Source organism: Pseudomonas arsenicoxydans (assembly GCF_900103875.1).
GTDB classification, from domain to species: Bacteria; Pseudomonadota; Gammaproteobacteria; order Pseudomonadales; family Pseudomonadaceae; genus Aquipseudomonas; species Aquipseudomonas arsenicoxydans.
Genome location: NZ_LT629705.1, coordinates 1,973,406 through 2,434,778, shown reverse-complemented (window position 1 = coordinate 2,434,778; position 461,373 = coordinate 1,973,406). Strand labels below are relative to the sequence as shown.

Genomic DNA, 461,373 nt, shown 5'->3' with positions numbered 1-461,373 from the left:
CATTTTGCAAAACGAAGATCAGCGCATCGTCTTCACAATTCCGTACCTGAACCACTTCACCCTGATCGGCACCACCGACCGTGAGTACACCGGCGACCCGGCCAAAGTGGCGATTACAGAAGGCGAAACCGATTACCTGCTCAAAGTGGTCAACGCTCACTTCAAGAAGCAGATCAGCCGCGAGGATATCCTGCACAGCTACTCCGGGGTTCGCCCGCTGTGCAACGACGAATCCGACAACCCGTCGGCCGTCACCCGCGACTACACCCTGGCGCTGTCCGGCACCGGCGAAGAAGCGCCGCTGCTGTCGGTGTTCGGCGGCAAGCTGACCACTTACCGCAAGCTGGCCGAGTCGGCGCTGGCTCAACTCGCTCCGTACTTCAAGCACATCAAGCCAAGCTGGACGGCCACCGCCACCCTGCCGGGCGGTGAAAACATGACCACCCCGCAGGCCTTGTGCGCCTTGATTCGCGACAAGTACGACTGGGTGCCGACCGAGATCGCCCGCCGCTGGGCCACCACCTATGGCAGCCGCACCTGGCGCATGCTCGAAGGCGTGCAGAACCTCAGCGACTTGGGCGAGCACATCGGCGGCGGGCTATACACCCGTGAAGTCGACTACTTGTGCAGCGAAGAATGGGCGACGACCGCGCACGACATCCTATGGCGCCGCAGCAAGCTGGGCCTGTTCACCACCCCGGAAGAACAGCAGAAACTGGCGGATTACTTGAGCAAGGTCGAGCAAAACCGTAGCAAGATCGAAGCGGCCTGATCGGTAGCCCGGTAAAACAAAAGCCCCTGAATCTCACGATTCAGGGGCTTTTTGCATTCCCCCAGGCAAACACACCCTTTGCGGGACAGCGATTGCATTCGGTTTTCCGAACGCGACCTATCGGTCGATTCGGTTAACCGGATTATCTTTCGCAAAAAACCCTGCCATAAATATTTATTCTTCTTATAAATCAATGGTTTGATCTATCTCGCCTGGCCTGGCACGAGTCATGCTCTACACTCTTGGACGAATGCGAGTTGCCCCGCTCTTCACGAGCTGCCAGTCATTCGAAGCACAAAAGGGCCGATGAACTGGCTCCATAAAAAAAACAATGTCGAGGAAAATTTGATGCGCATCGTTCCCCATCTCCTGGGCGCAGCCATTGCTGCCGCTCTGATTAGCACTCCAGTTTTCGCTGCCGAGCTCACCGGCACACTGAAGAAGATCAAAGAGTCCGGCACCATCACCCTCGGGCATCGTGACGCTTCCATTCCGTTTTCCTATATCGCGGATGCCTCCGGCAAGCCGATGGGATACTCCCACGATATCCAGATGAAAATCGTCGAAGCCATCAAGAAAGACCTGGACATGCCCAACCTCCAGGTCAAATACAACCTCGTGACTTCGCAGACCCGTATCCCGCTGGTGCAGAACGGCACCGTGGACGTCGAGTGTGGCTCCACCACCAACAACGTGGAACGTCAGCAACAAGTTGACTTCTCCGTCGGCATCTTCGAAATCGGCACCCGCCTGCTGACCAAGAAAGACTCCGCGTACAAGGACTTCGACGACCTCAAGGGCAAGAACGTCGTGACCACTGCGGGCACCACGTCCGAGCGCATCCTCAAGTCGATGAACGCCGACAAGCAGATGGGCATGAACGTCATCTCCGCCAAAGACCACGGCGAGTCCTTCCAGATGCTGGAATCGGGTCGTGCCGTTGCGTTCATGATGGATGACGCCTTGCTGGCCGGTGAAGCGGCCAAGGCCAAGAAAGCCGATGACTGGGCCGTCACCGGTACACCACAGTCCTACGAAATCTACGGCTGCATGGTCCGCAAGGGCGACGCACCGTTCAAGAAGGCTGTGGATGACGCGATCGTCGCGACCTACAAATCGGGCGAGATCAACAAGATCTACGAAAAATGGTTCATGCAGCCAATTCCACCAAAAGGCCTGAACCTGAACTTCCCGATGAGCAAAGAGCTCAAGGCCCTGATCGCCAACCCGAGCGACAAAGCGGCTGACGACAAGAAGTCCTGATTTCTGACTAACCTTATCTCCTGAAAGGGCCGTTGCCCTTTCGGGAGGTTGTCACTCCCTGCTGGCATTTTTGGAAACACTCGAACCGGTGGCTGTCGAGCCGCTCGTGTGTGCCCGATCTTCACGATCAGGGCGGGAACGGAGCTTCCCCAGGCGGGCACTTGTACATCGATCGATCTGAGGGGAGACCCTAATGAATTACAACTGGGACTGGGGCGTGTTCTTCAAGTCCACCGGCGTGGGCAGCGAGACGTATCTCGACTGGTACATCTCCGGTTTGGGCTGGACCATCGCCATCGCCATCGTGGCCTGGATCATTGCCCTGACACTGGGCTCGGTTCTGGGCGTCATGCGCACCGTGCCGAATCGCATCGTATCGGGCATCGCGACCTGCTACGTCGAACTCTTCCGTAACGTGCCGCTGCTGGTTCAGCTGTTCATCTGGTACTTCCTGGTACCCGATCTGCTGCCGCAAAACCTGCAGGACTGGTACAAACAGGACCTCAACCCGACCACTTCGGCTTTCCTCAGCGTCGTCGTCTGCCTGGGCCTGTTCACCACTGCTCGCGTTTGTGAACAAGTGCGCACCGGTATCCAGGCCCTGCCCAAAGGCCAGGAATCCGCGGCTCGTGCCATGGGTTTCAAGCTGCCGCAGATCTACTGGAACGTGCTGCTGCCCCAGGCCTACCGGATCATCATTCCGCCGCTCACCTCGGAATTCCTCAACGTGTTCAAGAACACGTCCGTGGCCTCGCTGATCGGCCTGATGGAGTTGCTCGCGCAGACCAAACAGACCGCCGAGTTCTCTGCCAACCTGTTCGAGGCGTTCACCCTGGCGACCCTGATCTATTTCACCCTGAACATGAGCCTGATGCTGCTGATGCGTCTGGTCGAGAAGAAAGTCGCCGTACCAGGCCTGATCTCCGTAGGGGGTAAATGATGGAATTCGACTTCTCGGGCATCATCCCGTCCCTGCCGGGTTTATGGAACGGCATGGTCATGACCCTGCAGCTGATGGCCATGGGCGTGATCGGCGGGATCATCCTCGGCACCATCCTGGCGCTGTGCCGTCTGTCCCACAGCAAACTGCTGTCGAACCTTGCCGGCGCCTACGTCAACTACTTCCGTTCGATCCCGCTGCTGCTGGTCATCACCTGGTTCTACCTGGCGGTGCCGTTCGTGCTGCGCTGGATCACCGGCGAAGACACCCCGATCGGCGCGTTCGCGTCTTGCATCGTGGCTTTCATGATGTTCGAAGCGGCGTACTTTTGCGAAATCGTCCGGGCCGGCGTGCAGTCGATTCCCAAGGGTCAGATGGGTGCCGCCCAGGCACTGGGCATGACCTATGGCCAGATGATGCGTTTGATCATCCTGCCGCAAGCGTTCCGCAAGATGACCCCGCTGCTGCTGCAACAGAGCATCATCCTGTTCCAGGACACTTCGCTGGTCTATGCGGTCGGCCTGGTGGACTTCCTCAATGCTTCGCGTGCCAGTGGCGACATCATCGGCCGCTCCAATGAGTTCCTGATTTTCGCCGGTTTCACATACTTCATCATCAGCTTTGCCGCCTCGCAGCTGGTCAAGCGTCTGCAAAAAAGGTTCGCCGTATGATCTCTATCAAGAACGTCAACAAGTGGTATGGGGACTTCCAGGTACTGACTGATTGCAGCACCGAGGTCAAAAAAGGCGAAGTGATTGTGGTGTGCGGGCCGTCCGGCTCCGGTAAATCCACGCTGATCAAGTGCGTCAACGCCCTGGAACCGTTCCAGAAAGGTGACATCGTGGTCGACGGCACCTCCATCGCCGACCCGAAGACCAACCTGCCGAAACTGCGCTCGCGCGTGGGCATGGTGTTCCAGCATTTCGAACTGTTCCCGCACCTGACCATCACCGAAAACCTGACCATCGCGCAGATCAAGGTGTTGGGCCGCAGCAAGGAAGAAGCCACCAAGAAAGGCCTGCAACTGCTTGAGCGCGTCGGGCTGTCTGCCCATGCGCACAAGCATCCGGGCCAGCTTTCCGGTGGTCAGCAGCAGCGCGTGGCAATTGCCCGTGCGCTGGCGATGGACCCGATCGTCATGCTGTTCGACGAACCGACCTCGGCGCTGGACCCGGAAATGGTCAACGAAGTGCTCGACGTGATGGTGCAACTGGCCCACGAAGGCATGACCATGATGTGCGTAACCCACGAAATGGGCTTCGCCCGTAAAGTGGCCGACCGGGTGATCTTCATGGATGCAGGCAAAATCATCGAAGACTGCAAGAAAGAAGAGTTCTTCGGCGATATCACCGCCCGTGCCGAACGTACACAGCATTTCCTCAACAAGATTCTGCAGCACTAAGCACCAGGCTCCAAGTCACACCAATCCCCTGTGGGAGCGAGCCTGCTCGCGATAGCGCACTGACATTCAACAACGATGTTGACTGCAATGGCCTCATCGCGAGCAGGCTCACTCCCACAAGGATCGGCGACGATTCACCAGCAAGTGTTGTGGTTGACCCAAGGCATCTGTGATGAAATGCGACCCCACTCTCTATCGCGCAGCGCCGCCATCACTCGCCGTGAAACCCCGTCTGATTCGCCAGTTGTTCCTGCCGCCGCTGATCATCGCCCTGATGAACGGACTGGGTTACATCGGCTTCTGGGTCAGTGAGCACTACGGGATCCGTAGCCTCAGCGAAAACGGTCAGCGTCAGCTCGAACTGCACGCCCGCGCCGTCGAGAGCGAGATCAGCAAATACACCTACCTGCCCAGCCTGCTGGAACTCGAATCCAGTGTTTCAACGCTGCTGGCCGACCCGACGCCGGAACACCGGCAAACGGTCAATGATTACCTTGAAGGCCTGAACCGGCGCAGCCGCAGTCGGGCCATCTATGTGATGGACACCACCGGCCGCGTGATGGCCACCAGCAACTGGCGCGATGTCGACAGTTACCTGGGTGAAGACCTGTCCTTTCGCGCCTATTTCCAGAACGCCGTGCGCGGTCAGCCGGGACGCTTCTACGGCATCGGCAGCACCAGCGGCGAACCCGGTTACTACCTGGCCCACGGCCTGGAAGAACACGGCAAGATCATCGGCGTCGCGGTGGTCAAAGTCCGCCTCGAAGCCATGGAAGAACGCTGGCAGCGCGCACGCCTGGAAGCCTTCGTCAGTGACGAGAACGGCATCATCATTCTCTCCAGCGATCCGGCCCGGCGTCTCAAGTCAGTTGTCCCGTTGAGCGACGAAACCAAGGAAAAACTCGCCCGCAGCCTTCAGTACTACTGGTTCCCGCTGAACGAACTGCAACCGCTGGCCCGGGAAAAACTGGCCGAAGGCGAGGAAAAACTGACCTTCCCTGCCAATAGCGAAGTGGAATCCGACCAAGAGGACATCAGCTACCTTTCGCAAACCCGCCCCTTGAGCGACACCCCGTGGAATTTCACCCTGCTCACGCCGCTCCAGGATTTGCGCCGCGAAGCGATCAATCAGGGGATTCTGGTGGCGGTCGCGTTTGCCCTCGTGGCCTTCCTGCTGATCGCCTGGAACGAGCGGCGCAAAGTCATCGCCACCCGTCTCGCGGCCCGAGAAGCCTTGCAGGAAGCCAACAATCAACTGGAGCGTCGGATTACCGAACGCACCACCGACCTGCGCGCCAGCAACGAACGGCTCAAGAGCCAGATCCGCGAACGGCGACTGGCCGAAGAGACGCTGCGCCGCGCCCAGGATGAACTGGTTCAGGCAGGAAAACTCGCGGCCATCGGCCAGATGTCGACCAGCATCGCCCACGAATTGAATCAGCCGCTGGCGGCGCTGCGCACGTTGTCCGGCAACACGGTGCGCTTTCTGGAGCGCGGTCAACTGGACGTCGCCAGCACCAACCTCAAGACCATCAACGAATTGATCGACCGCATGGGCCGGATCACCGCCAGCCTGCGTTCCTTTGCCCGCCGTGGCGACGACAAGGGCCAGGCTTGCCTGGGCAAAGCGGTGGACGCGGCGCTGCAACTGCTCGGCGGCCGCATGGAAAGTGCCCCGGTGCAAGTGCATCGCCAATTCGACGATGTGCAGGTGTGCATCGACCAGACTCGCCTGGAGCAGATTCTGGTCAACCTGATCGGCAACGCCCTCGACGCCATGCAGGCCCAACCGCTGCCTGAGTTGTGGCTGGAAGGCGAAGCATTCGATGGTAAATACCGTCTGCGCGTTCGCGACAACGGCCACGGTATCGACGCCGAAGCGCGCAAGCATTTGTTCGAACCGTTCTTTACCACCAAGCCCGGCGAACAGGGCCTGGGCCTCGGCCTGACCCTGTCCGCCAGCCTGGCCGCCGCCACTGGCGGGCACCTGGGTGTCGAACACCCGGCCAGCGGTGGTACCACCTTCGTCCTCAGTTTACCGTTGGTAAGCCCCACTCCCGCCGAGCCAATATGAACAACGACCTTAGTGTGCTGATCGTCGAAGACGACCCCCATGTGCTGCTCGGCTGCCAACAGGCGCTGACCCTGGAAGACATTCCCTGCGTGGGCGTGGGCAGCGCCGAAGAAGCGCTGGAGCGGGTCGGCGATGACTTTGCCGGCATCGTCATCAGCGACATCCGCCTGCCGGGCATCGACGGCCTGGAACTGCTGACCCGGCTCAAGGCCCGTGATCGCAGTCTGCCGGTGGTGCTGATCACCGGCCACGGCGACATCTCGATGGCGGTGGGCGCGATGCAGAAAGGCGCCTATGACTTCATGGAGAAACCCTTCTCCCCGGAACGCTTGGTGGATGTGGCGCGCCGCGCACTGGAGCAACGCAGCCTGGCGCGGGAAGTGACGTCGTTGCGTCGGCAACTGGCGGAGCGCGATTCCCTGGAAGGCCGGATCATCGGCCGTTCGCCCGCCATGCAGAACCTGCGGGAACTGATCGCCAACGTCGCCGATACGTCGGCCAACGTGCTGATCGAGGGCGAGACCGGCACCGGCAAGGAATTGGTTGCGCGTTGCCTGCATGACTTCAGTCGTCGTCACACCAAGCAGTTCGTTGCGCTCAATTGCGGCGGCTTGCCGGAGAACCTGTTCGAAAGCGAAATCTTCGGCCATGAAGCCAACGCCTTCACCGGTGCCGGCAAACGGCGGATCGGCAAGATCGAACACGCCGACGGCGGCACGCTGTTCCTCGACGAAGTGGAAAGCATGCCCCTGCCCTTGCAGATCAAACTGCTGCGGGTGTTGCAGGAACGCACCCTCGAACGCCTCGGTTCGAACCAGAGCGTGGCGGTGGATTGCCGGGTGATTGCGGCGACCAAGTCCGACCTGGACCAATCAAGCAAGGCAGGCGAGTTCCGCAGCGACCTGTATTACCGCCTGAACGTGGTGACCCTCGAACTGCCGCCCTTGCGTGAACGTCGCGAGGACATCCTGCAACTGTTCGAGCACTTCCTGCAGCAGTCGTCCCTGCGCTTCGACCGCGCGGTGCCGGAGCTGGACAACCAGACGCTGTCGAACCTGATGAGCCATGACTGGCCGGGCAACGTGCGGGAATTGCGCAACGTCGCCGAGCGCTTTGCCCTGGGCCTGCCAGCCTTCAAGAAGTCCGGTGCCAGCGGCAGCAATCAGGGCCTGGCCTTCGCTGAAGCGGTGGAAGCGTTTGAACGTAATCTTCTCAGCGATGCATTACAGCGCAGCGGCGGCAACCTGACCCAGGCCAGCCTGGAACTGGGAATGGCCAAGACCACACTGTTCGATAAAGTTAAAAAATACGGGCTGAGTCACTGATGGATTTGATTCTCAAGGCTGCTCTGGGTGCGGGTGTAGTGCTGATCCTCGCCGCCCTGGCCAAGACCAAAAACTATTACATCGCAGGCCTGGTGCCGCTGTTTCCGACCTTTGCATTGATCGCGCATTACATCGTCGGCAAGGGACGTTCGGTCGATGACTTGAAGACCACCATTGTGTTTGGCATGTGGTCGATCATCCCGTACTTCGTCTATTTGGCGACGTTGTACGTGATGGTGGACCGGATGCGGCTGGAGGCTTCGTTGGCGGTAGCGGCCGTAGGCTGGTTGATCGCCGCGACCGTGCTCGTGTCGGTCTGGGTTCGCCTTCACGCCTGACCTCGCTCCCTCAGGGGATCTTCAGTGTTGCCTGAACAGGCCGCTGGCCCGGCCCTTGCATTTACCCCCAAAGCCCTCTCGGCCGGCCTTCATGTGTGATGAACCCGGTGTCTGAGAGCGCCCGCCAAAGGGTGAATCCTGACCGTGACCTTCCTAGATCCCGACCTGACGCTGACCGTCGTGCTGCTGGTCGCCTTTTCCATCGTGCTGGACGTTATCGGCCAGCTCTGCTTCAAGCTCGGCCTGGACCGACTGCCAGAACTGGAAGGCGGTTTCCGGCTGAATGCATTCTGGGGCCAAGTGTTCAACGCTCCGTTGCTGTGGGCCGGTATCGGCGCTTATGCGCTGGAGTTTTTCGTCTGGCTCGAAGCCTTGTCCCGAGCGCCTCTGAGCCTGTTGTTCCCCGCCGGCGCCCTGGCCTATTGCGGCGTGGTGCTGGCGGGCAAAGTGGTGCTCGGTGAAACCGTCAGCCGCCGACGCTGGCTCGCAACCCTGGTGATTACGGTGGGCGTGATGCTCGTGTGTGCCGGCCATGCCTGACGCTCAATTGATCAGCAAAAGGAACCTCTCGATGGATTGGCTGCACGGGCGATTCGGCACTGTTGTGCTTTGGGCGCTGTTGATTCTTCTGGAAAGTGCCGGGCAAATCGCGACGAAGGTGGGCGGTGATCAAATCGGCCAAATGACCTTCACCTTGCAATGGTTGCAGTCGGTCGTGGTCGATCCCGGCGTACTGTTTGCGGTGGGTTGCGGCATCGGCGCGTTCTTTGTGTGGATGCTGATTTTGCGCCGCAGCAGTCTGTCCCTGGCGTTTCCGCTCAGCTCATTGGTGTTTGTCGGGGTGTTGTTGGGTTCGTGGCTGGGGCTTGGCGAACAGATCAGCCTGCTGCACTGGGTGGGCGTGGCGGTGATTATTGGCGGGATTGCGTTGTTGGCCGAGGGCGAAGCCTGAAACAGATTCCTGTAGGAGCTGTCGAGTGAAACGAGGCTGCAATCTTTTGACTTTGCTTCTAAAAAACAAGATCAAAAGATCGCAGCCTCGTTTCACTCGACAGCTCCTACAAGGAGGGCAGTGGGTTAGTTGAATTTGTAGGCCAATGCCGCCTGCACCTCACCCTGATTGGTATCGCCGACCGCTTTGACGATGCTGCTGTCCGCCGCCGAGCCGGTCAGGTGAATCCAACTGGCGCTGGTCACCAGCGACCACTTCGGGGTTAAAGGAAACTCGAAGCTCTGGGTCAGAGCGACATTCTGAAAACCGCCACTGGCGTTGTAACGGGCAATGCCCGAGGCCCGCGACGCGTGGGCGCCGACGCCGTAAAACGCCTGATTCTGCTGGGCATCGGCATAGTGCGCGGTCAGGTTAGTGCTGCCGATCACGCCGCCACCCAGCGGGTAACCAATCTCGCCACCCAAGCGCCCAACCACCCCATCCGGCCCGCCGATGGCTTCGCCCACCGTGGCAAACACCCGCCAGAAATCAGCCGGCGCGTACTGCACGAAACCACCGACGACACCCATGTCCGGCACGTCGTGCAAGCCCTGCAAATCGCCGTTGGCGGTGCGCCCCGGCAGGTAATTCAGAAACGGCCCGGCGCTGAATCCATTGGTCTTCAAGGCACTCCAGGTCAACCCGTCATCAGTGCTGAGGCTGACATCACCCCAATCCAGATCCAGATACGGCACCGGCCGGGTTTCATAGCGGCTGCCGGTCGGGTCGTGAGGCTGATAACTCAGGCCCAAACCCGCTTCACCCTTGATGCCATCGGCCATCACCTGGGCCGACAGGCACGTCAGCGCCGCGAATAGAACAACTGTAATCCTCACCATGAGGCATTCCTTATCTGAACATGCGCGCATCAATCCTCGGTTTGCCCGTTATGCGCAAGCACTCATGTTGTTTGTAGCAAGCTACAAAAATTGTAGCTTGCCTCACCCATCCCCCTGCCAAAACCCCGGTAATACTGGCCCGAACAGGGTTGGCACAGTCCCTGCTCTACCCCTTGGCAAGCGCAAACAGCGCGCCCTGCTCAATAGGTAATGCAGATGAATGATTGGCATATCGTTTGTGATTTTGACGGGACCATCACCCGCACCGACGTGATCGACAGCATCCTCCAGCGTTTCGCCGACCCCAGTTGGGAAGCGATCGAAGATGAGTGGCTGCAAGGTGACATTGGTTCCCGTGAATGCCTTAGCCGCCAGCTCTCGCTGGTCAAGGCCACGCCGACCGAACTGCTCGCCTTCTTCGACACGATAGAAATCGACCCGGACTTCCCTGACTTCGTCGATCACGTGATCGGCCTCGGCGCGTCCCTGGAAGTGGTCAGCGACGGCATCGAACAAGGTATTGCGCGGATCCTCGCGCGCAACTACGTGACCTTGTTGCCGATCCTCGCCAACCGCTTGCGTCAACTCGATCACGATAGCTGGCGCATCGACTTTCCGTACTCCAGCGACGCCTGCCGCGCCGCTTCCGGCAACTGCAAATGCAAGTCCACGCCCAAGACCAAACGCGTGTTGGTGATCGGCGACGGTCAGTCCGACATGTGCGTGGCCTCCTCCGCTGACTTCGTGTTCGCCAAGGATCGCCTGGCCGAACACTGCGAGCGCAACGGCATCGCCTTCGCCCGCTTCGACAGCTTCGCCGAGATTCCGGCCCTGCTGGCCCAACTGCCGGCCGGCCGCGCAGCCAACGCTACCGCTTTCGCGCTTGAAACCTCTTCTGACTACGCATCAAACAATCAGGAACTCTTCAATCATGTCTGATATCCGAATTGCTACTCCCGAAGACCAGGTGCTTCTGGATAAAGAAGCCAAGTACTGCTCCTACGGCGACACCGTTCACTACATCGATCCGCCGCGTATTTTCAGCCGTTGCGAAGGCTCCTACGTCTGGGACACCGAAGACCAGGCGTACCTCGACCTGCAAATGTGGTACTCGGCCGTTAACTTCGGTTACGCCAACCCGCGCCTGAACAATGCGCTGAAACAGCAGATCGATACCCTGCCGCAGATCGCCAGCCAATACCTGCACAAAGGCAAGATCGAGCTGTCGGAAATGATCGCCGTAGACGCCAAGAAAAAATTCGGCCTCGACGGTCGCGTGCACTTCAACGTCGGCGGTTCACAGTCCATCGAAGACTCGCTGAAAGTCGTGCGTAACGCTTCCAACGGCAAAAGCCTGATGTTCGCCTTCGAGGGCGGTTATCACGGCCGGACTCTCGGCGCCTCGTCGATCACCTCCAGCTTCCGCTATCGTCGCCGCTACGGCCACTTCGGTGAGCGCGCCAACTTCATCCCGTTCCCGTACCACTTCCGCGGCCCGAAAGGCATGACCAAGGAAGAATACGGCAGCGAGTGCGTGAAAAATTTCGCGCGCCTGTTCGAGACCGAATACAACGGTGTCTGGGACCCGAAAACCAACCAGTGCGAATACGCAGCCTTCTACGTCGAGCCAATCCAGGGCACCGGCGGCTACGTGATCCCGCCGATGAACTTCTACAGCGAACTCAAGCAAGTGCTGGATCAGCACGGCATCTTGATGGTCGTCGACGAAATCCAGATGGGCTTCTGGCGTACCGGCAAGCTGTGGTCGATCGAACACTTCGACGTCAAACCTGACGTGATCGTCTTCGGTAAAGCGCTGACCAACGGCCTGAACCCACTGGGCGGCATCTGGGCTAAAGAAGAACTGATCAACCCGAAAATCTTCCCGCCAGGTTCGACTCACTCCACCTTCGCGTCCAACCCGTTGGGCACCGCGGTCGGTCTGGAAATGTTCAAAATGACCAGCGAAGTCGATTACGGCGCGATGGTGATGGCCAAGGGCAAATACTTCCTGGAAGGCCTGAAAGACCTGCAAAAACGCTACCCGATCATCGGCGATGTCGACGGCCTGGGCTTGGCGCTGCGCTGCGAAATCTGTGGCCCGGATGGTTTCACTCCGGACAAGGCCACCCTGGACTTCATGGTCGACGAAGGCATGAAGGGCGACATCGAAATCGACGGCAAGCGCCTGGGCCTGATCCTCGACGTAGGCGGTTACTACAAAAACGTGATCACTTTGGCGCCGTCGCTGGAAATCAGCTACCCGGAAATCGACCTCGGCCTGGCCCTGCTCGACCGTCTGCTGCATCGGGCCATGAAGCGATGAATCACGACGAGATCGATCTTGGCGAAGGCAACGCCGGTTTCGTTCTCGGCACAGGGGAGGTCGCGGTGGTGTTGATCCACGGCCTCACCGGCACCCCGACGGAACTCCGTCGGGTGGCCATGGGCCTGGCGAAAGCCGGGCACACGGTCTACGTGCCCACCCTGGCCGGGCACTGCGGTGGCAACGCCGACCTGCAAGCCACTGGCTGGCGCGACTGGTACGAGAGCGCCCGCAACACGTTCGTCGGTGTACGGCGCAAGCACGAGCGGGTATTCGTCGGTGGCTTGTCCATGGGCGCAGTCATGTCGATGTACATGGCCGCCGAGCATCCGGGGCAAATCGAAGGGTTGATGCTGTATTCGACCACCCTGCGCTACGACGGCTGGAGCATCCACAAACTGGCATTCCTCACGCCGTTGCTGATGAGAATACCGTTCGGCGTGAACCTGTGCAGTTTCGAAGAAAAACCCCCTTACGGCATCAAGAACGAACGCCTGCGAGCGATCGTCGAGCGTCAGATGAAAGAAGGCGAAAGCAGCCAGGCGGGTTTGCTGACCATGGAAGGCGTTACTGTGCGCGAATTGCATCGTCTGAACGCCGTCGTGAAAAAACGCATGCCGTCGATCACCACGCCTACGTTGGTGGTGCACTCCATCGAAGACGACATTACCAGTCGCTGGAACGCCGATTACGTCGAACGCAAGCTCGGCGGCCCGGTGGTCAAAGTGTTGCTGGATGACTGCTATCACATGATCACCGTCGACCTGCAATACCGTCGGGTGATCGAACTGAGCGTAGACTTCATCGCACAACGTTTCATGCAACAACGCTGCGCCCCGCCCCCCCTGCAAGAAGGGTATCGGCAGTTAGCCTGACAGCCTGGCGAACCCGGTTGTAGACGGGTCGCCACTGGCGGGGCAATGTCGGCTACTGTATTGACCAAGGCAACACCCAATATCCTGTAGTGAACCTGTTTATCGATTCGAACCGAACCGAACCGAACCGCCATGGCTTTCGACAAGCGAAACCCGATGACCAAACACCGACCTGCCAAAACCCGCCCCTTCGCCCTCTCCGGCTGGAGCCTGCAACGTAAACTGGTCCTGGCCTTCTGGCTGGTCAGCGTGATCCCGACCATGATCGCCGCCGAACTCGCGGCCACTACCCTGTCGCAGATCTTCGACAGCAACGTGCGCATCTGGCTGCAAGAGTCGACCAAGATCGTCGAAGACGAGATCAGCGAAATCCTGCGTGACAACGCCAGGGTTGCGCAGTTGTTTCTGCGTTACACCCACCCACAGGTTGATGGGTTTTCGTCGCGCCACAACCGCATGACCACCGACATCGCAGACTCCATGGGCATCGACGTGGTTGCCCTGGTGCGCAACAGCGACCATGCCGTGATGTTCAGCACCGCCGCCGACGACATCGTCCGGCAAATCAGCACCGCGCCCAAAGCCGTGTTGCAAACCCTGCAAATCGGCGGTGTCGCCACCGGCGCAGTGGTCTCGACCTTCGAGAACGAGCAGGACGGCGTCGCTTACAAACTGGTGATTGCCACCTACCTCGACAACAGCTTCCTGACCAGCGTCTCCGACGTCCACTCGTTGGACTTGCGTCTGTACCTGGCCAAGGGCGACGATTTTTCGGAGATCTTCTCCAGTCAGCGTTTCGAAAATCACCCGGCGGCCGTGCCGGAACAAATCGAGCAGATCCTGCGTACCACCAAGCAGCCGACCGAGCAATTCACCAGCAGTTACAGCGGCATCTATCGGCCGATCTTCAACGAGAATGGCGACCTTCAAGGCGTGATTTTCAGTGGCCTGTTGCGCCACTCCAGCCTGGTCGGGCTGGTGAACCAGAGCAACCTGTTCATCCTCATTTTCCTGCTCAGTTCGGCCGCCTCTCTCTGCGTTGGCTGGCTGGTGTCGCAACGCCTGACCCAACCGTTGCGCGGCTTGTCCAAAGGCGTACAAGCGGTGATTGCCGGGGATTATCGCCAGCGTTTGCCGGTGACCGGCGGCGATGAACTGGCGGAACTGAGCAGCACCTTCAACCACATGAGCGAACGCCTCGGCGAGTTGCAAAACCTCGAATCGCAGCTGCGCCGCCGCGACCGCCTGCACGCCCTGGGCGAAGTTGCCATGGGCCTGGCCCATGAAATCCGTAACCCCTTGGGCATCATCAAAACCGCGACCCAGCTGCTGCACCGCCGCGCCGATTTGCCCGAGACCGATAAGCGTCACCTGGAATACGTGGTCAGCGAAGTCAGCCGGATCAACGACCTGATCACCGATTTCCTCGACTTCGCCAAACCCAGCGCGCCCCTGCGCTCGACCGAACCGGCTCGACTGTTGGTCGATGAACTGGTCGGGTTCTGCGCTCCGGAACTGGCCAGCCATCACATTGACGTGCACATCGACGACCAGGCCCCCGGCGCAACCCTTTACGCCGATGCGCGCCAGCTCAAACAGGCCGGTTTGAACCTGATCGTCAATGCCATCGACGCCATGCCCGACGGCGGACAACTGACCCTGGGCATTCGCCGTGAGGGCGCCTACACCGTGATCAGCGTGGCGGACACCGGCACGGGCATTGAACCGGACATGCTCGAACGGATTTTCACACCGTTCGTCACCACCAAGGCCTCGGGCACCGGGCTGGGCCTGGCGAAGGTATTTTCGATCATGGAAAACCATGACGGGCGCATCGAATGCATCAGTGAAAAGGATGCCGGAACCACCTTCACGCTGTACATTCCGGCCAATGGGAAAGACTTCGACGAGGACAGCGATGACACATAACGTACTGGTGGTCGACGACGAACCCAAGCTCTGCGACCTGCTGGCATCGGCCTTGAGTCAGAACGGCGTTACGGTGTTCACCGCCGGCAATGGCTTGCACGCGCTCAAGGTGCTGGAAGCGGAAAACATCGACCTGGTGATCAGTGACTGGCGCATGCCCGGCATGGACGGTCCGCAATTGCTGGCTGAAATCAAAAGCCGTTTCCCACAGCTGCCGGTGATTGTCATGACGGCCTACAGCACGGTAAAAAACGCCGTGCAGTCGATGCGCAACGGCGCCTTCGACTACATCGCCAAGCCTTTCGACATCGACGAACTGGACATCACCGTCAGCAAAGCCCTGCAATTTCGCGACATCCTCAAAGACAACCAGCGCATGCGCGCCGAACTCGACGAGCATCAGCAGATCGACAGTTTGATCGGTGACAGCCCGACGTTCCGGCGGGTGCTGCACGCCATCGACTCGGTGCGCGACAGCAACGCGACGATACTGCTGACCGGCGAAAGCGGCACCGGCAAGGAAATGGTTGCACGGGCGATCCACAAACACGGCAATCGTGCCGACAAGCCGTTCGTGGCCGTGAACTGCGCGGCCATCCCGGAAGGGTTGCTGGAAAGCGAAATGTTCGGCCACCGCAAAGGCGCCTTTACCGGCGCGGTGGCGGACCGAGTCGGGCGTTTCATGCAGGCTGACGAGGGCACGCTGTTTCTCGATGAGATCGGCGAAATGCCGTTGGCCTTGCAGGCGAAGATCCTCCGCGCGTTGCAGGAACGGGTGATCGAACCGGTGGGCGATACGCGCGAACGCAAGGTGGATGTGCGGGTGATTGCCGCGACCAACAAAAACCTGCTGGACGCGGTGGCCAACAAGGAATTTCGCGAAGACCTCTATTACCGCCTCAATGTGTTCCCGATTCCGCTGCCGGCCCTGCGCGAGCGGGCGGAAGACATCGCGCCGCTGGCCCGGCATTTTGCGCATACCCTGGGCGCCGCGGCGGGCAAGCGGTTTACCGGATTCAGCGCCGAAGCCTTGCAGGCGATGGCCAGTTATTCGTGGCCGGGCAATATTCGTGAACTGCAAAATTGCGTGGAACGGGCAACGATTGTCGCCAGTGGCGCGGTGATTGAAGAGCAAGACCTGCCTGCTTATCTGTTTGCCTCAAACCCCGGCAACAGTGGCGCGCCAATCATTGAAGGCAACGTGCCGGCGGATCTGGACGCGGCGCTGGCCGAGGTCGAGAAAGCCTACATTCTGGCGGCGCTGGCGCAGAGCAATGGCGTGCAGGCCGCAGCGGCTCAGTTGATCGGGATATCCGAACGCAGCTTCTGGTATCGCTTGAAGAAACTCGGCATCCACGTCGACAAAATCGTCCGCTGACCCTTGGCGCTGATCGTTCCCACGTCGAGGCGTCGAACCGTCTGCGTGGGAATGCCTCAAGGGGCGCTCCGCGTCCAGTGACGCGGAGCGTCACGGGCTGCATTCCCACGCAGAGCGTGGGAACGATCTCGTACGGTCAGGTCACCGTGCCGCCTTTGGCTTCGCTCATGATCTGGCGGATCGCCGCGACAAAGGTCTCCACCGGCTGCCCGCCGCTGACCGCGTATTGCCCGTTGAACACCACCGTCGGCACCGAACTCACCCCGCGCGACAACCACAATTGCTCTTCTTCGCGAACCTCTTTGGCGAACTCGTCCGAAGCCAAAATCGCCTCGGCCCGCTGCCGGTCCAGCCCGACGCTTTCAGCAATCCGCGCCAACTGACCATGATCAGAAGGATTGCCGCCATCGGTGAAATACGCCTTGAACAGCGCTTCCTTCAAATTGAACTGCAACCCTTCCAGCCCCGCCCAATGCAGCAGCCGATGGGCATCAAAGGTGTTGTAGATACGGCTATTGCCGTCGGTGCGAAAGGCAAACCCGACCTCGGCGCCACGGGCGCGGATCATCTCGCGGTTTTTCTGCGACTGTTCCGGGGTCGAGCCGTATTTTTCGCTGATGTGTTCGGTGATGTTCTGCCCCTCAGGCCCCATCTTCGGGTTGAGCTCGAACGGCTGGAAATGGATCTCGGCCTGGACCTCATCACGCAGCTCGTCCAGTGCCCGGGTCAGGCCGTAGAGGCCGACGACACACCACGGGCAGGACACGTCGCTGACGAAATCGATTTTCAGGGGGGTACTCATCATTCACCTCGCAGGCTTGGATCGCGCCGGAAAGTTCGAACGATACACCTGACAGGGCCGAGGTGGCAGCCGTTCCACTAATCCCTGTGGAACAGAGGTAGCAGCCATTCCACTATCCCTGTGGGAGCGGGCTTGCCCGCGATGGCGGTGTATCAGAAAAGTAGATAGCGACTGACACGCCGCCATCGCGGGCAAGCCCGCTCCCACAGGGTTTTGGGGTGTTTTGGGGAGCGTGTTTAGTTCCGTTTAAGGTTACTTCCTGAAAGCTACAGCGCCTTGCGCCGTCGCCTACAACCACGTCAGAATCCGCCGGCTTGTGCGCCTGGGGGGCCGTCGGTAACTTGGTTCGTGTCACTGATTCCCAGTGATCGGGTTTAGTAGCCCGGATTAACCCTCAAGACGGTTGCATAAGCGTCATTCAGACAGGTTTTCACCTGTACTTGATGGTGGCTGTGTGCATGGCACCCTCGGGTGCGCCGGGTTTGAGGGAATCACCGGTCTACTAACTTGCGCACAGCTGCCACCCCTTCCGTTTAGTAGCGAGAGAGGTTGTAGCTCTACTAAAGGTATATCCCTCAATGTTCAAAATTACTCCAAATCCCCCGGAAACCGACGACGTTTCCCCCTACGAATCCACCGATCCCAAAAAGCTCAACGAAGCCGCCGACCGCGCCCTCGATTTCTACCTCAAACCGGTCATCCCCCAAACCACTCCACGCAAACCCAGCACCATTTTCCTGATCGCCCCCGACATCGATAACGAAACCCTGCTGGCCAACGCCTGCGAGTCGCTGGCCTCGGCGAGCGTGATGCTGAGTGATTTTGCGGGGTTGGTCGAAGGCACGCACCGCAACACCCTGCTCGGCATTCAGCAATCGGTCATGCTGGGTGAACTGGCGGTGAACCGCTTGCTGGACAACCTCGATCCACCGGGTTGCACCGTCTAACTGGCGAGTGAGATTTCACTGACAGCAAAATCCAACTGTGGGAGCAGGCTTGCTCCCACAGTTTTGGTTTGCGGGTTACAGGAGATTGGGGCTCGGCACCGGATCGATCTGCGCCCAATGCGATCTGTCTTCACGGTGCGCCTGCAAATACGGCAACACCGCCGCCAGCAATGGCGCCTTGAACGCTTCCTGGAAGCGATGCGCCAACCCCGGAATCAGCTTCAACTGACTGCCACGGATATGCGCCGCCAGGTGCACGCCATGCATCACCGGCAACAACGGATCGGCCGTGCCGTGAACCACCAGTGTCGGCACCCGCAGTTGGTTGAGCAGCGCCACGCGACTGCGCTCGGCGAGGATTGCCATGATCTGGCGCTTCACGCCTTCGGGGTTGAACGCCCGGTCATAAGACAGCGCCGCCTGATGCAGCAGCACCTGACGATCATCACTCACTGACGGACTGCCCAGCGCTGCCAGCAAATCGGCCTGCTGTTCCAGCGCCACTTCACGACTTGGCGCGCTACGACGGGCGAGCAACTGCAACAGCGCCGCACTCGGCGCCGGCAAGCCTTCGGCCCCGGAACTGGTCATGATCAGGGTCAGGCTCTCGACCCGTTGCGGCGCCATTGCGGCCATGTGCTGGGCAATCATCCCGCCCATGCTCGCGCCCAACACGTGGAACTGCTCGACGTGCAACGCGTCCATCAGGCCAAAGGCATCGTCTGCCATGTCGGTCAGGGTGTACGGCGCCGACACCGGCAGCCCGAGTTTGTAGCGCAGCACTTCGAAGGTCAGGTTGGCATCGGCAGGCGTTTGCCGCCACGTGGAGAGGCCGACATCGCGATTGTCATAACGAATCACCCGAAAACCCTGCTCACACAACGCGACCACCACCTCGTCCGGCCAGTGAATCAACTGCCCGCCCAGGCCCATCACCAGCAACAACGCAGGGTCGGAAGCACGGCCGATGCTCTGGTACGCCAAGCTCACCTGCGCCAGATCGGCATGTTCGGTTGGAACATTGACGTCGCAACGAGACGCCGCCAAAGACGGCAGGCCAAACAACAGAGCGGCCAGAAAAATGAATACACGCATGAAAAAACACCGAAACGCAGAACCCCAGTAGAGCGCGAGTCTGATGAAGTTTGTTCAAGCGCGCTGCCACAGTTACGTGACAGTTTGATGAAGATTGCCGAGTGGTCGCCCCTGCGCCTTTACCGTTCCTGTCGGGAGAAACACGAACCACTCATCGGAAGTCTCCCCTTACCTGTTAGTTCTGACAGTTGGCAGTCACCCGTGCTGAGTATTCAATCAACCCGGAGCAAACAAGCCAGTATCGCCACCCGCCGGAGACTTCCATGAGCATTGCTAATCGGTACGAAACTTCTCAAGCTCCGGCGGTCGGAGGCCTTATTTGCCCAGCACTTGAAATTCCCGGCGCGATTTCGCCGGTCGACGGTGCGGATGTTGGTGTCAATCGAGCCTTGATCGGAGCGCAAGGTCTAAGGATTGTCATCCCGTCCTCCGCCATCCACCCCGGCGACAAGGTATTGGTGTACATCGATAACCAACTGGTTTTGGTGTGGCCGGTCGAGAACGATTACAGCGGCCAGCCCATCAGCAAATACATCCCGGCAAAGTTAATACCGGAAGGATTTATCACCCTGACTTACAGGGTAAACGTTGAAATGTCAGGCCCCTTGAAAGTACTGGTCAAAACCCTGTTGCCCGGTGGCATCGATCCGCAACCGGACGCTGCGGGACACTACCTGTTGCCCCCGCCGCAGCTCACCTCGACCACCCTGAACGGCCAACAGGATGAAACAGTTTATGTCGCGCCCTATGACGGCATGCGACAAAACGATGTAGTCACGCTGATCGTCGGCAACTGGGCCTTGCCCCACACCGTAACAGCCACCGAGGTCGGGCAGCCTCTGACGTTTACCCTGTCAACGGAGCTGGTGACCAGCAATGGCGATGGCGGGGGCGTGCTGTACTACACGCTCTGCGATGAAGTCGACAATCACGCCACCGATCATTCACTGGGTGTTTCGGTGATGATCCAGACCGGCACCGCTGCGCCGATACCGCCGACGGTGACAGGCATCGATGAACAGAACACCCTCCACTTGAGTCAGTTGGGGAGCCAACCGGTCAATGTCAGCCTCGACACCCAGGCCTTTAGCCCCGGCGACGTGCTGACAATGTCCTTGAAGGTTCTGGACTGCACGGGTATGCCCAAGTCGCTCACCCAGAAGCAAACCCTGAAATCCGAAACGACGCTGGATTTCATCATTACCAACGCCGTCATCCAGCAACTCGCCGGGGGCAGCGCCCGACTGTTTTTCACCCGCACCTACGCCCAGGGCGGTAAGCAGCAATTACCGTCCAAAGAATTTCTCATTGTCGGCAACACGCGCAGGATCAGCGCCTCGAACGAGGCGCAGAATCAGGAAGCGGTTGGCGGTATCCTTGCGGCCCCTGAAAACAGTGTCCTGCAGATTTTCCCGCCCCTCATCCCCGGCTGGACCCGTGCGGTGGTGGGAGGCGATTTCGGGGTACCACTACGGATTTACGACGACAACGCCCCCAACGGGGCCAATGTCGTTATCGATCCCATCATTGGCGCGGAAGAGTTCGATGTCATCGACCTGCTGCTCAACGGAAACATCGTCGACACGGAGTTTGTTCAACCCGGGACAGAGAATGACCGGCACTTGATGACAATCCCCAATGGGCTACTCAACCCGAACGCTGTGAACACACTGGAGACCACGGTCACCCGGGTCGGTGGCAATACCCAAAGGTCCACCCCGTTGCTGGCAATTCTGTACAACGCCATCCGCCCCGGGAGCAGGGACATCAATTCCATCCCGGGGCACTCGGAGCTGCAACTGAAGTTGCCGCAGGACGTCATCGACAATGGCTTGGACGCCGCTCGCGCAGCACTGGGTGTCGAGGTGAGTTTCTGCTACCCCTATTGCCGCGCGTACGACGTCATCGAGTTGCGCATGGGCACCCTGACCGCTCGTTTCACGGTGCTATCGACCGAGGCACCGCTGTTCGGAGGTATTGCGCCAATCTGCATCGTGCGCACGTTGACAGCGCAGCAGTTTCAACAGGCTGGCGACAATCCGCAGTTCACTTTGACCTACACCGTTCATGACCAGATCACCAACGGTGCAGACCCCTCCGACCCGTTTTCGGTGCCCGTGGTGATTGATGTCGATCTCGCCGGGGTGCGTCGTCCTGCTCCGATCTTCTTCGATAACCCGACCGATGATGACCCGGCCATCATTGATCTGGAGCGGTTGGGCAGTAACAACCTGACCATGCTAGTCAGAACCTTTGTCCCGCAATTTGCCATCGGCGACACCATCAGGGCCAGGTACAGCAGCCCACCCAGTCCTGATTTCTTTGTCGACGGGACGATTACCGGACAGTTCGGTCAACCCAGCCCGCTTGCGCTGGAGGTACGCAACAACCTGGTGATCTCCGGGCGCGTGGTGACCGGCAGTTATGTGCAATCCAGAAACGGGGTAGTGATTGCCAACTCGAGAATCGCCACGGCCCGCGTCATCGGCCAAGGTATGCCGGATTGCCCTCCCCCTCTTGTGCTGATCGCACCCAAGGGTGTACTGAATCCGAGGGACAACCCAGAAGGGGCCACGGGTCGGGTGATCGTGCCAGGGTTTACCCCGGGCGATCGTGTGCAATTGCTGGTGCGCGGTAGCGCCGGTGACGGCTCTCCCACCTTCAGCCCCCTGCCCTTGAGCGCTACCGGTCAAGCGGATTTCCCGCTGAGCCTGGCCTTTATCAATGCCAATCTGGGGCAGAAAGTCAACATCACTTACCTGTTAATCCACGGCGACGCCCAAGCAACATCGCGCCCTCTTGATCTCAGTGTGCTGCGGCGGGCCCAGGCGCCGATCATCACCTCCATCGTGGCGGGCGAAGTCTCTCTCCAGCCCGGTGGCAGCACCTATTACCGCACCGGGTTTGCCATCAGCGGGAGCGCCGAACCCAATCAGTCGGTGGAAGTCATGGACGGCATCAGTTCTTTGGGGCGTTACACAAGCAATGGCGACGGTATATGGACGATGCCCGCTGGCAGGTTTAGCCCCACCGGTCATTCCATCACTGCCAGGACTGTCGATGGCAGCAATTTGACCTCGCCGCCTTTCAGCTTTTTGGTGCAGGAGGGTCTCCAGTACCATATCGCGTCTTTCCAGTATCGGGACGCCGGGGGTTGGGTATGGGGAGGGGCCGGAGGGCCAAACGATCTGGCGTGGGTCATTCACCCGGCCCAAAATTACTGGGCCCTTCATAATCAGACGTATACCGACCGATCCAACGGCAATGTGCTGGTAAGGACTTTCACCGATCTGACACCCGGGGCGACCTATCTGCTGACATCCAACATGTTCCGTTCAAATACACCGTTCGCTCACCCGCAACTTCAGCTGGGGACCAGCAGTGGCGTATTTTCCGGTATTTACACGCTTTCGATCGTTCATCAAATAGTGCCCCTACGACTCCAGTTTGTGGCAACGACGCCCACCATGCAGTTGATGCTAATCAACCACCAGGCCTCAGGCGTTGGTAATGATTGGCACATGGAATACATCGATCTTAATAGACTGGCATTGCCATAGACCGTGATGGGCTAAGTGACATTGACTCCCGGGACTGCGCGATGGCGCCAGTGCAAGCGCGGCAGAGCGTCAGGCCAACTGACTCCGCAACCGCCGCGCAGCCGCCACCATGTTCACCAACGCCGCTTCAGTCTCCGGCCACGCCCGGGTCTTCAACCCGCAATCCGGATTCACCCACAACCGCTCAGCCGGAATCCGCTTCACCGCTTTGCTCATCAACTTGACCATCTCGGCGGTGTCCGGCACCCGTGGCGAGTGAATGTCATAAACCCCTGGCCCGATGTCATTCGGGTAGTCGAAGGCTTCGAAGGCTTCCAGCAATTCCATGTCCGAGCGCGAGGTTTCGATGGTGATCACGTCGGCGTCCATCGCCGCGATGGACTCGATCACGTCGTTGAACTCGCTGTAGCACATGTGCGTGTGGATCTGGGTTTCATCGCGCACACCGGAGGCGCTCAGGCGGAATGCTTCCACGGCCCAATCGAGGTATTCCTGCCATTGCGCCCTGCGCAGCGGCAAGCCTTCGCGGAATGCGGCTTCGTCGATCTGCACGATCTTGATGCCGGCGGCTTCCAGGTCGACCACTTCGTCACGCAGGGCCAACGCCAGCTGCTGCGCCTGGATTTTGCGCGAGACGTCTTCGCGCGGGAACGACCACATCAGCATGGTCACAGGACCGGTGAGCATGCCTTTCATGACCTTGTCGGTGAGGCTTTGCGCGTAGGTGATCCAGTCGACGGTCATGGCGTTCGGGCGGCTCAAGTCGCCGTAGATGATCGCCGGTTTGACGCAGCGCGAACCGTAGCTCTGGACCCAGCCGAAACGGGTGAACAGGTAGCCGTCCAGTTGCTCGGCGAAGTATTCGACCATGTCATTGCGTTCGGCTTCACCGTGCACCAGCACGTCCAGGCCCAGGCGTTCCTGGATTTGCACGGCGTGGCGGATTTCGCTGTGCATGGCGTCGGTGTAATCGTTGGCCGACAGCTTGCCTTGCTTGAAAGCCTGACGCGCCAGGCGAATCGAACCGGTTTGCGGGAACGAGCCGATGGTGGTGGTCGGAAATGCCGGCAGTTGCAAGCGCGCCTGTTGCTGCGCGATGCGTTTGGCAAACGGCGACTGGCGCTGGCTGTCCGCTGCGCCAATGGCCTTGATGCGCGCCTGGACTTCGGCTTTGTGGATGCGCGGCGACTCGGCGCGGCTGGTCGCAATGGCACGGCTTTGCGCGAGTTCGGCTTGCACCTTGGGCGATTGCGGGTCGTTGAGGGCATCGCGCAGCACGGCAATTTCTCCGCACTTTTGCACGGCGAAGGCCAGCCAGGATTTCAGTTCAGGGTCGAGCTTGTCTTCGCGCTCCAGATCAACCGGGCTGTGCAGCAGCGAGCAGGAACTGCTGACCCACAGGTTCTCGCCAAAACGTTCCTGGGCCGGCGCCAATTGTGCGAGGGCTTGCTCCAGCTCGCAGCGCCAGACGTTGCGGCCGTTGACCAGCCCGACCGAAAGAATCTTGTAGGTCGGCAGGCGATCCAGCACTTGGCCGAGTTGATCCGGCGCACGTACGGCGTCGATGTGCAGGCCTTGCACCGGCAGGCCCACGGCCAGGCCGAGGTTGTCTTCCAGACCACTGAAGTAGGTCGCCACGAGTTTCTTCAGCGGCGAGTACTGGAGGATGTGATAGGCGCGTTCGAAGGCGTTTTTCCAGGCTTGCGGCAGGTCGAGGGTCAGGATCGGTTCGTCGATCTGCACCCATTCCACGCCTTGCGCGGCGAGGCGACCGAGGATTTCGTTGTAGACCGGCAGCAGGCGTTCGAGCAATTCGAGCTTGTCGAAGTCGTTGCCTTTGGCTTTGCCCAGCCACAGGTAGGTCAGCGGGCCGATGATGACCGGTTTGACCTCATGGCCCAGCGCCTTGGCTTCGTCGACTTCGTCGAACAGCTGTTCCCAGCTCAGCTTGAATTGTTGGTCAGCGCTGAATTCCGGGACCAGGTAGTGGTAGTTGGTGTCGAACCACTTGGTCAGCTCCTGGGCGTATTGCGCTGTGCCGTGTTCGCCGCCGCAGCAGGTCGCCGTGGCGCCACGGGCCATGGCGAATAGAGTGTCGAGGGTCGGCAGGCCTTGGGCATCCTTGGCGCTGTCGAAGCGCTCGGGAATCACACCGAAGGTCAGGGAATGGGTCAGGACCTGGTCGTACCAGGCGAAGTCGCCAACGGGCAGCAGGTCGATGCCGGCGTCTTTCTGCAATTGCCAGTGCCTGGCGCGCAATTGGCGGCCAACGTTGTTCAGCGCGTCCAGATCCAGATCGCCCTTCCAGTAGGATTCGAGGGCTTTTTTCAATTCGCGGTCCGCGCCGATGCGGGGGAAACCAAGTGTGTGCGCCAGAGCCATGATGAGTGTCTTCCAATAAAGAGGCTGTAAAACATGGCGCTATTGTCGACAGTCAACCCAACATGAGACAAACTCAACCTTTTCGTGTTGATCACAAGTTTTCCTCATGGAGCCATCCGGTGCTTGAAATCCGTCACCTGAAGACCCTGCACGCCTTGCGCGAAGCCGACAGCCTGGTCGACGCCGCCGACCGGCTGCACCTGACGCAGTCAGCCCTGTCCCACCAGTTCAAGGAACTGGAAGAGCGCATGGGCATGCCGTTGTTCGTGCGCAAGACCAAACCGGTGCGTTTCACCAGTGCCGGTTTGCGCCTGCTGCAATTGGCTGACGCGACCTTGCCGCTGCTGCGTGGCGCCGAACGTGATATCGCACGCCTGGCGGGCGGTACGGCGGGCCGCTTGCACATGGCAATCGAGTGCCACAGTTGTTTCCAATGGCTGATGCCAACCATCGACCAGTTCCGCGATGCCTGGCCGGAAGTCGAGCTGGACCTGGCCTCGGGCTTCTCCTTCGCCCCGCTGCCGGCCCTGGCCCGGGGCGATCTGGACCTGGTGGTGACCTCCGATCCGCTGGAACTGGCCGGGATCACCTATGTGCCGTTGTTCACTTATGAAGCGATGCTCGCGGTGGCCAACCAGCACCGTTTGGCGAGCAAGGCCTACATCGTTCCGGAAGACTTGCTCACGGAAACGCTGATCACCTACCCGGTGGAACGTGATCGGCTGGACATCTTCACCCGCTTCCTGGAACCCGCCGACATCGAACCGGCGCAGGTCCGCACCTCGGAACTGACGGTAATGATGATGCAATTGGTGGCCAGCGGGCGCGGCGTGTGCGGGATGCCGCATTGGGCGCTGCATGAATACAGCTCACGCGGCTATGTGAAGGCCAAGCGGCTGGGCGAGAAGGGATTGTTTGCGACGCTGTATGCGGCGATTCGCGCGGACATGCTGGATGCGCCGTACATGCGCGATTTCTTGCTGACGGCCAAGGACACATCGTTCTCGACCCTGGACGGGGTCAGCGCCGTTCGCTAGCAACACCTATCGAACTTGATCCGCGGTCAGTCGTGTTCATTAAAAGATCGCAGCCTCGTTTCACTCGACAGCTCCTACAGGTTTACGCCAAACCCTGTAGGAGCTGTCGAGTGAAACGAGGCTGCGATCTTTAAAGCTCACGCCACATGTGGATTTTGTCGAAGTAGTCTTCGCCGACGCGCACCGCCATCGGTTCGAGGCCGAACTGGATGAAGCCGCAGCGCTGGTACAGGTTGAACGCCGCCTCGTTGCCGGCGGTGACGGTCAGCTGGATCAGCCTCAGGCGTTCATGGTTCTGCGCCTCGGCCAGTGCCGCCTGCACCAGGCGATAACCCAACCCGCGTTGCCGGGCCTTGCCGGACACGTACATGCCAAACAGCGTTGCCTTGTGCCAGGCCTTTTGCCGAGGTTCGAAGGCGAGACCGACGATGCCCACCAGCGCGCCCTCTTCGAACGCGCCGAACACCACCTCCAGCTTGCTGGTCAGGCGCGACTCCCACCAACTCAGCGGCATCGTGGCGCGCTCGCGCACGCTTGAGGTAAACGCCTGCGGGTGCAGGTCGTAGGCTTCCAGCATCAGTGCGCGATAGTCCAGGGCATGGCTGGCATCCAGGCGCTCAATCCACATTGAGCGCCATCCGCCGCTGTTCAAGCATCAATCGCACCGCCAGCGCTGACAGGACAAAACCCATGAAATAGCGCTGCACCGCCAGCCAGGACGGGTTGTTGACGAACCAGGAGGCGATGCCCGCTGCGAAGATCGCGATCAGCAGATTGACGCTGAAACTGACGCTGATCTGGGTCAGGCCCAGCACGATGCTCTGGGTGAACACCGAACCGTGTTCAGGGGTGATGAATTGCGGAAACACCGACAGGTAAAACACTGCGATCTTCGGGTTCAGGGCACTGGTGAGAAAGCCCATGGTGATCAGTTTGCGCGACGAGTCCGGCGGTAATTGCTGCGCTTCGAACGGCGAACGTGCGCCGGGTTTGATGGCCTGCCAGGCCAGCCACAGCAGGTAAAGCGCGCCTGCCCACTTCAACACTTCATAGGCCATCGGCACCGCCAGAAACACTGCGGTCAAGCCGGCAGCGGCGGCGAACAAATGCACGAAAAAGCCCGCGACCACGCCAAGCAACGAGGTCACGCCGGCCTTGCGCCCCTGACAGATCGAACGGGAAATCAGGTAGATCATGTTCGGCCCCGGCGTCAGTACCATCAACAGCGCGGCGGCAGCGAAAATCAGCAAGTCTTGTAGCGGGATCATGGGGGCAATCCTAGTCCGTAAATGATCAGGTGGTCGCGGTCAGCGAAGCTCGATAAAACGGCAGGATCAGGTCTCGTGTCAATGGCGCCAGCGTGAGATCGCCGTCGGTGTCCGGGTCAATCCAGCGCACCTCTTCGATCTCCGCGGCAGGGGACACGTCTGCGTCGATGGTCAGCTGAAAGAGTTCCGCCTGGACGACATAGCCCGGCTCGTTGGCGGCCGGTGCCGAAAAGGGTCCCAGATACTGCGCGCAGGCGGGGTCGATCAGCAGGCCCAGCTCTTCTTCCAGTTCACGGGCCAGGGCCTGGACCGGTTGCTCATGGGGCTCGATCTTGCCGCCGGGTTGCATGAACGCTGCGGTGCCGCGCTTGCGCACCAGTAAAGTACGACCGTCAGGACCGATCAACAGGGCGGCGGCAATGCGGATGATGCGGGGGGAAACGGCGGATGAAAGGGTCATGGATTTGAAATGGTTTTGAGTGAAGGGCGCAAAGGATCACATGGGTGCGGGTCAAGATCAAAAGATCGCAGCCTCGTTGCACTCGACAGTTCCTACAGGGTCCGGCGTACATCTGTAGGAGCTGTCGAGTGCAACGAGGCTGCGATCTTCAATCATGAAGCCCTAATTCGCTAACAGCTCCAGGCCCTCAACTTCCTCCGGCACTTTCACGAAAATGCTGTATTTCGCCCCTTCCATCGCCTCGAACGCGATCAGCTTCTCTATCAGAGGCCCACTCAGCACCTTGCCCGCGTTGAGCAGCAACATGCCGTTATCGGCATTGAGGTTGCGTGCCAGCAGCATGCCGGCGGCCAGGTCCCGGGTGGTCAGCACTTTGACCGTCGGATCGGCCAGCGAGACATCGCTCAGGTACGCGGCGCAGACCTGAATGAAATCCTCGACCAGATCAGGGTCATACAGTCGCCCGGCGTACTGGCGGATATAGACCAGTGCTTCATCGCTGTTCATCTGGCGCTCAAGGATCAGCCCGCGCTGCAACTCGATGAAATCCACCGCCAGTTTCAGCCAGCGCGATCCAAGCGGAATCGCCTCGCCCTTGAGCCGGTCGGGGAACCCGCTGCCATCCCAGCGCTCCTGATGGTGAAGGATCAGGCGCGCGGCGTCCTTCATCGGATCGAGGGTCATCAGCAACGATTCGCTTTGCTTCGGATAACCGCGATAGCGCTCGCGATCGGTGTGGTGCAGCAGGTCCGAAGGCGTATTCATCATGCCATCGGTCCAACTCAGCTTGCCGATGTTGTAGAGCGCTGCGGCCATGGCCAGGTCGCGGGTGCTGGCCTCGTCCACGCCATGGAGTTTGCAGTAAACCCGCACCAGCTCAATGATCTGCCGGTTCGTCTGCTTGGCAGGCGGCAAGCGCAGGTTGGCCAGCAACGAGAACACCTCGGTGCCGGTGACATAGCTGTGTTTGAGCTCTTCGTACGCCAGGTCGAGCATGTCGGCGGTCTGTTGCAGTTCAGAAGTGCGGGCCGCGACGTGTTTTTCCAGGGTCGCGTTCAGGACCTTCAATTCTTCGTTGCGATGCCACGTCTCGCGCTCCAGACGCAGCCGTTCGCGCTCGGAGCGCTGGTAGGCGAGCGACTGTCGCAACGTCAGCAGCAATTCCTCATCGTGCCAGGGTTTGCTGATGTAACGGTCAATCTGCCCCTCGTTGATCGCTTTCACGATCGTTGTCAGGTCGACGTACCCGGTCAGCAAAATGCGCAGCGTATCGGGATAGTGCTGGTGAATGTGCGCCAGCAGCGTCGCGCCGTCCATGTTGGGCATGCGCGCATCGCTCATTACCAGGTCGACGGGCTCACGCGCCATGATTTCCAGCGCCTGGGCACCGCTGGTGGCCAATAACACCTCGTAGGGCTGGCCGCGTAATAGCCGACGCAAACTGTTGAGGATCGATTCCTCATCATCAACCAGTAACACCCTGGGTCTATCGGTGATCGTGGGGGGGAGTTGCTCTTCCATGGCATAACCTCAAGCGAAACGGGTAGATCGTGCGTCAGGTCGCAGCCAAACAATCCCCTTTGGCCAAGCCTGAGCTACAGGCTAGATGATTTTGCACACTTCTTCTGGAAATGATTCGTTTGAGTCGGGTAGGCGAAGTGCTGCACAGGGGACTATGCTGCAATCACTCGGATCCATTATCTGCAACGCATGGCCACGTGATCAGGGAAAGGATGCCCCTATGAGCACATTACACCGCATTGCATCCGTTCCGGCCGTACGCTTATGAGTACGTTGCTGGCACGAACCAATCGTCGGATTCTCATCGTCGACGACACCGCTTCGATCCATGCGGACTTCATCAAGATCCTCAGTCCGCCATCGATCGATGACGAAGACCTGACCAACGCCGAAAAAGCCCTGTTCGGAACGCAAGCGACGGCCGTTCTGCAAAGCTTCGTGCTCGATTCGGCGTTTCAGGGCCTTGAAGCCCTGAGCAAGGTCGAACAAGCACTGGCCAACGACCTGCCCTACGCGCTGGCGTTCATCGACATGCGCATGCCGCCGGGCTGGGACGGTCTGCAAACCATCGAACGGCTGTGGCAGGTTGATCCCAAGCTGCAAGTGGCGCTGTGCACCGCCTATTCCGACTATTCCTGGGAAGACATCGATGAACGCCTGGAGCTGGGCGATCGGTTGCTGATTCTGAAAAAACCCTTCGATGCCATTGAAATCCGACAGATAGCCAGTGCCATGACCGCCAAATGGCAGATGACCGAAGATGCGGCGCTGAAGATGTCGCTGCTTGAGCAGGCGGTCGAGGAACGCACCCGGGAGCTGTCCGATGCCAACATCATCGTGCAGAACAGCCCGACCATTTTGTATCGCCTGCGCGGCGAACCCTCGTTTCCGCTGATGTACATCTCCCACAACATCACCAAGTACGGTCACGTCGCGGCGAACCTGGTCGCCTCGGCCAACTGGGCCCGGGAGCTGATTCATCCCGACGATCAACCGAAAGTCGACACGGCGATGGCCCGGGTGCTGGACCGGCACGCGGCGGGAGCCTCCATCGAGTTCCGCATGCGCACCAGCGACGGCGCCTGGCGCTGGGTGGAGAACCGCTATATCCCGGTGCGCGACGATGAAGGACGCTTGCTGGAAGTCGAAGGCATCATCATCGACGTTACCGAGCGCAAAGTCGCCGAAGAGAAAATCGCCCTGCTGGCCCGCACCGACGGACTCACCGGACTGGCCAATCGGGCCACCCTGATCGAGCGCCTGCACCAGGCGTTCGCCGCCGCCCGCCGGGGGGCCACACCGTTCGCGATGTTCTACCTGGACCTGGATCACTTCAAACGGATCAACGATACCCTCGGTCATCCGGTGGGCGACCTGTTGCTGCAAGAGGTGTCCCGGCGCATCAAGGCCTGCGTGCGGGAAAACGATGTGGTCGCGCGCCTCGGCGGCGACGAGTTCGCCATCCTGCAACTTGACGTCAGCGACCCGACCCATTCCGCCGCGCTGGCCGCCAAGGTCCGCGATGCCCTGGTGTTGCCTTACTCCCTCGCCAGCAATGACGTGCGCGTTTCAGTGAGCATCGGCATCAGCAGCTACTCGCCGCTCATCACCAGTGCCGACGGTCTGCTAGGCCAGGCTGACATGGCGCTCTATCGCTCCAAGGAAAAGGGCCGCAACCAGTACCACTTCTATTCCGAGGAGATCAATCAGGAGGTGGTCGAGCGCATGGCCATCGCCAGTGACTTGAAAGACGCCATCAAGCATGAAGAGCTCGAGCTCAATTACTGGCCCGAGGTGGAACTGAGCAGCGGCAAGATCCTCGGCATGGAAGCCCAGGTCATCTGGAATCACCCCGAACGGGGCTTGCTGGAGGGACCGACGTTCTTGCCGGCGGCGGAAAAAACCGGTGCCATTATCGCCCTCGGTCACTGGGTACTGGATCGCGCCTGCCAACAAATGCGCCAGTGGCGCGATGAAGGCATGGCGCCGCCGGTCATTGCCATCAAGCTGTCACTGGCCCAGCTCAAGAGTGGTCCCGAACTGATCTATGACGTGCTGCGCACCACCGCGCGCTATGAACTGTGCCCCTGGGACCTGCGTTTCGATGTCACCGAAGCGACCCTGGCCCAGACCAAGTGGACCCACAACGATGTGCTGCCGCGCCTGCGCGAGTTGGGGGTGAAGATCGCCATCGATGACTTCGGCACCGAATATTCCTCCTTCGATTACCTCAAGACTTACCAGGTCAATCACCTGAAACTCGCCCAGGCGTTCATCGATACCGCGGCCCGGGACCCGGCTTGCGCCAACACATTGCGTGCCATCATCAATTTCGCACGTGAGGTAGGGATCGGAATCATCGCCGAAGGTGTCGAAACCCAGGAACAGCGTAGTTCGCTGATGGCCACAGGCTCGCCAATGAACGCACAGGGTTACTTCTTCAGCAAAGCGGTCAGCAGCCAGCAGGCCGCTCACTTGCTCAAAGCCGGCAGTATCATGCCCGCCAGCTTTCAAACCGGACCGATCCGGGACAACCCGCACTCTACGGAGGACAAGGGATGAAGACGTCCTCCGTGCAGACCAACCGGCGCATCCTGATCATTGATGACACGCCCTCGATCCATCAGGACTTTCGCAAGATCCTCGGCCCTGACACCAAAGACGAACTGTCCCTGGCCGGCACTGAAGAAACGCTGTTTGGCACGCCCAAGCCTGACCGGCTGACGTTCCAGCTCGACTCGGCCTACCAGGGCCAGGAAGCGCTCGAACTGGTCAAGCGCGCCCAGGCCGAAGGTCGCCCCTACGCGATGGCCTTCACCGACATGCGCATGCCGCCGGGTTGGGACGGCCTGGAAACCGTCGAAAAACTCTGGAAGGTCGACCCGCATCTGCAAATCGCCCTGTGCACGGCTTTTTCGGATTACAGCTGGGAAGAAATGGCCGAGCGGCTCGAGTACGGCGACCAATTGCTGGTGTTGAAAAAGCCCTTCGACAGTGTGGAAATCCGCCAGATGGCCAGCGCCCTGACCTGGAAATGGCAGATGACCCAGGACGCCGAGACGAAAGTGCAAAGCCTGGAGCAAACCATCGAGGCACGCGTCCACGAACTGCTCAAGGTGTCTCACCTGCTGCAATATGACGTATTGACCGAGCTGCCCAACAGCACGCTGCTCGGTGATCGGCTGAACCAGTCCCTGGCATTGTCCCGCCGCCATGACAAGCAACTGGCGGTGATGTTTCTGGGCCTTGACCGATTCAAGCGCATCAACAATGCACTGGGGCACCCAGCTGGAGACGAGATGCTCAAACGGGTCGGGCAAAACCTGGTGTCCACGGTGCGCGAATCCGATTCGGTGTTTCGCTACGGCTCTGATGAGTTCGTGGTGATCCTGGCCGATATCCGCCACCCGCAACAAACCAAAGGCATCGCCGAAAAAATCCTGAGCGCCATTCGCGCACCCCAGCACATCGCCGGCCATGACCTGAGCGTGACCGCCAGCCTGGGCATCAGCATTTATCCCGATGACGGCTTCGATGCCATCGCGCTGATCAAGAAAGCCGAAACCGCGATGCGCAACGTCAAGGAAATCGGCCCGAACGACTTCAGCTTCTTCCTCGACGAAATGAACCAGCGTGCCCGGGATCAGCAAAGTATCGAAACAGGGATTCGCCTGGCACTGGAGCGCGACGAATTTGTCCTGCATTACCAGCCCAAGCTCGACCTGGGCACGGGTCAGGTGGTGGGTGCGGAGGCCTTGATCCGCTGGCTCAAACCCGGGCATGGCCTGGTTTATCCGTCCGACTTCATTGGTGTCGCCGAAGACAGCGGCCTGATCGTGCCGTTGAGCAAATGGGTACTGGCCCAGGCCTGTCGGCAAGCCTGCGCCTGGCAGGCCGCGGGACTGCCCAAGCTGTGCATGTCGGTGAACGTATCGGCCATCGATTTTCGCCAGCGCGGTTTCGTCGAAGGCATTGAACAGGTCCTTGAGCAAACCGGCCTGGACCCATCATTGCTGGAACTGGAAATCACCGAAGGGGTGTTGATGCAGAACGTCGACGCCACCGTCTCCGCTCTGAATCGCCTAAAAGCGTTGGGTGTGCGGCTGGCCATCGACGACTTCGGCACCGGTTATTCCAGCCTTAGTTACCTGCGACGGTTCCCCATCAACGTGCTGAAAATCGACCAGTCGTTCATTCGCGGCCTGACCCGCGACAGCAGCGATGCGGCATTGGTCAGCGCCATCATCAGCCTGGGCAAGAGCCTCAAGCTGACCGTCATCGCCGAAGGAGTGGAAACCCTCGAACAACTGGATTTTCTAAAGGCCCATCAGTGCGAGGAAGGCCAGGGTTATTACTTCAGCAAAGCCGTCGAACCAGAGGCCTTTGTGCAGTACATGACATCGGTGAAGTCTCTCCCGTTCGCAACCACCTGACCGATATGAAGCGACGCTTCGGCCATCCGCCAAGGAATCATAAGATGTCGCCATTCTTCTACTGCCTGTTGCTTGTTCCTTTGCTCGGGCTCAGTGCGGGCGCGGTCGGCGAGCCGCTGAATGAACCGCTCAAACCGCTGCCGGCCGCTCCGGAACAAAACCCGCAGCGTGTCGAACTGGGTCGCCAGTTGTTCAACGAATCCCGATTGTCGGTCAACAACAGCCTGTCCTGCGCCAGCTGTCATCACCTGGAAAACGGTGGCGCCGATGACAAGGCATTTTCCATTGGCTTCAACGGCCAGCCAGTGACAATCAACACCCCCAGCGTATTCAACGCCAGCCTGAACTTCCGACAGTTCTGGAACGGACGCGCCGACACCCTGGAAACCCAGGTCCACACCGTGGTGCAAAGCCCTGGTGAAATGGGGAGCAACTGGGAACACGTGGTGCAGACCTTGTCGGCCGATCCGGCGTATCACCGCGCATTCGTCAACGCCTACCCGGACGGCGTAACCCAGCTCAATGTGCAAAATGCCCTGGCCACCTACGAGCGCACACTGCTCAGCGCCAATTCGCGTTTCGACCAGTACCTGAAAGGCAATACCGACATTCTCACCACCGAAGAAAAATACGGCTACCAACGCTTCAAGGATTACGGCTGCATAACCTGCCATCAAGGCGTCAACATCGGCGGCAACATGTTCCAGAAATTCGGCGTGATGGGCGATTACTTCAAGGCGCGCGGCAACCCGACCGAAACCGACCTGGGGCGCTATCTGGTGACCAAGGACGAAGAGGACCGCAACGTGTTCAAGGTCCCGAGCCTGCGTAACGTCGCCGTGACCGCGCCGTACTTTCACGACGGCTCGGCCAAAACCCTCGAGGACGCCGTGGACGTGATGTTCACCTTTCAGCTGGGACGCATCCCCTCCGCAGACGACAAGGGCCTGATCATCCAGTTTCTCAAGACCTTGACCGGTGAATGGGAAGGCAAACCCTTATGAAAATGTCCCATCGCAGCAGCCTGGCACTCCTCGGCATCGTGGCGCTGTTACTGGCCTCGACGCTGTTGTTTCTGTACCTCAAGTCCAGCTCGAACCAGACGTCGACCTACACCGAATCCCGATATCTGATTTCCCGGATCAAACAGCTGAACGCACAATGGGAAACGGAAATCCTCAAGGCGCGGATAGACACCAACCACAACTACGATCCGCTGGTCACGCCGCTGACCGAGATGACTCGGTTGTGGGAACGGTTCGACACGATGGAGTCCAGTCACGGCCGTAACGAATCGCCCGTCTGGCGCGCCAGTCATGATGCCTACCTGAGCGCTTTCGAGGAAAAATCCCGGCTGGTGGAACAGTTCAAATCGCACAATGCCGTCTTGCGTAACTCCCTGGCGTTTCTGCCGACCGCCGAAGATGACATTCAGCAACCCCTTGCCCGGTTGCTGGACAGCGACAAACTGCAGCTGCAAAACATTGCTACCGACACCTATGACCTGCTGCTCAGCGGCCTGGAATTTGCCCAGGTCACCTCCGATGACAAAGCCGCCGATATCCTGGTGGGCCTGAACAAACTGAGCGTGAACAAGTTGCGCCTGCCGGAGCAGTTCCACCGTCCGATCGATATCCTGAGCAATCACATCGCGTTGATCCTGCGTGAACAGCCAGTGGTCAACCGCTTGCTGGAAAACATCGAAGCCATTCCCGTGGCCGAACGGCTGGACGATATCACCGACCTGCTGAACAAGGATCAGCAGCAGGCCGATGCGATCGATCAGCGCTACCACTTCTACATGCTGGTGTTTTCCGTGCTGCTGGTGTTGTTGCTGGTGTACCTGGCGATTCACTTGATGCGCAGTTTCACGGTGATCAACCGCGTCAACAAAGCCCTGAAAACTGCCAATGACGACCTCGAACAACGGGTCGAAGAACGCACCCGCGAGCTCAAGGATACCCAGAGCGAACTGCTCGATACCGCACGCCTGGCCGGCATGGCCGAGATCGCCACCAATGTGTTGCACAACGTCGGCAATGTGCTCAACAGCGTGAACATTTCCGCCGACCTGGTCTCGCGCAAACTGCGCAGCAGCAAGGCTCAAGGGCTGGGCAAGGCCATGCAACTGATCAACGCGCGCTCTGGCGACCTTGGCACTTTCCTGACCCAGGACGAGAAAGGCAAGTTACTGCCCGGCTACCTGAACCAACTGGTCGATGCCATTGCACTCGAACAACACAGCATGACCGACGAACTCGCCCAACTGACCAAGAGCGTCGATCACATCAAGGACATTGTCGCCACCCAGCAGTCCTACGCCGGAGCCAACAATCTGACGGAACCGCTGCACATCAGCGAGTTGCTCGAAGATGCCCTGCGCATGAATTCCGGCGCCCTGACCCGGCACCACGTGACGGTGATCAAGGAGTACAACGATGTGCCGCAGGTCATGGGAGACAAGCACCGCTTGCTGCTGATCCTGATCAACCTGATCAGCAATGCAAAATACGCCATGTCCGACCTCAGCAATCGCCCGCGAAAAATGACGCTGGGGGTGAAAATCATTGAAGACACCACCCTGCAAATCAGCGTCAAAGATGATGGCGAAGGCATCGCGCCCGAAAACATGACCCGAATCTTTGCCCACGGTTTTACCACCCGCAAGGAAGGTCACGGCTTCGGCCTGCACAGTTGCGCCCTGGCGGCTATCGAGATGAACGGCCACCTCAGCGCGCACAGCGACGGGCCTGGCAAAGGGGCGCAGTTCACGCTGCAGATCCCGCTGAAAACCGTTACGGAGAAGGCATGAACGGATCTTCGAACCGACGCATTCTTCTGATCGACGACACGCCGTCCATTCATGAGGACTTTCGCAAGATCCTCACGCCGGTGGAGGTGCAGCAAGTCGAACTGGACGAAATGGAAGCCGCGCTGTTTGGCAGCGAAGTCAAAGCCGCGGGGGCCCTGTTCGAACTGGACTCGGCTTACGGCGGCCAGGAAGGCCTGGAACAGCTTAATCAGGCATTGCAGCAAAACCGCCCGTACGCCCTCGCCTTCGTCGACATGCGCATGCCTGAGGGCTGGGACGGCGCGCAGACCATCGAACATTTGTGGCAGCAAGACCCGCGCCTGCAAGTGGTGGTGTGTACTGCGTATTCCGACTATTCCTGGGATGAACTGCTGGACCGTCTACACGCGCATGACCGCTTGCTGATTCTGAAAAAACCGTTCGACAACATCGAAGTCCAGCAGATGGCCAGCACTCTGCTGACCAAGTGGGAAATGACCGAACGGGCCTTTGTGCAGATGAGCCACCTGGAGCACCTGGTTAACCTGCGCACGGCCGAATTCAAACAGGCCAGCGTGGCGTTGCAGCGAGAAATCGACGAGCGCAAACAGCTTGAATCGCAATTGGTGCAATCGGAAAAACTCGCCTCCCTGGGCCAGTTGGCAGCCGGCGTCGCCCATGAAATCAACAACCCCATCGGCTTTATTTCCTCCAACCTCGGCAGCCTCGAAGGTTACTTCACGCAACTGCAGTCCATGCTCGATGCCTATCGCGATGCCGAAGAGGCGATTGCCTCAAACGAGGTGCTCGAACGGCTTGGACAGTTACGCGAACGGGTCGAGCTGGAGTTTCTGCGCGAGGACATTCCGTTACTGATCAAGGAATCCAAGGACGGCATCAACCGCGTCGGGCAGATCGTCAAGGACCTGAAGGACTTCTCCCGCGTGGACTCGAACCAGGAATGGCAGTGGGCCAATCTGCAACAGGGCATCGAATCGACCCTGAACATCGTCGCCAATGAACTCAAGTACAAGGCCGACGTGCTGAAGGAATATCAGGTGTTGCCCGAGATCGAGTGCCTGCCATCACAAATCAATCAGGTCATCATGAACCTGATCGTCAACGCGTCTCAGGCAGTGGGACCGCAACGGGGCACCATTACGTTGCGCACCGGGGTTGAGGGGCAAAAGGTCTGGATCGAGGTGGCAGACACCGGCTCGGGTATCGCACCGGAGACCCTGCAAAAAATATTCGACCCCTTCTTCACCACCAAACCGGTGGGCCAGGGGACAGGGCTGGGTTTGTCCCTGTCCTATGGCATCGTCAAAAAACACCGAGGGGAGATCACGGTGCGTAGCGAGGTGGGCGCAGGGAGCACATTCCGCGTCGAGTTACCCGTGCACCAGACAAAACCCGCCGCCTGAATACTCACCTGTAGGAGCTGTCGAGTGAAACGAGGCTGCGATCTTTTGACTTTGGTTTTTTTACAAACAAGATCAAAAGATCGCAGCCTCGTTTCACTCGACAGCTCCTACAGGGGTCAGCAGGGTTACGTGGCTTCCTGGAAATCCATCTCCGGTGGCTGGCGGCGGAAACCACCGGTCAATACGGCCAGGTACACCACGCCAATCGCCAGCCAGCTCAAGCCCAGGTAAATCGCCAGGTGATCGAGGCTGACCATCAGCCACAAATCGGCGGCCAGGCCAATGAACGGGAACAACAGGAACAGTACGAACTCTCGCAGGCCCTTCTTTTCACCGCCGATCCAGTAATGAAAGATCACCGACAGGTTCACCAGGCTGAACGCCAGGAACGCGCCGAAGTTGATGAACGAGGTCGAGGTGGTGACGTCGAGTTTCAATGCCAGCAACGCCACCACGGCGCACAACAGGATGCTGTTGACCGGGGTGCCAAAGCGTTCGTGCAACGTGCCGAAGAACGACTTGGGCAGCACACCGTCGCGGCCCATGGCGAACAACAGACGCGAACCACTGGCCTGAGCCGACAGGCCCGACGCGAACTGGCCGACGATCAGACCGATCAGGAAGATCGTCACGAACAGGTCACCACCGATGTTGCGGGCGATTTCATAGGCCGCCGAGTCGACGCTGTCGAACTGGAACGAGGGATGCGCGATCTGCACGAAGTACGAGACGCTGACGAAGATCAGCCCGCCGATCAGGGTAATCAGCATGATCGCCCGCGGAATGGTGCGGCGCGGATCGCGGGTCTCTTCGGTCAGGGTGCTGACCGCATCAAATCCAAGGAACGAGTAACAGGCGATGGCCGCACCGCTCATGATCAGCGGCATCTGCATGTCGCCGTTGAAGAACGGCTTGATCGACCACAACGGCGTGCTCGCATCGCCACCGACGTAGTGGATGCACAGCGCGACGAAGGCGATCAGCACCAGGAACTGCACCAGCATCAGCAAGGCGTTGATGCCGTTGGCCAGTTTCAGGCCGACGATATTGATCGCACTGGTGATGCCGATGAATGCCAGCACCCAGATCCACTGCGGCACGGCCGGGAACGCGGAGTTGAGGTAGGCCGCACCGATCAGCCAGATCGCCATCGGCAGGAACAGGTAATCGAGCAGCACCGCCCACCCGGCGATAAAACCGAGTTTGGGGCTGATCGCCTTGCGCACATAACTGTAGGCGGAACCGGCGACGGGGAACGCCGACGCCATTCGGCCATAGCTCATGGCCGTGAAAAACATCGCCACCAGCGCCGCCAGGTACGCGGCTGGCACCATGCCGGCGGTGGATTGAGCGAGGATGCCAAAGGTGCCGAGCACAATGATCGGCGTCATGTAGGCAATGCCGAACAGCACCACCGAACCCAATGACAGGGTGCGTTGCAAACGAGCCATGAGCGACTACTCCGAATTTATTAGATTTATGGCAGAGCCGAGTTCGGCGCTAAATTTCGGGTGTTTCGTTGTTGTAATTGGGTGCAAGGTCAAACAGGTGTCTTGTTTGGGCTGGCCTCTTCGCGGGCAAGCCCGCTCCCACATTTGATTGCTGTCGTTCACTCATCCTGTGTCCGCCGAAGATCCCCTGTGGGAGCGGGCTTGCCCGCGAAGGCGTCAGCCCTGACGACACTGAATCCGGATCAGCGCAAAGGAATCAGCAACTCCCGAACGCCAGAAGCCTGCTCGACGATTTCCCCCGGCAACTTCAGCCGTTGATCATCCAGGTACCGATAGTCCTTGCGTGCCGCTTCCAACTGGCTGAAATCCAGTTCAACCGCAAACTGCCCCTCCTCCCGTCCGGCTTCGAACAGCAACGTGCCCAGCGGATCCACCAGCGCACTGCCACCGGCAAATACCAGCCCGTCATCGCTGTCTTTCACGCGGTTGACCATCAACGCAAATGCCTGGTTTTCCTGGGCGCGGGCCATGATCGCGGTGCGGTGAGTCGGGCCGTAAGGGTCCATGTTGCCGTTGGTGACGATCAGCAGTTCGGCGCCCAGCTGCGCCAGGGCTCGGGCGGTTTCCGGGAATTCAATGTCGTAGCAAATCAGCAAGCCGACCCGCACGCCGTTCCACTGGCAGGTGGCGTAACGGTCACCGGCCTCGAACACGCCGCGATCCGAAGCCCACAGGTGCGTCTTGCGGTATTTCAGCGCGATGCCTTCGGGAGTAATCAGCAGCGTGGTGTTGTAGAAGCGGCCGTTGTCGTTCTCGGCCATGCCGATCACCACTGCGATGTTGCGCTCGCGGGCAGCCGCAACGATGGCGCTGACGGTCGGCCCGTTGAGCGGTTCGGCGGTCTGGGCCACGGTTGCGGCGGTAGGAAAGCCCATCAGGTGGGTTTCCGGGAAGACGATCAGTTGTGTGTCGGCGGCGCAGGCTGCAATCGCTGCCAAGGCGCGTTCGAGGTTGTACGCAGTGCCGTTGTCACGGCCCGCCAACTGGGCGAGTTCGACTTTCATTGGGAATCCTTGTTATGGACCGGGCGGCAGAAAGATTGCCCGGTCTGTGTCTGTGCGCCAGTATGCGCAGCAAGCAGCGGGCCGGGGAATCACGCCGCTGGGGTAACCCGATAGGGGTAGAGGCATGACACTTTCGTTAGACGACATCGCTTGGCACCGCTCGGTCGGACAACTGATCGATGCGCTGGACAAGCCCAATTTCTGGACGCAACTGGTGCGCCTGCTGGATCAGTACGTGACCTTCGACAGCTGGGTGGCCCTGCTTTTCAGCGCCGACCAGCACCCGCAAGTGTTCGCCGAATGCCCCGGTCTGGACGGCAGCCCGGATCAGCTCTTCCAGGATTACCTGCGCGGCCTGTACTTGCTGGACCCGTTCTACATCGCCTGCCGCGAGCAATCGCGCACCGGCCTCTATCGTCTGTCGGAAGTGGCGCCGGAGCACTTCGAGCTGACCGAGTATTACCAGCGCTACTTTCGTCTGAATGTGGTGGCCGATGAAATCCAGTTCAATTGCCAGCTCGAAGGCGACCGCACGCTGTGCCTGTCATTGGGCAGCCGACAGCGTTTCAGTGGCCAGCAGATTGCCTTGCTGTCGCTGATCCAGCCTTGGGTGCTGGGCCTGTTGCGCCAACGCCTGCCCTACGAAATCAACGAAGTCGTGGCCCTTGCGCCAGCGCCGACCCAAGGTGACTGGCGGGTGCAGCTGGAAGCTTCGGTGCAGCAACTCAAAGGTGCGCAATTGACTGCGCGGGAGCTGGACGTCGGGCGCTTGATGCTCAGCGGTTGCTCCAGTAAAGAAATCGCCCGTAAGCTGGAAATCTCTGTAGAAACCGTGAAAGTCCATAAAAAACACATGTACAGCAAGCTGGGGATCAAATCCCAGTCCGAGCTGTTTTCGATTTTTCTCCAGGCGCAGAATGCCTGACACCGTGCCCCGAGCGCTCCCACAGGGATCCTGTGTGAAGCTGCCAACCGAGTCCGAACCCAGGGAAACCGTATGAGCCTGTCACTCCTGAGCCGCTACGCCTTCTTTGCCGCTTGCGTGATCTTCACCCTCGCCAGCCTGCCTTTTCTGCAACACGACTGGCTCTGGCCGATCACCGCTGTCACCGGAGTGCTCAGCCTGATCGGCATTTTCGACCTGCTGCAAAGCCCCCACGCGGTGCGCCGCAACTACCCGATCCTGGGCAACATTCGCTACCTGGTGGAAGGCATTCGCCCGGAAATCCGCCAGTACCTGCTCGAATCCGACAGCGACGCCCTGCCCTTCTCCCGGTCCCAGCGTTCGCTGGTCTATTCGCGAGCCAAAAATGAAACCGCCGACAAACCGTTCGGCACGCTGATTGATGTCTATCAATCGGGTTTTGAGTTCATCGGCCACTCCATGCGCCCGGCACCGTTGAGCGACCCGAGCAGCTTCCGGGTCATCGTCGGCGGACCGCAGTGCACCCAGCCGTACTCGGCGTCGGTGTTCAACATCTCGGCGATGAGCTTCGGCTCGCTCAGCGCCAACGCCATTCGCGCGTTGAACCAGGGCGCCAAACTCGGCAATTTCGCCCACGACACGGGTGAAGGCAGCATCAGCGCTTATCACCGGGAAAACGGCGGCGACCTGACCTGGGAACTGGGCAGCGGCTATTTCGGCTGTCGCACCGCAGACGGACGCTTCGACCCGGAACGCTTCGCCGCCCAGGCGCAGACGCCGCAAGTGCGGATGATCGAAATCAAGATGTCGCAAGGGGCCAAACCCGGTCACGGCGGCATCCTGCCCAAGCACAAGGTCACCAAGGAAATCGCCGAAACCCGCGGCATCATGATGGGCGAAGACTGCATCTCACCTTCGCGCCACAGCGCGTTTTCCACGCCGATCGAACTGATGCACTTCATCCAGCAATTGCGTGAACTGTCCGGCGGTAAACCGGTGGGCTTCAAGTTCTGCCTCGGTCACCCATGGGAATTCATGGGCATCGCCAAGGCCATGCTGGAAACCGGCATCCTCCCGGACTTCATCGTGGTCGACGGCAAGGAAGGCGGCACCGGCGCCGCCCCGGTGGAATTCACCGACCACATCGGCGTACCGATGCGCGAAGGCTTGTTGTTCGTGCACAACACCCTGGTCGGCCTGAACCTGCGGGACAAAATCAAACTCGGCGCCAGCGGCAAGATCGTCAGCGCCTTCGACATCGCCAGCGTACTGGCCATCGGCGCCGACTGGGCCAACTCGGCACGCGGCTTCATGTTCGCCATCGGCTGCATCCAGTCGCAAAGCTGCCATACCAACAAATGCCCGACCGGTGTCGCCACCCAGGACACCCTGCGTCAACGCGCTTTGGTAGTTCCGGACAAGGCTCAGCGGGTGTTCAACTTCCACCGCAACACGCTCAAGGCCTTGGCGGAAATGCTCGCGGCGGCCGGGCTCGATCACCCGTCGCAGTTGTCGGCCAAGCATCTGGTGCGACGCATGTCGGCGACCGAGATCAAATTGTTTTCGCAGTTGCATGTGTTCTTGAAGCCGGGGGAATTGCTCACCGGGGAAGTGAACGGCGAGTTCTACTCGCGGATGTGGCAGATGGCGCGGGCGGATAGTTTTGAGCCGAATGAGGTGGTTGCTGCATAAAGTTTGTTCTGCATGCCAGCCTTATGGGGAGGCTGGCATCAGCGATACCTTCATCCTTCCCGCTCCTTGAACATGATCAACCTGGAAAAGAACATTCCGCAGATCAGGCTCAACAGCGAGAACGATGCGACGGTCACCAGCCCGTGTATTTTCCAGACATCAGCGTAATGTCCGACCACGAAACTCATTACCCCCATAAAGAACACGTACACCAGATAACGAAGTGCAGACGCGCCTGCCTCAAAGGTGTAAAGCGCATGCACATAGAACGAGAATGTCGCGGCGACACAAAATGCCGAAAAATTACTGACGGCTTGACTGAGTCGGGCCGCGGTGACGAGCACGTAAAAAAGCTGCCAATGAATCAGCGAACTGGCGACGCCAACTACCGCAAAAGTGGAAAACTCTTTCCATAAAGCTTTCATGTCCGTTCCTTGACCAGTCCTGTTTCCGGGGTGTTGCAAACCTAAAGTCAGGGGCCGGTATGCGTCTACTGTCAGAAATAACAGGTAGCGCACTCTCCCAGACCAACGGTCATGCATTCACCACAGCAGCGCTTTAACCGGAACCGGTTCTTTCATGACGATGAAGCCGTAATCCCCCAGCAGATAAATGCGATAGAACAGGCTGTCCACCAGCGGTGGATAACCCAGGTAGCCCACCCGCGTGGCATTGCGCCGTTCGTTTTCCCGGACCACGTTTGTGATGCCGGTTTTCGGCAGGTTTTCGGCGAGCATGTAAAAGTCGTTGTTCAACAAATAGTGCAACACCGGCATCTGCTTGAACGCCCCGGCGGCTGACACTAGCCAGTGGTCGGAGTACGTCACCGATAGGTAGATTCGCTTGGCTTGGCGCAATGCCGGGCGGGAGGCGATGTCCGCACTCAGGGCAAACAGCGCCTGAGTCGCGAAGGTTTTTTGCTGCGTCAGTACCCGTCCGTAAGCGAAGGACAGCGACAGAATTGCCAGCAAGGGAACCAGCAACAACAGCGGCAGTTTTCCGTGTGCCGGCGCAAGCGCCAGATGGCTGAGGTAAAACAGCAGCACCAGCACGACCGCAAAGCCCATCAACGTTCGGGCGCCTTCGTTGAAATCGCGGAAGAACAAGGTTGCGCCCGGCACCAGCAACATCAGCACGGGCAGCAGCAAAAGACACAGCAGGCCGATCACGGTTTTCTTCAGGCCAGTCTCGGGTCGTTCCATCACGTGCTGCCCCACACGCACGGCACCCGCAATGGCGCACAACAACAATCCGGCGAACACCCAGGCCAACCCGCCATGAAACAGCAGCACGATTTTTTCCAGCACCCGCCCCGCATTGGCTTCAATTTGCAGCAGCGGTGCCGCCGCCCCGTTCAAAAAGTCGGTTCGGTCCTGAGTCATGTAGGAATAGGCCGTGGCGTAGTAGATCAACCAGGCCAGCGCCGTCTGCGCCACTTTCCAGCCGATCATTGCGCACCACGCGGGCCACGGTAATTTGTCGTTGGCACCGCGCAGCAACTCCAGACAACAGAGCCCGAGAAACACATTGATACTGACCTGATACAAGCCGGCGGCCAACGCGATCAGCACAGCCGGCACGACCCATCGCCGGACGGGTGAAGGGCTTCGATAAATGATCGCGTAAATCACCGCGACAATGCTCAGCGCCATGGTCGGCCCGTCGTATTGATACGACAGGTTCTGCAGAAAAAACGGGTTGTACCAGAGTGGCAACACCACCAGGCAATGGGCAAACGTCGGTTCGGGGAAGTAGTGGAACGTCAGGCGGGTCAGCGCCACGCTCATGGCCAGCGTGGTGATCAACAGGGGCAGCGGGAAGATATTGGGCGCAGCACTGCTGAACGTCAGGAAGTTGTAGAACCATTGCGCGAACAGACGCCCCTCGCCCGCCCAGCCTGTGCCCGCCGCCAGGGCGCGCCAGTTGTCATCGATGTAGGGGAAGTCCGCGAGGATCAACGGGAGGATGTAAATCAGCGTCGCAAAAACAAACAACAGCCAGACCTGACGGCCGGTGAGCTCTTTGTCGAGCCATTCGCTGATCTTCATGCCGGCGCCTCTGGGGGAATTCCGCCTTCAATCGATAAAGCTTTGAACCCCGACGTTAGTCAGAGATAGCAGGTGTGTACGGCTTTTAGACAAGCGGTCATCGCATGACGACGCTCAGAGACATTCCGTAATATCCACGTTTTGCAATTGCCGGCGAATCCCTGCACCCTGCGCGCCGCCAATGTGCGGCGCCCCCCCTTTTTCAGCGCCGAGCGTTTCTACTTCAAACCCGTTCAAGAGCCCGCCACCATGACGACTGAACGCGATCACCGAATCGACTTTTTCCGGGGCCTGGCGCTGATCTTCATTTTCTGGGATCACGTGCCCCACAACCCGCTGGGTCAAATCACCCTGCGCAATTTCGGCTTCAGCGATGCCGCGGAAATCTTCGTGTTTCTCGCCGGTTATGCGGCCGTCCTGGCCTACGGCAAGATCCTGGCGCGTGACGGTTTTCTGATCGCCTGCGTGAAAATCCTGCGCCGCGCCTGGGTGTTGTATGTGGTGCATATTTTCCTGCTGGCGATGCTGATGGGCATCGTGTTCTTCGCCAACAGCCATGTGGAAACCCGCGACCTGGTCGAGGAAATGGGCCTGCATCACTTCATCACTAACCCGCAGCAAGCGTTGACGGATGAGTTGTTGCTGCGCTTCAAACCCAACCTGATGGACCCGCTGCCGTTGTACATCGTGCTGCTGGCCGGGCTGCCGCTGGTGCTGCCTATGCTGGTGCGCAAGGCCTGGGCGGTGGTCGCGGTGTCGTTGACGGTGTATCTGCTGGCGCCGTCGTTTGGCTGGAACCTGGCGGCGATCAAGGACGGTGTTTGGTACTTCAACCCGGTCACTTGGCAATTGCTGTTTGTGCTCGGCGGTGCCGCGGCGATTCATGGGCAGCGGCCACGGCAGGTCGACACTCGTCCGTTGCTGCGCCGGCCGTTGTTTGTCAGCGCGGCGGTGTATGTGGTGGTCACTGGTGTGATTACTGTCTTGTGGCGTTGGCCGCACATTCACGATGCGCTGATGCCGGCCAGTCTGAGTAATTTGCTGTACCCGATCAGCAAGACGGATCTGTCGCCCGTGCGGCTTTTGCACTTTCTGGCGTTGGCGTATGTGGCGGCGAAGCTGTTGCCGGACAGGGGTTGGACGCGCAACTGGCTGGCGCAGCAATGCTGTCGGATGGGGCGTTATTCGCTGGAAGTGTTTTGCCTCGGGGTGTTGCTGGCGCCATTGGCGGATATGGTCAATGCCATGGCTGATGATGCCTTTGTCATGCAGATTTTCACTGCGTTGGTGGGCGCTGGGTTGATGGGGTTGTTGGGGGTTTGGCTGGAGTTCAATAAGCGGTTGAATCGGGTTCCGTATGTTGCGGCGGTCTGAAGCCGAAAGGCTTTGGGGGTTGGGATTGGGATTGGGGGCATATCCGTTTTTGCGGTAACGGCGGCTATTGGTTCCGCCCTGACGGCGGGTCACTTTCGAAAAGCGCCAAAGTAACCAAAGGGCTCTTGCCCCTGACGTTCGGTGCCTCGCCTAGGCTCGGCATGCCCTCGCTCCGGTCCTGCTCCGTGGGCCCGCCGCCATCGGCCATCCATGGCCGGGGGCGGCTACCGCGGCATCCTTGCCGCGGTGCCCACTGCGCAGAACCTCCACTCGGCCTCTCGAGGCGGCGTGCACTGCAAAAGCAAAGCGAGGCGGCCTACGGGCCGACCTGTTTGCTCAACGCTTTCGCGTCCTGATCGTTCCCATGCTCCGCGTGGGAATGCATCCCGTGACGCTCCGCGTCACCCTTGCGCAAGACTCAAGCCGGTGTCGACAGCGGAACGCAGAGCGTCCCCGGCGGCATTCCCACGCGGAGCGTGGGAACGATCAACAGCGACAGCAAACAGCATCGCGAGCAGGCTCACTCCCACAAAAAGCAGACCGGCGCACCGCAGTTGCTCCTCACCACTCTTCAGGTCGAGCGTTAGCTCGCCTTCCGCTTTTGATTTTGATCTTGATCTGCCCCGTCGGGAGGCCGAACGCAGGTTCTGCGCAGTGGGCAACCCGGCATGGATGCCGGGTTAGCCGCCCCCGGCCATGGATGGCCGATGGCGGCGGGCCCACGGAGCAGGACCGGAGTGAGGGAATGCCGAGCCACAGCGAGGCACCGTACGTCAGGGGCGCAAGCGCTTGGTTACTTGGCGCTTTTCCAAGTGACCCGCCGTAAAGGCGGAACCAATACAAGCCATCACCGCAGAAACGGATATGCCCCCGCCCTACCAGCAAACAGCCCAAACGCCACAGCTTAAGAAGCCGAACGCACCACCCCCTGAGACACATCGGTCGGCTGCAACTTGAACACATAGAACAACACCGTCAGCAGCACCAGAAACGCCGGCCCGACATACAACGCCACACGGGTATCCGGAAAGTACGCCATCAACCCCACCACAAACACCAAAAATGCCAGCGCCAGATACGAACTGACCGGGTACAACCACATACGGTATTTCAAACCGGCACGTTCACTCGCACTCAGGCCTTTGCGGAACTTGAGCTGGGCCAGCAAAATCATCACCCAGGTCCAGATCGCACCGAAGGTGGCAATCGCAGTCACCCAGACAAACACCTTCTCAGGCACCAAATAGTTGAGCAGTACACCCAACAACAAAGCCCCCATCGACAACAGCAATGCACGACGCGGCACGCCGTTGCTTGAGGTCTTGGCGAAACCGGCCGGGGCCTGGCCGTTCTGCGCCAGACTGTAAAGCATGCGCCCGGTACTGAAGATGCCACCGTTGCAGGACGACAGCGCCGCAGTGATCACCACGAAGTTGATAATACCGGCGGCCGTCTTGATGCCCAGACGCTCGAAGGTCATCACGAACGGGCTGCCCTGAGTGCCGATCTCGTTCCACGGGTAGATCGACAGAATCACGAACAACGCGCCGACGTAGAACAACAGAATCCGCCAGAACACCGAGCCGATCGCATTGGGAATAGTCTTCTGCGGGTTCTTCGCTTCACCGGCGGTCAGGCCGATCATCTCGACGCCGAGGTAGGCGAACATCACCATTTGCAAGGACATCAATACACCTTGCACGCCGTTAGGCATGAAGCCGCCATGGGCCCAAAGATTGGAAATCCCCAAGGCCACGCCATCGTTACCGAAGCCGAAAGCAATCACGCCGATGCCACCGATCACCATCGCGATGATGGTGACGATCTTGATCAAGGCGAACCAGAACTCGAACTCACCGAAGGCCTTGACCGCGATCAGGTTGATGGTGCCCATGCTGACCAACGCCGACAGTGCCCAGATCCAGCGCGGCACATCGGGGAACCAGACGCCCATGTACACCGCCACCGCGGTGATTTCCGCGACGCAGGTCACCAGCCACAGGAACCAATAATTCCAACCCGTCAGAAAGCCGGCCAACGGCCCGAGGTAGTCTTGAGCGTAACGGCTGAAAGAGCCCGCCACCGGATTGTGCACAGCCATTTCACCGAGGGCGCGCATGATCACCAGGATCGCCAGACCGCCGATGATATAAGACAGCATGATGGCCGGGCCGGCCATTTCGATGGCCTTGGCCGAACCGAGGAACAGGCCGACGCCGATACAGGCGCCCAGCGCCATCAAGCGAATATGCCGTTCACCGAGTTCGCGTTTAAGCGGGCCGCCCTGAGCGGTCTCGCCGTGGGGCAGATGATTGCCGACTGGCATAGGGGGACATCCTCGTCTTGTTATTGGATATGACCACCGAGTGTCGAAGCACTGACCGGTAAGCCAGTGCTTGTGAAAAACCGGTCTGCTTCGTGGGCAGAACCGTCCTGTAGGACAAAACCTCCAGGATCAGCGGGGCGTGCAGTATAAAAAGCTTAAGGCAGGAGTTTTCACTCTATAAACCGCAACATTCAGCCATAACTCTCGGGAAAAGCGCGGTTTACGGAGGGGCATTACCTGGCTTTTGCCGTGTTTACTCGCGGCTGAAACGGCGGCGAGTATTGCACAGCATTGGTGCATCGTCATGCCCACGCCCAAGCAATTCTCACTAGCGGATGGCTCTACCTCAAGCCTTTCGAGCAAGAACACCCATGCAGGAGCCACGTAGGAGCTGTCGAGTAAAACGAGGCTGCGATCTTTTGATCTTGTTTTTAAAAAATCAAAGTCAAAAGATCGCAGCCTCGTTTCACTCGACAGCGCCTACCGGGAAGGCATGCTGGATCCAGAAAAATTCACGCCTTCCTCGTCCACAATTTTTTCACCATCGCCAACCACCGTCTAAGCTTCAGACAAGTCCGATCAATCTGCGTGAATGGATCAATCGACTATGGGCGCTTTGTGGCAAACCGATACGAGTAAAACTGTGGTCCCGACTGAGCGTGTGGATGAAGCGCCTATACCCGAAAAACCGCCTCGCAGTCGCATCAAACACGGCTGGGGTGCGTTCTGGTTGCTGCTGTTGATTATCCTGTTGGTGCTGGGCCTCGCCGCCGCCAAGGAAATGCGCACGTCCAGTTTTCAATCCCGGGAAGTCAGCAAGTTTGCCGCGTCCCTGAGCTACGACTTGCAACCCGGTCCCAGCAATGCCATTCACTATCCCGGCGCGGGTCCTTTCGACCTGCGTCTGGGCTACAGCTCTTTGGGTGAGTTCCTGCCACGCTTGATCAAACGCAACTACGTCGTGGCGTCACAGACCCGCTTTTCACAGAAACTGATGGACTACACCGACAGAGGTTTCTTCGTACCCTACGCGGAGAAAATACAGGCAGGCCTGTCGATTACCGACTGCCGTGCGGAACCGCTCTACCAGTACAAATACCCACAACAGCTGTATTCAAGCTTTGAGGCCATCCCGCCCGTGGTGGTCAGCAGTCTGTTGTTTATTGAAAACCGCTTTTTGCTCGACCCTCGTCAGCCAATGGCCAACCCGGCGGTGGACTGGCCGCGATTCGGCATGGCGATCTGGTCGCAGGTAGCCAAGCTGATCCACCTGCCGGGGCAGTCGGCGGGCGGCAGTACGCTGGCGACGCAGCTTGAGAAATACCGGCACTCGCCCGATGGGCTGACGGTATCGGGCGCGGAAAAGATCCGGCAGATGATTTCCGCCACCGTGCGGGCTTATCAATCCGGCCCCGAAACCCTGCAAGTCCGGCAAAATGTGGTTCGCGACTACCTCAACAGCGTGCCGCTGTCGGCAGTACCGGGCCACGGTGAAGTGCATGGCATGGCCGAAGGCTTGCGCGTTTGGTACGGCGCCGATTTCAACGCGGCCAACGAACGGCTGAACAGCAACGCCACCGATCCCAAGACCATGGCCGAAAAAGGCCTGGCACTGCGCGAGATGCTGTCGTTGATGATTGCCCAGCGCCGCCCTTCCCATTACCTGACCAAGGGTCGTGATGAACTGGCTGACCTCACTGACAGCCATATTCGTCTGCTGGCACAGAACGGCGTGATCGATGCGCAGTTCGCCGCCGCAGCCCTGGCCAGTAAAGTGACGTATCGCGACTGGCAAACCCAGCCCACCATCCAGCCCATCGAAACCAACAAAGGCATCAGTGTGGCGCGCAGCCGTCTGGGCGGGTTGCTCAATCGTCCGTTGTACGACCTCGACCGCCTCGACTTGTCCGCCACCAGCACCCTGCAGGGCGACCTGCAATCGAAGGCCACCGAATACCTCAAGCACCTGGCGGATCCGGCGTTTGCAACGCAGATCGGCTTGATGGGTGAACGCTTGCTCACCCCCACCAGCACCACCCAGGTGCGCTACAGTTTCACGCTGTTCGAACTGACACCGGACGGCGCCCGGGTGCGGGTGCAGACCGACAGTACCGATCAGCCGTTCGATATCAACGAAGGCAGCAAGCTGGAGCTGGGCTCCACCGCGAAAATGCGTGTGCTCACCACCTACCTGCAAATCATGGCCGAGCTGCACGACAAATACGCCGGCATGACGGTTCCGGAATTGAAGAAAGTCAACGTCCCGGAACAGGATCGCCTGAGCCGCTGGGCCGTCGATTACCTGATCCAGAACAAGGATCGCAACCTGCCGGCCATGCTCGGCGCCGCACTGGATCGCAAATACTCGGCCAGCCCCGGCGAAGCGTTTTTCACCGGTGGCGGGCTGCACGTGTTCCATAACTTCCGCAAGGAAGACAACGGCCGCATGCCGACTCTGCGCGATGCCCTGCGCGAATCGATCAACCTGCCGTTCATTCGGTTGATGCGTGACCTGGTGCGCTACGCCACCTACTCGGGGCCCAACAACAGCGCTGAATTGCTCGGGGACGACCGCGACCCTCGGCGTCAGGAGTACCTGGCCGATTTCGCCGACCGCGAGGGCACATCGTTCCTGCTGAAGTTCTGGAAGAAGTACAAGAACAAGGACACCCAGGCACGACTCGACACCTTCCTCGACAGCATTCACCCGACCCCGATTCGCATGGCGGCGGTGCACCGTTATCTGCTGCCTCAGGCCAGTCAGGAAAGCTTCAACACCTTCGTGCGCTCGCACCTCAAAGGCGCCAAGCTCACTGAAAAACTCACCGACGAGCGCCTGCAACGCCTCTACGAAAATTACAGCCCCGGCGCCTATGACCTGCCGGATCAGGGCTTTATCGCCAAGGTTCACCCACTGGACCTGTGGCTGATGGGTTATCTGTTGAACAACCCGGATGCCAAGTGGAGCCAGATCGTCAAAGCCAGCCAGTTCGAACGCCAGGAAGTGTATAGCTGGCTGTTCAAGAGCCGTCACAAAGGCGCCCGCGACAGCCGCATTCGCACCATGCTGGAGATCGAGGCGTTTCTCGACATTCATCAACGCTGGCAGAAAGTCGGCTATCCGTTCGATCACCTGGTGCCATCGCTGGCCACCGCCATCGGCAGCTCCGGCGACCGCCCCGCTGCGCTGGGGGAGCTGATCGGCACCATCCTCAACGATGGCGTGCGCATGCCGACGCTGCGTATCGACACCTTGCACTTCGCCGCCAACACACCGTATGAAACCAAGTTGATCAACGACCCGGATGTCGGCAAACGGGTGATGCCTTCCGAAGTGGCGGCGGCGATGCGTGAAGCCTTGTCGCAAGTGGTGGACGCCGGTACAGCCAAACGTGTTTCCGGCAGTTTCGTGAGCCCCGATGGCAAACCACTGGCCATGGGCGGCAAGACCGGGACCGGCGACAACCGCATTGAAGCCATTGGTTCGGGCGGACGGATTCTCAGTTCGAAGTCGATTAACCGCACGGCGACCTTCGTGTTCTACATCGGCGACAACCATTTCGGCACCCTGACAGCCTTTGTTCCCGGGCGTACTGCCGAAGCTTTTAAATTCACCTCGGCGTTGCCGGTGCAAGTGCTCAAGGGCATGGCGCCGATCCTGACGCCGTATCTGCAGCCAGGGAGCAACACAGGATGCCTGCCTGTTGAAGTTGCCCGACGTTAATACGGGCGGTAATTAATTATTTTCAACATTGATAATCTCAATGCGTCGACACGTATTCAGCTGTATTCAACAGCAGGAATTCAAACTTTTACTTTGAGCCTTGGGCGTTAGGCTGATGCCTCTCTTCAACGCTCAAGGTTTAAAAAGATGCCTGAAATACAAGGAAGTATATTCAACGGCCCCTTGCAGGGAGCCGACGATACCAAAGGCCGCCATTACCCCTTCATAAAAAACCGGATCCACCCCACCTTCACCAGCGCTTCATTGCAAAGGGCCAGGGAGCTGAGCCTCACTCATAACGCAACCGGGCAATGGATAAAGAGCGCCAGCGACTTTGATCATGACCGGTTACAAGAAGCCAATCTCAAACTTTGGTCCACTCAAAACAGGGTGGATGGTTTTATTGATAAGTTACAAAACATCTATAAGTTCGCCGAACCGTTACTCTCCGACGCATTAAGTAAACAGTACGGCGTCCATGTGGACGTCAAGACGACGTATCTACACCTTTACTTGCCCAAAGAGCGCCCGTGGTATGTGGTTGACCTCTCCGGCGGTGCGGTAACCCGCACGGTCTCCCTGCTGGATGCGGCGCTGCACAACTTCGCGTTGAGCGAAACCTGCGAAGCCGATTCGGACTTCATCAGTCAGCCAGATGCACGCGGGCACTTCGACATTCAGCCGATCAAACAGAAAATGTCCATCGCACAGTTCCAGGCGTTATGTCGCGAACTGGACATCGGCGCGCGCTACTCCCGCTACCTCAACGAACAGCTGCTACCCAGCGACGGTCTGGCCCGGATTTTTTTGAAACGTAACGTCGTCGAACACGAGAGAGCCGCGTTCAAGGCGGCTGCGCAACAGGCCGTGATGACCCATGACATCGACGCCGACGCTTGCGACCTGATCCTGAAAATGCTCGAGGGTCAGCGCAACCTCACCCGTAAGGGCCGGGTAATGCAATTCACTCAATTGTTCATGCAGGACAGCTTGCTGACCGGGATCGTGTTGATCACCCCGGACCTGGAACGAACCCGCGACGTCGTGCCGATTTTTGCCTACGTCCCGCAAGACCCCGAACACCCCCTCAAAGAATATCCGTCAACCGTCGTGTTCATGAATGAGCTGACTCGCCAGCTGCGTGACAACAAGGTCGTCTCGTCGACCGCTCTGACTTATCGCCAATACTTCAGCCGGTTCGTCGACCAATCCGCGCGCGGGCATTTTTTCGGCGGTTTGCAGCAACGTCTGTTCGAGGTCAAATGGCATCCCAAAGAGCCGCTGGACTCACGCCCGAGCTGGCGGGAAGAGCCGGTCAGCAGTCCCAATCTGCAGTTCAGCGCCGAACCGATCAGCGGTGACGTGTGGGAGCACCTCTATCAGCAGAAGCTGAACAAGATCCTCAATGATGCGCGGCATATCGCCGTATCCACCGCCGATACCGATCGCAATGCCCGATGGGCCTGGTGGGAAAACTTCAAGAAAGTCGTCTCGGACATCTTCAATGTCGCGTTGCTGGTCCTCACGCCATTCGTTCCGGGGCTGGGTGAATTGATGATGGCGTACACCGCTTATCAGATGGCCAGCGATGTCATCGAAGGCATCGTCGACTTGACGCTAGGCCTGTGGATTGAGGCCACCGAACATATTGTCGGGGTTGTGACGGATGTCATTCAGTTGGCCGCCTTCGCCGCCGGAGCGCAGATCGGTCAGATCGCCCGCCTCAAACTCTCACCGCTGATCGAAGGCATGAAACCGGTGGAACTGCCCAGCGGCCAGCAACGCCTGTGGCATCCCGACCTCAAGCCCTACGAGCTGCCGAACGTCGAGTTGCCAGCCGACTCCGTACCTGACGCATTGGGTCTGCATACCCACGCAAGTCAGAAAATTCTGCCGCTGGACAACAAACATTACGCCGTGCAAAAGGACCCGAAAACGGGCACCTACCGTGTCAGACATCCCCATCGCGGCGAGGCCTATTTACCCGAGCTGAAACACAACGGTTTCGGTGCCTGGACACATGAAGCGGAAAACCCGCGAGACTGGGATCACCCGACACTGATGCGACGTCTTGGTTACCGCGTCGACGCTTTCAACGATGCGCAGCTGGAGCAGATTCGAATTGCCAGCGGCACCGAGGCGGCGGCATTACGCCAAATGTACGTCGAAAACAGCGCACCGCCGCCGTTGCTCACCGATGGTCTTGATCGCGCAGAAATCCAGCAGCAAACCGATCAGGCTATTGATGACATTCGCTACGGACGGCCAATAGATCCCGCTTCTTACTGGTTCGAACCGCTGGCGACGTACCTTGAAGACTGGCCCTCGGACAAGGCCCTGAGGGTCTACGAAAACGCCGAACTGAGGGGCCGCTTTCGCACCTACGGTAATGCCCTGGCGAGCGACGAACAGACGCTCACGACAAGCCTGTCGCGCCTCATGCAGGGTGACCTGCCACAGCAGCTCGTCGAGTTCCTGAGCGAAGCAGAACTTCAAGCGCTGCTCGGCCCGGGTGTCGCCAGGGAAGAACAGCTCCAGGCGCTGCGCAATCAACTGGCTGACGAGGCAGAACGCCTGCGACCCGACATCTTCAATCAGCGCTATCAGGCCGCACAAGCAAGCGCCAACTCGCAGGTCCAACGGCTGCGCGAGGTGGCTCCAGAACTACCGACCCGAGCGGCAACGATACTGCTCAACAATGCCAGCGGCGCCGAGCTCAAACGCATGACACAGGACAAACGCCTGCCACTGAACTTGAAAAACCAAGCGCGTGAAGCGGCCTTCGAAACCCGGGCCAACCACGCCTATGAAGGTTTCACCGATGAGGCGCGCTGGGTGCCTGAGACCGAGCGACTGGTGCTCAACGCGCTCAGGATTCACACCGACGCATTCGGCGATTTGCGTATCGACGTTCGCCAGGGCTCCGACATCGGGCCGCTACGATGCAGCGTGGGAGCAGAAGACGCGTCGGTCGTCCGGGTATTGATCAAGGACGCCGGGGCACGGTACGAAGTGTGGGACGCCGACAACCACAAATTGCACGAAGCCGACGACTTTTACGAATCGGTACTCAATGCCCTGCCAACCGGCAAACGTCGGCAACTGGGGTATCGACCCGGCCAGGGAGCCTTGTTCAGACAATGGGTGCTGGTCAAAACCGAAGCCCCTGCCGAGCGCCGGGTCGCGCTGGCTGAGCCGCCGATTCGCCCGGTCGGCGACCCGGACACCTTGCTGTTGTTGCGTGGCCCGGGCTTTTCCATACAAAGGGCCACCCTGGCGGAACGGGTGCAGGGTATTTACCCGCACTTGAACGAGCGCGAGGTCAGCACCTTTGTCCGCTCGCTGGGCGAAGAACCTCAGGCGCGCCAGACCCTCGATCGACTAGACCGCGAACTGTACGATCTTCAAGTCACACTCAACAAATGGCGGCGTCGCCAACCTGAAACCTCGGGCCCGGATCGTAACGGGTTCGTGAATGGTGGCGGACGGCACATTTGCGAGCGGCTCATCGCCTGTTTTCAAAGAAAATCGAGGGCTTTTGGCGAGCGCAGCTCCACACTCGAAGGCGGGTATGTGCTGGACCTTTCAACGGAGTTCAACACGCTCGATCTGGAGCGGTGGTGGAGTGAGCTGCCTGATCTCAAGTACTACCTCGACCAGGTCAGTACGCTGAATCTGGACCGCACCGACTTTTCCGGCAGCGCCACGGGACTGTTGAAGGATTTCCCTAATCTTCGGCAACTGAGTGCTCGAGGCTGCGGTTTGGAAAAGCTGCCGGTAACGATTGGCAAAATGCATTTCCTTCGTACGCTGCGCTTGATAAACAACCGGATCCGGCTGACCCGTTCGACCGTTGAGCAATTGCGGCATTTGACGCACATGGAGACGCTCAGGCTCGATGACAACCCACAGCTCGGTCTGCTGCCGAACGTCGAACGCATGCCGAAACTGAAGATTCTGAGTTTGAGCAACACCGGCGCAACTGCTTGGCCCGAGGGCCTGTTCGCGAGGCGTCGCCCGCGAGGGTTCTATCTGGACTTGATGCAAAACCCGCTACGCGACATCCCCATGGTCGTTCCCGGTTCGGAGGCCGCGCGCCTCGTAGGACGCACGCGACTGTTTCCGACAGACCTTTCGGACGCCAATCTGACTGTTTACAAAAACTACCGAAGGTCAGTGGGCATCAGCCCTGATCACCCTTATTCGGCCATTGCCAAGCATGCGATCGATCAGTGGCCCATGTCCGACGACTCCCGATGGTGGAGCGACAAGGCCGCAGGCGTGGGCATCTTCAGGGTAGAAGCCTGGCACGACCTGATGACCGAGCCACATTCGCGAGGGTTCTTCAGCTTGATCCAGAAGCAGACCGAATCTGCCGACTACCGCGCCGGTGGCGAGCGCCGCAAACAACTGAGTGATCGCGTATGGCGAATGATCGAGGCCATCGACCTGGACACGACATTGCGCAAAGAGTTGTTCGAGATGGCGACCGCACCGACCACCTGCGCTGACGCGGGTGCCCAGGTATTCAACAACATGGGCATCAAAGTCCTGGCCAGCGAGGCCTATGCCCAGTCGACATCGGCGGCGATTCTGGAAAGCAAGCTGGTGGCCCTGGCCAAAGGCGCTGCACGTCTCGAACGGGTGGATGACATCGCCCGGGCGGATTTCGCCAGCCGACAAGGTAACCCCGATGAAGTCGAAGTGTTCCTCGCTTACGAGACGGGCCTTGCCCAGCGTCTCGGCTTACCCTGGCAATCGGAGACCATGCTTTATCGACCCGTGGCCGGCGTGAGTGCCAAAACGCTCGATACGGCCTTCGATACCGTGATGTCGATGGAAGACGGTGACGGTTTGATCAATCACATGATCGAGCAGTCGTTCTGGGAAAAATACCTGCATGACACCTATCCCACGGAGTTCAGGGGCAATGCCCGGACGTATGAAATCAGAACCGATCAATTGGATGAATTGCGCGAGGCCCAGGGTTCCTGGGCGAATTCCAAAGGGCGGGTGATTGCGCAAAGACAGGCACTCAAGAAGCGACTGCTGGAGCTTGCCAATCAACTTAACGTCCAGGAAGACCGTGTGCTCACCGATGAAGAAATGACCGACGAGGTCTACGGCGCATTGCTGAATGACATCGGCTACGAGGAGAAACAGCTGAGCAGGCGGTTGACCCGACAGGCGCTGCTCAACGCCGGGTAGCAGCGCTTGCCCTGGAGGCAGCACGCCTCCAGGGCAGGCTTTGATTACCCGACGTCGGAGTCCCAGATCACGGTGATATTTCCAGAGTAGCGAGAGGCCTCGCCGGGTTTGATCATGTAGTTCACGTAATAAGGTGCAATCTCGAAATGCAGGGTGCCCGGCGCGCGCTCCACGTAAAACCCCGGGTTGAATGTTTGCGCGTTCACTTGCCCGACATGCAACGGACGACGATTGACCGGTTGCCCGTTGGTATCCGTCAAACCGGGCGGCAAACTGACGCTGAGTTGCACCACCGCCGCGCGTTGCGAAACGGGGTCGCGAATCATGCAGTCGAACAACCCGGTAATTTCACACTGCAGCTGCATCTTGAAACGGCTCGACGAAGAGATATTGAACGTCTGATCACGAAACAGTCGCGTCGGTTTACGCCCTTGGGTCAGCCAGGCTTGCCAGCCGCCCTGCGGGACCAGTTCCACACGATCACCGCCAGGAGGTATATCCACTTTCAAGGTGTGTTCGACCGTCAGGGTGAAGTTGAGGTTGATCAAATCGTCATCGGGCAACATGACATCACCCATATCAAAATCCTGCTGCGGCCCTACGGTGTAGTTCGTGGCGCCCCGGTAAGTGCCTGTCGACATCTTCAGCGGATCAGGTGTGACCAGTTCATATGAAAAACCGACATCCTGATAGGCAAATCCAAGCGTCTCGGGAATCGGTTGGTAAGCCCGTTTCGCACAGCTCCCCGCATTAGCCGGCACTCGCCAGAAAAACGCGTAGTAATAGGTGGTCCCGTAACCCACGCCGCCATAATTGCACGGTGCAGGCGCATTGACCCAAGAGGCGTCCCAAACACCTACAGGAAGCGCTTCCTTGATTGTGTAAGCCGCCCCTATGCCGTTGACGCGCATTTTTAACGTCTCGGCTTTTCCGGTGTCGTCATGGATGACCGTGACTTCCTTCCAGTAGGACGGTGTCCGGAACATCGCGCCTTGACGTTCGGCATGCCCAGGCAAGATAGGCGCGATGGATCTGAATCGAATCGGTAGAGCGATGCTGAAGATGCCATCGGCGCAATAAGCCGGATGATCCTTGCAATACCCCCCTTGTGGGGTCGTGTTCTTGAATTCGTTGTGCATGGGCTTTGCCGGGTCCGGCCGAAACACTGCCGTTAGATCTACAGTTGCCGCGCCCGCCGATACAGTAAATCCCCCCGTCAATAACAGCGCACTCAACTGGCTCGTTATTCTGATTTTGTCCATGATTCATACAGTCCTTTTGGGTGTTTCCATGCATAGCCGGTGGGTGCGCATCACGCCCCCGGCAACACCGCATTGAAAATCAGATTGACGCTTCCAAAGTAATTTCCAGGCTTGTAAACGCCGTCGACCGGTGGAAATGGCAAGACCTCCAGCAGGACCCGTTTACCCAACGCCGCTTCGCTCATCGGCAACACTTCGCGGTTATCCAGTTCACTCAACAGAACGCCGTTGAATAGCACTCGCAAGCCAATGTCATGGGCATCGGTGCCGTTCGAAAGATAAGGCCGGCCCTCAAGCCTTGCTTCAATCGAGCCGGCCTCGTTTTTCACATCGAAGTACTTGCGCAGACTGCCCAGTGTCGACGCCGTGAGGTTCCACGGCAGGCGTTGTTCAAGATGAATCCACCCAGGGTCAGAGGGGATCACGTAGAACGCCAGGGTCGGAATCGTCACGAACACGTCGAACGTGCGCACTTCTCTGGCCGCATAGGCCCACGAGCTTGCCAACAGGGCGGCAGCCAACACGGGCGTGACAGTCAGTTTCTTGAACATGGTCACCACCCGGGGTCAGCCCTTCACGTCGATGTTTTTGCTGCTCTCACCTTCGACCAAGGTGAAGCGGTATTCGCGACCGGCCTGCTTCTCGAACTGAAACGTGCGACCGGCCAGAATGTGATGCTTGGTCGTCGGCTGGCAGTCCTGCTCGTTCTTGATCGAGCAATCCTTGAACTCGTCGATCACCACCACCGTGTTGCCGTTGTTGCGGATGCGATATTTGCCCGCGTCGTTCTCGATCGCGCTGTCGAAACGCATGTCCTTGGGCCGCACGAAAAACACCGCACCGTAACCTGCCAGCACGGTGACCCCGGCGGACAAGGACTTTTTGTAGTCTTCGCGGTCTTCGCTGGAGACGGCGAATTCGTCTTCCTTCTCCGGTACGACCGGCACGAAACGTACCCGGAAGTAGCGCTCTCGGTCGCGTTCCCCCATGTACAGCAACCGTGTGCCCTGCATGCCGTTGGCCGGCACGATCAGCCGCGCCGGACTGGCCATCAAGCCATCCCGGGCATTGCCGTCGGCCTGGGTCTTGAGCGGCACTTCGCGCGAGGTGCCGTCAGCCTCATAAAGGATTTCAAGGATGTTGACCTTGACGAAGGCCGTGCTGTCGCCGCCATTGAACACGCGTTTCAAGTAGGTACTTTTGTCGCCGTCCAGATAGTCGTAAACGGTCCCGATATTGATGCTCGGTGCCGCGTGAGCCAGTTGCGCGAAAAGATAAAAACCAAACAGTGCCAACAGGTGTTTCATCGTACTGAACCTCATTGAATTGAATGCTGCAAAGTGCGGCCCGCTAGATGTCTGAATCCCAGATCACCGTCACATTCCCGGAGTACTGCCGTTGTCGCCCGGGCCGTATCATTTCCGCGACTTCGTCGGGAGGAATCTCGAAGTGCAGCGTTCCCGGTTTTCGATCCACATAGAAAGCCGGTTGAAATAATCCGGTGCCGCTGCCGTCACGCAGCAGGGGGCGCCGTTCGACGGCGAGGCCATTGGCATCACTCAATCCGCGAGGCAGACTGACGCTGACGTTCAAGGGCACGATGTGGCCGGACACCGGCTCGCGTAACGAGCAGGTCTTGCCGTCCTGGGTGTATTCACACTCCAGATTCATCTTGAAGCGCGAACTGGCCGAGATATTGAAGCTCTGGTCGCGGAACAGGCGCGTGGGTCTGCGCCCCTGCTGCAACCAGGCTTGCCAGCCACCTTGTGGCAACAGCTCGACCCGATTGCCGCCGGGAGGAATCTCGACTTTGAGGGTGTGTTCGACTGTCAGGGTGAAGTCGAGCTGAATGATGTTGTCCGAGGGCGCGACGACATCGCCCAGATCGAAGTCGCCGCCAGGGCCGATGGTGTAGACATGCGTGCCCTGATAGACGCCCGAGGACATCTTCAGTGGGTCCGGCGTGCGCAGCTCGTAGGTAAAATCCAGAGCGCCGTAACCGAACCCGGGAATGAGGAATTTGGCCTGCTTGCCACACACCGCTTCTTCAGGGGTCAGCCAGAAAAATTGGAAACCGGTGTGACCGTAATAGGTTGTGGTGCCAATGGCCACGCATGGCCCCGGCGCTGTTCGCCAGTCGCTTCCCCACAATGCCGTATGCGCCCTGACATACTCCGTTTCCCCTGTCAGCTCCATCACAGAATCGCTGAGCGTGTAAACACCGCCCATCCCGGCAATACGCACCTCGACCGTGGCGGGTTCACCGGTCTCGCGGTTCAACACCGTCAACGCTCGCCAGGCGGCGGGCGTCTTGATCATCGCGCCTTTTCGTACATCCTCGTGGTTAGGCTGGATCGCGCCTTGGACTCCAACATTCACGTGAGAGCGCAAACTGAATATGCCGTAACTTTTGCAGATCGCCGGGTAGGACCAACAGAACCCAGCATTGGGCGTGGTGTTCTTGAACTCGTTTTTCTGCGGATTGCTCGGATCAGGGTTGAAAGTGGCGGTGATCTGCTTAACCACCGCTCCCGCCTGCGACGGCGTGACAACCAGGCAGGCCGCGATGAAAAACGTTCTTGCCGTGCGCCATGGCACAGTGAATAAACTCATCATTTTGCGAACTCCAGAAAATCAGCGGCCTTCATCAACCGGCGCTCTGCACGGCATCACCAACGTCTGCCAACGTGTCTGGAGTGCAGCGCAAATCCCCGATCATCAACACATTGTTTTCAGTACGCCCACGGCTTGGGTCCAGCCGGAACTGACACAGCAACTGATTGCCGTGGCGCACTTCCAGGGTCGGTGAGCCGGCGTTCATTTCCATGGAGAAGAACCCGTCCACCTCACTCACCCCGCGACTCGCGTGGTTGATGATGTGATGGCCCTTGAGCGGATTGCCCTGAGGGTCGATCAGGCGACCGAGTACGGTGAGGGTTTGCATCACGCGAATCTGCCGATAGCCCACGCCGCCCTTGTTCAGGTGATAGCTGGAACGGGCCGGTTGAATGGTCGCGGCGGGGACGTGGGTGCCCTCGAAATCGAAACTGACCGAGCTGCTTTTGTAAGCCGTGATCGGCACAAAATTGCGCCCGGGTTTGAGCACCGCACTGCCACCGCTCAAATCGTCGGCGCGCAAGGCGATACCGTCGATGTCCGATTCGACATCGATGATCATGCCGGCACCACTGCGGTGGTATTGGCTGGTCACGACCATTTTTTGACCGCCGACGGCCACGGTGCTGTCCAGGTTCAAACCGCCGGTGAGGTCGTTGTTGAACGACGAGCGCTGAATAAAACCGTCAGCGTTGGCCAGGTCCGATTGCATCGACCCCATCGCGTTCAAACCGATGCCGTAGGTGTCGCTGATGACCGTGGCCGAGACGTTTTGCAGCAGATGATCCTGCAAGTCTTTGCGGTAGGTGAGCGAGGCATTGTTATCACGGCCACCTTCACGGGCTGTGCGCGTGCCGATGCTGCCGGAGATCTGCTCACCGGGGCCGCCCAACGCAATGTTCACACTCAAGTCGATGCCCCGATTACGGTCGTCTCCCGAGCTCACGCTGCCCGGACGATCAAACAGCGACAGGCGCCAATTGGCATCACTGCCGAACAGCCGAGTGCGTTGAGTCCATCCCAGATCCACGCCCGTCCCATTGGTGTTGCCTTCGCTGTGGGACACCCGGACATTAGCCGAACTTTTGCTGGTAAGCCGGTGGTTTACCGATAACGACGAGTTACTGGTTTGCCCAATGAATACGTTGCGCTGCTGCACCCGCGTGCCGTCGGGCAAGGTGTCGTACAGCCGAGTGGTGTCGAGCCAGCTGCGGTTATGGCTGGCGACGAGGCTGCCACTGCCATAGGAATACAGTCCCTGCACATCGAGACCGGTGCCGTAGTCTTCGGTCTTGTAGACGTTGGCGAAAAGGCTGGCGTTGTTGACGATTGCCCAGTCAATCGAGGTGCCGTATTGCAGAGCGTCGCGCACCTGCCGCCCTGTCAGGCCGAGGATCACACGCGGGTGCCACAGGAAGTTGAAGGCGGCACCGGCGGTCATGTCGCCGTCGGCCTGCTCTTCCCAGTTGCTGAGCAATTTGGATTCGCGACCGGCGAACAGGTTGTAGCGCCAGCGCTCGTCATGATTGCGCCAATTGTTCGGTTTGTAGACCAGCTCCAGGGTGCTGGAGGTGATCTGGCTGTCTTCGATCAGGCGCACTTCCACTTCATAAATACCGCCGGGCAGCGGACGCGTATCGAGGGTCTGCAACCCTGCCGGGACTGCCTGAGTGTTGATCAGCAAACCGTCGCGGTATATCTCCACAGAACCCTGTCGATTGGCTGTGACGTAGATTGGATAAACCGCCGGTTTCGGATTGTTGATGGCCAGGCTGTCGGAGCTGCCATACATGACGCCCAACGCGGTATCGGGGCTCGCCCCAAACGAACGCGGCTGACGGGTCAGGCCTTCGGAGTTGGGCGTGAAGTAGCCCAGACGCACAAAGTTGCCCTGCAATTCACGCTGGGTAAACAGCTCATGCACGGCGTGATAGGTCTGGTTGTCGACACCACCCAGGCGCGATAGCTGCATATTGACCGCTTGGGTCCAGTTGCCCAGGCTGCTGCTGGCTTCCAGACCGTAACGACCACCGAGGTCCTGGTTCTGGCCGCCATTGAGGTTCAATTGGTTGCGCACGATCAAGCCAGTGCTGCCACCTTCGGGCAGGTTGTAATACTGCTGCGCCTGATCGTCCCGTTCCGCGTTCTCCGTGAGAATCGACACCAGCGAGTTTTCGAGGCTGTAGTGCACGGCCAACAGTTGTTCGGGGCAGTTGGCTTGGCAGGCGCCCAGCGCCACGCCTTGTTTCAGATGGTTGGCCCAGATCTCGCGTTCGCTGGGCTTGATTGTGCTGTCGCTGACATCATTGAAGTCAACTAAGGTGATTCGATCGTCGCGGGTCAACACGACCATCGCTTCACCGAGAAACTGTTGATCAAGTTCCACGCGCACCGCCAGCGGCACATCAAAGAAGTGCTCTTCGAACTCGCTCGGTAACCCCTTGGCTTGCGCAAGCAAACTTCGAGGTGTGTGGCCGTTGTCCGCTGGCGCGGCCAGGGCGGTTGCACAAAAACATAGGGCAAGCGCCGTCGCGATGGGAGTCATCGGGAACATGAACGGGATACTCTGAAGATAAGTGCGTTGAAACCCGATCGACAGGCAGTGATTACCCATCGACCGGTGAGTGTTAACGAATAAGGCCGAGCCTTAAGTCATGGCTGACTTAGATGCGCGGAACGGCATCGAAGATCACGACTGGATTGGCCGTGTAGAGACCTGTCTGTCTGGTCCCGGGCAGGGCGGCGCTAATCACCAGATCAGCTCGCATGCCCACGTTTGATTCGGTATCGCCGACCACTTCTTGAGAAGCACCGGTCAAGGTTACGCCGTTGAAGACGTAGGTCAGCGGGATGAAGTTGGCGCCGTTTTGCAGGTGTTGCGGACCACCTTACATAAGCATTGACCGAACCGAGAGAGTGGCGAATATCGTAAGTCGCACGCAGCGGGGCCAAGCTCTCGGTTATCACGTTCCAGGCCATTTTTTCATCTTTACCGAAGTCAGGATTCACCGGTTGGGCGTGGAATTCCCAGGTGGGGATATTAGCGCTGATGTTGATGGACGAGCGTATTTCGTCCGCAGCGAACGCCACCGAGGAACTCAGGGCCAAGAGGGTCATCGGAACGGTGATTGCAAGCTTCTTGAACATTGTTAAGTACCTGTCTATTCAAAGGATTGGGCCGAAAAAAGTCTTGAAACGCGAATACCACTCAACACGAAGATGGCGATTTCGCTTAACTTTCGACGCCAGAGAATGATCGTCAAATCCCTCGAGAAAGTAAGTACGTAACTTCCTAAGAACATGTAGTAACAACGACTTTCGAGCCGCAGGAAAAAAGTTGAAAAAACATTAAAAGAACTTCTTTACCCTCAGAGAAATACTACACACAGCTCTAACTAAAAAAGCACACAGATAATAACTAACCCAGCCTCCGTCAGACCGGTACTACTTAACTACCGGCACTCGTTTAATAATCAGCAGATTAACTTTACAATTAGTTCAATTACTCTAAAAAAGCAATCAACCCCTCATTCATTGCGCGTGGTCTTCAAGCGCCGTTCAAGGCGGACAGGAGGGCGACCGTTGGTCAAGAACGCTTGCCTAAGCCATAAGATATATCTTAAGTTGTATCTAAACACGACGAGAGAAGACGCAAAAATGAGAGACCATCATTCCCATCGAGACCACGGCGACGGCCGTGACGGCTTCGAAAAACGTCCTGGCCCCGGCCGCGAACGCGGCGGTCGTGGCCCGCGCGTATTTGCCCCTGGCGACCTGAAACTGCTGCTGCTGGCGTTGATCGCCGAGCAGCCTTGCCACGGCTATGACCTGATCCGCCAGATCGAAAGCATGTTCGACGGCGCCTACAGCCCCAGCCCCGGCGTGATCTACCCGACCCTGACCTTCCTTGAAGAAAGCGAAATGATCCTGGGCGATGCCGAGGGCGGCAAAAAACGCTACAGCATCACCGACGCCGGGCGTCTGTCGTTGACCGACCAGGCCATTGCGCTGGACGGCGTGCGGATGCGCATCGAGGTCAGCAAGCGCTCATTGCGCGGCCATGATCGTCCCGCCGAGATCCACGAGGCTGTGCATAACTTGCGTCACGCCTTGCAGATGCACCACGGCCGCTGGAGCCCGGAAGAAATCCTGCGGGTGCGCGACCTGCTCAACAACACCGCCAAAGCCATCGTCGACGGCCCTGCCGTTCAGGAGAAAGCTGAATGACTGAAGTGATCGTGCAATCCATTCACCGTGTCATGCATGAAATCAAACGCCGTCGCCTGCAAGTGTTGCGGGTGGTTGACCTGACGCCGCGGATGCGCCGGATTACGTTGGGCGGGCCGGAGCTGGCCGGCTTCGTCAGCCTCGGCACGGACGACCACGTCAAACTGCTGTTCCCGCAAAACGCGGCGGAACAAGCGGCGCTGGAAACTCTGGTGCTCGGTGCTGGCAAAGACAACGGCCCCCTGCCGGCAATGCGCGATTACACGCCACGTCGTTACGACCTCGACACGCTGGAACTGGACATCGACTTTGTGTTGCACGGTGACGGCCCTGCCTCGACCTGGGCCGAGCAGGCCCAACCTGGCCAGTTCCTGCACATCGGCGGGCCACGCGGCTCGATGATCGTGCCGGACATGTTTGACAGCTACTTGTTGATCGGCGATGAAACCGCCCTGCCCGCTATCGCCCGGCGTCTCGAAGGCCTGGCGGCCAATCGGCGTGCGTTGGTGGTCATCGAAGTGGAAAACGGCGCCGAACAGCAAAAACTCGAAAGCCCGGCTCAGGTCAACGTGATCTGGGTCCTGCGCGAGGGCGGCCGGAACAACCTGCTGAGCACCGTCAAGCAACTGCAAATTCCCGGCGGCAGCCTGTACGCCTGGGTGGCCACCGAGACCAAAGTATCGCGGCAGATCCGTCGGGTGCTGCTCGATGAGCACGGCCTGAACGAGCAATTCGTCAAAGCGGTCGGCTACTGGCGCGCGGATGACAGCGACGAGGAGTGATCGACTCCAGGGCGCCATCGCGAGCCTGCTCGCGATGGCGATGGATCAACCACTAACCTTTGCACGACGCCCAAGCCACCGATCCAACCCGATCACCAGCAATGAGATCAGCACAAACCCCGCCAGCAATCCTGCGGCATTCACAAACACCTGTGGATAACCCAGCTTGTCCACATCAATGAATGGATAGGGATAGACCGCCAACTCATGCCCACGCAGCAGTGAATAGGCGAAATACACCAGCGGGTAAATCACCCACCGGCCGATATGCCCTACCCGCAACGTGCCCTTGGGCACACAGCACCACCAATACGCCAGAAACAGCAGCGGCATGACGTCATGCATCAACTCATCGGCCAGAAACTGCCAGCCTTCGGGGTGCCACAGATGGCGCAGCAAAAGGCTGTACGCCAAGCCGACCACGGCAATGCTGACGGCAATCCCACTGCTCACCCATGGCTGCAAAAACCAGCGGCGCGCCGCCGATTCGCGGGACGTCCATTCGCAGGTCAGGACGGTCGCCACCAGCGTATTGGTCAGCACCGTGAAGTAACTGAAAAAACTCAACAGCCCGCCCAGCAAACTGGCTTCCAGACTCCAGCGTGAGTAGAGAATCAGGTAGAGCTGGATGCTCAAACCTGCCCACCCGAGCACCGCCGCCACCGCCACGACACGGCGCCTCGCGACAGCACCAGGCGCCAACAGCTTGAGCATGTTCAGACCGGACGCTTGGTGCGCATCAACTTCACGTACAAGCGCTCGACCTTCTCCCGCGCCCACGGGGTTTTACGCAGGAACGTCAGGCTCGACTTGATGCTCGGGTCGCTCTTGAAGCAGCGGATATCGATGCGCTCGGCCAGCCCCGACCATTCGTAATGTTCAACCAGGACGTTGAGGATTTGCTCCAGCGTCACGCCGTGCAGCGGGTTGTTGTTCTGTTCGGTCATGCCGGGCCTTCGAGCGATGTCAGGTTGGGAAGCCGCGCACCTTAGCCGAGGGCTTCGTTCGGGGGAAGCGATCTGTGCGTGGTCAGTTAAATGTAGGTGAAACGGAAAAGATCGCAGCCTCGTTTCACTCGACAGCTCCTACAGGTGAACGCATTCCAATGTAGGAGCTGTCGAGTAAAACGAGGCTGCGATCTTTCCATGGACTGTTACCAAATACGAAATAATTCATGTCACTAAAAGCGCTTTCTCTATTTGTAACGGGACATTATCCTTGCGCCCGTCCAGCTGAAACGCTTCCGCTGTCCCCGTTTACTCCTGCCGCGTTCAGTTCACTCCCTTAGAAAAAGACCCAGAACTTCTCCTTTATGCCTGATTTTCAAACTTCGCGAGACAGCGCTGTCCGCATCGCTGTTGCCAGCCGAAAAGCACTGAACCTGATGGGCGGTTTCACCGCGCTGGGCCTCGCCACCTGCTCCCAGGCCGCGCCAGCCTTTGATAGCCAATCACCCTGGATGCTCGGCGACTGGAATGGCACGCGCAGCGAACTTTCGGAAAAAGGCTACGACTTCAAAGTCGATTACACCGGCGAAATGGGCAGCAATCTGCACGGTGGTTACGACCATGACCGCACGGCGCGCTACAGCGATCAGTTCGGCCTCGGCACCCACCTGGACTTGCAGAAGATTCTGGGCTGGGATGCGGCTGAATTTCAGCTGACCGTCACCGAGCGCAACGGCAACAACATCAGCAATGACCGCATCAACGATCCGCGCGTCGGTGGTTTCACCTCGGCCCAGGAAGTCTGGGGCCGTGGGCAAACCTGGCGCCTGACGCAGATGTGGTATCAGCAGAAATTCTTCGATCAGAAGCTCGATATCAAGGTCGGCCGCTTTGGCGAAGGCGAGGACTTCAACAGCTTCCCTTGCGACTTCCAGAACCTGGCGTTCTGCGGCTCCCAGGTCGGCAACTGGGTCGGTGGCATCTGGTACAACTGGCCAGTCAGCCAGTGGGCGATGCGCGTCAAATATCACCTGACGCCAGAGCTGTATGCGCAAATCGGCGCGTATGAGCAGAACCCGTCGAACCTCGATCGCGGCAACGGCTTCAAACTCAGCGGCAGCGGCACCCAGGGCGCGATCCTGCCGGTGGAACTGGTGTGGTCGCCCAAGCTCAATGGTCTGCCGGGTGAATACCGCGCCGGTTATTACTACAGCAGCGCCAACGCCACCGATGTCTACAAGGACAGCAACGGCCAGCCTGCCGCGCTCAGTGGCGAGGCTTACCGCAGCGCGTCGAGCAAACACGGCGTGTGGCTCGGTGTGCAGCAGCAGATCACCAGCCGTGCCAGCGACAACTCGCGCGGCTTGAGCGTGTTCGCCAACGGCACGATGCACGACAAGAAGACCAACGCCATCGACAACTATGTCCAGGCCGGCGTCGTCTACAAAGGCTTGTTCGATGCACGCGCCAAAGACGACATCGGCTTCGCTCTGGCGCGGGTTCACGTCAACCCGGCCTATCGCAAGAACGCCGAGGCAACCAATCAGGCCCACGCAGTCTTCGACTACGACGACCCGTCGTTCCTGCCGCCGCAGGACACCGAATACAGCGCCGAACTCTATTACGGCGTGCACGTCACGAATTGGCTGACCGTGCGCCCCAATCTGCAATACATCCGCCACCCCGGTGGCGTGGACAAGGTCGATGACGCGTTGATTGGCGGGATAAAAATCCAGTCATCGTTCTAACCCACACCACAAGCATCAAGTTTCACTTTTATAACTGAACCATGCCCACGCCAGATCGTCATCTACAGTGAACTTGCGCGGGACTACTTAAAACGTCACGGAGAACCACACTATGAGCACTGATGGTGCTTTGAGTCGAAGCCGTCTGCTGCCGAGCCTGCTCGGCATCCTGCTTCTGCTAATGGGCCTGGCCATGCTGGCAGGCGGGATCAAGCTGAGCATGCTCGGCGGCTCGCTGTATTACTTGCTGGCCGGTATCGGCCTGACGCTGACCGGCGTGCTGCTGATCATGGCCCGCCGCGCTGCGCTGGGCCTCTACGCACTGGTGCTGTTCGCCAGTACGGTATGGGCCTTGTGGGAAGTCGGCCTCGACTGGTGGCAACTGGTGCCACGTCTGGCGATGTTGTTTGCGCTGGGCATCGTCATGTTGCTGCCGTGGTTCCGCCGTCCGCTGTTGATCACCGGCCCTGCGCCGATGGGCACTGGCGCGCTGAGCGTCGCCGTGGTGCTGGCAGGCGTTGCCGCACTGGCCAGCCAGTTCACCAACCCTGGTGAAATCAAAGGCCAACTGGACCGCGACAGCGTGCCGGGCATGACCAACACCGCCCCGGCCATGCCCGACGGTGACTGGAACTCCTACGGCCGCAGCGCCCATGGCGATCGTTACTCGCCACTGGCGCAGATCACTCCGCAAAACGTGAACAAACTGGTCCCGGCCTGGACCTTTCGCACTGGCGATCTGCCAGGGCCGAACGACCCGGGCGAAACCACTGCCGAAAACACCCCACTGAAAGTCAACGGCATGCTGTATGTCTGCACGCCGCACAGCAAGGTGATCGCGCTGGACCCGGACACCGGCAAAGAAATCTGGCGTTTCGATCCGAAGCTCTCCACGCAGAACGCGGCGAACTTCAAGGGTTGGGCGCACATGACCTGCCGTGGCGTGTCGTATCACGATGACGCCGCTTACGCCTCCGAGCAGAGCCCGACCGGCAGCGCCAGCGCTCCAGTCACCAGCGCCTGCCCACGCCGGATCTTCCTGCCGACTGCCGACACCCGTCTGATCGCCCTGAACGCCGACACCGGCAAGATGTGCGAAGACTTCGGCAACAACGGCCAGGTCGACCTGAGCGCCAACATCGGCGGCTTCAACGCCGGCGGCTACTACTCGACTTCGCCTCCAGCAGTCACCAAAGACCTGGTAGTGATTGGCGGCCACGTCACCGATAACGTCTCCACCGACGAGCCAAGCGGCGTGATCCGCGCGTTCGACGTGCACACCGGCAAACTGGTGTGGAACTGGGACAGCGGCAACCCGGACGACACCACGCCGATTGCCGAAGGCAAAACCTACACCCGTAACTCGCCGAACATGTGGTCCATGTTCGCCGTCGACGAAAAACTCGGCATGCTCTACCTGCCGATGGGCAACCAGACCCCCGACCAGTTCGGTGGCGCTCGCACTCCGGAATCGGAACTGCACGCTGCCGGCCTGACCGCCCTCGACATTGGCACCGGCAAAGTGCGCTGGCACTTCCAGTTCACGCACCACGACCTGTGGGACATGGACGTCGGTGGCCAGCCAACCCTGATGGACCTGAAAACCGCGGACGGTGTAAAACCGGCCGTGCTCGCGTCCACCAAGCAAGGCAGCATCTACGTGCTGGACCGCAGCACCGGTAAAGCGATCGTGCCGATCAACGAAGTGCCTGTTCCACAGGGCGCTGTCGAAGGTGACCACACCTCGCCGACCCAACCGAAATCCGACCTCAACCTGATGCCGCCGCCCCTCAAAGAGCGCGACATGTGGGGCGTGACGCCATTCGACCAACTGATCTGCCGGATCGACTTCAAATCCATGCGCTACGACGGCCCGTTCACGCCGCCATCGCTGCAAGGTTCGATCGTTTATCCAGGCAACTTCGGCGTGTTCGACTGGGGCGGCATCTCGGTTGATCCAGTGCGTCAGATCGCTTTCATGAACCCGGACTACATGGCGTTCAAATCGAAACTGATCCCGGCCGCCGAAATCGCAGCCCAAGGCCCGCGTAAAAGCGAAACCCAAGGCGTGCAGCCGAACAAAGGCGCGCCATACGGCGTCATCCTCGAACCCCTGCTCTCGCCTCTGGGCCTGCCATGCCAGGCACCGGCCTGGGGTTACGTGACAGCGGTCGACCTGACCACCACCAAAATCATCTGGAAACACAAAAACGGCACCGTGCGCGACAGCTCACCGGTCCCAATCCCGCTGAGCATGGGCGTACCTAGCCTGGGCGGCACCTTCACCACCGCCGGTGGCGTAGGCTTCCTGAGCGGCACCCTCGACCAGTACCTGCGCGCCTACGACATGAAAAACGGCAAGCAACTGTGGGAAGGCCGCCTGCCGGCTGGCGCGCAAACCACGCCAATGACCTACACCGGCAAAGACGGCAAGCAATACGTGCTCGTCGTGGCCGGCGGCCATGGTTCGCTGGGCACCAAGCAAGGTGACTACGTGATGGCGTACAAACTGTCCGAGTAAGTATTAGCGGCGGTTAAAGCGAAGGCGACTCCTGTGAGGGGGTCGCCTTTTTTTGTGGCCGCTGGATGCGCCAGCCATACGACTTCGATGTTGAATGTTAAACAGCCTTCGCGAGCAAGCCTGCTCTCACATTTGCTCGAGGTTGGCCTGAAAAAATCTGCGAACGTCCTACAGAAATGAATATTTCAGAGGACGATTCCGACATGTTCTGGCGGTTGTTGTGTCGGAAGCCGGAGGGATAGGCTTTGGGTGTCGCTGCAAAATCAGCGGCCGGGCGTCGCAGTCCGTTCAGTTCATTTGGTGCATAATCGCCGGCCCCAAACCACAGCGCTTCGGTGTTAGTCGGTTGCTTTATGGTGGCTGTGCGCGGGATACCTTCGGGTATGCCGGGTTTCCAAATGGCTCGGTCTGCGACCCCGCGTACAGCTGCCTCCTTCACATCGCGTCGCAGCGATAAGTGGCAGCCGAACCTTCATTTGGAGCTTCACCATGATCAAAGAAACACCCAATCCCCCGAAAGCCGACGACGTTTCCCCCTACGAATCCGCCGATTCCAAAAAATTCAACGACGCCGCCGAACGCGCGCTGGACCACTACCTCAACCCCGCCGCCCTCAAATCACCGGCTAACCGCAAACCAAGCACCCTGTTCCTGGTTGCGCCGGACATCAAAGACGAAGACCTGCTGGCCCACACCTGCGAGTCGTTGGCCCAGGCCAGTGTCATGGCAAGTGACTTCGCCGGCTATCTGGAAGGCCCGCACCGACACACGGCGATGGCGATTCAGCAGATAGTGATGCTGGCCGAGCTGGCGGTGAACCGAATGCTGGATAACGTTGAATTGCCAAAACCCGCAACACACCGCTAATCCCCCTGTGGGAGTCGGGCTTGCCCGCGATGGCGGCGTGTCAGTCGATATTAATGTGAATGACACACCGCCATCGTCGGAACGCCGCCCGGAGCAGGCTCGCTTCCACAATTAAGTTTTGTACATCTGCAACAGATTGGCCGGCTGGCAGGCCGCCTTCGCTGGCAAGCCAGCTCCCACAGGGTTCGGTGCATACCTGCATGAGATTGGTCGGCTGGCGGGGTGCCATCGCTGGCAGGCCAGCTCCCACAGTGGACCGGGTACACCTGAAAGAGACTGGTCGGCTGTCAGGCCGCCATCGCTGGCAGGCCAGCTCCCACAGTGGACCGGGTACACCAGAAAGAGACTGGTCGGCTGCCAGGGTGCCATCGCTGGCAGGCCAGCTCCCACAGTGGACCGGGTACACCAGAAAGAGACTGGTCGGCTGTCTGGGTGCCATCGCTGGCAGGCCAGCTCCCACAGTGGACCGGGTACACCTGAAAGAGACTGGTCGGCTGCCAGGCCGCCATCGCCGGCAGGCCAGCTCCCACAGTGGACCGGGTACACCTGCAAGAGACTGGTCGGCTGTCAGGCAGCCATCGCTGGCAGGCCAGCTCCCACAGTGGACCGGGTACACCTGAAAGAGACTGGTCGGCTGGCGGGGTGCCATCGCCGGCAGGCCAGCTCCCACAGTGGACCGGGTACACCTGAAAGAGACTGGTCGGCTGTCAGGCCGCCTTCGCTGGCAAGCCAGCTCCCACAATAGATCGGCGTACACGCTTCGCTCCTCACCACTCAATAGGCCGAGCGGTAGCTCGCCTGCAGCTTTTGATCTTGATCCACCCGCCCCTTCGGCAGGCTGAGTGGAGGCGTTCATCTGGGGGGCAGGCGCGTAGCGCCGTTCGACGAAGTCGAACACATCGAGAGGAGGTCGTCGCGAAGCAGACCGGAGGCGATGCCCCCAGATGAATGCCGGAACGAAGGAACACCGAGCCCCAGCGAGGGGCCGGACGCCGGGGCAAGACCTTTTGGTTCCTTTTGGGGCGTTTGCCAAAAGGGACTCGCCGTAAGGGCGAAACCGCCAGCCGCCATCACCGCAGCAACGGATATGCACCAGGCCAACAAGAACCTGATCGGCTACCAGGCCGTCAAGGCCAAGATCAAGGCCAAGATCAAAAGATCAAAAGATCAAAAGATCGCAGCCTCGTTGCACTCGACAGCTCCTACGGGGGAATCGGGTACATCCGGGAAAGCCAGGTCACACCAGCACCTGTCCAAACCCTGAACACACCCAGAAATATCCCCTGCCATTGAAACCACAGCCAACCCGCCCCATCTAAGACCCATACCCCATTGCGCAGGTGCCCCATGAGCGACCAGCAAGAATTCCCCGAAGACCCGAGCGAATACGCCGACCCAGAAAACGCCGAACACCCCGCCACCAGCAAAGGCCTAGCCCTGCCCGGCCAAAACCTGCCGGACAAGGTCTACATCATCCCGATCCACAACCGCCCATTCTTCCCGGCCCAAGTCCTGCCAGTCATCGTCAACGAAGAACCCTGGGCCGAAACCCTCGACCTCGTCAGCAAATCCGACCACCACTCCCTGGCCCTGTTCTACATGGACACCCCCCAGGAAGACCCACGCCATTTCGACACCTCGGCCCTGCCGCTCTACGGCACCCTGGTCAAGGTCCACCACGCCAGCCGCGAAAACGGCAAACTGCAATTCGTCGCCCAAGGCCTGACCCGCGTACGCATCCGCACCTGGCTCAAACACCATCGCCCGCCGTACCTAGTCGAAGTCGAATACCCGCACCAGCCCACCGAGCCGACCGACGAGGTCAAGGCCTACGGCATGGCGCTGATCAATGCGATCAAGGAACTGCTGCCGCTCAACCCGCTGTACAGCGAAGAACTGAAAAACTACCTCAACCGCTTCAGCCCCAACGATCCCTCGCCGCTGACCGACTTCGCCGCAGCACTGACCTCGGCCACCGGCAGCGAACTGCAAGAAGTGCTCGACTGCGTGCCAATGCTCAAGCGCATGGAAAAAGTCCTGCCGATGCTGCGCAAGGAAGTCGAAGTCGCACGCCTGCAGAAAGAGATCTCAGCCGAAGTTAACCGCAAGATCGGCGAACATCAGCGCGAATTCTTCCTCAAGGAACAACTCAAGGTCATCCAGCAAGAGCTGGGCCTGACCAAGGACGACCGCAGCGCCGACATCGAACAGTTCGAGCAACGCCTGGAAGGCAAAGTATTGCCAAACCAGGCGCAAAAACGCATCGAAGAGGAAATGAACAAACTGTCGATCCTCGAGACCGGCTCCCCGGAATACGCGGTCACCCGCAACTACCTCGACTGGGCGACCTCGGTGCCGTGGGGCGTGTACGGCGAGGACAAACTCGACCTCAAGCACGCGCGCAAAGTGCTGGATAAACACCACGCCGGCCTCGACGACATCAAGGACCGCATCCTCGAATTCCTCGCGGTCGGCGCCTACAAGGGCGAGATCAGCGGTTCCATCGTGCTGCTGGTCGGCCCGCCGGGCGTGGGTAAAACCAGCGTCGGCAAATCCATCGCCGAATCCCTCGGCCGACCGTTCTATCGCTTCAGCCTCGGCGGTATGCGTGACGAAGCCGAGATCAAGGGCCACCGCCGCACCTACATCGGCGCGCAGCCGGGCAAACTCGTCCACGCGTTGAAAGACGTCGAAGTGATGAACCCGGTGATCATGCTCGACGAAATCGACAAGATGGGCCAAAGCTACCAAGGCGACCCAGCCTCGGCGTTGCTGGAAACCCTCGACCCGGAACAGAACGTCGAATTCCTCGACCACTACCTGGACTTGCGTCTGGACCTGTCGAAAGTGCTGTTCATCTGCACGGCCAACACCCTGGACTCGATTCCCGGCCCGTTGCTCGACCGGATGGAAGTGATTCGCCTATCGGGTTACATCACCGAAGAAAAAATCGCCATCGCCAAGCGCCACTTGTGGCCCAAGCAGCTGGAAAAGGCCGGCGTGTCCAAAGGCAGCCTGAGCATCAGCGACAGCGCGTTGAAAGCCTTGATCGACGGCTACGCCCGTGAAGCCGGGGTGCGTCAGTTGGAAAAACAACTGGGCAAACTGGTGCGCAAGGCCGTGGTCAAACTGATCGATGAACCGAACGCGGTGATCAAACTTGGGCCGAAAGACCTCGAAGCCTCACTGGGCCATCCAGTGTTCCGCAACGAGCAAGTGTTGTCCGGCATCGGTGTCATCACCGGCCTGGCCTGGACCAGCATGGGCGGCGCGACCCTGCCGATTGAAGCCACGCGAATCCACACCTTGAACCGAGGCTTCAAACTCACCGGGCAACTGGGCGATGTGATGAAAGAGTCGGCAGAAATCGCCTACAGCTACGTCAGCTCGAACCTGAAGTCATTTGGCGGCGATCCGAAGTTCTTCGACGAAGCCTTCGTCCACCTGCACGTTCCGGAAGGTGCCACCCCGAAAGACGGCCCAAGCGCCGGCGTGACCATGGCCAGCGCCCTGCTCTCACTCGCTCGCAACCAGCCGCCGAAAAAAGGCGTGGCCATGACCGGTGAACTGACGCTGACCGGGCATGTACTGCCGATTGGCGGGGTGCGTGAGAAGGTCATTGCGGCGCGCCGGCAGAAGATTTTTGAGCTGATCCTGCCGGAGCCGAACCGTGGCAGCTTTGAAGAATTGCCGGACTATCTGAAGGAAGGGATCACCGTGCACTTCGCCAAACGCTTTGCCGATGTGGCGAAGATTTTGTTCTGACAGAAATGTAGCGACTGTACCGACGCTATCGCGGGCAAGTCCGCTCCCACAGGTTCATCACTATCCCTGTGGGAGCGGGCTTGCCCGCGATGACGTCGGCACTGACAACACAAATCCCCCAGCCAGCCCTACGGTATGGCTGTCACACTTTGCCTCATCTTCAGTTATGCTCGCCGTTCGTCGTGAACGCCGGAGCCGCTGCCCCCATGTCCCCTACTCGCCTGTTCGTCCCCCTCGCCCTTTCTCTGTTGGCGGCTTGCGCCACGCAACCGAAACAGAACGTGACCGTGGAAAAACAAAGCGAATGCCCCGTGCAACTGCGCAACGGGCAAAACCTGATCGTGACCCTGCCCAGCAACCCGACCACCGGTTATCGCTGGGCGATTCAAGACTCGGCCGGCGGCGTGCTGCATGCACTCAGCCCCGAGGTTTACAGCAATCCCGAAGACGCCGGGATTGTCGGCAGTGCCGGCATTTCGACCTGGCGCTTTCAGGCGTTCGCCGCCGGCAACGGTCGTCTGCGCCTGACCTCCCAACAGCCTTGGGCACCAGAAGTGCTGCCGGTGGAAACCTTCGACTGCGCGATCTCGGTTAACTGATCATGGGTTGGCTGATCCTCGCGCTGATGGGTGCGGTGACGTTCCTCTATGGGCTGAGCGTACACGCCACGTTGTTATGCCTGCTGGTCAAGCCGCTGCCGGTGCTGGCCCTGCTCGGCTGGCTGCACGATGCACCGCCCAGCGACTATCGGCGCTGGATCAGCCTTGGACTGATTTTCTCCTTACTCGGTGATGTGTTGCTGGCGTGGCCGGGGGATTTGTTTGTGTTTGGCCTCGGTGCGTTTTTGGTCGCGCATCTGGCGTATCTGAAAGCTTATTTGAGCGATTGCCGGCGGTTGGCGTTGTTGCCATTGGTGATGGCTTTGGCAGTTGGCGCGGTGCTGCTGGGGATCCTGATTTCCCACGGGCTGGGCCCGTTGCTGATTCCGGTGATCGTTTACGGTTTGGCCATCAGCGCGATGCTCTGGCGCGCGCTGGCTCGCTTGGGCAGCGATGTGCCTCAACGCTCGGCCCTGCTGGCGGCGGCCGGTGCGGTGGCGTTTGTGTTCTCCGACAGCGTCATTGGTATTAGCCGATTTGTCGTGCCGTTCGAGGCGGCGCCCTACGTGATTATCCTCAGTTACTGGGTGGGGCAATGGGGTATTACGGCGTCGGCGTTCGGCCTGAAACCTCGCTGAGTTCATCGCGGGCAAGCCCGCTCCCACAAGTACAGCGCAATCCTGTGGGAGCGGGCTTGCCCGCGATAACGGTCTCCCTGAAAACATAGAGTCCGGATCTGCCCGGCGCTTTATCAGACAACCCGCGCATCCCCTCGTCAATTTGGCTAAAATGCCGGCCTTTTCAACCGAAGCTGCTGGAACCGCCGTGAGCAAAGAACCCGATCGCCTTTTCGCCCAGCCTCTGGCCCAGGTGCCCGACTTCGCCTTTAACGAGGACGTGGTGCGGGTGTTCCCGGACATGATCAAGCGCTCGGTGCCGGGTTATCCGACCATCGTTGAAAACCTCGGCGTGCTCGCTGCGCAATTTGCCCAACCCAACAGCGTGCTCTACGACCTCGGCTCGTCATTGGGGGCCGTGACTCAAGCATTGCGTCGCCACGTGCGCACCGATGGTTGCCGAGTTATTGCTGTGGATAACTCCGCAGCGATGGTCGAGCGTTGCCGCGAATACCTCAACGGTCAGGACTCGATGTTCCAGGAGTTGCTGCCGGTGGAAGTGATCGAAGGCGACATCCTCGCCCTTGAGTTCCAGCCCGCTTCGGTGGTGGCGCTGAATTTCACCCTGCAATTCATCGCCCCGGACCAGCGCACCGCCCTGCTCTCGCGCATCCGCCAATCGCTGCTGCCCGGCGGCGCGCTGATTCTGTCGGAGAAACTGCGCTTCAACGATCCTGAAGAACATGCGCTGCTCACCGATCTGCACGTCGCGTTCAAGCGCGCCAACGGCTACAGCGAACTGGAAATCGCCCAGAAACGCAGCGCCATCGAAAACGTCATGAAGCCCGACAGTCTCGAAGAACACCGCGAACGCCTGATGGCGGCCGGGTTCTCGAAAGTCGTGCCGTGGTTCCAGTGTCTTAACTTTGCCTCGTTGATTGCCTTGCCATGATTGATCTGTCCCCTCTCGCCCGCCGTCTGTCTGGCACCCCGCTGGCCGAATGGGCCAACACCCTGCAAGCGCAACTCGACAAGAAAATGGAGAAGGGTCACGGCGACCTGGAACGTTGGCAAAGTGCGCTGGACGCCTTGCCAAAGATCCAGCCGAGTGAAGTCGACCTGCTCAATGGCCTGACGCTGGACACCGATTGCGATGACGAAACCCGTGCGCAAATGCGCACGGCGCTGATGGGGCTGTCGCCGTGGCGCAAAGGGCCGTTCGACCTGTTTGGCGTGCACGTCGACACCGAATGGCGCTCGGACTGGAAGTGGTCGCGGGTCGCGCCGCATCTGGACCTCAAGGGCAAACGCATCCTCGATGTCGGCTGCGGCAATGGCTACTACATGTGGCGCATGCTCGGCGCCGGGGCCGACAGCGTGATTGGTGTCGATCCGAACTGGCTGTTCTTCTGCCAGTTCCAGGCCGTGCAACGTTATCTGTCCGAGCCCAACGCCTGGCACCTGCCATTCCCGTTCGAAGACCTGCCGCCGAACATGGAAGGCTTCGACACCGTGTTTTCCATGGGCGTGTTCTATCACCGTCGCTCGCCGATCGAGCACTTGCTGGCGCTGAAAGATTGCCTGGTCAAGGGCGGTGAGCTGGTCCTGGAAACGCTGGTGATCGAAGGTGATCAGCAACAGGTGTTGGTGCCGGAAGACCGTTATGCGCAGATGCGTAATGTGTGGTTCCTGCCGTCGGTGCCAGCGCTGGAGTTATGGTTGCGCCGTGCCGGGTTTACCGATGTTCGCTGTGTCGACGTGAGCGTGACCACGGTCGAGGAGCAACGCGGGACGGAGTGGATGAAGTATCAGTCGTTGAGTGACTTCCTTGATCCCGAGGATCACAGCAAGACCATTGAAGGACTGCCGGCGCCGATGCGTGCCGTCATCGTCGCCCGCAAATAGAACCTCAATCTCCAACCCAATGGAGATCCCCTGTGGGAGCGAGCCTGCTCGCGATAGCAGTGTGCCAGTCACTAGTTATGTCGACTGACACACCGCTATCGCGAGCAGGCTCGCCCCACATTGGTTTTGGGGTTCAGTCTGCTGGTTTCGCGCGCCGAGCCTTGAAGAACTCGCTCAACACCGCCCCACACTCCTCAGCCAACACCCCGCCTTCATAGAGCACTCGGTGATTCAAAAATCCCTGGGTAAAAAACTGCCCCTGACTCTGCACAATCCCGGCTTTCGGTTCCAGGGCGCCATACACCACCCGCGCAATCCGTGAATGCACGATCAGCCCGGCGCACATGCTGCACGGCTCAAGCGTTACATAGAGCGTGCTGCCCGGCAGGCGATAGTTGCTGGCCGCCAACGCCGCAGCACGGATCGCGACCATCTCGGCATGGGCACTCGGGTCGTGGCGGCTGATCGGACAATTGAAGCCGCGTCCGATGATTTCACCGTCCTGCACCAGCACCGCGCCGACCGGTACTTCGCCAAGGGTTGCACCCTGAGCCGCGAGGGACAGGGCTTCGCGCATGAAGTCACGGTCGCGACTGCGGTCAATGATTGCGGCGGGACGAATCTGACGCATCAGGCCACCTCGATCGCGGCCATCAGGCCGGTTTCCATGTGGTCGATCACATGGCAATGGAACATCCACACCCCCGGGTTATCCGCCACCAAGGCCACTTGCGCACGCTCGTTCTTGCCCAGCAAGTAAGTGTCGGTGAAATACGGAATGACCTTGTGCCTATTCGAGGCGATGACTTTGAAGCTCATGCCATGCAGGTGAATCGGGTGCTGATATTGAGTCATGTTCTTCAATTCGAAAATGTAGCTCTTGCCCTTCTCGAGCTTGGCAATCGGGCGGTCGGCGCAGGTCTTGTCGGTGATGTCCCAGGCCTTGCCGTTAATCTGCCACAAGCTGGGTGGCTTGCCGTTGTCGACGTTCACCGAGACCGAGCCCACCCATTCGAAATTGAAGTTGAGTTTCTCGGCATTGGCCAGGTCCGGCTCGGCCACCGGGTTGGCGGGCAGCGCGGGCGGCCACACGGTGGGAGCATCGGTGTTCGCCACCGAACGAAACGTGCCCAGGCGAACCGGGCCGTTGCGCAGGGACAACTCCTCACCGGCCGGCGGCGCCTTGATCGCCAGACAAATCCGCATGCCCGGGCCCAGCCAGTATTCCTTGCCCAACGGGCGCGGTTCGATCGGGTTGCCGTCCAGCGCGTAGATCTGCGCTTCGACGCCGGGAATGTTGAGGCGATACGTCAGCGTGTTATCGAGGTTGAGCAAACGCACGCGGGTGATTTGCCCGGCGGGCAACTCGATCACCGCTTGCGACTCACCGTTGATGGTCGACAGGCGCCCGGCGGTGCCACCACGGGCGGCTTCGCGAGGAACGCTGAAGGCCACGAAAGCGCCCTCTTCATCGACGTGCCAGCTCTTGAGACTCAGGGTTTTCTCGTACTTGAAACCGGTGGGCTCGCGCTCTTCGATGATCAGCGGGCCGACCAGGCCGCGGCCAAGCTCTTCGCTGCTGTTCACGTGCGGGTGATACCAGTAGCTGCCAGCGTCGGGCACGCGGAATTTGTAGTCGAAGTATTCGCCCGGGAGCACCGGCAATTGCGAAACGTACGGCACGCCGTCCATTTCCAGCGGCAGGCGGATGCCATGCCAGTGGATGGTGGTCGCCACCGGCAGGTGGTTGATGAACCGCACCCGCAGCCATTCGCCCTGACGCACGCGCAACTCGGTGCCAGGCGCCGACGGACCGAACGCCCAGGCTTGAGTCTTGTGCCCGGCGACCAACTCGACGTCCAGCGGCGCGGCGATCAGCTCATAGTCATGGCCGGCGTCAGCGTCGGCCATCTTGCCCAACCAGTAGCGCGACGCGCCACCGGCTCCCACGCCAACCACCACAAGACCGGCCAGACCACCGAGTATTTGTCGACGGGTAAAGGACATGAACTCAACTACCTCACGTATCAGCGACAGGCCCGAGGGCCTGCAAAAGGCGAATACGATACACCTGCGGATGAGAAACAGTAAGGGCTGCGCGACGATGACCGCACTGCGTCGCTGACCCTACACGGTCGCGCATCGCGTTTGGGCATATCTATGTAGTGCACTCCTCCTGAGCAAATGGGCGATCCTCACCGCCCCATTTTCTCAAGGAGCGAGAAATGAACTTACCTGAATCAGTTGCGCCATCCCTTTTGCCGAATCCCACGGACGAGCAATCCCTGAAAGCACTGGTGCTGCCTTTTACCGAGGCCTGCCCCGACATGCATGCGATGGCCTATGAAGTCGCAAAGGGCATACTCGACAAACACGGAATCAAAGGCATCGACCCGGACAAGGTCTGGTGGCACCGCTTCGATAACGTATCGGTCAGCAGCCCCAAGGCTTTTCTCGGCTGGGAACGTTATCCGAAGCCTTGCGAGTCGCTGACCTTGCCGCAACTGGTGGTCCAGCGATTCCGCCTCAGCGATCAGGAAGACCCTGGCATGCCGGATGGCGACGGCGGCTTCTACAACGAAGGTCCTCACGCCTCCATTTTCAACGAAACCAACGAAATCAGGATGTACCCAAGGGATGTTCTGAAGGACTTCTGGGCCCTCAATTTCGCTCAATCCTACCGAGAAAAAATGGAGCGCTTCTGGCCACTCCATTCGGACGATTTTCGGACCCTGGCCAAACTCAACTTCCTGGTGCGGGCACTGGACGAACACGACGGCGCCCGACTGAACAATGAAAACCTCAAGACCGTGATCAAAGCCGTGGCCGGCAATGTGAGCTGGCCGGTCAGCCTCGACATGCTGCGAGCGCAGGCACCGACCGTGGACGGATTACGCGTGTGTGCACTGGATATCGGCGGTTATCAGGCGACCGATATCCTGTGCATCACCGATCGCAACGGCGTGAACATCCTTTACACACCGGGTGAAACCCAGACGTTCCACATCTTTACCACCCTGCTCGACTTCCATTGGTGGCTGTTGCTGCAAAACAACTATGCAGAGAATCGGGCGCGATTCATGAGCCATTTCCCGTTGTCCGCCCAACTGCAGGACGACGGCAAAATCGGCTTGAACGCTACGATCGATCTGCTCTATACAACGTGGGGCGCCTACGACCATCACCTGATCAATCAAAACGCCGAGCCGATCACCGGCGATGTTTTCAGCTGGTTGCGCGACTCGGTGAAGGCGCGCATGTACAGCGATGCGGACCTGTCCCTGCACTCCAACGGACAACTGCGAAAAAAAATGTGGATCGGCTATTTGAACGCGTTCGTCCACCTCTTCAGTTCGATGGCGGGACTTGGATGGCCCGTGGCGCTGGCCGCCGTTGGCGCCGGCATTGCCGATATGGGTTTGAACATTGACCAGGCAATCAATGGCAGTACCAAGGCCGAGCGCAAGGCGGGGGTCGTGGGCGCCATCTCCAGCGGTATCGAAACCCTGTTCAACCTGCCTTTTTTGCGCGGGGCAACGGAGCTCGCCGAAGTCAGTGAAGCCAGCGAAACCTTCAGTCCACAAGACCCCGTCACTGAACCTGTCAATGAACGACCCACCAGCCCTTCAGGCCTCCCACCCATCGCCCGATTCGCCCCCGGTCCAGCGTACGCCGAACAAGGAGCGGAGCTGCTGTCATCCTTTGAAACCAATGAAGTGCTGGATGGCTTGTCGCCCGTCAGCGACGAAGGAAAATTCGCCGGCATTTATCAGCCAGCAAACGGCGGCAGCTATGTGCTGATCAACGACAGCTACTACCTTGTACGCTACGCAGAGGCACTGAAAACCTGGGTCATCATCGACCCGGCCAACCCCTATTCGTTTTATCGCAGCCTGCCGGTTCGACTGGATTCGGCGGGAGAATGGCAGCCCATCAACCGTCCGGGTCTGTTCGGTGGCGGCAAGTTCGACGGATTATGGCCGTGGGGCCGTGACAGCACCTCACTGCCTGACATCGACAGCCCGCCCAGCGCATACGATATACCGCAGGCCTCGCGCGAACAGCTCAAAAACCTTGCCCAAGGGGGAGGAAACAAATACGACCTCAAAGACTACACCGCCAGCCTGCCCAAACCTGACGGCAGCAATCCCGTTGCCGACTTCAAGGCCATGCGTCAAACCCTGTACCGCGACGCCACAGCATTCTTCGAATCAAACACCCTTCCGGCCAGGCCCGAAATCCCTACTCTGCCAGCGCGTCTGCCCTACAAAGACATCATCAAGAAGCTGTTTCGCCTGGTATCAGGGCTGGTGGTCGGTGAGAACCATTCAAGTGTCGCCAGCAAACAGTTCCTGATCGAAAACATGGAGGTGATGAGCAAGCAAAAGATCAAGACGCTCTACATGGAGCACTTGCTGACCGACTTTCATCAGGCTGATCTGGATGTGTTCAATCGAACGGGAACGATGTCCGAAAATCTCGAGAACTACCTGAAAATTCTGGATCAAGGGCACGGCACCGACCCCAGCGGTCAGTTCACCTTTATGGAAGTGGTCAAGGCGGCCCGCCGAAACCATATCCGGGTACAGGCCATAGATTGCATGGCCAGCTACCGGAGCACGGGAATGAACGGTGTCGAAGACGATTTCCGGCAAAGGATGATGAATTTCTTTGCCCACCAGGTCATCAGCGCCGACCAGGCTGCCCGAGGTGCTCATCGCTGGGTCGCGCTAATGGGCGACAGTCACGCCAGCACATGGGGCGGCGTGCCCGGTGTCAGCGAACTGGAGGGCGGCATCAGTTTGCGCATAGAAAGCACCGACGCCGGTACGGCACGAGGCATCGAAGTGGACCCGGGACGCATTCCTACCGATAACTTCGGCCGGCCGCTGGCCAGCGTCAAAGGCGATCTGCGTCTGCAACTGGATACACCGCCCAGTGTTGTGCTGGCTGAAACACTGGAAAAAGGTCTGCGCAATACAGGAGATTGTGTGGTGATGAACATCGATAACACGGCCACGCTCATTCACCGCAGCAGCGACGGCACCATCGTTCGCACAGTGATCCAGCGCGACTCCGGTTCGTTCTACATTGAGCGGCCAAGCTGGCCGTCCCTGAGCGGCCGACGTTTCCCCAGCATCACGGACCTTTCGACAGCGTTAAGGCTCATTGGCCTGAGACCGGTCAGACTGGCCGGCTCCTGATACGCAAAAAGCCCCGTGAACTCGCGTTCACGGGGCTTTTCTGGTGTTACGGACGATCCGTCAGGGCGGGATTATTCCCACTCAATCGTCGCTGGCGGCTTGCTCGACACGTCGTAAGTGACGCGGGAGATGCCTTCGATTTCGTTGATGATCCGGCCGCTGACGGTTTCCAGCAGTTCGTAAGGCAGGTGTGCCCAACGCGCGGTCATGAAGTCGATGGTTTCAACGGCACGCAGGGCAACTACCCAGGCGTAACGACGGCCATCGCCAACCACGCCAACCGATTTGACCGGCTGGAACACCACGAATGCCTGGCTGACCTTGTGGTACCAGTCGGCCTTGCGCAGTTCTTCGATGAAGATGTGGTCGGCACGACGCAGCAGGTCGGCGTATTCCTTCTTCACTTCACCAAGGATCCGCACGCCCAGGCCCGGGCCCGGGAACGGGTGACGGTAGACCATGTCGTACGGCAGGCCGAGTTCCAGGCCCAGACGACGGACTTCGTCCTTGAACAGCTCGCGCAGGGGTTCAACCAGCTTGAGGTTCATTTCTTCCGGCAGGCCGCCCACGTTGTGGTGCGACTTGATCACATGAGCCTTGCCGCTTTTGGCGCCAGCCGACTCGATCACGTCCGGGTAGATAGTGCCTTGGGCGAGGTACTTGATGTTGTCCAGTTTGTTGGACTGGGCATCGAACACGTCGATGAAGGTACGACCGATGATCTTGCGTTTTTTCTCTGGGTCGGACTCGCCGGCCAGGTTGTTCAGGAACTGCTCTTCGGCGTTGGCGCGGATCACTTTGACGCCCATGTTCTCGGCGAACATGGCCATCACTTGCTCGCCTTCGTGCAGACGCAGCAGGCCGTTGTCGACGAAGACGCAGGTCAGTTGGTCGCCGATGGCTTTGTGCAGCAGCGCGGCAACTACCGAGGAGTCAACGCCGCCGGACAAGCCGAGCAGTACGTTGTCGGTGCCGACCTGGGCGCGAATGTTGGCAATGGCGTCTTCAGCAATCTTCGACGGCGTCCACAGGGCTTCACAGCCGCAGATGTCGAGGATGAAGCGCGACAGGATGCGACCGCCCTGCTTGGTGTGGGTCACTTCCGGGTGGAACTGCACGCCGTAGTAGCCGCGAGCATCGTCGAACATGCCGGCAATCGGGCAGCTCGGGGTGCTGGCCAGGATGTGGAATTCCTGCGGCATCTTGGTGACTTTGTCACCGTGGCTCATCCATACGTCGAGGCCGAACAGGCCGTCGGCGTCGATATGGTCTTCGATGCCGTCGAGCAGGCGGCTCTTGCCGACCACGTCGACACGGGCGTAACCGAACTCACGCAGATCGGAGCCTTCAACCTTGCCGCCCAGTTGTTCGGCCATGGTTTGCATGCCGTAGCAGATACCGAAGACCGGCACGCCCAGGTCAAACACCGCTTGCGGGCAACGAGGGCTGTTGGCTTCGTGCACGGACTCGGGGCCGCCGGCGAGAATGACGCCTTTTGGAGCGAATTCGCGAATCGCTTCTTCATCCATGTCGAACGGATGCAGTTCGCAGTACACACCGATTTCACGCACGCGGCGGGCAATCAGCTGGGTGTACTGGGAACCGAAGTCGAGGATCAGGATGCGGTGAGCGTGAATGTCGAGGGCCATGGGAGAGCTCTGAAAAGCAGTTGCAAGCTTCAAGCTGCAAGCTGCAAGTTATCGGAAGCTGCGCGGTAGATGCATGAATGCAGTACCGCTTGCAGCTTATAGCTTGTGGCTTTTAGCTGTCGGCATCAGCCGACTCGGTAGTTTGGCGCTTCTTTGGTGATCTGCACGTCGTGAACGTGGGACTCGGCCATGCCAGCGCCGGTGATCCGCACGAACTCAGGCTTGGTGCGCATTTCTTCGATGTCGGCACTGCCGGTGTAACCCATCGAGGAACGCAGGCCACCCATCAGTTGATGAATGATGGCGCTCAGGCTGCCTTTGTATGGCACACGGCCTTCGATGCCTTCCGGTACGAGCTTCTCGGCTCCTGCCGAGGAGTCCTGGAAGTAACGATCGGAAGAACCTTGAGCCTGGGACATGGCGCCCAGCGAACCCATGCCGCGATAAGCCTTGTACGAACGGCCCTGGAACAGTTCGATCTCGCCCGGCGCTTCTTCAGTACCGGCGAACATCGAGCCCATCATCACGCAGGAAGCACCGGCTACGATGGCCTTGGACAGGTCACCGGAGAAACGGATGCCGCCGTCGGCGATCAACGGCACGCCTGTGCCTTCAAGGGCAGCGGCGACGTTGGCGATGGCACTGATTTGCGGGACGCCGACACCGGCGACGATCCGGGTGGTGCAGATCGAGCCAGGGCCGATACCGACCTTGACTGCATCGGCGCCAGCTTCGGCCAAAGCCTTGGCGGCAGCGCCGGTAGCGATGTTGCCACCGATGACCTGCACTTCAGGGAAATTCTGTTTGACCCAGCGAACGCGGTCGATCACGCCTTTGGAGTGACCGTGTGCGGTGTCGACCACCACCACGTCAACGCCGGCATTGACCAGGGCCGCGACGCGGTCACCGGTGTCTTTACCGGTGCCGACCGCAGCACCTACGCGCAGACGACCTTGATCATCCTTGCTGGCCAGCGGGTAAGCCTTGGCTTTTTCGATGTCGTTGACGGTCATCATGCCTTTGAGGGCGAATTTGTCGTCGACGATCAGGACGCGTTCAATGCGGTGCTTGTGCAACAGCTCGCGGACGTCGTTCTTGTCGGCGCCTTCCTTGACCGTGACCAGACGCTCTTTAGGCGTCATCACTTCACGGACGGTGGCGTCCAGACGGTTTTCGAAGCGCACGTCACGGGAAGTGACGATGCCGACCAGGTCGCCATCGTGCAATACCGGTACACCGGAGATGTTGTGCATGCGGGTCAGTTCGAACAGTTCACGAACCGTGGCGTCGGCCTCGATAGTGATCGGGTCCTTGACCACGCCTGCTTCGTAACGCTTGACCTTGCGCACTTCGGCAGCTTGCTGCTCGATGGTCATGTTCTTGTGGATGATACCGATGCCACCTTCCTGAGCCATGGCGATTGCCAGACGGGCTTCAGTAACGGTGTCCATGGCGGCAGAAACCAGAGGAATATTCAGCTCGATGCCACGGGTTAGGCGGGTTTTGAGACTGACTTCGTTAGGAAGCACCTCGGAATAACCAGGCACTAGGAGAATGTCGTCGAATGTCAGAGCTTCTTGGCTGATACGCAGCATCGCGGGGGCTCCCGAGCGGGAAAATGGAAGCGCGCCATTATAGTCAGACACCCCCTCGGGTTCAATGTAAAACTCTGTCTATTATTAGCATTACTGATATACGGGGATTGTCACTTCCTACAACTCGACTTTCACCCAACTCACGGGCTGATCAAGCCAGTCGGCAAACTCGTCGATAAAACTCTGTTTGAACCCGGCCTCGGCCCAGTTGTTAAAGATGAACCCCAGGTTGGAAAAGCCGCATTCCTGCAGGAAAAGAAACCCGTTGATGTCATCTTCATGCCCGCACTCGGGGCAGGTGAAATTATCCGTGCGTCCTGGCATCCAGTCTTCCAGGCTTTCGAACAACGCCTCACCGATTTCCTTGCGGCACTCGGCGCAGCCAGCCTCGCTGAGGAACCCCTTGGCGGGTGTATAGATGCAGCGTTTGGTGATGATCTCCAGGCCATTGATCGGCTCGCCGAACGGCAGCGCCTCCGGGTGCAACACCACGGCGCGGGCCCCCTCGGCAATGGCGTGGGCCATGCGGTTACCGGTACGACCGCACGTGGTCAGCTCTTCCTTGACGATGTTCTTGCGCACCAGCCACCGCACGACGGCCCGGGCCCGGGGTTCGTGAACCGGCAGCGTGGAGATTTTCGGGACGATGATGCTTTGCGAATTCATGGTGCAAGCCTACTGCGTCAAAATGGATGTTCCTGCTGCGCGCCAATTGGCGCCTTCGCGGGCAAGCCCGCTCCCACATTTTATCTTTGGCGGCCACAAATGATGTGATCCCAGAAGATCCAATGTGGGAGCGGGCTTGCCCGCGAAGGCGTCAGGACGGCCGGCAGCTTAATCCCTGACGAAATCCGGTCAAGTACTCAAGTAACGTCCGATCAAGGCAATCCCGCTGGCCAATACCAACCAGGTCACCAGCCGCACGAAGGCCTCCCGTGACAATCTCATGGTCAACTGCCGGCCGATCCACAGCCCCACCGCCATCGCTGGCAACAAACACAACGCCAATACCAACAAGGGTAGCTCGGCATACACCCCGGCGACGGCAAACAGGCTCAAACGCACCACCGTGCTGCAACTGATCAGTGCACTTTGGGTAGCCCGGGCCGAATCCTTGGGCAGTCGACTGTTCAGATAGATCGCATATAAAAAGCCGCCACTGCCAAACAACGCCCCGAACATCCCGCCCACGGTGCCCATCGGCAGCGCCCAAGCAGCAGACAATTGCGTCGGCCGGGTTTTGACCCACAGGCTGTAAATCGCATAGGCACTGATAAACAGCCCCATCAACAGCAGCAACAAATCGGATTTGAGATTCAGCAGAAAAATCACGCCCAACGTGCACCCCACCGCCATGCACGGCAGCAGTCGCAGCAACTCGGGTTTCGCCACGTCCCGTCGCGATGGCAACAGGTTGCCGAAGGCTGCGATGAAATCCAGCAGCACCAGCAGCGGCACGATTTTCGACAAGGGCATGAACAGAATCAGAATCGGCCCAGCCACCAGCGCGGTGCCAAAGCCGGCGATGCCGAACACGATGTAGGCCAGGGCGATGCCCAGCCCAATCACCAACCAATCCACCATGCCGAATGGCCATTGGTGCAACAACTCAAGCACGTTCATCTGCAAGTCTTCCTTGAATACCGGTGATCACTGTAGGAGCTGTCGAGTGAAACGAGGCTGCGATCTTTTGATTTTGATCTAAAAAAATAAAAAGATCGCAGCCTCGTTTCACTCGACAGCTCCTACACAGCTCAGTGATCGTGCATTCGGCCAGAGATTGCCTTTAAACTGCGCCCCATGATTAAAGATCCCTTTGCAAGACTCGGCCTGGACCGTGAAGTCCTGACTGTCAGCCAGCTCAACGGCCGCGCGCGGGTGTTGCTCGAAGACGTGTTCAGCAATATCTGGGTCGAAGGCGAGATCTCCAACCTCGCCCGCCCGGCGTCTGGCCACGTGTACTTCACCCTCAAGGACAGCGGCGCCCAGGTGCGTTGCGCATTGTTTCGGCAGAACGCGGCGCGGGTTCGCCAGGCGCTGAAGGACGGCCTGGCGGTGAAGGTGCGCGGCAAGGTTTCGCTGTTCGAAGGTCGCGGCGATTATCAACTGATCCTCGACACGGTGGAGCCCGCAGGTGACGGCGCCCTGCGCCTGGCCTTCGATGCCTTGAAGGAAAAGCTCAGTGCCGAAGGCCTGTTCAGCGCCGAACGAAAAGTGCCGCTGCCGGCGCATCCGCAGCGCATCGGCATCATCAGTTCGCCGACGGGTGCGGTGATTCGCGACATCATCAGCGTCTTCCGCCGTCGCGCGCCGCAGGTTCAACTGACGTTGATCCCCACCGCCGTGCAAGGCCGCGAAGCCACCGCGCAGATTGTCCGCGCGCTGAAACTGGCGGACGCCCGTGGTTTCGATGCGTTGATCCTGGCCCGGGGCGGCGGTTCGCTGGAAGACCTCTGGTGTTTCAACGAAGAAGCCGTGGCCCGCGCCGTGGATGCCTGCGTGACGCCGATTGTCAGCGCCGTCGGCCATGAAACCGACGTGTCGATCAGTGACTTCGTCGCCGACGTTCGCGCTCCCACGCCATCGGCCGCCGCCGAACTGCTCGCCCCGGACTCCAGCGACCTGGTGCGTCGGGTCGAAAGCCTGCATCGTCGCCTGGTGATGCGCATCCGTGACCGCCTGATGCGTGATCGGCTGCGCCTGGAAGGCCTCTCCCGCCGCCTGCGTCATCCTGGCGAACGCCTGCGCCAGCAAGCGCAACGTCTGGATGATCTGGACATGCGCCTGCGCCGCGCTTTCGAACGCAGCCTCAACACCCGCCGGGAAAAACTGATTCGCCTGGAAACCCGCCTCGCCGGGCAACATCCGGGGCGGCAATTGGCGCTGCTGCGTCAGCGCCTCGACAACTTTGCCGAACGCCTACCCCGAGCCATGCGAGAAGGGCTCAAGTCCCGTCGCCTGCAACTGCAAAGCCAGGTGCAGACGCTGCAAGTGGTCAGCCCGCTGGCGACCCTCGCCCGTGGCTACAGCATTTTGCTGGATGAGCGCGGCAATGCGATCCGCAGCGCCGGGCAAACCCACACCGGTCAACGCTTGAAAGCCAAACTCGGTGACGGCGAGTTGCAAGTGCGGGTCGAAGACAACCACCTGACGCCTGTCACCCTTTCTTTACTGGATTAATCGATGCCGCGTTTTTTCGCTTCACTGCTGTTGCTGTGCCTGACCTTCAACGCTCACGCCGACAGCTACATCACCCGCCTGTTGAACAAGCCGGTGCCGGGCGGCGTGGCCGTGGTGGATCTGGGCGCTGCTGCGCAGGCACCGAAAGCCAGTTATCAAGGCAAACCGGTGCTGGTGGTCAAGGAAAAGAATAATTGGCTGGCGATTGTCGGCGTGCCGTTGACGGTAAAACCGGGCACGCAGCAGGTCAGCAGTGGCGGGCGTAATCTGAGCTTCACGGTCGGCAACAAGAAATACCCGGAACAGCACATCACCCTGAAAAACACGCAGCAGGTCAATCCGAACCCGGAGAATCTCAAGCGCATCGAGGGCGAACTGGCCGAACAGATCCAGGCCTACCGCAGCTTCAGCCCCAATACCCCAAGTAACCTGTTGCTGGACAAACCGGTCAATGGGCCGCTGTCGAGCAAGTTCGGGGTGCGCCGGTTCTTTAACGGTGAGGAGCGCAATCCGCATGCGGGCCTGGACTTCGCGGTGCCCGCGGGCACACCGATCAAGACTCCGGCGGCGGGCAAGGTGATTCTGATCGGCAATTATTTCTTCAATGGCAACACGGTGTTTGTCGACCACGGGCAGGGCTTTATCAGCATGTTTTGCCACATGTCGAAGATTGATGTGAAGGTCGGCCAGTCACTGGCACGTGGCGATGTGGTTGGCAAAGTCGGCTCTACCGGGCGTGCAACCGGGCCGCACATGCACTGGAACGTCAGCCTGAATGATGCGCGGGTGGATCCGGCGATTTTTATCGGGGCGTTTCAACCATAAACAATCGTTGAGGCTGATGGCCTTATCGCGGGCAAGCCCGCTCCCACATTTTATCTTTGGTGGCCACAAATAATGTGGTCGCTGAAGATCTAATGTGGGAGCGGGCTTGCCCGCGATAGGGCCATTACAGACGCCGCTATTCCGCCTCCAGATCCTCAATCCCATGGACTTCCCAGTGCGCCAGGCTCTTTTTGATCCCGTCCTGGGTTTCCTGCGAGAAGCCCGCCAGCTCTTCGGACGTGATCAACTCACGCGCGCACAGTCCCAGCAAGTGACCGGGCGCCTCATTGCGTGAATGCCTGAAAACGTCAAACGCCCAATACAGCTCCTTCTGACCGGCTTTGAGCCTTTCTTCACTGGCTTCAATCCGCTCATAAGGCGCCAGGCTTTTATCCAGCACCGTGCGCTCGACCTCATCCATGATCCGGATACACATCCGTTCATGGGCCAGTGGACGCAACGCGCTATATAGCTTCCAATCCGACTCGTTCATGGCTGACTCCTACGTACAAGTCGTCCTGTTGAGGCTCTAAGAATAGCTGCACTGACACGCTCCATCCGCTGAAGTCTGCGATTGCGCATCGCTCAAACCTCGCGCAACCATCCAGACGATCATCGTCATTTCGAACAATAAAATCGCGACAAATCCGCTTTTTCGGGTATTCCTCTCAATTTTTTTCGACTGCTTGCCATCCTCCACAACGGCGGTTAGGGTTGAAGACATGAAAACCTCTCACACCCTCATTCAGCTTCGCCAGCACCGCAGCCTGTGCCTTGTCAGTGCACGACTGCCGGGCTGAATTTGCGGTGCCTCGCCCTACGCTTTTCCCCAAGAACATTTGATCTACCGGCAGGCCGCCTTTTTTCGGCCCACACAATAAGGATTTCCCGATGAGCATGCTCAAAGACCCGTCTTCGAAATACCGCGCGTTCCCGACCATCGACATCCCGGACCGTACCTGGCCATCGAAGACCATCACCGCCGCGCCGATCTGGTGCAGTTCCGACCTTCGTGACGGCAACCAGTCATTGATCGAACCCATGGACGCGGTCAAGAAGCTGCGTTTCTGGAAAACCCTGGTGCAGGTCGGCGTGAAAGAAATCGAAGCCTCCTTCCCGGCCGCTTCGCAAACCGACTTCGACTTCGTACGTACCCTGATCGAAGGCAACCACATCCCGGACGACACCACCATCCAGGTGCTGACCCAGGGCCGTGAAGACTTGATCGAGCGCACCTTCGAATCCCTGCGCGGGGCGAAGAAAGCCATCGTTCACCTGTACAACGCGACCTCCCCTTCCTTCCGCCGCATTGTCTTCAACCAGGACAAGGACGGGATCAAGGCCATCGCCGTGAACGCCGCCAAGCTGTTCGTCAAATACGCTGCCCAGCAGCCGGACACCCAGTGGACCTTCGAGTACTCGCCGGAAACCTTCAGCGCGACCGAGCTCGAGTTCGCCAAGGAAGTCTGTGACGCCGTGATCGAAGTCTGGAACCCGACGCCTGAGCACAAGGTGATTCTCAACCTGCCAGCCACCGTGGAATGCGCGACCCCGAACATCTATGCCGACCAGATCGAATGGTTCGGCCGTCACATCAACCGTCGTGACAGCGTGATCATCAGCCTGCACACCCACAACGACCGTGGTACTGGCGTTGCCGCCACCGAGCTGGGCCTGATGGCCGGCGCCGACCGCGTTGAAGGCTGCCTGTTCGGTAACGGCGAGCGTACCGGTAACGTCGACCTCGTGACCGTGGCGTTGAACCTCTACACCCAGGGCATTCACCCTGAGCTGGACTTCTCCGACATCGACGGCGTGCGCAAAGTCGTCGAAGAATGCAACCAGATCCAGGTGCATCCACGTCACCCTTACGTTGGCGACCTGGTTCACACCGCGTTCTCCGGCTCCCACCAGGATGCCATCCGCAAGGGCTTCGCCCAGCAGAAACCGGACGCGTTGTGGGAAGTGCCGTACTTGCCGATCGACCCGGCCGACATCGGCCGCAGCTACGAGGCGGTGATCCGCGTCAACAGCCAGTCGGGCAAAGGCGGGATCGCTTACCTGCTGGAACAGGAATACGGCATCAGCTTGCCGCGCCGCATGCAGATTGAGTTCAGCCAGGTTGTACAGCGTGAAACCGATCGCCTCGGCCTGGAAATGACCGCCCAGCAGATCCACGCCTTGCTGCACAGCGAATACTTGCAGGCCAACACCCCGTACGCGCTGGTCAGCCATCGCCTGCAGGAAGAAAACGGTCACAGCGCCGTCGAAGTGGAAGTCTCGGGCAAAGGCCAGGGCGAAACCAACCTGCACTGGCGCGGCAAGGGCAACGGCGCCCTGGAAGCGCTGGTCGCCGGTCTGCCGATTCCGGTTGAGATCATGGACTACAACGAACACGCGATCGGCGCGGGCACCAATGCCAAGGCCGCGGCCTACATTGAACTGCGCGTAAACGGTGAACGTGCGGTGCACGGCGTCGGTATCGACGAAAACATCACCACCGCCAGCTTCAAGGCCCTGTTCAGCGCGCTGAACCGTTCCCTGAGCCAGCCGGAAGCGAAAGCGGCGTAAGCCCTCGCTGCAAAGCAAAAGGCCCCGAGGTGCGAACCTCGGGGCCTTTTTGTTTGCCTGCGTATTTTTGTGCTGTCTGTCCGGCCCCCTTCGCGGGCAAGCCCGCTCCCACAATTTACTTTGGCGTGCACAAAAGCTGTGCTCACAGCGGTCAACTGTGGGAGCGGGCTTGCCCGCGAAGAGGCCGGGTCAGGCAGTGAAAATCTCAGGTGAATTCGAAGGTATCGGCATCCAGGTTCGCTGGAAAACGCGTGCGATAAGCCTGAAGATCCGCAGCATTCAACACCACCTGAAACACCCCATCCGCCTCGCCCGCACTGAGCAATGTCTCGCCCTGGAAATCCAGTACCTGACTGTCGCCGGTGTAGGCAAACCCTTTACCGTCAGTCCCGATGCGATTCACCGCTGCCACATAGCAAAGGTTTTCAATTGCCCGCGCCGGCAGCAAACGGTTCCAGTGCTGGCGCCGGGCACCCGGCCAGTTGGCGGTGTACAACAACAGGTCGGTGTCTTGTGCATCGCGGCTCCAGACCGGGAAGCGCAGGTCGTAGCAAATCAGCGGCCGCACACGCCAGCCCTTGAGCTCGAACTGCACCTGACGCTCACCAGGCGTGTAGTGGTTATGCTCGCCGGCCATGCGGAACAGGTGGCGCTTGTCGTAATGCCACACTTCCCCGTCCGGCCGCGCCCAGAGCAGACGATTGCGATGGCTGCCGTCAGCGGCCTGGACGATGATGCTGCCGGTAATCACGGCATCGAGCTTGGCAGCCTGAACCCGCAGCCATTTACTGGTGGGGCCGTTTTCCGGTTCGCAGAGGGTTTGCGACTCCATGGAAAAACCGGTGGTGAACATCTCCGGCAGGATAATCAGGTCAGCGCCGCGAGCCTGTTCAAGCAACTGCTCGAAATGCTCCAGATTGGCCTGGCGGTCATGCCAGGCCAGGGTGGTCTGGATCAGCGCGATATTCAGATTGGGCAGAGCACTCAAATCACGCATAGTTTTGCCGCTGCTTCACGCAGGGTCTCCTCGCGTTTGGCGAAGCACAGTCGCACCAGGCGCTGGCCTTCGGGCGGGGTCTGGTAGAACACCGAAATCGGAATGCTTGCCACACCATGTTCGCGGGTCATCCACAACGCCATTTCGACGTCATTGAGGTCCGGGCGGATCTGCGAGTAATCAACCAGCTGGAAATAGGTGCCAGTCACCCGTTTGAAGCTGAATCGGGACGGCGTCAGTAGATCGCAGAACAAATCACGCTTGGCCTGGTAGAAACCAGGCAGCTCCTCGACGTGTTCCGGATGCTCGGCCATGAAGTCGGCCAAGGCATATTGCAACGGTGTCACGCCGCAGAAACTGACGTACTGGTGCACTTTGCGCAGCTCCGCCGTCAGTGCCGGCGGTGCAACCACGTAGCCGGTTTTCCAGCCAGTGACGTGATAGGTCTTGCCAAAGGAACTGACCACGAATGCTCGTTGATACAGCTCTTCGTGATTCAGCACGCTGACGTGAGGCACGCCGTCGAAGACCAGGTGTTCGTAGACTTCGTCGCTGACGATGTAGATGTCGCGGTCTCGAATCAAGGCCGCCAGCTGATCCAGTTCCGCACGGCTGATCAGTGCGCCACTTGGGTTATGCGGAGCGTTGAGAACGATCATCTTCGTGCGTGGCGTAATCGCCGCCGCGAGCTTTTCAAAGTCGATGGCAAAATCGTTGAGGCCCAGTTGCACATGCACGCAACGGCCACCGGCCAGCTCCACCGACGGTTCATAGCTGTCGTAGCACGGATCAAACACGATCACTTCGTCGCCGCTGTGGATAACCGCCTGTATGGCACAGAAGATCGCCTGGGTGGCGCCGGGCGTGACCGTCACTTCATCGTCGGCATCCACGTTGACGCCGTAGCTGCGAGCGATCTTGGCCGAGATTTGCTGGCGCAACGCCGGCAGGCCGGTCATCGGCGAATACTGGTTGTGGCCATTGGCGACATGCCGACCGACCGCATCGCACAGGGCCTGCGGCGCATCGAAATCGGGGAAACCCTGGGACAGGTTGATCGCCCCGGTTTGCGCCGCGAGCTGAGACATCTGAGTGAAGATAGTGATGCCGACATTCGGCAGCTTACTGGTGATCATCGGTAGCCCCTTGCAGGTGAGCTCCAAGTTTCAAGCGACAAGCTGCAAGCGGTCAAGCCTCAAACCATCATGCACAAAAAAGGGCCCTGCACAGGACCCTTTTTGCTTTGACTTGAAGCTTGCAGCTTGGAACTTAAAGCTGCTTTTACTTCTTATCGCGGCGCTTTTTGTCGGCTTTCTTGTGGTGCGACATCATGCGACGCTTCTTGTTGACCTGGCGGTCGGTCAGCGTGGTCTTTTTGCCTTCGAACGGGTTCTCGCCGCCCTTGAACTCGATGCGGATCGGCGTACCGACCAGCTTCAACACACGACGGTAGGTGTTTTCCAGGTAACGGACGTACGACTTCGGCACCTTCTCGATCTGGTTACCGTGAATCACGATGATCGGCGGGTTCGCACCACCCAAGTGGGCATAACGCAGCTTGATCCGACGGTTGTTGACCATCGGTGGCGCGTGCTCACCAACCGCATCTTCCAGAATCTGGGTCAGGCGGTTGGTCGGCCAGCGGGTGACCGCGGACTTGAACGAGTTCTGTACGGACGCGTAGAGGTTGCCCACGCCAGTGCCGTGCAGCGCCGAGATGAAGTGGATGTCGGCGTAGTCAACGAAGAACAGTCGACGTTGCAGCTCGACCTTCACGAAGTCGCGCTCGCTTGGCGTCATGCCGTCCCACTTGTTGATCGCGATGACCAGCGCACGACCCGACTCAATGGCAAAGCCCAGCAGGTTGAGGTCGTGGTCCACCACGCCTTCGCGGGCGTCCATCACAAAGATCACCACGTTGGCGTCTTTGATCGCTTGCAGGGTTTTGACCACGGAGAATTTTTCGACTTCTTCGTGGATCTTGCCGCGCTTGCGCACACCGGCGGTGTCGATCAGCGTGTACTTCTCGTCGTTACGCTCGAACGGGATGTAGATACTGTCGCGGGTGGTGCCGGGCTGGTCATAGACGATTACCCGGTCTTCACCAAGCATGCGGTTGACCAGGGTCGACTTGCCGACGTTCGGGCGGCCGATGATTGCAATCTTGATCCCGTCTTTTTCGCTAGGGCCAGGAATGCGCTTGGCTTCCTCGCCTTCGGCAACGATCTCTTCTTCGCCTTCTTCCTGCTCATCTTCGTCTTTCGGGAAGTCGCTGAGCGCGATTTCCAGCATCTGGGTGATGCCACGACCATGAGCACCGGCGATTGGAATCGCGTGGCCCATGCCCAACGGGGCGAATTCAGCGCGGGCCATTTCAGGGTCGATGTTGTCGACCTTGTTAGCCACTACGTAAGAACGCTTGTTACGTTTGCGCAAATGCTCGGCGATCATCTGGTCGGCGGCGGTGAAACCGGCCTTGGCATCTACCAGGAACAGAACGACATCCGCTTCTTCAATGGCCAGCAGCGACTGCTCGGCCATTTTTTCGTCCATACCGTGCTCGTCACCGGAGATACCGCCGGTGTCGACCAGAATGTAGGAACGCCCTTGCCACTTGGCCTCACCGTATTGGCGATCACGGGTCAGACCGGACAAGTCGCCGACGATGGCGTCACGAGTCCTGGTCAGGCGGTTGAACAAGGTGGACTTGCCGACGTTCGGTCGGCCCACCAGGGCGATTACGGGAACCATGCGGCTCTCCACTTCGTTATTTCAGAAAATACAAAAGCCGCTGCGAGGCAGCGGCTGGTGCTCGGGGCAGCGCTTGAGGGCGCTGCGAACCCCGTGGTTACGGGGCTGCCTGGGGATCAACCCCAAGCATAGTCAAACCTTTACTTAATGGTCAGGGCTTCCAGCTTGCCACTGTTGCCATAAACATAAATCGTGTCACCCACCACCAGCGGACGGGCACGCAGGCCGTCGCTGTCGATGCGTTCGCGGCCGACAAAACGACCGTCCACCTGGCTCAGCAGGTGCAGGTAGCCTTCCATGTCGCCGACTGCAACGTAGCTGGAGAACACTTCCGGAGCCGACAGTTGACGGCGGGCCAGCGAATCGTTGCTCCACAAGGCTGTGGTGGAACGTTCGTCGACGCCTTCAACGGTGCCCGAAGACAGGCTCACGTAGACGTTGCCAAAACCCTGGGCGACACCGGCATAACTGGAAGCATCACGCTGCCAGAGCTGACGACCGCTTTCCAGGTCCAGTGCCGCAACGCGACCCTGGTAGCTGGCAACGTACAGGGTACCGCCGGACAACAGCAGACCGCCGTCGATATCGACAACGCGCTCCAGTTCCGAACGACCCTGTGGAATCGCAACCCGTTGTTCCCATACCGGCACGCCGTTGGAAATATCGAGAGCGACCACTTTACCGGTCGACAGGCCAGCCACCGCGAGGCGGTTGGTCACGATCGGCGCACTGGTGCCGCGCAGGGTCAGGACCGCAGGCGTGCTGTCATACAACCAGCGCTGGTTGCCAGTGGCGGCATCCAGACCGATCAGACGGTCATCCTGAGTCTGGACCACAACCACGTCACCGTTGTTGGCCGGCGGTGCGAGTACTTCGCTGGACACGCGAGCGCGCCATTTCTCTTCACCGTTGATTGCGTCCAGGGCAACGATTTCGCCCTTGAGGGTACCGAACGTGACCAGACCGTAACCCACACCAACGGCGCCGGAAACAGGCAGATCAAGATCCTTCTTCCATTTGACGTCGCCGTTGCTGCGATCCATCGCCATCACCACACCAGTGACGTCCGCGGCATAAATGGTATCGCCGTCGATCGCCGGAACCAGCATGTTGTAGGTTTCGCCCTGACCGTTACCGATCGAACGACTCCACTGCTTGTGCAGAACCACTTCTTCCTTGAAGTCGGTCAACTCGGCCGGAGGCAATTCTTTTTTGCCGTTGCTGCTGCAACCCGTGGCCAAAATGGCCAGAGCCAGCAATGCTGCATGTTTCCAACGAATCACGTCACGCATCCCCTTTGGCCAGGTCGTCCAGCTTGATTTGTAGGCCACCGACTGCCGCTTCATCCGACAGTGCTGCCTTGGCTTTTTGATACGCCGTATTTGCTTCGTCGGTACGACCCAACTGCACCAGCAGGTCACCCTTGAGTTCTTCGCGAGTGGCCAAGAACGCCTTGTCGGTGTCGCCTTCGAGCAGCTTCAAGGCTTCATCGGCCTTGTTCTGCGCGGACAGTACCTGCGCCAGACGCTGACGGGCGATTTCGCCCAGCGCCGGGTTTGCCGGTTTGTCGACGATGGCTTTCAGTTCGGTGCCAGCATCGTCCAGCTTGCCGCTGTCGACCGCGACTTTCGCCACGAACAGGCTGCCGTACTGCGCATAAGCGGTGCCGCCGAACTCGCTTTTAAGCTTGCCGGCCAGATCCGAAACACGGGCAGCGTCAGGCTTGCCGTCAGGCGTCAGCGTGGTTTCCAGCAGTTGCTGATAGAGAATCGAGGCGCTTTGCGACTGATTGCTCTGATACTTGTGAAAGGCCTGCCAGCCGAACACGATGACCAGCGCCAACAGGCCGCCAGTGACCAGGGGCTTGCCGTTGCGTGTCCACCAGTCCTTCAAATCCGCCAGCTGTTCGTCTTCGGTACTCGACACCCCAATACTCCTTAATCGCTAATTCGGCTGTTTGACAGCTTCAACCCTGCACGACGCAGGTGGCCAGGTGTGCAGCAAGCGCATCCCAGGCAATGCTTTGTTGTTCGCCCTGGCCACGCAGGGGTTTGAAACCTACCACTTGCTGGGCCATTTCATCGTCGCCGAGGATCAGCGCGTACAGCGCACCGCTCTTGTCGGCCTTCTTGAACTGGCTTTTGAAGCTGCCGGCACCGGCATTGATCTGCAGGCGCAGGTTTGGCAACTGATCACGCACCTTCTCGCTCAACGTCAGGGCAGCCAGTTCGGCGGCCTCACCGAAGGCGCACAGGTAGACATCGACCTGACGGGAGATTTCTTGCGGGATCTGCTCCAGGGTTTCAAGCAGCAGCACCAGGCGTTCGATACCCATGGCGAAACCTACGCCCGGGGTCGGCTTGCCGCCCATCTGCTCCACCAGACCGTCGTAACGTCCACCGGCACATACGGTGCCCTGGGCGCCCAACTTGTCGGTGACCCATTCGAAAACGGTCTTGCTGTAGTAATCCAGCCCGCGAACCAGCTTCGGGTTGATCACATAAGGAATACCGGCGGCGTCCAGGCGAGCCTTCAGGCCCTCGAAGTGCACGCGGGATTCTTCGTCCAGGTAGTCGGCCATTTTCGGCGCGTCGACCAGGACTGCTTGAGTGTCGGCGTTCTTGGTGTCCAGAACCCGCAGCGGGTTGGTCTTCAGACGGCGTTGGCTGTCTTCGTCCAATTGGTCCAGGCGAGCCGAAAGGTATTCGACCAGCGCTTCGCGATAACGACCGCGAGACTCGCTGGTGCCCAGGCTGTTGAGTTCAAGCTTGACCGCATCACGGATGCCCAGCTCGCCCCACAGGCGCCAGGTCAGCACGATCAGCTCGGCATCGATGTCCGGACCGTCGAGGTTGAACACCTCGACACCGATCTGGTGGAACTGACGATAACGGCCTTTCTGAGGACGTTCGTGGCGGAACATCGGGCCGATGTACCAGAGTTTCTGCACCTGGCCGCCGCCGGTGATGCCGTGCTCGAGCACCGCACGTACGCAGGCAGCCGTGCCTTCCGGACGCAGTGTCAGGGAGTCGCCGTTGCGGTCGTCGAAGGTGTACATCTCTTTTTCGACGATGTCGGTCACTTCACCGATGGAACGCTTGAACAGCTCGGTGAATTCCACGATCGGCATGCGGATCTGCTTGTAACCGTAGTTATCCAGCAGACGCGAGACGGTGCCCTCGAAATGACGCCACAGGGGTGTCTGATCGGGCAGGATGTCGTTCATGCCACGTATGGCTTGCAGAGACTTGCTCACTATAAATCCTTAAATTCGTTCAGCGCTTTAGTCGGGCTCAGCCACGCGCGATAACAGCAGCGTCGGCTTCGACCTTTTCGGCCGCTTTCTGGCGGATCAAGCGTTCGAGCTCATCCACCAGATTGTCATTCGTCAGTTTCTGCGACGGTTTGCCGTCGATGTAAATCAGGTTTGGCGTGCCGCCGGTCAAGCCGATATGGGCTTCCTTGGCTTCACCCGGCCCGTTGACCACGCAACCGATGACCGCGACATCCAGCGGCACCAGCAGATCTTCGAGGCGCCCTTCCAGCTCGTTCATGGTCTTGACCACATCGAAGTTCTGCCGCGAGCAGCTCGGGCAGGCGATGAAGTTGATGCCACGGGAACGCAGGTGCAGGGATTTGAGAATGTCGTAGCCGACTTTCACTTCCTCGACCGGGTCGGCCGCCAACGAGATGCGGATGGTATCGCCAATACCTTCGGCGAGCAGCATACCGAGGCCTACGGCGGATTTCACCGTGCCTGAACGCAAACCACCGGCTTCGGTGATACCCAAGTGCAACGGCTGGACGATTTCCTTGGCCAGCAAGCGGTACGCAGCGACGGCCATGAACACGTCGGAGGCTTTCACGCTGACCTTGAAGTCCTGGAAGTTCAGGCGTTCGAGGTGCTCGACGTGACGCAAGGCAGACTCGACCAGTGCAGCCGGCGTTGGCTCGCCGTATTTCTTTTGCAGGTCTTTTTCAAGGGAGCCGGCGTTGACGCCGATGCGGATCGGAATCCCGCGATCGCGAGCGGCATCGACCACGGCGCGCACACGGTCTTCACGACCGATGTTGCCCGGGTTGATCCGCAGGCAGTCAACGCCCAGTTCGGCTACGCGCAATGCGATCTTGTAGTCGAAGTGAATGTCCGCCACCAACGGCACCTTGACCAGTTTCTTGATCTTGCCGAAGGCTTCAGCGGCATCCATATCCGGCACCGAGATGCGCACGATATCGACGCCAGCTGCTTCCAGGCGATTGATCTGGGCCACGGTGGCGGCCACGTCATTGGTGTCGCTGTTGGTCATGCTCTGCACAGCGATAGGTGCATCGCCGCCCACAGGCACGTTACCGACCCAGATCTTGCGGGATTCGCGACGTTTGATTGGAGATTCGCCGTGCATGACTTATTGACCCAACTTCAGGCGAGCAGTCTCGCCACTGGTGAACGGAGCGACATCAACCACCTGACCGTTGTAGCTGACTTGAGCGCCACGGGCGAAGCCCAGACGCACTGAAAACGGTGGTTTGCCGCTGACAGAAACATTTTCGCCTTTACGCTTGAGGCCGCTCAACAACACCTTGCCGGTGCCGTCGGTCACTTGCGTCCAGCAATCAGCCGTGAATTGCAGCTGAACCTGGCCTTGGCCGGCCACCGGAGCAGCTGCTGCAGGTGGAGGAATGGTCGGCGTCACCGATGCGCTTGCCGGCGGGGTCGACACAACAGGAGCAGTCGGCGCAGGCGAGAGCTGTGTCGTGACAGCTGGCGCGGCGCTATGAGCCGGGGCCGCAGGCGTTGGTGCAGGTGCTGGCGGCACGGCGGCTTCAGCGGCTGCAGGTGCTTCGGCGGATGTCTCGGCCTGTGGCAATGCAAGCGCGGTTGCGCCTTCAGCCTGACCTTCCGCGACGGCCTGGTCTTCTGGCTCGTCCAGCGGATGGATCTGGGTGGTGCCGTCGGCGCCTTCGACTTCAACGTGTTCCGGAGCGAGGCTGGTCAGGTCCTTGGTACGCGATGAGGTTTGATCCTGCCACCAGACAAAACCACCGCCAATCACCGCGATCAGCAACAGCAGGCTGACGATGCGCAAAATAGTGTGGGAAACCCGAACCGGCTCTTCGATGCGACCCAGGCTATGGACATTGCTGCCCTGGGAGTCGGTACCGGTGGATTGGTCGAACTGCTGGACCAGAACGGTCTGGTCCATGCCGAGCAGCTTGGCGTACGCGCGAATATAACCGCGAGCAAAGGTGTGCCCAGGCAGCTTGTCGAAAGCGCCGGCTTCCAGATTGCTCAAGGAATTGACGGTGAGGTTGAGCTTGAGGGCCACTTCGGCCAGCGACCAGCCATTGCTTTCGCGGGCCTGGCGCAAAGTCTCACCGGGGTTAACGCGATTCGCTGCTACAACTTCGGGATGCGCCGCTTTCATCATTGCTCCGACAGGTATTGCTGATATTCCGGCGTACCGGGATAGAGTCGTTTTAATTGCAGGCCTGCACTTGCGGCCTTGTCGCGATCTTCAAACACTTTTGCCAGCCGAACGCCGAGCAATAGACTACGTGCATTTTGCTCGGTGAGCAGGCTAAAACGATCGTAGTAGTCACGCGCGGGCACATAATGCCTGTCTTCGAAGGACAACTCAGCCATTTCCAGCAATGCACGTGGTTGTTGGCGGTTCAAACGCAGGGCTTTTTCCAGCTGCTGCTTGGCCAGATCACGCTGCCCCAGCTTCGAAGCCGTCATGCCGAGGTTCTCGAATACCCGCGAACGCTCAGGATACAGGGTATCGGCGGCGGCCTGTTCAAAGCGCTCGTAAGCTTCCTTGTAACGTTTTTCTTCGAAAAGAAAGCTGCCGTAGTTGTTCAGTATTCGTGCATCGCCGGGACGCGAAGACAGTGCCTTGCGAAAATGCTCGTCAGCCAGTTCCGGCTCCATCTCAGCTTGGAACACCAGCCCCAGAGCCGCATTGGCGTCAGGGTCAGAGCTATCCAGGTCCAGCGCCTTCTTCAACGGCACCTTGGCGCGCTCGGTCATGCCCTGCTGCAAGTAGCCCAAGCCCAGTTGCACGTAGGCGGTGCGCGCTTCATCGCGGCCCTTGCTGGTCTTCATCGGGTTGAAATCGCCCGACAGGACGCAACCAGCACACAGGCTGGCCAACAGCAACAGCAGCGCAAAGCGCAGGGACATAGAGATCCTCTCTTAATTATTGTTCGCAGCGTTCTGTGCGATATCGTTTTCGGCGCTCAGCTCGCGCACGGCGATATAACGTTCGCTGCGACGGGTGCGATCCAGCACCTGCCCTACCAATTGGCCACACGCGGCATCGATGTCTTCACCGCGAGTGGTGCGTACGGTGACATTGAAACCGGCATGGTGAAGCTGATCCTGGAAACGGCGAATCGCGTTGTTGCTCGGGCGTTCGTAACCGGAATGCGGGAACGGGTTGAACGGAATCAGGTTGATCTTGCACGGGATGTTCTTGAGCAACTCGATCATCTCAACGGCATGCTCGACCTTGTCGTTGATGTCCTTGAGCAAGGTGTACTCGATGGTCAGCACGCGTTTTTCGCCCAGGGACGACATGTAGCGCTGACACGACTCGAGCAGCATCTTAAGCGGATATTTCTTGTTGATCGGCACCAATTGGTTACGCAATGCGTCGTTTGGTGCGTGCAGCGACAACGCCAGGGAGACGTCGATGTGCTTGGACAGCTCATCGATCATCGGCACCACGCCCGAAGTGGACAGGGTTACGCGGCGCTTGGAGATCCCGTAGCCCAGGTCATCCATCATCAGATGCATGGCGGCCACGACGTTGTCGAAATTCAGCAGCGGCTCGCCCATGCCCATCATCACCACGTTGGTGATGGCACGGTCGGCGGTCGCCGGGATGCTGCCGAACGATTTATTGGCAATCCACACCTGACCGATGACTTCGGCGGCGGTGAGGTTGCTGTTGAAACCTTGCTTGCCAGTGGAGCAGAAACTGCAATCCAGGGCACAGCCTGCCTGGGACGAAACGCACAACGTGCCGCGTTTGCCCTGGGGAATGTAGACGGTCTCGACGCAGCTGCCGGACGCCACGCGCACCACCCACTTACGGGTGCCGTCGGTGGAGATGTCCTCGCTGACCACTTCGGGACCACGAACTTCGGCAATAACCTTGAGCTTGTCGCGCAAGGCCTTGCTGACGTTCGTCATGGCGTCGAAATCATCGACGCCAAGGTGGTGAATCCATTTCATTACCTGACCGGCACGGAAACGCTTCTCCCCGATTGAGTCGAAGAATTTTTCCATTTCCTGTTGAGTCAGACCCAGCAGGTTGGTTTTTACAGTCGATGTAGTCATGGATTCACCTTCACTCAGTAGCCTTAAGCCTGAGCGACTGCCTCTACAGCAGGGAAAAAGAAAGCGATTTCGCGTGCAGCAGCTGCTTCCGAGTCGGAACCGTGAACAGCGTTGGCGTCGATGGAATCAGCGAAGTCAGCACGGATGGTGCCAGGAGCAGCATCTTTAGGGTTGGTAGCGCCCATCAGCTCACGGTTCAGAGCGATAGCGTTTTCGCCTTCCAGAACCTGAACGACAACCGGGCCGGAGATCATGAAAGCAACCAGGTCACCGAAGAAACCACGAGCGCTGTGCTCAGCGTAGAAGCCTTCGGCTTCTGCTTTGGTCAGTTGCTTCTTCTCGGAAGCAACAACTTTCAGGCCTGCTTTTTCAAAACGGGCGACGATCTGGTCAGCAACGCCTTTAGCAACGGCGTCAGGCTTGATGATGGAGAAAGTACGTTGAACAGCCATGGTGTAACTCCAGAAACGGTAATTTGTGAAAAATTAAACCCGCGAATTATACGCGGGTTCTTGGGTATTGCCTAACTGCGTACGGTGCAGACTCAGTCTGCTTCTTCGATCCAGGCGGCCTGAATGGCTTCAAGCACCTTCTCGCCACCGCGGGTCGGATCATCGCTGAACTCCGGCAATGCCAGCACCCATTTGTGCAGATCGACGAAGTTCACGTAACGCGGGTCCACTTCCGGCTTGGATTCAGCCAGCTGGATCGCGATTTCCAGCACATCAACCCATTTCAGACTCATGTCACTTCCTTGAATCAGTGCGGCGCTTCGGCCGCATGGTTGAGCGAATATTTCGGAATTTCGATGGTCAGGTCTTCATTCCCGACTTTTGCCTGACAGGCCAGACGCGACTGTGCCTCCAGCCCCCAAGCCTTATCAAGATAGTCTTCTTCCAGCTCGTCGGCTTCTTCCAGCGAGTCAAAGCCTTCACGGACCAGGCAGTGACAAGTCGTGCAAGCACAGACGCCGCCGCAAGCGCTTTCCATCTCGATATGGTGTTCGTGTGCCAGTTCGAGAATGGAAATGCCGGGCTCAGCTTCCACAACCAAGCCATCCGGACAAAACTTCTCGTGTGGCAGAAAAATGACCTGCGGCATCGTTATTCCTCAATCTCATTCAGGTTGCGCCCCGCCAGCGCGGCTTTCACCGTCGAGTCCAGGCGGCGGGCAGCAAAGGCGTCGGTCACTTGCGACAGACGCTTGGTCTGCTGCTCGATGGCGTAACCATCGGTACCTTTCATCAATTCGGTCAGTTCCTGCATCTGCAACTCGATGACCATGCGTTCTTCGGCGTCGAGCAGACGGTCGCCGTCGGCATCGAGGGCACCCTGCACGGCTTCGATCAGACGCTGGGCATCGACCTGATGCTCACGCAGCACGCGGGCGACTTTATCGTCGTTGGCATGCTGGAACGAATCCTTGAGCATCTTGGCGATTTCGCCGTCGGTCAGGCCATAGGACGGCTTGACCTGGATGCTGGCTTCAACGCCCGAACCCAGTTCGCGGGCCGAAACACTGAGCAGACCATCGGCATCGACCTGGAAGGTCACGCGAATTTTCGCCGCACCAGCCACCATCGCCGGAATGCCGCGCAATTCGAAACGTGCCAGGGAGCGGCAGTCGCTGATCAGTTCGCGCTCGCCCTGCAGGACGTGAATCGCCATGGCCGATTGGCCATCTTTGTACGTGGTGAAGTCCTGGGCGCGGGCGACGGGGATGGTGGTGTTGCGTGGAATCACCTTCTCCATCAGGCCGCCCATGGTTTCCAGCCCCAGGGACAACGGAATGACGTCGAGCAGCAGCAGTTCGCCGCCGTCGCGCTTGTTGCCCGCCAATGTATCGGCCTGGATCGCAGCACCAATGGCCACCACTTGATCCGGATCGATTTCGGTCAAAGGCTGACGACCAAAGGCTTCGGCAACTGCTTCGCGAACACGCGGCACGCGGGTCGAACCGCCGACCATGACCACCGCATGCACTTCTTCCAGCTCGACGCCGGAATCACGCACAGCACGACGGCAGGCCTTGAGGCTGCGAGCAACCATCGGCTCGATCAGTGCATTGAAGGCTTCGCGGGTCAGTTCGGCTTTCCAGTCGCCATAAGCGACTTCAACGGACGCGGCGTTGGTCAGTGCTTCCTTGGCCGCACAAGCAGCTTGCAACAGATGACGCTGCGCGCCCGGATCGAGGTCGGCGGACAAACCGGCGCTCTCGATGATCCAGCCAGCGATCGCGTGATCGAAATCGTCGCCGCCCAGGGCACTGTCGCCACCGGTGGCCAGCACTTCAAACACACCGCCAGTCAGGCGCAGAATCGAAATATCGAACGTACCGCCGCCCAGGTCATAAATGGCGACCAGGCCTTCGGCGTGTTGATCCAGACCGTAAGCCACGGCGGCAGCAGTCGGCTCATTGAGCAAGCGCAGCACGTTCAGACCGGCCAGTTTGGCCGCGTCCTTGGTGGCTTGACGCTGAGAGTCGTCGAAATAGGCCGGAACGGTGATTACCGCGCCCACCAACTCGCCACCCAACGTCGCTTCGGCGCGCTGACGCAGCACTCTAAGGATATCGGCGGAGACTTCGACCGGGCTTTTCGGCCCCTGAATCGTGTCGATGAACGGCATGTGCGATTCGCCGCCGACAAAGCGGTACGGCAGTTGATCGCCCAATTGCTTGACGTCGGACAGACCACGACCCATCAAGCGCTTGACCGACAGCACGGTGTTCAAGGGATCGGTAGCGGCAGCCAGCTTGGCCGACTCGCCCACTTCGACGTGGTCGGCGTGGTAGCGCACGGCGGACGGCAGGATGACCTGCCCGTCAGCGTCGGCCAGGGGCTCGGAAAGACCACTGCGCAACGCAGCGACCAGCGAATTGGTAGTGCCCAAGTCGATCCCCACAGCCAGACGACGCTGGTGCGGTTGAGGACTTTGGCCGGGTTCGGCGATCTGCAGTAGGGCCATCGTGATCAGGACTTATCTGTATATCAGGCGTGCGACCGGAGCGGCACTGGGTTAATCGTCGAGGCGCTCTTCTAACTGGCGCACTTCGTAGGTGAGCTTGTCGAGGAACTGCATGCGCCGCATCAGGCGTTCGGCCTGCTCACGTTGCGCTGCATCATTCCAACAGGCTGCGAAGCTTTGGTTCAGTTCATCCTGCGCCGTTTTCAGGCGACGCTTGAACGCTGCAATACCGGCCATGTCGGCGCTGTCTTGCAGGTCTTCGAGCTCTTCACGCAACTCCATCTGCTGCAGAAGAAACTCCGGATCATGCACCGTGACCTCCAGCGGCAGCTCGCGACCGCCCATGGCGAGCAAGTAACGCGCGCGCTTGGGGGGACTTTTGAGCGTCTGGTAGGCCTCGTTGAGGCTCGCGGATTGCTCTAGCGCCAGCCGCTGCTCGCGCTCGGAAGCATCTGCAAAACGGTCCGGATGAACGCTGCGCGCCAACTCACGGTAGCGCGTAGCCAGCTGGTCGAGATCCAGATTGAAGCTCGGTTGCAGCTCAAATAAAGCGAAATGACAAAGAGTACCCACGAGCAGCCTCAGATGTTGAAGCTTTCGCCGCAGCCACATTCACCGCGCACGTTGGGGTTGTTGAACTTGAAGCCTTCGTTCAACCCTTCCTTGACGAAATCGAGCTCGGTGCCGTCCAGGTACGCCAGGCTTTTAGGATCGATGATCACTTTCTCGCCGTGACTTTCGAACACCTGATCCTCTGCAACCACCTCGTCGACAAACTCCAGCACGTAGGCAAGGCCGGAACAGCCTGTGGTACGAACACCCAGACGAATCCCCTCACCTTTGCCGCGCCCGTTGAGGGAGCGTCGCACGTGTTGAGCAGCCGCTTCTGTCATGCTGATAGCCATCGGTGACTCCTTACTCGTCGCCAAATCTTGAAAGTCAGATCAAGCCTTTCTTCTGCTTGTAATCGCGAACGGCCGCTTTGATAGCGTCTTCTGCGAGTACGGAGCAGTGAATTTTTACCGGCGGCAGTGCCAGTTCTTCGGCCAGCTGAGTGTTCTTGATGGTCTCTGCTTCATCCAGAGTCTTGCCTTTCATCCACTCGGTCGCCAGGGAGCTGGAAGCGATAGCCGAACCGCAACCGTAGGTCTTGAACTTGGCGTCTTCGATGATGCCTTGTTCGTTGACCTTGATTTGCAGACGCATTACGTCGCCGCAAGCTGGCGCGCCGACCATGCCGGTGCCGACATCCGGGTCTTCCGCGTCCATCTTGCCGACGTTACGCGGGTTTTCGTAGTGGTCGATGACCTTTTCGCTGTAAGCCATGATTCTTAATCCTCACTCATCAGAGAGTCGCTCTTGAGCCCTGCACCCGAAGGTTCACAGGGCCGGTTGGCGGCGACTTGAAATCAGTGTGCCGCCCACTCGATTTTCGAGATGTCGACACCGTCTTTGTACATGTCCCACAGCGGCGACAAGGTGCGCAGCTTGGTAACGGCCTCGCAGACTTTCTTCGCGGCGTAGTCGATTTCTTCTTCGGTGGTGAAACGGCCGAAGGTGAAGCGGATCGAGCTGTGTGCCAGTTCGTCGTTGCGGCCCAGGGCGCGCAGTACGTACGAAGGCTCCAACGATGCCGAGGTGCAAGCCGAACCGGACGAAACCGCCAGATCCTTGAGCGCCATGATCAGCGACTCGCCTTCAACGTAGTTGAAGCTCAGGTTCAGGTTGTGCGGTACGCGAGCAGTCATGCTGCCGTTGACGTACAGCTCTTCCAGGCCTTCGACCTGCTTGAAGAAACGGTCGCTCAGCGCCTTGATGCGCACGTTCTCGGCAGCCATGTCTTCCTTGGCTACGCGGAAAGCTTCACCCATGCCGACGATCTGGTGGGTCGCCAGGGTGCCGGAACGCATGCCACGTTCGTGACCGCCGCCGTGCATGGTCGCTTCGATGCGAACACGCGGCTTGCGGCTGACGTACAGCGCGCCGATGCCTTTAGGGCCGTAGGTTTTGTGAGCCGAGAACGACATCAGGTCAACTTTCAGCTTCGACAGGTCGATTTCGACCTTGCCGGTGGACTGAGCAGCGTCGACGTGGAACAGGATGCCCTTGGAACGGGTCAGTTCGCCGATGGCTTCGATGTCGTTGATGGTGCCGATTTCGTTGTTCACGTGCATGACGGAGACCAGGATGGTGTCGTCGCGCAGCGCGGCTTCAATCATTTCAGGGGTGACCAGACCATCGGTGCGAGGCTCGATGTAGGTCACTTCGAAGCCTTCACGCTCCAGTTGGCGCATGGTGTCGAGGACAGCCTTGTGCTCAATCTTGGTGGTGATCAGGTGCTTGCCCTTGGTGGCATAGAAATGCGCCGCACCCTTGATAGCCAGGTTGTCGGACTCGGTGGCACCGGAGGTCCAGACGATTTCACGCGGATCGGCGTTGACCAGGTCAGCGACCTGACGACGAGCGTTTTCGACGGACTCTTCAGCTTTCCAGCCGAACACGTGGGAACGGGACGCCGGGTTACCGAAGTTTCCGTCGACCAGCAGGCATTCACTCATCTTTTGCGCGACACGCGGATCAACCGGGGTGGTCGCAGAGTAATCAAGGTAAATCGGCAATTTCATGGACTATCTCCTAAATCAGGCTGGCTGGCGTGCCGCTTAGCTCTTTGGCTGTCATTCGACGGCGGACGCTTCAATCTTGTCCAGGCGTGGCGCCTTGCTGTTGCAACGGCGCTGGTCCTGACGCTGGGCTACTTCTTGTACATCACGGCGAGTGACAAGGTCAGCCAAGCTGATACCGCTCAGAAATTCGTGAATCTGCAGGCTCAGATCACACCACAAGTGGTGAGTCAGACAGGTGTCGCCTTGATGGCAATCACCCTGGCCCTGGCATTTGGTCGCATCGACCGATTCGTTTACCGCATCGATCACCTGGGCGACCTGGATGCCCTGCATGTCGCGGGACAATTGGTAGCCGCCGCCCGGGCCACGAACGCTGGAAACCAGATTGCTGCGGCGCAATTTGGCGAAAAGCTGTTCGAGGTAGGACAGGGAGATGCCTTGGCGCTCGGAGATATCGGCCAGGGACACCGGCCCGTGCTGCGCGTGCAACGCCAGGTCAAGCATGGCGGTCACGGCGTATCGGCCTTTTGTAGTCAGTCGCATGGACAATTACCACGGAGTTCGGAATGGGGCGAGTATGCAATTCCCGAGTATTTAAGTCAACTATAAGACCTAGTACTTTAGTCAGGATTACCCGCAAAAGAGCGGCGGCATCATATCAGGGTCTGCAACCTAATGGCACACCGCCGAGCGCTGCGCCATTGCCTGAATGCGACCTACATTGGTCTTAACCGGCCTTTGTTTCGTCTTTGCCTTTTACGCAGGCAAAGTCTTCTTCGCGCAGCTCAGGCAGATCCTTGGCACAGTAATTACTGCCCAGATCCTTCAACGCGCCGCACATGCCTTCCAGGCGACCATCGACCGCCTGCAAGTGATCCAGCAACTGGCCAATCGCACGCGCCACCGGATCCGGCATGTCTTCGCCAACACCATAGGCATCGAAGCCGATCTTCTCGGCCATGGCCTTGCGCTTGGCGTCCTGCTCGTCATCGGACTTGACGATGATCCGCCCCGGAATCCCAACGACCGTTGCACCCGGCGGAACCGCCTTGGTCACCACCGCGTTGGAACCGACCTTGGCACCGGCGCCGACCGTGAACGGACCGAGCACCTTGGCACCCGCCCCCACCACAACACCATCTTCGAGGGTCGGGTGACGCTTGCCCTTGTTCCAGCTGGTGCCGCCCAGAGTCACGCCCTGGTAGAGGGTGACGTCGTTGCCGATCTCGGCGGTTTCACCAATGACGATGCCCATGCCATGGTCAATAAAGAAGCGACGGCCGACCTTGGCGCCCGGATGGATCTCGATCCCGGTCAACCAGCGACCGAAGTTCGACACCAGTCGCGCCAGCCATTTCCAGCCCATGCCCCACAGGGCCGACGACAGACGATGGATCCAGATGGCGTGCATGCCGGGGTAGCAGGTCAGGACTTCAAAGGCGTTGCGCGCTGCCGGGTCACGATGGAACACACTCTGGATATCTTCACGCAAACGCTCGAACATTTTTAATCCTTCCGCTTTAGAAGCTCGCCACGGGCCGCTTTCTGGGTTTCCGTGAGGATGCCACGCAATATATTCATTTCCGCCCGGCTGACCGAGCTACGTCCGTACAACCGGCGCAGGCGCGCCATCAAGTGCCGAGGTTTTTCCGGGTCAAGGAATTCGATGGCCACCAGGGTTTGCTCCAGGTGTTCATAGAATCGCTCCAGCTCATCCATGGTCGCCAGCTCAGCGCTTTTGACGGATGCCACTTCTTCCTTCTCGACCTTGCTCGGCTGCCCTTGGGCTGCGAGCCAGGACATGCGCACTTCATAACTCAACACCTGCACCGCTGCCCCAAGGTTCAGCGAACTGAACTCAGGGTCTGATGGGATGTGCACGTGATAATGACATCGCTGCAGCTCTTCATTGGTCAGGCCGGAATCTTCACGACCAAAGACCAACGCGATCTCGGCGCCCTGCCCGGCTTCTTCAACCACTTTCACACCGCATTCGCGGGGATCGAGCAGCGGCCATGGAATGCGACGATCACGGGCGCTGGTGCCGAGCACCAGGTTGCAGCCGACCAAGGCATCTTCCAAGGTGGCGACGACTTGCGCGTTTTCAAGGATGTCCCCGGCGCCGGATGCACGCGCATCGGCTTCGTGGTGCGGGAACAACCGTGGCTCGACCAGCACCAGCCGCGACAGGCCCATGTTCTTCATGGCACGCGCAGCCCCGCCGATATTGCCGGGGTGGCTGGTATTGACCAGGACGACACGAATGTTTTGCAGCAAGGGAGGCGCTCTCGAACACAATAATCGGGAGCAGAATCTTACAGCTCAACCTACCGTTAAGCTATGAAAGCGAACACCAACCTTCACCTGTAGAAAAGTTCTGATAGAATGCCCGGCTTTCTTTAACAACCTTAGGTGACACATCCATGCAGCCCATGCTGAATATCGCGCTGCGCGCCGCCCGCAGCGCCAGTGAATTGATCTTCCGCTCCATCGAGCGCCTGGATACCATCAAGGTCGACGAAAAAGACGCCAAGGATTACGTATCCGAGGTGGATCGCGCCGCTGAACAGAAAATCATCGACGCGCTGCGCAAGGCTTACCCGAACCACTCGATCATGGGTGAAGAAACCGGCATGCACGCTGGCACCGGGATCGAAGGCGAAGAATACCTGTGGATCATCGATCCACTGGACGGCACCACCAACTTCCTGCGCGGCATTCCTCACTTCGCTGTCAGCATCGCCTGCAAATACCGCGGTCGCCTGGAACACGCTGTTGTTCTGGACCCGGTTCGCCAGGAAGAATTCACCGCCAGCCGTGGTCGCGGCGCTCAACTGAACGGTCGTCGCCTGCGCGTTAGCGGTCGTACCAGCCTTGACGGCGCCCTGCTGGGTACCGGCTTCCCGTTCCGTGATGACCAAATGGACAACCTCGACAACTACCTGGGCATGTTCCGCGCCCTGGTTGGCCAGACTGCCGGCATCCGCCGCGCCGGTTCGGCGAGCCTGGACTTGGCCTATGTCGCTGCCGGTCGTTTCGATGCGTTCTGGGAGTCGGGTCTGTCCGAGTGGGACATGGCTGCAGGCGCCCTGCTGATCCAGGAAGCCGGCGGCTTGGTGAGCGACTTCACCGGCGGCCACGATTTCCTTGAAAAAGGCCACATCGTTGCCGGCAACACCAAGTGCTTCAAAGCAGTACTGACAGCCATCCAACCGCACCTCCCGGCCTCGCTGAAACGCTAAGCGACCGCGCACAAAAAAGCACCCTTCGGGGTGCTTTTTTTATGCCTGCAATTTCACCCCAGGCACACCACAGAACCCTGTGGGAGCGGGCTTGCCCGCGATGGCGTCATCACCGGATTAATGTCGACTGACACCTCGCTATCGCGGGCAAGCCCGCTCCCACACCGGATCGGTGGCGATGCATAAATGGCGGGCACAAAAAAAGCACCCCGCAGGGTGCTTCTTTTTGACGCTTAAACCTGAATATTTAGCGATTCTGTTCGTTGTTCTGCGACAGGACCAGCTTGCCTTCCTTGTCGACCGGAATCTGGTTGCCCGGATCACGATCCATCCGCACTTTGCCTTCCTTGCCATCGAGCGAGTAACGAACGTCGTATCCGACGACCTTGTCACTGATGTCATTCACGGTGTTACAGCGAGTTTGGGTCGTGGTGTAGGTGTCGCGATTCTGCATACCTTCCTGCACCTTGTTGCCCGCGTAACCACCGCCGACCGCGCCGGCAACCGTGGCAATTTTCTTGCCCGTACCGCCGCCAATCTGGTTACCCAACAAACCACCTGCCACCGCACCAATGGCGGTACCCAGGATCTGGTGTTGGTCTTTCACCGGCGCTTGCCGGGTTACTGCTACATCCTTGCACACTTCACGTGGCGTTTTGATCTGTGTCTTGACCGGTTCAACGGCTAGAACTTGCGCATACTCAGGGCCGCTTTTAACCAGGCTGTAGGTGGCAACAGCACCCCCGGCAGTCACACCGACAGCACCCAATACCGCACCAACCAGCAACGACTTGTTCACATGAACCTCCTGACCATCACCCGCGGAACATGTCCGCGCTTCTCCCAGCCTTGGAGCACAAAAAAAGGCGCGAGTTCAACTCGCGCCTTTTTGGGCTGACAACCGGAAGATCGATGGCCGTTATGGACGGTCGTCGACTTCCTTCTCGGTTGCCGCAGGAGGAATCAGATCCTCGCTGTTCAGGTTCAGCCAGATCAGCACCACGTTCGCGATGTAGATCGACGAGTAAGTACCCGCCAGTACGCCGATGAACAGCGCAATGGAGAAGCCGAACAGGTTGTCGCCACCGAAGAACAACAGCGCTGCAATCGCCAGCAAGGTGGAGATCGACGTCGCCATGGTCCGCAGCAGGGTTTGCGTGGTCGAGATGTTGATGTTCTCGATCAGGTTGGCCTTGCGCAAAACACGGAAGTTCTCACGAACCCGGTCGAATACCACGATGGTGTCGTTGAGCGAGTAACCGATGATCGCCAGTACCGCCGCCAGCACCGTCAGGTCGAAGGTGATCTGGAAGAACGACAGGATACCGATAGTCACGATCACGTCGTGGATCAGGGAAACGATGGCACCGATCGCGAACTTCCACTGAAAGCGGAAAGCCAGGTAGATCAGGATACCGCCCAGCGCCATCAGCATGCCGAGGCCGCCCTGGTCGCGAAGCTCTTCACCCACCTGAGGACCGACGAACTCAACGCGCTTGACCGTCGCCGGGTTATCGCCACCGACCTTCAGCAGCGCTTCGGCTACCTGGTGACCCAGTTGCGGATCTTCACCCGGCATGCGCACCAGCAAATCGGTAGTTGCACCGAAGCTCTGCACGATTGCCTCGTGATAACCCGCCGTAACCAGCTGCTCACGCACCTTGGTGACATCGGCCGGACGCTCGTAGGTCAGCTCAATGAGCGTACCACCGGTGAAGTCCAGGCCCCAGTTCATGCCCTTATGAAAGACGCTGAAAATGGCCAGCGCAGTAAGGAACAATGTGACGCCGAACGCAAAGTTGCGAACGCCCATGAAGTTGATTGTACGTAACATGGCAGCCCCTTAAATCCACAACTTCTTGAAGTCACGACCGCCGAAGATCAGGTTGACCATCGCGCGGGTCACCATGATGGCCGTGAACATCGAGGTAAAGATCCCGAGGGACATGGTCACTGCGAAGCCTTTGACGGGACCGGTGCCCATCGCAAAGAGAATCCCGCCGACCAACAGTGTTGTCAGGTTGGCGTCGAGAATCGCGGTGAATGCCCGGCCGAAGCCTTCGTTGATTGCCCGTTGTACCGTCATGCCTGCCGCGATCTCTTCACGAATCCGCGAGAAGATCAGTACGTTGGCGTCGACCGCCATACCCATCGTCAACACGATACCGGCGATACCTGGCAGGGTCAGCGTTGCACCCAGCAGCGACATCAACGCCAGCAGCAGCACCATGTTCACCGCCAGAGCGACGGTGGCGATGATGCCGAAGAAGCGGTAGATGGCGATGATGAACAGCGAGACAAACAGCATGCCCCACAACGATGCATCGATACCTTTGGTGATGTTGTCAGCACCCAGGCTCGGGCCAATAGTGCGCTCTTCAGCGAAGTACATCGGTGCAGCCAGACCACCGGCACGCAACAGCAGCGCCAGTTCGGACGACTCACCCTGGCCGTTCAGGCCAGTGATGCGGAATTGAGCACCGAGCGGCGACTGGATGGTCGCCAGGCTGATGATCTTCTTCTCTTCTTTAAACGTTTGTACCGGTACGTCTTTCTCGACGCCGTTGACCATTTGCTTGACGTAAGTGGTCACCGGGCGCTGCTCGATGAAGATCACCGCCATGCTGCGACCCACGTTGCTGCGAGTCGCACGACTCATCAGCTCGCCACCGTGGCCATCCAGACGGATGTTCACTTCTGGCGTGCCGTGCTCGCCGAAGCCAGCCTTGGCGTCAGTGACCTGGTCACCGGTGATGATCAGGCCACGCTCGATCTGTGCAGGCGGACGCTTGCCTTCACGGAACTCGAAGGTCTCGGAAGTGGCTTTCGATGCACCCGGCTCAGCAGCCAGACGGAACTCGAGGTTGGCCGTCTTGCCGAGGATACGCTTGGCTTCTGCGGTGTCCTGCACGCCTGGCAGCTCAACCACGATGCGGTTGGCGCCCTGACGCTGGACGATCGGTTCGGCAACACCCAGCTCGTTGACGCGGTTACGTACCGTGGTCAAGTTCTGCTTGATGGAGTATTCACGGATTTCCGCCAGCTTGGCCGGGGTCATCGCCAGACGCAGCACCGGTTGGCCATTGAGGTCGGCCGGAACAATGTCGAAATCGTTGAAGTTCTTGCGGACCAGCGCACGGGCCTGTTCGCGGGAAGCTTCATCACTGAAACCCAGCTGAATGGCACCGTTGAGTTGCGGCAGGCTGCGATAACGCAGTTTCTCTTTACGCAACAGGCTCTTGACGTCGCCTTCGTAGACTTTCAGGCGTGCGTCGAGGGCTTTGTCCATGTCCACTTCGAGCAGGAAGTGCACACCACCGGACAAGTCCAGACCCAGCTTCATCGGGTGCGCGCCCAGGCTGCGCAGCCATTGCGGGGTGGTTTGCGCCAGGTTCAGTGCGACGACGTAGTCATCACCCAAAGCCTTGCGCACGACGTCTTTGGCCGGCAGCTGATCTTCAGCCTTGGTCAGACGGATCAGGCCGCCCTTGCCGTTTGCCGCCAGAGTGGCCGCCTTGACGCTGATCCCGGATTCCTTGAGCGCAGTGCTCACACGGTCCAGATCAGCCTGATTGACCAACAGCGCAGTACTTGCACCGCTGACCTGAATGGCTGGGTCATCAGGATATAGATTGGGAGCGGAATAAATCAGACCGACCGCCAGCACCGCCAGGATCAGAATGTATTTCCACAGAGGGTATTTGTTCAGCATCACGCCGCCCGTTATGACGCGGGGCGCCTTGCGCGCCCCGTCGATTGAATATGAAGTTGAAACTTAGATCGCTTTCAGCGTGCCTTTTGGCAGCGTCGCGGCAATAGCGCCCTTCTGGAACTTCATTTCGACAGTGTCGGAAACTTCCAGAACAACGAAATCGTCGGCTACTTTAGTGATCTTGCCGGCGATACCACCGGTGGTCACAACTTCGTCGCCTTTCTGCAGGCTGCTCAGCAGGTTCTTCTGCTCTTTGGCGCGCTTGGCCTGTGGACGCCAGATCATCAGATAGAAGATGACCAGGAAACCGACTAGGAAAATCCACTCAAAACCGCCACCCATTGGGCCGGCAGCTGCCGGTGCAGCAGCGTCAGCCATGGCATTAGAGATAAAAAAGCTCATTTAGCACTCCAGTTGCAAATGTTGAATCTTGGGGTCAGAAAACTCAGTCCAAAGGCGGAACAGGTAACCCGCGTTTGGCGTAGAAGGCATCGACAAAGGCGGCCAATGTACCCTGTTGAATAGCCTCGCGCAAACCAGCCATAAGCACTTGATAATGACGCAAGTTATGGATGGTATTGAGCATGCTTCCCAGCATTTCGCCGCACTTGTCCAGGTGATGCAGATAAGCACGGGAGAAGTTCTGGCAGGTATAGCAATCGCAGGTCGGATCGAGCGGCGAATCATCATGGCGATGGAACGCGTTACGGATCTTCAGCACGCCGGTATCAATGAAAAGATGCCCATTGCGGGCATTACGGGTTGGCATCACGCAATCGAACATGTCCACACCGCGGCGCACACCCTCAACCAGATCTTCCGGTTTGCCAACGCCCATAAGGTAACGAGGTTTGTCAGCCGGCATCTGACCCGGCAGGTAATCCAGCACCTTGATCATTTCGTGCTTGGGCTCGCCCACCGACAGACCGCCAATGGCCAGGCCATCAAAGCCGATGTTGTCGAGGCCTTCCAGGGAGCGCATGCGCAGATCCTGGTGCATGCCGCCCTGAACGATGCCGAACAGTGCCGCCGTGTTGTCGCCATGGGCTTCCTTGGAACGCTTGGCCCAGCGCAACGACAGCTCCATCGACACCCGCGCGACGTCTTCGTCGGCTGGGTACGGCGTGCATTCGTCGAAGATCATCACGATGTCCGAGCCCAGGTCACGCTGGACCTGCATCGACTCTTCCGGCCCCATGAACACTTTGGCGCCGTCCACAGGAGAGGCGAAGGTCACGCCCTCCTCCTTGATCTTGCGCATGGCGCCCAGGCTGAACACCTGGAAACCGCCGGAGTCGGTCAGAATCGGGCCTTTCCACTGCATGAAATCGTGCAGGTCGCCGTGCTTCTTGATCACTTCGGTGCCAGGACGCAGCCACAAGTGGAAGGTGTTGCCCAGAATGATTTCTGCGCCAGTGGCGACGATATCCCGCGGCAGCATGCCCTTGACCGTGCCGTACGTGCCCACCGGCATGAAAGCCGGGGTCTCGACGGTACCGCGAGGGAAGGTCAAACGACCGCGACGAGCCTTGCCGTCTGTGGCAAGCAACTCAAACGACATACGACTTTGGCGACTCATTCTTTGTCCTCAGGGCCACGTGGTGCGGGATTACGGGTGATAAACATCGCATCACCGTAGCTGAAAAAGCGGTATTCGTTGTCGACGGCGGCTTTATAGGCGGCCATGGTCTCGGGATAACCGGCGAACGCCGAAACCAGCATCAACAGCGTGGATTCGGGCAAATGGAAGTTGGTGACCAAGGCGTCGACCACATGAAACGGCCGGCCCGGGTAGATAAAGATGTCCGTGTCGCCACTGAACGGCTTGAGCACGCCATCGCGCGCGGCGCTTTCCAGGGAACGCACGCTGGTGGTCCCCACCGCCACCACACGACCACCGCGAGCGCGGCAAGCCGCCACGGCATCGACCACGTCCTGACCGACTTCCAGCCATTCAGTGTGCATGTGGTGATCTTCGATCTTCTCGACGCGCACCGGCTGGAACGTGCCCGCACCAACGTGCAAGGTCACAAACGCCGTCTCGACGCCCTTGGCGGCAATCGCCTCCATCAGCGGCTGATCGAAATGCAGCCCCGCCGTCGGCGCCGCCACCGCGCCCAGGCGCTCGGCGTACACCGTCTGATAACGCTCGCGGTCCGAGCCTTCATCCGGGCGGTCTATATAAGGTGGCAGCGGCATGTGCCCGACACGGTCGAGCAGCGGCAACACCTCTTCGGCGAACCCCAGCTCGAACAACGCATCGTGACGCGCCAGCATCTCGGCCTCGCCACCGCCATCGATCAGGATCTTCGAACCGGGCTTAGGCGACTTGCTGGAGCGCACATGGGCCAGCACGCGATGACTGTCGAGCACCCGCTCCACCAGAATTTCCAGCTTGCCGCCGGAAGCCTTCTGGCCAAACAGCCGCGCCGGAATCACCCGGGTATTGTTGAACACCATCAAATCGCCCGGGCGCAAATGCTCGAGCAAATCAGTGAATTGACGGTGTGCCAGGGCGCCGCTGACCCCATCAAGGGTCAACAGGCGACTGTTGCGACGCTCGGCCAAAGGGTGGCGAGCAATCAGCGAATCAGGGAGTTCGAAAGTAAAGTCAGCAACGCGCATGATGGGGTTCGTCTAGCAGGGGCCGGAAGTCTAGCCGAAATAGTGAAAATTCTCTATGTACCTGATTGACCGACGGTAATCTCATCTCTATACTTCGCCGCCATTGAGCCCTGATGGCGGAATTGGTAGACGCGGCGGATTCAAAATCCGTTTTCGAAAGGAGTGGGAGTTCGAGTCTCCCTCGGGGCACCATTTGCAGTACATAGACGACTACCAGCGTCTACTCAACACCCTAGAGCCCGCTAACTGCGGGCTTTTTGGTCTCTGGGGTTCCATCCCCGCCTCTTGCAAGCCAGCCTCTTTTTGGTACATTTTCTGTACAGATTCCAGTTCGAGAACCGGAGGTGTACAGCCATGCTCCTCACTGCCTTGCAAATCAAAGCCTCCAAGCCCGCCGACAAGCAATACACGTTGGGTGATAGTTCGGGTCTTGCCCTTCTGGTTCAGCCGAATGGGTGCAAGTACTGGCATTTCCGCTATACGTATCGTGGTCGACCTGCGCGGATGTCGCTTGGCGTCTATCCAACCATCTCCTTGCAGGAAGCTCGTGAACGGGCTGCCGAATGCCGCAAGCTGCTCAAGGACGATATCAATCCTGGAGCCAAGCGACGGGATGACAAGCAGCAGCAACGGGATGCTGGGCTTAACACCTTCCGGCGGGCTACGGAGTACTGGTATCAGTTCAAGGCTGACTCTGGTCGCAGCCCTGCGACGCTGAAAAAGATTCGCGACTACCTCGACAAGGATCTGCTGCCGGCGCTTGGTGAGAAGCAGTTGGAGGACATCACTCGGGCCGACTGCGCGAAGCTGCAGGCCAGCATCGAAAAACGTGGCGCGTTCAACGTGGCAGACAAGGCCCGGACCTGGCTCAAGCAGATTTTCAGTCAAGCGATTGCACGCGGCCTGTGCGAGCACAATCCGGCTTCCGAACTTCACGCTATCGCGTTGCCCCTTCCTCCCCCTCAACACTACCCGCATCTGCATGAAAGCGAACTACCCGAATTTCTCCAAGCGCTGAGCAAGACCACCAGCCGACTGCCATCGAGAATCGCTGCATGGATGTCGATACTCACTGCGAGCCGACCCGGCATGGTTCGCTATGCGACGTGGGATGAAATCGATTTTGAAGAAGGCATGTGGACCATTCCTGCGGAGCGCATGAAGATGCGCAGGGATTACGTTAGTCCCCTTCCCCATCAATTGGTCGCGATGCTGATCAAGTTGCATCAATGCACTGGCCGCAGCCGGTATCTGTTTCCGGGCAGTGGCGAGAAGCGGCCCGTCATCAGCGAGAACACAATCAATCTGGTGTTTGCCAAAATTGGCTACAAAGGGCGGATGGTCAGCCATGGCGTTCGCCACACCGCGAGCACGCTGCTACGGGAACATGGGTGGTTGAAGGACCACGTTGAAAGTCAGCTGGCGCACGTCGAGGGCGGCATCGCCGGTGAGTACAACCAAGCGCTGTATTTGACGCAACGGCGGATCATGATGCAGTGGTATGCCGATTACCTCAGTGCGCTGAAGGATGGAATTACCGCGTGCCTGCGGGATCAGTTTGATACGCGGGTTAATCAGTTTCTGTCGCAGAAGGCGTCGGTACTTCTTGGAGCCAACTCCGTCGGTCGCGACCTCACTGCCTTCGAAGATGAGCGTGGCGCATTCCAGCGATAACAGGTCAATGAAATCTCCGCGGTTTTGCTTTCCTCGCGGGTCCATCCAAACAGGGCTGCAAAGCCGCCATGTTTGGATGGACCTCACTTAAAAAATCTAAAAGCCCACACAATCGTCTTCTGGAAACCACGGTTTTCCTTAGAGGGCTGATGTCATTCGCAGCCGCAGAACTCTCGAAAAAACGAGCCTTGACCCCGTGTATCCACGAGCGTAGAAAAGTTCGTGCAAACGCTGTCGTTGACAGCAACCCAGGTAGCCAGAACCTTCAAGGCTACGCCACACCGTGGTGGTTCACCCAAAGTGCGATTAGCGTCCGGCGGCTCGCACAGTCACAGCGATGTGATGGATGCCTACTTCTTAGCTTTGTCTATTGCGGCAAAAACCACCCTCCCGTAGCTGCCCTGCAGCAACTTATCCGCTTGGCCATTTCCATGCGCCAACTTGCGTCCGTCTCTTTCTCCCGGAAAGAGACGGACGTTCCTCACGCTGCTGCAGCCCAACTCGTACAAGGCTTTGCGGCATTTCCCCTCGTGACAATCGGCGTGACAAACACCGAAAAGTCACCAGCAACAGCGATGCAGATGATGGTGCCGCAGCCCACGGAATGGACTGCACCTGAATGACAGTCAGGCGCGCCCCAGTCATCGCATAGCTGCCTTCACTCGACTCAGTATCTCGCGGCGTTGGTCTCGTCAGCTAGCGCAGCCTCCACCCGCCCACTTCCTCAGAAGTGCTCAGGAGGCCAGATCATGAGATGCCCACGCTCCCGGTCGTAAAGAGCCGCCAGTCCCGCGTTAGTGGACAACCCTCACAGGTCGCAGGGGCCTTGATCCCTGATAACACTCAACATTCGTGGCGGGATGACGTGGGGAAGGTTTCAAAAGTGTTGGCTTCGAGAGGAGTTCGATCATGGCACTGGTAGGTAAACGGGATGGGCGCAATTTTGGCTATGGACGGCAACTGAGTTACGCCGGGCCGAAGGCACTACGTGATCTGTTTGGCGGCGGGCACTACGGGACGGTCAAGGCGCACAGTGATCGGTGGCAGGCGTTTGTGCGGTGGTGTCGGTCGGAGGATGGGCCTGGGCTTAACGATTCGCAGCAGATTGATCGGGAGACCTTGTTGGACTACGCCGGACATCTGCGTCAGCAAGTTGAACAAGGGGCTATCCGCATCGCCACCGCGCAAAACCGGTTGTCCAGCGTGAACCGGACCATGGCGGCGCTTCGCGGTGATCAGTATGTGAAAGTGCCGAGTCCGAGCAAGGCGCTAGGGATGCGGCGCACCTGTGTTCGTCGCTCGGTGCCGCAAGGCCAGGACCGCGAACACGTGAAGCGGATCGTAGAGGTGCTTTGCGAATACCAGCAGCAGCGCCCCGCGGCCATCGCTCAGTTAGCGCGAGCCACCGGCATGCGCTTGCGCGAGGCCATTTTGGCCGGCCTTCCGCGCCTAAAACGTGAAGCCGAAAAATTCGGCAAGATCAACATCCAGGATGGCACCAAAGGTGGCCGCTCAGGTGCGTCGGCACCTCGTTGGATCATGATGAACGATCACATCCGCGATGCCCTGGCATTCGCCCATCAGGTCTCGCCCGACGGTAGCCGCAACCTGCTTGCACCGGATGAAAGCTACCTAGATTCCCAACAGGGGATCGTCCGCCTCGCACGGGACATCCTCCATAAGCACAACCTCAAAGGCTTCCACGAATTGCGAGCAGCCTATGCGTGCGAACGCTATGAGCAAATCACCCATCATCCCGCATCCATCAACCGTGCCCATTGCTATCAACTCGACCGACGCCTAGATCAGAATGCCCGACTGCAAAATCAGCTATGAACTGGGACACGGTCGAGTCGACGTGGTATCGGCTTACATCGGCGGTCGGGTATGAGTAAACCATTCGATATGGGGTGTGGACGCTGATCTGGAATTGACCCATCTGGTGAAATTTCACTAACCCTGGGTTTTGCTCCGGTAACTAATACTTATATTGGCTTTTGCGTCACCTAGCATGGGGCACCGATGCGCCGGCATGTGGGTCGATTACGCATCAGCGCCAACACATCTGGTGCGCGCCCATCGAGACACCGGTTCGCGGGAACCGCATTTTTCTGTAAGCGGCGATGGGGGATTTGACTCGCATCCAGTCATCAGCACGAGTGTCATCAGACCTATGTAACGTTTCATAACAGCTTCATTGCTATTTCTGCGCTATGACTCACTGGAGTCGGGCGATTGATAACGAAAAAAGGCGCTCCGTAGAGCGCCTTTTTCTCTTTGCTGGTTACTACAAGCTGACCGACCGCAGACCAGATCTACCTTCACCATCAATCTCAATACGTTTTAGCTTTGCTTCCTCACTGATCACCCGGAGCAGATTATGCTCAACAACCCATTAGTGAGAGAAGCACCCTGTCCCTGGATGTGGTCGGTCAGTTGGAACGACAAACGGAACGTAAGCTGTGCGATACCTCAATATGGATAGGTCACCTCCTTTACGTTCTCAGGTTTCCGCATAAGCGGCCAGTAAGCGATTCTCGACCTGTATATCCAGATCATCCTAAGCCAACCAACATGCCGATATTACAATGCGGCACTGCTCATTCACCGTGTCTCCACCTAGTAAGGCAGATACGTGTTCGGTGTTTAACCGGGAAGCGACGATTCAAACAGCTCGTTGAAGCGTTCAAAGCCTACAGATTTACGGAAGAGTGTATCCAGAGAGTCCTCTAAGTGATCTTAACCGCGATCCTTCTCGGCATCGCGTGGTTGAAAAATAATTTCCCACGGCGGTATTTTCAAGATGGCAGACCCTTGTTCCGACGAACGGTTGTTCAGCAGAGGTTTGTCATCCGCCGCAACGCCCTCGCGGATAACCTGAGCACAAAGAAGTGGACGCGTTTCCTAGCAAGGAAACTGGCTTTCAATAGATTGGGGCTGTAGTGCAACGGCCACGGCTTACGCAGGTCGTCTTGGCCCATTTCTGCCAGTGTCGAAGGTCGACCGTGGGTCGGGTCGCCTGTCTCGACACGCCGGTCCACCCAACGCAGCCTGCGTACGGTCATTCGGCGCTCATTCAGAAGGTGCCGTCACAAAATTTGCGTCAGGGGATGTGGCTAATAGGATGAGGCGGGCTTGAGTCGTTGATGAAAGTGTTCCAGGCGGTGTAAGCGACGCGATGCCTCAACGTCGCCTGCATCCATCGCTCTCCAGTCGTCTCATGAGATGACACCAACATCATCATGTCTGTTGTCGCTCCATCAAGCTCAAGGAGAAGTTGATTAGATTTGAATCGAAAGTCGTCAGTGCTCAGCATTTTGTACCGCCAAGACAGGTCTGATCCGAAATTACGAATCTTTATACCCATCTCAAGCATGGACACTCGTCACTCAAGTTCGATCCGTCACAGCGACGGTCGGTGATGATAAAATTTTACTCTTTGTCCATTAACTGAAAAATCGCCGACAACTCGGTCATCGCAATGGGCATACCCGTCTCACGTCAGACTTGGGGGTAGGACGCAACTTGGCTCACAGGGCGGAACTGGCGTTACGCCATTAATGTCACATCGAGATCATCTGGAGATCTCGATGAATCCACCTCGACACTTTGAAATCAGATACCGCTTCAACAACACTCAGCATGTTTTCGTTCAGCCCGACTCGCATATGACCGATGCCGATGCGTGGTATTACGCCTGCCTGCACGCCGGAGTGGGCCTTCTGTACGAAATGGACTGTGATCAACATAACCACGAAACCCTCCGCGAGCACGCGCAAGGCGCCGGCTTGACGCAAGTCAGGTGGAAGGGACTGCAATAGCTTTAAAGTCCAATCGACGTTTTGTTCGGATCACCCAGCCTACTCATCAGTTCTTAAGGTGACGTTGGCTACCTCCATGTACCGCACGCTATGGCTCTATTTGGAACCTCTGCACCTTGGTCACGGTCATGTAGTTCACGAGACATTGATGCCTTAACTGCCGATGAGGTTCAGAAGGTAAGTGTGTGGAGCTGACCATGAACGAAGTCATCAATGATTTGCCCGAAGCCATCCGCCAGCAGGCTCAGAAAGCTCTTGCTGAAATAGAAAGCGCTGGATCAATGATTTTGGCCATCAAGAGCGGCGCGCAGGCTTACGGGTTTGTGCAGGGATTGGTCTGTGCAGGCGGAGTCACGTCCGAGCAGGGAGATATGATTGCCGAGCTTTTTGACAAAACGACCGAAAACAGATTAAAAATTTTGACCCTCGGCTTGCCCTGAGGGGTAAAGATGGAAATAAGTAAGGGGATAAGATGGAAAAAATCATTTTCCTTATGGTGCTTGCCTCACTCACCGCGTGCACCTCAATGTCGAGATCGGCCGAAGACGCCAATCCAGTTCCGACTTCTCGCCTGTACGGCTACTCAAAAAAATCTGATGCTCAACTGGTCGTCATACTCGACTCAGGGCTGGATGGAGGCTGCATGATGCGTCTGTCGATTGATGGAAAGCTTGCGGCCGACTTTTTCAACGGTGAGATTGCCTACTTCGGCCTCACCATGGGAACACATAAAATCGTGGCTCAACCGCTCAAAAAATGCGCGAAATCTGAGCGGAGCGAAGAGGCGATCAATGTGAAAGCAGGTGATGCTTTGCTTCGACGTATCGCCGGAACAGGCATTGAGTCAAACCCCCTCCCATCCCGGTGATGGCTACTGACAGCATGTGTTATCCGATGGCTATAAAGCCCAAGGCCACAAGGGTAATAAACATCTTTTTTGCAACAGGTCGCGTTGAGTTGATCGCCGACAGCAAGGTTGGCGCCGGCCCCGAAAATGTCGATATCAACGAGAGATGCTCGCGCGTAGTGTGGTTTCGCCGGTGGGTATAGAAACAATTCCAGCCGCTGAAAATCAGCTCGCAATAAACTGTACAAAAATCTAAAATCGTACAAGTCTTGTCGAGTTTGTGATCACCATGACTCCTTCAGAACGACTCATCGCTTGGCACCATAACTGGAGTCTTTCACAGAACGTCGTCACTTGCCGATCATGCAGCGCCACGCAGTCTGAGCTAGAGAGGGGAAGCGATTTCCCTCACACCCCCAAGTGTCCGAGAGCACTTGTTCAGTTACGTCCGTGGGATGAGCTTGATACAATCCAACCTGCCAAGCCTCCTCCCCTGGGCTGATACGCCTTTCCAACATTCGACAAATAATTACCGGCTGCGGAGACGTTGTTCAACGCTGCAAAATCCCCTGAGTGGGCTTGCGCTCTTGCAAAGGGGTTGTAACTTACGTTGAGCGTGAACAGGCCTCGATGTAGGCCATGCATGCCAAGTGACTTAATCGGTGCTCTAATTCAACTCAAGTTGTTACGCTCCCGTTTTCGAGCTCGATTACGCCTCCCTACCAGGAACACCGGCATGCGCCTGTCTGACTTCATCATCAAAAACCTCGAACCGATTCTGCAAGCATGGGAAGACTTCGCAAGAACCATTGAGGTCCCCGGCGAAGCATTGGACTCCAAGGCTTTGCGCGATCACGCCGATCAGATGCTGCGTGCAATTGCGATAGACATGTGCACATACCAGTCTGCGCAGGAGCAAATCGCCAAAGCCCAGGGTAATGCGCCTATGGAGGAGTTGGAAACCGCTGCCGAAACCCATGCGGTCACGCGTTTAATGGCGGGTTTCACGCTGGATCAAATGGTCTCTGAGTATCGTGCGTTGAGGACAAGCGTCCTCAGTCAATGGCTGGGTCAGATGAAAGCAGGAACCGTTCTAGAAGTGGACGATATGATTCGCTTCAACGAAGCCATTGATCAGGCACTCGCCGAATCGATTGCCAGCTACTCACGCGCGGTTGAGGCATCACGCAACGTTTTTTTAGGGATCCTTGGCCATGATTTGCGCACGCCACTAGGGGCTATTTTGCTGGGTGCCGATGTGCTGCGGCGCTCGGTTGATCTCGGGGCACGTAAGACTAAAATTGCATTGGGGATTTATACCAGCGTCAGACGAGCCAGCCAGATCGTCGGCGACTTGCTGGATCTAACCCGCTGCCAAATGGGCCCTGGGATTCCCGTCAAAAAGGAAGATATCGACCTAACGCCACGATGCGCACGCATAGTTGAAGAGATCCGCACCTTTCATCCAAGCGCGGATATCACCTTTAAGGTGGGTGCATCGGCTCGCGGTGAATTCGATGGCGCTCGCATGGAGCAAGTATTTTCCAATCTGCTCAGCAATGCTGTGCAGCATGGGGATTTGCAGTTCCCCATTAAGGTTTCGCTGGAGGTAAAAAACGGCAGCGTCGTTTTCGTCGTCCATAACTTTGGGGAGCCGATACCGGAGGACATTCTGCCTTTCATCTTCAACCCCATGGGGCGGTTCTCTCAGCATGCTTCTCTTGACCTGGGCCCTAGTACTGGGCTGGGCTTGGGCCTTTATATTGCCTCCGAGATCGTGGCCGCTCACTTAGGGACTATCGACGTAGTCTCTGACAGAGCGCGCGGGACCACATTCCTCGTAAAAGTGCCGATAGAAAAATAGTAAAGTCAGCCGTCGGCAATCTTTCGCCGGACAGGGATGGGGTAGATCGATTGCTCTTCCGTGGGGGTTAACGGTGCGGGAGAGAAAGCATCGGTGCAAGTGCTCAAGCAATTATCCCTTAAGCGTTACGCGGACAAGGTCAAAAGCGGCGCGATTATCCGGACGGTGGAGTAGATGGCTGATCTAATAAAAGGATTCGACGGACCAAGAACCGCCCAGCAGGAGCTGTTTTATGACCTTGAGGACTCTGCCGCAATCATCGGTTGGTCGGCGATTGAGCTGACAGATATGGCTAGTAAGTCCAATGAAGGCCAATCTGCCTTGCTTATGAAAATTTGCAAGATGTTAAAAGCCGAGCAGGACAAGCTCCGCAGCTATGCGGCAGAAGTGAAGACTGGAACGATTGTGCGCGCCAAACCCGAATAAGTGGCGCGGTAGGAATTTTTACGAGGTAGTCATGGGGCCAAAAAAGCCTGCGGTGGGACTGAAGCGTGACCTTAAGGACATAGCTGACAATTTGGAACTTGTCTCTGGTGAACTGAGTAAGCTGGCTGAGCGCATTGACGGAGTGGATATCACCGCCGTCCTCAATCTGATGTCGATGCTGTACAACGACGCAGATAAGCTCAGGGCTTATGCGGCAGAAGTGAAGGAGGGGAGGATTGTGCGGGCCAGGACGGAGTTAAAATCCATACGCTGAGCCCTGACCAGCGTCTTTTTTCTAACGCCCTAGCAAGATGCAGTGATGGTATAAACTTTGACTTGATCCTCATGACTCTTTACAGCCCGTCCCCCCTTGACGGGCTTTTTTTATGTCTACCGTTACGTACTTTCCTCATCATCAGGCCCACCTCCGTAGTGAGGACTTCTTGTTTCCGACCCGATTGCACGACACAGACCATCTCTCCACCAGGCAATACGCTCGAATAGTCAAAACGTGGGTGACGGCCATTGGTTGACCCAACCATCTACGGTACCCACAGACTACGGAGAACCAAGGCGTCGCTGATCTATCGCAAGACAAAGAATCTGAGAGCTATCCAACTCTGCTTGGTCATAGGAAGCTTGAAAGCACCGTCAGATACCTGGGAATTGAGGTCGAAGACGCACTGGAAATGGCGGAGCAGACCGATGTCTGACCACCCACTGCGACGGTCGATGCTAGACCGTCGCTGTCCGCCTAACACTCGCCTTTCAGGCCAGCGAAAGATAAATGGCGGCTGCCACGTGCTTCGGACATCCGCCGCGCTAGGCGCGACTCGAAGTCCATCGTTGATCGAGTACAGCCAACGCGCGCGACGTCTGCGATAATGACGACCACAGCGGCGCGATGACATATCGAGTGCTCGTGCCAGCATCCGGCATTCGGGTTTGGAGGATATCCCATGCGTGACATTATTGACGGCTTTCTGCGCTTTCAGCGCGAGGTTTATCCGCAACGCGTCGAGCTTTTCAGGCAGCTCGCGACGACACAGAATCCGAAGGCGTTGTTCGTCACCTGCTCGGACAGTCGTGTCGTGCCCGAGCTCCTAACACAGCGCGAGCCGGGCGAACTGTTCGTGATTCGCAACGCCGGCAATATTGTACCGTCGTATGGTCCCGAACCGGGCGGCGTCTCGGCCACCGTCGAATATGCGGTCGCAGTGCTCGGCGTACGGGACATCGTGATCTGCGGCCACTCGGACTGCGGAGCAATGGGCGCGATTTCACGCTGCACGTGTCTGGATCATCTTCCTGCGGTCGCTAATTGGCTACGTCACTCGGACGCCGCGAAAGCTATTAACGCGGCGCATGAGTTCGACACCCCTCGCGAGAAGCTCGACGGCCTCGTGCGCGAAAACGTGATCGCGCAACTGGCTAATCTGCGTACGCATCCATCGGTGGCACTCGCGCTCGAGCAGGGGCGCATGAACCTGCACGGCTGGGTCTACGACATCGAGGCGGGGTGCATCGATGCGCTTGATGGCGCGACACGACAGTTCGTTCCACTTGCTGATTCGCCGACTGACCACCGTTGCTATCGCTGCGCGTAACGGCAGACAGATGTAATGGCGACAGACAAGTAAGGGTGGCCGCATCACTTCCGGAATACTTTCGCCCTAGCTAAGGCCAGCGGAGAGTCGCCCTTTGAGACTGACAGCATTCTACTCGGCGTCCTTCCGACCATACGCAACTCCCTGCCTAGCTCGGCAATCCCCCTGCTACGCTGAAAATCTCACGGAGGATTGCACAATGCCAAACTCAGACTTACTCCCTTCCCTGCTATTTAAGATCAACGAAAACCAGCTCGCCCTGGAGGCCGCCATCATGGAACTTTCGAACTGGGTAGAGATGCGCGGATCGGCGGACGTCGCCGACAATGTTCGAGGCGCCCTGGACACGATCGATCGAAACGAGGAGTTCATCAAGATAACGCTTGCTATGCTCATGACGCCCGACTAATCGCGAAAGTTCGCCATGTATCGATTTAGCATTTTCTCGCAGAACAGGGCGTCTATCCGCAACCAGCTTCTTGGAGATTCACAGCTCGTCGGAAATCGAATGGAGAAATCCGATCAAGCTTCCATCCGCACAAGCCCTTATTAGAGGTAGGTGGGGTGTATACTTCACGGTACAGCGTGGAAGTGTACACATGCAAAAAACTATGTTAATTATGCAGTTATGCTATTGTTCGAGTCTCCCTCGGGCACCAAAATTAAGAAAGGTCTTGCTTAGCAAGGCCTTTTTTTTCGCCTACAGAAAAGTGACTGTCACCCCACCGACCTGTAGGAGCTGCCGAAGGCTGCGATCTTTTGATCTTGCTTTCAAGGCGCCACAACCCAAACCCGCCCAGCCACCGAATCAAGGATTCACACAATGGAATTGCCACTGGAAACCGTTGCCCTATTCGCTCTCAAGCTGGCTTATGAGCGGGAGGGGGAAAGTCCGATTCTGCGCGATGATCCGATCATGAGTGATTATGAGCGGGAGGTGTTTGGATTGCTGGTGCGGCGGGGGGATGTTGAGGGGATTCAGTGTCGAGTGGCGCACTGTGTCGGTTTGGCGCTGGAGGCTATCGGAGGTGTTGATACGCCGCTTGGGCGTGAGCTGCATCGGTTGTCTGCTGATTTTGGCAATGCGCGAACGATAGAGCAGCTTGAAGCGCCGGCCATTGCGCTTAAGGATTACTTGAAAGATATTCAGTGAATGATCGGGTGAGGCAAAGTTTAGTAACCCTTTACACCGACTAGTGCTGGCCAGGGTCTTGGCTGATATGGAAATCTATCTGCCCACTTTTCAATTGCGTCAGCAGACAGCAACGAAAGACCTTTTCGGCATCACAAGGACGTTTCAATGAGGCAAATCGCCCTCAACAACAAACCACTCAGAGGCATTCCCCGCCGCCTTCGCGCTCTGGAACGCTGGGCCTCCAGTTTTCGCGACGAGTTTTACCCGCGATCCGCGCACATGGAGCGCTACACACATTGGAAGATCCCTGTGCACGAGGCCTTGATTCAAGGCCCGCGAGCGAGGATCGAAGTTCAGGCCTTCTGCATTCAGCAACTGCTCGAAGCCGCTAGCCACCTTTCCAACGCCGCTGACCACTCACAGGGCTACTACCGCGTCGCTTGCCTGCTGGTGTGGCCGTGGGTTCATCAGAGCGAGGTCACCATCTTCTATGACCGAGATTATTATCTGGGTTTTCTCGGTGAAACTAACGCTCTCATGCCGAAGCGGATCAGTCATGCTCTTGCGTTGCACACACCCGCAAATTTCATCGAGCACGGGCATGACGTAACTCAACCTGACGATGAAGCCGCAGTACAGTGGTGGTGCATCGGGGAACCGGCCTGAAGGCGTTGTCGCGCAAGCTCGCTCCCACAGGGATTGTGGTGAGCTGACCGGCATCGCTTGACCCGGGTGTGTGAATAATAGATTTGCCCCCTTTTCCTTCTAAATCAATTGTCGACAGTCCCGCTCAGTATATGGTTGCGGCAACAACTCCATACCAAGCTGATGTCAACTTAAACAGGCAACACAAACCTGGCTTCAAGCCTATGCAACAACTCAAACGTATTCAAAAAAGGAACATCAAGTTTCTGACAAATATTGGGAATAATGAATTTTCGCGTAGCGTGGAGGTTCAGCACTTCATGGGTAACGACTGTAGCCCCTGACGTCATGGCTTTCGCAATTAACCAAGGGTCAGCACCCGCCAAAAACTCTTCCATAGCGCCTACTTTCATCTTAGGCGATTGATCAGCCACGAGCCCCGCGACCTGCGCGAATGCCAGTTGCGTATCCTGATCGGTGGTGACGTGAAAGAAGTCAGAGTTTCCCTTCGCCCAACCGGCCAGATCATCATGCCCTTTAGTTAGCTCGTCCATTACCGGTGCGATGCTGGCTAAAGCTAAAGTTTTATTTTTAAGCAATAACCACTGCCAAAATCCAGGACAGATAGCCATCCCGTAGTAACGGTTCTTCGCTTCGATCAGTGTGTTTGCGTCGAGTAAATAATTCATTCCGTGATCTTGCTGGCGAGAGTCCTTAATTTAGCAGGTTGCACACCGAGCAAATTTCCCGCCTCGCGTAGCAGCATCCGGCCACTTATTGCTTCAGTCAGCACCGCTTTACTTAGGCGAGGGCTGTTTTTCGCATTGGCGTTACGGTAATAGTCACCCGCGCCACCTTTTTCATCCTGGAAAATCTTGAGGATCATTCGATAGTAATCGCTGTAATGCCCTTGGCTTATATAACCAAGATCCAATGCACGGCGACCGATAGCTAATTTGCTGATGTGAAACCGAGTGGCTAGTGGAGCTAAATTGTCTTCCCAGTTAACATCAGCGTTCCACAAGGCACGGAATTGGGCTTCGGGAGCCAGAAACTCACCTGCAACTGCATTGCAGAATCGTTCCTCGTCTCGACCATTGGCGGTGTTTCCGTCAGACACTCCACTACTAGCAATCCAGATATGAGCTAGTTCGTGAAGCAAGGTGAACAGCCGGGCGGTGGGAGCATCGGAACTGTTGATGAATACAACGGGGGCGTAGGTATTGCTAATGGCAAAACCACGGAACTCACTAACTTCAAGTTTGCGATGAGTATTTCCTAGAGCAATGCCACTGCGCATAACCAAAATACCAGCTGCCTCCGCTGCCTCGATCAAGGCACGGCTGTATTTGTCGTAATCCAATCGAGCAGCGTCAGGGTTCACGCCAAGCGTCCGGCGGATATCGTCCACCACCTCTACGACTCGAGATCGGCTGTTGAAGCGACCGACAAATGCCAGCGGTTGATGCTCTTGGTGTTGCAGATACTCCAGGTACCAATCCTGCTTACGTATGGCATCCCTGACTGTGTCCAACAGTTCCAGACTTGGACGTTGAGGCGAAAGCCCACCGACGGTCCGCAGATCAGGTAAAGGCAGTTGTTCGACCGGCGGCTGCTGAAGAAACAGGAAGCCAAAAGGGATGTGAGCGAGACTCGCCCACTTTTGAGCCTGAAGGAATGTGGGCTTGGTCTCGCCAGCCTCCCATTCCTCTACCCGATCAGGTTTCACCGGCAGCTTTTTAGCAACCTGCTCAGTGGAGAGGCCCGCACGCTCACGAGACCATATGAGCAGGCTTGGATTGACTAAAGCGGCTTGGCTCATAGGGACGTAAGCGATTCAGATGGGGCCGGCAAAAGTTCGAGAGCATCCTTGGCAGATGCATCTGATTGATGCTGGTTCCTGCTATCTGGCATCGCCTTTCTCCTTGGCTATTAATGGTCTGGTGACTGCGTCTAGATTAGTCGAGAAGCAGAGCTACCGACGGAAGAAGCACGCGAGTATGAGGTAAATACGCAACGACCCGAAGCGCAAAAATGTAACCCGCAGACGGAAGGCGGCACTTCGTTTCAACGCGTTTCAAGAATGTCACCCCATTCACGTGGAAGCGCATATGGCAGCTCCATATATCAAGGAGTCTGATAATGCGTAGCATCAATCCGAGTTGAACGAAGATGCCTCCTATGCCACAGACACCGACCGCCACTCTTGGGCTGCGCATTATTTGACGGCGATGAGTAAGGCGGTGGTGGATGATGCGGTGAAGGTGCTGACTCGAGATCGGGCTTCTGCATCGACATCTAAGCAGCAGACGTCGGAGAAGTCTGAAGCGTAGCGGTTAAACGATGGCGGGATGGTTTTGATGCCTGTCGTTGTATGGTATGACGCTTGGGGGAGTGAGCTGCTTGGGAGGGTCGCCGGGCATTGGCATTGATGCTGGTCTGGCGCTTTCGCGGGCAAGCCCGCTCCCACAGGAATTGCGGCTGACTTTAGTGTGTTGTTGGCCCCGAGTTTTTCGGGGCTTTTTCGTGTTTAGGTCAGAGCAAGTGCTGGGATATCAGCTTTGAGATTTCCACCATCGACGTCCTGCCGGTGAATTCGAATTTCACTTTTCCCAGCGACGAGAAATAAATCTCCAGTTCGGAGTCCAGGTCGAACGTGCCAGAGGTTTCCACCGAGTACGCCACGATGTTTTTGTAGGGCAATGAGGTGAAGTCTTTTTTGCTGCCGGTGATGCCTTGGACGTTGACCGCGATGATGCGTTTGTTGGTAAACACCACGCCGTCGCGCATGGATTTATAGGAGTCGATGACGTGTTCGCCGTCGATCAAAAGGTCGGAAACGCGTTCGGCGTATTCGTCGTTTTGCTTGAGTTTGAAGAATCCTTTGTTGTTGAAATCAATCATCAGTCTTTCCCTGTTTTTCAAATGAACATCGTAAGCATGACGTCATAGCGCATTTCCCTCTACGCCGCCTCCCCTACTCCAAGTGTTCTGTCGCCCGCACCGCATTCTCAATCGCCCGAATGCTGATACCCGCAAATATTGCCGTCATCAGCACCCCGTTGAACCCCAGCAAAATCGCCAGCACCCGCGAGACGGCCAGTTTCGGGACGAAGTCTCCATAACCGATGGTCAGGCCGGTCACGAACGCGAAGTAGATACCGTCAAAAGGATCCCAGCCTTCCAGATAGCTGATGATCAGACCGAACAGCACAATCAAGAACAGCAGGACGGAAAAAATCGGCCAGACCACGTGAAAGTAGAACCTGACGGCTTTGTAGAACTCTCGACGCACGTGTGCTGCATGAATGATGTTCATGTCATAGGCCCTTTGGGGTTTAGCCTGACCGGCAATTGAATGCTCGGCGTTTAAACACCCTTTCAGCTTGGCACAAGCGAGGTCGATGGGCCGCTCATCGTCTCTGAATGATATTCGCTGAGCAAACGCTACGCTTTGCGCTCTTCTAGACTTATTGGAGAGTCGTAGGCAGAACTGAACACGTCGCTTTGGTGCAGATGAATCAAAAGCGGCGTGGCAAGCTGCCTTAATGCCCTTTATGAGGTGCGGCGAAGACCGTGCCGGGCACAACAAGATGCCCGCTCAGGGTGCCCTGGCCAACGGCCTGAAAATGCCACGAATCCGTGACGTGGTGTGAATGCCGCAGCCGACACTTTCGGACGACCGACAACCGCCTGGTTTGTCCGTGACCGTGAGGAATGCTGTATGCCTGATGAGATGTTGCAATTGCCGATGGTCAACAGCGTGCTGGAGCGTCATAAACGCTCCCCGGGCGCACTGTTGCCCATTCTCCATGAGATTCAGGAGGGCATCGGTTACATCCCTGATGCCGCCATCCCCGAGATTGCCCACGCCCTGAACCAGAGTCAGGCGGAGATTCGTGGGGTGATCAGCTTTTACCATGACTTCCGCACCGCGCCGCCGGCTCGCCATATATTGCGTCTGTGCCGCGCCGAGTCATGCAAGAGCCGTGGTGCCGAGCAGCTTGCCGCGCAATTGCGCGAACGCCTGCAACTGGACGATCACGGCAGCAGCGCCGACGGCACTATCAGCCTGCGTCCGGTGTATTGCCTCGGCGCGTGTGCCTGTTCGCCGGCCCTGGAGCTGGATGGTCAGGTGCATGCGCGGCTGAATCCCGAGCGTCTCGATGCCTTGCTCGACGCTTGCCAGGAGGACGCATGATGCCGTCTCTCTATTTAACGTGTGATTCGCTGGCCCGTGCGGTCGGCGCTGATGACGTGGCCTTGGCCCTTTCGAATCAGACTAATGTGGACCTGCAACGCACCAGTTCTCGCGGCTTGTATTGGCTGGAACCGCTGCTGGAAGTGGACACCCCGCAAGGCCGTATCGGCTTTGGTCCGCTGACTGCTGCCGATGTGCCGTCCGTGCTCGATGCGCTGCAAGGTGAGCCGTCTGCGCATCCGCTGGCCTTGGGTCTTGTGGAAGAGTTGCCTTATCTCAAGTCTCAGCAACGCCTGTTGTTCGCCCGCGCCGGCATTACCCAACCGCTGTCGCTGGACGATTACCGAACCCACGGCGGTTTCGAGGGTTTGAAAAGAGCCGTCACCATTGGCGGCGAGCAGGCCGCGACGGAAGTGTTCGATTCAGGCCTGCGTGGCCGTGGCGGCGCGGCGTTCCCGGCCGGGATCAAATGGCGCACGGTGCGCGCGACGCAAGCGGCGCAGAAATACATCGTGTGCAACGCTGACGAAGGCGACTCCGGCACTTTTGCCGACCGTATGTTGATGGAAGGCGACCCCTTCCTGCTGATCGAAGGCATGGCCATTGCCGGCATCACCGTCGGTGCCACCTATGGCTACATCTATGTGCGCTCGGAATATCCACAGGCTGTGGCCACCCTGCGTGCGGCGTTGGAGATTGCCCGGTCCAACGGTTACCTCGGCGCCAATGTCGGCGGCAGCGGCCTGGCTTTCGATATGGAAGTGCGGGTCGGTGCCGGCGCTTACATCTGCGGTGAGGAAACCGCGCTGCTCGACTCGCTCGAAGGCAAGCGCGGGATCGTTCGCGCCAAGCCGCCGATCCCTGCGTTGCAAGGGTTGTTCGGCCTGCCGACTCTGGTGCACAACGTGCTGACGCTGGCCTCGGTTCCGCTGATTCTGGCCAAGGGTGCGCAGTTCTATCGCGATTTCGGCATGGGCCGCTCGCTGGGCACCATGCCCTTCCAGTTGGCGGGCAATATTCGTCACGGCGGCCTGGTGGAACGGGCGTTTGGCCTGACCTTGCGCGAACTGGTGGAAGAATACGGCGGTGGCACCGCCAGTGGCCGTCCTCTGAAAGCCGCGCAGGTCGGTGGCCCGCTCGGCACGTGGGTGCCGCCGTCGCAATTCGACACGCCGCTGGATTACGAAGCGTTCGCCGCCATCGGCGCGATGCTCGGTCACGGTGGTGTGGTAGTGGCGGATGACACGGTGGACATGGCCCAAATGGCACGTTTCGCCATGCAGTTTTGTGCCGAGGAATCCTGCGGCAAATGCACGCCGTGCCGCATTGGCTCGACTCGGGGCGTGGAGGTGATCGACCGCCTGCTCGCTGCGCCTGACCAGAGCGGTCGCGAAGAGCAGGTGATCATCCTCAAGGACCTGTGCGACACGATGCAATACGGTTCGCTGTGTGCGCTGGGCGGCATGGCCCCATTTCCGGTGGCCAGCGCCCTCAAGTACTTCCCCGCCGACTTCGGTCTGCAATCTTCGGAGGCCGACCAATGATTACTCTCTTCGACCCGAAAACCGATATCGACCTGGGCACTCCTGCCCGGGACAGCGACGTGCAAGTCACCCTGAACATCGACGGTCGCAGCATCAGCGTGCCTGAAGGCACTTCGGTGATGCGCGCCGCCGCGTTGCTGGGCACCACGATTCCGAAACTGTGTGCCACCGACAGCCTTGAAGCCTTCGGCTCCTGCCGCATGTGCCTGGTGGAGATCGACGGCATGCGCGGTTATCCCGCGTCCTGCACCACGCCGGTGACTGAAGGCATGACCGTGCACACCCAGACGCCAAAGCTTGCGACCCTGCGCCGCAACGTCATGGAGTTGTACATTTCCGATCACCCGCTGGATTGCCTGACCTGCTCGGCCAACGGCAACTGCGAGCTGCAAACCGTGGCCGGTCAGGTGGGCCTGCGGGAAGTGCGTTACGGCTATGAAGGCGACAACCATCTGGCCGACGTGAAGGACACCTCCAACCCTTACTTCGACTACGACCCGAGCAAGTGCATCGTCTGCAACCGCTGCGTGCGCGCCTGCGAAGAAACCCAGGGCACCTTTGCCCTGACGATTACCGGGCGCGGTTTTGAATCCCGGGTAGCCGCTGCTGGCGGTGATAATTTCCTCGAGTCGGAATGCGTGTCCTGCGGCGCCTGTGTGCAAGCCTGCCCGACCGCGACCTTGATGGAAAAAAGCGTGGTCGAACTGGGCCAGCCCGAGCGCAGCGTAATCACCACGTGTGCCTATTGCGGCGTGGGTTGCTCGTTCCGCGCCGAGATGAAAGGCGATCAACTGGTGCGCATGGTTCCGGACAAGAACGGCCAGGCCAACCACGGCCACTCTTGCGTCAAGGGGCGCTTTGCCTGGGGCTACGCCACTCACCCGGATCGCATCACCAAGCCGATGATCCGCAAAAACATCAATGACCCATGGCAGGAAGTCAGCTGGGATGAAGCGGTGACCTACGCCGCCAGCGAATTCCGCCGGTTGCAGCAAAAATACGGTCGCGATTCCATCGGTGGCATCACCTCCAGCCGCTGCACCAACGAAGAAACCTATCTGGTGCAAAAACTGGTGCGCGCCGCGTTCGGCAACAACAACGTCGACACCTGTGCGCGGGTTTGCCACTCGCCGACCGGCTATGGGTTGAAGCAAACCCTGGGCGAGTCCGCCGGCACCCAGAGTTTCGACTCGGTGATGCAGGCTGACGTGATCCTGGTGATGGGCGCCAACCCAAGCGATGCGCACCCGGTGTTCGCCTCGCAGCTCAAGCGCCGCCTGCGTGAAGGTGCGCGGCTGATCGTCATCGACCCTCGTCGCATTGATCTGGTGGACTCGGTACATGCCCGCGCCGAGCTGCACCTGGCCCTGCGTCCGGGCACTAACGTTGCCATGCTCAACGCACTGGCCCACGTCATCGTCACCGAAGGCTTGCTCAACCAGGCCTTCATTGACGCTCGTTGCGAGGACATTGATTTCGACCACTGGCGCGAATTCGTCAGCCGCGCGGAGAATTCCCCGGAAGCCCTGGGTCCTGTCTGCGGCGTAGAGCCTGCCGACATCCGCGCCGCTGCGCGTCTGTACGCAACCGGCGGCAACGCGGCGATCTATTACGGCTTGGGCGTCACCGAACACAGCCAGGGCAGCACCGCCGTCATGGGCATTGCCAACCTGGCCATGGCCACGGGCAATATCGGCCGCGAAGGCGTGGGCGTGAACCCGCTGCGTGGGCAGAACAACGTTCAGGGTTCCTGCGACATGGGCTCGTTCCCGCACGAGTTGCCTGGTTACCGGCACATCTCCAACGAGGTGGTTCGGGCGCAGTTCGAACAGGCGTGGAACGTCACCTTGCAACCGGACCCGGGCCTGCGCATTCCCAATATGTTCGAAGCAGCCTTGGGCGGCAGCTTCAAGGGCCTGTATTGCCAAGGCGAAGACATCGCCCAGAGCGATCCGAATACCCAGCACGTCACCGCAGCCCTGTCGGCCATGGAATGCATCGTGGTGCAGGACATTTTCCTCAACGAAACCGCCAAGTTCGCCCACGTGTTCTTACCGGGCAGCTCGTTCCTGGAAAAAGACGGCACCTTCACCAACGCCGAGCGACGCATCTCGCGGGTACGCAAGGTCATGGAACCGCTGGGCGGCAAGGCCGACTGGGAAGGCACGGTGGCCCTGGCCAACGCCTTGGGCTATCCAATGAACTACCAACATCCGTCAGAAATCATGGATGAAATCGCCAGCCTGACGCCGACCTTCACCAACGTCAGCTATGCCGAACTGGACCGCCACGGCAGCCTGCAATGGCCGTGCAACGCCGCGGCACCGGACGGCACGCCGACCATGCACATCGAAGAGTTCGTGCGCGGCAAAGGGCGTTTCATGTTGACCGGCTACGTGCCCACCGAGGAGAAGGTCAACAATCGCTATCCGCTACTGCTGACCACTGGGCGCATCCTCAGCCAGTACAACGTTGGCGCGCAGACACGGCGTACTGAAAACGTCGCCTGGCACGACGAAGATCGCCTTGAAATCCATCCAACCGACGCCGAGAGCCGTGGCATCAACGAAGGTGACTGGGTCGGCATCGGCAGTCGCGCCGGCCAGACCGTACTGCGTGCGCGGGTCACCGAACGGGTCGCACCGGGCGTGGTGTACACCACGTTCCACTTCCCGGAATCGGGGGCCAACGTTATCACCACCGACAACTCCGACTGGGCGACCAACTGTCCGGAGTACAAGGTCACCGCCGTGGAAGTCAGCCGTGTCTATCACCCTTCCGAGTGGCAAAAACGCTACCAGGCTTTCAGTGATGAACAGGACCGTTTGCTCAAGGAACGCCGGCATAACCGTGGCGCTAAAGCGGAGGTTCGCCGATGAGCACTGAGAACCTGATCAAGATGGTCAACCAGATTGCCCAGTACTTCGCCATCGAACCGGACCATCAAAAAGCCGTGCTCGGTGTGCGTAATCATCTGCAGATGTACTGGACGCCGGGCATGCGCAAGGAATTGCTGGCCTGGCAGACCGAGCATCATGGGGCTGATTTGCTACCGCTGGCGCAAGAGGCGGTCAGCGGGGCGGGCTGGGAGGCTTAGGTTCACGCGATCCTGAGACTGGCTAAAAAACTGTGGGAGCGAGCCTGCTCGCGATAGCGTCAGTTCAGTCAGCAATCATGCTGAATGTTTTGACGCCATCGCGAGCAAGCTCGCTCCCACATGGGTTGTGTTTAGTGCCTGGGGTTTGTGATGTCCCCCAAGCAATCATCTTGGGCCTTTCGTTGCCCTGTTGAATCGCCCTCTCACTTCAACACCCTGCCACTGATTTGCTATCGTGCATGCCTTCGCCTCACCTCATCAAAGGCCAACGACGTTGGTTAACAGGGAAGATTGAATGCAGTTAATCAGTATTTTGCTGTTCTTCGTCGCATCAGCAGGGATGTGGATTTGGATCGTGAAGAGCCGTGGCCCGTTGAATATCTGGCTGGCGAACCTCGGTGGTGCCGTGGCGAGTTTTATCGTCGGGACGGCGGTGCTGATTCTTTGCTCGAGATGGCTAACCCCGGACACTCACGCCTCACAACCCACGGCAGCATTCGCGCTTTACACGTTGATGGCCTTTTTGGGCGCCCTCAGCGGGACATGGCTCTTGGTGATCACCCGATTCAACAAGGAACAATCTCCTGCCTATCGTCATGCGGCTGCGGTGGCCTGCAGTCTGGTGACCGCACTGATTGCGCTGGTGGTGTCGGTCACGATCTTTCCCCTCAAATGACCCCCTCAGGCAATTGATGAAGTCCAGCCAGAGCTCTGCGCTATCATCGCCGACTTGTGCGCCAAGAGCCTTGAACCCGGATGTCTGCATCTCTTCCATTGCCTGATGACAGCAACTCACTGCCGCCGGTGCTGGTCGGCCCGCTGTTGCGGCGGCTGGAACCTGCGCGGCTGCTCATGTGGCTCGTGGGTTCCCGGGCGCTGTCGCTGACGTTGCGCCTGCAAAACTACAGCGACATCCGCCTGGATGCCGGACAGTGCACCGTCATCCCGATCGGCACTCACGCGTTTATCCACTTGATCGATGTGCCGCTGGCGACCGCCCTGCCCTGCGACACCGTGATCGAATATGACCTGCTGATTGATGGCGCCGACGAAAGCATCGCCCATTGGGCGCCTCATCTGCTGTACGGCGAAGCCCGCTGTCCGAACTTTGTTTTGCGCTCGCGGATCGATCAATTGCTGCATGGCTCTTGCCGCAAACCTCACCACCCGGCGGCAGATGGTTTGCTTTGCGTTGATCAGCTGTTGGCGACCGAACATGACGCAACTGAACGCCCGGCGCTGTTGATGATGAGCGGCGATCAGGTGTACGCGGATGATGTCGCCGGCCCGATGTTGCGGGCGATTCATGCCTTGATCGAGCGACTGGGATTGTTCGAAGAACACCTCGAAGGTGCCGTCGTCAGCGACAGCGCCAGGCTCTACGAGCACCCCGCCAGTTATTACCATCGCGCGGATTTGTTACCGGCGCTGGAGAGCAACGAAACCCTGCGCGAGCGATTTTTCGGTGGCGCGCGCAAACCGATTTTCACCAGCAGCAGCGCCGACAACCATCTGGTGACGTTCGCCGAAGTCATGGCCATGTACTTGCTGGTCTGGTCGCCGACACCCTGGACACTGATCGCTCCACAACCACCGGCGCTGACGCCCAAAAGACGCGAGCGTTATGCCCTCGAGCAAACGCGCATTGATCACTTCAAGGCTGGCCTGGGCGGGGTCGCGCGAGCGATGGCGCACCTGCCGTGCCTGATGATTTTCGACGACCATGACATCACCGACGACTGGAATCTTTCCGCGCAATGGGAGGAAACGGCCTACGGTCATCCGTTCTCCAAACGCATCATCGGCAACGCGTTGATCGCCTACATGCTGTGCCAGGGCTGGGGGAATAACCCGGATGCGTTCGGCGGTGTCCTGGAAAAAACTCGTTTGTTGAGCACCACCGGGGATGACCGTTATCTCGACAGTCCGGCGCAGGATGCTTTGATCGATGAGTTGCTGAGCTTTCAGCACTGGCATTACGTGCTGCCCACCACCCCGGCGCTGGTGGTTATCGACACTCGCACCCGACGCTGGCGCAGCGAGATGAACCTCAAGCAACCCTCAGGCCTGCTGGACTGGGAAGCGCTCAGCGAACTGCAACAGGAACTGCTCGATCACCAATCGGCGATCATCGTTTCGCCGGCACCGATCTTCGGCGTCAAGCTGATCGAAACCGTACAGAAAGTGTTCAGTTGGTGCGGTTATCCACTGCTGGTGGACGCCGAAAACTGGATGGCCCATCGCGGCGCGGCCCAGGTGATCCTGAATATTTTCCGCCACTCGCGTACACCGGGTAACTACGTGGTGCTGTCGGGTGATGTGCATTATTCCTTCGTCTACGAAGTGCTGATCCGACACCGCAAGGCCGGCCCACACATCTGGCAGATCACCAGCAGCGGCATCAAGAATGAATTCCCACCCGCCCTGCTCGAATGGTTCGACCGCCTCAATCGCTGGCTCTACTCGCCGCGCTCGCCGCTGAACTGGTTCACCAAACGCCGACGCATGCGCATCATCCCGCACGTCCCCGAGCATGCCAAAGCGGGCGAACGGCTATGGAATTCGGCAGGGATCGGCCAAGTGTTCTTCAATGAGAAGGGACAGCCGCAGGCTATTTATCAGCACAACTCAAACGGTGCGCCAAAGACGCGGATGGTTGCCCCCGACAACGACGACTAAGCGTGTGAGCCGCCATGAACCTCACCCGAACCCTGATCATCGGCAATTCTGGCTCAGGCAAAAGTTGGCTGGCTAAACGACTGGCCGAACAACTTCATGCGCCGTGGATCGATCTTGATCAGATCCACTGGGTATCAGACGAATACAGCATCGCCCGCCCCCGCGCCGAAGCACTCGCCATGGCGCGGGTCGCGGCGGATGAACCACGCTGGGTGATCGAAGGTGTGTATGGCTGGATCGTCAGCGAACTTATCCACCGTGCAACAGCGCTTGTCTGGCTGTGCGTGGATGACGACACCTGCGTCGCCAACATCCGCCAGCGGGAAAACCGGCAGGACAATGATGCGTTGCTGATGGCGCTACTGGAGGGGGCTGCCAGTTATCGGTTGCGCGAGGACTCCTGCGGATTTAACGCGCACCGGCAATTGTTTGAAGGGTTCAGTGGTTCGAAAATCAAGCTTGTGGATTGGGCTGATGTGAGCGCATTTGCGAACAGCCTGTTGCAGCCCGAGTGATTTCACATCGAATAACAGGTGTGGTGCGGGTGGATGGCAGGTAAGTAGGAATTGGATTACGTAGGTCTCGGAAACGTCTTGATGAAGCTTCAGCGATACTCGATGCAAGCGTAGATAAACCGTCTGCGCATTGACCACTCATAGGTATCGCCTTGTCATTCTGTACTCATTTCTGTACGTTCCAAGCATCGAGCGAGGACTACAACATGCAAACTATCAACTACACCACAGCACGGGCACATCTGGCCGAAACCATGGATCGGGTCAATGAAGACCGCGCCCCGTTGCTGGTAACTCGCCAAAAAGGCGAACCCGTGGTGATGATGTCTCTTGCGGAGTACAACGCGCTCGAAGAGACCGCCTATCTGCTGCGCTCCCCTGCCAATGCTGAGCGCCTGATCAAATCAATCAGCAATCTGCGCGCAGGAAAGACCAAAGCCAGGCAGCTCATCGAAGAATGAATATCGAGTTCACTCCTGACGGTTGGGACGACTATTTATGGTTCCAGCAAAATGACAAGGCCGGACTCAAACGCATCAATCTGCTCATTAAATCCATCCAGCGTGAACCATTCGAGGGGCTCGGCAAGCCTGAGCCGCTCAAACACAATTTGAGCGGCTTTTGGTCACGCCGGATTACAGTTGAGCATCGTTTGGTCTACGCGGTTGAAGAAGGTGAGATTCGCGTTGTGATGTGCAGATATCACTACTGAACATAATCTCACGCCATTCGAACCGCCCGACAAACCCCTCTGACAATCATCTCCACCTCCCGCTCATCAATCGTCAACGGTGGCAGCAGACGTATCGTCTTGCCCCGTGTCACATTGATCAGCAGGCCGTGGTCCCGTGCGGCGATCAGGGTCAGGTCGCGGATCGGCTGTTTCAGTTCGATGCCGATCATCAAGCCCTGGCCACGAATCGCCAGGACGTTGGGGTCATCTGACAGTTCGGCACGCAGTCTGGCCAGCAGGCGCTCACCCTGGAGCCTGGCGTTTTCCAGCAGCTTTTGTTCTTCGATGATTTCCAGCACGGTGCAGCCGACCCGGCACGCCAGCGGATTGCCGCCGAAGGTGCTGCCGTGGCTGCCGGGAGTGAACAACTCGGCGGCTTTGCCCCGGGCCAGGCAGGCGCCGATGGGGATGCCGTTGCCGAGGCCTTTGGCCAGGGTCATGACGTCCGGGACGATGCCTTCGTGCTGGAACGCGAACCACTGGCCGGTACGACCGATGCCGGTCTGGATTTCGTCGAGCATCATCAGCCACGCACGCCGGTTACACAGTTCGCGCACGGCTTTGAGGTAACCGGGAGGCGCCATCTGCACGCCGCTTTCACCCTGAATCGGCTCCATCAGGATCGCCACGATGCGGTGGCCATGGGCTTGCTGCACTTTTTCCAGCGCCTGCAGATCGCCAAACGGCACTTTGACGAAGTCGCCCGGCAACTCATTGAAGCCCAGGCGCACGGCCGGGCCATCGCTGGCGGACAAGGTGCCCAGGGTGCGGCCATGAAAAGCGTTTTCCATGACCACCACCAGCGGTTGCTCGATGCCTTTGTGCCAGCCGTAAAGCCGCGCGAGTTTCAGCGCGGTTTCATTGGCTTCGGCACCAGAATTATTGAAGAACGCCCGCTCCATGCCCGCCAACGTCGTCAATGTCTGCGCCAGCCGCTGTTGCCATTTGATGCTGTAGAGATTGGAAGTGTGCAACAGCAGCCCGGCTTGCTCGCTGATTGCCGAGACGATTTTGGGATGAGAGTGGCCGACATTGGTCACCGCCACACCGGCCACCGCATCCAGATACTCACGACCGTCCTGATCCCAAAGTCGGGTGCCCAGGCCTTTGTTGAAACTCAGGGCCAGAGGTTGGTAAGTGGTCATCAGGCAAGCGGCGGTCATGACATCAAGCTCCATCAATTGTCGGTGTTTTTGCAGTATGGTTAGCCACCTGAGCTGGATAAACGCTGCAACACTTCAATCATCTTAAAGCTGGGCTTGATAATGGATCTGTTCCAGGCAATGACGGTTTACGTAAGAGTGGTGGAAACCGGCAGCATGACGGCGGCTGCTCAGCAGGGCGATATGTCCACGACCATGGTCGGCAATCACCTTCGAGCCCTTGAGCAACGCCTTGGCGTGCGCTTGCTCCACCGGACAACACGGCGCCAGCGCTTAACCGAATTCGGCACCGCGTACTACCAGCGTTGCCTGGAGGTGCTGGGATTGGTGGCAGATTCCGAGCGACTGGCGGAACAGAGCCAGGACACACCGACCGACACCTTGCGCATCACGGCTCCCCTGACCTTCGGTACAGAAAGACTCGCGCCCGCGCTCAGCGAATTCACCCTGCAGTACCCGCAAGTCAAACTGGATGTGGTGCTCACCAACGGACGCCCTGATCTACTCGAAAACGGTCTCGACGTGGCGTTTCGCCTGGGGGCTCTCGAACCCACCAACCTGATCGCCCGCCCACTCATCGACTACACCCTGACCATGTGCGCCTCGAAGGACTATCTGGCACGTCGCGGCACACCGACAAAACCCGAAGATCTGCAACATCACGACTGCCTGTCCTTTGCGTATCCGGTCGGTGACGACTGGCATTCCGTGGGTAAACAATGGCGTATGAGCGGGCCTGAAGGCGAAGTCATGGTGACGGTCAGCGGGCCGATGGTGATCAACAGTTCGGCGGGCCTGCATCAGGCCGCCCGCACGGGCATGGGTGTCGTGATGTTGCCTGATGCGCTGGTCGAGCAGGATTTGCGCGACGGCAAACTGGTGGCCTTGATGCCGGATTTCCAGCTGAGTCGGCCAATGAGCCTGTTGTATGCCCAGGATCGCTACCGGTTGCCGAAACTACGTCGCTTCGTCGACTTTGCCATGCAGATGTGGGGCAAACACTAGCCGGGCAATACACCATGCACTAATCTCCGCGACTGACGGGTCACTTTGATATCAGTGCGACAGGGAGAGCGGTGATGGGTGAGGCATCAAGTATCGAGCCGTTGAAATTCAATGTGTCGGATATGAACGAAGACATGTTGCACACCATTCTGGAACTGGTCAGTGACGGCATTTGGGACTGGAACGCCAACACCGGTTTCGTCTACCGCAACCCTGCGTGGTACGAGATGCTTGGCTACGCCGCGCACTCCCTGGAGAACACCGTCCTTACCTGGGAGAACGTGATCCACCCCGACGATTATCCGCGGGTGATGGCCGTGTTCGATGATTACTTGAGTCAACGGGCTCCGGGTTATCAAGCCGAGTATCGCTGTCGCAGACAGGACGGCAGTTACATCTGGATCGAAGATCGCGGCTACATACTGGCCCGCAATGTCGACGGATCGGTTGCGCGAATGGTCGGTGCTCATCGCAGCATCGATGACAAGAAACGCCTCTTCGAAGAAATGGAACGACGCAATCAATCCCTTGAAGCCATCGTCGAAGAGCGCACTCGGGAGTTGTCCCGGGTCAATCAGCAGTTACAGATTCAACTGGAAAAAAACCGCAAACTGGCGGAAACCGATGCACTGACATCGGTCGCCAATCGCTATCTTCTGGAAAAGTCCCTGCCCCAGGAATGCGAACGAGCCCAACGTTTTCGGCAGCCGCTATCGCTGATCGCCATGGACATCGATGACTTCAAGAACATCAACGATTACTACGGCCATGCGCTGGGAGACGCAGCGTTGGTGCAGGTCGTCGACAGCGTGAAGCGCTACGTGCGCGAGGGCGATCTATTGGCGCGCTGGGGCGGCGACGAGTTCATCATGATCTTGCCCAACACTGGGCTGGCCGAGGCCCGATCCTTGGCCGAGACCATCCGCCATGGGCTGTCGAGCCTGCCGTCAGTGGGCGAGTTTCAAGTGACCATGAGTTTTGGCGTGGTCCAGCGCTTCGAGGAAGAGCAACAGACCGGGCTGCTGGCCAGGGCCGATCAGGCGCTGTATCGCTCGAAAGTCGCTGGCAAGAATGTGATCTCGGGCTAACTGCTGCTCCCCGCCTTCACCAGTACCGGTTTCTCCTGATACCGCTCTGGATACAGCTGTTTCAACTGCGCCACTTTCGGCAGATCGTTAATCACGATGTACGGATACGTTGGGTGTTCGGTCAGAAAGTCCTGATGTTCATCCTCGGCCGGGTAGAAACCGTTGTAGGTTTCCAGCGTGGTCACAATAGGCTTATTGAATAAATGCGCGGTGTTGAGCTGAGCGATGTAGGCCTTGGCCACGCGCTGCTGTTCGGTGTTCTCGGGGAAGATCGCCGACCGATACTGGGTGCCGCTGTCGGGCCCCTGACGGTTCAGTTCAGTCGGGTTGTGCGCCACCGAAAAATAGATCTGCAGCAAGGTGCCGTAACTGACCTGCGCAGGATCAAACGTGACCTCGACCGACTCCGCATGACCGGTATCGCCATCACTGACGCGTTCATAGCGGGCGGTGTTCGCTGCACCGCCGGCATAACCTGACACGGCTTTCTTTACACCTTTGACGTGCTGGAACACACCTTGTACGCCCCAGAAGCAGCCGCCAGCGAAGACCGCCTTTTCGCTGTGGGCCTGGGTGGTTTCGTCGAGGGCCGGCGGCGGAATAACGACCGCCTCTTCGCCACCGAAAGAGAACGCCGCGCAATGGCCGATGACACCCGCAGCAGCCAGACCCAACAAGGTGCGGCGCCAGGTAAACGGGGTTTTCATGAGTCTGACTCCTGAGTAAATGAAAAGGCTATCAACCGAACGTAAACGCATACGCCGACACACCCGGATCGAGAAACTCGATGCTGAAGGTGTGGTCGGTCACACCGCTGCTCTGGCGCACCAATTGATACAAACGCTGTTCGGTAACGAGACCGCGACCATCGGGTGCCACGTCAGTGCCGTGGGCATCGCCGGGCGCTTTTCCGTCAATCAGCACTTTGAAGCGCACCGGCTTACCGTCCGCATCGGGGCCCAAGACCAGATGCAGATCCCGTGCGTGAAAGCGGTAGACGATTCGGCTGGCCGGCGCGCTTGACGTGGCGCGTTCCGAGCCGACTTTCCATTGACCGCCAAGGCTCCAGTCGTTGAGGGCCAATTGGGACGGCGGGCTGTACGTCGCGACTGTGTCCGGCGCCAGACTGGCCTCAGGCACGAAATGCTCCGCGCGCTGATAGCCGACATAGGTTTCCGGTGATTGCACTTCGTTCATGTCCGGCGCGAGTTGAACACCCGTGGCGTCTGCATTGATCAACCCGCTGTCGACCTTTGCGGCTCCCGCTTCACGCAGCAACTGCTGGATAACCCGTTCCGATTCGGCGTACTCACCTTCACCGAAGTGGTGATAGCGAATGCGCCCTTGAGCGTCGGCAAAATAATGGGCCGGCCAGTACTCGTTATTGAAAGCACGCCAGATCCGATAGTCGTTATCGACTGCCACCGGATAGTTGATCCCCAGGTCCTTCATGGCTTTGGTGACATTGCCCACATCACGCTCGAACGCGAATTCGGGGGCATGAACACCGATGACCACCAGCCCCTGATCGCGGTATTTTTCGGCCCAGGCTTTCACATACGGCAAGGTGCGCAGGCAGTTGATGCAGGAGTAAGTCCAGAAATCCACCAACACGACTTTGCCCTTCAACGCCTGTGCGGTCAGAGGCGGTGAATTGAGCCATTGGACAGCACCGTCAAGCGGTGGGAGGTTGCCTTCGACTGGCAATGCATCCGGCGCTTTCGCCGACACTTTCATCGCCCCACCAGCGGCCATCATTGCCCCGCCGTTGCTCGGTGGCTGGCCGGCCAACCGGCCGACCAGCGCTTGCTCGATACCGCCTGTGGAAGCGGTCGAAACCCGCGCCAGGAGTCCGGTATCCAGCCCCAGGGCTATCGCCGCCACACCGGCCAGCATTGCCGCGCCCAATCCTCGACGCAGCCACTCGCCAGCACCAATCGAACGTTTCATCGCCGCGAAAACTTTACCGCCCAGCAACAGCGCCACGGCGAGGGAGGTAGCGGCACCCGCGGCGTAGGCCAGCAACAACAAGGTGGTTGCGATGCTTGCCCCTTGCAGCGCGGCCCCGGTCAGCAGCAGGCCCAGAATCGGACCGGCGCAGGGTGCCCAGAGCAGGCCCGTGGCGACGCCGATCAGGAACGAAGCGCCGGGGCGCGGCCGGGGATCGGCGCCCGCCGCTTCCGACAGGCGACTGCCGGCGGCCACCAGTGGCCGGGTCAGACGCTCGGCCAGCCGAGGCAGCAACAGTGTCAGACCGAACAGTGCCACGAACAGCAACGCGAGCCAGCGACCGTACTGATTGACTTGCACCACCCAGCCGCCGCCCACCGCCGCCAACGAGGCGACGAGCGCGAAGGTCAGCGCCATGCCCGCCAGCAACGGCAAACCACTTTTCATAAATGGCTGCCCGGTGCGCGCGAAGACAAAGGGCAGTACCGGCAGGATGCACGGACTGACGATCGTCAGCACACCACCGAGATAAGCGAGAACCAGAAGCCACATAGCATCGACCTGCATGAAGTGAGTGGAAGGACGAGCCCACGGATCAAACCGCCTGGGGCACGAAGGTCAGCGCCAGCCCGTTCATGCAGTAGCGCAGGCCGGTGGGTTTTGGCCCATCGTCGAAGACATGGCCCAAGTGACCACCGCACCGTCGGCAATGCACTTCTTCACGCACGACGCCGAGGGAGCGGTCCTGACGGGTGGCCACCGCGTTGTCCAGCGGCGTCCAGAAACTCGGCCAACCGGTGCCGCTGTCGAATTTGGTTTTGGAGGAAAACAGCGGCAGATTACAACCGGCACAAACGAACAGCCCCTCGCGGTGCTCATTGTTCAGCGGGCTGCTGTAGGCCCGCTCCGTGCCCTCTTTTCGCAGGATTTCGTATTGCTCGGGGCTGAGCATGGCGCGCCATTCGCTGTCGCTGTGAGCCACCTCGAAAACCTCCTCCGCACTGGCATCACTGACCAGCGCCGTACTGGCGGCAAATTTTGGCAATACACCGACCACCAACGCTGCAGCCCCCAGCCCGCCGCCCGCTACAAGAAACTGTCGCCGTGAAAACATGGCCTTCTCCAAAATTCCAGGTGCCTGACATGGAACACAGCCTAGGCTTGGGTTGATCGCCAAATCCTCACGGGGAGTTAAACAATTCGTGATAACTCGACCCGAGGAAAACCCGCACAATGTGCCCATTGCGCTACAAAGGATTGAGCTTTATGGAACAGACCAAACGTGTCCTGGTGGTCGAAGACGACCTGCACATCGCCGACCTTATCTGCCTGCATCTACGCGATGAGCAGTTCGAGGTGGTGCACTGCGCCGACGGTAATGAGGGCATGCAACTGCTGCAGCAAGGAAGCTGGGACGCCCTGATCCTCGACCTGATGTTGCCCGGCGTCGACGGCCTGGAAATCTGCCGGCGAGCGCGGGCAATGGCTCGCTACACACCGATCATCATCACCAGCGCACGCTCCAGCGAAGTGCACCGCATTTTGGGGTTGGAGCTCGGTGCCGACGATTACCTGGCCAAGCCTTTTTCCATGCTTGAACTGGTCGCCCGGGTCAAAGCCCTGCTGCGACGCGTCGACGCGATGGCGCGCAACCTGAAAATGGATGCCGGCAGCCTGATCGCCGACGGTCTTTCCATCGACCCGATCACCCGCGACGTCACACTCGACGGACGGCGCCTGGACCTCACGCCACGGGAATTCGACCTGCTGTATTTCTTCGTCCGCCAGCCGGGCAAGGTGTTCTCGCGCATGGACCTGCTCAACGCGGTCTGGGGCTACAGCCATGAAGGCTACGAGCACACGGTCAACACGCACATCAACCGCCTGCGGGCCAAGATCGAGGCCGATCCGGCACAACCCGCACGCATCCTCACGGTGTGGGGTCGCGGTTATAAATTCGCGGCCAGGGAGGAGCAGCCATGAGGCTGACCCTGACACAACGCCTGTCCCTGGTGTTCGCCGTTCTGTTGCTGGTGTGCTGTGGCACATCGGCCTGGATGCAAGTGCGCTCCAACCAGATGCATGAACTGGAAGTGGTGCAAGGGTTGTCCCGGGACCTGGCGCAGCACATTGCCCGCGACACGGTGCTGATGGACACCAACGGCCTGATGCCCGATGCCGTGCGTGAATTGTTCAGCAAGCTCATGCTGGTCAACCCCAGTGTCGAGGTGTACCTGCTGGACACCGAAGGCCGCATTGTCGGCAGTGCCGCGCCAGAGGGCCGGATACATCGCGAACGCATCGATCTGACGCCGATCCAGCGTTTGCTCAAGGGCGACGCGCTACCGATTCTCGGTGACGACCCGCGCAGCACCGAGGGGCGCAAGGTGTTCAGCGCCGCGCCGTTGCAGGTCAACGGTAAACCGGCGGGTTATCTCTATGTGGTGTTGCTCAGCGAAGAACACGACCGCTTTGCAGAACGCGGTGCCACTAGTGCTGCGCTCAATACCGCCCTGTTGTCCATAGGTCTGGTGGCGTTGTTGTGCCTGATCGCCGGTCTCACGGCCTTTGCCCTGATCACCCGGCCACTGCGACGCTTGACCGAAAGAGTCAGCCAGTTCGACATCGACGCCGTTCCCACGACACCGCCCGCCCCGGAACCGGTTGAAAAGGCAGCCAGTCACGATGAAATCGCCGTGCTCGACGCCGCCTTCCGCCAGATGCAAACCCGCCTCAGCGAACAATGGCGTTCGCTGACCCGCCAGGATCAGGAGCGCCGCGAACTGGTGGCCAACATCTCCCACGACTTGCGCACACCGCTGGCTTCGCTGCATGGTTATTTGGAAACGCTGTCGCTCAAGGACACCACGCTGTCCCCTGCTGACCGCCGGCGCTACCTGGGCATCGCGCTGGATCAAAGCCGCAAGGTCGGCGGCCTGGCGCAATCACTGCTGGAACTGGTGCGCCTGGAGCACGGCTTCGTACAACCCGTGCTCGAACGTTTCTCCCTGACCGATCTGGTGCAGGACATCTTCCAGAAATTCGAACTCACTGCCGAGGCACGCCAGATCGAACTCAAGGCGAGCTTCGCACCGAACGTTTCGACGGCTTGCGCCGATCTGGGGCTGATCGAGCGGGTGCTGACCAATCTGTTCGACAATGCCCTGCGCGATACACCACAAGGCGGCGAAATCGAGTTGAGCCTGCGTCCTCACGGGTCATTTATCGAAGTCACCGTCAGCGACACCGGCCCGGGCATCGCCCCGCAATTGCGCGAAGGCTTGTTCCTGCGTCCATTCAACATTGGCGGTGCCCGACGCGATGGCGGATTGGGACTGCGCATCGTGCATCGGATCCTGCAGCTACACGGTATCGAGATCCAGTTGATCGATGTACCAGGGCGCGGCGCGACTTTCCGGTTCTCCTTGCCGGTGGATGAGCAAACCGCTGAACAATGGGCCGTTCGCTCGATGAACCTGAACTCGATGGGGAAATAGCCTGGTTTCAGCGGTCACAGCTTTGAACCCGACCCGACGCTGAGGCGAGAAGCTCTTGATGACTGCCATGACGACCTTGTACATCGGTTGCGCCGGCTGGAGCCTGCCCCGTGATCATTGGGAGGCATTTCCCGCTGAAGGCACTCACTTGCAGCGGTATGCCGCACGGATGACGTGCGCGGAAATCAACAGCTCGTTCTATCGACCCCACCGCCCGGCAACCTATGCCCGGTGGGCCGAGAGCGTGCCGGAGGGCTTTCGGTTCTCGGTCAAAGTCCCCAAGCAGATTACCCACGAAGCGTGTTTGCTGGACTGTGAAAAGTTGATCGAGGAGTTCATCGGGCAATGTTCCCATTTGGGCCAGAAGCTTGGGTGTCTGCTCATCCAGCTTCCACCTTCCCTGGCCTTTGAAGGCAAGACGGCTCAACGCTTCTTCAGTGCGTTTCGTTCACGCTACGACGGGTTTGCGGTGTTGGAACCCAGGCATGTCAGCTGGCAATCACCGCAGGCGCAGGCATTGTTGATTGAACATCGAATCGGGCAAGTGGCGGCCGATCCTTCGCCGATCCCCGAGGGTGACGTGCCTGGCGCGTGGCCGGGCATCCGCTATTTCCGGTTGCACGGCTCACCGAGAATCTACTACTCAAGCTACGAGTCGCCATGGCTGGAAGAACTGGCTATAACGCTGCAACTCCAAGCCCAAGACAGGCCTACCTGGTGCATTTTCGACAACACCGCCAGTGGCGCGGCGACCGCAAATGCGCTGGAGCTTCAACGAATGGTGGCCGCAGGCTAAAGCCTCCACGGCAAAAATGATGACCAGCGGCCTGTTCATCCGTGACAACTCAGGCTGGGTCCAATAGATTAGGCGGCCTGAAAAGGCCCAGTGCTTTCTCGCCTAAACCCAAGTTAAAAGAAGTAGTGAAATTTCAATGTCCGATTCCAATACCGCTGAATCCGTAGTCACCTTGTCGTCCAAAGCGGAATACGAAAACTCCATCAATCTTTCACAGCACGTTCCACAAGCCAAGACCATCAGCGAGATGGTCCTGGACGCGTTTCAATCCACGCGGGAAAGCGACCAGATCCGCGAGCTGCGCGCCGCGATCCGCCACGCCCACGACAGCTTCGACGACGATAAAGCCTACGAATTGATGGGCGAGCTCAAGCAACTCAAAGATGCCGAAGCCGCTGACATTGCCGCGCTGGAAGACTTGAGCAGCAAATTCCCGATCAGCCGCATTCTCTCCAGTTTCAAGGACGATCCGGCCTTTCAGGAAATCGTCTATGGCCTGGCCTTGAAGGTGCTGAACCAGACGCATCAGGCCATCAGCAACCCGAGCAGTGGCAAGAGCAAAGCAGCTCGCGCCAAGAAAGATCTTGAAGTGTTCACCATCAGCAAGGACGGCGTGAGCGTCACGCTGCCGCTACGCACTCCCCGTTCGAGCCTGAACGTTGATCGCAAAGCGCTGGAATTCCTCGGCTTCACTTTCGTCGGCGAAGGCGATGACGCAGAGATCGAGAGCGAGACGTTCCTGGACAACACCGGGGCCGAACAAGCGGTCAACCGCAAGAACATCATCACCGCCCTTCAGCAACAAACCGCGTTCGACGGCTACAGCATCGCCGCGCAGTAACACGCCACACCTCAAAGCCCCGCCCTCGCAAGCGGGGCTTTTTATTGCCCGCTGGATTGATTACACCGACGGATGCAGCGCCGCGATCATGTCGATTTCGATGGGGGCGTTTTTCGGCAACTGGTAAACACCGACAGTCGTTCGCGTATGTCGACCGGCATCGCCCAATACATGCGTGAGCACGTCCGATGCACCGTTGGCCACTTCGCTCAGGTCCACAAAATCGAATGTGGACTTCACATACACCGTGATGCGAAGGAGCGCCTTGACGTTATCCAGTGAACCAACGGCTTCGCGGATCAGCGCCAGCCCGCGTATCGCACTGATGCTGGCGGCTTCTTGGGCATCTGCCATGTTGAGTTCCAGCCCGACGCGACCGGGGTACTGGATTTTGCCGTTCATGCGCGGCACCAGGCCACTGACGTACACCTCATCACCGTGCCGAAGCAGCGGCGCGTAGTGCCCGCCGGCTGCGTTCTCGTCGTAGATGTCAAAGCCGTGTTCTTTGGCCATCGCGAGGAAACGTTCATCGCGGGTTATCTGCTGAATCATCTACTGGACCCCCTTGGTCAAACATGCGAACCGCGCAGATGATGGTAAAGACAGTCGTTTGCGTTGATCAGGGCAAGTTCGTATAGAATCCAGCGAACTTTACTGCCAGGGAGACCAGTAAAATGCAGGCGCAGCGCGCAGTGATCGCCGCCATCGAATTCCAGCCAGGAGTTCCGCTGGTGCAGCAGATTGTCGATCAGTTGTCTGTGGCAATCAGCCAGGGAGGCTTGCCTCACGGGGCCAAGTTGCCACCGATTCGCGAATTGTCCGAGTTGATGAATGTCGGCAAATCCACGGTGGTCGACGCCCTGGACCGATTGCGCGCCAAGGGGCTGGTGGTTTCACGCCAGGGCTCGGGGCACTACGTCCAACGGCCTATCAACCAGCCACCGGCTGCGCCAGGCCCGGACATGCAACCCCAGGACATACTCAGTCGGGTCCGCCGCGCAATCCTGTTGAACAATGGCGCGTTGCGCCCCGGTTGCGGATTCTTGCCGGGTTCGTGGCTGCCCGCCGAAGAGCTGCTCAAAGCCGTGCGCGGCACCCTTCGTGCGACCGCGCTGCGCATGGGCGAATACGGTGAGGTAGGCGGTTACCTGCCGCTGCGCGAGGCGTTGCGGGTAAAGTTGTCGACCGTCGGCATCGACGTGCCGGTGGAGCAGATCATCACCACCGCCAACACCGTGCAAGCCATCGACCAGCTAATGCGCCTGTTGATAAAACCCGGCGATACGGTGCTGCTGGACGATCCGTGCTACTTCAACATGCACGCCAACCTGGCGTTGCACGGTGCCAAGGTCATCACCATTGCCCGCGATTGCGAGGGCCTGGATCTGGAGGCGTTCGAGCAATTGCTGATTGCCCATCGCCCCGTGCTGTACATGACCAACAGCACGCTGCACAACCCGACCGGGCACTCGTTCTCCGCCGCCCAGGTTTACCGTTTGCTGGAGCTGAGTCACCGTTACGGTTTCCACATCGTGGAAGACGACCTTTATGGCGATCTCCAGCAAAAACACACCCCGCGACTGGCTGCCAGTGGCCTGGACAACGTCAGCTACGTCTCCGGTTTTTCCAAGACTCTGACCGCCAACAGCCGGGTCAGCTACGCGGTGCTCTCGCCGCAACTGGCCGCACGGTTGATCCGTTTGAAGATGAGTTGCGGCGGCGTGACTTCAGAGTTGGCGGAACAAATTATCTGCACGATGCTCACCAACGGCACCTACGCCAAACACACCCGCCGCACCGTCGATCGCCTCTACGAATCGAGCAGCCGCGTGGCACGCTGGCTGGTGGAGGCCGGATGCTCGGTGTCTTCGCTGCCGGGCGAAGGCCTGTTCATCTGGACCCGTTTACCCGAAGGATTGCACGCCGAGACGCTGGCCAATAAAGGCCTTGAAAACGACCTCGTCCTGGCACCCGGCACCTTGTTGAGCAAAGCGGCTGATGCCAGCAGCTTCCTGCGCTTCAACGTCGCACACAGCGATAGCCCGCAGGTGCGTGAGCGGTTTTTCCGGCTGCTCGGTAGCTGAGGTTTATGTTCAGGAAAACGTGGTGCGTTGCTCTGCTGCGTAATGTCGAGTCTGAAAAGGCATAAGGGTTTGAGCCTTCAAGCCAAGGCCTTCACTCAATCCCCACGAGGCAGCAAGTTCATCACGGCGACGGCGAAGCGGCGCGGCTGTTTGTGGCTTCACGTCTTGCTTGAAAGTCGAGTATGCAAAAAGCTCAAGGACATTGAAGGTTTCCAGCACGCGGCTATCAGACACGCATGCAAAACGAGTGAAGCGTTCGAGCAAGTAGCCTGCACGGCGGATCTCGATCTCATCAGAATGCCGACTCAGAAATGCCGAGACTTCACTTTCAAGGTTTAAGTCCGAGTACCAAACAGCTTCGGCCGCGCTTACGAGCGCAGCGTCATTTGCTTGATTCAATGGGCTTTTGACCAGCGTGTCCAAAGCGGAAGAGAGGACGTGGCCGTTAAGGGGCTTCGTCATCTGTAATCTCCAGATAATTTTGCAAAATATTGTCGAGAACGGACGTTGGTGGCTCTTTGTTGCCAACATATACATCAATTGCCTGCAACGCCAATCGACGGAGTTCGGTGGTGATTATGAAGCCGCTCCTGAGAAGCGCCATGATATCGCCAATGTCTTGATCCGTTGCTCTGCCCAATTTAGATATGGCAATGTCGATGGGCGATGCAATGTGAACATGTAGAGGGGACTCGGTCGGAAACTCGGCAAGTGGCAGGCTCCGCTCCCAATAGTCCTCGTGAATTGGGCCAAAGCTTGTGTTGTATTGAAGGTCATAGTTCAGCTCCATCAACCTCCCCGACCGTTCATCGATAAATTGTTCGGGAACCTCCGCGAGCATGGTTTGGAGGTGAAGACTTTTGGGGACATTCGCTTCGTAAACTTCGGCATCGACATCTGTTGAAACACGGTGACTCGTATAGAGGTGAACTGCGCACCCACCGAAAACGATAATTTTTACCGCGCCTGTCTCTGCGTACTCAAGTACCAGCTCCGCTTCGACGGATTTGAACATCGAAATCAAAGCCTGCCCCAACGCCGTGCTCGTATTGACGCGGGGGGTAATTACGTCCGACAACTCCATGTTCGAACCTCAAACTGATGTGGGATAGCGATGCCGGTGATAGCGCGCGGGTACACGCCTGGCAGCTATTTGCGACTGAATTAGCCACACCCCCGAGGTTAGAAAGACGACTTCCGAGCGACAACCTGAAAACCTTGTAGGAGGGTTCTGCTGCATGAGTAGGCATGGAGTTCAACTGCCCTGCGTAGGCGTTTCAATAGCAGCCTTGCTATCAGCCGACACCCAACCGACTGAATCGCCCCCAACAAAAAGCCCCGCTCTTCTCTCGAAGGCGGGGCTTTTCTTTACAGCGTCCGACGCTTAAGGCGCGTACGTCAGCAACAGCTCGCTCGGCACTTTGAAGTCCAGGGACATCATCACGCTCAACGCGGTAATGGTGAAGATCGAGAACACGAACAGCTTGCGTGCCCAGACCGTGTCATCCACTGCCTTGTAGCCGGTCCAGGCCATGTACAACCAGTACATGCCCATGGCCGCGGCGACGGCGAGGTAGCTCATGCCGGCGTAGCCGCTGAAGGTCAGCATCAAGGTCGCCACGAGGAACGCCAGGATGTAGAGCAGGATGTGCTTCTTGGCCACTTCGATCCCGCGCTTAACGGGCAACACCGGTATCGATGCAGCCAGGTAATCGTTGAAGCGGAAAATCGCGATGGCGTAAGAGTGCGGCATCTGCCACAGGCTGAACATCACCAGCAACGTCAGTGCGGCCATGTCGAAGCTGTTGGTCACAGCGACGTAACCGATCACCGGCGGCATGGCGCCCGACAGACTGCCCACCAGCGTGCCGTGAACCGACTTGCGCTTGAGGTACAGGCTGTAGAAGCCGACGTAAATGACGAAACCGATCACTGCGAACAGCGCGGCCAACGGATTGGCCACCTTGTACAACAAGGCAACGCCGGCAACACCGAGGACGGTCGCGTAGATCAGTGCCAGTTTCAGGGAGATCAAGCCCTGGACCAGCACACGATTCTTGGTGCGTTCCATCTTCAGGTCGATGTCGCGGTCGATGCAGTTGTTGAACACGCAACCGGAAGCCACCACCAGGGACGTGCCGATCATGGCGGCCAGGAAAATGGCCAGATCGACATGCCCTTTCGAGGCCAGGAAAAATCCGCCCGCCACAGAAAGCACGTTACCGAAAATGATCCCCGGTTTGGTGATTTGGATAAAGTGCTTAAAGGACATCCGGACTTTCCTCAGTGCGCCATCATGACGGTGTGGATGCTGAACATGATCCACAGCGACAGGCCTACCAACAAGACGATTACCAGTGCGGCGAAAACAAACGCGATCACGTTGTTACGCTGGGCAGCCGAACGGTCCAGGTGGAGGAAGTACACCAGGTGCACGAGCACCTGGATCACTGCGAACGCCAGTACGATCCACAGGGTCATGGCTTTCGGCAGCGACGGGTACATCACCAGGCCGAAAGGAATGATCGTCAGGATCACCGACAGGATGAAGCCGATGGCGTACGACTTGACGCTGCCGTGGCTATCGTCGTGGCCGTGGCCATCGTGGGAGTGTGCATTAGCCATTACAGGGTCCCCATCAGGTAAACAACGGTGAATACGCAGATCCACACCACGTCCAGGAAGTGCCAGAACAGGCTCAGGCAGCTCAGACGGGTCTTGTTGGTCGCCGTCAGGCCGTTTTTCTGGACCTGATACATCATGATCGCCATCCAGATCAGACCGCTGGTCACGTGCAGACCGTGGGTGCCGACCAGGGTGAAGAACCCGGACAGGAAGCCAGACCGGTTAGGACCGTAGCCTTCGGAGATCAGCATGTGGAACTCGTTGATCTCCATGCCGATGAAGCCCAGGCCGAACAGGAAGGTGATGGCCAACCAGCCCAGTACCGCCTTCTTGTTGCCCTTGAACAACGCCAGCATGGCGAAGCCGTAGGTGATCGAACTGAACAACAGGCAGGCGGTTTCGCCCAGCACGTATGGCAGTTCGAAGATGTCGTGGCCCGACGGGCCACCCGCTACGTTGTTAACCAGTACCGCGTACACCGCGAAGATCGACGCAAACAAAATGCAGTCGGTCATCAGGTAGAGCCAGAAACCGAATACGGTCATCTCGCCCGAGTCGTGGTGATGGTCATCGTGCCCATGTCCATCGACATGGGTGTGTCCAGCATTGGTCACTAAGTTCGACATGGTTTAAGCCTGTTCCAACGAGGTTTCAACACGGGTGGCAGAGGCCGGGAGTTTCCCTGCGGCTACCAGACGTTTGCGCTGCTCGGCTTCGGTGCGCTCGATCACGTCGACCGGCACCATGTAGCCCTGGTCATCACGGGCAGCGTGGATCACGAAGTAGATCACGGCACCGGCGAGGCCGAAGATGGCCATCCACCAGATGTGCCAGATCATCGCGAAACCGAACACGGTCAACAGAGCACCCATGACCAGGCCGGTCGCGGTGTTGTTTGGCATGTGGATCGGCTCGTACTTGACCGGAGTCTGGTACGCAGTACCGTCTTCCTTGGCTTCAGTGAACGGGTCGATGCAGTCGGCTTTCGGCAGTACGGCAAAGTTATAGAACGGTGGTGGCGACGAGGTCGACCATTCCAGCGTGTGGGCATTCCACGGGTCGCCGTGCTCGCACATGTTTTCCGGCTTCTTACGGTCACGGACACTGACGTAGAGCTGGATCAACTGGCAGGCGATACCGCAGGCGATCATTACCGCACCGAACATGGCAACGTACAGGTACGGCACCCACTCAGGGTTGGTGGTGGCGTTCAGACGACGGGTCATGCCCATGAAGCCCAGTGCATAGAGCGGCATGAACGCGACGAAGAAGCCCGAGATCCAGAACCAGAACGCAGCCTTGCCCCAACCTTCGTGCAGCTTGAAGCCGAACGCTTTAGGGAAGTAGAAGCCGAAGCCTGCGATGTAACCGAACACGGCGCCGCCGATGATCACGTTGTGGAAGTGAGCGATCACGAACAGGCTGTTGTGCAGGACGAAGTCCGCACCCGGAATGGCCAGCAGTACGCCGGTCATGCCGCCGATGGCGAAGGTCACCATGAAGCCCAGGGTCCACAGAACCTGGCTGGTGAAACGCAGACGCCCTTGGTAAATGGTGAACAGCCAGTTGAATAGCTTCACCCCCGTCGGGATCGAAATCAGCATCGTCGCCAGGCCGAAGAAGGCGTTGACGTTGGCACCCGAACCCATGGTGAAGAAGTGGTGCAGCCAAACCATGAAGCCCAGGATCGAGATCGCGCCCGAGGCGTAGATCATCGAGTGGTGGCCGAACAGTTTCTTGCCGGTGAAGGCCGAGATGACTTCAGAGAAGATCCCGAACGCCGGCAGAATCAGGATGTAAACCTCGGGGTGACCCCAGGCCCAGAACAGGTTGACGTACATCATTGGATTGCCACCAAGTTCATTGGTGAAAATGTGGAAATCCATGTAACGGTCAAGCGTCAGCAAAGCCAGGGTAGCGGTCAGGATCGGGAAGGAAGCGACGATCAATACGTTGGCCCAGGTGCAGGTCCAGGTGAAGATCGGCATGTCCATCAGTTTCATGCCCGGGGTACGCATTTTCAGCACGGTGGCCAGGAAGTTGACCCCCGTCAGTGTCGTCCCGAGTCCCGATAGCTGCAGGGCCCAGATGTAGTAGTCGACACCCACGCCAGGGCTGTAGCCCAGTTCCGACAGCGGTGGATATGCAACCCAACCGGTACGGGCGAATTCGCCGACACCCAGGGACACGTTAACCAGCACCACGCCAGACATCAGCAGCCAGAAGCTCAGGGAGTTCAGGAACGGATAGGCAACGTCACGCGCGCCGATCTGCAGCGGCACTGCAAGGTTCATCAGGCCGGTGAAGAATGGCATCGCCATGAAGATGATCATGATCACACCGTGAGCGGTGAAGATCTGGTCATAGTGTTCAGGCGGCAGGTAGCCAGGCGAACCTTCGGTGGACATGGCCAACTGGGTACGCATCATGATGGCGTCGGCAAAACCGCGCAGCAGCATGACCATGGCCACGATGATGTACATCACGCCGATTTTCTTGTGGTCGACCGACGTCAGCCACTCGGTCCACAGGTAGGTCCACTTCTTGAAGTAGGTGATTGCAGCGAACACGCCCAGACCGCCGAGCGCGATCATGGCAATGGTCACCATTACGATCGGTTCGTGGAACGGGACCGCTTCCCAACTTAATTTACCAAACATCGTTTACTCCTCTGCCCCGGCAGCTGAATGCGAACTCATGTCCATCCCTTCCATCTGGGCCACTTCTTTCTCTTTCTTCTCGTGGTCGACTTTCGGACCTGCTTTCATGCCTTCGTACTTGTCGACGATGGTCTGGAACAGGTTCGGCGTGAACGAGGAGTAGAGCTCTACTGGATTGTTCTGGCTTGGTTTGGAAAGGGCTTCGTATTCAGCTTTTTCAAGCTGTTTAGGTGCCTTCTTGACATCACTGACCCAGGCATCGAAATCCGCCTGAGAGGTGGCGATTGCTTTGAACTTCATGCCGGTGAAACCCGCGCCGCTGTAGTTGGCGGAGATACCGTCGAATTCAGCGTTCTGGTTGGCAATCAGGTGCAGCTTGGTCTGCATGCCCGCCATCGCGTAGATCTGGCCACCCAGGCCCGGGATGAAGAACGAGTTCATCACGGTGTCGGAGGTGATCTGGAAGTTAATTGGCGTGTTGGCCGGGAAGACGATCTTGTTGACCGTGGCGATCCCTTGCTCGGGATAGATGAACAGCCACTTCCAGTCCATGGACACCACTTGAATGGTGATCGGCTTGACGTCGGACTCAATCGGACGATACGGGTCCAGGGCGTGGGTCGACTTGTAGGTGACATAACCCAGGGCAATGATGATCAGCACCGGAATCGCCCATACGGCGACTTCGATCTTGGTGGAGTGCGACCATTTTGGCGTGTACACGGCGTCCTGGTTAGAGGCGCGGTATTTCCACGCAAACAGGAAGGTCATGACGATGACCGGTACCACGACCAGAAGCATCAGCAGCGTTGCGGTGATGATCAGGTTTCGCTCGTCCAGGCCGACCTGACCCTTGGGATCGAGCAAGGTCATGTTGCAGCCTGACAGCAGCAACGTGCCGAGCAGCGGCAATAAGCCTAGTAGTCTGGGGTACCTGTTTTTACTCATCTCACGACCTCTAAAGCAGCTTGCGCAATGCAGTTGGGTTTTGATCGCCAACACTTCACCCTGCCAAGGGTTGGCATTTTTCTTGGATTGAATAAGTGGCTGCCCGTCGCGCGTCAGACGCTGTTCGACAAATCCTGGGCTAGCGTTAAGTTCTTATTCGAATTCGTGGTCAAAGGCCTTGTTACAGACCAATTCCATTTGGTGCGGATAGTTGGAAGGCTCCGACACCTGGGGGTCGCATGGAGCGTTCAAGCTCCTCGACGCCCTACTTCATGCTCAAGGTGAGCAGTGCCGGGAATTCAGTGCGGGCGATTGTAGATATGTAACGATTCATAAACCATGTCTCATCCCGAAATAATTTTTATCCATTCCAGCAACAATCATTAACGGTTTTCGCAAAAGTGCGGCATCTTATCGAAATTAATTCTCAACAAAAACACCAAAATTAGTAGGTCTACCTAACGCAGTTCAGACAGCTTCGAGGCCATCGCCGTCGCCCCCGACCCTGCCCAAGCCCCTACGTGACAAGGGCTCTGGCAATTCGCCAGACCCTGTTAAAACTGCCTGCTTCACCGTTTTCGGCGGGTGACGTCCAATCGCCGAAAGAGACCAATGTTGTTGCGCGGCCATGCACCAATTCACGGCGTTGAAACGCCTTGCGACACTCGCGCTGTGACAACATGTCGCACATGTGTCGCACCCTTCCCTGTCACACATCACGGTCTTTTTACTTGAGCCCTGAAATGCAAAACGCCCCGACCCTCTCAACGAGGGCCGGGGCGTTTTCGGGTTGACTCAACGGTGCGGCGACAGCCTCAGCGCAGTGCTTTGCGGTTACGCACAGTGAGCAGCGGAACCAGCACCACGATCAGCACGAACGCCACCAGCGCCCATTGCGCCAGCGACAGACCGAGGATCGGCGGGTACGGCGTGGAGCAGAAGCCATCGACCTGGAAGCCCAGCGGGAAAATCTTCGCCAGCGGCAGGCCATCGACAATCGGCTGCAGCACATCAACGCCGCAACTGACCGCCGGATAGAACTGGGTAAAGACGTGATGCCCAGCCACCGCGACGCCGGCCAATGCGCAGATCACCACCAGGGTTTCAAACACCGTGATGCTGCGACGGGTGCGCATGGCCGCGCCGATGAAGGCAAACAGCGCGACCAGCAACAACGCATAGCGTTGCAGGATGCACAGCGGGCATGGCGCCTCGCCCAGCACAACCTGCATGTACAGCGCGCCGCCGATCAGTGCCAGGCAGATGATGCCCAGCAACACCAGATAACGCCGCTCACGTCCCAACCGTATTGTTTCCTCGCTCATCGCGTTTCCCTTTTGTGCTCGTGGATCAGCTCGCCGGCGGCTGCGCTTGCAGCTGCTGCATCAGGCTGATGTTGTCTTCGATATGCCAATTGGCCGCGATGCGACCGTTATTGATCTGATAGATATCGGTTGCCCGGAAGTCTACACGCTGGCCCTGCCCTTTGAGAGCCTTGAAGGGACCTGTGAAGTGACCGCGAAAGTGCAAATGCACCACCACCCGGTCGCCGGCAATGATCATTTGCTCGATCTCGCAGCTCAGGTCCGGCACTGCCGTGCGAAAGAACTTCGACGCCAGCAATGGCCCGGTCGGCCCCTGGACCCGGCCTTCGGGCGGTGTCTTGTCGACGAACTGCTCCGACAAGGCCGCCTTGGCCAACGCCTCCTCCCCCGTATTCCAGAAACTGCCATAACGCCGGGCGGCCAATTCCATGGCATCGCGCTGCACCTTGGGCAAGCTCTGATCGACGATCAGCGTCTGCGGCTGGAGCAAGGCGGATTCGGCAAACGCGGACGGGCTGGCCAATACAGCAGCCGTCAGCAGGAGGCGGGAGAAGGTGATGTGAGTCATGGGGCGATCCTGATTGTGTAAACGAACGAGCGCCTATCATCAGCATCGGGGAATAAACGATAAACCGGTTAAGAACGGATTAACTTTTAAAGGATTTTTACGAATCAAGACCGAGGGGCGGCCAATCGCGAGCAGGCTCGCGATGAAGGCGACTCGGCCTCCCGAGTCGCCGCAGAGGTTTATTCCAGCGCCGAAGCCGGTCCAAAGAACTCGTAACGGCTTTGCTTCTCCGGTACACCCAAGGCCTTGAGGTGGCGCTTGATGGCCGACATGAAACCTTTAGGCCCCAGGAAGTAAGCATCCAGATCGCGCTGCTCCGGCAGCCACTCGCCCAGTTGCTCACGGCTCAGCAGCCCGACCTTGTCCGCCGCCGGACTCACGCCGTCATCTTCGGCGTAGCAATAGAAGCGCTTGAGCTGCGGGTGACGCTCGGCCAGACCATCGATCCAGTCGCGGAAGGCGTGAACGCTGCCGTTACGCGCGCAGTGGATAAAGTGCACCGGACGCTCGGTCGCCAGCGCCGCTTCAAGCATTGCCAGGGTCGGGGTGATCCCGACGCCGCCGCTGATCAGCACCAGCGGTTTGTCGCTGGCGGTCAGGGTGAACTCGCCCGATGGCGGAAACAGCTGAATGCTCGCGCCGACATGCAACTGATCGTGCAAGTGATTGGAGGCGCGGCCACCGGACTCACGCTTGACGCTGATGCGGTACTGGCCTTTGTTGGCCAGTGCCGACAACGAATAGTTTCGACGGATCTCCTCGCCATCGAGGATCAGCTTCATGCCGATGTATTGGCCTGGTTCAGCGGCCAGAATCGCGCCTTTGTCTGCAGGTTCGAAGTAGAACGAGGTGATTTCCGCGCTTTCCTCGACCTTGGCCACGACGATGAACTCACGCGCCCCACGCCAGCCGCCCGGCGCCTGTTCTTTTTGGTCGTAGATGCTGGTTTCGGCACCGATCAGGATCTCGGCCAATTGACCATACGCCGCGCCCCAGGCGCTCATCACTTCAGGCGTGGCGATTTCGTCGCCCAGCACTTCGCTGATGGCCCGCAGCAGGCAGGTGCCGACGATCGGGTAATGTTCAGGCAGGATTTGCAGGGCCACGTGCTTGTTGATGATCTTGGCCACCAGATCGCCCAATTGATCGAGCTGATCGATGTGCCGCGCGTACATCAACACGCCGTTGGCCAGTGCGCGGGGCTGATCACCGCTGGCCTGGTGGGCCTGGTTGAACAGCGGGCGGACTTCCGGGTATTCGGAGAGCATCATGCGGTAGAAGTGCGTGATCAACGCTTCACCACCGCTTTCGAGCAGCGGCACGGTGGATTTGACGATGGCACGGTCTTGAACGCTAAGCATAAGGTCGACTCCAGCTTTATGTGAATTACCCTAGGCTTATCAGTTTCCATGCCAAGATTTAAAACCTTATAAATCAATAGCTTGAAAACATCGTAGTCATATCGACACTTCCTGATTTATAGTCATGTCGACTACATGGAGTCACTATGACTGCAAAATCACTGCTCACCGCCCTGCTGCCCCTGGTCTCCGACCTGTCCCGCGAATTGCCCGAAGGCGAGCGCTATCGGCGCTTGCTCGAAGCCATGCGCGCCCTGCTCCCCTGCGATGCCGCCGCCCTGCTGCGCCTTGATGGCGAATGGCTGGTGCCGCTGGCCGTGGACGGGTTGAGCACCGACACCCTCGGCCGACGCTTCAAAGTCAGCGAACACCCGCGCTTCGAAGCACTGCTCAGCAGTCACGGCCCGACGCGGTTCGCCGCCGACAGTGACTTGCCCGATCCTTACGACGGCCTGGTCGATGGCCTCGACGAGCATCTGGAAGTTCACGATTGCATGGGCTGCCCGCTGTTTATCGACGAGCGCCCGTGGGGCTTGCTGACCCTCGACGCCCTCGACCCGGAACGATTTGAACCGATTGAACTGGACGCCCTGCAAGCCTTCGCCAGCCTCGCCGCCGCCACCGTCAACGCCGCCGAGCGCATAGAACGCCTGGCCAATCGTGTCGAAGACGAACATCAGCGCGCCGAGGTTTATCGTCAGGCCAGCGGCCAGCAGAACCGCGAGATGATCGGCCAGAGCAAGGCGCATAAGCGCCTTGTGGAAGAAATCAACCTGGTGGGCGGCAGCGACCTGACCGTGCTGATAACTGGCGAAACCGGCGTCGGCAAAGAGCTGGTGGCACAGGCGATTCACGCAGCCTCCCCTCGCGCGGATAAACCGATCATCAGCCTCAACTGCGCCGCCCTCCCGGACACGCTGGTCGAAAGCGAACTGTTCGGCCATGTCCGCGGCGCCTTTACGGGTGCAACGAATGATCGTCGCGGCAAGTTCGAACTGGCAAATGGCGGCACGCTGTTTCTCGATGAAGTCGGCGAACTGTCGCTGACCGTGCAGGCCAAATTGTTGCGGGTCCTGCAAAGCGGTCAGTTGCAGCGCTTGGGGTCGGATAAAGAACATCAGGTGGACGTGCGACTGATCGCGGCGACCAACCGTGACCTGGCCGAAGAAGTGCGCAGCGGCCGCTACCGGGCCGACTTCTATCATCGCCTCAGTGTTTACCCGCTGCAGGTGCCGGCGCTGCGGGATCGTGGACGGGACGTGCTGTTGCTCAGCGGCTACTTCCTGGAACAGAACCGCTCGCGCATGGGCCTCAATAGCCTGCGGCTGACCAGCGACGCGCAGGCTGCTTTGCTGGCTTACGACTGGCCAGGGAATGTGCGGGAGCTGGAGCACTTGATCGGTCGCAGCGCGTTAAAAGCGCTGGGCAATTGCAAGGAACGGCCGAAGATTCTCAGTTTGAGTGCGGCGGATCTGGACTTGCCCAATGGCAGTGTCGAACTCCCCGCCGAACAACCCGCTGCAGTGCCTGTCGCGTTGGTCGCCGGAGATCTGCGTGAAGCCACCGAGCATTATCAACGCCAATTGATCAGTGCCTGCCTGGAACGGCATCATCACAATTGGGCGAGTGCGGCGCGTGAGCTCGGGCTGGATCGGGCGAATCTGGGGCGGATGGCCAAGCGATTGGGGATGAAATGACGATCCGACGACGGGGCCCTACCATTCAACCGAAATACTAAAGCCTGCCCTTAACAAGTCGATAACCCGGCATCAATAGATTTTGGCGATTCTTTACTCGCCCATCACCTTTTTCCACAGAAGGTTTTTATGTCCACCACCAAAGCCCGCGCAGACTCACTTTCGCTTCTGCTGTTTACCTTGCGCAGCGGCAAGCTGATGGCAATCAACCTGCTGAAAGTCAGCGAAATCATCCCCTGCCCGCCGTTGACCAAGCTGCCGGAGTCGCATCCCCACGTCAAAGGCATCGCCACGTTGCGCGGCGCCTCGTTATCGGTGATTGACCTCAGCCGCGCTATCGGCGAGCGACCGCTGGAAGACCCGAACGGTGGCTGCCTGATCGTCACCGACGTCAGCCGCTCCAAACAGGGCCTGCATGTTCAGGCCGTGAGCAAGATCGTGCATTGCCTGACCACCGACATCCGCCCGCCGCCCTTTGGTTCCGGCGGTGTGCGCTCGTACATCACCGGTGTGACTTCGGTCGACGGCACGCTGGTGCAAGTGCTGGACATCGAAAAAGTCATCCACGGCATCGCCCCGGCGCAGATCGAAATGGCCCCGACCGAGCTGAGCATGGAAGACGCTGAAGTGCTGGGCAACGCACGGATTCTGGTGGTCGACGACAGCCAGGTCGCCCTGCAGCAATCGGTGCACACCCTGCGCAACCTCGGCCTGCAATGCCACACCGCCCGCAGCGCCAAGGAGGCCATCGACTGCCTGCTGGACCTGCAAGGCACGGCGCAGCAGATCAACCTGATCGTCTCGGACATCGAAATGTCGGAGATGGACGGCTATGCCTTCACCCGCACCCTGCGCGAAACCCCGGACTTCTCGCACCTTTATGTATTGCTGCACACGTCTCTGGACAGTGCGATGAACAGCGAAAAAGCGCGCCTGGCCGGGGCCAACGCGGTGCTGACCAAGTTCTCGTCGCCAGAACTGACCAAGTGCCTGATCGCGGCGGCCAAGGCTGTCGCCGAACAAGGTCACTGAGTCTTGGCCGAGCAATTCTGCTTTTTGATGCGGCGCAACCTGGCGCAGGGTGTGTCCGACATCACGTGGCCCAAGGGAATCGACCTCGTTCAATACCGCCCCGAATTGGCCGAAGCCGTTCACCGCTTGATGGAAACGGGTTACCAGGAAGGTGGCGGTCGCGTACCTGCCCTGGACGTTTGGCAACAGCGGTTTGAGACCGATCCCGAATACGATCCATCCCTGTGTTTCATTGCGCTCGATGGCGAGCGCATCGTCGGCGTATGCCAGTGCTGGACCAGCGCCTACATCAAAAACCTGGTGGTGCATCCTCAGGCCCAAGGCCTCGGGCTTGGCCGTGCGTTGCTGCTGCATGCGTTCAAAGTGTTTCAGGATCGCCGGGAAGGCTTTGTGGATCTGAAGGTCCTGGAAGACAACCTTCGGGCGCAGCGCTTGTATGAAAGTGCCGGGATGTATGTGGTCCGCCGGGAATTGGTTCCGGTCTGAACCACCGCATTCGCGGGCAAGCCCGCTCCCACAGTTGATCGCGTAAATCCTGTGGGAGCGAGCCTGCTCGCGATGGGGCCGACACATTCACCACTAAACCATCAGGCATACTCCGACCCTCGGCCAACTCAATGCCCAAGGATGTCTGCCCCCATGAAAGCCACCACCCTGACCTTCCTCTGCCTCACCGCCCTCGCCACCCACGCCCACGCCTCCAGCCCGGACGCTTGGGCCGCCTACGACAAAGCCGTCCTCGCCAGTTGCACCAAGGCCAGCGGCCTGAAAGACGCCAAACCCGTCGGCACCGCCGCCCAGTTTGACGACCGCGTCGGCTACACCGCATTACTGCTGCAAGGCCAATACCCGCAAAAACACATGAAAGGCCAGCAAGGCACCGAACTCTGCCTCTACAACAAGAAAACCAAAACCGCCTACGTGACCGAATGGGACGCCATCCGCCCCGCAACCAAAGCCCAGTGACTGGCGCATAACTTGCTTCGACGCAGGTCTATGCGGTGAGATTCTGACGCCGCTTCCTGACTTTTACCTGCGACCTGAAGCCTGATGAATACGACGTTTTCCTGCGTAGGCTGCGGCAAATGCTGCACCGACCACCACGTGCCCCTGACCCTGGCCGAAGCCCGCATGTGGGCAGCCGACGGCGGTCAAGTGATCGTGCTGGTGGAAGGTTTCCTAGGCAACGGCCTGGGCCTGCCGGCGCAACAACGCGAACACGCCGAACGCCGCTCAGCGCGGGTTCGAAGTGGCGCGTCTGACGCCTACGTCGCGATTACCTTTGCCGCCTACAACGTCGGTCGCTGCCGGAATCTTGACGAAGACAACCTCTGCCGCATCTATGAACGTCGGCCGCTGGTCTGCCGCATCTACCCGATGGAAATCAACCCGCACATCGCGCTGAACACCGCCGTTAAAGAATGCCCGCCGGAGTCCTGGGAACAAGGCCCTGACTTGATCATTGGCGGCGAGCTGGTGGATCAGGAACTGGCGGCACTGATCCAGCGCTCACGTCAGGCGGATCGAGACGACATTCAGACCAAGGATGCAATTTGCGGATTGCTGGGGATTCGGACTACAGCGCTGAAGGGAGATGGGTTTACCGCTTATCTGCCGGACATGAGCGCGTTTGCTGCGGTCATTGATCAGGCTTCAGCGCAACCGCTGGAGACGTCTGGCAGTGACTGGTTGTTTCATGTGTCGGGGGAGGATATCGCCGGGCAAGTGCAGGCAGCCGGGGCGCAAGTGGCGATGGATGCGCCAGTGAACTATGCGTTTATTTCGTTGCGGGCGGCTTGATCCAGAGGATATGTCGTCTGGCATGGCCTCATCGCGGGCAAGCCCGCTCCCACAGGTGATCTACATAAGACACAGGTTTTGTGTACGACGAAAATCCACTGTGGGAGCGGGCTTGCCCGCGATGAGGCCACAACAGGCACCGCAGAAGCTAAAACTCAGCGCTTACCCATCGAACGACGCGTCCCCGGAGGCGCAGCCCCCGGCGTCTTGGTATGGCCATTCTTCGCGCCATTCTTGTACCAAGGCTGGCTCGCGTTCTTCGCAGCAGCCAACTCACCCGGTTTGAACGGGAACTTGAACGCCGGAATCGCGGCTTTGGTTTCGCTGTCTGCGCTGGAGTCGACGCTGTCTGGCAGGTCTGCCTGGTCGTCGCTCAAAGCGTCGGCAACCGGCGGTTGTGTCGGGGAAGTCATGAAAGCTCCGGGTGATGCAAAAGAGTCGGGCCCGGTCAGCGAGCCGCGAAAGCCGGCAGTATACCCGTGTCGAGCGCCGCAAGCTTCACGCCGCAAGCGAGTCCGTCGGGTTTTGTTCGCGAGCAACCCCAGCACCTGTGGGAGCGGGCTTGCCCGCGAAGAACGATAACGCGGTCAACCTGACCGAACGCTATTTACGCCGGAACCTCAACCCTATCCAACACCCGATTCACCGCCAACTCCGCCAGCATGACCACCTGCTGAATCGCCAACACCGTATGCCGCTGCGGCCCCACCAGACTCGTCGCAAAATCACCGGCCATCACACTCGCCGACGCCAAAGACTCACAGGCATGAGCCAACAGACTTTCAGAATCAACTTCGGGGACAACCATGAACATCGTGCTTGGACGACGGGGTTTTACGCTGTATTGCCCGGGTGGATCGAGGTAGTAATCGAGCGCGCGCTTTATCGCTTCATGGTCTTTGATGAGCGCTTCGGCCTGGGCGGTCTCGGCGTTTTGGGTTGTGGTGTTGAGGGGTGGGTCGGGGATTAACTTATCCATGCAAATTTCCTTTTGATGTTGGAGCCATCAATTTCCGATCTCACTCGGAACAGAGGTGGCAGCTATGTGCGGTGTGAGATTACCGGCAAAAGGAACCCGGCCAGACCGAAGTCCGCCCGCACACAGCCGCCATAAAAAACTTGCAGGCAGCGGATAAGCTGGCGGCAATTATGGGGGGCCTTGCGCTGGTTTCCAATTGTTCAGCCGGAATCTCACTCCCGGTCGCTGAGTTTTCAGCGACAGCCAGAGGTTAGAGAACACGCTTCCTACCCGGCAACCTGAAAAATGCGTGGGAAAGTGCTGTGTTTCTTACACATCGTTAAACACAAAAATGGAACGCGGAGCGTCCCGGGCGGCATTCCCACGCGGAGCGTAGGGAACGATCACGGGGCAGCAGGGAGAGACTGGTCGGCTGGCATGCCGCCATCGCCGACAGGCCAGCCCCCACAGCAAATCGAGGCGTACCGCCCGCTTCTCACCACTCAACAGGCCGAGCGGTAGCTCGCCTGCAGCTTTTGATCTTGATCCACCCGCCCCTTCGGCAGGCTGAGTGGAGGCGTTCATCTGGGGGGAGGCGCGTAGCGCCGTTCGACGAAGTCGAACACATCGAGAGGAGGTCGTCGCGAAGCAGACCGGAGGCGATGCCCCCAGATGAATGCCGGAACGAAGGAACACCGAGCCCCAGCGAGGGGCCGGACGCCGGGGCGAGACCTTTTGGTTCCTTTTGGGGCGTTTGCCAAAAGGGACTCGCCGTAAGGGCGAAACCGCCAGCCGCCATCACCGCAGCAACGGATATGCGCCCAGTCACCCCAAAGCATGGTCGGCCCAAAGGCCGCCAAGACCAAAAGAACGCCCCAAACTGACAGCGCCGTCAGTTACCAGTCACCTTCCCGACCACCAAACAGGTTTATAAAGGAAAATACAAACCCGACCAAAACCCCAAGCCCCGGCGCCCCACACGCATGCGAATTCAGAAAAAACCCGCCCTGCTCGCAACCCTTCTGATCGTCATGGCAGCGCTGGGCGTGTGGTACGCCACCAAACCCGCCACAACCAAACTCACCGCGCCCACAGCAATCCCCGTTCGCGTCGTCAGCGTCACCGCAAAAGACGTCCCCCGCTACGTCAGCGGCATCGGCTCAGTCCTATCACTGCACAGCGTCGTCGTCCGCCCGCAAATCGACGGCATCCTCACCAAAATCATGGTCAAAGAAGGCCAACTGGTGAACAAAGGCGACCTGCTCGCGACCATCGACGACCGTTCGATCCGCGCCAGCCTCGACCAGGCCCGCGCGCAACTCGGCGAAAGCCAGGCACAACTGCAAGTCGCACAAGTCAACCTCAAGCGCTACAAACTGCTCAGCGTCGACGACGGCATATCCAAGCAGACCTACGACCAGCAACAAGCCCTGGTCAACCAACTCAAAGCCACCGCCCAAGGCAACCAAGCCTCGATCGACGCCGCGCAAGTACAGCTTTCCTACACACAGATTCGCTCCCCGGTCACCGGCCGAGTCGGTATTCGCACAGTGGATGAAGGCAACTTCCTGCGCATGACCGACGCCCAAGGCCTGTTCACCGTGACCCAGATCGACCCGATTGCCGTGGAATTCTCCCTGCCACAGCAAATGCTGCCCACCCTGCAAGGCCTGATCAACGACCCGGAGCACGCGCAGGTGAAAGCCTACATCGGTGCCGACACCGACGGCGAAACCGGCAACCTGCTGGGCGAAGGCCACCTGACCCTGATCGACAACCAGATCAGCGCCAACACCGGGACCATCCGCGCCAAGGCTGAATTCAACAACCCCGCGCAGAAACTCTGGCCGGGCCTGCTGGTGACGGTAAAAATTCAGACAGCGCTGGATAAAGATGCGCTGGTGGTGCCGCCCACCGTCGTACAACGCGGCCTCGATCAACATTACGTGTACCGGGTCAACGGCGACAAAGTCGAAACCGTCACCGTGCAGATGGTTGCTCAAGGCAGCGGCCAGGACATCATCAAAGGCGTTAAACCCGGCGACATATTGGTCAGTGACGGCCAATCGCGGCTCAAGCCCGGTTCCACCGTTCAGGTGCTGACCGACCCGCCGCAAGTGGTTCAGTCGGAGTCCAAGCCATGAAAGGCCACGGCTCGATCTCGGCCTGGTGCATCGATCACCCGGTCGCCACCATTCTGCTGACGTTTGCCTTGGTGCTGCTCGGCGTCATCGCCTTTCCGCGCCTGCCCATCGCGCCGCTGCCAGAGGCGGAATTCCCGACCATACAGGTCGCCGCGCAACTCCCCGGCGCCAGCCCGGAAACCATGGCGTCGTCGGTGGCCACGCCGCTTGAAGTGCAATTCAGCGCCATCCCCGGCGTGACCCAGATGACGTCGAGCAGCGCCCTGGGCTCGACCAACCTGACCCTGCAATTCACCCTCGACAAAAGCATCGACACCGCCGCCCAGGAAGTACAGGCCGCGATCAACACCGCCGCTGGCAAACTGCCGAAAGACATGCCGACCCTGCCGACGTGGCGCAAGGTCAACCCGGCTGACAGCCCGGTGCTGATTCTCAGCGTCAACTCGACACAAATGCCCGGCACTGAACTCAGCGACCTGGTGGAAACCCTGCTCTCGCGTCAGATCAGTCAGATCAACGGCGTAGGCCAAATCAACATCACCGGTCAGCAACGTCCGGCGATTCGCGTTCAAGCCTCGGCGGACAAACTCGCCGCTATCGGCCTGACGCTGGCGGACATTCGCCAGGCAATCCAGAACACCAGCCTCAACCTGGCCAAAGGTGCGTTGTATGGCGAGTCGAGCATCTCGACGCTGTCGACCAACGACCAGCTCTTCCAACCCGAGGAATACAGTCAGCTCATCGTTTCCTACAAGGACGGTGCACCGGTTCACCTCAAGGACGTCGCCAAAGTCGTCAACGGTTCGGAAGATGCCTACGTGCAAGCCTGGGCCGGTGACAAGCCTGGGGTGAACCTGGTGATTTCCCGGCAACCGGGGGCCAACATCGTCGAAACAGTGGATCGCATTCAGGCCGCCCTGCCGGGCCTCGAAGCCATGCTGCCGGCGTCGGTGCAGGTCAAGGTGCTGGTCGACCGGACCCAGACCATCCGTGCCTCGCTGCATGAAGTGGAAGTCACCCTGCTGATCGCGATCCTGCTGGTGGTGGCGGTGATGGCGCTGTTCCTGCGCCAGTGGTCGGCAACCATGATTGTGTCCGCCGTGCTGGGTGTTTCGCTGACCGCCAGTTTCGCCCTCATGTACATCATGGGTTTCAGCCTCAACAACCTGACGCTGGTAGCGATCGTGGTGGCCGTGGGGTTTGTGGTCGACGATGCGATTGTGGTTGTGGAGAACATTCACCGTCACCTTGAGGCTGGCGACGGCATGCGCGAGGCGGCGATCAAGGGCGCCGGCGAGATTGGTTTTACCGTGGTGTCCATCAGCTTCTCGCTGGTGGCGGCGTTCATTCCGCTGCTGTTCATGGGCGGCGTGGTCGGGCGGCTGTTCAAGGAGTTCGCCCTGACCGCCACCTCGACCATTATGATTTCGGTGGTGGTATCCCTGACATTGGCGCCCACGCTCGCCGCGCTGTTCATGCGTGCGCCGGTGCATCACGCCCACAGCAAACCGACGTTTGGCGAACGCTTGCTGGCGGGCTACGAAAAACTCCTGCGCCGCGCCCTCGCCCACCAGAAATTGATGATCGGGGTGTTCTGCCTGTCACTGGGCCTGGCGATTGCCGGTTACATCTTTATCCCCAAGGGCTTTTTCCCGGTGCAGGACACCGGTTTTGTCCTCGGGACCACCGAAGCCGCCGCCGATATTTCCTACGGCGACATGGTGAAAAAACACTTGGCGATGGCCGAAATCGTCGCCGCAGACCCCGCCGTCGCGGCGTTTTCCCACTCGGTCGGCGTCTCGGGCAGTAACCAGACCATCGCCAACGGCCGCTTCTGGATCTCCCTGAAAAAACGCGGAGACCGTGACGTTTCGGCCAGTCAGTTCATTGACCGGATTCGCCCGAAACTGATGAAAGTCCCGGGCATCGTGCTGTACCTGCGTGCCGGCCAGGACATCAACCTCAGCTCCGGGCCGAGTCGCGCCCAGTACCAATACGTGCTCAAGAGCAACGACGGCGCGACCCTCAGCTCCTGGACCCAGCGCCTGACGGAAAAGCTGCGCGCCAACCCGGCGTTCCGCGACATTTCCAACGACCTGCAACTGGGCGGCAGCATCACCCACATCAGCATCGACCGCAGCGCCGCCGCGCGTTTCGGCCTGACCGCCAGTGATGTCGATGAGGCGCTGTACGATGCGTTCGGTCAGCGGCAGATCAACGAGTTCCAGACCCAGATCAACCAATACAACGTGATTCTGGAACTGGATACCAAACAACGCGGCAAAGCCGAAAGCCTCAACTACTTCTACCTGCGCTCACCCCTGAGCGGGGAAATGGTGCCGCTGTCGGCACTGGCGAAATTCGATGCGCCCACCGTCGGCCCGCTGTCCATTGCCCATGACGGTATGTTCCCGGCCGCCAACCTGTCGTTCAACCTGGCGCCCGGCGTGGCGTTGGGCGATGCCGTGATCATGCTCAACCAGGCCAAGGCCGAGATCGGCATGCCGGCGGCCATGAGCGGTAACTTCCAGGGTGCGGCGCAGGCATTCCAGAGTTCGCTGGCCAGCCAGCCGTGGCTGATTCTGGCGGCGCTGGTGGCGGTATACATCATTCTCGGCGTGCTTTACGAGAGCTTCGTGCACCCGCTGACCATCATCTCGACACTGCCATCGGCGGGGCTCGGCGCGGTGATCATGCTGTGGATCTGCGGCCAGGACTTTTCGATCATGGCGCTGATCGGGCTGGTGTTGCTGATCGGGATCGTGAAGAAAAACGGCATCCTGATGATCGACTTCGCACTCGATGCCCAACGCAACGGCGGCTTGGCGCCGGAAGAGGCGATTTTCAAGGCCTGTATCACGCGGTTCCGGCCGATCATCATGACCACCCTCGCCGCCCTGTTGGGTGCATTGCCACTGATGCTCGGCTACGGCACCGGCGCCGAACTGCGCCAGCCATTGGGGATCGCGGTCGTCGGCGGCTTGCTGGTAAGTCAGGCGCTGACGTTGTTCACCACTCCGGTCATATACTTGTGGCTCGAGCGGCTATTCCATAAGCCCAAACCTGCACCGATGCCGGCGCTGGCAACCACAGACTGAGGCGGGGTCATGCGCGTTCTGATTATCGAAGACGAAGAAAAAACCGCGGACTATTTGCACCGCGGCCTGACGGAACAGGGTTACACCGTGGACCTGGCGCGCGACGGCATCGAAGGCCTGCACCTGGCGCTGGAAAGCGACTACGCGGTGATCGTCCTCGACGTCATGCTGCCGGGCCTCGACGGCTTCGGCGTACTGCGTGCCTTGCGTGCACGCAAGCAAACTCCGGTGATCATGCTCACCGCCCGCGAGCGTGTCGAAGACCGCATCAAAGGCCTGCGCGATGGCGCAGACGATTATCTTGGCAAGCCGTTTTCCTTCCTGGAACTGGTGGCACGCCTGCAAGCGCTGACCCGACGCAGCGGCGGCCACGAACCGGTGCAAGTGAGCATCGCCGACCTGTGGATAGATTTGATCAGCCGCAAGGCGACCCGCGCCGGTACGCGTCTGGACCTGACTGCCAAGGAGTTCTCGCTGCTGAGCGTGCTGGCCCGTCGGCAGGGTGAAATCCTCTCGAAAACGGCGATTGCCGAAATGGTCTGGGACATCAATTTCGACAGCGACGCCAACGTCGTCGAAGTCGCGATCAAGCGCCTGCGGGCCAAGCTCGACGGGCCGTTCGACGAAAAACTGCTGCACACGATCCGTGGCATGGGTTATGTGCTGGAGAGCCGCGGTGTCCAGTAACTCGATTGCGCTGCGCCTCAGTGGGATGTTTACGCTGGTGGCGCTGCTGGTGTTCCTGCTGATCGGCTGGGCGCTGTATCAACAGGTCGATAAAGGCCTGGGCCTGTTGCCCGAAGCCGAGCTGGACGCGCGCTACAGCGTGCTCGAATCCACGGTCGGGCGTTATGGCACGCCGGAGCATTGGGTGAAGATCAACAACAAGCTCAATCTGCTCGGCGAAGAAGACAAGCGCATCAGTTTCTGGATCATCAGCGGCGATCCGAACTACGAATACGGCAACCTGACGCCGCAGATCCGCGCCTTTGCCGAAGGCCCGCTGGGGATGCGCGACATGACCCTGCCGGACCAGCCGTATCCGCTGAAAGTGTTGGTCAGCCAGTTCCCGGCCAAGGATCAACGCCCGCCGCTGCGCTTCATGATCGGCATCGACACCGAGACGTTTTTCCAGACTCAGCATCACCTGCTGATCGCCCTGATCAGCCTCGCGATCATCGGCGTGTTGCTGGCTTCGGCACTGGGGTATTGGGTAGCGCGCATTGGTCTGAAACCGTTGATCAAGTTGTCTCAGGAAGCCCAGCGACTGGCGCCGCCATTGCGTTCCGGGCGCTTGCGCATGTCGTCATTGCCGCCGGAACTCAATCAGTTCGTCCATTCGTTCAACTCGACACTGGAGCGGGTTGAACAGGCCTATTCGCGGCTGGAGTCGTTCAACGCCGACGTTGCCCATGAACTGCGTTCGCCCTTGACCAACCTGATCGGCCAGACCCAGGTGGCGCTCACTCGCGGGCGTTCTGCCGAACACTATTTCGAAGTGCTGCAATCGAACCTTGAAGAGCTGGAGCGGCTGCGTTCGATCATCAATGACATGCTGTTTCTTGCCAGCGCGGATCAGGGCAGCAAGGCCACCAAACTGACGTCCACCTCGCTGGCCAATGAAGTGGCGACGACCCTGGAATATCTGGATTTCATTCTTGAGGATGCGCAGGTTCAGGTACGCGTCAGTGGTGATGCGCAAGTGCGGATCGAGATCGCGCATTTGCGCCGGGCGCTGATTAATTTGTTGAGTAACGCGGTGCAGCACACCGAGCCCGGACAAATGATCGAGGTGAATATCGAGGTTGAGGCGCATCAGGTGAGCATCGGTGTGGCCAACCCTGGCTCACCGATTGCCAGCGAGCATTTGCCTCGATTGTTCGAGCGTTTTTACCGGGTGGATGCGTCACGCAGCAATAGCGGCAACAACCACGGGTTGGGGCTGGCGATCGTCAAGGCGATTGCACTGATGCACGGCGGGGATGTGTTTGTGCGCAGTGATCACGGGATGAATACCTTCGGCATCCACCTTCCGGTCTGACGATCAACTGTTGCTTTATCAGCAATAGTCCTTTCATGAATCCGCTCTTTTTCCCCTCTCCATTCCCCCTTATCTTTGCCGCACCAAACAGCACTTGCCAAGCAAGAAGGTTTTAAAGATGTCCAACACTATGGGTATTGCCAGCGCTTTCGTTTTGTCCTCATTGTTCCTGTCACCGTTCGCCATGGCTGAAGAGTCGCAGACCTTCGTCGCACAACAGCAGGCGCGTGCCGCCGACTACGAACAGTATCAGAGTGAAATGACGGCCAAAGCCCAGGAAGCTGCGCAAACCCCTCAAACGTCCACGTCTGCCACCCAGCCACGGGTTGAGAAAGACAGCTGACCCACCCTGTTCGCACCTTTTCCCTCGACACTTTTCATCGGCTCTTCCCTTTGAAAAGTTGTCTTCAAAGCCGCTGCTATCAGCGGCTTTTTTTCGTTGTGGTTTAACACCGGCTTCGTTCGTCTCCCCTTACAAGAAACATCCTGTACTTCAACTAATGAAGTGCTTGATCGACCCCAAGGAGCTTTACCGCAAGTGCGTTTTCCCCTCAGTTTCAGCCCGTTGTTCATTGCAGTTGCTGCAACGATGACCACCACCGCCCACGCCGCCGACGACACCCACCCCGAAGGGTTTGTGCAAGGTTCTAGCCTTAACCTCAACGCTCGCAACTACTACATGAACCGCAACCGCCTGCAGCAGACGGACGACAACATCGAATGGGGCCAGGGCTTTCTTGGCATTTTCAATTCGGGCTACACCCAGGGCACCGTGGGTTTCGGTATCGATGTCAACGCCATGCTCGGGCTCAAGCTCGACGGCGGTGGCGGCACGGATAACTCAAGCATCCTGCCGGTCAGCGATGGCAACGGCAAAGCGCCGGGATCGTTCTCGACGGCGGGCGCCACGCTGAAAATGCGTGCTTTCGATACCGAGTTGAAGGCCGGCGACCTGTTCCTCAACAACCCGGTAATTGCCGGCGGCGAGACCCGCATGCTGCCGCAAACCTTTCGCGGCGTCAGCCTGACCAACCACAGTTTCGACGGTTTCCTCATCGAAGGCGGCCAGGCGAGCTTCACCAAGCCTTACAATCAGAGCGGCCATACCCGAATCAGCACCTCGTACGGCAGCCTGGCAGAGGGTGACGAAAGTCAGCACCTGAATTGGGCCGGCGTGGCCTGGAGCGGCCTACCGGGGTTGACCAGTAGCCTTTATGCGTCCGAGCTCAAGGACATCTGGAACCAGTACTACTACGACCTGGATTACACCTACGCGCTGAATGATCTGGTCAGCCTCAACCCGGGCCTGCACTTCTATCACACGCAAGACACCGGCGACGCGCTGCTGGGCAACATCGACAACAACACCTACAGCCTGCATTTCACTGTCGGCGTGGGCAATCACAGCGTTACCGCGGCGTATCAGCGGGTCAACGGCAACACGCCGTTCGACTACATCAGCCAGGGCGATAGCATTTTCCTCGACAATTCCCAGCAGTATTCGGACTTCAATGGCCCGAACGAACGCTCGTGGAAACTCAAGTACGCCTACGACTTTGCTAGCCTCGGCTTGCCCGGCCTGACCTCGGCGCTTTCGTACTCACGGGGCAAACTGGACCTGACCAAGGTTGACCCGGACAGCCGCGGATATGCCTCGTGGTACAGCGCCGACGGCAAAAATGCCAAGCACTGGGAACGCGACATTGATCTCAAATACGTGGTCCAGGATGGCAACGCCAAGGACCTGGCCGTGCATCTGCAATGGGCGACGAACAGGGGCGGCAACGGCTACGGCGCTCTGGACCAGGACACAGACGAATACAGGGTGATCGTCGACTACCCGCTGAATGTCTTCTAAACTGCAACGAACAAAAGGCCAGCACGTTTTGCTGGCTTTTTTTTATCCGGGATTTTTACCGCGCACTGAACGCCAACAGCCAATCGTTCAAGACGCCTCGTCAACAGAAGCCAGAACCATGAGCGTGAGCAGTGCACAACCTCAAGATCCGGTCCGTTCGCCCCGGTCGGAGCGGCTTCTGGTTCTCGGCAGTTTGCTGCTGGTAGTCGCCATACTGAGTATCGTGGCATTCCTGCTGGTCCGTGAGCGCGCGAACGCAGAACTGTCTGCCACACGCGCCGCGTCCAACATCGTGCAATTGATCGACGCCGATGTGCTGCGCAATGTCGAGCTCTACGACCTGTCCCTGCTCGGTCTGATAGCGGCCTCGCAACGAGAAGACCTTAAGAACGTTTCCCCCGCCATCCGCCATCTGGCCTTGTTTGATCGTGCCACGGCCGCGCCGTACAAGGGCGATATTCTGTTGCTGGACAACAAGGGCGACGTCATCGCCGACTCGGCCTCGGTTGAGCCCAGAAATGGCAATTATGCCGACCGCGAATACTTTCAGTCGCACCTGAGCAATCGCGATCCGGGCATGTTCATCAGCCGTCCCTTTCGCTCCAGAAAGCCTGAACATGAGTGGCGAATCAGCTTCAGTCGCCGGCTCAGCGGCGCGCAGGGCGAATTTCTCGGTGTCGCCGAAGCTGCCATGCGCCTGAGTTACTTCGATCAATTGTTCAACAGCTTGAACATCGGTCGTGACAGCTCGGTCAACCTGATCAGCTCGGACGGCATCCTGCTGGCCCAGGAACCGCGCCCGGCCGAAGAGTTGGTCGGCAAGGATTTCAGCAACCGCCCCAATTTCCAGCGCATCGTCAAAGAAGGCAATGGCAGCTTCACCAGCGTTTCAAGCCAATACCAGGACAAACGCCTGTACACGTTCTCCAAGGTGGGCAACCTGCCACTGATCGTCGTCGTTGCACTCTCAAGCGATGAAGTGTTTGCCTCCTGGAAGCGCACGACGGTGGTGGTCAGCGTGGCGACCCTGGCGTTGTGCATCAGCCTGCTCTGGTTGACCTGGTTGTTCTGTCGGGAACTGCGCCTGCGCCACAACGCCGAGCGGGAGCTGGCGCAACTGGCTGCTACCGATGCCTTGACCGGGCTGGCCAACCGCCGGACGCTGGACCAGGCCCTGCGTCATGAATGGTTTCGGGCGCAACGATCGGGTCAGCCACTGTCAGTGCTGATGATTGATGCCGACCACTTCAAGGATTTCAACGATCGGTATGGCCATCAGGCCGGCGACCAAGCGTTGCGCACGTTGGCCAGTGTCATCAGCGCCCATGTGCGACGACCGGCGGATCTGGCGGCCCGTTACGGTGGAGAAGAGTTTTCGGTGATCCTGGCGGAAACCGACAGCGCTGGAGCGCGGCAGATTGCCGAATACATCCGCAAAGCTGTAGAGCAGTTACCGTTCATTGAGGGCGCCGATTCGCCCATCACTGTCAGTATTGGTATCAGCACTTGGACGACAGCGACTGATATCAGCCTGGAAAGTGTGCTGTTCGCGGCGGACAAGGCGCTGTATCAGGCCAAGGAAAATGGGCGTAATCGGGTAGTTTCTTCTGCCTGAGGCGGATCGTTCCCACTTTGTGCGGGGACAATTATGCAGGCATAAAAAAAGGCCACCCGAAGGCAGCCTTTAAAAACTAGAGAGGTTTTTACTTACACGGCCGCAACGGGACGCATGTAAGAGATCGGTGCAGTGCTGGCGTCTTCGAAAGTCACGACTTCCCAAGCATCTGTCTGCTCAATCAACTTGCGCAGCAGCTGGTTGTTCAATGCATGTCCGGACTTGAAGCCCTTGAACTCACCAATCAGGCTATTGCCCAGCAGGTAGAGGTCACCAATTGCATCGAGGATCTTGTGCTTCACGAATTCGTCTTCATAGCGAAGGCCGTCTTCGTTCAGTACACCATCCGCGTCGACCACAATAGCGTTTTCAACGCTGCCGCCGAGTGCGAGGTTGTGCTTGCGCAGGTACTCGATGTCACTCATGAAACCAAAGGTACGGGCGCGGCTGACTTCTTTTACGAACGAAGTGCTGGAAAAATCCACGCTTGCACTTTGTGTGCGGTCACGGAAAACCGGGTGATCGAAATCGATCTCGAAGCTCACTTTGAAACCTTCGAAAGGGACGAAAGTGGCGCGCTTGTCGCCGTCTTCCACTGTCACTTCCCGCAGGATCCGGATGAACTTCTTGGCGGCGTCCTGTTCTTCCAGGCCGGCCGACTGAATCAGAAATACGAAGGGTCCAGCGCTACCATCCATGATTGGGACTTCAGACGCGGAGAGCTCGACGTAGGCGTTATCGATGCCCAGGCCAGCCATGGCCGAGAGCAAGTGCTCCACCGTATCTACTTTGGTGTCACCACTGACCAATGTGGTCGACATCGTGGTTTCACCAACGTTTTCCGCGCGGGCAGGAATCTGCACGACCGGATCGAGATCGGCACGACAAAACACAATGCCGGTGTCGATAGGTGCTGGCTTGAGGGTCAGGTATACCTTCTCCCCGGAGTGCAGGCCTACACCTGTGGCACGGATAATATTTTTCAGTGTGCGTTGTTTAATCATGGCTTGGGCCGCTTCAGCGCAAATTGCGAACTGGTATCAACAAAGGCTGGCGATAATAGCAGACCAGACCTTTGCTGAACACCAATCACCTTCATAGCCCTGATACATTCCATCAATCAGCCTGACGACGCAGGAATGCCGGGATGTCCAGGTAGTCCAGGTCATCTTGCGGATTCATCTTCGCGGCAGTCGCAGCACCGGCCTGAGCCTGGTTGCGCATGACGGTCGGACGGTCCAGGTCACGGTAGTTTACCGCTGGTTGTTCCTGACGAGCGGGTGCCGATTGTTGCGGCTGGGAAGCCATCGAGGTGTGAACGGTATTGTCGATGACCTTCACAGGCTTCTCGATTTTAGCGCCCAGACCGGTAGCAACCACGGTCACGTGCAGTTCGTCGCGCATGTCCGGATCGATAACGGTACCGACCTTGACCATTGCGTGCTCGGAAGCGAAGGCTTCGATGATGCTACCCACGTCGGAGTACTCACCCAGGGACAGGTCAGGACCGGCGGTGATGTTCACCAGAATGCCGCGTGCACCTTGCAGGTTCACGTCTTCGAGCAACGGGTTGCGAATGGCCGCTTCGGTGGCCTCGCGTGCACGGTTCGGACCGCTGGCGCAGCCAGTGCCCATCATCGCCATGCCCATTTCGCTCATCACGGTGCGTACGTCGGCAAAGTCGACGTTGATCATGCCCGGACGCTTGATGATGTCGGAGATACCGCGAACGGCACCGGCCAGTACATCGTCAGCCTTGGCGAAAGCCGACAAGAGACTTGCGTCCTTACCGAGGATGGTCAGCAGTTTCTCGTTGGGAATGGTGATCAACGAGTCAACGCTTTCAGACAGCAGACGGATACCTTCGTCGGCGATCTGCATGCGCTTGCGGCCTTCGAACGGGAACGGACGAGTCACCACCGCAACGGTGAGAATCCCCATTTCCTTGGCCACTTCAGCAATGATCGGCGCAGCACCGGTACCGGTACCACCGCCCATGCCGGTGGTGATGAACACCATGTTGGTGCCCTGCAGGACTTCGGCAATGCGCTCACGGTCTTCGAGAGCGGCCTGACGACCTACTTCAGGGTTGGCGCCAGCGCCCAGACCTTTGGTCACGCCGGTACCCAGTTGCAGAATGGTCCGCGCGCCGATGGATTTCAGCGCCTGGGCATCAGTGTTGGCGCAGATGAATTCAACGCCTTCAATGTTGCTCTTGACCATGTGGTTGACAGCGTTGCCGCCGCCTCCGCCAACACCGATAACTTTAATAACCGGGCTTGCGGGGATGTTGTCTACGAGTTCGAACATTTTCCCTCTCCTTTACGTTCTCTAGTTTTTTCGCCTACTGCTTTTGCTGCTTTTACTGCTTTTACTGCTTGTCGCTTGAAACTTGCCGCTTGAAACTGCTTCGTTAGAAGTTGCCCTGTACCCAGCTCTTGATGCGATCGAGCAAGGCGGCTTTCGGTTCTTCATTGCTGTAGCTGTCGCGGCTGCTGATGCCCGAGAACGAAATCCCGTCGGACTGCTTTTGCAGGCCATACATCAAGAGGCCAACGCCAGTGGAATAAATCGGGTTGCGGACCACATCGTCCAGGCCCTTGACGCCGTGAGGCACGCCCAGGCGGACCGGCATGTGGAAGATCTCTTCGGCCAGTTCGACCGCGCCTTCCATTTTCGAAGTACCGCCGGTCAGCACGATGCCGGCCGGGATCAGGTCTTCGTAGCCGCTGCGGCGCAGTTCGGCCTGGATCAGCGTGAACAGTTCGTCGTAACGCGGCTCGACCACTTCGGCCAGGGCCTGACGGGACAGCTCGCGCGGTGGACGGTCGCCGACGCTTGGGACCTTGATGGTTTCACCGGCACCGGCCAGCTTGGCCAGGGCGCAGGCGTAGCGAATCTTGATTTCTTCGGCGTACTGGGTCGGGGTGCGCAACGCCATCGCGATGTCGTTGGTCACCTGATCGCCCGCAATCGGGATCACTGCGGTGTGACGGATCGCGCCTTCGGTGAAGATCGCGATGTCAGTGGTGCCGCCACCGATGTCCACCAGGCAAACGCCCAGCTCTTTCTCGTCGTCGGTCAGTACCGAATACGCGGACGCCAGTTGCTCGAGAATGATGTCGTCGATTTCCAGGCCACAGCGACGCACGCATTTTTCAATGTTCTGTGCGGCGTTGACGGCGCAGGTCACCACGTGAACCTTGGCTTCCAGACGTACGCCCGACATGCCCAGCGGCTCACGAACGCCTTCCTGGTTATCGATCACGTAATCCTGCGGCAGGGTGTGCAATACGCGCTGGTCAGCCGGGATCGCCACGGCCTGGGCGGCGTCGAGGACGCGCTCAAGGTCGGCGGAGCTGACTTCGCGATCACGAATCGCCACGATCCCGTGGGAGTTCAGGCTGCGGATGTGATTGCCGGCCACGCCGACGAACGCCGAGTGGATCCGGCAACCGGCCATCAACTGCGCTTCTTCGATCGCGCGCTGAATCGATTGCACGGTGGACTCGATGTTCACCACCACGCCTTTCTTCAGGCCACGGGACGGATGAGTGCCGATCCCGACGATTTCCAGCGTGCCGTCGTCCGAGACCTCGCCGACCAGCGCCACCACCTTGGAGGTGCCGATATCGAGACCGACGATCATTTTGCCGCTTTGCACGTTTGCCATGGGTCCTGCCTCTTCTTAATTCTTCGCGACAGCGGGTTGGGCTGTCGTGGGCGCTACAGGTTCCCGCCAGCCAACAGCGAGGCCGTTGGCGTAGCGCAGATCGATGCGCGCAATGTTCGTAATCTGTTCTTTAAGCGTCTTGTCGTAGATGGCAATGAAGCGGCGCATCTTTTCCACCAGGTTGCCGCGTCCCAGCAGCAGTTCGATCCCCGGGCCAGCGCTGCCGGCGCCGGTGGTCAGGAACCAGCTGCCTCGTTCACGCAATTCCAGGCGTGCAATCGAGAAGCCCAATGGCCTGAGCATCTGGCTCAGCACCTGGTATTGCTGCATCACTTGCTGTTGTGCCCGTTGAGGACCGAACAGTTGTGGCAAGTGTTCATAGTTCGCCAGTTCACGCGGGGTGAAGGCCTGCCCCTGGTTGTTCAACAGCGACTCATCACCCCAACGGGCCACGGGCAGTTGCTCTTCCAGGCGGATCACCACTTGATCCGGCCACACCCGGCGCACTTCGGCGTGGGCAATCCATGGCATGGTTTCAAGCTCGGTGCGCATGCTCTCCAGGTCGATGGTGAAGAAGCTCGACGCCACGTACGGGGCGATCCGCTGCTGCACCGCTTGCTGGCTGATGTAACTCAAATCGCCCTGTACGTTGATCTTGGTGATCGGCCGGTCGGCGTACGGCAGCAAACGCTGTGCGCCTTCGTAAGTGCCGAACCCCAGTGCAACCAACAGCACCGGCCAGAACAAGGCTTTGAGAAAGCCGAAATTGGCTTTCGGCAGGCGCGCGGACATCGGCTCTTTCGCCACCATTCGGCTGGCACCCCGCGGCACCGGCTTGCGGCCAGGTACTGGAGGGGGCTGATGTCTCAGCTGTGCGCCTTGCATGGTCTTAACCTCGAGGCTCGTTATTGCCGGCAATGCTGGCGGCCAGAATCGCCAGAACCAATTGCTGGAAATCCAGACCGGCAGCACGGGCCGCCATCGGCACCAGACTGTGATCGGTCATGCCCGGTGCGGTGTTGACTTCCAGGAACCAGAACTGCCCGTCGGCGTCCTGCATCACGTCCGCCCTGCCCCAACCGGCGATACCCAGCGCCTCACAGGCTTTCGCCGTGAGGTCCATCAGTTCTTTTTCCTTGTTGCTGTCCAGGCCACACGGGATCCGGTACTGGGTATCGGAGGCCACGTACTTGGCGTCGTAGTCGTAGAAACTGTGCGTCGTGCCCAGGGCAATCGGTGGCAACACCTGGTCACGCAGGGTGGCGATGGTGAACTCCGGACCTTGAATCCATTGCTCGACCAACACTTGCGAATCGTAGGTACTGGCCGCTTTCCAGGCGTCGATCAACTCGGACGCGGAGGTCACTTTGGCCATACCGATACTTGAACCTTCATGGGCCGGTTTGACGATCAAAGGGAAGCCCAGTTCCGTCGCTGCCGAAATACAATCGGCCTCGCAGCTCAGTACGGCGTGGCGTGGCGTCGGAATACCGAGGCTGTGCCAGACCTGTTTGGTGCGCAGCTTGTCCATCGCCAGTGCCGAGGCAAGAATGCCGCTGCCGGTGTACGGAATGCCCAGGCATTCGAGCAAGCCCTGCATGCTGCCGTCTTCACCGCCACGACCGTGGAGGATGATGAAGGCGCGGTCGATTTTTTCGTTCAGCAAACGCTGCAACAGGTCATCGCCCACATCGAGGCCGAACGCGTCCACACCGGCGCTCAGCAGCGCGTCGAGGACAGCGTTGCCCGACTTGAGGGAAACCTCACGCTCGGCGCTCTTGCCGCCGAACAGAACGGCGACGCGGCCGAAGTCTTTCGGCGCGATCGTGGAGACGAGGTTGGCGTAGGCAGCAGTCATTTCAATTTCCCCGGAGTCGGTGCGGCAACAGCACCCGCGAATAGCGGACTGGCCAACAGTTTCGGGGCAAGACCACCGATATCACCGGCGCCCTGGCACAGCAGGATATCGCCGGCACGCAGCAGCGGCTTGACCAGCGGCGCAAGGTCGACACCGCGCTCGATGTAGATCGGATCGAGCTGGCCGCGTTGACGAATGCTGTTGCACAGTTTGCGGCTGTCAGCGCCCGGGATCGGTTCTTCACCGGCCGGATAGACTTCCATCAACAGCAACACGTTGGCGTCGGCCAATACATTGACGAAATCGTCGTACAGGTCGCGGGTGCGGCTGTAACGGTGCGGCTGGTAGACCATCACCAGACGGCGCTCAGGCCAGCCGCCGCGTACGGCCTTGATCACGGCAGCGACTTCGGTCGGGTGGTGACCGTAGTCGTCGACCAGCATTACGTGGCCGCCCTCGACCGGCAGTTCGCCGTAGACCTGGAAGCGCCGACCGACACCCTGGAACCCGGACAGGCCCTGGACGATGGCTTCATCGCTGACACCCTCGTCAGAGGCGATGCAGATGGTCGCCAGCGCGTTCAATACGTTGTGGTTGCCCGGCATGTTTACCGAGACATCCAGCGGTTCGCGATCAGGGCGCAGCACGGTGAAGAAGGTCTGCATGCCCTGCTGGCGCACATTGATGGCGCGCACGTCGCAGTCATCGCCGAAGCCGTAGGTGACCGTAGGACGTTTCACCAGAGGCAGGATTTCACGTACCACCGGGTCGTCCAGGCACACCACCGCCAAACCGTAGAACGGCAGGTTGTGCAGGAACTCGACGAAGGTTTTCTTCAGTTTGTTGAAGTCACCGTCGTAGGTTGCCATGTGGTCGGCGTCGATGTTGGTGACCACGGCCACCAGGGGCTGCAAGTGCAGGAAGCTCGCATCGCTTTCGTCTGCTTCGGCGATCAGGTAGCGGCTGGTGCCGAGCTGGGCATTGGTGCCCGCGGCATTGAGACGGCCACCGATGACGAACGTCGGGTCCAGGCCACCGGCCGCGAACACCGAAGCGATCAGGCTGGTGGTGGTGGTTTTGCCGTGGGTCCCGGCGACGGCGATGCCGTGGCGGTAGCGCATCAGCTCGGCCAGCATCTCGGCGCGTGGCACCACGGGAATGCGGCGTTCCAGTGCGGTGGCGACTTCCGGGTTGGAGGTGTTCACGGCGCTCGACACCACCAGCACGTCGGCGGCAGCGGCGTTCTCGGCACGGTGGCCGATGAAAATGTGCGCACCGAACGATTCAAGACGCTCGGTCACCGGCGACGCTTTCAGGTCGGAACCGGACACTTGGTAGCCCAGGTTCAACAACACTTCAGCGATGCCGCACATGCCCACGCCGCCGATGCCGACGAAATGGATTTTACGGATGCGGCGCATTTCCGGTTGCGGCATGGCTTTCTGATTCTCAACCATGGGCCACCTCCAGACAGGTATCGACCACGTTACGGGTTGCATCGGGTTTGGCGAGGCGGCGCGCCGCGCTGGCCATGTCGTTGAGTCGTTGTGGTTGCATCAGGACCTCTGTCAGGCGTGCGGCAAGATCCGCTGCGCCAGTCGTTCTTTGCGGCATCAGGAAGGCAGCGCCTTCACGGGCCAAATAATCGGCGTTGCGGGTCTGGTGATCGTCGATCGCGTGGGGCAAAGGCACCAGCAACGAGGGCAGACCGGCGGCAGCCAGTTCACTGATGGTCAATGCGCCTGCGCGGCACACCACCAGGTCGGCCCAGCCATAGGCTTGAGCCATGTCTTTGATGAAGGGCTGCACTTGCGCCTCGACGCCAGCCGCGCGATAGCGCTCTGCAGTCACTTCATCGTGGTTTTTGCCGGCCTGATGAAACACTTCCGGGCGCAGGTCGGGGGCGACTAGCGACAGGGCTTCAGGCAGCAACTTGTTCAACGGTTCTGCGCCCAGGCTTCCACCCAGGATCAGCAAACGCGCCTTGCGACCGGCCAGGGCCTGTCGCGGTGTTTCGAGGAACAGCTCGGTGCGCACCGGGTTGCCGGTGGTCCGACGGCTGTCCGACAGGGTAAAGGTGTCGGGGAACGCTTCACAGACTCGGGCGGCCAACGGCACCAGCAACCGATTGGCGGTACCGGCCACCGCGTTCTGCTCATGAACGATCACCGGCACACCGGCCAGTTTGGCTGCGACACCACCAGGACCGGTCACAAAACCACCGAAGCCAACGACGCACACCGGCCGCAGCTGACGAATGATCGCCCGCGCCTGCCAGACGGATTTGATCACCATGAATGGGGCCTTGAGCAGGGACAATTTGCCCTTGCCGCGCACGCCGCTGGCGTTGATCCGATGCAGCTCGATACCGGCCATCGGCACCAGGTCGTTCTCGATGCCACGGGGTGTTCCAAGCCAGTGCACGGTGTAGCCGCGGGCCTGAAACTCGCGAGCGCAAGCCAGCGCCGGAAACACGTGGCCGCCGGTGCCGCCCGCCATGATCAATACGTTAGCGCCCATGGGTCGACTCCTCGGCGAAGTCGCTCTCATGGAATTCCATCTCTTCGCTGCCCAGATGGGTTCGACTCTCCCACTCGATGCGCAATAACAACCCAAGGCAGGCACCGCAGATCACCAACGAACTGCCGCCATAACTGAGGAACGGCAAGGTCAGGCCTTTGGTCGGCAGCAGACCGACGTTCACACCGATGTTGATCAGGAACTGGCCGATCCACAGGAACGACAAGCCGTACGCAATGTAGGCGGCGAAAAACTGCTTGGCCTTCTCAGCCCAATAACCGATGTACATGCCGCGAATACACACGAAGACGAACAGCGCGACCGTGCACAAGGAACCCACGGCCCCCAGCTCTTCAGCCAGGACCGAGAACACGAAGTCGGTGTGGGCTTCTGGCAGGTAGAACTGTTTCTGCACGCTGTTGCCCAGGCCAACACCCAGCCATTCGCCGCGACCAAACGCGATCAAGGCTTGCGACAATTGATACCCGGCGCCGAACTGGTCGGCCCATGGATCGGCAAAGTTGGTAAGACGCGCCATTCGATAGGGTTGCACTTGAATCAGCAACACCACCGCCGCAACCGCCAGGACCACCATCAGGGAAAACCGGAACAGCCCGACCCCACCAAGGAACAGCATCGCCGCGGCGGCACCCATCATTACGACGGTGGCACCGAAGTCCGGCTCCATCAGCAGCAGGCCAGCCATTGGCAGCAGAACGATGAACGGCTTGAAGAAGCCCATCCAGCTTTCGCGCACTTCTTTCTGGCGACGCACCAGGTAACCGGCGAGGTAGATCACCACGAACACCTTGGCGATCTCGGAAGGCTGAACGTTGAAGAAACTGAAGCCGATCCAGCGCATCGAACCGTTCACTTCACGGCCGATCCCCGGAACGATCACCATCACCAGCAGACCGAACGCACCCAGCAGCATCAGCCAGCCCAGGCGTTGCCAGGTGGCGATCGGAATCATCATGGTGATGACGCAGGCGCCCAGGCCCAGCACGATATAGATAAGGTGGCGAATCATGTAATACAGGGCGCTGCCCGATTGCGCCGCCGCCACTTCGGTCGAAGCCGAGGCGATCATGACCAGCCCGAGGCCGATCAAGGCCAGGCAGCCGGCGAGCATCGGGAAGTCGAGATCGATACCGCGCCCGGTGATGATCGGCGACGGGTATGGCTTGATGATGTTTCGCAGGCTCATGCCAGATCCTCCACAGCGCGGACGAACTGGTGACCACGGTCTTCATAATTCTTGAACATGTCGAAACTGGCGCAGGCTGGCGACAGCAGCACCACATCGCCAGGTTGTGCAGCGGCGCGGCATTGCTCCACCGCTTCGACCAGCGAACCGACCCGGATCAACGGCACCGCATCGCCGATGGCCTCACCGATCTTGTCGGAGTCGCGGCCCATCAAAATGACGGCGCGGCAGTTGGCGGCCACGGGATCACGCAAATCCTTGAAGTCAGCGCCTTTGCCGTCGCCCCCGGCAATCAACACCACCTTGCCGTCGATGTCCGCGCCCAAGCCTTCGATGGCTGCCAGTGCGGCGCCGACGTTGGTGGCTTTGGAATCGTTGTAGTAGCTCACGCCATCCAGGTCACGGACCCACTGGCAGCGATGCTCAAGCCCGGCGAACGTGCGCAGGCTCGACAGCATGGCGTCGAATGGCAAGCCGACGGCATGCCCCAGCGCCAACGCCGCCAGGGCATTGGACTGGTTATGGGCGCCACGGACTTTCAACTCGCGCACCGGCATCAGGTTCTGGAATTCGAAAGCCAGGTACTTCTCGCCGTCTTCTTCGCGAATGCCGAAGGCCTTGAAATCAGGTTTGCTCAAGCCGAACGTCCAGCACGGCTGACCTTCGCCAATCAACGGACGGCTCAGGGCGTCCTGACGGTTGACCACAAACTGCTTCGCCCCACGGAAAATCCGGTGCTTGGCCAGGTGATAGGCCGGCAGGCCGCTGTAGCGGTCCATGTGGTCTTCACTGACGTTGAGCACGGTGGCCACTTCAGCGTTGAGTTGGTCGGTGGTTTCGAGCTGGAAGCTCGACAATTCCATCACGTACAGCTCGACGTCATCGCTGAGCAAATCCAGCGCCGGCGTGCCGAGGTTGCCGCCCACGGCGACGCGCTTGCCCGCCGCTGCCGCCATCTCGCCGACCAGGGTGGTCACGGTGCTTTTCGCGTTGGAACCGCTGATGGCCACAATCGGCGCCTTCGCATTTCGCGCGAACAGCTCGATGTCGCCGGACAATTTCACGCCACGGGCGGCGGCAGCCTGCAGGGCCGGGGTCGCCAGCGCCAGGCCGGGGCTCACGTAGAGCTCATCGGCGCGGCACAGGAATTCGACGTCCAGCTCGCCACAACGCACTTCCACGTGCGGATAGTCACGCTTGAGCGTGGCCAGTTCCGGTGGATTTTCCCGCGTATCGGCCACAGCAAACGACGTGCCCCGGTTCGCCAGGAAGCGAACCAGGGACATGCCGCTCTTGCCGAGGCCGACAACGATGCGGAAGTGGTCAGAAGCGATCAGAGACACGAGTTTCTACCTCAGCTTCAGGGTGGCAAGGCCGACCAGTACGAGAATCACGGTAATGATCCAGAAACGGACGATCACGCGCGGCTCGGGCCAGCCCTTGAGTTCAAAGTGGTGGTGAATCGGTGCCATGCGGAACACACGGCGACCGGTCATCTTGAAAGAAGCAACCTGGATAACCACCGACAGGGTTTCCATCACGAACACACCGCCCATGATGAACAGGACGATTTCCTGACGGACGATCACCGCGATGGTGCCCAGGGCAGCGCCCAGCGCCAGTGCGCCGACGTCACCCATGAATACTTGTGCCGGATAGGTGTTGAACCAGAGAAAGCCCAAGCCCGCACCGATCAATGCACCGCAGAACACGATCAACTCACCTGCGCCCGGGACGTAGGGAATCAGCAGGTATTCGGCGAATTTCACGTTACCCGACAGGTAGCAGAAAATGCCCAGGCCGCCACCGACCATCACGGTCGGCATGATCGCCAGGCCGTCGAGGCCGTCGGTCAGGTTGACGGCGTTGCTCGAGCCGACGATCACGAAGTAAGTCAGGACAACGAAACCTATGCCCAACGGAATGCTGTAGTCCTTGAGCATTGGCAGGATCAGCGTGGTTTCCACCGGCGAAGTCGCGGTCATATAAAGGAAGATCGCTGCACCGAGGCCAAACACCGACTGCCAGAAGTATTTCCAGCGGCTTGGCAAACCTTTGGAGTTTTTCTCGATCACCTTGCGGTAGTCGTCGACCCAGCCGATAGCGCCGAACAGCAACGTCACCAGCAAAACGGTCCAGACATAACGATTGCTCAGGTCAGCCCAGAGCAAAGTGCTGACGCCGATGGACGACAGAATCAGCGCGCCGCCCATGGTCGGGGTGCCGGATTTGGACAGGTGCGATTGCGGACCGTCGTTACGAACGGATTGACCGATCTGACGGTTCTGCAACGTGCGGATCATCCACGGGCCATAACACAGCGACAAAACCAGCGCGGTCAGCACACCGAGGATCCCGCGCAGGGTCAGGTACTGAAAGACCGCGAAGCCTTTGTAGAACTGTTGCAGATACTCCGCTAGCAGCAGCAGCATTAATGTTTCTCCAGACTGGACCCGCACAAAGCGGCGACGATGTTTTCCATCGCTGCGCTGCGCGAGCCCTTGATCAAAATAGTGGTGTTTGTATCCTGCTCGGCGCCGAGTGCCTTGATCAGCTCAGCCTGAGTGCTGAAGTGAAAAGCTTGCGGGCCGAAAGCGTTTACGGCGTGAGCCATCAATGGCCCGACAGCGTAAAGCGCGGAAACCTTGCCGCGGGCGTACTCGCCCACATCGCGATGCCCCTGCTCCGCCCAGTCGCCCAACTCGCCGATATCCCCGAGCACCAGAACGGTGCGGCCGGAAAAGCCGGCGAGTATATCAACGGCCGCGCACATGGAGGTGGGGTTCGCGTTGTACGTGTCATCGATTACGCGTATGCCATTGCTGGCCAGTTGCGCGACGGTGCGCCCCTTGACCGGTTGCACTGCGCCGAGACCGGTGGCGATGCCCAACAGCGACACGCCCAAGGCGTGTGCGGCAGCAGCGGCAGCCAACGCGTTGGCGACGTTATGGGTGCCGAGCAGATTCAGTTGAACGCGCTCCACACCATCGGGGCTGTGCAGATTGAACGACGGGCAACCGCGTGCATCGCGGTCCAGATCACTGGCGTAGAAGTCGGCGCTGACATTGCTCAAGGCAAACGTCAGGACTTTGCGGCCGGCAGCACGGGTCTTCCAGATGCCGAACGCCTTGTCGTCCAGATTCAGAACGGCGACGCCATCAGCGTCCAGCCCTTCAATAATCTCGCCTTTGGCTTCAACGATTTTTTCCGGCCCGCCGAACTCGCCAACGTGGGCAGTCCCGGCGTTGTTCAGCACGGCCACATGCGGTTTGGTCATGCCGACGGTGTAGGCAATTTCACCCAGACGCGACGCGCCAAGCTCGATCACGGCAGCGGTGTGCTCCGGTGCGAGTTCGAGCAAGGTCAATGGCACGCCGAGGTCGTTGTTCAGGTTGCCACGGGTCGCCAGCACCGGACCGCGCGTGCGCAGGATGCTCGCGAGCATTTCCTTGACGGTGGTCTTGCCGCTGGAACCGGTGATCGCCGCCACAGGGCGGGTAAACGCAGCACGGTTCAGAGCGCCCAACTGGCCAAGGGCCTGGCGGGTGTCTTTGACAACCAATTGCGGTAGCGCACTGTCAGCGACTTCACGCTCGACCAGCGCCGCGACGGCGCCTTTGTTTGCTACGTCATTCAAATAGTCGTGACCGTCGAAGCGCGGACCGGTCAGGGCAATAAAGAGCTGGCCGGGCTTGATCGCGCGACTGTCGATGCTGACGCCATTGAACGTGGCATCGGCCACGATCATCCGGCCGTTCAGTGCGCCGGTCAGTTCGCTCAATTTCCAGGGCTTAAGCATGAGCCACCTCCCATGCGGTCAAGGCGTGATCAGCCTCGACCAGGTCGGAGAAATCGTGACGCTCGCCGTTGATTTCCTGATAGTCCTCGTGACCTTTGCCAGCCAGGACAATCACGTCATCCACCGAAGCGCTGGCGATCAATTGCGCAATCGCCTGGCCACGGCCCGCGACGAAAGTGACTTTATCCACGTTGGTGAAACCGGCACGGATGTCGTCGAAAATCACGGCAGGATCTTCGGTGCGCGGGTTGTCATCGGTCACCAGGACGCCATCGGCCAGACGCTCGACCACTTCGGCCATCAGCGGACGCTTGCCGCGATCGCGATCACCGCCGCAACCGAACAGGCACAGCAAACGACCTTTGGCGTGGGGACGCAGGGCCATCAAAACTTTTTCCAGCGCATCGGGGGTGTGGGCGTAATCGACCACGACCAAAGGCTGGTTGCCGCCGCCAAGACGCTGCATGCGTCCCGCCGGGCCTTCGAGTTTCGGCAGGACCTTGAGGATTTCGTCCAGCGCGTAATCCAGGCCGAGCAAGGCGCCGACCGCGGCCAGCACATTGCTCAGGTTGAAACGACCGAGCAGCGTGCTGCGCAAATGATGCTCGCCCTGCGGCGTCACCAGTGTGGCGCGTACGCCTTCGTCGTCGAACTGTGCTTCACGGCAATAAAGGTAGGCGCTGGTGTTTTCCAGGCTGTAGGTAATCAGGCGCGACTCGCCTTTGTCGGCGGCCAGTTGGCGGCCGAACTCGTCGTCGAGGTTAACCACCCGGCACTTCAAATCGTTCCAGGCAAACAGCTTGGCCTTGGCTTCGCCATAGGCTTGCATGGTGCCGTGGTAATCCAGGTGATCGCGGGACAGGTTGGTCATCACCGCCACGTCAAACGCCAGCGCAGTCACGCGACCTTGATCCAGGCCGTGGGAAGACACTTCCATGGCCACAGCTTTGGCGCCGGCCTTTTTCAGGTCAGCCAACATCGCTTGCACGGCGATCGGGTTCGGCGTGGTGTGCAGCCCGCTTTCCAGCGCGCCGTAGAAACCGGTGCCCAGGGTGCCGACAATGCCGCAGTGCTGACCGAGCAAGTCCAAGGCCTGCGCAACCAATTGCGTGACGCTGGTTTTGCCGTTGGTGCCGGTCACGCCGATCAGATTCAGGTGACGGCTCGGGTCACCATAAAAACGCCCGGCAATGTCCGACAGCTGCGCCGCCAGGCCTTTGACCGGAATCAATGGCACGTCGGTGATCGGCAGCACGGTGGCGCCTTCGACTTCATAGGCCACGGCGGCCGCACCGCGCTGCAATGCATCGGCGATGTGCGCACGACCGTCGAACTTGCCGCCAGGAACAGCGAGAAACAGGTCGCCAGCGCGCACGTTGCGGCTGTCCAGGGTCAGTTCGCGAATCAACAGATCGCGACCGGCGTGGGCGAAAATCTTGTTCAGGCTCAGAGACATCAGCCGCGCCCTCCATTGGCTTTCAGTGGAACGACCGGTGCTGCATTGGCGGTTTGAGTCGGCGGCAGGTTGTCCGGCGTGATGTTCATCAGGCGCAGGGTGCCGGACATCACTTTGCTGAATACCGGCGCCGAAACCAGACCACCGAAGTAACCGGCCTTGGTCGGTTCATCGATCACCACCACGATGGCGTAACGCGGATCGCTCATCGGGCCGAAGCCTGCGAACAGCGAGCGGTAGGAGTTTTCGGCATAGCCTTTGGTGCCGACCGAAGTCTTGCGCGCGGTACCCGACTTGCCTGCCACGTGGTATGCCGGCACTTGCGCACGGAACACGCCGCGCGGGGCCTCGATCACCTGGGTCAGCATGCCTTGCATGGTTTTCGCGACGGCTTCGGGCAACACTTGCGTGGTTTGCGGCGCCTTATCGGTTTTGATCAGGGTCAGCGGTGCGATGCGACCGTTGTTGGCCAGTGCCGAGAAGGCATGGACCAGTTGGATCGCGGTCACGGAAATACCGTAGCCATAGGACAGCGTGGCGGTTTCAGCCTTGCGCCATTCGCGGTAGTTCGGCAGGTTGCCGACACGCTCGCCCGGGAAGCCGAGGCCGGTGTCCTGGCCCAGGCCGACTTTCTGTGCGAGACGGAAAATGGTTTCGCCGCCGATGTCGAACGCGACCTTACTCATGCCGACGTTACTGGAGTTGATCAGAATGCCGGTCAGGTCGAGCACCGGACCTTCGGTCTTGGATACGTCCTTGATGGTGTATTTACCAATCTGCAGGCTGCCCGGGTACACCTCGACGGTATCGCTCGGTTTCCAGCGACCGGTTTCGATCGCGGCGCTCATGGAGATCGCTTTCATGGTCGAACCCGGCTCGAACACGTCGATCATGGCGCGGTTGCGCATCATCGCCGGTTGCAGGTTGCGACGGTTGTTCGGGTTGTAGGTCGGTTGGTTGACCATGGCGAGGATCTCGCCGGTCTTCACGTCCATGATCACCAGGCTGCCGGCCTTGGCGCCGTTCTCGATGATCGCGTTACGCAGTTCACGGTTGGCCAGGTATTGCAGACGCAAGTCAATGGACAACGCCAAGGGCTTGCCGGCCTTGGCGTTTTTGGTGACCTGGACATCCTTGATAAGTCGGCCGCGCCGATCCTTGATGACCTGTCGCTTGCCGGCGACACCGGCGAGCCATTCGTCATAGGCCAGCTCGACGCCTTCACGCCCGTGGTCATCAATGTCGGTAAAGCCGACCATATGTGCGGTGACTTCACCGGCCGGGTAGAAGCGCCGGAACTCTTCGATGCCGTAGACGCCCGGCACTTTCAGATCGAGCACAGACTGGCCCTGCTCGGGGGTCAACCCGCGCACCAGGTAAATGAATTCTTTGTTGGCCTGTGCCTCGAGACGCTCGGCCAGGGCTTTGGGGTCTTGCCCCAGCGCCGCAGCCAGTGCCGGCCATTTCTCTTTGGCCAGCTGCATTTCCTTGGCGTTGGCCCACAGGGTGGTGACCGGCGTACTCACGGCCAATGGCTCGCCGTTACGGTCGGTGATCAGACCACGGTGAGCCGGAATCGGGATGTGTCGAACGCTGCGTGCGTCGCCCTGACCTTTGAGGAAGGCACGGTCGACCACTTGCAGATCGATGATACGCCAGCAAATCGCCACGACCATGATGCCGAGCAAACCCAGGACCACGCGGAATCGCCATGGGAACAGTGCGCCTTCGAGCTTCATCATGGCGTCACCATCTTCACTTCAGCTGCGCCAGGAATGCGCATCTTCAGTTGCTCGGTGGCCAGGACTTCGATACGGCTATGGGCGGTCCAGGTGCTTTGCTCAAGAATCAACCGGCCCCACTCCGCTTGCGCCTTGTCGCGCACGCTCAACTCGTTGTAGAGCGAGTTCAGCAGCTGACGGTTCCAGTGGGCGCTATAGGACACGCCGATGGCCGATACGAGCACGGCCAGAAACAGCAGCAGCATGAAAAAGCTTCCGCCTGGAAGTGGCTTGGCGAAAAGCTTGCTCACCGCAGCTTCTCCGCGACGCGCATGACGGCGCTACGGGAACGTGGGTTGGCTTTGAGTTCGGCGTCGGAGGCCGTCTGCGCTTTGCCATGGACTTTGATTTTCGGTTCGAAGGCTACGTGGCGAACCGGCAGGTTGCGCGGCAGGTTGTCGGCTTCGCCTTTTACCAGCTTGCGCATGAACAGTTTGACGATGCGGTCTTCCAGCGAGTGGAAACTGATGACGACCAGACGGCCACCGATTTCCAGGCAGTCCATTGCGGCTTCAAGGCCGGCTTCCAGATCGCCCAACTCGTTGTTGACGTGAATACGCAGGCCCTGGAATGCACGGGTTGCCGGGTTTTTGCCCTTTTCCCATGCCGGGTTGGCGACTTTCAGGACTTCAGCCAGATCGGCTGTGCGTTCGAACGGCTTGATGTCGCGACGTTCGGCGACGGCACGGGCCATGCGACCGGAGAAACGTTCTTCGCCGTATTCCTTGAATACCCGGGCGATTTCTTCCACTGGCGCGGTGTTCACGAACTCGGCAGCGCTGATCCCGCGAGACGGGTCCATGCGCATGTCCAGCGGGCCGTCATTGAGGAAACTGAAGCCGCGCTCGGGGTCGTCAAGTTGTGGCGAAGACACGCCGAGGTCGAGCAGAACACCACTGACCTTTCCGTGCAGACCCCGTTCGGCCACTTCCGAACCGAGCTCGGCAAAGCTGCGCTGCACAACGACAAAGCGGCCGTCTTCGGCCGCCAGCGTCTGCCCAGTGGCAATCGCTTGAGGATCTTTGTCGAATCCGAGGACCCGACCATCGGGACCCAGTTGGCTGAGGATCAACCGACTGTGTCCGCCGCGACCGAACGTACCGTCCAGATAGCAGCCATCAGGACGTACGGCGAGAGCCTCCACGGCTTCGTCAAGCAGTACGGTGATGTGGTTAAAGCCGCTATCAATAGTCACAGGATCAAATCACGCAGTTCATCAGGCATGGCGCCCGGTTGTTGAATAGCAGCCAGGTCAGCGGCAGAAACCGCATCCCAGGCATCCTCGTCCCACAATTGGAACTTGTTCAGTTGGCCAACCAACATCGCGCGTTTATCCAACTTGGCATACTCACGAAGACGCGGAGGAACCAGAAAACGACCACTGCCATCGAGCTCGAGGTCGACGGCATTACCAATCAGTAAACGTTGCAGGCGGCGGTTCTCTTCGCGAAGCGAAGGCAGTGCGCGCAGTTTGGTTTCAATAATTTCCCACTCATCGAGGGGGTAAACACACAAACACGGATCAACGGCATCAATGGTCACGATCAACTGACCGGAACTACGCGAAACGAGCTCGTCACGGTACCGGCTCGGCATGGCGAGACGGCCCTTTGCGTCGAGACTGATAGCGTTAGCTCCGCGAAACACGTCAGCGTTTCTCCAAATATTAGCGTTTTACGTTCAAAAAACCCACTTCATGCCACTTTCCGCCACTTGCGCACACTATAGGAATGCGGCCACCGCACCGTCAAGGCGCGCTTTAAAGGAAAAGCCTTACAGAACTGAGATTTAGGAAGCTAAAGAGGGGGTAAACGACTATCCGACAGGTGAATTTGCCCGATAACTTGAATGCGCACAGAAGGCTGCGTTCGAAAGTTAAAGTAGTTTGTTAAGAGTAAGATTTTTTTGGTATTACGAAAGTGCTTCTGCTGATGATTCTGGAAGGAGGGAAATTGCTATCACCGGCACCCTGCTCACTGATTTAAGCAGAGGGGAGAAAAAAGGTGGAGAGTCGATCTGTAAGCCGGGTTCTGTCTTGAACAGTCATTCGTCTACGATGGCCATCACTGGACATCTTTAGCAACCTACCCGGTCCCAGCGCGGGCCACGCCTTGGGACCCTATTTGGTCTTGCTCCAAGTGGGGTTTACCTAGCCACGAACTGTTGCCAGACGTGCGGTGCGCTCTTACCGCACCTTTTCACCCTTACCGGCGCCGAAGCGCTTAGGCGGTTATTTTCTGTGGCACTTTCCGTAGGCTCACGCCTCCCAGGCATTACCTGGCACTTCGCCCTATGGAGCCCGGACTTTCCTCCCCCCCCTAATTTTCATAGAGGGCAGCGACTGTCCAATCGACTCTCCGCCGCGAAGGTTAACGGCACAGCGACCGAAGAACAAGCGCTAAACGCCTTCGGCCGCGCCGTTACGTCGGGTTTCACTCACCTTTTTGTCTATCGAGTGCGACCTGATAGAGCACATTCTTGCGCTCGCCGGTAATTTGCGCCGCCAACGCCGCCGCACGCTTGAGCGGCATCTCTTCGAGCAACAGGTCGAGGATGCGCATGGCTTCACTGCTGACCGCATCTTCAGTCTCTGGCGTCGCCCAGCCCGCGACCAACACCACGCACTCACCGCGCTGCTGATTGCTGTCCGACTCGACGAACTGGCGCAACTCGGCCAGCGGCAAACCTTTAAGGGTTTCGAACGTTTTGGTCAGCTCCCGCGCCAGCAACGCCGGACGCTCAGGGCCGAATACCAGCTCCATGTCCTGCAGGCATTCCAGGATACGGTGTGGTGCTTCATAAAAAATCAGCGTGCGCGGCTCTTCCTTGACCTGCTCAAGACGAGCACGACGACCGACCGTCTTCGCTGGCAGGAAGCCCTCGAAGATAAAGCGGTCCGACGGCAGTCCCGCCGCCGACAACGCCGCGATCAATGCACAGGCACCCGGCACCGGCACAACATTGATTCCAGCAGCACGCGCCTGGCGCACCAGGTGATAACCGGGATCGGAAATCAGCGGTGTGCCGGCATCGGAGATCAGCGCAACATCATCGCCCGCCAGCAAACGGGTGATAAAACGGCTACCTTCATCCCGTTCGTTGTGTTCATGGCAGGCCGCCAGCGGCGTGGGGATGCCAAAATGCTGCATCAAACGCTGAGAGTGACGGGTGTCCTCAGCCGCGATCAATGCGACGTCACGCAGGATCTTCAGCGCACGCGCGCTGATGTCGTCCAGGTTGCCGATGGGCGTCGCCACCACATAAAGCGAGCCAGCAGCGGAATTCAAAGCACCTGGAGCAGTCAAAGCGCACACCTCATGATCGGTAAAAGGCGACATTGTAGCGCGTAGCGGCGCTTGCGATACGCCCCGCCCTCCCCGGGTTTTCCAGTCATTTGTGCACCACTGCAACATTTGCACGAGCTAAATTGATCGATTCACGCCAGTAACATCGCGCCCCGGCCAGTGCTTGGGTACAATTCCACGCTAATTTGATCGAGTATCAGGAACACTACATGATCGCTTGCCTGCGGCTGTTCACTGCCCTCTGCCTCGCTGCCTTGCTGGCGGCTTGCGCCAGCTCGCCCTCTTCCAGCCTTGGCGAACTTCCACGGACCCCGGACGCCAGTATCGAGCAACTGCTCGAACAGGCCGGTCAAAGCAAGGACCCGGAGAAAGCCTCGCTGCTGCGCCTGAGTGCGGCAGACCTGGCCTATCATCAGGGTAACGCCGGCCAGTCCGCGCAAATCCTGCAACTGGTTCCGCTGGAGCAACTCAAGCCAGCGCCACAAGTCTTCGCCAGCACCCTGGCGGCAGAACTGGCCATGACGCGCAATCAGCCCAAGGCTGCATTGACGGCCTTGAGCCATCCAAGCCTGCAACATCTTGGCGAGTTGCCGGTCGAGCAACAGGTGCGCACAGGCACTGTCCACGCTCGCGCCCTTGAGGCCGATGGCCAGACACTGGCCGCCGCACGGGAGCGCATTTTTATCGCGCCAATGCTCAGCGGTGAAGCTGCCAGCAAAAACCACGAAGCGATCTGGATCCTGATTGCCTCTTTGCCGACCGATCAACTGCAACCGACCACCTCCGATGACCTCGGCGGCTGGATGGGCCTGGCGCTGGCGGTGAAAACCGCCGGCACGCTGGAACAGCAGCAAGCCGCAATCGACAACTGGCGCGCCCAGAACCCCAAGCACCCGGCAGCCATCCAGTTGCCATTGCCGCTGACCAAACTCAAGGAACTGGCCAGCCAGTCCCTGAGCAAAATCGCCCTGCTGCTGCCGCAAGACGGCCCGCTGGCATCGGTCGGCAAAGCACTGCGCGAAGGTTTCATGGCCGCTCACTACCAGGCGCAACAAGCCGGGCAGAAGCCGCCAGCCATCGAGTTCTATGACAGCTCGAAACTGACCTCGATGGACGAGTTCTATCGCAAGGCCCAGGCCGACGGCGTGCAACTGGTGGTCGGTCCGCTGGAAAAACCGCTGGTCAAACAGCTCAGCGCTCGCCCACAACTGCCGATCACCACCCTGGCCCTGAACTACAGCGAAGGCGAACAAGGTCCGCCCCAGTTGTTCCAGTTCGGTCTTGCGGCCGAGGATGAAGCCCGCGAAGTGTCCCGTCGTGCACGCGCCGATGGCCTGCATCGCGCCGCCATCATGGTGCCGAAAGGCGAATGGGGCGATCGCGTACTGAGAGCCTTCAGCCAGGATTGGCAAGCCAACGGCGGCACCATCATTGCCACCGAGCGCGTCGACCAGCCGGTCCAGTTGGCCCAGCAGATTGCCGACATGTTCCAGCTGCGCCAGAGCGAAGGTCGCGCCAAGAGCCTGCAAAGCACCGTCGGTTCGCAGGTCGCGGCCCAGCCTTCGCGCCGTCAGGACATCGAGTTCATCTTCCTGGCTGCCACACCGCAACAAGCCCAGCAGATCAAACCGACCCTGAACTTCCAATACGCGGGTGACGTGCCGGTGTACGCCACTTCCCACGTATTCAGTGCCAGCGGCGACGTGAATCAGTACAACGACATGAACGGCATTCGCTTCTGCGAAACCCCATGGTTGCTGGACGCTAACGATCCCCTGCGCAAACAGGTCACCGCGCAATGGCCACAAGCCGCCGGCAGCCTGGGTCGCCTGTATGCAATGGGCGTCGACGCCTATCGCCTGGCACCGCGCCTTGGGCAACTCAAGGCACTGCCGGACAGCCGCATCGAAGGTCAGTCGGGCAGCCTGGGCATGACCCAGAATCAACGGGTCGTTCGCCAGTTGCCATGGGCTCAGTTCGTCAACGGCCAGGTTCAACGCCTGCCGGACACTGCGCGCTAATGCCCGACAGGTCACGCCAGCAAAGCGGTAAGGATGCCGAGCGCCATGCGCTCGAGCATCTTCAACAACAAGGTCTGCGCCTGCTGGCGCAGAACTGGTTGTGTAAACGTGGCGAGCTTGATCTGGTCATGCTTGATGGCGATACAGTAGTATTCGTTGAAGTCCGCTACAGAAAAAACACCCAATGGGGTGGCGCACTCGACAGCATCGATGGGCGCAAACGGCAGAAACTGATTTTCGCCGCGCAGTATTTTCTTCAGCGCGAGTCGCGTTGGGCCGATTCCCCCTGTCGCTTCGACGTGGTTGCCATCGACAGCAGCCTCGATCAGTTGAACTGGATGCAAAATGCCTTCGACTGCTGATCGCTTGCGCCCCAAACCGGACACCTACACCCAACACTTTTGCTCTTTGCTTTGCGGGCTGCACATTCATGTGCCGAGTAGCCGCGCTAATTAAGGTCACACAGATGGACATGCAATCCCGAATTCGCCAGCTTTTTCAGGCCAGTATCGACACCAAGCAAATGGCGATGGACGTACTTGCACCGCACATCGAGCAAGCCAGCCAGGTGATGGTCAACGCCCTGCTCAACGAGGGCAAAATGCTTTCGTGCGGCAACGGTGGCTCCGCCGGCGATGCCCAGCACTTTTCGTCCGAGCTGCTCAATCGCTTCGAGCGTGAACGTCCGAGCCTGCCAGCCATTGCGCTGACCACCGACAGTTCGACGATCACCTCGATTGCCAACGATTACAGCTACAACGAAATCTTCTCCAAACAGATCCGCGCCCTCGGCCAGCCGGGCGACGTATTGCTGGCGATTTCCACCAGCGGCAACTCGGCGAACATTATTCAAGCGATCCAGGCCGCACATGATCGCGAAATGATTGTCGTAGCATTGACCGGTCGCGATGGCGGCGGCATGGCATCGCTGCTATTGCCTGAAGACGTCGAGATTCGCGTACCGGCCAATGTCACTGCACGTATTCAGGAAGTCCACCTGCTGGCGATCCATTGCCTTTGCGATTTGATCGACAGCCAACTGTTCGGGAGTGAAGAATGACCCCTAATCGCCTAGGCCTTCTGGCCTTGACCCTGTGCCTTGGCATCAGCGGCTGCACATCAGTGGTTAACGCCAGCCGTGAAGCGCCGATCGAAGATGACCGCGGCACGCGCACCTTCGGCAGCAAGATCGACGACTCGCTGATCGACACCAAGGTCGGCGTGAACATCGCCAAGGCCGATCCGGCCCTGGACAACGATTCGCACATCGTCGTCACCAGCTTCAACGGCGTTGTGTTGCTCGCCGGGCAAACCCCGCGCGCCGACCTCAAGGCCAAGGCCGAACAGGCCGCTGCGGCTGTTCAGCGGGTGAAGACGGTTCACAACGAACTGCAGATTCTGCCACCCTCCAGTTTCCTCGCCCGCCAGAACGACACCTGGCTGACGTCCAAGATCAAGACCCAGATGCTCACCGATCCGAACATCCCGGGTTCGCGCATCAAGGTTGTCACCGAGAATGGCATCGTTTACTTGCTGGGCCTGCTGACCAAGCAGGAAGCGGAACAGGCCACCAACTTGGTGCAGGGTGTTTCCGGCGTGCAGAAGATCGTGAAGTTGTTTGAATACATCGACTGACATCTGCTTACAGATCCTTCAGGTCGCCATCGATCTGTAGGAGCTGTCGAATGAAACGAGGCTGCGATCTTTTGACTTTGATTTTTTAAAGACAAGATCAAAAGATCGCAGCCTCGTTTCACTCGACAGCTCCTACGTTTGGACGGGGCAGAAGCAATAAAAAAGGCGATCCATCCGGATCGCCTTTTTTTTTACTTCACCACTTTCAAACTGGGTCGACCGCTGGGACGCGGCGGCTCGCTGTCGGGTGGTGGAAGATCATCATCCGGCTCGATCTCTTCCTCGTCCTCCACAGGCGATTCCAGATCGAACACCATGCCTTGGCCATTCTCCCGGGCGTAAATGCCCAGAATCGATGCAATAGGCACGTAAAGGGTGTGCGGCACGCCACCGAAGCGCCCTTCGAAGCTCACGGCTTCGTTGTCCATGTGCAGATGACGCACGGCGGACGGTGACACGTTCAGGACAATCTGTCCGTCACTGGCAAAACCCTGAGGCACCTGCACCGACGGATACTCGGAATTGACCAGCATGTGCGGGGTGCAATCATTGTCCACAATCCACTCGTAGAGCGCGCGGACCAGATAAGGTCGACTGGAGTTCATAGCGGCTCCTTAAGCCTTAGCGCATATCGCGTTCGACACCAGACAGACTCGCCTGGAAAGCCTCACGCGCAAACGAGCGCTCCATGTAATCAAGCAACGGCTTGGCAGGCCGCGGCAGTTCAATACCCAAAATCGGCAATCGCCAGAGTATTGGCAATAGGCAGCAATCCACCAGACTTTGTTCCTCACTGAGGAAAAACGGCTTGTCGGCGAACAACGGCGACACGCCTGTCAGGCTTTCGCGCAACTCTTTACGAGCCACGACGCGGGCTGCTTCCTTGGTCCGCGAATCCAGGATCAGATCCACCAGACCACACCAGTCACGCTGAATACGATGAATCAGCAGACGGCTGTTGGCACGCGCCACCGGATAAACCGGCAGCAGTGGCGGGTGCGGATAACGCTCATCCAGATATTCCATCACCACGGTCGACTCCCACAACGCCAGGTCACGATCGACCAGGGTGGGCAGACTTCCGTAAGGGTTCACTTCAATCAGTTTAGGCGGCTGGCGACCAGCTTCCACGTAAATGATCTCTGCGCTGACACCCTTCTCTGCAAGTACGATGCGCACTCGGTGGGAATAGTGGTCGGCGGGGTCGGAGTAACAGGCCAACCGATTGGTCACGCCCATGGCGGTCCTCCTCGCTTGTTGAAATTATCGGAAGCGGAAAAACGCGCGCGCCCAGAGGACGCCTCCCGTAACGCCTGGCTCACCAGACTCGTTACACCTTCAGAGACGCCCCTGGGCGCGCGCGATTAACAGCAATTACTTACAGCTTTATCAATGGACGTCTTTCCAGTATTCGCGCTTGAGCAAATAAGCGAATACGAAGAAGAACGCCAGGTACAGCAACACATAGGTACCGATGCGCTGATGCTGCAGCTTCACCGGGTTGGCCGAGTAGGCCAGGAAGGTCACCAGATTCTTGACCTTCTCGTCGAACTGCTCTGCGTTCAGCGTGCCGGTCTTCGGCAACACGGTCAGCTGGTCACACGCTTCATGAGTCAAGGCAGTGCCTGTCAGCGGATCGTATTGCTTCTTGCCGTCTTCGACGATTTGAACTTGTTTGCAGCCTACCACCTGACGACCCTGCAGGCCGACCAGAACGTTCGGCATCCCGACGTTCGGGAAGACTTTGTTGTTCACACCCCAAGGGCGCGACGGGTCTTCATAGAACGAACGCAGGTAACCATAGAGCCAGTCAGTACCGCGAACGCGAGCAACCAGGGTCAGGTCGGGCGGTGCCGCACCGAACCAGGTCTTGGCGTCTGCCGGCTGCATGCCGATGCTCATGTGGTCGCCAATCTTGGCGCCGGTGAACACCAGCTTGGAGAGCATCAGGTCATGCGGGATGCCCAGATCATCGGCAACACGCTCGTAACGCTGGAACTTGGCGCTGTGGCAGCCCATGCAGTAGTTGGCGAACGTACGCGCGCCGTCCTGCATGGCCGCTTTGTCGGAAACGTCGATGTCGACCTTTTCCAGCTCGGGACCACCGTGTTCAGCCGCGAAGGACAGGACAGGCATGGCAGCAAGAATCAGTACAGCGAATAGTTTTTTCATCAGCCAGTCACCCTTTCCGGAACCGGTTTTGTCTTCTCGAGCCGGGTGTAGAACGGCATCAGAATGAAGTAGGCGAAGTACAGGAAGGTACATACCTGCGACAGCAACGTCCGCTCAGGGGTTGGGGCCAGGACGCCCAGAATGCCCAGGATCACGAATGCGATGCAGAACACCCAGAGCCAGATCCTGCTCAGCCAGCCTTTGTAGCGCATCGACTTGACCGGGCTACGGTCCAGCCACGGCAAGACGAACAGCATGGCAATCGACGCACCCATGGCGATTACACCCATGAGCTTGTCCGGAATCGCCCGCAAGATGGCGTAGAACGGCGTGAAGTACCAGACCGGAGCGATGTGCTCTGGGGTCTTGAAGGCGTTCGCCACTTCGAAGTTCGGCTTCTCGAGGAAGTAACCGCCCATTTCCGGGAAGAAGAACACGATCGAGCAGAAGATGAACAGGAACACCACCACGCCGACGATATCTTTCACGGTGTAGTACGGGTGGAAGGCAATGCCGTCCAGCGGTACGCCGTTTTCGTCCTTGTGTTTCTTGATGTCCACGCCGTCCGGGTTGTTCGAACCGACTTCGTGCAACGCCAGGACGTGCAGCACCACCAGACCGAGAATCACGATCGGCAAGGCAACCACATGCAGGGCGAAGAAGCGGTTCAGGGTAATGCCGGATATCAGGTAGTCACCACGGATCCACTGGGTCAGGTCGTTACCGATGACCGGGATCGCACCGAACAGCGAGATGATCACCTGGGCACCCCAGTAGGACATCTGGCCCCACGGCAGCAGATAACCCATGAAGGCTTCAGCCATCAGCGCCAGGTAGATCAGCATCCCGAAGACCCACACCAGCTCACGCGGCTTCTGGTACGAACCGTAGAGCAAACCACGGAACATGTGCAGATAGACCACGATGAAGAACGCCGAAGCGCCGGTGGAGTGCAGCAGACGCAGGATCGAGCCGTACTCGACGTCGCGCATGATGTATTCGACGGAAGCAAACGCCTCTTCCGCCGACGGGGTGTAGCTCATGGTCAACCAGACACCGGTAACGATCTGGTTAACCAGAACGAGCAATGCCAGCGAGCCAAAGAAATAGAAGAAGTTGAAGTTCTTCGGGGCGTAGTACTTGCTGAGATGGTCTTCCCACATTTTGGTCGCGGGAAAGCGCGCATCAACCCAATCCATGAACTTGCTCATCACGCTTTCTCCGTATCGACGCCGATGACAATGATCTCATCGGTCTCATAGGAATGCGGGGGAACTGGCAGGTTCAAAGGCGCAGGTTGCGACTTGTAGACGCGGCCAGCCAGATCGTAGTGGGAACCATGGCAAGGGCAGAAATAACCACCTACCCAGTCCTTGCCCAGATCAGCAGGTGCCACTTCTGGACGGAAGGTCGGCGAGCAACCCAGGTGCGTGCAGATACCGATCAGCAGCAGAACTTCTGGCTTGATCGACCGCGTTTGCGGGTCGACATAAGTCGGTTGCGTCGAGTTCTTGGAGGTCGGGTCAGACAGCTGGCCCTCGATCTTCTTCAGATTCCCCAGGATTTCCGGAGTACGGCGGACAATGAACACCGGCTGGCCGCGCCACTCAGCAATCATCTGCTGGCCTGGCTCGATTTTGCTGACATTCACCTTCACCGGTGCACCTGCGGCTTTCGCCTTGGCACTGGGAAACCATGACCCCACGAACGGGACCGCAGCCCCCACCGCTCCTGCAGCACCCACCACGGATGTGGCTGCTACCAAGAAGCGACGCCGGCCTGCATTCACGCCGTCATTGCTCATTCAGTCCTCTCCCATCAGCTTTGTGGCCTGTTAAATCAGGCGTCTACTAAGTAAAAATCTGAACTTATAAAAATTTTGCCGAATGGTAATGAAAAGCCCCAATTCTGACAAGGTAATTACCGAAGGGCTCCACTGCCAAGCCTTGCAGTATAGGGCCTCTACGGCTGTGGCAAGTTGTCACAGCGCAATTCTTTGATAAATAACGCCCATAAAAAAACGCCCAGCTTCGCAAGGAAACTGGGCGTTCTTTTTGAACGAGAAAGCGAATTAACGCTTCGAGTACTGCGGACGCTTACGCGCTTTACGCAGACCGACTTTCTTACGTTCAACTTCACGAGCATCGCGAGTAACGAAGCCAGCTTTGCGCAGAGCGCCACGCAGGGTTTCGTCGTACTGCATCAGTGCGCGAGTGATACCGTGGCGGATTGCGCCAGCTTGACCACTTACACCACCACCGATCACGGTGACGTAGATGTCGAATTTCTCGACAGTCTCAGTCAGTTCCAGCGGCTGACGAACTACCATGCGGGCAGTTTCGCGGCCGAAGAAATTTTCCAGGGTGCGGTTGTTGATGGAGATGTTACCAGTACCCGGACGCAGGAAAACGCGTGCGGTTGCGGTCTTGCGACGGCCAGTGCCGTAATTTTGAGTCGCCGACATAATGAACTATTCCGTTAAAACTTCAGTTCTTGGGGCTGCTGAGCAGTATGAGGGTGTACAGCGCCCGCATAGACTTTCAGCTTACGATACATGTCGCGACCCAGCGGGTTCTTAGGCAGCATGCCTTTGACCGCGGTCTCGATCACGCGCTCAGGGGCTTTGGCGATCAGCTTTTCAAAGTTGATCGACTTGATGCCGCCCGGGAAACCGGAGTGGGAGTAGTAGATCTTGTCGGTGGTTTTAGCACCGGTTACACGAATCTGCTCGGCATTGATAACGACGATGTAGTCGCCGGTGTCAACGTGAGGAGTGTACTCAGCTTTATGCTTGCCACGCAGACGGCTCGCGATTTCGGTGGCCAGACGACCCAGGGTCTGACCTGCAGCGTCGACGACAAACCAGTCGCGCTGTACTGTTTCCGGTTTAGCAGTAAAAGTTTTCATTCTTTATAGCCTCAGGGGCCGCCCTGTAAATTAGACGGCGGATCTTACTGAATAGTGCGTACTTTGACAAGTCAAAGGCAGCCGGATACAGACGCTTTCGGGGGCTCGGGTCGGCGCGTCCGTTCAACGGCAAGATTCTTCGGCGGCGGCGCATCACTTCCACTGCAGAAAGAGGTGCGCAATTATGCAGATTGCGAAAAATATTTCAACCTGCTTTTATGATTGTTTTGCCCAAGGAGCACCCGATGGACTATCGCCAGCTAGGCCGAACCAATCTGAACGTGAGTGCCATCTGCCTCGGAACCATGACCTGGGGCGAGCAAAACAGCGAAGCTGAAGCCTTCGCCCAGATTGAACGGGCCAAAAGCGCCGGGATCAATTTCATCGACACCGCCGAGATGTATCCGGTGCCGCCCAAGGCCGAAACCTACGCCACCACCGAACGCTACATCGGCAATTACTTCAAAAGTCGGGGCGATCGCGCCGACTGGATCCTGGCGAGCAAGATCGCAGGCCCCGGCAACACCATCGATTACATCCGCGACAAAAACCTGCGCCACAACCGCCAGCACATCACCGAAGCCGTGGACGCGAGCCTCAAGCGCCTGCAAACCGACTACATCGATCTGTACCAATTGCATTGGCCGGAACGCAGCACCAACTTCTTCGGGCAGCTGGGCTACAAACACAAGATCGAAGCCAACCTCACGCCGCTGGAAGACACCCTCGAAGCGCTGGACGAACAGGTCAAGGCCGGCAAGATCCGCCACATCGGCCTGTCCAACGAAACTCCGTGGGGCACCATGCGTTTCCTCGCCCTGGCCGAAGCCCGTGGCTGGCCGCGCGCGGTGTCGATCCAGAACCCGTACAACCTGCTCAACCGCAGCTTCGAAGTCGGCCTGGCGGAAATCGCCATCCGTGAACAATGCGGACTGCTCGCCTATTCGCCACTGGCGTTCGGCTTCCTGTCAGGCAAGTACGAAGGGGGCGCCCGCCCGCCAAAGGGGCGCCTGAGCCTCTACAGCCGCTTCAGTCGCTATTTCAATGCACAGTCGGAAGCAGCGTGCAGTCGTTACGTGGCGCTGGCCCGTGAGCACGGCCTGGAACCGGCGCAGATGGCATTGGCATTCGTCACCCAGCAGCCGTTCGTGACCAGCAACATCATTGGCGCGACGACGCTGGAGCAACTCGACAGCAACATTGCCAGCTTCGAGCTGAAACTTTCCGATGAAGTGCTTGCAGGGATCGAGGAGATTCACAAGGATCATCCGAACCCGGCACCTTGATCGATCAATAGACCCAATCGCGAGCAAGCCCGCTCCCACAAGTTCAGCGCTGAATCTGTGGGAGCGGGCTTGCCCGCGATGGCGATACTGAACTCACAACAAATTCAAAGCGACCGCGCAATAATCTCCTTCATGATCTCGTTGGTCCCGGCGTAAATCCGCTGAACCCGCGCATCCGCCCACGCCCGGGCGATCGGGTATTCCCACATGAAGCCGTAACCGCCATGCAGTTGCACGCATTCGTCGAGCACCTTGCATTGCAGGTCGGTGCCCCAGTATTTGGCCATCGCGGCCGTCGGCACATCCAGCTTGCCTTGCAGGTGTAGCTCCAGGCAGCGATCGACAAACACCCGACCGATCTGAATCTCCGTCGCCATCTCCGCCAGTTTGAAGCGAGTGTTCTGGAAATCTGCAATCGCCTTGCCGAAGGCCTTACGCTCACGGGTGTAATCCAGGGTCCATTGCAACGCGGCTTCGGCCGAAGCGAGGCCGCCGATGGCAACCGTGAGGCGCTCCTGAGGCAATTCCTGCATCAGATACGCGAAGCCCATCCCGGTCTGCCCCAGCAGGTTTTCTTTCGGCACCCGAACATCCTGGAAGAACAGCTCCGACGTGTCTTGAGCCTTCATGCCGACCTTTTCCAGGCGCTTGCCCTTGTCGAAGCCCGGCGTGTCAGCTTCGACCAGAAACAGGCTGGTGCCTTTGGCGCCGGCCTTCGGATCGGTCTTGGCCACGACAATCACCAGGTCAGCGAGAAAGCCGTTGGTGATGAATGTCTTGGAACCGTTGATGACATACTCATCGCCATCCAGCACGGCAGTGGTCTTCACACCTTGCAGGTCGGAACCGGCGCCCGGCTCGGTCATGGCGATGGCCGTGACCATCTCGCCAGATACCAGTTTCGGCAGGTATTTGTGCTTCAGCGCTTCACTGCCGTAATGCAGGATGTACGGCGCCACAATGTCCGAATGCAGGGAAAACCCGATCCCCGTCAGCCCCAGGCGACCGACCTCCTCGATCACCACGGCACTGTAGAGAAAGTCCGCCCCCAGCCCGCCATATTCCTCGGGCAGGTGCGAACAGAGCATCCCCGCCTCCCCTGCCTTGTTCCAGAGTTTACGGTCGATGTAGCCTTGCTTTTCCCATTGCCCGTGGAACGGCACGGCTTCTTTTTCGAGGAACGTTCGCACGCTGTCGCGAAAAAGTTCGTGCTCGGAACTGAACAAGGTTCTGGGAATCATGCGGCACCTGTCGTTAGTTGTTAGAAGAGTTGACCTTCAGAGACTAAGCCTCGCTTTCGATACAGGACACTGGACACATCAGACAAAAAATAAGACGATCCAGCCGTCTGGTGACCACTTTCCCCTATAAGAATAAAGTTGAATTATGTCTAACCAAGCCTCCACGCCCTTGCGGCGCGTCAGCATCCTGGCTATCGACCGGGTTTTCGCTTCCACCCTCATGCAAGCCAAGGATTTCTTCCATCTAGCCAGCCTGCGCTATGGCAAACAACTGGGCCAGGGCCTGACACCGGCGTTCGAAACCCGGCTGGTCAGCCCCGACGGCAAGCCGGTGAACAGCTTCAGTGATGTGATCATGCCGGTGGATGGCGCCCTGGAAAATGCCGACGTCATCATCCTCCCCGCCTTCTGGGACGACTTCGACACACTCGTCAAACGTTATCCACAGGTCTTGCCGTGGCTGCGTGAGCAACACGCTCGCGGCGCGGTATTGTGCGGCGAAGCGACCGGGGTGTTCTGGCTCGCCGAAGCCGGGTTGCTCAATGGCAAGGAAGCGACCACGTACTGGCGCTTCTTCAACGCCTTCGCCGAACGCTTTCCACAGGTCCAGCTCAATCAGGACAAGCACCTGACCGACGCCGACAACCTGTATTGCGCCGGCGGCACCACCTCCGCCTGCGACCTTTACATTTATCTGATCGAACGCTTCTGCGGCGCCAACGTATCGCAAGCCGTCGCGCGCGACATTCTCTACGAAGTGCAGCGCAGCTATTCGCCAGGACGTATCGGTTTTGGCGGACAAAAGCTGCATCAGGACGTGATCATCCTGCAGATCCAGCACTGGCTCGAAGAGCATTTCGCCGACAAATTCCGCTTTGAAGACGTGGCCCGCGAGCACGGCATGAGCATCCGCAACTTCATGCGCCGCTTCCAGACCGCCACCGGCGACAAGCCGCTGCATTACCTGCAACGCCTGCGCATCGAAACCGCCAAGGGCTTGCTGTCGGGTAGCCGCAAGAGCATCAAGACCATCAGTTATGAGGTCGGATATGACGATGCGAGCTTCTTTGCGCGGTTGTTCCGCCAGCACACCGAGCTGTCGCCGAACCAGTATCGGCAGCAATTCCAGCAAGCGGCTTAAGGGCTGCACGTAAAATCCAATGTGGGAGCGGGCTTGCCCGCGATGGCGGTGCGACAGTCACATCAATGTTGGATGTGCCTCCGCTATCGCGGGCAAGCCCGCTCCCACAGGATCATTGGTGAGTTCGAAATTTATCGAGAAATAAAAAGGGCCTGCATTTGCAGGCCCTTTTTTATTTTCCTTGTCCCGTCCTGAATAAGGTTTACACCTTCTGATCTGTTTTTCAGGAGGACGTAATGGAATCCGCAAAAAGGCGTAGTCAGCGAGACTACACGCTGACCTTTAAATTGTCGGTCGTCGACCAGGTCGAAAAAGGCGAGCTGAGTTATAAAGAGGCTCAGGAGCGCTACGGGATTCAAGGCAAAACGACCGTTCTGACATGGTTACGCAAGCACGGTCGTCAAGATTGGAGCCCCGGCACCTACATTGGCTCGCCGAGGATGGGGTCTATGCCCGACAAAAACCGACCATTAACGCCAGAGCAGCGCATCAAAGAGCTTGAAGAGCAGTTGGCGCTGTCCAATCAGAAAGCGCAGTTTTTCGAGGCCGTCGTGGACGTCTTGAAAAATGACTACGGTCTCTCTGTCGTAAAAAAGCGTCCCGGCAAGTCCTCGCGCAAAAACGAATCCAAAACCTGAGCATCAGCAGGGCTTGCCAGTTCATGGGGATAAGCCGACAGGCTTACTACAAACGCAATCGCGCCGATGCTGCTCGTCTGATTCTGGATCAGAAAGTTGCCGATTTCGTTCAGCAAAAGCGCCTGCGGCAGCCGCGGTTGGGCACTAGAAAGCTGCATTACCTGCTGCAATGTCAGCCGCTGCTTGAGCTGCAAGTAGGGCGAGATCGCCTGTTTTCGATTCTGCGCGAACGGCGTTTATTGGTAGCGCGAAAGCGGGCGTATCACAAGACAACCGACAGTCATCATCGCTTTCGACGCCATCCGAACCTGCTCAAACCGGGGCCTGAACAGGTTGTTCCCAGCGGCCCGGAACAGGTTTGGGTGGCTGACATCACCTATCTGCCCACTCAGGAAGGCGTGGCCTATCTGAGCCTTGTGACGGATGCTTTTTCGCGAAAGATCGTGGGCTATCACGTCCATGAAAGCCTGCACACCGAGTCGGTCGCGCAAGCGCTGCGCCGGGCGGTGAAGCACCGTCGAACGGAGCAGCCACTGGTTCATCACTCGGACAGAGGCAGCCAGTATTGCTCGGGAATGTACCAGGAACTGCACGCGAAACACGGCATCAGGTGTTCGATGACGGACGGCTATGACTGCTACCAAAATGCCTTGGCAGAGCGGGTCAACGGGATATTGAAGACGGAGCTTTTGCTCCAGCGACCACAGGATTTAACGCAGGCGAAGAAGATGGTGAGCGAGTCGGTATCGATCTACAACCGCGAGCGTCCGCACCTGTCGTTGAAATACAAAACGCCCGAGGCGATGCATCGGGCGTTAGGGTGAAACAGGTGTAAACCTATTTCAGGACTAGACATCCAAGTGCCCTAAGGTTTATGCGCCCTGGACAGGAATTCATGCGACTGCATTTCCAGCAGGCGGCTAAGCGTGCGCTGGAACTCGAAGTTCAGGCGACCGCCGGTGTAGAGATCCTTGAGCTCGACTTCAGCAGAAATGATCAGCTTGACGTTTCGGTCGTAGAACTCGTCGACCATGTTGATGAAGCGTCGGGCGATGTCGTCGGTGGTGACGCTCATCTGCTCGACACCGCTGAGCAACACGGCGTGGAAGATCTTGCCCAGTTCGATGTAATCGTTCTGGCTGCGCGGGCCGTCGCACAATTCGCGGAAGTCGAACCAGGCCACGTCATCGCAGGTGCGCACGGCACGGATTTCGCGGTTCTCGATCATCAGCACATCGTTCTCGACCGCAGCCGTGCATTCCGGCGTCAGGGCGCGGAAGCTTTTGCGTAGGCTTTCCTGAGCCGCTTCGTCCAGCGGGAAGTGGAACAGTTCCGCTTGCTCGAGGTGACGCAGGCGATAATCGACGCCACTGTCGACGTTGACGATGTCAGTGTTTTGCTTGATCAGCGCAATGGCCGGCAGGAAGCGCGCGCGTTGCAGGCCGTCCTTGTACAGGCCGTCCGGCACGATGTTCGAGGTCGCGACCAGGGTCACGCCATTTTTGAACAGCTCTTCCATCAGCGTGCCGAGGATCATCGCATCGGTGATGTCGGACACGAAGAACTCATCGAAGCAGATGACCCGGGCTTCGTCGGAGAAGCGCTTGGCGATGATGGTCAGCGGGTTTTTCTCGCCGCCCAGGGTCTTCATCTCTTCGTGCACGCGCTTCATGAAGCGGTGGAAGTGAGTTCGGACCTTTTCCTTGAAGGGCAGCGCTTCAAAGAAAGTATCGACCAGGTAGGTCTTGCCACGGCCAACGCCGCCCCAGAAGTACAGGCCCTTGACCGGTGCCACGTCTTTCTTGCCAAACAGCTTGCCGAGCAGGCCCGGCTTACTCTGCGAGGCCGCGACCAGATCGTCGTACAGGCGCTGCAGATGGCGCACGGCGGTCTCCTGCGCGGCGTCGTGGAAGAATTCCGGGCGTTTCAGATCAGCTTGATATCGTTCTAGGGGCGTCATAATTCGTTAGCAAGGCAACAAAAACGGGCCGTCACTGTAGCGACGGCCCGTGGGAATGGCAATCGGCCCTTGGTCGGACCGAGCCGTTGATTTATTCCTGAACCGGCGTCAGCGCAACCCGCAGGGCGTCGATGGCGACGTCGCGAGCGGCGTTGTCAGCAAATGTCGGGCTGTCGCCCACGCATTCGCCTTCCAGCCAGACGCTGAAGCTGCGGTCTTCACTGCGCACATCCAACGGCTGGCCTGATTGCAGCTGCTTGGTCACTTGACCTGCGGTTTTGCCGTCGGCGAAGTTGCGCGACAACAGCAGTTGCTCGCCATCGGCCGCCAACAGACGGAAGCGAAAACTGCTGTCTTCTTCACGGAAACTGACAAAACGTGCGGCTTTCGCGGCTTTCTTTTTGGTGGTGGCCGCGACTTGGGTCTGGGCAACGAAAGAACGCAGGCCAACCGCTTCACGCAGCTCTTGAAGGAACGGGGTCGCCACCGAGCGGGCCTTTTTGGCGCCGGTCTGCAGGATGTCTTCCAGGTCCGCCGGACGTTCGATCAACTGGTGATAACGCTCACGGGACTCGCCCAATTCACTGTCGAGCAGCTGGAACAGACGATTCTTCGCCTCGCCCCAGCCCAGACCTTGCAACAACTCGCTGCGGAATTCGTCGGACTGCGCCGGAGTGGCGAAGGCCTGGAACAAGGTGAACAGGTGCGAATTGTCAGGATCTTTGGCTTCGCCCGGCGCGCGGGAGTCGGTGACGATCCGCGAGATCGCGTCTTTCATTTCCTTGGCACTGCTGAACAACGGAATGGTGTTGTCGTAGCTCTTCGACATCTTGCGACCGTCGAGACCTGGCAGCGTGGCGACGCTTTCCTCGATCAGCGCCTCGGGCATGGTGAAGAATTCTTTGCCCTGACCGAACAGGTGGTTGAAGCGCTGACCGATATCGCGGGCCATTTCCACGTGCTGGATCTGGTCACGACCGACCGGCACCTTGTGCGCATTGAACATCAGGATGTCGGCGGCCATCAGCACCGGATAGCTGTACAAACCCATGGTGATGCCAGCGTCCGGGTCTTCGCCTGCCTCGACGTTCTTGTCCACCGAGGCCTTGTAGGCGTGGGCGCGGTTGAGCAGGCCCTTGGCGGCGACGCACGTCAGCAGCCATGTCAGCTCAGGGATTTCGGGGATGTCGGACTGGCGGTAGAACGTCACACGATCCACATCCAGGCCACCGGCCAGCCAGGTCGCGGCGATTTCCAGACGCGAGCGCTGGATGCGCAGCGGGTCATCGCATTTGATCAGGGCGTGGTAGTCAGCCAGGAAGTAGAACGAATCGGCATTGCTGTCACGACTGGCAAGGATCGCCGGGCGGATGGCGCCGGCGTAGTTGCCCAGGTGCGGCGTGCCGGTGGTGGTGATGCCGGTGAGAATACGGGTACGAGTCGTCATGGGTTATCGCTTGTCAGACTGCAATCAATTCGAAAGACGCGGCAGGATCAGATCCTTGAGATCAGTCAGCTTGCCATGAAAAAAGTGTCCGCATTCTGCCACTTTCAGCAGCTCATGGGGACGTTCGAGTTTGTCGGACCAGTCGTAGACAGCTTGCGGATCGATGACTTCGTCGGTTTCCGGCTGAATCAGGGTGAGATTGCCCTGGTGTGGCAGTTTATCCTGATCACTCAGGCGCATGACTGCAGGCGCGACCATGAATAAATGCTTGAGCTGCTCGCCCTTGGCTTCCAGACGTCCGCCCAGACTGGCCGCGACAAAACCGCCGAAGGAGAAACCGAACAGCGTCAACGGCAAATCCGGGTGCCTGGCCCGCAGCCACTCGGCCGCCGCCTGGGCATCGTCGACTTCACCAGTGCCCATGTCGTGGGCGCCTTCGCTGGCACCGACGCCACGATAATTGAAACGTAAAGTAATCAAACCGGCGTCGCGCGCGGTGCGCTGCAGGGTTGAGACCACTTTGTTGAGCATGGTGCCGCCCTGCACCGGGTTCGGATGGCAGATCAGTGCCAGGCCCCGAGGCTGCTCGTTATCCAGGTACAAACTTTCCAGTTGACCGACCGGCCCGTCAATCACTACAGGGGTTTCGCGCATAAGCAAGGAAGGAACTCCGTGACCTCAAATCGGGTCGACTCGTCTAGCAAATTGTCTGTGCCAATCTATTGCGAGTGAATCGCGGTATACAGCGCAGGTTCGAGCCGTTAACGTAAAGCAAAGCCGTTTATAGAGGAAGGACTCGTGGAACACTCGCTCTTAGTTTGGTTGTTGCCGACTCTTGCCCTGGTTGTGGGTGTCGCCATAGGTTTCCTGATCGCTCGCCTGGTGCCGAATGCTGCGCCGAGCAGCACACAACGTCAGCTGGATGACATTCAGGAACGTTTCGACAGTTATCAGAACGAGGTGGTCACCCACTTCAACAGCACTGCAAACCTGGTCAAGAAACTGACTGCGAGCTATCAGGAAGTGCAGGATCACCTCGCCGAGGGTGCCAACCGCCTGGCCCTGGACGAGCAGACTCGCCAACGCTTGCTGGCCGCCCTGCACGCCGATGCGACCGTAGCGCCAAGGGAGCGCCTGACGCCACCGCGCAATCAGGAACCGCCTCGCGATTACGCCCCAAAAGCCCCGAACGCGCCGGGCATGCTCGATGAACATTACGGCCTGAAGAAATAATCAGGTTTCGCGCGACATGAAAAAGCCCCCGGACGAGTGATCGTCCGGGGGCTTTTTTACGCCTGGGGTTCAGTCAGGTCAGTAAAGGTAACGCGCTTATTGCTGAGGATACTGCTGACCCGGAATCGCCTTCAGGTTGACTTCGACCCGACGGTTCTGCGCCCGGCCATTGGCGTCGCCGTTGCTGGCAATCGGGTTATCCGGGCCGGCGCCACGGGCCGACAGGTTGGTACCGCTGACACCTTGCGACGTCAGGTAAGTTGCCACGCTCTGCGCACGACGCTGGGACAGGTCCATGTTGTGCTGACGGCTGCCAGTGCTGTCGGTGTAGCCGACGATCTCGATCTGGTTCTGGTTGAACTCCTTGAGCGAGCCCGCCAGGCTATTCAACGGTTGGTAGAAGCTGGAGGCGATGTTCGCCGAATCGGTCGCGAACGTGATGTTGCCCGGCATGATCAGCTTGATCTGGTCACCCTGGCGCTGCACTTCGACACCGGTGTTGGCCATGCTGGCCCGCAGTTTTTTCTCTTGCTGGTCGGCGTAGTAACCGTACCCGGCAGCGGAAGCACCCACGACAGCGGCGCCAATCAGCGCGCCCTTGCCACGGTTGTCGTGGTTGATGGCGGCACCGGCCAAGGCACCGGCCAGAGCGCCGAGACCGCCGTACTTGGCGGTTTTGCTCATACCCTCGGAGCCACCACCATCGGCCTGGCCCTGGTTGTCATACGGGTTGGGCGAGGCGCAGCCAGACAGCAAGGCAACAGCCGTAGCGACAATAATCAAACGCTGCTTGGTGAACATTCAGAGCTCCTACTTTTGCATTCTAGGGTGCAACGGATCAGGCATTGGACCTTTGTGGGCGTTGGATCATTTCGCCCGAAAAAAATTCCACCTGTTACAAATCAGGCGCGAACAAAAGGATTCTCGCGCATTTCCTCGCCCAGTCGTGTATCCGGACCATGCCCGGTCACGACGGTCGCTTCTTCATCAAGGGTATACAGCCGCTGCTTGATCGACCGCACGATAGTCGCCTGATCGCCGCCCCACAAATCCGTACGCCCTACCCCGCGGCGAAACAGCGTGTCGCCAGCTATCAGCAGCTTGGCGTCGGAAAACCAAAAGCTCATCGACCCCGGCGTATGACCTGGTGTGTGCAATGCCACGCCGCAGCCGCAAGCCAGCTCTTCATCGTCGGCCAACCAGCGGTCGGGTGACGGCACCGGCGTATAGGGCACACCGAACATCTGGCACTGCATCTCCAGATTGTCCCAGAGGAACTGATCTTCCTTATGCAGGTGCAAGGTAGCGCCGGTTTTCTCCTTGAGCTGACCGGAGGCCAGGAAGTGATCCAGATGCGCATGGGTGTGGATGATGCTGACGACTTTCAGGCCCAAGGCGTCGAGGCGCGCCAGGATCAACTCATGATTGCCGCCCGGATCGACCACGATCGCTTTCTTGGTAATCGGGTCGCCGATGATCGTGCAGTTGCACTGCAAAGGGCCGACGGGGAAGGTTTCGCGGATGAGCACTGGGTTTGGAACGGTCATGGGAAGTCGCTGGCCTGTATCAGACGGAAGGCTGTGAGTTTGCTTGAGGATTCTACGCCTCGCCGAAACGGTGCGGGAGTACAAACAAAAACGCCTCCGACCTGTTCGGGGGCGCGTGCGTTGAGGTATGGGTGCAGATTTGGACTAGGCCAATACCCCCAACTCCTTCGCCCGGGCAACTGCCTGCGTACGCCGTTCCACCCCAAGCTTGCTGTTGATATGACTCGCATGGGTCTTGACCGTGTGCAGCGAGATGAACAGCTGATCACTGATTTCCTGGTTCGAGCAACCTTGGGCGATCAGGCGTAGAACGGCCATTTCCCGTGCGCTGAGCTGTTCGGCCCCAGGTGGTGACTCCAAGGCCGGGCGAGCAGCTGTGGCCGGAAGTTTTTCAGTCAGGTTCTGCGACACCGCGGACGGAGCGCAGAGTTGCAATTGCCCGCGCAGCCAGTCCGGGTGTGCGGCCAAGAGTCCATCAAACGGTTGCAGGACGCCGCCGGCTGCCGCTTCCAGCGCCTGGACCAGCGCCTTGCGCGCTTCTGGTTCGCGTCCGCTCGCCAGCATCAAGGTTATTTTCTGCGTCAACGCCATCACGCTGAGCATTTGCCGTCCCGATGTCTGCCCCTGTTCAAGCAACGCATTCAAACGCCCTTCGGCCACCATCGGCTGTCCCTGAATCACTTCGAGCAAGGCTTGCTGCAATTCGATATGCAGTGGCAGTTGAGGATGGAATTCCGGCGGCGCGGCCGCGTGTTCACCGTTGTAAGTCTGGCCCAGCCGTGACAGCCAGGCTTCCGCCAGATCGGTGCGCCCCTGGGCCAGCCAGAGTTCGCATTTGACCAGCGTGATCATCGCCAGGTAGTAAATCGGCGGTACATCCCAGATGTGCATCAGGCGTTCGGCCTCGGCGAGTTCGGCGAAGGCTTTGGCGAATTCGCCGCTGCTGCCTTCGAGCCGGGCAATTACGCAGTGGCCGATCAATACGCTGATATCGCGACAGGCCCGCGCTTCACTCAACCCTGCTTGCAAACGCGCCCGCGCAGCTTGCGGTTGCAAGCGCACGGCCAATAGAAAACCTTCGTACAAGGTCAAGCGGGCACGCACGGCATAAAGCCTTTGTGGCGACAATCCTTGCAGACGTTGCAGGCCCTGACGCACTTCCTGCAACGAGCGCAGGATTTCCCCACGCGCTTGCAGCACGCGCGCGCGGTCGTAATGGGCCAGCGCTTCGAACAACGGGTTGCCGACTCGCTGCGCCAATTCCAGCGACTCGCGATTCAGGCTGCGGGCACGCCACAAATCGCCGTCGGCGATCGCCAGGTTGGACAGGGTCGAAAGGCACATCAGCCGTTGCCCGTAGCGCTTGGCCGGTAGACTCTCCAGCGCTTCGCTGCAATAGAGCAGCGTGAGTGCGCGATTGCCTCGCCCTCGGGCGATGATGCCGCTCAGGGCCAGCCATTGCGCCAACATGGACTTCTGCGCGGTGGCCGAAGGCGCTGGCAGGAAGCGACTCAAGTGGGCCGCCAGCTCCTCGGCAGCGTCCAGCTGACAGGCCAGCCCCAGCGCCCAGCTGTAGAGCACAATCAACCGCGGCGTGCTGATCAGCAGGCTGTCAGGCAAGTCCATTTTCCAGCGCAGCAACATGCCGACGTTCTGCTCGGCGAGCAATTGTTCTTCAGAAAGGTTTTGCACCAGGTTCGCCGCAACGTCCAGGTGCCCGGCGCGCAACGCCTGCTCCACCGCCTCATCGAGCAGCCCTTGCGCATTGAACCAGCGACAGGCGCGCAGATGCAGGCTGGCGGCCGGCACGATCGTCTGCGCGATGGGCCGGGTGCGCAGCAGGTCGGAAAACAGGTGGTGATAGCGATACCAGTGGCCGTGTTCATCCAGCGGCACCAGGAACACCTGGTGTGCCTGAAGGAAACGCAGGATATCGGCACTGTCATGGGCTTCGCGGATGGCGTCGCAGAGTTCGCTGCAAAAACGCTCCTGCGGCGCGGTGTCGTACAGAAATGACTGCACCTCGGCAGGCAGGCAATCGATGACTTCTTCGAGCAGGTAATCGCGAATCAGCCCTTCCCCACCGTGCAAAGACTGGGGCAACGCAGCGTCGGCACCCGCCTCGGAGGCCGCCAGCAGCCAGAAACGCAGGCCGGCGACCCAGCCTTCACTGCGCTGAATCAGATTTTCCAGGGCCTCGCCACGCAATGAACTGCTGTGTCGGTCGAGCAACGTCAGGGCTTCGTCGTGAGTCAGTCGAAGGTCCTGCTCATGTAACTCGAGCAGTTGGCGCGACAGGCGCAAACGCGCCAGGTGCCAGTCCGGACGTTGTCGACTGGTGACCATGACCAGCAAGCCGTCGGGCAAATGATTGAGGAAAAACTGCAGACAGCGATCGAGCACCGGGCCCTGGGCCAGATGGTAGTCATCCAGCACCAGCAACAAAGGCGTCATTGGCGAAAGGTGAATGGCCAGCTCATCAAGCAAACCGTCCAGCCATTCCTCAAAGGCGAACGGCTGATGACGTTGGCGCATTTTCAGCAGGCCCAGCGCCTGGCTGCCCAGTGTCGGAAAGTAATCCTGGAGACCTTCGAGCAAGCGCTCAAGGAAACGGCCAGGGTCGCTGTCACGAGGACTCAACCCCAGCCACAGGCTTTGCCAATGGGCCGGCAGCCCCTGACAGAACTCCACCGCCAATGAGCTCTTGCCGAACCCGGCGGGCGCACTGACCAGCAACAGCCTGCCACCAAGGCCCGCACTCAGGCGCTCGCACAGACGAGGCCGCAGCACATGGCCGTCGGGTAACGGGGGCCGGAAAAAGCGCCCGTCCAATGCCGCGACGGCAGCGCTTGCAGGGCCCGGGAGTGGGGACAGATCAGTCATGGCCGGCTCTTGTTTGAAATACGGATGGCGGCGTTGCAGATGTCCGCAGACTAGCGGTAAACGAAGAGGTAATGAAGGTTATTGCTACAAATGGCTACAAAAAGAATACAAGCAAAAGTGTCCGGCCTGCGATGTTGTTTTCCTGGCAAACCGAGGAGCCCCCATCGCGAGCAGGCTCGCTCCCACAGGTAAAGGGTTCTTCCATGAAAATACGGTCAATCGTGGGAGCGGACTTGCTCGCGAAGAGGCCATCAGGATCGCTACACATTTCACGGCACAAAAAAAACGCCCCGAACCAGTCGGGGCGTTTTTCGAGGATGCGGCCTCTGCTCAGTGCAGGTTAGCGAACCCCGTCCTGACGCAACGCAGCAGGTGTGAAATCGCTGGTGGTTGCGGTGAAGCCGAAGTCATATGCCGACTTCTCTTCGTTCTTCATGCCCAGTGCCAGGTAACGACCCGATTGCAGGTCGTACAAGGTTTCCAGGGTGTACCACGGCACTTGAACGTTGTAGTAGTTCTGGGAGTGGGCTTCCGCCACGCGCCACAGCTGATTACGACCGTCGTAGTGATCGATCACCGCTGCCTGCCAAGTGTCTTCGTCGATGTAGAAGTCACGCTTGGCGTAGATGTGACGCTGACCTTCCTTCAAGGTTGCCACCACATGCCAGACCCGGCGCAGCTCGTAGCGAGCCAGATCCTGGTTGATGTGGCCAGCCTTGATGATGTCGTCGTACTTGAGTTGCGGCGAATCGAGCTTGTAGCTGTCGGAGGCGATGTACATCTCTTTCTTGCCTTCGAGCTTCCAGTCGTAACGATCAGGCGCGCCGTTGTACATGTCCAGGTTGTCGGAGGTCCGCAGGCCATCCGCCGCGGTACCCGGTCCGTCATAGGACACTTGTGGTGCACGACGCACGCGACGTTGACCGGCGTTGTAGACCCACGCCGAACGCGGTTCTTTCACCTGGTCGAGGGTTTCGTGAACCAGCAGCACACCACCGGCCAGACGTGCCGGCGCAGTTACTTTCTGCTTGAAGTAGAACAGGATGTTGCCCGGGTTTTTCGGGTCGTAGTCCTTCATCTTGTCGCGGAACACGAACTGGTCCTGGAAGTACACCAGGCTGTACGAGCCGTTCGGCTGCGGCGTGGCCTGGGTCACCAGACGGGTCACGCTGCCACCGCGATAGCGGGTGATGTGGTTCCAGATGACTTCAACGCCGCTCTTTGGAATCGGGAACGGTACGGCGGTTTCGAAGTTTTCCAGACCGTTGCCGCCAGACACCAGGTTAGTGGCGGTGGCATTTTTCTTGATCGCGGCGAACACGTCATCCGGCACGGTCGCGCCGCGATGGGACGGGTAAACCGGCATCTTGAAGGTTTCCGGGTAGCGCTTGAACATCGCGTACTGACCCGGAGCGAGTTTGTCCTTGTACTGATCGACGTTTTTCGCAGTGATGGTAAACAGCGGTTTTTCACTGGCGTACGGGTCAGACAGGAAGCCTTTGCTGTCGACGGTGCCGGCGTTTTTCGCCATCGGCTTCCAGGCTGGAATCGAACCGTCGGCGTTGCCCGCCATCTCGGCCCCCATCGGGGTCAGGCTTTTGCCCAGCTTGTCCGCTTCGGCAGCAGGGACCGCCGCCATGACGCTGGTTGCCAACAACGAAAGCCCCAGAACACCGGCGTGGAACAGACTCTTTGTTATTTTCATATGTGTGTTCGTCCTGAAAAAACAGTGCTTAGAAGTTCACGCCGACGCTGAGCGCTACGAAATCGCGATCATCGACAGTGGTGTACTTGCCATCAAAGAAGTTGGTGTAGGCCAGACTCGCGGTGTAGGTGTTCTGGTACTCGGCATCGACGCCCAGGCTCACCGCTTTACGACCTTCCTCGAAGTTGCCGCCAGGGCCTGGCGAGTAACCGCTGACGTCGTGGGACCAAGCCACGTTCGGCTTGAGGTTCACACCGGCGAAAACGTCGTTGTATTCCCAGATCGCACGACCGCGATAGCCCCACGAAGTCGGCGTGGTGAAGCCTTCGTTGGTGCAGTTGCGGCTGCGGTTGTTCGTGGCAGCACCCGCGCCGGCACCGTTGATGGTGCTGGTATTGAGTGCAACGCAGGTGTCCAGAGCGCCGGAGGCCGGCAGCTCACCCGGACCGTAGACCGGATCGCGTCCATAACGAACGTCAGAGGTGCTCTCCAGCCCGCCGACATGGGTCACGCCCACTTCGCCCACCAGAGTAAGACGGCTGGCGCCCATGACTTGATCAAAGAAGTGCGTCAGGGTGGTCTGGAACTGGGTGACCTCTTTACGACGATAACCGTGCAGGTCGGTGCCTGGCGCCGCAGAGAGCAACGAAGCGTTGGTCAACGGATTGTTCGCATTGCCGTTGCCCAGAGGACGAATGCCAGCGAACAGAATGTCGGTGGAGTTCAACTGCACCGGCGCGTTCGGACGGTAGCTGATCTCACCGCTCCACGCCGTACCGGTAGGCAGGGTGGTGGAGAAGCTCAAACCGTAGAGGCGAATGTCTTCAGGGTATTCGATGAAGTACTTCGAGTTACCCGCGACCAGCAACGGCCCCAGCGCCTGGAACGGGCCTGGCAATGCCGCCACGCCGTTGTAGACCGACTGCGGCGCACCGGTGGCGCTGAAGATCGGCGCACGGCTGTGGTAGTTCATGAAGTAGGCACCGAATTCGGTGTCCAGCGGGTCGAACATGTACTTGAAGGAAGCGCCCCACTGGCCGCTGTCGCGCGCATCACGATCGCCGCCACGCTGGACCAGCACACCTTCTTCGTTGACGTCGACACCGTTGGCAGCCAACGGACCCAGCGCGATGGCCGGAATCGTCGAGCGCTTGTTCAGCACGCGCAGGTTGTTGTTGCAACCATCGGCAACGATGTCGGGCTGCGAAAAGAACGTGCCGCAGTTGTCGACGACGGTCTGGTCCCATTCCAGCTGGTAGAACGCTTCGGCCGACAGGTTCTCGGTCAGGCTCTGGGACACGTAGAACATGTTGACCGGGATCAGGCCTTCCTTGATCTCGGCACCCGGGCGACGGAATGCGGACACGTCGATAGGGTTGATCGAGTTGATGCCGCCGCCGATGAAGGTACTTTCACCCCAGCTCACAACCTGCTTGCCCAGACGCACGGAACCCGGCTGATCGGCAATGGAGTAGTTGTGGTAGACGAAGGCGTCGAGGATTTGCCCGCCGGAGGATTTGGCGCCTTCCTTGCGGCCGTCGTTGCTGACGTTCTTGAATTCCAGGTCTTCGTTTTGCAGCGCGAAGTCGTACCAGTATTTGCCCCGGACAAACACGCCGGTATCGCCATATTTCAATTCAAGGTCATGGATGCCCTTGAAGATCTTCGAAAAGGCTTGCCCGCTCTTGAAGTTCAGGTGGCCGTCATCGGAGGTCTGGGACAGGCCTTGCCCGCCGTTGTTCACGCCGATCAGGTTCTTGTTCGGCTGTTGGGTCGACACACTCATCCCCAGGGAGAGCGACGAGTCGAACTGACCTTCGATTTCACCAACGTTGAAACTGACGCCGAATGCAGGCCCGGCGAGCGAAGAGGCGAGACTGACCGCCAGGGGCAATTTCGCCCGGCGCCAGAACTTGTTTACTGATGTCATCGACGCTACTCCATGTGCATTATTGTTATGGCAGTTAGCACTTCTAAAAACGTTGAGGGTGACGGGGAGCCATGGCATCCCGAAGTCACTCCAAAATTGCATCGCCCCGTTTTGTGCGTTTGCTCCGTTCTTAAAAATCCTTGAGCGGACTATAGCCAGCAGGTAGTAGAGCTTGATCCCTCTAAAGTGTGATTTGCAGCTGCCGGCCACTCTGGAACAGTCCTTTCGCCAGTCCGACACATGTCGGCACGGCAAGGATGGCTGAAAATCCGAATTAAACAAGCCAAGCGCTTGCTTGGTGGGGCTGGCGTGCCCTTTCGGGCACGCCAGAAGACGCTTAAAGCGTCGAGAGGAAGGCGCTGTTGTTAGCCTGCCATTCGGTGATGTCGAGGCGGATACGCTTCTTGTCGAGCTTGCCGACACTGGTCTTGGGAATTTCAGTAACAAGGGCGATCTGGCTCGGGATCGCCCACTTGCTCAGGTGCCCCAATTCGACGAAAGGCTTGAGGTGTTCCTTGAGCTCCCTGGCCCCGATCTCATGCCCTTCGCGGATCACCAGCAGCGCAAACGGGCGTTCGCCCCACTGTGGATCAGCGATGCCAACCACTGCTACTTCGCGTACCGCCGCATGGCGGCTGATCAGGTCTTCAAGGTCCAGGGAGGAGATCCACTCGCCGCCGGTCTTGATCACGTCCTTGATCCGGTCGCGAATGTCGATCACGCCCATGCTATCCAGCGTTGCCACGTCGCCAGTGTGCAGCCAGCCCCCGGCCCAGAGCTCGGCGCCCTTCTGCGGTTCGTTGAAATAGCCCTCGGTGAGCCACGGCGCACGCAGCACCAGTTCGCCCTGGGTCTCGCCGTCGGCGGGCAGGAAGTTGCCGTCGGTGTCGACGATCGCCGCCTCCACCAACGGCCCCGGCACCCCCGCCTTGATGCGATACGTGGTGCGTTCGTCTTCGGTGCCGGCCATCAGTTCGTCATTGAGGTGAGCACACGATACCAACGGCCCGGTTTCCGACATGCCATACGCGGCAGTCAGCTGAATGCCCTTGGTCTTGGCCGCTTCGTACAGCGTACGGTTCAGCGCACTGCCGCCGATGACGATTTTCCAGCCGCCGAAATCGGTGCCTTGGGCTGCCTTGGAATTGAGGACCATTTGCAGGATGGTCGGCACGCAGTGGGAGAAGGTGACCTTTTCCTTGCGCCACAGCTCGACCAGGTACTCGGGGTCGTAACGGCCGGGATAAACCTGCTTGAGCCCAAGCATGGTCGCCACATACGGCAGGCCCCAGGCGTGCACGTGGAACATCGGGGTGATCGGCATGTAGACGTCGTTGGTGCCCAACAGGCGCACGCTGTCGATGGCGCCCATGATGGTCGACACGCCCATGGTGTGCAGCACCAGTTGCCGATGGGTGAAATACACGCCTTTGGGATTGCCGGTGGTGCCGGTGGTGTAGAAGGTGGTTGCGACCGAGTTCTCGTCGAAGTCCTGGAAGTCGTACTGCGCACTGGCAGCCGCCAGCAATTGCTCGTACTCGCCGACCAGGTTGGGCAGGTCGGCGGTTTTTTCCGGCAGGTCGGTCAGCAGCAGGGTTTTCTCCACCGTGGTCAGGTGCCCGGCAATTGCCTGGTACAGCCCGACGAACTCGCTGTTGACCAGCACGAAGCGGTCCTGGGCGTGGTTCATGGTGTAGAGGATCTGTTCCGGCGACAGGCGCACATTGATGGTGTGAATCACCGCACCGATCATCGGGATGGCAAACATGCATTCAAGATAACGATGGCTGTCCCAGTCCATCACCGCCACCGTATCACCGGCCTTGACCCCGGCCTCCGTCAGCACGTTGGCCAGCCGTGCAACCCGTTCGATCAGGGTTGGATAGCTGTAACGTAACTGGTCGCGGTAAATGATCTCGCGGGTTTTCTCGTAACGAGCGCCGGACATCAGCAGCCGCTTGATCAGCAGCGGATACTGGTAAGCGCCTTCGGCTGGGGGGATAACGCGAGTCTGCAACATAAGAATCCCTTTTCCTGACTGCACGGTGTTGGCTGTAGAGGTTAGTACTCTAAAACCCTTATACGCCGGCCAAATCAGCCAAAGGAATGATTTGCAGAGTCGTACAAATGCTAGCTTTGCGCCAGCACTTAACGACTCCCTACACCTGTAGGGGCGGTGTAGGAGCTGTCGAGTGAAACGAGGCTGCGATCTTTTGATCTTGTTCTTTAAAAATCAAAGTCAAAAGATCGCAGCCTCGTTTCACTCGACAGCTCCTACACCGGTTCAGCGGGAGATCAATGCATCTCGGTGAAGGCGAGTTTCACGCCGATGGCGATCAATACCACGCCCATGGTCCGGTCGAACCAGTGGCCCATTCGGGCGAAACCGGCACGAACGCGTTGCTGGCTGAACAACCGGGCCACCAGGCAGAACCAGACCGCTGTCGCCGCCGCGAGGTAAATTCCGTAGCCAGCCTGCACCGTCAAAGGCGTGTGCGGATTGATCACCACAGTGAACAGCGACAAAAAGAACAGCGTGGCTTTCGGGTTCAGCCCGTTGGTCACAAAACCCGAAGTGAAGGCGCCGCGCGCCGTGCGTTCGCCGGCTTCCTTGTGCAGGTCGTCAGCAGCGGGTTTGGCCGGTTGCGCCCGCAAGGCCTTGTAGCCGATGTACAACAGGTAAGCGGCGGCGGCCCATTTCAGGGCGTTGAACAACACGATCGACTGCGACACGATCAGGCCGATGCCCAGCAGCGAATACCCCACATGCAGGAAAATCGCCGTGCCGACGCCCAGCGCCGTCCAGGTGCCCGCGCGGCGGCCGTGGGTCACGCTCTCACGCACCACCACAGCGAAGTCCGGGCCAGGACTGGCCACGGCAAGCAAGTGAATCAGGGCAACGGTCAAGAACTCTGTCCAGTACATGAAGACTCCTTTGGACTAATTGATTTCACACAGTTAGCGCCCACTTCCACAGGTTTTGCGCTTGTCCTGTAATGCGTAACTGTATGTTTCATCTGATAGGCTCGGCAGATTACGCCTTCAGTTCAATGCACAAAAGGTACAGTTGATGACGAACTCTCGCCGCGCCGTTTTCCTCGACCATCCGTCCCTGGACCTGGGCGATCTCGATCTCAGCCCGTTGCGCGACTGCTTTGACGATTTGCAGCTGTTCGCCCAAACCGCACCGGAGCAGGTGATCGAACGCCTCAAGGGCGCCACCGTGGCCATCAGCAACAAAATCCTAATCGATGCCGCCGCCATTGCCGCCAGCCCCGAGCTGAAGCTCATTCTGATCACCGCCACCGGTACCAACAACGTCGATCTCGCGGCCGCTCGCGCTCATGGCATCACGGTCTGCAACTGCCAGGGGTACGGCACGCCATCGGTGGCGCAGCACACGATCATGTTGCTGCTCAACCTGGCGACACGCCTGGCCGACTATCAAAAAGCGGTGACTGAAGGTCGCTGGCAACAAGCGAAACAGTTCTGCCTACTGGATTACCCGATTGTCGAACTGGAAGGTAAAACCCTCGGCCTGCTCGGCCACGGCGAACTGGGCGGAGCGGTGGCGCGGCTGGCTGAAGCGTTCGGTATGCGCGTATTGCTGGGGCAGATCCCCGGCCGCCCTGCCCGACCGGATCGTTTGCCACTGGAAGAGCTGCTGCCACAAATCGATGCCCTGACCCTGCACTGCCCGCTCAACGAACACACCCGCCACTTCATCGGAGCCCGGGAGCTGGCGTCGATGAAACCTGGCGCCTTCGTGGTCAATACCGCTCGCGGCGGCTTGATCGATGAGCAGGCGCTGGCCGATGCCTTGCGCAACGGTCATCTGGGCGGCGCGGCCACTGACGTACTCAGCGTCGAGCCACCGACCCAAGGCAACCCCTTGCTGGCCCATGACATCCCACGGCTGATCGTCACGCCGCACAATGCCTGGGGCAGTCGCGAGGCGCGGCAGCGGATCGTCGGGCAGTTGACCGAAAACGCGCAGGGATTTTTCAGCGGTAAGGCGCTGCGGGTCGTCAGTTGATAGACTGCGGCACTTTTTTTCACAGGAGCAGTTATGGATCCGCGCAGTGAAGTACTGCTTCGTCAGGCCGAGTTATTCCAGGGTTCGGTGTTGTTGGCCGGTTTGCCCGCCGACGATCTGCTGGGTCGATTGCCCCAGGCCCACGGTTGGTGCTGGCATGCCGGCGATCAAGCAGCGCTGGACGCGCGTTTTCCAGGACGCAGCCATTTTGGTGTGAATGCACCTGAGCGTGAGTTCGAGACGGCGGTGGTGTTTCTGCCCAAGTCCAAGGACCTGACTGACTACATCCTCAACGCCCTCGCCTCGCGCCTGGCCGGTCGCGAACTGTACCTGGTGGGCGAAAAACGCAGCGGCATCGAAGGTGCGGCCAAACAACTGAACCCGTTCGGCAAACCGCGCAAACTCGACAGCGCACGACATTGCCAGCTGTGGCTGGTCACCGTGGCCAACGCGCCAGAAGCCAAGTCGCTGGAAAGTCTGGCTCAGACCTATGAGTTGCCGCTGGCCGAAGGCCCGCTGAAAGTCATCAGTCTGCCGGGCGTGTTCAGTCATGGTCGCCTCGATCGTGGCAGTGCATTGCTGCTGGAGCACCTGGACAAGTTGCCAAGCGGCCATTTGCTGGACTTCGGTTGTGGCGCGGGTGTGCTGGGCGCTGCGGTGAAGCGTCGTTATCCGCACAATCAGGTCACATTGCTCGACGTGGATGCGTTTGCCGCCGCCAGCAGTCGCCTGACATTGGCCGCCAATGGTCTGGAAGCAGAGGTAATTACTGGCGACGGTATCGACGCGGCGCCGATGGGTTTGAGCGCGATTTTGAGCAACCCACCGTTCCATGTCGGCGTCCACACCGATTACTTCGCTACCGAGAACTTGTTGCGAAAAGCAGCCAAACATCTGAAAAACGGTGGCGAACTGCGCCTGGTCGCGAACAGCTTCCTGAAGTATCAGCCACTGATCGAGGAGCACCTGGGCATCTGTGCTATCAAGGCTGAGGGTCAGGGTTTCAGAATCTATCGGGCCAAACGCGGCTAAGAAATTAGTGCTTGCCGAATGGATTCCGCCTAGGCAGAATCCGCCCCGTCCTAGGGGAGTAGTCTCCCACGAGCGCCATGCTCGTCCGGCATACGTCAACATACTTGGTCAACAGACCATGGCGTATGCGACCCAAGGGTCCGCACCATGCGGATCGCAGGGTTTGACAAGACCTATGACACGAACACCTTACCCGGGGCGGGAAGGCTGTACGTGTCATAGCCGTGTCGACCCGCCCCTTAGGAAAAAACCTGATGTTGGACTCTCTGCTCGTTCCCACCGCAATCGTTGCCTTGGCCGAAATCGGCGACAAGACGCAACTGCTCGCGCTCATTCTTGCTGCCCGCTTTCGCAAACCCTGGCCAATCATTGCCGGTATCGTTGCCGCGACCCTGGCCAACCATGCGGCAGCCGGCGCGGTAGGCGCCTGGTTCGGCAGCTTCTTCTCGAATGCGGTGTTGCACTGGATCCTGGCCGCCAGCTTCACGGCGACGGCGCTGTGGACCCTCGTACCGGACAAGATGGATGACGACGAAGGCAGCACGGCCCGCAAGTTCGGACCGTTCCTGACGACATTGATCGCGTTTTTCCTGGCCGAAATGGGCGACAAGACGCAAGTCGCCACCGTGATGCTCGCAGCGCAATACCCGGAACTGTGGCTGGTGATCATCGGCACCACGGCGGGCATGTTGATTGCCAACGTACCTGTGGTACTGGCGGGTAACTTTGCGGCGGACAAACTGCCGTTGACCCTGATCCGTCGCCTGGCGGCATCGGCGTTCTTCATCCTGGCGATTGTTGCGGTCTACAAGGCAATGCAGAGCAGCGGCTGGGTTTGACGCGGCCTCTTTGATCGTTCCCACGCTCTGCGTGGGAACGATCAAAGACTCAAGATTTCCTGGCTTTCTCGTACAACGGCATCACCTTCGGAATCGCCGCCTGCAACGAAGCAATCCGGCTGGACGAAGCCGGGTGAGTGCTCAAGAACTCGGGAGGCGCGCCTTCCGAGGCTTTACTCATCTTGTTCCACAGCGTGATCGCGGCGTTCGGGTTGTAACCGGCGCGGGCGGCCAGTTCGAGACCGATCAGGTCCGCTTCGTTTTCATTGGCGCGACTGTTGGGCAAGGTCATGCCGTATTCCGCCACGGTGTCCGCCAGGGCCAGGCTGTCCTGGCCCAGGCCGAACAACGCACCGGCGCCCTGCTTGGCCATCTCGATCCCGTATGCCTTGGACATTGCTTCACGGCCATGCTCGCGCAGGGCGTGGGCGATTTCATGGCCCAGGATCGCGGCGATTTCATCATCGGTGAGTTGCAGGCTGTCCATCAGCCCGGTGTAGAAAATGATCTTGCCGCCAGGCCCGCAGTTGGCGTTGAGCTCGTCGCTCTTGATCAGATTGACTTCCCATTTCCACTGTGCCGAATCCGGGCGAAAAACCGGAGCCTGGGCAATCAAGCGGTCCGCGATGGCCTGGATGCGTTTGGCGTCGTTACTGGTCTTGTCCAGCACGCCTTTGGTGTTCGCCTCGCCGACCGTCTTTTGATAAGACTGGGCGTACATCTGGTTGACCTCGTCGGTGGACAGCATGCTGAACATATATTGCTTACGTTCGACACCGACCGCGCCACCGCTGGTGGTATTGACCGACTGACAACCGGCGAGCAGCAGACTCGCGCTCAGCGCACACAAAACCAATCTCTTGTTCATCAAAAAACTCCCGGAAAACATGGCGCGTATCCTAGGCGTGGAATTGTATCGACGCCAGATACAACTAGAGCTGTAGACGCACATTTCAGACAAAGCTCTCATCGCCGTAGGAAAAAATTCACATTCCGACACCCGCCGCGCCCGATAACGCAGCGCAATGATTCATTTACGACATCAACCACTCCAAAACAGCCATTTTGCTGCCCCCCGCTCATGCCCACCAAGCCCCCTGCCGATACACCTTCGCAGATGTCCTCTTGCGTGCGGAGCACCCATGAAATTCAAGTCGATCCAGTTTTCCGTGGCAGCCCTCGCCGGCGCTATCGTTCTTAGCGTCGTGGCCGCGCTGGTGCTCTATGCCCTGTTTTCCGGCGCCCGGACGCAAGACATGGTGCAGGAGCGGACCCAAGCGCAATTTGAACAAGTCATCGAGCAGCGCCTGACGTCCCTGGCACAAACCCAGGTCAGCCAGATTCAGCGCGAACTTGAAGCGCCGCTGCTGATTGCCGGAGGCCTGGTAAGGGTCAATGCGTTGATCGGTACACCCGGCGCCGATGGCCAGCCGCAATTGAGCCTGAGCCGTGAGCAGCTGATCAGCCTGATCAAGGAAAACGTGGCCAAAAACCCGAAAATCCTCGGCACCTACATCGGCTGGGAAAAAGACGCGCTCGACCACAACGACGCCGCCTACGTCGGCACCAAGGTGGTGGGGATCGACGCCAGCAACGGGCGCTTCCTGCCATGGTGGTTCCGCAACGAAGACGGCAGCCTAGGCCTGGACAAACTGGTGGACGTCGACGACCAGAAAACCCTGTCCACCGGGGTACGCGCCAGCGAGTACTACCTGTGTTCCAAAGAAACCAGAAAGCCCTGCGTGATCAATCCGGCGCCCTACAAGGTCGGTGACAAGATCGTCATGCTCGCCTCCTTCATTGAACCGATCATGCTCAATGGCGCGTTCCAGGGCATTGTCGGCGCCGACCTGTCGGTGAACTTCATTCAGGAGATGCTTCTGGGCGCCAACCAGAAACTGTACGGCGGCTCAGGGGTGATGGCGCTGATTGGCGGCAACGGACGGATCGTTGCCTACACCAAGGACCCGAGCAAATTCGGCGAGAAAGTCAGCGACATCCTCGACAGCCAGCAGATTGCCAACATGGCCAATCTCAAGCGCGGCGAAGTGACCTACACCGTCGACAAAGCCCAGGGCCGAATCGAGTTGTACCTGCCGTTCGGCATCGGCCAGACCGATGCGCGCTGGACCCTGATGTTGCAACTGCCGCTGAATGCAGTGATGGCGGACCTGCAAAAACTTCAGGGCGACCTGGACGCCCAGCGCAAGTCCGACACCTTTGGCATGGCCATGGTAGGCCTGCTGATTGCCGGTATCGGCTTGCTGGTGATCTGGCTGGTGGGCCACGGCATTGCCCGTCCGCTCAAGCAAATGGTGGCGATGCTCGACGATATCGCCAAGGGTGAAGGCGACCTGACGCGCCGCCTGACCAGTGATCGCGCCGATGAATTGGGCTCGATCGCCAAAGGCTTCAACACCTTCCTGGCCAAGTTGCAGGCGATGATTACGCAAGTCGTGACCTCGGTGCAGAGCGTCAGCGATTCGTCGGAACACACCGCCGACATTGCCATCCGCACCAACATCGGCGTGCAGAAGCAAATGGCCGAGATCGATCAGGTGGCGACGGCGGTGCATGAAATGACCGCTACCGCGCAGGACGTGGCACGCAACGCGACCCAGGCCGCGCAAGCCGCCAGCCACGCCGATCAGGCAGCGGCGCAAGGCAAGCAAATCGTTCGGGATACCTCAAACTCCATTGGCGTGCTGGCGGTGGAAATCGGCAAGGCCGTTGGCGTGGTGCAAACCCTGGCCAAGGACAGCGAGAACATCAACGCGATCCTGACCGCCATTCGCGGGATTGCCGAGCAGACCAACCTGCTGGCCTTGAACGCGGCCATCGAAGCGGCACGGGCCGGTGAACAGGGTCGAGGTTTTGCAGTAGTAGCTGACGAAGTGCGCAACCTGGCGCAGAAGACCCAGAAGGCCACGGAAGAAATCCAGACCATGATCCAGCAGCTGCAGCAAGGCACGCGCGATGTGGTGCGGGTCATGGAGGACAGTCAGAACCGCACCGACGAAAGCGTGCAGCATGCGGCGAAAGCAGCCGAGGCGCTGGAGACGATTACTCAGGCGGTGTCGGTAATCAATGACATGAACACGCAAATTGCGAGTGCGGCCGAGGAACAGAGCGCGGTGGCAGATGACATCAACCGCAACGTGATCAACATCGGGCAAGTGGCCAATGAAGTGGCGGGTGGCGCGGATGAATCGAGCGCGGCAAGTGCGGATCTGACCAAGTTGGCCGAACAGCAGCGGCGGTTGATCAATCAGTTCAAGGTTTAAAGATTGCAGGAAGGTCCTGCGGACCTTATCGCGGGCAAGCCCGCTCCCACAGGGTTTATGAGCGCCACAGATCCCATGTGGGAGCGGGCTTGCCCGCGATGGCGTCAGCCCAGACAACACATCAACCCGGGGTCAGACACTCCGGCCCATTGAGCTTCGGATCATTCACCAGGTTCGCCAGCACCCGCTCGCGCAACGCCGCAGGTTCACTGGCGAGCAACGCCTGCAACGCATGCAATGGCGTCTCGGGATTGAGCCATGCCTCCTGCCCCGCCGCATCCAGAATCAACGGCCGACGTTGACTGGCCGCAGGTTGCGTGATCACTGCCGTACTCAGCCACACCTGTTCCTGCACTGGATACGCTTCCCAGATCGCCGCAAAGAACAGCGCCGAGCCCTCCCCCGGCGTCAGCCAATAGGGCCGTTTACGGGTGGTGCCACGCCATTCGTAAAAACCGTTGGCCGGCAACAGACAACGACGCTCACGCAAGGCCTGGCGAAACATCGGTTGTTCGGCAACGGTTTCAGCCCGCGCATGGGCTGGGGTACGGGACAGATCAGTCAGCCACGGTGGCGTTAAACCCCAACGCGCGCGGGCCAGCTCACGTTCGCCGTCGACGCCGGCTCGCAGCATCAGCACCGAATCGTTTGGAGAAATATTCCACTGGGCCTGCTGATCGGCGGGGAAGCCAGGCAGGGCCGCGAAGGCGGGGTTCCAGCGAAACAGGGCATAACGTCCACACATGGGGCAACACGACTCTTGATAAAACGAACGTCAGCCTAACAGACCAGCGTGCCGGGAAAACTGTCCGGCTCATCGCCGGGCAGAGGCAGCGCAGCATTGTACGCGGTGATCAGCTCCCGGGCGTATTCGGCCTGATCGTTATCCACCGACAAGCCCAGCAGACCGAAAACCGGCAACTCGCCGCTGCCGCCGAGCAAATCGCGGCCCACCAGATGCGCCTCGATACCCTCGCTGGCCAGCATGCCCAGCAGCAACTCACCTTCCATCAGGTTTTCCGGCTCGTAGATTCGCTGCATAGACGCCCCTCAATCGTTTTCCGCATAAACTTCGAGATGCCATTCATCGCCATGAACCTGCAACACGAACGTGATCGGCCGGCAACACACCTGACAATCCTCGATGTAGGTCTGATCGCCTGCGGAAATATCCACAGTCGTTTCCACTTCCTCACCACAATACGGACATCCATACAGCGCAGTTTCCAGCATCGCGGTCTCCCAGGTGACTTGTGCGTATAATCGCCGGTCTATTTGCAGGGCTATTTTTGTCTGGCTACCTTTTCAGACCGTGCCCCGTTGGTTTTCGATCAAAACCTTTACTTACCCTAGCCGTTTCTAACAAGAGAGCATGATGGGCGAATTCGATGCCATCCGACCTTACAATGACAGCGAAGTCCCTGCGGTGCTGGATCGACTGCTCGGCGACAAGGCGTTTCTAGATATCCTCATCCACTTCCGCTTCCCGCGTTTTGCCGGTGCTTTCGGCTGGGCGCTCAAACCTCTTATAGCTCATCGGCTGCGCCGTGAGTTCGCCGGCGTCACCTCCGTGGCCACGTTGCAGGACAAGGTCGAGATGTACGTCGACCACACCATCGAGCGCGCTACAGATGGCGTGACGTACACCGGCGTCGAGCAGTTCAAGTCCGGCAGCGCCTACCTGTTCATCGCCAACCACCGCGATATCGTGATGGACCCGGCCTTCGTCAATTACGCCGTGTACCACGCCGGCCTGCCGACCCCGCGCATCGCGATCGGCGACAACCTGCTGCAAAAGCCTTTTGTCAGCGACCTGATGCGCTTGAACAAGAGCTTCATCGTGCACCGTTCGATCACCGGTCGTCGCGAGAAAATGGCGGCGTACCAGCTGTTGTCGGCTTACATCAACCACTCGATCCGCAACGATTGCGCCTCGATCTGGATCGCCCAGGCCGAAGGCCGGGCCAAGGACGGCGACGACCGCACCGAGTCGGCGATCCTCAAGATGTTCCACATGAGCCGCAAGGACGAGCCGTTCGGCGAGGTCATTCGCTCGCTGAACCTCACGCCGGTATCGATCAGCTACGAATACGACCCGTGCGACCAGGCCAAGGCCCGCGAGCTCTACATCCGCGCGACCACCGGCAGCTACACCAAGGCACCGGGCGAGGATGACGTAAGCATTGCCAAGGGCATCACCGGCTACAAGGGCCGGGTCCATGTGAATTTCGCGGCGCCGATCACTGAGTTGTTTGAAGACACCAAGCAATTGGCGATTGAAATGGACCGACAGATTCTCGGTGGCTACCGGTTATTCCCGGTGCATTACCTGGCGTATGCGCAGTGGAAGGGTGCTGATCCACAACTGCAGGTTCCACCCGCGGCCAAAGTGTTTGGCGCCGATGAGCTGGCCAAGGCTCAGGAAGAATGGCAGCGCCGACTGGAGGCTTGCCCTGAGGAACATCGCCCGTTCCTGGTGTTGCAATACGCGACACCGGTGAGGAATCAGTACCGTGTGAAAGCGGGACTGGCGCTTTAAAGCAAGATCAAAAGATCGCAGCCTCGTTGCACTCGACAGCTCCTACAAGGTGAATCCCATCCTCTGTAGGAGCTGTCGAGTGCAACGAGGCTGCGATCTTTTTGCTTCCTGGCGATTCAAAACCGAGTGCTGATCCACGACACCAGCAATGCCAACCCCAGGCAGGCAAAGCCGAAGCGATAGAAAAACCGGTTCATGCGCAAGGTCGCCCCATCGAGCATCAGCATTGGATCGTCGATGCGACGGCTCTGACTTTGCGCTTCGAGACTGGCCAACGCGCGCTGTTCGCGGCGTCGCGTGGCATGCAGCAACCAGCCGCCCGGAAAGGCCAGCAGCAATGCCAACAGGTTGATCAACTTGGCGGGATGGTTGGTAAACAGCGAAATCAAATGCAACGACATCACGTACCTCGGGCAAAACAGATGTGGCAGGCGCCAGACCGACGACCGCGGCGCGGATTCTACCGAAAGCCTGCCCGCCTGCCCCGCCTTTCCGACAAATAACGAACCTTCTGACTAATAGTTGCCCTGTGTCACGGCACCGTCATCTGAATCCGCCAGTCTGTCGCCCCTCAAAACCGACACGGAAATCGTCATGCTGCACGCCGAAAACCAGGACCGCCTCTACCTCATCGCTCCGAGCGACGAACAACAAGACCTCGTCGGCAGCCTCGCCTTCAACGTTCAGGATCGCCACTGGCTGGTGTATTGCGCATTGGGTGGACACCAGCATGTGGACTTGCCGGAGACGGACTTGCTGACCGGCGTGAGTATCCTGGATTTTTATTCACAGGCGGCCTGACACCGCATTCCCACAAAGGAATGGGTTAAGCCGGCAAAACCTGCAGGCATTAAAAAGCCCGGGACCATCACTGGCACCGGGCTTTTTTGAAACTGGCGAAAGGTTACTCGCCGAGCATCTGACCAACCGTCGGATCCTTGAACAAGCGCGTCAATGCGTCGCTCAACACATCACTGACCAGCTTGGTGTTGGTTTCCTGATTCGGCGCCATACCAAAACGCTGATCCAGGGATGCGCCGTAGCGACCGCTGTAACGACGGTTGGCATTCTGGACATCGGAGCGGAACGTCGCGGCGATAGTCGCTTCGGTCACGTACATGCCTTCTTTAGGCGATTGGTATTTCAGCTCAGCCAGCGTCACCGTCAACTGCGGCGCATTCATCGCGTTCGAGGTTGGAGTGAAGCCCAGCAAACGCACGGCTGCTTCGGCCTGGGCCTGCAACTTCGGCAGAATCTGTGCGCCCTGTACGGTGATCGCGCTGGTCTCAGGGTACAAGCCACCACGCGTGCCCAGGGTCGGCGACGGACGACCGTCCACCACCCGCACCACCACCGGCTGACCATGGCCGACTGGCGCCAGCTGAGTCGTCAGCTTAGGCTCAGGGTTCAGTTGTTGCGGGCTGTGGGCGCAGCCGACGAGGGTCAAACTGGTCACAGTGATCAAACCGAACAACAGGCGTTGCAACATGCTCTTCTCTCCAGAATCAGGCACAGACAGGCGCGCAGTATAGCGGTGAGCTATCGTTGCTAACTAGCGTCTCGCAATGATTGCTCAAATCTCTGACAAACCTGAGGCAAAGCGGTTCCTGTCACACATCTGTAACCGCACCTACACGTTCACGTCATGGCCCATCGGCAATCTACTCGACAGGTCACCTACAAGGTAATTCGCCATGCGTTATCTGATCTCGCTGTTCGCACCACGCCCGCGCCATCGCTGCTTTGCGCTGCTCGACCACAATGGTCACTGCCAGGCGTTCAAGCAATGCAGCCTTCAGCCCATGGGCGATGGCTGGGTCGAAATCGAAGAAATACGCCTCAACTGGTTGCACCATCCCCTGCCCCCTAGCGCCCACGTCCGGCAGCCTCAGTCTCGTTCTCGGGTGCAGGCGCTGTTGTCCATCTGACCAGACGCCTAATAAAAGTCATTAAACACGTCCATTTCCCTGCGTTTCTTAGATACAATCTCACCCCGATTATAAGGACGTCTCCTGATCGGGCCTCGCAGCATCGTCATTGCCTCGGTATTGACACCCCGCACCGCCCACAGAGAGCCGCCCACACAGATCGAGTGAAGCGGGCGCTTGCTGTTCCTTGAGCAAAAAACCCCCACTTTGCGCGAATCTGCAGAGCTGTCATTACGCTCGGTTACTGAGCTGTTTGCCCGTTTTGCCTGTCATGTACCCATGACGGCAATCCATCCGGGCACGGTGCCAGGCTGGGACAGCCCTTTTTTGAGGTTCACGTCTTCAAAAGAGCGTGAAAAAAACGGGTTTTCACAACTTCACAAGAGTGTGGCGAGCAAATGAATAGTTTTGCGTCTGAACATGCACCATTAGCGTCTGAAACAGCCCAACGACACAGGACCGAGTACTCCTGGAACACCGGAGCCTGAAGCCTGTCCTCTACGGATTTGGTTGCACAAACGGACGTCTCGACCATAAGTCGAATTGCCAGCGGCGCGTTGAAGTGAGTTCATGTAACTCTTTTAAACCCGGCCGGTAGCGTCCGTCGAAGTTGCGAAAAATTGCGAAGATTCGGACATGGCACACTGACCATCGCTACTTGGGGCATCACTGACACGCCCCGGAACGCCTGGCAGCCATGCCGACAATTTGGTGCTGCAGATTTTGGAGACGCGTTAAATGGCGCATAACGAAGCAGTCGACGTAGTACTCGTTGGGGCCGGCATCATGAGTGCCACCCTCGCCGTACTGCTCAAAGAGCTCGACCCCGCGATCAAGCTGGAAGTCGTCGAGCTGATGGATTCCGGTGCTGCGGAGAGTTCCAACCCGTGGAACAACGCCGGTACCGGTCACGCCGGGCTGTGTGAGCTCAATTACACGCCGCAGGCCGCCGACGGTAGCGTCGACATCAAGAAAGCCGTGCACATCAATACCCAGTTCGAGGTGTCGAAGCAGTTCTGGTCCTACCTGACCAAGAAAGGCACGTTCGGTTCGTGCAAGTCGTTCATCAGCCCGGTGCCGCACCTGAGCTTCGTACAAGGCAATGATGGCGTTTCCTTCCTCAAGGAACGCTTCAAGACCCTGAGCAAGCACCATGCCTTCTCGGACATGGAATACACCGAAGACAAGGCCACCATGGCCGAGTGGATGCCGCTGATGATGCCGGGCCGTCCGGCCGACGAAGTCGTCGCCGCCACCCGCGTCATGAACGGCACCGACGTCAACTTCGGCGCCCTGACCAATCAACTGCTCAAGCACCTGACCAGCGCACCCGATGCCCAGGTCAAGTATTGCAAGCGCGTCACCGGCCTGAAGCGTAACAACGGCGGCTGGACCGTCAGCATCAAGGACGTCAACAGCGGCAACACCCGTGAAGTCGACGCCAAGTTCGTCTTCCTCGGCGCTGGCGGCGCGGCATTGCCGTTGTTGCAGGCTTCGGGCATCGAAGAAAGCAAAGGCTTTGGCGGCTTCCCGATCAGTGGCCAGTGGCTGCGCTGTGACAACCCGGAAGTGGTCAAGCACCACCAGGCCAAGGTCTACAGCCAGGCCGCAGTCGGTTCGCCACCGATGTCGGTGCCGCACCTGGACACCCGCGTGGTCGATGGTAAGAAGTCCCTGCTGTTCGGGCCTTACGCTGGTTTCACCACCAAGTTCCTCAAGCATGGCTCCTTTATGGACCTGCCGATGTCGGTTCGCGCCGGCAACATCGGCCCGATGCTGGCCGTAGCGAAAAACAACATGGACCTGACCAAGTACCTGGTCAGCGAAGTGATGCAGTCGATGGAGCAGCGCCTGGATTCCCTGCGTCGTTTCTACCCTGAAGCGAAAGCCGAAGACTGGCGCCTGGAAGTGGCCGGCCAACGGGTGCAGATCATCAAGAAAGACCCGAAAAAGGGTGGCGTTCTGCAGTTCGGTACCGAACTGGTCGCATCGAAAGATGGCTCCCTTGCCGCCCTGCTCGGCGCATCCCCAGGTGCTTCGGTGACCGTTTCGATCATGCTCGAGCTGATCGAGAAATGCTTCCCGAACAAGGCTTCCGGTGAATGGGCCGCCAAACTGGCGGAAATTTTCCCGGCACGGGAAAAAGTCCTGGAAACTGACGCTGCGCTGTATCGCAAGATCAACGCGCACAATAACGTCGCGCTGGAACTGGTTGAAGCCAGTAACGAGACCGAAAGTTACGCTTGATTCGGCCGCATAAAAAACGCCCCGTTCTCAATGAGAGCGGGGCGTTTTTTTGTGCTGCTGAAAAGATCGCAGCCTCGTTTCACTCGACAGCTCCTACAAGAGATCGCGTACACCTGTAGGAGCTGTCGAGTGAAACGAGGCTGCGATCTTTTGATCTTAGCCGCGAGCCTTGGCGATCAGCTCGATGTACTCGGCTGCGTTGCGCTGGTCCTTGATCAGGGCCACGAAGTCATTGCCATGCTCATCCTTGCCGTCGAGATCAAGACCGGCTTCGACGAAGAATGTCAGGAAGCGCTCGAAATCGTCGATGCGCAGGCCACGATAGGCCTTGATCAGTTTGTGCAGGGACGGCGAAGTGGCGTCGACCGGCTCGAAATCGAGGAACAACTTGATCTGCTCATCGCCGATCTCGTCACCAATCACTTGTTTCTTATCTTTACGCATTGCCGACTCCAGCTCGCAGACATTTCACGGGGCGGGCAGTTTACCCCTGCCCGGGCACAGGGCTCAACGCGCACGAACACTGCCGGTGTGCAGATCGGCCCAGATATGGCCGTTGGCGTAACTGAGGAACTGGCAATACACCGTGTCATTGCGCAACAAGTCGAGCACCACCCGGTACTGCGCCATCGGGTAAAACAGCGTCAGGGTTTTGCTTTTTTCGTCGTAGATCGGCTTTTTCAGGCTTTTGCTTTCGCCATCGAAGTTGACCAGCACTTGATTGATCGTTGCGCCCTTGTTCAAGGACTTGCCCTTGAGGCGAATCGACACAGGGGACGTGACCGGGATCGGCTGTTGGTTGGACTGGCGTTGACTGCCCACCACCACGGAATACTCGGTGACCTGCAACAGTTGTTGCTGCTCAGGCTCGCCATCACGCAGGGTCAGGTCGTCCGGGGGCAGGAATTGCGCATGCATCGGCGCCGGGGCGGCCGCCAGTGGCAGGCTGAGGGTCAGCAACAGGGCGGCGCAGCTGCGGATCAAAAGGCTCATGACGGGCTCCGAAGGCGAGGCCAAGCACTCTAGCATGAGGATCAACCGCGCGAATTGGCGATATAGGTCAATACTTCGCAGTACGAGGCTGGCGATGCTGGACGAGCTTTCAGCCGTCATTCAACAGTGCATCGTCTTTCAGGGAGTATTCATGACGTTCTCCGTCCCCCCGTTGTTCGCGGCCTGGCGTCAGACCTGGCGCGCCGGCTACACCCTCAGGCGCTTACGCGGCGACATCAGTGCCGGGGTGACGGTAGGGATTATCGCCATCCCGTTGGCCATGGCCCTGGCGATTGCCGTAGGTGTACCGCCGCAGCAAGGTTTGTATACGGTACTGATCGCTGCGCCCCTGATCGCCCTGACAGGCGGATCGCGTTTCAATGTCAGTGGGCCGACCGCCGCGTTCGTAGTCATTCTGCTGCCCATCACCCAACAATATGGCCTCGGCGGCCTGCTGCTTTGCACCATGCTTGCCGGCGTCATCCTCATTGTCCTGGGACTGATTCGAGCCGGGCGGTTGATTCAGTACATTCCGTACCCGGTCACCCTGGGCTTTACCGCCGGGATCGGCATTGTCATTGCCACCCTGCAATTGAAGGATTTGCTGGGCCTGAACACCGCCGGCCAGGCAGAGCACTACATCGAACAGCTGGGCGTTTTGATTCAGGCGTTGCCCAGCGCCCGGCTAGGGGACGGGATCATCGGCCTCACATGCCTGGCCGTTCTGATTGTCTGGCCACGGTGGGTGCCGAGGATTCCGGGGCATCTGGTAGCACTTACCATCGGCGCGCTCCTGGGGTTGGCGTTGGAGCACGGAGGGCTGCCGGTGGCGACATTGGGTGAGCGTTTCAGCTACACGGTCGAGGGCATCAGCCATCCCGGCATTCCGCCGTTCCTGCCAAGCTTTGATTGGCCGTGGAATCTGCCCGGTCCCGACGGCCAACCTCTGCACCTGTCTTATGACTTGATCCGTCAATTAATGGCGCCGGCGTTCGCCATCGCCATGCTCGGCGCCATCGAATCCTTGTTGTGTGCGGTGGTGGCGGATGGCATGACCGGCAGCAAACACGATCCCAACGCAGAACTGCTGGGCCAGGGCCTGGGCAACCTGATCGCACCGTTGTTCGGCGGCATTACCGCCACGGCGGCCATTGCCCGAAGTGCCACCAACGTGCGTAGCGGAGCCTTTTCGCCACTGGCCGCCATTATTCATAGCGCCGTGGTACTGATGGCAATACTCGTCCTCGCACCGCTTTTCAGCTACTTGCCGATGGCTGCACTGGCAGCATTGCTGATCATGGTGGCGTGGAACATGAGCGAGGCCCGGCACGTGCTGCATACCTTGCGCATCGCGCCTCGCAGCGATGTGCTGGTTTTGCTGACCTGCCTGAGCCTGACGGTATTGTTCGACATGGTAATGGCCGTCGCCGTCGGCCTGCTGCTGGCCGCCGGGTTATTTATCAAACGCATGAGCGATCTCACCGACACCGCCGAACTGCCCCGCGCCTTTCATCAAGCCTTGCAGGACATGCCGGAACATGTTCGTTGCTATGCGATACGCGGGCCGCTGTTCTTCGGCGCTGCTGAAAAAGCCTTGGGAGTGCTACGCAAATTCAGTCCGGAGGTCAAAGTCGTGATCGTCGAGATGAGCGCCGTGCCGATGCTGGACATGACGGCGCTGGCGGCCTTCGACAATATCCTGAGGGATTACCGCACGGACGGCATCGGCCTGATTCTGGTGGCGACCGCTCCAAGGGTTCGCCTGAAGCTCAGGCGCGCGGGCATCCATCGGGAACAGCGTCAGTTGGCCTACGTGAACAACCTGGAACAGGCTCGTCGCAAAAGCGAACGCTGGCTGGCCGGGGAAAATTGAGCGCACGGCTCAATCAAACTGCGCGCGCATCCAGGCCTGATACTTGGCCACACCCGGCTCCCCTTCGCGTGGCGCCCAGGGCGCCAGTTCACCCTCACCCACCGGACGATAAGGCCCGGCCTTGCACTCGAACATCAAGCTGTCGGCGTCCAGCACGACCAGGCCATGGAACACGCCGGGAGGAAGATCAACGCCCACCGATTCGCCATCTGCTTGCAGAACCCGCGTGTGGATAACGCCTCCGGACTCATCAAAAATCAACAGGCCGAGACGCCCCCGCAGCACCAGCAGCGTTTCCGCCTTGTCATCACTCAGATGTCGATGAGGGGGAATGTACGTACTCGGCTGCAAACCCACGGCCATGCGATGGCACGGTTCTTCCATTTGATGAAAGTTGTGATGCTGACGCCCACGGGGATTAGCCGCGGCTTTCTCGGCCAATTCGGTGAACAAGGTTTGATCGAGAAAACGCGGCGTGGTCATTCCTTACATTCCTTTAACAGCGAAGATGCCGTTAGCGTTACGCCAGTAGCCTTTGTAGTCCATACCGTAACCGAAGATATAACGGTCGATGCATGGCAGGCCGACGAAATCGGCTTTGAGGTCCGGGCGAGCCTTGCGGTCGTGGTCCTTGTCGATCAGCACAGCGGTGTGCACTTTGCGCGCGCCGGCGTGTTTGCAGAAATCGATGATCGCGCCCAGGGTATGACCCTCGTCGAGAATGTCGTCGATGATCAGCACGTCACGGTCGATGAACGACACTTCCGGTTTGGCCTTCCAGAACAGGTCACCGCCGCTGGTTTCATTGCGATAGCGGGTAGCGTGCAGGTAGGACGCTTCCAGCGGGAATTGCAGATGGGTGAGCAATTTACCGGCGAAAATCAGGCCGCCGTTCATCACACAGAACACCACCGGATTGCTGTCAGCCAGTTCTTCGTTGATGTGTGCACCGACGCGGGCGATGGCCGCCTCGACTTCAGCTTCGGTGTACAGGCAGTCAGCCTCTCGCATGATTTGACGGATATGCTCGAGATCAGCAGACATGGCGCTCTCCAGGGGGTGAGGGGCGGGACGGATTCAGGAAAAGCGGGCAAAGGTACGCATCAAGCGAGGCCAGATCAAGCGTTTGTGGACTAACGTACTGAATGTCTATAGGACAACACCCTCGGATAGATTAATCTAGGCCGGTTTTTTTGCCCGCCGCCGGAGCCTTTCCCCATGCCCATCCAAGAGATCCGCCATCCGCTGATCCGTCATAAACTAGGCCTGATGCGCCGTGCAGACATCAGCACCAAGAATTTCCGTGAGCTCGCTCAGGAAGTCGGCGCCCTGCTGACCTACGAAGCCACCAAAGACCTGCCGCTGGAAACCTACGACATCGAAGGCTGGTGCGGTACGGTGTCGGTCGAGAAAATCGCCGGCAAGAAAATTACAGTGGTGCCGATCCTGCGTGCCGGCATCGGCATGCTCGAAGGTGTGCTGAGCCTGATCCCGGGCGCCAAAGTCAGTGCCGTCGGCGTGGCCCGCAACGAACAGACCCTGCAGGCCCACACCTACCTGGAAAAACTCGTCCCGGAAATCAACGAGCGCCTGGCAATGATCATCGACCCGATGCTCGCCACCGGCAGTTCCATGGTCGCCACCATCGACCTGCTGAAAAAGGCCGGTTGCCGCGACATTCGCGCCATGGTGCTGGTCGCCGCGCCAGAAGGCATCGCCGCAGTGGAGAAGGCTCACCCGGACGTAATGATCTACACCGCCTCCATTGATGAAAAACTCAACGAACACGGCTACATCATTCCAGGCTTGGGCGATGCCGGTGACAAGATCTTCGGTACCAAGCAGAAGGACGCTTGAGCATGCAGCAAGAGTTCAACGATCCGCTCTGGCGTACGGTGCTGTCTGGCGCACAGATGCTGTTCGTGGCCTTCGGCGCCCTGGTGTTGATGCCGCTGATTACCGGCCTGGACCCGAACGTGGCGCTGTTCACCGCAGGTCTGGGGACGATTCTGTTCCAGATCGTCACCGGGCGTCAGGTGCCGGTGTTCCTGGCGTCGAGCTTTGCCTTCATCACCCCGATCATTCTTGCCAAGGGCCAATTCGGCCTCGCGGCGACCATGGGCGGCGTGATGGCGGCGGGTTTCGTCTACACCTTCCTCGGCCTGGCCGTGAAGATCAAAGGCACCGGTTTTATTGACCGCTTGTTGCCCCCGGTCGTGATCGGTCCGGTGATCATCTCCATCGGCCTGGCCATGGCACCCATCGCCGCCAACATGGCGATGGGCAAGGCCGGCGATGGCACCGAGCTGATCCATTACCAGACAGCGATGCTGATCTCGATGCCAGCGTTGCTGACCACTCTGATCGTCGCGGTATTCGGCAAGGGCATCTTCCGCCTGGTGCCAATCATCTCTGGCGTGTTGGTGGGGTTCGCCATGGCGTTCTACTTCGGCGTGGTCGACACCGCGAAGATTGCTGCCGCACCGTGGTTCGCGATTCCGCACTTCACGGCGCCGGAGTTCAACTGGCAGGCGATTCTGTTCATCGTTCCTGTGGCATTGGCCCCGGCCATCGAACACATCGGCGGAGTGATCGCCGTCGGTAGCGTGACCGGCCGCGATTACCTGAAGAAGCCCGGCCTGCACCGCACGCTGCTTGGCGATGGCATTGCCACCACTGCGGCTGGCTTGTTCGGCGGCCCACCCAATACCACGTACGCCGAAGTGACGGGCGCGGTGATGCTGACCAAAAACTACAACCCGAAAATCATGACCTGGGCGGCGATCTTTGCCATCAGCCTGGCGTTTATCGGCAAGTTCGGCGCGCTGCTGCAAAGCATTCCGGTGCCGGTGATGGGCGGGATTCTGTGCCTGCTGTTCGGTTCGATTGCTGCGGTGGGGATGAACACCCTGATTCGCCACAAGATCGACCTGGGCGAAGCGCGCAATCTGGTGATTGTGTCGGTGACCCTGGTGTTCGGGATTGGCGGTGTGCTGGTCGGCACCGGGACTGGCCCCGACGACTTCGGCCTCAAAGGCATCGCGCTGTGCGCGGTGGTAGCGATTGCGCTGAACCTGCTGCTGCCAGGCAATGACAGCTGGAAGCACAAGAAGGCGAATGAGACTTTGCTCTGAGTGAACTGATCGTTCCCACGCTCGCGTGGGAACGATCGATCATCAAAGCGCTAACGGCGCTCGTTCGCACAAGGCGTTCAACGCCCGCACCCACTGCGGATCGTCGTTGAGGCACGGCACCAGCACCAACTCCTCTCCCCCCGCTTCGCGGAATAACTCCCGCCCGCGATCACCAATCTCTTCCAGCGTCTCGATGCAATCGGCAACGAACGCCGGGCACATCACCAGGACTTTTTTCACGCCCATTCCAGCCAACTCATCGAGGCGTGCTTCGGTATAGGGTTCGATCCATTTCGCACGGCCAAGACGCGACTGGAAAGACACCGACCACGTACCCTCCAACAGCCCCAGGCGCTTGGCAAACTCCGACGCCGTGCGCAGGCACTGCGCGCGATAGCAGGAGGTCATGGACTGTGGCGAAGCGTTCTTGCAGCATTCCTCGTTCTTGAAGCAATGCTTGCCCGTCGGATCCAGCTTGGTAAGGTGCCGCTCCGGCAAACCGTGAAAACTCAGCAGCAGGTGATCGTAGTCCTGCTCCAGATAGGGTTTGGCGCTGGCCACCAATGCGTCGAGGTATTCCGGCTGATCGTAGAAAGGCTGGAGAATCGAGAACTGCACGTCGAGCTGCTTCTCGCGCACCACCCGCTTGGCTTCCTCAATCACCGTGGTCACAGTGCTGTCGGCGAACTGCGGATAAAGCGGCGCAAGGGTGATTCTTTTGTGGCCCTGGGCCGCCAGCTGAACCAGTTTCGACTCGATCGACGGCTCGCCGTAACGCATTGCCAGCTCCACCGGCCCGTGGGTCCATTGGGCAGTCATGGCTTGTTGCAGGCGACGGCTGAGCACCACCAGTGGCGAGCCCTCCTCCCACCAGATCGAGGCATAGGCGTGGGCCGACTGTTCCGGACGCTTGATCAGGATCAGCGACACCAGAAGACGACGTACCGGCCATGGCAGGTCGATCACATACGGGTCCATCAGAAATTGGTTGAGGTAGCTGCGTACATCCGCCACCGACGTGGAAGCAGGGGAACCCAGGTTGACCAGAAGCAATGCGTGATCGGTCATGCAACGTCCTATTTCAGAGGCGGCTGGACAGATCGTCCAGGGCCGCGCGCAAATCAGTGAACTGGAAAGTGAATCCCGCTTCCAGCAAGCGCACCGGCAAGGCTTTCTGCCCTCCCAGCAACAGCAGTGACAATTCGCCCAGGCACACTTTCAAAGCCAGGGCCGGCATCGGCATGAACGCCGGGCGGTGCAGCACGCCGCCCAGTGTTTTGGCGAATTCGCTGTTGCGCACCGGTTTAGGCGCGCAGGCATTATATGGACCGCTGGCGTCATTGCGATGCAGAAGAAAATCAATCAGGGCGATTTGATCGTCGATATGAATCCACGGCATCCATTGCCGACCACTGCCCAGAGGCCCGCCCAGTCCCAGCTTGAAAGGCAGCAAAAGGCGCGACAAAAAGCCGCCCTCGGCAGACAGCACCAACCCGGTTCGAATCAACACCACCCGAACACCCAGGGCCTCGGCGCGCTGGGCGGTTTCTTCCCAGGCGATGCACAACTGACTGGCGAAATCATCAATGACCGGCGCAGACGTTTCCGTCAGCTCCCGCTCGCCACCGTCGCCATACCAGCCAATAGCGGAACCCGAGATCAACACCTGTGGTTTTTGCTCACGGGTTTCGAGCCAAGCCAGCAAGCTTTCGGTCAGGGTGATGCGACTGCTCCAGAGCAAGGCTTTGCGTCTGGATGTCCATGGCCGGTCGGCAATGGGCGCGCCCGCCAGGTTGATAATCGCGTCAACGGGCTCTTGTCCGAGCTCCTGGAGCTGCGTGATGCCTCGCACCTGGGCACCGCAAATTTTCGCGACTTTCGCAGGTGTACGACTCACGACAGTCAGACGATGCCCCTGACTCAACCAGTGTCGGCAGAGTTGACGTCCTATCAAACCAGTACCGCCGGTCAGCAATATGTGCATGACTTCTTCCTCGCGTGGCGTTTTACCCTGATCACTAGTCTATTTTTATAAGCAGGGATCTTTGGTATCGGGCAGGCTCTGTGTTTAACAATAGGCCAAGCTGTCAGATCGAGAACGCTAAAAGTTATACCAGAAAACAATATTGTACAGGTTTAATCCAGAGCGTAGTCTGTACAGAAAGGTAAACGAGGCCCCTATGACTGTACCTATCGCAATCATCGGCACCGGCATCGCCGGGCTCTCAGCCGCTCAAGCCCTGACAGACGTCGGGCATGTCGTTCAACTTTTTGATAAGAGCCGCGGCAGTGGCGGACGTATGTCGAGCAAGCGCAGTGATGCGGGTGCTCTGGATATGGGCGCCCAGTATTTCACCGCCCGCGACCGTCGTTTCGTCACCGAGGTCCAGCGCTGGCAAGCCAAAGGCTGGGTCGCCGAATGGACGCCGCAGCTCTACACCTTTCATGGCGGCCAGCTCAATCTGTCGCCGGATGAACAGACCCGCTGGGTCGGCACACCCCGCATGAGCGCCATCACGCGCGGATTGCTCGGCGATCTGGAAGTGCATTTCGCTTGCCGGATCACCGAGGTCTATCGCGGTGAAGAACACTGGCATCTGCAAGACGCCGAAGGCTTCACGCATGGCCCGTTCAGTCACGTGATCATCGCGACGCCAGCCCCTCAGGCCACGGCGTTGCTGGCTGCCGCCTCGAAACTGGCGGGCGCCGCCGCCGGGGTCAAAATGGAACCGACCTGGGCGGTCGCGCTGGCGTTCGATACGCCGCTGGACACCCCCATGGAAGGTTGCTTCGTGCAGGACAGCCCGCTGGACTGGCTGGCTCGCAACCGTAGCAAACCGGGACGCGATAACACCATGGACACCTGGGTGCTGCACGCCACAAGCGCCTGGAGCCGGCAACATATCGACCTGTCCAAGGAAGCGGTGATCGAGCAATTGCATGGCGCGTTCGCCGAACTGTTACACGACTCCATGCCCGCACCGACCTTCAGCCTGGCCCACCGCTGGCTCTATGCCCGCCCCGCCAGCAGTCATGAATGGGGTGCACTGGCGGATGCCGATCTGGGCTTGTACGTGTGTGGCGACTGGTGCTTGTCCGGGCGCGTCGAAGGCGCCTGGCTCAGCGGTCAGGAAGCCGCTCGCCGCTTGCATGAACACTTGCAATGAATCGCATCAACCCCAGCAAATTGCTGCTGTCGAAATGGACAGCAGCCCACCCGCAAAAGCGCGAAAAACACTTTCTGGTGACCGAGCTGTTCCGCGATGAGGAAGGCACTGTGCTGACCGTCGAGTTGCAGGCGGTGTTGACCCAGCGCAATCAGCGGCTCGACTGGCAAGCCCTCAAAGATAGCGACACCTGGTTGTCGGGCTGGAAATAGCGCCCCCACAAGAAATGCGTCTGCGCGAAAAAAACCTATACAAATAATTTGACTTGTACACCTTTGAATCTATGATGAAGTCATGTTGTACAGAGCCACTACTTTGTACAGGTTTAGATTCGAGGTGCTTCCGATGCGCGAACAGCCAGCGACCAAATCGAAAATCGCCATCAGCGCCTGTTTGATGGGGGCCGAGGTGCGTTTCAACGGTGGGCACAAGGAGTCACGGTTGTGCAGTCGAACCCTGACGGACTATTTCGAGTTTGTCCCGGTGTGCCCCGAAGTCGCCATTGGCCTTGGCATACCGCGCGAGCCGATTCGGCTGGTCGGCGATGGTAGCCATCCCGAGGCGGTCGGCACCGTCAATCCTCAGATCAACGTTACCCGACCGCTCGCCGAGTACGGACAGAAAATGGCCGCAGAACTGGTCGATATCTGCGGCTACATCTTCATGCAGAAATCCCCTTCCTGCGGCCTCGATCGGGTCAAGGTCTATCACGCCAACGGTTCTCCGGTGGACGGGGGTGGACGCGGCATTTACGCCCAGGCGTTCTGCGCCCTGCACCCCGACTTGCCAGTGGAAGAAGACGGTCGCCTCAACGACCCGGTATTGCGCGAGAACTTTCTCACCCGAGTGTTCGCCTACAGCGCCTGGCAGCAGCTGTTGCAGGAAGGCCTGACCCGGCGCGGCCTCACCGACTTTCACTCGCGTTACAAATACCTGTTGATGGCCCACAACCCGGAGCAATACAAAACCCTGGGTAATCTGCTGGGCAACATGGCCCAGACCGATCCGCAGGAACTGGGCCCGCGCTATTTCAGCGAATTGATGGCGGCATTGAAAAAATGCGCCACACGCCGCACCCACACCAATGTCCTGCAACACATCAGCGGCTATCTCAAACGCGCCATCAGCCCTGAAGACAAACAGGAAATGCAGCATGTCATAGGCCAGTATCGCCAAGGCATCGTGCCGCTGGTGGTGCCACTGACCCTGCTCAAACATTTCTTTCGCCAACACCCGGATCCGTACATTGCGCAGCAGGTTTACCTGCAACCGCACCCGGAAAACCTCAGCCTGCGAAACTCGATTTAATGGCAATGTCATGAAAAGCCCACTCGACAGCAGCGCCAGCGAAGACCTGGGCGCCGACTTCAAGAAAGCCCTGGACGAAGGCTGGCTGCCGATTCGTGAAGTGGCGCGCCAAACCGGGGTCAACGCCGTGACACTGCGGGCCTGGGAACGGCGTTATGGCCTGATCGTGCCCCAGCGCACGCCCAAGGGTCATCGCCTGTTTTCTGCCGAACACGTGCAACGGATTTTGACGATTCTCACTTGGCTCAATCGCGGCGTGGCCGTCAGCCAGGTCAAGCAACTGCTCGATACGCCTCAGGCCTTTTCCGAAGTCGTCGAGAACGACTGGCAGGTGCTCTGCCAGACGTTGTTGCAGGCAGTGACGCACCTCAACGAACGCACCCTGGATGACACCGTCAACCAGGCCATGGCGTTGTATCCGCCCCGCACATTGTGCGAACAACTGCTGATGCCATTACTGGCAGAACTGGAACAACGCTGGCAGGGCCAGTTCGGCGCGCAAATGGAACGCGTGTTTTTCTATTCCTGGCTACGCAGCAAATTCGGTGCGCGCATCTACCATAACAATCGTCAGTTGCGTACTGCACCGCTGCTGTTGATCAATTACTCGGACCTGCCACTGGAACCTCACCTGTGGCTGACCGCCTGGCTGGTCAGCAGCGCCGATTGCCCGGTGGAAGTCTTCGACTGGCCACTGCCGGCTGGCGAGCTCGCCCTGGCGGTCGATCACCTGCAAGCCCGCGGCGTACTGCTGTATTCCAGCAAAGCCATGAATCTTGCGCAGCTGCCAAAACTATTGAACGGCATCAGTTGCCCAAAAATGATTGCCGGACCAACGGTATGCATCCACCTTGCCGAGTTGTCCGTAAAAACCAGTGAGATCGCTGATTTATTCCTGGCCGAAGACCCGTTATCGGTCCACCAGGACATGGTTCAGCGAGGGCTTATTTAAATGAATCGTGCGGACACCACCATGCAATTGATCTGGCTGCGCAGCGACTTGCGCCTGCATGACAACACCGCCCTGTCGGCGGCCGCCGAGCGCGGCCCGACAGTGGCGGTTTACCTGTTGAGCCCCGAGCAATGGCTGGCGCACGATGACGCATCGTGCAAAGTGGATTTCTGGCTACGTAACCTCAGTGAGCTGAGCCAAGCACTGGCCGAACTGAACATCCCTTTGCTGATCCGCGAGGCGTCGCGCTGGGAGGACGCACCGAATGTGCTGCTCGATCTGTGTCGGCAATTGAAGGTCGGCGCAGTGCATGTCAACGAGGAGTACGGCGTTCATGAAAGTCGTCGTGACGCGGCCGTGAGTGAAACGCTGAATGCCAACGGCATCGACTTCTATAGTTACCTCGATCAATTGCTGTTCAAGCCGGGCACTGTGCTGACCAAGACCGGCACGTATTTCCAGGTGTTCAGCCAGTTCCGCAAGGTCTGTTACGAGCGCCTCCACCGCTCGCTTCCCCGGTTGGTCGCAGCCCCCGCAGCGCAGACGCCGCTGGCGATCAGCAGCGACCTGATGCCGTCAAACATTACCGGTTTCGAAACCCCGAGCGACAGCTTGCGGGCACTCTGGCCGGCCGGTGAGCGCGAGGCCTGTCGGCGCCTCGACACCTTCGCCGACGCCCAGATCGACTATTACAAGAACGAGCGCGATTTCCCGGCCAAACCCGGCACCAGCCAACTCTCGGCGTATCTCGCCGCCGGCGTGATTTCTCCACGCCAGTGTTTGCACGCCGCACTACACAGTAATCAGGGTGAGTTCGAAAGCGGTAAGGTCGGCGCGGTCACCTGGATCAATGAACTGTTGTGGCGCGAGTTCTATAAACACATTCTGGTGGGCTACCCACGGGTTTCGCGTCACCGCGCCTTCCGCCCGGAAACCGAAGCGTTGGCCTGGCGCGATGCCCCGCAGGAACTGGCCGCCTGGCAAGAAGCCCGCACCGGCCTGCCGATCATCGACGCCGCCATGCGCCAACTGCTTGAGACCGGCTGGATGCACAACCGCTTGCGCATGGTGGTCGCGATGTTCCTGACCAAGAACCTGCTGATCGACTGGCGTGAAGGCGAACGTTTTTTCATGCGCCACTTGATCGACGGCGACCTGGCGGCGAACAACGGTGGCTGGCAGTGGAGCGCTTCGACGGGGACTGACTCAGCACCCTATTTCCGTATTTTCAATCCGTTGAGCCAGTCGGAGAAATTCGACGCCGAGGGTGTGTTCATCAAGCACTGGCTTCCAGAACTAGCCGGTCTGAATAAAAAAGAAGTGCACAACCCGGCGAACCTTGGCGGCCTGTTCGGCGTGGCGGATTATCCGTCACCGATCGTCAACCTCAGCACCTCACGCCAGCGGGCCTTGGCCGCGTTCAAAAACCTGCCGTCACGACAAGACGCAGGAGGGGCTCATGAGTGATTTCCTGCGGCGTTTTGCCCAGCACTTCGTGCTGTTGAACAAAGACAATTTGCAGCGCCTGGGTGAGCTTTACACCGACGACATACGCTTCACCGATCCCCTGCACGAAGTGCAAGGCCTCGGACAATTGAGCCACTACTTCGGCGAGCTCTACGCCAACGTCAGTGAACTTCGTTTCGACTTTCACGGCTTTGACCAGATCGGCGATGGCGAGGGTTACTTGCGCTGGGTCATGAGCTACCGTCATCCACGCCTGGCGGGCGGCCGGCTGATTCGAGTCGACGGGTGCTCGCACCTGCGCTGGCGCGACAAGGTTTATAGCCAACGGGATTACTTCGATGCCGGGGCACTGCTTTACGAACATTTACCCGTATTGGGTCGGGCGATTGCCTGGCTGAAAAGGAGAATGGGATGAGTCTTGTACCTCCACGGCGGTACTGGCTGACCGGAGCCAGCAGTGGCATCGGCGCCTCGCTGGCCGAAGAAATACTGAAGACCGGTGCTCATCTGGCCGTGAGTTCGCGCAATACAGCGGTATTGAAAGTCCTGTCCCTGCGCTATCCCGGGCAAGTGCTGGTGGTGCCGGGAGACCTGACCAACAGCCAGGAAGTGCGTGAGATCGGTGAGCAAATTGCCCGGCAATGGGGCTCTCTGGACACGGTTATTCTCAACGCCGGCACCTGCGAATACGTCGACGTTCAGCAGTTCGATGCGTCGATCGTCGAGCACGTGGTGCGCACCAACCTGCTGGCGAGCGCCTATTGCATCGAGGCCGCGTTGCCGCTGCTACGCAAGGGCACGGCGGCGCATCTCGTCGGCATGGCCAGTTCGGTGACGTACCTGCCGCTTCCGCGGGCCGAAGCCTATGGCGCATCGAAGGCCGGGTTACGTTACCTGTTCGAATCCCTGCGCATTGATCTTGCGCCGGAAGGCATCGATGTCACGGTGGTCAGCCCGGGGTTTGTCGAAACGCCGCTGACCGCGAAAAACGACTTCCCGATGCCGCTCAGTTGGCCGGTCGCCAAAGCCGCCCGGCACATCTTCGCCAAACTCAAACACCACCCACTGGAAATCGCCTTTCCGGGACTGTTCATGGCGGTTCTCTGGCCTCTGTCGAAAATGCCCAACCGAGTCAAATTGGCAATCGGCAAGCGTATGGTCCGCAGCCCTCCACCGATCCAGGATGTGCCATGAACATCGCTATTATCGGCAGTGGCATCTCGGGCCTGACCAGCGCCTACCTGCTCAATCGCAGTCACGAGATCACTCTGTTCGAAGCCAGTGACCGGCTCGGCGGGCACACTCACACCGAGGGCGTGAGCGTCGATGGCCAGCGTCACGCCGTGGACATGGGTTTCATCGTCTTCAACGACTGGACCTATCCGAATTTCATTCGCCTGCTGGGTCAGATCGGCGTGGGGTTCAAGCCGACGCAAATGAGCTTTTCGGTAACGGACCCGGACTCCGGCCTGGAGTACAACGGCAATACCCTCAACAGCCTGTTCGCCCAACGTCGAAATCTGTTGTCACCAGGATTCTGGGGAATGCTGCGCGACATCCTGCGTTTCAACAAACAAGCCAGCCGCGACCTGGATGAAGGCCGCATCGCTGTCGACATCACGCTGGACCAATACCTGAAAGCCAACGGCTACGGCGAGCGATTCATCCTGCATTACATCGTGCCGATGGGGGCCGCGATCTGGTCGATGTCCATGGCCGATATGCTGGGATTCCCGCTGCAATTCTTTATCCGATTCTTCAAAAACCACGGCCTGCTGTCCGTCAACAATCGCCCGCAATGGCAGGTGATTGAAGGTGGCTCAAGTGCCTACATCAAGCCATTGACGGCGAGCTTTAAAGAGAACATCCGCCTCAACTGCCCAGTGACCCGGGTCGAACGCGACGAAGAAGGTGTCGTAATCCACAGCGCCGCCGGCAGCGAGCGATTCGACAAAGTGGTGTTTGCGTGCCACAGCGATCAAGCCCTGAAATTGCTGGCAAAGCCCAGCGATGCTGAAAGCTCCATCCTCGGTGCCCTGCCCTACGCCGACAACGAAGTGGTGTTGCATACCGACACACGCCTGCTGCCCGTGCGAAAACTGGCCTGGGCCAGCTGGAATTACCGACTCGGCGGTCCCGGCCACACTCGGGCTGCGGTCACCTATGACATGAACATTTTGCAAGGCATCCAGAGCGAGACCACGTTCTGCGTCAGCCTCAATCAGAGCGCCGGCATCAGCCCGGGCAACGTGCTCGCCAAAACCAATTTCGCCCATCCGCAATACAGCCTGGCTGCCGTCGCCGCGCAAAACCGTTGGGAAGAACTGGATGGCGCGCAACACACTTGGTATTGCGGTGCCTATTGGGCCAGCGGCTTTCACGAAGACGGCGTGGTCAGCGCCTTGCGCGTGGCGCGCGCGTTTGGAGAGGTGTTGTGAACAGCGCCCTCTATAGCGGCTGGATTGCCCATCGGCGATTTGTCCCCAAGCCCCACGCATTCCGTTACCGGATCGGCCTGCTGTACCTGGACCTCAGCGAGCAAGACGCCGTGCTCGGCCTGTCACCGCTCTCGGGGCGCAGTCGTTTCGCAGCGTTTTCGTTTCGCGAGAGCGATTACCTGAAAACCTATACCGGCAGCGGCACACCTCTTATTGATGCGGTGCGAACCCTTGTCAGCCAAGCCATTGGCCACACGCCACAAGGCTCGATCTGTCTGCTGACCCAGCCTCGCAGTTGGGGCCTGTCGTTCAACCCGGTGAGTTTTTTCTACTGCCATGAAGCAGACGGGCAGCTGGCGGCCATTCTCTGTGAAGTCACCAACACCCCGTGGCGCGAGCGTTATCACTATGTCCTGCCAGCCAAAACCCCGGAGGACATTGGCGATTTCCATCAGCATTTCGCCGTTGCGAAGGCATTTCACGTCTCGCCGTTCTTGCCACCGGATCTGGAATACCGAATGAGCTTCAGCCCTGCGGCGCAAAAGCTTGGCGTGCACATGGCGGACTGGCAGGGCGAACTGAAAGTGTTCGACGCCACGCTCAACCTCAAACGCGAAACGCTGGATCGCTCCAGCCTGCACCGTTACTTGCGACGTTTTCCGTGGATGACAGCGAAAACCTGTCTGGCGATCTACTGGCAAGCCCTGCGCCTGCTGCTCAAGCGCATGCCGATCTTTGCTCATCAGGCTGCCGATGGCAGCTTTAAAACCGCCCTGATTCCGCCCAAGGATCGCCGTCATGAAATGCTCTAGTGCCTCGGCCAAATTCAATCTGCTCAGCACCCACGGCCTGACCGGATCGTTACTGCGCCGTGGTGTGTTGCGGCAACTGGCGCAGCTGCAACACGGGCAACTGGTGGTCATCGAAGACGGCGAAAGGCAGGTCTTCGGTAACGTGGGCAGTCATTTGCTGGGGGAAATCCATATTCTCGACGCGGCTGCGTGGGGACTGGTGGCCAGTAACGGATCGATCGGCGCCGGCGAAGCGTTCATCCACGGCTACTGGACTTCGCCGGACCTGACCGCCGTGGTGCGTGTTTTTGTCAGCAACCTTGAGGTCCTCGATGCGCTGGAAGGTGGCCTGGCAAAACTTGGCCGGCCTTTCGTCCAGGGCCTGCACTGGCTCAATCGCAACACCCGCAAGGGCTCGCAGAAAAACATCGAGGCGCACTACGACCTGGGCAATGACCTGTTTGAACAGTTTCTCGACCCGACGATGATGTATTCCGCCGCGCAATTCCTGACAGACGAAGACAGTCTGGAACAGGCCCAACTGAACAAACTGGAACGAATCTGCCGCAAACTCGCGCTGAAACCGAGTGATCACTTGCTGGAAATCGGCACCGGATGGGGCAGCATGGCGCTCTATGCCGCGCAGAATTACGGCTGCAAGGTCACCACCACTACCCTTTCAAAAGAGCAGTACGCGTTTACCGCACAACGAATCGAAGCCCTCGGCTTGCAGGACCAGGTCACGCTGCTGCTCAAGGATTACCGCGACCTCACCGGGCAGTACGACAAACTGGTGTCGATCGAAATGATCGAAGCGGTAGGTCATCGCTTCTTGCCGGTGTATTTCAAGCAATGCGCCCATCTGCTCAAAAGTAACGGCTTGATGCTGCTGCAGGCGATCACTATCCGCGAACAACGGTACGAGCAGGCCAAGGGCAGCGTCGATTTCATTCAGCGTTACATCTTTCCTGGCGGCGCCCTGCCCTGTGTGCAGAAGATGCTGGAAGTCATCAGTCGTGACACCGACATGAACCTGCTGCACATGGAAGATTTCGGCCTGCACTACGCACGAACCCTGCGCCTGTGGCACGAGAATTTTCGCCGCGCCCACGGTCGCTTGAGCGAATTGGGCTACGACGAGGCGTTCCTGCGACTGTGGGAATTTTACCTGTGCTACTGCGAAGGTGGATTTCTGGAGCGCACCATCGGCACCGCGCAATTGTTGTTGGCCAAACCGGCGGCGATGCCGGCGCCACTGCTGGGCCGTTTTGATGCTTGAACGCCTCGCCAATGCCCTGTTGTTTCAGCTTGGCTGGTTTGCCTGCGTGCTCGGTGGCGACAGTTTGTGGTTGTTGTTGGCCCTGACGGCGCTGGTGATTCATTTGCTGTGGATAAGTCGCTGGGCGGATGAAGGCCGTTTGATCCTCAGCATTGTGTTGCTGGGCACCACCGTCGACAGTACGTTGCGCTGGCTGGGCGTGTTCGAGTTCAACGAAGTCGCGCCCTTGATTCCGCTTTGGCTGATGCTGTTATGGGCGTTACTGGCAACCACATTGCGTCATTGCCTGCAATGGAGCGCAAACCCATGGTGGCTCGCCAGCTTGCTGGGCGCCGTGGGTGGGCCGTTGTCTTATTACGCTGGCGGACAACTGGCTGGCGTGCAGTTTCCCTACGGTCAGGCGCCAACGTTGCTGGGCATTGCAGTGCTCTGGGCAGGGCTGTTTCCCACGTTGCATTTCATGGCCCGGCGGCTGGCGTCAGACACACGCAGCTAGCGTCCGTCAGGCCTTTCACACAGCATCGTCCCACTGCCTTACACTGCGCGCCATGAAAACCATTCCCCACACGCAAATCACCGAGTCGGCCGTCACGTGCTCGACCTGCGCGGCATGCTGCTGCCAGCTCGAAGTGATGCTGATCACGGACACGGGCGTGCCCGAACGTTTTATCGATACCGATGATTGGGGTGGGGAAGTCATGCTGCGGCTGGATGACGGCTGGTGTGCTGCGCTGGATCGCAACAGCATGATGTGCACCATCTACGAAAAACGCCCGCTGATCTGCCGGGAATTCGAGATGGGCGCGCCGGAGTGCATCGAAGAACGCCAAGGGATCACCACGGCGTATCGGTAATTGAAAGACACCGAAAATCTGATGTGGGAGCAGGCTCGCTCCCACATTTAAGGCATCGAGTCTTACAACGGCATCGTGTAGTGCAACGCGTAACTCTCTACACCGTCGTTCCAGCTATTAAGCCCGGCGTTGGAATAGTGCGTCGCACGAATCCCGACTTCATGTCCGCCCGCGAAGCGCAAGCCAAACCCTATCCGGTCTTCAAACTGGAAAGACTCGCCCATTCTGCTGTCATCAAGTTTGGTATGAGAGAAAAATGCGACACCAATCCCCGCCTCGACATAAGGTTTGACGGTCTGGCCGGCAAACTCGTAAACGAACACCGGAGAGAAGGACAGGCTGTTGTTGTTGGAGGTCTTGTCGGCTTCCCAATAGGTGTAGGCACCACTCCAGTAACCGGTCAGACGACCAACGTCACTTTGCAACCAACTCTTGTCCCAGTCGAACTGCATGCCCAGCCGATAGGTCATGGTTGAATTACCGGTCTGGCCGACCCCGAACTCCACGCCTGCCGCCTGTGCGGTAAAGCTTTGCCCCATCAGTGCGGCCGCAATCGCAGCCAAGCAGAATAGTCGCTTCACTAGAAACATCCTTTTGCGAACGATTTCGTATGGTTTTTTTGTTGCTTCTCGCTATAGAAGTCGACGCTTAATCAGAAGTTCATCCCAATTATTCGCTGCTCCCCCAACTTTTCAGTTATTGCTCAAAGCTTCGCACAACACCAGACGAATTCCACAGGATCGGCAATATATTTCTGAAATGTTCCGGATCGGAACTCGTCCAGAACTGTGCAGCGCGAGCAGGTCCTTCGGCGAGCAATTCACGCTCGGCCAACAGGCGCTGAAGTTGCCGCGCTACAGCGGCGCCGGTGTCGATCAGGCTGATGTCTTCTGGGATCATCTGCTTTAGCAACGGCTTTAGGAAGGGGTAATGCGTGCAACCGAGAATAATTGTGTCGCAGCCGGCACCGAGCAGCGGTCCGACATAACTGGCCAGCAACTGGCGCAATGCCTCGCTGTGCAGATCGCCGTTTTCAATCAGCTCTACCAAGCCCGGGCATGGTTGGGTAATGACCCGCACATCCGTGGCGAAACGGTCGAGCAAAGCGGCGAATTTGGCACTCTGCAACGTGCCGGTTGTGGCGAGCACGCCGACCACTCCGCTACGGGTCGCGGCAGCGGCCGGTTTGACAGCGGGCTCCATGCCGACGATGGGCCATTGCGGATAATCGCGCCGCAAGTCCGCAACCCCGGCGACCGTCGCCGTGTTGCAGGCCAGCACCAAGGCCTTCGCGCCTTGGCGCTGAAAAAATTCGGCCATGACGCTGCAGCGTTGCTGGATGAATGCGGGGGTTTTCTCGCCGTAGGGAATATTCCCGCAGTCGGCGACATACAGCAAAGACTCGTTGGGCAGCAGGCGCTGGATCTCGGCCAGCACCGAGAGCCCGCCGACGCCGGAGTCGAACACGCCGATAGGCGCTTCACGCATGTGTCGAACCACAGACGCTGCAACCCGGATCACGTTTGACCCGCAGCTCACGAAAGCGTGAGCCCAAGGCATCGATCAACAACAGGCGACCCACCAGCGGTTCGCCGAAACCGACCAGCAGCTTCATCGCCTCCAGCGCCTGAAGGCTGCCCACCAGCCCCACCAACGGTCCGATGACCCCGGCTTCGCTGCACGTCAATTCGGCTTCGCTGCCGTGCCCGTATAAACAGTGGTAGCACGGACTTTCCGGGCGACGCGGGTCGAACACCGACAATTGCCCTTCGAGCCGAATCGCCGCGCCACTGACCAGCGGTTTGCGCGCAGCCACACACTCAGCGTTGACCGCTTCACGGGTGGAGAAATTGTCGGAGCAGTCGAGCACCAGATCCACGGCGGCTACGGCGGCGGCCAAAGTGTCTTCGTCCAGCGCGGTGCGATGGGCGATCAACTGAATCTCGGGATTGATCGCAGCCAGTCGGTGAATCGCCGAGTCGACCTTGCTCAGGCCCACGCTGTCGGTGTCGTGAATGATCTGACGTTGCAGGTTGGTCAGATCGACGCTGTCGAAGTCCGCCAGATGCAGCTCGCCGACGCCGGCCGCAGCCAGGTACAGCGCAACCGGCGAGCCAAGCCCGCCGAGACCGACGATCAATACGCGGCTTTCCTTGAGCCGCAACTGACCGTCGATGTCGACGTGTTGCAACAGAATCTGCCGACTGTAGCGCAACAATTCCTGATCATTCAGCACGGCAGGCGCCCCAGGCTGATACGTTCGTGACCGCCCAGATCGGTGCGGCTGTGGACTTCTTCAAAACCACGACTCAGCAGCAAATCACGCACGGCCGTGGCTTGATCGTAACCGTGTTCGAGCATCAGCCAGCCACCCGCCTCAAGATGATCCGGCGCCTGGGCGACGATCAGCCGCAGGTCATCCAGCCCATCGACGCCTGCGACCAAGGCACTGGCCGGCTCAAAGCGCACGTCACCTTCAACCAGATGTGGATCGGCCGAGGCGATGTAAGGCGGGTTGCTGATGATCAGTTGAAAGCGCTGACCTTGCAGCGCACTGAACCAATGGCTGCTCAGGACGGTGGCGTTGTTCAGGTGCAGGCGCTGACGATTGCGTTCGGCAAGGGCCACGGCTTCGAGCACGCGATCCACCGCGGTGACTCGCCACGCCGGACGTTCGCTGGCCAGGGCCAAGGCAATGGCCCCGCTGCCGGTGCCGAGGTCGAGGACCTTGGCGGGTGTGGCGGGCAACAGTTCCAGCGCGGCTTCCACCAGCAATTCAGTGTCCGGGCGCGGGATCAGTGTGTGCGGTGCGACTTCCAGATCAAGCTTCCAGAAACCTTGCTGACCGAGAATGTACGCCACTGGCTCACCGCCACGGCGACGTTGCAGGAACTCGGCAAACTTCAGCGCCGCCTCGCTTGGGACAATGCGCTCGGGCCAGGTATGCAAAAAACTGCGGGACTTGCCCAACGCCGCCGCCAGCAACAACTCGGCATCCAGGCGCGCTGTGGGCGAGTCGGGCAAAACGGCGGCGCGCAACAAACTGGCAATGATCGTCATTTACTCACCTATCGCCGCCAGTTGGTCGGCCTGGAACTCGGCCAGCAACGGCTCGATCACCGCATCGACGCCACCGGCAAGGATTTCGTCGAGGGAATACAGCGTCAGGTTGACCCGGTGGTCGGTGACCCGGCCCTGGGCAAAGTTATACGTGCGAATCCGCTCGGAGCGATCGCCTGAGCCGACCAGCAACTTGCGCTCGCTAGCGATGGCATTGGCCGCTGCGCTGGTCTGCTGGTCATTGAGTTTGGCCGACAGCCAGGACATCGCCCGGGCGCGGTTTTTGTGCTGGGAACGTTCTTCCTGGCACTCCACGACGATACCGGACGGCAAGTGCGTGATGCGGATCGCCGAGTCGGTCTTGTTGACGTGCTGGCCGCCGGCACCGGAAGAGCGGTAAGTATCGACACGCAAATCCGCCGGGTTGATCTCGATCGCTTCCTGCTCGTCAGGCTCAGGCAACACGGCCACGGTGCAGGCCGAGGTGTGGATGCGCCCTTGGGATTCGGTGGCCGGAACCCGTTGTACGCGGTGCGCGCCGGATTCGAATTTCAGCTTGCCGTAAACGTTCTCGCCTTCAACCCGGGCGATGACTTCTTTATAGCCGCCGTGCTCGCCGATGTTCTCCGAGAGGATCTCCACCCGCCAGCCGCGACGCTCGGCGTAACGCGAATACATGCGGAACAGGTCGCCGGAGAAAATCGCCGCTTCATCACCGCCGGTGCCGGCGCGGATTTCAAGGAACACGTTACGGCCGTCGTTCGGGTCCTTGGGTAGCAGCATGCGTTGCAGGCTGGCTTCAAGTTCAACCAGTTGCTCCTTGGCTTCGCGAACCTCTTCCACGGCCATTTCGCGCATGTCCGGGTCGCTGTCCTTGAGCAGTGCCTGGGCGCCTTCGAGGTCGCCTTGCACCTTGAGCAACTGTTTATAGGTTTCGACAATCGGCTCGACTTCCGCGTATTCCTTGGAATACATGCGGAATGTGTTCTGATCGGAAATGACTTCGCCGTCGCCAAGCAAGGCGGTCAATTCCTCGAAACGGTCCTGGAGGATGTCCAGCTTATTGAGCAGTGACGCTTTCATTGCGGTTTCTTATCCGAAAAGCTATCCGATGAGCCCTCATTCAGGGCAAAGAGTTCCTGGGCCATGGCCAGCGCATCGAGGCGGCCTTCGGCAGAGAGCTTTTTCAACTGCACGCTCGGTGCGTGCATCAGTTTGTTGGTCAAAGCACGCGCCATTTGCACCAGCACGTCTTCGGCGCTGCTGCCGTTGGCCAGCATGCGCTGGGCCTTCTGCAATTCTTCGTCGCGCATGCGCTCGCTTTGTTGACGATAAGCCTTGAGCACATCCACCGCCGCGAGCTCGCGCAGGCGCACCATGAAATCTTCGGCGCCCACCGAGACCATCTCTTCCGCCGCCTGGGCTGCGCCCTGACGACTCTTGAGGTTTTCGGCGACCACTTCGTGGAGATCGTCGACGCTATAGAGGTAAACGTCGTCCAACTCGCCGACTTCAGGCTCAATATCGCGCGGTACGGCGATGTCTACCATGAAGATCGGCTTGTGTTTACGCAGTTTCAATGCGCTTTCAACCGCCCCTTTACCGAGGATCGGCAACTGGCTGGCGGTGGAGCTGATGACGATGTCGCTGCGCACCAGTTCAGCCGGAATTTCCGAGAGCAGGACCGCGTGAGCGCCAAACTGCTCGGCCAGAATGCTGGCGCGCTCCAGGGTGCGGTTGGCGACAACGATGCGCTTTACACCCAGTTCATGCAGGTGACGGGCGACCAGTGTGATGGTCTCGCCGGCGCCGATCAGCAAGGCCTGGCTACGTTGCAGGTCACTGAAGATCTGTTTAGCCAGGCTGACCGCGGCAAACGCCACGGACACCGGGTTTTCGCCGATGGCGGTGTCGGTGCGCACCTGCTTGGCCGCATTGAAGGTGGCCTGGAACAGGCGACCGAGCAGCGGACCGATGGTCCCGGCCTCTCGCGCGACGGCGTAGGCCGATTTCATCTGGCCGAGAATCTGTGGTTCACCCAACACCAGCGAATCGAGCCCGGAGGCGACCCGCATCATGTGACGAACTGCCGCATCATCTTCGTGCACATAACTGCTCGCGCGCAGCTCTTCGAGGCTCAAATGATGGTAATCGGCCAGCCAGCGCAACACGATGTCAGCCGAAAGGTGATCCTGTTCTATATAGAGCTCACTGCGATTGCAGGTGGAGAGGATCGCAGCTTCGCGGCTGTCGGTGAGTCGGCAGAGCTGCTGCAAGGCCTCCACCAGCTGCTCAGGGGTAAAGGCCACGCGCTCGCGGACGTCTACTGAAGCAGTCTTGTGGTTAATACCGAGTGCAAGGAAGGCCATTCAAGGTCGCTGATAGTGACGTGAAGCCGGCAATTGTCCTACTTCGACAGAGCCAGAACAACTACCGCTGACTATTGTCCCAATGACCTGCCTCTATAAAGGCCTCATTCGAGACTCGGTTATGTTTGGCCGAAGGCTTGTGTCATGATGATCCGACCGCAGGTTAGTCGTCCTCTTCCTATATGAATAGATCTTCCGCGTTGCTCCTCGCTTTTGTCTTCCTCAGCGGCTGCCAGGCCTTGGCACCCGTTTCGTCGGACGGTACGTCGCCGGTCGAAGACAGCACTCCAGCCCCTGAAAAGCCCAAGGTTTACAGCTCATTCAGTGAAGAAACCATCTTCAGCCTGCTGAGCGCCGAACTGGCTGGCCAACGCAATCGTTTCGACATTGCGCTGGACAACTACGTGACCCAGGCCATCAATACCCAGGATCCGGGCATCTCCGAGCGGGCCTTCCGCATCGCCGAGTACCTAGGCGCCGACCAGGCAGCCCTGGATACCGCGTTGATCTGGGCGAAAAACGCCCCCAATGATCTCGAGGCGCAACGAGCCGCTGCCGTGCAACTGGCTCGCGCCGGGCGATATGACGACTCCATGGCTTATATGGAGAAAGTCCTGCAAGGCAAGGGCGACACGCATTTCGACTTCCTTGCCCTGTCCGCGGCCGATACCGACCAGGACACGCGCAATGGCCTGATGAAGAGTTTTGACCGTTTACTGCTGCGCCATCCGCATAACAGCCAGTTGATCTTCGGCAAGGCCCTGCTGCTGCAACAGGACGGCGACACCAAGGGCGCACTGGCCCTGCTGGAAAACAATCCACCGGAAGAAGGCGAAATTGCGCCGATCCTCCTGCGCGCGCGCCTGCTGCAAACGCTCAATCGTGGCGACGAAGCCCTGCCGCTGCTGCAAAAAAGCATCAAGAAATACCCGGACGACAAACGCCTGCGCCTGACTTATGCGCGCATGCTGGTTGAACAGGACCGCATGGAAGACGCCAAGGCCGAATTCTCAAGCCTTGTTCAGCAATACCCGGAAGACGACGAACTACGTTATTCCCTGGCACTGGTCTGCCTGGAAGCCAAGGCCTGGAATGAGGCCAAGGGTTACCTGGAAGACCTGATCGCCCGGGATAGCCACGTCGACTCCGCGCACCTGAACCTGGGCCGTATTGCTGAAGAGCGTAATGACCCGCAAGGCGCGCTGATCGAATACGCTCAGGTCGGCCCCGGCAAAGACTACCTGCCGGCGCAGTTACGCCAGACCGACATTCTGATCAACAACGGCAAGACCGCTGAAGCGCAGAGACGCCTGCAGGCGGAGCGCGACGCGCAGCCCGATTACGCGATCCAGTTGTACCTGGTCGAAGCCGAGACCTTGTCTGCCAACAAGCAGCCGGACAAAGCCTGGCAAGTGCTGCAAACAGCACTGCAAAAATACCCGGACGACCTGAACCTGCTTTACACCCGCGCCATGCAGGCGGAAAAACGCAATGACCTGGCGCAGATGGAGAAAGACCTGCGACTGATCATCAAGCGCGACCCGGACAATGCGATGGCGTTGAACGCCCTCGGCTACACCCTGTCCGACCGCACAACGCGTTACGCTGAAGCCAAGGCCTTGATCGAACAGGCGCACCACATCAATCCGGAAGACCCGGCGGTGCTCGACAGCCTCGGCTGGGTGAACTTCCGCCTGGGCAATCTGGATGAAGCCGAGCGGTATCTGCGCCAGGCCCTGGAGCGTTTTCCCGATCAGGAAGTGGCCGCTCACCTGGGCGAAGTCCTGTGGGCCAACGGCAAGCAACGCGAAGCCAAGCAAATATGGGGCAAGTTCCTCAAGGAACAACCCGACAGCCCCGCCCTGCGCAGCACCATCAAGCGCCTGACCGGATCAGAGACTCTTTAAGTTATGTTTTTGCGCCACCTCATCGTTTTCAGCTTCATTGCCCTGCTCGCCGGTTGCGCGGGCTTCGGCGCCCGCGAATCGGTCCAGGGTCAAGGCAACCCGGCCCAATGGCGCCAATACAAACAGCAATTGACCAGCCTCGATGGCTGGCAGATCAACGGCAAAATCGGCATTCGTGCGCCCAAGGACTCGGGCAGCGGTACGCTGTACTGGTTGCAGCGACAGGATTACTACGACATCCGACTTTCCGGCCCGCTGGGTCGAGGCGCGGCTCGCTTGACCGGTCGCCCGGGCAAAGTGTCGCTGGAAGTGGCCAATCAGGGTCGCTATGACGCGACGACGCCCGAAGCGCTGGTCGAGGAACAGCTCGGCTGGAAACTGCCGGTGTCCAATCTGGCCTGGTGGGTTCGCGGGCTCCCGGCCCCGGACAGCAAAAGTCACCTGACGCTGGATGCCGACAGCCGCCTGGCCAATCTCGAGCAAGATGGCTGGCAGGTGGAATACCTCAGTTACGCCGAACAAAACGGCTATTGGCTGCCCGAGCGGATCAAACTGCACGGCACCGACCTTGATGTCACGCTGGTGATCAAGGAATGGCAACCACGCAAGCTGGGGCAGTGATCATGACAGCTCCTCGCTTGACGCTGCCCTCGCCGGCCAAACTCAATCTGATGCTGCACATCCTCGGTCGCCGTGAAGACGGTTATCACGAACTGCAGACGATTTTTCAGTTTCTCGATTACGGCGATGAAATAACTTTCGCCGTTCGCGATGACGGCGTGATTCGTTTGCACACCGAATTCGATGGCGTTCCTCACGACAGCAACCTGATTGTTCGAGCCGCAAAAAAACTTCAGGAGCAATCCGGTTGTTCGCTCGGGATCGACATCTGGATCGAAAAAATATTACCCATGGGCGGTGGCATCGGTGGCGGCAGCTCAAATGCCGCGACAACTTTGCTGGGCCTCAACCATCTCTGGCAACTGGATTGGGATGAGGATCGGCTGGCCGCTTTGGGCCTGACGCTGGGCGCGGACGTCCCGGTTTTCGTGCGTGGACACGCGGCTTTCGCCGAAGGCGTGGGGGAGAAACTGACCCCTGTGGACCCCGAAGAACCGTGGTATCTCGTGCTTGTGCCGCAAGTCTCTGTAAGTACAGCAGAAATTTTTTCAGATCCGTTGTTGACACGTAACTCTTCTCCCATTAAAGTGCGCCCCGTTCCCAAGGGAAACAGTCGAAATGACTGCTTACCGGTGGTAGCAAGGCGTTATCCAGATGTACGTAACGCTTTGAATTTGTTAGGTAAATTTACCGAAGCAAAACTCACCGGAACTGGAAGTTGTGTGTTTGGGGGCTTCCCAAGCAAAGCTGAAGCTGATAAAGTCTCGGCCCTTCTTACAGAGACCCTTACAGGGTTTGTAGCAAAGGGAAGCAACATTTCGATGTTGCATCGCAAGCTGCAAAATCTGCTCTAAAGGAATCGATTACTGGGTAATCGTTGCAACAGATACAGGGGCGTCGCCAAGCGGTAAGGCAGCAGGTTTTGATCCTGCCATGCGTTGGTTCGAATCCAGCCGCCCCTGCCATTTTCCTATACTCATCCAGGTTACCCTCAGCCTTCAGGTACTGCGCGTGTCCAAGATGATGGTCTTTACGGGGAACGCTAACCCCGATCTGGCTCGGCGTGTTGTACGTCAGCTGCATATCCCTCTCGGTGACATCTCTGTTGGAAAATTTTCCGACGGCGAAATTACTGCCGAGATCAATGAAAACGTCCGCGGTAAAGACGTCTTCATTATTCAGCCGACTTGCGCTCCGACCAACGATAACCTGATGGAACTGGTAGTGATGGCTGATGCCTTCCGCCGCTCCTCAGCTACTCGTATCACTGCTGTTATTCCTTACTTTGGTTATGCCCGTCAGGATCGCCGTCCGCGTTCCGCACGTGTGGCTATCAGCGCGAAAGTCGTTGCTGACATGCTTACCGTAGTCGGCATCGACCGTGTTCTCACGGTTGATCTGCATGCTGACCAAATCCAGGGTTTCTTCGATATTCCGGTAGATAACATCTACGGCTCCCCGGTTCTGGTGGATGACATTGAAGATCAGCGCTTCGAAAACCTGATGATCGTGTCCCCGGACATTGGTGGCGTCGTGCGTGCACGTGCTGTTGCCAAATCCCTGGGCGTGGATCTCGGGATCATCGACAAACGCCGTGAGAAAGCCAATCACTCTGAAGTGATGCATATCATCGGTGATGTCGAAGGGCGCACCTGTATTCTGGTCGATGACATGGTCGATACCGCCGGCACTCTGTGCCACGCGGCAAAGGCCCTGAAAGAGCATGGCGCTGCCAAGGTTTTCGCCTACTGCACACACCCTGTGCTGTCCGGTCGGGCGATCGAAAACATCGAAAATTCCATGCTGGACGAACTGGTGGTGACTAACACCATCCCGTTGTCCGCTGCTGCACAAGCCTGCTCGCGTATCCGTCAACTGGATATCGCGCCGGTAGTTGCCGAAGCGGTCCGCCGCATCAGCAATGAAGAATCGATCAGCGCGATGTTCCGTTAAGGGCCCTGCCCTTCTCGACCATCTCGTTGACGAAAAGCGCCCCGCCCCGGCATTCCTGTCGGGGCGGGGCTTTTTTGCCCATATCGCCTTTAGCGCTGGTCGCAAACGCTGGGGCGAATGTGGTTATTTTGGAGATACAAAATGAACGAATTTACTCTGAATGCTGAAGTGCGTTCCGACCTGGGGAAAGGTGCGAGCCGCCGCCTGCGTCGTCTCGCAAGCCTGGTTCCAGCTGTAGTTTACGGTGGCGAAAAAGCCCCTGAATCCATCAGCATGCTGGCTAAAGAAGTTGCCAAACTGCTCGAAAACGAAGCGGCTTACAGCCACATCATCGAGCTGAACGTTGGTGGCACCAAGCAAAACGTAATCATCAAGGCTCTGCAACGTCACCCGGCTAAAGGCCACGTGTTGCACGCTGACTTCGTACGCGTTGTAGCTGGCCAGAAACTGACCGCTATCGTGCCTGTACACTTTGTTGGCGAAGAAGCTCCGATCAAGAAAGGCGGCGAAGTTTCGCACGTTGTTTCGGAAATCGAAGTGACCTGCCTGCCGAAAGACCTGCCTGAATTCATCGAAGTCGACCTGGCTAACGCCGAAATCGGTTCGATCATTCACTTGTCCGACCTCAAAGCCCCTAAAGGCGTTGAGTTTGTTGCTCTGGCACACGGTGATGACAAGGCTGTTGCCAACGTCCACGCACCACGTGTTGCTCCAGAAGAAGCTACCGAAGAAGGCGCAGCAGAGTAATTTCACTCTGTTCGCCGGAGTGACTGGAAGCATCGCGGACTAGAACGTAGCGAGAAAGCGGGCGAGAACGCGAAGTTTACATAATGGTAAATGAGCACTTGTCGTCCACTTTCGCCGCACGCACTGATCGCGGCGAAGTTATCCACCACTCCAGGAAAGGGCCCCTATCGTGACTGCCATCAAACTGATCGTTGGCCTGGGAAATCCAGGCGCTGAATACGAACAGACCCGGCATAACGCAGGGGCCCTTTTTGTTGAGCGCATCGCGAACGCACAGGGTGTGAACCTTGTGGCCGATCGCAAATATTTTGGCCTGACCGGACGCTTTTCGCATCAAGGTCAGGATGTTCGTCTGCTGATTCCCACCACGTACATGAACCGCAGCGGCCAGGCCGTCGCGGCACTTGCAGGCTTCTTTCGCATCAAGCCTGAAGAAATCCTCGTGGCGCACGATGAACTCGACCTGCCTCCCGGCGTTGCCAAACTCAAACAGGGCGGCGGACATGGCGGTCACAACGGGTTGCGCGACATCATTGCGCAACTGGGCAATCAGAATACCTTCTACCGCTTGCGGCTTGGCATTGGCCACCCGGGCGTAGCCAGTATGGTTTCAAATTTCGTCCTGGGTCGTGCGCCACGCGCCGAACAGGAAAAACTCGATGCCAGCATCGACTTTGCCCTCGGCGTGCTGCCGGATATCCTCGCCGGGGAATGGAACCGCGCGATGAAAAACCTGCACAGCCAGAAGGCCTGACTCTTACTCCTCGGGGAAATACCATGGGATTCAATTGCGGCATCGTCGGCCTGCCTAACGTCGGCAAGTCCACCCTGTTCAACGCCCTGACCAAATCCGGGATCGCGGCCGAGAACTTCCCCTTCTGTACCATCGAGCCGAACACCGGTATCGTGCCGATGCCGGATCCGCGCCTGGAAGCCCTGGCTGCCATCGTCAATCCAAAGCGCATCCTGCCGACCACCATGGAGTTCGTCGACATCGCGGGCCTGGTAGCTGGCGCCTCGAAAGGTGAAGGCCTGGGCAACAAGTTCCTCGCCAACATCCGTGAAACCGATGCCATCGCCCACGTGGTCCGCTGCTTCGAAGACGAGAACGTGATTCACGTCTCCAACAGCGTCGACCCGAAACGCGACATCGAGATCATCGACCTGGAACTGATCTTCGCCGACCTCGACAGCTGCGAGAAGCAACTGCAGAAAGTCGCCCGAAATGCCAAGGGTGGTGACAAGGACGCCGTGGTCCAGAAAGGCCTGCTCGAGCAATTGATCGCTCACTTCACCCTCGGCAAGCCAGCGCGCACGCTGATGAAGAACATGGGTGCCGATGACAAAGCGGTGATTCGTGGCTTCCACCTGCTGACCACCAAGCCGGTCATGTACATCGCTAACGTCGCTGAAGACGGTTTCGAGAACAACCCGCTGCTTGACATCGTCAAGGCCATCGCCGAAGAAGAAGGCGCCATGGTGGTTCCGGTCTGCAACAAGATCGAAGCCGAAATCGCCGAGCTTGAAGACGGTGAAGAGAAAGACATGTTCCTCGAGGCCCTGGGCCTGGAAGAACCTGGCCTGAACCGCGTGATCCGCGCCGGCTACGAAATGCTGCACTTGCAAACCTACTTCACTGCCGGTGTCGAAGAAGTCCGCGCCTGGACCGTCCGCGTCGGTGCCACCGCACCACAAGCCGCTGGCGTGATCCACACCGACTTCGAAAAAGGCTTCATCCGCGCCGAAGTCATCGCCTACGACGACTTCATCCAGTACAAGGGCGAAGCCGGTGCCAAAGAAGCCGGTAAATGGCGTCTGGAAGGCAAGGACTACATCGTTAAAGACGGCGACGTGATGCACTTCCGTTTCAACGTCTAAGTTTTCAAGACGAAGCAGCTACACACGAAAAAGCCGCGTTAGATACGCGGCTTTTTTGTGCCCGGTGTCTTTCCAGCGAACAATAAAGATCCCTGTGGGAGCGGGCTTGCCCGCGAAGGCATTGTGTCAGCTGCAGAAATGTCGACTGCCACTCCGTCTTCGCGGGCAAGCCCGCTCCCACAGGGTTATGCGTTGCCTCAGGATTTCTTCGTCCGAGGCAGGAAGATCGCAAGTACGCCAAACAACGGCAGGAACGAACACAGCAAGTACACATATTCGATGCCGTGCAGGTCCGCCAGATGCCCCAGCAGCGCCGCACCAATGCCGCCGAAACCGAACATCAAACCGAAGAACACGCCGGCAATCATCCCGACATTGCCCGGCACCAGTTCCTGCGCATACACAACGATCGCCGAAAACGCCGAGGCGAGGATGAAGCCAATCACCACGCTGAGGATGCTGGTCCAGAACAGATCGACGTGAGGCAGGATCAATGTGAACGGCGCCACTCCGAGGATCGAGAACCAGATCACCGCTTTACGCCCGATCTTGTCGCCGATCGGTCCCCCGAAGAAGGTCCCCGCGGCCACTGCGCCCAGGAACATGAACAGATGCAGCTGGGAACTGGCCACCGACAGGTCAAACTTCTCGATCAGGTAGAAGGTGAAGTAACTGGTGAAACTCGCCATGTAGAAATACTTGGAGAACACCAGCAGCCCGAGCACCACCAGCGCGCTGATCACCCTGCCCTTCGACAAGCCGTGGGTCGCCGCCTGACCTTGCTTGAGCTTGAACAGGCTCAAGTGGTTGGCGTACCAGCGGCTGATCCGATAGAGCACGAACAGCGCAAACACGGCGAACAATCCAAACCAGGCCACATGGCCCTGACCGAAACGAATGATGATCGCCGCCGCCAACAACGGGCCAAAGGCTGAGCCGGCATTGCCACCGACTTGAAAGGTCGACTGCGCCAGCCCGAATCGCCCGCCCGACGCCAGCCGCGCCACCCGAGAGGCTTCCGGATGGAACGTCGACGAGCCGATACCGATCAGGCCCGCCGCCAACAGGATCATCGGGAAGCTGCCAACCACCGACATCATCAAGATTCCGATCAACGTGCACACTGTCCCGGCCGGAAGCAACCACGGCTTGGGATGACGATCGGTGTGGTAACCCACCCAGGGCTGCAACAGCGAAGCCGTCAGCTGGAAGGTCAGCGTAATCAAGCCGGCCTGGGTGAATGTCAGGCCGTAGTTGGCCTTGAGCATTGGATAAATCGACGGCAGTACCGATTGGATCAAGTCGTTGATCAAGTGCGCCAGCGCCACCGCGCCGATGATGCGCATGACCAGAGGGCTGCTTTGTGGAGTCGCGGATGCCGACGCCGCGCCGGTCGTTGCGTTACTGATAGCCATGAGAATTTCCGTACAGCGGATGGGTGCACAGGGGCAGGTGCGTCAATGTGCCATTTTTCAGTGCAGCAGCGCCATCCCCTTAGCCTGCTAACGACCTAGTCGTCCATCGCTAAAAAGGTGATAGCGCAACGCCATGGTCTGAATCTTGCCTTGTTAATCCGCTTCAACGCGGCCCCTTACAAAGGGGACCGAGAATGGGAAGTTTCACCACAGAGTCGGCCTACAGAGCTGACAAGGGTGAACTTTCGAGGCCTTTAAAAAGGGCACACGTCGCGGTCGCAACGATCTCGACGCACGCCATTGGTGCGTGGTGTTCAGAGGAGTCATGGGGCATGTCTTTTTTATCACCGGGGATCGGGTTGCTGGGGCGTTTTGGCTTCGCACGCAAATTTCAGCTGTTGTTCCTGCTGTTTATCCTGCCGCTAGCGGGCAGCCTGTTGATGATTGGCCAGGACTATCGCGCCAAACTGAACCTGATCTCTGGCGAACGCGCCGGGGTTCATCAACTGCTCGCCCTCGATGCGCTCGATAACCTGCTCGCCGCCCAGCGTGACCGCGCTGCCCGTTGGCGTGCGACGGAAACCAATCGCCAGCCGACACCGGCAACCCTGGCGGCGATGGCCGCGTTTGATGCGGTTCAACCCGCTGTCGCCCAAGCCACCTCGGACCTCGGTAACGCACTGAAAACCGAAGGCGCCGAGAGCGAAACCCTGGCCCGTTTCCAAGCCCTGCAAAACGCCCTCAATGGCCTGGACTCGAAAAGCCTGAGCAGCGTCGGTTGGTGGCCCGATGGCTACGATCGCTTCACCAATGCCCTGAGTGCGCTGCAAGCGTTGCGCGAGCAGATTGCCATGGATAACCGCCTGACACTGGCACCGTGGCTGGAAACCTACCTGCTGACACAAATCTCGACGCAGCACGCCCCGGACCTGATCGAACGGGTCGGTCGCCTGGCCAGCGTCGGGCAGGCGTCGGTCGTCTCCGGGCAGTTCACCCTGCAAAGCCGTCTGCAATTGCGCGATTTGCGCAGCCGCATTGGCGATGCCCGCGAGCAGCTGGTGAAAACCGCCAGCCTCTTGGAAGCACGCCTGCCCAGCGCTTTGCAAAGTTGGGCCGGGCAATACCACGACAGCCTCAAGCATCTGGACGCAAGCCTCAAAGTCCTCGATGACGGCGTCTTCGGCGGCAGCATCAACCTCAAGCCCGATGACTTCGAACACAGCCTCGACGCCCTGCTCTCCGACCTCGCCTCCCTGCGCCAGCAGTCGTTGGTATCGCTGGATCAACGCCTGGATTACTACCACGGCTCGGCGATCAGCCAGTTCATTCTGGTGGCGACGATTTTTGGTTGCCTGCTGCTGGCGGCGTTGTATTTGTTCATCTGCTTGCAGGCCTCGATCCGACGCAGCGCCAGCGGCATCACGCTGTTGGCCGAGGCATTGCGCGACGGCAACCTGAGCCTGCAAGTGCCGGTGCAAGGGCGCGACGAGCTGGCGGCCATCAGCACCGCCCTGAATGTCGCCGTGGTGCAGCTGCGCAACAGTTTGCTCGGGGTCGATCACGAAACCTTGCAGGTAAGCGACGCGGTGCGCACCCTCAACCATCACTCCAGCGGCGCCCTTGGCGAAGTGGAAGCGCAGCAATTGCAGATCAGCCAGATCGCCGCCGCCGCCACGCAATTGGCGGCTACCTCACAAGGGGTCGCGCAGAGTTGTGAACAGGCGTCCGGCAGCGCTCAGCACACCCAGCGTATCGCTGCCGACAGCAGCCGCGAAAGCCAGCGCACCACGGCGAGCATTCAGCAGCTCAACCAGCGCTTGAACGACACGGCTGCCGCGCTGGGCCGGGTCAGCGAACAAGGACAGCAGATTCAGTTGGTGGTCGACACCATTCGCGGTGTCGCCGAGCAAACCAACCTGTTGGCGCTCAATGCCGCCATCGAAGCGGCACGTGCGGGTGAACAAGGTCGCGGGTTCGCCGTGGTGGCCGACGAAGTGCGCAGCCTCTCGCAACGAACCCAGTCTTCCACCGCGCAAATCGCCGGCACCGTCGACAGTCTGCGCAACACCGTGAATGAAGCGGTGAGCCTGATGGAAGCGGCATGCACTCAGGCGCAAAGCGATGCCCAGTCGGTGACGGGCCTGGGCGAACGCCTTGGGGAAATTGCCTTCGCCGTGCAAGGCGTCACCGACACCCTGGCGCAGATCGCCACGGCGGTGGAAGAGCAAGCCAGTACCGCCGACGAAGTCAGCGGCAACATTCAACAGGTCGATCAAGCGGCAGTCCGGCTGCTTGAAGGCGCGCGGGCGGTGAACCTGGCGGCGGACACCTTGAGTCAGGGTAGCAAGGCCTTGAGCGCCAATACCGGGAGATTTCAGCTCAGTTGACGCCCTCCCCTGGTCCGGTTTTTCGCACCAGGTGGATAAGCGGTTGAAAGCGTAGAGAAATATTTTAGATTTACGCTTGACGCATCTGCATTACCGGTGAATAATGCGCGCCACTTGGCTACATAGCTCAGTTGGTTAGAGCATAGCATTCATAATGCTGGGGTCCGGGGTTCAAGTCCCTGTGTAGCCACCAAGTACCGGTTTACAGACATCTACTGAAGTCTATAAACCACTCAAGAAGCCCGCCTAGTGCGGGCTTTCTTGTATCTGGACGTCTACCCCCTTCTACTGATGTCCTACACATCTTGTATGCCCCTGTGTATGCTTCAATATTAATTGAACTGGAGGCATACACCGATGAAGCGCTGCGACATCAAACGCCGACCTCTCTCCGATACAACGTTGGCCAACCTGGCTCCAGAATTAGGGGCATACCGTGAGTTAGACAGCTCTGGGCTCTATTTCAGGGTAAAGCCTAACGGGCAGAAATCGTGGGAGTTACGCTACAAGAAGCCCGACGCCAAATGGTCGTGGCTCGGGCTTGGCGGCTACCCAGAAGTCAGTGGTGCCCTTGCCCGACAAAAGGCTGCCGAATTAAGGTCGGATGCGGCAGACGGCAAGAATCCGATAGCCGCCAAAAAAGCGAGAAAAGCTGCGGAGATCGAAGCAGCAAACGAAACCTTTGAGTCCCTGGCTCGTGAATGGCATACCTCTCGCCTAAGCGGTTGGGATGTCGGCACAGCGAAGAGGATACTTGGAGCCTTGGAACGTCACGTATTCCCCTCCGTTGGAAAGCGACCATACATCTCAATCATGTCAATGGAATGGATGGAGCTTCTGAGAGGGCTCGAACATCAGGGAATCCTTGAGCAGATGAGCCGCGTAAGGGCGTACTGCAAAGACATCTACGATCTGGCTCGCGTAACCGGCAGAGCGATGAACAACCCCTTGGAGGGCGTTCATAAGTTTCTGTCATCGGGAAAGGCCGTGAACTACGCCCACGTCTCGCAAGAAGAACTTCCTACACTGCTCAGAGCAATACGATCATACCCACACGCCAAAGATGTTCAGCTTGGCCTGCAGTTGCTTACTCTCTTGGCTGTCCGTCCCAGCGAGCTTCGAGAGGCATACTGGGCTGAGTTTGACTTTGATAAGAAGCTTTGGACCGTCCCCGTCGAACGCAAAGGTCGTAAAAAAGGGCGTGAACACCTTGTACCACTCTGCAAGCAGTCACTCCGCGCTCTTAATGAGCTACGTCAAATCACGGGGACGTACCCATTACTGTTTCCCGGTCGAAGCGATCGAACCAAGCCTCGCAGCGATACCGTTTTTTTGATGGCACTGAGGCGCCTAGGGTACGAGGGGAGGCAGACAGGGCACGGTTTCCGTCATATTGCTAGCACCATACTCAACGAACACGGCTTTCCAGCAGACCACATTGAAGCCCAGCTCAGTCACAAAGCCGCTGGCGTTCGAGGGATCTATAACAAGGCCCAATATCTGGAACAACGTATGAAGATGATGCAGTGGTACGCTGATTATCTTGAAGAGCTAGAAACGGGAAACCTCAAAGTCGCACTTAAGACGACGACCTCCTAACCCCCTGTGTCAGCTTTACGGCGGACACGCCGAGCATTAATCAACCTTGCTGTTAACTCGTAGTAGTAAACGGTCGCGGGGGCAGAACAGCGCAGATAGTGCTCTAAAAACCATCTGGTGTGCTTTTCCTTCCAGGACCAGGGAGTCGCACAACTCCAGCGCTCACGAATCGCCTGGTGCATCCTTTCTGCCTGCCTGATGTGCCGCTGCCGCGTGGCATGCGCACCTTTGAGCACCGGACTCAGGAACAACGTCATATCAAACTCGGACGTCATCGCTGGCCTCCGATGTAAGCACTCACCACATCGATGCGGTTATGTCCCAACTCGTGGCTGATCTGCTGTCGTGCACGCTGATCGAGTGCTTGATCCTCTTGATGAACACGACCAGCATTAACGGGTGCGGGAAAGCCAGTCAGTTGTTCGTAGCGCTCACACGCGTAAGCCGCTCGTAGCTCATGAAAGCCTTTCAATCCATGCTCATGCAGTAGGTCCCGTGCTGGTCGCACAACTGATTGCATAAACTCTCTGTAGCTTTCGTCGGGTGCTAACAGGTTCCGACTGCCTGCGGGGGAGGCCTCGGCGGCCCTGTCGATGGCACCGCGGACTTGATCCGTGACCGCAATCCAACGCGGCGCTGATGCGCCTGACCTACCGCCCTTGGTGCCATCCTGGATATTGATCTTGCCCAGTCGTTGAGCCTCTCGTTGCAGCCGTGGCAGGTCCGCCAAGATCGCTTCACGCAGCCGCATGCCGGTCTCCCGAGCTAAGAACACAATGGCACTCACCCTCGATTGCTGTCGCTCTGACAGCGTTTGCGCAATCAGCCTGACTTGCACACGGTCTTGGCCTTGCGGTGCATCACTACGCACGCTTGAACGCTGTAGGCCTAGCGCCTTGCTCGGACTGGGGATTTTGACGTACTGATCACCGCGCAGCGCGGCCATCGTTCTGTTAACGCTAGACAGACGGTTCTGCGCGGTGGCAATGCCAACCTTGCCCTGTTCGACCTGCTGTCGCACATGTGTGGCGTAGCGCATGAGGATGTCGCGATTGATCTGTCGCGCATCATTGAGCCTCGGCCCTTCCTCGGATCGGCACCAACGCACGAATGCCTGCCAGCGATCGCTGTGGGCTTTGACGGTCGCAAAATGGCCGCCACCAAATAGATCTTTTAATGCTTGTGGTCCGGCATAGCTAAGCTGGCGACCAAAGCCGAAATTACGCCCCGCTCGCTTACCAACCCGAGCCATTTTTCTGCTCCTGATCGACTACAGCGAGATCATGCAAAAGGGCTTGCCAGTTCGCGTTCACGATGACGAACTGAGACCAATCAGTCGGGCGAAAACACAGCGTGTTGTCAGTGACATAGAGATCCGCACCCTCCTCTTTCAACCACTGAATGATGGCTGTCGTCGTGGTGCTGGTTTTACGGAGGGTGGCGACATCGGCGACAGCGGCGACAACCCTTGTCCTGCCTGGCTTTGAGCATGGCGACAAAGTGGCGACACTGGCGGCGACAAACCGCGCTTTCGGCTCCTTTTGGCGCAGAGCCAGGTGGTTGCGCAGTGCCTCATCAAGATTGAACATAGTGCACCTCGAAGGTGTGGCCGTCGGTGATCAGCCACTGATGATCAATCAACTCGACCAACAGCTTCGCGGCATGACGGCTGCTCTTACGGGCAAAGCGGGGACCGTTGCGGTTCAGCTCCCGAATACTGAAGCGTTTCCAATCCTTGACCTGCAGCCAGCGCAGCAGACGGTCCGCCTCCTCCTTCACCCGGCATACCGGCTCCTTCTCGGTCAGGCGCTGGATCTCTGTGAGGTAGTAACCGACCAAAGCGGAGGCCCGTTGGATATGATCGACCTCTACCACGCCGCTCTCCTCCACCACGGCCAATATGCCGGCGACGCGGAGCAGGTTATCGGCGGCCTTCGATCCGCTGGACCGTACACTGGCCAGTTCCCCAAACTCACCCAACTGGGCTTCGATGGCATCATGTAGATCAATCCAGCGACGGCGGGCTAACGGAGTGAGGGTCAGCGGTGATAGCTGCAGAGCACCGTCAGCGGAAAGTGACCAAGGCTGACGAAACAGCGCCGAAAGGCGGTGGTGATATCGCTGTAGGGCAGCGTCTTTGGACAAGTCGACAGCCTGGTAACTGCGCTGTCCGGCCAGGCTGGTGGGCCAGGTCATCAGACAGCGGCCGAGAATGCCTTGTCCCTGCAGCAACGGGTCACTGAGTAACTGCATGGCCAAGTACGGCTGCAGCATCAGGTGCAGGCTCAAGCGCCGGTCATAAGCCCGTAGGCTTTCCCCGGCCATGGAGCGCGCTCGATCAATCGGGCTGCCGTCCCAAAGTGACGATAAGGTCGTGACCGCTTTCAAACGGTTATCCCGACTCATGGTGCTGCTGCCGAGGAATTGCCCACCTTCGTCGCAGAACAGACCCATGCAGGGCAGGTCATGGCAGAGCCCTTTGATCAGGGCCTCAATGGTTGGATCTGTGGTAATCAGTCGGGGTGCAGAGGGCTCCGCTTCGAGCGCTACGCCGTTTGTGGGTTCGGGATCGGCAGGATTGATACGTTGCGCCTGTCGCTGCACGGCACGATACCGAGCAAGTTGTTCGCGGTAGCGCTGCCACTGTTCACGCTCCCATTGCCGTGCCGGCAGCAAGGCAAATCGGTCAGCCGCAGTTTTACGATCACCGGATGCGGCCACCGTGATCAGGTACAGCGACAGTGGATAATTTCTCCCGTCGAGGTGTAAACCCGCATGACCCTGAGTGGCCAGCGCCGAGGCAGCGAGTACTGATTGCGCGGCCAGTGCTTGGGGCACGCCTATCACTTCGGCCATACGCTCGACCGCAGGGCCAAGAACTCCGCCCAGTGCCTGGACCGGATAAGGCTCGGCTATGGGGTTCGACTCGATTAACGGTCGAGGGGAACGTGGTAGTTCAAGCTTCGGATCTAACTGCTGCATGGGCCCTCTCCTCGATGATTGCTGGCTGTCCTCACGTACTCCCGCCACGGCTGTTGAGTGTTATCAGGGATCAAGGCTCCTGCGGCCTGTGAGGTTTCACTGACGCTGAACGAACGGCTCCTTACGACCGGGAGCGAGGGCATGAACCCATGAACCTGGCCTCCTGGGCGCATCCGAAGATGCGGGCGGGTGGAGGCTGTGCCGACTGACGAGTTCGGCACCTGGAGATCCTGGGTAGGAGAAGACAACGACATGGACACCTGGGGCATGCCTGACTGTCAGTCAGGTGCAGCCCTTCCATAGGCTGCGGCACCGGTGCCTGTGTCGTTGTGGATGGCGACGAATCGGATTTGTCAGGCCGATTGTCACGGGGACAATTGCGGCAATGCCATGTACGACGTGGCTTGCAGCAGTGGTACGAGCGCCCGTCTCTTTCCAGAAGAAAGAGACGGGCGCGGATTGGCGCAGCGAAGTGTGCCGAGAGGTAAGGTTGCTGCAACGCAGCGAGGTAGGTCCATCGTCTGCCGCAGTGGGCAGATACGTCGAGTAGGCATCCATCACTCTTTAGGAGTGACCGTGCGAGCCGCCGGACGCTAATCGCACTTCGGGAGAACCACCACGCAAGTGGCGTAGCCTTGAAGGTTCTGGCTACCTGGGCTGGCGCTGTCAACGACAGCGATCCGTGCGCCAATTTTTATACCCACTCCAAAAGGCGGTCAAGCGTCACGGCCAAAGCGTGCAAAAAGTGGCGACTGTCGCCACTTTTGTCGCCACGCCCCAGGCCCCGTTCTGCATGGGTTGTCGCCGCTGTCGCCGGTGTCGCCACTCCTCTATCCATGCCCCCACGAAAGATCCGTTCTGACACAGGAACGGCACTGCGCTCGATAGAGATCGTGAGCAATTACTGACGTGTAAACGACGGCAGACGCCAATCAAATTTGAAATGAAATGGTGGAAAGAGGTGGCTTCAAGAAAAAGCGAGTGAACCCTCCGATCGGCGCGATCAAAGATCGCTGGATCGGAGGGTTTGGCGGGAAAAGCGAAGTCTCAAACGTCAATTAGAGCCTCAAACATCGAAACTTGTTGGTCGAGATGCCGCAGCTTCACGAAGGTTGAGCAGCGTCTGCTGCAAACGCAGCAGAAAACCGGCCTCGAACGCTTCCTGAAAGTCACCTGGACGATGACGTTTTCGATTCTGCGACAGCGCCCACCATAAAGGTAATGATGAGCCTCCAAGCCAAGTCTCTGCGCAACGAACGCAGTCCTTAATCGCCGGAGCGAACTCATCGCCCCACGGGGTTTGGATCGCAGGACAGCCTTCAGCGGAGGGGACAGAGAAGTACTCACCGATCTGTTGGTGAACGCGCTGAGCAGGGATCCCAGTCAGATATCGGAACGCCTTGTCGAACAACACTGCCGCATCATCCAAAAGCTCTACAGCCAGCTCAACGTCCTGCGGAAAATGAAGCAGAATGCTCTGCGCTCCATTAAGCCGAAGCGTGGCAACCTGCCGTAGTTTAATCGCGGCATCTTCAGACAGAAATCGACCGATTCTGTTGAAAAAGTCGGATTTTCAGCTCGCCTGAACTCAGGCACGACCACCACCGGAGAACCTACTCACCACATTCAGTGGTTTCTCGGCCCTTCGTTGACCTTTGCTGCTCTGTTATTGGGTTAATTTGAGGTTTTTTGCTTCGTGCAGGCGCACCTATCCCGTAGAAGGTGGCCCTTGAGATGCAAGTTTGGCCAGACGTCGCAGGTTCTGTACCGCGGCCGCCAGCGTGAACTCATCGGACGCGCCACTCATGCCACGTAGTCGCAAGCGATCCAGTTTCAGGATGCGCTTGAGGTGGGCAAACAACATTTCAACCTTCTTACGTTCGTGGCGAGAGCGCACATACTCCGGCGTCGCCGCGATGCGTCGAGCCACATCGCGAGCGGCTTCATGGACGCTGCGAGCGATCTTGCGGAACGCAGTGTTCGGGCAGCACTTGGCTTTCATCGGACACGTAGCGCAGTCGGCCTGTCGGGATCGGAAGATGATGGTGTTGGCTTTGGTGACGTGTGAACGCTCATTCTTGAAGGCTCGCCATTCGCTGCGCAATGGGTTGCCGGCCGGGCAGCGGTATTCCTCAGCCTCTTCATTCCAGTGGAAATCGTTACTCGAAAAGCTGTCGTTCTTGCGCTCGGTTTTGTCCCACACCGGCACATGCGGCTCGATGTCTTTTTCCTCCACCATCCAGGCCAGCATCGGAGCTGTACCGTAAGCGGTGTCGCCGATGAGGCGCTCTGGCTTGATGTCGAACTGCGCTTCGACCCGATCGATCATCGTCTTGGTGCTCTCGACTTCTGCGGTTCGATGAGCCGGTGTGGGTTCCACATCCATGATCACGCCGTGCTCGGTATCGATCAGATAATTCGTGGAGTAAGCGTAGAAAGCTGGGCCGCCTGAAGCAGCGGTCCAGCGGGCCTGAGGATCCGTCAGCGACAGGCGCTTCGGTAGCGTTTCGGCCAGAGCCTCTTCATCGAGTGCCTCAAGATACTCACGCACGGCGCGGGTGCTCAGGGATGGATCGCTCCAGTTGACCGGTTCATCTCCCGGTACGCCGCGCTGCCGACTCGCATCCGCTTTGATGATGCTGGCGTCCACGGCAAAGCCTTCGCCCTTGACCAGACCGGCGTCCATGCAGCGACGCAGGACTTCATTGAACAACCAGCGAAACAGATCACTGTCCCGAAAACGGCCGTGTCGATTTTTGGAAAAGGTCGAGTGGTTGGGGATTTCGTCTTCAAGGCTCAACCGGCAGAACCAGCGATACGCCAGGTTCAAATGGGCCTCTTCGCACAACCGCCGCTCTGAGCGAATGCCGTAGCAATAGCCGACGATCAGCATGCGAATCATCAGTTCGGGATCAATCGACGGACGCCCAATCGGGCTATAGAAATCGGCGAGGTAATGGCGCAGGTCGCTCAGATCAAGACACTGATCAATGCTGCGCAGAAGGTGATTGGCTGGGATGTGATCTTCAAGGTTGAACGAGTAAAACAGTCGCTCCTGCCCACTCGATAACTGTCCCATCATGCTGTGTGATCCCCCTCCGGCCAATGCGGAGATTTTGCCGGAGGCCAGCCAGGGGAGCTACTTTTTCAACAGAATCGACCAAAAACAGCCAGTCAGATGCGTCTAAGAATCTACGGGCGATTCATTGATCGACACCGAAGTCACCGCAATCGAAGCCGAACTTGAGGTGCTGCAAGACATCGTCCTCGACGCTAAATTATCTAGGAATACTGACCAACTGGCGGGGCTGAAACGGAGCGACCGCTGTACTTCTGGATGGCGTTCAGCAACGGCGAGGTGATCAGCGTTGAAACCAGGGCCATGATTACCAAAATGGAAAACAGCTGAGGCGGCATCAAGCCAAGGCTGTGGGCGATGTTCAGCACCACTAACTCCATAAGGGCACGCGTATTCAACAACGTGCCGATTCTCAAGGAGTCAGTCATTGAGAATCCCGCCAGCCTGGCGGCCAGGGTGCAACTGAGCCCTTTGCTTAGGCAGGCGCATAAGACCCACGCGAGGCACCAAAGAATGTCCTGAGCAGTCACCATGGATCCAAGTTCAACTTTCATACCTGTGTAGAAGAAGAAAATCGGTACCAAAACGATGTTAACGAAAGGGCGCATCCGCAGGTTCCACTGCTCAAGCAAGGCTTTGCATTGATACAACGCGGTGCCCACCAGAAAGCCACCAACAATGGCGAACACACCCAACCACGCGGTGATGACCGCCGTCACGAACACCCCGCCGATGATCGCGCCAAAATGCGCATCGCTCAGTACGGCAGCATGCTGAGTATCAGCTTGCAAACGTTTGACCAGCCAAGGACGCACACAGCGGAAGAACACCACCAAGAACAGCGCAATAGCCGCCAGTTTCAGCAGCGTTTGCGCCGCGCCTTGACCGCTGGTGAACACCACCACTGCGCCCAGGGCAATCCAGCCGATCAGGTCGTTGATCCCAGCGGCGGCAATCGCGGTCACCCCAGTCTCGCTGTTTTCCATGTTCCGTTCTAGGAGGATTCGGCCAAGGATGGGCAGCGCGGTGATGGAGAACGAGATACCGCAGACCAGCATCAGCCCGAGCAGATCAGGAACCGGGTAGTAGCGGGCATAAATGAAGGCGCAGAACATCCCGGTCAGGTAAGGGATCGGAATGCCCAGCAAGGTGATCCAGCCCAGGGCACGCTTGAGACGACGCTCGCGCAGCAGTCCGAAATCGAACTCCATGCCGATCTGGAACATCATCAGCACGATGCCCAACTGGGACATGACCGTCAGCACCTGTCCGGCGTTAGCATGCAGATACGCACCGCCCTGCGGCCACAGGCCACCCAGGAGCGCACCGAGAACAATGCCACCAGTGATTTCACCCACCGCGATGGGTTGACCAAAACGCTGAGCCATTTTACCAGCAACCTGGCTGCAAAGGATGATGACGACCAAAGCCGCCAACACAATGACTAATAGATTTTCGTGGGGATTGTTCATTACAAAATCCTAGGGAGTGGCGAGAAGCTAAGTTCGTGCAACAGCCCGTCAAGGGCCTGCTTGAACCGTTCCACGTCCAGCGTGGAGGTTTGATAGTTACTGATGGCAACGCGGATATAACGCTCGCCTTTCCATTCCAGCACGCTGGGGTAAGCTAGGTTTCGCTGCTGACAGAGCGCGACCAGACGAGTCACACACTCGGCACTGGCGGTCACAGGCCGAAAGGCAACCACCGGCATGATCTGCTGATCGGGTATCAAGCGATAAGCCGGATCGGCGCTCAGCAGCGCCCGCAAGTGCGCCGTCGCGCCGGTCATATTCCTCAGCAGTTGCCGATAGCCCTCCAGCCCCAGATGCTGCAGCAGGCACCACACGCCCAGCGAACGAAATTGGCGAGTGCCATAGAGGTTCATCTTGAAGGTGTCGAGTTCACCGCGCTCTTCCCAGTAAGGTCCGCCAGCCCAGAAACTGCTGCCAAGCAACTCGCCGTTGCGCACCAGCAGGCAACCTACACCGAAGGAGGCGAACATCCACTTGCAGGGGTCGAAGGTGATGGAGTCCGCGTCGCTCAATCCCTGCATGTGACGCCGGGCCTCGGGCAACGCCGCCAGCGCCAGCCCGGCAGCACCGTCAATGTGGAACCAGGCGTTGTAACGGCGAGCTAGCTCGCCGATGCGCCGCAACGGATCAATCGCCCCGGTCGCGGTGGTGCCCAGGACTCCGATCAGGCACATCGGCGTGTAGCCGAGCTTAACGTCGTGCGCCAGTCGCTGCTCCAGTTGCTCCGGGAGCAAGGCGCCCTGCTCATCGGTGTCGATCTCCACCAGCGCATCCGCGGCAAAACCTAGCACGTCCAGGGCCTTGGCGATGGAAAAGTGCCCCTCTCGGGACATGTAAATCCGTGGCCCCAAGCCGCCGGCCCGAAGCATTTCCGGATGCTGGCGGTGCAGCTGCTCGCGGGCCAACTTGAGCCCGATCAGGTTGGCCAGCGTACCGCCCCCGGTGAATACCCCGCCGGGCAAACGCCCGACAACCGGGTCGAGGCCAAACAGCGAACGCAGGGCGTGCAGCACCTCGACCTCGACCATGGTCGCCGATGGCCCCGCACGCCAGGCACCGGGGGTCTGATTCAGCGCACTGCCGAGGAAGTCCCCCAGCACCGCAGCAGGGTGAGGCCGCGGCGAAATATAGCCGAAGTACAACGGGTGGCTGACGTTGCACAGGCCCTGCTGCATCAACTCCACGGCCTGGGCCAGGGTATCGTCCAGCGACTGACCGTGTTCGGGCATCGAGGCTGGGTCTTGGGTTCGGACGGCGATCGAATCGCTCGCGTACCACAGGGGGAATTGCTCGGGCGCGCCCTGGACGCTGGCAAACAACTCCAACACCCGCTGGCCCGCGGCGAGGATCTGCGGGTTGGCGCCCCACTCGCGCGGCTCAGCAATCATGAGTCACCTCCTGCACCGCAACCTGCAACCGAACCTGCTGCTGAATACCTTGGTGAATCTCCAGCAGTGCCTCACGACTCTCTCCCGTCAGAAGGTAATAACAGTAATGGGGCTGAGCAGAGTCCGGCATGGCCTGCACCCAATCACCGGGACGGGCGAGCACTACCAGCTCGCGCAACTCCGCCAGTTGCTCAAAGACCTGCATGCCTTCGACAGCGAGCAAGGTCCCGCTGGCTTCGATCACCACACCGCCAAACAGCACCGCACCACACTCACCCACCGCCGCGGGCAATGGCACCTGTTCCAGAAGTAGGCGGACCTGAGCGGCATACACGTCGACCCCGCTCAACAGCTCGATGGTCTGCGCGGTGAAGCCGCCCCCAGGACGCAACCCCGCTTCAAGCACCCGGGGCACGCCATGCTGATAGCGGATTTCGACGTGTGCGGCGCCCTGGGTCATACCTAGCGCCCGCGCAGCGCGCAGCGCAAGCTGACCAATCGAATGCTCCTGTTCGGCCCCCAGCGAGGTGGGCCATACAGAAGCCGATTCAGCAAAGTAAGGCCCTTGCCCGCCTTCTTTCTCCAGCACCGCCAGGACCTGATCCGTGCCGTCGGGCCGCAGCAACAGATCGACGCTGACCTCCCGCCCTTCGCAAAAGCTCTGGGCAATCAATTGAAGGCTGCTGTGACCGTAGGCAAAGCGATTGCGGTCCTTGAGGGGATCGACATCGGTGGCCTGCTGGATCAGCTCATGTAGTGCCGCAAGGGCTTGCCGGTACTGATATGCATCACTGACCGCAATCACTCCCTGGCTGTTCATCGAGTCGCTAAGCTTGACCACCACCCGTGACCCTAACCGCTGGCAGACCTGCTCCCACGGGGTTTCCAGGGTCAACGGCAGCGTCGCCGGCACTGGTACGCCCTGTGCTTCCCACAACAGCGTGGCCAAGTACTTATTGCGACTGCAGACAGCAGTGGCCACCGACATGCCCGGCAGGCCCAGACATTCGGACAACTGCGCGGTTGCCACTACCGCGCCCTCATTGACAGGCAGTAGGGCACTGAAAGGATGCGCCGCGTGGTACTCGGCCGCGGCACTAAACAGAGCATCAGTCGGCCACAGAGGCACCTGCAGTACGGCCTCGACCGCTGGGTGCTCAGCTAGAGAGCGCCCGTTGCCGATCAACACCACCCGATAACCCGCGGCGCCCAGACAATCCAGCAGTCTCCGGCTGGGATAGGCATGAATAACGCCAATACGATGTGCTGACATAATATCCCTCCTTAGAATGAGCCCGTCCGGGCACCCGGCTTGTGCTCCAGTACCGTCAGCACCTGCCCGCCAACCTGCCGCTGGGTGGCTTCGAACAAGTCGGTAGTCATGTTGTTGGTCCACAGACGACCACGTTGGGACACCTCGAACGCATCCGCGGTCTCCGAGAGCAGGCCATGTTCGATCCAGCTGGCGATGAGCTCGGGATTGACCGTGGCCAACGCACGCTCGCTGGACTTGTCCAAGCGTAGGAACTTGGGAAACATCACCGCACCACGGTTCTCCGGACGGTCCAGCGCCACCGAGCTTTTCTCGATGCTCGGCAGCCCCTGTTCGATGGCGTCCATATACTTGTTGACGTTGCTGTGCTTCATGTAGCTGAAGCCGTCCACATAACCTCGAGCCGAGGAGCCTACGGCCAGTGTCTCGGCACGATGCTCACCATTGCCGCCGCCCCAGAGCAGGCGGAAGTACTCACAGACCTTCGCCTTACGGGTGTAAATCTGATCGGCGACATTGGCATAGCCCGCCTCGGCCAAGCGGTGACGTAACTGCTCGAACAGCGCGAGCATAATTTTCTCCGAAGGCTTGGCTGGAATGCTGCCCTCGTCCATCTGGCGCTTGAACTTCGGCGGGAACGCGAAGTAGTGCAGATTGTAGTAATCGACGCTGTCAAAACCGTCGTCGATCAGCCGTGTCAGGTCACGGTCTAGGGAGGCCAAGGTCTGGCCCGGCAGGTTGTACATCATGTCGACATTGATTTCGTCGAAGCCGAAACGCCGTCCCTGCTCGCGGACATTGGCCACATCGTCTAGGGTGGCGGCGATGTTGAAGTGCTTGCGCAACTTCGGATCGTAAGTCTGCAAGCCAAAGCTGATGCGCTGCACGCCTTCGTTCTTCAGTACCTCGAGCCGGTAGGGATCGCCCAAGGTCTTGGGCTCGCCTTCAAAGGAAATCTCGGCATCGGCGCTGAGGCTGAAGCTCTCTCTGATAGTGTTGAAAATTCGCTGCAGTTGCTCGGGCGACAGCACCGAAGGCGAGCCGCCACCGAAATACACCGCCCGCAGTTCGCTGGAGCGGCCACGCACGCTGGCCGCCTCAGTGCGGATGTCCTGGCACAGGGCGTTGGTGTAACGCTCATAGACAGCGGTGTCCTTGTCGACCCGCACATGAAACGGGCAGAACCTGCACATGTCCTGGCAGTAGGGAATATGCACATAGAGCAGGGTTTCCACCCCTGCGGCCACCGGACGCTCGAAGACCTGGGGCAGACGCTGATGTACAGCGTCCCCCAGCAGTGGGTAGAAGTAATAGGTCAGCGGATAGTAGGCCTCGTACATGGAGTTCCCCTTATCCGGCCAACACTTGATTGGCGTTTCCACTGAGCACGGCTTGCAGCAGTTCGCGATCAAAGCCGGCACCGAGAATCTTCTGGCACACCGCCGAGTAGCTACCGCACACCGGCAGATCGGAGCCGAAAAGTACTTTGCTGTGCACCGCCGGACGCTCGTGCAGCCAGTCCACCAGCACCTCAGGCGGGACCAAGGCGGTATCCAGGTACACCCCCGGATAACGACAGGCCATCTCAAGCGCCTCGTCGTACCAGGTCGGCTTGCCGCCGTGTGCAAAGATCACCTTGAGCCGTGGGAAGGTTTCTACCAGACGGCGAAAATCCCCAGGCCGGATGAACTTCTGCTCGGTGTCGCGCTGCGCAGTCAGGCCGGTGTGGAACATGATGGGCTGGCCGACTTCAGCACACATTTCATAGACCGCCATCATCGAGTCGAGGTACGGATCAAACCCATGGTCGGCGGGGTAGAACTTGTAGCCCTTGATCCCCCGCTCGAAATCCTTGTGCCACTCTTGGAGTGGATCAGCGTGGTGCAGCGGATTGATATTGCCGAACGGTACAAAGAAAGGATCGCTGCCGCAGAAGTCCAGAATCAACTGGCTGTCGATGGAAAAGTTGGTCCCCGGCCCGCACTCTGCGAGGATCACTGCACGTGCCACCCCGCGCTCTTGAAGATAAGCCTTCAACGCCAATGGATTGGAAAATATCTCACGAACATCAACCCCTTCCTCAAAAGGAAATTTGGTCAATAGCCCTTGAATGTCGTCACGCAGCAGCGAGAATCTTCCAGCATGAATATGAAAATCTACGAAATTCATTATTAAATCCTTTTAAAATGTCGAAATCACGTTCCACAGTTTCGGAGCTTCAAAAACTGGAGCGGTTTGCTCTACTGGCAATTGCTGCCGCAGGAACTCCGATAGTGGTTCGATGTGTTCCGCTTCGCGCCACTCAGCGGCCAAGTCTTCAATAATGTGATGCTCCGCCAGCAACTCTCCGCCGTGGTAATGCCGGATAATCGGGTGGAGAAAGTTTGAATCTTCGGCGCGTTTGATGTTCTCTCTGGCAATGCGAGAAACATTGAAAGGGTTGTCAAACTTGCGCTGACCAAACTCCAAGGTCAGAGTCATATACTCATCAGCGGCAAAGCGTTGTGCGACGTAGTCCTGGGGCAATTCAAGATGCCATTTCAAGCGCTGTTGTTGCCGGTCTATCAGCATCACATCTTGCAGGAAGCCTGGTTGCTGCCAAAGGGCCGAGGACTGATTGACCCGCTCGATGATGCGCTCGCATGCCGGCGCCACCTGCAACTCATGGGTAACCTGCGGCAGGGCGACTCCGTCGTAGCGCTCCAACAGCAACTGGCACAGAGTGCGCACGTTGTAACGGAAACCGTGAATGAACCCCGACATGTACTTCTTGTAGTCGAGGTACTGCATTAAGGTGCCGGCAAAGTAAAGGTCTGGAATATTCTGTGACTGCCAATCCACCTGCTGCGCGGGCAATCGGCCCATGGAGCACAGCTCAGGGCGGCAAGACTCGTCGAACATCGAATCATCAAAGCGAAAGCCGGTACAGGCAATAACGCGATCGTATTCGATGACTTCCTGCTCACCCTCGGCGTGCTCGTAGCTGAAGTAGGCCTTGAACTTGTCACCCTCACGCTCGATGCGATGCAGTTTAGCGTCGAGAATCGCGTTCTGCGATTTAAGCTGGTACGTGTCGAGCAGGTTGTTGTTGACCGCCCGCACATGCCCGACGTAGTGAGTCGACCAGGCCATACGCAATGGATTTGGGCTCGCCACATGGATCATCGCCGCATGCTCGATCAGTGCGTCGGCGGTCTCGAAGCCCGAGTTGCCCTTGCCCAGGATCAGCACTTTCTTGTTGGTCAACGGCACCGGGTCGATGTCCATATCGACATAGTGCTCGGCGTGTTCGATCCCCTCGATATCCGGCAGCCAAGGCAGTTGCACGCCGGTGGCGACGATCAGCACACGGGCCCGCAGCTCCTCGCCCGTGGACAAGGTGACGATAAAGTCCTGGTCACGACGTACGTTCACCACAGAGCTATCGGTACGCACATTAAGCTGATGCTCTTTGGCAAAACCGTCCAAATAACGCGGCATGTCATCGGCATCGGGAAAATAGCGCTGGCTGTAGTCGGTGAACCGCGCCGCGGCGCTTTCGCTGCTTAACAGCGAGTTCCAATCCCAACGCAAGTTAATTTCAGGATCAGAATAACCGGTATGGACTTTATTGATTGAGATCAACTTCCTATGCCGCGGAAATCGTTCAAATGATGTGCCCGCGCGACCACCGCTCTCAACAATCAGATAATCACGCCCTTGTTGTTGTAAGCAATAACCTGCCTGCAGCCCTCCCGGGCCAGCGCCAACAACCAAGTATCCATACGTCTTCTCAGCGGACATTTGAAGCTCTCCTTATATTTCACTTATTGACCAGAACAGCGCGCACGTAGACGTCCACGCTGTTGCAGTGCGGAATTAATGAGTTGGGCAGATCAACAGTAAAACAGGCCTGATAGCCACAGACTTACATCAAAGTTAAACCGGCTTGGAATTATAGATATCCAATGACCGCATGTTTCTCACCGTTGGATCTGATCACTTGGGTGCGAGTAAAACCAGCTTCATGCAACAGCGCCTGAAACTGAGCCGCCGTGCGGTGTTGCCCGCCGGTTTCCAGGAGCATCGCCAGGTCCTGCATGACCGCGGCAAACGGCTCGGCGCCTGACGCTTCCAACAAGCGATCGAGCACCAGCACTCGCCCTCCGGGATTCAACGTCTGGCGAACCCGGCGCAGCAGCTGCAGAGATTGCTCGTCATTCCAGTCAGAGAGAATGAACCCCAGTGAGTAGGCATCCGCGTGGGGCAGCTCACCGGACCAGAAGTCACCCGGCGCAAAGCTGACCCTTGAGGCCAGCCCCGCCCCGCTGATCCGCGCCAGGCAATGGGGCTCCACGGCAGGCAGGTCGAACACCACCGCCCTGAGCTTGGCATGCTGTTGTGCGGCGGCGATGGCGAAGGTACCAATGCCGCCCCCCAAGTCGACCAGGCTCGACGCGTCGCCCAGCACCCCCAGCTTCACCAACTCTGCTGAAGGCTCGCGGCTGAGGTTCCACATCGCATCGTGGAACGCCGCGCCACGGTCCTCGGCCAGCAGGTAATCGAAGGGTGCCGACGCGTCTTGCGCCAATTTCGACCACTGCGCCTGGCCGCTGCCCACGGCATCGCCAAGGTGGCGAAACAGCGGCAGAGTGTTGCTGTCGAAGTGTTCGAGCAAAGGCCCCAGATACTGCGACGACTGAGGATCCAGCGCGCCACGGGCGGACGTCGACAGTCGATAGCCACCCGCTTGTTCCTCGACCAGCCCCCAAGCAACCGCGCCGCGCAAAAACCGCTCCAGTGTGGAGCCATCCAGCGCCAGGGTTTGTGCCAGAGCGTCTGCCCCGGGGCCCACGTCAGCGCTGGCAAGGGCCTGGAAAACCCCTAGTCGATGCCCCTGCAGTAGAATTGCGCTGCCCATGAAGCCATAGAGCGCCAGGCTCACGGGATCCAGGACCTTCCCGGCCATTGGTGGTACTGCCATATCAACCTCCCTGTCCAACTGATGTAGTGATTAAACGCCCAGCTCGAAAGAGCCTTGGGCCACGACTTGCCCGTTGATGATCAGATGCACCTCGTGTGCGCCAGGGTAGTAACTTCTCAGCGAACTGCTTTCGATACTGTGATCGCGCTGCAGCTTCACCGAACCCTTGACCAGCTTCTGGCGCTTGCTCCACTTGAACACCCGGCGGTTGATCTGGCCTCGGGCACCCGGTGCGAGAATCGCGTAATCGACCATCAGCCCATGCTCGCAGGTGCTGTCGATCTGGATATCGCAATCCAGGGAAATACGCTCCCCTGGCTTGATCTGCGAAGGTCCGACCTGGAAGCGCTTGACCCGCACCGGCGCGGCCATGGAATACCCAAGCAGCTCCAGCGCACGGCTGTCACCGCGACGCGCCAAGGTACGCAGCGAATGGCGGATGACCCAATCGGTGTGCGGCCCACGCTCCTCGACCTGCCAACGCTCCAGCACATCGAGCACGGCGCTGGGATGGTCCTTGCTGATGTCATTGAGGTTGTTGGCCACCGAGCGGCGTACATACTCGCTGCGATCGTTGCGCAGACGCTCCAGTAGGGCCAGGACCGGTGCAGGGTCAACCAACAGGCTCGGGACCCGGGAGGCCCACGGCAGGCGCGGACGCGTGCCCTCCGAAACCAGCCTGCGCACGTCGGTGCTGTCATCGCTGACCCAGCCGGCCAGCACCTGCAATGTAGGCTCCAGGTAAGCATCCAGATAAGGCCGGATGGCGAACTCGCCGGTGAAGTGCTGAGTCACCTTCTTAATCGCCTGCATGGCGGGCTCAAAGTGCTCAAGACCGCGTGTTTCGAAAATATCGGCGATCACCCACACCGGGAACCCGGTCATGCGACCGAAGCGGGTCCCGGGGATCGGGTCAAGCATGCCGAGCAGCACCCGGGCCGCCGGCACAAACTCCAGGCCCAAACCATCCCAGAGGGCGTTGGCCATGACCTTGACCCGGGCCTTCATCTCCAGCGGTCGCAGGTCCGCAGGCAACGACGCGCTGTAGCGCTGCTGATCGAAGCTCGCTAGCAGAGCGGCAGCGCGACCGCCCAACTCGACGCCGAGCGGATGATCGAAGTAATCCTTGAAGTCCATGACATCTCCCTTGAATCAACGCTGAGCGTCGAGGCTGCTCTTATCAAATGTCAGCTCGTTGTAGCCATTGCCAAAGCGGTAGTTGCTCCAGCGCATCCAGGTCTGCTTGCCGGTCAGGTGGTTGACCATTCGCATCTCGCTGGCCCGCCAGTAGCGGTCCAGGTAAACACCATAACCGCTGTAGGTCTGGGTTTTGAGCAGCGCATTCTTGCGGTCGTAGTATTCGACCTTGAGCGGCCGGTAATACTGTTTGTCGAGCCAGGTGACCTGACGGGTGTAGCCGGAGCGCGGGTAAGCAGGGGTCATTTCCAGCTTGTACGCGTCCAACCCATCGACTACCTCGTCCCCCAGATACCGGTACTGATACTTATCGAGTTCCCAACTGGCCATGTCCTCGTAGGCGAACTCACTGCCCATAAATGGGCCTGACTTGTTCTCCGAAGCAATCCGTTTGACCCGACGCAGCGACGGGAAAAACTGCCACTGATCATCCGAGGTCAGGCTATGGGCGTGGGTCAGTAAGGTGGTGCCACGCACGTCCGCCGGACTCAGAAAACGCACCAGGCTCTTGTCGCCATCGGCATGCACTTCAAAAAACTGCACCGCCAACTCACGGGTACTTACCGCGCCGTAGGCATTACGCAATTCCATTTGCAGATCCGCCGACATGTCCTTCCAGCCGATGTTGTGCTGGTCCGCCTGCCTGGCGATCTCCTGACCTTTCTCATCCGCCACGGCCACGCTCATCTCAACGAGGCAGAACAGCATCGCCAGGTACTTCACGCTCTTCAGTCCTTTCACGCTTCTTCTCCAATGTCAGTTCAAGCAACCCTGGCAGCAGGAAAAAATCCGCCAGCAGAGCAATCACTAATGTCAGGGCGGTCATCAGCCCCATTTCCTGGTTCAAGGCGAACTCGGATGTTGCCTGGACCAGGAACCCGGCCGTCAAAGTCAGCGAGGTCACCAACAAAGCCGGTGCCGTGCTGGTGAAAGCCTCGACAACCGCTTCACCCACCGTCTGGCCGTGGGACTTGACCCGCTGCAACACCGCGTACATAAAGTGGATGGTGTCATCGACCACCACCCCCAGGGTCATGGAGGCGACGATGGCCACCGAGAACCCAACCTGCCCAACGCAGAGCCACCAGATACCCAGGGCCATGGCTGCCGGAATTACGTTCGGCACCATGGACAGCAGGCCCAGTTTCCAGGAGCGGAACAGCAGCATCAGCAAGAACGCAACCACCGCCGCCGAGGCGATGATCCCCCACATCATGCTCTCGATATTGCGCTGGCCGATGTGGGCGAAGATCAATGTGGTGCTGGCGGCCTTGGCTTCAATTCCCGGCGCGTTGCTGGCCAGCCACGACATCGAGCGACGCTCGAAGTCGAGCATCTGCCGGGTACTCAGTTCGTGCAGGGCCACCACGCTCCGGGTGACCGTGCGGCTGACATCGATCTGGTTGTTCAGGTCAAGGCCATAAGGTAAGGACTGCTCGTACAGCAGCAGGCTCTGCGCCGCCACTTCGGTGCTTTCCGGCAGCCGATAAGCTTCCTCGGTGCCAGTGGTTAGGCTACGGTTGACTCGCTTGACCACGTCCGAGAGCGAACTGACATGGGCGACTTCCGACTGTTGGCGCAACCAGGTGGTATAGGCTTCCACCTGAGCCAGAAAGACCGGGTCATTCACGCCGCTGCTTGATTTGGACTTGAGCGCATACTCGATGGTGTAAAGACCGGTGAGGTTCTGCTCGGTGTAGTCATTGGCCTGCCGGAAAGCAGTCTCCGGGCTGAACCAGCGCAGATACTGGTCATTGAGCTCATTGCGCCCGGCCAACGAGGCCAGCACCACTACTACAGGGATGCTTAGCCACATCAACATCCGCGAGCGTGATTGTACCCAAGTGCCGAAGCGGGTCATTGCATGTTCAAGCGGATCACCTTTGGCGCTGGGCTTGAGTGGCAGCAGCGCAACCAGGCCCGGCAGCAGAAACAGGGTGAACAACCAGGCCAGGGCGATGCCGATCGAGACGATGTTGCCCAGGTCACGGAAAGGCGGGATCTCGCTGAAGTTCAGGGACAGGAAGGCCACCGCGGTGGTCAGGCTGGTCACGGTGACCGGCACAAGGGTTTCGTGCAGCGCTTCACGCAATGCATCCAACCGGGTAGCACCCTTGCGCAGATGCATCAGGGTGACCGACAGCACATGCACCGAGTCCGCCACGGCGATCATCAGAATCACCAGCGGCGCAGACGCCGAGAGCGACGTCAGGCTCATGCCCAGCCAGCCCGCGATGCCCTCGGCGCTGGTCATGGCCAGATACACCACCGCCACCGCTGCCACCGTGGCCAGCACGCTGCGCAGCATGATCAGCGCGGCGATCAGGATCACCAGATAGACCCAAGGGGTCAGGTTGGCGGCGTCACCCAAGGCGGCTTCTAGGAAGGCGTTGTTGTACATCGCCATGCCCGTCAGGTGCACTTTGATCCCGGGAAACTTGGCTTGCGCCTCCTCAGCCAACTGACGGGCGAAGCTCACCACCTCGCTGTTCTCATAAGGAGAAACCCCGGCTAGGTGATACACCACATTGACCGCGGCGACGCTGCCGGCTTTGGACACCAAGCGGCCCACCAGCTGCGGCTCTGACAAGGCGATGGTGCGGACCCGCTGACGCTGCTGCTCGTTCAGGGCAGCGGCATCACGCACCAGATCGGCGACCTGGATGTTGTCCGCGTCGGCGTCGATATTCTGGAAGTTGCTGAGGGAATCCACCCGCACCGAATAAGGTGTCTGCCAGGCGCGCAGGGTGATCCATTGCAGCGCTTCAAGGGACGACTGGCTGAACACGTCGCCCGACTCCGGCGCCACCACAATGAACAGGTTGTCCGACCGGTCAAAGGTCGCCTGCATCTGCTCCTGCGCCATCAGCTCCGGGTTGTCCGGGGCAAGATACACCCGGTAATCGGTACTGAAGCCGAGTCGGCTCTGCCCCAGGCTGGCCAGATATGCCAGCCCTAGAAACAGCAGCAGGAACCCCCATCGCAAGCGCACTACACCTGACACTATCGTTCTCATCATTTTGACATCCGTTCCAAAAGGGCCATGTGATCGACGGTGCGCAAGCTATAGAACAACATCTTTTACGTCAACAGTTGACGCGCAAACATTTAGCTTGTAGTTTTTTTACATCAAATATGACGTCATATAAAGGAGCAAGACATGAAGCTGAACGTAATCAGCGAAGCAAATCAGCCCACCGCGGCATCGTCTGTGGTGCTGGACGGTCGGGTTTCCCAACCGATGTTTGGGGAACTGGAAGTGCGTCGCCTGCAACTTTCCCCTGCGGCGGACGGGCAGCCGGGGGTTCACGTGACAGGCGTCAAACAGGATCTCGCGCGCTGGGCCGAAGTCCAGGGCCCCACCATGCTGGTGGCCTTTCAGTTCCAGGCACCTAATGTCTCAGACAACGCCGATGCCCTGGCCAAGTATGTCGCCGACCGCGAACCAGCCCTAACCCGACACGGTGGGCGCGTGGTGATCAGCGCTGTCACAGAGCGTGGTGAGCAGTGGTCCTTCGACGGCTTCGAGATCATCGAATTCCCGTCGGCGGACGCCATGGGACAACTGATGCAAGACCCCGACTACCGCAATCGGACTGCGGCTTCCAGCGCGGTATTCGGTGGCGCCTTCGCCATGGCACCGATCCAAGCCGCCTAAAGCTGCAATCAAGGACGATAGGATGAACGCTTTTGCGCCAGGCCCTCGCGGGCATATGCTTTTCGGCTGTTCTGAGCGGTTTCGTAACGAACCGCTGTCACTCTTGAACGAGTGTCGGCAGCGCTACGGTACCCTCGTACGATTGCCCGTCGGTTTTGGGGCTTCCTTCTGCCTGGCCTTCGACCCGGCCGATCTCGATACCATTTTCCAGGGCGAAAACTTCGGTCGCAGCGATATCGCCGCGGCCTTCGACCCCCTGGCGGGTGGCAGCATGATCATCGCCGACGGCCAGAAGTGGAAGGAGCAGCGCAAGGCGGTCATCCCGTCGTTTGCCCTGCCGCGCCTGCGTGAGCTCGCGCTGAATGTCGACGCCCTGGCTCACGAACGCGTGGCCGACTGGTCCAATCGCGTGGACCACAACGGCGACATCGACCTGCAACACGAAATGGTCGAGTACGCCATGGACGTGCTGACCCAGTTTCTCTTCGGACACCGCATCGGTGCCCAGGCTATTGCGCGCATCTCGCACGGCTGGACCCTGAGCCTGCGCTATATGAACATCCGTCTGTCCTCGCCGGTTCCGCTTCCCGATTGGTTGCCGACGCCGAACAACCGCCGGCTGCACACCGCCGCCGGGCAGATCGCCACGGTCCTGCTGGAAATCATTGCCCAGCATCGCAGCAGTACCGACGCAGCCGCTGGCGGTTTCCTTGGCGACTTGATCGATTACCGCGATGAACAAGGCCAGGCCCTCGATGATCAGCACATCCTGCGGGAAATCATGGGCGTGTTCCTGGCCGGCTTCGACACCGTCGCCTCAGCCATGATGTGGACCTTGGGCGATCTGGCCAAATACCCGAGCTGGCAGCAGGCGGTACGCGATGAACTGAATTCAGTCGCCACCAGCAGCCGGCTCGACCTGAAAGACACGCCCGTGCTGGAACAATGCTTTAACGAATCCATGCGCCTGTCGCCGCCGCTGTGGCTAATCGATCGCAAAGCCGCCAAACCATGCGTACTCGGTGGCCAACGGGTGCCGGGAGGCACCAACATCATCATGAGTCCTTGGGTGACTCACCGTGACCCATCCTTCTGGGATCGGCCTCTGGAATACCATCCCGAGCATTTTGCGGCGACGGCGCCCAGCCGTCCCAAGTACGCCTTCTTTCCCTTTGGCGGCGGACGGATGAAGTGCATTGGCATCGGCTTGGCACACTTGCAATTGAAGGCGCTGCTCCGGCAGGTGCTGACTAACTACGAACTCAATGTGCGCCCGGAACACTTGCCTGAAATTGAACCGGCATTCGTTCTACGGACTCGCAATGGCCTGAAGACTTCTCTGACCAGGCGCGTAGCTCATGGCGTATCCACTGTCGCGATTTAGCCGAGGACTGCTGCTGGCTTGCCTGACAATCACCTTAAGCCCCTGCGCAAGCAGCACAGAGGAGCAGTACAAGCTGACATTCCAGGGCAATGGCTACGAGCCGGCGCGCACGTCTTTTGCAGGTCTGCAGTTCAAGTGGGACCGCCATGAACCAATGCTCGAGCAGATGTCGTTGGACATGGAGGTGGAATTACAGTGGGCGGGGCTGGACCGATACGACGCCGCGGACCTGCGCGAGTTTTCGTTGTCCTACCGACCGGGGCCTTGGCAACTGGGGGTCGGACTAAGCCGGGTGTTTTGGGGGGTCACCGAGTCCCGGCATCTGGTCGACGTGGTGAATCAGGTTGACCTCAGGTTCGACCCAGATGGCGACGCTCGCCTCTCACAACCTATGGCCTCGGTGGGCTATCGCGGCCTGGGGCAGAACGTGACGTTGTATGCCCTACCCTGCTATCGCGAGCGTCCGGACGCGCTGATCTTCGGTGAGCATGGCGCGCAGGACCCTGCCTATGAGCAGGACCTCTTCACGCCGCTGCGCTGCTCCGGACAGACCGACTTTGCCGTGCGCGCCACTCAGGTAGCCGGCCCTGCGGATATTGGCCTCAGTTACTTTCGGGGTCACAGCCGCGAACCCTACGCGGGGCACTCACCTTCCAGTTTCGACCCGGCGTACCCTGAGGTGGACAGGCTCGCCGTCGACACTCAAGTCACCCTGGGCGCCTGGCTGTTGAAGCTTGAAGCGTTGCTTCAGGACAGTGAATACGGGGTTGATCGGGCCAGTGTCTCGGGCTTCGAATATACCTGGGTGTCGGCCTTCAACGGTGCCAGTGACCTATCCCTGCTGTACGAGCACCTGACCGACACTCGCTGCGACAGCATCATTGCGTCATGCGGCGAGATGCTGGGAATCCGATGGATTGCCAACGACGTCGTGGACACCAACCTGCTGGTGTCCACCGTGAGGGATCGCCAAAGCGGCTTATGGGGTCTGAAAGTTCAGGGCAGCCGGCGCATTGATGAGCAACTGAGTCTGCTGCTCAACAGCGGCGGTATGTACCGAGCAAGGTACCTGTCCGTTGGGCTATCCTATGCGTTTTGATCATACCGGCAGCCCGTTTTTAACTCTGCCCTGCTTTACGCGTGGCAACAACAAACTACAGGATGGTTTTCAGGGCATGAGGCCAGCCTGAACGCGTTTTGCTCGATCGCCCACTGCATTCAGAGGTACGAATAGTGGCACGTAACAGCAATGCTGAACCCGTACTACGCAACCTGTTTTGCTTCAACTTCTATCGTGGATGGCGAGGCATTTCTGAGTTCTACAGAAAGTACCTACCCGAAGGTATATCCGCACAGCAGAGTTACCTTCTAGAGCTCTGCAAGACGGACGAGGGCATTCTGGTGGGAGATATTGCGCATCAGCTTGAAATAGACATCTCGGCAGTGTCCGGGCTGCTAAAGCGCATGGAGGGCAGCAGCCTGATCAGACGAGAAGTGCTACCGTCGAACCGACGTCAAACCTTAGTGTTCCTTACTCTTCAGGGGGAAGAGCTACGTAAGGAAGTCCATCAGTCGATGATGGTTGCTGATCGTTTGTTATCTGAAGCTATCCGAAAAGAGGACAAGCTTTCGCTGATCAGAGTGGTCGATCAGATCAGACACCTCATAGACGCTGAGTAAGCATTAAAATTCTGCTGAATCGTCCCTAGTTTCTAGACACCTCCATCCCTAAATGAGGCCCATTAGGAGCTGCCATAAGCACCCGCGTTATCCCGAAAAATTCAAAATCCAAGCGGTCGATGCAATACATAAACGTCAGCCGTTCGGGCTCGGAGAGGGCATGCCTGCGGGCAAAAGGCAAATAACCAGCGGCGAATCCTGCTTTCAGGCTACCAGCAAATCAGTAAAGCAACGCCACCCGCAAACCAGATTCTCCAACTTATCTGGCTAGTAATGCAGTTGAGGGAGACTGAATGGTATGTTTTTGGTGGGTCAGTCCGAGGTCTACACCTTGTTTTAGACAGATGGCATCATCCCGAGCTCAGGTATGAGGGAACGTTTGCTCAGATCCCAGCAGCATGTATGCCTGCGTGTATGCCTGACTGATTTTAGAATAAAAAAATATATTAAATACATAATATTAGAAATCTGGTTCAAATGACTGTGTAGCCACCAAGTACTAAAAACGGCTTACCGAAAGGTAGGCCGTTTTTTTATGCCTTGAGAAAAGTGCCCCGCACACTGCATCAGCTGGCAATCTTCGGCAACGCCGACAGCGCCCGCTCCCAGATCTGCCAGGTGCGCAGCCAGACCATCGCCTGCCAATCGTTGTCGGCTGGATAGAACTGCTCCAGAAGATTCAGTTTGATCTCACGCCCCACGGCATCGCCCGGATTACCGTGCAGGTGCAGCCAATGGTCGTCGCGCAGATGACGATGAACTTGCGCCCCGGGATACGTCCCGCACTCGATCACAAAGGGCATCAACCGCACGCGAGGCAACGCATCGATCAATGCCTGCGAGGTGTAGCCCGTGGCCGTTGCCGCCACACCGGTTTCACTCACGGTGTCGGCGCCGGTCAGCAATGTGTAGAGCCATGGGCCGTAAATGGCCTGCGCATCGGGCAGTGCTGGATAAGCGGCCTCGGTGATCGTCAGCAACATCGGATGACCGTACTCACCAGCACCAGTGTGCAAGTCGAAACACATCGCAACCTCGGCATGGGCAATGTGTTTTTGCATGATTTGGTGCAACGTGCGGTTCGACCAGCTCGGCGCCAGCCCGCCATAAAACAGACCATCGGGATGACTGTGCTGGCCGCCCTCGACAATCGACATCACTGCCGGCCAGCCGTGTTGGCGAATCTGCTCATCGAGCAAGGCGTCGGCGCGTTCCCGCTCGGGGCCTCGCAACTCAGTGACGGCATAGATTTCATGCAGTGCGGCGTAAGCCCGATTGTCCGGCAATGGTCGGGTAAAGTTCAGGTGATTGCGGTTGAGGTCGATGTTGTCTTCGTTAACCCGACGCAGCCAAGCGGTGCCCCAGGGGTTGATCAGATGAATCATCACCACCGCGACATCGGCGGGCAGTGAACGCTTGCCCAGCTCCTGCATCCACTTGATCTGACATCCCGAGCCATAGAAGCCTTCGACGCCATGGGTGCCGCTCAGGGCGATCAGCAGTCGCTTGGCACCGGGATCGCCCAATACCGCGACGTCGGTGCTCAGCGGCTCGCCAAAGGGCCCTTTCAGCGGATGCGGATATTCGGTCAATGTCGCCCCGGCCTCGGTGGCTGCCGCGAGGAATTGCTCGCGTTGGGTGCGGTAACTTGGTTGGGTGGGAAACTCAGTCTGCATGTCTGCCTCTTGTTGATTTTCTGGCCAGTCTGTTGCCCTCGACCCTACAGAAAATCCGTCAACTCATGAAGGACAAAAACGTCTCTGCCGTAGTCCTTGGTTTGCACCTCGCCCTGTCGGCCGATAAAGTCCCCTGATCTTTTCCCACGGACGGAGTGCCCAACGTGTTCTCAGCCTTTCACTTGAGCCGCTATCGGCTGTCAGCCCTTTCGCTGATTGCCACCGCACTGACGCTTGCCGCGTGCAACGTTGCCTCCACCTCAAGCTCCACCTCCACCTTGCCGCTCGCGCCGGAAGTCGCCTCCGGTTATCGCACCGACCTGCAGACCCGCCACGCCTCGAAACACATGGCGGCCGCGGCCAATCCGCTGGCGGCCGAAGCCGGGCGAGCGATGCTGCGTCAGGGTGGCTCGGCGATCGATGCCGCGATTGCGATGCAAGCGGTGTTGACGCTGGTGGAACCCCAATCCTCGGGCATCGGTGGCGGTGCACTGATTGTGTTGTGGGATGGAAAAAATGTGCGCACCTACGACGGTCGCGAAACGGCACCGTCCGGCGCCACCGAGAAACTGTTCCTGCAAGCGGACGGCACGCCGATGCCATTCCCCCAAGCGCAGATCGGTGGCCGTTCGGTGGGGACACCCGGTGTGTTGCGAGCGCTTGAGTTGGCCCATCAGAAACACGGACGCCTGCCCTGGGCAAAACTGTTCGAGCCGGCCATCCAACTGGCGGAGCAAGGCTTCGCCATCTCGCCGCGCCTGCATCAGCTGATAGCCTCAGACTCGTCGATACGACGTTCACCAGACATGATGGCGTACTTCATGAATGCCGACGGCAGCCCGAAAGCCGTCGGCACGCCACTGAAAAACCCGGCATTGGCCGCAGTGTTGAAACGCATCGCCGAAGAGGGGCCGGATGCGTTCTATAAAGGATCGGTCGCCCAAGAGATGGTCGCCAAGGTTCAAGGCCATGCCAACCCCGGCAGCCTGTCGCTGAACGATCTCCAAGGCTACAAGGCCAAGGAGCGCGCGCCGCTGTGTACCGATTACAAACGCTGGCAGGTTTGCGGCATGCCTCCACCGTCGTCGGGCGGCATTGCCGTGGCGCAGATCCTCGGCACGCTCCAGGCGCTGGAAACCCGCGACCAAAAATTCGCCCTCGCGCCGCTCAAACCGCTCAAGAGCAACCGGCCTGCGGGCATCGAACCTGCCCCCGAAGCCGTGCACCTGATCTCCGAAGCCGAACGTCTGGCCTACGCCGACCGCGCGCTCTATGTGGCCGACAGCGACTTTGTACCGGTTCCCGTCAAAGGCCTGGTCGACCCGACCTACCTGGCCAGCCGCGCGGCCCTGATCGGCGATCGCAGCATGGGCACGGCCAAACCCGGCACGCCACCGGGCATTCAGGTCGCCTACGCGCCGGACCGCTCGCCACTGCGCATCTCCACCTCGCAAGTGGTGGCCGTCGATGACGAAGGCGGTGCGGTGTCCATGACCACCACCGTGGAGTCCGCGTTCGGTTCGCACCTGATGGTTCAGGGCTTCATGCTCAACAACCAGATGACCGACTTCTCGTTCATCCCCGAAGAGAACGGCCAGAAAGTCGCCAACCGCGTCGAGCCTGGCAAACGCCCGCGCTCATCGATGGCACCCACGCTGATCTTCGACCGCCAGAGCGGCGAATTCCTCGCCACACTCGGCTCCCCTGGCGGCTCGCAGATCATCGAATACGTGGCCAAATCGGCCATTGGCCTGCTCGACTGGAACCTCGACCCGCAAGCGGCGATCAACCTGCCCAACTTCGGCAGCCGCAACGGCCCGACGGAGCTGGAAGAGGGGCAATTCAGCGGCGGCTTGATTCAGGCCCTGAAGGACAAAGGGCACAGCGTGAGCGAGATCGACATGACCAGCGGCACCCAGGCGATTGTTCGGGTCAAGGATGCGCAGGGGAAGGCTTCGCTGGCGGGCGGGGCCGATCCTCGGCGTGAGGGGGAGGCGTTGGGGGATTGAGTCCTACGCTGCAGAGGAAAAGGCTTACCGAGGGGTAGGCCTTTTTTTATATGTAATGAGTCCCGATCGGCTTTCTCGCGCCGCTTTTTCTTACCCGCAACCGGCTGCTTCTTCGATAGAGTTCAAAGATCGTTTTTTCACTTCAGCTCAGCGAAGCAAAGCCCCTAAATACAAAGTCGAATCCGCTCCATCCATCGGCTACACCTCCATAGACTTGCATCAGTCCCAGCGCGGGACTAGGATCACTCCATGAGAATTATCGCCATTAGTCAGCTGAAAAGTTTTTGGGAGCGATACCCAGATTCTGAGCAACCCTTCCTGGCGTGGGTCGACGAAACAAAAAATGCCGAGTGGAAAACGCCTGCAAATATAAAAGCTCACTTTGCTACCGCCAGCATTCTCAAGAGCCGCAGAGTCGTGTTCAACATCAAAGGTAATGACTTTCGGTTGGTAGTCGCTGTGGCTTATCGCTTCGGCGCCGTATACATAAAATTTGTCGGTACTCACAAGCAGTACGACGCAATCGACGCCGATACCGTCGAGATGGAGTAATCAATGAACATTCATCCGATTCACACCGACGAGGACTACCGAGCAGCCCTCAGGGATGTATCTGCACTGTTCGACAATGAGCCAGAACCTGGCACCCCTGAAGGGGATTATTTCGACGTTATGATCACGCTTATCGAAGCTTATGAAGCGAAGCAATTTCCGGTTGATCTGCCCAACCCAATCGATGCAATCAAATTTCGCATGGAGCAATCCGGCTTGTCCGCCGCAGACCTTGCGCCCGCCATTGGCCGAACAAACCGGGTTTACGAAGTACTCAATGGCAAGCGTGCATTGACGCTCCCGATGATATGGAAACTACATGAACTATTCGGGATACCAGCAGAGAGCTTGATCAAACCGGTCAAGCAAGCTTGATCAAGCGTCAGCCAAAATTGGCTGGCTGACGATGAAGTCCAAGCTCTCCAGTCCATCGTGGATCCGGCCGGAGCACCCAAAATAATGTGCGCTCACCTCACCAGGCCGCAAATGACTGATGGGGCCTTTGAATACCCTATGTGCGCTGACTTCCGTGACGTCCTCTATTCATTTTTGCATCACGTTGCGCATTAGCGAGTGATCTTCAACGCCTGCCGCGCATTGTGCTTCTCCAGCGCCAGATCGATCAAGCGGCTCACCAGTTCGCTGTACGTCATGCCGGCGGCCTGCCACAGCTTGGGGTACATGCTGATGCGGGTGAAGCCGGGTAATGAGTTGATCTCGTTGATCAACACTTCGCCGCTGTCGGTCAGGAATACGTCGACCCGCGCCAGCCCAGAACAGCCCAGCACGTGAAACGCTTCCACGGCCAAGGCACGGATGCGCTCACTCGCCTCGTTGCTGATATCCGCCGGCACCACTACTTGTGCCGCTTGAGCGTCGATGTACTTGCTGTCGTAGGAATAGAAGCCACTGCGCACCACGATCTCGCCGCAACCACTGGCGATGGCGTCCTCGTTGCCGAGCACGGCGCATTCAATCTCGCGGCCACTGACGGCGGACTCGATCAACACTTTTTCATCGAAACCCAAGGCCAGTTCCACTGCCGCCGTGTACTCAGCTTCGTCGTTGACCTTGCTGACACCCACGGAAGAACCCTGATTCGCCGGTTTGACGAACATCGGCAGGCCGAGCTTGCCCTGGACCTCAGTGAAGCTGGTGCGCGCCGCGCTGGTGCGGGTCAAGGTCACGAACGGCGTAACCGCCAAGCCGGCATCTCGCAGCAGGCGCTTGCTGATGTCCTTGTCCATGCAGACCGCGGAGCCCAGCACATCGGAGCCGACAAACGGCAGGTCGGCCATGCGCAGCAAGCCTTGCAGACAACCGTCTTCCCCCAGCGTGCCGTGCACGATCGGGAAGATCACATCGACGTGGCCCAGCAACTCCTGACCGGACGTTTCCACCAACTGTTGACTGGCCTTGCCCGGCACCACAGCGAGTTCGCGGTTGGACTGGTTGAGGGCGATCAGGGCCGGATTTTCCTGGTTGAGCAGGAAGTTCGAAGGGTCGTTGAGGTGCCAGTGGCCTTGTTTGTCGATACCGATCAGCACCGGTTCGAAGCGCGAACGATCGAGCGCATCGACAATGTTTTTAGCCGATTGAAGAGACACTTCATGCTCAGCCGAACGACCACCAAAAATAACCCCTACCCGCAGCTTGCTCATTACCTGGCTCCCTTTGTGAATGGCTGTTTCATAACACGGCCGAGCGGCTGAGTTAAAGACTGAAACTTCGTGCCGTTTCAATGAGTCATTGCTAATACGCAATCTGCCCCTGCGCTCCCGTCATGAAGAGGCCGCCCTTGAACGCTCACTCCGACCGTCGCAACGCCCTCTCACTGGACGGGCTCAACTTTTTTCTCGCCGACGTGCGTGATGGATTAGGGCCGTATCTGGCGATTTATTTGCTGGCGGTACATCACTGGGAGCCGGCCAGTATCGGCCTGGTGATGACGCTGGCGGGAATCGCGGCACTGCTGACGCAAACGCCGGCCGGCGCACTGATCGATAGAACGCACCGCAAACGCGGCGTGATCATTGTCGCGGCGCTGCTGGTCACCGCGAGTTGCCTGCTGCTGCCGTTCATTACTTCATTCACGCTGGTGGCCATGACCCAGGCGCTCAGTGCGGTAGCGGCGTCGGTATTTGCCCCAGCGATTGCGGCGATCTCCCTGGGGATCACCGGGCCTCGGGCCTTTACCCGTCGAACCGGGCGCAATGAAACCTTCAATCACGCGGGCAATGCCGTTGCGGCGTTGCTGGCCGGTGGTTTTGCTTACCTCTTTGGCCCGGTGGCGGTGTTTTACCTGATGGCGCTGATGGCGTTGGCCAGCGTAATTGCCATCAGTTTTATTTCGCCGCACGCCATTGATCACGACGTGGCACGAGGCTTTGATCCCGAAGGCCCCTCCCATGACATAAACCCTTCAGGCTTGAGTGTCTTGCTGCACAACCGACCGCTGCTGGTGTTCGCCATCTGTTGTGGCCTGTTCCATCTGGCGAATGCGGCGATGTTGCCGCTGGTCAGTCAGAAGCTGTCACTGGTGAATTTGCAGATGGCCACGCCGTTGACGTCGGCCTGCATTGTCGCGGCGCAACTGGTGATGGTGCCGGTGGCGTTACTGGTGGGGTGGAAAGCGGATGTGTGGGGGCGAAAACCGTTACTGCTGGCCGGTTTCCTGATCCTGCCACTGCGCGCGGTGCTGTATCTCCTGTCGGATGACCCGTACTGGCTGGTGGCGGTGCAGTTGCTGGATGGCGTCGGCGCGGGTGTGTTCGGGGCGTTGTTTCCGGTGGTGGTCAAAGACTTGACCCAAGGCACCGGGCGTTTCAATGTCAGCCTCGGTGCCCTGTCGACCGTGTTTGGCCTGGGAGCGGCCTTGAGCAACGGCCTCGCCGGAATAGTGGTTCAACAGGCGGGGTATGACGCAGCGTTCCTAACCCTGGCCGGGATCGCGGCGGCAGCATTTGCGTTGCTGCTGCTGGCCATGCCCGAAACCCTCAACCGGTTGCGTGCTGCCCCTCGCCATACGATGGATGAGGCTGAGGCGTTGACCTGACGAGCCTCGACCATTGGCCATCGATACGCGGTGAACATCTTTAACCCGGGCGTTTAGACAGGTAGCGGTTCACTGGGTTACCGTGCTCTTAACTGAGTTCAAGACATCACTTCCATGGTCCGGCACACCACGCCCATCGATTGGTTTCACCGCGCGCCCGACGTTGGCGGGGTTCAACGTTTCGAGGCGTTTTTTGCGGGCCACGGTTACGACCTTCACCGCCACGACACCTATGCGATCGGCCGCACCCTGGCCGGCGTGCAGAGCTTCCAGTACCGCGGCGCCTGGCGCCACAGCCTGCCGGGCGGGACCTTGGTACTGCACCCGGACGAAGCCCACGATGGCGAAGCGGGCACCGAGGCCGGGTTCAAATACCAGATGATGTACATCGAACCGGCGCTGATTCAGCAGATCCTCGGCGGCAAGCCGCTGCCCTTCATCAAGACCGGATTATCGACTGACCCGCGCTTGTTCGCCGCCACTGACGTATTGCTGCGCAGCCTCGATTGCCCTCTCGATCCCTTGGAGGAACAGGACGCGTTGTTCGATCTGGCGCAGGCCTTGAACAGCGTTTCGGGAGCGACCTCCTCCCAGCGTCAGAGCTTCGACTACGTGGCGGCGGAACGCGCGCGGGCGTTCATCCACAGCGCCCTGGATCGCACCGTAACCCTGGAGGAACTGGCACAACACAGCGGTCGCGACCGCTGGAGCCTGTCGCGCGATTTTCGCCTGTTGTTCGGCACCAGCCCTTATCGTTATCTGACCATGCGTCGCCTGGACATGGTCCGCTCGCTGCTTATCCAGGGCCAGTCACTGGTCAGCGCCGCGCTGATCGCCGGCTTCACCGATCAGAGCCACATGACCCGGCAATTCAGCAAGACCTACGGCTTGTCGCCCGCCCGCTGGATGAAAATGCATCGCCGCTGAGTCACTCGCACAAGCCACGCACAATCGTACAAGAAGCCTGCCGACGGGCTGGTTAACGTGGGTTCACGATCAACCACGAGGCCTGCTCATGAACGATTACCACAGCCTGAACTTCGCTGAAAAAATCACCCGGATCGACGCGCACTGGTCGCCGCGAGTCATCGCCGAAATGAATGACTACCAGTTCAAAGTGGTGAAACTGCTGGGGGATTTCATCTGGCACGATCACCTTGATACCGATGAAACCTTCATCGTTCTCGAAGGGCAATTGCGCATCGACTTTCGCGATGGCCACGTTCTGGTGAACGCAGGCGAAATGTATGTGGTGCCAAAGGGAGTCGAGCACAAACCCTCTGCCACACAAGAAGTAAAGTTGCTGTTGATCGAACCTAAAGGCGTGTTGAACACCGGCCGCGAAGGTGGCGAATGCACCGCTCAGAACGATATATGGGTGTGAAACCCGCAGACCACAGCACGGTAGGAAATGCCTTCCAACGTACTCGGAAGCTTCATACATAAGTGTTTCAGCGGTTGTTTTAAAGTGTTTCACGGAGCGCAGACGTCACAGTTTGACCCATCGGTCTCACTGCCAAGAGCCTCTGCGCTCCCTTCACTTTTTCACAACCACCAAGGCGTTACATTTGATGAGCAACCGTTGGAAGAGCAATTCGCGCAAAGATTCCGGTGTGTTTTTGAGACGCTTTAAAACAGAGCTGATCGTGGGCTTCATTCTTGGCGCAGTGCCCCTGTTGATCAACTCGACCAACCAGGCCGAACTGCAAGCCATTCTCCAGTCATTGCTGGCCAGCGCCCCTATTCTCAACCACGGTGGGTGCCTGCTGACGATCTATGTGGCGGTGTGCATCCACAAGAAAATCCACCGGTTGAAAAGCGACCGTATGCGCGATCGGTTCGAGACGATCTACAAGGTAACGGCGGAAGTCGGGACCAGTTTCCTGACGCTACTGCGCACGGGGCTTGGGGCGATCGTCGGGTTTCTGATGATCGCACCGTTCATGGACGAGGCACCGATCTCGCTGAACCATTGGCTGACCACGGCCCTGTATTGCGCCATGACCCTGGTGTTCTCGGCATCGGTGTCGTTGTTGCACGATTTTCTGATGACCCGCCCGACGCGCAGCCATCCGAAAAATCACATTCGCTTGTAAGCCCCCCGGGCTTACACCTGCAACGTCTTGCCGTCCACCGGATCGCCGATCGTCAAGAAATGCCCGCCCGCCACGTGGTGCAAGGTGCGCAAGGCATCGTGCCCTTCGAAGTGCCAACGCCCCTCGCTGAACACACGCTCATCGGCCTGGGCGGCAATCACTTCGGCCAGGAACAGATCGTACTGTTGATGGTTGTCGGGCTCCGGCAGCAACCGGCATTCCAGCCAGGCGACACAGCCTTCAAGCAGGGGGGCGTCGATCAGCTCACCGTTGAACGTCTGCAGGCCATAGGTCTGAAACTTGTCCTGGCCGTGGCTTTGGGTCAGTTCCAGGCCCGATGTCGAGCCAACGGTCTGCACGATATCGGCCTGAGCAGCGCAGGGAACGTTCAACACGAACGTTCCCGAAGCTTCCAGCAGTTGCCGGGTCCAAGTGGATTTATCCAGCACCACGGCAATTTTTGGCGGTTCGAAATCCAGCGGCATGGCCCAGGCGGCGGCCATGATATTGCGCTGGCCATCATGCGCCGCGCTGACCAGCACGGTCGGCCCGTGATTGAGCAGGCGATAAGCCTTGGACAAGGGAACCGGACGGCGGTGAGAAACGCTCATGAGGGCTGCTCCTGGGGAAAACGCCGATTGTAGCGACTTCCACCAGGAGGGCAGGCATCAAGTCGACAGCTGATTGGCAAACTGCCCGACCGCATTCACTACTTTCTGCGCACCGTCCTGGATCTCGACGATCACCGTGCCCGCCTCCGCCGCCAGTGCCAGACCTTGTTCGGCCTGGAGTTGGCCGTCGGTCATCAGGGCCACGGCGTTGCGCGCCATGTCCTGGTTCTGGCGCACCACGCCGACGATTTCATCGGTGGCCTGGCTGGTGCGCGAAGCCAGTTGCCGGACTTCGTCCGCAACCACGGCAAACCCCCGCCCCTGTTCACCGGCACGCGCCGCTTCGATGGCCGCGTTAAGCGCCAGCAGGTTGGTCTGTTCGGCAATGCCGCTGATGGTTTTGACGATGGTGCCGATGACCAGCGATTGCTCGTTCAGTGCTTCGATGCCTTCGCCGGCGGTTTGCATGTGTTTGGCCAGGTCGCGCATCACATTCACCGCCTGCGTCACCACCGCCGTGCCGCGTTGGGCGCTCTGGTCGGTTTGCTGGGAGGTGCTGTAAGCGATATTGGCCGCTTCGGCGACCGCCTGCTCCTGATTGACTTGATCGGTTATCACGGTGGCGAACTTCACCACTTTGTAGAGCTTGTTGTTGGCGTCCAATACCGGGTTGTAAGACGCCTCCAGCCAGACCACACGACCGTGGCTGTCCACACGCTTGAAGCGTTCAGCAACGAACTCGCCCGCGTTCAGGCGGCGCCAGAAATTCTGATACTCAGCACTGTTGTAGTCCTCTGGCGCGCAGAACATGCGGTGATGTTTGCCTTTGATCTGCGCCAGGCTGTAACCCATGCCGCTGAGGAACCGCTCGTTGGCCGCCAGCACGTTGCCATTGAGATCGAACTCGATCACCGCCGTGGAACGCACCAGCGCGCCAATCAGGTTCTCATGTTCGCGGGACGCCTCGATGGTGCGGGTCAGGTCGCTGGAGTAAATCGAGAAACACTTGATCTTGCCGTTCGAAGACCGCACGGGTTGCGCAATCGAACGCAGCCACGCTTCCTGGCCATTACCACGCAGCAAACGCACGGCGCCGGCAAAGTGCTCGCCACGGGTCAGTGCAGACTTGAAGCGGTGGTGAAATTCGTCCGACTTCACATGAACCGGGACAATGTCTTCGAGGTCCCGGCCGATCAGGTCGCTGCTCTTGTAGAGCATCTCGTCGATGAAGTTCTGATTGACCGATTGAATCCGCCCATTGGGGTCAAGGGTGAGAACCAGCATCTCGCTTTCCAGACTGTCCCTCACTTGCTGAAGGCTGGAGAGTTCCTCGCGAAGAGCCGAAAGCTCCTGCTTTAAGCGTTTGTTGAACATGGGAAAGCACCGATGGACAGAGGTAGAAAGCGGTATGCAGCCTAACCATCGGCCTTGCGGGCATTTTCTGAAGAGCGCTTCAGTCTTGTCCTACAAAAATAGTTCCGACATCGATACCCAGCTCTTCTTTCATATCGCGTCAGCGGCCGGACAGCGCTCGACTCGTGGCATTCGCGTGCCGAAATACGCCGCACTGCTCACGCCCACCGCGCCCATCACTGCACAGAAGATCACGCAGATCCACGGGCTCCATGGCATCAGACCGATCAGCAACAGCGGTGTGATACTCGCCCATGCCGCGTAGGCAATGTTGTAGGTGAAGGAAATTCCCGAAACGCGGATCCGCGCCGGAAACAGGCTGACCATCACCGACGGCACCGCACCGACAACCCCGCAACCAAGCCCGGCAATCGCGTACGCCAAGCCGATCCAGTTGCCACCGATGATCAAGCACGTATAGAGCACACCAATGCCCAGCGGCAGCAGCAGGCTATAGAGCATGACGGTGCGCCAGGCGCCGATGCGATCGACCAGCAGCCCGGCGATGACGCAGCCGATGTTCAGGAAAACGATGCCCAAGGCACTCAAGGCGAAGGTGTGGCTGGCGGTCATGCCAAAGGTTTTCTGCATCATGGTCGGGGTAATGACCACGAACACCACCACCGCCGACGTCAGTACGCAGGTGAGGATCATCGCCGGCAACATCGCCAGGCGATGTTCACGCAAGACCGTGCGCAGCGGCAGTTCGACCGTCGCATCGCGCTGAGCCTGCATGGCCATGAACACCGGGGTTTCACTGAGCCAGCGGCGTAGCCAGACACCAATCACACCAAACACGCCGCCCAGCAAGAACGGGTAACGCCAGGCGTAATCGAGAATTTCCGCCGGGGTGAAGGCCTGCGCCAGAAAGGTCGCCGTCAGGGCGCCGATCAGGTAACCAAACGTGAGCCCTGCCTGCAGAAAGCCCAAGGCATATCCGCGATGCCCGGCGGGTGCGTGCTCGGCAACGAACACCCAGGCGCTCGGCACTTCACCGCCCACCGCCGCACCTTGCAGAACCCGCAAGACCAACAGCAGCAGCGGTGCGAAATAGCCGATCTGGGCGTAGGTCGGCATGATCCCGATCAGCAGGCACGGCAGCGCCATCATCAGGATGCTCAGGCTGAACACCTTCTTGCGCCCCAATCGGTCGGCGAAATGTGCCATCAGGATTCCACCTAATGGACGCGCCAGATAGCCGGTGACGAAGATGCCGAAGCTTTGCAGCAAACGCAGCCACTCGGGCATTTGCGGCGGGAAGAACAGCTGGCTGAGGGTCAGCGCAAAAAACACGAAAATAATGAAATCGTAGATTTCCAGCGCGCCGCCAAGGGCCGCAAGACCGAGGGTCTTGTAGTCCGAGCGGGAAAACGGCGCCGGGCGCGCATCGGTGTTGGCAGTCATGAAAAGAACTCTGGCACAGGCAAAAACCAAGGCGCTCATGGTCTACGCAAATGCGCCCACGGACAACCCGTTAGACCAAAGTCTCAGACCGGCTAAACTTCGTCACAAAAAATGACTGATTGATTTACTGTTGGCACCTGTCCAGACGGGCCTTTGAAGTGCCTTTAAAGCCCCCGCGGACCATAACAAACATAAAAATTAGAGGTAGTCCCGTGGCCGCTGATATCGAAGATACCCGCTCCGCCCGCTTTGCCCTGCGCTGTTCAAGTTTTGCCGAACGCTGGTTCCCCGACTCCTGGGTATTTGCCGCCCTGGCGGTAATCATTGTCGCCGTGGCAACGATGATCATGGGCGCCAAACCCACTGATGCGGCGATGGCTTTCGGTGACGGTTTCTGGAGCCTGATCCCGTTCACCATGCAGATGGCGTTCGTGGTGATCGGGGGTTATGTGGTCGCCAGCTCGCCGCCCGCGGTGAAACTCATTGACCGCTTGGCGCGCATCCCGAAAAACGGTCGCTCGGCCGTGGCCTGGGTCGCGCTGATTTCCATGGTCGCGTCCTTGCTGAACTGGGGGCTGTCATTGGTGTTCGGCGGTCTGCTGGTACGTGCCCTCGCCCGCCGTGTCGACCTGAAAATGGATTACCGCGCCGCCGGTGCCGCCGCCTATCTGGGGCTTGGCGCCGTGTGGGCTTTGGGGTTGTCGTCGTCCGCAGCGCAATTGCAGGCCAACCCGGCCAGTCTGCCGCCATCGATTCTGTCGATCACCGGCGTCATTCCCTTTACCCAAACAATCTTTCTCTGGCAGTCCGGCGCAATGTTGCTGGTGCTGATCGTGGTCTCGCTGATCATCGCCTATGCCACCGCGCCGGGACCCAACACCGCCCGTGATGCCCAAGCCTGCGGCATCGACCCGAGTTTCAACCTGCCACCGCTGCAACCACGCACCCGCCCCGGCGAATGGCTGGAACACAGCCCGCTGCTGATCATTGTGCTGGTGTTGCTGGCGGCAGGATGGTTGTTCCACGAGTTTTCGACCAAACCTGCGATCAGCGCGATCTCGGGCCTGAACACTTACAACTTCCTGTTCATCATGCTCGGCGCATTGCTGCACTGGCGTCCGCGCAGCTTCCTCGATGCCGTGGCCCGCGCGGTGCCGACCACCACCGGCGTGCTGATCCAGTTTCCGCTGTATGGCTCGATCGCCGCGCTGATGACCACCGTCAAAGGCACCGACGCACAGACCCTGGCCCACCACATCTCGACGTTCTTCGTCAGCATCGCGTCCCACGACACCTATGCGCTGCTGATGGGCGTGTACTCGGCGATTCTTGGTTTCTTCATCCCGTCCGGTGGCGGCAAGTGGATCATCGAAGCGCCGTATGTCATGCAAGTGGCCACTGATCTGAACTACCACTTGGGCTGGGCCGTGCAGATCTACAACGCCGCCGAAGCCCTGCCGAACCTGATCAACCCGTTCTACATGCTGCCGCTGCTGGGCGTGCTCGGGTTGAAGGCGCGGGACTTGATCGGCTTTTCGTTCGTGCAGTTGCTGGTGCACACGCCGCTGGTGCTGTTCCTGCTGTGGGCGCTGGGGACGACGCTGACGTATACGGCTCCGGTGATGCCGTAACCGTTTCAAGAGCACCGCAAAACAACTGTGGGAGCGAGCCTGCTCGCGATAGCGATGTTCCAGTTGAAATCAATATTGACTGTAACGACGCCATCGCGAGCAGGCTCGCTCCCACATTTGCAATTCGCCCATATTCAGGGCCGTAACCCTTCTGTCACATCCCACTGCTAGCGTCCCGCCGAAACATATTGCAACAATCTGGGCAAAAAGGAATTCGGCATGAACGACGACAAAGACCCCAGCAACACCCCCGCCCCTGACGACGATCACCCTGTAGACACCAGTCGCCGTCGCTTTCTCGGCGGTGTTGCCGTGCTTGGCGTCGGTGCCACTTTAAGTGCCTGCGGCAGTCAGGGCGACGACACAGGCAAACCCGGCGAGCATCCTTTGTCCCCCGCGCAAATGGACAAGGCCCTGCATGACCAGGTGAAAACAGTGGTGGTGATCTACGCCGAGAACCGCAGCTTCAATAACCTGTTCGGCGACTTCCCAGGAGTCGAAAAGCCGCTGTCGGCGCTCAAGCCTGCCGAATATCAACAGCGTGATCGCGATGGCAGTCTGTTGCAGACGCTGCCACCAGTGTGGGGCGGCGTGCTGCAGATCGGCCCGCAAACCCTCGATGGTGTGACTTACCCCAGCGAAACCCAGTTTCAGGAACATCTGCCAAACGCGCCGTTTGCCCTCAAGGGCCCGAACGCTGAAGACTTGCCGTTGGGCCTGGTGACGCGTGACCTGTGGCACGTGTTCTATCAGAACCAGATGCAGATCAACGGCGGCAAGAATGACAGTTTCGTCGCGTGGGCCGACTCCGGCGGATTGACCATGGGTCATTACGCCCAGAGCCGATATTCCCTGCGCTTGTGGGACGTTGCCCGGGAGTTCGTTCTCTGCGATAACTTTTTCCAGGGTGCGTTCGGTGGCTCGTTTCTCAACCACCAGTACCTGATCAGCGCCACCGCACCGTTCTACCCCGACGCGGCCAACTCCGTGGCCAAGGCGCAGATCGCGACGCTGCAAAGCGATGACCCTCTGGATCCGCGTCTCAAACCGCTGGAGAAATCCCCCGCCAGCGCCATGACCGGCCCACCGCAATTCGGCCCTAGTGCACTGACGCCGGACGGCTATGGCGTCAATACACTCGCGCCGCCCTACTGGCCGACCTGGATTCGTGACCCGCAGCGCCCGGCGTACGCCAAGCCTGACCTGCCAAACGTGCTGGTCCCGCAGACCCACGAGCACATCGGCGACAAGCTTTCGAAAAAGAACATTGACTGGGCCTGGTACGCCGGGGGCTGGCAGGCGACGCTGGATCAGTACAAGGATTCTGGCGGCATTCCGAAAATCCCGAATTTCCAGTATCACCATCAGCCGTTCAACTACTTCAAACAGCAAGGGCCCGAAAACCCTGCCGAGCGCAACAAACGGCTGCGGGATGCGGGCCTGGGCGATGAGTCGAGCACCAACCTGTTCTTCGCCGATGCCGAGGCCGGCAAACTGCCGGCAGTGAGTTTCTACAAACCCCAGGGCAACCTGAACATGCACGCCGGTTACGCCGATGTGGCGTCCGGCGATCGGCACATTGTCCGCGCCCTGAAAGTGCTGCGTGAAAGTCCGCAGTGGAAAAACATGGTGGTCGTGGTCGCCGTCGATGAAAACGGTGGCTGGTGGGACCACGTAGCGCCGCCAAAAGGCGATCGCTGGGGACCGGGTTCGCGGGTGCCGGCTCTGGTGGTTTCGCCGTTTGCGCGCAAGGGCACGGTGGATCACACCGTCTACGACACGGCATCAATCCTGCGGCTGATCACGCGGGTGTTCGGGCTTGAGCAACTCGACGGACTCAAGCAGCGAGACCAGGCGATGATTGCTCGTGGGCAGAAGCCGATGGGCGACTTGACCAACGCGCTTGCGTTCAACGTCTGAGGGCTGGAACACACCCCGTCGAAAATAATAGCTCAATGCCACTACTTTTCTTTACCGCCCCGCTGCTCCAGGAATATCCTTGCGTTTTTTTGCAGGCCGTAAAGGGAGTTCATTGCAATGATCGTAGGGATTGACCTGGGGACCACCAACAGCCTTGTCGCCGTCTGGCGTGGAGAGTCCAGCGAATTGGTGCCCAATGCCTTGGGCCAGTTCCTCACACCCAGTGTGGTCGGCCTCGATGACCAGGGCCGCGTTTTGGTGGGCCAGGCCGCCCGTGAGCGTTTGCACACCCACTCTCGCCAGACCGCTTCGCTGTTCAAGCGCCACATGGGCAGCGCAACCGAAGTACGCCTCGGAGACCGAACTTTCCGTCCTGAGGAGCTTTCGGCGCTGGTGCTCAAAAGCCTGAAAGAAGACGTGGAACGAGCATTTGGCGAAACCGTGCACGAAGCCGTCATCAGCGTGCCGGCCTACTTCAGCGATGCCCAGCGCAAGGCGACGCGCATTGCCGGTGAGCTGGCCGGCCTGAAGGTCGAAAAGCTGATCAACGAGCCGACCGCGGCAGCCTTGGCTTACGGGCTGCACCATCGGGACAAGGAAACCTCGTTCCTGGTTTTCGACCTTGGCGGCGGCACGTTCGACGTGTCGATCCTGGAACTGTTCGATGGCGTCATGGAAGTGCGTGCCAGCGCCGGCGACAATTTCCTCGGTGGTGAGGATTTCGACAGCGTGCTGCTTGAGCACTTTCTCGAGCACCATCGCAACACCGACCACTTCCCCGACCGCGCCAGCATCATCCAGCCTCTGCGTCGCGAAGCCGAGCGCGTACGCAAAGCGTTGGGTCAAGACGCCAGCGCCGAATTCAGCCTGCGGGTCGATGGTCAGCAATGGACGCAAACCATCACCCAACAACAGTTGGCCACCCTCTACACACCGTTGCTCGAACGCCTGCGCACACCGATTGAACGGGCGCTGAGAGACGCGCGTATTCGCGTTAGTGACCTCGACGAAATCCTTCTGGTAGGCGGTACGACGCGCATGCCGCTGGTGCGCAAACTGGCCGCCGGGCTGTTCGGGCGTTTCCCCTCGATCAGCCTCGATCCGGACGAAGTCGTGGCCCATGGCGCGGCCATTCAAGCCGCGCTCAAGGCACGTTCCGCCGCGCTGGAAGAAGTGGTGCTGACGGACGTCTGTTCCTACACGTTGGGCATCGAGACATCGACCCAGATCGGCCAGCAATTCGAAAGTGGCCACTACCTGCCAATTATCGAGCGCAACAGCATCGTGCCGGTGAGCCGGGTCAAGACCGTCTACACCCTGCACGATAATCAGGAACACGTGCTGCTGAAGATTTATCAGGGCGAAAGCCGCCTGGTTAAAGACAACGTGGCGCTGGGCGAGCTGGACATCAAAGTACCCAAACGCAAGGCTGGCGAAGTCGCGCTGGACGTGCGCTTCACCTATGACAACAACGGTTTGCTCGAGGCCCAAGTGGTGGTGCCACTGACCGGTGACCTGCATTCGCTGGTGATCGAGAACAATCCCGGCGTGCTGACACCCGAGGAGATTCAGCAGCGGCTGACGGGCCTGGCGCTGCTGAAGATTCACCCGCGCGATCAGCAGGTCAACACGGTTTTGACCGCACGACTTGAGCGTCTCTATCAGGAAAGCCTGGGGCAGATGCGTGAACAGATAGGTCATTGGGCCAAACAGTTTCAGCACGTCCTTGATTCTCAGGACGAGCGCCGGATTCGTGAGGCGCGCAGTGAATTGACGCAGCAATTGAGCTCACTGGACAACGGCCTCTGGCAGTAAGGAGCGCCAACATGGATTGCTGGTCAGTGCTGCAATTGCCCGAAGACGCCGACGCGCGCACCATCAAGCGCAGTTATGCGCGACTGCTGAAAACCTTCCGGCCCGATGAAGATCCCGAAGGTTTCCAGCGCTTGCGCGAAGCCTACGAGCATGCGCTGGACGTTGCCCAATGGCGGGCCGAAAACGCTTCGCCCGAGCGCGAAGTTGCAATGGCCGAAGGCGCAGAACAGCCAAATCACGCCAACCTGCAGGCGTGGTCCGATGTGCTCGACCTTCAACCGCTGAACACCGAAAACCCTCCCTTTTTGCGCCCCTTGAAACTTGAAAGTCCGCCTCCTCTTCGCTCGCTGAACCTTGCACCTGCCCATGCCCAGCCATTGCACGAACCGCTTGCCGCGCCGCAGGAGTTAGCGGCGCGGGCATTGATCGACGGGCTCTCGGAACAGAACCTGACTGAACGCTGGGCGCAGGCGCAACAACAGCAATGCGCCCAAGCGTTTGAGCAGTTGCTGCTGGCGCTGTGCTTCGATCATCCGGGCCTGCGCAATCCGGTCGCCAAGTGGGCAGTCCAGCACCTCGATTGGTTGGCGCCCTGGCAAAACATCGAAATGACCGATTGGCAGCGAGACGCCCTCGCCAGCGGTTTGCTGCAGGATTATCGGCAGGCGTTGCAGGAATTGCTTGAAGGCGGCAAGGAGCGAGAGTTTCTTACCTTGCTCAAAAGCTACACGGCACAGCCCTGGCTACAAGTGTTCGATCGTCGCCAGGAATGGCAGCGAATCATCCTGCAACTGTTCAGCGATACCGAATGGAGCTTGCCGCTGTTTGACCGCGTCGGGCAGGTGTTTGGCTGGGACGACGAAAAAGGTATTCATCCAGAGCCCGCGTCGACCTGGGCGGCCTTGATCGAACGCTGCCATCAGGAGAGTTTTTACGAAAACCTGCGGGCCAAGGCGCAAGACAGCCGGACCTGGGCCGCCGACGTTCAGGCCGCGCATTTGCTGATCAACCCGATGAAGGATGGGCAGCAAAAGAAAATGATCGACGGCTTCGGCCAGAACGAATGGCAGGCCTGTCATGACCTGGCGCAAACCCTCAAGTGGCGCTATCCGCAATTGCGTTTACGGTTGCCCCATGCCGATGTCTTTCACTGGCGACGCTTTTTGCCGCGCCCCATCGCGGACGAAACCTGGGTGCAGGTCTGGGCGGGTATTGCCCTGGCGATGTTCTTGTTTTATCTGCCGACCGAGCACAAATCCCTGGGCTACAGCATCGGCATGCCGTTGATACTGGCCTTCGTTCCGGTCTGTTTCTTGCGCTTCGCCCTGAGCTGGTGGGTGCCGATCACGTCGCAATTTATCGTCCAGGATCTTTGGCTGACCGAGGGCCTCGTGCCCCGGCACTGGAACCCGGACACCCGTTGGCTGGTGATACGGCACGGCGCTCCACAAGCCGTGCTCGCGTTGCTGTTCGGGATCTTGCTGGGTTGGCCGGGCGTGGTGACTTACCTCGGCTTTATGCTGATCGGTCTCTTGCACAAACGGCGGATCGGTCAGCTGGACCCTGAACTCAGCGCCCGACGGCCATGGCTGACGGCGCTGCATTGGGCGCACTTCAGCCCGTTGCAGTTGGTGTTTTTGCTGTTCATGGTCGGGGTAATCCTCGCGTGCCTGATGTATTACCCGGACTATCACCTGACTCGTTTGAAGTTCAGTTGAGCGATTGTCGGCCGATCTGCTTAAGTAGCTATGGCCCGCGATCAACGCGGGTCCACGCTGAAAAGGATCTGAGCATGTTCAAACTGACAGGACTTACCCTCGCGGCCCTCACCCTGAGCGCCGCCGCTCACGCCGATGTCGATCTGAAACTGGGCAGCACCGAACGCGTCACGCGGCTGTTCGCCTACCCCAACAACTGCAACGTGATCTGCTTCCGTCATTGGACGCTTGAGCAGACTGTCGAGCATTACCTGACCCAAAGCGTGCAGCGCGATGGTTACAGCTCCGCGAAAGTGCGGGTCAAAACCGATAACGATCACCTCTACGCCGACATCAGCGGCGTGCCAAAGGGTTACGAAAAACCGTTGGCCGCGCTGCTCGATGCAGGCGACCTGGCCTATACCGGCGCCAAGAAACTCAATGCGGATGGCAAATGGGCCTACAACTGGTATCTGTTCCTGCCGCTGGGCATGGCCCTGGAAAATCGCAAAAGTGTCGAGCTGTTGCACTTCCCACCGGATTACTCCCTGACTCAGGCCCAGGATTACCTGCGCTCGGCCACCACGGATCGCTGGGCCACGCTGCTGACGGACAACGGTATTCCAGCCGCCCAGACGCCGGGCTATCAGACCATCATCGATATCGCGCCGATTGCCGCGCCGGCCAATGCGGGCAAGGATCTGGAAGGTGTCTACGGCTATTTCAAGGACTACCAGACCACCATGGTCAAGGAAGTCAGCCAGAACGCCCACGGTGCGGCATTGCCGATGGTTGCCTTCGGCGCGCCGGTGCGTAACTGGATCAAGCAGCAATATGGCCCGACCGTAAATGTCCTGGGCCTGGCCACAATCAGCCCGAGCGCCGGGGTGAACGTGTCGGTGCTGGGTTCCAACCACCCGAGTTATATCTGGTACGCCGCCGATCCGGCCACCTACACCGGCGAAGATGCCCAGGCCAAGGCCGACGCCGCGGGCCTGACAGTCATGGGGCAGGATTTGAGCGCCGCCTGTTGGCAAGCCGGCATGGGCAGCAAACCGGGCAGCGATCCTGCCGTTCAGCTGAAAAGCTGCACGCAGATGTGGCAGGTGACCCAGAAAGAAAAAACCTGCGAGCTGTTCTACACCTCGATCCGCAACCTGACACCGGAACAAGCCGTGGCCAAGTGCGCGACGCCGCCGATCCAGTCGCAGCTCAAACAGCTGCAAGCCCCGGCACCCGAGACAGCGGTGCCGGTGCCAGCACTGTAATCGCCTGTGCACGTTGCGCGTGAGCGATGGCTCACGCGCAACGGCATTCAGCTCATGCGCCCGATCACCTGCTCTTTTAGCGTCGGCGTAATCTCTGTCGAAACGCTCTACTGCGCTTCAACCGGACGCAGACGGTACTGCGGCGGCAGTTGCTCAAAACCGCTGATGGTCGTGTTCAGGCTTTTCCAGCGACCGTCCTTGATGCCATAGATGCAACCGTGGATCGACAGGCTCTGCCCGCGATGCCAGGCGTTTTGCACAATGCTGGTGTGCCCGACGTTGGCGACTTGCTGGATCACGTTGAGCTCGCAAAGACGGTCTACCCGCTCCTCTTCGGTCTCCAGCACGGCCAGTTCTTCACGCTTTTCGTAATAGAGGTCACGAATCGAGCGCAGCCAGCCGTCGATCAGCCCCAGCTGTCGGTCCTGCATCGAGGCGCGCACGCCGCCGCAGCCATAGTGGCCAGTGACGAGGATGTGTTTGACCTTGAGCACGTCGACCGCGTACTGAATCACCGACAGGCAATTGAGGTCGGTGTGCAGCACCACGTTGGCCACGTTGCGGTGGACGAACAGGTCGCCCGGCAACATGCCGACGATTTCGTTGGCCGGCACCCGGGCATCGGAACAGCCGATCCACAAGTATTCCGGCGTCTGTTGACGGGCCAGCTTGGAGAAGAAGTCCGGATCTTCCTGCTTGATCGCTTCGGCCCAGCGTTCGTTGTTATCAATCAGATCTTGTAATTCGTTCATGCTGTAAAGCCTCAAGAATGATGCGCTGGTTTGACAGACAACCGTCCGTCGAGGTCACGCGCTTGATGCAACTATGGCCGGTGGAATTCTCGGGAGCCCTGTGGGTCCACCTTAGTAAGGCCCACAGTATGAGGAATTGCCATGACTGATTCACGACGTCCGTACGATGCGGTGCAACCCGAGCCCATCGATGATAACGAAGACCGCATGGGCTCGCTGCATGAGCTGGATTTCGACGAGGAAGAGCCCAGCGCCAAAATCGGCGACGAGTTGCCGGAAAACGAACGCGAGCGATTGATGCCCCGCGAACGCGTGCGTGAGGCAGGAATGACAGGCGCCTCGACCGATGACCATGAACCCACCGATGACGACATGAGCCCGGAAACGTTAATTCATGAAGACGGCGCGCGGGATGCTCATGAGGCCGGTGAAGGCAATCAGGCAGATTGGGATTTAAGCATTGTCGATGAAGACGACATTGGTGGGGGCAATGGGCTGGATGAAGAGGAACTGGCGCGGCGCGATCCGATGGACGGTAATCGTTGATATTTAGTGCCACATCGCGGGCTTGCCCGCGATGCGCTTGAAGAGACTTAGTCCACCAGAGTGCAGGCCATGACAACTGCATCTTCGCGACCGCCAACCGCCGGGTAGTAATCCCGACGACGCCCGATCTCGTTAAAGCCATAACGCTCATACAACTTGAACGCGCCACGGTTGCTGTCGCGCACTTCCAGGAAGCACTCGCGCGCCTTGGCTTCATACGCCCGGGACATCAAATGCTCAAGCAGCGTCAAGCCCAGGCCACGCCCCTGGTTTTCCGGTTTGACGGTGATGTTCAGCAGGTGCGCTTCATCAAGGATGATCTGCACCACTCCATGACCAACCTGCTGCTGCCCTTCGAACATCAGCCAGATCTGGTACTTGCCCAGCCCGTCCAGAAAAATCCCGCGGGTCCAGGGGTGGCTGTACGCCGCGTATTCAATTTTCAGGACAGCGTCCAGGTCCGCCTCGGTCATCGGGCGAAACGATACAGCGTCACTCATTCGATTCTTTCCAACGCGCCATCAGCCGACGCATGGCTTGCCAGACATCAGCCTTACGCTGTGGCTCTTCCATTAATAATTCCAGGCCCGGCAGGGCCCAGACCGAGCCCAGGCCTTCGACCTGGAGTTCACGGTTGAAGGATTCGGCATTCGCCTCCCCGGCAAACCGCACCGCCGGCAGGCCGATCAGCCACACGCAGACGCACGGTGCGTCTTCCAGGCGTGCCGAAAGAAACCCCTGCACGAAATCACGGGCGGCTTCAGGACCTTGATCCATGGTGCCTCGCACCAGCAGCGGCCAGCGCACGGGCTCGCCGACAATCTGCGGGCTGTCCGGCAGACCGGCGGCACGCAGCATGTCCTTGAGCAACAAATAGGCGGGATCGCGGGTCTGGAAGGTTTCGCCTGTGGGTAACTCCACCAGCAGCAGGCAACGACCGGCGCGCAGCAATTGCAGGGCGAAACGCGGTGGCGGCACGACCGGAGCCTTGACCGCGGCAGGCGCCTCCTCTTCCTCGACCTTGGCGTTCGTGCGCGTGCTGGCGAGGGAAGGACGTGGCACCTCGACTTTCACCCGCTCGGCCGGTTTGACCACGGGTTCCACGGGCGCTTCGGCCACAGGAACCGGCACCACTGGCGCGACGACCAGCGGCTCGGGCATCTCCAGTAGCTCGGGGCGCGAAGGCGCGGCAAAGGGCAATTCGGTGCGCGGCAGCCAGTTGACCACCTGCATGGCGGTCAAATAGGCGCGGCGACGGGACTCGATAAGCAAAGGTCGGCCACTTGTGGATAACTAAAGTAGCGGTGATTCTACCGCCCTTCGCTAAAGATCGCCCGCTGTTGATCGATAGAAAACCGACACTCCGTCCCGAGAGTGAATCGACATGCCTGTGATGCAGTACAATCGCGGCTTTTAATCGCTAACCAGCCGGCCATTCCGATGATCGAACCCAAGCGCGTCTTGCGCGCCCTCGCTGAACACTGGGCACTTCTGGAGCCACTGTGCGAGCACTTCGACCAGGGCACCTTGAGCCTCAACGAATTGCGCACGCAGCTGGCCGCCCAGCAACTCGACAGTACGCCGCAGGACATCACCAGCCTGCTGGACGTGTGGATCCGCCTCGACATTCTGGTTCCCGTGGCGAAAAGCCCGAACCGTTTCGAGCTCAATGCACAGATTCACGACTTCCTCGCTTACCTACGCCGTGAGCACCGTCTGGGCCTGTGCCTGGAAATCGAAGCCTACTTGCGTCACCTCGAGCGTCTGGCCGGTTACATCCAGGACGCCTTCGACATTCGCGACGGCCACGACCTGGCGCGCCAGTTGCGTCTGCTCGACATGCGTGTGCGCGACGTCCTGAAGAAACTCGACAACGACGAACAGGCACTGGTAGCCGTGGCTGAACGGGCCAAGACCAGCGACCGGCAGATTCCCCTGCGTCAGCGTTACGCGGAAGTACTGGCGACCTGGGACGAATACGTCGAGCCGATGATCGATCTGGTGAATGCCGACGGCGCCTTCGAACAAGGCGTGCGCAAGGTCGAAACCGTGCTGCTGAAGATGCTCAGCGAACAGCAGCGCCTCGGCCACCTGGTCGATGACGACATGCTGCTGCGCACCCACGCGCGCATCCTCGAAATGCAGACCAGCGCGCAACTGACCTTGCGTCATGCCCGCGAACTGCTGCTGCCGCTGCGTGAAGAGGCCCGCCGCCACAACGCCGTGACCCGTGGCGCAGCGCTGGCCCTGTCGGCCATTCGCCGTAAAGGCATCGATGCGGTGCCACAAGCCGCGATGCCGATGTTCACCCGCCCGCAAAGCACCTTCCTCGGCAGCGCCAGTCAGGTCGAAGCCTACGTGTATGCCCTGGCCCGATTCGAGCCGAAACCGGCGCGCTTCCCCAAGGCCCACAAGACCCAGAAAGGCGAAGCGCCGCGCGCACCTCGCACGGTTCGGGAAATGCTCGAACGCTGCGAAGACGCCCTGCCGATGCCGGACCTGATGACCTGGCTGCTGGAGCAGGAACCTGACGGCGCCACCGACGAATTGCTGTATTGGTTCTCGCGCCTGTCTCGCGAGAAACGCTTCAAACGCGAGCGTCTGGAACGCCGCGATTACCACACTCATGAGCACCAGGTCAGCCTGCGCTCCTTCGCCCTGCTCTCGGCCCGCGACACCGCCGAGGATTCTGCGAGCACCCCACATGCATCTTGATCTAAACGAACTGTCCCAGCTGGCGCCGATCTTTCGCGAGCTGTTCAAGGGCTACCACGTCAGCCGCCGCGACCCGGAGCTGTACGCACAACTGTCGAACTTCCAGGACCAGTACCGCACGCTGTTCAAGGCATTGGGCTTTGAACTGGTCTGCGACACCCGTGGTTTCTATTACTTCGTCCCGGACCTGGCTGCCGCCGCAGTGAACAAGACGGCCCAGCGTCTGGCGCTGTTCACCTTCATCGTCGTCGAGCACCTGGCCGACCAGGGCCGTGACCCGGTCGCCGTGCTCGACGGTGGCAGCCTCGGTCGCGATGAATTGCCTTCCTTGCTGGAAAAGTACCGCGACCTGTTCATTCAGGCCGAAGTGCAAACCGTCGAAGAGCTGGAAGAAAAGATCATGCGACGCATGACTCAACTCGGCTTCGCCGGCGAAGAAAACGGCATCTACCGCTTCCTGCCGCCGATGCACCGCTTCCTCGACGTTTGCCTGTCGGTGCAGCAAGACCGCGATCTGGCGGCCAGCCTGCACAGCGTGTTGCCACTGCCGGTTCCGGTCTTGATCGATGACGACAGCGACGAAAAACTGCTGCAAACCGATGATCCGCTGGACCTCAGTGACTTCGAAGAAGAAAGCGAAGAAGACGCCATGGCCCGCGCCATTGCCGAAGAACAGGAGACCGACGCATGAGCAAGGAACGCTACGGCATCCGCCGCTTCGCCCTTTTGAATACCGCCGGATACAGCCTCGGGCTGTTTCCGCTGGAAGAACCGCTGTCGGTCTACGGCGCGAACAACCTCGGTAAATCCGCGTCGATCAACGCGCTGCAGTTCCCGATCCTGGCGCGCATGTCGGACATGAGTTTCGGCAAGTACAGCCTGGAACAATCCCGGCGTTTCTACTTTGCCTCGGACACCAGTTACATCCTCGTTGAAGTCTCGCTGCCCCACGGCCCACACGTGATCGGCGTGGTCGGTCGCGGCCCGGGCGGTGGTTTCGGTCACCAGTTCTTTGCCTATGCCGGCAAACTGGATCTGGCGCACTACCAGAAGAACGACACCTGCCTGCGCCAGAAAGAGCTGTTTACCAACCTTGAACGCGAAGGCCTCAAAGCCTACGAGCTCAAGCCGGATGAACTGCGCCGATTGCTGGTCGGTGGTCACACTTCGGTGCCGCTGGACCTGACGCTGATCCCGCTGCGCTCCACCAGCGAACAGAGCCTGAAGACTTTCCGCGCCCTGTTCATCAACCTGCTGCACATGCGCGAAATCACCGCGGCCAAGCTCAAGCAACTGTTCCTCGACGCCTTCGAACACAGCTTACGTTCCGGCAGTGTCGATTACATCGCAGCGTGTGAAGAAGCCTTCCGCGATGTGCGACGCATGGAGCAGGACTACAACTCGCTGGTCACCGCCGGCCCGTTGGTTGAAGCCCTCGCGGCAGGCGTGACCCAGCGCAATATCCTGCGCGGCAAATTGCACCGGATCTCGCCGCTGCTCGACTCGTTGCTCGGCACCTGGTCGGACTACGCCAGTGCGCGCAAGGAAGAGCTGACGATTCAGGCCGAACACTACCGCAACGAACAGGACGCGCTACAAAACGATCAGCGCGGCGGCACGCAAGAGTTGATGCGTCTGGAACGGGAAATCACCGGCATCCAGCGCTGGCTCGGTGAGCTGTCTGCACTGAAGAATCGTTTTGCCTTGGTCGATGACGTCAAAGTGCTGGAACAGCAATTGCTCGCGGCCAAAGATGCGCACGACGAACTGGCCGGTGCGCTGGCCCAGTCCCGGCAATTCAGCGCCGAGGACCTCGAAGAGCGTCTGCGCGATCTAGAAAAACGCCTGAAGTCGGTCAAGCAGCAACTCGATCACGCCGACAACAACAGCTACGCCCGTCTGCGCGAAGAGTTCTCGCAACAGGACGTCGAGCGCCTGATGCGCCTGTTCAACAGCGCGCTGTTCAGCCTGCCGCTGGGCGAGCACGGCATCACCCTGGACGAGGACGGTCAGTGGGTCAAATCCATGGAGCTGATCCTCGACGGCTTCAAAGGCGAGCGCTTCGAAGTGCCGGGCCTGTCGATCGACATCTCGAACATCGAGCCCCCTGCCCTGCAGGCCCTGGCTGACCGCGCGGCGTTGCGCGATCAGAAAGAACGTCTGGAAAAAGAACTCAAGCAACTCAAAACTCAAGCGGCCGTGGCCGCTGACCGCGCCGCGAGCAAGACCCAGACCGAAGCGCTGTACCAGCAGGTGCTGGATGCGCAGAAAGCCCTGGAAGATTTCCGTCGCACGCAGACCCTGAGCGCCGAAGAAGGCGACAAGCTCGAACAACTCGCGCAGATGGAAGCCGCGCAGGACGAATTGAAGCGTTCCAGCGATGCCTTCACCGAACGCGTCCAGCAACTGTCCGCCAAGCTTCAACTGGTTGGCCGGCAAATCGGCGACATGGAAGCCAAGCAACGCACCCTCGACGATGCCCTGCGCCGTCGTCAGTTGTTGCCGGCAGACCTGCCGTTCGGCACGCCGTTCATGGACCCGATCGACGACTCCATGGACAACCTGCTGCCGCTGCTCAATGACTATCAAGACAGCTGGCAAGGTTTGCAGCGTAGCGATGGTCAGATCGAAGCGCTGTATGCGCAGGTTCGCCTCAAGGGCGTGGCCAAGTTCGACAGCGAAGACGATATGGAGCGTCGACTGCAACTGCTGATCAACGCCTATGCACACCGCACCGACGAAGCCCTGACCCTTGGCAAAGCGCGCCGTGCGGCGGTCACCGACATCGCCCGGACCCTGCGCAACATCCGCAGCGACTACGACAGCCTTGAGCATCAATTGGCGCTGTTCAACCGCGAGATCAACAAGCGTCAGGTTTCCAACCTGCAGAGCTTCCGCATCGTGCTGGCGCCGAACAAGGAAGCGCTCAAGCACATCGACCAGATCATCCACAGCGCCGGCCAGTACGAAGAAGGCGAAACCCTCTCCGTCTTCGACCTGAGCCAAAGCGCCGAGCAGGACAACAAGAACGAAGAGGCCAAGGAATACCTGGCGCGGCTGGTGGCGGCGAACCACAACCAGCTCGGCCTCAAGGACTTGTTCGAGCTGGCGTTCGAAATCACCAAGGTCAACGGCCAGCCAGTGATCCACACCGACATCGATGGCGCGGCGTCCAACGGCACCACGATGACCATCAAGGCGCTGACCAACATGTATCTGTTGCTGCACTTGATGGACCGCGATCAGGCCGGTCGCGTACGCCTGCCGTACTACCTCGACGAAGCGGCGGACATCGACGAGAAGAACCAGGCCGCGCTGCTGGAAACCAGCCTGCAACTGGGCTTCGTGCCGATTCTGGCAAGCGTGAAGCCACAGGTCTGCGCCAGTGTGGCGATTGACCTGGAAGGGGGTAGCGGACCGAACGGGATCTACATCGATGAGGCGGACTGGAAGTACATTCGTCGTCACGATGAGGTGAAGGCGGTGGTTAACGTTGAAGCGGATGAGCCGGAGCTGGATGCAGTCTGATCTGCGTTAATCGAAGGCAATAAAAAAGGCCGCGATCCAATGGATCGCGGCCTTTTTCATGCCTGCTGCTTTGGGCTTACTTGCCGATTGATATCTTTGGCGCCCACGTCAGCCACTCATCTTCAAACTTGTCGAAGAGCGGGAAGGTTTGCTCGGCCCGCGCCGGGCTCCCCATGCGCTCACCGTCCGGCGTAGCAAAGGCAATACCACCCTGCATCAGCGTCTCAAGCGATTCGGTACGAACCGTCGCGCCTTTGAACAAGCCATAGTCAAAACCGAAACCACTGGTGTTCCAGAAACGCGTGCCGCTGCGCACCAATGGCGCGTACTTTGGCTCGATCAGGATGTGCACCAATACACGATCTGCCGTCTGACCAAGTTCGTAGCTTGTCACTTTGCCGACAGTGACCTCACGATAGGTGACAGGCACACCGATCTTCAACGAGCCACGGCGAGCAGCACTCAACACCAGGCTCAAACCGGCTTCTTGCTTGGCGACTTCCGGTGGACTGGCCAAGGCGACGAAGTTTTTCTGCGGCCCAAGATTTTTCGCTGCCGGCTGCACTTCGATGTATTGACCCGTGACCAGGGTCTCGAGGTTAGAGGTCTTGATCAGCCCCAATTCAGGTTTGACCACCCAGAACTGGCTGCCGACCCGGGCGATGCGCTCAGGGACTTCGGTGATCCGCGCGGTGAGCAGAACCGATTGCAGGTCATCGCTGAGGTCGACGTCTTCAACCTTGCCAACGTCAAGGCCTTTGAATCTCACCGCCGTGCCGCTGTGTAAGCCGTCAGCACGGTCAACCTTGATGGTCACCACGGTGCCTTTGAGGTTCGCCTCCTCATGGCTGGCGAACAGACGGAAACGAGGAATGCGTTTCTGCAATGGCGCTTTGGCTTGCGGGGTTTCGAACGCAATGCCGCCGGCCATCAGGCTTTGCAGCGACTCACTTTTGACCTGGATCCCGCCGGTCAATCCGCCCGTGAGCGTGATACCGCTGGCATTCCAGAAACGCGTCGATGCATTGACCAGTCCTTCGTATTCTTTCTCGATATGGACACCGATGACCAATTGCTTCTTCTTCTTGGAGAACTGATAGCTCTGAACCGAACCGACCTTGACCTGTTTGTAGAGAATCGGGCTGCCGACTTCCAGTGAACCGAGGTTTTCGGTGAACAACACCAGGTGCAGACCCGGTGAGCGCAAGTCCAGCGGCGGCGCTTTCGGACGCGCCACGAACTCACGTTGCGGCGCCGAACCTTTGTCGCCCGGTCGTACGGCGATGTAGTTACCTTTGACCAAGGCTTCCAGGCCGGTGATGCCGGCGAGCGAGATCGACGGTTTGACCACCCAGAACTGAGTGCCTTCAACCAGATAATCTTCGGCCAATGGATCAAGGGTCAACTCGGCCGTGGCAGCGGACAGGTCCGGATCGATCTTCAGGGCTTTGAGATTACCGACCTGAATGCCTTTGTACATAACCGGCGTGCGACCGGCCTGCAAGCCTTCGAAGTCACTGAGCTTGACCTTCACCCGAATACCCGCGGCGGCGGCGTCGAAGTCTTCATAGAGACGGAACGGCAGGCTTGGATCGGTCGGCGGGCTGTCCTTGCGGTTTTCTGGCGTGGCGAACGCGATGCCGCCGGCGACGATACTGGCCAGGGATTCGCTTCGCACTTTCACACCCGACAGGTTGGCGTCGATGCTGATGCCGCTGGCGTTCCAGAAACGCGTATGTTTGCGCACCAGGTTGGCGTAGGTCGGCTCAATGAAGACTTTGAGCTCAACGGTACTTTGATCTTCGGAGAGCACGTAGCTTTTGACCTGGCCGACCTTGATCTGCTTATAGAACACCGGGCTGCCGCGATTCAGCGAGCCGAGACGATCAGCCTTGATCGTCAGGTGCAGACCGGGTTTGGCGTCGGACAGCGGTGGTTCTTCTGCCAGTGCTTTGAACTTGCGGGTGGGTTCACCTTCGCCGGGACTGACGGCGACGTAGTTACCCGAGACGAGGGTCTCCAGCCCGGTGATACCGGCGAGCGTCACGCTTGGTTTGATCAGCCAGAAGCGTGTGCCCGTCTTGAGGTAGGGCTCAACGTCCTTGTTCATCTCAATGGTGGCGATCACCCCTTTTGAGCTGCCTTCGTCATCGAGCTTGAGGGCTTTAACCTTGCCGACCGACATGCCTTTGTAGACCACCTCGGTTTTGTTGGCCTGAATGCCTTCACCGCTTTCGAAGCGCACCTGAATCTCGATGCCGTTTTCGCTATAGGCACGCCAGCCGAGCCAGCCACCGATGATCAACGCTATGAGGGGCAATACCCAGATGGCAGACCAGTTCGAGGCCGGTCGTGTTTTAGCTGTAGGCAAGTCATTCATGGTCGTCGTCCGACTCCGTGTTATCCCAAATCAGTCGGGGATCGAAAGTTACTGCGGCAAGCATCGTCAAAATCACCACACTGGCGAAAGCGATGGCGCCAAGATTGGCTTCGACGCTGGCAAGCCGTCCAAAATTCACGACCGCCACCAAGATGGCGATCACAAAGATGTCCAGCATCGACCAGCGACCGATGAACTCGATGAAACGGTACATCCAGATCCGCTGTCGTGCCGAAAGGGGTTGGTGGCGCTGCACCGAAAACAGCAGCAACGCGATACCCACCAGCTTGAACGTAGGTACCAGAATGCTGGCGATAAAAACCACGGCGGCGATGGGAATCATGCCGTGCTGAACCAACTGAATGACGCCGGACATGATGGTGCTCGGATCACCCTGCCCCAAGGAACTGACGGTCATGATCGGCAGTACGTTGGCCGGGATATAGAGAATCGCGGCGGTTATCAGCAGCGCCCAGGTCCGCACTAGACTGTTCGGCCGACGGGCATGCACGAGCGCACCACAACGGGTGCAGCTCTGCTCGTCGGCATCTTCTTGCTGCTTGTTCAATTCATGACATTCGGCACAAATCAGAATGCCCGCATCAATCGCCCGCATGGGCATCCTCTCCTGACAAAGCCTGCCAAATCTGATGAGGCGACATCACCACCTCCAACCAGACCTGGACCAACAACAAACCGATAAAGCACGCTAATCCAAGGCCTACGGTAATGGATGCCATATCTGCCAGTTTGACGATCGCCACCAGTACGCCCATGAGGTAAACCTCGAGCATCCCCCAGTCCCGTAGATGGTGATAAATGCGGTAGATCAGCAAACCGTAGCTGCGTCCGATATCAAAGCGGATGCTCAACAACACCATTAATTGGCAGAGCAACTTGAGCAACGGGATCCCCATGCTGCACAGGAATACAACCACCGAGACGCCTTGCATGCCGGTATCGAACAGGCCGACAACGCCAGTCCAGACGGTATCTTGCGAGGATTGCCCGAGTAGATTGAGCTGCATGATGGGTAAAAAGTTCGCCGGGATGTACAACAATAAAGCGGCGATGACCAAAGCGAGACTGCGCTGCACGACATTATGTCTATGAGCATAGAGCTCGTAGCCGCAGCGCGGGCAGAGTGCTTTCTCACCTCGGGCGAGTTCGGGCTTGCGCATCAGCAAGTCGCACTCATGACACGCCACCAGGTCGTCCAGCGGTAATTCTGACAGCCTTGAGGTGTCAACCGGATCTGGCATAAAAGGCTCTGGCTCCGAAAAAGTTGGGCCTATTCTAGTGTCATGAACCAAAAATAACTGTGCAAATTTGTGCTGTCACGGACGAGCATTTTCCTGCGGGCAAAACAAAACCCCTACCTGCATACGCAGATAGGGGTTTCGGAATTTAATCTTGACGATGACCTACTCTCACATGGGGAAACCCCACACTACCATCGGCGATGCATCGTTTCACTGCTGAGTTCGGGATGGGATCAGGTGGTTCCAATGCTCTATGGTCGTCAAGAAATTCGGTAGCCAGGTCGTGCTCTCTTGCGAGGTCACGCTCCAGCGAATGGGTATGTGATAGTTTTCGGTGTTTTGCGAGTCTTCTCGAACTTTCGGTTCGTTTCGTCTTCACACACCGCAATCTGGTGCTCTTTCGCTTTTCAGCTCGAAGCAAGCAAATTGCTTGGGTGTTATATGGTCAAGCCTCACGGGCAATTAGTATTGGTTAGCTCAACGCCTCACAGCGCTTACACACCCAACCTATCAACGTCGTAGTCTTCGACGGCCCTTCAGGGGACTCAAGGTCCCAGTGAGATCTCATCTTGAGGCTAGTTTCCCGCTTAGATGCTTTCAGCGGTTATCTATTCCGAACATAGCTACCCGGCAATGCCACTGGCGTGACAACCGGAACACCAGAGGTTCGTCCACTCCGGTCCTCTCGTACTAGGAGCAGCCCCTCTCAAATCTCAAACGTCCACGGCAGATAGGGACCGAACTGTCTCACGACGTTCTAAACCCAGCTCGCGTACCACTTTAAATGGCGAACAGCCATACCCTTGGGACCGGCTTCAGCCCCAGGATGTGATGAGCCGACATCGAGGTGCCAAACACCGCCGTCGATATGAACTCTTGGGCGGTATCAGCCTGTTATCCCCGGAGTACCTTTTATCCGTTGAGCGATGGCCCTTCCATACAGAACCACCGGATCACTAAGACCTACTTTCGTACCTGCTCGACGTGTCTGTCTCGCAGTCAAGCGCGCTTTTGCCTTTATACTCTACGACCGATTTCCGACCGGTCTGAGCGCACCTTCGTACTCCTCCGTTACTCTTTAGGAGGAGACCGCCCCAGTCAAACTACCCACCATACACTGTCCTCGATCCGGATAACGGACCTGAGTTAGAACCTCAAAGTTGCCAGGGTGGTATTTCAAGGTTGGCTCCACGCGAACTGGCGTCCACGCTTCAAAGCCTCCCACCTATCCTACACAAGCAAATTCAAAGTCCAGTGCAAAGCTATAGTAAAGGTTCACGGGGTCTTTCCGTCTAGCCGCGGATACACTGCATCTTCACAGCGATTTCAATTTCACTGAGTCTCGGGTGGAGACAGCGCCGCCATCGTTACGCCATTCGTGCAGGTCGGAACTTACCCGACAAGGAATTTCGCTACCTTAGGACCGTTATAGTTACGGCCGCCGTTTACCGGGGCTTCGATCAAGAGCTTCGCGTTAGCTAACCCCATCAATTAACCTTCCGGCACCGGGCAGGCGTCACACCCTATACGTCCACTTTCGTGTTTGCAGAGTGCTGTGTTTTTAATAAACAGTCGCAGCGGCCTGGTATCTTCGACCGGCATGGGCTTACGCAGTAAATGCTTCACCCTCACCGGCGCACCTTCTCCCGAAGTTACGGTGCCATTTTGCCTAGTTCCTTCACCCGAGTTCTCTCAAGCGCCTTGGTATTCTCTACCCAACCACCTGTGTCGGTTTGGGGTACGGTTCCTGGTTACCTGAAGCTTAGAAGCTTTTCTTGGAAGCATGGCATCAACCACTTCGTGTTCTAAAAGAACACTCGTCATCAGCTCTCGGCCTTAAGATCCCGGATTTACCTAAGATCTCAGCCTACCACCTTAAACTTGGACAACCAACGCCAAGCTGGCCTAGCCTTCTCCGTCCCTCCATCGCAATAACCAGAAGTACAGGAATATTAACCTGTTTTCCATCGACTACGCTTTTCAGCCTCGCCTTAGGGACCGACTAACCCTGCGTCGATTAACGTTGCGCAGGAAACCTTGGTCTTTCGGCGTGGGTGTTTTTCACACCCATTGTCGTTACTCATGTCAGCATTCGCACTTCTGATACCTCCAGCAAGCTTCTCAACTCACCTTCACAGGCTTACAGAACGCTCCTCTACCGCATCACCTAAGTGATACCCGTAGCTTCGGTGTATGGTTTGAGCCCCGTTACATCTTCCGCGCAGGCCGACTCGACTAGTGAGCTATTACGCTTTCTTTAAAGGGTGGCTGCTTCTAAGCCAACCTCCTAGCTGTCTAAGCCTTCCCACATCGTTTCCCACTTAACCATAACTTTGGGACCTTAGCTGACGGTCTGGGTTGTTTCCCTTTTCACGACGGACGTTAGCACCCGCCGTGTGTCTCCCATGCTCGGCACTTGTAGGTATTCGGAGTTTGCATCGGTTTGGTAAGTCGGGATGACCCCCTAGCCGAAACAGTGCTCTACCCCCTACAGTGATACATGAGGCGCTACCTAAATAGCTTTCGAGGAGAACCAGCTATCTCCGAGCTTGATTAGCCTTTCACTCCGATCCACAGGTCATCCGCTAACTTTTCAACGGTAGTCGGTTCGGTCCTCCAGTTAGTGTTACCCAACCTTCAACCTGCCCATGGATAGATCGCCCGGTTTCGGGTCTATTCCCAGCGACTAGACGCCCTATTAAGACTCGCTTTCGCTACGCCTCCCCTATTCGGTTAAGCTCGCCACTGAAAATAAGTCGCTGACCCATTATACAAAAGGTACGCAGTCACCCAACAAAGTGGGCTCCCACTGCTTGTACGCATACGGTTTCAGGATCTATTTCACTCCCCTCTCCGGGGTTCTTTTCGCCTTTCCCTCACGGTACTAGTTCACTATCGGTCAGTCAGTAGTATTTAGCCTTGGAGGATGGTCCCCCCATATTCAGACAAAGTTTCTCGTGCTCCGTCCTACTCGATTTCATGACTAAGAGATTTTCGCGTACAGGGCTATCACCCACTATGGCCGCACTTTCCAGAGCGTTCCGCTAATCTCAAAGCCACTTAAGGGCTAGTCCCCGTTCGCTCGCCACTACTAAGGGAATCTCGGTTGATTTCTTTTCCTCAGGGTACTTAGATGTTTCAGTTCCCCTGGTTCGCTTCTTAAGCCTATGTATTCAGCTTAAGATACCTAACTTATGTTAGGTGGGTTCCCCCATTCAGACATCTCCGGATCAAAGTCTGTTTGCCGACTCCCCGAAGCTTTTCGCAGGCTACCACGTCTTTCATCGCCTCTGACTGCCAAGGCATCCACCGTATGCGCTTCTTCACTTGACCATATAACCCCAAGCAATCTGGTTATACTGTGAAGACGACATTCGCCGAAAATTCGATAATACTCAATTAAGAGCAACTCACAAATTTTACCTTAGCCTGATCCGTTACCAGTGAAAGTAACGTCCAGTCTATCTTTCTATCACATACCCAAATTTTTAAAGAACGAACTAGTCAAAGACTAGAAATCAACATTCACCATCATCACGATGGAATGCTCATTTCTAAGCTTTACACAATCAGAAGCAGTTAGTGGTGGAGCCAAACGGGATCGAACCGTTGACCTCCTGCGTGCAAGGCAGGCGCTCTCCCAGCTGAGCTATGGCCCCGTATTTCTACAGGCGTTTCCCACACAAAATTGGTGGGTCTGGGCAGATTCGAACTGCCGACCTCACCCTTATCAGGGGTGCGCTCTAACCAACTGAGCTACAGACCCAATTTCGGGCTGCTTCTTATCGTCTTCTTCAATGAATCAAGCAATTCGTGTGGGAACTTATGGAGCAGCTGATGTCGTCGATTAAGGAGGTGATCCAGCCGCAGGTTCCCCTACGGCTACCTTGTTACGACTTCACCCCAGTCATGAATCACACCGTGGTAACCGTCCTCCCGAGGGTTAGACTAGCTACTTCTGGTGCAACCCACTCCCATGGTGTGACGGGCGGTGTGTACAAGGCCCGGGAACGTATTCACCGCGACATTCTGATTCGCGATTACTAGCGATTCCGACTTCACGCAGTCGAGTTGCAGACTGCGATCCGGACTACGATCGGTTTTCTGGGATTAGCTCCACCTCGCGGCTTGGCAACCCTCTGTACCGACCATTGTAGCACGTGTGTAGCCCAGGCCGTAAGGGCCATGATGACTTGACGTCATCCCCACCTTCCTCCGGTTTGTCACCGGCAGTCTCCTTAGAGTGCCCACCATTACGTGCTGGTAACTAAGGACAAGGGTTGCGCTCGTTACGGGACTTAACCCAACATCTCACGACACGAGCTGACGACAGCCATGCAGCACCTGTCTCAATGTTCCCGAAGGCACCAATCCATCTCTGGAAAGTTCATTGGATGTCAAGGCCTGGTAAGGTTCTTCGCGTTGCTTCGAATTAAACCACATGCTCCACCGCTTGTGCGGGCCCCCGTCAATTCATTTGAGTTTTAACCTTGCGGCCGTACTCCCCAGGCGGTCAACTTAATGCGTTAGCTGCGCCACTAAGAGCTCAAGGCTCCCAACGGCTAGTTGACATCGTTTACGGCGTGGACTACCAGGGTATCTAATCCTGTTTGCTCCCCACGCTTTCGCACCTCAGTGTCAGTATCAGTCCAGGTGGTCGCCTTCGCCACTGGTGTTCCTTCCTATATCTACGCATTTCACCGCTACACAGGAAATTCCACCACCCTCTACCATACTCTAGCTTGTCAGTTTTGAATGCAGTTCCCAGGTTGAGCCCGGGGATTTCACATCCAACTTAACAAACCACCTACGCGCGCTTTACGCCCAGTAATTCCGATTAACGCTTGCACCCTCTGTATTACCGCGGCTGCTGGCACAGAGTTAGCCGGTGCTTATTCTGTCGGTAACGTCAAAACAGATACGTATTAGGTAACTGCCCTTCCTCCCAACTTAAAGTGCTTTACAATCCGAAGACCTTCTTCACACACGCGGCATGGCTGGATCAGGCTTTCGCCCATTGTCCAATATTCCCCACTGCTGCCTCCCGTAGGAGTCTGGACCGTGTCTCAGTTCCAGTGTGACTGATCATCCTCTCAGACCAGTTACGGATCGTCGCCTTGGTGAGCCATTACCTCACCAACTAGCTAATCCGACCTAGGCTCATCTGATAGCGCAAGGCCCGAAGGTCCCCTGCTTTCTCCCGTAGGACGTATGCGGTATTAGCGTCCGTTTCCGAGCGTTATCCCCCACTACCAGGCAGATTCCTAGGCATTACTCACCCGTCCGCCGCTCTCAAGAGAAGCAAGCTTCTCTCTACCGCTCGACTTGCATGTGTTAGGCCTGCCGCCAGCGTTCAATCTGAGCCATGATCAAACTCTTCAGTTCAAACATCTTTGGGTTTTTAAGAAACCCTAAACTTGGCTCAGCAATCGTTGGTTACATCTTTGATTTCTCGCGGAGTAACTTGTGATGCTGATAATCTTGTTGACTATCAGTCTGACTCCACAAGCACCCACACGAATTGCTTGATTCAGTTGTTAAAGAGCGGTTGGTTAAGATCTTTCGTCTCAACCTAGGCGCGCATTCTACAGCAGCCTCTGTTGCTGTCAAGCGGTTATTTTCAGAAGTTTTCAAAGTTTCCTTTGCAACTTCAACCACTTGCGCTTCCGATCTCTCGTTAGCGGGAGGCGAATTCTACAGCGTTACTCGCTGCTGTCAACACCTCTTTTTCTCCGCTTTCGACCGAGAAGATCGAAACGTCCATAAGGCCAAACTAACCTGCCTTACCGACTCCTTCTGGGCTTCGATGACCTGAAGCAACTCGCCATCGAAAACTGCGTAACTCTTTGTTTACCAAGGAGTTTTCCGTTTCGACTGCGCCGGAAGTGGGGCGAATTATAGACTTCCAGAATCTGCCGTCAACACCTATTTATGCTTTTCTTGCAGAAGAGGTCTTTTTAGCTGTTAAACGTGGAATTCGACGTGTCACAGCGGGGATTCGCAACGCTAATAGGAACGCCCCTATAGCAGCATAGATGGACCATTCCTTCAGATCGGCACGAACGATCCACAACATATGCAGCAGCCCAAGCCCGAGAACGACATAAACAAGCCGATGCAGTTTCTTCCAGCGAATCCCCAGTCGCCGCTGACTATAACGATTGGAGGTCACCGCCAATGCCAACAAACACAAAAAGCCCAGCGTCCCGACAATAATATACGGTCGCTTGCGCAACTCGACGCCCAGCTGCGACCAGTCAAATCCAAGAATGAACGCCGTATAGCCGCTCAGATGCAGAACCACATAGGCGAAGCACCACAACCCGAGTTGCCTGCGGACGGCAATCCAACCCGACCATCCGGTAAGTTTCTGCAAAGGCGTCATGCTTAAAGTAACAAGGAGCAGGATAAGGGTCCCCAGCCCCAGCCGATCCACCAGCACTTTGCCAGGATCAGGACCCAATACATCTTCCCAGGCCTGATACAACCAAAGCAGCGGCCATACCGCAGCAGCTATAAAGACGCCAATTCGCCAAAAGGAAAAACGCATCAGTAGTTCTTCCGCAGATCGAGCCCTGCATAGAGAGAAGCGACTTCATCGGAGTAACCATTGAACATCTGGGTATCCCGCACATTCGGCTTGAACAAACCGCTCGGCAAACGACGCTCGCGCGCTTGCGTCCAGCGCGGGTGATCGACCGTGGGATTCACGTTCGCGTAGAAACCATATTCATCAGCGGCAATGCTCTGCCAAGTGGTTTTCGGCTGCTCGCTGACCAGGCTGATCCGCACAATGGACTTGATGCTCTTGAAGCCGTACTTCCAGGGCACGACCAAACGCAGCGGCGCCCCGTTCTGATTGGGCAGCTCGCGCCCATACATACCCACCGCCAGAATCGCCAGCGGGTTCATTGCCTCATCCAGTCGTAGCCCTTCTATATAGGGCCAGTCAATCAAGGCAAAACCAGAACGCTGTCCGGGCATGTTTTTCGGATCCTGCAGCGTTTCGAATCGGATGAACTTGGCCTTCGACGTCGGCTCGACTTCCTTGAGCAACGCCGAGATGGGGAAACCCATCCAGGGAATCACCATCGACCAGGCTTCAACACAGCGCAGACGATAGATCCGTTCCTCCAACTGATAAGGCTTCATAAAGTCTTCCAGCGCATACCGGCCTGGCTTACCCACTTCACCGTCCACCACCACACTCCACGGCTCAGTCTTCAGCGCACCCGCATTGGCCGCCGGATCACCTTTATCGGTACCGAACTCGTAGAAGTTGTTGTAGTGGGTTGCATCCTTGAAGGGCGTGATCGCCTCATCCTTGACGTTGACCGCCCCCCACTTAGTGGAAGGCAGCTTTTCAGCAAACCAGGAAGGCGCCTTACTGGGTTCGACATCGGCATAACGAGCAGCATCGTCAGCGCTAGCCCAACGCGGCAGACTGCTCACAGCCAAACCGGCAACGGTAGCGCCCAGTAGATTACGTCGGGAGAGATAGAACGATTCAGGCGTGACGTCCGACTCATGGCAGTCAGACGCTTTGGGGACTTTGATCAGCATGGTAACTCCGCAGCATTGGAGGACAGATGCACCAATAGACTGCGGAGTATGAGCGAAATTACATCACTCGGCGTTTTTGTGGCGACGAAGATGCAATAGGTATTGCACCGGGCCAGACGCCGCGTAAGCAAGGAAAACCAGCAGCAAAATACGTGGCGGATCACTGAACACCACGGCAAACACCAGCACCACCGCCAGGATCGCAACAAAGGGAACGCGCCCCTTCAAGTCCAGTTCCTTGAAGCTGTTGTACTTGATGTTGCTGACCATCAGCATGCCCGCAGCCGCGACCATCAACGCTACCAGGAATGACATCTTGGAACCCTGGATCCCGTAATCGCTGAATGCCCAGACAATCCCGGCCACAACACCTGCAGCAGCCGGACTGGCCAGACCGATGAAGTAGCGTTTATCGGCCGTGCCAACCTGCGTGTTGAACCGCGCCAGTCGTAGCGCAGCGCCGGCCACATAAATGAAGGCAACCATCCAGCCGACCTTGCCCATGTCGCCCAAGGCCCAGCCAAATGCCAGCAACGCCGGCGCGACACCAAAGGCGACCATATCCGACAGTGAATCGTACTCGGCGCCGAACGCACTTTGCGTATTGGTCATTCGGGCGACTCGACCGTCGAGGCCGTCGAGCACCATGGCGACAAATATCGCGATCGCGGCAAAAGCGAAATACTTGCTCGCGCCTAACGTATCACCAGCACTCAAGGCGCTCTGGGCACTCATTGAGCTGATGATGGAATAAAACCCTGCGAACAGGTTCGCAGTAGTGAACAGATTCGGCAGAAGATAGATACCACGATGCCGGACTTTACGACCTTCAGCGTCATGCCCTTCCTCGATGTGCTCATCGATGGGCAGCAGGCTTTCGGCGTCAGAAGCCTGGTTTGGCTCTTCGGGACGTTCGCTCATGGACATTACCTTGCAACGGGTGGAAAGTTTCGACAGGTGTCTGGGACGACGGTTCGGCCGCAAACGATGCAGCTTTATACCAGAACCGGCAGCCCAAACGAAAAAACGCGGCCTAAGCCGCGTTTTTTTGTACAAGTGCGCGACTTAGTTTTTAGCTTTGTCGACGATCTTGTTGGCACCGATCCACGGCATCATGGAGCGCAGTTGCTCGCCGATGATCTCGATACCGTGAGCGGCGTTGTTACGACGCTTGGCGGTCATCGAAGGATAGCCGGTTGCGCCTTCGCTGATGAACATCTTGGCGTATTCGCCGTCCTGAATACGTTTCAGGGCGTTGCGCATGGCCTGACGGGATTCGGCGTTGATCACTTCCGGACCGGTCACGTACTCGCCGTATTCAGCGTTGTTGGAGATCGAGTAGTTCATGTTGGCGATACCGCCTTCGTACATGAGGTCAACGATCAGCTTCAGTTCGTGCAGGCATTCGAAGTAGGCCATTTCCGGCGCGTAGCCAGCTTCAACCAGGGTTTCGAAACCGGCCTTGACCAGTTCAACGGTACCGCCACACAGAACGGCTTGTTCGCCGAACAGGTCGGTTTCAGTCTCGTCCTTGAAGGTGGTTTCGATGATGCCGGTACGACCGCCACCGACGCCAGCGGCGTAGGACAGTGCAACGTTTTTGGCGTTGCCGGAAGCATCCTGGTAGATAGCGATCAGGTCAGGAATACCGCCGCCTTTGACGAACTCGGAACGCACGGTGTGGCCCGGGGCTTTCGGCGCGATCATGATCACGTCGAGGTCGGCGCGCGGAACAACCTGGTTGTAGTGAATCGCGAAGCCGTGGGAGAAGGCCAGGGTGGCGCCTTTCTTGATGTTCGGCTCGATTTCGTTCTTGTACAGGGCCGACTGGAATTCGTCCGGGGTCAGGATCATGACCAGGTCGGCAGCAGCAACAGCGGAAGCAACGTCGGTCACTTTCAGGCCGTGAGCTTCGGCTTTGGCAACAGTGGCCGAACCTTTACGCAGACCAACAGTAACGTCAACGCCGGAATCTTTCAGGTTGCACGCTTGAGCGTGACCCTGGGAACCGTAACCGATGATGGCAACTTTCTTGCCCTGGATGATCGACAGGTCACAGTCTTTTTCGTAATAAACTTTCATGAAATTCCCCTATATATCCAGGCCGTTCAGGCCATTCGCTAATTTGGTTTAGATGCTGAGTACTTTGTCGCCGCGGGCAATACCGGTTACGCCGCTGCGGACGGTTTCCAGAATCGAAGCGGTGCCAATGGACTGAATGAAGCTGTCGAGCTTGTCGCTGGTACCGGTCAATTGAACGGTATACACGCTAGCGCTGACATCAACGATCTGCCCACGATAAATATCGGTGGTGCGCTTGATCTCGGCGCGCTGGGCGCCGGTAGCCTTGACCTTGACCAGCATCAGTTCGCGCTCGATGTGAGCACTCTCCGACAGGTCGACCAGTTTGACCACTTCGATCAACTTGTTCAGGTTCTTGGTGATCTGCTCGATGACTTCATCGTGACCCACCGTGGTCAACGTCAGACGCGACAGGGTCGGGTCTTCGGTGGGTGCCACGGTCAGGCTTTCGATGTTGTAGTTGCGCTGCGAGAACAGGCCGACTACACGAGACAGAGCGCCAGGTTCGTTTTCCAGAAGCAAGGAAATAATGTGCCGCATGATTAAGTACGCTCCGTCTTGCTCAGCCACATATCACGCATGGAGCCGTCTTTGATCTGCATCGGATAGACGTGCTCGCCAGCGTCGACCTTGATGTCGATGAACACCAGGCGATCCTTCATGGCGAACGCTTGCTCCATCATCGGCTTCAGATCTTTCAAGTCCGTGATGCGCATGCCGACGTGACCATAGGCTTCAGCCAGCTTGACGAAGTCGGGCAACGATTCCATGTAGGAGTGCGAGTGACGCGCGCCGTAGCTCATGTCCTGCCACTGACGAACCATGCCGAGTACGCCGTTGTTAAGCAGAACGATCTTCACCGGCAGGTCATGCTGCAAGCAGGTCGACAGCTCCTGGATGTTCATCTGGATACTGCCTTCACCGGTCACACACGCCACATCAGCGTCCGGGAAGTTCAGTTTCACGCCCATCGCGGCCGGAAAACCGAAGCCCATCGTGCCCAGGCCACCAGAGTTGATCCAGCGGTTTGGCTTGTCGAAGCGGTAGTACTGCGCCGCGAACATTTGATGTTGACCCACATCCGAAGTGATATAGGCATCGCCCTTGGTCACTTCGTGGAGGGTTTCAATCACGGTCTGCGGCTTGATGATGCTGCCGTCACCCTTGTTGTAAGGGAACATGTCGCGATCACCGCGCCACTCTTCAACTTGCTTCCACCACGCAGCAACCGACTCCTTGTTAGGTGTCTCGCCGATTTCCTTGAAGGTAGCGACCATTTCAGTCAGCACACTTTCCACCGGGCCTACGATCGGAACGTCGGCCTTGATGGTTTTGGAGATCGAAGCCGGATCGATGTCGATGTGGATGATCTTGGCGCTCGGGCAGAACTTCGACGCACCGTTGATAACACGGTCATCGAAACGCGCGCCGACAGCCAGGATCACATCCGCATGGTGCATCGCCAGGTTGGCGGTATAGCTGCCGTGCATACCGAGCATGCCGAGGAACTGACGGTCGCTGCCCGGATAGGCGCCGAGGCCCATCAAGGTATTGGTAACCGGTGAGTTCAGCAATTTCGCCAACTCGGTCAACGGCGCGGAGCCGTTACCCAGGATGACGCCACCGCCGGCATAGATGATCGGCCGCTTGGCCGCCAACAGCATTTCCACGGCTTTGCGGATCTGGCCCGAATGGCCACGAACCGCCGGGCTGTAGGAACGAAGCTTGGCTTTTTTCGGGAAAATGTATTCGAACTTCTCGGCCGGGTTGGTCATGTCTTTCGGAATGTCGACAACGACAGGACCGGGACGACCGGATTGCGCCAGGTAGAAGGCCTTCTTCATGACTTCAGGGATTTCCGAAGCATGCTTGATCATGAAACTGTGTTTCACGATTGGCCGGGAGATACCGATCATGTCGGTTTCCTGGAACGCATCGGTACCGACCATCATGCTAGGCACTTGGGCGGTCAGGATCACCATCGGGATCGAGTCCATGTACGCCGTGGCGATACCGGTAATGACGTTGGTCGCGCCAGGACCTGAAGTCACCAGAACGACGCCAGCCTTGCCGGTAGCACGCGCATAGCCGTCGGCCATGTGAGTGGCAGCCTGCTCATGACGAACGAGAATATGTTGAACAGCTGGTTCTTTGAACAGCGCGTCGTAGATATGCAATGCGGCACCACCCGGGTACCCATAGATATACTTGACGCCTTCGTCACGCAAAAAGCGGACGATCATCTCACCGCCAGATAAAAGCTCCACGTTGTCCACCTCTAAAACGCCAGAATACCGCCCACATAAGAAGGGACGGGTCTAATAGGTTTACTTCTCAGCAGAGCATGAGCGACGGTGGTCGCCGACTACGTCAGCACTGACTGAGCAAGTATTGGGATCGTCCCAAGTGTTGCGGGCCTTTCCCACCCAGCGCGAGGTAACGCGTTGCGGGTGTAACAGGTCGGCGCGGATGTGCGCCTCATGATCTGCTGAGTGGGTCTGCTTCTGGCAGTCCCTCTACAGCGGACTTTGGATTCTTCTGTTTCGTCCCCTGCAAGTCAAGTCGTCTATGTGCTTTATTGAAGTAAGCACATGAGAAAGCAAGAAAAAACCGCTAAACAGCAACTGTGTTAGCTTCAATTGCGCAACTCTGGCAAGGAAATGGCATGCGAACGTTCATCTTGGTCAGTCTGCTGATCAGCCCTTTGTGTATGGCAGGACAGATCTACAAATGGGTCGACGCCCAAGGCGTTACTCACTTTGACGCACAACCGCCCCAAGGACAGGAGGCCACCACCGTGGTGACGCCCTCCTCGCCCGCCGGCAAACCGGTCACGCCATCGCGCAGCACAGCAATCGGCGATCAACAGGCCATCGACAAGACAGTCAAAAAACAGGTCGCCGAGCAGCAAGCCCAGCTAAAGGTATTCTGCAATCAGGCACGAACGAACCTGGCCCAACTGCAGAACAATCCGCGGTTGCGTGAAGAAGTTGACGGCGAGATGCGTCGCCTCAATGACGAGCAGCGTCAGGAACGAATTTCCGAGGCACAAAAACAGATCGAGAAAAACTGCCAGTAAATCCTTGTAGGAGCTGTCGAGTGAAACGAGGCTGCGATCTTTTGATCTTGATTTTAGAAAAACAAAGTCAAAAGATCGCAGCCTCGTTTCACTCGACAGCTCCTACAAAAGATCGGGCATCAGCGGGAGGCGGTGATCAGCAAATCGAACTCTTTGAGCAAGACCTGCAACTGCCGGTCCTTGCCCTGGACGTTGCGCCCGGCAAAGACCATTTCGGCCATCTCCTGAATCCCCGACGCGTTGGGCAATGGCAGATCCTGCTCAAGGATGACCTTCATGCGCGGCAGGAAGATCCATTGCAACCACTGCTCGAAATCCAGCGTATCAACCGAAAACGGCTCGACGCTGGACAACGCTTCAGCGGAGGGCGAAACCTCGTCCCACCATCCCTGAATTCGCAGTTCACGCTCGATCAGCAATAGTTGCTCGGCAATCTTTGGGAAGCGTGCATCCATCACGACGTAACCTTGGCCTTCTGACGGGCCAGTGCAGCACCTGCGGAATCACCTTGCTTCTCACGCGCCTGGGCGATCAATTCCCACAGGCTAGCCTGAAGCGCAGGACGACCATTGGCGAACGTCAGACCACGACGGGCGAATTGTTCAGCCTGCGGCGCATCGCCTTGAGCCATGCGCACCTGAGCCAGACGATAAAGCACTTGCGGCTCGCGCGGCGCGACACGCTGGGCGCGCTCAAGACTGGACGAAGCACCGTTGAGGTCTCCGCTGGCCTGTTGCTGTTGAGCGGTAGTCAACAATGCCAGTACCGGACCGTCCAGTTGCTCATCGGCAGACAAGCCACCGCCGGTACTGGCCGAAGGGATTCCGCTCGGTGTCGACGGCATGCTGTAGCTGCCCTGATTGATTGGCGCCGACTGCACCGGCGAGGTATCAATCGGGCCCGGCGTAATCGGACCTGGAGTAATAGGCGCAGTGCTGATCGGTGCCGACGTCACTGCGCCACCCCCAGGAACCATCACCACCACACCGGTATCACCTTGCGGGATTGCCTGAGGCTGGGCTTGCACAGGACGCTTCACTGTCGTTTGGCGGAAACCGCCATTCGCCTGAATCCGCTCGCTGTTCGAAACAGCACTGCCGGAATCCACAACCGGAATCGAACCGCGCTGTACGGTGGAGCAACCGCTGAGCAAAGCCACGGCGGTAACCGCTGGAATCAACCACTTGTTCACTTGAAACCCTCTTTGCTTAGTTCATCCAGCCCTTGACCCAATCCATCACCGTCTCGCCGGAAGCAGGGCTTTCGCCACCACAAGCGGCGCCGGGAGGTGGTTCACTGCCGCGAATATACGGCATCTGCACCGCGCCTGGGCAGTTCGCGTCGGAGCCTTGCCCTGTACGCGAATCGACCCAAGCCTGAACAACGTTGTCCGGTTGCGGCATGTCCAGCGGCAATGGATCGGCCTTGCGCATGAAACTGGTCCAGACCTGCAAAGCACCTGTTGCACCGGTGAACGGCGTCTTGCCATTGTCATCGCGGCCCAGCCAGACCACCGCCAGCAAGTCCTGACTGAAACCTGCGAACCAGCTGTCTCGCGAGTCATTACTGGTACCGGTCTTGCCGGCCAGGGTCAGGGTTTTCGGCAAAACGTTATAAACCGAACTGCCGGTACCTTCACGCATGACCCGCTGCATGGCGTTCTGAATCAGGAAGATGGAGCCCGGGTCGAAACGCTGTTCGATCTGGAACGGATAGCGCTTGAGCGGTTCGCCTTCGGCAGTCAGAACGCTACGAATCCCGCGCATCGGCGTATTGAAGCCACCGTTGGCCAGCGTCTGGTACATGGTTGCCACTTCCATCGGCGTCAGACCGCCGGCCCCCAGCAACATCGAAGGGAACGCCGGGAACTCGCGACTGACCCCAAGACGCGCCAGGGTCTTGAGGACATTCGGTACGCCCATCGCCAACCCGAGACGCGCGGTCGACAAGTTGTAGGAATGCGCCAGGCCTTGATAAAGGAACACAGTCCCGTGGGAGCGGCGATCGTAGTTCTGGGGTTTCCAGACCTGGCCGTCCGCGCCTTTGACCGAGAAGGAGTCGTCCGACAGCCAACTGGTCAACGTGTACTGGCTTGGCTTTTCCAGGGCAGTCAGATAAACCGCGGGCTTGATCAACGAACCGATCGGGCGCACCGCATCCAGCGCGCGGTTGAAGCCGGCAAAACTGGCCTGACGACTGCCGATCATGGCCTGGACTTCACCGGTTTCCGGGTTGGTCACGACCATCGCCGCTTCAACGTCATCCGAACCTTTGCGCCCAGCCAGGCGTTTAAAGGTGTCGTTGACCGAGGCTTCGGCTTTCATCTGCAGGATCGGGTCGAAACTGGTGAAGATCCGCAGGCCTTCTTCGGTCAAGTCTTCGTCGCGATAGTCTTCGCGCAGTTGACGCTTGACCAGATCGAGGAAACCCGGGAAAGAGCTGTCCGCCAGTTTGCCGCGAGTCGTCACGCCCAGTGGCATGTTCTTCGCAGCGGCGACTTGCTCGGCAGTGGCGACGCCTTGTTGCTCCAGTACATCAAGCACCAGATTGCGTCGCTCCAGCGCCCGCTCCGGGTTGCGACGCGGGTTGTAATAGGACGGCCCCTTGACCATCCCCACCAGCAACGCAACTTGATGCAGTTTGAGCTCGGACAATGGCTGACCGAAGAAGAACTGGCTGGCCAGGCCGAAACCGTGCACCGCACGCTGACCGTCTTGACCGACGAACACTTCGTTGAGGTACGCCTCGAGAATTTCCCGTTTGTCGTAATGCAACTCAAGCAGCATCGCCATCATGGCTTCGGTGAGCTTACGGGTCAGGCTGCGCTCGCTGGTGAGGTAGAAGTTCTTCACCAACTGTTGCGTCAGGGTACTGCCGCCCTGGGTCATCTTGCCGCCAGAGGTATTGACCCAGACCGCCCGGGCAATCGACTTCGGCGATACGCCCCAGTGACTATAGAAATCCCGGTCTTCCACCGCCACCAGGGTTTCCAGCAGATACGGCGGGACCTGATCGATTTTGATCAGAATCCGATCTTCGAGGTTTTTTGGGTAAATCCCGCCGATCAGCAGCGGCTCCAGGCGCACCACGGACAGCTTCGAACCGTTGGTCGCCGAAAGTTCGGCGACATAATCGCCAGAGAACCGCACACGCACCGGCTGAGGCTTCTCAAGGCCTTCATAAAACTGGAAACCACGGGTATTCAAATCGACGGTGTTGCCATTGACCGCCGCAGCGCCGGGGCCGTTGCTGACGCTTTCACGCCGATAGCCCAGTGCATCGAGCTCGGTGAGGAAGTCATCCTTGCTCAGCTTTTGGCCGGTGAACAATTCAAGCGGGCGCGCATACACCTTGGCCGGAATGGTCCACCGCTTGCCGGAGAACTTCTCCTGGACCACGGCATCGAGGTAAACCGCGAACCCGGCGAGCACGACGAGGCCGACCAGGCTGAGTTTAAGGGCCCAGCCCAGCCAAGGGCTCAAGCCCTTGGAAGGTGGTTTTTTTGGAGTGCGGGGGGATCGAGTACGAGTCATGGCGGCGGATTATACGCACTTTATTCATACTCAACAGGAGGCCGCCGAGGTTTGCGTCAGGCGGACTTGCGGCCATAATGGCGGCCGTGAATTTTTCCCAGACTCTGAAGGATCGCCTGTGAGCCAGTCCCTGATCGCCGCCCTGCAAAACCCGGCCCTCTACCCGCATCCGGTAGACGGGTTCCAGGTCATCGAGACCCATATCTCCTGGGTCATTCTGACAGGCCCCTTTGCTTATAAAGTGAAGAAGCCAGTGAATTTCGGCTTCCTCGACTTCACCAGCCTCGATGCTCGCAAGCATTTCTGCGGTGAAGAGTTGCGCCTTAACCAGCGCCTGACCAACGATTTGTACCTGGAAGTGTTGCCGATCACCGGCAGCGCCGAAGCACCGCAACTGGGCGGTGAGGGTCCGGTTGTCGATTACGCGCTGAAAATGCGCCAGTTCCCACAAAGCCAGTTGCTCAGCACCCTGCAAGCCAACGGCGAATTGACCACCGCGCACATCGACGAGATGGCCGAGCAGATTGCCCAGTTCCACCTCAACGCACCGAAAGTCCCGGCCGAACACGAAGCCGGCACCCCGGACAGCGTAATGGCCCCGGTGCGCCAGAACTTCGAACAGATCCGCCCGTTCCTCAGCGACAAGGCAGACCTGCTGCAACTTGACGCGCTGCAAGCCTGGGCCGAAAGCAGCTTCGAACGCCTCAAGCCGCTGTTCGCTCAGCGCAAGGCCGGCGGTTTCATCCGCGAATGCCATGGCGACATCCATTTGGGTAATGCCACCGTGATCGATGGCAAGGTCGTGATCTTCGACTGCATCGAGTTCAACGAACCGTTCCGCTTCACCGATGTTTATGCCGACACCGGTTTCCTGGCAATGGACCTGGAAGACCGTGGTCTCAAGAGCCTGGCGCGTCGTTTCATCAGTCAGTACCTGGAACTGACCGGCGACTATCAGGGCCTTGAGCTGCTGAACTTCTATAAAGCCTATCGTGCTCTGGTTCGCGCCAAGGTCAGCCTGTTCAGCATGCCGGCCGAGGCCGATCCAGTACAGCGCGCCACCACCCTGCGCCAGTACCGCAACTACGCCAACCTGGCAGAAAGCTACAGCACCATTCCTTCGCGCTTCCTGGCCATTACTCACGGTGTGTCGGCCGTCGGCAAAAGCCGCGTGGCCATGCGACTGGTAGAAGCACTGGGTGCCATTCGCCTGCGTTCGGATGTCGAGCGCAAACGTCTGTTCGGCGAGCAAACCGTACCGAACGATCCACAGGCCGGCATTTATAGTGCCGACGCCAGCGTCGCTACTTACAACCGCCTGCATGAGATTGCCGCTGTCATCCTGCGTGCCGGCTTCCCGGTCGTTATCGATGCAACGTACCTCAAGCGCGACCAGCGTGATGGCGCGGCAAAAATTGCCGAGGCTACCGGTGCTCCGTTCCTGATCCTCGACTGCAATGCACCACAAGCGGTCATCGAGGGCTGGCTGGCGTTGCGTCAGGCCGACAACAAGGATCCGTCCGACGCCAACCTGGCCGTCATCGAAGCTCAGCAAGCGAATCGTGAGCCACTGACGCCAGCAGAGATTCTGTGCAGCAAACGCATCCAGACCAACGAAAGCGGGACCCTCGATACCGTCGTTGCACAAATCCGTCAGCGCATGCCGGGCCTGTAAAAACTATTTCGGTCGTGAAGCCTTTGCCGGCTTCACGGCCGTCAAATAGTGGCACTATACTGGCGTCATAAAACCATCAGGTGATGCGACATGAGCCAGCCAAAACTTCTCGACACCCCGCTTTATGCCCTTCTGCACAAAGACGACATCACCGGCTTCAATGCCGAACGTGCCAGCCACACTTCTGTCGACATGGTCGGCGGCGACTTCCGTGGTCTGGACCTGCGCGAGCTGAACGCCGATGGCATAGATTTTACCGATGCCTATTTCCGCTCCGCCGATCTGCGCGGCATCGACTTTCGCAACGCTTGCCTGGAAGGCGCCAGCCTGGCCCACGCACAGATCTCCGGGGCCTACTTCCCGCCAGAACTGAGTGCTGACGAGATCCTGATGTCGATGAATTTCGGCACACGCCTGCGTTACCGTACCCGCTAAAAACGACGTTCCCGCCCGGAAGTCCAGCGCCCCCGCTTTGCGCTGGACGCTGTGTATTTTGCCGTAATAGACAACTCCCGCGCCCTTCCTCCTACTGCAATCGCAGACTTTCCTCCAACGCATCGCGCCTTTCTCTTAGAAGCTTTTGCGTCGAAACCGACCAAACAATCACGCTTTTCCTACTGATGGCTACACTCCTGAGAAGCTCGCCCACGCACCGTTCGGCCGTCGCAAGGAGGCTTGATGAATGATGAACTGCAACACCTGAAGAATCTTGGCAAGACGTCGGCGCAGTGGCTGCATGCCGTGGGCATCCACAGTGCATCGGACTTGCGTCGCCTGGGGGCAGTGGATGCTTATCGAGCCGTGCGCACGCGCGGATTTCGAGCGTCCAAGGTGTTGTTGTATGCGATCGAAGGCGCATTGATGGACGTGCACTGGAACGACATTCCAGCCGAACGCAAAGAAGCCTTGAACAAACAACTGGAAGCCATCTCGTCACGTCACAAGAATTGAGCCGGTTAATTTCTGCCGAGGGGGAAGCCCTTCGTCAAATACAGAGCTTTGCAGCGAGAAAAACGACGGTCTGATAGAAATCAAAAAACAGCGATTGACATGGTAATGAGAATCGCTATGATTATCACAACTGGTCGCGAGACTGGTCGATATTTGAAAAGCCCTTGGTTCGGACTCTCAGATATCTCCTCATCAGGCTAATCACGGTTATTTGACCCGGCGCTTGCCGGGTCTTTTTTTGCCTGTAGAAAAGTCGTTGGATTACTGGCTGAACTGCTTACGCATTTGTGCACAGTAATCCTGGGCTGGGGTCGCGGGCGTGTACCACACGTAATCAGCCATGGCCGATGTCACCTCGGCGCCCTGCTCTGCCAGCAACAAAACGGTCGGCATTTGCGCCTCTCCCAGATCCAGCACATGAATCGGCACGCCGACATCCTTGCGCGCGTGATAGGCGCCGGCCAACAGCATTGAAGGCGTCGCAGCCGCGAGCAAGCGCTCGGCCATTCGCCGGTCACGTTGTTGCTGGACCGCCAGCATTGCGGGCATTTGCGGGGCGGGCAGCAGGCCGCAGTGGGAATCGCTGATCTGTGCCAGCAACTCAGTTTTGACCACAGCTGCATTGGAGCGCGCACCGTTGAGAACCGGTGGGTTGGCATAGACGGCGCGGACGTCGAGATTGTCCAGATTCGCCGCCAACAGTGGGTAGGGCTGAGTCAGCGCAAAACGCACGATCGGCCCATACAGACTCCAGTCCCATCCCGGCTGCCAGGCTAACGCTCCGGGCAGATCCGCCGGCAACGTCGAGGCGTGGCGCACATCATCGACGCGCAACTGTTGATCCGGCGTGAGCATTTCCAGTAGCAGACTGCCTTGCGGACGTCGCTCGCCCAAGGCCTGCAATAACCACAATTGCAGTTGATGGTGATCACGATTGTCATGCTGCTCGCCGACGATCAGCCGCGAAGGCCCGGCCAGCCGTACAACAAGTTCTTGGGCAGTCAGGATCTGGCCGCTGTTCAGGTCGCGAATCTCACCGACGACCGGTGGCGGGTTCGGGAGATGCTGACACCCACTCAAGGCCAGCAGCGCCAGTAGCAAAATCACACGCATGTGCTCACCTCGATGAAATGTTCAGCGGGCGATGATCAGTGGATGCCCGCGCTCCGGGTGTTGCTGCACCAAGACGTCCAGACCGAACACGGCCTTGAGCGGTTCGGGTCGCAACACCTGCTGCGGCGTATCGAGCGCCACCGGCCGGCCGCCTTCGAGCAGCAACAAGCGATCACAATAACGCGCCGCCAGGTTCAGATCATGCAGGATCACCAGCACCGCTGCGCCGCGATCGGCAAACTCACGCACCGCTAGCAATGTGGTGTGTTGATGCAGCGGGTCGAGCATCGAGGTCGGCTCGTCGAGCAGCAGCGTCTGCCCGGCTTCACCTGGCCACAACTGCGCCAGCACCCGAGCCAGATGCACCCGCTGACGCTCGCCGCCGGACAACGCCAGATAACTGCGACCATTCAGGTGCGCCGCATCGGCAGCGTGCAGGGCGGCGGCGACGATTTCCTCATCCCGGACCCGCCCGCTTTGATGAGGCAAACGCCCCATACCGACCACTTCTTCGACACGAAAGGCAAATTCAAGGGTCGACACCTGCGGCAACACGGCCAATCGCCGGGCACGCTGCGCCCCGTCCCAGTGACTCAACTCCCGCTCATCGAGCCAGACGCTGCCGAGGTCGGCCTTCAACTCGCCACACAAGGCACCGAGCAAGGTGCTTTTGCCGGCACCGTTGGGCCCGAGCACGCCAAGGACTTCGCCCGGCTTGAGCTCAAGCGTAATGTCAGTCAGAACGATTTTGCCGCCCCGACGGATTTGCAGACTCTGCGTTCGCAACATCAGGCGCGCCCCCGCAGCAGTAAATACAGAAAGAACGGCGCACCGATAAAAGCCGTGACAATCCCGATCGGCAGTTCCGCCGGCGCCAGCGCAAGCCGTGCGAGCAGATCGGCAAACAGGAGAAGACTGGCACCCGCCAGCACTGAGGCAGGCAACAACACCCGATGATCAGGACCTGCCAGCAATCGCACCAGATGCGGAACCACCAGACCGACGAACCCGATCATGCCCGCAGCCGCCACCGCCGCGCCGACGCCCAGCGCGGTGCAGAACACCAACTCGCGCTTGAGCCCTTCGACGTCGATGCCCAGGTGACCCGCCTCCGACTCGCCCAGCAGTAACGCATTTAATGCCTTGGCTCGCCGTGGCAGCCAAACCGCAACCCCGATAGTCACCAACAGCAGTGGCCAAAGCCGCGAATAGCTGGCGCCGTTGAGGCTTCCCAGATTCCAGAACGTCAGCGTACGCAAGGTCGCGTCGTCGGCCAGATAGGTAAACAGTCCAACTGCCGAGCCGGCCAGGGCGGTCAACGCGATACCGGCCAACAGCATGGTTGCGACATTTGTCTGGCCATTGCGCCGACCCAGTCGATACACCAGCGCCGTCACACCCAACCCGCCGAGAAACGCACACACCGACAACACATAAGGACCAAAGGACTCCGGCAGACCGCCGAACATCGAACCACCGACAATCGCGATGGCGGCGCCCAATGCCGCACCACTGGACACCCCCACCAACCCCGGATCAGCCAGAGGGTTTCGAAACAATCCCTGCATCGCCACGCCGGACAGTGCCAACACGCCACCCACCGCCAGCCCCAGCAAGGTCCGTGGCAGGCGAATTTGCCCAAGAATCAGTTCGGCCTGTTCCAGACCGTCAGGCGCAATCGGCAGACCGAGCATGCGCAACGCAACGCGCAAGGTGTCGAACAACGGCAGGCTCACAGGGCCTAGCGCCAACGACAACCAGATCGCCAGCAAACACAGCAGGCTCAAACCGACGAACAAGGCACGAGGTTTAACCAGAAGGGTCATTGGGCAGCCGCACACGTCGGATCGAGTTCAAGGACGCTCCCGGCGTTGGCCGTGGGGGTCGAAGACAGGACCGGGTTCAGGTGCATAGACAGCTTCCTTTTAAAGTTTTCCAAGGCACCGGGATGACAGGCCAAGTATCCTCGACATCCGGCGCCCGCACCCGAGGGGCGAAGCGCTATTTTGATAACTGAATGCAGTTGAACATCAAGCCCGGACATTTGCGCTCACGGGCTGGCGATTTGAGGATAGACATGAAGTTTCTTTGTACCGGCGCCCAATTGCCCGACAACAGCAGTCGCGGTTTCGACATCGGCAGCCAAAAGCTGTTTGCCGTGCGCCGGGGCGGCCAAGTGTATGTCTACATCAATCGCTGTCCACACCGGGGCGTCGGCCTGGAATGGAAAGCCGACCAGTTTCTCGATCCCAGCAACAGCCTGATCCAGTGCGCGACCCACGGCGCACTGTTTCTGATCGAAGACGGCGAATGCGTCGCCGGCCCCTGCGCCGGACAATCCCTGACCTCCATTGTCTGCCGCGAAGACGCGCAAGGGATCTGGATCAGCCTTTAATCGCCGAGCAATACGTCCAGCCGCCGATCGACCACCATCTCTTCGTGGCTCAACCGAACGCCGTAAGCCAGCACCTCGACACCGCAGGCCACCGCCTCACGCAATGCCGCCGCGTAGGCAGAGTCGATCTCCTCTGCCGGACGCACGGCGTCGATCCCCGTCAGATTCACACAATACAACTGCACCGCACGAATCCCGTCCCGAGCCAGATACGCAAGTTCACGCAAATGTTTCGCCCCACGCTGGGTAACCGCATCGGGAAACGCCGCCACCAATGAACCGTCGAAGCCCAACGTGACACTTTTGACTTCCACGTACGCCGGCCCGCTCGGGTAATCGAGACGAAAATCGATGCGACTGCTTTCCTGTCCGTAGGCCACTTCGCGCTTGAGCCCGGTAAAACCGTTCAGCTCCGTAATGACGCCCGCGCGCAACGCCTCTTCGATCAAACCGTTGGCGCGCCCGGTGTTCACACAAAACAGCCGACCTTGCGGGGTTTCACCGACTTCCCAGGTACCGGGCAGTTTGCGTTTCGGGTCATTGGAACGACTGAACCAGACCTGCCCGCCTTCGACCTGACAATTGAGCATCGAGCCAGTGTTGGGGCAATGAATGGTCAACAACTCGCCGTCAATGGTTTCGATATCGGCGAGAAAACGCTTGTAACGACGAATCAGGCGACCTTCTTCAAGGGGAGGATGAAAACGCATCAGCCTTGCCAGCTCTTCAAGCCGCGCGCGATCCGTTCAACCGCTTCCTGCAGGCGTGGCAAGCTTTGGGTGTAGGCAAATCGAACATGATGCCCGGCTTGATAACGCCCGAAATCCAGGCCCGGGGTAAATGCCACGTACTCGGTTTCGAGGAAATGCCGGCAAAACGCGAAGGCATCGCCGCCGAACTTGCTGATATCGGCGTACAAGTAGAACGCGCCTTCCGGTTCCACGGCGATACCAAAACCCAGTTCTCGCAGGGCGGGCAGCAGGAAATCCCGGCGACGACCGAACTCGGCGCGACGCTCTTCCAGAATGCTGATGGTCGCCGGTTCAAAGCAGGCCAGCGCCGCGTGCTGGGCCATGCTCGGGGCACTGATGTAGAGATTCTGCGCCAGTTTTTCCAGTTCGCCGACCGCCGCTTCAGGCGCAACCAGCCAACCCAGGCGCCATCCGGTCATGCCGAAATATTTAGAAAAACTATTGAGAACGAAGGCGCTGTCATCGACTTCCAGCACACTGGCAGCATCGGTGCCGTAAGTCAGGCCGTGGTAGATCTCGTCCACCACCAGATGGCCGTGACGCTCCTTGATCGCCGTCGACAATCGCGCCAACTCATCGCGGGTCAGGATTGTCCCCGTCGGGTTCGCTGGCGATGCCACCAGGGCGCCAACGCTGTCCTGGTCCCAGTGGCGGGCCACCAGGTCCGGCGTCAACTGATAGCGCACGTCCGGTCCGACCGGCACCAGTTGCGCAGCGCCTTCGACCAATCGCAGGAAGTGCCGGTTGCAGGGGTAACCCGGGTCCGCCAGCAGCCAGTGTTTGCCCGGATCCACCAGCAAAGCGCTGGCCAGCAGCAACGCGCCGGAACCGCCTGGGGTAATGAGGATTCGCTGCGGATCGATGTTCAGCCCGTAACGTTGCTGATAGAAGCCCGAAATGGCTTCACGCAACTCGGGGATGCCACGCGCAGCGGTATAACGAGTCTTGCCCGCCGTCAACGCGGCCTGGCCGGCCTGGATGATCGGCTCGGCGGTGGTGAAGTCCGGCTCGCCGATTTCCAGGTGGATGACATCGCGACCAGCAGCTTGCAGTTCATTGGCCCGCGCCAGCAGCGCCATGACATGGAAAGGTTCGATTGCGCGACTGCGGGCACTGTAGGACTGAGCCATTAGCCTTCCTTCAACGGGGAAAAGAATCGATTCTACCCAAGCGCAGGAACGAGCGAGAACCTAAAGCGGTCTGAGCGCTTATACCCCTGGCCGTAAACGACTCAAGCGTGTGCCCCAGGTTTGACTAAAATCAATAATTGATCAGGCCTCCAACGCCGCCAGACAAGGCTTTGCAATCATTTGCAAGCCCCTTGGGCCACTACCTCGACATCCGGGAGTAGCGCGCCCCGATTTGATCTGGTAAGTTCGCCCGCTTGCAGCCGCAGGGCCGGCAGGTGTCGGTGATGGAGCAATCCTGCGCAATGGATTACAAGAGTAGAGGCGGTCTATTTCATGTCCACCCAAGCAAAGCAACAAAATCAGTCGATCAGCGGCTTCGAACCCTACAAAGAAGTGAAGGGCGAGGAGTATATGGGCAAGCCCATGCGCGCTCACTTCACCAAGATCCTGAACAAGTGGAAACAGGACTTGATGCAGGAAGTCGACCGCACGGTTGATCACATGAAAGACGAAGCGGCCAACTTCCCGGACCCGGCAGACCGTGCCAGCCAGGAAGAAGAGTTCAGCCTTGAGCTGCGCGCCCGCGACCGTGAGCGCAAGCTGATCAAGAAGATCGACAAGACGCTTCAGTTGATCGAAGACGAAGAATATGGCTGGTGCGAGTCCTGCGGCGTCGAGATCGGCGTCAAGCGACTGGAAGCCCGCCCTACCGCCGACATGTGCGTTGACTGCAAGACCCTGGCGGAAATCAAGGAAAAGCAAGTCGGCAAGTAACATCGACTTGAACGAAAAACGGAGCGTGCGAACGCTCCGTTTTTGTTTCTGTAATTCGCTAGCGCAGCTCCCCACAAAGTAACATCGCCCCTATGACCACCATCACCGCCTCCTCTTACATCGGCCGCTTCGCCCCTACGCCCAGTGGACATCTGCATTTCGGTTCGCTGGTCGCAGCGCTGGCTTCGTACCTCGACGCTCGCTCGGTCGGGGGACGCTGGCTGATGCGCATGGAAGACCTCGATCCGCCACGGGAAGAACCCGGTGCTCAGGCCGCTATCCTGAAAGCCTTGGAAAGCTACGGGTTCGAGTGGGATGGCGAGATGGTCCGCCAGAGCGACCGCCACGATGCCTACGCCGAAGTCCTCAATCGCCTGTTCAATCAGGGCCTGGCGTACGCCTGCACATGCTCGCGCAAACAATTGGAGCCGTATCACGGCATTTATCCGGGTTTTTGTCGCAATGCCGGGCATGGCACCGAAGACGCAGCGATTCGCTTGCGCGTGCCTGAATTGGAATACCACTTCATTGATCGGGTGCAAGGCGAATTCCGCCAGCACCTGGGCCGGGACGTCGGCGATTTCGTGATCCGTCGCCGCGACGGCCTCTACGCCTATCAACTGGCGGTGGTGCTCGACGATGCCTGGCAAGGCATTACCGACATCGTGCGGGGCGCCGATTTGCTCGACTCGACCCCGCGCCAGCTTTACCTGCAAGAACTGCTCGGCCTGCCGCAACTGCGTTACCTGCATATCCCGTTGATCACCCAACCCGACGGCAACAAACTCGGCAAGTCCTACCGCTCGCCGCCATTGACCGAAGATCAGGCCACGCCGCTGCTACTGCGTGCACTGCGAGCGCTGGGCCAGTCCCCGGGTGCCGAACTGGAATATGCCACGCCACGGGACGTGCTGAATTGGGGCATCGCCCACTGGGATGCGCGGTCAATCCCGCGCACACTGGCGCTGCCCGAGGCGCAATTGCAGTGATCCCGCTTGCAGTGGCGCACCCATCCGTTACCATCGCCGCACGTTTTCGGGCACGCGCCTAAAAAAGAGAGGCCGGGATGTACATCTATCGCTTGGTCCTGCTCCTGGTAGTGGGGATTTATCTGTTCTCCCCGGCCATCATGGATTGGTGGATCGACGCCACTGGCGCCTGGTATCGCCCCTATCTGCTCTGGCTGATTCTGATCGTCGTGACCTTCATCCTGCAGAGCCAAAAAGATGCCGATGAGCTTTAGCCTGACCCAGATGATCCTGATCAGCGCCGCGTACCTGGCGGTGCTGTTCGGCGTAGCCTGGATCAGCGAACGGGGCATGATCCCCCGGGCGATCATTCGCCACCCGCTGACGTACACCTTGTCGCTGGGCGTTTACGCCAGTGCCTGGGCATTTTATGGCACGGTGGGCCTGGCCTATCAGTACGGCTACGGCTTTCTCTCCAGCTACCTGGGTGTCTCCGGCGCGTTTTTGCTGGCGCCAGTGTTGCTGTACCCGATTCTGAAAATCACCCGCACCTATCAACTGTCATCGCTGGCCGACCTGTTCGCGTTCCGCTTTCGCAGCACGTGGGCCGGGGCGCTGACCACAATCTTCATGCTGATCGGCGTGCTGCCATTGCTGGCATTGCAGATTCAGGCCGTGGCCGACTCTATCGGCATCCTGACTCGCGAACCGGTGCAGCATCGCGTGGCCCTGAGCTTTTGCGCACTGATTACGCTGTTTACGATTTTCTTCGGCTCCCGCCACATTGCGACGCGCGAGAAGCATGAAGGCCTGGTGTTCGCGATCGCTTTCGAGTCGGTGATCAAGCTGATCGCCATTGGTGGTGTCGGTCTGTATGCCCTTTATGGCGTGTTCGATGGCCCGCAACAGCTGGAGTTGTGGCTGCTGCAAAACCAGACCGCCCTCGCTGCATTGCACACACCATTGCAAGAAGGTCCGTGGCGCACGCTGTTGCTGGTGTTCTTCGCTTCGGCGATCGTGATGCCGCACATGTACCACATGACGTTTACTGAAAACCTCAATCCGCGCTCGCTGGTCAGTGCGAGCTGGGGCTTGCCGCTGTTCCTGCTGTTGATGAGCCTGGCGGTGCCGCTGATTCTATGGGCCGGCCTGAAACTCGGCGCCACCACCAATCCCGAATACTTCACGCTGGGCATCGGCATCGCCGCCAATAGCAAAGCCCTGGCGCTATTGGCTTATGTCGGCGGGTTGTCGGCGGCCAGTGGTTTGATCATCGTCACCACCCTGGCGCTGTCCGGGATGGCGCTGAACCACCTGGTGCTGCCGCTCTATCAGCCGCCGGCGGAAGGCAATATCTATCGCTGGCTGAAGTGGACCCGCCGGGCGCTGATCGTCGCGATCATCATGGCCGGTTACGGGTTCTACCTGCTGCTGGGCGCCGAACAGGATCTGGCGAACCTGGGCATCGTTGCGTTTGTGGCGACGTTGCAGTTCTTGCCAGGCGTGCTGTCTGTCCTCTATTGGCCAACCGCCAACCGCCGCGGCTTCATTGCCGGATTGCTGGCGGGGATTCTGGTGTGGGTGGTGACCATGCTGTTGCCGCTGGTCGGCAACCTGCAAGGCTTCTACATTCCGCTGCTGAACATGATCTACGTGCTGGACGACACCAGTTGGCACATGGCAGCGATCGCATCGCTGGCCGCCAACGTGCTGATGTTCACCCTGATCTCGCTGTTCACCAATGCCAGTCCCGAAGAGGCCAGTGCCGCCGAAGCCTGCGCCGTGGACAACGTACGTCGCCCGCAACGCCGTGAACTGCATGCAGCTTCGCCCCAGGAATTCGCCACACAGTTGGCCAAACCACTGGGCGCGAAAGCCGCACAGAAAGAAGTCGAACAGGCGCTGCGCGACCTTTATCTGCCGTTCGACGAGCGTCGGCCGTACGCCTTACGCCGTTTGCGTGACCGTATCGAAGCCAACCTTTCCGGCCTGATGGGCCCGAGTGTGGCGCAAGACATGGTCGAAACCTTCCTGCCTTATAAGGCCGGCGGCGAAAACTACGTCACCGAAGACATTCACTTCATCGAAAGCCGCCTCGAGGATTACCACTCGCGCTTGACGGGACTTGCCGCCGAACTCGACGCCCTGCGCCGCTATCACCGTCAGACCTTGCAGGAATTGCCGATGGGCGTCTGCTCGCTGGCCAAGGATCAGGAAATCCTCATGTGGAACAAAGCTATGGAGGAGCTGACCGGAATTGCCGCACAGCGTGTGGTCGGTTCGCGCCTGAGCACCATCGCCGATCCGTGGAAGGAGCTGTTGCAAGGCTTCATTAATCTGCCGGACGAGCACTTGCACAAACAGCACCTGGCACTCGATGGCCAGACACGCTGGCTGAACCTGCACAAAGCGGCGATCGATGAACCACTCGCTCCGGGCAACAGTGGCCTGGTGCTGCTGGTAGAGGACCTGACCGAAACCCAGATGCTCGAAGACAAACTGGTGCACTCCGAGCGTCTGGCCAGCATCGGTCGACTCGCCGCCGGCGTGGCGCACGAAATCGGCAACCCGATCACCGGCATCGCGTGCCTGGCGCAGAACCTGCGCGAAGAACGCGAAGACGATAGCGAGCTGAAGGAAATCAGCGGGCAGATTCTCGAGCAGACCAAACGTGTCTCGCGCATCGTCCAGTCGTTGATGAGCTTCGCCCACGCAGGCAGTCATCAGCACAGCGACGAGCCCGTCTGTCTGGCCGAAGTGGCTCAAGATGCCATCGGTTTGCTGGCCCTGAACCGGCGCAATTTCGAAGTGCAGTTCTATAACCTCTGCGACCCGGATCACTGGGTCGAGGGTGACCCGCAGCGACTTGCCCAGGTCCTGATCAATCTGCTCTCAAACGCCCGTGACGCCTCGCCTCCCGGCAGTGCGGTGCGGGTCAAGAGTGAAGCCGGCGAACACACGGTCGACTTGATCGTGGAAGACGAAGGCAGCGGTATTCCGAAGAACATCATGGACCGATTGTTCGAACCTTTCTTCACCACCAAGGATCCTGGCGAAGGCACCGGTCTGGGCCTTGCACTGGTCTATTCCATCGTTGAAGAGCATTATGGACAAATCACCATCGACAGCCCGGCTGATGTTCAAAGCCAACGCGGCACCCGTATCCGGGTGACCTTGCCGCGTCATGTCGAAGCGACGTCCGCTGTGAACTGAGACCGTCGAGAGTATCGAATCAATGCCGCACATTTTGATCGTCGAAGACGAAACAATTATCCGCTCCGCCTTGCGCCGCCTGCTGGAACGTAACCAGTACCAAGTCAGCGAAGCCGGTTCAGTGCAGGAAGCACAAGAACGCTTCACCATTCCCACGTTCGACCTGATCGTCAGTGACCTGCGCCTGCCTGGCGCCCCGGGCACCGAGTTGATCAAACTTGGCCAGGGCACTCCGGTGCTGATCATGACCAGCTACGCCAGCCTGCGTTCGGCCGTCGACTCGATGAAGATGGGCGCGGTGGATTACATCGCCAAGCCTTTCGATCACGACGAAATGCTCCAGGCCGTCGCCCGGATCCTGCGCGACCGCCAATCGGTGCAAGCCAGCGCTGAACCTGCCACCGGCAAAACCGCCAATGGCGCCGCGAAACCGGGTGTCGATAACAGCAACGGCGAAATTGGCATCATCGGCTCATGCCCGCCGATGCAAGACCTGTACAGCAAAATTCGCAAAGTCGCGCCGACCGATTCCAACGTCCTGATCCAGGGCGAATCCGGCACCGGTAAAGAACTGGTGGCGCGCGCACTGCACAACCTGTCCAAGCGCGCCAAGGCACCGATGATTTCGGTGAACTGCGCAGCCATTCCGGAAAGCCTGATCGAGTCCGAACTGTTCGGCCACGAAAAAGGCGCGTTCACCGGCGCCAGCGCCGGGCGCGCCGGTTTGGTCGAAGCAGCGGATGGCGGCACCTTGTTCCTCGATGAAATCGGCGAATTGCCGCTGGAAGCCCAGGCCCGCCTGTTGCGCGTGTTGCAGGAAGGCGAGATTCGCCGGGTCGGTTCGGTCCAGTCGCAGAAGGTCGATGTGCGCCTGATCGCGGCGACTCACCGGGACCTCAAGAGCCTGGCGAAGATCGGCCAATTCCGTGAGGACTTGTACTACCGCCTCCACGTGATCGCTCTGAAACTACCGGCCCTGCGCGAGCGCGGTGCCGACGTCAACGAAATCGCCAACGCCTTCCTGGCCAGACAGAGCGCGCGGGTCAACCGCACCGATCTGAAGTTTGCCACGGATGCCGAACAAGCGATTCGTCATTACACCTGGCCGGGTAACGTGCGCGAGCTGGAAAATGCGGTCGAGCGCGCCGTCATCCTGTGTGAGAGCCCGGAGATTTCCGCCGAGCTGCTGGGCATCGACATCGAGCTGAGCGATCTGGAAGACGACGACTTCATGGGCCTGGCGCCGCAGCAGGGCAACAATGCCGGCAACAACAGCCATGAGCCGACCGAAGACCTGTCACTGGAAGACTACTTCCAGCACTTCGTCCTGGAGCATCAGGACCACATGACCGAAACCGAGCTGGCCCGCAAACTCGGGGTCAGTCGCAAGTGTCTGTGGGAACGTCGTCAGCGCCTGGGTATCCCGCGGCGCAAGACAGGGGTCGCCAGCGAGAGCTGAACCACAGCTGTCTGATGTGCGGGTAACTCGTGACTTTGCGAAGAAACTGTTACCCCACCTGGACCGCGTAACAGAAGCCGGGGCTTACGGTAACGAAGCCCCGGTTTTTTTGGGCCTTGAAAAACCCCGCCAGCCGGCCTAACCCCTTGTTTTACTGGCCCTCGCAAAAGTTGGCACGCACCCTGCTATATGTTTGGTACAAGAACAATAACAAGCAATGCACAAGACAATAAAAATAAGACGAATCGACTCACGCACAATAAAAACAAGACGGCGAGAGGCGCAGCTAACTGATTCTTTTGGAGAGGCGTTGTATTTGGGGCTTGCCCCACGACCAGGCCGAGAATAATAAAAAACTGTCCTAAGACAGTGCCTGAACTGGTTGGATCGTAAGATCACTGCAGCACAGCGACCAAAGCAATCCGTTTGCTCTTGGCTCCCGATTGGGAGGGTCATGAAAGGAAAAACTTCATGACGAGGGCACTTAACAAAAACAAAAAGCCCGAAACCAATAATAAAAATAGAGCATGCAACTACTTCTTGGGGAGCTTCGGCTCCCCTTGTAGTTTCTGGCATTTGGCCTGGTACGCGACATCCCCTGCACACGCTTGCGCAGCTTCCTACACCATCCCCCGACTAAATGCTAGAATCCCCGCCCATCATGCGGTCATTCTTCGTTATGGCCGAACATTCCTTCAAACAGTGCATCCCATGCTGAAGAAGTTGTTCCAGTCATTCCGTTCTCCCAAGCGTCATACGCAACACATTCGCACCACGCCTGAAGTCCTCAACAGCGGCCAACACTCGCTGCAAAAGGCCCAATTCAGCCGTTATGCGGTGAATATCGTCGAACGCCTGCAGAACGCCGGTTACCAAGCCTACCTGGTCGGTGGCTGTGTGCGTGACATGCTGCTCGGCATCACGCCTAAAGATTTTGACGTCGCCACCAGCGCCACGCCTGAACAGGTGCGTGCCGAATTCCGCAACGCGCGGATCATCGGTCGCCGTTTCAAACTCGTGCACATTCACTTTGGCCGCGAAATTATTGAAGTCGCGACCTTCCGCGCCAATCACCCGCAAAATGACGAGGAAGAAGACAGCAACCAGTCTTCCCGTAACGAAAGCGGGCGCATCTTGCGCGATAACGTCTACGGCACGCTGGAAGAAGACGCGCAACGCCGCGACTTCACCATCAACGCCCTGTATTACGATCCGGTCAGTGAGCGCATTCTCGACTACGCCAACGGCGTACACGACATCCGCAATCACCTGATCCGCCTGATCGGCGACCCCAAGCAGCGCTATCAGGAAGACCCGGTACGCATGCTGCGGGCCGTGCGCTTCGCCGCCAAGCTGAATTTCGGTATCGAAAAACACAGCGCCCTGCCGATTCGCGACCTGGCGCCGATGCTGCGCGAAATCCCCTCGGCCCGCCTGTTCGAAGAAGTACTCAAGCTGTTCCTCTCCGGCCATGCCGCAGACACCTTCGAGATGCTCGTCGACTTGCAACTGTTCGATCCGCTGTTCCCGGCCAGTGCCGAAGCGCTCGAATACAACCCGACCTATACCCATACCCTGATCAGCGAAGCGCTGATCAACACGGACCTGCGGATCAAGCAGAACAAACCGGTCACCCCGGCGTTCCTGTTTGCGGCCCTGCTGTGGCCTGCCCTGCCGGCGCGCGTACTGCGCCTGCAAGAACGCGGCATGCCGCCAATTCCGGCGATGCAGGAAGCGGCGCACGAGCTGATTGCTGAACAGTGCCAGCGGATCGCGATTCCAAAACGCTTCACCATGCCAATCCGCGAGATCTGGGACATGCAGGAGCGCCTGCCACGGCGCAGCGGCAAACGTGCCGACCTGCTGCTGGACAACCCGCGGTTCCGTGCTGGCTACGACTTCCTGTTGCTGCGCGAAAGCGCTGGCGAGCAGACCGATGGCCTGGGCGAATGGTGGACGGATTATCAGGACGCCAACGACAGCGAACGTCGCGACATGATCCGCGACCTCAGCGGCAAGGATGAAGGCACCGGCGCTCCACGCAAACGTCGTCGCAGCGGTGGCGCCAAGCGCAAACGCACAGCCGGCGCACCGAGCGCCACGGGCGAGTAATCCATGGAACGCATCTACATCGGCATGGGCAGCAATCTGGCTGACCCTGCTGAACAGTTGCGCAGCGCCGTCAATGCGCTCGCCCAGTTGCCACAGACCGAACTGGTCGGGGTGTCCGCGTTTTATCAAAGCGACTCGCTACTGCCCGGCCAACCGCGTTACACCAACGCGGTTGCGGCGCTGCACAGCACACTCGCGCCGCTGGACCTGCTCGATGCACTGCAAGCCATCGAGAACGAACAGGGCCGTGAACGCCTTGAACGCTGGGGACCACGCACGCTGGATCTCGACATCGTACTGTTTGGCGATCGGCTGATCGATGAACCGCGTCTCAAGGTGCCGCACTACCATCTGCAGGAACGAGCGTTCGTTCTGTATCCGCTGGCCGAGCTTGCGCCTGCGGATTTGCGTCTGGCCGATGGTCGCATGCTGAGCGATTTGCTCGCTGCCTGCCCGTTCGTCGGCCTGGAACGCCTCTCCCAAAATTGAAACACACCCCTGTGGGAGCGGGCTTGCCCGCGATTGGGATCTTACATCCAACATCAATGCTGGCTGATAGTCCGCCATCGCGGGCAAGCCCGCTCCCACAGGGTTCAGTATCAGGCCTGAAGATCGACGGCAAAGTTGCTGAAACGCATCAGTTACAGCGGTAACACCCGCCTCGTAACAACGCGGTAACACATCCAATTGACTTCCCGAGTTCTCCTCACGACTATAGGCGTCCCGCTGCCGCCAACACGGCGTTAAAGGGCGCAATCCAGGCCTTAAAAGCACGACAACAGACCGTGCGCCTGTATTTAACGAAGAATCACGCGCGTTACTCGCAGTAGTTTCCACAGCGCCTGAATGAGGAACTTTTCATGCCAGCCATCACCCTGACCACGCTGCAAGGTCTCAAGCAAAAAGGTGAGAAAATCACCATGCTGACCTGCTATGACGCAACCTTCGCCCACGCCTGTAATGAGGCTGGCGTCGAAGTGCTGCTGGTGGGCGACTCCCTCGGCATGGTTTTGCAAGGTCATGACAGCACCCTGCCCGTGACCACCGCTGAAATGGCTTACCACGTGGCGGCCGTCAAACGCGGCAACACTGATGCGCTGATTCTCGCCGACCTGCCCTTCATGGCCTACGCCACCACCGAACAAGCCATGACCAACAGCGCGCTGTTGATGCAGGCCGGTGCGCACATGATCAAAGTTGAAGGGGCATTGTGGCTCGCCGATTCGATCCGCCTGCTCGCCGAACGCGGCATTCCGGTTTGCGCGCATATGGGCCTGACACCCCAATCGGTGAACATTCTGGGCGGCTACAAAGTCCAGGGGCGCAACGAGAACCAGGCGCGGCAGATGCGCGCCGATGCGATTTCCCTGGAGCAGGCTGGCGCGGCCATGCTGCTGCTCGAATGCGTGCCGAGCGAATTGGCTGAAGAAATCACCCAGGCCGTAAAGATCCCGGTGATTGGCATCGGCGCCGGCAGTGGCACCGACGGCCAGGTATTGGTGCTGCACGACATGCTGGGCCTGTCCATCACCGGTCGCGTGCCAAAATTCGTCAAGAACTTCATGAATGGCCAAGCCAGTATCCACGCGGCACTGGGCGCCTACGTCACTGAAGTCAAAGAAGCGACTTTCCCTGGGATCGAACACGGATTCTCTGCATGAACACCGTCAAAACCGTACGCGAACTGCGGGCCGCCGTGGCTCGGGCCCGCAATGAAGGCAAGCGCATCGGCTTCGTGCCAACCATGGGCAACCTGCACAGCGGCCATGTCGCGCTCATCACCAAAGCCTCCCAACGGGCGGATTTCGTGGTCGCGAGCATTTTCGTCAATCCGCTGCAATTCGGCGCCGGCGAAGACCTCGATAAATACCCGCGGACCCTTGCCGCCGACCAGGAAAAACTGCTCCAGGCCGGTTGCCATTTGCTGTTCGCCCCATCCGTTGAAGAAATGTACCCGGATGGCATGACCGGCCAGACCCGCGTCAGCGTGCCGCAACTCTCCGAAGGCCTGTGTGGCGCCAGCCGTCCCGGGCATTTCGAAGGTGTGGCGACGGTGGTCAGCAAGCTGTTCAACATGGTCCAGCCCGATCTGGCGATTTTCGGCCAGAAAGACTTCCAGCAACTGGCGGTCATTCGCGCGCTGGTGCACGACTTGAACATGCCGATCCAGATCATTGGCGAACCGACCGTGCGTGCGGCCGATGGCCTGGCGCTGTCGTCGCGCAATGGTTTCCTCAGCGAGGAGCAACGGGCCGTGGCCCCCGTGGTGTATCGCGGTTTGTGCCAGATCGCAGAGTCGATCAAACAGGGTGAGCGCGACTACCCGGCGCTGATCGACGCGCAGATCAAGCAGCTTGAAGCGGCGGGATTGCGTACGGACTACCTGGAAATTCGCCATGCCCTGACCCTGCGTCCGGCCACGGCGCAGGATCGGGACCTGGTGATTCTGGTCGCAGCGTTCCTGGGGACCACGCGGTTGATCGACAACCTGCACCTGAACCTCGACGCGCCCGCATAAACACCACCAAACCTTGTGGGAGCGAGCTTGCTCCCACAAGGGTTAAGCAGTGGCCACACACTGTATTGCCGCCCCTCAAGCCTTCGGGCAAACTGCCCGCCGTTCGATTCCGACCTGGGGAAACACTCATGCACGCCATCATGCTCAAAGCCAAGCTGCATCGCGCCGAAGTCACCCACGCTGTACTCGATTACGAAGGCTCCTGCGCCATCGACGGCGAGTGGCTGGACTTGTCCGGTATCCGTGAATACGAACAGATCCAGATTTATAACGTCGACAACGGTGAACGCTTCACCACCTACGCGATTCGTGGCGAAGAAGGCTCGCGGATGATTTCCGTCAACGGTGCTGCCGCGCACAAGGCCAAGGTCGGCGATCGAGTGATCATCTGCGCATACGCTCATTACAGCGAAGCCGAACTGCTCAACTTCAAGCCGCGGATGCTCTACATGGCGCCGGGCAACGAACTGAGTCACACCAGCAACGCCATCCCGGTTCAGGTCGCCTGATCGAACCGACGCCCTCTCTCTTGCCCGTTTGTCGGCTCGTGCATGACTTCGGTGTTAAAAAAGTACCGAAAACGGGTCAGACAAAGGCAAGACAGATCACTGCGCGGGGTTTACTGTATTCGCCCTGCGCCATGAAATCGTCTCGACGCAGTTGACCGGACCGCCCGCAGCGCTCCGGGATTTTTCGTGTTCAAAAAGCCGTTCAAGTAAAAAGGAAACCCGCAGCGATGGCGTACTACCGCACTCCTCATGACGTGACCGCTCTGCCCGCCTGGCAAGCGTTGAAAAACCACCGCCAAGCCATGCAGGATTTCAGCATGCGCGAAGCCTTTAATGCCGACCCGCAGCGCTTTACTCAATTCACCCTCAGCAGCTGCGGCCTGTTTCTCGATTACTCCAAGAACCTGATCAACGCCCAGACCCGCAATCTGCTGGTGGGCCTGGCCAACGAAGTCGACCTCAAGGGCGCGATCAAGTCGCTGTTCGACGGCGAAATCGTCAACTCATCCGAAGGTCGCCCGGCCCTGCACACCGCTCTGCGCCGCCCGGTTGGCGACAAGTTGTCGGTGAACGGCGTCAACGTGATGCCCGAAGTGCACAAAGTACTCAACCAGATCACTGATCTTGTGGGCCGTATCCACGATGGTCTGTGGCGCGGTTACACCGAGAAGCCGATCACTGACGTGGTGAACATCGGCATCGGTGGCTCGTTCCTCGGCCCTGAACTGGTGTCCGAAGCGCTGTTGTCCTACGCCCAGAAAGGCGTGCGTTGCCATTACCTGGCGAACATCGACGGCAGTGAATTCCACGAACTGACCATGAAGCTCCGCGCCGAGACCACGCTGTTCATCGTCTCGTCGAAATCCTTCAACACCCTCGAAACCCTGAAAAATGCCCAGGCCGCACGCGCTTGGTACCTGGCCCAGGGTGGTTCGGAAGCCGAGCTGTATCGCCACTTCATCGCCGTGTCGAGTAACAACGCTGCCGCCGTAGCTTTCGGCATCCGCGAAGAAAACATCTTCCCGATGTGGGACTGGGTCGGCGGTCGTTATTCGCTGTGGTCGGCCATCGGTTTGCCGATCGCCCTGGCCATCGGCATGTCGAACTTCAAGGAACTGCTGTCCGGTGCCTACACCATGGACCAGCATTTCCAGAGCGCGCCATTCGAACAGAACATGCCGGTCCTGCTGGCGTTGCTCGGCGTCTGGTACGGCAACTTCTGGGGCGCGCAAAGCCACGCGATCCTGCCGTACGACCACTACCTGCGTAACATCACCAAGCACTTGCAGCAGTTGGACATGGAATCCAACGGCAAGAGCGTGCGTCAGGACGGCACGCCAGTGTCCACCGACACCGGCCCGGTCATCTGGGGCGGCGTGGGTTGCAACGGTCAACACGCTTACCACCAGTTGTTGCACCAGGGCACCCAACTGATCCCGGCCGACTTCATCGTGCCGATCGTCAGCTTCAATCCGGTGTCCGATCACCACCAGTGGCTGTACGCCAACTGCCTGTCGCAAAGCCAGGCATTGATGCTCGGCAAGACCCTTGCCGAAGCTGAAACCGAGCTGCGCGACAAAGGCATGAGCGAAGAAGAAGTGCATAAACTCGCGCCGCACAAGGTGATCCCGGGCAACCGTCCGAGCAACACCCTGGTGGTCGAGCGCATCAGTCCGCGTCGTCTTGGCGCACTGGTGGCGATGTACGAACACAAAGTCTTCGTGCAAAGCGTGGTCTGGGGCATCAACGCCTTCGACCAGTGGGGCGTGGAGCTGGGCAAGGAACTGGGCAAAGGCGTCTACAACCGCCTGGTCGGCAGCGAAGAAACCCCGGCTGACGATGCATCCACCCAAGGCCTGATCAATTACTTCCGCGGTCGTCACCGCGGTTGATCTGAAGCCACACTGCTATTCACTGTGGGAGCGAGTTCGCTCCCACAGTTGTTTTGGGTTACCCATTCGCAAGGCGTTCGGCTTGAACCCTTCCGCTACTCGGCGCATCTTTAGATCTTGTCGCAAAACGAGAATAAGGAACCGTCATGTTCGATATCAGCACGTTCCCCAAAGCCGATGCCGTCCGCCGGGCTGCTCACTTGAGTCAAGACGACTATAAGCGCCTCTATCGCCAATCCATCGAACACCCCACTGAGTTCTGGGCAGAACAAGCCACCCGGTTTCTCGACTGGAGCAAACCCTGGGACACCGTCCAGCGCTACAACCTGAAAACCGGTGAGGCCAGCTGGTTTGCCGGCGGCAAGTTGAATGTCAGTTACAACTGCATCGACCGCCATCTGGAAAAACGCGGCGACCAGACCGCCATTCTCTGGGAAGGCGACGACCCTGCTGAATCGGCGCAGATCACCTACAAAAAACTCCATCACAACGTCTGCCGCCTGGCCAACGTGCTTAAAAGCCGTGGCGTGAAAAAGGGCGACCGCGTGTGCATCTACATGCCGATGATTCCCGAAGCCGCCTACGCCATGCTCGCCTGTTCGCGGATTGGCGCGGTGCATTCGGTAATATTCGGTGGCTTCTCTTCTGATTCTGTACGCGACCGCATTCTCGATGCCGATTGCTGTACCGTGATCACCGCCGATGAAGGCGTGCGCGGCGGTAAATTCGTGCCGCTCAAACAGAAAGTCGACGAGGCACTGAAAAGCTGCCCGAACGTCAGCACGGTCATTGTCGTCGAGCGCACCCAAGGCGAGGTGGACTGGGTCGAGGGCCGCGACCTCTGGTATCACCAGGCGTTGCGCGAAGTCAGCGACGATTGCCCGCCGGAACCGATGGACGCCGAAGACCCGCTGTTCATCCTCTACACCTCCGGCAGCACCGGCAAACCCAAAGGCGTGCTGCACACCACCGGCGGCTATCTGCTGCAAGCGGCAATGACCTTCAAGTACGTGCTCGACTACCGCGACGGTGAAGTCTTCTGGTGCACCGCCGACGTCGGCTGGGTCACCGGCCACAGCTACATCGTCTATGGCCCGCTGGCCAACGGCGCGACCACGCTGATCTTCGAAGGGGTGCCGAGCTACCCGAGCAGTTCGCGCTTCTGGCAGGTCATCGATAAACATCACGTCAACATTTTCTACACCGCCCCGACTGCGCTGCGCTCGCTGATGCGTGAAGGCCCGGAACCCTTGAAGGAAACGTCGCGCGCGAGCCTGAGATTACTCGGCAGCGTCGGTGAGCCAATCAACCCGGAAGCGTGGGATTGGTACTTCAATGCCGTCGGCGAACAACGTTGCCCGATCGTCGACACCTGGTGGCAGACCGAAACCGGCGGCATCATGCTCAGCCCGCTGGTTAGCGCACAACGGATCAAACCCGGGTGCGCCACACAACCGATGTTCGGCGTGCAACCGGTGCTGCTGGATGAGACGGGCAAGGAAATCAAAGGCGCCGGCAGCGGCGTGTTGGCGATCAAGTCCAGTTGGCCGGCACAGATCCGCAGTGTCTACGGCGATCCACAACGGATGGTCGACACCTACTTCAAGCCCTATCCCGGCTATTACTTCACAGGTGACGGCGCGCGGCGCGACGAGGACGGGGATTACTGGATCACCGGACGCATCGACGACGTGATCAACGTTTCCGGGCACCGTATTGGCACGGCAGAAGTGGAAAGCGCGCTGGTCCTGCACGACAGCATCGCCGAAGCCGCCGTGGTTGGTTACCCCCATGACATCAAGGGCCAGGGCATCTACGCCTTCGTCACCCCCATGAACGGTACCGAACCCACTGACGAACTGAAGAAAGAACTGCTGGCCCACGTCAGCAAGGAAATCGGCAGCTTCGCCAAGCCGGACTTGATCCAGTGGGCGCCGGCCTTGCCGAAAACCCGCTCAGGCAAGATCATGCGGCGCATCCTGCGCAAGATCGCCTGCAACGAACTCGACAGCCTCGGTGACACCTCGACACTGGCTGATCCAAGTGTGGTGCAAGGCCTGATCGATAAGCGTCTGAACCAATAAGCCTCACGCGGCCAGCAATGGCCGCGTTTTCTTTCTACAACTGAGTCGCCATGGAATTTATCCGCAGCCGCATCGAAACCCAGCTCATGAGCCTGACCGGTCTGTCCCTGGGCAAACTCGACCTGGAAAATCCAAAGGGTGATCCCGGCCTGTTCGGTCCCGATTCGGTGAGCTGGCAAGTCCATGGCGATTTCAGCAGCATGCTGATCGGCGGCATCAGCGCGTTGATGCTCCAGGCCTTGCATCCCTTGGCATTGGCCGGGGTCTGGGATCATTCGAATTTTCGCGAAGACATGATCGGCCGCCTGCGCCGCACCAGTCAGTTCATCTCTGGAACGACCTTCGGCTCGCGCAAGGATGCCGACTGGTTGATCGAGAAAGTCCGCACCATTCACCTGCAAGTGGTCGGCACCGCGCCGGATGGCCGGCCCTACGCCGCCAGCGATCCCGACCTGCTGACTTGGGTGCACGTGGCCGAGGTCAGCAACTTCCTGGCCGCGCATCTGCGGTATCGCAATCCGCACCTGTCCCCGCTTGATCAAGATCGTTACTACGGCGAAATCGCGATGATTGCCGAACGCCTCGGCGCCCGCGATGTGCCGCGCAACCGCAAGGAAATCGCGGATTACCTTGAACGAATCCGCCCGCAACTGCTGTGCGACCAGCGCAGTCGCGAGGTGTTGCGACTGCTGCTGAACGCGCCCGCCCCCAGCCGCTTGGCCAAACCGTTCGGCGGCTTGATGATGCAGGCCGGGATCGACCTGTTGCCAGACTGGGCCAGTGACATGCTCGACGTGCGCCAGAACCCGCTGCAACGCCAACTGATCCGCGCCAGCGTCAAGCGCAGTGCGCCGATGCTGCGTTGGGCGATGCGAAATGGTTCGGTGCAGCGGGCCAAACGACGCATGGGGTTACTCAGCTAAAGCTTCAAGCTTCAAGCTTCAAGCTTGCGGTTTGAGGTTTGAGGTTTGCAGCTCAGTAACTGTTAAACTCCCGCGCCAAATTCCCTCCTGCAAGGCGCCCAGCATGTCTTCCTTGAATCAGGCGCTGCGCGCCGCCCTCGATCATCGCCAGGACCTGCTTGCCGAACTGCATCAGCAAGGCACTGACTGTTACCGCCTGTTCCACGGCAGCCAGGAAGGCGCCGGTGGCCTGACCATTGATCGCTACGGCCCGCAATTGCTGGTGCAAAGCTTTCACCAGGCGCTGGAACGTGACGCGCTGCTGCAGCTGCACGAAACGATTAATCAACAGCTGGGCCTGGAAACGCTGCTGATCTATAACGATCGCTCCCGGGGCAACTCGCGCATCGACCGCGAAGACATCGTCTACCGCGCCGACGACGCCGCGCTGCAGGATCTGGTCGGCCACGAATGGGGGCTCAATTACCGAGTGCGCGGGCGTCATGCCGGCCAGGATCCGTTGCTGTTCCTCGATCTGCGCAACACTCGCGGCTGGGTCAAGCAACACAGCCAGAACAAAAGCGTGCTCAACCTGTTCGCCTACACCTGCGGCGTGGGCTTGAGCGCTGCGGCCGGTGGCGCTCGTGAAGTGTGCAATCTGGATTTCGCCGAGGGTAACCTGGCGGTCGGTCGTGAAAACGGTCTGCTCAATCCGCAGTTGCCGGCCATGGAATTCATTCAGTCCGATTACTTCCCGGCGATCCGTCAACTGGCCGGGTTGCCGATCAGTCAACGACGTGGGCAGAAACTGCCGAGTTACCTGCGTCTTGAACAGCGTCAATACGACCTCGTACTGCTCGACCCGCCCGCCTGGGCCAAGAGTGCATTTGGCACGGTCGACCTGTTGCGTGACTACCAGAGCCTGCTCAAACCCGCCCTGCTGACGACCGCCGACAATGGCGTGCTGATCTGCTGCAACAACCTGGCAAAGGTCAGCATGGACGATTGGCGCGAACAGGTTTTGCGTTGCGCAGAGAAGGCTGGCCGGCCGGTGCGTGAGTGGACGGTGATGAAGCCCGGCGGCGATTTCCCATCGCTGGATCAACAACCGCCACTGAAAACCCTGATCCTGCAATTCTGAGATTTAGCAAAAAATCAGATTAATCCTGGAAAGCAGGATGGCTTCGGAACCGCAAACGCGTGCCATACTCCAACGCACTCCGATTCAGACAGACGAAGCCACACATGCCCAAAGGATTGATTCGCGCTATCGGCGCTTTGTTGACTGCTCTGGCCCTTTATAGCCTGCTGGGGTTTCTGATTTTACCGGGCATCGCACTGCGGATTGCCAATCAGCAACTGGCCAACTACGCCACGATGCCCGCCACGATTTCGCGGATCGAACTCAACCCCTTCAGCCTTGAAGTCACCCTTTGGGGCCTGGTCATCGGTGAGCCGGGCAAGGAACAGGTCGGCTTCGAGCGCCTGTACGCCAATTTGCAGATCGACAGCCTGTGGACCAAGGCACTGCACCTGTCCGATATCGAAATAGACAAGCCCAAGACCGAAATCCTCTTTGGCAAGGACGGCAAACTCAATCTGCTGGGCCTGTTCAAAATACCCGCCAGCGAACCGACCCCGGTCGACCCGAACGCCAAGCCGTTTCCGCTGCGCATCGAGCGCATCAAACTGGCTGGCGGCAATGTGCATTTTCAGGATTCACGCCCCAGTGAACCCATTGAGTTTCTTTACGACAAGCTCGACTTCGAACTGAAGAATCTCAGCACCCTGCCCGAAGACAGTGCCAACATGACGCTGGTGGCCAATGGTCCGGGAGGTGGACAGCTCGACTGGACCGGCAATTTCAGCCTGATCCCGATTACCTCCGAAGGTAAGCTGAAAATCACCGACGGCAAGATGAAATCCTTTTGGCCCTATGTCCGTGATGCTTTGCCGCTGGTACTGGAAAACGGCGTCCTCAACCTGAGTACCGACTACAAGCTCAACCTGTCCAAAGAAACCCAACTGCTGCTGAGCAACGTTACCGTCAGCGTTGCGCCCTTCGCCATCAAGGCCCCGGACGGTCGGCCGTTGGCGAGACTGGAGCGCCTGGACATCAGCGACACCACCGTCGACCTGGCCAAGCAACAAGTGGTGGTAGGCAAGATCCGCAGCAATAAACTGGAAACCTGGGCCGCCCTCGAAGCCGATGGCCAACTTGACTGGCAAAAACTGTTCGCCAGCCAACCGTCCAAAGCGGCGGTAAAAGCTAACACCGAGCCGAAGAAAACGCCGGCGGCCGCCGATTCGCCGAAAGCCGAACCCGCCGCGCCAGGCAAACCGTGGCAAGTGCTGCTCAAAGACGTGCAACTGCGCAATTACCAGGTGCATCTGGCCGACCGCAAGGCGCAACCTGCCGTGGCATTGGACGTCGGTCCGCTGAACCTGGACCTGCAAAACTTCGACAGCCTTAACGGCTCGCCTTTCAACCTCAAGCTCGACACCGGCGTGGGCAAGCAAGGCAAACTCACGGCCGACGGCTTGGTCAATCTGGCGCCGGTCAGCGCCAAGCTGAAGGTGCAGACCAAAGACATCGATCTGCGGATCGCGCAGTCCTACATCACCCCATTCATCCGCCTCGAACTGCGCAGCGGCATGCTCGGCAGTGACCTGGCTGTCGACCTCAAGAGCACCGAGCCGCTGGCATTCAACGTCACCGGTCGCGCTCAGGTCGATCAACTGCATACCCTCGACACCCTGAAAACCCGCGACTTCCTCAAGTGGCAGCAATTGGTGCTCGAAGGCCTGAATTATCAGCACGGTGACAGCCTGTCGATCGACAAGGTCAACCTGTTCCAGCCGTATGCGCGCTTCATGATCAACGATGACCGCACCACCAACATCGACGACCTGCTGATCCCGCAACCGGCCGATTCAGGTGCTGCCAAGACAGCAGCAGCCAAACCCGTTAGCAAAGATAAACCTCTGGGCATCCACATCGGCGGCGTGGCCATCAATGACGGTTCGGCGAACTTCGCCGACTTCAGCCTGACCCCCAACTTCGCCACTGCCGTGCAACAACTCAACGGGCAGATCGGCACCATCGACAGCCGTCAGGCCAAACCGGCCAGCGTTGATATCAAAGGCAAGGTCGACCGCTATGCACCTGTGACCATCAAGGGCTCGGTCAACCCGTTCGACCCAATGGCCAGCCTCGACATCGCCACCAGTTTCAAACGCGTGGAACTGACCACGTTGACGCCCTACTCCGGCAAGTTCGCCGGTTACCGCATCCGCAAGGGCCGGCTCAATCTCGACCTGCATTACATGATCACCAAAGGCCAGCTCAAGGCTGAAAACAAAGTGGTGGTCGAGCAGCTGCAACTGGGTGAAAAAGTCGACAGTCCGGACGCCGTCAGCTTGCCGTTGAAACTGGCGATTGCCTTGCTCAAGGACGTCGACGGCAAGATTTCCATCGAGCTGCCGGTGACCGGCGACCTGAACAACCCACAGTTCAGCATCATGCCGATTGTCTGGCAGACCTTGCGCAACCTGATCGTCAAGGCTGCCGCTGCGCCGTTCAAAATGATTGGCGGGCTGGTCAGTGGCGGCGGTTCCGAAGATCTGGGCAGCGTGTCGTTCGCACCAGGTTCGAGCGACTTGAGCAAGGAGGCCGAAGCGGCACTGGTCAAACTGTCGCAAGCCTTGAAGGAACGCCCGGCCCTGCGTCTGGAAATTGAAGGCACTGCCGCCGCCAGCAGCGACGGTCCGCTGATTGCCGAGCAACGGCTTGAGCGCGAATACCAATACAACTACTACAAAATGCTCCAGCGTCGCGGGGACAAGGTTCCGGCCCAGGCGTCGTTGGTCGAAGTGCCGGACAGCGAGAAAGGCCCGTTGCTGGAAGGGATCTACCGCATACGCCTGAAGACCCAGCCACCCGCCGAATGGAAGGACCTGGGCAAGGAAGAACGCACCGCCAAAATGCGCGCCGAGGTGATCAAGTTCTGGAGTAACAGCGATGTGCTGCTGCGACAACTCGGTCAGGAACGTGCCAGCAGCATCAAGGATTTCCTGGTGGACAAGACCCAGATGGCCGATGACCGTGTCTACTTCGTCGACGCCAACCTTGGCGAGGCGCAAAGTGATGGTCGTGTAGTGACGCCGATGCATCTGGACGCCGAATGATGATCAGACGAGTGCTGATGGGCCTGAGCGTGACCTTGACACTGGCGACCAGCCAGGCTTGGGCGACCGATACATTGCGCTGTGGCAGTCAATTGGTCAGCGTGGGGGACAGGTCCAGCGAAGTGCTGCAAAAGTGCGGTGAGCCCATTGCCCGCGACTTGCTGGGCTACAAGCGCAGCGCCAATCGACGGGAAGAGTTTCAAGTCGAGGAATGGACTTACGGACCCAACAGCGGGATGTATCAATACCTGCGGTTTGAAGGCAATCGGCTGAAACAGATCACCAGCAAACGCGGAAACTGAGTACACCACAACCCCATGTGGGAGTGAGCCTGCTCGCGATGAGGCCATAACATTCACCATCGATGCTGACTGTTATACCGCCATCGCGAGCAGGCTCGCTCCCACACTGATTTTGCGGCGCCCACAATAGAACAGGCCCCCGACACGAATGTCGGAGGCCTGTAATGACCACATCCTTGTGGCCTTTCGCATGAACTCTTCAGATGCAACAGGCGTATTACTCAGCCCACCTGCTGCGCCTTCTCCCGGTTCAGGCGAGAAGTCTGCCTTACTCGGCTTTCAGGCCGTCAGCGGAGACCGCTTTGACGCCTTTGATTTTCTTGGTGATCGCTACAGCGGTAGCTTTCTGAGCGTCAGTCACTGCAACGGTGGACGACAGCGATACAACACCTTTGTTGGTTTCAACTTTGATGTCGGTGCCAGGAATGCCTTTTTCGGTTACCAGGTCGCTTTTGACTTTGGTGGTGATCCAGGTATCGGAAGTAGCTTCCTTGGCCTTGGTCACTTCACCCGCCGCCAGAGTCATCGGGGCTTGGGTGGTAGTGGTTTGTGCAAATGCTGCGTTGGCCATGGTCAGGGTCAGCGCGGTAGCAGCAGCGGCAGCGATAGCGAACTTCTTCATACGAGTAACTCCTGTTTTTCTATAAAGTCTGCTGTGTTCTTTCTCAGCAGGGTTACTGGGTATGTTGCGAACGGTGTGCCAACTTTGAGACAGCCAATAAATCGTTATAAAACAGCAACTTAAGAAATCGCCCGATTTTCGGAATCATGCAAAATGCATGACTTGGTGATTCTCTACATGCAAGTTGCGGGTTTTGCGTTGGGCCTAAGGCCATGAATTGTCGGGGATTTTTTTGTTTTCGAAATTCGAGGGCGTTGTTTCAACAGAAAGCCGCGCTTTTCAGGGCTAATGCGGTTCACTTAAGAAAGTTTTGGGGTTGGGGTTGGGGACATATCCGTTTTTTTGGTGACGGCGGCTATTGGTTCCGCCCTGACGGCGGGTTACTTGGAAGAGCGCCAAGTAACCAAGCGCTTGCGCCCCTGACGTACGGTGCCTCGCCTAGGCTCGGCATTCCCTCACTCCGGTCCTGCTCCGTGGGCCCGCCGCCATCGGCCATCCATGGCCGGGGGCGGCTAACCCGGCATCCATGCCGGGTTGCCCACTACGCAGAACCTGCGTTCGGCCTTCCGACGGGGCAGATCAAGATCAAGATCAAAAGCGAAAGGCGAGCTAACGTCGACCTGATGAGTGGTGAGAAGCAACAGCGATGCGCTGATCTGCTTTAGGTGGGAGCGAGCTTGCTCGCGATGCTGTTGATCGTTCCCATGCTCCGCGTGGGAATGCAGCCGGGGACGCTCTGCGTTCCGCTGTCGACACCAGGCTTGAGTCTTGCGCAAGGGTGACGCGGAGCGTCACGGGATGCATTCCCACGCAGAGCATGGGAACGATCATGAAAGGGCATGAATTTTCGGGGTGTTCTCGATATCGCTATAAATGTTCAAACGCGGCAAAAAAAATACCCCGCCAGATCGGCGGGGTATTGGTTAAATCAGCCGAGTATCAGACACCCGGGCAACCGGTCGTTGTGTAATCTTTCGAACCTGTGAACCCGCATGTCCATGCACCTGCCGCGGATCGGGTCAGTGTGATGGTCTGGCCTAACACTGGCGCAGGCGCGTTGAGCAACTTGCACGTAATCGTGCCTTTGCCATCGGCCACCGTACCCGCTGCGGTCAGCGTGCAGTTTTGAGTTGCCGCAATGCCACCGTTAACACTGGTAATGTCGGGATTTGCGGCACCACCGTTAATCACATCCTCGAAAGGTACCTTCAATGCCGAGATTTCCGCGATACCTGCTGTTACCTTGGCCCTAGCCTGGTATTTGGAATACTGCGGCAACGCAAACGTCGCCAGAATCCCGATGATCGCCACCACGATCAGCAGCTCGATCAGGGTAAAACCTTTTTGAGTATTCATAGACAAGCTCCATGCATGAGTCGAAATCTCATGACCTGAATTAGCCTCAGCACAGCCCGTGCCAAGCGCCGCGCCCCTTGCTGACAGGGCACACGCGCCATAAACAGCTCTTCCCTACCCCCAGTAACCGCACTATCTGACACTTTTTGTCACCTGAACGCACCTGGTTTGGCTCAGCTCGTTGACTAGGCTATAAGTCATGAACTGTCTGCGTCCGGTATCCCAATGAATGACATCGCCCTTAGCGGTCTGGCCAAGCAATTGGTCCTGGCCGAGCTGCTCACTGAACAAAGCGCGCAACAGGCGTATCAGCAAGCTCAACGCAGCAAAATCTCACTGGTCAATTACCTGGTGCAGAACAAACTGGTGAAGAGCCAGCAGGTGGCCGAAATCGCCTGCGAGCACTTCGGCATGGCGCTGCTCGACCTCAACTGCCTGGACAAGGAAACCCAACCCAGAGGACTGGTAAGCGAAAAGCTGGTTCGTCAGCATCACGTCCTGCCCCTCTGGCGGCGCGGCAACAAACTGTTCGTCGGCGTTTCCGATCCGACCAATCAACAAGCCATCAATGACATTCAGTTCAGCACCGGGTTAACCACCGAAGCCATTCTGGTGGAGGACGACAAGCTCGTCGACGCCATCGAAAAATTCTTCGACAACCATTCCACCGGCCTCGAGGACATGGCGGATGTTGACCTTGACGGCGTGGACATCGAGTCAGCCGAAGACAACAGAAGGGACTCCATCGCAGGTCAGGATGCCGATGACGCTCCGGTGGTGCGCTTCGTTCACAAGATGCTGCTCGACGCGATCAAAAGCGGCTCTTCCGATTTGCATTTCGAGCCCTACGAAAAATCCTACCGGGTGCGGATGCGCACCGACGGCATGCTGCGCGAAGTCGCCAAGCCGCCGATTCAACTGGCCAGTCGAATTGCGGCGCGGTTGAAAGTCATGGCCAGCCTCGACATCTCCGAGCGGCGCAAACCCCAGGACGGGCGGATCAAGATGCGCTTGTCCAAGACCAAGTCCATCGACTTCCGCGTCAATACTCTGCCGACCCTGTGGGGCGAGAAGGTGGTAATCCGGATCCTCGACCCGTCCAGCGCGCAAATGGGCATCGACGCCCTCGGCTATGAACCCGAGCAGAAAGATCTGTACATGGCCGCGCTGAAGCAGCCACAGGGGATGATCCTGGTCACGGGTCCCACCGGCTCGGGCAAAACGGTATCGCTCTACACCGGCCTGAATATCCTCAACACCGTGGACATCAACATTTCCACCGCCGAAGACCCGGTCGAGATCAACATGGAGGGCATCAACCAGGTCAACGTCAATCCCAAGCAGGGACTGGATTTCGCCCAGGCCCTGCGTTCGTTTCTGCGTCAGGACCCGGACGTCATCATGGTCGGCGAGATCCGCGACCTCGAAACCGCTGAAATTGCCATCAAGGCTGCTCAGACCGGGCACATGGTGCTTTCCACCCTGCACACCAACAGCGCCGCCGAAACCCTGACCCGCTTGCACAACATGGGTATTCAGGGTTTCAACATCGCCACTTCGGTGACCCTGATCATTGCCCAGCGGCTGGCACGCAAACTGTGCAGCCATTGCAAGAAACCCATCGAGATTCCCCGTGAGGCGCTGCTCAAGGAAGGTTTCCCCGAGGAACGCATCGGCTCGTTCACGATCTATGAACCGGTCGGTTGCGACCAGTGCAACGGCGGCTACAAAGGCCGGGTGGGGATTTACGAAGTGGTGAAGAACACCCCGGACCTGCAACGCCTGATCATGGCCGAAGGCAACTCGCTGGAAATCGATATCCAGATGCGCAAGGACGGTTTCAACGACCTGCGCACTTCCGGCCTGATCAAGGCCATGCAAGGCGTCACCAGTCTTGAAGAAATCAATCGGGTCACCAAGGACTGAACATGGCGGTCAAAGCACCAAAAATCAGCGTCTACGCCTGGGAGGGCACGGACAGGAAAGGCACCAGGATGACCGGCGAGTTGAGCGGTCAGAACCCCGCGTTGATCAAGGCCCAATTGCGCAAGCAGGGCATTAACCCTGGAAAGGTGCGCAAGAAATCCGCCTCGATCTTCAGTTTCGGCAACCGTATCAAGGCTCAGGAAATCGCCCTGTTTACCCGGCAGATGGCGACCATGATGAAAGCCGGTGTGCCGTTGCTGCAGTCGTTCGACATCATTGGTGAAGGTTTCGATAACCCGGCCATGCGCAAACTGGTGGACGAGGTGAAACAGGAAGTCGCCGCCGGTAACAGCTTCGCGGCGTCCTTGCGTAAAAAGCCGCAGTATTTCGATGAGCTCTACTGCAACCTCGTCGATGCCGGAGAGCAGGCAGGCGCTCTGGATACCCTGCTGGAGCGGGTGGCGACCTATAAGGAAAAGAGCGAAAGCCTCAAGGCCAAGATCAAGAAAGCCATGACCTACCCGCTGGCGGTGGTGTTTGTGGCGATCATCGTCACCGGCATTCTGCTGGTCAAAGTGGTGCCGCAGTTCGAATCCGTATTCAAAGGCTTTGGCGCCGAGTTACCGGCCTTCACGGTCATGGTCATCAGGCTGTCAGAGTTCATGCAAGCATGGTGGTGGGCGATGCTCGGCGTGCTGATCGCAACCGTATTCGGTGTTCGCCGCGCCTTCAAGACGTCCGAGGCCTTTCGGGACAGAATGGACACCTGGCTGCTGAAGCTGCCATTGATTGGCACGCTCATGTACAAGTCTGCCGTTGCCCGCTACGCCCGCACGCTGTCGACCACCTTCGCCGCCGGCGTGCCGCTGGTCGAGGCTCTGGAGTCAGTGGCTGGGGCTACCGGCAACATCGTGTTCAAGCGAGCGGTCCTGCGGATCAAACAGGACGTGTCGACCGGCATGCAGTTGAATTTTTCCATGCGCACTTCCGGCATTTTCCCCAGCATGGCCATTCAGCTGACCGCGATTGGTGAAGAATCCGGTGCGCTCGACGACATGCTGGACAAGGTCGCGAGCTTCTATGAGGACGAAGTGGACAACATGGTCGACAACCTGACCAGCCTGATGGAACCGTTCATCATGGTGGTGCTGGGTGTTGTCGTCGGTGGTCTGGTCGTCGCGATGTACCTGCCCATCTTCCAACTCGGCTCAGCGATCTGACATGCCCTTGAACGATATTCTGACCTTCTACCCGCTGGTGTTCGTGGTCATCGCATTGGCGGTTGGTCTGCTGATGGGCAGCTTCCTCAATGTGCTGGTCTGGCGCCTGCCGAAAATGCTCGACCGCGAATGGCGGCTGCAAGCCCGTGACGTGCTGGGCGTGCCCCAGGAAGCGCCCGGCCCGACCTACAACCTGATGCTGCCGCATTCCCAATGCCCGCATTGCAACCATCGCATTCGCGCGTGGGAAAACATTCCGCTGCTCAGTTATGTTTTTTTGCGAGGGCGATGCTCAAGCTGTGCAGCACCGATCAGCAAGCGCTATCCGCTGACCGAACTGGCCTGCGGCCTGCTCTCGGCGTTTATCGCCTGGCATTTCGGTTTCGGCTGGCCAGCCTGCCTGGTGATGGTCCTGACCTGGGGCCTGCTGGCGATGAGCCTGATCGATGCCGAGCACCAACTGCTGCCGGATGTGCTGGTGTTGCCGCTGCTATGGCTGGGATTGATCGTCAACAGCTTCGGGCTCTTCGTGTCCCTGCATGAAGCCTTGTGGGGCGCGGTAGCCGGTTACCTGACGTTGTGGTCGGTGTTCTGGCTGTTCAAGCTGATCACCGGCAAGGACGGCATCGGCCAAGGGGATTTCAAGTTACTGGCGATGCTCGGCGCTTGGGGTGGCTGGCAGATGTTGCCGTTGACGCTCCTATTGTCATCACTGGTGGGGGCCGTTATCGGGGTGATTCTGCTGCGCGTGCGCCAGGCGAAAACCTCGACACCGATACCCTTCGGCCCCTTTCTGGCAATTGCCGGCTGGATTGCCTTGCTCTGGGGTGGTCAAATAACCGACTTCTATTGGCAGTTTGTCGGTTTGAAATGAATACCCCTGTGGAAAAACCCTGGATTCTTGGCTTGACCGGCGGCATCGGCAGCGGCAAAAGTGCGGCGGCCCAGCACTTCATCGACCTGGGTGTGCACGTTGTCGATGCCGACCACGCGGCGCGCTGGGTGGTGGAACCGGGTCGCCCGGCGCTGGCCAGCATCGCTGAACATTTCGGCACCGGCGTATTGCAAGCCGATGGGCAACTGGATCGCGCGGCGCTGCGCAAACTGATCTTCGAGGTGCCCGAGGAACGCCGTTGGCTTGAGGCGTTGCTGCATCCGCTGATCGCCAAGGAAATCGCTGATCATCTGGCCAAGGCACAATCGCCTTACGCGATTCTGGTTTCGCCGTTGCTGATCGAGTCCGGGCAGTACGCCATGACCCAGCGGGTCCTGGTGATCGATGCACCGGAACAGCTACAGATCCAACGCACCCTGCAGCGCGACCAGACGAACGAGCAACAGGTCCAGGCGATCCTCAAGGCCCAGTCCAGCCGCCAGGACCGCTTGAGCCATGCCGACGATGTGGTGGTCAACGACAGCGACCTCGCCTGGCTGCACAGCGAGGTCGAACGCCTGCATCACTTTTACCTTACTTTGCGTGGAGGCCAGTCATGAGCCAGATCCCAACCGTCGATTGTCCAACCTGCGGCGCCCCTGTTGAATGGAGTCCCGAAAGCAAATTCCGGCCATTCTGTTCGGATCGCTGCAAGCTGATCGACCTCGGTGCATGGGCATCGGAAGAACACAAGATTCCGGTCAGCCCGGATGCCGAAGACGATCTGTTCAGCGAAGACTTCGAGCCACGTCACTGAGCCTCAAGGCCTCATAAATCCGTACTCTTGGCTGTCATCGAGGTTTTCCGCCAGAAAACGCAACTCATCGGCCAGGTCTTCGAAACTGCGCACCGCCTTGCTTTGCTGCACCACTGCACTGAGCAAGGCGCGCAGGCTCAGCCCCGGATCGAACCCCACTTCCTGCGCCGCATCCAGACTTTGACGCACCTCTTGCCTTGCCCATTCGTAGACACTCATTTCAATGCTCCTGAAGGTTTTGCAGAGCATGAAAGCAGCAGCGCTTTATGGATTTGATGTGGGTCAAGACTTGGGATCGTCGTCTTTCCAGGGCGCCGAGAGGTAGCGGGTGCGATTGAACGTTTCCAGCCATTCCGGACTGAACACCACCAGCGCGCTGACAATCATTCCGTTGATAAATGCTTCCGGGAAAATCAGCAACCACAGATAGCCGACAAAATCTTCGAGCCAATAGGGCATGGCAAAACGTTCGTCAAACCACAGCAACGTCAGCGCCAGCAGAAGACACAACAGCGCCGATAATGCTGCCGCAAAAAAACCGGAAACGAAGATATACACAAAGGGATTTCGCGGCTGCGCTCGCTCCACGAGGATCGCACAGCACTCCGTGACCAGCACCGGCAGCAAAATGAACAGAGCGCCATTGACTCCGACAGCTGCCAGGTCCTGACGCCCGAGCAACACTAACCCTGTTTGCGCCACCAACCCGCCGATGATCGCCAGCGGCCAATCCAGCAGTAAGGTCACCGCCGTCATGCCGATGAAGTGGTAAGACACACCCGTGTCGAAATCACGGCGTACCAGCCACAACATAAACAGCGCGAACACCGTACCGAACAGCAAATGCTGACGGCGGCTGTCACTGAACAGCTCAACCCAGGGCGCACGGCAGATGGCCCAGAGCAGCACGGGCACATACACCAACCAGCCGACCGTCAGGGTTTGCGGTGACAGCAGCTCGGCACCGATCATGGCCGGGCCTTCTCCAGCGCCTCGCGCAATTGCTCGGCCGTGGCGTATTCGTGCTGCGCGACCAATTGACCGTCCTTGATTTGTAACCACAGCACTTTATCTTGCGCGCCGGGGTAACGCGGCGCGACACGGCCGTCACGGTCGAGCATGATCCGGTACGAATAATCGCGCATGTGCGGAACGGCGAACATCTTTGCGATCAGCCGCGGCATGCGCTGGATGTCCGCCAAAAAGACCGTGTGCCGCGCCTCCAGATAGCCCTTGGGCTGACCTTGCAGCGCAGCGTCGACCAGTTTGGCCGCCTCCATGCTTCGCGCCACCAGCAGCGTCTGAACCTGGTTATCGAGGGTGTAGGCCTGATCGAACTGATCGAGCAAGGTCCACGGCGCCAGTCGCTCGCCGACCTCCAGCGCCTGGGCCCACAAAGGCAGAAGACTGAGCAGCAACACTGGCCAATATTTCACGTTCATCCCCTTGTTGAATCGCTTGTGCTTTATGGCCCTCAGTCTACACCGCCCGCTCTGGCTGCCCAGTAACGCCCTTTACTGATAAACGCTTTGTGCTTTTCGCATATTGATACTTGAAGAATAAAGACTGTTGTACGTCGGGCGATAAGCCGCTGGGCAGGGCAACCCGGGAATGGACTCAGTATGGAAATGCGGCGGGCGTCGTGATTTGCCTTAAATCAACTATACGTCGCGCATCCAACTTCATCGTTTTACTCCGAGCATCTGGCTATAAGCGTTGATCAATTTGAACGCAATTCGAAATATTGCTGATGTGTCAGCCAAGTGATCTCTCTTCGTTTTCGAAACTCGCCGATTCATCGACTCGCCTGGGCCGCATGGCCTGGCAAGTAGTGTTTATCGCTGTAACGGGTCGCTCGGTTTTCCCCTTGCGTACATTTGATATTTGTCAGAAATGCCACCTACTACGGGTGTTAGCTTTTTAATAAGAAGTGGCTACTTTATAAGAAATGCCTACGTATCCATTCGAATAACCTATACGGGCATGGGAGGGGCGCAGGCGTGAATATCAATAATGCCAGACAGCCTGCAAGCTTTTCATTTGCCCTTGTCTTAGGGGCGTTGAGCTTGCTTTACGGCTGCGGCAAAGAACCGGTTTCACCGGCACGCAAGCCACCTGAGGTGACAGTCATGACAGTCACCGCCCGCGATACACCCGTAACCTTCGAATTTGTCGCCCAGACCCAGAGCTCCCGCGAGGTGGAAATACGTGCTCGCGTGGCCGGATTCCTGGATAGGCGGCTGTACACCGAAGGTGATCTGGTGAAGGCCGGACAGACGCTGTTCCAGATGGACCGTAAACCCTTTGAGGCCGCGTTGGTGTCGGCTCAAGGTCAACTGGCCCAGCAACAGGCCCGTTGGGAAGTGGCCAAGTCGACGCTGGCTCGAGTCCGCCCACTGGCGGCGCAGAATGCGGTCAGCAAGATGGACCTGGACAATGCCGTCGGCAACGAGCGCGAGACCCGTGCCGCCGTATTGGCCGCAGAGGGTAATGTGCGCACCGAGCAGTTGAACCTCAGTTACACCACCATCACCTCTCCCCTCACAGGGCTTTCAAGCTATGCCAAAAAACAGGAAGGCAGTTATGTGACGCCAGGTGAGTCGGGGCTGCTGACGTCCGTGTCACAGATGGACCCGATGTACGTCAACTTCAGCCTCTCGGAAAACGAAACCCTGAAGTACCGCGACGAGATCGCCGCCGGGCATCTGATTTTCCCGCCACGCAGCGAATTTATCGTTGAAGTGGTCCTGGCTGACGGCACCGTGGTGCCCAACAGTGGCAAGGTGAATTTTCTGGCGCCTTCCTACAGCCAGGACACCGGCACTTTCCTGGTTCGGGCTGTACTCGCCAACCCGAACGGCCTGCTCCGTCCCGGTCAGTTTGTACGGGCGCTGGCCAAAGGCGCCTCCCGGCCCAACGCCATTCTTGTGCCACAAAAGGCGGTACTGGAAGGAGCCAAGAGCCACTTCGTCTGGGTCCTCAACGCCGAAGGCAAACCCGAGCAACGGGTGGTCGAAGTGGGCGACTGGCAAGGCGACAACTGGTTCATCAGCAAGGGCTTGCGGGCAGGCGAGCGCATCGTCGTCGACGGCGCGATCAGGGTCACGCCGGGCGGGCCATTGAACATCGTCGATACCCCTGGCGCCGCCTCCACGAACGCAGCCAATGAGAAACCGGCAAAAGCCAATGGCGGGGAACGCCAATGAGCATTTCCCACTATTGCATCGACCGGCCGATCTTCGCCTCGGTGATCTCCATCATCATCACCCTGGCCGGTGCAGTGGCCATGCTCAAACTACCCGTTGCGCAGTACCCGGACATCACGCCTCCGCAGATTACGGTGGCAGCGACGTACCCCGGCGCAGATGCACAGGTCGTGGCCAACAACGTGGCCGCGCCCATCGAGCAGCAGGTCAACGGCGCCGACAACATGATCTACATGAACTCGTCGAGCTCGGCGACGGGCAACATGACCCTCAACGTTTTCTTCGAGATCGGCACCGATCCTTCACTGGCCCAGGTCGATGTGCAGAACCGGGTCAATCTGGCCTTGCCGCAGTTGCCCTCCGCCGTGCAGAGCCAGGGCATCCAGGTGCAGAAAAAATCCTCGGCGTTCATGATGGTGCTTGCCGTGTACTCCGCCGGCGACCGCTACGACAGCACCTACGTCGCCAACTACGCCAACCTCTATATCCTCGATGCGATCAAGCGGATTCCGGGGGCGAACCAGGCCAGCATCTTCGGCACGCCCGACTATGCCATGCGGATCTGGCTCAAGCCTGACCGCATGGCCCAGTTGGGCATCACCGCCGCCGACGTGCAAAGAGCCGTCGCCAATCAGAACCAGCAGTTCGCTGTGGGCCGGGTCGGTCAGTCGCCAACGGGGCAAGCTGTCGAGCAGTCTTTTGCCGTGACCACCAAGGGACGTCTGACCGAGCCTTCGGAATTCGAGAACATTATCTTGCGGGCCAACAACAATGGCGCGGCCATCGTTCGGCTCAAGGACGTCGGACGCGCCGAGCTGGGGCAAAAGGACTATTCCCTGCGCAGCACCTATCAGGGCCGGCCGGCGACATTGATTGCCGTGTATCAGCAACCCGGTGCCAACGCCCTCGACGTTTCCACGGCAGTGACCAAAACCTTGTCAGATATGAAGTCCACGTTTCCCGAGGGCATCGAATACAAGATCGTGATGGACACCACGGACTTTACCCGCGCTTCGATTACCGAGGTGATCCGCACCTTCTTCGAAGCCCTGGTGCTGGTGGTCATCGTGGTTTACATCTTCCTGCAAAGCCTGCGTGCCACGCTCATTCCGGTGCTGGCGGTGCCGGTGTCTATTGTCGGCACGTTCATCGGCATGTCGGCCCTCGGGTTTTCGGTGAATATGCTGACGCTGTTCGGCATGGTGTTGGCGATCGGTATCGTGGTGGACGACGCGATCGTGGTGATCGAAAACGTCGAACGCAACATGCATGTGCACAAGATGACGCCCAAGGACGCGGCGAAACGGGCGATGGATGAAGTGGCAGGTCCCGTGGTGGCCATCGTGCTGGTGCTGTGCGCGGTGTTCATTCCAGTGGCCTTCATGGGCGGTATCACCGGCCAGCTGTACAAACAGTTCGCGATCACCATCGCCATTTCCGTGGTGATTTCCGGTCTGGTCGCACTGACCCTCTCCCCCGCCCTGGCCGCCCTGCTACTCAAACCACAGCACGGCGACAAGAACGCATTTTTCCGCTGGTTCGAACGCAACTTCGAGCGCATGACCAATGGCTACTCAAGCGCGGTAGCATTCATGATCAAGCGCTTCGTGTTGGCGTTGCTGCTCTTCGCCGGGATGATTGTGCTGATCCTGTTGATGGGGCAGCGCATTCCCAGTGCGTTTCTGCCACCGGAAGATCAGGGCTACTTGCTCGGCGCGGTGATCATGCCCGACGCCGCCAGCCTGGATCGCACCGGTGACGTGGGCAAAGTGGCCAGTGACTTCTTCATGAACGACGCCGCCGTCGAAGGCGTCGCGATTGTTAACGGCTACAGCCTGCTCGACGGCCAGAACAAGAACAATGCCGGTGCGTTTTTCGTCGGCTTCAAGGATTTCGAAGGGCGCTACAAGGACTCGCAAACCATCAAGGAACAAAGCGCCCCGGCAGTGATTCAGAAAGCCGCCCGTGCGTTTTCCACGGTTCAGGGCGGGATCATTCTGCCGGTCAACCCACCGTCGATTCCCGGCCTCGGTACCACCGGCGGGATGGAGGTCTGGATTCAGAGCAAGGGCGACGCCAGCATCGATCAACTGGCGGAAATGGTCGCTAATCTGGTGGCGAAGGCCAAGGAGCGTCCGGAACTGGGCGCCATCACCTCCACCTTCAACGTGTTTTCCCGCCAACTGATGGTCGACGTCGACCGCGAAAAAGCGGAATCCCTGGGGGTCCCCGTCGAAGATGTCTACAGCGCCATGCAGACCATGTTCGGCTCGCTGTACGTTTCGCAATTCAACAAGTTCAGTCGCCTGTGGCAGGTAATCTTGCAGGCCGAACCGGCTTATCGTTTGAAGGCCGAGGACCTGCGCGAGATCTTCGTGCGCAGCAAAAACCATGACATGGTGCCGCTCAAAGCCTTACTGACCACCCGTTACGTCACCGGCCCCGACCTGCTGACCCGTTTCAATAACTTCCCGGCGGTCAAACTCACGGCGAATCCGGCCCCCGGCTACAGCTCCGGCCAGGCGCTCAACGCCCTGGAAGAAGTCAGCGCGCAAATCATGACCAACGACTACGCGCTGGCCTTGAGCGGCGAGGCGTTCGAGGAGAAAAAGAGCGGCGGTGCTTCCTCCCAGGTGTTCATTTTTGGTCTGGTGATGGTGTTCCTGATTCTCGCGGCGCAGTACGAAAAATGGTCGCTGCCAGTGGGTGTGCTGCTGGCGGTGCCATTTGCATTGTTCGGCGCGTTGCTCGCCGTCCTGATTCGGGGCTTGAGCAACGACGTCTACTTCCAGATCGGCTTGACCATGCTGGTGGCGCTGGCGGCGAAGAACGCCATTCTGATTTTCGAGTTTGCGGTGCTGAACCGGGAAACCGGCATGTCTGCCTACGACGCCGCCATGACTGCCGCAAGGGAACGTCTGCGCCCTATCGTGATGACGTCCCTGGCGTTCATCCTCGGCTGCGTTCCGCTGGCCATTGCTGTCGGCGCCTCCGAGAACAGCCGTCACTCCATCGGCACCGGGGTGATTGGCGGCATGCTGGCGGCGACGGTGATTGCGATCTTCTTCATCCCTCTCTTCTATTACTTGATTGAAAGAATGTTCGGGGAAAAGGACGCCGAGCAAAAGACTGTCAGGCCGGCTGCACCGCCGCAGGCTGCGCATATTCCCGATGGTGCGGCGCAAAACAGACATGAGGGGGATTGAGATGCGCAAGCCCACCGTCCCTCTGCTGCTGTATCTGTGCCTGGCGGGTTGCATGGTGGGGCCTGACTATCAGCCCCCGAAAATCGACACCCCCGCGGCCTACCGTTACGCGGACAAGGAAGCAAAGAATCTGTCGAACACGTTGTGGTGGGAGCAGTTCCAGGACCCGGTCCTGAATGACCTGATCCGCATCGCGTTGCTCGAAAACAAAGACATCAAGATTGCCGCCGCGCGAGTGGAGGAGTTCCAGGGCCGTTACGGGCAAACCCGTTCCCTGTTGTTTCCACAAGTCGGGCTGGGTACCCAGGCGCAACGGAACCGATCGCAGCGAGACAACGGCCCGGTGCCGCTGGACCCAACGGTGGATCCGGTGTTCAACAACTATCAGGCCATTCTCAGTGTGAACTGGGAACTGGATATCTGGGGCCGTTTGCGCCGCCTCGACGAATCCGCCCGTGCCGATCTGCTCGCTTCGGAAGAAGGCCGTCGAAGCGTCATATTGAGCCTGGTGGCGTCGGTAGCGTCGAGTTACGTGACGCTGCGCGATCTCGACCGGGAGCTGGAGATCGCCCGCACGACCGCCAAGGTGCGCGGCGATTCTTATGAAATATTCAAACTACGCTTTGGTGCCGGCACCATTTCTGAAATGGAATTGGCACAAAACCAATCCGAGTACGAGCGAACCCGGGCGTCTGTTGCGCAATTCGAACCCTTGGTCGCGCAACAGGAAAACGCCCTGGCCGTACTACTAGGGCGCAACCCGGGGCCGATCATTCGCGGGCGCGACCTGACCCAACTGAATCTGCCAACGGTGCCGGCCGGCTTACCATCTGACTTGCTTGAGCGGCGACCTGATTTGCGTCAGGCAGAGCTGAATCTTATCTCGGCAAATGCGCAGATCGGCGCGGCAAAGGCCCAGTATTTCCCGACTATATCCCTGACCGGGCTGCTAGGGTCGGCCAGCAACCAACTGTCGAACCTGTTCACCGGGCCGGCCTCCACCTGGTCATACGGGGTTGCGGCAAGCATGCCGATCTTCACTGCCGGCGGCATCGCCGGCCAGGTACAACAAGCTGAAGCCTTCCAGAAACAAGCGCTGTTGACGTACCAGCAGGCAATTCAATCGGCGTTCAGGGACGTTGAAAATGCCTTGGTCGCGTCGAGCAAATCCAAAGAGCAGATGAATTACCAGGCAAGGCAAGTCGACGCACTGCGCACTTATGCCCATTACGCACGGCAGCGCTACGAAAACGGCTACACCAGCTACATCGAAGTGCTGGACGCCGAGCGCAGCCTGTTTGACGCAGAGCTGTACTACACCCGCACCCGCGGCTCGGTGTTCACCAACATGATTGATCTGTACAAGGCAACCGGCGGAGGCTGGGTGAGTCAGGCGGACAGTCTGACGGCAACCGCCGCCCAGCAGAAACCGTGATCAGGCAACCGGTAGATTGCTCAATGAGCTTATTGAAACCGTGGCCCGGCCCAAACGCATTCGACTTCGTTGAGCAAAGGAGCGGATATGTCTCACAACCAAAAGAGTTCTGCCAAAGAGGCGGTTAAGAACATCAAGGGAATGTGGGATGACGAAGCATTCTTCCGCTCACGCAAGGAACGCCTGGACGCAGGTGAGCGTTTATCCAAGACCTGTCCACATGCACTTCACGCCGTCTGGAAGCCGACACGCAAACACCGCGACCCGATTGATATCCTGGAAACGTCGAACAGATATCGAATGCCCAGTCTGATTCCTGTGCGCTTCGGGCGCATGCTACGCAGCCCATTCACCTTTCTGCGCGGGTCTGCAGGGGTCATGGCGTATGACCTGGCGACGACTCCGACCACGGGCGTTCGGGTACAAGCCTGCGGAGATTGCCATCTCTTGAACTTTGGACTGTTCGCAACCCCCGAACGTAATCTGATTTTTGATATCAACGATTTCGACGAAACGCTTCCTGCCCCTTGGGAGTGGGATATCAAACGTTTGGCGATCAGTTTTGCCGTGGCTGCACGCGATCTCCAGCTCAGCGACAAAGATGCCCAGGCGATCGCGGTCGATTGTGTCAGTGCTTACCGCAGGCGCCTGCGCAAACTCTCGAAGATGAGTCCGTTGGAGGTCTGGTATGACCGCCTCGATGCTCAAATGATCATCGACATGGCCCCCAATGCCAAAATCAAAAAAAATAGAGAACAGGTGATCGCCAAAGCCAAAGCACGCATCGGCGATTACCTTTATCCGACCATCAGCAACGAAGTGGCAGGGCGTCGGCGGTTGGTCGATCAGCCGCCGATACTGTTTCATGTTTATCAACGTGACTTCGAACAACGTGTGAACATGGCACTGCAGGACTATCGATTATCACTCCCCCTCGAACGGCGCGTGCTCCTGGATCGCTACCGGCTCGAAGACTTTGTCGTCAAGGCCGTCGGGATCGGCAGCGTCGGCACCCATTGTTTCGTCGGCCTGTTTTTTTCCGCGGAAAACCACCCGCTGCTTCTGCAATTCAAGGAAGCCAGTCCTTCGGTATTGGCACCCTTTGCCGGCAAAAGCGACTTCGAAAATCAAGGTCAGCGCGTTGTTACCGGGCAACGGCTAATGCAGTCCGCCAGCGATATCTTCCTGGGCTGGGCGCAGGGGAAAAATGGCCGGCATTTTTTCGTGCGCCAGTTGAGGGACATGAAAATGTCCGCCCCTATCGAGGGCGCATCGGTTGATCAAATGAAGTTGTACGCCGAGTTGTGCGGCCTCACCCTGGCCCGAGCCCATGCCAAATCCGGTGACTCAGCACTCATTAGTGGCTATTTGGGAAAATCGGACACCTTCGATCTGGCCATTGGCAAATTTGCCATGAGTTATGCGGATCAGAATGCGAAAGACCATGCGTCATTGATCGCCGCAGAAAAATCGGGGCGTATCAAAGCGCTTAGAGAAGAGGACTTATGAAGCCGATCCAGTGTGCAGCCATTGCCTCGCAGGCTTGATGTGATTGCTTGGAGCCGCACATCAGACGCCCGTGATCACCGTGCCCGTTCATTAATCGACTACGGAAGCGCATAAATTTTGAATAGCTTCTTGCCCAGATCGCCGATGCCCCCCAAGTATTTGTCATAGCCCTGTTCGATTTCACCCGAGCGGTACATTTCACTCAGCGCCGTGTCGACCAGCAAGCGGAAGTCTTCATCGTTGCGATCCACCGCCATTGACGTCGGCGCGTACTCGAAAATGCGATCCAGCAATATCAGTTTCGCAGCTGAGTAATGGGTGGAAAGGAGATTTTTGAGCATCATGCGTTCAGCAAAAAACGCATCGGCTTTACCCTCGGCGACCAACTTCATACCTGCGTCAGCGTTCTGAACCGTGACGAGCGTTGCCACCACACCGAGCAACTGCATTTTCTGGCGAATCCACGCTTCAGTGACTCCGCCAGCTATGGCCGCGTAGGTTTGGTTGGACAGCCCATGATTGACCGTTGCGCGCCAGGTCGGCCCGGTATGAGCGACTTTGCCGTTGAGCGCATTGAGCAACGGCTCCGATGCATCCTGGCGCACCACGGCAGAAAGGCCGGCGGTGTAGATCGGCACCGAGAAACTTACGATTTTTCGCCCTTGCAGGGTGGGCGGCGTCGGTGTGCAAAGGATGTCAACTTTGCCTGAACTGACGGCACTCATCTTCTCTGAGTCAGGGACAGCCTGAAAACGAACTTGCAGCTCCTGCAAACCCAACTCAGCCTTGACCTTATCGGCGATTTTCAGACAAAGGTCGATGGCATAACCCGTAGCTTTATCGCCAGCCTGGACGCTGAAAGGTGCGAAGTCCGACAAGTAACCGAGGGTGAAAGTGTTGCTCGCCCGCACCCGCTCAAGGGTATTGGCACCAGCCAACAACGGCATCAGCCCGAGCAAGCCAACGAAGAAGAGGTGGGTGGCTTTGATAAGTTTTACGTTCATGTCCCGGTTCCCCGAATTCAGATGACTGTGCATGACTGAAAACAACGACTAAGGATTGTCGATCCTGACTTGAACGGTTGAAGGCGCCTCGACAGTGCGCTTGGCGAGGAAGCCATAGAGCAGGTATCCGAACACAAGGACAAGGGCTCCGCCGAATACTGCGTCTTTGCCGCAGGCAAACAGTGCGTACAAAGAATAGGCCACGGCGATCAGCAAGAGCATGGTGTTGCGCATGAAGACCCCGGCGCTGACGCGGGCCTTGTACATCATGACCAGCAACCCGGTAGCCGCCGTCACGTAGGGGATCAGGTTGGTCACCGCCGCCAGGCTGACGAGTTTTCCGAACTGGGCACTGGCATTGGGCGAGATGGTCGACAATGCCATCAGCGTTTGAAGCACACCGCAGACGAGCATGCCGACGATGGGGGCATCGAGTGAGGTTACTTTGCTGAAGAATCTGGGAAACATGCCCTGATCAGCCGTCATTTTGGCTGTTTGTGCCAAGGTGAACTGCCAACCCAGCAACGACCCCACACAGGCCATCACCGCCAGCGCCATGATGATGTGACCGACCAACGGATTGAACATGTGTGCATAGACAAGCGCAAAAGGCGCCGTCGAATTGGCCAGCTCTGCGTTTGGAATGACACCCTGAATGACCGTCGTCGACAGCACATAGATGACTGCCGCACCCAGCGTGCCGAACAGACAGGCCAGCGGCACGGTGCGCTTGGGATCTTCCACGGCATCAGACGCTTGCGCCGCCGACTCCATGCCAAGGAATGCCCACAGGGTCAGGGGAATTGCCTTGCCGATGGCTTCGGAGATGGGCAGGTTGTTCGGGTTCCAGGCGGCAATCAGCAGTTCGGGCTTGAACCAGAACCAGCCAATGATGCTCAAACCGGCCACCGGGATGATCACACCCCACACGGTAATTGCACCAATCTTGCCGGTGACGCCGGGGCCGCCGAAATTCGCCACGGTGGTCAACCAAAGCAGGCCGACCGTACCGATGAACAACGGGATGGCCCCGCTACCCAACCAGGGCAAGAACGATGTCATGTACCCGACTGCGGAGATAGCGACCGCGACGTTGGCGATGGCCAGCGAGAGAAAGTACAGGTACGAGCAAAGGAAGAACCCCGATTTGGCATGGGCTTCTTCGGTGTAGGCTGACAACCCGCCGGAACGTGGACAGTAGATGCCGCACTGGGAAAAACAGTAGGCGATGGCCATGGAACCGATGGCGGTAACGATCCACGACAGAAGCGAAACGGCCCCGAGCTGGGCCATGCTCGTTGGCAACATGATGATGCCCGAACCCATCATGTTCACCGTCACCAGTGTGGTGAGCCCCATGAGGCTCATTTTTTTGCTTGAGTCGGCCATCGGAAACTCCTTGATCTGCTCAACGGATTGACCCTTGTGTCCGGCGATTTGCTGAGGAAAGTTAATAAGCTGGCCGTCTCAAAACCCTGAATCAATTAACTGACAACATTAGCTATAGACATAACTGGGGCAGCGCGTTTGTTTTCTTCACTCCCTCGAGATGAATTGTGTATCAGGCGTGAGAACACTTCTTAAGGGGCGGAGTACATCGTGTTGATTCAGCGCTGGACTGTTTCAGATCGTTCTGTGGTAACAGAGAGGAACCTCCAATCATGTAGAGGGCGTGCGGCGCATTGATTCGCGAGTTCAATCGCTCGACAAAAGATTCCGCACCATCAAGACTGCAAAAACTTGCAACCCACACATCCATGTGAACCCACCACCGATTCAGTGCGGGGTCTTTTTCAATAAAAATTTTCATTGAAGATGCTCCGAAAATACAAAAATCATGAGCCGGGTCATCCTTCCCCTTCTGCATTAGCTGCAGGTGAGCAAACTATTAAATTGCGTCATGGCTTAGTTGGAATCGTGTCCTCAGTCATTCGGAGATCTGTTGATAAAAATCAACAATTCCAGTGTGATGGCCCACAGAGCGCTGTATAGCGAATGGCTAGCGTTCTCGCAGAAGCACTCGAAATCTCGCCAGACTTTTTTTCTTTCGCGACAGACTTTATTCCTTAGGGTCACATTTGAACGCTAAGCTTGGGCCTATGGATGACTCAGATTATTTACGCCTGCTGACCATCGCGGCCGAGCAAGCCAACGCATTTCTGTCCAATGCCCGCAAATGGGAGCGTGAGCGTTGGGTCTGCCAGCGCCTGTTGCAAGGTCTGAACATTCCCTATCGCGCCGACGAATTCGCCCCCGCCGGGGAACCGCCGGACGTGCTGTTTCGCGACGCCAATTTCGAGGTGTTCTTCGTGCTCGATGAAGGTCGGCGCCTCAACGATGAATGGCGCGACGAGCTGCAACGTCGACGCAGCGCGTTTTCCCTCAGTCAGCTGGTCCGCCGGGAGGCCAAGCCCCGGCGCATTCCTGCCAACGAATTCTTGCTCAGACTGGCGCCGACCTTGCGTAAAAAAGCACACAACTACAAAGAGCGCGGCATGGACCTGGGGGAACTGGACATCATCGCGTTTGCCAGCCTCAAGCGCGAAGTGCTGGACCTGAACAGCCATTTCCCGCCGCCCACTGAATACCTGCGCCAAGGCTGGCGTTCGTTGTCGCTGGTCGGCCCGACGTTCGCCCGGGTGTTATTCGCCCATCCGGATGCGCCGGATTTCCTGCGCAGCAACCTCGGGCGCAGCATTGTTTTCGACGTCGGGATCAGCCTGTGAGCCCATTGCAGGAACTGATCGCGCAAGTCCCGCAAGTCGGCCGCGTACGCTGGATCGGCGTGCGCCCGGAACCTCACGTACCGATGATCGAACTCGAAGCCGTGGAAGCGCGACTTGAAGCGGGCCTGACCGGTGATCGCGCGCGCCCCGGCGTACGCAATGCGCGGCAGGTGACGCTGATTCAGTGGGAGCATCTGGCGGTGATCAGCTCGCTGATGGGCCGCCCGGACGAGCAACCGGTGTTACCGAGTGATCTGCGGCGCAATCTGGTTATCAGCGGTATCAACCTGTTCAGCCTCAAGGGCCGTCGCTTCAAGATCGGCCAGGCAATTTTCGAAACCACCGGTTGGTGCCAGCCTTGCGCACGCCTGCAAAACAACCTCGGGCCGGGGACGTTTCAGGCGGTCCGCGGACATGGCGGAATCACCGCCCGAGTGTTACAAAGTGGAATCATTCGGCTGGACGACACGGTGAGCGTCGAGCCTGTTCCGGACAGCGGCTATGCTCCGTTCAACGTTCGTTAAATCAGCCTGTAGCTTCCACACATTCAGCAACGTCTACCTGACGAGGCCTTTATGACCAGCCGCCTGAACCCCGACGACCAGAAGCATGTCGAAGAGTACCTGCACCTGTCCCAGCACCGAGTCGAGCGCCGGCCTTTCCGGCCGTGGATGCTCCTGGTGCTGGTGCTGGCAGTGACCATTGGTTTGGGCTTGCTGAGCCGACTTATCGGTTACCTGGCGCTATGAGCCGCATTGCGCTCGCGAGGGTAACCGCACCGATTTCCTTTAGCCTTGCGAGATATCCCCATGACTCATCGTATTGTCATCGTTGGCGGCGGCGCCGGCGGTCTGGAGTTGGCTACCCGTCTGGGTAAGACTCTGGGCAAGCGTGGCACGGCCAGTGTGATGCTGGTCGACGCGAACCTGACGCACATCTGGAAGCCGCTGTTGCACGAAGTGGCGGCCGGGTCGCTGAACTCTTCCGAAGACGAACTCAACTATGTTGCCCAGGCCAAATGGAACCACTTCGAGTTCCAGCTGGGGCGCATGAGCGGGCTTGATCGCGAACAGAAGAAAATCCAGTTGGCCGCCACCTACGACGAAGCCGGCGTGGAGCTGGTCCCGGCCCGTGAATTGGGCTACGACTCGCTGGTCATCGCCGTCGGCAGTACCACCAATGATTTCGGGACTCAGGGCGCGGCGCAACATTGCCTGTTCCTCGACACCCGCAAGCAAGCCGAGCGCTTCCACCAGCAATTGCTCAACCACTATCTGCGTGCCCATGCCGGGCAAACCGACAAGGTCGAGCAGATCAGCGTCGCCATCGTCGGCGCGGGTGCAACCGGCGTTGAACTGGCCGCCGAGCTGCACAACGCTGCGCATGAATTGGCGGCTTACGGGCTCGACCGGATCAAACCGGAAAACATGCACATCACCCTGATCGAAGCCGGGCCTCGGGTATTGCCAGCCCTGCCGGAACGCATCGGCGGACCTGTGCATAAAACCCTGGAGAAACTCGGGGTCAACGTCATGACCAATGCCGCGGTCAGCGAAGTCACGGCCGACAGCCTGATCACCGCCGATGGCAAAGTGATCAACGCCAGCCTGAAGGTGTGGGCTGCCGGGATTCGCGCACCGGGTTTCCTCAAGGACATCGATGGCCTGGAAACCAACCGCATCAATCAGCTGCAAGTGCTGCAGACCCTGCAAACCACCCGTGACGAGAACATCTTCGCCTTCGGCGACTGCGCGGCCTGCCCGCAACCGGGTAGCGATCGCAATGTGCCGCCCCGTGCCCAGGCGGCGCATCAACAGGCGTCATTGCTGGCCAAATCGCTGAAGCTGCGGATCGAAGGCAAGGCATTGCCGGAATACAAATACACCGACTACGGCTCGCTGATCTCGCTGTCGCGTTTTTCCGCTGTGGGTAACTTGATGGGTAACCTTACCGGTAGCGTGATGTTGGAAGGTTGGCTGGCGCGGATGTTCTACGTGTCGCTGTACCGCATGCACCAGATGGCGCTGTATGGCGCGTTTCGTACGGCGATGCTGATGCTGGGCAGCAAGATCGGGCGCGGGACAGAGCCGCGACTGAAGCTGCACTAACTCGCTCCAGTGTGGGAGCGGGCTTGCTCGCTCTCACATTTCCGACTCTCCCGCCTGTTCATCTGTGTCTTACTGTATCCCGCACCGCGATTTCGACCCTTCGCTTACAAACTCCCCCTTGCGCGACACAGTAGCGATACACCCTGCCCGTTAAATGACCACATCCGAGCAAGGCAACCCAGCCCGCTACGGTTATCGCCGCCTGACGTGGCGTCCTTTATCGAACGGTTGTGTCGTGCAACCCAGGAGAGTTGAAATGTCCCTTACCACTAAAAACACTATTGGTCTGCTTGGCGCTGTCTTGGCCGGCGGCATGATGTTGTCCGGTTCCGTATTCGCTTCGCAGCCTTTGACTCAGGGCTACCTGCTGGCCTCGGCTGAACAGGTGGTGAAAACCCCTGAAGGCAAATGTGGTGAAGGCAAGTGTGGCGACGCATCGATGGCCAAGACCGACACCGATGGCGACGGTAAAGTCTCCCGCGCCGAATTCCAGAAAGTCGCGCCGAATTCCAATTTCGACAAGATCGACACCAACCATGACGGCTTTATCGATGAGCAAGAGGCTTACAACAACGTGAAAGCCAACTTCGAAGCCAACGGCAAGAAAATGCCAAAAGGTCTGTTCGAGCACCTGAAAGACCAAGACGGCGCCTAAACGCCCGAAAAACAGGCCGCGCTTCTCCACCGAGAGGCGCGGTTTTTTTTGTCTGGCGGATTTACACCTGGAAGCGTTGCACCATGGTGCGCAACGAGTTGGCCAACTGTGAAAGTTCATGGCTTGAAGCGTTGGTCTGGTCTGCCCCGGCAGCGGATCGCACCGACAGGTCACGGATGTTCACCAGGTTGCGATCGACTTCGCGCGCCACTTGCGCCTGTTCTTCGGCGGCACTGGCGATCACAAGATTGCGTTCGTGAATCTGGTGCACCGACGCAGTGATCGTCTGCAACGCCTCCCCCGCTCGTTCGGCCAGCGCCAGCGTGGCGGCTGCACGCGAGGAACTGGCCTGCATCGAGTCCAGCGCCTGGGTGGAACCGCTGCGCATGCCCTGGACCATTTGCTCGATTTCCTGGGTCGACTGCTGTGTGCGATAAGCCAGGGCGCGAACTTCGTCGGCAACCACCGCAAAACCCCGACCGCTTTCCCCGGCGCGCGCCGCTTCGATCGCCGCGTTGAGCGCGAGCAAATTGGTTTGCTCGGCAATCGCCCGAATCACATCCAGTACCTTGCCAATGTCTTGGGATTGATTGGCCAGGGACTGCACCAACCCGCCGGTAATTTGCACATCGCTGGCGAGGGCGCCGATGGCCGTCACTGTTTCGCTGACACGCTCCTGGCCCGCGTGCGCAGACTCGCTGGACTGGCGCGTGGCATCGGAAGTCGACACGGCATTGCGCGCGACCTCCTCCACCGCTGTGGTCATTTCATTGACGGCCGTGGCGGCTTGTTCGATCTCGTTGTTCTGCTGCTGCAGGTTTTGCGTGCTGTCGAGAGTGACCGCGTTCAACTCGTCAGCCGCCGTGGCCAATTGCGCCGCCGAGCCACTGATACCTTGCAAGGTTTCACGCAGGTTTTGTTGCATGGTCGCCAGCGCCTTGAGCAAGCGGCTCACTTCGTCGTTGCCGTGGGTTTCGATGGGGCGAGTCAGATCGCCTCGGGCAACGTTTTCCGCAGCATTCAATGCGTCACCCAACGGTTTGACGATGCTGCGCGTCAGCAACATCGCCAGGCCGACGGTGGCCAGGGCTGCGAGGGCGATGAACAGGCTGACGATCATTCGAGACGTTTCGTAGTGATCTGCGGAGTTCTGGCTTTCGGCGGCGACCTGTTTGGCAAACAGGTCTGCCAGGTCATTGAGCTGCTTGCCGGAACCATCGACCACGGTTTTCATGTCCACCAGCAACAATTTGGTCAGCTCGTCACGACGCCCTTGTTCGGCCAGGGTGAATGATTGGGCTATGCCGGCACGGTAGGCCGCGAAAGTCGTCTTGAACTGGCCATACAGCGCCTTGCCTTCGGCGGTGTTGACCAACTGATCATAGGCGGCGATTTTTTCGCTCAGCTCCTTGTCCCGGGTATCCATCTGGCTGCGGTATTGAGCGATATTCTTCGGGTCCTGATCCAGCGCCATACGCAAGGAGATCGTGCGGATGCGCAGCATGATTTCGCGAATCTCGTCGCCACCGCGAATACTCGGTAGCCATTGCTTCTCCACCGCCACTTCACTGTTGCGGATACTCGACATCTGCCCCAAGGCAAAAACGCCGAGCAAGGCAACCAATACGGCAATCAAGGCAAACCCCAAGGCTGCCCGAGGAGCAATATTCAACTGACGAAGCAACATGACGAACGCCCTTTTCTTGTAGTGGTCAGGATTGGGGGCGTCATTTGGCAGTACCCCGCAGCCACGTTATCGGCATGTTGTACGATGACTGAAGTGTTGTTTTCTCGAAGACAAAAAAAATCCCCGTATCTTTCGATACGAGGATTTTTAATATGGTCGGGGTAAGGGGATTCGAACTCCTGACATCCTGCTCCCAAAGCAGGCGCGCTACCGGACTGCGCTATACCCCGGTAAAAAAAAGGCACCTTTTAAAGGCGCCTTCTGCGAACAGAGCTTTTGGCGTCTGATCTTAAGATCTGATCCCAGCGTTAACTGGTTTCAAAAATGGTGGGTCGTGTGGGATTCGAACCTACGACCAATTGGTTAAAAGCCAACTGCTCTACCAACTGAGCTAACGACCCAAAAATGGTCGGGGTAAGGGGATTCGAACTCCTGACATCCTGCTCCCAAAGCAGGCGCGCTACCGGACTGCGCTATACCCCGGTTTGAAATTGGCTCCGTGACCAGGACTCGAACCTGGGACCCAATGATTAACAGTCATTTGCTCTACCGACTGAGCTATCACGGAACTACATATTTCAATTTACAACGGTGAAGCTAGTTGCATCTCTTCGACCCGTTCGCATCGCTGCGTTCGTGTGTCTGAGGCGCGCTATTCTACAATCTTAAGCACCTCTGTCAACCCCCTAAATTGCATTCAAGTTAATGATTTGCAACTTATTTCAGATTCCTGCTTGGGGAGCAGAAACCCTTCCGGGTGACTTACTGCGGGGCGCACTTTACAAGCCTTTTCCTTTCAGTTCAACAACCTGACGAAAAAAAGGCCTCGCAATGCGAGGCCTCTTCACTTTTGCTGCCTTCAGGGATCAGGCAAAGACGATTTCGTCGTTTTCCACTACACCTTTGGCGGTGTCGCCTGGCATGAACCGACCGGACAGAATCAGCTGTGCCAACGGGTTCTCGATCCAGCGCTGAATCGCACGCTTGAGCGGCCGTGCGCCATATACCGGGTCGTAACCCACCGCAATCAGCTTATCCATGGCCTCTGGACTGAGTTCCAGTTTCAGCTCGCGCTCAGTCAGACGACTGCGCAGACGACCCAGCTGGATCTCGGTGATGCCCGCGATCTGATCCCGCGCCAGTGGCTCGAAGATCACCACTTCGTCGACCCGGTTGATGAACTCCGGCCGGAAGTGTGTGGAGATTGCATCCATCACCGCCGCACGCTGCGCCTCGCGATCACCTACCAGTTCCTGGATCTGCACCGAGCCCAGGTTGGACGTCATGACGATCACGGTGTTCTTGAAATCTACCGTGCGGCCATGACTGTCGGTCAGACGGCCATCTTCAAGTACTTGCAGCAAGATGTTGAAGACGTCCGGGTGGGCCTTCTCGACCTCGTCCAGCAGGATCACCGAATAAGGCTTGCGACGCACCGCCTCGGTCAGGTAACCGCCCTCCTCGTAGCCCACGTAGCCTGGTGGCGCACCAATCAGTCGAGCCACGGAATGTTTCTCCATGAACTCGGACATGTCGATCCGCACCATCGCCTCTTCGGTATCAAAGAGGAACTCGGCCAGCGCCTTGCACAGCTCGGTTTTACCGACACCGGTCGGGCCGAGGAACATGAACGAACCGCTTGGGCGATTCGGGTCGGACAACCCGGCCCGCGAACGCCGCACCGCGTTGGAAACCGCGATCACCGCTTCGTCCTGGCCGATCACACGCTGGTGCAACAGGCTTTCCATCTTCATCAGCTTGTCGCGCTCGCCTTCGAGCATTTTCGACACTGGAATACCGGTCCACTTCGACACGACTTCGGCGATTTCTTCCTCGGTCACCTTGCTGCGCAGCAACTGGTTTTCGCTCTTGCCGTGCTGGTCGACCATTTGCAGGCTGCGCTCCAGATCCGGGATCACCCCGTATTGCAGCTCGGCCATGCGGTTGAGGTCGCCTTTGCGGCGGGCGGTTTCCAGCTCCTGACGGGACTGTTCGATTTTCTGCTGGATCTGCGCAGAGCCCTGGACTTCGGCTTTTTCCGCGTTCCAGATTTCTTCGAGGTCCGAATACTCACGTTCATGACGAACGATTTCTTCCTGCAGTTTCTCAAGGCGTTTCTTCGCCGCATCGTCGCTTTCTTTCTTCAGCGCCTGGGATTCCACCTTCAGCTGAATCAGGCGACGCTCAAGACGATCCAGCACTTCCGGCTTGGAGTCGATCTCCATGCGAATGCGGCTGGCGGCTTCGTCGATCAGGTCAATGGCCTTGTCCGGCAACTGACGGTCAGTGATGTAACGGTGACTGAGCTTGGCCGCTGCGATGATCGCGCCGTCGGTGATCGCCACTTTGTGGTGAACCTCATAACGCTCTTTCAAGCCACGCAGAATGGCGATGGTGTCTTCTTCGCTCGGCTCGTCCACCAACACTTTCTGGAAGCGCCGTTCGAGGGCCGCATCCTTCTCTATATATTGGCGGTACTCGTTGAGCGTGGTCGCGCCGACGCAGTGCAACTCACCGCGAGCCAGTGCTGGTTTGAGCATGTTGCCGGCGTCCATCGAGCCTTCGCCTTTACCGGCGCCGACCATGGTGTGCAGTTCGTCGATGAACAGAATGATCTGCCCTTCCTGCTTCGACAGCTCGTTGAGCAAGGATTTCAGGCGTTCTTCGAACTCGCCGCGGTACTTGGCACCCGCGATCAGCGACCCCATGTCCAGGGACAACAGGCGCTTGCCTTTAAGGCCGTCCGGCACTTCACCATTGATGATGCGCTGGGCCAGGCCTTCGGCGATGGCGGTTTTACCCACGCCAGGCTCACCGATCAGCACCGGATTGTTCTTGGTGCGGCGTTGAAGAACCTGAATGGTCCGGCGAATTTCGTCGTCACGGCCGATTACCGGATCAAGCTTGCCTTCTTCAGCACGCTTGGTCAGGTCAACGGTGTATTTATCCAGCGCCTGGCGCGACTCTTCGTGGTTGGCGTCATTAACCGCTTCGCCGCCACGCAGATTGGTAATCGCGTTTTCCAGGGCCTTTTTACTGACGCCCTGACCGAGCAGCAATTTGCCGAGCTTGCTGTTCTCGTCCATTGCGGCGAGCAGCACCAGCTCGCTGGAAATGAACTGATCGCCCTTTTGTTGAGCCAGCCGATCGGCCTGGTTAAGCAGGCGCGCCAGATCCTGCGACATGTTCACGTCACCGGTCGGATTCTGGATTTTCGGTAGCTGGTCGAGCTCTTTGGTCAGCTCTTTACGCAAGCTATTGACGTCGAAACCGACCTGCATCAGCAGAGGTTTGATCGAACCACCCTGCTGTTCAAGCATGGCCTGCATCAAGTGCGCCGGCTCAATGCCGGGATGGTCGAGGCCGACAGCCAGCGATTGGGCGTCGGATAGGGCTAACTGCAACTTGCTGGTTAAACGGTCTATACGCATGGGTCACCTTCCTTTTGAGCAGGCCGGACCTAAGAAACCATCCTGAATGAAGAAACCTGCCAGATACCTCACTAGATGTGGTCGATTCTGGGAGATTCAAGCGTCGTACAGTTGATGTAGATCAGAGAAGTCTAGCGTTCGAGCCAGATAAGAGAGGCAAACCGACCAGTGCGAGGACTGCGGCGGTAAGAAAAGAAGCGTGGATCGGTCACGGTACAAAAACCGCCACCATAGACAGCGGTAACACCGCGAACGGCCAGGCGCAGACGCGCTAGCTCATAGATGTCAGCCATGAATTTGCCAGCATTGTGGCTCGGCACGAAAGCCTTGGCGGCTTCAGGCAATTGCTCGATGAAGGTCTCGCGTACTTCGGGACCGACTTCAAAGGCTTGCGGGCCGATGGCCGGGCCAAGCCAGACCAGCACGTCATCTGACGGTACCGCCAGACTGTCGAGGGTCGCTTCCAGAACACCCGCCGCCAACCCGCGCCAACCGGCGTGGGCTGCTGCCACGCGAGTCCCGGCTCGGTCGCAAAACAGTGCCGGAAGGCAATCGGCGGTCATTGCCGTGCAGGCAATACCGGGCGTTGCTGTCCAGCTGGCGTCAGCGGTCACCACTCGGCCTGGGTCAGCAGGTGCCACGACAACGCCGTGAACCTGTTGCAACCAGGCCGGCTGAATAGAGAAATGATCGGTGAGGCGACGGCGGTTTTCGGCGACAGCTTCGGGATCGTCGTCGACGTGATCGCCGAGATTGAGGCTGTCGAACGGCGCCAGACTGACGCCGCCTGCACGGGTGGTCACACAGGCTTTCACCCCGGCAGGCGCAGGCCAGTCGGGAATCAGCCAGTCACTCATCCGATGAACGCCTCGCGGTCTTGCTTGAGCAGGGTCAGCAACCAGACGAAATCGTCCGGCAACGGCGATTCCCAGCTCATGCGTTTACCGGTGGTCGGATGATCCAGTTCCAGGAACCGCGCATGCAGTGCCTGACGCGGGAACGCCTTCAACGACTCGACCATGGTCACACTGGCTGCCGGTGGAATGCGGAAGCGACCGCCGTAGGCAGGGTCTCCGACCAACGGGTAGTTGATGTGCGCCATGTGCACGCGAATCTGGTGCGTACGACCGGTTTCCAGCTTCACCCGCACGTGAGTGTGGGAGCGGAAACGCTCGAGCACACGGTAGTGGCTGACGGCTTGCTTGCCGCCTTCCATTACCGCCATGCGCTGGCGTTGCTGGCCGTGACGACCGATCGGCGCGTTGATCTTGCCACCGGCGGTCACCACACCGATCACGATGCATTCGTAGATCCGGCTTACGCTGCGGCTCTGCAATTGCGTGACAAGCTGTGTCTGCGCCTGAATGGTCTTGGCCACCACCATCAGACCAGTGGTGTCCTTGTCCAGGCGATGCACGATACCGGCGCGGGGCACATTGATAATGTCCGGCACGTGGTGCAGCAAAGCGTTGAGCAAAGTGCCGTCAGCGTGACCGGCAGCCGGGTGCACAACCAGGCCCGCAGGCTTGTTGATCACCAGGATGTCGTCATCTTCATAGACGATGTCCAGCTCGATGTCCTGAGCGATCCATTCGCCCTGAGCTTCCTGCTCGGCAGTCAGTTCAAGAATGGCGCCACCGTGAACGATGTCTCGCGGGCGGATTACCGCCCCATCCACAGTCAGGCGGCCGTCTTTGATCCAGGCGGAAAGGCGCGAGCGCGAGTGCTCAGCGAATAATTGTGCGGCGACTTGATCGAGGCGTTGGCCGCCCAATTCGGACGGCACCTCTGCGCGAAGTTCAATTTTATCGGACATGCTCAGACTAGGCGTCGGCACAGCTTTTGGTTTCGGCTGCGCGCTTGTGGTTAAATACGGCGTCTTTTGCCCCGAGGCTATTCAACGGGGCGCTCATCATAACAGGACGGCCCCGCCCAAGACAGCGGCCGTCATAGGGACGCAAGCCGCCATGCAAGTGAAACACCTGCTGCTGATCGCCATCCTCGCATTGACCGCTGCTTGCTCATCGAAGGAAGTCGTAGACGAAAACCTGAGCGAGGTCGAGCTGTACCAGCAGGCTCAGCACGATCTGGATAACAATAGCTACACCGCTGCCACAGCCAAGCTGAAGGCGCTGGAGTCGCGTTATCCATTCGGTCGCTACGCCGATCAGGCTCAACTCGAGCTCATCTACGCCAACTACAAGAACAGCGAGCCTGAAGCGGCGAAGTCTGCCGCCGAGCGATTCATTCGTCTGCACCCACAGCATCCGAACGTGGATTACGCTTACTACCTCAAGGGTCTGACCTCCTTTGATCAGGACGTCGGCCTGCTGGCGCGCTTCCTGCCACTGGACATGACCAAGCGTGACCCGGGTGCCGCTCGCGACTCCTACAACGAGTTCGCCCAGCTGACCAGCCGCTTCCCGAACAGCCGTTACTCGCCGGATGCCAAGCAGCGCATGATCTACCTGCGCAACCTGCTGGCCTCCTACGAAATTCACGTTGCCGACTACTACCTGACCCGTCAGGCCTACGTCGCCGCCGCGAACCGTGGTCGTTACGTGGTGGAAAACTTCCAGGAAACCCCTTCGGTCGGTGACGGCCTGGCGGTCATGACTGAAGCCTACCAGCGCCTGCACCTGGACGAGCTGGCAGCCACGAGCCTCGAAACCCTGAAGCTCAACTACCCGAACCACCCAAGCCTGGTGGACGGTGAGTTCAAGCCGTCGGTCGCCGAAGCCGACAACCGGTCCTGGCTGAGCAAGGCCACTCTGGGCCTGATCGACTCCCGTCCGCCCCTGCCGCCGGGCGAAACCCGCGCCAACCAGGACGTGCAGAAGCAATTCCAGGATGCCAAGGACGCGATTCCGAACGAGCTCAAGCCTAAAAATGAAAAAGGCGACGTGATCGAAGAAGAGGAACACGACTCCGAAGCCAACAACAGCGACCGCTCATGGTTCAGCTACATGACCTTCGGCGTGTTCGACTGACACATCGGGTTGTGCAAAAAGGGAGACTCTTGAGTCTCCCTTTTTTATTACGCTGTGCGGCTGCCATGTCCTTGGCTAAACTGGCTAATCACTCGCCATAAAGCAGCTCGCCATGCTTCGTTTATTGTTCTGGATCGCCCTGATTGCCGCCGCGGTATGGTTCTGGCGCAAGTTCAAGGGAACAGCCTCCGCCCCCAGGTCCTCCGCCGAGCTGGAAGCCGCCCCCATGGTCCGCTGTGCGCATTGCGGCGTGCATCTGCCCCGTGATCGGGCATTGAGCCTTCAACAACAGTGGTATTGCAGCCAGGCTCACCTTGAGCAAGGCCCGGACTCCAGTGCCCGCTGAGACGTCCAGTCCCGGCAGCAAACAGGCCCAGCGACTGCTGCGCCTTTACCATCTCTATCGATTGAGCGTCGGCATCACGTTGGTGTTGCTGATTTCCAGCAACATGGACAACCAGTTGCTGGCCCACGCCAAGGACGACTTGCTGCGCAGCGGCAGCTGGTTGTACCTGATACTGAATATCTTTCTGGTGGTGTTCTGGGAGAACACCCGGCGGCCGGCACAGCTTTTCACCCTGGCATGGGTGGATGTCCTGCTGCTGTGCGGATTGTTCTATGCCGCCGGCGGTGTCGGCAGCGCCATCGGCAACCTGCTGATTGTGTCGGTGGCCATCAGCAATACCCTGTTGCGCGGGCGTATCGGCCTGTTGATAGCCGCCGTCGCGGCCCTTGGCATCGTCGGTTTCAGTTTTTTCCTGAGCTTCAGCCAACCGACCAGCCCTGGCGATTATCTGCAAGTGGGCACGCTCGGTGCGCTGTGTTTTGCCGCGGCGCTGTTGGTGCAAGGCCTGACCCGGCGCCTGGAAGTCAGCGAAAACCTCGCCCAGCAGCGAGCCAGTGAAGTGGTTGGCCTCGAAGCGCTTAACGCCTTGATCCTGCAACGCATGCGCACCGGCATTCTGGTGCTGGACGACCAACGGCGGGTACAGCTGGCCAATCACAGCGCCTTGACCTTGCTGGGGCAGAAAAACCTCGACGGACAGTTGATCGACGACTACTCGCCGGCATTGGTCGAGCGCCTTCAGCTATGGCTCAACAATCCGACATTGCGACCGCAAAGCCTGAAGATCGCCAGCAGCGGCCTGGAGCTGCAACCCAGTTTCATTGCCCTGGACCAAACTCCGAACCATCAAACCCTGGTGTTTCTCGAAGACCTCGCCCAGATCTCGCAACAGGCACAGCAACTGAAACTCGCGGCCCTTGGTCGTCTGACCGCCGGTATCGCCCATGAAATCCGTAACCCATTGGGTGCCATTAGTCATGCCGCGCAATTGCTGCGCGAGTCTGAGGAACTGAACAGCGCGGACCGGCGTCTGACGCAAATCATCCAAGACCACTCTCAACGAATGAATCGGGTTATCGAAAACGTCCTGCAATTGTCCCGCCGCCAGCAAGCCGTGCCACAAAGGCTCGATCTGAAGCCGTGGCTGGAGCACTTCGTCGCCGAAACCCGCGAAAGAGCCAACGAGCGCCAGCACATCCATCTGCACATCGGCGCGGGCGACTTCAATACCCTGATGGACCCCAATCAACTGACCCAGATTCTCGACAACCTGTTGCGCAATGCCTGGCGCCACAGCGCCATGAATCACGACCAGGCGCAGGTCTGGCTCGAGTTGTTCGTCGACGCCGACAGCCAGCTCCCCGTGCTCGAAGTCGTGGACGACGGCCCCGGCGTGGCGCCGGATCAACAGACGCATTTGTTCGAACCGTTCTTCACCACCAGCAGCCAGGGTACTGGCCTGGGGCTTTATCTGTCCCGTGAGCTGTGCGAAAGCAACCAGGCCCGCCTAGACTTCAAACCACGCCAAGGCGGCGGATGCTTTCGCATCACTTTTGCTCACGGACGGAAACAAAGTTGAACATCAGCCCACAGCCGAAAGTCCTGATCGTCGACGACGAACCGGATATCCGCGAACTCCTGGAAATCACCCTGGGGCGGATGAAACTCGATACTTTCAGTGCCCGTAACCTTGGCGAAGCCCAAGCCTTGCTAGCCCGGGAGGCATTCGATCTGTGCCTGACCGATATGCGCCTGCCCGATGGCACCGGCCTTGAGCTGGTGCATTTCATCCAGCAGCGTTACCCGCACGTACCGGTGGCGATGATTACCGCCTATGGCAGCCTGGAAACGGCGATCAACGCACTCAAGGCCGGTGCGTTCGACTTTCTGACCAAACCGGTCGACCTGACCCGCCTGCGCGAACTGGTCAGCAGTGCCTTGCGATTGTCGGCTGCGGGCGGTGCCAGTACGGCCATCGACCGCCGACTCTTGGGTGATTCATTGCCCATGCGCAACCTGCGCAAACAAATCGACAAACTCGCTCGCAGCCAAGCCCCCGTGTACATCAGCGGTGAATCCGGCAGCGGCAAGGAACTGGTCGCACGGCTGATTCATGAACAAGGCCCGCGAGCCAATCAACCGTTTGTTGCGGTGAACTGCGGGGCTATTCCTTCGGAGCTGATGGAAAGCGAATTCTTTGGCCATCGCAAAGGCAGCTTTAGCGGCGCCATCGAAGACAAGCCCGGGTTATTTCAAGCCGCCAATAAAGGCACCCTGTTCCTCGATGAAGTCGCTGATTTGCCGTTGGCCATGCAGGTCAAACTGCTTCGAGCCATCCAGGAAAAAGCCATTCGCAGCATCGGTGGGCAACAGGAAACCGTCGTCGACGTGCGCATCCTGTGCGCCACCCACAAAGACCTCGATGCCGAAGTCGCCGCTGAACGCTTTCGCCAGGACTTGTACTACCGGTTGAACGTGATCGAGCTACGCGTTCCGCCTTTGCGCGAACGCCGTGACGATATCGAACTGTTGGCCAGCCATGTGCTCAAGCGTCTGGCCGCCGGCAGTGGTCAACCTGCCGTAAAACTCCACTCGCTAGCCCTGGACGCGCTGAAAAGCTACCGTTTTCCAGGCAACGTGCGAGAGTTGGAGAATATGCTGGAGCGGGCTCATACCTTGTGCGAGAACCAGCAAATCGAAGCCAGCGACCTGCGCCTGGCCGACGGTAACTGCACCGCAGAGAGCGGTGTGCCGGACCTGACACAGATCGATAACCTGGAAGACTACCTGGAAAACGTCGAACGCAAACTCATCCTCCAGGCACTGGAGGAAACCCGCTGGAACCGCACGGCGGCGGCTCAGCGGTTGAATTTGTCATTCCGGTCGATGCGCTACAGGCTCAAAAAACTGGGCCTGGATTGAGGGGGACTAGATCCGACCCACGGGAGCATACGGAGCCGGATCAATGATCGGTGCCCTGCCCAGCATCACATCAGCAAACAACTGACACGACGCCGGCGCAAGCACCAACCCGTTTCGGTAATGCCCGCAATTGAGCCACAACCCTTCGAACCCCGGCACTCGGCCAATGTACGGAATGCCCTCCGGCGAACCCGGTCGCAATCCGGCCCAGTGCCCGACCACTTCGGCCTGTGCCAGCGCGGGAATCAACTCCACCGCCGATGCCTTCAAGCTTTCCAGCGCAACGTCGGTCGGGGTCTTGTCGAAACCTTCATGTTCCAGCGTACTGCCAATCAAAATGTGCCCATCGCGCCGCGGAATCGCATAACGGCCCTTGGCCAGGACCATGCTCGGCAGGAAGTCCGCCGCGCATTTGTACAGAATCATCTGCCCTTTTACCGGTTCAACCGGCAGCTCCAGGCCCAGTTTCTTGAGCAAGTCACCGCTCCAGGCACCGGCGGTCAGAACCACCTCGTCGCCATGAACGGCGCCCGCCGAGGTCTGCACGCCAACGACTTTATCGCCGTCACGAATGAACCCGCTGACTTCACACTGCTCATGAATCGTCACGTTCGGCAGCGCCAGCAAGGCGGCCTTCAGCGACTTCACCAACCGGGGATTGCGCACGTTGGCCACATCGGCCATGTAGATCGCCCGAGAAAACCCGGAGCCCAAAACCGGCACGGCATCATGGGCTGCCGAGATATCCACAGCCCGCAGCGGACGGTTTTCCCGCTTGGCCCAGGCCAGCGCCTCGGCCTCGTCATCCAGATCCAGCCAGTACAGGCCGGTGGTATGCACTTCAGGATCAACCCCGGTCGCTGCAAACAATCGCTCACCGAGCTGTGGATAAAAATCCTGCGACCAATGCGCCAGCGCGGTGACTGCCGGGCTGTAGCGCCATGGGTAGAGTGGCGAAACAATTCCCCCACCGGCCCATGACGATTCTTGTCCCACGTTCGAACGATCCAGCAGCACGACACGTTGCACTTCGGACGCGAGATTGAATGCCGTCAGCAGCCCGATCACGCCGCCGCCGACAATCACCACTTGCTGTTGCCTGCTCATGTTCTGATCCAACCATTAAAAAAGACAGAGGGCGCAAAAGACGCCCTGAAAAATTCAGCGGCCCCAGCAATCCTTGGTGGTTAGCCCAGCGGTAGCATTGACCATGCTTCTGACGCCGGTGTTGGTGAGGGTGAAATCCCCGCACTTGTCGGTCGCCATCGCAGTGCCCGCCTTGCGCGCAGCCGTCAGCAGGAAGGTCTGATCGGTCAGCGTCGGGGTGATGGTATAGAAGTCATTGCCGGTGCTCAGCCCGGTGATACCGGTGTAGACATTGTTCTTCGAGTAGAAACGCTCAAGGATCTGCGCCTGTTCGGAAAGCAGCCCGGCCACCTCCGTTCGACGGCCTTTTTTAACGTACTCGGTGAGGCTCGGGGCGGCAATGGTGATGACGATGCCGATGATCGCAATCACGATCATGATTTCGATCAAGGTGAAACCTCGGTTGGATCTGCGCATTCCTCAACTCTCACTTACTGTATTTGTCGCCACATGATGCGACGGCTGCCGCCGCCGGATTTTTCCACCAGGGTGTCAACGCCGCCACTGGAATTGCTCACGACCTTGCGGGTCCCACCATTGACGACGGCGTTCAGGGCCGGATTACCACTGTTGATAATCACCCCGCTGGATACTATGTCGTTGCTGTCGACCGTCATATCGTTATTGGTGTCGAGCACCGCGTAGTTGAGCATCTTACCGCTGAACGCATCCAGTTCGACCAGTTTGCCGGAGCCGAAGCTGGCACAAGGATCAGTGGTGTCGACACTGGCCGTGGTGAAGACGATCCGCCCCAACACCAGATTGGCCTGGTTGATCACCCGCTCCCCTGTCAGCACGTTGTTGTACACCAGTGGCAAGTACCAGCCCTTCTCGGCCGGATAGGTCACATCGTTCTGGCTGGTGGTGATGAACTGCCCTGAGCTGCCCGAGAACACGCCAGTCACGGCTTGAGCCTGCAAACTGGACACGGTGATTTGACCAGACCCGCCTTCCGCGTCCCACACGGCGTAGAACGCCTGTAAATCCTTGTTGGTCTTGTCGGCAGTCTCATTGAATTTGCCGGTGCCGAAAAACACTTCCTTGCCGCCCAACGAATTGTCCGCCAGCAAAGGTTGCACGGTAATCGGCTGGGTCGCGCCGCCAGCGGTTGTGAACAGCGGCTTGCCGGAAAAGGCCACGCCCCAGGTGTCAGGAGCCGTCGCGCTCAGGTCGAATTTCCATAACCGCCCTTTCAAGTCACCGCCATAGGCCGCCTGCACCACATTCTGCGAATTGACCCTGAGCTTCACCGACGACAGGCCATCGTTGGTATCTGCGCTGTCGACCACGATTTTCTTGATCAATGAGCCGTCACGAACATCGACCACGTACAACGCGGCCACCCCGGTGTTGCTGCCATAACCGTTGGAGATGAATGCCGCCCAGCGACCGTCGGCCAAGCGTGCCACTTCCGGTCGTGCGTAGGCATAACCCAGATCATTGAATACGTTCGCGGGAGTGGCAGTGGCGGGCGCACTGATCTCCCACAGCCCCTTGAACACGTTTCCTAGTGACGCGTCGAACAGCTGCAGCGCATAGAAAGTCCTGCCGCCCGCCCCGGTTCCGCCAATGGCCAGGGTTTTCCAGGCGCTGCTGAATTGAGCATCGAACACACCGACCTGACCATCGACCAAAAACTTGTGGCTCACGCCATTGATGTAGGTCGGGTCGGCGATATAGCGCAACGATGGCAGCACACTGGACGGCATATAGGCATAACGCCGGACACCATTGGCCGAGTTGATGACATTCACAAAGCCGTCGTTGGCGTTCACCACCAGACTGGCGCTCATGTTGGTGGATTTGGTGGACAGGTAAGTGCTGTAGGTGGTGTCACCCACCAGGTCGGACGCTGTTTTGTCCGTGGGTGAAGCCAGCACAAGGGGGGAATTGACGATGTCGCCGAGCAGCACGCTGCGCACCTTGAGCCCGGTTTTGTTGGTGCCCTTGCTCCATTCCACCAGATCGCTGCCGGTGATACCCGTCGGCAGACTCTGGCTGAGAGTGGTCTGCTGTGCCGCAGAGAAGTTAGTGTAGGCCAGCGTGACTGGCGCGTTGGTCAAGGTGTTCCAGGACTGGTAGGTGGGCGCGGTGGCGCCGGGAACGATCGTAGTGTCGGTGGTCCACTGCGTCGCGGCGGTATTTACCGTTCCGGCCGAGGTGAAGCCGAAGGATTTGATCGTTCCGCGCCAGTCCTTGGGGTCGTAACTGGTCTGGAAGTAACTCGAATTGCTGGCCAGGGTGGCGCCGCTGGCGACGCCACCGCCACCGGAGCCGGCCTTGGACGTAATGTCGCTCAGCGCCGAGGACAACGCGCTGTTGAGCCCTGCGCTGTCGGTCGCCTGGTAATACTTGCCCTGCCCGTAGTTGGCCGCGTCCGACAACATCTGGTTCGCAGCGGTAAAGCCGACGGTGTAGGTGTTCATGTTCTGTTTCGGGAAATCCACCGCATTCCAGCTTTTACCCGCCGCGTCAGTGCCGGTGGAGCGCATGTCGATGTCGAAGGCGAACTTGGCAATATCGTCCAGATACAACGTATCGCCTTCACCATCACCGTTGAGGTTGTTGCCGTCATTGTTCACACCGTCCCAGTTTGGAAGTCGGTTGAGCCCCTGCGGATCATTGCTGGGAAAAGTCCGGTCATACGTCGGCAAGCCATCGGTGATGACCACCCCGTAGTTCTTCTGGCAACGGTATTGAATCGGGCTGGTGTAAGTCGTCGCTGTCGAGTTGTAGTACGGAGTCATCCCACGGAAATACCGGGTGATTTCGTAGTAGGTTTCCGCCAGTGGCGTGTTGGCCACCGCACTCAATCCGTTAATGGAGGAGATCAGGTTGCTGTAGTTGTTATCGGCCTGCGACTGGGTAACGCTGCCGCTCACCGGCGACAGGTCGCTGATTGATCGGGCGATGAAGCCGCCATTACCGGAGTTATTGCTGGTGACCGGATTGAAGGTCGCAAGGCCGATGCGCAGTGCGCGATTACTGGTAACCAATGTCGTGGATACGTTTCGTGCCACGTTCATGCGGTAGTCGTTGGGGATCGAGCCGTTGGTGAAATCCCGGTTGCTGCCGTTGGCAAGGCCCACCAGGTACGACAGATAATCGTCGGTATAGCGGGTATTTTCATTGCCGACCGGGTCCGGGAGCTTCAAGCACAAGGGCGCCGGGCTGTTGTTGTAAAACGCGTAAGCGCCCCCGGAACACCCGGACTGCGGCAGGCTGGAAAGGAAGATCGAATCCCCGACGATGTCGGTTCCGCCATAACACCCTCCAAAGAAGTAATTGCATTGCCTGGCGGGCGTTCGTCCGGTGACCGTCGGATCGAACCCGGCGGCATAAATGATGCTGTTCATGCTGCCTGAATCGTCGATCAGCAACATCACGTTGGGTACCACCGCCGCCGCACTTAACAGCGGTGAATCAGAAGGCGTGAACGCGTACGCCGGAGCCAACAGGTACAGCCCCAGGACCGCGCCGCAAAACAGCTGCCAAAGCCCTCCGCGCCTTTTAATACTTCGCATAAATACTCTCCACGACGCTACGCGAGCTGCCCGCGATGCCGACGGCGGTCACCCGGTAAAGCGTCGCCGAGGTATTGCTCGGCACATTGACGGCGGTGAGTGTGGTGCCGATGTTCTGCACACCATAAAAGCCCTGGCCGGAAGCAATCCATGTCACCCCGGAAGTTGAATTGAGCCCTGCTGCGGAAACCGTTGATGACTCGGCCGGGGGCGCACATTGGGTGGTGCCACTGCAAATCGGCAACGAGAAAGTGTCCAGTTGCACTGCACTCTCCCCGACCCGCAAGGCCGCTTCTGCTCCCTGGAATGACTGGTTACGCAGACTCACGCTGCCGGCCATTTTTTCCTGCAGCGTGGCGTTTTGCATCGACGAAAGGCCAATCAACGTCAGCAACAGCAGAAACACCAGGCTAACCAATAGCGCCATGCCGCGTTGCGTGTGAGAAGTCATGCCGGTCACCCTCATGGCAACCTGTTGCGCAAGGCGGCAACCACGTTGAATGTCTGATCGCGAACCCGGTTGTTCGGGTCGGTGAGGGTCAGGGTCAAGCGTACGCTGCGAATGCGTGCGGGATCGGCCGGGTTGCTGCTGTAACTGGAGGCGGCCGCATCCGTGGCTGAACTGGCGAGGCCAAAGCTCACGCTGAAGGCACTGACATTGTCCACCAACACGAACTGGGTCGGCGTGCCCGAGCCGGAGCCCATCATTATTTTGTTGTTGCTGAAGCTGTAGATCTGCCGTCGAATCGGAAACGCCAGAAAACCCGACGCTGGGACGCGAAGCCCGGTGTAGGCCGTTGCCGTGTTTCGACAGTCAGAGATCACCGTCCAGGTGGGTATCCCGCCGTTAGCACCGACATCGGCTGTTACCAGGGTCAGCTTTAGGTTGGCGTTGTCCCAACTGATCGGCGCGATCTGACTGGCATTGAAGTCACCGGCGGTACTTGAGTCAGTGATCGTCCCCAGGCAGCCAAACATACCCACCATGCGGATTTCCTGGGTCAGTTTGCTCAGCACGAACCGCGCATCTTCCTGCATGGCGGCGGCGGTGTTCTGGCTGACGTAGGTGTTCTTCGCCGCGATGAAAATCTGCGCCACACCCAGCACCACAATCAAGCTCAATGCGAGAGCGATCAACAACTCGATCAGTCCAAAACCTCGACTGGAGCGGCTCATGGCGTCGCCACCGGATCGACCGTGGCACGACTGGTCAGGACAAAGCTGCGACGCGAATTGGCGATATTGGCCGCACGCGAGTCATCCCAAGTGATAGTGATGGTGTACACACGCTGGTTCAACGCAATGGTGCCGGTGGCAGTGGCGCCGCCGAAATTAACGATGTTGGTGGTGAAATCGTAAAGGTCCTGGTCCCGGGCGACGCTCAGGTTGCCCGACGTCGGTGGCGTGACGGTGTAATCGGCGCCGGAGTTGGCACGGATACGGTCCATTATGTCGTAGGCGATAAAACTCGCCTGGCTGGTCATCCGTGAGCTGTCGGTGTACTTCAGCGCATTGAGCTGAATCGCCGCCGCACCTAACAACCCCACGGTCAGAATCACCAACGCGACCAAGACTTCGATCAGCGTCATGCCTTCCTGTGCATGCTGGCTCCGCTCCCTCATCCGCAACTTCCACCCAATAGAATTCGTCCGTTCAAACACACATTCAGCGTCCTGCTTTGCGCGCCCAGCACATAGCTGATCACCACGGGTGTGGATGGCGCCGATAAGCCGCCCAGATTGTTGAAATCGATAGCGGTCACTCCTGAGGTTAGCGTCAGAGTCGCGCCGCTGCTCATCGCTGGAACAACCCGCAATACATTGGCCGGCGTGCCAGTACCGTCGTAGACCGTCAACTCGCCAGTCCAGACGCTGCCACCGGCTGTGGGGCGCAAACGGGTGGTGATGCCCCGGTCGATAGCTTCAAGCCGTGCGAAATTGAGTCCGCGTTGCAGATCACCGACTTCGGTGTCGGCCCTGCTGTTTTGCACCGATCGGGTAAACATTGGCACGGCCAGGGTGATCAGGATCAGAAAAACCGCGAGCGAGACCAGCAGCTCGATCAGCGTGAAACCTTTTGTACGAAGATCCATCAGTGCCCTCCGTTGCCGTCGGCTATACCTGCTTCTACACGCTAGAACATTCGACCGGCAGGCGTACGGTTGATTTGCCATTACTCGCGCAGGGAATGCGTGGGCCGCCGCACTCCATGGAGGGAGATGACATGCATCAGCGAGGCTTTAGCCTGATCGAACTGCTTATGGGACTGACGATTGTCGGGATTGTTCTGCTATTGGTCAGTCCGGCGTTCGCAGCGCTTACGCAAGCGAACCATCGCGAGGAGGCGGCGAAGTCTCTCGCCAGTGGTATTCGCAACGCCAGAAGCGCAGCGATTACGCTTAATCAGACCGTCATCATCCACGGAATAAACGACGACTGGGGTCAGGGTTGGCGGATCATTGTGGATGTACGCGGCAGAGGCCAGGAGGACAGCAGCAATCCGCTGCTGGTTGAGCACCAGAGCAGCACTCGGGTGTCGATTTTCGGCAATCAGCATGTCCAGACTTCCGTACGTTTCAGTCATCTGGGAGAACCGCTGTACGGTGGATTTCAATCGGGGACGCTGCACGTTTGCGCAGCCCGCAAACCGGTGAGTCAGTACCAGGTGGTGCTGGCCTCGAGTGGGCGCGTCAGCCTGCGCAGCAAACAGGCTGCACAGGCGTTATGCGAACGAGGATAAACCTCAGAGCAGCGAGCGGACCCGTAACTCTTTAGGCATGGAGAACGTGATGTTCTCCTCACGACCAGCCAGCTCATCGGCACCGGTTGCTCCCCAGGCCTGCAACTGCTGGATCACACCACGCACCAGAACTTCCGGCGCAGAGGCGCCGGCGGTAATGCCGATGCGTTCGACACCTTCGAACCAGCTCTTTTGCAAGTCTTCGGCACCGTCGATCAGATAGGCCGGTGTGGCCATGCGCTCGGCGAGTTCACGCAAGCGGTTGGAGTTGGAGCTGTTAGGGCTGCCGACCACCAGTACCACGTCGCACTCGTCGGCCAGTTGCTTGACCGCATCCTGACGGTTTTGCGTGGCGTAGCAAATGTCATCCTTGCGCGGGCCACCGATCGCCGGGAAGCGTGTACGCAGCGCGTCGATCACCCGGCTGGTGTCGTCCATGGACAGGGTGGTCTGGGTCACGAACGCCAGTTTTTCAGGATTGTTGACCTGCAATGAGGCGACGTCTTTCTCGTCTTCGACCAGATAGATCGCACCGCCATTGCTGCCATCGTACTGGCCCATGGTGCCTTCGACTTCCGGATGACCGGCGTGGCCAATGAGGATGCATTCACGGCCGTCGCGGCTGTAGCGCGCAACTTCGATGTGCACCTTGGTCACCAGCGGGCAGGTTGCGTCGAATACTTTCAATCCACGGCCGGCCGCTTCGGTACGTACGGCCTGGGAAACGCCGTGGGCACTGAAGATAACGATGACATCGTCCGGCACCTGATCCAGCTCTTCGACGAAGATCGCCCCGCGAGCACGCAGGTCTTCGACGACGAATTTGTTGTGGACCACTTCATGGCGCACATAGATCGGCGGCCCGAAGACTTCCAGGGCGCGGTTGACGATTTCGATCGCGCGGTCCACACCGGCGCAGAAGCCACGGGGGTTGGCGAGTTTGATTTGCATGCTGTGCCTCGTGTCTTGCGCGCAAGAAATAGCAAAAACAGTGAAAAACCGACTGTGAGAGCGAGCCTGCTCCCACAGTGGACCGTGTTCGGTCAGTTACAGCGATTTTACGCTGATGATCTCGACGTCAAAGGTCAAGGTTTTACCGGCCAGCGGATGGTTGAAGTCGATGGTCACTTGCTCGTCATCGAATTCCTTCACCACACCGGGCAGTTCGGTATTCGCTGCATCGTTGAAGATCACCAGCAAACCGGGCGACAGTTCCATGTCCTTGAACTGCGAACGGGGAATGATCTGCACGTTCTGCGGATTGGGCTGGCCAAACGCGTTTTCCGGCTGAATCGTCAGAGTACGCTTGTCGCCCGCCTTGAAGCCGAACAGCGCTGCTTCGAAACCTGGCAACAGGTTGCCGTCACCGACCTTGAAGGTCGCCGGGGCTTTGTCGAATGTGCTGTCGACCGTGTCGCCGTTCTCCAGGCGCAGTGCAAAGTGCAAAGTGACTTCCGTGTTCTGGCGGATGCGTTGCTCAGCCAATACCTGTTCAGTCATGAACGGCTTCTCCGGTTTTCTTACTTTTGAACATGTCCAGTGCAAGCATTACGGCACCGACAGTGATTGCACTGTCGGCGAAGTTGAACGCCGGGAAATACCAGCGGTTCTGCCAATGCACCAGAATGAAATCGATCACATGACCCAGGGCAATGCGGTCGTACAGATTGCCCAGCGCGCCACCGAGCACCAGGGCCAGCGCAATCGCCAGCCAGGTTTCGTTGCGCCCCAGGCGCTTGAGCCACACCACCAGCACCGCACTGACCACGACGGCAATCAGGGCGAACAACCAGCGCTGCCAGCCGGAGCTGTCAGCCAGGAAGCTGAACGCCGCGCCGGTGTTGTAGGCCAGTGTCCAGCTGAACAAATCGGGGATGACCACGATTTGCTGGTACATCTCGAGCTTGCCTTCGAAGTAGAACTTGCTGGCCTGGTCGATGACCAGGACCAGCAAACTCAACCAGAGCCAGCTCAGCCGTCCGAAACGGCCAGCCGCGTTAGGCATAGTGACGAACCTCGCCAGCGCCGCTGATGTTGTCGACGCAACGACCGCAGATTTCCGGATGCTCCGGATTCACGCCGACGTCTTCACGGCAGTGCCAGCAACGGGCGCACTTGGCGTGGCTCGACTTGACCACTTGCAACTTCAAACCGCTGACTTCGGTGACCACGGCATCGGCCGGAGCCTGCACGAACGGTGCGACAGTGGCGGTCGAGGTGATCAGCACGAAGCGCAGTTCGTTGCTCAGCTTGGCCAGGTCGGCGCTCAGCGCCTCTTCGGCGAACAGCGTCACTTCGGCTTGCAGGTTGCCACCGACGGCCTTGGCCGCGCGCTGGATTTCCATTTCCTTGTTGACCGCTACCTTGACCTCCATGATCCGCTCCCAATAGGCGCGGCCCAGTTCGACGTCTGCCGGCAGTTCGGTCAGGCCTTCGTACCAGGTGTTGAGCATCACCGATTCGTTACGCTCGCCCGGCAGGTATTCCCACAGTTCGTCGGCGGTGAACGCAAGGATCGGAGCGATCCAGCGCACCAGCGCTTCAGAGATGTGGTACAGCGCGGTTTGCGCCGAACGGCGAGCCTTGCTGTTGGCGCCAGTGGTGTACTGACGGTCCTTGATGATGTCGAGGTAGAAGCCGCCCAGCTCCTGCACGCAGAAGTTGTGGATCTTGGAGTAGACGTTCCAGAAGCGGTACTCGCCGTAGTGCTCTTGCAACTCGCGTTGCAGCAGCAAAGTACGGTCCACGGCCCAACGGTCCAGCGCCAGCATTTCTTCGGCGGGCAGGATGTCGGTGGCCGGGTTGAAACCGGTCAGGTTCGAAAGCAGGAAGCGTGCGGTGTTACGGATACGCCGGTAGGCGTCCGCGCTGCGCTGCAGAATCTGCTCGGAAACTGCCATTTCGCCCGAGTAATCGGTCGATGCTACCCACAGACGCATGATGTCGGCGCCCAGGGTGTCGTTGACTTTTTGTGGTGCGATCACGTTGCCAAGGGACTTGGACATTTTGCGGCCGGACTCATCGACGGTGAAGCCGTGGGTCAGCAGCTCGCGGTACGGCGCGTGGTTGTCGATGGCGCAACCGGTCAGCAGCGACGAATGGAACCAGCCGCGGTGTTGATCCGAGCCTTCCAGGTACAGGTCCGCACGCGGACCGGTCTCGTGGCCCATCGGGTGCGAACCGCGCAGGACGTGCCAGTGCGTGGTGCCCGAATCGAACCAGACGTCCAGGGTGTCGCTGATCTTGTCGTATTGCGGCGCTTCATCACCGAGCAACTCGGCGGCGTCCATCTTGAACCAGGCTTCGATGCCTTCGACTTCGACGCGCTTGGCCACTTCTTCCATCAGTTCAGCAGTACGCGGGTGCAGTTCACCGCTTTCCTTGTTCAGGAAGAACGGAATTGGCACGCCCCAGTTACGCTGACGGGAGATGCACCAGTCCGGCCGGTTGGCGATCATCGAGTGCAGGCGCGCCTGGCCCCAGGCCGGAACGAACTTGGTCTCTTCGATGGCTTTGATAGCCCGCTTGCGCAGGGTGTCGCCGGTTACAGGCTCTTTGTCCATGCCGATGAACCACTGCGCGGTGGCGCGGTAGATCAGCGGAGTCTTGTGACGCCAGCAGTGCATGTAGCTGTGTTCGATGATGCTGGTGTGCAGCAACGCACCGACTTCGGTCAGTTTGTCGACGATGGCCGGGTTGGCTTTCCAGATGAACTGGCCGCCGAAGAACTCCAGCGATGGCACGTAAACGCCGTTGCTTTGCACCGGATTGATGATGTCGTCGTTGACCATGCCGTACTTCTTGCAGGTCACGAAGTCGTCCACGCCGTAGGCTGGCGAGGAGTGAACCACACCCGTACCGGCGCCCAATTCAACGTACTCGGCCAGGTAAACCGGCGACAGGCGATCGTAGAACGGGTGACGGAAGTTGATCAGCTCCAGCGCTTTACCGGTGGTGGTCGCGATGACCGAGCCTTCCAGGCTGTAACGGGCCAGGCACGACTCGACCAGCTCTTCAGCCAGCACCAGCAACTTGTCGCCGACATCGACCAGGGCGTAGTTGAATTCCGGGTGAACGTTCAGCGCCTGGTTGGCCGGGATGGTCCACGGGGTGGTGGTCCAGATCACGATGGACGCAGGCTTGGCCAACGACGCCAGACCGAAAGCGGCAGCCAGTTCGGCTTCATCGGCAATCGGGAACGCCACGTCGATGGTCGAGGACTTTTTGTTTTCGTACTCGACTTCCGCTTCAGCCAGGGCCGAACCGCAGTCGAAGCACCAGTTCACAGGCTTGAGGCCCTTGAACACGAAACCGCCCTTGACGATTTCGGCCAAGGCGCGGATTTCACCGGCCTCGTTCTTGAAGTCCATGGTCTTGTACGGGTTGGCGAAGTCGCCCAACACGCCCAGACGGATGAATTCGGATTTCTGGCCTTCGATCTGCTCGGTGGCGTAGGCACGGCACAGTTCGCGGGTCTTGTCCGCGCCCAGGTTTTTACCGTGGGTCACTTCGACTTTGTGTTCGATCGGCAGGCCGTGGCAGTCCCAGCCCGGAACATAAGGCGCGTCGAAACCCGACAGGGTTTTCGAGCGGATGATCATGTCCTTGAGAATCTTGTTCAGCGCATGACCGATGTGAATCGTGCCGTTGGCGTACGGAGGACCGTCGTGCAGTACGAACTTCGGACGATCCTTGCCAATCTCGCGCAACTTACCGTACAGGCCAATGCTGTCCCAGCGCTGCAGAATCTGCGGTTCGCGCTGAGGCAGGCCGGCCTTCATTGGGAAGGCGGTGTCCGGAAGGTTTAGCGTGGCTTTATAGTCGGTCATTTAAGGCTCTTCATTAGCGATTGGCGCTAGGTGCGACAGGGCACGGGCGGCGGCAACATCCGCATTGATCGCCGTCTTAAGCGCCTCCAGAGAGGCGAAACGCTGCTCTTCACGCAGCTTGTGGTGGAAAACCACCGTCAAACGCCGGTCATACAGATCGCCGGCAAAATCTAAAAGATGCACTTCAAGGTGGGCTTTGCCATCACCTTGAACGGTGGGCCGCACGCCAATATTGGCAACGCCTGGCCAGGTCTTGCCGTCGATGTCGACATTGACCAGGTAAACCCCGGTCAGCGGCACGCGACGACGCTTGAGTTGAATGTTGGCGGTCGGCGTACCCAACTGACGCGCCAGCTTCTGGCCATGCAACACGCGCCCGGCAATCCGGAACGGACGCCCGAGCAGGCGCTCGGCCAAGGCAAAATCAGCAGCGGCCAGGGCATTGCGGACCTGAGTGCTGCTGACGCGAATACCGTCCAGCTCGACTGTCTGCGCCGCTTCGACGGTAAAGCCCTGAAGGACACCGGCATGCTGCAGGAAATCGAAATCCCCGATTCGATCGCAACCGAACCGGAAGTCGTCACCGACCTCCAGGTGCTGCACGCCCAGGCCGTCAACCAGAATGGTATCGACGAATTCATTGGCGCTGAGCTTGCTCAGGCGCTGATTGAAGGCCAGGCACAGGACGCGGTCGACGCCTTCCTCGGCCAGCAGCTGCAGTTTATCCCGCAGCCGGGCCAGACGGGCTGGAGCCGTGTCCGGGGCAAAGAACTCCCGTGGCTGCGGCTCGAAAATCACCACGCAGCTGGGCACGCCCAACTCGATAGCACGCTCACGCAGCCGCGCCAGGATAGCCTGGTGGCCACGGTGAACACCGTCAAAGTTGCCAATAGTGGCGACACAGCCCCGATGCTGGGGGCGCAGATTGTGGAGGCCTCGAACCAGCTGCATAACGCGCTTCTTGCTCATAAAGTGGTCGATTATAACCACACCCGGCGGCCGACGACAGGCAACACCGTAACCCAAAGTAATCGAGCCGACAAAACTGCCGGTTCGCCCATGTTTATCGAGGCAAAAGCCTCAGCTCAGCGCCTTGCGATTGAAGTCGCGCAAACGGAAGCCCATCAACAGCAGCATGCCGAAATAACTGACCACACCGGCCGCGACCAATGCGCCCAGGCGCAGGAACCGTTCCAGCATATGCCCCTGATCCCAGGCCGGCATAAAGTGCATCCCTACCAGTAGCACCGCAGACATGACCAATACGGCGATCACCAGTTTAAGGCCAAACTTCGCCCAGCCCGGTTGCGGCTGATACATCTGCTGTTTACGCAATTGATAGAACAATAGCCCGGCATTGATGCAGGCACCGGCGCTGATCGCCAGGGCCAGACCGGCGTGAGCCAGCGGGCCGATCAGCACCAGGTTGAACAACTGGGTAACGACCAGGGTGAAAATCGCGATTTTTACCGGGGTCCGGATGTTTTGTTGCGCATAAAAGCCCGGCGCCAGCACTTTGATCACAATAATCCCGAGCAGACCGACAGAATAGGCAATCAACGCCCGCTGGGTCATGGATGCGTCAAACGCACTGAACTGACCGTACTGGAACAGCGAAACCGTCAGCGGCTCGGCCAGAATCCCCAGCGCCAGCGAACATGGCAACACCAGCACGAAGCACAGGCGCAGGCCCCAATCGAGAATCCGCGAATACTCGTTGCGATCCTTGCTGGCGTAGGTCTTGGCCAGGGTCGGCAGCAGAATCGTTCCGAGCGCGACTCCCAGCACACCGGACGGCAATTCCATCAAGCGGTCGGCGTAATACATCCACGACACGGAGCCTGCGACCAGGAACGAGGCGAAAATAGTGTTGATGATCAGCGAAATCTGACTCACGGACACGCCGAGAATCGCCGGCAACATCTGCTTCATGACGCGCCAGACGCCAGTGTCACGCAAGTTCAGGCGCGGAAGGACGAGCATGCCGATCTTTTTCAGGTGCGGCAGCTGATAGAGCAATTGCGCCAGGCCACCCACCAGTACCGCCCAACCCAGCGCCATGACCGGCGGATCGAAATACGGCGTCAGGAACACCGAAAAGATGATCATGCTGACATTGAGCAGGGTCGGCACGAAGGCCGGCACGGAAAAGCGGTTGTACGTATTGAGGATCGCCCCAGCCAATGAGGACAGGGAAATGAGCAATATATAAGGGAAGGTCACCCGCAACAGGCTGGAGGTCAGCTCGAATTTTTCCGGGGTATCGGTGAAGCCCGGCGCCGTGGCCCAGATAACCCATGGTGCGGCGAGCATGCCCAGCGCAGTCACCAGCGCCAGCACCAAAGTCAGCAGGCCGCTGACGTAAGCAATGAACGTTCGCGTCGCCTCTTCGCCCTTCTGGCTTTTGTATTCGGCAAGAATCGGCACAAACGCCTGGGAAAATGCCCCTTCGGCAAAGATTCGCCGCAGCAGATTGGGCAATTTAAAGGCGATGAAGAAGGCGTCAGTCGCCATTCCGGCGCCAAATGTGCGCGCGATGAGAGTGTCACGAACGAACCCCAGAATCCGGGAAAGCATCGTGATAGAGCTGACGGCGGCCAACGATTTGAGCAGATTCATTGAAAGAGTTTGTGCCTGTCGATAAACAGCAGGCGAACAAAGCGCCTACTTATGCGATACTCCGCGCCGCAGCAGCACAGAGCCAAAGCTCGCGAGTTTACAGGTCAAGCGCCGGAAATAAATATCCCGCCTCTTTATACCTACCACTTAGCGGAACGTCTCAACCGCCCTTGACAAGACATCAACTCATCGGCATGATTCGCGGCCTATTTTGTTTGCTATTTCCTAAAAAGTCTTTCGAGGAGCTCGACGGTGGCCAACACACCTTCCGCCAAAAAACGTGCAAAACAGGCTGAGAAGCGTCGCAGCCACAACGCCAGCCTGCGTTCCATGGTTCGTACCTACATCAAGAATGTAGTTAAAGCCATCGACGCAAAAGACGCTGAAAAAGCTCAAGCAGCTTACGTTCTGGCTGTGCCAGTAATCGACCGTATGGCCGATAAAGGCATCATCCACAAGAACAAGGCAGCTCGTCATAAGAGCCGCCTGAACGGTCACGTCAAGGCTCTGAACCTTGCTGTTGCCGCATAAGCGATAAGCTTGTTAAAAAACCGACCTCAGGGTCGGTTTTTTATTGCCTGCGATTTAACAAACTCAACACAAAAAAATGGGAGCGGCACCGCCACTCCCACATTTCGATCTTTGCTAGCTTACTGAGCGTGGGTCCACGGCAGGATCGGGATGGCCGTCACCGCATTCTGTGGACTGCCTTCGATCAGGCGATCGCTATAAACCAGGTACACCAGCGTATTGCGCTTCTTGTCGAGGAAACGCACCACCTGCATGGTCTTGAACACCAGCGATGTGCGCTCCTTGAACACCTCGTCGCCATCCTTGAGCTCGCCCTTGAAGCTGATCGGACCGACCTGGCGACAAGCGATAGACGCCTCAGCACGATCTTCAGCCAACCCCAAACCACCCTTAACGCCGCCCGTCTTGGCTCGCGACAGGTAGCAGGTCACGCCCTCGACCTTAGGGTCATCAAACGCCTCGACGACGATACGGTCGTTCGGGCCGACGAATTTGAACACCGTCGACACCTGGCCAATTTCCTCGGCCGAGGCCAGCAGCGGCATCGCCAACAGCAGACCCAATAATCCTTTTGCCATGCGCATTCAGGTATTCCTTCAGACCAGAATCAGGTTATCGCGGTGAACCAGTTCTGGCTCAGCCATGTAACCCAACAGACCGACAATCGCCTCAGACGACTGACCGATGATTTTTTGTGCTTCTAGCGCACTGTAGTTGGCCAGGCCGCGAGCGATCTCCCGACCATCCGGAGCCACGCAAACGACCATTTCGCCACGCCGGAAACTGCCCTGGACCAGCTTGACGCCCACCGGCAGCAGACTTTTGTTGCCCTTGGACAACGCCGTCACCGCACCCGCATCCAGCACCAGGGTGCCGCGAGTCTGCAGATGCCCTGCCAGCCATTGCTTGCGCGCCGCCAGCATGCCGCGCTCCGGCGACAGCAAGGTGCCGATGCGCTCCCCCGCCTTCAGACGATCCAGCACGCGCTCAATGCGCCCACCCACGATGATGGTGTGGGCACCGGAACGCGCAGCCAGACGCGCAGCGCGCAATTTGGTCTGCATACCGCCACGACCCAATGCACCACCGGTGCCGCCCGCGACAGCATCCAGCGCAGGATCATCGGCGCGCGCTTCGTAAATCAGGTTAGCGTTGGGATTGTTGCGAGGGTCAGCGTCGAACATGCCATCGCGGTCGGTGAGAATGACCAGCAGATCAGCCTCAACCAGGTTCGCCACCAGCGCCGCCAAGGTGTCGTTGTCGCCAAAACGGATCTCGTCGGTTACCACGGTGTCGTTTTCGTTGATGACCGGGATCACTTTTAGCTCGACCAACGCTCGCAGCGTACTGCGCGCATTCAGATAGCGTTTGCGGTCGGACAAGTCATCGTGCGTCAGGAGAATCTGCGCGGTGTGCCGGCCATGCTCGGCGAAGCTCGACTCCCAGGCCTGCACCAACCCCATCTGACCGATGGCGGCAGCGGCCTGCAGCTCGTGCATCGCACTGGGTCGTACCGTCCAGCCCAAGCGACTCATCCCCGCTGCCACGGCCCCGGAGGACACCAGCACCAGCTCGACGCCAGCTTCATGCAGAGCCACCATCTGCTCGACCCAGACACCCATTGCCGCGCGATCCAGGCCCTTGCCGTCCGCCGTCAGCAAAGCGCTGCCGATTTTCACGACCCAACGCTGCGCACCTGTCACCTTGCTCCGCATCATCTTCAACCTTAGCTTGAGGACAGCGCGACGTAGCACTGCCCGTAACGTTATTCGTGACTACCGATTTCCAGATACTAAAACGCCGCTCTAGCAAGCGGCGTTTAAGTTTATCGCAACGAATCAGTCACGCACGTAAATGATTTCCGGACCGTCTTCATCATCCACATCTTCTTCGTCCCAATCATCGTCGCCGATGTCGTGGACCGACTTCACGCCACTGCGACGCAGGGCACGCTGATCATCCAGCGCCTGCAGCTGAGCACGGGCTTCGTCTTCGATGCGCTGATCGAGTTCGGCCAGCTCTTCCTTGTAGGCCGGGTCGTTAGCCAGACGATCAGCACGGTCTTCCATGTAACGCATGATGTCGTGACACAGACGCTCGGTACCGAGCTTGGAGATGGCCGAAATCACGTAAACAGGACCGGTCCACTCCAGACGATCGACGATTTCCTTGACGCGAGCGTCGTGCTCTTCTTCAAGGATCTGGTCGCATTTGTTCAGCACCAGCCAGCGATCACGCTCAGCCAGGGACGGGCTGAACTTGGTCAGCTCGCTGACGATCACTTCAGCGGCATCCGGAGCGCTGGCGTCATCCAGCGGCGCCATGTCGACGAGGTGCAGTAGCAAACGGGTACGCGACAAGTGCTTGAGGAAACGGATCCCCAGGCCTGCGCCGTCGGAAGCCCCTTCGATCAGCCCCGGAATGTCCGCGACCACGAAGCTCTTCCAGCGATCGACGCTGACCACACCCAGGTTTGGCACCAGCGTGGTGAACGGGTAGTCGGCGACTTTCGGCTTGGCGGCCGATACCGAACGAATGAAGGTACTTTTGCCAGCATTGGGCAAGCCCAACAGACCAACGTCAGCCAACACTTTCATTTCCAGCTTGAGATCACGCGCCTCACCCGGCTTGCCCGGAGTGGTCTGACGCGGAGCCCGGTTGGTACTGGATTTGAAACGCGTGTTGCCCAGGCCGTGCCAGCCACCATGAGCCACCAACAATTTCTGGCCAGCCTTGGTCAGGTCGCCAATGACTTCCTGGGTGGCTGCATCGATAACGGTGGTGCCGACCGGTACACGCAGCACCAACTCCTCACCTTTCTTGCCGGTGCAGTCAGTGCTGCCGCCGTTGGAACCGCGCTCGGCATCAAAGTGCCGAGTGTAACGGTAGTCCACCAGGGTGTTGAGGTTTTCGTCGGCGATCATGTAGACCGAACCGCCATCACCACCGTCACCGCCGTTCGGGCCGCCGTTTTCGATGAATTTTTCGCGACGGAAGCTCATGCAACCGTTGCCGCCGTCACCGGCCTTTACTCGAATCGATACTTCATCAACAAACTTCATAACAAAACGCCTCTCGCCATACGGACGAGCCGAAAAAATCTAGACATAAGACTCTTGCAAAAATGAGCGCAGCGACCTCAATCAACGACCGCGAATCCAGCGCTGGAGCCCATTACAAACAGCTTTGCAAGAGACTCACCCCACAAACGAAAAAGCCCCGTCGCAAGACAGGGCTTTTCCAGCAACCACGTAATTATGCCGCGACGACTTCAGTCTTCGGGACAATGCTTACGTAACGACGACCGAAGGCGCCTTTTACTTCGAACTTGATCACGCCGTCGATTTTAGCGAACAGAGTGTGATCTTTGCCCATGCCAACACCGTAACCGGCGTGGAATTGGGTGCCGCGCTGACGCACGATGATGTTGCCCGGAATGATAACCTGGCCGCCATACATCTTCACGCCAAGGCGTTTGGCTTCTGAGTCGCGACCGTTACGGGTACTACCACCAGCTTTTTTGTGTGCCATGAGTCAATTCTCCTAGTGAGGAATTAGGCTGAAATTAAGCCTGAATACCGGTGATTTTGATCTCGGTGTACCACTGGCGGTGGCCCATACGCTTCATGTGGTGCTTACGACGACGGAACTTGATGATGCGGACTTTATCGTGACGACCTTGGGAGATCACTTCAGCCACAACGGTAGCGCCGGCAACAACTGGAGCGCCGATGTTCACGTCATCGCCATTGGCGACCAACAGAACGCGATCAAAAGTAACGGATTCGCCGGTAGCGATTTCCAGTTTTTCGATCTTCAGGTATTCACCTGGGGCGACCTTGTATTGCTTGCCACCAGTAACAATTACTGCGTACGACATGGTATTTCTCCGATAATCCTGCTCACCCAGCTCTTTATAAGAAGAGGTATTGGCTGGCATGGCTGCATAAGGCTGGAAGGCCTGTTTGCAATTGCGTAAGGCAGGTGCTGCCCAGGAAGTTCAGGGTGCGCGATTGTACGCAAGCTGCCAAGACGATGCAAGAGGCCGTCCATCGCGCCTTGACACCCGCCGACGTGGGTCCTAGCATGCCGCGCAACCCTTCTGGAGCAACTGTCGCTGATGCAACCCCAAGCTTTCTACCGCGCGGTGGCGGACGATTTTAGCGCCGTCGACGGCATCATCAAGAAGCAGCTGACTTCGCGCGTGCCGCTGGTATCGAAAATCGGCGATTACATTACCTCGGCCGGCGGTAAACGCCTGCGCCCTTTATTAGTGTTGCTGTGTGGCAAGGCCCTGGGTCGCGAAGGCGATGACTTGCGCCTGCTGGCCGCGACCATCGAATTTCTGCACACCGCCACCCTGTTGCATGACGACGTGGTCGACATGTCGGGCATGCGCCGTGGCCGCTCGACCGCCAACGCCATGTGGGGCAACGCTCCCAGCGTCCTGGTCGGCGACTTCCTGTACTCGCGCTCCTTCGAGATGATGGTAGAGCTGGGCTCGATGCCAGTGATGAAGATTCTTTCGCAAGCCACGCGCATCATCGCTGAAGGCGAAGTGTTGCAGCTGTCGAAGATTCGTGACGCCAGCACCACGGAAGAAACCTACATGGAAGTCATCCGCGGCAAGACCGCGATGCTCTTCGAGGCGTCGACCCATAGCGCCGCAGCCCTGTGCGAAGCCACGGCGGAACAGGCCGAAGCGCTGCGTACGTTTGGCGATCATCTGGGCGTGGCTTTCCAACTGGTCGACGACTTGCTGGACTACAAAGGCGACGCAGAGACCCTGGGCAAGAACGTCGGTGACGACCTGGCCGAAGGAAAACCGACTTTACCGCTGATCTACACCATGCGCGAAGGCACGCCGGAGCAGGCTGCACTGGTGCGCAAGGCCATTCAGAAAGGCGGGATCGAAGATCTGGAACGCATCCGCGAGGCCGTTGAAGCTTCCGGCTCGCTGGAATACACCGCAACACTGGCCCGTGATTACGTGGCCCGCGCGATCAAATGCCTCGACGCCCTGCCTGCCAGCGAATACCGCGATGCGCTGGTTGAGTTGAGCGAATTTGCGGTCGCCCGTACGCACTAACTGCACCGCAATACCCTGTGGGAGCGAGCCTGCTCGCGATTGCAATCCGCCAGTCGACACTGTTGCTGACGGACACACCGCAATCGCGAGCAGGCTCGCTCCCACAGGTTTATCAGCGTTCAGCCCTCTGCGACCTAAAACCCTATATAATGTGCGACTTTTAGCGATCCTCAATCCAAGGAGCCTTAGTGAGCACGTTGCCACCCTGCCCGAAATGCAATTCCGAATACACCTATGAAGACGGTGCGCAGTTGATCTGCCCGGAGTGCGCCCACGAATGGTCCGCCAGCGGCGAAGTCGAAGCGGCGTCCGACGACTCAGTGAAAAAAGATTCGGTCGGTAATGTTCTGCAAGACGGCGATACCATCACCGTGATCAAGGACCTCAAGGTCAAAGGCACGTCGCTGGTGGTCAAGGTCGGCACCAAGGTCAAGAACATCCGCCTGTGCGACGGCGATCACGACATCGACTGTAAGATCGACGGCATTGGCCCGATGAAGCTCAAATCCGAGTTCGTCAGAAAAGTCTGATATTGCTGTCTTCCATCCCGCGCCCTGCGTGGGATGGCGCTTCACCCTCCCCCGCTTCGCTCAGCCCCCCCCTCGCAGTAGCCAAACGCCAGCCGTTTTGACCTTACGCAACCTTTACCCGGAAAAATCACAAATCGCCAATAGGCCCTTGCTATTCGACGAATAAGAATTTTTCTCATTGAAACCTATTTAAAGGAGATGAGACCCATGACCTATTTGATCGATGCCTGGCTGGACCGTCCACACCCTTACCTCAGGATCCTGCATCGGGAAACCGGAGAAGTCTGTGCGGTGCTTGAAGAAGAAGCCTTGAGCGAATTGCAGGACCAGGGCGACCTGGACGTCAACAGCTTGAGTTCCAGCGAGCCGGTGGTACTTAAGGAACTGGTGCGTAATCTGTTTCTGTTCTGCTATGCCCGGGCGTTGCGCCCGACCAGCGATTTGAACCATAAGATCGAGTTATGAGAAACCGTAAAACACTGTGGGAGCGACGGTGCGTCGCTCCCACATCAGCCCGACGTTAGATCGGGCCATGTCTTACAGAACGTCGAGCAGCTCGACGTCGAATACCAGAACGCTGTGCGGCGGAATGCTGCCAACGCCTTGAGCGCCGTAAGCCAGTTCGCTCGGCACGTACAGGCGCCATTTGCTACCGGCGTTCATCAGTTGCAGGGCTTCGGTCCAGCCAGCGATCACGCCGCCAACCGGGAATTCCGCTGGCTGACCACGATCGTAGGAGCTGTCGAACACAGTGCCGTCGATCAGGGTGCCGTGGTAGTGGGTGCGCACTTGATCTTCACGGGTTGGCTTGGCGCCTTCACCTTGAGTCAGCACTTCAAATTGCAGGCCGGAAGCCAGGGTGGTGATGCCATCGCGCTTGGCATTTTCAGCCAGGAACGCCAGGCCTTCGCCAGCAGCCGCTTCAGCTTTTGCAGCTGCTTCGGCCTGCATGATGTCGCGGATCACCTTGAAGCTTGCGGACATTTCTTCCTGACCCACACGGCTAGGCTTGCCGGCGAATGCGTCAGTCAGGCCAGCCAGGATCGCGTCCAGGTTAACGCCCGGTGGCGGGTTGTCGCGCAGTTGATCGCCCAGCTGACGGCCAATACCGTAGCTGACGCGGGTTTCGTCGGTGGACAGATTTACTTCGGACATGACACTGCTCCGCTGTGCGGACGGCTCGGAACTTGCCGTGCTTGCACAGCGCATCCCGGAGCGCCCGGAACCAAAAGGGCCAGCAGACTAGCACAGATGTCTCGGTGCTGATGAGCGCCGTCAGTGCGCCCAGAACGAACGGAAGGCGATCGGCACCTTGAGGCTTTCTTCGGCAGCCGCACTCAACCCGCACATTTCGTCATGAACAGAGGTGTGCACAAGGTTGAATGGCAAGACCGGGAAGGACTTGATCAGATCACGTGCATGCTCGACCGAGCGCAAATTAAACATACGCCCGCGGGTATCGCTTAACGGATACGCCGCACCGTGCATCCGTGCCTCCAGCAGATAGATCCCGCCCTCCATGGAAATCAGGTTCAGCTCATCGATTTTTCCGGCGATGGCATACGCACGCAACTCTTCAACGTTCATGGAGGCACCTCACGCAGTGGCGAGCCAATATCAATACATGCATAGGCCTCGGCACCTCAAAGCACAAGCCAAAACCGACACCGCCCGTCTGTTTCACAACAGACGGGCGGTTGGGTACTGCAAAAAGACAGCAATCAGTGCTTGGTCAGCTTGTCCAGATACCCCATGGCAAACGCCGATATCACAAACGTCATGTGGATGATCACGTACCACTTCAAATGCTCGGGATCGACGTTCTTGGCGTCCATGAAAATCCGCAGCAAGTGGATGGAGGAAATCGCCACGATGGAGGCCGCCACTTTCATCTTCAACGAAGACGAATCCATGGTGCCCAACCAGTTGAGTTTTTCCTTGTCGTCGTCAATGTCCAGCTGGGAGACGAAGTTTTCGTAACCGGAAATCATCACCATCACCAGCAGGCCGCCCACCAGGGCCATGTCGATCAACGACAGCAGCACCAGGATCAGATCCGACTCGGCCATCGAAAACACGTTAGGGATGACGTGGAAGACTTCCTGGAAGAATTTCAGTGCCAGTGCCAGCAGCCCCAGGGACAGACCGAAGTAGATCGGCGCCAGCAGCCAGCGGGAGGCGTACATCGCATTTTCGATAAAGCGTTCCATTGAATCTCGCACGTAGGGTTGAAAATGGTCGCGAGTATACCAGCCGCCTGTCTGTCCCCAGAAGCAACCCGAAACCGTTGGGAAATCCTTTACCTGCGCGTGTGTTACAAAGTTTTTCTGCTAGTGTCCAGACTATCGAAAGATTAGCGACATCGGACAGGAAAACTGGAAATGGATGTGCGATTGCCTCTGACGAGTGCCGGTATTTGCCTGGCTTTGCTGTTGAGTGCCTGCTCGCCAAGTGACGAGAAACGCCAGGTCAGCCTCGAGGAAAAGACCGCGCAGTTCGAAAAGTCTCTGGACGCCATTCAGGATCCCAAGCTCAAGGATGCCGTGGCCGAACTGGGCGGCTCACTGTTGCTGCTCGAACGTGCGCAACTGAAACTCGACAGCAAGCCTGTCGAAACCGAGTACGGCGAAGACGTCCTCGCCGCGCTCAAGCATTACCCCACGCCACAGGCGCTGGTCGATACGTATATCAACGGTCTGTTCGTGCTGCACAAGGATTCGAGCTCCGACTACCTGACCGACTTGCAACCGGTGTTCCCCTTCAACTTCAGCGTCCCGGCGTCATTCCTCTTTCCCCATGGCCTGGAATGGCAATCGGTGACCCTGAGCAACAAGCGCGTCATCGCGTTCCAGCCGGAATGGTCGGAAACCGATCCTGGAATTCAACTGAGCCCCTCGAGTTCCAACCTGAGCAACCCCGATGATTTGACGGTGACCTATCCGTTCATAGAAGGCCTGAACGTGGACATCAAGCACCAGCCCCAACCCGTGAGCCTGCTGGGCAAGGTGGAAGTGATTGCGCCGAGCCGCCTCTACACCTTTGAACTGACGAAAAAAGACGTGGGCCAGACCCGCACCGATGACAACCTCAGCGTCACCTTGCTGCGCCTTGCCAACAACTACGCTGAAATCGAATTCAACAACAGCGCTCCTCCGGCCTCCGAAGTCGGCGATACACCATTGAACCCCTTGATCGTTCAGGCCAAGGACACCACCGGACAATTCATTTCGCGTTCGGGTTCGATCAATGAAACCGCCGCGCAAATTGCCTTCTATCAAAACCAGCTGGCGAAAATGCAACAACAGAAGGCCTGGAGCGAGGCGTTCGCAAAGCAGATCGATGAAGAACAGCGCAACTTCGAGAAGCAGCAGAATCATCATTACACCAAGGTGTACTTCAACGGCTCGATCGACACCCTCGACGTCAGCGTATTAGATTTTTCAACCGTCACGGTGACACGCAAAGACCTCAACCTGCCGGTGCGCCGCTTCGATTCGCACACCACGGCAAAAGCCATCCAGCCACTGAACTTGCCCGTCGTGGTGTATGACGATCAGGCCCCGCGCTGGCTAAAGGGCGCGACACTCGGCGAGGAACAATTGAAGAAGAGCGTCATCGTCACTCAGTCGGTGGACGACCCGAGTGCCGCGCGCATTGAGTTCGATCATCCCCGAAGCTTCAACGATGAACTGCTCGGCACCTCGTTCAGTCCTGGCGATAGCCCGGTCACTTTTTTTACAGCGGACAAAAATGGCAAACGCGATGGCCCCATCGAGCTGCCATCGCAGGCTTATCAGGTCGACCCGCTTCGCGGAGTCATCTCCTATGACCTGAACCTGTTTCCGGAGACGCCGGCCTATGCAGTGGGCTCGATGCCGCTGTTTCTGGCGATTGTCGACAAACAAACGCTCAACGCCCACCCACTGCCCAAAGGCCTGGAACTCAAAGGCAATGCATTGGTGGTCGATCAAAAGCTGTTTCCAGCTCAGGACTGGCGTTTTTTTGCCAAGGACGAGACTGGAAACTACCTGAAAGAGATTCTTTCGGTGACCCACGACGCGAGCACAGACGGCCCGGCATTATTTGCCGTGCATTACTTCTACGGCCAGCCAACGCGTCTGGAAACTTACCAGCGAACCGACCTCACCACCGTGCAATACGGTTTCGAAGTCAAACTGGCCCAGGCGGACCTAACCCACCTTGAACAATAGCCGGCTCAGTGATCGGGTCGGAACTCGAAGCCACCGAGATTGCGGCATCGGCCACCGTTGATTTCCCGAAGCTGGGCTTGCAGGTGCAGGCACCAGATCTGCGGGTCATCGGCCAGCTCGTAGCCATGCAAGGTCAGGCTCTCAACAATCGTGTCGAGAATTGATTCAGCCACGAAAGGGCCGTGGAACGGGCCCTGTGCCTTGATGGCTGAAGGTTGTTCGCCGGCCATTCCGGCGGCAAAGAGCAAGGTCCACATGCCCGTATCCCCCGCCAATGGGCGGATGGCACATTCGATACGGGTCACAAGGCCCAAACATTGACGGGTAAGGCAGAGGTTGCGCGACATGGCGGCGACCCTCGATAGATCCGGTATTCAGCCCCCACGGGAAGGCTGTCTCGATCCAGTGATTACTGTCGATATCCTTGACCTGAGAATAGAAGAAAAGTCTGACCAGTACGTCAAGCGAAACCAGAAGGCGCCGAATGGTCATTGTGTGAATATTGGCGCCAGAGTGATGGCACTTTTTCAGGATTCACCCAATATAAATGTGGGAGCGAGCCTGCTCGCGATGGCGGACGTTCAGCCAACACATGTGTTGGTTGACAGTGCATCATCGCGAGCAGACTCGCTCCCACAGTGGATCGTTGTGATCCTCAGATTGGTCAGGCCGGCTTGGCTTCGACCAACGCCTCCAGCGCCGCTTCTTTCTCGGCTTCCTTGAGGTCGTCTTCGCTGATCATTTCAGCGATCACCCGCAAGCGTTCCACCACCCGCGCATTCACGCTGCCCTCGGGAAACGCGCCATTCTCGTCCGGCGCACCGGCCGGCTCGCCCACCAGCAGGCTCAGCGCCTCATCGGCCTGGCGCACCGCATAGACGTGGAACTGACCCGCACGCACCGCCGACAACACCTTCTCATCGAGCATCAGCGTGGCAACGTTGGCGTGGGGAATGATCGCCCCCTGCTCACCGGTCAAACCGCGGGCTTCGCAGAGTCGGAAGAAGCCTTCGATTTTCTCGTTGACCCCGCCTACAGCCTGCACTTCACCAAACTGGTTGATTGAGCCCGTGATCGCAAAGCACTGCTTGAGCGGTGTTTTCGACAAGGCCGAGATCAGCGTGCACGCCTCGCCCAGCGACGCACTGTCGCCGTCGACGTAACCGTAGGACTGCTCCAGCGCGATACTCGCCGAGATCGCCAGCGGGAATTCCTGGGCGTAACGGCTGCCCAGATACCCGGTAAGGATCATCACGCCTTTGGAGTGAATCGGCTGGCCAAGGTTGACCTCGCGCTCGATGTCGACAATGCCGCTGCCACCCGGATACACCGTGGCGGAAATCCGCGCCGGAACGCCAAAGGCCGAGTCGCCGACTTCCAGCACGGTCAAGCCATTGCATTTGCCCACCGCCGCGCCATCGGTGTCGATCAGGATGATCCCGGCGAGCATGTCATCGAGAATCCGTGCCGAGACGCGCCCGGTACGGGTCGCCTTGGCCTTCAGTGCTCGTTCGATATGCCCCGAGTCAGTCATTTCGTCACTCGCCAGGTTACGAATGAAATCCGCCTCGCTGACCAGCTGAAAAAGATCACCGATGCGCGCCGACAAACGTCCCTGATGCTCGGCCAGGCGTGCGCTGTAGGTCGCCAGGCGTGCCACCGCGTCGGCGGTCAGCGGCGCCATGCCTTCTTCCGAAGTACGGGTCTTGAGCAACTGGGCGAACTGCTCCAGGCTTTCGTCGACCATCGGGATGTCTTCATCGAAGTCCACCAGGACGCGGAACATTTCCTGGAAGTCCGGATCGAGGTCTTGCAGCGTGTAATACAGCTGCCGCGCACCAATGATGACGACCTTGACCTGCAATGGAATGTTTTGCGGCGTCAGGGTCACGGTGGCCAGACGGCCCAGCTCACCGAGCGGCGACTCCATTTTCAGCTTGCGCGATTGCAGGGCGCGTTTCAGCGCGTCCCACACAAACGGCTCGCTGAGCATTTTTTCCGCTTCAAGGATCAGGAATCCGCCGTTGGCGCGGTGCAATGCACCCGGGCGCAGCTGCCGATAGGTCGTGTAGAGCGCCCCTTGGTCGGTGCTGTATTCGATGCGGCCAAACAGGTTTTCGTAAGTCGGGTGCGGCTCGAACACTACCGGCGCACCGCCGCTGGCCGAATGACCGACCACCAGGCTCGGCGCGTATTGTTCTTCCAGCATCTTGCGGGCTACCGCATCGACTTTACTGTCGTCGACCAGTTGCTCGACCACGGTCTTGAGCAGATAAACCTGCATCGCTTGCAGGTAACCACACACCGCAGCATTTTCGGCGTACTTCTCCGAGAGCGGAGACAACAGTGGCTGCAAGGCCAGGGTGATGGTTTCTTCGTTGAGGTGGCGCAGCTGATTGCTCGACTCGCGCTTCCATTGCGGCAGGCTCGCGAGTTCTTCGTTGAGGCGCTCTTCCAGCCACGAAATATCGTCGTGGAAACGGTCGCGATCGGCTTCCGGCAACTGGGAAAATTCCGCCTCGTCCAGCGCCTTTCCCTCGGCCATCGGAGTGAACGCGATGTTGCTGGCATCGCGGTACAGCGCGACCTCTTTCTCCAGCGCCAGGCGCTCGATCACATCCAGAGCCTTGTCGTAGCGCTGGTTGAAGGCACGGTCGATGGCACTTTTTTTCTGCTGGTAGGACGGGTGTTCGAAGACCGCCGGAAAGGTTGCCAGCAGGTTGTCGATCAAGCCGTTGATGTCAGCGATGAAGGCACCGGCCGTGCCCGAGGGCAGCTCCAGTGCGCGGGGTTCGCGAGGCTCGTCGAAATTGTTGACGTAGACCCAGTCAGCCGGGGTCTGCAGGCGTTTGCCTTCGGCTTTCAGGTAGCGTTTGACGAACGAGAACCGGCCAGTGCCGGGCTCACCCATGACGAATACGTTGTAACCGGGGCGTGGCATGGCCACGCCAAACTGCAAGGCTTCGACCGCACGTTCCTGGCCAAGCACACCGCGAAAGGGCTCCAGATCATTGGTGGTAGAGAAGCTGAACTGTTCAGCGGAAAACGGACGGGTCAGCGCTTCAGGCGCTAGACGCAAGCTGGCAGCAACAGGATCAGGCATCGGGCTTCCTTACATCAGGCGGGGCAGATAGCGGCATTCTGGCGCTGCCCATACCTCACTTGCAAGGCGCGCCTTTTGCCAAAGCATAGACAAGCCTTCATCCCCAGGTGCGCCGGGGCCAAATCAATGTTTAGTGCGAATGTTTGGTAAAAAATAACGGAACCCTTGGAACGTGCCTAAACTCCAAACTGCGCGGCTGGAACTAATAACCGGCCCACTGGCGCCAGATCGGGCCAGACCCCTTGTCCATTGGTATGCACACAAAGAGAACATAGCTATGAAACGGATTCTTCTCGGTACTCTCTTCACCGTTGTATCCCTCAACGCCATGGCACAAGCGCCAGGCGGCCCGGATTGCGGTTGGGGCAACATGCTGTTCGAAGGTCAGCGTGGCACTCCGGCTCACTTCCTGGCATCCACCACTAACGGCACGTCCGGCAACGCAACGTTTGGTATGACTTCCGGTACCAACGGTTGCTCGACTAATGCGTCGCTGACCTATGGCGGCAAATCCTGGCTTGCCATGAATGGCATGATGAACGAGCTGTCCGAAGACATGGCTAAAGGCAACGGCGAAGCGCTGACGACCTATGCCGTGGTACTGGGCGTGGCGCCGGAAGACCGTGCGCATTTCGCCACTGTGACTCACGAGCACTTCCAGCAGATCTTCAGCAAGGCTGACGTGACCGCTGAAGACGTGCATACCAACACTCTGGCTATCCTGAAGAACGATCCGCGTCTGGCCAAGTACGCGACTCAAGCTTAAGCTCGACTCCACCCGCTCCTCTCGAGGCGCGGGTTTTATTTTTTGGGCCCGTCCCTCTTTGGGTCTTTGTTTTTTTTCGACTTAAGTTGCCCACTATGCTCAAACGCCTTGCCTGGCTGGCGCTCTGTGTCTGCGCCCCGCTGTCCGCCGCGCCACACCTTGACGATCAACGTTTGCAGCAACTGGCCAACGACCCTTTCTGGATTTCCCTGGGCCATTACGAAACCGCCAAGCTCGGCGGCTGGCGCAGCTATGTCAGCGACAAGAAGTTCTTTCTGGCGCCCGACGGCAATGAACATCCCGACCGCGAACTGGCCGCCACCGTGCAGGCGCTGTACGCACCAGCCAGCGCTGGCGAACGGCATGCCCAGTGTGTCTACCCGGCCCGTACCCGCTGGCTGAAGGCGCAGCTCAACCTGACTGATCTTCCATCAGTCGATTGCACAGAATTCAAGCAGTGGTTCAAGGATGTCTCGCCCCACAGCGCGGTGATGATTTTCCCGGCGGCTTATCTGAACAGTCCTTCATCAATGTTCGGCCATACCTTGCTGCGCATCGACCAGGCCGATGTAGAGAGCGACAAGACTGCACTGCTCAGTTACGCGATTAACTTCGGCGCCTATATCGAAGGTTCGGACAACAGCATCCTTTACGCCTGGAAAGGCTTGATGGGCGGTTATCCAGGGCTGTTCGCACTGGTGCCCTATCAGGAAAAACTCTCGGAATACCGCAGCCTCGAAAATCGTGATCTGTGGGAGTACCGGCTGAACCTGACGCAGGCAGAAACCGAGCGCATGGTCGAGCACGTCTGGGAGTTGAAGCAGATCCAGTTCGACTATTTCTTCTTCGACGAAAACTGCTCTTATCGCCTGCTGGAGCTGCTGCAAGTGGCGCGTCCGAGCCTGCGCCTGACCGAGCAATTTCCGCTCACGGCGATTCCGACCGACACCGTCAAAGCGGTGAAAGAAGCCGGGTTGGTGCAGTCCATTCAATATCGTCCATCACGCGAACGGGAGTTGTTGAGCCGCGCCCAGCCGTTGACCGATGAAGAACAGCAATGGGTGCTGAAAGTCAGCGCCGACCAGAAGCAGCTGCAGCAACCGGCGTTCAAGGCGCAACCACGCGAACGTCAGGCGCTGATCATCGATGCGGCTTACCGACTTGAACGTTATCGCGCCAATGGCCAGGAACGCGATCCGGAACGGGCACAACGCAGTTTCGAATTGCTGCGCGCGATCAACCAGAACCCGCCGCCAGAGCTGGATATCCCCCGCCCCGGGCTGCCCGAGGACGGTCATGAATCGCGCACCTGGCAGGCCGGCATCGGCACCCGGGGCGACAAGGCCTTTGGCGAATATGGCCTGCGCATGGCTTATCACGACCTCAACGATAACGCCGAGAGCTTCCCGCTAGGCGCACAGATCGAAATCCTGCAGATGAAACTGCGTCAATACGAAGGCAACCATTGGCAGTTGCAGCAACTCGACCTGGCGACCATCCGCTCCCTGACGCCACGCAATGAGCTGTTGCAGCCGTTGTCGTGGCAAGTCACCGGCGGCCTGGAACGGGTGCCGGGCAAACATGACGACGAAACACTGGTCAGCCACGTCAACGGTGGTGCCGGCGGCACCTGGCAACTGAGCGAAGACATGCTCGGCTTTGCGCTGGGCACGGTGCGCATCGAACACAACAACGACTTTGCCGGGTTCGTTGCCCCGGCCGCCGGCTTCAACAGTGGCTTGCTGTGGAAAAACCCGCTCGGCAACTTCAGTCTGGAAGCCAAGGGCGATTTCTTCACCAACGGCGAAGTGCGCCGCAGCATGAGCCTGAACCAGCAGTGGGAACTGTCGCGCAACCTGGGACTGCGCCTGAGCGCCCAACGCGAATTCAGCCACCTCTCCACCCCCGAGAACGAAGTGATGCTTGAGGTGAAGTGGTATCACTATTGACCCGAATCCACCGCAACCCCGTGTGGTAGCAAGCCTGGCCGAACGGATTAATCACAGGCCTTTCACACACGCCTCACGAATCCACTCCTAGACTTCCCTTATAGGCCGTTGAAACGGTCCGGGAGTCAGAGATGTGGCGTTGCGCAGTGGTGCTGGGGTTGTTGATGTCGATTGCGGGTTGCCAGACGACCCACGAAGATCTGATCGCCAAAGGCTATCCACCGGCCTTCGCCGATGGTTTCGATGACGGTTGCAGCAGTGGCCGGCAGGCCGCCGGGGCCATCACCGGCGAGTTTCGCAAGAACGTCCCGCGCTACCTAAAGGACAAGCAATACGCCGAAGGCTGGAGCGACGGTTTCCGCCAGTGCCAGGCGATGCGCGAAAGTGAAGATCGCGCGGACTATCACAGCCGCCATTGGGACGATCGGGACAAAGCCTGGCAGCAACAGAAAGACCAGGGCGCTGCCCGGGCCTATCGCTCGCCATGAGTCGCTGACAGACATCCGTCGAAACTAAAAGACTGCAACCATGGCCCAAACCCTATAACGGGAGAAAACCATGAGTCGCGCCTTCGTCAATGAAGATAACACCGCCGCGCAAGCCGATCAGCCAGTTGAACGGCAAGTCAGCGCGCAGCCCAATTACGTCACGCCCGCCGGGCTTGCGCAGCTTCAGGCGAAAGTCGCCGAAGTGCAAAACCAGCTCAATGAACAGAGCGCGAAAGGTGAACTGGCCGACAAACAGCGCCAGGCCGACCTCGAGCGTGACTGGCGATATTTCAACCAACGCCTGCAAAGCGCCCAGTTAGTCGTACCCGCCTCCTCGACCGAGAAGGTGCAGATGGGCGCCTGGGTGACATTTGTCGATGAACAGGGCAACGAACAGCGTGTGCAGTTGGTTGGCGAGGATCAGGCGGACGCCGCCAGCGGGCTGATCAATTGGGGTTCGCCACTGGGGCGGGCGCTGTTGGGTGCGCAGGTTGGGGATGAGGTGGTGTGGAAGCGGCCGGTGGGGGATTTGGTGATTGAGGTTCTGGGCATAGAGGTTGGGTGACAGGGATGACGCCCATAAAAAAACGGAGCCTCGAAGGCTCCGTTTTTTCATGCAACCGACCCGATATCAGGCCAGTTTCTTGTGCCGTACACGATGCGGCTGGGAAGCCGCTTCGCCGAGGCGTTTCTTGCGATCAGCTTCGTACTCGGTGTAGTTACCTTCGAAGAACACCGCTTGCGAGTCGTCTTCGTACGCCAGGATGTGTGTCGCGACGCGGTCAAGGAACCACCGATCGTGAGAGATCACAATGGCAGCGCCCGGGAAGTCCAGCAGGGCTTCTTCCAGGGAACGCAGGGTTTCAACGTCGAGGTCGTTGGACGGTTCGTCGAGCAGCAGGACGTTGCCGCCCTCTTTCAGGGTCAGGGCCAGGTGCAAGCGACCGCGCTCACCACCGGACAGGTCCTTGACGAACTTCTGCTGATCGCCGCCCTTGAAGTTGAAGCGACCGACGTAGGTACGCGACGGAATCTCGTAGTTGCCGATGCGGATCTGGTCCGAACCGTCGGAGATTTGCTGGAACACAGTCTTGCTGCCGTCCAGGTCTTCGCGGCTCTGATCGACGCAGGCCAGTTGCACGGTTTCGCCGACTTCGATGGAGCCAGAATCCGGTTGTTCCTTGCCCATCAACATGCGGAACAGGGTCGATTTACCGGCACCGTTACCGCCGATCACGCCAACGATGGCGCCTTTAGGCATGGAGAACGACAGGTTGTCGATCAACACGCGATCGCCATAACCCTTGGAAACGTTCTTGAACTCGATGACCTTGTCGCCCAGGCGCGGACCGGCCGGGATGTAGATCTCGTTGGTTTCGCTACGCTTCTGGAATTCCTGCGATTGCATTTCTTCGAAGCGTTGCAGACGAGCCTTGGATTTGGACTGGCGGGCCTTGGCGCCTTTGCGCACCCACTCCAGTTCTTCTTTCATGGCTTTTTCGTGGGCCGACTGTTGCTTGGATTCGGCGGCCAGACGGTCGGACTTGGCTTCGAGCCAACCCGAATAGTTGCCCTCGTAAGGGATACCGGCGCCACGGTCGAGCTCGAGGATCCAGCCGGCAACGTTGTCCAGGAAGTAACGGTCGTGCGTGATCGCAACCACTGTGCCCGGGAAATCGTGCAGGAAGTGCTCCAGCCAGGCGACGGAATCGGCGTCCAAGTGGTTGGTCGGTTCGTCGAGCAGCAGCATATCCGGGGCGGACAGCAACAGACGGCACAGGGCCACACGACGCTTTTCACCACCGGACAGGAATTCGATCTTGGCATCCCACGCCGGCAGACGCAGCGCATCGGCGGCGACTTCCAGCTGGCGATCCAGGTTGTGACCGTCGCTCGCTTGCAGGATGGCTTCGAGTTTGGCCTGTTCAGCAGCCAGTTTATCGAAGTCGGCGTCTTCATCCGCGTATGCGGCGTAGACCTCGTCCAGGCGAGCCTGGGCGTTCTTGATCACGCTGACGGCTTCCTCGACCACTTCACGCACGGTCTTGGTCGGGTCCAGGATCGGTTCTTGCGGCAGGTAGCCGATGTTCAGTTCCGGCATCGGACGGGCTTCGCCTTCGAACTCGGTGTCGACGCCGGCCATGATTTTCAGCAGCGTGGACTTACCCGAACCGTTGAGGCCGAGTACGCCGATCTTGGCGCCAGGGAAGAACGACAGCGAAATGTTTTTCAGGATTTCCCGCTTCGGCGGAACAACTTTGCCCAGCCGATGCATGGTGAATACATATTGAGCCATGGAGAACCTTGGGTCAGTGACAGATGATTTGGAGCGCAGGCGTTGCCCGGCCAGACCGTGCGCGTCGTCCGCTTGACGGGTATCAATGCGTGCGCGCTGAAAAAGTCTGAGTCTAGGAGCTGGAACGCTCCCGCGTAACCGGCAAAGCTACCTGAATGACAGATGGCAGTCCAGCCAGTAGGGACTGGCACTTCGCCACAACTCAAGGCATGCTAGCCGCCCTTCGGGCGTCCGACTTATAGTGCACGTCGCGCCAGTCCAGCCAAACCGCAGGATTACAGTTTGTCTAACGTCACTCCGCCATCGTCCGTAAGCGCACCCCAGCCTGCGCCCGGCTCGCCTCTGCGCGGATCCTTGAAGGGTGCGTTGGCGACACTCGTGCTGTTGCTACTGGCGCTGCTGTTCTGGCAGCTGCTGGACCAACTTCGCGAAACCCAGAAAAACCAGCGCCAATACACGATTGATTACACCGCCGACCTGGCCTCGCAAGTCAGCCTGAACATGGCGCTCAACGCGCAAATCGCCCTGAATCTGCTACCGATCGTCGAACAACCGCAAAGTGCCGACGAACAGCAGGCGTTGCTGCGCAAGCTGCAACAGTCGCTGCCTGGATTGCGCAGCCTGGCGTTGCTCAGCCCTTCGGGAAAAGTGATTAGCGACAGCGCCGCCGACAGCGACGACGCCGACTACCTAAGCGACCTGGTCCGTCGCAGCCGCGCCCAGGCCCATTATTTCAGCAATGCCGACGACGGTTCATTGGTGTATCTGTTGCTGCATCAGGCCAGCGGCAGCACCCGTGGCTATTGGGCGCTACGCCTGACACCGAGCTTTTTTTCGTCACTGACCCAACAGAACGAGGCCGGTATCCGCCCGTTGTGGCTGGTGGAAAACCGCGCCAATCACCAAATCATCAGCCGTGATGAAGCATCGCCTTCAACCCGTCAGGGCGTGTTGTCCCCGGACGATCTGGCCAATAGCGTGCTGACAGTGCCGCTGAGCAGCAGCGACTGGCAGTTGCGCGGGCTGTTCGACCGTCAGCAAGCGCTCGAACAATTGTTGCCGGCATTCATTGGCAAATGCCTGTTGGGCCTGGCGTTCTCCCTGCTGCCGTTCATCGCGCTGCTGAACATTCGCCGCCGACAGCGCCAACTGCATGAGGGCCGCCGACGCTATCACGATATTTTCGAAGGCACCGGCGTGGCCCTTTGCGTGCTAGACGTCTCCGGGCTTAAGAGTTTCTTCGACAAGGCCCAGCTGCACAGCAGCGAACAACTCACGGTGTGGCTCAAGAACCCGGAGCAACGCCAGCAACTGCTGTCAGAACTGCGCGTTACCGAGGTCAATCAGGTCGCCCTGCAACTGCTGAACGTCAATTCCTGCTCCCAAGCCTGGAAGCTGCTGATTGACGGCTGTCCGCTGGACGGCACCGCCATCGGCCATCAAGTGCTCGAGACGGTCCTCAACCGGCAGAAACAGCTTGAGCTGGAAATCAAGCTTCAGGACGGCAACGGCCGCGACCAGCACCTGTGGCTGGTGCTGCGCCTGCCGGAAAACCAGGAGGACTATAAAGCGGTCATCCTGAGCATCACCGACATCACCAGCCGCAAACTCATCGAGCTGTCGCTGTTGGAGCGCGAGGGGTTCTGGTCCGATGTGGTGCGCACCGTACCGGATCACCTGTACGTGCAGGACGTGATCAGCCAACGGATGATTTTCAGTAACCACCACCTCGGCCAGACCCTCGGCTACAACCGCACCGAGCTGCACCAGATGGGCGAGTATTTCTGGGAAATCCTCCTGCACCCCGAAGATGCCGATGAGTACCACCGCTCACGCCAGACCCAGCGTCACGGGGGTTACACCCAACTATTGCAATGCCAGCTGCGCTTCCGTCATCGCGACGGCAAATGGCGACGTTTCGATATTCGCGAACAGGCGCTGGCGCGGGACAAACACGATCAAGTCACACGAATCATCGGCGTGGCCAAGGACATCACCGATCAGATCGAAGCCAGTGAATCCCTGCGTGACAGCGAACAGCGTTACCGGATGCTCGCTGAAAGCATCAGCGACGTGATTTTCTCCACCGACAGCAAGCTGACGCTCAACTACGTCAGTCCTTCGGTGCAAGCGGTGCTGGGTTTCGACGCCGACTGGATTTTCCAGAACGGCTGGCAGTCGACCATCGCCAACCCGCAACAACTGACCGGCATCTACAGCCTGATGGACCGGGTCAGCAAAGCACTGAACAAACCCGAACAACTGGCGCTGCTGCGCAGTCAGGTGCAGACCCAACTGTTCCTGTTCGACTGCCTGCGGGCTGACGGTCGCAAGATCCCGATCGAACTGCGGCTGGTGCTGGTCTGGGACGAACACGGCGCCTTCGAAGGCGTGCTGGGCGTGGGTCGCGACATCAGCCAGCAACGCCGCGCGGAGAAAGACCTGCGCATGGCGGCCACGGTATTCGAACATTCCACGTCGGCGATCCTGATCACCGACCCGGCTGGCTACATTGTCCAGGCTAACGAAGCGTTCAGCCGTGTCAGCGGTTATGCCGTGGAGCAAGTGCTGGACCAGTTGCCGAACATGCTGACCGTCGACGAACAGCAGGAAGCCCACCTGCGCTACGTGCTCAAGCAGCTGCATCAGAACAGCACCTGGGAAGGTGAAGTCTGGCTCAAGCGGCGTAATGGCGAACACTATCCGGCCTGGGTCGGCATCACCGCCGTGCTCGACGATGAAGGCGATCTGGCCAGCTACGTGTGCTTCTTCAGCGATATCAGCGAGCGCAAGGCCAGCGAGCAGCGGATCCACCGTCTCGCCTATTACGATGCCCTGACCCACCTGCCCAACCGCACGCTGTTCCAGGACCGTCTGCACACGGCGCTGCAATCGGCCGAACGGCAGAAGTCGTGGGTGGTACTGATGTTCCTCGACCTCGACCGCTTCAAGCCGATCAACGACTCCCTCGGCCATGCCGCCGGCGACCGCATGCTCAAGGAAATGGCCACGCGTCTGCTCGGTTGCGTCGATGACGACGACACCGTGGCGCGCATGGGCGGTGACGAGTTCACCCTGCTGCTGCAACCGCGGGTCAACCGTGAAGTGGCGTTGAACCGGGCGATTCATGTCGCCGAACAGATCCTCGCCAGCCTGGTGAAACCGTTCGTGCTCGAAGGCCGCGAGTTTTTCGTCACCGCCAGTATCGGCATCGCGCTGAGCCCGCAGGATGGCAACGAACTCAGTCAACTGATGAAGAACGCCGACACCGCCATGTACCACGCCAAGGAGCGCGGCAAGAACAACTTCCAGTTCTATCAGGCGGACATGAACGCCAGCGCCCTGGAGCGCCTGGAACTGGAAAGCGACTTGCGCCATGCCCTGGAACAAGACGAATTCGTTCTGTACTACCAGCCGCAGTTCAGTGGCGACGGCAAACGCCTGACCGGTGCCGAAGCGTTGCTGCGCTGGCGTCATCCGCGTCGAGGCCTGGTGCCGCCGGGGGATTTCATTCCGGTGCTCGAAGAGCTCGGGCTGGTGGTGGATGTCGGCGACTGGGTGATCAGCGAAGCCTGCCGCCAGCTCAAGACCTGGCACCAGGCCAAGGTGCGGGTGCCGAAGGTCTCGGTGAACATTTCGGCCCGGCAGTTCTCCGACGGCCAGCTCGGCACGCGGATCGCCACCATTCTCAAGGAAACCGGCCTGCCGCCGGCGTGCCTGGAGCTGGAACTGACCGAAAGTATCCTGATGCGCGAAGTCAGCGAAGCGATGCAGATACTCGCCGGCTTGAAGAACCTCGGCCTGAGCATTGCGGTCGACGACTTCGGCACCGGTTATTCATCGCTCAACTACCTCAAGCAATTCCCGATTGATGTGCTGAAAATCGACCGCACCTTCGTCGATGGGCTACCGTCGGGCGAGCAGGATGCACAGATTGCCCGGGCGATCATCGCCATGGCCCACAGCCTGAACCTGGCGGTGATCGCCGAAGGCGTGGAAACCCATGAGCAACTCGACTTCCTGCGCGAGCATGGGTGCGATGAGGTTCAGGGGTATCTGTTCGGACGACCGATGCCGGCCAACCGGTTCGAGGCGCAGTTCAGCAATGATGCGCTCTTCATGTTTGATTGATTGGAGCCAACAGCTCCAATCAAACAAACATGAAGAAAGTTGGAAGCTTCAAGTGGCAAGCTTCAAGCAGTGGCCAGTCCGATTTTGACTTGCCGCTTGAGGCTTGCAGCTAGAAGCTGAATTCCTTTCGTCTGCGACATGATGTCCTTTCATATGCCATCTAAAAGCGGTTGGGTTAGAATGCCCCCCTTTTCTGCCCCGATCCTTGAGGACCGCCATGTTCAGCCGTGATTTGACTATTGCCAAGTACGACGCCGATCTTTTTGCCGCCATGGAGCAAGAAGCTCAGCGCCAGGAAGAACACATCGAGCTGATCGCTTCGGAAAACTACACCAGCCCAGCGGTGATGGAAGCTCAAGGCTCGGTACTGACCAACAAATACGCCGAAGGCTATCCGGGCAAGCGCTACTACGGTGGTTGCGAGTTCGTCGACGTGGTTGAGCAACTGGCCATCGACCGTGCAAAAGAACTGTTCGGCGCCGATTACGCCAACGTTCAGCCACACGCCGGTTCCCAAGCCAACAGCGCCGTCTACCTGGCCCTGCTGCAAGCGAGCGACACCATCCTGGGCATGAGCCTGGCCCACGGCGGTCACCTGACCCACGGTGCCAGCGTTTCGTCCTCCGGCAAGCTGTACAACGCCGTTCAGTACGGCATCGACGCCAATGGCCTGATCGACTACGACGAAGTCGAGCGCCTGGCCGTTGAGCACAAGCCAAAAATGATCGTGGCCGGTTTCTCTGCCTACTCGCAGATCCTCGACTTCCCACGCTTCCGCGAAATCGCTGACAAAGTCGGCGCCTACCTGTTCGTCGACATGGCTCACGTAGCCGGTCTGGTCGCCGCTGGCGTCTACCCGAACCCGGTGCCATTCGCTGACGTCGTGACCACCACCACGCACAAGACCCTGCGCGGTCCACGTGGCGGTCTGATCCTGGCTCGCGCCAACGCCGACATCGAGAAGAAGCTGAACTCCGCAGTATTCCCGGGCGCCCAGGGTGGCCCGCTGGAGCACGTGATCGCTGCCAAGGCGATCTGCTTCAAGGAAGCGCTGCAGCCTGAGTTCAAGGCTTACCAGCAACAAGTAGTGAAGAACGCCAAGGCCATGGCCGGCGTGTTCATCGAGCGCGGTTTTGACGTGGTCTCCGGCGGTACTGAAAACCACCTGTTCCTGCTCTCGCTGATCAAGCAGGAAATCTCCGGTAAAGACGCCGACGCCGCCTTGGGCAAAGCGTTCATCACCGTGAACAAGAACTCCGTGCCAAACGATCCACGCTCCCCGTTCGTCACCTCCGGCCTGCGCTTCGGCACTCCGGCTGTGACCACTCGTGGCTTCAAGGAAGCCGAGTGCAAAGAGCTGGCCGGCTGGATCTGCGACATCCTGGCTGATCTGAACAACGAAGCGGTGATCGACGCCGTTCGTGAGAAGGTCAAGGCCATCTGCAAGAAGCTGCCGGTGTACGGCGCTTAATTAGCCCGTAACATCCCGCAGTCAAAAAACCCGATCAGAGATGGTCGGGTTTTTTTATATCTTCAATTCGATATACCTGCGTATTAACACCCCGACCTCAAAGCCCTATAACAAACTATACAACCGCATCACCCCGCCACAGAAATAGCTTGAAAAGTTACTCCGCACGCACGTCACACGCAAAGCTCTTACTATTCGAAAACTCAGAAAACTTTCAGCCAAACTTCTTGTTTTCAATAACAGAAGAACGCTAATCCAACGAATAGAGAGACTGCCCATGAGTTCTAATCGACAAAAATCCTTTACGGCGACCCTTGGCACCCGCGATACACTTTTGCACTTCCTCAACTTGCTGCATGCACCTCGGGCCCTTGTCACTTATTCATTTGGCAGTGGCGGGTTCTTTACCGGAAAGCGGCAACAGCGAGACGATTCGCATTTTCTAGGTCTGCGCCCCGAGGTCCCGGTAAACGCCAAACCCCGTCTCCTCCTGTACTTCAGGTACACCGGCAGTGATTACAAACTCTACATCCGCACGCCGGGACCGTATTTCGGCCAGTGCCTAAGTATCAGTGACACGGGGCTTGTGGGTGCATATCCTGCCGCAGGAGCAACAACTTTCAATCTGGTCGACCGACGTCATAACGTTCTGACGCTGGATAACATAAAACAAGACTACCCGGAAATTTATATTCAAGCCAAAGGCTCCGGCCTTTTACACAAACATAAACTTCACGACTCCAAGTATATTTATATCGGCGACAGGGGTGGGGAGCCGTTGCTTTTCAACTTAATCATTCAAGAAAGAAATGCGCCCGACCTCAGTATTCCGAATGAAGATTAAACGTTTGATAAGCGCAAGTACACTTAGATACATAAATTAATCAAAGCAAGTCGTTGGAAATTACAGCGGCGACGGCAGGCATTTGCCTGACGCTCAGTCAATGCAAGATCGCCGAATCCAAAAAAACCGGACAGTAATGGCCGGTTTTTTTTCACCTGCAAAACCGCTCAAGCACGGGCCTTGACGGCGAACTGGTAAGACCGGTCATGCCAATTTTGGTTTTTTCACTTGCGAACGCCTAAAACCTGCGCCTAGACTGCGCCTGCACTGGACATACCGGTAAGACCACAATAATTAAGTCCTGAATCTGATGCGTTCAAGCGCACGGCAGCCAGGACACCGACCAGGATTCCTCCCATGCTCAGATGGTGCTCGCGTTCAATCTTCCTCCAAGTGGTTCTCGGACTGGTGCTCGGCATCGTCTGCGGGCTGACCCTTCCTGAATACTCTGCCCAGCTCAAACCGCTTGGCGACGGCTTCATCAAACTGATCAAGATGCTCATTGGCCTGATCGTGTTCTGTGTGGTGGTCAGCGGTATCAGCGGCGCGGGCGACTTGAAGAAGGTCGGACGCATCGGCCTGAAATCAGTGATCTACTTCGAAATCCTGACCACCATCGCGTTGGTGATCGGCCTGGTCTTCGCCTTCAGTACCGGGATCGGCAGCGGCGCGAACATTCATCTGGATCAGCTTTCGGCCGCCGACATGGGCGACATCGCCCAGCGCGGCCAGCACATGCACACCACCACTCAGTTTCTGATGGACCTGATCCCGACCTCGGTGATCGGCGCCTTCGCGGACAACAACATTCTGCAAGTGCTGCTGTTTTCAGTCTTGTTCGGCAGCGCGCTGAACCTGGTGGGTGAAGCGGCCTCCGGAATTTCCCGGCTGATCAACGAACTCAGCCACGTGATCTTCCGCATCATGGGCATGATTGTGCGCTTGGCACCGATCGGCGTGTTCGGCGCCATCGCCTTTACCACCAGCAAATATGGCCTGGACTCGTTGCAGCATCTGGGCAGCCTGGTCGGCCTGTTTTACCTGACCTGCGTGGCGTTCGTGTCGCTGATTCTTGGCCTGGTGATGCGCCTGTCCGGCCTGCGGATGTGGCCACTGCTCAAGTACCTGCGCGAAGAATTGCTGATTGTCATGGGTACCGCTTCTTCCGACGCCGTGCTGCCACAGATCATGCGCAAGCTTGAGCATCTGGGCATCGGCAGTTCCACGGTGGGGTTGGTGATTCCCACGGGTTACTCCTTCAACCTCGATGGATTCTCGATCTACCTGACGCTTGCCATCGTCTTCATCGCCAACGCCACCGGTACGCCGCTGGCAATGACCGACTTGCTGACAATTCTGCTGGTGTCGCTGATCACCTCCAAAGGTGCCCACGGGATTCCCGGCTCGGCACTGGTGATTCTGGCGGCGACACTGACGGCGATCCCGGCGATTCCGGTGGTCGGCCTGGTGCTGGTGCTGGCGGTGGACTGGTTCATGGGGATCGGCCGCGCGATGACCAACCTGATCGGCAACTGCGTGGCCACCGTGGCCATTGCCCGTTGGGAGAAGGACATCGATATCCAGCGAGCGAACAAGGTGCTTTCCGGTCAGGTGGGTTATACCTTCCAGCCGAGAAAACCGGTGGCCCCGGCGCATCAGCAGGAATTTTGAATAATCGCCGTGTCTGCCTGCGGGCAGGCACGGCCATCAACCGTTTTGGATGCTCATGGAGCGAACAGTGATTACCTCGTCGACCGTTGTGAATTCAGTCGTGGAAAAACTCCGGGCCGCTTTGGCCCGTGGTCAGTGGCGTTCCGGCGACATGTTGCCAGGGCAACGTGAACTGGCCGAACAGCTGGGCATCAGCCGTCCGAGCCTGCGAGAAGCGGTGATCGTGCTGGAAACCCTCGGCCTGGTGCGCTCCATGCCGGGCAAAGGCGTGGTGGTGCTGGAAGCCAATCTCAGCGACAGCCAGAGCCACGACAGCGCGGTGGCCGGCGCCAGCCTGGAAGACGTGCTGCAACTGCGCTATACCCTGGAGCCGTTCATTGTCGGTCTGGTCGCGCAGTCGATCAGCAGCAAGGAAGTCGGGCAATTGCGCTTGACCCTGATGGACATGCGCGAGGCGTTGGAGGCCAACGACAGCGAGGCCGGGGTCAACGCCTATATCGCGTTCCACGAGGAGCTGTTCACCCTGACCTCGAACCCGATCTTCCAGAGCGTGGTGCAGCAAACCAGCAACGCCCTCAAGCAAAGCGCCGAGGTTTTGCGCAATTCGCCGGAGCATCTGGCAGAACGCCTGGAGGAAAACGAAGCCGTGGTGCGCGCCATTCGCAGCAAGAACAGCGCCCAGGCCAGTGCCGAAATGCGTCGACACATCCTTCGCGAAGGCCAACGCATGGGCATTGAATTGAACATCCCGGACGACAACCTCGGCAGTTGAACCCTCTTCGAACTGGAGACAGGCCATGAATAGCTTCGCCTCACCACAGACGCTTGCCGCCCTGCCCTTCCCCTCGCCGGCGGATAATCTTTATTCGCGGGTTTTCGATGCCATTCTCGAACAGCGCATCGATGCCACCAGTCGTTTTACCGAAGAAAGCCTGGCGCAGATGTTCGGCGCTCGACGCAGTGACATTCGTGGTGTGCTGACTCGCCTGTCCCATCAGCACATCATCGTTCTTCGCACGAACCACCGCCCCCGCATCGCCGCGCTCGACCACGAGCAAACCCGGCAGATGCTGCATGCCAGGCGGCTGACCGAGACCACGTTAGTGCGCCTGGCCTGCCAGCAATCCCGCCCGCAAGACTTCAAACCGCTGCGGGCCTTGATCGAATGCGAGCGCGACTGCACCGCACGCGGACCGGCCATTCGCTTATCTGGGGAGTTTCATTTGCGCTTGGCAGAAATGGCCGGGAATGCACCGTTGGCGCATTTTCTTGGCAGCCTGGTGCCACTGACTTCGCTGGCAATTGCGCATTTTGCTGCACAGGCGCGAGGCTATTGCGTCTGGCAGGTGCACGAAGCACTGGTTGATGCCGTAGAGAAAAGGGATGGGCAGAAGGCCCAGACTCTACTCAGCCAACACCTGGATCATCTGGAAGAGATGTTGCTGAACACGGGGCTCGCATCAAGTCTGAATCGTGTTGCAGGTTAAATCGCCATCGTCGGATCGCCGCCGGGAGCCGGCTCGCTCCCACAGGGGAATGCAGTTCAAATGTGGGAGCGAGCTTGCTCGCGATAAGGGTCTCAAGCTTGATGCAGAGCCTTACTCCGCTGCAACTCGCGCAAACCCCTGGCGAATCTTCTCCTCCGGCAAATCATCGGCAATGAACACGATCACGCTTTCGCGCGCCTCGTCGTCAGTCCATTCCGTGTCCCAATCGAAGCCGTACAACTTCAGCACGCCCTGGAACACCATCCGCCGCGGCTCGCCCAGAATGTTCAACACCCCCTTGTAACGCAGCAATTGCTTGCCATGCTCTTCCAGCAGCTCATTCATAAACTCACTGAGCTTGTCGATATCCAACGGCTTGTCGGTGCGCAGCACCAGGCTGGAAATCCGGTCGATGGACGGCGCTTTGCTCACCGGGCGCAAGCTCACACCGCCACCGAGATCGGCGTTGAGATTGAAACCGCGCACGTCGAGCAGTTCGGCCAGATCGATCTTGCCGTGGTCGACCACGCGAATCGGCGCACGACGGTTGATGCGCGTGAGGCGTTCGCTGAGGGCCGTGAACGTCGGCTCGTCCACCAGGTCCCGTTTGCTCACCAGCAGGCGGTCGGCGAATCCGATCTGTGCCTGGGCGATGGTCTGGGTCAGGTGTGTGTCGGCGTGCGCCGCGTCCACCAGCGTGATGATGCCGTCGAGAATGTAGCGCTCGCGCAGCTCTTCATCGATAAAAAAGGTTTGTGCGACCGGTGCCGGATCGGCCAGGCCGGTGCATTCGATCACCAGGCGATCGAAGGCGATTTCGCCGCTGTCCAGGCGCTCGAGCAACAGGTACAGGGCTTTGGTCAGGTCGGTGTGGATGGTGCAGCACACGCAGCCATTGGACAGTGTCATCACTTGCACCGGCTCTTCACCCAGCAATTGGGTGTCGATACCGGCGTCACTGAATTCGTTCTCGATCACGGCGATTTTCAGGCCGTGCTCGGCTTTGAGCAGGTGGCGCAACAGCGTGGTTTTACCGGCGCCGAGGAAGCCGCTGAGGATCGTGACGGGGATGGGAGAGGACAACTGGAGTCTCCTGTTTCACAAAATTAGAAAACAACACAAACGAATGTGGGAGCTGGCTCGCTCGCGAAGGCCGTGTGCCAGTCGACATCAACATTGACTGACCGATTGCCATCGCGGGCAAGCCCGCTCCCACAGGTGTATTGCATCAAGCCGGCTGTTGCATCAACAGCATTTCGGCCCACCCTTGCCGCCGTAACGAGCCTCTTGGCGTTCCCGGAAGAACATCTCGTAGCTCATCACCGGCTTGTCCGGGTGTTTGGTTTGCATATGCTCGACGTAGTTGTCGTAGTCGGGCATGCCGACCATCAGGCGCGCGGCCTGACCGAGGTATTTACCGAGGCGACTCAGGTCATTGAACATGTTTGCAATCCTCGATTACGCGTCTGGAACAGCCTGGAATGGCGCTTCTTTGTCCGTACGCTCTTTGCTGCCCCAGGCGGAAATACCGACCTTGAGCGCATAGAACAGGATACTGAAGACCACGAACAGGAACAGCGCCGTCAGCGTGGCGTTGGTGTAGGCGTTGAAGATCACGTGCTGCATCTGCGTAATGTCCTTGGCCGGGGCGAGGATCTGACCATTGGCCAGGGCATCGCTGTATTTTTTCGCCAGTGACAGGAAGCCGATCGCCGGGTTGGCGTCGAACAGCTTGATGA

At 58.8% G+C, this 461,373-nt stretch carries 403 protein-coding genes, 9 tRNA genes, 3 rRNA genes, 1 other RNA gene, 8 pseudogenes and 1 riboswitch (2 of these 425 running past the window's edge); of the genes and pseudogenes, 204 read left to right on the top strand and 220 right to left on the bottom strand.

Annotated features, from left to right (window positions below):
• The 10 genes from glpD to BLQ41_RS11160 all read left to right on the top strand — a co-directional run.
• Nucleotides 1–772, top strand: partial view of a glycerol-3-phosphate dehydrogenase gene (glpD, locus tag BLQ41_RS11205; protein ID WP_090180674.1) — the 3' portion only. The gene continues 767 nt to the left of window position 1, outside the view; 772 of the gene's 1,539 nt are visible here — the last part of the coding sequence; the start codon falls outside the window, past its left edge; the stop codon is at nucleotides 770–772.
• Nucleotides 773–1,120: 348 nt separating this feature from the next.
• Entirely contained in the window at nucleotides 1,121–2,035 is a 915-nt protein-coding gene (locus BLQ41_RS11200) for a glutamate/aspartate ABC transporter substrate-binding protein (RefSeq protein ID WP_090188493.1), read from the top strand.
• A gap of 193 nt (nucleotides 2,036–2,228) precedes the next feature.
• Complete coding sequence (locus BLQ41_RS11195; protein ID WP_090180671.1) at nucleotides 2,229–2,975, top strand: amino acid ABC transporter permease; 747 nt, start codon at nucleotides 2,229–2,231, stop codon at nucleotides 2,973–2,975.
• On the top strand, nucleotides 2,975–3,646 hold the full coding sequence (locus BLQ41_RS11190; RefSeq protein WP_090180668.1) for an amino acid ABC transporter permease: 672 nt from the start codon (nucleotides 2,975–2,977) through the stop codon (nucleotides 3,644–3,646). The genes BLQ41_RS11195 and BLQ41_RS11190 overlap by 1 nt, the downstream gene beginning before the upstream one ends.
• Nucleotides 3,643–4,377: an amino acid ABC transporter ATP-binding protein gene (locus BLQ41_RS11185; RefSeq protein WP_090180665.1), complete on the top strand. Its 735-nt coding sequence runs from the start codon at nucleotides 3,643–3,645 to the stop codon at nucleotides 4,375–4,377. Before BLQ41_RS11190 ends, BLQ41_RS11185 begins: the two co-directional genes overlap by 4 nt.
• 172 nt (nucleotides 4,378–4,549) lie before the next feature.
• A complete protein-coding gene (aauS, locus tag BLQ41_RS11180) occupies nucleotides 4,550–6,451 on the top strand; it encodes a two-component sensor histidine kinase AauS (RefSeq protein WP_090180663.1) in 1,902 nt (633 codons plus the stop codon).
• A complete protein-coding gene (aauR, locus tag BLQ41_RS11175) occupies nucleotides 6,448–7,776 on the top strand; it encodes a two-component response regulator AauR (RefSeq protein ID WP_090180660.1) in 1,329 nt (442 codons plus the stop codon). Before aauS ends, aauR begins: the two co-directional genes overlap by 4 nt.
• A gap of 8 nt (nucleotides 7,777–7,784) precedes the next feature.
• Complete coding sequence (locus tag BLQ41_RS11170; RefSeq protein WP_197678944.1) at nucleotides 7,785–8,114, top strand: GlpM family protein; 330 nt, start codon at nucleotides 7,785–7,787, stop codon at nucleotides 8,112–8,114.
• A 165-nt stretch (nucleotides 8,115–8,279) separates the two neighbouring features.
• Entirely contained in the window at nucleotides 8,280–8,654 is a 375-nt protein-coding gene (locus BLQ41_RS11165) for a DMT family transporter (RefSeq protein ID WP_090188490.1), read from the top strand.
• Nucleotides 8,655–8,685: 31 nt separating this feature from the next.
• Entirely contained in the window at nucleotides 8,686–9,066 is a 381-nt protein-coding gene (locus BLQ41_RS11160) for a DMT family transporter (protein WP_090180656.1), read from the top strand.
• A gap of 125 nt (nucleotides 9,067–9,191) precedes the next feature.
• Here the strand turns inward: BLQ41_RS11160 and BLQ41_RS11155 are convergent, their stop codons facing one another.
• Nucleotides 9,192–9,944: a MipA/OmpV family protein gene (locus tag BLQ41_RS11155; RefSeq protein ID WP_090180653.1), complete on the bottom strand. Its 753-nt coding sequence runs from the start codon at nucleotides 9,942–9,944 to the stop codon at nucleotides 9,192–9,194.
• Between the two features lie 216 nt (nucleotides 9,945–10,160).
• Between BLQ41_RS11155 and BLQ41_RS11150 the strand changes: the two genes are divergently transcribed.
• From BLQ41_RS11150 to BLQ41_RS11130, 5 genes are all read left to right on the top strand, one after another.
• Nucleotides 10,161–10,883: an MtnX-like HAD-IB family phosphatase gene (locus tag BLQ41_RS11150; RefSeq protein ID WP_090180650.1), complete on the top strand. Its 723-nt coding sequence runs from the start codon at nucleotides 10,161–10,163 to the stop codon at nucleotides 10,881–10,883.
• On the top strand, nucleotides 10,876–12,270 hold the full coding sequence (locus tag BLQ41_RS11145; protein WP_090180647.1) for an aspartate aminotransferase family protein: 1,395 nt from the start codon (nucleotides 10,876–10,878) through the stop codon (nucleotides 12,268–12,270). Before BLQ41_RS11150 ends, BLQ41_RS11145 begins: the two co-directional genes overlap by 8 nt.
• Nucleotides 12,267–13,145 carry an alpha/beta hydrolase gene (locus BLQ41_RS11140; protein ID WP_090180642.1) on the top strand — a complete coding sequence of 293 codons (879 nt, stop codon included), beginning with the start codon at nucleotides 12,267–12,269 and terminating at the stop codon, nucleotides 13,143–13,145. The genes BLQ41_RS11145 and BLQ41_RS11140 overlap by 4 nt, the downstream gene beginning before the upstream one ends.
• Before the next feature lie 156 nt (nucleotides 13,146–13,301).
• The gene (locus BLQ41_RS11135) at nucleotides 13,302–15,074 is read left to right on the top strand and encodes a sensor histidine kinase (protein WP_090188485.1); all 1,773 of its coding nucleotides are present in this window, start codon (nucleotides 13,302–13,304) and stop codon (nucleotides 15,072–15,074) included.
• Entirely contained in the window at nucleotides 15,064–16,452 is a 1,389-nt protein-coding gene (locus tag BLQ41_RS11130) for a sigma-54-dependent transcriptional regulator (RefSeq protein ID WP_090180640.1), read from the top strand. The genes BLQ41_RS11135 and BLQ41_RS11130 overlap by 11 nt, the downstream gene beginning before the upstream one ends.
• A gap of 136 nt (nucleotides 16,453–16,588) precedes the next feature.
• Here BLQ41_RS11130 and BLQ41_RS11125 read toward each other — a convergent pair whose 3' ends face one another.
• Nucleotides 16,589–17,254, bottom strand: coding sequence for a DsbA family oxidoreductase (locus BLQ41_RS11125; RefSeq protein WP_090188482.1), 666 nt, complete (start codon nucleotides 17,252–17,254; stop codon nucleotides 16,589–16,591).
• Between the two features lie 578 nt (nucleotides 17,255–17,832).
• Between BLQ41_RS11125 and BLQ41_RS11120 the strand changes: the two genes are divergently transcribed.
• A complete protein-coding gene (locus BLQ41_RS11120; protein WP_090180637.1) occupies nucleotides 17,833–18,201 on the top strand; it encodes a DUF6124 family protein in 369 nt (122 codons plus the stop codon).
• Nucleotides 18,202–18,276: 75 nt separating this feature from the next.
• Here the strand turns inward: BLQ41_RS11120 and BLQ41_RS11115 are convergent, their stop codons facing one another.
• Nucleotides 18,277–19,296: an alpha/beta fold hydrolase gene (locus BLQ41_RS11115; protein WP_090180635.1), complete on the bottom strand. Its 1,020-nt coding sequence runs from the start codon at nucleotides 19,294–19,296 to the stop codon at nucleotides 18,277–18,279.
• Nucleotides 19,297–19,559: 263 nt separating this feature from the next.
• Here BLQ41_RS11115 and BLQ41_RS11110 point away from each other — a divergent pair, with 263 nt between their 5' ends.
• Complete coding sequence (locus tag BLQ41_RS11110; protein ID WP_090180633.1) at nucleotides 19,560–22,856, top strand: hypothetical protein; 3,297 nt, start codon at nucleotides 19,560–19,562, stop codon at nucleotides 22,854–22,856.
• Nucleotides 22,857–22,925: 69 nt separating this feature from the next.
• Here the strand turns inward: BLQ41_RS11110 and metE are convergent, their stop codons facing one another.
• The gene (gene metE, locus BLQ41_RS11105) at nucleotides 22,926–25,238 is read right to left on the bottom strand and encodes a 5-methyltetrahydropteroyltriglutamate--homocysteine S-methyltransferase (RefSeq protein ID WP_090180630.1); all 2,313 of its coding nucleotides are present in this window, start codon (nucleotides 25,236–25,238) and stop codon (nucleotides 22,926–22,928) included.
• Nucleotides 25,239–25,357: 119 nt separating this feature from the next.
• Between metE and metR the strand changes: the two genes are divergently transcribed.
• Nucleotides 25,358–26,275, top strand: a complete 918-nt coding sequence (metR, locus tag BLQ41_RS11100; RefSeq protein WP_090180627.1) for a transcriptional regulator MetR — start codon at nucleotides 25,358–25,360, stop codon at nucleotides 26,273–26,275.
• Nucleotides 26,276–26,405: 130 nt separating this feature from the next.
• Here the strand turns inward: metR and BLQ41_RS11095 are convergent, their stop codons facing one another.
• The 4 genes from BLQ41_RS11095 to BLQ41_RS11080 form a co-directional block, all read right to left on the bottom strand.
• Nucleotides 26,406–26,903 (bottom strand): GNAT family N-acetyltransferase, encoded by a 498-nt coding sequence (locus BLQ41_RS11095; protein ID WP_090180625.1) that lies wholly within the window; start codon nucleotides 26,901–26,903, stop codon nucleotides 26,406–26,408.
• Nucleotides 26,893–27,543: a LysE family translocator gene (locus tag BLQ41_RS11090; protein ID WP_090180622.1), complete on the bottom strand. Its 651-nt coding sequence runs from the start codon at nucleotides 27,541–27,543 to the stop codon at nucleotides 26,893–26,895. The genes BLQ41_RS11095 and BLQ41_RS11090 overlap by 11 nt, the downstream gene beginning before the upstream one ends.
• A gap of 25 nt (nucleotides 27,544–27,568) precedes the next feature.
• Nucleotides 27,569–28,003: an NUDIX hydrolase gene (locus tag BLQ41_RS11085; RefSeq protein ID WP_090180619.1), complete on the bottom strand. Its 435-nt coding sequence runs from the start codon at nucleotides 28,001–28,003 to the stop codon at nucleotides 27,569–27,571.
• 162 nt (nucleotides 28,004–28,165) lie between these two features.
• Complete coding sequence (locus BLQ41_RS11080) at nucleotides 28,166–29,524, bottom strand: HD domain-containing phosphohydrolase (RefSeq protein ID WP_090180615.1); 1,359 nt, start codon at nucleotides 29,522–29,524, stop codon at nucleotides 28,166–28,168.
• A 264-nt stretch (nucleotides 29,525–29,788) separates the two neighbouring features.
• Between BLQ41_RS11080 and BLQ41_RS11075 the strand changes: the two genes are divergently transcribed.
• Genes BLQ41_RS11075 through BLQ41_RS11055 form a run of 5 tightly spaced genes read left to right on the top strand, consistent with a single transcriptional unit; the run spans nucleotide 29,789 to nucleotide 38,172 of the window.
• Nucleotides 29,789–32,086 carry an EAL domain-containing protein gene (locus BLQ41_RS11075; RefSeq protein WP_090180614.1) on the top strand — a complete coding sequence of 766 codons (2,298 nt, stop codon included), beginning with the start codon at nucleotides 29,789–29,791 and terminating at the stop codon, nucleotides 32,084–32,086.
• The gene (locus BLQ41_RS11070; protein ID WP_090180611.1) at nucleotides 32,083–33,957 is read left to right on the top strand and encodes an EAL domain-containing protein; all 1,875 of its coding nucleotides are present in this window, start codon (nucleotides 32,083–32,085) and stop codon (nucleotides 33,955–33,957) included. The genes BLQ41_RS11075 and BLQ41_RS11070 overlap by 4 nt, the downstream gene beginning before the upstream one ends.
• A 44-nt stretch (nucleotides 33,958–34,001) precedes the next feature.
• Entirely contained in the window at nucleotides 34,002–34,961 is a 960-nt protein-coding gene (locus BLQ41_RS11065; protein WP_090180607.1) for a cytochrome-c peroxidase, read from the top strand.
• Nucleotides 34,958–36,769: a DAHL domain-containing protein gene (locus BLQ41_RS11060; RefSeq protein ID WP_090180604.1), complete on the top strand. Its 1,812-nt coding sequence runs from the start codon at nucleotides 34,958–34,960 to the stop codon at nucleotides 36,767–36,769. Before BLQ41_RS11065 ends, BLQ41_RS11060 begins: the two co-directional genes overlap by 4 nt.
• Entirely contained in the window at nucleotides 36,766–38,172 is a 1,407-nt protein-coding gene (locus BLQ41_RS11055; RefSeq protein ID WP_090180601.1) for an ATP-binding protein, read from the top strand. The genes BLQ41_RS11060 and BLQ41_RS11055 overlap by 4 nt, the downstream gene beginning before the upstream one ends.
• A gap of 125 nt (nucleotides 38,173–38,297) precedes the next feature.
• Here the strand turns inward: BLQ41_RS11055 and BLQ41_RS11050 are convergent, their stop codons facing one another.
• Together BLQ41_RS11050 and BLQ41_RS11045 are read right to left on the bottom strand one after the other, a co-directional pair.
• The gene (locus BLQ41_RS11050) at nucleotides 38,298–39,623 is read right to left on the bottom strand and encodes an APC family permease (RefSeq protein ID WP_090180598.1); all 1,326 of its coding nucleotides are present in this window, start codon (nucleotides 39,621–39,623) and stop codon (nucleotides 38,298–38,300) included.
• A gap of 242 nt (nucleotides 39,624–39,865) precedes the next feature.
• Entirely contained in the window at nucleotides 39,866–40,687 is an 822-nt protein-coding gene (locus BLQ41_RS11045) for a carbon-nitrogen hydrolase family protein (RefSeq protein ID WP_090180595.1), read from the bottom strand.
• A gap of 124 nt (nucleotides 40,688–40,811) precedes the next feature.
• Between BLQ41_RS11045 and BLQ41_RS11040 the strand changes: the two genes are divergently transcribed.
• Together BLQ41_RS11040 and BLQ41_RS11035 are read left to right on the top strand one after the other, a co-directional pair.
• On the top strand, nucleotides 40,812–41,612 hold the full coding sequence (locus tag BLQ41_RS11040) for a helix-turn-helix transcriptional regulator (RefSeq protein WP_090180592.1): 801 nt from the start codon (nucleotides 40,812–40,814) through the stop codon (nucleotides 41,610–41,612).
• Nucleotides 41,613–41,684: 72 nt separating this feature from the next.
• Nucleotides 41,685–43,304 carry an FMN-binding glutamate synthase family protein gene (locus BLQ41_RS11035; RefSeq protein WP_090180590.1) on the top strand — a complete coding sequence of 540 codons (1,620 nt, stop codon included), beginning with the start codon at nucleotides 41,685–41,687 and terminating at the stop codon, nucleotides 43,302–43,304.
• A 50-nt stretch (nucleotides 43,305–43,354) separates the two neighbouring features.
• On the opposite strand, the gene BLQ41_RS11030 is transcribed toward BLQ41_RS11035, so the two are convergent.
• Both BLQ41_RS11030 and BLQ41_RS11025 read right to left on the bottom strand, forming a co-directional pair.
• Nucleotides 43,355–43,729, bottom strand: coding sequence for a GtrA family protein (locus tag BLQ41_RS11030; protein ID WP_090180587.1), 375 nt, complete (start codon nucleotides 43,727–43,729; stop codon nucleotides 43,355–43,357).
• Between the two features lie 117 nt (nucleotides 43,730–43,846).
• Nucleotides 43,847–45,352 (bottom strand): glucosyltransferase domain-containing protein, encoded by a 1,506-nt coding sequence (locus BLQ41_RS11025; RefSeq protein ID WP_090180584.1) that lies wholly within the window; start codon nucleotides 45,350–45,352, stop codon nucleotides 43,847–43,849.
• Nucleotides 45,353–45,601: 249 nt separating this feature from the next.
• Here BLQ41_RS11025 and BLQ41_RS11020 point away from each other — a divergent pair, with 249 nt between their 5' ends.
• A complete protein-coding gene (locus BLQ41_RS11020; protein ID WP_090188480.1) occupies nucleotides 45,602–46,726 on the top strand; it encodes an OpgC family protein in 1,125 nt (374 codons plus the stop codon).
• Between the two features lie 904 nt (nucleotides 46,727–47,630).
• Here BLQ41_RS11020 and BLQ41_RS11015 read toward each other — a convergent pair.
• Nucleotides 47,631–49,052: an amino acid permease gene (locus BLQ41_RS11015; RefSeq protein WP_090180581.1), complete on the bottom strand. Its 1,422-nt coding sequence runs from the start codon at nucleotides 49,050–49,052 to the stop codon at nucleotides 47,631–47,633.
• Nucleotides 49,053–49,659: 607 nt separating this feature from the next.
• On the opposite strand from BLQ41_RS11015, the gene BLQ41_RS11010 reads away from it, so the two are divergent.
• Nucleotides 49,660–52,776 (top strand): transglycosylase domain-containing protein, encoded by a 3,117-nt coding sequence (locus tag BLQ41_RS11010; protein ID WP_090180578.1) that lies wholly within the window; start codon nucleotides 49,660–49,662, stop codon nucleotides 52,774–52,776.
• A gap of 147 nt (nucleotides 52,777–52,923) precedes the next feature.
• Nucleotides 52,924–57,984, top strand: a complete 5,061-nt coding sequence (locus tag BLQ41_RS11005; RefSeq protein WP_167360479.1) for an NEL-type E3 ubiquitin ligase domain-containing protein — start codon at nucleotides 52,924–52,926, stop codon at nucleotides 57,982–57,984.
• Nucleotides 57,985–58,028: 44 nt separating this feature from the next.
• Here BLQ41_RS11005 and BLQ41_RS11000 read toward each other — a convergent pair whose 3' ends face one another.
• From BLQ41_RS11000 to BLQ41_RS10975, 6 genes and pseudogenes are all read right to left on the bottom strand, one after another.
• Complete coding sequence (locus tag BLQ41_RS11000) at nucleotides 58,029–59,246, bottom strand: hypothetical protein (protein ID WP_090180573.1); 1,218 nt, start codon at nucleotides 59,244–59,246, stop codon at nucleotides 58,029–58,031.
• Nucleotides 59,247–59,296: 50 nt separating this feature from the next.
• Nucleotides 59,297–59,797 (bottom strand): CS1 type fimbrial major subunit, encoded by a 501-nt coding sequence (locus BLQ41_RS10995; protein WP_090180570.1) that lies wholly within the window; start codon nucleotides 59,795–59,797, stop codon nucleotides 59,297–59,299.
• A 15-nt stretch (nucleotides 59,798–59,812) separates the two neighbouring features.
• The gene (locus tag BLQ41_RS10990) at nucleotides 59,813–60,553 is read right to left on the bottom strand and encodes a pilus assembly protein (RefSeq protein WP_090180567.1); all 741 of its coding nucleotides are present in this window, start codon (nucleotides 60,551–60,553) and stop codon (nucleotides 59,813–59,815) included.
• 43 nt (nucleotides 60,554–60,596) lie between these two features.
• A complete protein-coding gene (locus tag BLQ41_RS10985; protein ID WP_090188478.1) occupies nucleotides 60,597–61,859 on the bottom strand; it encodes a hypothetical protein in 1,263 nt (420 codons plus the stop codon).
• 34 nt (nucleotides 61,860–61,893) lie between these two features.
• The gene (locus BLQ41_RS10980) at nucleotides 61,894–64,416 is read right to left on the bottom strand and encodes a CS1-pili formation C-terminal domain-containing protein (protein ID WP_090188475.1); all 2,523 of its coding nucleotides are present in this window, start codon (nucleotides 64,414–64,416) and stop codon (nucleotides 61,894–61,896) included.
• Between the two features lie 109 nt (nucleotides 64,417–64,525).
• A pseudogene (locus tag BLQ41_RS10975) lies at nucleotides 64,526–65,009 on the bottom strand (CS1 type fimbrial major subunit).
• Nucleotides 65,010–65,519: 510 nt separating this feature from the next.
• On the opposite strand from BLQ41_RS10975, the gene BLQ41_RS10970 reads away from it, so the two are divergent.
• The gene (locus BLQ41_RS10970) at nucleotides 65,520–66,089 is read left to right on the top strand and encodes a PadR family transcriptional regulator (protein WP_090180564.1); all 570 of its coding nucleotides are present in this window, start codon (nucleotides 65,520–65,522) and stop codon (nucleotides 66,087–66,089) included.
• Nucleotides 66,086–66,871, top strand: a complete 786-nt coding sequence (locus BLQ41_RS10965; protein WP_090180561.1) for a siderophore-interacting protein — start codon at nucleotides 66,086–66,088, stop codon at nucleotides 66,869–66,871. Before BLQ41_RS10970 ends, BLQ41_RS10965 begins: the two co-directional genes overlap by 4 nt.
• 45 nt (nucleotides 66,872–66,916) lie before the next feature.
• On the opposite strand, the gene BLQ41_RS10960 is transcribed toward BLQ41_RS10965, so the two are convergent.
• The gene (locus BLQ41_RS10960) at nucleotides 66,917–67,585 is read right to left on the bottom strand and encodes a Pr6Pr family membrane protein (protein WP_090180558.1); all 669 of its coding nucleotides are present in this window, start codon (nucleotides 67,583–67,585) and stop codon (nucleotides 66,917–66,919) included.
• A 2-nt stretch (nucleotides 67,586–67,587) separates the two neighbouring features.
• Entirely contained in the window at nucleotides 67,588–67,818 is a 231-nt protein-coding gene (locus BLQ41_RS10955; protein ID WP_046026590.1) for a VF530 family protein, read from the bottom strand.
• Between the two features lie 365 nt (nucleotides 67,819–68,183).
• On the opposite strand from BLQ41_RS10955, the gene BLQ41_RS10950 reads away from it, so the two are divergent.
• The 8 genes from BLQ41_RS10950 (at nucleotide 68,184) to cmoB (ending at nucleotide 79,840) form a co-directional block, all read left to right on the top strand.
• Nucleotides 68,184–69,566 (top strand): carbohydrate porin, encoded by a 1,383-nt coding sequence (locus BLQ41_RS10950; RefSeq protein ID WP_090180555.1) that lies wholly within the window; start codon nucleotides 68,184–68,186, stop codon nucleotides 69,564–69,566.
• 112 nt (nucleotides 69,567–69,678) lie between these two features.
• Complete coding sequence (locus BLQ41_RS10945; protein WP_090180552.1) at nucleotides 69,679–72,087, top strand: glucose/quinate/shikimate family membrane-bound PQQ-dependent dehydrogenase; 2,409 nt, start codon at nucleotides 69,679–69,681, stop codon at nucleotides 72,085–72,087.
• Between the two features lie 489 nt (nucleotides 72,088–72,576).
• Entirely contained in the window at nucleotides 72,577–72,954 is a 378-nt protein-coding gene (locus BLQ41_RS10940; RefSeq protein ID WP_090180550.1) for a DUF6124 family protein, read from the top strand.
• 1,347 nt (nucleotides 72,955–74,301) lie between these two features.
• Nucleotides 74,302–76,719, top strand: a complete 2,418-nt coding sequence (gene lon, locus BLQ41_RS10930) for an endopeptidase La (protein WP_090180547.1) — start codon at nucleotides 74,302–74,304, stop codon at nucleotides 76,717–76,719.
• A 206-nt stretch (nucleotides 76,720–76,925) separates the two neighbouring features.
• Nucleotides 76,926–77,318, top strand: coding sequence for a protease inhibitor I42 family protein (locus tag BLQ41_RS10925; RefSeq protein ID WP_090180543.1), 393 nt, complete (start codon nucleotides 76,926–76,928; stop codon nucleotides 77,316–77,318).
• A 2-nt stretch (nucleotides 77,319–77,320) separates the two neighbouring features.
• Nucleotides 77,321–77,956 (top strand): lysoplasmalogenase, encoded by a 636-nt coding sequence (locus tag BLQ41_RS10920; protein ID WP_090180542.1) that lies wholly within the window; start codon nucleotides 77,321–77,323, stop codon nucleotides 77,954–77,956.
• A gap of 151 nt (nucleotides 77,957–78,107) precedes the next feature.
• Nucleotides 78,108–78,887, top strand: a complete 780-nt coding sequence (gene cmoA, locus BLQ41_RS10915; RefSeq protein WP_197678923.1) for a carboxy-S-adenosyl-L-methionine synthase CmoA — start codon at nucleotides 78,108–78,110, stop codon at nucleotides 78,885–78,887.
• A complete protein-coding gene (gene cmoB, locus BLQ41_RS10910; RefSeq protein ID WP_090180535.1) occupies nucleotides 78,884–79,840 on the top strand; it encodes a tRNA 5-methoxyuridine(34)/uridine 5-oxyacetic acid(34) synthase CmoB in 957 nt (318 codons plus the stop codon). Before cmoA ends, cmoB begins: the two co-directional genes overlap by 4 nt.
• A gap of 133 nt (nucleotides 79,841–79,973) precedes the next feature.
• Here the strand turns inward: cmoB and tadA are convergent, their stop codons facing one another.
• Together tadA and BLQ41_RS10900 are read right to left on the bottom strand one after the other, a co-directional pair.
• Entirely contained in the window at nucleotides 79,974–80,471 is a 498-nt protein-coding gene (tadA, locus tag BLQ41_RS10905) for a tRNA adenosine(34) deaminase TadA (protein WP_090180532.1), read from the bottom strand.
• Nucleotides 80,471–81,847, bottom strand: a complete 1,377-nt coding sequence (locus tag BLQ41_RS10900; RefSeq protein WP_090180529.1) for a multicopper oxidase family protein — start codon at nucleotides 81,845–81,847, stop codon at nucleotides 80,471–80,473. The genes tadA and BLQ41_RS10900 overlap by 1 nt, the downstream gene beginning before the upstream one ends.
• A gap of 218 nt (nucleotides 81,848–82,065) precedes the next feature.
• Between BLQ41_RS10900 and BLQ41_RS10895 the strand changes: the two genes are divergently transcribed.
• Complete coding sequence (locus BLQ41_RS10895; protein ID WP_157695007.1) at nucleotides 82,066–85,044, top strand: membrane-targeted effector domain-containing toxin; 2,979 nt, start codon at nucleotides 82,066–82,068, stop codon at nucleotides 85,042–85,044.
• 71 nt (nucleotides 85,045–85,115) lie between these two features.
• Here BLQ41_RS10895 and guaA read toward each other — a convergent pair whose 3' ends face one another.
• The 4 genes from guaA to BLQ41_RS10875 all read right to left on the bottom strand — a co-directional run bounded on the left by guaA (nucleotide 85,116) and on the right by BLQ41_RS10875 (nucleotide 89,911).
• Nucleotides 85,116–86,693, bottom strand: coding sequence for a glutamine-hydrolyzing GMP synthase (gene guaA, locus BLQ41_RS10890; RefSeq protein ID WP_090180527.1), 1,578 nt, complete (start codon nucleotides 86,691–86,693; stop codon nucleotides 85,116–85,118).
• Nucleotides 86,694–86,818: 125 nt separating this feature from the next.
• A complete protein-coding gene (gene guaB, locus BLQ41_RS10885) occupies nucleotides 86,819–88,288 on the bottom strand; it encodes an IMP dehydrogenase (protein ID WP_090180524.1) in 1,470 nt (489 codons plus the stop codon).
• Nucleotides 88,289–88,405: 117 nt separating this feature from the next.
• Complete coding sequence (locus BLQ41_RS10880; RefSeq protein WP_090180521.1) at nucleotides 88,406–88,954, bottom strand: sugar ABC transporter ATPase; 549 nt, start codon at nucleotides 88,952–88,954, stop codon at nucleotides 88,406–88,408.
• A 189-nt stretch (nucleotides 88,955–89,143) separates the two neighbouring features.
• Entirely contained in the window at nucleotides 89,144–89,911 is a 768-nt protein-coding gene (locus BLQ41_RS10875; protein WP_090180519.1) for a sulfite exporter TauE/SafE family protein, read from the bottom strand.
• A 177-nt stretch (nucleotides 89,912–90,088) separates the two neighbouring features.
• Between BLQ41_RS10875 and xseA the strand changes: the two genes are divergently transcribed.
• Nucleotides 90,089–91,468: an exodeoxyribonuclease VII large subunit gene (gene xseA / locus BLQ41_RS10870; protein ID WP_090180516.1), complete on the top strand. Its 1,380-nt coding sequence runs from the start codon at nucleotides 90,089–90,091 to the stop codon at nucleotides 91,466–91,468.
• A 3-nt stretch (nucleotides 91,469–91,471) separates the two neighbouring features.
• Nucleotides 91,472–92,293 carry a M23 family metallopeptidase gene (locus BLQ41_RS10865; protein WP_090180513.1) on the top strand — a complete coding sequence of 274 codons (822 nt, stop codon included), beginning with the start codon at nucleotides 91,472–91,474 and terminating at the stop codon, nucleotides 92,291–92,293.
• 136 nt (nucleotides 92,294–92,429) lie between these two features.
• Here the strand turns inward: BLQ41_RS10865 and BLQ41_RS10860 are convergent, their stop codons facing one another.
• A complete protein-coding gene (locus BLQ41_RS10860; RefSeq protein ID WP_090180510.1) occupies nucleotides 92,430–92,786 on the bottom strand; it encodes a hypothetical protein in 357 nt (118 codons plus the stop codon).
• Nucleotides 92,787–93,184: 398 nt separating this feature from the next.
• On the opposite strand from BLQ41_RS10860, the gene leuA reads away from it, so the two are divergent.
• Complete coding sequence (gene leuA, locus BLQ41_RS10845) at nucleotides 93,185–94,864, top strand: 2-isopropylmalate synthase (RefSeq protein WP_090180500.1); 1,680 nt, start codon at nucleotides 93,185–93,187, stop codon at nucleotides 94,862–94,864.
• Nucleotides 94,865–95,069: 205 nt separating this feature from the next.
• On the opposite strand, the gene BLQ41_RS10840 is transcribed toward leuA, so the two are convergent.
• From BLQ41_RS10840 to trmJ, 21 genes are all read right to left on the bottom strand, one after another.
• Nucleotides 95,070–95,861: an amidohydrolase gene (locus BLQ41_RS10840; RefSeq protein WP_090188471.1), complete on the bottom strand. Its 792-nt coding sequence runs from the start codon at nucleotides 95,859–95,861 to the stop codon at nucleotides 95,070–95,072.
• Complete coding sequence (locus BLQ41_RS10835) at nucleotides 95,849–96,997, bottom strand: pyridoxal phosphate-dependent aminotransferase (RefSeq protein WP_090180497.1); 1,149 nt, start codon at nucleotides 96,995–96,997, stop codon at nucleotides 95,849–95,851. Before BLQ41_RS10835 ends, BLQ41_RS10840 begins: the two co-directional genes overlap by 13 nt.
• A 145-nt stretch (nucleotides 96,998–97,142) precedes the next feature.
• Nucleotides 97,143–98,612: a ribosome biogenesis GTPase Der gene (der, locus tag BLQ41_RS10830; RefSeq protein ID WP_090180494.1), complete on the bottom strand. Its 1,470-nt coding sequence runs from the start codon at nucleotides 98,610–98,612 to the stop codon at nucleotides 97,143–97,145.
• A gap of 140 nt (nucleotides 98,613–98,752) precedes the next feature.
• Nucleotides 98,753–99,904, bottom strand: coding sequence for an outer membrane protein assembly factor BamB (bamB, locus tag BLQ41_RS10825; protein ID WP_090180491.1), 1,152 nt, complete (start codon nucleotides 99,902–99,904; stop codon nucleotides 98,753–98,755).
• Nucleotides 99,897–100,538: a tetratricopeptide repeat protein gene (locus BLQ41_RS10820; RefSeq protein ID WP_090180488.1), complete on the bottom strand. Its 642-nt coding sequence runs from the start codon at nucleotides 100,536–100,538 to the stop codon at nucleotides 99,897–99,899. The genes bamB and BLQ41_RS10820 overlap by 8 nt, the downstream gene beginning before the upstream one ends.
• 40 nt (nucleotides 100,539–100,578) lie before the next feature.
• Nucleotides 100,579–101,868, bottom strand: a complete 1,290-nt coding sequence (hisS, locus tag BLQ41_RS10815; protein WP_090180486.1) for a histidine--tRNA ligase — start codon at nucleotides 101,866–101,868, stop codon at nucleotides 100,579–100,581.
• Nucleotides 101,869–101,905: 37 nt separating this feature from the next.
• Nucleotides 101,906–103,015 carry a flavodoxin-dependent (E)-4-hydroxy-3-methylbut-2-enyl-diphosphate synthase gene (ispG, locus tag BLQ41_RS10810; protein WP_008147751.1) on the bottom strand — a complete coding sequence of 370 codons (1,110 nt, stop codon included), beginning with the start codon at nucleotides 103,013–103,015 and terminating at the stop codon, nucleotides 101,906–101,908.
• 3 nt (nucleotides 103,016–103,018) lie between these two features.
• The gene (locus tag BLQ41_RS10805; RefSeq protein WP_090180483.1) at nucleotides 103,019–104,038 is read right to left on the bottom strand and encodes a RodZ domain-containing protein; all 1,020 of its coding nucleotides are present in this window, start codon (nucleotides 104,036–104,038) and stop codon (nucleotides 103,019–103,021) included.
• Entirely contained in the window at nucleotides 104,038–104,796 is a 759-nt protein-coding gene (pilW, locus tag BLQ41_RS10800; RefSeq protein WP_090180480.1) for a type IV pilus biogenesis/stability protein PilW, read from the bottom strand. Before pilW ends, BLQ41_RS10805 begins: the two co-directional genes overlap by 1 nt.
• 12 nt (nucleotides 104,797–104,808) lie before the next feature.
• Nucleotides 104,809–105,957 carry a 23S rRNA (adenine(2503)-C(2))-methyltransferase RlmN gene (gene rlmN / locus BLQ41_RS10795; protein WP_046054692.1) on the bottom strand — a complete coding sequence of 383 codons (1,149 nt, stop codon included), beginning with the start codon at nucleotides 105,955–105,957 and terminating at the stop codon, nucleotides 104,809–104,811.
• Between the two features lie 23 nt (nucleotides 105,958–105,980).
• Complete coding sequence (gene ndk, locus BLQ41_RS10790; protein ID WP_090180476.1) at nucleotides 105,981–106,409, bottom strand: nucleoside-diphosphate kinase; 429 nt, start codon at nucleotides 106,407–106,409, stop codon at nucleotides 105,981–105,983.
• 92 nt (nucleotides 106,410–106,501) lie between these two features.
• Nucleotides 106,502–106,702, bottom strand: a complete 201-nt coding sequence (gene iscX, locus BLQ41_RS10785; RefSeq protein WP_017340315.1) for a Fe-S cluster assembly protein IscX — start codon at nucleotides 106,700–106,702, stop codon at nucleotides 106,502–106,504.
• Between the two features lie 14 nt (nucleotides 106,703–106,716).
• Nucleotides 106,717–107,058 (bottom strand): ISC system 2Fe-2S type ferredoxin, encoded by a 342-nt coding sequence (gene fdx / locus BLQ41_RS10780; protein WP_090180474.1) that lies wholly within the window; start codon nucleotides 107,056–107,058, stop codon nucleotides 106,717–106,719.
• 2 nt (nucleotides 107,059–107,060) lie between these two features.
• Complete coding sequence (hscA, locus tag BLQ41_RS10775) at nucleotides 107,061–108,923, bottom strand: Fe-S protein assembly chaperone HscA (protein ID WP_090180471.1); 1,863 nt, start codon at nucleotides 108,921–108,923, stop codon at nucleotides 107,061–107,063.
• A gap of 51 nt (nucleotides 108,924–108,974) precedes the next feature.
• Nucleotides 108,975–109,496 carry a co-chaperone HscB gene (hscB, locus tag BLQ41_RS10770; RefSeq protein ID WP_090180469.1) on the bottom strand — a complete coding sequence of 174 codons (522 nt, stop codon included), beginning with the start codon at nucleotides 109,494–109,496 and terminating at the stop codon, nucleotides 108,975–108,977.
• A gap of 8 nt (nucleotides 109,497–109,504) precedes the next feature.
• A complete protein-coding gene (gene iscA / locus BLQ41_RS10765) occupies nucleotides 109,505–109,828 on the bottom strand; it encodes an iron-sulfur cluster assembly protein IscA (protein ID WP_007903589.1) in 324 nt (107 codons plus the stop codon).
• Nucleotides 109,829–109,862: 34 nt separating this feature from the next.
• A complete protein-coding gene (iscU, locus tag BLQ41_RS10760; protein WP_003443374.1) occupies nucleotides 109,863–110,249 on the bottom strand; it encodes a Fe-S cluster assembly scaffold IscU in 387 nt (128 codons plus the stop codon).
• 83 nt (nucleotides 110,250–110,332) lie between these two features.
• A complete protein-coding gene (locus BLQ41_RS10755) occupies nucleotides 110,333–111,547 on the bottom strand; it encodes an IscS subfamily cysteine desulfurase (protein ID WP_090180466.1) in 1,215 nt (404 codons plus the stop codon).
• Between the two features lie 51 nt (nucleotides 111,548–111,598).
• The gene (iscR, locus tag BLQ41_RS10750) at nucleotides 111,599–112,090 is read right to left on the bottom strand and encodes a Fe-S cluster assembly transcriptional regulator IscR (RefSeq protein WP_090180465.1); all 492 of its coding nucleotides are present in this window, start codon (nucleotides 112,088–112,090) and stop codon (nucleotides 111,599–111,601) included.
• A gap of 184 nt (nucleotides 112,091–112,274) precedes the next feature.
• Nucleotides 112,275–113,051, bottom strand: a complete 777-nt coding sequence (gene cysE / locus BLQ41_RS10745) for a serine O-acetyltransferase (RefSeq protein ID WP_090180462.1) — start codon at nucleotides 113,049–113,051, stop codon at nucleotides 112,275–112,277.
• Between the two features lie 2 nt (nucleotides 113,052–113,053).
• Nucleotides 113,054–113,824, bottom strand: coding sequence for a tRNA (cytosine(32)/uridine(32)-2'-O)-methyltransferase TrmJ (trmJ, locus tag BLQ41_RS10740; protein WP_008147731.1), 771 nt, complete (start codon nucleotides 113,822–113,824; stop codon nucleotides 113,054–113,056).
• 146 nt (nucleotides 113,825–113,970) lie between these two features.
• On the opposite strand from trmJ, the gene suhB reads away from it, so the two are divergent.
• The gene (suhB, locus tag BLQ41_RS10735) at nucleotides 113,971–114,789 is read left to right on the top strand and encodes a type III secretion system regulator SuhB (RefSeq protein WP_008014726.1); all 819 of its coding nucleotides are present in this window, start codon (nucleotides 113,971–113,973) and stop codon (nucleotides 114,787–114,789) included.
• Nucleotides 114,790–115,036: 247 nt separating this feature from the next.
• Here suhB and BLQ41_RS10730 read toward each other — a convergent pair whose 3' ends face one another.
• The 6 genes from BLQ41_RS10730 to queA all read right to left on the bottom strand — a co-directional run bounded on the left by BLQ41_RS10730 (nucleotide 115,037) and on the right by queA (nucleotide 121,126).
• Nucleotides 115,037–115,588, bottom strand: coding sequence for a glycine zipper 2TM domain-containing protein (locus BLQ41_RS10730; RefSeq protein WP_090180458.1), 552 nt, complete (start codon nucleotides 115,586–115,588; stop codon nucleotides 115,037–115,039).
• Nucleotides 115,589–115,708: 120 nt separating this feature from the next.
• Nucleotides 115,709–116,623 carry a protein translocase subunit SecF gene (gene secF / locus BLQ41_RS10725; RefSeq protein WP_090180455.1) on the bottom strand — a complete coding sequence of 305 codons (915 nt, stop codon included), beginning with the start codon at nucleotides 116,621–116,623 and terminating at the stop codon, nucleotides 115,709–115,711.
• A gap of 9 nt (nucleotides 116,624–116,632) precedes the next feature.
• Nucleotides 116,633–118,501, bottom strand: coding sequence for a protein translocase subunit SecD (gene secD / locus BLQ41_RS10720; protein WP_090180453.1), 1,869 nt, complete (start codon nucleotides 118,499–118,501; stop codon nucleotides 116,633–116,635).
• Between the two features lie 63 nt (nucleotides 118,502–118,564).
• Complete coding sequence (yajC, locus tag BLQ41_RS10715) at nucleotides 118,565–118,903, bottom strand: preprotein translocase subunit YajC (protein ID WP_007916913.1); 339 nt, start codon at nucleotides 118,901–118,903, stop codon at nucleotides 118,565–118,567.
• A gap of 43 nt (nucleotides 118,904–118,946) precedes the next feature.
• Entirely contained in the window at nucleotides 118,947–120,062 is a 1,116-nt protein-coding gene (gene tgt, locus BLQ41_RS10710) for a tRNA guanosine(34) transglycosylase Tgt (protein WP_167360532.1), read from the bottom strand.
• A 14-nt stretch (nucleotides 120,063–120,076) separates the two neighbouring features.
• Nucleotides 120,077–121,126 (bottom strand): tRNA preQ1(34) S-adenosylmethionine ribosyltransferase-isomerase QueA, encoded by a 1,050-nt coding sequence (gene queA / locus BLQ41_RS10705; protein ID WP_090180447.1) that lies wholly within the window; start codon nucleotides 121,124–121,126, stop codon nucleotides 120,077–120,079.
• Between the two features lie 107 nt (nucleotides 121,127–121,233).
• Between queA and BLQ41_RS10700 the strand changes: the two genes are divergently transcribed.
• The 14 genes and pseudogenes from BLQ41_RS10700 (at nucleotide 121,234) to BLQ41_RS10610 (ending at nucleotide 133,166) form a co-directional block, all read left to right on the top strand.
• Nucleotides 121,234–121,318 (top strand) — tRNA-Leu (locus tag BLQ41_RS10700).
• 162 nt (nucleotides 121,319–121,480) lie between these two features.
• On the top strand, nucleotides 121,481–122,800 hold the full coding sequence (locus BLQ41_RS10695) for a tyrosine-type recombinase/integrase (protein ID WP_090180444.1): 1,320 nt from the start codon (nucleotides 121,481–121,483) through the stop codon (nucleotides 122,798–122,800).
• Between the two features lie 909 nt (nucleotides 122,801–123,709).
• Nucleotides 123,710–124,691, top strand: a pseudogene (locus BLQ41_RS10685) (integrase domain-containing protein).
• Between the two features lie 1,669 nt (nucleotides 124,692–126,360).
• On the top strand, nucleotides 126,361–126,621 hold the full coding sequence (locus BLQ41_RS31200) for a DUF6555 family protein (RefSeq protein WP_090180437.1): 261 nt from the start codon (nucleotides 126,361–126,363) through the stop codon (nucleotides 126,619–126,621).
• Nucleotides 126,622–126,818: 197 nt separating this feature from the next.
• Entirely contained in the window at nucleotides 126,819–127,061 is a 243-nt protein-coding gene (locus tag BLQ41_RS10660) for a hypothetical protein (protein ID WP_090180435.1), read from the top strand.
• Nucleotides 127,062–127,093: 32 nt separating this feature from the next.
• On the top strand, nucleotides 127,094–127,489 hold the full coding sequence (locus BLQ41_RS10655) for a hypothetical protein (protein WP_090180433.1): 396 nt from the start codon (nucleotides 127,094–127,096) through the stop codon (nucleotides 127,487–127,489).
• Nucleotides 127,490–128,204: 715 nt separating this feature from the next.
• Nucleotides 128,205–129,332 (top strand): sensor histidine kinase, encoded by a 1,128-nt coding sequence (locus tag BLQ41_RS10645; RefSeq protein WP_090180427.1) that lies wholly within the window; start codon nucleotides 128,205–128,207, stop codon nucleotides 129,330–129,332.
• 174 nt (nucleotides 129,333–129,506) lie between these two features.
• Complete coding sequence (locus BLQ41_RS10640; RefSeq protein ID WP_090180425.1) at nucleotides 129,507–129,758, top strand: hypothetical protein; 252 nt, start codon at nucleotides 129,507–129,509, stop codon at nucleotides 129,756–129,758.
• Between the two features lie 31 nt (nucleotides 129,759–129,789).
• A complete protein-coding gene (locus BLQ41_RS10635; protein WP_090180422.1) occupies nucleotides 129,790–130,032 on the top strand; it encodes a hypothetical protein in 243 nt (80 codons plus the stop codon).
• A 139-nt stretch (nucleotides 130,033–130,171) separates the two neighbouring features.
• A pseudogene (locus BLQ41_RS10630) lies at nucleotides 130,172–130,471 on the top strand (tyrosine-type recombinase/integrase); the annotation flags it as partial.
• Between the two features lie 246 nt (nucleotides 130,472–130,717).
• Entirely contained in the window at nucleotides 130,718–131,365 is a 648-nt protein-coding gene (locus BLQ41_RS10625) for a carbonic anhydrase (RefSeq protein WP_090180419.1), read from the top strand.
• Nucleotides 131,366–131,564: 199 nt separating this feature from the next.
• A complete protein-coding gene (locus tag BLQ41_RS10620) occupies nucleotides 131,565–131,774 on the top strand; it encodes a hypothetical protein (RefSeq protein WP_090180416.1) in 210 nt (69 codons plus the stop codon).
• 414 nt (nucleotides 131,775–132,188) lie between these two features.
• A complete protein-coding gene (locus BLQ41_RS10615; protein ID WP_090180414.1) occupies nucleotides 132,189–132,518 on the top strand; it encodes a hypothetical protein in 330 nt (109 codons plus the stop codon).
• Between the two features lie 147 nt (nucleotides 132,519–132,665).
• Entirely contained in the window at nucleotides 132,666–133,166 is a 501-nt protein-coding gene (locus tag BLQ41_RS10610; RefSeq protein WP_090180412.1) for a DUF3916 domain-containing protein, read from the top strand.
• A gap of 170 nt (nucleotides 133,167–133,336) precedes the next feature.
• Here the strand turns inward: BLQ41_RS10610 and BLQ41_RS10605 are convergent, their stop codons facing one another.
• Together BLQ41_RS10605 and BLQ41_RS10600 are read right to left on the bottom strand one after the other, a co-directional pair.
• Nucleotides 133,337–133,834, bottom strand: a complete 498-nt coding sequence (locus tag BLQ41_RS10605) for a DUF4411 family protein (protein ID WP_090180409.1) — start codon at nucleotides 133,832–133,834, stop codon at nucleotides 133,337–133,339.
• On the bottom strand, nucleotides 133,831–134,967 hold the full coding sequence (locus tag BLQ41_RS10600) for an ImmA/IrrE family metallo-endopeptidase (protein ID WP_090180404.1): 1,137 nt from the start codon (nucleotides 134,965–134,967) through the stop codon (nucleotides 133,831–133,833). The genes BLQ41_RS10605 and BLQ41_RS10600 overlap by 4 nt, the downstream gene beginning before the upstream one ends.
• 340 nt (nucleotides 134,968–135,307) lie before the next feature.
• On the opposite strand from BLQ41_RS10600, the pseudogene BLQ41_RS10595 reads away from it, so the two are divergent.
• Nucleotides 135,308–135,478, top strand: a pseudogene (locus BLQ41_RS10595) (DUF3077 domain-containing protein); the annotation flags it as partial.
• A 202-nt stretch (nucleotides 135,479–135,680) separates the two neighbouring features.
• Here BLQ41_RS10595 and BLQ41_RS10590 read toward each other — a convergent pair.
• Nucleotides 135,681–136,049 carry a PH domain-containing protein gene (locus tag BLQ41_RS10590; protein ID WP_090180398.1) on the bottom strand — a complete coding sequence of 123 codons (369 nt, stop codon included), beginning with the start codon at nucleotides 136,047–136,049 and terminating at the stop codon, nucleotides 135,681–135,683.
• 73 nt (nucleotides 136,050–136,122) lie between these two features.
• Complete coding sequence (locus BLQ41_RS10585) at nucleotides 136,123–136,464, bottom strand: potassium channel family protein (RefSeq protein ID WP_090180396.1); 342 nt, start codon at nucleotides 136,462–136,464, stop codon at nucleotides 136,123–136,125.
• 405 nt (nucleotides 136,465–136,869) lie between these two features.
• On the opposite strand from BLQ41_RS10585, the gene BLQ41_RS10580 reads away from it, so the two are divergent.
• From BLQ41_RS10580 to BLQ41_RS10540, 9 genes are all read left to right on the top strand, one after another.
• Nucleotides 136,870–137,346, top strand: a complete 477-nt coding sequence (locus tag BLQ41_RS10580; RefSeq protein ID WP_090180393.1) for a formate dehydrogenase subunit gamma — start codon at nucleotides 136,870–136,872, stop codon at nucleotides 137,344–137,346.
• On the top strand, nucleotides 137,343–138,890 hold the full coding sequence (locus tag BLQ41_RS10575) for a formate dehydrogenase beta subunit (RefSeq protein WP_090180388.1): 1,548 nt from the start codon (nucleotides 137,343–137,345) through the stop codon (nucleotides 138,888–138,890). The genes BLQ41_RS10580 and BLQ41_RS10575 overlap by 4 nt, the downstream gene beginning before the upstream one ends.
• Nucleotides 138,887–141,769, top strand: coding sequence for a formate dehydrogenase subunit alpha (gene fdhF, locus BLQ41_RS10570; protein WP_090180385.1), 2,883 nt, complete (start codon nucleotides 138,887–138,889; stop codon nucleotides 141,767–141,769). The genes BLQ41_RS10575 and fdhF overlap by 4 nt, the downstream gene beginning before the upstream one ends.
• Nucleotides 141,766–141,987 (top strand): formate dehydrogenase subunit delta, encoded by a 222-nt coding sequence (locus BLQ41_RS10565; protein ID WP_090180382.1) that lies wholly within the window; start codon nucleotides 141,766–141,768, stop codon nucleotides 141,985–141,987. The genes fdhF and BLQ41_RS10565 overlap by 4 nt, the downstream gene beginning before the upstream one ends.
• A 295-nt stretch (nucleotides 141,988–142,282) precedes the next feature.
• Entirely contained in the window at nucleotides 142,283–142,663 is a 381-nt protein-coding gene (locus BLQ41_RS10560; protein ID WP_090180379.1) for a hypothetical protein, read from the top strand.
• Between the two features lie 80 nt (nucleotides 142,664–142,743).
• Entirely contained in the window at nucleotides 142,744–144,666 is a 1,923-nt protein-coding gene (locus BLQ41_RS10555; protein ID WP_090180377.1) for an alkaline phosphatase D family protein, read from the top strand.
• A 14-nt stretch (nucleotides 144,667–144,680) separates the two neighbouring features.
• Nucleotides 144,681–145,181 (top strand): P-loop NTPase family protein, encoded by a 501-nt coding sequence (locus BLQ41_RS10550; RefSeq protein ID WP_090180374.1) that lies wholly within the window; start codon nucleotides 144,681–144,683, stop codon nucleotides 145,179–145,181.
• 206 nt (nucleotides 145,182–145,387) lie between these two features.
• Nucleotides 145,388–145,642, top strand: coding sequence for a type II toxin-antitoxin system prevent-host-death family antitoxin (locus tag BLQ41_RS10545; protein WP_090180373.1), 255 nt, complete (start codon nucleotides 145,388–145,390; stop codon nucleotides 145,640–145,642).
• Entirely contained in the window at nucleotides 145,639–145,893 is a 255-nt protein-coding gene (locus BLQ41_RS10540) for a Txe/YoeB family addiction module toxin (protein WP_090180370.1), read from the top strand. Before BLQ41_RS10545 ends, BLQ41_RS10540 begins: the two co-directional genes overlap by 4 nt.
• Before the next feature lie 8 nt (nucleotides 145,894–145,901).
• Here BLQ41_RS10540 and BLQ41_RS10535 read toward each other — a convergent pair whose 3' ends face one another.
• Nucleotides 145,902–147,077 (bottom strand): aspartate aminotransferase family protein, encoded by a 1,176-nt coding sequence (locus tag BLQ41_RS10535; RefSeq protein WP_090180368.1) that lies wholly within the window; start codon nucleotides 147,075–147,077, stop codon nucleotides 145,902–145,904.
• 102 nt (nucleotides 147,078–147,179) lie between these two features.
• Here BLQ41_RS10535 and BLQ41_RS10530 point away from each other — a divergent pair, with 102 nt between their 5' ends.
• Entirely contained in the window at nucleotides 147,180–148,082 is a 903-nt protein-coding gene (locus BLQ41_RS10530; protein WP_090180365.1) for a LysR family transcriptional regulator, read from the top strand.
• 74 nt (nucleotides 148,083–148,156) lie between these two features.
• On the top strand, nucleotides 148,157–149,170 hold the full coding sequence (locus BLQ41_RS10525; RefSeq protein WP_090180361.1) for a sensor domain-containing diguanylate cyclase: 1,014 nt from the start codon (nucleotides 148,157–148,159) through the stop codon (nucleotides 149,168–149,170).
• On the opposite strand, the gene msrA is transcribed toward BLQ41_RS10525, so the two are convergent.
• From msrA to msrB, 3 genes are read right to left on the bottom strand one after another with little or no spacing between them, the layout of a single operon-like run.
• Nucleotides 149,167–149,877, bottom strand: coding sequence for a peptide-methionine (S)-S-oxide reductase MsrA (msrA, locus tag BLQ41_RS10520; RefSeq protein ID WP_090180358.1), 711 nt, complete (start codon nucleotides 149,875–149,877; stop codon nucleotides 149,167–149,169). The genes BLQ41_RS10525 and msrA overlap by 4 nt on opposite strands.
• Before the next feature lie 31 nt (nucleotides 149,878–149,908).
• Nucleotides 149,909–151,672, bottom strand: a complete 1,764-nt coding sequence (locus tag BLQ41_RS10515) for a cytochrome c biogenesis protein DipZ (RefSeq protein WP_090188466.1) — start codon at nucleotides 151,670–151,672, stop codon at nucleotides 149,909–149,911.
• 43 nt (nucleotides 151,673–151,715) lie between these two features.
• Complete coding sequence (gene msrB / locus BLQ41_RS10510) at nucleotides 151,716–152,234, bottom strand: peptide-methionine (R)-S-oxide reductase MsrB (RefSeq protein ID WP_090180355.1); 519 nt, start codon at nucleotides 152,232–152,234, stop codon at nucleotides 151,716–151,718.
• A 152-nt stretch (nucleotides 152,235–152,386) separates the two neighbouring features.
• Between msrB and BLQ41_RS10505 the strand changes: the two genes are divergently transcribed.
• The 4 genes from BLQ41_RS10505 to BLQ41_RS10490 all read left to right on the top strand — a co-directional run bounded on the left by BLQ41_RS10505 (nucleotide 152,387) and on the right by BLQ41_RS10490 (nucleotide 156,254).
• Nucleotides 152,387–153,103: a response regulator transcription factor gene (locus BLQ41_RS10505; protein ID WP_090180352.1), complete on the top strand. Its 717-nt coding sequence runs from the start codon at nucleotides 152,387–152,389 to the stop codon at nucleotides 153,101–153,103.
• On the top strand, nucleotides 153,100–154,617 hold the full coding sequence (locus BLQ41_RS10500; RefSeq protein ID WP_090180350.1) for a sensor histidine kinase: 1,518 nt from the start codon (nucleotides 153,100–153,102) through the stop codon (nucleotides 154,615–154,617). The genes BLQ41_RS10505 and BLQ41_RS10500 overlap by 4 nt, the downstream gene beginning before the upstream one ends.
• A 58-nt stretch (nucleotides 154,618–154,675) precedes the next feature.
• Nucleotides 154,676–155,413, top strand: a complete 738-nt coding sequence (locus tag BLQ41_RS10495) for a DUF72 domain-containing protein (RefSeq protein WP_090180348.1) — start codon at nucleotides 154,676–154,678, stop codon at nucleotides 155,411–155,413.
• A gap of 136 nt (nucleotides 155,414–155,549) precedes the next feature.
• On the top strand, nucleotides 155,550–156,254 hold the full coding sequence (locus tag BLQ41_RS10490; RefSeq protein ID WP_090180345.1) for a hypothetical protein: 705 nt from the start codon (nucleotides 155,550–155,552) through the stop codon (nucleotides 156,252–156,254).
• Nucleotides 156,255–156,314: 60 nt separating this feature from the next.
• On the opposite strand, the gene BLQ41_RS10485 is transcribed toward BLQ41_RS10490, so the two are convergent.
• Nucleotides 156,315–156,806, bottom strand: coding sequence for a RidA family protein (locus BLQ41_RS10485; RefSeq protein WP_090180342.1), 492 nt, complete (start codon nucleotides 156,804–156,806; stop codon nucleotides 156,315–156,317).
• 122 nt (nucleotides 156,807–156,928) lie between these two features.
• Between BLQ41_RS10485 and BLQ41_RS10480 the strand changes: the two genes are divergently transcribed.
• The gene (locus BLQ41_RS10480) at nucleotides 156,929–158,338 is read left to right on the top strand and encodes an aminotransferase-like domain-containing protein (protein WP_090180338.1); all 1,410 of its coding nucleotides are present in this window, start codon (nucleotides 156,929–156,931) and stop codon (nucleotides 158,336–158,338) included.
• 9 nt (nucleotides 158,339–158,347) lie between these two features.
• Here BLQ41_RS10480 and BLQ41_RS10475 read toward each other — a convergent pair whose 3' ends face one another.
• The 10 genes from BLQ41_RS10475 to hmpA all read right to left on the bottom strand — a co-directional run bounded on the left by BLQ41_RS10475 (nucleotide 158,348) and on the right by hmpA (nucleotide 167,825).
• Complete coding sequence (locus BLQ41_RS10475) at nucleotides 158,348–158,800, bottom strand: hypothetical protein (protein WP_090180335.1); 453 nt, start codon at nucleotides 158,798–158,800, stop codon at nucleotides 158,348–158,350.
• Entirely contained in the window at nucleotides 158,784–159,422 is a 639-nt protein-coding gene (locus tag BLQ41_RS10470; RefSeq protein WP_197678922.1) for a DUF6036 family nucleotidyltransferase, read from the bottom strand. The genes BLQ41_RS10475 and BLQ41_RS10470 overlap by 17 nt, the downstream gene beginning before the upstream one ends.
• Nucleotides 159,423–159,722: 300 nt before the next feature.
• Complete coding sequence (cyoE, locus tag BLQ41_RS10465; RefSeq protein ID WP_090180333.1) at nucleotides 159,723–160,610, bottom strand: heme o synthase; 888 nt, start codon at nucleotides 160,608–160,610, stop codon at nucleotides 159,723–159,725.
• 11 nt (nucleotides 160,611–160,621) lie between these two features.
• Nucleotides 160,622–160,963 carry a cytochrome o ubiquinol oxidase subunit IV gene (gene cyoD, locus BLQ41_RS10460; RefSeq protein WP_027922712.1) on the bottom strand — a complete coding sequence of 114 codons (342 nt, stop codon included), beginning with the start codon at nucleotides 160,961–160,963 and terminating at the stop codon, nucleotides 160,622–160,624.
• On the bottom strand, nucleotides 160,963–161,589 hold the full coding sequence (locus BLQ41_RS10455) for a cytochrome o ubiquinol oxidase subunit III (RefSeq protein WP_027922711.1): 627 nt from the start codon (nucleotides 161,587–161,589) through the stop codon (nucleotides 160,963–160,965). The genes cyoD and BLQ41_RS10455 overlap by 1 nt, the downstream gene beginning before the upstream one ends.
• Nucleotides 161,590–161,592: 3 nt before the next feature.
• Nucleotides 161,593–163,623, bottom strand: coding sequence for a cytochrome o ubiquinol oxidase subunit I (cyoB, locus tag BLQ41_RS10450; protein ID WP_090180330.1), 2,031 nt, complete (start codon nucleotides 163,621–163,623; stop codon nucleotides 161,593–161,595).
• Nucleotides 163,624–163,626: 3 nt separating this feature from the next.
• Entirely contained in the window at nucleotides 163,627–164,571 is a 945-nt protein-coding gene (gene cyoA, locus BLQ41_RS10445; protein ID WP_090180327.1) for a ubiquinol oxidase subunit II, read from the bottom strand.
• Between the two features lie 815 nt (nucleotides 164,572–165,386).
• Complete coding sequence (locus BLQ41_RS10435) at nucleotides 165,387–165,896, bottom strand: disulfide bond formation protein B (protein WP_090180321.1); 510 nt, start codon at nucleotides 165,894–165,896, stop codon at nucleotides 165,387–165,389.
• Between the two features lie 25 nt (nucleotides 165,897–165,921).
• On the bottom strand, nucleotides 165,922–166,464 hold the full coding sequence (locus BLQ41_RS10430) for an ester cyclase (RefSeq protein ID WP_090180318.1): 543 nt from the start codon (nucleotides 166,462–166,464) through the stop codon (nucleotides 165,922–165,924).
• 179 nt (nucleotides 166,465–166,643) lie between these two features.
• Nucleotides 166,644–167,825, bottom strand: a complete 1,182-nt coding sequence (gene hmpA, locus BLQ41_RS10425) for an NO-inducible flavohemoprotein (protein WP_090180316.1) — start codon at nucleotides 167,823–167,825, stop codon at nucleotides 166,644–166,646.
• A gap of 146 nt (nucleotides 167,826–167,971) precedes the next feature.
• Between hmpA and norR the strand changes: the two genes are divergently transcribed.
• From norR to BLQ41_RS10400, 5 genes are all read left to right on the top strand, one after another.
• A complete protein-coding gene (gene norR / locus BLQ41_RS10420; protein WP_090180313.1) occupies nucleotides 167,972–169,522 on the top strand; it encodes a nitric oxide reductase transcriptional regulator NorR in 1,551 nt (516 codons plus the stop codon).
• A gap of 129 nt (nucleotides 169,523–169,651) precedes the next feature.
• Nucleotides 169,652–170,554 carry a chemotaxis protein CheV gene (locus BLQ41_RS10415; protein WP_090180310.1) on the top strand — a complete coding sequence of 301 codons (903 nt, stop codon included), beginning with the start codon at nucleotides 169,652–169,654 and terminating at the stop codon, nucleotides 170,552–170,554.
• A gap of 27 nt (nucleotides 170,555–170,581) precedes the next feature.
• Nucleotides 170,582–171,040, top strand: a complete 459-nt coding sequence (locus BLQ41_RS10410) for a GNAT family N-acetyltransferase (RefSeq protein WP_090188459.1) — start codon at nucleotides 170,582–170,584, stop codon at nucleotides 171,038–171,040.
• 153 nt (nucleotides 171,041–171,193) lie between these two features.
• Entirely contained in the window at nucleotides 171,194–171,520 is a 327-nt protein-coding gene (locus BLQ41_RS10405; protein ID WP_090180307.1) for a hypothetical protein, read from the top strand.
• Nucleotides 171,521–171,604: 84 nt separating this feature from the next.
• On the top strand, nucleotides 171,605–172,354 hold the full coding sequence (locus tag BLQ41_RS10400) for a YkgJ family cysteine cluster protein (RefSeq protein WP_090180304.1): 750 nt from the start codon (nucleotides 171,605–171,607) through the stop codon (nucleotides 172,352–172,354).
• A gap of 155 nt (nucleotides 172,355–172,509) precedes the next feature.
• Here the strand turns inward: BLQ41_RS10400 and BLQ41_RS10395 are convergent, their stop codons facing one another.
• On the bottom strand, nucleotides 172,510–172,767 hold the full coding sequence (locus tag BLQ41_RS10395) for a hypothetical protein (protein WP_007905458.1): 258 nt from the start codon (nucleotides 172,765–172,767) through the stop codon (nucleotides 172,510–172,512).
• A gap of 194 nt (nucleotides 172,768–172,961) precedes the next feature.
• Entirely contained in the window at nucleotides 172,962–173,333 is a 372-nt protein-coding gene (locus BLQ41_RS10390; protein WP_090180301.1) for a DUF6124 family protein, read from the bottom strand.
• 962 nt (nucleotides 173,334–174,295) lie between these two features.
• Between BLQ41_RS10390 and BLQ41_RS10380 the strand changes: the two genes are divergently transcribed.
• The 7 genes from BLQ41_RS10380 to BLQ41_RS10350 all read left to right on the top strand — a co-directional run bounded on the left by BLQ41_RS10380 (nucleotide 174,296) and on the right by BLQ41_RS10350 (nucleotide 184,068).
• Nucleotides 174,296–175,456 carry an efflux RND transporter periplasmic adaptor subunit gene (locus BLQ41_RS10380; protein WP_090180296.1) on the top strand — a complete coding sequence of 387 codons (1,161 nt, stop codon included), beginning with the start codon at nucleotides 174,296–174,298 and terminating at the stop codon, nucleotides 175,454–175,456.
• Nucleotides 175,453–178,554, top strand: a complete 3,102-nt coding sequence (locus BLQ41_RS10375; RefSeq protein ID WP_090180294.1) for a multidrug efflux RND transporter permease subunit — start codon at nucleotides 175,453–175,455, stop codon at nucleotides 178,552–178,554. Before BLQ41_RS10380 ends, BLQ41_RS10375 begins: the two co-directional genes overlap by 4 nt.
• A 9-nt stretch (nucleotides 178,555–178,563) precedes the next feature.
• Nucleotides 178,564–179,241, top strand: a complete 678-nt coding sequence (locus BLQ41_RS10370; RefSeq protein WP_090180292.1) for a heavy metal response regulator transcription factor — start codon at nucleotides 178,564–178,566, stop codon at nucleotides 179,239–179,241.
• Complete coding sequence (locus tag BLQ41_RS10365; protein WP_090180289.1) at nucleotides 179,231–180,595, top strand: heavy metal sensor histidine kinase; 1,365 nt, start codon at nucleotides 179,231–179,233, stop codon at nucleotides 180,593–180,595. The genes BLQ41_RS10370 and BLQ41_RS10365 overlap by 11 nt, the downstream gene beginning before the upstream one ends.
• Nucleotides 180,596–180,713: 118 nt before the next feature.
• Entirely contained in the window at nucleotides 180,714–180,938 is a 225-nt protein-coding gene (locus tag BLQ41_RS10360; protein ID WP_090180286.1) for a hypothetical protein, read from the top strand.
• A 246-nt stretch (nucleotides 180,939–181,184) separates the two neighbouring features.
• Nucleotides 181,185–182,453 (top strand): OprD family porin, encoded by a 1,269-nt coding sequence (locus BLQ41_RS10355; RefSeq protein ID WP_408003509.1) that lies wholly within the window; start codon nucleotides 181,185–181,187, stop codon nucleotides 182,451–182,453.
• A 118-nt stretch (nucleotides 182,454–182,571) separates the two neighbouring features.
• A complete protein-coding gene (locus BLQ41_RS10350; RefSeq protein WP_090180281.1) occupies nucleotides 182,572–184,068 on the top strand; it encodes a sensor domain-containing diguanylate cyclase in 1,497 nt (498 codons plus the stop codon).
• A gap of 92 nt (nucleotides 184,069–184,160) precedes the next feature.
• Here BLQ41_RS10350 and lpxC read toward each other — a convergent pair whose 3' ends face one another.
• The 18 genes from lpxC to rsmI form a co-directional block, all read right to left on the bottom strand.
• A complete protein-coding gene (gene lpxC, locus BLQ41_RS10345; protein WP_045059296.1) occupies nucleotides 184,161–185,072 on the bottom strand; it encodes a UDP-3-O-acyl-N-acetylglucosamine deacetylase in 912 nt (303 codons plus the stop codon).
• A 112-nt stretch (nucleotides 185,073–185,184) separates the two neighbouring features.
• Nucleotides 185,185–186,378 carry a cell division protein FtsZ gene (gene ftsZ / locus BLQ41_RS10340; protein ID WP_007943486.1) on the bottom strand — a complete coding sequence of 398 codons (1,194 nt, stop codon included), beginning with the start codon at nucleotides 186,376–186,378 and terminating at the stop codon, nucleotides 185,185–185,187.
• 103 nt (nucleotides 186,379–186,481) lie between these two features.
• Complete coding sequence (ftsA, locus tag BLQ41_RS10335; RefSeq protein WP_008147519.1) at nucleotides 186,482–187,741, bottom strand: cell division protein FtsA; 1,260 nt, start codon at nucleotides 187,739–187,741, stop codon at nucleotides 186,482–186,484.
• A gap of 15 nt (nucleotides 187,742–187,756) precedes the next feature.
• Entirely contained in the window at nucleotides 187,757–188,626 is an 870-nt protein-coding gene (locus BLQ41_RS10330; RefSeq protein WP_090180278.1) for a cell division protein FtsQ/DivIB, read from the bottom strand.
• Between the two features lie 4 nt (nucleotides 188,627–188,630).
• A complete protein-coding gene (locus BLQ41_RS10325; RefSeq protein WP_090180275.1) occupies nucleotides 188,631–189,599 on the bottom strand; it encodes a D-alanine--D-alanine ligase in 969 nt (322 codons plus the stop codon).
• Nucleotides 189,596–191,056 (bottom strand): UDP-N-acetylmuramate--L-alanine ligase, encoded by a 1,461-nt coding sequence (gene murC, locus BLQ41_RS10320; RefSeq protein WP_090180273.1) that lies wholly within the window; start codon nucleotides 191,054–191,056, stop codon nucleotides 189,596–189,598. The genes BLQ41_RS10325 and murC overlap by 4 nt, the downstream gene beginning before the upstream one ends.
• Nucleotides 191,049–192,119, bottom strand: a complete 1,071-nt coding sequence (gene murG, locus BLQ41_RS10315) for an undecaprenyldiphospho-muramoylpentapeptide beta-N-acetylglucosaminyltransferase (RefSeq protein ID WP_090180270.1) — start codon at nucleotides 192,117–192,119, stop codon at nucleotides 191,049–191,051. Before murG ends, murC begins: the two co-directional genes overlap by 8 nt.
• The gene (ftsW, locus tag BLQ41_RS10310; protein ID WP_090180266.1) at nucleotides 192,109–193,326 is read right to left on the bottom strand and encodes a putative lipid II flippase FtsW; all 1,218 of its coding nucleotides are present in this window, start codon (nucleotides 193,324–193,326) and stop codon (nucleotides 192,109–192,111) included. The genes murG and ftsW overlap by 11 nt, the downstream gene beginning before the upstream one ends.
• On the bottom strand, nucleotides 193,323–194,669 hold the full coding sequence (murD, locus tag BLQ41_RS10305) for a UDP-N-acetylmuramoyl-L-alanine--D-glutamate ligase (protein WP_090180263.1): 1,347 nt from the start codon (nucleotides 194,667–194,669) through the stop codon (nucleotides 193,323–193,325). Before murD ends, ftsW begins: the two co-directional genes overlap by 4 nt.
• 6 nt (nucleotides 194,670–194,675) lie before the next feature.
• Nucleotides 194,676–195,758, bottom strand: coding sequence for a phospho-N-acetylmuramoyl-pentapeptide-transferase (gene mraY, locus BLQ41_RS10300; protein WP_090180261.1), 1,083 nt, complete (start codon nucleotides 195,756–195,758; stop codon nucleotides 194,676–194,678).
• Entirely contained in the window at nucleotides 195,758–197,125 is a 1,368-nt protein-coding gene (locus BLQ41_RS10295) for a UDP-N-acetylmuramoyl-tripeptide--D-alanyl-D-alanine ligase (protein ID WP_090180258.1), read from the bottom strand. Before BLQ41_RS10295 ends, mraY begins: the two co-directional genes overlap by 1 nt.
• Complete coding sequence (locus tag BLQ41_RS10290; RefSeq protein WP_090180255.1) at nucleotides 197,118–198,581, bottom strand: UDP-N-acetylmuramoyl-L-alanyl-D-glutamate--2,6-diaminopimelate ligase; 1,464 nt, start codon at nucleotides 198,579–198,581, stop codon at nucleotides 197,118–197,120. Before BLQ41_RS10290 ends, BLQ41_RS10295 begins: the two co-directional genes overlap by 8 nt.
• Nucleotides 198,581–200,320, bottom strand: coding sequence for a peptidoglycan D,D-transpeptidase FtsI family protein (locus tag BLQ41_RS10285; RefSeq protein ID WP_167360530.1), 1,740 nt, complete (start codon nucleotides 200,318–200,320; stop codon nucleotides 198,581–198,583). The genes BLQ41_RS10290 and BLQ41_RS10285 overlap by 1 nt, the downstream gene beginning before the upstream one ends.
• Nucleotides 200,320–200,613, bottom strand: coding sequence for a cell division protein FtsL (gene ftsL / locus BLQ41_RS10280; protein ID WP_090180249.1), 294 nt, complete (start codon nucleotides 200,611–200,613; stop codon nucleotides 200,320–200,322). The genes BLQ41_RS10285 and ftsL overlap by 1 nt, the downstream gene beginning before the upstream one ends.
• Nucleotides 200,610–201,557, bottom strand: a complete 948-nt coding sequence (rsmH, locus tag BLQ41_RS10275; protein ID WP_167360478.1) for a 16S rRNA (cytosine(1402)-N(4))-methyltransferase RsmH — start codon at nucleotides 201,555–201,557, stop codon at nucleotides 200,610–200,612. Before rsmH ends, ftsL begins: the two co-directional genes overlap by 4 nt.
• Nucleotides 201,554–202,009: a division/cell wall cluster transcriptional repressor MraZ gene (gene mraZ / locus BLQ41_RS10270; RefSeq protein ID WP_008147486.1), complete on the bottom strand. Its 456-nt coding sequence runs from the start codon at nucleotides 202,007–202,009 to the stop codon at nucleotides 201,554–201,556. The genes rsmH and mraZ overlap by 4 nt, the downstream gene beginning before the upstream one ends.
• A 356-nt stretch (nucleotides 202,010–202,365) precedes the next feature.
• Nucleotides 202,366–202,719: RNase P RNA component class A (rnpB, locus tag BLQ41_RS10265), an RNA gene on the bottom strand.
• 75 nt (nucleotides 202,720–202,794) lie between these two features.
• On the bottom strand, nucleotides 202,795–203,700 hold the full coding sequence (rsmI, locus tag BLQ41_RS10260; RefSeq protein WP_167360477.1) for a 16S rRNA (cytidine(1402)-2'-O)-methyltransferase: 906 nt from the start codon (nucleotides 203,698–203,700) through the stop codon (nucleotides 202,795–202,797).
• A gap of 176 nt (nucleotides 203,701–203,876) precedes the next feature.
• On the opposite strand from rsmI, the gene BLQ41_RS10255 reads away from it, so the two are divergent.
• From BLQ41_RS10255 to BLQ41_RS10240, 4 genes are all read left to right on the top strand, one after another.
• Entirely contained in the window at nucleotides 203,877–205,688 is a 1,812-nt protein-coding gene (locus BLQ41_RS10255; RefSeq protein ID WP_090180243.1) for a penicillin-binding protein activator, read from the top strand.
• A complete protein-coding gene (locus tag BLQ41_RS10250) occupies nucleotides 205,688–206,050 on the top strand; it encodes a YraN family protein (RefSeq protein ID WP_018930123.1) in 363 nt (120 codons plus the stop codon). The genes BLQ41_RS10255 and BLQ41_RS10250 overlap by 1 nt, the downstream gene beginning before the upstream one ends.
• Before the next feature lie 104 nt (nucleotides 206,051–206,154).
• A complete protein-coding gene (locus BLQ41_RS10245; protein ID WP_008025961.1) occupies nucleotides 206,155–206,748 on the top strand; it encodes a phosphoheptose isomerase in 594 nt (197 codons plus the stop codon).
• On the top strand, nucleotides 206,745–207,323 hold the full coding sequence (locus tag BLQ41_RS10240; RefSeq protein WP_090180240.1) for a BON domain-containing protein: 579 nt from the start codon (nucleotides 206,745–206,747) through the stop codon (nucleotides 207,321–207,323). Before BLQ41_RS10245 ends, BLQ41_RS10240 begins: the two co-directional genes overlap by 4 nt.
• A gap of 191 nt (nucleotides 207,324–207,514) precedes the next feature.
• Here BLQ41_RS10240 and BLQ41_RS10235 read toward each other — a convergent pair whose 3' ends face one another.
• From BLQ41_RS10235 to rplM, 7 genes are all read right to left on the bottom strand, one after another.
• Entirely contained in the window at nucleotides 207,515–207,928 is a 414-nt protein-coding gene (locus BLQ41_RS10235; RefSeq protein ID WP_090180238.1) for a ClpXP protease specificity-enhancing factor, read from the bottom strand.
• Between the two features lie 16 nt (nucleotides 207,929–207,944).
• Entirely contained in the window at nucleotides 207,945–208,562 is a 618-nt protein-coding gene (locus BLQ41_RS10230) for a glutathione S-transferase N-terminal domain-containing protein (protein ID WP_007905304.1), read from the bottom strand.
• 150 nt (nucleotides 208,563–208,712) lie between these two features.
• Nucleotides 208,713–209,495 (bottom strand): cytochrome c1, encoded by a 783-nt coding sequence (locus tag BLQ41_RS10225; RefSeq protein WP_090180235.1) that lies wholly within the window; start codon nucleotides 209,493–209,495, stop codon nucleotides 208,713–208,715.
• Complete coding sequence (locus BLQ41_RS10220) at nucleotides 209,495–210,706, bottom strand: cytochrome b (RefSeq protein WP_090180233.1); 1,212 nt, start codon at nucleotides 210,704–210,706, stop codon at nucleotides 209,495–209,497. The genes BLQ41_RS10225 and BLQ41_RS10220 overlap by 1 nt, the downstream gene beginning before the upstream one ends.
• A complete protein-coding gene (petA, locus tag BLQ41_RS10215; protein WP_090180230.1) occupies nucleotides 210,706–211,299 on the bottom strand; it encodes a ubiquinol-cytochrome c reductase iron-sulfur subunit in 594 nt (197 codons plus the stop codon). The genes BLQ41_RS10220 and petA overlap by 1 nt, the downstream gene beginning before the upstream one ends.
• Nucleotides 211,300–211,566: 267 nt before the next feature.
• Nucleotides 211,567–211,959, bottom strand: a complete 393-nt coding sequence (gene rpsI / locus BLQ41_RS10210; RefSeq protein ID WP_003216038.1) for a 30S ribosomal protein S9 — start codon at nucleotides 211,957–211,959, stop codon at nucleotides 211,567–211,569.
• Between the two features lie 14 nt (nucleotides 211,960–211,973).
• Nucleotides 211,974–212,402 (bottom strand): 50S ribosomal protein L13, encoded by a 429-nt coding sequence (rplM, locus tag BLQ41_RS10205; RefSeq protein WP_007905295.1) that lies wholly within the window; start codon nucleotides 212,400–212,402, stop codon nucleotides 211,974–211,976.
• Between the two features lie 245 nt (nucleotides 212,403–212,647).
• On the opposite strand from rplM, the gene BLQ41_RS10200 reads away from it, so the two are divergent.
• Nucleotides 212,648–213,688, top strand: coding sequence for an NADP(H)-dependent aldo-keto reductase (locus BLQ41_RS10200; RefSeq protein WP_090180228.1), 1,041 nt, complete (start codon nucleotides 212,648–212,650; stop codon nucleotides 213,686–213,688).
• A gap of 104 nt (nucleotides 213,689–213,792) precedes the next feature.
• Here the strand turns inward: BLQ41_RS10200 and BLQ41_RS10195 are convergent, their stop codons facing one another.
• On the bottom strand, nucleotides 213,793–214,929 hold the full coding sequence (locus BLQ41_RS10195; protein ID WP_090180225.1) for an acyl-CoA dehydrogenase family protein: 1,137 nt from the start codon (nucleotides 214,927–214,929) through the stop codon (nucleotides 213,793–213,795).
• Between the two features lie 220 nt (nucleotides 214,930–215,149).
• Here BLQ41_RS10195 and BLQ41_RS10190 point away from each other — a divergent pair, with 220 nt between their 5' ends.
• Together BLQ41_RS10190 and BLQ41_RS10185 are read left to right on the top strand one after the other, a co-directional pair.
• Nucleotides 215,150–216,070, top strand: coding sequence for a GlxA family transcriptional regulator (locus BLQ41_RS10190; RefSeq protein WP_197678942.1), 921 nt, complete (start codon nucleotides 215,150–215,152; stop codon nucleotides 216,068–216,070).
• Nucleotides 216,071–216,306: 236 nt separating this feature from the next.
• Nucleotides 216,307–217,560 (top strand): annotated as a pseudogene (locus tag BLQ41_RS10185) (IS3 family transposase).
• 13 nt (nucleotides 217,561–217,573) lie between these two features.
• Here the strand turns inward: BLQ41_RS10185 and zapE are convergent.
• The 3 genes from zapE to BLQ41_RS10170 all read right to left on the bottom strand — a co-directional run bounded on the left by zapE (nucleotide 217,574) and on the right by BLQ41_RS10170 (nucleotide 220,769).
• On the bottom strand, nucleotides 217,574–218,668 hold the full coding sequence (gene zapE, locus BLQ41_RS10180) for a cell division protein ZapE (RefSeq protein ID WP_090180220.1): 1,095 nt from the start codon (nucleotides 218,666–218,668) through the stop codon (nucleotides 217,574–217,576).
• Nucleotides 218,669–218,759: 91 nt separating this feature from the next.
• Nucleotides 218,760–220,115 (bottom strand): tryptophan--tRNA ligase, encoded by a 1,356-nt coding sequence (locus BLQ41_RS10175; protein ID WP_090180217.1) that lies wholly within the window; start codon nucleotides 220,113–220,115, stop codon nucleotides 218,760–218,762.
• Between the two features lie 24 nt (nucleotides 220,116–220,139).
• Complete coding sequence (locus tag BLQ41_RS10170; RefSeq protein ID WP_090180214.1) at nucleotides 220,140–220,769, bottom strand: alpha/beta hydrolase; 630 nt, start codon at nucleotides 220,767–220,769, stop codon at nucleotides 220,140–220,142.
• Nucleotides 220,770–220,913: 144 nt separating this feature from the next.
• Here BLQ41_RS10170 and BLQ41_RS10165 point away from each other — a divergent pair, with 144 nt between their 5' ends.
• Nucleotides 220,914–221,348 carry a YhcB family protein gene (locus BLQ41_RS10165; protein ID WP_090180212.1) on the top strand — a complete coding sequence of 145 codons (435 nt, stop codon included), beginning with the start codon at nucleotides 220,914–220,916 and terminating at the stop codon, nucleotides 221,346–221,348.
• 96 nt (nucleotides 221,349–221,444) lie between these two features.
• Here BLQ41_RS10165 and BLQ41_RS10160 read toward each other — a convergent pair whose 3' ends face one another.
• The 7 genes from BLQ41_RS10160 to BLQ41_RS10130 form a co-directional block, all read right to left on the bottom strand.
• Entirely contained in the window at nucleotides 221,445–222,149 is a 705-nt protein-coding gene (locus tag BLQ41_RS10160) for an OmpA family protein (RefSeq protein WP_090180210.1), read from the bottom strand.
• A gap of 101 nt (nucleotides 222,150–222,250) precedes the next feature.
• Nucleotides 222,251–222,895: an MBL fold metallo-hydrolase gene (locus tag BLQ41_RS10155; protein ID WP_090180207.1), complete on the bottom strand. Its 645-nt coding sequence runs from the start codon at nucleotides 222,893–222,895 to the stop codon at nucleotides 222,251–222,253.
• Between the two features lie 144 nt (nucleotides 222,896–223,039).
• Nucleotides 223,040–225,778, bottom strand: coding sequence for a LuxR C-terminal-related transcriptional regulator (locus BLQ41_RS10150; RefSeq protein WP_090180204.1), 2,739 nt, complete (start codon nucleotides 225,776–225,778; stop codon nucleotides 223,040–223,042).
• Between the two features lie 340 nt (nucleotides 225,779–226,118).
• Complete coding sequence (locus tag BLQ41_RS10145) at nucleotides 226,119–227,483, bottom strand: DUF1329 domain-containing protein (protein WP_090180202.1); 1,365 nt, start codon at nucleotides 227,481–227,483, stop codon at nucleotides 226,119–226,121.
• A 28-nt stretch (nucleotides 227,484–227,511) separates the two neighbouring features.
• Nucleotides 227,512–229,413 (bottom strand): DUF1302 domain-containing protein, encoded by a 1,902-nt coding sequence (locus BLQ41_RS10140; protein WP_090180200.1) that lies wholly within the window; start codon nucleotides 229,411–229,413, stop codon nucleotides 227,512–227,514.
• 337 nt (nucleotides 229,414–229,750) lie between these two features.
• Nucleotides 229,751–231,433, bottom strand: coding sequence for a fatty acid--CoA ligase (locus tag BLQ41_RS10135; RefSeq protein ID WP_090180197.1), 1,683 nt, complete (start codon nucleotides 231,431–231,433; stop codon nucleotides 229,751–229,753).
• Nucleotides 231,434–231,708: 275 nt separating this feature from the next.
• The gene (locus tag BLQ41_RS10130) at nucleotides 231,709–232,338 is read right to left on the bottom strand and encodes a LysE family translocator (RefSeq protein ID WP_090180194.1); all 630 of its coding nucleotides are present in this window, start codon (nucleotides 232,336–232,338) and stop codon (nucleotides 231,709–231,711) included.
• 145 nt (nucleotides 232,339–232,483) lie between these two features.
• On the opposite strand from BLQ41_RS10130, the gene BLQ41_RS10125 reads away from it, so the two are divergent.
• The 3 genes from BLQ41_RS10125 to BLQ41_RS10115 all read left to right on the top strand — a co-directional run bounded on the left by BLQ41_RS10125 (nucleotide 232,484) and on the right by BLQ41_RS10115 (nucleotide 235,320).
• Nucleotides 232,484–233,449: a 2-hydroxyacid dehydrogenase gene (locus tag BLQ41_RS10125; protein WP_090180192.1), complete on the top strand. Its 966-nt coding sequence runs from the start codon at nucleotides 232,484–232,486 to the stop codon at nucleotides 233,447–233,449.
• A gap of 33 nt (nucleotides 233,450–233,482) precedes the next feature.
• A complete protein-coding gene (locus BLQ41_RS10120; protein WP_090180189.1) occupies nucleotides 233,483–234,481 on the top strand; it encodes a class I SAM-dependent methyltransferase in 999 nt (332 codons plus the stop codon).
• A 41-nt stretch (nucleotides 234,482–234,522) separates the two neighbouring features.
• Nucleotides 234,523–234,646: riboswitch (yybP-ykoY riboswitch) on the top strand.
• An 89-nt stretch (nucleotides 234,647–234,735) separates the two neighbouring features.
• Nucleotides 234,736–235,320: a TMEM165/GDT1 family protein gene (locus BLQ41_RS10115; RefSeq protein WP_090180187.1), complete on the top strand. Its 585-nt coding sequence runs from the start codon at nucleotides 234,736–234,738 to the stop codon at nucleotides 235,318–235,320.
• 49 nt (nucleotides 235,321–235,369) lie between these two features.
• Here BLQ41_RS10115 and BLQ41_RS10110 read toward each other — a convergent pair whose 3' ends face one another.
• Entirely contained in the window at nucleotides 235,370–236,188 is an 819-nt protein-coding gene (locus tag BLQ41_RS10110) for a M48 family metallopeptidase (protein ID WP_090188454.1), read from the bottom strand.
• 157 nt (nucleotides 236,189–236,345) lie between these two features.
• Between BLQ41_RS10110 and BLQ41_RS31370 the strand changes: the two are divergent.
• Both BLQ41_RS31370 and BLQ41_RS31365 read left to right on the top strand, forming a co-directional pair.
• Nucleotides 236,346–237,749: pseudogene (locus BLQ41_RS31370) on the top strand (HAMP domain-containing protein); the annotation flags it as partial.
• 12 nt (nucleotides 237,750–237,761) lie between these two features.
• Nucleotides 237,762–238,604 (top strand): methyl-accepting chemotaxis protein, encoded by an 843-nt coding sequence (locus BLQ41_RS31365; protein ID WP_408003508.1) that lies wholly within the window; start codon nucleotides 237,762–237,764, stop codon nucleotides 238,602–238,604.
• Nucleotides 238,605–238,725: 121 nt separating this feature from the next.
• Here the strand turns inward: BLQ41_RS31365 and BLQ41_RS10100 are convergent, their stop codons facing one another.
• The 3 genes from BLQ41_RS10100 to BLQ41_RS10090 are packed head-to-tail and all read right to left on the bottom strand — an operon-like array spanning nucleotide 238,726 to nucleotide 239,837.
• Nucleotides 238,726–239,349: an SOS response-associated peptidase gene (locus BLQ41_RS10100; RefSeq protein ID WP_090180181.1), complete on the bottom strand. Its 624-nt coding sequence runs from the start codon at nucleotides 239,347–239,349 to the stop codon at nucleotides 238,726–238,728.
• Between the two features lie 35 nt (nucleotides 239,350–239,384).
• On the bottom strand, nucleotides 239,385–239,645 hold the full coding sequence (locus BLQ41_RS10095; RefSeq protein ID WP_090180179.1) for a putative signal transducing protein: 261 nt from the start codon (nucleotides 239,643–239,645) through the stop codon (nucleotides 239,385–239,387).
• Nucleotides 239,646–239,654: 9 nt separating this feature from the next.
• Entirely contained in the window at nucleotides 239,655–239,837 is a 183-nt protein-coding gene (locus BLQ41_RS10090) for a CPXCG motif-containing cysteine-rich protein (protein WP_090180175.1), read from the bottom strand.
• Between the two features lie 139 nt (nucleotides 239,838–239,976).
• Here BLQ41_RS10090 and BLQ41_RS10085 point away from each other — a divergent pair, with 139 nt between their 5' ends.
• On the top strand, nucleotides 239,977–241,143 hold the full coding sequence (locus BLQ41_RS10085) for a 1-acyl-sn-glycerol-3-phosphate acyltransferase (RefSeq protein ID WP_090180172.1): 1,167 nt from the start codon (nucleotides 239,977–239,979) through the stop codon (nucleotides 241,141–241,143).
• 116 nt (nucleotides 241,144–241,259) lie between these two features.
• Here the strand turns inward: BLQ41_RS10085 and BLQ41_RS10080 are convergent, their stop codons facing one another.
• Nucleotides 241,260–241,544, bottom strand: a complete 285-nt coding sequence (locus tag BLQ41_RS10080; RefSeq protein WP_090180170.1) for a hypothetical protein — start codon at nucleotides 241,542–241,544, stop codon at nucleotides 241,260–241,262.
• Between the two features lie 193 nt (nucleotides 241,545–241,737).
• On the opposite strand from BLQ41_RS10080, the gene BLQ41_RS10075 reads away from it, so the two are divergent.
• The gene (locus tag BLQ41_RS10075; RefSeq protein WP_090180168.1) at nucleotides 241,738–241,944 is read left to right on the top strand and encodes a hypothetical protein; all 207 of its coding nucleotides are present in this window, start codon (nucleotides 241,738–241,740) and stop codon (nucleotides 241,942–241,944) included.
• 103 nt (nucleotides 241,945–242,047) lie between these two features.
• Here BLQ41_RS10075 and BLQ41_RS10070 read toward each other — a convergent pair whose 3' ends face one another.
• Nucleotides 242,048–242,632 (bottom strand): YajG family lipoprotein, encoded by a 585-nt coding sequence (locus BLQ41_RS10070; RefSeq protein ID WP_090180164.1) that lies wholly within the window; start codon nucleotides 242,630–242,632, stop codon nucleotides 242,048–242,050.
• Between the two features lie 205 nt (nucleotides 242,633–242,837).
• On the opposite strand from BLQ41_RS10070, the gene BLQ41_RS10065 reads away from it, so the two are divergent.
• Together BLQ41_RS10065 and mqo are read left to right on the top strand one after the other, a co-directional pair.
• Nucleotides 242,838–243,071, top strand: coding sequence for a hypothetical protein (locus BLQ41_RS10065; protein WP_090180162.1), 234 nt, complete (start codon nucleotides 242,838–242,840; stop codon nucleotides 243,069–243,071).
• Between the two features lie 738 nt (nucleotides 243,072–243,809).
• Nucleotides 243,810–245,318, top strand: a complete 1,509-nt coding sequence (mqo, locus tag BLQ41_RS10060) for a malate dehydrogenase (quinone) (RefSeq protein ID WP_090180159.1) — start codon at nucleotides 243,810–243,812, stop codon at nucleotides 245,316–245,318.
• Nucleotides 245,319–245,474: 156 nt separating this feature from the next.
• On the opposite strand, the gene BLQ41_RS10055 is transcribed toward mqo, so the two are convergent.
• Both BLQ41_RS10055 and BLQ41_RS10050 read right to left on the bottom strand, forming a co-directional pair.
• Complete coding sequence (locus tag BLQ41_RS10055) at nucleotides 245,475–245,762, bottom strand: PA4642 family protein (protein ID WP_090180157.1); 288 nt, start codon at nucleotides 245,760–245,762, stop codon at nucleotides 245,475–245,477.
• Nucleotides 245,763–245,825: 63 nt separating this feature from the next.
• Nucleotides 245,826–246,311 (bottom strand): hypothetical protein, encoded by a 486-nt coding sequence (locus BLQ41_RS10050; protein WP_090180154.1) that lies wholly within the window; start codon nucleotides 246,309–246,311, stop codon nucleotides 245,826–245,828.
• 151 nt (nucleotides 246,312–246,462) lie between these two features.
• On the opposite strand from BLQ41_RS10050, the gene dauA reads away from it, so the two are divergent.
• The gene (dauA, locus tag BLQ41_RS10045) at nucleotides 246,463–248,184 is read left to right on the top strand and encodes a C4-dicarboxylic acid transporter DauA (protein ID WP_090188451.1); all 1,722 of its coding nucleotides are present in this window, start codon (nucleotides 246,463–246,465) and stop codon (nucleotides 248,182–248,184) included.
• A gap of 9 nt (nucleotides 248,185–248,193) precedes the next feature.
• On the opposite strand, the gene BLQ41_RS10040 is transcribed toward dauA, so the two are convergent.
• The gene (locus BLQ41_RS10040; protein ID WP_090180152.1) at nucleotides 248,194–248,667 is read right to left on the bottom strand and encodes a WbuC family cupin fold metalloprotein; all 474 of its coding nucleotides are present in this window, start codon (nucleotides 248,665–248,667) and stop codon (nucleotides 248,194–248,196) included.
• Nucleotides 248,668–248,670: 3 nt separating this feature from the next.
• Nucleotides 248,671–249,228: a hypoxanthine-guanine phosphoribosyltransferase gene (locus tag BLQ41_RS10035; protein WP_090180149.1), complete on the bottom strand. Its 558-nt coding sequence runs from the start codon at nucleotides 249,226–249,228 to the stop codon at nucleotides 248,671–248,673.
• A 174-nt stretch (nucleotides 249,229–249,402) separates the two neighbouring features.
• Between BLQ41_RS10035 and upp the strand changes: the two genes are divergently transcribed.
• Together upp and BLQ41_RS10025 are read left to right on the top strand one after the other, a co-directional pair.
• The gene (gene upp / locus BLQ41_RS10030; RefSeq protein WP_090180147.1) at nucleotides 249,403–250,041 is read left to right on the top strand and encodes a uracil phosphoribosyltransferase; all 639 of its coding nucleotides are present in this window, start codon (nucleotides 249,403–249,405) and stop codon (nucleotides 250,039–250,041) included.
• 2 nt (nucleotides 250,042–250,043) lie between these two features.
• A complete protein-coding gene (locus BLQ41_RS10025) occupies nucleotides 250,044–251,318 on the top strand; it encodes a uracil-xanthine permease family protein (RefSeq protein WP_090180144.1) in 1,275 nt (424 codons plus the stop codon).
• Nucleotides 251,319–251,360: 42 nt separating this feature from the next.
• Here BLQ41_RS10025 and hemH read toward each other — a convergent pair whose 3' ends face one another.
• Both hemH and BLQ41_RS10015 read right to left on the bottom strand, forming a co-directional pair.
• Nucleotides 251,361–252,386 (bottom strand): ferrochelatase, encoded by a 1,026-nt coding sequence (gene hemH / locus BLQ41_RS10020; RefSeq protein WP_090180141.1) that lies wholly within the window; start codon nucleotides 252,384–252,386, stop codon nucleotides 251,361–251,363.
• Nucleotides 252,387–252,399: 13 nt separating this feature from the next.
• Nucleotides 252,400–253,302, bottom strand: a complete 903-nt coding sequence (locus tag BLQ41_RS10015) for a TIGR01777 family oxidoreductase (RefSeq protein ID WP_090180137.1) — start codon at nucleotides 253,300–253,302, stop codon at nucleotides 252,400–252,402.
• Between the two features lie 196 nt (nucleotides 253,303–253,498).
• Here BLQ41_RS10015 and BLQ41_RS10010 point away from each other — a divergent pair, with 196 nt between their 5' ends.
• From BLQ41_RS10010 to BLQ41_RS09955, 12 genes are all read left to right on the top strand, one after another.
• Nucleotides 253,499–254,485: an NAD(P)/FAD-dependent oxidoreductase gene (locus BLQ41_RS10010; RefSeq protein WP_090180134.1), complete on the top strand. Its 987-nt coding sequence runs from the start codon at nucleotides 253,499–253,501 to the stop codon at nucleotides 254,483–254,485.
• Nucleotides 254,482–254,697 (top strand): TIGR02450 family Trp-rich protein, encoded by a 216-nt coding sequence (locus BLQ41_RS10005; RefSeq protein WP_090180132.1) that lies wholly within the window; start codon nucleotides 254,482–254,484, stop codon nucleotides 254,695–254,697. Before BLQ41_RS10010 ends, BLQ41_RS10005 begins: the two co-directional genes overlap by 4 nt.
• Before the next feature lie 133 nt (nucleotides 254,698–254,830).
• Nucleotides 254,831–255,793: a YbgA family protein gene (locus tag BLQ41_RS10000; RefSeq protein ID WP_090180129.1), complete on the top strand. Its 963-nt coding sequence runs from the start codon at nucleotides 254,831–254,833 to the stop codon at nucleotides 255,791–255,793.
• Nucleotides 255,794–255,803: 10 nt separating this feature from the next.
• On the top strand, nucleotides 255,804–256,745 hold the full coding sequence (locus tag BLQ41_RS09995) for a MerR family transcriptional regulator (RefSeq protein WP_090180126.1): 942 nt from the start codon (nucleotides 255,804–255,806) through the stop codon (nucleotides 256,743–256,745).
• A gap of 21 nt (nucleotides 256,746–256,766) precedes the next feature.
• Nucleotides 256,767–258,212: a deoxyribodipyrimidine photo-lyase gene (gene phrB / locus BLQ41_RS09990; RefSeq protein ID WP_090188448.1), complete on the top strand. Its 1,446-nt coding sequence runs from the start codon at nucleotides 256,767–256,769 to the stop codon at nucleotides 258,210–258,212.
• Nucleotides 258,205–258,627, top strand: coding sequence for a nuclear transport factor 2 family protein (locus tag BLQ41_RS09985; protein ID WP_090180124.1), 423 nt, complete (start codon nucleotides 258,205–258,207; stop codon nucleotides 258,625–258,627). The genes phrB and BLQ41_RS09985 overlap by 8 nt, the downstream gene beginning before the upstream one ends.
• A complete protein-coding gene (locus tag BLQ41_RS09980; protein ID WP_090180121.1) occupies nucleotides 258,624–259,406 on the top strand; it encodes an SDR family NAD(P)-dependent oxidoreductase in 783 nt (260 codons plus the stop codon). The genes BLQ41_RS09985 and BLQ41_RS09980 overlap by 4 nt, the downstream gene beginning before the upstream one ends.
• Nucleotides 259,403–260,650 (top strand): NAD(P)/FAD-dependent oxidoreductase, encoded by a 1,248-nt coding sequence (locus BLQ41_RS09975; protein ID WP_090180118.1) that lies wholly within the window; start codon nucleotides 259,403–259,405, stop codon nucleotides 260,648–260,650. The genes BLQ41_RS09980 and BLQ41_RS09975 overlap by 4 nt, the downstream gene beginning before the upstream one ends.
• Nucleotides 260,647–261,462 carry a DUF1365 domain-containing protein gene (locus BLQ41_RS09970; RefSeq protein ID WP_090180116.1) on the top strand — a complete coding sequence of 272 codons (816 nt, stop codon included), beginning with the start codon at nucleotides 260,647–260,649 and terminating at the stop codon, nucleotides 261,460–261,462. Before BLQ41_RS09975 ends, BLQ41_RS09970 begins: the two co-directional genes overlap by 4 nt.
• Nucleotides 261,449–262,720, top strand: coding sequence for an SAM-dependent methyltransferase (locus BLQ41_RS09965; protein WP_090180113.1), 1,272 nt, complete (start codon nucleotides 261,449–261,451; stop codon nucleotides 262,718–262,720). Before BLQ41_RS09970 ends, BLQ41_RS09965 begins: the two co-directional genes overlap by 14 nt.
• Complete coding sequence (locus BLQ41_RS09960) at nucleotides 262,713–263,216, top strand: DUF2878 domain-containing protein (RefSeq protein WP_090180109.1); 504 nt, start codon at nucleotides 262,713–262,715, stop codon at nucleotides 263,214–263,216. Before BLQ41_RS09965 ends, BLQ41_RS09960 begins: the two co-directional genes overlap by 8 nt.
• 52 nt (nucleotides 263,217–263,268) lie before the next feature.
• Complete coding sequence (locus tag BLQ41_RS09955) at nucleotides 263,269–263,574, top strand: YkgJ family cysteine cluster protein (RefSeq protein ID WP_090180106.1); 306 nt, start codon at nucleotides 263,269–263,271, stop codon at nucleotides 263,572–263,574.
• Between the two features lie 62 nt (nucleotides 263,575–263,636).
• Here the strand turns inward: BLQ41_RS09955 and BLQ41_RS09950 are convergent, their stop codons facing one another.
• The 6 genes from BLQ41_RS09950 to hemA all read right to left on the bottom strand — a co-directional run bounded on the left by BLQ41_RS09950 (nucleotide 263,637) and on the right by hemA (nucleotide 269,003).
• Entirely contained in the window at nucleotides 263,637–264,155 is a 519-nt protein-coding gene (locus BLQ41_RS09950; protein ID WP_090180103.1) for an acyloxyacyl hydrolase, read from the bottom strand.
• A gap of 115 nt (nucleotides 264,156–264,270) precedes the next feature.
• Entirely contained in the window at nucleotides 264,271–265,062 is a 792-nt protein-coding gene (gene murI, locus BLQ41_RS09945; RefSeq protein ID WP_090180101.1) for a glutamate racemase, read from the bottom strand.
• Complete coding sequence (locus BLQ41_RS09940) at nucleotides 265,055–265,810, bottom strand: molybdopterin-synthase adenylyltransferase MoeB (RefSeq protein WP_090180098.1); 756 nt, start codon at nucleotides 265,808–265,810, stop codon at nucleotides 265,055–265,057. Before BLQ41_RS09940 ends, murI begins: the two co-directional genes overlap by 8 nt.
• Nucleotides 265,804–266,634: a peptide chain release factor N(5)-glutamine methyltransferase gene (gene prmC, locus BLQ41_RS09935; protein ID WP_090180096.1), complete on the bottom strand. Its 831-nt coding sequence runs from the start codon at nucleotides 266,632–266,634 to the stop codon at nucleotides 265,804–265,806. The genes BLQ41_RS09940 and prmC overlap by 7 nt, the downstream gene beginning before the upstream one ends.
• A complete protein-coding gene (gene prfA / locus BLQ41_RS09930) occupies nucleotides 266,635–267,717 on the bottom strand; it encodes a peptide chain release factor 1 (protein ID WP_090180093.1) in 1,083 nt (360 codons plus the stop codon).
• Nucleotides 267,714–269,003, bottom strand: a complete 1,290-nt coding sequence (hemA, locus tag BLQ41_RS09925) for a glutamyl-tRNA reductase (RefSeq protein ID WP_090180091.1) — start codon at nucleotides 269,001–269,003, stop codon at nucleotides 267,714–267,716. The genes prfA and hemA overlap by 4 nt, the downstream gene beginning before the upstream one ends.
• A gap of 182 nt (nucleotides 269,004–269,185) precedes the next feature.
• Here hemA and BLQ41_RS09920 point away from each other — a divergent pair, with 182 nt between their 5' ends.
• From BLQ41_RS09920 to ychF, 8 genes are all read left to right on the top strand, one after another.
• Nucleotides 269,186–270,910, top strand: coding sequence for a tetratricopeptide repeat protein (locus tag BLQ41_RS09920; RefSeq protein WP_090180089.1), 1,725 nt, complete (start codon nucleotides 269,186–269,188; stop codon nucleotides 270,908–270,910).
• Between the two features lie 3 nt (nucleotides 270,911–270,913).
• Entirely contained in the window at nucleotides 270,914–271,531 is a 618-nt protein-coding gene (gene lolB / locus BLQ41_RS09915) for a lipoprotein insertase outer membrane protein LolB (protein WP_090180086.1), read from the top strand.
• 2 nt (nucleotides 271,532–271,533) lie between these two features.
• On the top strand, nucleotides 271,534–272,385 hold the full coding sequence (ispE, locus tag BLQ41_RS09910) for a 4-(cytidine 5'-diphospho)-2-C-methyl-D-erythritol kinase (protein ID WP_090180084.1): 852 nt from the start codon (nucleotides 271,534–271,536) through the stop codon (nucleotides 272,383–272,385).
• A gap of 36 nt (nucleotides 272,386–272,421) precedes the next feature.
• Nucleotides 272,422–272,496: transfer RNA gene (locus BLQ41_RS09905), tRNA-Gln, on the top strand.
• A gap of 46 nt (nucleotides 272,497–272,542) precedes the next feature.
• On the top strand, nucleotides 272,543–273,484 hold the full coding sequence (locus BLQ41_RS09900; protein ID WP_003208392.1) for a ribose-phosphate pyrophosphokinase: 942 nt from the start codon (nucleotides 272,543–272,545) through the stop codon (nucleotides 273,482–273,484).
• 141 nt (nucleotides 273,485–273,625) lie between these two features.
• Nucleotides 273,626–274,231, top strand: a complete 606-nt coding sequence (locus tag BLQ41_RS09895; protein WP_090180081.1) for a 50S ribosomal protein L25/general stress protein Ctc — start codon at nucleotides 273,626–273,628, stop codon at nucleotides 274,229–274,231.
• A gap of 169 nt (nucleotides 274,232–274,400) precedes the next feature.
• Nucleotides 274,401–274,985 (top strand): aminoacyl-tRNA hydrolase, encoded by a 585-nt coding sequence (gene pth / locus BLQ41_RS09890; protein WP_046818954.1) that lies wholly within the window; start codon nucleotides 274,401–274,403, stop codon nucleotides 274,983–274,985.
• Between the two features lie 23 nt (nucleotides 274,986–275,008).
• Nucleotides 275,009–276,109 (top strand): redox-regulated ATPase YchF, encoded by a 1,101-nt coding sequence (gene ychF / locus BLQ41_RS09885; protein ID WP_010458288.1) that lies wholly within the window; start codon nucleotides 275,009–275,011, stop codon nucleotides 276,107–276,109.
• A 197-nt stretch (nucleotides 276,110–276,306) separates the two neighbouring features.
• Here ychF and BLQ41_RS09880 read toward each other — a convergent pair whose 3' ends face one another.
• Nucleotides 276,307–277,524, bottom strand: a complete 1,218-nt coding sequence (locus tag BLQ41_RS09880; protein WP_090180078.1) for an MFS transporter — start codon at nucleotides 277,522–277,524, stop codon at nucleotides 276,307–276,309.
• Nucleotides 277,525–277,856: 332 nt separating this feature from the next.
• On the opposite strand from BLQ41_RS09880, the gene BLQ41_RS09875 reads away from it, so the two are divergent.
• The 3 genes from BLQ41_RS09875 to BLQ41_RS09865 all read left to right on the top strand — a co-directional run bounded on the left by BLQ41_RS09875 (nucleotide 277,857) and on the right by BLQ41_RS09865 (nucleotide 281,510).
• A complete protein-coding gene (locus BLQ41_RS09875; RefSeq protein ID WP_090180076.1) occupies nucleotides 277,857–279,911 on the top strand; it encodes a methyl-accepting chemotaxis protein in 2,055 nt (684 codons plus the stop codon).
• A 116-nt stretch (nucleotides 279,912–280,027) separates the two neighbouring features.
• Nucleotides 280,028–280,104: transfer RNA gene (locus BLQ41_RS09870), tRNA-Met, on the top strand.
• Between the two features lie 164 nt (nucleotides 280,105–280,268).
• Entirely contained in the window at nucleotides 280,269–281,510 is a 1,242-nt protein-coding gene (locus BLQ41_RS09865; protein ID WP_090180074.1) for a tyrosine-type recombinase/integrase, read from the top strand.
• Here BLQ41_RS09865 and BLQ41_RS30830 read toward each other — a convergent pair.
• From BLQ41_RS30830 to BLQ41_RS09780, 16 genes are all read right to left on the bottom strand, one after another.
• The gene (locus tag BLQ41_RS30830; RefSeq protein WP_090180071.1) at nucleotides 281,507–281,785 is read right to left on the bottom strand and encodes a hypothetical protein; all 279 of its coding nucleotides are present in this window, start codon (nucleotides 281,783–281,785) and stop codon (nucleotides 281,507–281,509) included. The genes BLQ41_RS09865 and BLQ41_RS30830 overlap by 4 nt on opposite strands.
• The gene (locus BLQ41_RS09855; protein WP_090180069.1) at nucleotides 281,782–282,762 is read right to left on the bottom strand and encodes an integrase domain-containing protein; all 981 of its coding nucleotides are present in this window, start codon (nucleotides 282,760–282,762) and stop codon (nucleotides 281,782–281,784) included. Before BLQ41_RS09855 ends, BLQ41_RS30830 begins: the two co-directional genes overlap by 4 nt.
• Entirely contained in the window at nucleotides 282,746–283,099 is a 354-nt protein-coding gene (locus BLQ41_RS09850; protein ID WP_090180066.1) for a hypothetical protein, read from the bottom strand. Before BLQ41_RS09850 ends, BLQ41_RS09855 begins: the two co-directional genes overlap by 17 nt.
• Nucleotides 283,086–284,492: a YfjI family protein gene (locus BLQ41_RS09845; protein ID WP_090180063.1), complete on the bottom strand. Its 1,407-nt coding sequence runs from the start codon at nucleotides 284,490–284,492 to the stop codon at nucleotides 283,086–283,088. The genes BLQ41_RS09850 and BLQ41_RS09845 overlap by 14 nt, the downstream gene beginning before the upstream one ends.
• A gap of 1,066 nt (nucleotides 284,493–285,558) precedes the next feature.
• Nucleotides 285,559–285,906, bottom strand: coding sequence for a LasR-specific antiactivator QslA (locus BLQ41_RS09835; RefSeq protein ID WP_231997094.1), 348 nt, complete (start codon nucleotides 285,904–285,906; stop codon nucleotides 285,559–285,561).
• Nucleotides 285,907–286,200: 294 nt separating this feature from the next.
• Nucleotides 286,201–287,574 carry a transposase gene (locus BLQ41_RS09830; protein WP_090180061.1) on the bottom strand — a complete coding sequence of 458 codons (1,374 nt, stop codon included), beginning with the start codon at nucleotides 287,572–287,574 and terminating at the stop codon, nucleotides 286,201–286,203.
• Between the two features lie 200 nt (nucleotides 287,575–287,774).
• Nucleotides 287,775–289,043, bottom strand: coding sequence for a cation:proton antiporter (locus BLQ41_RS09825; protein WP_090180057.1), 1,269 nt, complete (start codon nucleotides 289,041–289,043; stop codon nucleotides 287,775–287,777).
• The gene (locus tag BLQ41_RS09820) at nucleotides 289,043–290,491 is read right to left on the bottom strand and encodes a pyridoxal phosphate-dependent decarboxylase family protein (RefSeq protein WP_090180054.1); all 1,449 of its coding nucleotides are present in this window, start codon (nucleotides 290,489–290,491) and stop codon (nucleotides 289,043–289,045) included. The genes BLQ41_RS09825 and BLQ41_RS09820 overlap by 1 nt, the downstream gene beginning before the upstream one ends.
• Nucleotides 290,481–291,764 carry an ATP-grasp domain-containing protein gene (locus BLQ41_RS09815; RefSeq protein WP_090180051.1) on the bottom strand — a complete coding sequence of 428 codons (1,284 nt, stop codon included), beginning with the start codon at nucleotides 291,762–291,764 and terminating at the stop codon, nucleotides 290,481–290,483. Before BLQ41_RS09815 ends, BLQ41_RS09820 begins: the two co-directional genes overlap by 11 nt.
• Before the next feature lie 11 nt (nucleotides 291,765–291,775).
• On the bottom strand, nucleotides 291,776–293,104 hold the full coding sequence (locus tag BLQ41_RS09810; RefSeq protein ID WP_090180048.1) for a coproporphyrinogen-III oxidase family protein: 1,329 nt from the start codon (nucleotides 293,102–293,104) through the stop codon (nucleotides 291,776–291,778).
• 10 nt (nucleotides 293,105–293,114) lie between these two features.
• Nucleotides 293,115–293,933 carry an amidohydrolase family protein gene (locus tag BLQ41_RS09805; protein ID WP_090180045.1) on the bottom strand — a complete coding sequence of 273 codons (819 nt, stop codon included), beginning with the start codon at nucleotides 293,931–293,933 and terminating at the stop codon, nucleotides 293,115–293,117.
• A 12-nt stretch (nucleotides 293,934–293,945) separates the two neighbouring features.
• Nucleotides 293,946–295,547 (bottom strand): NAD(P)-binding domain-containing protein, encoded by a 1,602-nt coding sequence (locus tag BLQ41_RS09800; protein ID WP_090180043.1) that lies wholly within the window; start codon nucleotides 295,545–295,547, stop codon nucleotides 293,946–293,948.
• 151 nt (nucleotides 295,548–295,698) lie between these two features.
• Complete coding sequence (locus BLQ41_RS09795) at nucleotides 295,699–296,727, bottom strand: methyltransferase (protein ID WP_090180040.1); 1,029 nt, start codon at nucleotides 296,725–296,727, stop codon at nucleotides 295,699–295,701.
• 30 nt (nucleotides 296,728–296,757) lie between these two features.
• Entirely contained in the window at nucleotides 296,758–297,864 is a 1,107-nt protein-coding gene (locus BLQ41_RS09790; RefSeq protein ID WP_090180036.1) for a hypothetical protein, read from the bottom strand.
• A gap of 15 nt (nucleotides 297,865–297,879) precedes the next feature.
• Nucleotides 297,880–298,665, bottom strand: coding sequence for an outer membrane lipoprotein-sorting protein (locus tag BLQ41_RS09785; protein ID WP_157695006.1), 786 nt, complete (start codon nucleotides 298,663–298,665; stop codon nucleotides 297,880–297,882).
• Nucleotides 298,613–300,943, bottom strand: coding sequence for an efflux RND transporter permease subunit (locus tag BLQ41_RS09780; protein ID WP_090180030.1), 2,331 nt, complete (start codon nucleotides 300,941–300,943; stop codon nucleotides 298,613–298,615). The genes BLQ41_RS09785 and BLQ41_RS09780 overlap by 53 nt, the downstream gene beginning before the upstream one ends.
• A 141-nt stretch (nucleotides 300,944–301,084) precedes the next feature.
• Here BLQ41_RS09780 and BLQ41_RS09775 point away from each other — a divergent pair, with 141 nt between their 5' ends.
• From BLQ41_RS09775 to BLQ41_RS09760, 4 genes are all read left to right on the top strand, one after another.
• On the top strand, nucleotides 301,085–301,582 hold the full coding sequence (locus tag BLQ41_RS09775) for a DUF1330 domain-containing protein (protein ID WP_090180028.1): 498 nt from the start codon (nucleotides 301,085–301,087) through the stop codon (nucleotides 301,580–301,582).
• Nucleotides 301,583–301,604: 22 nt separating this feature from the next.
• Nucleotides 301,605–302,966 (top strand): cytochrome P450, encoded by a 1,362-nt coding sequence (locus BLQ41_RS09770; protein WP_090180025.1) that lies wholly within the window; start codon nucleotides 301,605–301,607, stop codon nucleotides 302,964–302,966.
• Nucleotides 302,941–304,065, top strand: coding sequence for a hypothetical protein (locus tag BLQ41_RS09765; RefSeq protein WP_090180022.1), 1,125 nt, complete (start codon nucleotides 302,941–302,943; stop codon nucleotides 304,063–304,065). Before BLQ41_RS09770 ends, BLQ41_RS09765 begins: the two co-directional genes overlap by 26 nt.
• 134 nt (nucleotides 304,066–304,199) lie before the next feature.
• Entirely contained in the window at nucleotides 304,200–304,646 is a 447-nt protein-coding gene (locus tag BLQ41_RS09760; RefSeq protein WP_157695005.1) for a MarR family winged helix-turn-helix transcriptional regulator, read from the top strand.
• 566 nt (nucleotides 304,647–305,212) lie between these two features.
• Here the strand turns inward: BLQ41_RS09760 and BLQ41_RS09755 are convergent.
• Nucleotides 305,213–306,322 carry a DUF2817 domain-containing protein gene (locus tag BLQ41_RS09755; RefSeq protein WP_090180017.1) on the bottom strand — a complete coding sequence of 370 codons (1,110 nt, stop codon included), beginning with the start codon at nucleotides 306,320–306,322 and terminating at the stop codon, nucleotides 305,213–305,215.
• A gap of 164 nt (nucleotides 306,323–306,486) precedes the next feature.
• Here BLQ41_RS09755 and ggt point away from each other — a divergent pair, with 164 nt between their 5' ends.
• From ggt to BLQ41_RS09740, 3 genes are all read left to right on the top strand, one after another.
• Nucleotides 306,487–308,331, top strand: coding sequence for a gamma-glutamyltransferase (gene ggt, locus BLQ41_RS09750; protein ID WP_090180014.1), 1,845 nt, complete (start codon nucleotides 306,487–306,489; stop codon nucleotides 308,329–308,331).
• Between the two features lie 249 nt (nucleotides 308,332–308,580).
• On the top strand, nucleotides 308,581–308,883 hold the full coding sequence (locus BLQ41_RS09745; protein ID WP_090180011.1) for a type II toxin-antitoxin system HigB family toxin: 303 nt from the start codon (nucleotides 308,581–308,583) through the stop codon (nucleotides 308,881–308,883).
• A gap of 3 nt (nucleotides 308,884–308,886) precedes the next feature.
• Entirely contained in the window at nucleotides 308,887–309,258 is a 372-nt protein-coding gene (locus BLQ41_RS09740; protein WP_090180009.1) for a helix-turn-helix domain-containing protein, read from the top strand.
• A gap of 191 nt (nucleotides 309,259–309,449) precedes the next feature.
• On the opposite strand, the gene ddlA is transcribed toward BLQ41_RS09740, so the two are convergent.
• Nucleotides 309,450–310,544, bottom strand: a complete 1,095-nt coding sequence (ddlA, locus tag BLQ41_RS09735; protein ID WP_090180007.1) for a D-alanine--D-alanine ligase — start codon at nucleotides 310,542–310,544, stop codon at nucleotides 309,450–309,452.
• Nucleotides 310,545–310,681: 137 nt separating this feature from the next.
• On the opposite strand from ddlA, the gene BLQ41_RS09730 reads away from it, so the two are divergent.
• The 4 genes from BLQ41_RS09730 to BLQ41_RS09715 all read left to right on the top strand — a co-directional run bounded on the left by BLQ41_RS09730 (nucleotide 310,682) and on the right by BLQ41_RS09715 (nucleotide 314,034).
• Nucleotides 310,682–311,938, top strand: a complete 1,257-nt coding sequence (locus tag BLQ41_RS09730) for an MFS transporter (protein ID WP_090180004.1) — start codon at nucleotides 310,682–310,684, stop codon at nucleotides 311,936–311,938.
• A 114-nt stretch (nucleotides 311,939–312,052) separates the two neighbouring features.
• A complete protein-coding gene (locus BLQ41_RS09725; protein WP_090180002.1) occupies nucleotides 312,053–312,865 on the top strand; it encodes an AraC family transcriptional regulator in 813 nt (270 codons plus the stop codon).
• 88 nt (nucleotides 312,866–312,953) lie between these two features.
• On the top strand, nucleotides 312,954–313,322 hold the full coding sequence (locus tag BLQ41_RS09720; RefSeq protein WP_090179999.1) for a cupin domain-containing protein: 369 nt from the start codon (nucleotides 312,954–312,956) through the stop codon (nucleotides 313,320–313,322).
• Nucleotides 313,323–313,509: 187 nt separating this feature from the next.
• A complete protein-coding gene (locus tag BLQ41_RS09715) occupies nucleotides 313,510–314,034 on the top strand; it encodes a hypothetical protein (protein WP_090179997.1) in 525 nt (174 codons plus the stop codon).
• Nucleotides 314,035–314,045: 11 nt separating this feature from the next.
• Here the strand turns inward: BLQ41_RS09715 and BLQ41_RS09710 are convergent, their stop codons facing one another.
• The 4 genes and pseudogenes from BLQ41_RS09710 to BLQ41_RS09700 all read right to left on the bottom strand — a co-directional run bounded on the left by BLQ41_RS09710 (nucleotide 314,046) and on the right by BLQ41_RS09700 (nucleotide 317,462).
• Entirely contained in the window at nucleotides 314,046–314,645 is a 600-nt protein-coding gene (locus BLQ41_RS09710) for a flavin reductase family protein (protein ID WP_090179994.1), read from the bottom strand.
• Nucleotides 314,646–314,702: 57 nt separating this feature from the next.
• Nucleotides 314,703–315,140, bottom strand: a pseudogene (locus tag BLQ41_RS31360) (methyl-accepting chemotaxis protein); the annotation flags it as partial.
• 150 nt (nucleotides 315,141–315,290) lie between these two features.
• A pseudogene (locus tag BLQ41_RS31355) lies at nucleotides 315,291–315,929 on the bottom strand (PAS domain-containing protein); the annotation flags it as partial.
• A 219-nt stretch (nucleotides 315,930–316,148) separates the two neighbouring features.
• Nucleotides 316,149–317,462: an MFS transporter gene (locus tag BLQ41_RS09700; RefSeq protein WP_090179989.1), complete on the bottom strand. Its 1,314-nt coding sequence runs from the start codon at nucleotides 317,460–317,462 to the stop codon at nucleotides 316,149–316,151.
• A 212-nt stretch (nucleotides 317,463–317,674) separates the two neighbouring features.
• Between BLQ41_RS09700 and BLQ41_RS09695 the strand changes: the two genes are divergently transcribed.
• The 5 genes from BLQ41_RS09695 (at nucleotide 317,675) to BLQ41_RS09675 (ending at nucleotide 325,793) form a co-directional block, all read left to right on the top strand.
• The gene (locus BLQ41_RS09695) at nucleotides 317,675–319,093 is read left to right on the top strand and encodes a short-chain fatty acid transporter (protein WP_090179986.1); all 1,419 of its coding nucleotides are present in this window, start codon (nucleotides 317,675–317,677) and stop codon (nucleotides 319,091–319,093) included.
• A gap of 219 nt (nucleotides 319,094–319,312) precedes the next feature.
• Complete coding sequence (locus BLQ41_RS09690; RefSeq protein ID WP_090179984.1) at nucleotides 319,313–321,013, top strand: acid phosphatase; 1,701 nt, start codon at nucleotides 319,313–319,315, stop codon at nucleotides 321,011–321,013.
• Nucleotides 321,014–321,130: 117 nt separating this feature from the next.
• Nucleotides 321,131–322,828, top strand: a complete 1,698-nt coding sequence (locus BLQ41_RS09685) for a molecular chaperone HscC (protein ID WP_090179981.1) — start codon at nucleotides 321,131–321,133, stop codon at nucleotides 322,826–322,828.
• Nucleotides 322,829–322,839: 11 nt separating this feature from the next.
• Nucleotides 322,840–324,546 (top strand): J domain-containing protein, encoded by a 1,707-nt coding sequence (locus BLQ41_RS09680; RefSeq protein WP_090179978.1) that lies wholly within the window; start codon nucleotides 322,840–322,842, stop codon nucleotides 324,544–324,546.
• A gap of 74 nt (nucleotides 324,547–324,620) precedes the next feature.
• The gene (locus BLQ41_RS09675) at nucleotides 324,621–325,793 is read left to right on the top strand and encodes a hypothetical protein (RefSeq protein WP_090179975.1); all 1,173 of its coding nucleotides are present in this window, start codon (nucleotides 324,621–324,623) and stop codon (nucleotides 325,791–325,793) included.
• Between the two features lie 107 nt (nucleotides 325,794–325,900).
• Here BLQ41_RS09675 and can read toward each other — a convergent pair whose 3' ends face one another.
• Nucleotides 325,901–326,545, bottom strand: a complete 645-nt coding sequence (can, locus tag BLQ41_RS09670; protein ID WP_090179972.1) for a carbonate dehydratase — start codon at nucleotides 326,543–326,545, stop codon at nucleotides 325,901–325,903.
• Nucleotides 326,546–326,686: 141 nt separating this feature from the next.
• On the opposite strand from can, the gene BLQ41_RS09665 reads away from it, so the two are divergent.
• Complete coding sequence (locus tag BLQ41_RS09665; RefSeq protein ID WP_090179970.1) at nucleotides 326,687–327,091, top strand: serine kinase/phosphatase; 405 nt, start codon at nucleotides 326,687–326,689, stop codon at nucleotides 327,089–327,091.
• 47 nt (nucleotides 327,092–327,138) lie between these two features.
• On the opposite strand, the gene rimI is transcribed toward BLQ41_RS09665, so the two are convergent.
• The gene (gene rimI, locus BLQ41_RS09660) at nucleotides 327,139–327,591 is read right to left on the bottom strand and encodes a ribosomal protein S18-alanine N-acetyltransferase (protein ID WP_090179968.1); all 453 of its coding nucleotides are present in this window, start codon (nucleotides 327,589–327,591) and stop codon (nucleotides 327,139–327,141) included.
• The gene (locus tag BLQ41_RS09655; RefSeq protein WP_090179965.1) at nucleotides 327,584–328,324 is read right to left on the bottom strand and encodes an energy transducer TonB; all 741 of its coding nucleotides are present in this window, start codon (nucleotides 328,322–328,324) and stop codon (nucleotides 327,584–327,586) included. Before BLQ41_RS09655 ends, rimI begins: the two co-directional genes overlap by 8 nt.
• A gap of 207 nt (nucleotides 328,325–328,531) precedes the next feature.
• On the opposite strand from BLQ41_RS09655, the gene mksB reads away from it, so the two are divergent.
• The 3 genes from mksB to mksF are packed head-to-tail and all read left to right on the top strand — an operon-like array spanning nucleotide 328,532 to nucleotide 333,334.
• A complete protein-coding gene (mksB, locus tag BLQ41_RS09650; RefSeq protein WP_167360476.1) occupies nucleotides 328,532–329,806 on the top strand; it encodes an Mks condensin complex protein MksB in 1,275 nt (424 codons plus the stop codon).
• Nucleotides 329,796–330,497, top strand: a complete 702-nt coding sequence (gene mksE / locus BLQ41_RS09645; RefSeq protein WP_090179959.1) for an Mks condensin complex protein MksE — start codon at nucleotides 329,796–329,798, stop codon at nucleotides 330,495–330,497. Before mksB ends, mksE begins: the two co-directional genes overlap by 11 nt.
• Nucleotides 330,494–333,334 carry an Mks condensin complex protein MksF gene (mksF, locus tag BLQ41_RS09640; RefSeq protein ID WP_090179957.1) on the top strand — a complete coding sequence of 947 codons (2,841 nt, stop codon included), beginning with the start codon at nucleotides 330,494–330,496 and terminating at the stop codon, nucleotides 333,332–333,334. Before mksE ends, mksF begins: the two co-directional genes overlap by 4 nt.
• Before the next feature lie 76 nt (nucleotides 333,335–333,410).
• On the opposite strand, the gene BLQ41_RS09635 is transcribed toward mksF, so the two are convergent.
• The 14 genes from BLQ41_RS09635 to BLQ41_RS09565 all read right to left on the bottom strand — a co-directional run bounded on the left by BLQ41_RS09635 (nucleotide 333,411) and on the right by BLQ41_RS09565 (nucleotide 348,888).
• Nucleotides 333,411–335,714, bottom strand: a complete 2,304-nt coding sequence (locus BLQ41_RS09635) for a PqiB family protein (protein ID WP_090179954.1) — start codon at nucleotides 335,712–335,714, stop codon at nucleotides 333,411–333,413.
• On the bottom strand, nucleotides 335,707–336,330 hold the full coding sequence (locus BLQ41_RS09630) for a paraquat-inducible protein A (protein ID WP_090179951.1): 624 nt from the start codon (nucleotides 336,328–336,330) through the stop codon (nucleotides 335,707–335,709). Before BLQ41_RS09630 ends, BLQ41_RS09635 begins: the two co-directional genes overlap by 8 nt.
• Nucleotides 336,317–336,976, bottom strand: a complete 660-nt coding sequence (locus BLQ41_RS09625; RefSeq protein WP_090179949.1) for a paraquat-inducible protein A — start codon at nucleotides 336,974–336,976, stop codon at nucleotides 336,317–336,319. The genes BLQ41_RS09630 and BLQ41_RS09625 overlap by 14 nt, the downstream gene beginning before the upstream one ends.
• A gap of 149 nt (nucleotides 336,977–337,125) precedes the next feature.
• Nucleotides 337,126–337,241, bottom strand: a 5S ribosomal RNA gene (rrf, locus tag BLQ41_RS09620).
• 176 nt (nucleotides 337,242–337,417) lie between these two features.
• Nucleotides 337,418–340,309: ribosomal RNA gene (locus BLQ41_RS09615) — 23S ribosomal RNA — on the bottom strand.
• Nucleotides 340,310–340,559: 250 nt separating this feature from the next.
• Nucleotides 340,560–340,635, bottom strand: a tRNA-Ala gene (locus BLQ41_RS09610).
• Between the two features lie 30 nt (nucleotides 340,636–340,665).
• Nucleotides 340,666–340,742: transfer RNA gene (locus BLQ41_RS09605), tRNA-Ile, on the bottom strand.
• A gap of 82 nt (nucleotides 340,743–340,824) precedes the next feature.
• Nucleotides 340,825–342,361, bottom strand: a 16S ribosomal RNA gene (locus tag BLQ41_RS09600).
• Together the 16S, 23S and 5S rRNA genes with 2 tRNA genes alongside form the textbook arrangement of a ribosomal RNA operon.
• 544 nt (nucleotides 342,362–342,905) lie before the next feature.
• The gene (gene msrQ, locus BLQ41_RS09590) at nucleotides 342,906–343,526 is read right to left on the bottom strand and encodes a protein-methionine-sulfoxide reductase heme-binding subunit MsrQ (protein ID WP_090179946.1); all 621 of its coding nucleotides are present in this window, start codon (nucleotides 343,524–343,526) and stop codon (nucleotides 342,906–342,908) included.
• Nucleotides 343,526–344,539: a protein-methionine-sulfoxide reductase catalytic subunit MsrP gene (gene msrP, locus BLQ41_RS09585; RefSeq protein WP_090179943.1), complete on the bottom strand. Its 1,014-nt coding sequence runs from the start codon at nucleotides 344,537–344,539 to the stop codon at nucleotides 343,526–343,528. Before msrP ends, msrQ begins: the two co-directional genes overlap by 1 nt.
• Before the next feature lie 63 nt (nucleotides 344,540–344,602).
• Complete coding sequence (pssA, locus tag BLQ41_RS09580; protein ID WP_090179940.1) at nucleotides 344,603–345,460, bottom strand: CDP-diacylglycerol--serine O-phosphatidyltransferase; 858 nt, start codon at nucleotides 345,458–345,460, stop codon at nucleotides 344,603–344,605.
• A 144-nt stretch (nucleotides 345,461–345,604) separates the two neighbouring features.
• Nucleotides 345,605–346,621, bottom strand: coding sequence for a ketol-acid reductoisomerase (ilvC, locus tag BLQ41_RS09575; RefSeq protein WP_007948647.1), 1,017 nt, complete (start codon nucleotides 346,619–346,621; stop codon nucleotides 345,605–345,607).
• A 48-nt stretch (nucleotides 346,622–346,669) separates the two neighbouring features.
• Complete coding sequence (gene ilvN / locus BLQ41_RS09570; RefSeq protein WP_003176102.1) at nucleotides 346,670–347,161, bottom strand: acetolactate synthase small subunit; 492 nt, start codon at nucleotides 347,159–347,161, stop codon at nucleotides 346,670–346,672.
• 2 nt (nucleotides 347,162–347,163) lie between these two features.
• On the bottom strand, nucleotides 347,164–348,888 hold the full coding sequence (locus BLQ41_RS09565; protein WP_090188443.1) for an acetolactate synthase 3 large subunit: 1,725 nt from the start codon (nucleotides 348,886–348,888) through the stop codon (nucleotides 347,164–347,166).
• Nucleotides 348,889–349,286: 398 nt separating this feature from the next.
• Here BLQ41_RS09565 and BLQ41_RS09560 point away from each other — a divergent pair, with 398 nt between their 5' ends.
• Nucleotides 349,287–349,700: a DUF4124 domain-containing protein gene (locus BLQ41_RS09560; RefSeq protein WP_090179938.1), complete on the top strand. Its 414-nt coding sequence runs from the start codon at nucleotides 349,287–349,289 to the stop codon at nucleotides 349,698–349,700.
• Nucleotides 349,701–349,819: 119 nt separating this feature from the next.
• Here BLQ41_RS09560 and BLQ41_RS09555 read toward each other — a convergent pair whose 3' ends face one another.
• The 3 genes from BLQ41_RS09555 to mrcB are packed head-to-tail and all read right to left on the bottom strand — an operon-like array spanning nucleotide 349,820 to nucleotide 353,233.
• Nucleotides 349,820–350,155, bottom strand: coding sequence for a YqcC family protein (locus BLQ41_RS09555; protein ID WP_090179935.1), 336 nt, complete (start codon nucleotides 350,153–350,155; stop codon nucleotides 349,820–349,822).
• A complete protein-coding gene (locus tag BLQ41_RS09550) occupies nucleotides 350,155–350,892 on the bottom strand; it encodes a tetratricopeptide repeat protein (protein WP_090179931.1) in 738 nt (245 codons plus the stop codon). The genes BLQ41_RS09555 and BLQ41_RS09550 overlap by 1 nt, the downstream gene beginning before the upstream one ends.
• A 16-nt stretch (nucleotides 350,893–350,908) precedes the next feature.
• Nucleotides 350,909–353,233, bottom strand: coding sequence for a penicillin-binding protein 1B (mrcB, locus tag BLQ41_RS09545; RefSeq protein WP_090179929.1), 2,325 nt, complete (start codon nucleotides 353,231–353,233; stop codon nucleotides 350,909–350,911).
• Nucleotides 353,234–353,351: 118 nt separating this feature from the next.
• Between mrcB and BLQ41_RS09540 the strand changes: the two genes are divergently transcribed.
• From BLQ41_RS09540 to BLQ41_RS09530, 3 genes are all read left to right on the top strand, one after another.
• Entirely contained in the window at nucleotides 353,352–354,908 is a 1,557-nt protein-coding gene (locus BLQ41_RS09540) for a bifunctional aminoglycoside phosphotransferase/ATP-binding protein (RefSeq protein WP_090179926.1), read from the top strand.
• 90 nt (nucleotides 354,909–354,998) lie between these two features.
• Nucleotides 354,999–355,343, top strand: a complete 345-nt coding sequence (locus tag BLQ41_RS09535; RefSeq protein WP_090179924.1) for a pentapeptide repeat-containing protein — start codon at nucleotides 354,999–355,001, stop codon at nucleotides 355,341–355,343.
• 243 nt (nucleotides 355,344–355,586) lie between these two features.
• Complete coding sequence (locus BLQ41_RS09530; protein WP_007971093.1) at nucleotides 355,587–355,859, top strand: TfoX/Sxy family protein; 273 nt, start codon at nucleotides 355,587–355,589, stop codon at nucleotides 355,857–355,859.
• A 261-nt stretch (nucleotides 355,860–356,120) separates the two neighbouring features.
• Here the strand turns inward: BLQ41_RS09530 and BLQ41_RS09525 are convergent, their stop codons facing one another.
• From BLQ41_RS09525 to BLQ41_RS09515, 3 genes are read right to left on the bottom strand one after another with little or no spacing between them, the layout of a single operon-like run.
• On the bottom strand, nucleotides 356,121–356,972 hold the full coding sequence (locus BLQ41_RS09525) for a ChaN family lipoprotein (protein ID WP_090179921.1): 852 nt from the start codon (nucleotides 356,970–356,972) through the stop codon (nucleotides 356,121–356,123).
• Between the two features lie 21 nt (nucleotides 356,973–356,993).
• Complete coding sequence (locus BLQ41_RS09520) at nucleotides 356,994–357,761, bottom strand: heme ABC transporter ATP-binding protein (RefSeq protein WP_090179918.1); 768 nt, start codon at nucleotides 357,759–357,761, stop codon at nucleotides 356,994–356,996.
• A complete protein-coding gene (locus BLQ41_RS09515) occupies nucleotides 357,761–358,744 on the bottom strand; it encodes a FecCD family ABC transporter permease (RefSeq protein WP_197678941.1) in 984 nt (327 codons plus the stop codon). The genes BLQ41_RS09520 and BLQ41_RS09515 overlap by 1 nt, the downstream gene beginning before the upstream one ends.
• A 305-nt stretch (nucleotides 358,745–359,049) precedes the next feature.
• On the opposite strand from BLQ41_RS09515, the gene BLQ41_RS09510 reads away from it, so the two are divergent.
• Entirely contained in the window at nucleotides 359,050–359,367 is a 318-nt protein-coding gene (locus BLQ41_RS09510; RefSeq protein ID WP_090179913.1) for a Rieske (2Fe-2S) protein, read from the top strand.
• On the opposite strand, the gene sfsA is transcribed toward BLQ41_RS09510, so the two are convergent.
• Together sfsA and BLQ41_RS09500 are read right to left on the bottom strand one after the other, a co-directional pair.
• Nucleotides 359,364–360,077 (bottom strand): DNA/RNA nuclease SfsA, encoded by a 714-nt coding sequence (sfsA, locus tag BLQ41_RS09505; RefSeq protein ID WP_090179910.1) that lies wholly within the window; start codon nucleotides 360,075–360,077, stop codon nucleotides 359,364–359,366. The two genes, BLQ41_RS09510 and sfsA, sit on opposite strands and share 4 nt — an antisense overlap.
• Nucleotides 360,077–361,249: a pyridoxal phosphate-dependent aminotransferase gene (locus tag BLQ41_RS09500; protein ID WP_090179908.1), complete on the bottom strand. Its 1,173-nt coding sequence runs from the start codon at nucleotides 361,247–361,249 to the stop codon at nucleotides 360,077–360,079. The genes sfsA and BLQ41_RS09500 overlap by 1 nt, the downstream gene beginning before the upstream one ends.
• A 333-nt stretch (nucleotides 361,250–361,582) precedes the next feature.
• Here BLQ41_RS09500 and dksA point away from each other — a divergent pair, with 333 nt between their 5' ends.
• From dksA to BLQ41_RS09420, 16 genes are all read left to right on the top strand, one after another.
• Nucleotides 361,583–362,023 (top strand): RNA polymerase-binding protein DksA, encoded by a 441-nt coding sequence (gene dksA / locus BLQ41_RS09495; protein WP_090179905.1) that lies wholly within the window; start codon nucleotides 361,583–361,585, stop codon nucleotides 362,021–362,023.
• Between the two features lie 92 nt (nucleotides 362,024–362,115).
• Nucleotides 362,116–363,012 (top strand): tRNA glutamyl-Q(34) synthetase GluQRS, encoded by an 897-nt coding sequence (gene gluQRS / locus BLQ41_RS09490; RefSeq protein WP_090179902.1) that lies wholly within the window; start codon nucleotides 362,116–362,118, stop codon nucleotides 363,010–363,012.
• 77 nt (nucleotides 363,013–363,089) lie between these two features.
• Complete coding sequence (locus BLQ41_RS09485; RefSeq protein ID WP_003176118.1) at nucleotides 363,090–363,266, top strand: hypothetical protein; 177 nt, start codon at nucleotides 363,090–363,092, stop codon at nucleotides 363,264–363,266.
• Nucleotides 363,250–366,204, top strand: coding sequence for a sensor histidine kinase (locus tag BLQ41_RS09480; RefSeq protein ID WP_167360475.1), 2,955 nt, complete (start codon nucleotides 363,250–363,252; stop codon nucleotides 366,202–366,204). The genes BLQ41_RS09485 and BLQ41_RS09480 overlap by 17 nt, the downstream gene beginning before the upstream one ends.
• 22 nt (nucleotides 366,205–366,226) lie before the next feature.
• On the top strand, nucleotides 366,227–367,663 hold the full coding sequence (locus BLQ41_RS09475; protein WP_090179895.1) for a sigma-54-dependent transcriptional regulator: 1,437 nt from the start codon (nucleotides 366,227–366,229) through the stop codon (nucleotides 367,661–367,663).
• Between the two features lie 711 nt (nucleotides 367,664–368,374).
• Entirely contained in the window at nucleotides 368,375–369,775 is a 1,401-nt protein-coding gene (locus BLQ41_RS09470; RefSeq protein ID WP_090179892.1) for a polynucleotide adenylyltransferase PcnB, read from the top strand.
• A 3-nt stretch (nucleotides 369,776–369,778) separates the two neighbouring features.
• Nucleotides 369,779–370,264, top strand: coding sequence for a 2-amino-4-hydroxy-6-hydroxymethyldihydropteridine diphosphokinase (folK, locus tag BLQ41_RS09465; RefSeq protein ID WP_090179889.1), 486 nt, complete (start codon nucleotides 369,779–369,781; stop codon nucleotides 370,262–370,264).
• 371 nt (nucleotides 370,265–370,635) lie between these two features.
• Nucleotides 370,636–371,436, top strand: coding sequence for a 3-methyl-2-oxobutanoate hydroxymethyltransferase (panB, locus tag BLQ41_RS09460; protein ID WP_090179887.1), 801 nt, complete (start codon nucleotides 370,636–370,638; stop codon nucleotides 371,434–371,436).
• The gene (gene panC / locus BLQ41_RS09455) at nucleotides 371,433–372,293 is read left to right on the top strand and encodes a pantoate--beta-alanine ligase (RefSeq protein ID WP_090179884.1); all 861 of its coding nucleotides are present in this window, start codon (nucleotides 371,433–371,435) and stop codon (nucleotides 372,291–372,293) included. Before panB ends, panC begins: the two co-directional genes overlap by 4 nt.
• Before the next feature lie 128 nt (nucleotides 372,294–372,421).
• Nucleotides 372,422–372,802, top strand: coding sequence for an aspartate 1-decarboxylase (gene panD, locus BLQ41_RS09450; RefSeq protein ID WP_003228271.1), 381 nt, complete (start codon nucleotides 372,422–372,424; stop codon nucleotides 372,800–372,802).
• Nucleotides 372,803–373,029: 227 nt separating this feature from the next.
• The gene (gene pgi, locus BLQ41_RS09445) at nucleotides 373,030–374,694 is read left to right on the top strand and encodes a glucose-6-phosphate isomerase (RefSeq protein WP_090179881.1); all 1,665 of its coding nucleotides are present in this window, start codon (nucleotides 373,030–373,032) and stop codon (nucleotides 374,692–374,694) included.
• A gap of 146 nt (nucleotides 374,695–374,840) precedes the next feature.
• On the top strand, nucleotides 374,841–376,778 hold the full coding sequence (acs, locus tag BLQ41_RS09440) for an acetate--CoA ligase (protein ID WP_090179878.1): 1,938 nt from the start codon (nucleotides 374,841–374,843) through the stop codon (nucleotides 376,776–376,778).
• A gap of 50 nt (nucleotides 376,779–376,828) precedes the next feature.
• Complete coding sequence (locus BLQ41_RS09435) at nucleotides 376,829–377,701, top strand: oxygenase MpaB family protein (protein ID WP_090179875.1); 873 nt, start codon at nucleotides 376,829–376,831, stop codon at nucleotides 377,699–377,701.
• A 103-nt stretch (nucleotides 377,702–377,804) separates the two neighbouring features.
• Nucleotides 377,805–378,821, top strand: coding sequence for a class I SAM-dependent rRNA methyltransferase (locus BLQ41_RS09430; RefSeq protein WP_090179872.1), 1,017 nt, complete (start codon nucleotides 377,805–377,807; stop codon nucleotides 378,819–378,821).
• 59 nt (nucleotides 378,822–378,880) lie between these two features.
• Nucleotides 378,881–381,868: a DUF748 domain-containing protein gene (locus tag BLQ41_RS09425; RefSeq protein WP_456239011.1), complete on the top strand. Its 2,988-nt coding sequence runs from the start codon at nucleotides 378,881–378,883 to the stop codon at nucleotides 381,866–381,868.
• Entirely contained in the window at nucleotides 381,868–382,170 is a 303-nt protein-coding gene (locus BLQ41_RS09420; RefSeq protein WP_090188440.1) for a DUF2845 domain-containing protein, read from the top strand. Before BLQ41_RS09425 ends, BLQ41_RS09420 begins: the two co-directional genes overlap by 1 nt.
• A 268-nt stretch (nucleotides 382,171–382,438) precedes the next feature.
• On the opposite strand, the gene BLQ41_RS09415 is transcribed toward BLQ41_RS09420, so the two are convergent.
• Both BLQ41_RS09415 and BLQ41_RS09405 read right to left on the bottom strand, forming a co-directional pair.
• On the bottom strand, nucleotides 382,439–382,792 hold the full coding sequence (locus BLQ41_RS09415; protein WP_090179867.1) for a BON domain-containing protein: 354 nt from the start codon (nucleotides 382,790–382,792) through the stop codon (nucleotides 382,439–382,441).
• 939 nt (nucleotides 382,793–383,731) lie between these two features.
• Nucleotides 383,732–384,148 carry a pilin gene (locus BLQ41_RS09405; RefSeq protein WP_090179862.1) on the bottom strand — a complete coding sequence of 139 codons (417 nt, stop codon included), beginning with the start codon at nucleotides 384,146–384,148 and terminating at the stop codon, nucleotides 383,732–383,734.
• 225 nt (nucleotides 384,149–384,373) lie between these two features.
• Here BLQ41_RS09405 and pilB point away from each other — a divergent pair, with 225 nt between their 5' ends.
• Genes pilB through yacG form a run of 5 tightly spaced genes read left to right on the top strand, consistent with a single transcriptional unit; the run spans nucleotide 384,374 to nucleotide 388,985 of the window.
• Complete coding sequence (gene pilB / locus BLQ41_RS09400) at nucleotides 384,374–386,074, top strand: type IV-A pilus assembly ATPase PilB (RefSeq protein WP_090179860.1); 1,701 nt, start codon at nucleotides 384,374–384,376, stop codon at nucleotides 386,072–386,074.
• Between the two features lie 2 nt (nucleotides 386,075–386,076).
• Nucleotides 386,077–387,294: a type II secretion system F family protein gene (locus BLQ41_RS09395; protein ID WP_090179857.1), complete on the top strand. Its 1,218-nt coding sequence runs from the start codon at nucleotides 386,077–386,079 to the stop codon at nucleotides 387,292–387,294.
• Nucleotide 387,295: 1 nt separating this feature from the next.
• Nucleotides 387,296–388,168: a prepilin peptidase gene (locus BLQ41_RS09390; RefSeq protein WP_090179855.1), complete on the top strand. Its 873-nt coding sequence runs from the start codon at nucleotides 387,296–387,298 to the stop codon at nucleotides 388,166–388,168.
• Nucleotides 388,165–388,788: a dephospho-CoA kinase gene (gene coaE, locus BLQ41_RS09385; RefSeq protein ID WP_090179852.1), complete on the top strand. Its 624-nt coding sequence runs from the start codon at nucleotides 388,165–388,167 to the stop codon at nucleotides 388,786–388,788. Before BLQ41_RS09390 ends, coaE begins: the two co-directional genes overlap by 4 nt.
• Nucleotides 388,785–388,985, top strand: a complete 201-nt coding sequence (gene yacG / locus BLQ41_RS09380; protein WP_046049370.1) for a DNA gyrase inhibitor YacG — start codon at nucleotides 388,785–388,787, stop codon at nucleotides 388,983–388,985. Before coaE ends, yacG begins: the two co-directional genes overlap by 4 nt.
• A 3-nt stretch (nucleotides 388,986–388,988) precedes the next feature.
• Here yacG and BLQ41_RS09375 read toward each other — a convergent pair whose 3' ends face one another.
• The 3 genes from BLQ41_RS09375 to BLQ41_RS09365 all read right to left on the bottom strand — a co-directional run bounded on the left by BLQ41_RS09375 (nucleotide 388,989) and on the right by BLQ41_RS09365 (nucleotide 390,421).
• Nucleotides 388,989–389,204: a hypothetical protein gene (locus BLQ41_RS09375; RefSeq protein WP_090179849.1), complete on the bottom strand. Its 216-nt coding sequence runs from the start codon at nucleotides 389,202–389,204 to the stop codon at nucleotides 388,989–388,991.
• A gap of 63 nt (nucleotides 389,205–389,267) precedes the next feature.
• A complete protein-coding gene (locus BLQ41_RS09370; protein ID WP_090179845.1) occupies nucleotides 389,268–389,957 on the bottom strand; it encodes an energy-coupling factor ABC transporter permease in 690 nt (229 codons plus the stop codon).
• Nucleotides 389,954–390,421, bottom strand: coding sequence for an FAD/FMN-containing dehydrogenase (locus tag BLQ41_RS09365; RefSeq protein ID WP_090188437.1), 468 nt, complete (start codon nucleotides 390,419–390,421; stop codon nucleotides 389,954–389,956). The genes BLQ41_RS09370 and BLQ41_RS09365 overlap by 4 nt, the downstream gene beginning before the upstream one ends.
• Nucleotides 390,422–390,985: 564 nt before the next feature.
• Here BLQ41_RS09365 and BLQ41_RS09360 point away from each other — a divergent pair.
• The 4 genes from BLQ41_RS09360 (at nucleotide 390,986) to BLQ41_RS09345 (ending at nucleotide 398,341) form a co-directional block, all read left to right on the top strand.
• The gene (locus BLQ41_RS09360) at nucleotides 390,986–392,191 is read left to right on the top strand and encodes an efflux RND transporter periplasmic adaptor subunit (protein WP_456239010.1); all 1,206 of its coding nucleotides are present in this window, start codon (nucleotides 390,986–390,988) and stop codon (nucleotides 392,189–392,191) included.
• The gene (locus tag BLQ41_RS09355) at nucleotides 392,188–395,397 is read left to right on the top strand and encodes an efflux RND transporter permease subunit (RefSeq protein WP_090179838.1); all 3,210 of its coding nucleotides are present in this window, start codon (nucleotides 392,188–392,190) and stop codon (nucleotides 395,395–395,397) included. Before BLQ41_RS09360 ends, BLQ41_RS09355 begins: the two co-directional genes overlap by 4 nt.
• Nucleotide 395,398: 1 nt before the next feature.
• Complete coding sequence (locus BLQ41_RS09350; RefSeq protein ID WP_090179834.1) at nucleotides 395,399–396,832, top strand: efflux transporter outer membrane subunit; 1,434 nt, start codon at nucleotides 395,399–395,401, stop codon at nucleotides 396,830–396,832.
• Nucleotides 396,833–397,165: 333 nt separating this feature from the next.
• Nucleotides 397,166–398,341: a DUF2252 domain-containing protein gene (locus BLQ41_RS09345; RefSeq protein ID WP_331715194.1), complete on the top strand. Its 1,176-nt coding sequence runs from the start codon at nucleotides 397,166–397,168 to the stop codon at nucleotides 398,339–398,341.
• A 98-nt stretch (nucleotides 398,342–398,439) separates the two neighbouring features.
• Here the strand turns inward: BLQ41_RS09345 and BLQ41_RS09340 are convergent, their stop codons facing one another.
• Both BLQ41_RS09340 and potE read right to left on the bottom strand, forming a co-directional pair.
• The gene (locus BLQ41_RS09340) at nucleotides 398,440–399,345 is read right to left on the bottom strand and encodes an amino acid ABC transporter substrate-binding protein (protein ID WP_090179832.1); all 906 of its coding nucleotides are present in this window, start codon (nucleotides 399,343–399,345) and stop codon (nucleotides 398,440–398,442) included.
• Between the two features lie 48 nt (nucleotides 399,346–399,393).
• A complete protein-coding gene (gene potE, locus BLQ41_RS09335; RefSeq protein ID WP_090179829.1) occupies nucleotides 399,394–400,734 on the bottom strand; it encodes a putrescine-ornithine antiporter in 1,341 nt (446 codons plus the stop codon).
• Nucleotides 400,735–401,444: 710 nt separating this feature from the next.
• Here potE and BLQ41_RS09325 point away from each other — a divergent pair.
• The 5 genes from BLQ41_RS09325 (at nucleotide 401,445) to BLQ41_RS09305 (ending at nucleotide 404,834) form a co-directional block, all read left to right on the top strand.
• Complete coding sequence (locus BLQ41_RS09325; RefSeq protein WP_003228301.1) at nucleotides 401,445–402,071, top strand: DUF1780 domain-containing protein; 627 nt, start codon at nucleotides 401,445–401,447, stop codon at nucleotides 402,069–402,071.
• Entirely contained in the window at nucleotides 402,068–402,595 is a 528-nt protein-coding gene (locus BLQ41_RS09320) for an MOSC domain-containing protein (protein ID WP_090179822.1), read from the top strand. Before BLQ41_RS09325 ends, BLQ41_RS09320 begins: the two co-directional genes overlap by 4 nt.
• 51 nt (nucleotides 402,596–402,646) lie before the next feature.
• Nucleotides 402,647–402,820 (top strand): DUF3094 family protein, encoded by a 174-nt coding sequence (locus BLQ41_RS09315; RefSeq protein ID WP_090179818.1) that lies wholly within the window; start codon nucleotides 402,647–402,649, stop codon nucleotides 402,818–402,820.
• A gap of 60 nt (nucleotides 402,821–402,880) precedes the next feature.
• Nucleotides 402,881–404,179, top strand: coding sequence for an NAD(P)/FAD-dependent oxidoreductase (locus tag BLQ41_RS09310; protein ID WP_090179815.1), 1,299 nt, complete (start codon nucleotides 402,881–402,883; stop codon nucleotides 404,177–404,179).
• A gap of 256 nt (nucleotides 404,180–404,435) precedes the next feature.
• Nucleotides 404,436–404,834, top strand: coding sequence for an HvfA family oxazolone/thioamide-modified RiPP metallophore (locus tag BLQ41_RS09305; protein WP_090179811.1), 399 nt, complete (start codon nucleotides 404,436–404,438; stop codon nucleotides 404,832–404,834).
• A gap of 61 nt (nucleotides 404,835–404,895) precedes the next feature.
• Here the strand turns inward: BLQ41_RS09305 and BLQ41_RS31540 are convergent, their stop codons facing one another.
• From BLQ41_RS31540 to rluD, 8 genes are all read right to left on the bottom strand, one after another.
• A complete protein-coding gene (locus BLQ41_RS31540; protein WP_090179807.1) occupies nucleotides 404,896–406,521 on the bottom strand; it encodes a methyl-accepting chemotaxis protein in 1,626 nt (541 codons plus the stop codon).
• A 153-nt stretch (nucleotides 406,522–406,674) separates the two neighbouring features.
• Nucleotides 406,675–406,751: transfer RNA gene (locus BLQ41_RS09295), tRNA-Pro, on the bottom strand.
• 95 nt (nucleotides 406,752–406,846) lie between these two features.
• Nucleotides 406,847–406,922 (bottom strand) — tRNA-Lys (locus BLQ41_RS09290).
• A gap of 5 nt (nucleotides 406,923–406,927) precedes the next feature.
• Nucleotides 406,928–407,004: transfer RNA gene (locus BLQ41_RS09285), tRNA-Pro, on the bottom strand.
• Between the two features lie 9 nt (nucleotides 407,005–407,013).
• Nucleotides 407,014–407,089: transfer RNA gene (locus tag BLQ41_RS09280), tRNA-Asn, on the bottom strand.
• Between the two features lie 298 nt (nucleotides 407,090–407,387).
• Nucleotides 407,388–409,952, bottom strand: coding sequence for an ATP-dependent chaperone ClpB (clpB, locus tag BLQ41_RS09275; RefSeq protein ID WP_090179804.1), 2,565 nt, complete (start codon nucleotides 409,950–409,952; stop codon nucleotides 407,388–407,390).
• Nucleotides 409,953–410,083: 131 nt separating this feature from the next.
• Nucleotides 410,084–410,809 carry a peptidoglycan editing factor PgeF gene (gene pgeF / locus BLQ41_RS09270; RefSeq protein WP_090179802.1) on the bottom strand — a complete coding sequence of 242 codons (726 nt, stop codon included), beginning with the start codon at nucleotides 410,807–410,809 and terminating at the stop codon, nucleotides 410,084–410,086.
• On the bottom strand, nucleotides 410,806–411,768 hold the full coding sequence (gene rluD, locus BLQ41_RS09265) for a 23S rRNA pseudouridine(1911/1915/1917) synthase RluD (protein WP_007942311.1): 963 nt from the start codon (nucleotides 411,766–411,768) through the stop codon (nucleotides 410,806–410,808). The genes pgeF and rluD overlap by 4 nt, the downstream gene beginning before the upstream one ends.
• A 151-nt stretch (nucleotides 411,769–411,919) precedes the next feature.
• On the opposite strand from rluD, the gene BLQ41_RS09260 reads away from it, so the two are divergent.
• The 4 genes from BLQ41_RS09260 to BLQ41_RS09245 all read left to right on the top strand — a co-directional run bounded on the left by BLQ41_RS09260 (nucleotide 411,920) and on the right by BLQ41_RS09245 (nucleotide 416,210).
• Nucleotides 411,920–412,942: an outer membrane protein assembly factor BamD gene (locus BLQ41_RS09260; RefSeq protein ID WP_090179799.1), complete on the top strand. Its 1,023-nt coding sequence runs from the start codon at nucleotides 411,920–411,922 to the stop codon at nucleotides 412,940–412,942.
• 112 nt (nucleotides 412,943–413,054) lie between these two features.
• Nucleotides 413,055–413,288, top strand: a complete 234-nt coding sequence (locus BLQ41_RS09255; protein WP_090179797.1) for a PP0621 family protein — start codon at nucleotides 413,055–413,057, stop codon at nucleotides 413,286–413,288.
• Nucleotides 413,278–414,867 carry a sensor histidine kinase gene (locus BLQ41_RS09250; RefSeq protein WP_090179794.1) on the top strand — a complete coding sequence of 530 codons (1,590 nt, stop codon included), beginning with the start codon at nucleotides 413,278–413,280 and terminating at the stop codon, nucleotides 414,865–414,867. Before BLQ41_RS09255 ends, BLQ41_RS09250 begins: the two co-directional genes overlap by 11 nt.
• A gap of 2 nt (nucleotides 414,868–414,869) precedes the next feature.
• The gene (locus tag BLQ41_RS09245) at nucleotides 414,870–416,210 is read left to right on the top strand and encodes a sigma-54-dependent transcriptional regulator (RefSeq protein WP_408003506.1); all 1,341 of its coding nucleotides are present in this window, start codon (nucleotides 414,870–414,872) and stop codon (nucleotides 416,208–416,210) included.
• Nucleotides 416,211–416,216: 6 nt separating this feature from the next.
• Here BLQ41_RS09245 and thiO read toward each other — a convergent pair whose 3' ends face one another.
• The 7 genes from thiO to BLQ41_RS09210 are packed head-to-tail and all read right to left on the bottom strand — an operon-like array spanning nucleotide 416,217 to nucleotide 422,972.
• A complete protein-coding gene (gene thiO, locus BLQ41_RS09240) occupies nucleotides 416,217–417,317 on the bottom strand; it encodes a glycine oxidase ThiO (RefSeq protein WP_090179789.1) in 1,101 nt (366 codons plus the stop codon).
• A gap of 54 nt (nucleotides 417,318–417,371) precedes the next feature.
• The gene (locus BLQ41_RS09235; protein WP_090179786.1) at nucleotides 417,372–417,773 is read right to left on the bottom strand and encodes a type IV pilin protein; all 402 of its coding nucleotides are present in this window, start codon (nucleotides 417,771–417,773) and stop codon (nucleotides 417,372–417,374) included.
• Between the two features lie 14 nt (nucleotides 417,774–417,787).
• On the bottom strand, nucleotides 417,788–420,880 hold the full coding sequence (locus BLQ41_RS09230; protein ID WP_090179782.1) for a pilus assembly protein: 3,093 nt from the start codon (nucleotides 420,878–420,880) through the stop codon (nucleotides 417,788–417,790).
• Nucleotides 420,867–421,346 (bottom strand): pilus assembly PilX family protein, encoded by a 480-nt coding sequence (locus tag BLQ41_RS09225; protein ID WP_090179779.1) that lies wholly within the window; start codon nucleotides 421,344–421,346, stop codon nucleotides 420,867–420,869. Before BLQ41_RS09225 ends, BLQ41_RS09230 begins: the two co-directional genes overlap by 14 nt.
• On the bottom strand, nucleotides 421,343–422,056 hold the full coding sequence (locus BLQ41_RS09220) for a PilW family protein (RefSeq protein WP_090179776.1): 714 nt from the start codon (nucleotides 422,054–422,056) through the stop codon (nucleotides 421,343–421,345). Before BLQ41_RS09220 ends, BLQ41_RS09225 begins: the two co-directional genes overlap by 4 nt.
• Complete coding sequence (gene pilV / locus BLQ41_RS09215; RefSeq protein ID WP_090179772.1) at nucleotides 422,053–422,502, bottom strand: type IV pilus modification protein PilV; 450 nt, start codon at nucleotides 422,500–422,502, stop codon at nucleotides 422,053–422,055. Before pilV ends, BLQ41_RS09220 begins: the two co-directional genes overlap by 4 nt.
• Nucleotides 422,499–422,972, bottom strand: a complete 474-nt coding sequence (locus tag BLQ41_RS09210; protein ID WP_090179770.1) for a GspH/FimT family pseudopilin — start codon at nucleotides 422,970–422,972, stop codon at nucleotides 422,499–422,501. The genes pilV and BLQ41_RS09210 overlap by 4 nt, the downstream gene beginning before the upstream one ends.
• A gap of 131 nt (nucleotides 422,973–423,103) precedes the next feature.
• Here BLQ41_RS09210 and BLQ41_RS09205 point away from each other — a divergent pair, with 131 nt between their 5' ends.
• A complete protein-coding gene (locus tag BLQ41_RS09205; protein ID WP_090179767.1) occupies nucleotides 423,104–423,619 on the top strand; it encodes a GspH/FimT family pseudopilin in 516 nt (171 codons plus the stop codon).
• A gap of 3 nt (nucleotides 423,620–423,622) precedes the next feature.
• On the opposite strand, the gene ispH is transcribed toward BLQ41_RS09205, so the two are convergent.
• From ispH to murJ, 6 genes are all read right to left on the bottom strand, one after another.
• Entirely contained in the window at nucleotides 423,623–424,570 is a 948-nt protein-coding gene (gene ispH / locus BLQ41_RS09200; RefSeq protein ID WP_090179764.1) for a 4-hydroxy-3-methylbut-2-enyl diphosphate reductase, read from the bottom strand.
• Between the two features lie 96 nt (nucleotides 424,571–424,666).
• On the bottom strand, nucleotides 424,667–425,104 hold the full coding sequence (fkpB, locus tag BLQ41_RS09195; RefSeq protein ID WP_193393009.1) for an FKBP-type peptidyl-prolyl cis-trans isomerase: 438 nt from the start codon (nucleotides 425,102–425,104) through the stop codon (nucleotides 424,667–424,669).
• A 7-nt stretch (nucleotides 425,105–425,111) separates the two neighbouring features.
• Nucleotides 425,112–425,624 (bottom strand): signal peptidase II, encoded by a 513-nt coding sequence (lspA, locus tag BLQ41_RS09190; RefSeq protein WP_090179761.1) that lies wholly within the window; start codon nucleotides 425,622–425,624, stop codon nucleotides 425,112–425,114.
• On the bottom strand, nucleotides 425,617–428,448 hold the full coding sequence (gene ileS, locus BLQ41_RS09185) for an isoleucine--tRNA ligase (RefSeq protein WP_090179758.1): 2,832 nt from the start codon (nucleotides 428,446–428,448) through the stop codon (nucleotides 425,617–425,619). Before ileS ends, lspA begins: the two co-directional genes overlap by 8 nt.
• Nucleotides 428,449–429,399, bottom strand: coding sequence for a bifunctional riboflavin kinase/FAD synthetase (ribF, locus tag BLQ41_RS09180; RefSeq protein ID WP_167360474.1), 951 nt, complete (start codon nucleotides 429,397–429,399; stop codon nucleotides 428,449–428,451).
• 129 nt (nucleotides 429,400–429,528) lie between these two features.
• Nucleotides 429,529–431,067: a murein biosynthesis integral membrane protein MurJ gene (gene murJ, locus BLQ41_RS09175; protein WP_090179750.1), complete on the bottom strand. Its 1,539-nt coding sequence runs from the start codon at nucleotides 431,065–431,067 to the stop codon at nucleotides 429,529–429,531.
• Between the two features lie 252 nt (nucleotides 431,068–431,319).
• On the opposite strand from murJ, the gene rpsT reads away from it, so the two are divergent.
• Nucleotides 431,320–431,598: a 30S ribosomal protein S20 gene (rpsT, locus tag BLQ41_RS09165; RefSeq protein ID WP_008154937.1), complete on the top strand. Its 279-nt coding sequence runs from the start codon at nucleotides 431,320–431,322 to the stop codon at nucleotides 431,596–431,598.
• 119 nt (nucleotides 431,599–431,717) lie between these two features.
• On the opposite strand, the gene BLQ41_RS09160 is transcribed toward rpsT, so the two are convergent.
• The 5 genes from BLQ41_RS09160 to rplU form a co-directional block, all read right to left on the bottom strand.
• Nucleotides 431,718–432,182, bottom strand: a complete 465-nt coding sequence (locus BLQ41_RS09160) for a CreA family protein (protein ID WP_090179747.1) — start codon at nucleotides 432,180–432,182, stop codon at nucleotides 431,718–431,720.
• A gap of 12 nt (nucleotides 432,183–432,194) precedes the next feature.
• Nucleotides 432,195–433,313: a glutamate 5-kinase gene (gene proB / locus BLQ41_RS09155; RefSeq protein ID WP_090179744.1), complete on the bottom strand. Its 1,119-nt coding sequence runs from the start codon at nucleotides 433,311–433,313 to the stop codon at nucleotides 432,195–432,197.
• Nucleotides 433,314–433,436: 123 nt separating this feature from the next.
• On the bottom strand, nucleotides 433,437–434,660 hold the full coding sequence (gene cgtA, locus BLQ41_RS09150; RefSeq protein WP_090179742.1) for an Obg family GTPase CgtA: 1,224 nt from the start codon (nucleotides 434,658–434,660) through the stop codon (nucleotides 433,437–433,439).
• 193 nt (nucleotides 434,661–434,853) lie between these two features.
• Entirely contained in the window at nucleotides 434,854–435,129 is a 276-nt protein-coding gene (gene rpmA, locus BLQ41_RS09145; RefSeq protein WP_017340859.1) for a 50S ribosomal protein L27, read from the bottom strand.
• A 34-nt stretch (nucleotides 435,130–435,163) separates the two neighbouring features.
• Nucleotides 435,164–435,478, bottom strand: a complete 315-nt coding sequence (rplU, locus tag BLQ41_RS09140) for a 50S ribosomal protein L21 (protein WP_003176051.1) — start codon at nucleotides 435,476–435,478, stop codon at nucleotides 435,164–435,166.
• A gap of 240 nt (nucleotides 435,479–435,718) precedes the next feature.
• Between rplU and BLQ41_RS09135 the strand changes: the two genes are divergently transcribed.
• From BLQ41_RS09135 to BLQ41_RS09125, 3 genes are all read left to right on the top strand, one after another.
• Nucleotides 435,719–436,687, top strand: coding sequence for a polyprenyl synthetase family protein (locus BLQ41_RS09135; protein ID WP_090179739.1), 969 nt, complete (start codon nucleotides 435,719–435,721; stop codon nucleotides 436,685–436,687).
• Nucleotides 436,688–436,875: 188 nt separating this feature from the next.
• Complete coding sequence (locus BLQ41_RS09130; RefSeq protein WP_090179737.1) at nucleotides 436,876–437,217, top strand: zinc ribbon domain-containing protein YjdM; 342 nt, start codon at nucleotides 436,876–436,878, stop codon at nucleotides 437,215–437,217.
• A 207-nt stretch (nucleotides 437,218–437,424) separates the two neighbouring features.
• On the top strand, nucleotides 437,425–437,682 hold the full coding sequence (locus BLQ41_RS09125; RefSeq protein ID WP_090179734.1) for a PA4570 family protein: 258 nt from the start codon (nucleotides 437,425–437,427) through the stop codon (nucleotides 437,680–437,682).
• Nucleotides 437,683–437,754: 72 nt separating this feature from the next.
• Here BLQ41_RS09125 and BLQ41_RS09120 read toward each other — a convergent pair whose 3' ends face one another.
• The 3 genes from BLQ41_RS09120 to BLQ41_RS09110 all read right to left on the bottom strand — a co-directional run bounded on the left by BLQ41_RS09120 (nucleotide 437,755) and on the right by BLQ41_RS09110 (nucleotide 439,427).
• Nucleotides 437,755–438,372, bottom strand: coding sequence for an FKBP-type peptidyl-prolyl cis-trans isomerase (locus tag BLQ41_RS09120; protein ID WP_090179731.1), 618 nt, complete (start codon nucleotides 438,370–438,372; stop codon nucleotides 437,755–437,757).
• A 120-nt stretch (nucleotides 438,373–438,492) separates the two neighbouring features.
• The gene (locus tag BLQ41_RS09115) at nucleotides 438,493–438,804 is read right to left on the bottom strand and encodes a DUF6482 family protein (RefSeq protein WP_090179728.1); all 312 of its coding nucleotides are present in this window, start codon (nucleotides 438,802–438,804) and stop codon (nucleotides 438,493–438,495) included.
• A gap of 134 nt (nucleotides 438,805–438,938) precedes the next feature.
• A complete protein-coding gene (locus BLQ41_RS09110; RefSeq protein WP_033054284.1) occupies nucleotides 438,939–439,427 on the bottom strand; it encodes a TIGR00645 family protein in 489 nt (162 codons plus the stop codon).
• Between the two features lie 171 nt (nucleotides 439,428–439,598).
• Here BLQ41_RS09110 and BLQ41_RS09105 point away from each other — a divergent pair, with 171 nt between their 5' ends.
• Nucleotides 439,599–441,428 (top strand): hypothetical protein, encoded by a 1,830-nt coding sequence (locus BLQ41_RS09105; protein WP_090179725.1) that lies wholly within the window; start codon nucleotides 439,599–439,601, stop codon nucleotides 441,426–441,428.
• A 5-nt stretch (nucleotides 441,429–441,433) separates the two neighbouring features.
• Here the strand turns inward: BLQ41_RS09105 and BLQ41_RS09100 are convergent, their stop codons facing one another.
• Both BLQ41_RS09100 and BLQ41_RS09095 read right to left on the bottom strand, forming a co-directional pair.
• Nucleotides 441,434–441,775, bottom strand: a complete 342-nt coding sequence (locus tag BLQ41_RS09100) for a PA4575 family protein (protein ID WP_090179723.1) — start codon at nucleotides 441,773–441,775, stop codon at nucleotides 441,434–441,436.
• A gap of 317 nt (nucleotides 441,776–442,092) precedes the next feature.
• Complete coding sequence (locus BLQ41_RS09095; protein ID WP_090179720.1) at nucleotides 442,093–444,531, bottom strand: Lon protease family protein; 2,439 nt, start codon at nucleotides 444,529–444,531, stop codon at nucleotides 442,093–442,095.
• Between the two features lie 277 nt (nucleotides 444,532–444,808).
• On the opposite strand from BLQ41_RS09095, the gene BLQ41_RS09090 reads away from it, so the two are divergent.
• From BLQ41_RS09090 to BLQ41_RS09075, 4 genes are all read left to right on the top strand, one after another.
• Nucleotides 444,809–445,297: a DUF3015 domain-containing protein gene (locus tag BLQ41_RS09090; RefSeq protein ID WP_090179718.1), complete on the top strand. Its 489-nt coding sequence runs from the start codon at nucleotides 444,809–444,811 to the stop codon at nucleotides 445,295–445,297.
• Nucleotides 445,298–445,392: 95 nt separating this feature from the next.
• Nucleotides 445,393–447,246 carry an Lnb N-terminal periplasmic domain-containing protein gene (locus tag BLQ41_RS09085; protein ID WP_090179716.1) on the top strand — a complete coding sequence of 618 codons (1,854 nt, stop codon included), beginning with the start codon at nucleotides 445,393–445,395 and terminating at the stop codon, nucleotides 447,244–447,246.
• A gap of 131 nt (nucleotides 447,247–447,377) precedes the next feature.
• On the top strand, nucleotides 447,378–447,734 hold the full coding sequence (locus BLQ41_RS09080) for a hypothetical protein (RefSeq protein ID WP_090179713.1): 357 nt from the start codon (nucleotides 447,378–447,380) through the stop codon (nucleotides 447,732–447,734).
• A 70-nt stretch (nucleotides 447,735–447,804) separates the two neighbouring features.
• Entirely contained in the window at nucleotides 447,805–448,299 is a 495-nt protein-coding gene (locus tag BLQ41_RS09075; protein ID WP_090179710.1) for a GreA/GreB family elongation factor, read from the top strand.
• Between the two features lie 66 nt (nucleotides 448,300–448,365).
• On the opposite strand, the gene ettA is transcribed toward BLQ41_RS09075, so the two are convergent.
• Nucleotides 448,366–450,030, bottom strand: a complete 1,665-nt coding sequence (gene ettA, locus BLQ41_RS09070; protein ID WP_090179707.1) for an energy-dependent translational throttle protein EttA — start codon at nucleotides 450,028–450,030, stop codon at nucleotides 448,366–448,368.
• A gap of 282 nt (nucleotides 450,031–450,312) precedes the next feature.
• Here ettA and BLQ41_RS09065 point away from each other — a divergent pair, with 282 nt between their 5' ends.
• From BLQ41_RS09065 to BLQ41_RS09040, 6 genes are all read left to right on the top strand, one after another.
• Nucleotides 450,313–454,161 carry a sensor domain-containing protein gene (locus BLQ41_RS09065; RefSeq protein WP_090179705.1) on the top strand — a complete coding sequence of 1,283 codons (3,849 nt, stop codon included), beginning with the start codon at nucleotides 450,313–450,315 and terminating at the stop codon, nucleotides 454,159–454,161.
• Between the two features lie 217 nt (nucleotides 454,162–454,378).
• Nucleotides 454,379–455,632, top strand: a complete 1,254-nt coding sequence (gene glyA, locus BLQ41_RS09060; RefSeq protein WP_090179701.1) for a serine hydroxymethyltransferase — start codon at nucleotides 454,379–454,381, stop codon at nucleotides 455,630–455,632.
• Between the two features lie 277 nt (nucleotides 455,633–455,909).
• The gene (locus tag BLQ41_RS09055; protein WP_090179696.1) at nucleotides 455,910–456,476 is read left to right on the top strand and encodes a hypothetical protein; all 567 of its coding nucleotides are present in this window, start codon (nucleotides 455,910–455,912) and stop codon (nucleotides 456,474–456,476) included.
• 357 nt (nucleotides 456,477–456,833) lie between these two features.
• Nucleotides 456,834–458,147: a C4-dicarboxylate transporter DctA gene (locus BLQ41_RS09050; RefSeq protein ID WP_090179693.1), complete on the top strand. Its 1,314-nt coding sequence runs from the start codon at nucleotides 456,834–456,836 to the stop codon at nucleotides 458,145–458,147.
• A 67-nt stretch (nucleotides 458,148–458,214) separates the two neighbouring features.
• A complete protein-coding gene (locus tag BLQ41_RS09045) occupies nucleotides 458,215–458,919 on the top strand; it encodes a FadR/GntR family transcriptional regulator (protein ID WP_090179689.1) in 705 nt (234 codons plus the stop codon).
• Nucleotides 458,920–458,944: 25 nt separating this feature from the next.
• On the top strand, nucleotides 458,945–459,634 hold the full coding sequence (locus tag BLQ41_RS09040) for a GntR family transcriptional regulator (RefSeq protein ID WP_090179686.1): 690 nt from the start codon (nucleotides 458,945–458,947) through the stop codon (nucleotides 459,632–459,634).
• Between the two features lie 111 nt (nucleotides 459,635–459,745).
• On the opposite strand, the gene yjiA is transcribed toward BLQ41_RS09040, so the two are convergent.
• The 3 genes from yjiA to BLQ41_RS09025 all read right to left on the bottom strand — a co-directional run.
• On the bottom strand, nucleotides 459,746–460,717 hold the full coding sequence (gene yjiA, locus BLQ41_RS09035; protein WP_090179682.1) for a GTPase: 972 nt from the start codon (nucleotides 460,715–460,717) through the stop codon (nucleotides 459,746–459,748).
• A gap of 162 nt (nucleotides 460,718–460,879) precedes the next feature.
• A complete protein-coding gene (locus BLQ41_RS09030; protein ID WP_007895266.1) occupies nucleotides 460,880–461,077 on the bottom strand; it encodes a YbdD/YjiX family protein in 198 nt (65 codons plus the stop codon).
• 15 nt (nucleotides 461,078–461,092) lie between these two features.
• Nucleotides 461,093–461,373, bottom strand: partial view of a carbon starvation CstA family protein gene (locus BLQ41_RS09025; protein ID WP_090179678.1) — the final stretch only. Its footprint extends 1,786 nt past the window's final position; 281 of the gene's 2,067 nt are visible here — the last part of the coding sequence; the start codon falls outside the window, past its right edge; the stop codon is at nucleotides 461,093–461,095.

Coding starts and splice junctions, on each gene's coding strand:
- BLQ41_RS11200 (WP_090188493.1), top strand. CDS start 1,121: ATGCGCATCGTTCCCCATCTCCTGGGCGCAGCCATTGCTGCCGCTCTG.
- BLQ41_RS11195 (WP_090180671.1), top strand. CDS start 2,229: ATGAATTACAACTGGGACTGGGGCGTGTTCTTCAAGTCCACCGGCGTG.
- BLQ41_RS11190 (WP_090180668.1), top strand. CDS start 2,975: ATGGAATTCGACTTCTCGGGCATCATCCCGTCCCTGCCGGGTTTATGG.
- BLQ41_RS11185 (WP_090180665.1), top strand. CDS start 3,643: ATGATCTCTATCAAGAACGTCAACAAGTGGTATGGGGACTTCCAGGTA.
- aauS (WP_090180663.1), top strand. CDS start 4,550: ATGAAATGCGACCCCACTCTCTATCGCGCAGCGCCGCCATCACTCGCC.
- aauR (WP_090180660.1), top strand. CDS start 6,448: ATGAACAACGACCTTAGTGTGCTGATCGTCGAAGACGACCCCCATGTG.
- BLQ41_RS11160 (WP_090180656.1), top strand. CDS start 8,686: ATGGATTGGCTGCACGGGCGATTCGGCACTGTTGTGCTTTGGGCGCTG.
- BLQ41_RS11155 (WP_090180653.1), bottom strand. CDS start 9,944: ATGGTGAGGATTACAGTTGTTCTATTCGCGGCGCTGACGTGCCTGTCG.
- BLQ41_RS11150 (WP_090180650.1), top strand. CDS start 10,161: ATGAATGATTGGCATATCGTTTGTGATTTTGACGGGACCATCACCCGC.
- BLQ41_RS11145 (WP_090180647.1), top strand. CDS start 10,876: ATGTCTGATATCCGAATTGCTACTCCCGAAGACCAGGTGCTTCTGGAT.
- BLQ41_RS11140 (WP_090180642.1), top strand. CDS start 12,267: ATGAATCACGACGAGATCGATCTTGGCGAAGGCAACGCCGGTTTCGTT.
- BLQ41_RS11135 (WP_090188485.1), top strand. CDS start 13,302: ATGACCAAACACCGACCTGCCAAAACCCGCCCCTTCGCCCTCTCCGGC.
- BLQ41_RS11130 (WP_090180640.1), top strand. CDS start 15,064: ATGACACATAACGTACTGGTGGTCGACGACGAACCCAAGCTCTGCGAC.
- BLQ41_RS11125 (WP_090188482.1), bottom strand. CDS start 17,254: ATGAGTACCCCCCTGAAAATCGATTTCGTCAGCGACGTGTCCTGCCCG.
- BLQ41_RS11120 (WP_090180637.1), top strand. CDS start 17,833: ATGTTCAAAATTACTCCAAATCCCCCGGAAACCGACGACGTTTCCCCC.
- BLQ41_RS11115 (WP_090180635.1), bottom strand. CDS start 19,296: ATGCGTGTATTCATTTTTCTGGCCGCTCTGTTGTTTGGCCTGCCGTCT.
- BLQ41_RS11110 (WP_090180633.1), top strand. CDS start 19,560: ATGAGCATTGCTAATCGGTACGAAACTTCTCAAGCTCCGGCGGTCGGA.
- metE (WP_090180630.1), bottom strand. CDS start 25,238: ATGGCTCTGGCGCACACACTTGGTTTCCCCCGCATCGGCGCGGACCGC.
- BLQ41_RS11095 (WP_090180625.1), bottom strand. CDS start 26,903: ATGTGGATTGAGCGCCTGGATGCCAGCCATGCCCTGGACTATCGCGCA.
- BLQ41_RS11090 (WP_090180622.1), bottom strand. CDS start 27,543: ATGATCCCGCTACAAGACTTGCTGATTTTCGCTGCCGCCGCGCTGTTG.
- BLQ41_RS11085 (WP_090180619.1), bottom strand. CDS start 28,003: ATGACCCTTTCATCCGCCGTTTCCCCCCGCATCATCCGCATTGCCGCC.
- BLQ41_RS11080 (WP_090180615.1), bottom strand. CDS start 29,524: ATGGAAGAGCAACTCCCCCCCACGATCACCGATAGACCCAGGGTGTTA.
- BLQ41_RS11075 (WP_090180614.1), top strand. CDS start 29,789: ATGAGTACGTTGCTGGCACGAACCAATCGTCGGATTCTCATCGTCGAC.
- BLQ41_RS11070 (WP_090180611.1), top strand. CDS start 32,083: ATGAAGACGTCCTCCGTGCAGACCAACCGGCGCATCCTGATCATTGAT.
- BLQ41_RS11065 (WP_090180607.1), top strand. CDS start 34,002: ATGTCGCCATTCTTCTACTGCCTGTTGCTTGTTCCTTTGCTCGGGCTC.
- BLQ41_RS11060 (WP_090180604.1), top strand. CDS start 34,958: ATGAAAATGTCCCATCGCAGCAGCCTGGCACTCCTCGGCATCGTGGCG.
- BLQ41_RS11055 (WP_090180601.1), top strand. CDS start 36,766: ATGAACGGATCTTCGAACCGACGCATTCTTCTGATCGACGACACGCCG.
- BLQ41_RS11050 (WP_090180598.1), bottom strand. CDS start 39,623: ATGGCTCGTTTGCAACGCACCCTGTCATTGGGTTCGGTGGTGCTGTTC.
- BLQ41_RS11045 (WP_090180595.1), bottom strand. CDS start 40,687: ATGAAAGTCGAACTCGCCCAGTTGGCGGGCCGTGACAACGGCACTGCG.
- BLQ41_RS11040 (WP_090180592.1), top strand. CDS start 40,812: ATGACACTTTCGTTAGACGACATCGCTTGGCACCGCTCGGTCGGACAA.
- BLQ41_RS11035 (WP_090180590.1), top strand. CDS start 41,685: ATGAGCCTGTCACTCCTGAGCCGCTACGCCTTCTTTGCCGCTTGCGTG.
- BLQ41_RS11030 (WP_090180587.1), bottom strand. CDS start 43,729: ATGAAAGCTTTATGGAAAGAGTTTTCCACTTTTGCGGTAGTTGGCGTC.
- BLQ41_RS11025 (WP_090180584.1), bottom strand. CDS start 45,352: ATGAAGATCAGCGAATGGCTCGACAAAGAGCTCACCGGCCGTCAGGTC.
- BLQ41_RS11020 (WP_090188480.1), top strand. CDS start 45,602: ATGACGACTGAACGCGATCACCGAATCGACTTTTTCCGGGGCCTGGCG.
- BLQ41_RS11015 (WP_090180581.1), bottom strand. CDS start 49,052: ATGCCAGTCGGCAATCATCTGCCCCACGGCGAGACCGCTCAGGGCGGC.
- BLQ41_RS11010 (WP_090180578.1), top strand. CDS start 49,660: ATGGGCGCTTTGTGGCAAACCGATACGAGTAAAACTGTGGTCCCGACT.
- BLQ41_RS11005 (WP_167360479.1), top strand. CDS start 52,924: ATGCCTGAAATACAAGGAAGTATATTCAACGGCCCCTTGCAGGGAGCC.
- BLQ41_RS11000 (WP_090180573.1), bottom strand. CDS start 59,246: ATGGACAAAATCAGAATAACGAGCCAGTTGAGTGCGCTGTTATTGACG.
- BLQ41_RS10995 (WP_090180570.1), bottom strand. CDS start 59,797: ATGTTCAAGAAACTGACTGTCACGCCCGTGTTGGCTGCCGCCCTGTTG.
- BLQ41_RS10990 (WP_090180567.1), bottom strand. CDS start 60,553: ATGAAACACCTGTTGGCACTGTTTGGTTTTTATCTTTTCGCGCAACTG.
- BLQ41_RS10985 (WP_090188478.1), bottom strand. CDS start 61,859: ATGAGTTTATTCACTGTGCCATGGCGCACGGCAAGAACGTTTTTCATC.
- BLQ41_RS10980 (WP_090188475.1), bottom strand. CDS start 64,416: ATGTTCCCGATGACTCCCATCGCGACGGCGCTTGCCCTATGTTTTTGT.
- BLQ41_RS10970 (WP_090180564.1), top strand. CDS start 65,520: ATGAGAGACCATCATTCCCATCGAGACCACGGCGACGGCCGTGACGGC.
- BLQ41_RS10965 (WP_090180561.1), top strand. CDS start 66,086: ATGACTGAAGTGATCGTGCAATCCATTCACCGTGTCATGCATGAAATC.
- BLQ41_RS10960 (WP_090180558.1), bottom strand. CDS start 67,585: ATGCTCAAGCTGTTGGCGCCTGGTGCTGTCGCGAGGCGCCGTGTCGTG.
- BLQ41_RS10955 (WP_046026590.1), bottom strand. CDS start 67,818: ATGACCGAACAGAACAACAACCCGCTGCACGGCGTGACGCTGGAGCAA.
- BLQ41_RS10950 (WP_090180555.1), top strand. CDS start 68,184: ATGCCTGATTTTCAAACTTCGCGAGACAGCGCTGTCCGCATCGCTGTT.
- BLQ41_RS10945 (WP_090180552.1), top strand. CDS start 69,679: ATGAGCACTGATGGTGCTTTGAGTCGAAGCCGTCTGCTGCCGAGCCTG.
- BLQ41_RS10940 (WP_090180550.1), top strand. CDS start 72,577: ATGATCAAAGAAACACCCAATCCCCCGAAAGCCGACGACGTTTCCCCC.
- lon (WP_090180547.1), top strand. CDS start 74,302: ATGAGCGACCAGCAAGAATTCCCCGAAGACCCGAGCGAATACGCCGAC.
- BLQ41_RS10925 (WP_090180543.1), top strand. CDS start 76,926: ATGTCCCCTACTCGCCTGTTCGTCCCCCTCGCCCTTTCTCTGTTGGCG.
- BLQ41_RS10920 (WP_090180542.1), top strand. CDS start 77,321: ATGGGTTGGCTGATCCTCGCGCTGATGGGTGCGGTGACGTTCCTCTAT.
- cmoA (WP_197678923.1), top strand. CDS start 78,108: ATGCCGGCCTTTTCAACCGAAGCTGCTGGAACCGCCGTGAGCAAAGAA.
- cmoB (WP_090180535.1), top strand. CDS start 78,884: ATGATTGATCTGTCCCCTCTCGCCCGCCGTCTGTCTGGCACCCCGCTG.
- tadA (WP_090180532.1), bottom strand. CDS start 80,471: ATGCGTCAGATTCGTCCCGCCGCAATCATTGACCGCAGTCGCGACCGT.
- BLQ41_RS10900 (WP_090180529.1), bottom strand. CDS start 81,847: ATGTCCTTTACCCGTCGACAAATACTCGGTGGTCTGGCCGGTCTTGTG.
- BLQ41_RS10895 (WP_157695007.1), top strand. CDS start 82,066: ATGAACTTACCTGAATCAGTTGCGCCATCCCTTTTGCCGAATCCCACG.
- guaA (WP_090180527.1), bottom strand. CDS start 86,693: ATGGCCCTCGACATTCACGCTCACCGCATCCTGATCCTCGACTTCGGT.
- guaB (WP_090180524.1), bottom strand. CDS start 88,288: ATGCTGCGTATCAGCCAAGAAGCTCTGACATTCGACGACATTCTCCTA.
- BLQ41_RS10880 (WP_090180521.1), bottom strand. CDS start 88,954: ATGAATTCGCAAAGCATCATCGTCCCGAAAATCTCCACGCTGCCGGTT.
- BLQ41_RS10875 (WP_090180519.1), bottom strand. CDS start 89,911: ATGAACGTGCTTGAGTTGTTGCACCAATGGCCATTCGGCATGGTGGAT.
- xseA (WP_090180516.1), top strand. CDS start 90,089: ATGATTAAAGATCCCTTTGCAAGACTCGGCCTGGACCGTGAAGTCCTG.
- BLQ41_RS10865 (WP_090180513.1), top strand. CDS start 91,472: ATGCCGCGTTTTTTCGCTTCACTGCTGTTGCTGTGCCTGACCTTCAAC.
- BLQ41_RS10860 (WP_090180510.1), bottom strand. CDS start 92,786: ATGAACGAGTCGGATTGGAAGCTATATAGCGCGTTGCGTCCACTGGCC.
- leuA (WP_090180500.1), top strand. CDS start 93,185: ATGAGCATGCTCAAAGACCCGTCTTCGAAATACCGCGCGTTCCCGACC.
- BLQ41_RS10840 (WP_090188471.1), bottom strand. CDS start 95,861: ATGCGTGATTTGAGTGCTCTGCCCAATCTGAATATCGCGCTGATCCAG.
- BLQ41_RS10835 (WP_090180497.1), bottom strand. CDS start 96,997: ATGATCACCAGTAAGCTGCCGAATGTCGGCATCACTATCTTCACTCAG.
- der (WP_090180494.1), bottom strand. CDS start 98,612: ATGGTTCCCGTAATCGCCCTGGTGGGCCGACCGAACGTCGGCAAGTCC.
- bamB (WP_090180491.1), bottom strand. CDS start 99,904: ATGCGTGACGTGATTCGTTGGAAACATGCAGCATTGCTGGCTCTGGCC.
- ispG (WP_008147751.1), bottom strand. CDS start 103,015: ATGCACGGCGAATCTCCAATCAAACGTCGCGAATCCCGCAAGATCTGG.
- BLQ41_RS10805 (WP_090180483.1), bottom strand. CDS start 104,038: ATGAAAGCGGCGCATCCCGAAGTTGTAGCAGCGAATCGCGTTAACCCC.
- pilW (WP_090180480.1), bottom strand. CDS start 104,796: ATGTCCCTGCGCTTTGCGCTGCTGTTGCTGTTGGCCAGCCTGTGTGCT.
- rlmN (WP_046054692.1), bottom strand. CDS start 105,957: ATGACTACATCGACTGTAAAAACCAACCTGCTGGGTCTGACTCAACAG.
- ndk (WP_090180476.1), bottom strand. CDS start 106,409: ATGGCTGTTCAACGTACTTTCTCCATCATCAAGCCTGACGCCGTTGCT.
- iscX (WP_017340315.1), bottom strand. CDS start 106,702: ATGAGTCTGAAATGGGTTGATGTGCTGGAAATCGCGATCCAGCTGGCT.
- fdx (WP_090180474.1), bottom strand. CDS start 107,058: ATGCCGCAGGTCATTTTTCTGCCACACGAGAAGTTTTGTCCGGATGGC.
- hscA (WP_090180471.1), bottom strand. CDS start 108,923: ATGGCCCTACTGCAGATCGCCGAACCCGGCCAAAGTCCTCAACCGCAC.
- iscA (WP_007903589.1), bottom strand. CDS start 109,828: ATGGCTATCAGCATGACAGAAGCGGCTGCTCAACACGTGCGACGCTCC.
- iscU (WP_003443374.1), bottom strand. CDS start 110,249: ATGGCTTACAGCGAAAAGGTCATCGACCACTACGAAAACCCGCGTAAC.
- BLQ41_RS10755 (WP_090180466.1), bottom strand. CDS start 111,547: ATGAAATTGCCGATTTACCTTGATTACTCTGCGACCACCCCGGTTGAT.
- iscR (WP_090180465.1), bottom strand. CDS start 112,090: ATGCGACTGACTACAAAAGGCCGATACGCCGTGACCGCCATGCTTGAC.
- cysE (WP_090180462.1), bottom strand. CDS start 113,051: ATGTTCGAGCGTTTGCGTGAAGATATCCAGAGTGTGTTCCATCGTGAC.
- suhB (WP_008014726.1), top strand. CDS start 113,971: ATGCAGCCCATGCTGAATATCGCGCTGCGCGCCGCCCGCAGCGCCAGT.
- secF (WP_090180455.1), bottom strand. CDS start 116,623: ATGTTACGTACAATCAACTTCATGGGCGTTCGCAACTTTGCGTTCGGC.
- secD (WP_090180453.1), bottom strand. CDS start 118,501: ATGCTGAACAAATACCCTCTGTGGAAATACATTCTGATCCTGGCGGTG.
- yajC (WP_007916913.1), bottom strand. CDS start 118,903: ATGAGCTTTTTTATCTCTAATGCCATGGCTGACGCTGCTGCACCGGCA.
- tgt (WP_167360532.1), bottom strand. CDS start 120,062: ATGTCGTTTGAGTTGCTTGCCACAGACGGCAAGGCTCGTCGCGGTCGT.
- queA (WP_090180447.1), bottom strand. CDS start 121,126: ATGCGCGTTGCTGACTTTACTTTCGAACTCCCTGATTCGCTGATTGCT.
- BLQ41_RS10695 (WP_090180444.1), top strand. CDS start 121,481: ATGCTCCTCACTGCCTTGCAAATCAAAGCCTCCAAGCCCGCCGACAAG.
- BLQ41_RS31200 (WP_090180437.1), top strand. CDS start 126,361: ATGTCACATCGAGATCATCTGGAGATCTCGATGAATCCACCTCGACAC.
- BLQ41_RS10660 (WP_090180435.1), top strand. CDS start 126,819: ATGAACGAAGTCATCAATGATTTGCCCGAAGCCATCCGCCAGCAGGCT.
- BLQ41_RS10655 (WP_090180433.1), top strand. CDS start 127,094: ATGGAAAAAATCATTTTCCTTATGGTGCTTGCCTCACTCACCGCGTGC.
- BLQ41_RS10645 (WP_090180427.1), top strand. CDS start 128,205: ATGCGCCTGTCTGACTTCATCATCAAAAACCTCGAACCGATTCTGCAA.
- BLQ41_RS10640 (WP_090180425.1), top strand. CDS start 129,507: ATGGCTGATCTAATAAAAGGATTCGACGGACCAAGAACCGCCCAGCAG.
- BLQ41_RS10635 (WP_090180422.1), top strand. CDS start 129,790: ATGGGGCCAAAAAAGCCTGCGGTGGGACTGAAGCGTGACCTTAAGGAC.
- BLQ41_RS10625 (WP_090180419.1), top strand. CDS start 130,718: ATGCGTGACATTATTGACGGCTTTCTGCGCTTTCAGCGCGAGGTTTAT.
- BLQ41_RS10620 (WP_090180416.1), top strand. CDS start 131,565: ATGCCAAACTCAGACTTACTCCCTTCCCTGCTATTTAAGATCAACGAA.
- BLQ41_RS10615 (WP_090180414.1), top strand. CDS start 132,189: ATGGAATTGCCACTGGAAACCGTTGCCCTATTCGCTCTCAAGCTGGCT.
- BLQ41_RS10610 (WP_090180412.1), top strand. CDS start 132,666: ATGAGGCAAATCGCCCTCAACAACAAACCACTCAGAGGCATTCCCCGC.
- BLQ41_RS10605 (WP_090180409.1), bottom strand. CDS start 133,834: ATGAATTATTTACTCGACGCAAACACACTGATCGAAGCGAAGAACCGT.
- BLQ41_RS10600 (WP_090180404.1), bottom strand. CDS start 134,967: ATGAGCCAAGCCGCTTTAGTCAATCCAAGCCTGCTCATATGGTCTCGT.
- BLQ41_RS10590 (WP_090180398.1), bottom strand. CDS start 136,049: ATGATTGATTTCAACAACAAAGGATTCTTCAAACTCAAGCAAAACGAC.
- BLQ41_RS10585 (WP_090180396.1), bottom strand. CDS start 136,464: ATGAACATCATTCATGCAGCACACGTGCGTCGAGAGTTCTACAAAGCC.
- BLQ41_RS10580 (WP_090180393.1), top strand. CDS start 136,870: ATGCCTGATGAGATGTTGCAATTGCCGATGGTCAACAGCGTGCTGGAG.
- BLQ41_RS10575 (WP_090180388.1), top strand. CDS start 137,343: ATGATGCCGTCTCTCTATTTAACGTGTGATTCGCTGGCCCGTGCGGTC.
- fdhF (WP_090180385.1), top strand. CDS start 138,887: ATGATTACTCTCTTCGACCCGAAAACCGATATCGACCTGGGCACTCCT.
- BLQ41_RS10565 (WP_090180382.1), top strand. CDS start 141,766: ATGAGCACTGAGAACCTGATCAAGATGGTCAACCAGATTGCCCAGTAC.
- BLQ41_RS10560 (WP_090180379.1), top strand. CDS start 142,283: ATGCAGTTAATCAGTATTTTGCTGTTCTTCGTCGCATCAGCAGGGATG.
- BLQ41_RS10555 (WP_090180377.1), top strand. CDS start 142,744: ATGTCTGCATCTCTTCCATTGCCTGATGACAGCAACTCACTGCCGCCG.
- BLQ41_RS10550 (WP_090180374.1), top strand. CDS start 144,681: ATGAACCTCACCCGAACCCTGATCATCGGCAATTCTGGCTCAGGCAAA.
- BLQ41_RS10545 (WP_090180373.1), top strand. CDS start 145,388: ATGCAAACTATCAACTACACCACAGCACGGGCACATCTGGCCGAAACC.
- BLQ41_RS10540 (WP_090180370.1), top strand. CDS start 145,639: ATGAATATCGAGTTCACTCCTGACGGTTGGGACGACTATTTATGGTTC.
- BLQ41_RS10535 (WP_090180368.1), bottom strand. CDS start 147,077: ATGACCGCCGCTTGCCTGATGACCACTTACCAACCTCTGGCCCTGAGT.
- BLQ41_RS10530 (WP_090180365.1), top strand. CDS start 147,180: ATGGATCTGTTCCAGGCAATGACGGTTTACGTAAGAGTGGTGGAAACC.
- BLQ41_RS10525 (WP_090180361.1), top strand. CDS start 148,157: ATGGGTGAGGCATCAAGTATCGAGCCGTTGAAATTCAATGTGTCGGAT.
- msrA (WP_090180358.1), bottom strand. CDS start 149,877: ATGAAAACCCCGTTTACCTGGCGCCGCACCTTGTTGGGTCTGGCTGCT.
- BLQ41_RS10515 (WP_090188466.1), bottom strand. CDS start 151,672: ATGTGGCTTCTGGTTCTCGCTTATCTCGGTGGTGTGCTGACGATCGTC.
- msrB (WP_090180355.1), bottom strand. CDS start 152,234: ATGTTTTCACGGCGACAGTTTCTTGTAGCGGGCGGCGGGCTGGGGGCT.
- BLQ41_RS10505 (WP_090180352.1), top strand. CDS start 152,387: ATGGAACAGACCAAACGTGTCCTGGTGGTCGAAGACGACCTGCACATC.
- BLQ41_RS10500 (WP_090180350.1), top strand. CDS start 153,100: ATGAGGCTGACCCTGACACAACGCCTGTCCCTGGTGTTCGCCGTTCTG.
- BLQ41_RS10495 (WP_090180348.1), top strand. CDS start 154,676: ATGACTGCCATGACGACCTTGTACATCGGTTGCGCCGGCTGGAGCCTG.
- BLQ41_RS10490 (WP_090180345.1), top strand. CDS start 155,550: ATGTCCGATTCCAATACCGCTGAATCCGTAGTCACCTTGTCGTCCAAA.
- BLQ41_RS10485 (WP_090180342.1), bottom strand. CDS start 156,806: ATGATTCAGCAGATAACCCGCGATGAACGTTTCCTCGCGATGGCCAAA.
- BLQ41_RS10480 (WP_090180338.1), top strand. CDS start 156,929: ATGCAGGCGCAGCGCGCAGTGATCGCCGCCATCGAATTCCAGCCAGGA.
- BLQ41_RS10475 (WP_090180335.1), bottom strand. CDS start 158,800: ATGACGAAGCCCCTTAACGGCCACGTCCTCTCTTCCGCTTTGGACACG.
- BLQ41_RS10470 (WP_197678922.1), bottom strand. CDS start 159,422: ATGGAGTTGTCGGACGTAATTACCCCCCGCGTCAATACGAGCACGGCG.
- cyoE (WP_090180333.1), bottom strand. CDS start 160,610: ATGTCCTTTAAGCACTTTATCCAAATCACCAAACCGGGGATCATTTTC.
- cyoD (WP_027922712.1), bottom strand. CDS start 160,963: ATGGCTAATGCACACTCCCACGATGGCCACGGCCACGACGATAGCCAC.
- BLQ41_RS10455 (WP_027922711.1), bottom strand. CDS start 161,589: ATGTCGAACTTAGTGACCAATGCTGGACACACCCATGTCGATGGACAT.
- cyoB (WP_090180330.1), bottom strand. CDS start 163,623: ATGTTTGGTAAATTAAGTTGGGAAGCGGTCCCGTTCCACGAACCGATC.
- cyoA (WP_090180327.1), bottom strand. CDS start 164,571: ATGAGTAAAAACAGGTACCCCAGACTACTAGGCTTATTGCCGCTGCTC.
- BLQ41_RS10435 (WP_090180321.1), bottom strand. CDS start 165,896: ATGAGCGAGGAAACAATACGGTTGGGACGTGAGCGGCGTTATCTGGTG.
- BLQ41_RS10430 (WP_090180318.1), bottom strand. CDS start 166,464: ATGACTCACATCACCTTCTCCCGCCTCCTGCTGACGGCTGCTGTATTG.
- hmpA (WP_090180316.1), bottom strand. CDS start 167,825: ATGCTTAGCGTTCAAGACCGTGCCATCGTCAAATCCACCGTGCCGCTG.
- norR (WP_090180313.1), top strand. CDS start 167,972: ATGACTGCAAAATCACTGCTCACCGCCCTGCTGCCCCTGGTCTCCGAC.
- BLQ41_RS10415 (WP_090180310.1), top strand. CDS start 169,652: ATGTCCACCACCAAAGCCCGCGCAGACTCACTTTCGCTTCTGCTGTTT.
- BLQ41_RS10410 (WP_090188459.1), top strand. CDS start 170,582: ATGCGGCGCAACCTGGCGCAGGGTGTGTCCGACATCACGTGGCCCAAG.
- BLQ41_RS10405 (WP_090180307.1), top strand. CDS start 171,194: ATGAAAGCCACCACCCTGACCTTCCTCTGCCTCACCGCCCTCGCCACC.
- BLQ41_RS10400 (WP_090180304.1), top strand. CDS start 171,605: ATGAATACGACGTTTTCCTGCGTAGGCTGCGGCAAATGCTGCACCGAC.
- BLQ41_RS10395 (WP_007905458.1), bottom strand. CDS start 172,767: ATGACTTCCCCGACACAACCGCCGGTTGCCGACGCTTTGAGCGACGAC.
- BLQ41_RS10390 (WP_090180301.1), bottom strand. CDS start 173,333: ATGGATAAGTTAATCCCCGACCCACCCCTCAACACCACAACCCAAAAC.
- BLQ41_RS10380 (WP_090180296.1), top strand. CDS start 174,296: ATGCGAATTCAGAAAAAACCCGCCCTGCTCGCAACCCTTCTGATCGTC.
- BLQ41_RS10375 (WP_090180294.1), top strand. CDS start 175,453: ATGAAAGGCCACGGCTCGATCTCGGCCTGGTGCATCGATCACCCGGTC.
- BLQ41_RS10370 (WP_090180292.1), top strand. CDS start 178,564: ATGCGCGTTCTGATTATCGAAGACGAAGAAAAAACCGCGGACTATTTG.
- BLQ41_RS10360 (WP_090180286.1), top strand. CDS start 180,714: ATGTCCAACACTATGGGTATTGCCAGCGCTTTCGTTTTGTCCTCATTG.
- BLQ41_RS10355 (WP_408003509.1), top strand. CDS start 181,185: ATGACCACCACCGCCCACGCCGCCGACGACACCCACCCCGAAGGGTTT.
- BLQ41_RS10350 (WP_090180281.1), top strand. CDS start 182,572: ATGAGCGTGAGCAGTGCACAACCTCAAGATCCGGTCCGTTCGCCCCGG.
- lpxC (WP_045059296.1), bottom strand. CDS start 185,072: ATGATTAAACAACGCACACTGAAAAATATTATCCGTGCCACAGGTGTA.
- ftsZ (WP_007943486.1), bottom strand. CDS start 186,378: ATGTTCGAACTCGTAGACAACATCCCCGCAAGCCCGGTTATTAAAGTT.
- ftsA (WP_008147519.1), bottom strand. CDS start 187,741: ATGGCAAACGTGCAAAGCGGCAAAATGATCGTCGGTCTCGATATCGGC.
- BLQ41_RS10330 (WP_090180278.1), bottom strand. CDS start 188,626: ATGCAAGGCGCACAGCTGAGACATCAGCCCCCTCCAGTACCTGGCCGC.
- BLQ41_RS10325 (WP_090180275.1), bottom strand. CDS start 189,599: ATGACTGCTGCCTACGCCAACCTCGTCTCCACGATCGCGCCGAAAGAC.
- murC (WP_090180273.1), bottom strand. CDS start 191,056: ATGGTTGAGAATCAGAAAGCCATGCCGCAACCGGAAATGCGCCGCATC.
- murG (WP_090180270.1), bottom strand. CDS start 192,119: ATGGGCGCTAACGTATTGATCATGGCGGGCGGCACCGGCGGCCACGTG.
- ftsW (WP_090180266.1), bottom strand. CDS start 193,326: ATGAGCCTGCGAAACATCATCAAGCCATACCCGTCGCCGATCATCACC.
- mraY (WP_090180261.1), bottom strand. CDS start 195,758: ATGCTGCTGCTGCTAGCGGAGTATCTGCAACAGTTCTACAAAGGCTTC.
- BLQ41_RS10295 (WP_090180258.1), bottom strand. CDS start 197,125: ATGCTTAAGCCCTGGAAATTGAGCGAACTGACCGGCGCACTGAACGGC.
- BLQ41_RS10290 (WP_090180255.1), bottom strand. CDS start 198,581: ATGTCTCTGAGCCTGAACAAGATTTTCGCCCACGCCGGTCGCGATCTG.
- BLQ41_RS10285 (WP_167360530.1), bottom strand. CDS start 200,320: ATGAAGCTCGAAGGCGCACTGTTCCCATGGCGATTCCGCGTGGTCCTG.
- rsmI (WP_167360477.1), bottom strand. CDS start 203,700: ATGTCGCCTTTTACCGATCATGAGGTGTGCGCTTTGACTGCTCCAGGT.
- BLQ41_RS10255 (WP_090180243.1), top strand. CDS start 203,877: ATGATCGCTTGCCTGCGGCTGTTCACTGCCCTCTGCCTCGCTGCCTTG.
- BLQ41_RS10250 (WP_018930123.1), top strand. CDS start 205,688: ATGCCCGACAGGTCACGCCAGCAAAGCGGTAAGGATGCCGAGCGCCAT.
- BLQ41_RS10245 (WP_008025961.1), top strand. CDS start 206,155: ATGGACATGCAATCCCGAATTCGCCAGCTTTTTCAGGCCAGTATCGAC.
- BLQ41_RS10240 (WP_090180240.1), top strand. CDS start 206,745: ATGACCCCTAATCGCCTAGGCCTTCTGGCCTTGACCCTGTGCCTTGGC.
- BLQ41_RS10235 (WP_090180238.1), bottom strand. CDS start 207,928: ATGAACTCCAGTCGACCTTATCTGGTCCGCGCGCTCTACGAGTGGATT.
- BLQ41_RS10230 (WP_007905304.1), bottom strand. CDS start 208,562: ATGGGCGTGACCAATCGGTTGGCCTGTTACTCCGACCCCGCCGACCAC.
- BLQ41_RS10225 (WP_090180235.1), bottom strand. CDS start 209,495: ATGAAAAAACTATTCGCTGTACTGATTCTTGCTGCCATGCCTGTCCTG.
- BLQ41_RS10220 (WP_090180233.1), bottom strand. CDS start 210,706: ATGAGCAAGTTCATGGATTGGGTTGATGCGCGCTTTCCCGCGACCAAA.
- petA (WP_090180230.1), bottom strand. CDS start 211,299: ATGAGCAATGACGGCGTGAATGCAGGCCGGCGTCGCTTCTTGGTAGCA.
- rpsI (WP_003216038.1), bottom strand. CDS start 211,959: ATGTCGGCGACTCAAAATTACGGCACTGGCCGTCGCAAGACCGCAACC.
- rplM (WP_007905295.1), bottom strand. CDS start 212,402: ATGAAAACTTTTACTGCTAAACCGGAAACAGTACAGCGCGACTGGTTT.
- BLQ41_RS10200 (WP_090180228.1), top strand. CDS start 212,648: ATGGACTATCGCCAGCTAGGCCGAACCAATCTGAACGTGAGTGCCATC.
- BLQ41_RS10195 (WP_090180225.1), bottom strand. CDS start 214,929: ATGATTCCCAGAACCTTGTTCAGTTCCGAGCACGAACTTTTTCGCGAC.
- BLQ41_RS10190 (WP_197678942.1), top strand. CDS start 215,150: ATGCAAGCCAAGGATTTCTTCCATCTAGCCAGCCTGCGCTATGGCAAA.
- zapE (WP_090180220.1), bottom strand. CDS start 218,668: ATGACGCCCCTAGAACGATATCAAGCTGATCTGAAACGCCCGGAATTC.
- BLQ41_RS10175 (WP_090180217.1), bottom strand. CDS start 220,115: ATGACGACTCGTACCCGTATTCTCACCGGCATCACCACCACCGGCACG.
- BLQ41_RS10170 (WP_090180214.1), bottom strand. CDS start 220,769: ATGCGCGAAACCCCTGTAGTGATTGACGGGCCGGTCGGTCAACTGGAA.
- BLQ41_RS10160 (WP_090180210.1), bottom strand. CDS start 222,149: ATGTTCACCAAGCAGCGTTTGATTATTGTCGCTACGGCTGTTGCCTTG.
- BLQ41_RS10155 (WP_090180207.1), bottom strand. CDS start 222,895: ATGACCGTTCCAAACCCAGTGCTCATCCGCGAAACCTTCCCCGTCGGC.
- BLQ41_RS10150 (WP_090180204.1), bottom strand. CDS start 225,778: ATGACTGATCTGTCCCCACTCCCGGGCCCTGCAAGCGCTGCCGTCGCG.
- BLQ41_RS10145 (WP_090180202.1), bottom strand. CDS start 227,483: ATGAAAATAACAAAGAGTCTGTTCCACGCCGGTGTTCTGGGGCTTTCG.
- BLQ41_RS10140 (WP_090180200.1), bottom strand. CDS start 229,413: ATGACATCAGTAAACAAGTTCTGGCGCCGGGCGAAATTGCCCCTGGCG.
- BLQ41_RS10135 (WP_090180197.1), bottom strand. CDS start 231,433: ATGTTGCAGACTCGCGTTATCCCCCCAGCCGAAGGCGCTTACCAGTAT.
- BLQ41_RS10130 (WP_090180194.1), bottom strand. CDS start 232,338: ATGTACTGGACAGAGTTCTTGACCGTTGCCCTGATTCACTTGCTTGCC.
- BLQ41_RS10125 (WP_090180192.1), top strand. CDS start 232,484: ATGACGAACTCTCGCCGCGCCGTTTTCCTCGACCATCCGTCCCTGGAC.
- BLQ41_RS10120 (WP_090180189.1), top strand. CDS start 233,483: ATGGATCCGCGCAGTGAAGTACTGCTTCGTCAGGCCGAGTTATTCCAG.
- BLQ41_RS10115 (WP_090180187.1), top strand. CDS start 234,736: ATGTTGGACTCTCTGCTCGTTCCCACCGCAATCGTTGCCTTGGCCGAA.
- BLQ41_RS10110 (WP_090188454.1), bottom strand. CDS start 236,188: ATGAACAAGAGATTGGTTTTGTGTGCGCTGAGCGCGAGTCTGCTGCTC.
- BLQ41_RS31365 (WP_408003508.1), top strand. CDS start 237,762: ATGATTACGCAAGTCGTGACCTCGGTGCAGAGCGTCAGCGATTCGTCG.
- BLQ41_RS10100 (WP_090180181.1), bottom strand. CDS start 239,349: ATGTGTGGACGTTATGCCCTGTTTCGCTGGAACCCCGCCTTCGCGGCC.
- BLQ41_RS10095 (WP_090180179.1), bottom strand. CDS start 239,645: ATGCAGCGAATCTACGAGCCGGAAAACCTGATGGAAGGTGAGTTGCTG.
- BLQ41_RS10090 (WP_090180175.1), bottom strand. CDS start 239,837: ATGCTGGAAACTGCGCTGTATGGATGTCCGTATTGTGGTGAGGAAGTG.
- BLQ41_RS10085 (WP_090180172.1), top strand. CDS start 239,977: ATGATGGGCGAATTCGATGCCATCCGACCTTACAATGACAGCGAAGTC.
- BLQ41_RS10080 (WP_090180170.1), bottom strand. CDS start 241,544: ATGTCGTTGCATTTGATTTCGCTGTTTACCAACCATCCCGCCAAGTTG.
- BLQ41_RS10075 (WP_090180168.1), top strand. CDS start 241,738: ATGCTGCACGCCGAAAACCAGGACCGCCTCTACCTCATCGCTCCGAGC.
- BLQ41_RS10070 (WP_090180164.1), bottom strand. CDS start 242,632: ATGTTGCAACGCCTGTTGTTCGGTTTGATCACTGTGACCAGTTTGACC.
- BLQ41_RS10065 (WP_090180162.1), top strand. CDS start 242,838: ATGCGTTATCTGATCTCGCTGTTCGCACCACGCCCGCGCCATCGCTGC.
- mqo (WP_090180159.1), top strand. CDS start 243,810: ATGGCGCATAACGAAGCAGTCGACGTAGTACTCGTTGGGGCCGGCATC.
- BLQ41_RS10055 (WP_090180157.1), bottom strand. CDS start 245,762: ATGCGTAAAGATAAGAAACAAGTGATTGGTGACGAGATCGGCGATGAG.
- BLQ41_RS10050 (WP_090180154.1), bottom strand. CDS start 246,311: ATGAGCCTTTTGATCCGCAGCTGCGCCGCCCTGTTGCTGACCCTCAGC.
- dauA (WP_090188451.1), top strand. CDS start 246,463: ATGACGTTCTCCGTCCCCCCGTTGTTCGCGGCCTGGCGTCAGACCTGG.
- BLQ41_RS10040 (WP_090180152.1), bottom strand. CDS start 248,667: ATGACCACGCCGCGTTTTCTCGATCAAACCTTGTTCACCGAATTGGCC.
- BLQ41_RS10035 (WP_090180149.1), bottom strand. CDS start 249,228: ATGTCTGCTGATCTCGAGCATATCCGTCAAATCATGCGAGAGGCTGAC.
- upp (WP_090180147.1), top strand. CDS start 249,403: ATGCCCATCCAAGAGATCCGCCATCCGCTGATCCGTCATAAACTAGGC.
- BLQ41_RS10025 (WP_090180144.1), top strand. CDS start 250,044: ATGCAGCAAGAGTTCAACGATCCGCTCTGGCGTACGGTGCTGTCTGGC.
- hemH (WP_090180141.1), bottom strand. CDS start 252,386: ATGACCGATCACGCATTGCTTCTGGTCAACCTGGGTTCCCCTGCTTCC.
- BLQ41_RS10015 (WP_090180137.1), bottom strand. CDS start 253,302: ATGCACATATTGCTGACCGGCGGTACTGGTTTGATAGGACGTCAACTC.
- BLQ41_RS10010 (WP_090180134.1), top strand. CDS start 253,499: ATGACTGTACCTATCGCAATCATCGGCACCGGCATCGCCGGGCTCTCA.
- BLQ41_RS10005 (WP_090180132.1), top strand. CDS start 254,482: ATGAATCGCATCAACCCCAGCAAATTGCTGCTGTCGAAATGGACAGCA.
- BLQ41_RS10000 (WP_090180129.1), top strand. CDS start 254,831: ATGCGCGAACAGCCAGCGACCAAATCGAAAATCGCCATCAGCGCCTGT.
- BLQ41_RS09995 (WP_090180126.1), top strand. CDS start 255,804: ATGAAAAGCCCACTCGACAGCAGCGCCAGCGAAGACCTGGGCGCCGAC.
- phrB (WP_090188448.1), top strand. CDS start 256,767: ATGCAATTGATCTGGCTGCGCAGCGACTTGCGCCTGCATGACAACACC.
- BLQ41_RS09985 (WP_090180124.1), top strand. CDS start 258,205: ATGAGTGATTTCCTGCGGCGTTTTGCCCAGCACTTCGTGCTGTTGAAC.
- BLQ41_RS09980 (WP_090180121.1), top strand. CDS start 258,624: ATGAGTCTTGTACCTCCACGGCGGTACTGGCTGACCGGAGCCAGCAGT.
- BLQ41_RS09975 (WP_090180118.1), top strand. CDS start 259,403: ATGAACATCGCTATTATCGGCAGTGGCATCTCGGGCCTGACCAGCGCC.
- BLQ41_RS09965 (WP_090180113.1), top strand. CDS start 261,449: ATGAAATGCTCTAGTGCCTCGGCCAAATTCAATCTGCTCAGCACCCAC.
- BLQ41_RS09960 (WP_090180109.1), top strand. CDS start 262,713: ATGCTTGAACGCCTCGCCAATGCCCTGTTGTTTCAGCTTGGCTGGTTT.
- BLQ41_RS09955 (WP_090180106.1), top strand. CDS start 263,269: ATGAAAACCATTCCCCACACGCAAATCACCGAGTCGGCCGTCACGTGC.
- murI (WP_090180101.1), bottom strand. CDS start 265,062: ATGCGTGAAGCGCCTATCGGCGTGTTCGACTCCGGCGTCGGCGGGCTC.
- prmC (WP_090180096.1), bottom strand. CDS start 266,634: ATGACGATCATTGCCAGTTTGTTGCGCGCCGCCGTTTTGCCCGACTCG.
- prfA (WP_090180093.1), bottom strand. CDS start 267,717: ATGAAAGCGTCACTGCTCAATAAGCTGGACATCCTCCAGGACCGTTTC.
- hemA (WP_090180091.1), bottom strand. CDS start 269,003: ATGGCCTTCCTTGCACTCGGTATTAACCACAAGACTGCTTCAGTAGAC.
- BLQ41_RS09920 (WP_090180089.1), top strand. CDS start 269,186: ATGAATAGATCTTCCGCGTTGCTCCTCGCTTTTGTCTTCCTCAGCGGC.
- lolB (WP_090180086.1), top strand. CDS start 270,914: ATGTTTTTGCGCCACCTCATCGTTTTCAGCTTCATTGCCCTGCTCGCC.
- ispE (WP_090180084.1), top strand. CDS start 271,534: ATGACAGCTCCTCGCTTGACGCTGCCCTCGCCGGCCAAACTCAATCTG.
- BLQ41_RS09895 (WP_090180081.1), top strand. CDS start 273,626: ATGAACGAATTTACTCTGAATGCTGAAGTGCGTTCCGACCTGGGGAAA.
- ychF (WP_010458288.1), top strand. CDS start 275,009: ATGGGATTCAATTGCGGCATCGTCGGCCTGCCTAACGTCGGCAAGTCC.
- BLQ41_RS09880 (WP_090180078.1), bottom strand. CDS start 277,524: ATGGCTATCAGTAACGCAACGACCGGCGCGGCGTCGGCATCCGCGACT.
- BLQ41_RS09875 (WP_090180076.1), top strand. CDS start 277,857: ATGTCTTTTTTATCACCGGGGATCGGGTTGCTGGGGCGTTTTGGCTTC.
- BLQ41_RS09865 (WP_090180074.1), top strand. CDS start 280,269: ATGAAGCGCTGCGACATCAAACGCCGACCTCTCTCCGATACAACGTTG.
- BLQ41_RS30830 (WP_090180071.1), bottom strand. CDS start 281,785: ATGACGTCCGAGTTTGATATGACGTTGTTCCTGAGTCCGGTGCTCAAA.
- BLQ41_RS09855 (WP_090180069.1), bottom strand. CDS start 282,762: ATGGCTCGGGTTGGTAAGCGAGCGGGGCGTAATTTCGGCTTTGGTCGC.
- BLQ41_RS09850 (WP_090180066.1), bottom strand. CDS start 283,099: ATGTTCAATCTTGATGAGGCACTGCGCAACCACCTGGCTCTGCGCCAA.
- BLQ41_RS09845 (WP_090180063.1), bottom strand. CDS start 284,492: ATGCAGCAGTTAGATCCGAAGCTTGAACTACCACGTTCCCCTCGACCG.
- BLQ41_RS09830 (WP_090180061.1), bottom strand. CDS start 287,574: ATGATGGGACAGTTATCGAGTGGGCAGGAGCGACTGTTTTACTCGTTC.
- BLQ41_RS09825 (WP_090180057.1), bottom strand. CDS start 289,043: ATGAACAATCCCCACGAAAATCTATTAGTCATTGTGTTGGCGGCTTTG.
- BLQ41_RS09820 (WP_090180054.1), bottom strand. CDS start 290,491: ATGATTGCTGAGCCGCGCGAGTGGGGCGCCAACCCGCAGATCCTCGCC.
- BLQ41_RS09815 (WP_090180051.1), bottom strand. CDS start 291,764: ATGTCAGCACATCGTATTGGCGTTATTCATGCCTATCCCAGCCGGAGA.
- BLQ41_RS09810 (WP_090180048.1), bottom strand. CDS start 293,104: ATGTACGAGGCCTACTATCCGCTGACCTATTACTTCTACCCACTGCTG.
- BLQ41_RS09805 (WP_090180045.1), bottom strand. CDS start 293,933: ATGAATTTCGTAGATTTTCATATTCATGCTGGAAGATTCTCGCTGCTG.
- BLQ41_RS09800 (WP_090180043.1), bottom strand. CDS start 295,547: ATGTCCGCTGAGAAGACGTATGGATACTTGGTTGTTGGCGCTGGCCCG.
- BLQ41_RS09795 (WP_090180040.1), bottom strand. CDS start 296,727: ATGGCAGTACCACCAATGGCCGGGAAGGTCCTGGATCCCGTGAGCCTG.
- BLQ41_RS09790 (WP_090180036.1), bottom strand. CDS start 297,864: ATGGACTTCAAGGATTACTTCGATCATCCGCTCGGCGTCGAGTTGGGC.
- BLQ41_RS09780 (WP_090180030.1), bottom strand. CDS start 300,943: ATGATGAGAACGATAGTGTCAGGTGTAGTGCGCTTGCGATGGGGGTTC.
- BLQ41_RS09775 (WP_090180028.1), top strand. CDS start 301,085: ATGAAGCTGAACGTAATCAGCGAAGCAAATCAGCCCACCGCGGCATCG.
- BLQ41_RS09770 (WP_090180025.1), top strand. CDS start 301,605: ATGAACGCTTTTGCGCCAGGCCCTCGCGGGCATATGCTTTTCGGCTGT.
- BLQ41_RS09765 (WP_090180022.1), top strand. CDS start 302,941: ATGGCGTATCCACTGTCGCGATTTAGCCGAGGACTGCTGCTGGCTTGC.
- BLQ41_RS09755 (WP_090180017.1), bottom strand. CDS start 306,322: ATGCAGACTGAGTTTCCCACCCAACCAAGTTACCGCACCCAACGCGAG.
- BLQ41_RS09745 (WP_090180011.1), top strand. CDS start 308,581: ATGAGAATTATCGCCATTAGTCAGCTGAAAAGTTTTTGGGAGCGATAC.
- BLQ41_RS09740 (WP_090180009.1), top strand. CDS start 308,887: ATGAACATTCATCCGATTCACACCGACGAGGACTACCGAGCAGCCCTC.
- ddlA (WP_090180007.1), bottom strand. CDS start 310,544: ATGAGCAAGCTGCGGGTAGGGGTTATTTTTGGTGGTCGTTCGGCTGAG.
- BLQ41_RS09725 (WP_090180002.1), top strand. CDS start 312,053: ATGGTCCGGCACACCACGCCCATCGATTGGTTTCACCGCGCGCCCGAC.
- BLQ41_RS09720 (WP_090179999.1), top strand. CDS start 312,954: ATGAACGATTACCACAGCCTGAACTTCGCTGAAAAAATCACCCGGATC.
- BLQ41_RS09715 (WP_090179997.1), top strand. CDS start 313,510: ATGAGCAACCGTTGGAAGAGCAATTCGCGCAAAGATTCCGGTGTGTTT.
- BLQ41_RS09710 (WP_090179994.1), bottom strand. CDS start 314,645: ATGAGCGTTTCTCACCGCCGTCCGGTTCCCTTGTCCAAGGCTTATCGC.
- BLQ41_RS09700 (WP_090179989.1), bottom strand. CDS start 317,462: ATGACTGCCAACACCGATGCGCGCCCGGCGCCGTTTTCCCGCTCGGAC.
- BLQ41_RS09690 (WP_090179984.1), top strand. CDS start 319,313: ATGAACGACGACAAAGACCCCAGCAACACCCCCGCCCCTGACGACGAT.
- BLQ41_RS09685 (WP_090179981.1), top strand. CDS start 321,131: ATGATCGTAGGGATTGACCTGGGGACCACCAACAGCCTTGTCGCCGTC.
- BLQ41_RS09680 (WP_090179978.1), top strand. CDS start 322,840: ATGGATTGCTGGTCAGTGCTGCAATTGCCCGAAGACGCCGACGCGCGC.
- BLQ41_RS09675 (WP_090179975.1), top strand. CDS start 324,621: ATGTTCAAACTGACAGGACTTACCCTCGCGGCCCTCACCCTGAGCGCC.
- can (WP_090179972.1), bottom strand. CDS start 326,545: ATGAACGAATTACAAGATCTGATTGATAACAACGAACGCTGGGCCGAA.
- BLQ41_RS09665 (WP_090179970.1), top strand. CDS start 326,687: ATGACTGATTCACGACGTCCGTACGATGCGGTGCAACCCGAGCCCATC.
- rimI (WP_090179968.1), bottom strand. CDS start 327,591: ATGAGTGACGCTGTATCGTTTCGCCCGATGACCGAGGCGGACCTGGAC.
- BLQ41_RS09655 (WP_090179965.1), bottom strand. CDS start 328,324: ATGCAGGTGGTCAACTGGCTGCCGCGCACCGAATTGCCCTTTGCCGCG.
- mksB (WP_167360476.1), top strand. CDS start 328,532: ATGATCGAACCCAAGCGCGTCTTGCGCGCCCTCGCTGAACACTGGGCA.
- mksE (WP_090179959.1), top strand. CDS start 329,796: ATGCATCTTGATCTAAACGAACTGTCCCAGCTGGCGCCGATCTTTCGC.
- mksF (WP_090179957.1), top strand. CDS start 330,494: ATGAGCAAGGAACGCTACGGCATCCGCCGCTTCGCCCTTTTGAATACC.
- BLQ41_RS09635 (WP_090179954.1), bottom strand. CDS start 335,714: ATGAATGACTTGCCTACAGCTAAAACACGACCGGCCTCGAACTGGTCT.
- BLQ41_RS09630 (WP_090179951.1), bottom strand. CDS start 336,330: ATGCGGGCGATTGATGCGGGCATTCTGATTTGTGCCGAATGTCATGAA.
- BLQ41_RS09625 (WP_090179949.1), bottom strand. CDS start 336,976: ATGCCAGATCCGGTTGACACCTCAAGGCTGTCAGAATTACCGCTGGAC.
- msrQ (WP_090179946.1), bottom strand. CDS start 343,526: ATGCGTTTTTCCTTTTGGCGAATTGGCGTCTTTATAGCTGCTGCGGTA.
- msrP (WP_090179943.1), bottom strand. CDS start 344,539: ATGCTGATCAAAGTCCCCAAAGCGTCTGACTGCCATGAGTCGGACGTC.
- pssA (WP_090179940.1), bottom strand. CDS start 345,460: ATGAGCGAACGTCCCGAAGAGCCAAACCAGGCTTCTGACGCCGAAAGC.
- ilvC (WP_007948647.1), bottom strand. CDS start 346,621: ATGAAAGTTTATTACGAAAAAGACTGTGACCTGTCGATCATCCAGGGC.
- ilvN (WP_003176102.1), bottom strand. CDS start 347,161: ATGCGGCACATTATTTCCTTGCTTCTGGAAAACGAACCTGGCGCTCTG.
- BLQ41_RS09560 (WP_090179938.1), top strand. CDS start 349,287: ATGCGAACGTTCATCTTGGTCAGTCTGCTGATCAGCCCTTTGTGTATG.
- BLQ41_RS09555 (WP_090179935.1), bottom strand. CDS start 350,155: ATGGATGCACGCTTCCCAAAGATTGCCGAGCAACTATTGCTGATCGAG.
- mrcB (WP_090179929.1), bottom strand. CDS start 353,233: ATGACTCGTACTCGATCCCCCCGCACTCCAAAAAAACCACCTTCCAAG.
- BLQ41_RS09535 (WP_090179924.1), top strand. CDS start 354,999: ATGAGCCAGCCAAAACTTCTCGACACCCCGCTTTATGCCCTTCTGCAC.
- BLQ41_RS09530 (WP_007971093.1), top strand. CDS start 355,587: ATGAATGATGAACTGCAACACCTGAAGAATCTTGGCAAGACGTCGGCG.
- BLQ41_RS09525 (WP_090179921.1), bottom strand. CDS start 356,972: ATGCGTGTGATTTTGCTACTGGCGCTGCTGGCCTTGAGTGGGTGTCAG.
- BLQ41_RS09520 (WP_090179918.1), bottom strand. CDS start 357,761: ATGTTGCGAACGCAGAGTCTGCAAATCCGTCGGGGCGGCAAAATCGTT.
- BLQ41_RS09510 (WP_090179913.1), top strand. CDS start 359,050: ATGAAGTTTCTTTGTACCGGCGCCCAATTGCCCGACAACAGCAGTCGC.
- sfsA (WP_090179910.1), bottom strand. CDS start 360,077: ATGCGTTTTCATCCTCCCCTTGAAGAAGGTCGCCTGATTCGTCGTTAC.
- BLQ41_RS09500 (WP_090179908.1), bottom strand. CDS start 361,249: ATGGCTCAGTCCTACAGTGCCCGCAGTCGCGCAATCGAACCTTTCCAT.
- dksA (WP_090179905.1), top strand. CDS start 361,583: ATGTCCACCCAAGCAAAGCAACAAAATCAGTCGATCAGCGGCTTCGAA.
- gluQRS (WP_090179902.1), top strand. CDS start 362,116: ATGACCACCATCACCGCCTCCTCTTACATCGGCCGCTTCGCCCCTACG.
- BLQ41_RS09485 (WP_003176118.1), top strand. CDS start 363,090: ATGTACATCTATCGCTTGGTCCTGCTCCTGGTAGTGGGGATTTATCTG.
- BLQ41_RS09480 (WP_167360475.1), top strand. CDS start 363,250: ATGCCGATGAGCTTTAGCCTGACCCAGATGATCCTGATCAGCGCCGCG.
- BLQ41_RS09475 (WP_090179895.1), top strand. CDS start 366,227: ATGCCGCACATTTTGATCGTCGAAGACGAAACAATTATCCGCTCCGCC.
- BLQ41_RS09470 (WP_090179892.1), top strand. CDS start 368,375: ATGCTGAAGAAGTTGTTCCAGTCATTCCGTTCTCCCAAGCGTCATACG.
- folK (WP_090179889.1), top strand. CDS start 369,779: ATGGAACGCATCTACATCGGCATGGGCAGCAATCTGGCTGACCCTGCT.
- panB (WP_090179887.1), top strand. CDS start 370,636: ATGCCAGCCATCACCCTGACCACGCTGCAAGGTCTCAAGCAAAAAGGT.
- panC (WP_090179884.1), top strand. CDS start 371,433: ATGAACACCGTCAAAACCGTACGCGAACTGCGGGCCGCCGTGGCTCGG.
- panD (WP_003228271.1), top strand. CDS start 372,422: ATGCACGCCATCATGCTCAAAGCCAAGCTGCATCGCGCCGAAGTCACC.
- pgi (WP_090179881.1), top strand. CDS start 373,030: ATGGCGTACTACCGCACTCCTCATGACGTGACCGCTCTGCCCGCCTGG.
- acs (WP_090179878.1), top strand. CDS start 374,841: ATGTTCGATATCAGCACGTTCCCCAAAGCCGATGCCGTCCGCCGGGCT.
- BLQ41_RS09435 (WP_090179875.1), top strand. CDS start 376,829: ATGGAATTTATCCGCAGCCGCATCGAAACCCAGCTCATGAGCCTGACC.
- BLQ41_RS09430 (WP_090179872.1), top strand. CDS start 377,805: ATGTCTTCCTTGAATCAGGCGCTGCGCGCCGCCCTCGATCATCGCCAG.
- BLQ41_RS09420 (WP_090188440.1), top strand. CDS start 381,868: ATGATCAGACGAGTGCTGATGGGCCTGAGCGTGACCTTGACACTGGCG.
- BLQ41_RS09415 (WP_090179867.1), bottom strand. CDS start 382,792: ATGAAGAAGTTCGCTATCGCTGCCGCTGCTGCTACCGCGCTGACCCTG.
- BLQ41_RS09405 (WP_090179862.1), bottom strand. CDS start 384,148: ATGAATACTCAAAAAGGTTTTACCCTGATCGAGCTGCTGATCGTGGTG.
- pilB (WP_090179860.1), top strand. CDS start 384,374: ATGAATGACATCGCCCTTAGCGGTCTGGCCAAGCAATTGGTCCTGGCC.
- BLQ41_RS09395 (WP_090179857.1), top strand. CDS start 386,077: ATGGCGGTCAAAGCACCAAAAATCAGCGTCTACGCCTGGGAGGGCACG.
- BLQ41_RS09390 (WP_090179855.1), top strand. CDS start 387,296: ATGCCCTTGAACGATATTCTGACCTTCTACCCGCTGGTGTTCGTGGTC.
- coaE (WP_090179852.1), top strand. CDS start 388,165: ATGAATACCCCTGTGGAAAAACCCTGGATTCTTGGCTTGACCGGCGGC.
- yacG (WP_046049370.1), top strand. CDS start 388,785: ATGAGCCAGATCCCAACCGTCGATTGTCCAACCTGCGGCGCCCCTGTT.
- BLQ41_RS09375 (WP_090179849.1), bottom strand. CDS start 389,204: ATGAGTGTCTACGAATGGGCAAGGCAAGAGGTGCGTCAAAGTCTGGAT.
- BLQ41_RS09370 (WP_090179845.1), bottom strand. CDS start 389,957: ATGATCGGTGCCGAGCTGCTGTCACCGCAAACCCTGACGGTCGGCTGG.
- BLQ41_RS09355 (WP_090179838.1), top strand. CDS start 392,188: ATGAGCATTTCCCACTATTGCATCGACCGGCCGATCTTCGCCTCGGTG.
- BLQ41_RS09350 (WP_090179834.1), top strand. CDS start 395,399: ATGCGCAAGCCCACCGTCCCTCTGCTGCTGTATCTGTGCCTGGCGGGT.
- BLQ41_RS09345 (WP_331715194.1), top strand. CDS start 397,166: ATGCTACGCAGCCCATTCACCTTTCTGCGCGGGTCTGCAGGGGTCATG.
- BLQ41_RS09340 (WP_090179832.1), bottom strand. CDS start 399,345: ATGAACGTAAAACTTATCAAAGCCACCCACCTCTTCTTCGTTGGCTTG.
- potE (WP_090179829.1), bottom strand. CDS start 400,734: ATGGCCGACTCAAGCAAAAAAATGAGCCTCATGGGGCTCACCACACTG.
- BLQ41_RS09325 (WP_003228301.1), top strand. CDS start 401,445: ATGGATGACTCAGATTATTTACGCCTGCTGACCATCGCGGCCGAGCAA.
- BLQ41_RS09315 (WP_090179818.1), top strand. CDS start 402,647: ATGACCAGCCGCCTGAACCCCGACGACCAGAAGCATGTCGAAGAGTAC.
- BLQ41_RS09310 (WP_090179815.1), top strand. CDS start 402,881: ATGACTCATCGTATTGTCATCGTTGGCGGCGGCGCCGGCGGTCTGGAG.
- BLQ41_RS09305 (WP_090179811.1), top strand. CDS start 404,436: ATGTCCCTTACCACTAAAAACACTATTGGTCTGCTTGGCGCTGTCTTG.
- BLQ41_RS31540 (WP_090179807.1), bottom strand. CDS start 406,521: ATGTTGCTTCGTCAGTTGAATATTGCTCCTCGGGCAGCCTTGGGGTTT.
- clpB (WP_090179804.1), bottom strand. CDS start 409,952: ATGCGTATAGACCGTTTAACCAGCAAGTTGCAGTTAGCCCTATCCGAC.
- pgeF (WP_090179802.1), bottom strand. CDS start 410,809: ATGAGTGACTGGCTGATTCCCGACTGGCCTGCGCCTGCCGGGGTGAAA.
- rluD (WP_007942311.1), bottom strand. CDS start 411,768: ATGTCCGATAAAATTGAACTTCGCGCAGAGGTGCCGTCCGAATTGGGC.
- BLQ41_RS09260 (WP_090179799.1), top strand. CDS start 411,920: ATGCAAGTGAAACACCTGCTGCTGATCGCCATCCTCGCATTGACCGCT.
- BLQ41_RS09255 (WP_090179797.1), top strand. CDS start 413,055: ATGCTTCGTTTATTGTTCTGGATCGCCCTGATTGCCGCCGCGGTATGG.
- thiO (WP_090179789.1), bottom strand. CDS start 417,317: ATGAGCAGGCAACAGCAAGTGGTGATTGTCGGCGGCGGCGTGATCGGG.
- BLQ41_RS09235 (WP_090179786.1), bottom strand. CDS start 417,773: ATGCGCAGATCCAACCGAGGTTTCACCTTGATCGAAATCATGATCGTG.
- BLQ41_RS09230 (WP_090179782.1), bottom strand. CDS start 420,880: ATGCGAAGTATTAAAAGGCGCGGAGGGCTTTGGCAGCTGTTTTGCGGC.
- BLQ41_RS09225 (WP_090179779.1), bottom strand. CDS start 421,346: ATGAGGGTGACCGGCATGACTTCTCACACGCAACGCGGCATGGCGCTA.
- BLQ41_RS09220 (WP_090179776.1), bottom strand. CDS start 422,056: ATGAGCCGCTCCAGTCGAGGTTTTGGACTGATCGAGTTGTTGATCGCT.
- pilV (WP_090179772.1), bottom strand. CDS start 422,502: ATGAGGGAGCGGAGCCAGCATGCACAGGAAGGCATGACGCTGATCGAA.
- BLQ41_RS09210 (WP_090179770.1), bottom strand. CDS start 422,972: ATGGATCTTCGTACAAAAGGTTTCACGCTGATCGAGCTGCTGGTCTCG.
- BLQ41_RS09205 (WP_090179767.1), top strand. CDS start 423,104: ATGCATCAGCGAGGCTTTAGCCTGATCGAACTGCTTATGGGACTGACG.
- ispH (WP_090179764.1), bottom strand. CDS start 424,570: ATGCAAATCAAACTCGCCAACCCCCGTGGCTTCTGCGCCGGTGTGGAC.
- lspA (WP_090179761.1), bottom strand. CDS start 425,624: ATGCCTAACGCGGCTGGCCGTTTCGGACGGCTGAGCTGGCTCTGGTTG.
- ileS (WP_090179758.1), bottom strand. CDS start 428,448: ATGACCGACTATAAAGCCACGCTAAACCTTCCGGACACCGCCTTCCCA.
- ribF (WP_167360474.1), bottom strand. CDS start 429,399: ATGCAGCTGGTTCGAGGCCTCCACAATCTGCGCCCCCAGCATCGGGGC.
- murJ (WP_090179750.1), bottom strand. CDS start 431,067: ATGAATCTGCTCAAATCGTTGGCCGCCGTCAGCTCTATCACGATGCTT.
- BLQ41_RS09160 (WP_090179747.1), bottom strand. CDS start 432,182: ATGCGCATGGCAAAAGGATTATTGGGTCTGCTGTTGGCGATGCCGCTG.
- proB (WP_090179744.1), bottom strand. CDS start 433,313: ATGCGGAGCAAGGTGACAGGTGCGCAGCGTTGGGTCGTGAAAATCGGC.
- cgtA (WP_090179742.1), bottom strand. CDS start 434,660: ATGAAGTTTGTTGATGAAGTATCGATTCGAGTAAAGGCCGGTGACGGC.
- rpmA (WP_017340859.1), bottom strand. CDS start 435,129: ATGGCACACAAAAAAGCTGGTGGTAGTACCCGTAACGGTCGCGACTCA.
- rplU (WP_003176051.1), bottom strand. CDS start 435,478: ATGTCGTACGCAGTAATTGTTACTGGTGGCAAGCAATACAAGGTCGCC.
- BLQ41_RS09135 (WP_090179739.1), top strand. CDS start 435,719: ATGCAACCCCAAGCTTTCTACCGCGCGGTGGCGGACGATTTTAGCGCC.
- BLQ41_RS09125 (WP_090179734.1), top strand. CDS start 437,425: ATGACCTATTTGATCGATGCCTGGCTGGACCGTCCACACCCTTACCTC.
- BLQ41_RS09120 (WP_090179731.1), bottom strand. CDS start 438,372: ATGTCCGAAGTAAATCTGTCCACCGACGAAACCCGCGTCAGCTACGGT.
- BLQ41_RS09115 (WP_090179728.1), bottom strand. CDS start 438,804: ATGAACGTTGAAGAGTTGCGTGCGTATGCCATCGCCGGAAAAATCGAT.
- BLQ41_RS09110 (WP_033054284.1), bottom strand. CDS start 439,427: ATGGAACGCTTTATCGAAAATGCGATGTACGCCTCCCGCTGGCTGCTG.
- BLQ41_RS09105 (WP_090179725.1), top strand. CDS start 439,599: ATGGATGTGCGATTGCCTCTGACGAGTGCCGGTATTTGCCTGGCTTTG.
- BLQ41_RS09100 (WP_090179723.1), bottom strand. CDS start 441,775: ATGTCGCGCAACCTCTGCCTTACCCGTCAATGTTTGGGCCTTGTGACC.
- BLQ41_RS09095 (WP_090179720.1), bottom strand. CDS start 444,531: ATGCCTGATCCTGTTGCTGCCAGCTTGCGTCTAGCGCCTGAAGCGCTG.
- BLQ41_RS09090 (WP_090179718.1), top strand. CDS start 444,809: ATGAAACGGATTCTTCTCGGTACTCTCTTCACCGTTGTATCCCTCAAC.
- BLQ41_RS09085 (WP_090179716.1), top strand. CDS start 445,393: ATGCTCAAACGCCTTGCCTGGCTGGCGCTCTGTGTCTGCGCCCCGCTG.
- BLQ41_RS09080 (WP_090179713.1), top strand. CDS start 447,378: ATGTGGCGTTGCGCAGTGGTGCTGGGGTTGTTGATGTCGATTGCGGGT.
- BLQ41_RS09075 (WP_090179710.1), top strand. CDS start 447,805: ATGAGTCGCGCCTTCGTCAATGAAGATAACACCGCCGCGCAAGCCGAT.
- ettA (WP_090179707.1), bottom strand. CDS start 450,030: ATGGCTCAATATGTATTCACCATGCATCGGCTGGGCAAAGTTGTTCCG.
- glyA (WP_090179701.1), top strand. CDS start 454,379: ATGTTCAGCCGTGATTTGACTATTGCCAAGTACGACGCCGATCTTTTT.
- BLQ41_RS09055 (WP_090179696.1), top strand. CDS start 455,910: ATGAGTTCTAATCGACAAAAATCCTTTACGGCGACCCTTGGCACCCGC.
- BLQ41_RS09050 (WP_090179693.1), top strand. CDS start 456,834: ATGCTCAGATGGTGCTCGCGTTCAATCTTCCTCCAAGTGGTTCTCGGA.
- BLQ41_RS09040 (WP_090179686.1), top strand. CDS start 458,945: ATGAATAGCTTCGCCTCACCACAGACGCTTGCCGCCCTGCCCTTCCCC.
- BLQ41_RS09030 (WP_007895266.1), bottom strand. CDS start 461,077: ATGTTCAATGACCTGAGTCGCCTCGGTAAATACCTCGGTCAGGCCGCG.